This is a genomic window from Castellaniella sp. WN (genome assembly GCF_054457555.1).
In genome coordinates, this window is sequence record NZ_JBTKZC010000001.1 from 112,901 (window position 1) to 570,302 (window position 457,402).

The window sequence follows — 457,402 nt, forward strand, 5'->3', positions numbered from 1 at the left end:
ACGGTGTAGCCCTGGTCGCGCAGGAAGCGGACCAGGGAATTGTGCGGCGACAGGTCCAGGATGTAGTACTTCATGATCCAGGCCGGCACCAGCAGGATCGGTTCCGGCCGCACGGTCGCGGTCGTGGGGGCATACTGGATCAGCTCGATCAGCCGGTTGCGCAGGACCACTTTGCCCGGGGTGACGGCCACGTCGCGCCCGACGCGGAATTTGTCCGCCCCGGCGACCGGCATCTCGGCCTGGTGGCGGACGATGTCCTCCAGCAGGTAGCCGCCGCCGCGCAGCAGGTTCATCCCGCTTTCCTCGATCGTGCGGTTGATGGCGACCGGGTTTGTCCAGAGCTGGTTGCCGGGCGACATCATGTCCAGCCACTGCCGCGCCCAGAACGAGACTTGCCGCATGTGGTGCGGATCGGTGCCGTGCAGGCCGGACGTGGCTTCCTCCCACCAGTCCTGTGTCAGCAGGAATCCCTGGTGCAGCAGGTTGTAGGGCCAGCGGCACCAGGCCGGGTCGCTGAAGCGGCGGTCGGTTTCGGGCGGTGTGACGCAGACCCTGGACGGGTCCCCGGACGCTCGCAGGCAGTCGTACAGATAGTGCGCCAGTTCGCTCTGGTGGCTGGCGGCCAGGCGCAGCAGCTCGGTCCGCTTGCCGGGCGAGGCCGCCAGGTGCATGGCCCAGTCCAGCCACGCCAGGCTGAGCGAGGCGGGAGAGAGCGATGCGAACGCGCGCGCCTGGCTGGCGTGGAAATACTGGTCGGTGATCCGGGCGGCGACCCGGGAGTCCATGGTGCGGCTGTTCGAAGATGATGGCATGGCGATCCCCCTTAACGACTTTTTAGTCGATAATTTACCCGTCAGTCCTGATGCACATCAATGGCCCAGCCGGACTTTTCTTCCAGAATCAATCGTCATGCCGAAAACGCCGTCCCCGATCCAGCCCGCCGCCGGCCGCAAGCCCAGGAACCGTCGCCTGCCCGCCCACGAGCGCCGGGACCAGATACTGGACGCGGCCCTGCATGAATTCTCGGAACGCGGATTCGGCGCGGCGCGGATGGATGACATCGCCGCCCGGGCCGGCCTGTCCAAGGGAGGGCTGTACGCGCATTTCGAGAGCAAGGACGCCGTGTTCCAGGCGCTGATGCAGCGCATGCTGCTGCCGGATCTGCTGTTCGGCGGACGGCCGCCTCCGGCGGATGCCCGGCCTCCGGGGGCCGCGCTGGCGGCTCTGGTGGACGACTTCCTGGATCGTGCCTATGCGCGGCTGGAGGATGGCCGCTTCATCCGCACGCTGCGCCTGCTGATCGCCGAGGGGCCGAGGGCGCCGGAGGTCATCGAGGGCTGGCGCGAGGACCATCTCCGCTTGCTGCAGGGCCAGCAGGCCATGATGCGCCGCGCGGTCGAGGGGGGCGCGCTGCGAGACAGCGCGCTGACCGACATGGTGCATCTGATCCATGCCCCCATTCTGCTGGCGGCCGTCCTGAGGATGCTGCAGGACGATGAGCATGCGCGCGTCGTCCTGCCCCGGTTGCGGGCGGCCCATCGCCGCCTGTTGCTGGAGCAGTTGCTGCCGCCCGATCCCGCCTGAGGCCGTTCCGGGCCGGCTTGCCGTCCACCTCGCGGCCTGCATGCCGCCCGGATTCGTCAGGCACAGGACAGTCCGCAGGGGACTGTCCTATGTGTCCTATGTCCCGACTCATTCCTTGCGCAGCCGCGCGAAGGCCTCGGCCATGGCGCCCTGGGGCGCGGCGGCGGGCCGGTCGGGACGCCCACCGCGCAGGCCGGCACGGCCGCCCGGCCGTCCCGTGCCGCCCGCGCCGGCCGAGGGGCGGGGTTCCGGATCATCCTTGCGCATGCTCAGGGCGATGCGCTTGCGCGCCACGTCCACTTCCAGCACGCGCACCTGCACCGTCTGGCCCACGCGCACCACGTCGCGCGGATCCTTGACGAACTTGTCGGCCAGGGCGGACACGTGCACCAGGCCGTCCTGATGCACGCCTATGTCCACGAAGGCGCCGAAGTTGGCAACGTTGCTGACCACTCCCTCCAGGATCATGCCGGGCGCCAGGTCCTTGATGTCCTGGACGCCTTCCTTGAATTTCGCCGTCTTGAATTCGGGGCGGGGGTCGCGGCCCGGTTTTTCCAGTTCCGCGAAAATGTCGCGCACCGTGGGCAGGCCGAAACGCTCGTCGGTGAAGTCCGCCGGGGACAGGCCTTCGAGTGACCGGGCGTTGCCCATCACCGCCGCGGCGGGCTGGCCGGCCTTCAGCAGGATTCGTTCGACCACGGGATAGGCCTCGGGGTGCACGGCCGAGGCGTCCAGGGGGTTGTCGGACCCCGGGATGCGCAGGAAACCGGCCGCCTGCTCGAAGGCCTTGTCGCCGAAGCGGGGCACATCGCGCAGCGCCTTGCGGTTGCGGAAGGCGCCGTGCGCCTCGCGCCATTGCACGATATTGCGCGCCAGGGACTGGTTCAGTCCGGACACGCGCGTCAGCAGCGGCGCCGAGGCCGTGTTCACGTCCACGCCGACGGCGTTCACGCAGTCCTCGACCACAGCGTCCAGGGAGCGGGCCAGCTCGCGCTGGTTGACGTCGTGCTGGTACTGGCCCACGCCGATGGCCTTGGGCTCGATCTTCACCAGTTCGGCCAGCGGGTCCTGCAGGCGGCGGGCGATGGAGACCGCGCCGCGCAGGCTGACGTCCAGTTCGGGGAATTCCAGGGCCGCCAGCTCGGAGGCCGAATAGACCGAGGCGCCGGCCTCGGACACGACGACTCGCTCGAAGACCAGCTCGGGGTGGCGCTCGCGCAGCGCGGCGGCCAGGCGCTCGGTCTCGCGCGAGGCGGTGCCGTTGCCGATGGCCACCAGGTCGATCCGGTGGCGCGCGACCAGGGCGGCCAGGGTCCGCAGGCTGCCCTCCACGTCGCGGCGCGGCTCGAAGGGGTAGATGGTGGCGGTCTCCAGCAGCTTGCCGGTGGCGTCGATGGCGGCGACCTTGACGCCGGTGCGAATGCCGGGATCCAGGCCCAGCACGGCTTTCGGGCCGGCGGGCGCGGCCAGCAGCAGGTCCTTCAGGTTGGCGGCGAACACGCGGATGGCCTCGTCCTCGGCCGTTTCGCGCAGCCGTCCGATCAGCTCGGTCTCGAAGCCGGTCAGCAGCTTGACCCGCCAGGTCCAGCGGCAGACTTCGGCCAGCCAGTGCTGGCGGGGGGTGGCGCGGGCGTCGAAGCGCGCGTCCAGGTCCAGGATGCCGGCCACGCGCGCCACGAAGGGGTGCGGAGTCTCGGCCTCGCGCTCGGGATCCAGCCCCAGGCGCAGGTCCAGAATGCCTTGCTGGCGGCCGCGCAGCAGCGCCAGGATGCGGTGCGAGGGCAGGGTACGCAGGGCTTCGCTGAAGTCGAACCAGTCGCGGAAGTTCGCGCCCTCGGTTTCTTTGCCCGCCACGACCTGGGCGTATATCCGGCCGGTGTTCCAGAGTTCCGTGCGCAGCGTGTCCAGCAGCGTGGCGTTCTCCGCGAAGCGTTCGGCCAGGATGTCGCGCGCGCCATTCAGGGCGGCGCGCGCGTCCTCGAAGCCGGCTTCGGCGTTCAGGTAGGCGGCCGCCAGGACCTCGGGGTCGGCGGCGGAGTCGGCCAGCAGGGCGTCGGCCAGGGGCTCCAGGCCGGCTTCGCGGGCGATTTGGGCGCGCGTGCGCCGCTTCGGCTTGTAGGGGGCGTACAGGTCCTCCAGCCGCTGCTTGCTGTCGGCTTCCAGAATCCGCGTCCGCAAGGCGTCGTCGAGCTTGCCCTGTCCGGCGATCGAGTCCAGGATCGCCACGCGGCGGCCTTCCAGCTCGCGGATGTAGAGCAGGCGCACTTCCAGCTGGCGCAGCACCGTGTCGTCCAGTCCTCCGGTGGCTTCTTTGCGGTAGCGGGCGATGAAAGGCACGGTGGCGCCGGAATCCAGCAGGTCCACCGCCGCCGCGACCTGGGCGGGCCGGGCGTCGAGTTCCGCCGTCAGCAGCCGCAGGATGCGGGCGGAGTCGACGGCATGAGTCTGGGAGTCTGGGTTGATCATGGTCATGAGTGTCGCGTAGTACCGGTACAAGCGGCGCATTTTGCCATACCCGCCCCGCAACACCGGAATGCCTGGCGTATCATCCGGGGATCGACCCGTACCCACGCCGCGCTCCGCATCATGTTTTCCGACGATCTCGCCCAACTCTTCGGCCCCGACGGCCCGCTGGCTCGCCAGCTCCCGGGCTATGTGCCGCGCGCGGCCCAGCTGGAGCTGTCCGAGGCCATCCGCGACACTCTGGAAGGCGGCGGCGTGCTGATCGCCGAGGCCGGCACCGGCACGGGCAAGACCTGGGCCTACCTGGCGCCCGCCTTCCTGTCGGGCGGCAAGGTGCTGGTGTCCACCGGCACCCGGACCCTGCAGGATCAACTGTTCCGCCGCGACATCCCGCGCTTGCGCGACGCCCTGGCCTTGCCGGTGGACGTGGCGTTGCTCAAGGGGCGCGGCAACTACGTGTGCCACTATCACCTGGAACGTCTGGAGCAGGACGAGCGCGCCCTGAAGTCGCGCGATGAAATGTCCCAGTTGCGCGCCATCCGTCGCTTTGTGCGCGAAGGTGGCAGCGGCGACCGCGCTGATCTGCCTGAAGTGCCGGAAACCGCCGACATCTGGAACCGCGTGACCTCGACCCGGGAAAATTGCCTGGGCCAGGACTGTCCCCACGTGCGCGACTGCTTCCTGCTGAAGGCGCGCCGCCACGCCCAGGAGGCCGATGTGGTGGTGGTCAACCACGCTCTGTTCATGGCGGACCTGGCGCTGCGGGAAGAAGGCATCACCGACCTGCTGCCGGAAACCCGGCTGGTGGTCTTCGACGAGGCGCACCAACTGCCCGACACCGCCACCCGCTTCCTGGGGCAGAGCCTGTCGCTGCACCAGGTGCTGGACTGCGCCCGCCAGGCCGAGGCGGCCGGGCTGGCCCACGCGCGCGAGACCGTTCGCTGGAGCGAACTGTGCCAGACCCTGGACGCGGCGGCGCGCGACCTGCGCCTTGTCAGCGCCCCCGTGGGGAAGCTGCCGGGCGGCCGGGCGACTTTCGAGCAGATTCCCGAGGCCGAGGCCTTCGACCAGTCCCTGGAGCGCCTGGCGCAGGCGCTGGACGGACTGACCGAATCCCTGGGCACCCAGGAAGAACGCCACCCGGACCTGGCGGCCGCCGCCCGCACGGCGCGCACCTTGCGCGCCCGGCTGTGGCAGTGGGCGCATCCCGCCCGGGATGAGGCCGTCCGCAGAGCAGTCCCTGCGGACGGCCCTGTGCCGGACGAATCCGAACCGCGTGCAGGCGGTGAGGTGGGTGATGAAGCCGCCGTGCGCTGGATCGAGCACAGCGCGCACTCCGTGCGGCTGCAGCGGGCGCCCTTGTCGGTGGCGCGGATCTTTTCGGGATTCCGCCGGCCGGGCCAGTCCTGGGTGTTGGCGTCGGCCACTCTGTCGGTGCGCGGGGACTTTCAGCATTTCCAGCGCCAGCTGGGGTTGGGGGATGCCGGGACGCGCAGCTGGGCTTCGCCTTTCGATTATCCGGCGCAGGGGCTGCTGTACGTGCCCAAGGCGCTGCCGTGGCCGAGCGACCCCGGCTTCACGGACGCGTTCGCGCGCGCCCTTTTGCCGCTGGTGGACGCCTGCCCGGGTGGGGTGCTGGTGCTGTGCACCACCCTGCGCGCGGTCGATCGCGTGGCCGACGTCCTGCTGCGCGACATGCTGGCCTCGGACCGGCCGGTGATGCGCCAGGGCGAAGCCACGCGCGGCGTGCTGCTCGAGCGCTTCCGCTCGGCAGGCAATGCGGTGCTGGTGGGCAGCACCAGTTTCTGGGAAGGCATCGACGTGCCGGGCGATGCGCTGACCCTGGTGGCGATCGACAAGCTGCCTTTCGCCCCTCCCGACGATCCCGTGCTGGAAGCGCGCCTGAACGCCTGCCGGACCGAGGGCGGCAATCCCTTCATGGAATACCAGTTGCCGCAGGCAGCGCTGCTGCTCAAGCAGGGCGCGGGGCGCCTGATCCGGTCCGAGACCGACTGGGGGGTGCTGGTGGTGGGCGACGGACGCCTGGTGGACAAGCCCTACGGACGGCTGCTGTGGCAGGGGCTGCCGCCCTTCGCCCGTACCCGGGACGCCGGGGTGGCCCTGGACTTTCTGGGGCATCCGCCCGGCCGGCTGGAGCCGGCCATGGATGCTAGAGTCCTGTCTGGCTAATTCCGATCCTTACCTTCGGCGCCTGGGCTGGCCATGCTGCGTTGCTTGTCCACCTCACCGCTTGCAAGCGGTTCGGATTCGTCAGGCACGGAGCAGTCCGCAGGGACTGCTCCGTGTCCAGACTCATCCTCGGCGATAGCACCGGCTATCGCTGCGGTTTGCGCCTTGCCTGACAAGCCCATGCATCCGAATTCAAGTGACCAAACTCACCAGACAGGACACTAGAACCAGTTGATGGGGTTCCAGTGATTGACGGGCTCGTCCAGGCCCTGCTTGTAGTACTTGCTGTCAGGGAAGTTCTTGTCGAGTACGCGTTTGGCGTCGTCGCGCAGTTCCGGCATGCTCAGTTTGTCGTAGCTGAGCATCATCAGGTAGAGGGCCTTTTCCGCGATAGGCACGCCTTCGAAGTCGGTGACCACGGTCTGGGCGCGGTTGGCCGCCGCCACGTAGGCGCCGCGTTCGTAGTAGTACTGGGCGATGTGGACTTCGTTCTCGGCGATGGTGTTGACCAGCCAGGCGGCGCGCTTGCGGGCGTCGGGCGTGTAGCGGCTGTCGGGATAGCGCTTGATCAGCTCGTTGAAGGCCTCATAGGATTCGCGCAGGCCCTTGGGGTCTCGTTCGCTGGGATCCTGGCGCGTGAAGTTCGACAGGATGGCGCTGGGCGGCGTGAAGGTGATCATGCCCTTCAGGTACAGCATGTAGTCCGTGCCGGGATGATTCGGATATTGCTGCATGAAGCGGTCGATCGCGGCCTTGGCCTGTTCGGGCTCCTCATCCTTCCAGTTGACGTAGGCCTGGTCGATCAGGGACTGTTGCGCATAGATGCCGAAGGGGTAGCGGGCTTCCAGGGCTTCCAGGTTCTTGCGGGCGTCGGACCAGTTGCCCGAGCTGATGTCGGAGCGGGCCTGGCTGTAGAGGCGTTCCGCGCTCCAGCCGGCGGTCGGATCGACATTGCCCTTGGTCGAACTGCAGCCCGCCGCCAGGGCCATGCACAGGCAAGCCAGGATCAGCCGGATGTGGGTTGACAGGGCTTTCGGGAAAACAGGGGCATGCGCGGCCACGGGGCATCCTTGGTCAAGGTGTTAGCATTGTCGGCAGATTATATGATTTGTCGCCATGCCGTACACGGATATCGCCACCGAAGACACCGGTCCCGACGCGCCCGAGGTTTTCCATCTGCCTCTGGACGTCCTGCCGGATCGGCTGGACAAAACCCTCGCCCGCCTGATGCCGCGGCATTCGCGCAGCCGCCTGCAGTCCTGGATCGAGGACGGCCACGTCGAGGTCGACGGCGCCGTGGGCAAGGTGCGTACCCGGGTGGGGCCCGGCGCCCTCATCCGGGTCTGGCCCCAGCAGGCGCCCGAGGATCTGGCCTTCGTGCCCGAGGACGTGGCTTTCCGCGTGGTGGACGATTCCCCGGACTGGATCGTGGTGGACAAACCCGCCGGCCTGGTGACCCATCCGGGCGCGGGCAACTGGCACGGCACGCTGCTCAATGGCCTGTTGTTCCGCTATCCGGAATTGGCGCGCGTGGCCCGGGCCGGCATCGTTCACCGGCTGGACAAGGACACGTCGGGGCTGCTGGTCGTGGCCCGTACTGGAATCGCCCAGACGCAGCTCGTGCGCCAGCTCCAGGCGCGCACGGTCAAGCGTGAATACTGCGCGCTGGTGCATGGCGCGCTGTCGGGGCGGGGCACGGTGGACGCGCCGATCGGCCGCGACACCCGGGTGCCGGTCCGCATGAGCGCCGACCGTCCGGTGGCGCCCAAGCCCGCCGTCACGCACTACGAGTCCCTGGGCATCGGCCGTCACGGCGGGCTCGTCGTGTCCCGCGTGCTGTGCCGCCTGGAAACCGGCCGCACGCACCAGATCCGTGTCCACATGGCCCGCCTGCGGCACCCCCTGCTGGGCGACACTCTGTACGGCGGGCGGCTGGAGGCCGGCGCCGGCCGCCAGATGCTGCATGCGCGCGCCCTGGGCTTCGACGATCCCGTCACCGGGCGGCCTTGCGCTTTCACAGCCGTGCCGCCGGACGACTTCCGCCGCGTGCTCGACGGCATTCTCTGGGAAGGCGATGGCGACGACCGTACTTGAACCAGCCCCCGGCCTGCGGGGCGTGACGGGCGAACTCTGGGCCGGCGTGCGCTATTTTTCGACCTGGCGCGCCGGTGGTGTCAGCCAGGCGCCCCGGGACAGCCTGAACCTGGGCGCTCATGTCGGGGACGATCCGGCGGCCGTGGAGGAAAATCGGCGTCGGCTGCGACGAGCCTTGCCGGACGAACCCCTCTGGCTCGAACAGGTGCACGGCACGGCCGTGTTCGATGCCGATGCCGTGCCCGGCGGGCCCGGGCTGCCCGTGGGCGAGGCGCGGGCGTTTCCCGCGTCCGCCCCCTGCGCCGACGCCGCCACGACGACCCGGCGCGGCCGTCCCTTGGCGATCATGACCGCCGATTGTCTGCCGGTCGTTCTGGCCGACGAGGCCGGCACCGTGCTGGGCGTGGCCCATGCGGGCTGGCGCGGACTGGCGGCCGGGGTGCTGGAAAACACGCTGGACGCCATGCGCGGACGGGCGCCGGCCGCGCGCGCATGGCGCGCCTGGATCGGCCCGGGCATCGGGCCGCGGGCTTTCCAGGTCGGGCCGGAAGTGAGGGCCGCCTTCCTGGATCAGGATGCCGGTCTGGCGGAGTTCTTCGTTCTGGAGCGTCCTGGCGGCGACCGTTGGCTGGCCGACCTCGCGGGGCTGGCGCGCGCGCGGCTGCTGCGGGCCGGCGTCGATCGGGTGGAGGCCAGCGGGGAATGTACCTGGACGCGGGCGGACCGGTACTTTTCCTATCGGCGCGACCCCGGATCGGGGCGGCAGGCGACGCTGGCGTGGATGAGTCTGGACGCGGGGCAGTCCCTGCGGACTGGCCCGCGCCTGACGAATCCGAGCGCCTTGCAAGGCGCGAGGTGGGGAGATGCCGCAATCCAAGACGGTATCTGCGGACCTGGCCCGCGCTTGACGAATCCGAGCAGCATGCAGGCCGCGAGGTGGACATAGCGTGGGGCACTATTTTGGCGCATGTCGGCTTCGACATGGGCCCTATTCGGGCTAGCGACTTACCCGAATTGACGCGATTTGCCACAATGACAGAATAGGCGAACGAAAGGTTCCGGGTTGTTTCGGGATCTTGGTGGTACAAGGGATGGTGGAATGGCTGATCGGAATTCTTTGCAAAGGCAGACGCCGCCCGGGGTCGCTCCGGCCCAGTTGGCGTCCATTCAGTCCGATTTCACCCAGGCCTGGCAGTCGCTGCTGGATCGATTCCGTCAGGGCGCCCTGACGCCGCCCGCCGACCGCCGTTTCTCGTCGGACGCCTGGGCCGGCAATCCTCAGGCGCTGTTCTCGGCTCATGCCTATCTCATCATGGCCGACGCGCTGCAGCGCCTGGCACTCGCCGCCGATCTCGAGGACCCCGCGCGCGAGCGCCTGCGCTTCTCGGTCATGCAGTGGGTCGAGGCCGCCGCGCCGTCCAACTTCCTCGCATCCAACCCCGACGCCCTGAAGGCCCTGGTCGACAGCGGGGGCGAAACCCTGCAGCGGGGACTGGCGAACCTGATGCGCGACCTGACGCGGGGTCGCATCACCCAGACCGACGAGTCCGCCTTCGTGCCGGGCGAAAACCTGGCCATGACCCCGGGGACGGTGATCTACGAAAACGCCCTGATGCAGCTCATCCAGTACCGGCCGCAGACGGCGAAGGTCCGTCGGTTGCCCCTGCTGATGGTGCCACCCTGCATCAACAAGTACTACATCCTGGACCTGCAGCCGGCCAATTCCCTGGTGCTGCACACCGTGCAGGCCGGCTTCGAGGTCTTCATGGTGTCCTGGCGCAACCCGCTCCCGGGGGACGAGGACGGCATCGAGCGCAAGACCTGGGACGACTACGTCGAGGACGGCGTGCTGCGGGCCGTCCAGGTCGTGCGTGACGTGACCCGCCAGCCGCAGGTCAATGCCCTGGGCTTCTGCGTGGGAGGCACGCTGCTCTCCAGCGCCCTGGCCGTGGCGCGCGCCCGGGGAGAGGACCCGGTGGCCGCGCTGACCCTGCTGACCACTTTCCTGGATTTCCGCGAGACCGGCGTCCTGGACGTCTTCGTCGACGAGCAGCATGCCCGCGCGCGCGAACAGCAGCTGGGCGCGGGCGGCCTGATGACGGCGGGCGAGCTGTCCACCACCTTCTCGTTCCTGCGCCCCTCGGAACTGGTGTGGAACTACGTAGGCTCCAACTACCTGATGGGTGAATCGCCGCGGGCCTTCGACCTGCTGGCCTGGAACGCCGACGGCACCAACCTGCCGGGGCCGTTCTTCACCTGGTATTTCCGCAATACCTACCTGGAAAACCGCCTCCAGACCGGCCGGCTGCGCATCTGCGGCACGGCCGCCGACCTGCGCGCCCTGGACATGCCGGCCTACCTGTACGCTTCGCGCGAAGACCACATCGTACCCTGGACTTCGGCCTATGCCTCGACGCGGCTGCTGCGCGGGCCGCTGCGCTTCGTGCTGGGCGAATCCGGCCATATCGCGGGGGTCGTCAATCCCCCGGAACGCGGTCGCCGGGGCTATTGGTCCGGGAACCGGGACGCCGAACTGCCGGGAGATCCGGATGCCTGGCTGGGCCAGGCGGAACATGCCCGGGGCAGCTGGTGGCCCGACTGGCTGGATTGGCTGGCCGGGCATTCGGGCGACTGGCGGTCCGTCCGCCGCGGCCCCGGCAATCGAAAATATCCCGCCATAGAACCCGCACCCGGGCGCTATGTCAAAGTCAAAGCAGTCTGAAAAGGAGAACACCATGAGTGGCAAACTGGCTTACGTGACGGGGGGCATGGGCGGCATCGGAACGTCGATCTGCCAGCGTCTCGCAAAGGAAGGCTTCACGGTGGTGGCCGGTTGCGGTCCCAGCCGGGATCATGTCAAGTGGCTGGACGAGCAGGCCGCGCTGGGCTACAAGTTCAGCGCCTCGGTCGGCAATGTGTCCGACTGGGATTCCACGGTCGAGGCCTTCGTCAAGATCAAGGAGCAGTTCGGTCCGGTCGACGTGCTGGTGAACAATGCGGGCATCACCCGCGACGGCATCTTCCGCAAGATGAGCCGTGAAGACTGGCGCGCCGTCATCGACACCAACCTCAACAGCCTGTTCAACGTGACCAAGCAGGTCATCGACGACATGGTGGAGCGCCAGTGGGGGCGGATCATCAACATCAGTTCGGTCAACGGCCAGAAGGGCCAGTTCGGCCAGACCAACTACTCCACCGCCAAGGCCGGCATCCATGGCTTCACCATGGCCCTGGCCCAGGAAGTCGCCAGCAAGGGTGTGACCGTCAACACCATCTCGCCGGGCTATATCGGCACCGACATGGTGCGCGCCATCCGCCCCGACGTGCTCGAAAAGATCGTCGCCACCATCCCGGTCAAGCGTCTGGGCACGCCGGAGGAAATCGGCTCCATCGTCGCCTGGCTGGCGTCCGACGATTCAGGCTTTGCCACCGGGGCGGATTTCTCGCTGAACGGCGGCTTGCACATGGGTTGATCATGGCTCGGCATACCTCTTCACCTCAGGCTGAACGGCTGATCAAGAAGTACCCCAACCGCCGCCTCTACGACACCCAGTCCAGCGCCTACATCACGCTGGCCGACATCAAGCAGCTCGTCCTCGACAACGCGGTGTTCAAGGTCGTCGACGCCAAGACCGGCGACGACCTGACCCGCAGCATTCTGCTCCAGATCATCCTCGAAGAGGAATCCGGCGGTGTGCCCATGTTCTCGGCCGAGGCGCTGGCGCAGATCATCCGCTTCTACGGCCATGCCATGCAGGGCGTGATGGGCACGTTCCTGGAAAAGAACATCCAGGTGCTGATGGACATCCAGGACCGCATGGCCGAGCAGTCCCAGGGGCTGTACCAGCAGCATTTCGGTCCGGAGGCCTGGGCCCAGCTGATGAACATGCAGACTCCGGCCCTGCAGAACATGATGAACAACTATATCGAGCAAAGCCGCGGCCTGTTCGTCCAGATGCAGGACCAGATGCAGGATCAGACGCGCAACATGTTCTCGGCCTTTCCTTTCCCCGGGCAGCCGCCCGAAGGCGGAAAAAAGAAGAAATGACCGCGGGCCGGGCGAAACGTCCGGCCCCGCGTCGCATTTTCTTGATCTATTTCCGTGTCGTGAGCACTTCTCTGATGTTATAGTAACGAGAATCATTCTTTTTACTAACATGGAGATCGTTCATGGTGAAAAAACTGCTCGTCGCGCTGGCAGGCGTCGGCCTGGCCTCTTCCGCCCTGGCGGCCGAATATCCCATCGGCGAGCCCAGCGAAATCAATGGGCTGGAAGTGGCCGCAGTCTATCTGCAGCCGGTCGAGATGGAGCCGGAAGGCATGATGCGCGCCGCCAAGGACTCCGACATCCACCTCGAGGCGGACATCCACGCCACGGCGGACAACAAGAATGGTCTGCCCGAAGGCGCCTGGGCGCCGTACCTGAACATCCAGTACGTGTTGCAGAAGCAGGGCAGCGACAAGGTCCTGAAGGGCGACCTGATGCCCATGGTGGCGAACGACGGCCCGCATTACGGCGACAACGTCAAGCTCGAAGGCCCGGGCAAATACAATCTGACCTTCGTCATCGGCTCGCCCGAAACCGCGCACAACAACCACTTCGGCCGCCATGTCGACAAGGAAACCGGCGTCGCGCCGTGGTTCAAGTCCTTCGAAGTCAAGTACGAGTTCGTCTATGCCGGCACCGGCAAGAAGGGCGGCTACTGACATGCGTGTCTGGATTGCCCTGGCGGCCCTGATGTGGGCGGGCCTGCTGGCGCCCCTGTCGGCGGCGCGGGCCGCCGACATGCCGGTCTATACGCTGACTTTCAAGGCCGACGGCACTTTCGAACCGGCCCGCCTCGAAGTGACGGCGGGCCGCTTCAAGATCGTCCTGGTCAACGAAAGCAGCGAGGCGGTCGAATTCGAAAGCCTGCCGCTGCGCAAGGAAAAGGTGCTGGGGCCGGGGGTCACCTCGTTCGTGGTGCTGTCCCTGTCGCGGCCGGGCGAATATCCCTTCTTCGACGACTTCCATCCCCAGGTGAAGGGCACGCTGGTCGTGCTGCCCAGGCCCTGATGCTCGCATCCCATCATGGAACAAGTCTCCTTCATCGTCTGGCGTGAAAGTGTCGAGGCCCTGCTGGTCGTAGGCATCCTGTATTCCTGGCTGCGCGCCTCGCCGGAAGGCCGGCGCGGCCTGCCTTGGCTGTGGGGCGGTGTTTGCGCCGGGCTGCTGCTGGCGGGCGCGCTGGCGCTGGTGCTGCTGGGGATTTCCTCCTGGCTGTCCGACGAGGGCCAGGAATGGTTCCAGGCCCTGATGGCGCTGGCCGCCTGCGGGCTGGTGGTCCAGATGGTCGTCTGGATGCGCGCCCACGGGCGCGGCCTGAAGCGCGAGCTCGAATCGGACGCTTCGCAGCAGGTCGGCGGCGATCACTGGTGGGGCCTGCTCGCGCTGGTCATGATCGCCGTCGCGCGCGAAGGCAGCGAGACCGTGGTCTTCCTGTACGGCACCGTCCTGTCCTCGCGGGAATCGGGCGGCACCGGGGCCATGGCGCTGGCCGGGCTGGCCGGGTTCGCGGCGGCGCTGCTGACCTTCTGGCTGCTGCAGCTGGGCGGGCGGATCATCACCTGGCGGCGTTTCTTCAAGCTGACGGAAATCCTGTTGCTGCTGCTGGCCGGCGCGCTGCTGGTGTCGGCCACGGACCGGCTGATTTCCCTGGGCGCGCTGCCGGCTCTGATGGACCCGGTATGGGATACCTCCTGGCTGCTGGGTACCGAAGGCGGACTGGGCAAGATCCTGGCTGATTTCGCCGGCTACCGCGCCTATCCGGCGTTGTCTCAGCTGCTGATCTGGCTGGCGTACTGGGGCGTCGTGGGATGGCTGCTGCGCCGCGCCTCGCGCGCCGCCGCGCCGGCGCCATCCGGCCGGGCCAAGGCGAACGCGGCGGCCTAGCGGCGGGATGGGGCGGTACGTGGAGAGAGGTCCCCGCGGTATCCGATGGCTTTCATGAGGCGACTCCTGTTTGCCTGGAAGAGGGGATGCGTGGAGAATACCGCCTTGGTCTCAAGACGTGAAATAGCAATAGCCGCATGATTTTGTCGCATTCGTTCCGTTCCGGTGTCGCGCGCGCAGGGGATTTCCTGCGCGATCATCAGCGCGCGATCCGGCGGGTGCAATGGACCATCGTCTTCGTCTACATCGCCCTGCTGGCGATTCCGGCGGCCATGCCGCTGCCGGATCGCACGGCTTCCGTCTTCAACAATCTCACCATCCTCGCCCAGTTCGCCTTCTGGGGCATCTGGTGGCCGTTCGTGCTGGTGTCCATTCCTCTGTTCGGGCGCGCCTGGTGCGGCCTGTTCTGTCCAGAGGGTGCCCTGACCGAGTGGGCCAGCCGGCATGGGCGCGGCCGGGCCATTCCGCGCTGGATGCGCTGGGGCGGCTGGCCTTTCGTGGCTTTCAGCCTGACCACGATCTATGGCCAGCTGGTCAGTGTCTATCAGTACCCCTGGGCGGTCGCCGCCGTGCTGGGCGGCTCCACCGCGGCCGCCATGATCGTCGGCTGGCTCTACGGGCGTGACAAGCGCGTCTGGTGCAAGTACCTGTGCCCGGTCAACGGGGTGTTCAACCTGCTGGCCAAGCTCGCTCCCTGGCACTACCGGGTGGACGCCGCCGCCTGGCGCGCGCCCGTGCGGCGGACGGAATCCATCAACTGCGCGCCCTTGCTGCCCCTGCGCAACATGCAGGGTGCGGCCGAATGCCATATGTGCGGACGCTGCAGCGATTACCGGGGCGCCATCACCCTGACGCCCCGCTCGCCGGAGGCCGAGATCGTCCACGTGGCCGAAGGCGGCGGGTGGCAGACTGCGCTGATCGTCTTCGGGCTGATGGGGCTGGCGGTGGGCGCCTTTCTGTGGAGCGCCAGCCCCTGGTTCGTGTCGATCAAGCAGTCCGCCGCGACCTGGCTGGTGGCGCGGGATATCTACTGGCCGCTGGCCGACGACGCGCCCTGGTTCATCCTGACCCACTATCCGGACGTCAACGACAGCTTCAGCTGGCTAGATGGCGCCGTCATCCTGCTATTCATCGGCGGCGCGGCCGTCGTCGTGGGCGGGACCGCATTCTGCGGCCTGTGGCTGGCGGATCGCCTGCTGCCGGCCTCGAAGGCGCCGGGGGTGCGGGACACGGATGGCCGGCTGCTGCGCAGCCGCCTGGCGGGCGTGCACAAGCTTGCCCAGGGCCTGATCCCGGCGGCGGGTGTCGGAGTGTTCCTGGGGCTGTCGGCCACGACGCTGACTTTGCTGCAGCACGAGGGCGTCTCCACCGGCTGGGCCAATCCCGTGCGCTTCACGCTGCTGGCTCTGGCGCTGGCCTGGAGCCTGCGCTTCGAATGGCGGCTGGCGGGGCTGCGCACGCCGCAGCCGCTGCGCAGGCTGGGTGCCGTGATTCTGGTGGCGGCCGGGCTGCTGCCATTCTGCTGGGCCTGGGTGCTGTTCTTCGTGCGCTGGTGAGTCCGGGCCCGGCAGGCGCGTGTTTCCGGGCCGTGGGCGCCGCTATTTGAAACATTTCACAACAACCGGGGAAAAACCGCTATTCTTGCTTCGGGAGTATCGCCGCCCGGCGGGGCGCGATGAATTCCCCCTGCGTCTTTGCCTGCCCTTTAGATCGAGGAGTCTCATGGCGGCATTTTCCGCAAGACGAACGTTTGGCCTTTGGTTTCCCGGCCTCGGGGCGGCCGTGTTCGGACTTGGTCTCACCTACGCACTGGTGCTGCAGCAACGGGATACCGGGCGGTCGATCGCCCAGCTCCGGTTTTCCGAGGAAGTCCGCTCCTCCAGCGATGCGATCGCCCAGCGCGTCGTGGCCTACGCCGAGGTCGTGTCCGGCCTGAGGGACCTCTTCATGGTGAACCCCGACCTGGACGACAAGCTGTTCGAGCGCGTGGTGGCGCAGCATGACGTGCGCAGGAGCTATCCCGAACTGGTGAATCTGTCCTTCGTGCGCTGTGTGCCCGATGCCGAACTGCCCGCCTACGAATCGCGGCTGCGCTCCCGCTTTCCGGGCGCGGATCCGGCGGTGTCGGTCATCCACCCGCGCATTGACGGGCCGGACCATTATGTCGTCGAGTATCTCTGGCCCCGGGATGGCAATCCGGGCATCTGGGGGCTGGACATCGCCTCTCAGCCCGCGAATCTGGCCGCCCTGTTGAAAGGGCGGGCGACTGGCCGCCCGGTGGCGTCGGCGCCTTTCTCCCTGCTCCAGGACGAGGAGGCCGGTACGGCCTTCGTCCTGCGCTTTCCGGTCTTCCATCACGGCGAGGGCGATCGCTTCATCGGCGCGGTCGCCGCCGTGGTGCGGGTCAGCGACATGCTGAGCGCCATCCGCTCCTCCGGATTCCTGCGCGGCCTGTCGCTGCGGCTGCGGGACGTCGGCTCCAGCGGTGTTCCCGGGGTGCCGGCTACGCTGGGCTCCCTGGCGCCGCCGCCGGACTCCGCCGTGCCCGCGCCTCCGGCCCTGGAGGCCACCCGGCTGCTGGACGTGATGGGCCGGACCTGGCGCCTGGATTTCACGTCCGGCCGCGCGCTGCTGTCCCCCACCGAACGGATGATGCCTTGGTGGATCGGCGGGGCGGGCGTGGCCCTGACCTTGCTGCTGGTGACGCTCGCCAGCTTGCTGGCCCGCCAGCGCACGCGGGCCTTCTCCGAAGCGGTCACCACCCACGAGGCCCTGCGGCGCAGCGAGGAGCGCTTCCGCGCCGTCTTCAACCAGGCGGCGGTCGGCGTTTCCCTGACCGACGTGAAGACCGGCCTCCCGGTGCGCGTCAATCAGAAATATTGCGACATTCTGGGCTATGCCCGGGACGAGTTGCTGCAGCTCGATTTCCGGCAGTTGACCCATCCGGACGACCTGGCGCTGGACCTGGAGCAGATGCGGCGCGTCCAGGCGGGGGAGATCCGCGAATTCCGGCTCGAAAAGCGTGTCCTGCGCAAGAGCGGCGAGCCGATCTGGGTGGACCTGACCGTGTCGCCCATCTGGCAGCCGGGCGAGGCGCCCGACTATCACGTCGCCGTCATTCAGGACATCGACGAACGGCGCAGGATGCAGGACGCGCTGCGGGATCGGGAACGGCACCTGCGCAGCATCCTCGATCATCTGCCGGTGGGTGTGTGCCTGGTGCGGCGCGATGAGCGCATCACGTTCCGCAACCGGCAGTTCGTGCAGATCTTCGGCTATACCGAACAGGATGTCCCGGATGTGCGCTCCTGGTGGATGCGCATCTGTCCCGATCCCGAAATTCGCGAACGGGCGCGCCAGCGCTGGTCGCGCCTGTGCGACGCGGCCCGGCGGTCGGGCGAAGGGGTCATCGCGGCGGGCGAATACCGGATCCTGTGCAGTGATGGCAGTCATCGGACGGTCGAGGTCGCCGGAATCCTGCTGGGCGATGATTATCTGCTGACCCTGGAGGACCTCACCCAGCGCCGGGCCGCCGAGGAGGAAATCAACTATCTGGCCTTCTATGATTCCCTGACCGGCCTGCCCAACCGCCGTCTGCTGCTGGACCGGCTGCAGCAGACCCTGGCGTCGGCCGCGCGCCATCAGCGCTGGGGCGCGCTGCTGATGCTGGACCTGGATCATTTCAAGACCCTGAATGAAACCCGGGGCCACGACAGCGGGGATCTGATGCTGCGCCAGGTGGCGGAACGCCTGCGGACCAGCCTGCCCGACTCGCAGACCGTGGCCCGGCACGGCGATGACGAATTCGTGGTCGTCCTCGAGGATCTGGGCGCGTCTCCCGAGGAAGCCGCCGCGCGGGCGGAGGAAATCGGCCAGCGCATCCTGGCCCTGCTGAGCGCGCCCTATCTGCTGGGCGCGGAGCACTACCATGCAACGGTCAGCATGGGGGCTGCGGTGTTCCACGGGCTGGAGCAGGGGGTGGATGAACACCTGAAGCGGGCCGATCTGGCCATGTACCAGGCCAAGGCGGCGGGCCGCAACACCCTGCGCTTCTACGATCCATTCATGCAGGCCGCGGTGCACCGGCGGGCAGCGCTGGAACTGGACATGCGCATCGGCCTGGAACGGGGCCAGTTCGAACTGTTCTACCAGCCGCAGATGGACCGGGACCGCGTCATCGGCTGCGAGGCGCTGTTGCGCTGGCATCATCCCCAGGACGGCTTCGTCTCGCCGGCCGCCTTCATTCCCCTGGCCGAGGAAACCGGCCAGATCCTGCCGCTGGGCGACTGGGTGCTGCGGACCGCCTGCGCACAGCTGGCCCGCTGGGCGCAGGATCCCGCGTTCGCGCACCTGAGCCTGGCCGTCAACGTCAGTCCGCGCCAGTTCCACCAGCCCGGTTTCGTCGAGCAGACCCTGGCGGCCCTGGCGGGTGCCGGTGCGGACGCCGGCCGGCTCGAGCTCGAGCTGACCGAGGGGCTGCTGCTGCGGGACATCGAAGACACGATCCGCAAGATGGTGCAGCTCAAGGGCTATGGCGTGGGGTTTTCGCTGGACGATTTCGGCACCGGCTATTCATCGCTGGCCTACCTGAAACGGCTGCCGCTCGACCAGTTGAAGATCGACCAGAGCTTCGTGCGCGACGTGCTGACCGACCCCAACGACGCGGCGATCGCGCGCACCATCGTCGCCCTGGGGATCAGCCTGGGCCTGCGCGTCATCGCCGAAGGCGTGGAAACCGAGGCCCAGCGCGCCTTTCTGGAGCGGCATCACTGCCATGCCTGGCAGGGCTACCTGTTGAGCCGGCCGTTGCCGGTGGCGGAGTTCGAGGCGCTGGTGCGGGCGCGGGCGGCGCGAATGCATGCCCGGGATACCGAGACCTAGTGTCCTGTTCGAGTCCTGTTCGACCGATTCGCACACCCACCTGCGGCGGCTGGGTTCGCCATGCCGCGTTGCAGGCCACCTCGCTGACGAGAACCGCGATGCCGGAGCCGAAATGACGGGATCAAATGAAAACAGGCCGGATTCCATTGGAATCCGGCCTGTCTCTGAAACTGGTTGCGGGGACAGGATTTGAACCTGTGACCTTCGGGTTATGAGCCCGACGAGCTGCCAGACTGCTCCACCCCGCGTCTGGAAAGCAAGACTATAGCAAGTCTGCGAAAATAATGCAAGCAACCGATCGGAGTTCAAGCTAAAATGACGGAAACGGAAATCCTGCGCGTATTGGAAACGGCCTTGTTGTGCGCTGATGCGCCTCTCGCGGTCACCGATCTGCGCAGCCTCTTCGAAGACACGATTTCCGGGGACGACATCCGCCGCCATCTGGCTGCCCTGCAGCTCGACTGGCAGGAACGGGGGCTCGAACTGGTGCAGCTCGCCAGTGGCTGGCGCTTCCAGAGCCGTCCCGACATGCAGCGTTACCTGGGGCGCCTGAACCCCGAAAAACCGCCTCGCTACTCTCGCGCCGTGCTCGAAACGCTCGCCATCATCGCGTGGCGGCAGCCCGTGACGCGCGGGGACATCGAGGACATCCGTGGCGTCACGGTCTCGGCCCAGATCATCCGCGCCCTCGAAGACCGGGGCTGGATCGAAACCCTGGGTTATCGCGACGCGCCGGGGCGTCCGGCTTTGCTGGGGACGACGCGCCGCTTCCTCGAGGACCTCGGTCTGCGGGCGCTGGACGAACTGCCCGCGCTCGATGCGGAGGACTCCGCGGAAGCTCTGGGCGTCCTGGCGTTCGATGCCGCGGACGGACCGGATGCCGTGCGGGACGTGGACGATGCGGCGGCGGACGACGGAGAGGGCGCTGGCGAGCCGGTCCGGGCGGCCGTGCCGGGGCCGATGTCCCTGGATTCAGCCGCCCCGGACGCTGGCGCGGACGATCCCCCGGTCCCGGGGCCGCGTGGCCCGGAAGAATGAAGAACGGAATTTTGTGCAGGAGTCACCGAACCTCATGACAGCAGAAATCGATACGATGCAGAGCGCCGGAACGGGCACGCCCGAAACGCCGTCCGTGGCCGGGAACCAGCCGGAAAACGGCAAGCCTCGGGGGCGCAAGCTGCGCACACCTTTTCGCCGCCGCCGGGGGGATGCCCAGCAGGCCGGCACCCAGGGCGCCGAGGGGCGGGAAACCGAGGCGGCCGAGGCGATCGGGGCCATCGACGCGGGTTCGGCGGAAGAGGCCGACCGCGCCCTGAATTATCTGAAGGACGCCCATCCGACCGCCCGGCGCCTGGATCGCTACTTGAACAGCGATGTCCTGATGCCGAAGCTGCACAAGGTCCTGGCCGACGCGGGCGTGGGTTCGCGGCGCGACATGGAGGATCTGATCATCGCCGGGCGCGTCTCGGTCAACGGCGAGCCCGCTCATGTGGGCCAGCGTATCGGTCCCGACGACAAGGTTCGCGTCAACGGCCGCCTGGTGACGCGCCCCAAGGCGGGCAAGCTGCCCCGCGTGATTCTCTACCACAAGCCGGCCGGCGAGATCGTCAGCCACGACGACCCGGAGGGCCGGGCTTCCGTCTTCGCCCGCCTGCCGCGCATCCGCACGGGCAAATGGCTGTCGGTGGGACGCCTGGATCTGAACACCGAGGGCCTGCTGATCCTGACGACTTCGGGCGATCTTGCCAACCGGCTGTCGCATCCGCGCTACGGGGCGGAGCGCGAATACGCGGTCCGCATCCTGGGCGAACTGGGTGAACAGGAACAGGCCCGCCTGACCGGCGGTATCCAGCTGGAAGACGGGGAAGCCCGGTTCAATTCTCTGGATTACATCGGCGGCGAAGGCAGCAACCGCTGGTATCGCGTCACGCTCAGCGAAGGCCGGAACCGCGAGGTGCGGCGCATGTTCGAGGCGGCGGGGGTGACCGTCAGCCGCCTGATCCGCACCCGTTTCGGCGATGTGATGCTGCCTTCCAACCTGCGCCGGGGGCGCTGGGACGAACTGGATTCCGGCCTGGTCGGGGCATTGATGGTCCAGCTGGGCCTGCTGCGCGGCGCCGACGAGGAAGACAGCCAGTCCGAACGCCAGCCGCTGTCGCACGCTAGCGCCCTGCCGCCGGGATTCGGTACGCCGGGCCAGAACGGCCAGAACGGCGCGCGCCTGAACCGCCGGGGAAGGGTCTCGGGCGGCCGCAAGGGCGGCATCGATCCGTTCACGACCGGCCTGCTCATCAGCGGCGGGCTGGCCAACGGGCATCCGGACGGCGACAAGTCGCGCCAGGCCGCGAAGTCCGGCCGCAAACCGGCCAACAAGTCCCGCGCCCATGGCGCCGAGGCCCAGGGGCCTCGATCCGAAAACCGGCCGGCGCGGCCGGGGAAGCCGGGCAAGCCCGCAGGAAAACCGGCCGGCAAGCCAGTCCGGTCCGGCAAGCCCGGCGCCGGAAAACCCGCCCAGGGGGCGGGGCCGTCCCAGGTCGACAAGGCGCCCGCTTCTGCGCGTCCGCCCAAGGCCGCGCAGAAGTCCGGCCGCAAACCGGGCAACAAGGCTCCCCGCAAGCAGGCAGGCGGCGGGGGCGAACACCAGCCCCGGGGCGCCCATGCGCACGAGTCGCGCCTGGGATTCCTGGGCCGCGGCCGCTGATCTTTGTGAGGATTCCGGCCATGCGACGGGATTCCACAAGGATGGTCTTCGAGCAAAGAAATGCTGTTATAATGTAAGGCTTTACAGCACCTTTGTGCTGTGTCCACCGGGGGCTTGCCGTCCATGGTCCCGGCTTTGCGGGCGCTTCGATGCGCCGCGGGCCGGCGCGGACGGGTCTTCGGCGGTTCCTGAACGGGCTTCGGGTTCTACCCGGGGCGAACAAAGGGCTGCGGGACAGCCCCTTTTTTTTGGAATTTATGGCGGATATCTTGACGGTCGCCCAGCAGGCCCTGCTGGGTTTCGATGTGGAACTGGTCGATGTGGAACGCGCGCCCCTGGGGCTTTTGCGTGTGGTGATCGATCGTCCCGAAGGGGTACGCATCGAGGACTGCGAACAGGTCTCCCGCCAGTTGTCGCATGTGTTCGAAGTCGAAAACATCGACTACAAGCGCCTGGAGGTCAGTTCCCCCGGCGTGGACCGGCCTTTGCGCCGCCTGGCGGATTACGTCCGCTTCGCCGGCCAGCGCATCGAATTGCGTTTGCACGAGCCGGTCGAATCCCACAAGACCTTCACCGGCATCCTGCGGGTCAGCGGGGATGAACCGCCCGTGCTCTGCCTGGATTGGGAAGACCCGTCCGGCCAGCCGCGGACGCTGCCGTTTTCTTTTGACGATGTGGACCGGGCCCGGCTGGACCCCGTTCTCGATTTCAAGGGTAAGAAGCGATGAGTCGCGAAATTCTGCTGTTGGTCGACGCCCTGGCGCGTGAAAAAAACGTCGAACGCGATGTGGTGTTCGGCGCTCTCGAAAGCGCGCTGGCCTCGGCCATGAAAAAGCGGTTCAAGGAAGACGTGGACATCCGGGTGGCCATCGACCGCCAGTCCGGCGAGCACGAGGGCTTCCGCCGCTGGCTGGTCGTGCCCGACGAGGCCGGTCTGCAGGAACCCGACGCCCAGGAACTCTATACGGACGCCCAGGACATCGTGCCGGGCATCGAGGTCGGCGAGTACATCGAGGAACCCCTCGAACCCATCGAGTTCGGTCGCATCGGCGCGCAGGCCGCCAAGCAGGCCATCCTGCAGAAAATCCGTGACGCCGAGCGCGAGCAGGTGCTGAACGACTTCCTGGACCGGGGCGAGACCATCGTGTCCGGCACGGTCAAGCGCCTGGACAAGGGCGACGCCATCATCGAGATCGGCAAGGTCGAGGCCCGCCTGCCGCGCACCGAGATGATCCCCAAGGAAAACATCCGCGCCGGCGACCGCGTGCGCGCCTATGTCCTGAAGGTCGATCACGCCGCGCGCGGCCAGCAGGTCATCCTGTCGCGCACCTCGCCCGACTTCATCCGTGAACTGTTCGAGAACGAAGTCCCCGAGATCGAGCAGGGCCTGCTCGAAATCAAGGCGGCGGCCCGCGACCCGGGCGTGCGTGCCAAGATCGCCGTGGTGGCGTACGATAAGCGGATCGATCCGATCGGCACCTGCGTCGGGATGCGCGGTTCGCGCGTCACGGCCGTGCGCAACGAGCTCGGTGGCGAACAGGTGGACATCGTCCTGTGGGCCGACGATCCGGCGGAATTCGTGATCGGCGCGCTGGCGCCGGCGCATGTCGAGTCCATCCTGGTGGACGAGGACAAGCATGCGATGGACGTGGTGGTCGACGAGGAAAACCTCCCCAAGGCCATCGGCGCGCGCGGGCAGAACGTCCGCCTGGCGTCCGAGCTGACCGGCTGGCAGATCAACATCATGACGCCCGAGGAAAGCCAGAGCCGCCAGGATGCCGAGCGCACCGCGCTGCGTCACACCTTCATCACGAAGCTCGATGTGGACGAGGAAGTCGCCGACATCCTCATCGACGAGGGTTTCACCGGCCTCGAGGAAATCGCCTATGTGCCCCTGCAGGAACTGCTGGACATCGAGGCCTTCGACGAGGAAACCGTCAATGAATTGCGCACGCGTGCGCGCAATGCTTTGCTGACCGAGGCCATCGCCCAGGAAGAGCGCGTGCAGACCGCCCGCGACCTGCTGGAAATCAAGGGCATGGACCCGGCCCTGGTGGCGAAGCTGGCCGAAAACGGCATCACCACCCTGGACGACCTGGCCGAACTGGCCGCGGACGAGCTGGCCGAACTGACCGGGCTGCCCGAGGACACCGCCAGCGACATGATCATGCAGGCGCGGGCCCACTGGTTCGAGGACGACGAAGCCTGACCGCTTCGTCGCATTGAACCGCGCAGCCCTTCAACGTAGTCAAAGAGAGAGTCGAATGCCGAGTAACACCGTCGCCCAATTCGCCGAAGAACTGAATATGCCCGCCAACGTCCTGCTGGATCATTTCCGCTCGGCCGGCGTCGAGCTGGATTCGGTGAACGCCGACGTGACCGAAGCAGACAAGAGCGCTTTGCTCGAGTCCCTGCGGCGTTCGCACGGCTCCGACACGGGCAAGAAGGTCGTGCTGACGCGCCGCAAGACGTCGGAAATCCATCAGGCCGACAGCTCCGGCCGTTCGCGCACGATCCAGGTCGAGGTGCGCAAGAAGCGCGTGCTGGTCAAGCGCGACCGCCCCGAGCTGGTCGAGGCCGCCCGCGCCGAAGCCGCCGCCCAGGCCGCTCCGGCGGTCGCCGAACCGCCCGCGCCCCAGCCCGAGCCCGTCCAGGCGCCGTCGGCCCCGGTCGCGGCCGAGCCGGCCGCCGAGACCCGTCCCGCCGCGGCCACGCGCGCTGACGCCGCTGCGCCCGAGACGGCGCCGGCCGCGTCCCAGTCCCCGGCAGCCGAGGCGGCGGCCGCGGCGGGCGAGGCCCCCGCGCAGAAAGAACCCGCCGAGGCCGCCGCCTCGGCCGAAACCAAGCAGGACACCGTGAGCGAAACTCCTGTCGCCGAGCCCGTGACCGAGGCGCCCGCCGCTTCGGAACCGGCCCAGGCCGCCGAACCGGCGCCGCGCGCCGAACCCGCGTCCGCGTCCTCCGCGCCGGTGTCCGCGCCCCAGGCCACGCCGGGCAAGGCCCGCCGCGCCCCGGCCGATGCCGACCGCGAACGCGCCCGCCGCGCCGCCGAGGCCGAAGCCGCCGCTCTGCGCGAAATGATGCGCCAGCCGCGCAAGGTCCTGCGCGCGCCCGAACCCGAGGAAACCCCCACCACCGGCACGCTGCACAAGCCCGCCGGCACCAAGACGACCGTCAAGAAGGAATCCGAGGGCAAGAAGGTCATCAAGACGGCCGACGTGTCCTCGAGCTGGTCCAACGATGGTCGCAAGAAGCCTTCCAAGGCCGAGACCCTGTCGCCCGGCGCCGGGCGCGACGCCTGGCGCGCGGGCGGCAAGGCCGGCGGCCGGGGCGGCAAGGGCGGGCGCGGCAAGGGCCGCCGCCAGGCCGAGCACCAGGAACCGATGCAGGCTGAATTCATCGCGCGTGAAATCCACGTGCCGGAAACGATTTCCGTCGCCGATCTGGCCCACAAGATGTCCGTGAAGGCGGCCGAGGTCATCAAACACTTGATGAAGCTCGGCCAGATGGTCACCATCAACCAGATCCTGGACCAGGAAACCGCCATGATCGTGGTCGAGGAGCTGGGCCACACCGCCATCGCCGCGAAGCTGGACGATCCGGAAGCCTTCCTGGCCGACACCGAGACCTCCGACGAAGCCGAGGCCTTGCCGCGCGCGCCGGTCGTCACCGTCATGGGCCACGTCGACCACGGCAAGACCTCGCTGCTGGACTACATCCGCCGCACCAAGGTCGCCACGGGCGAGGCCGGCGGGATCACCCAGCACATCGGCGCCTACAGCGTCAAGACCGATCGCGGCGTGGTGGCCTTCCTGGACACCCCGGGCCACGAGGCCTTCACGGCCATGCGCGCCCGCGGCGCCCAGGCCACCGACATCGTCATCCTGGTGGTGGCGGCCGACGACGGCGTCATGCCTCAGACCAAGGAAGCCATCCACCACGCCCGCGCGGCCAACGTGCCCCTGGTGGTGGCGATCAACAAGATCGACAAGCCGGAAGCCAATCCCGATCGCGTCAAGCAGGAACTGGTGGCCGAGGAAGTCGTGCCGGAAGAGTACGGCGGCGACGTGCCCTTCATCGCCGTGTCCGCCAAGACCGGCCAGGGCATCGACGAACTGCTGGAAAACGTTCTGCTGCAGGCCGAGATCCTGGAGCTCAAGGCGCCCGTCGACGCGCCGGCCAAGGGTATCGTCATCGAGGCCCGGCTGGACAAGGGTCGCGGCCCCGTGGCGACGATCCTGGTCCAGAGCGGCACCCTGCATCGCGGCGACGCCGTGCTGGCGGGCGTGGCGTTCGGCAAGGTGCGCGCCATGCTGAACGACACCGGCAAGCCCACCGCCGAAGCCGGCCCCTCGACCCCGGTCGAGATCCAGGGCCTGGCCGAAGTCCCGGCCGCCGGCGACGAGGTCCTGGTCCTGAACGACGAGCGCAAGGCCCGCGAGATCGCCCTGTTCCGCCAGGGCAAGTTCCGCGACGTCAAGCTCGCCCGCCAGCAGGCGGCCAAGCTGGAATCCATGTTCGACAACCTGGGCGAGGGCGTGCGCACGCTGCCGCTGATCGTCAAGACCGACGTCCAGGGGTCCCAGGAAGCCCTGGTGCAGTCGCTGCTCAAGCTGTCCACCGACGAAGTCCGGGTGCAGGTCGTGCACGCGGCCGTGGGCGGCATCTCCGAGAGCGACGTCAACCTGGCGATCGCCTCGGGCGCCGTGGTGATCGGCTTCAACGTGCGGGCCGACGCTCCGGCCAAGAAGCTGGCCGAGACCAACGACATCGATCTGCGCTACTACAACATCATCTACGACGCGATCGACGACGTGCGCAACGCCATGTCGGGCATGCTGGCGCCGGAGAAGCGCGAGGAAGTCATCGGCCTGGTCGAGATCCGCGAGATCTTCACCGTGTCCAAGGTCGGCAACATCGCCGGCTGCATGGTGCTCGAAGGCGTGGTGCGCCGCGATTCCCAGATCCGTCTGCTGCGCAACCATGTGGTGCACTGGACCGGCTCTCTGGATTCCCTGCGCCGCTTCAAGGACGACGTCAAGGAAGTCAAGTCCGGCTTCGATTGCGGGATCACGCTCAAGGGCAACAACGACATCCAGGTCGGCGATCAGCTCGAAGTCTTCGAAATCAAGGAAGTCGCCCGCACGCTCTGATCGTGCGGCATGAATCATGGGTCGTCATAAATCCAAGCCGAATCCCGGACGCAACATGCGCCTGGCCGACCAGATCCAGAAGGATCTGGCGGCCCTGGTGCAGCGTGAGCTCGATGTCGCGCGCGCCGGTCTGATTACGCTCACGGGCGTCGATCTGTCGGCCGACTACGCCCATGCCAAGGTCTATTTCACGGTGCTGGGCGCCGAGCCCGAAGCCGCCGCCCAGGCCCTGAACGACAAGGCGGGCTGGCTGCATTCGCAGTTGTTCCGCATGCTGCACATCCATACGGTGCCCTCCCTGCGCTTCGTGCACGACGTGCAGCTGGCGCGCGGCATCGAACTCACGCAACTGATCGATCGGGCCAACCGTCCCCAGGCGGGCGCTTCGGACATTCCCGAACTCGAAGACCCGGACGGCCAGCCCTGACAGGGCGGTCGTCACTCATCTGGACGGATTGAACGATGGCTTCCCGACGCGGGCAGATGCTCGACGGAGTCCTGTTGCTGGACAAACCGGAGGGCCTGTCGAGCAACCATGCGCTGCAGCGCGCCAAACGCACGGTGGACGCCCGCAAGGCGGGCCACACCGGCACGCTGGACCCGTTCGCCACGGGCCTGCTGATCGGCTGCTTCGGTCGGGCGACGAAGATTTCCGCCGCCATGCTGGAGGCCGACAAAGTCTACGAGGCGACCCTGGCTTTCGGCGAGGAGACAGACAGCGGCGACCTGACGGGCCATGTCACGGCGTGCGCACCGGATGATTTCGCCGGTGTCGGGGCCCCGGAACTGGAGGCCGCGCTGGCCGCGTTCCGGGGCGAGATCGAGCAGATCCCGCCCATGGTGTCGGCGCTCAAGCGCGACGGCAAGCCGCTGTACGAATACGCCCGCCAGGGCATCGAGCTGGAGCGTCCGCCGCGCCGGATCGTGATCCACGCGCTGGACCTGCTGGCCTGCGACGGCCGCAGCGCCCGGATCCGGGTGCATTGCAGCAAGGGCACCTACGTGCGCACCCTGGCTCAGGACATCGGCCGCCGCCTGGGCTGCCTGGCGCATCTGTCGGCCCTGCGGCGTACCGCCGCCGGGCCGTTCTCGATCGAGCGGGCCGTGGGGCTGGAAGCCCTGCAGGCCATGGAAGCGCCGGCGACGGCGCTGATCCCTTTACACGCCTTGCCGGACGGCCTGCGCCCGGCAAGTGCTTCCACCGAGGAAAACATTCTATGAAACGAGCTTTGCGCAACGTGGCCATCATCGCCCACGTGGACCATGGCAAGACCACTCTCGTCGATCAGCTGCTGCGGCAGTCCGGCACCTTCCGCGACAACCAGCAGGTGTCCGAGCGGGTCATGGATTCGGGCGACATCGAGCGCGAGCGTGGCATCACGATCCTGGCCAAGAACTGCGCCGTCGAATACGAAGGCACGCACATCAACATCATCGACACCCCGGGCCACGCCGACTTTGGCGGCGAGGTCGAGCGCGTGCTGTCCATGGTGGACGGCGTGCTGCTGCTGGTCGATGCCGTCGAAGGCCCGATGCCGCAGACCCGCTTCGTTACGCGCAAGGCGCTGGCGCTGGGTCTGAAGCCCATCGTGGTGGTCAACAAGGTCGACCGCCCGGGCGCGCGCCCGGACTTCGTGGTCAACGCCACCTTCGACCTGTTCGACAAGCTGGGCGCGACCGAGGAACAACTGGATTTCCCGGTGATCTACGCCTCGGGCCTGTCGGGCTACGCCGGACTGACCGACGATGTGCGTTCCGGCACCATGCGGCCCCTGTTCGACGCCATCCTGCAATACGTGCCGCAGCGCGACGACGATGCCGAAGGCCCTTTGCAACTGCAGATCATTTCCCTGGATTACAGCAGCTACGTCGGCAAGATCGGCGTGGGCCGCATCAACCGGGGCCGCATCCGCGCCGGACAGGACGTGGCGGTGAAGTTCGGTCCCGACGGCGAATCCTTCAAGGGGCGCGTCAACCAGGTGCTCAAGTTCAAGGGCCTGGAGCGCGAACTGGTGAGCGAGGCCGAAGCCGGCGACATCGTGCTGATCAACGGCATCGAGGACATCGGCATCGGCTGCACGCTGATGGATCCGGCCGTGCCCGAGGCGCTGCCGATGCTGCGCATCGACGAGCCCACGCTGACCATGAACTTCATGGTGAACACCTCGCCCCTGGCCGGGCGAGAAGGCAAGTTCGTCACCAGCCGCCAGTTGCGCGACCGCCTGGACCGCGAACTGAAGTCCAATGTCGCCCTGCGCGTGAACGATACCGACGACGATACCGTGTTCGAGGTCTGCGGCCGGGGCGAACTGCACCTGACCATCCTGCTGGAGAACATGCGCCGCGAAGGCTACGAGCTGGCGGTGTCGCGTCCGCGCGTGATGTTCAAGGACATCGACGGCGTGAAGTGCGAACCCTACGAGCTGCTGACCGTGGACGTGGAAGACTCGCACCAGGGCGGCGTGATGGAGGAACTGGGCCGGCGCAAGGGCGACCTGCAGGACATGCAGCCCGACGGGCGAGGCCGCACCCGCCTGGAATACCGTATCCCGGCGCGCGGCCTGATCGGCTTCCAGAGCGAATTCCTGACCCTGACGCGCGGCACCGGCCTGATGAGCCACATTTTCGACGATTACGCGCCGGTGCGCGAGGGCGGGGTGGGTGAGCGCCGTAATGGCGTGCTGATCAGCCAGGACGACGGCACCGCCGTCGCCTACGCCCTGTGGAAGCTGCAGGAACGCGGCCGCATGTTCGTGTCGCCCCAGGACCCGGTTTATGAGGGGATGGTCATCGGCATCCATTCACGCGACAACGATCTGGTGGTCAATCCGATCAAGGAAAAGAAGCTGACCAACGTGCGCGCCTCCGGCAAGGACGAGCACATCGATCTGGTGCCGCCCATCGCCTTGAACCTGGAATACGCCGTCGAATTCATCGCCGACGACGAACTGGTCGAGGTCACGCCCAAGTCGATCCGTCTGCGCAAGCGCTATCTGCAGGAGCACGAGCGTCGCCGCAGCCTGCGCGAATCGGCCTGATTCCAGGGCGATCAAGCCAGCGAAGACCCCGCCACGTGGCGGGGATGAGACTGGATGCGGAAAAGTCCCTTGTATCTGCGGACTATTCCGTGCCTGTCGAATCCAAGCCGCTTGCAAGCGGCGAGGTGGGAGGTTCGGTTTACCGGGTCTCGGCCCGGATCACGATGGCCAGCCCGGCCAGCAGCGCGGCCAGGCCAATGTAGGCCAGCACGCCTGGCCGCTCGCCCACCACCAGCAGAGCCAGCAGGAAGGCGGTGACGGGTTCCATCAGCGCCAGTGACACGCCGGTGGCGGCGCTGATGCCGCGCAGGCCCGTGCTGAACAGCAAGTAGGCGATCCCCGTCGAGGCGATTCCCAGAAAGCTCACCACCAGCCAGCCTGTGGTCGTGATCTGCAAGGGGCCGGCCCAGAATGCGGCGGCCGGCAGGGCCAGCAGCGCGCCCACCGTGAACACGGCCAGTGTGCCGACGGCCGGCGCCGAGTGCTGCACCAGTTGCTTGTTCAGCAGGGTATAGACCGCATAGGTCAGGCCCGAGGTGAGGCACAGGGCGATACCCAGGAGATCGGCCTGCAGCGCGTCGCCGCGCCCAAACACCAGCAGGACGCCACCGCCTACGGCCAGCAGCGTGCCGGCCCACCAGCCCACGCCGGGCCGCGCGCCGCCGATCAGTTGCAGCAGCCCGGCCCAGATCGGGCCGCTGCCGATGGTCAGCGCCGTGCCCACCGCTACCCCCGTGGCCTTCACGCCCGCGAAGAACGTCAGGTTGTAGGTCGCCACGCAGGCCCCGGCCCAGACCGCATGGCGCCAGTTCAGGGCGGCGAGCTGGCGGCCCAGATGGGGCAGCCCGTTGGTCGAGCCGGCGTAGACCAGGAAGAAGAGGGCCGCCACCCCCAGGCGCAGGGCACCCACCCAGTAGGGCGACAGGGCGCCGTCGGAAAAGCTCTGGGCTGTGCCCGTGGTGCCCCACAGCATGCCGGCGCACAGCACCAGCAGGATGCCGCGCAGGGGCTGGATGGCGGTCGTCGCGGAAGGATTCGGTATCGTGCTCATGGCTGCCATGATGGCAGCGCGGGCGGCGGGCGTCTGTCGAGAAACGCTCGTGGTGCGAGGCGGGAGGGTCCTGTCCGGATGGGACGGCGCCCCGGATGCCTGCCGATTGGCGGCCGCGTCGGGGCGGTGACCGGGGTTGTTCAGGTGCCGGGCCGGCGCAGCGCGCGGGCGCCGACGCCCCGGTCGCGCCGCAACGCATAGGCCAGGGCGCTGCCGGACCGGTAGCCGACCCGGGCGGCGGCGACCTCCAGTGTCACGCCCCGCGCCAGCATCCGGCCGGCGGATTCCAGCCGCAGAGCGCGCAGATGGTCGCCCGGCGTGTGGCCGGTCAGTTCCAGCAGGCGGGCGTGAAAGCGCTGCGGGCTGAGGTTGAACAGCCGCGCCATGCGGGCCGTCGGCCAGGATTCGTGCAGCGCGCCGGCGAGGGCGGCGTCCAGGCGCGCCAGGTCCAGGCTCCGGCGCGAGGACAGGATCGTGGGCAGGCCCAGCAGCAGGGACAGCTGCCGCCCGGCGTCGCCCAAAGTGTCCAGCGCATGGCAGGCGGGGGTCAGGGCGAAGCGCCGCAGCCGTTCCAGGCCGGCCGCTTCGGGCGCGTCGATCACCAGGATGCGGGTGCCGGGCCGCGCGCAATAGGCATGCCGCGCGCCCGCCGGGATCAGCATGCCGCAGGACGGGTCCGTGAACGCGGCATGTCCGTCGACGTCCAGTTCCATGCGCCCGGCCAGCGGCGCCATGATCTGGGCATGATCATGGACGTGAACGTGGGCCTGGCCGTCGTAGTGGCGCAGCGTGCTGACCGGTTCGAGGAGCGGCATGGGGAAGGGTGGCAATGCGGGGGAACTGGATTGAAGAATCTTACTGCTTAAAATGAAGGACCGGCTCCGACGCGCGCCGCCGGGCGCCCGGAACGCCGCGTCCGGTCTGCCCGCCATGATCCTCTACCTGCACGGATTCCGATCTTCCCCCGATTCTCTCAAGGCCCGCCTGATGGCCCGGGCCATGGCCGAGCGTGGCCTGGCGGCCGACTGGCATTGTCCGCAACTGCCCGCCAGCCCCGCCGCGGCGCTGAGCCTGTCGCTGGAATGGGTGCGGGACCGTCTGGGGATCGAGGCCGCCGGCATGCGTCAGGGCGGCCTGGTGCCGGGAATCGCCGATGCGGCGGCCCGCCTGACCGTCATCGGCTCGTCCCTGGGCGGCTTCTACGCCACCTGGCTGGCCGAACGCCTGGGCTGCCGCGCCGTGCTGCTCAATCCCGTCGTCCATGCGGCGCGCGCCCTGGCGACCCAGGTCGGCTCGCACCGCACCTTCCACGGTGACGAACCCTTCGAATTCCTGCCTGGATATGTGGACGAACTGGCGCGGGCCGAGGCCGACATTCCGGTCCTGACGCGTCCGGAGCGGTATTTCCTGCTGGCCGCCACCGGCGACGAAGTCCTGGACTGGCGCGAGATGCGGGCCCGCTTCGCGGGCAGCCGCCAGCGCATCATCGAAGGCAGCGATCACGGCATCTCGGATTTCGCCGACTGGCTGCCCGAGGTGCTGGAATTCGCTTTGGAGGGCGACCGCCGTGTCGTCACCGGCGGTTGGGCCGATCTGGGCGCCGAAGCCAGCCGCATCCGCCTGGAAGTCTTCGTTGAGGAACAGCGGGTGCCGCTGGAAGAGGAGCTGGATGCCCGCGACGCGCAGTGCCTGCACGCCATCGCCTATGACGCCGACGGGCGGGCCATGGGCACCGGCCGCCTGCTGCCAGACGGCCACATCGGCCGCATGGCCGTGCGCAAGCCCTGGCGCGGCCAGGGCGTCGGTTCGTTCCTGCTGACCGCGCTGATGGACGCTGCCCGCCGCCGGGGCGACGCGGAGGTCGTGCTGGACGCCCAACTGCACGCCCGGCCCTTTTACGCCCGCCACGGCTTCGTGGAGGAGGGCGAGACTTTCATGGACGCGGGGATCCCGCATCGGGTGATGCGCTTGCGGTTCTGAGAGGGAAGCAAGCGGATTGACCGGCCTCGGTGGTCCGTCCGTTCGAGCTCCCTCACAACTCTTTCAGGATCTCCATCTGCCGCGCCTGGTAGGCGCTGTCGTCGATCACCCCGGACTCGTGCAGTCTTTTCAATTCCTGCAGGCGGGATTCCAGGCTGTCCGTCCGGCGGGATGGAGTCCCGGCGGCGTGAGCAGAAAGCGGAGTGCCCGTGGACGGCTGCGCAGCGGCGGCGCCGGACGGCATGCCTTTCGGGCTGAGATTCTTTGGCTTCAAGACCAGAATCCGCAGGCCGAAACGGCCGGCCCACATCGTCACGGTCATCAGCAGGGCGCTGTAGATCAGGCCCGCGTACAGCAGGGTCAGAAAGGTCACGATCTCCTTGCGACCGTCGGGCCGCAGACAGGAGTATTCGCGGACGACGCCGTACTGCCCGGGTTTGTAGGAATAGCCCTGGGAAAACAAGTCGAACCGGCCTGGAGCGGGGCAGGACAGAGGAGCGCCGATCATCGTCAGCGTGGGAAACATGGATCCAATGCCGATGCTCAGGAACACGATGCCGATGAAGCACCAGCCGAGCGCCACCGTGATCAGTCCGAGCAGGATGCGGCGCAGCGCCGGGGCGCGTTCTCCGGCGGGTTGTTCGCTGATGTGCAGCATGATCCTCAGGGCGAAGAACGCCCAGGAACCCAGCAGGAACCAGGCGATCCAGCGCAACAGAATGTCCAGCGTCATGGCGTTTCCGGCAGCGTCAATAGCTGGAACGAGGCAATGCTCTGCGTGCCCGGACCCTGGCCGATCTGCCCCGAGCCATTGCTGCCCGTGACCCAGACGGAACCGTCGGTGCGCAGCGCCAGGGTGTGATAGCCGCCGGCGGCGATGGCCGTCACGTCCTCCAGCACTCGCGTCGGTAGGCGCAGGGTGTCGTTGCCGCCGCTGCCCAGTTGGCCGCTGTCGTTGTAGCCGAACGCCCACAGCGCCCCGGCCGTGTCCAGGGCCAGGGAATGGGCGCTACCGGCGGCGATGGCGCGAACGCCGTTGCGCAGCATGAAGGGGGTCTTGCGATTGGTGTTGCCGCCGTCGCCCAGTTGGCCGCCGCCGTCGAAGCCGACCATCCACAGGCTGCCGTCGGTCTTGAGCATCATGCTGTAGCCGTTGCCGGCGGCCATGGCCTGCACTGATTCCAGGACGCGGATCGGCTGCGTGTGATTGGCGGTGCCGCCGTCGCCGAGCTGGCTGTTGCTGTTGTGGCCGACGCCCCACAGGGTGCCGTCGTCCGCGAGGATCAGACTGTGGTCCTTGCCGGCGGCGATGGTGCGCACGCCGTCCATGATCTTGACCGGCGCGCGGCGCGGGTCGGTGTCGCCCGTGCCCAGTTGGCCGTAGGTGTTCAGGCCGAAACTCCAGAGGCTGCCGTCGGTTTTCAGCGCCAGGCTGTGGGCGCCGCCTGCCGCTATGGCGCCAACGCTGTCCATGACGTGCACGGGGGTGTGCGCGTCGTTGGCGCTGCCGTCGCCCAGTTGTCCGGATTCGTTGTCGCCGCAGGCCCACAGGCTGCCGTCGGTTTTCAGGATCAGGCTGTGCTGGCCGCCCAGCGCGACGCTGCGCACATCGGTCAGGGTCTTGATGGGGGTGCGCCGGGCCGTCGCGTCGCCGTCGCATAACTGGCCGTCGCTGCCGTTGCCCATGGCCCAGAGCTGATGATCTCCGGTGAGCAGCATGCTGTGCATGCCGCCGGCGGCAATGTGGGTGATGGCCATGGCCGGTGTTCCTGTGCTTGAAGCTGCGTTTGCCGCAGCGCTTGCGCCGGCCCCCCAGAGCAGCAGCGGGATGAGCAGGGCCGTGGCGCAGGCGGTTCCGGGCCTCCGGGGGGCGCGCCCGTCGTGCAGCGGATGGTCGTTCGCGTCGTTCATGGGTTCTGCGTCCTTCAGTGGTCGGGCCAGCCATCGGAGCCCATGAAAAACAGGGCGTCGAGGGTGCGGCCGGGCGTGACGTCGCGGGCCTGCCACTCGAAGGTGTGCGGCGAGGTTTTTTTAGAATTGACCGGACAGAATGCAACCAGATTGGCGGGCGCGTACTTGTCGACCTTCAGACGGACCTGCGCGGCGGCGGGCGGGAGCGGGGCGCCCTTGGGGGCCAGGACGTGCATGACGGCGTAAAGCTCGTATCCGGCGCCGGAGTGGGCGAGGCGAAAGAAAGCGCGGCGCCACGCCTCGTCGAGGCAATAGGTCCGGTTCGCCCAGCCGCCAACGGCGATGGGCGGGAAATCGTCGAGATTGATGTCGCTCCAGTAGAACGCGTTCGGGTTGTAGCGGATCTCGACGCGGGTTTCGCCCGGCTCGAACACCTGATCCCAGGTGTAGCGGGCCTGATAGTTCCAGTTGGCGGCATCCAAGATGAGCAGGTCGCGCGCCTTGAGCATGGTCTGGGTGTGCGCCGGCAGGCGTGACCAGGGTGCTTCGCCTTCCAGGTCGTAGAGCAACGGCACGCCCGCGTCCAGCAAGATCCGCGTGACATCCTTGCCGTCCTGGATCGCCCGGCCCTGGCCGCTCAACGCCAGCGGCGCGCCGTTCACCCGCACGGACAGATACATGTAATTGACCGGATTCCGGTCGGCGGCCAGCCCCTCGGCCATGCCGCCGCCGGCAGGCAGGCTGACGGCGTCGGGGGCGGCATCCACAGGCATTGCGGGCAAGTTGAAACGGAACGGCACGGTGTGACGCTGCACGGTCTGGAATACGTAGGTGAGCGTGACGTGGCGCGGGTTCATCTCGATATCTTGCCGGGTGATGCGCACGCCGGCGGGCAGCTTGAAGAGCGGGCCTTCGGCGGCGTTCGAGCGGATCGCGGCATGGACGGGGTCAGCCGTGTCCGCCTCCGAGGGCACGGCCTGGAGGCAGGCCGACAGCAGTGCGATGCCGCAGCCGGCGGCCAGTCGCCGCGGAGTCATGGGCGCGCCTTGGGGGCCGTCAGGTGCGCCAGGCAGATGTGTTCGGGCGCGTCCTCGTCCTGCTGCGTCTGCAATTCGTCGCCGCAGGCGTTGCGTGTGGACCAGACGAGCAGGCGCTGGTCGGCGGAGAGGGCGTAAAGGTGGTCGCCGCGAGAGGTGCCCGCGATGCGCCGTTCGCCGTGCGTCGCCATGTCGAAGGCCACGATCCCCGTGTCGGCGCTATAGATGAGCTGCGCGCGCCGGGCATCGAACAGATAGGCGCCGAGATCCCAGGAGCCCCAGGCCACGCGGTAGACCGGCGATTCCGGACTGCGCTTGCGCATTCTGAGTTCGATCGTCCCGTGACCCAGGTCTTCGGCCCAGGCGAGGAAATCGCGGTTGCCCTGCGGTGTGCCGAGGATATCCTGGCTGCTTTCCGGTATTTCGTCCGGGCTGACGGTATCGGGCGGGGGCGCGTCGAGCAAGGCCTGGATGTCGCGAGGCACTGTGCCGAGCGGATGGCTGCCGTCCAGGGTGGCGGCCAGGACGACGGTCGGACTTTTTTCGGGATCGCCGTCGCCGCTGGCGCCCCAGAGCGCGATGCGGACGTACAGGGTGCTTTTTTGCCAGGCCAGCGCCTGGATCGCCATCGGTGCGCCGTCAGGGTGAGGCTGCCGCGTGTCGGGCCGGGGGGTGGCTTCGATCAGTTTGCCATCGGCGACCCGGTAGAGCCAGACCTGGTCGGGGAAGTCGATTTCCTGGCTGGGCAGCAGGATCGCCAGCAAGGCGCCGTCGGGCGATACCAGAATGTCGGGAATGCGCAGTCCGGTATCGGTACGGTTTCCCGGACGCGCCGCTTCGATCGGCGTGAGATCGAGGGCGACGATGCGCGTAGGGGTCAGCGGTGCCGCGCCCCGGTCCAGCAAGGTGCCGCGGCGGTCCAGATAGACCGTGTCCAGGCAGTCATAGGCCTGTGTTCCCAGCGGGTTGGACGAGCCGGAGAGTTCCTTGAACGAGCGGTCGGCGATGCAGCGGCGGTCGCGTTCGCGCACCCAGTCGCGCTGGCTGCGCACGAGTTCGTCGCGGGCGGGGCCGGAGACCGCCGCCTTCCTGGCCGCCGCGTAGGCGCGCGACAGGGCCAGATCCTGCCAGCGCAGCACGGCGTGCGCGCAGATGAAGCGGTCGACCGGCCGTTCGGCCTTGGCGCAGTCGAAGCTGGCCGGGATGCTTTGCGCCGCCGCGGGGAGTGTCCCGAGCACGCCAAAGGCAAGCAGGCCGCCGCAGGCCGCCTGGATGAGTCTGGAGAGGACATGTCCGTGCATGGTCGTTGTCTCCGTCGCGGCGCTACTGAGCGGTCCCGGACTGGCCGGATGGCTTGGCCGCGTCGCAGGCGGCCAGCAGCGTGGCCGCCGGTGTGGCCACCCCGGCCAGCGGATAGCGTTCGGTGTGACCCTTGATGATGACGGCCAGATCGCCGGCGGCGCTCAGCATCTGGCGCAGGGTGTCGTTTAGCGGCAGGTCGGCTTTGAAATCCGCACCGCCCGAGTCCTCGTTGGGCAGGCCGGTGGCGGAAAACTCGACGTGTCGGCCGCCGGCCTGCAGGCGGACCGGCAGCGTCTCGCCCGGACGGGCACCGCTGTTTTCATCCTGGAGATACAGCGTCACGATGTTCGTGCCCGGCGCGCACGCGAACATCATGGCCACGTAGTCGCTGTGCGGGATGCCGTAGACGAGGAGTGTCTTCTGATCGTAGTCGTCGCTGTACCAGCGGGGCCGTTCGTCGTCCTGTGCGGCGGCGGGCCATGCCGCCCATGCCAGCGCAATCAGCGGGACGGTCAGAAACACCTGGCGCAGGCAGGCCCGGAAGCGGGCGGCGGATCGTAAGCGGGTCATGGGCGGGCTCGTGAAGGTCGGGGTGGTCAGGGCCGGCACAGGGCCGGGAGGAGCGGGCCGGAGGCACCGGGGTGTGGGATGGGTCGCCGCGCCTATCCGGTCAGCCACTTGACAGGCAGCGTCACACACCTGAACGTCCAGCCGTTCCCGGTGATCAGTTTCAGCAGGGGATCGCGCATTTCCCGGATGTCGAACCCGTAGGTGTAGCTGAGCTTGGCCACGGGCCGGCCGTTCTCGATCTGGATGCCGTAGACGGTTTCCTTGAGGGTCTCGTAGAACGTGATGGCGCCCCATTGCATCTTGAATGACAGGCCGGCGCCGCCCGCGCCGCCCGATGCGCTGAACTGGTAGCTCATCTCGCGCACCCGCGCCGTGTGGTCGGACTCGTCGAGGCGGATCGTCAGCCGGGTGAGTTCCGAGATCTTGTGCGCCCGCAGCAGGTCCAGCCAGGCGGCGTCGGCGTATTTCCAGTCCACGATGATTTCATCCGCGCGCTTTCCAGGGGTGACGGTGAAGGGGAATTCGGCGCCGTCGTTGAGGATCAGCAGGCGCTGCCGCAGATCCTGCGCGCTGATCGCGGTGGAGCCCGGCGCGGGATCGAAGGTCATGGACCAGCTCGCCAGGCGGATGAAGACCAGGGCCATCACCGTGATATAGGGCAGCAGGAACAGCAGGGGCGAGGGCATGCCCGGCGCGTCGAGGTCGTAGGCGTTGAGACTGAAGCTGGTATACGCCCGCGCGTGTAGAAAGACGTTGCCCGGCAGGGTCAGCAGGACGAAGAACGTCAGGAAAAAGACGACGGGCCGCCGGTTTTCGGGCAGCGCGAAGAACAGGAACACCATGGCCAGCACGGCGGCCAGCAGGATGATGCCCAGCACCGCCCCCAGCATGTGATCGTGGATGTCGGTGCGTTTCCAGGCGATGTGGATCAGCGACAGCGCCACGACGGCCGTGATGCCCATGACGATCAGCGCCAGGTCGGTGCCTTTGCCTTCCATGTCGCTCCCTTTTTATTCTTGAGGGTAGTCTATCAAGCGGTACGCGAAAGCGATTCATTCAAATGAATGAATCGCGCGCGGTTTTTGGCTGGGAGGCGGGGAGGGCGGCCAAGGATGCCAGGATGAGGGGCCGGTGGCCTTACTTCAGGTTGCCCGACAGGAACTGCCGCAGCCGGGGGCTTTGCGGGTTGTCGAAGATATCGGCCGGAGGGCCGACTTCTTCCGCCACGCCCTGGTGCAGGAACATGACCTGGGACGCCAGGTTGCGGGCGAAGCCCATTTCGTGGGTGACGACCAGCATGGTGCGGCCTTCCTCGGCCAGTTTCTGCATGACCTTCAGCACTTCGCCCACCAGTTCGGGATCCAGCGCGGAAGTGGGCTCGTCGAACAGCATGACCTCGGGTTCCATGGCCAGGGCGCGGGCGATCGCCACACGCTGCTGCTGGCCGCCCGACAGGGACGATGGGTACTGGGTTTCGAGTCTTGGATCCAGGCCGACCTTGGCCAGGTAATGACGGGCGCGCTCGACGGCTTCGGTCCGGCCCAGCTTCAGCACCTGGATCGGCGCCTCGATCACGTTGCCCAGCACGTTCATGTGCGCCCACAGATTGAAGTGCTGGAATACCATCGCCAGCTTCGAGCGCAGGCGGCGCAACTGGTCCAGGTCGGCGGCGTGGGGCTCGCCGTGCTTGTCGTGGACGATCTTCAGCAGTTCGCCGTTCAGCGCCACCGAGCCCTGGTTGGGTTTTTCCAGGAAATTGATGCAGCGCAGAAAGGTCGATTTGCCCGAGCCGCTGGAACCCAGGATGCAGATCACATCGCCGGCGTTGGCCGTCAGGGAGACGCCCTTGAGGACCTCGTTGTCGCCGTAGCGCTTGTGGATGTTGAGTACTTCGAGTTTGGACATGGGAGGTCAGCGGTGGGAGCCCAGGAAGGCCAGTGTGCGGCGCTCGAACCTGCGGAACAGCCAGATCAGTGTAAACGACAGGCACAGGTAGAGCAGGGCGGCGAGTCCGTAGGAGGCGAAGGTCTGGTAGGTGGCCGAATTGGCGTCGCGGGCGATCTTGAGGATATCGGGCACGGTGGCGGTGAAGGCCAGGGACGTGGCGTGCAGCATCAGGATGACCTCGTTGCTGTAGGCCGGCAGCGCGCGGCGCAGGGCCGAGGGCAGGATCACCCGGCGGTACATCGCGAAGCGCGTCATGCCGTAGGCGCGCGCGGCCTCGATCTCGCCCGCGCTGGTGGCGCGGATGGCGCCGGCGAAGATTTCGGTCGTGTAGGCGACCGTGTTCAGCGTCAGGGCCAGCACCAGGCAGTTGAAGCCGCTCTGGAAGAACGCCGCCAGGGGCGGGGTGCCCTTGACGAAGTCCAGGCTATAGATGCCGGCGTAGATGAACAGGATCTGCACGTACAGCGGCGTGCCCCGGAACACGTACCCGAAGATCCACAGTGGGATCGACAGCCAGCGGCGCGAGGACACCCGGGCCACGGCCAGGAAGATCGAGATGAAGAAGCCCATCGACACCGACAGCACCAGCAGCCACAGGGTGATGGCCATGCCCGACAGGCTGCCGTTGCTGGCGTACAGGTAGGCGCGCCAGAATTGCTCGAGCACGTCGGTCATAGTTGCGCCTCGCGCACGCCCACGCTGTAGCGCCGGTCCAGCCAGTACAGGATGCCATTGGACAGGGTGGTCAGGGCCAGGTAGATCAGGCCGGTCAGGCTGATGAACAGGAACACCCGGAAGGTGACATTGCCGGCGTCCTGAGCGACCTTGACCAGGTCGGTCAGGCCGATCAGGGACACCAGGGCGGTGGATTTCAGCAGGACCTGCCAGTTGTTGCCGATGCCGGGCAGGGCGTGGCGCATCATCTGCGGGAACAGGACGCGGCGGAAGACCTGGAACTCGCGCATGCCGTAGGCCGTGGCGGCTTCCATCTGGCCGTGAGGCACAGCCATGAAGGCGCCTCGGAAGGTCTCGGCGAAGTAGGCGCCGTAGATGAAGCCCAGCGTCAGCACGCCGGCGCCGAAGGGGTCGATGTCGATCGGATCCAGCCCGAGCAGGTCGGTCAGATCGTTCAGGTAGATCTGCATGCTGAAGAAAATCAGCAGCATCAGCACCAGATCCGGGACGCCGCGGATGAGGGTGGTGTAGGCCGTGGCGGTCAGGCGGGCGGCCCACGAGGCCGACAGCTTGGCCCAGGCGCCCAGCAGCCCCAGTCCCACGGCCACGGCCAGGGACAGCAATGCCAGCTTGATGGTGACCCAGGTCCCCGTGAGCAGCAGGGGGCCGTAGCCGTCTAGAAACATGGAAATCGGGAATGGACGATGGACTGGACGGTTCCGTCGCGCGCGCCGGAGCCGCCGCGCCCGGATTGGAGGCCGCCGACCGCGCCGCGCCGGAGCGGATCCGCCGGGCAGCCCCCGCCGGAGCGGGGGCCGGGCCCGGACGCGCGATCAGGCGGCATGGCGCGGCCGGTGCGGGATCACTGGGGGAACTGGATCAGGCCTTCGGCGAAATATTTCTTCGCGTAGCCCTGGAGGGTGCCGTCGGCCAGCATGGCCTTGAGAACCTTGTCCACGTCGGCCTTGAGCGCGTTGCCCTTGCGGATGCCCATGGCGATGGGTTCGTTCAGGATTGGATCGTCGAGCGTCATGGAGGCGAGCTCGTAGCCGGCGCCTTCGGGCTTGTTCAGGAAGCCGTCGACCGCGCTCTGGGCTTCCTGGAAGGTGGCGTCCAGACGGCCGGCCGTGACGTCCACGTAGGCGTTCGTGTAGCTGGGGTAGGCGACGACCTCGACGCCCTTGGGCGCCCAGTGCTTGCGGGCGTAGGTTTCCATCGTGGTGCCCTGCTGGACGCCGACGCGCTTGCCCTTCAGGGATTCGGCGGTGGGCTCCAGGCCGCTGCCCTTCTTGACCATCAGCTTGACCGGCACGATGTACATGGGCGTGGAGAAGTCGATGACTTTCTTGCGCGCCTCGGTGGCGGTCATGGTGGAGTTGGCCAGGTCGAACTTGCGCGCCTGCAGGCCGGGGATCAGGCTGTCGAAGGACTGGTCGATCCACACGCAGGTGCGGTTCAGGCGCTTGCAGACTTCGTTGCCGATATCGATGTCGAAGCCTTCGAGCTGGCCGTTGGGATTGCGGTATTCGAACGGCGGGTAGCCGGCCTCGGTGGCGATCTTCAGTTCCTTGGCGTCGGCGGCGGAGCCGACGGCGGGGATCAGGCCGGCCGCGATCAGCAGCGCGGCGCCAAGCAGGGTGGTTTTCATCGAATGTTCTCCTGGGGAGCCGGGCGGCGGGTGGCGCCGGCCGATGGTGACAAGGCGTGATGTTAACCCAGGTTTTTGCCGGGGCGCATCGAGCATTACCCCTAGGGAATCCCTGAACAAGTCCTCGCGCCGCGCGGGCTCAGGTCGGCAGCGCGGGTTCGCGGCGCTGCTCGATCTGGGCGGCTTCCTGGATGAGGCGGACGATTTCCTCGATGTCGTCGGTGACCAGCAGCAGGTCGAGGTCGAAGGGGCCGATCATGCCGTGGGTCAGCAACTGGTCGCGGACCCACTCCACCAGGCCGGACCAGAAGGCCGTGCCCACCAGGATGATGGGGGCGGGCGGCTGCTTCATCGTCTGCACCAGCGTGATGGCCTCGAACAGTTCATCCAGTGTGCCGAAGCCGCCTGGCAGCACCACATAGGCCAGACTGTGCATGAAGAACGACGCCTTGCGCGAGTTGAAGTATTCGAAGTGCAGGCTGTCGGTCTGGTAGGAATTGTCGGTCTTTTCGCGCGGCAGGCGGATGTTCAGGCCGACGCTGCGCCCGCCCGTTTCGAAGGCGCCGCGGTTGGCGGCTTCCATCAGGCCGGGGCCGCCGCCTGCGATCACCGGCAGGCCCAACTGGGCGAGGCGCGCGCCCAGTTCCATGCCCAGGGCGTAGAAGGGGTGGTCCCGGGGGACCCGGGCGCTGCCGAAGATGCTCACGCCCAGGCCTATTTTCTGGAAGGCCGCGGCTGCCGCGCGCATCTCTGCAATAATCGTGGGAATCTGTTGTTCGGCTGAAACGCGTTTCGTCTTATTGTCCGTCATGAAAAAAACCTTGTTGCTCGTGGATGGGTCCAGCTATCTGTACCGCGCCTATCATGCGATGCCCGATCTGCGCAATGCGCGCGGCGAACCCACCGGAGCCCTGTATGGCGTCGTCTCCATGTTACGGAGGCTGTTGCTGGATTACAAGGACGCCGCGACCCATGGGGCCTGTGTGTTCGACGCCCCCGGAGGTTCCTTCCGGGAAACGATCTACCCCGATTACAAGGCCAACCGTCCGTCCATGCCGGACGACCTGCGCGCCCAGATCGGACCGATCCATGAGGCGGCCGCCGCGCTGGGCTGGACCGTGATATCGGCGCCGGGCGTGGAGGCCGACGACATCATCGGCACCCTGGCGCGCCAGGCGGGCGAAAACGGCTTTTATACCATCATTTCGACGGGCGACAAGGATCTGGCCCAGTTGGTCAACGACCGGGTCGAACTGATCAACACCATGTCGGGCGAGCGCCAGGACCGCGAGGGCGTGATCCGCAAATTCGGCGTCCCGCCCGAGCGGATCGTCGATTACCTGATGTTGACCGGCGACGCCGTGGACAATGTGCCCGGGGTGGAGAAGGTCGGCCCCAAGACCGCCGCCAAATGGCTGAACGAATACGGTGACATCGACACGCTGGTCGCCCATGCCGGCGACCTGCGTGGCGTGGCCGGCGAAAACCTGCGCACGGCGGCGCCGGATTTCCCCATGACGCGGGATCTGCTGACCGTCCGCCTGGATTGCGAACTGCAGGCCGGGTGGGAGCCGCTCGCGCTGGGCCTGCGGGCTCCCGACCACGAGGCGCTGGTCCGGCTGTATGAGGCCTATGGCTTCCGGACCTGGCTGCGCGAGGAAACCGGCGAGCCGGGCCGCATTCCGGCCCAGGACGCCCGCGCGGCGCGCGAGGCGCCGCCGGTTCCCGACGCCGTGCATTACGAAACCATCCTCGACGAGGCGGCGCTGGATCGCTGGCTGGCGCGCCTGCGGGCCGCGCCCCTGGTCGCGCTGGATACCGAGACCACCAGCCTGGACCCCATGGCGGCCCGCCTGATAGGGCTGTCGTTTGCCATCGAGCCTGGCCGCGCGGCCTATGTGCCGGTGGGTCATCGCGCGCCCGGCACGCCAGACCAGCTGGACCTCGCCCTGGTGCTGGAACGCCTGCGCCCCTGGCTGGAGGATCCCGCCGCGTCCAAGCTGCTGCACCATGCCAAGTACGACTCCCACGTGTTCGCCAACGAGGGGGTCGCCCTGCGCGGGGTGCGGCACGACACCATGCTGCAGGCCTATGTGCTGCAGTCGCACCGGCGCGTGAACCTGCAGGAACTGTGCATCCAGTGGCTGGGGCTGACGGGCACGACCTACGAGGACTTGTGCGGCAAGGGTGCGCGCCAGATCGGCTTCGACGAAGTCGCACTGGACCAGGCCGCGCACTACGCCGCCGAGGATGCCGATTTCACCCTGCGACTGCATCAGGTCCTCCTGCCGAAGGTCGAGGCCGAGGCCGGTCTGAAGCGTATCTACGAGCTGGAGATCCGCACTTCCGACGTCCTCGCGCGCATCGAGCGCAACGGCGTGGCCATCGATGCCGGGGTGCTGGCGGCGCAGAGCCATGAACTGGGCCGGCAGATGATCGATCTCGAGGCCCAGGCCCATGTCCTGGCGGGCCAGCCCTTCAACCTGAATTCGCCCAAGCAGCTGGGCGAGATCCTGTTCCAGCGCATGCAGCTGCCGGTGTTGCGCAAGACGGCGAGCGGCGCGCCTTCCACCGACGAGGAGGTCCTGACCCGCCTGGCGGCAGACTATCCCCTTCCGCGCCTGCTGCTCGACTACCGCGGCATCGCCAAGCTGAAGTCCACCTATACCGACAAGCTGCCGCGCATGATCGACCCGCGCACAGGCCGGGTGCACACGCGCTACGCTCAGGCCGCCGTGGTGACGGGGCGGCTGGCCTCGTCCGACCCGAATCTGCAGAACATCCCCGTGCGCACGGCCGAGGGCCGCCGCGTGCGCTCGGCCTTCGTGTCCAGCCTGGGTAAGATCGTGTCGGCCGACTACTCGCAGATCGAACTGCGCGTGATGGCCCACGTATCGGGCGATGCGAACCTGCGCCAGGCCTTCGCTCAGGGGCTGGACATTCACCGCGCCACGGCGGCCGAGGTCTTCGGCCTGCCTCTGGACCAGGTCGACGCCGAGCACCGCCGGGCGGCCAAGGCCATCAACTTCGGCCTGATCTACGGCATGGGCGAATTCGGCCTGGCGAGCAACCTGGGCATCACCCGGGCGGCGGCCAAGTCCTACATCGACCGCTATTTCATGCGCTATCCCGGCGTGGCCGACTACATGGACCGCATCCGCCGCCAGGCCCGGGAACAGGGTTACGTGGAAACCGTATTCGGGCGCCGCCTGTATTTCCCGGAACTGTCCGGCGCCAAGGGGCCGCGCGCGGCCGCCGCCGAGCGGGCCGCCATCAACGCGCCCATGCAGGGCACGGCGGCCGACCTCATCAAGATGGCCATGGTGGCGGTCCAGGACTGGCTGGATGCCGAGGGCCTGCGCAGTCTGATGGTGATGCAGGTCCACGACGAACTGGTGTTCGACGCGGTCGACGATGAGGTCGATGTCTTGCGCGAGCGGGTACCGGTGCTGATGTCGGGGGTGGCGGAACTGGCGGTGCCGCTGGTGGCCGAGGTCGGCGTCGGCCTCGACTGGGGCGCCGCTCACTGACCGGCGGCGGCTGGCGGGCCTGCGGGGCCGTGCCATGCACGGCGTGGCGGGCTCATTCCGTTTCGCGCAACCGGTTGGGGCGCAGTTCGCCGTGGCGGTCCAGGATCGGATAGGCCGCCGCGTTGACCAGGCAGGCGTTCACCCCGCCCGCGTCGCGCAGGATTTCCAGATAGAAGGCGCCGACGTCGGCCGCGTCGATGCGGCCGGTCTTGATGCGGTCCAGGTGGCGTTCGGCGGCCCGGGCCTCCAGGGCGCGGAAGTGTTCCTTTTCGAAGGCCAGGGCGCGAGCCGCCGCGCGGTCGCCCGAGACGAACACGGCGGCGGCCTGGCGCAAGTTGCGCTGCAGCCGCTCCAGGATCTCGCCCAGTTCCGCGCGCTGCCCGGGGTCCAGCGTCCAGTGCTTTTTGTGCAGCCGGCTCGCGTGGCCCAGCAGGCCCATGCCGGCCACGTCGGCGGCATGGGCGATGTTCATGGAAAAAGCCAGGATGGACTTCAGGTATTGCGCGTCGTCGGCGCTGAGGCCTTCCTGGTCCTGGGTCGCCAGATACGTGGTCACCGACCGGTCCAGCTGGCCGATGGCGCTGTTCAGATAGCGCGCCTGTCCGGTGGCCCGGGGGTCTTCGTGCAGCAGGGCGCGCTCGGTCAGCCGCAGCGACTCGCGCAGCATGTCCGTCAGCCGCAGGGCCTCGCGGGCGGCCTGTCCCAGGGCCACGGCGGGAACTTCGCGGGCGGACTCGTCCAGGTACTGTGGGCGGGCCGGGTCGTGAGGGTCGGCGCGCGGCGGCAGCAGCCGCTGCAGCAGCCGGGCGTAGGGCCGCAGCGCGGGCATGAAGCAGGCGGCCACCACCAGGTTGAACAGCAGATGGAAATTCGCCACGGCGTGCGCGGCGTCGCCCAGTGCCGCCATGATCGAGCCGGCCCAGGGCAGCAGGGCCATGCCCAGCAGGCAGCCGGCGACGCGCGTGCCCAGGTTGCCCATGGGCACGCGGCGGGAGGCGGGGTTGCCGTCGCCGCCGCCTTCCAGGACCGGGTTGACGGCGGTGCCCAGGTTGGCGCCCAGCACCAGCATGTAGGCCAGTTCCGGGGGGATCAGGTCGTGATGGGCCAGCGACATGATCAGCACGACCACGGCGACGCTGGAATGCGAGGCCCAGGTCAGCGCCGCGCTGGCCGCCAGGGCGATCACCGGTGCGCCGGCCAGGGCCAGCAGGGCGCCGCCCAGCAGCGGCGCGTTCTGCAGCGGCTCGAACAGGGTCACCAGCTCGTGCAGGGCCAGCAGCAGCAGGCCCAGGCCGATCAGCGCCCGCCCCAGGTCGCGCGCGCGGCCCGGCTCGTAGTGGCGGAACATCCAGACGCCGGCGAGCACCAGGCCGGGCGCGAGGGCGGTCGGGTCGAAGGACAGCGCCTGGACGATCAGGGTGGTGCCGACGTTGGCGCCCAGCATGGCCGCCAGGCCCGGCACCAGAGGCACCAGGCCGTCCAGGGCGAAGCCGGTGATCATCAGGCCGGTGGCCGTGCTGCTCTGGATGGCGGCTGTGATCATCAGGCCCGTGCCGAAGGCGCGCGGGGCCGAACCCATGGCGCGGCTCATCCACAGGCCCAGCGCCTTGCCGAAGGCCCGCTGCACGCCGGTCTGCACCATGTGCACGCCCCAGAGCAGCAGGGCGACGAAACCGCCGAAGGCGATCAGGACCTGGAGTTCGCGCACATCCGGCCTTTCCTAGGTTGCCTGTCGGCGCAGGGCCTCGATGCGCCGTTCGATGGGCGGATGCGAGGCGAACAGGGCGCCGATGGCTCCGCCCGCGATACCCGAGGCGGCGAAGGACTTGGGCAGTTCGCCGGCCTCGACCCCGCCCAGCCGGGCCAGCGCGCGGATCATGGGTTCGCGCGCGCCCAGCAGCCGGGCCGAGCCCGCGTCGGCGCGGAATTCGCGCTGGCGGGAGAACCAGGCGACGATGATCGAGGCGAGCACGCCGAAAAGGATTTCACAGACGAAAACGCTGGCGTAATAGCCGATGCCGACGTCGCGTTCGTTCTTCAGCACGGCGCGGTCGATGAAGTAGCCGACCAGACGCGACAGGAAGATGACGAAGGTGTTGACCACGCCCTGGATCAGGGTGAGGGTCACCATGTCGCCGTTGGCGATGTGGGCGACTTCGTGGCCCAGGACGGCGGTGACTTCCTCTTCGGTCATGGACGACAGCAGGCCGGTGGATACCGCCACCAGGGAGTCGTTGCGGAAGGCGCCGGTGGCGAAGGCATTGGGCGCGCCTTCGTAGATGGCGACTTCCGGGCGGCCGATGCCGGCCCGGTCGGCCAGTTGGTGCACGGTCGCCACCAGCCAGGCCTCGCGCCGGTCGCGCGGCGCCTGGGGATCGATGACCCGGGCGCCGGTGCTGGACTTGGCCATCCATTTGCTCATCAGCAGCGAGATGAACGAGCCGGTGAACCCCAGTACCGCCGCGAACACCAGCAGCGCGGCCGGGTCGATGCCGTTGGCCGTCAGATAGCGGCCGACGCCCAGGAGATTCATGGTGATGCTGAGCACCAGCATCACGGCCATGTTGGTGACGAGGAACAGAATGATGCGTTTCATGTGGGGCAGGGCTCCGCAAGAAGGGGACGACGATGTGCGAAGTGTATAGTATCGGCTTCCGGTTCGTATCCCTGTCTTTGGTGACGCATGCAGTCTCTGTGGATGTTGCTGGCTTGCGCCATGTTCGCCGCGATGGGGGCCTTCGTGAAGGTCGCCGCCGATCTCGGCGCCACGCTGCCGGAAATCGTCCTGTTCCGCGGCATTCCCTCCGTCCTGCTGCTGTATTTCTGGGCGCGCTCCACGCGGCGCACGGTCCGCCCGTCCAGCTGGCGCCTGCACGTCTGGCGCAATCTCAGCGGCATCACGTCCATGTGGCTGGGGTTCTTCGCGCTGTCCCACCTCTCCCTGCCCACGGCCATCAGCCTGAACTACACGGCGCCGCTGTTCATCGCCGGCTGGATGCTGTTCTTCGGCGGCGCCCAGCGCGATCCGGTGCGCGTGCTGGCCGTGCTGGCGGGCTTCCTGGGCGTGCTGGGCGTGCTGCGCCCCAGCATCCAGCATGATCAGTGGATCGCGGCCCTGATGGGGCTGGGGGCGGGCGGGCTGGCGGCGATCGCCATGATGCAGATCCGCCAGTTGGGCCAGATCGGCGAGCCCGAATGGCGCACGGTGCTGCTGTTCTCGCTGGGGGTCTGCCTGAGCGGCCTGGCCGGCATCGCCCTGCAGGGCTGGCGCACCAGTGATCCCCTGACCTTGCTGGCGCTGGTCGGGCTGGGCCTGGCGGGGCTGGTGGGCCAGCTGGCCATGACCCGCGCCTTCGGTTTGGGGTCTACCCTGTTGACGGCGGCACTGCAGTACATGACCATCATCTTTGCCGCCCTGATCGGCGTCCTGTTCTGGGGCGACCGGCCGGCGCCGCTGGCCTGGGCGGGCATGGCGCTGATCATTGGTTCCGGCCTGCTGTCGGTCTGGCGCACGTACACCGAGGCCCGCGCCCTGCGGGGCGGCCCGAGGGCGCAGGCATTCCCACGAAGGAGGTAAACCCGTCATGACCGCATTGCTGATTCAGTCCGAGACCCTGCGCGATCGCCTGACCCGGCCGGGCTGTCTGGTTTTCGACGTGCGCCACGATCTGGCGGACCACGGCGCGGGCCGGCGGGCCTACGAAGCGGGCCACGTGCCCGGGGCCCTGTACCTGGACCACGAGACCCAGCTGTGCGCCCTCAAGACCGGGCGCAACGGCCGCCACCCCCTGCCGGACCGCGCCGATTTCGCCGCCCTGATGCGGGCCCAGGGCCTGACGGCCCGTACCGACGTGGTGGTCTACGATGCCGGCAACGCCATGTTCGCGGCGCACCTGTGGTGGATGCTGCGCTGGCTGGGGCACGGATCCGTCGCGGTCCTTAACGGGGGGTGGGCCGGCTGGCAGGCGGTCGGCGGTGCCGTCGAGACCGGCCCGCGCGCACCGTCCCTCAGCGAAGCCCAGGCGGTCCAGGGCCTCGTGCTCTCGGGCAAGCCGTCGATGCCCGTGGTCGACGCCCGCGCCATCCTGTCCAACCTGGACGAGCCGCGCTTTACGGTGCTGGATGCGCGCGCGCCCGAGCGGTTCAGCGGCGCGGTCGAACCGATCGATCCGGTCGGGGGGCATATTCCGGGAGCGCTGAACCGGCCGTTCGCCTGCAACCTGGACGTGGACGGACAGTTCAAGCCGGCCGCCGAACTGCGCGCGGAATTCGAAGCCCTGCTGGGGGATCGGCTGAACCACGGCATCGTCCACCAGTGCGGTTCGGGCATCACCGCCTGCCACAACCTGCTCGCCATGGAACTGGCCGGCCTGCGCGGCTCGGCCCTGTATCCAGGTTCCTGGAGCGAATGGTGCGCCGATGCCGCCCGGCCGGTGGCGCGCGGAAGCTGACCACGGGTGCCCGGACGTCCGGCAGGGGTCAGTCCGCGGGGACCGGCCTCTGTCCGGGCTCGTCCATCATGCGGCGATACCAGGCGTGGAAGTGCGCCATGCCGTCCTCCAGGGGACTCTGGTAGGGGCCGCATTCACTCTCGCCGCGCTCCATCAGGGCGCGGCGGCCGGCGTCCATGCGCTCGCCGATCTCGTCGTCCTCGATCGCCGTCTCCAGGTAGGCCGCGCGCTGAGCCTCGATGAATTCGCGTTCGAAGGCGACGATTTCCTCGGGGTAGTAGAACTCGATCACGTTGACGGTTTCCCGGGGACTGACGGGATGCAGCGTGGATAGCACCAGCACGTGGGGATAGAGCTCGATCATGTGGGTGGGGAAATACGTCACCCAGACCGCGCCGAAATCGGGTGTGGTGCCCGATCGGTACCGCAGCAGGCGGTCGTGCCACTGGCGGTAGACCTCGGTGCCCGGCTGGCCCAGGGCCTGGTGGATGCCGACCCGCTGCATGCTGTGGAATTCGCCGAATTCCCATTCCAGGTCGTCGCAGGTGACGAAGCGCCCCAGGCCCGGGTGGAAGGGGCCGACATGATAGTCCTCCAGGTAGACCTCGATGAAGGTCTTCCAGTTGTAATGGCAGGGGTGGACCTCCACGTGGTCGAGCACGTAGTCGGAGAAATCGAATTCCGGCCGATCGAACAGGGCGCCGATGTCGCCCAGCGGGTCGCGTTCCCCCTCGAACAGCAGGCCGCGGCAATTGCGCAGCGGGAATTCCCGCAGCCGCAGATCCGGCTTTTCGGGGAACAGGGGGGCGTTCAGCAGCCGGCCATGGGTGTCGTAGCTCCATTGGTGGATGGGGCACAGGATGCGCCCGCCCGTGCTGCACAGGTTTCCGGCGGCGCAGCCGCTGTCGCGCCCGGTCTGGCCGCCCAGCATCAGGGCCTGGCGGTGGCGGCAGACATTCGACAGCAAGCGCACGTCGACCTGGTCGCGCAGCAGGACCCGCCCTCCGCCCTCGTGGGCCAGGGTGCGCCAGTCGCCGGGGTTCGGGACCATCTTTTCGTGGCCCACATAGCGCGCACTGCGTGCGAAGATCCGGCTGCGTTCCCGCGCCAGGACGGCCGGGTCGAAATAGTGGTGGACCGGAAGCTGGCTGGCCAGATCCGCGCCGGAAGGGATGTAAGGGTCGGTCATTGGTTCCCCCCGCAAGAATGGAACCGCCCGGAGCGCCGCCGGGACGCCCCGGCGCCGGCGATCCAGGCAGGCGGGACGAGGAAAGGACGGCGGCCGGGTCGGCGCGAAGAAAAACCCCCGAGCCGTTCGGCCACGTGCGCGGCCGGACCGCATGGCCCCGGCACGATGCGATGTCCGGTCCGGGGCAGGGGACGAAATTGTACCCCACCCCGTAACCGGTCGGGGACGGGACGGTTTCATGGTCCGGCGGGGTTCCCGTACAATCCAGTCTGGAATGCTCAGATGAAACCCATGGTCAACGATCAAACCCCGCAGCCGGTCCGCACGTCCCGGCCCGCCGATCCATTGCCCCAGGACTTCGAGACGGCGCTGGCCGAGCTCGAGGATCTGGCCGGCCGCATGAACGACGGCAACCTGGGCCTGGACGAATCCATCGCTCTGTACCAGCGCGGCGTGGCGTTGGCCCGGGTGTGCCAGCGGCGGCTGGAAGCCGTCGAGCAGCAGGTCCAGGTGCTTCAGGGCCAACTGCTCCAGCCTTTCGACGACGCCGCGGCGCGGGACGCGACATGACTGCGGCGACGGGGAATTTCGACATGTGGCTGCGCGACCGGGTGGACCACGTCGCCACGGTGCTCGACGATTTGCTGCCGCCCGCCCAGGACGAAGCCGCGCGCCTGCACGAAGCCATGCGCTATGCCGTCCTTGGGCCGGGCAAGCGGGTGCGGGCCGCCCTGGTGTACGCGGCCGGCGAGGCCAGCCGTTCGCCGGGCGGGGCGGCGGCCGTCCAGGACCTGGCGCTGGACGCCGCCGCGGCCGCCGTGGAACTGATCCACGCCTATTCGCTGATCCACGACGACCTGCCCTGCATGGACGACGACGACCTGCGGCGCGGCCGGCCGACCGTGCATCGCCAGTTCGATGACGAGGCCCTGGCCATGCTGGCCGGAGACGCATTGCAGCCGCTGGCCTTCGACTGTCTGGCGCAGATGCCCATCGCGCCCGCCCTGGTCGTCCAGGCGGTCCAGCTGCTGGCCCGAGCGGCGGGCAGCGAAGGCATGGTCGGCGGTCAGGCCATCGATTGCGCCAGTGTCGGCCGGGAGTTGCCGATCGAGGCGCTGCAGCACATGCACCGCATGAAGACCGGGGCCCTGCTGGAAGCCAGCGTGTTGCTGGGCGGAGTGGTGGCCGGGGCCAGCAGCACGGCGCGCGCCGGCCTGGAGTCCTACGCCTCGGCCATGGGCCTGGCCTTCCAGGTGGTGGACGACATCCTGGATGTGACCGCCGATTCGGCCACCCTGGGCAAGACCGCCGGCAAGGACGCCGCCCAGGGCAAGCCGACCTACGTCTCCATCATGGGGCTGGACGGATCGCGCGAATTGCTGGCAGGCCTGCGCGAACAGGCCTGCGCCGCGTTGCTGCCGCTGGGGCCGTCGGCCTGCCGCCTGCGTGAACTGGCCGATTACATCATCGGCCGTTCCCATTAGATTCAGGGCATCATGACTAGACTACTGGAAGGCATCCAATCGCCGGCGGATCTGCGCCGGCTGGACCGCCGGGATCTCAAGGATCTGGCCGTCGAGTTGCGGGCGTTCGTGCTGGATTCCGTATCGCGCACCGGGGGCCACCTGTCCTCGAACCTGGGCACCGTCGAGCTCACCCTTGCGCTGCATTACGCATTCGACACCCCCGACGACCGGCTGGTCTGGGACGTGGGCCATCAATCCTATCCGCACAAGATCCTGACCGGGCGCCGCGAGGCCATGGCCGGTCTGCGCCAGCGGGGCGGGATCTCGGGCTTTCCGAAGCGCGCCGAATCGCCCTACGACGCTTTCGGCACGGCGCATTCCTCGACCTCGATCTCCGCCGCGCTGGGTATGGCGGTCGCCTCGCGCAATGCCGGTACCAACCGCCAGCACATCGCCGTGATCGGCGACGGAGCCATGACGGCCGGCATGGCCTTCGAGGCCCTGAACAACGCCGGCGTCACGCCCGACGTGAACCTGCTGGTCGTGTTGAACGACAACGACATGTCGATCTCGCCGCCGGTGGGGGCGCTGAATTACTACTTCGCCCGCCTGCTGTCGGGTCAGTTCTACGCCCATGCCAAGAACATGGGGCGGGCCGTGCTGCAGCACGTGCCGCCCGTGCTGGCGCTGGCGCGCAAGCTCGAAGGCCACGCCAAGGGCATACTGTCGCCAGCCACCCTGTTCGAGGAATTGGGCTTCAACTACATGGGCCCGATCGACGGTCACGACCTGGACGTGCTGATTCCCACCCTGGAAAATCTGCGCCGGCTTGGCGGCCTGCAGTTCCTGCACGTCGTGACGCGCAAGGGCCGGGGCTACAAGCTGGCCGAGGCCGATCCGGTCCTCTACCACGGCCCGGGGAAATTCGATCCCTCGGTCGGCATCCAGAAACCCGCCAAGCCCGCGCGCCAGTCCTTTACCCAGGTCTTCGGCGCCTGGTTGTGCGACATGGCCGCCGCCGACACGCGCCTGATGGGCATCACGCCCGCCATGCGCGAGGGCAGCGGCCTGGTCGAGTTCGAGCGCCGTTTCCCGCGGCGCTATTTCGACGTCGGCATCGCCGAGCAGCACGCCGTGACCTTTGCCGCCGGCCTGGCCTGCGAGGGCTGCAAGCCCGTGGTGGCCATCTATTCCACCTTCCTGCAGCGTGGCTACGACCAGCTGATCCACGACGTGGCCCTGCAGAATCTGGACGTGACCTTCGCCCTGGACCGGGCCGGCATCGTCGGCGCTGACGGGGCGACCCACGCCGGGAACTACGACATCGCCTACCTGCGCTGCATCCCGAACCTGGTGATCGCCACGCCTTCGGACGAGCGCGAGGCGCGGTTGCTGCTCAACACCTGTTTTCTCCATTCCGGGCCGGCCTCGGTCCGCTACCCGCGCGGCGCCGGCTGCGGCGCCGATCCCGGCGACAGCCTGGATCCGGTCGAGATCGGCCGCGCCGTGGTGCGCCGCGAAGGCCGGGACGTGGCTCTGCTGGTGTTCGGCACGCTGCTGCCCGAGGCGGCGCGGGCGGCCGAATCACTGGACGCCACGCTGGTGGACATGCGCTTCGTCAAGCCGCTGGACGAGGCGCTGCTGCGGCGCCTGGCGGACACCCACGGCCTCCTCGTCACGGTCGAGGAGGGCGCCGTCATGGGCGGCGCCGGCAGCGCCGTGGCCGAATGGCTGAATCGGGAAGCGATCGCCCGCCCGATCCTGCAGCTGGGGCTGCCGGATGAATTCATCGATCACGGGGACCAGAAGGCCATCCTCGCCGGTCTCGGCCTGGACGCCGACGGAATCGAGGCGTCGATACGCCAGCGCTTGGAAAGGAATGCCTCATGAACACCCTGCTGGATCCGGTGGCGATCGCGATGCCGGACGTGCAAAGTGGACCGGACACCCGGCGGATCGCCATCCAGCGGGTGGGCGTGCGCGGGGTGCGCCATCCGCTGCTGGTGGCGGCCGGCGCCGGCCAGCCCCAGGCGACTGTCGCCGACTGGGAAATGACCGTGGCCCTGCCGGCCGATGAAAAAGGCACGCATATGTCGCGCTTCATCGCCCTGCTGGAATCGCGGCGCGGCGAGCCCATGACGCCCGCGGCTCTGTGCGCCCTGGCGCAGTCCATGCTGGACCTGCTGCACGCGGACGCCGGCGACGTGTCGGCGGGCTTTCCCTATTTCATCGAGAAGCCCGCGCCGGTGTCGGGCGTGCGCAGCCTGATGGACTACCAGGTGCGCTGGTCCGTGCGCGCCCGCCGGGGCGAGGCGCCGCGGTTTTCCCTGTCCGTCCAGGTGCCGGTGACCAGCCTGTGCCCCTGCTCGAAGGCGATCTCGGAATACGGCGCCCACAACCAGCGCTCGCACGTTTCCGTGGACCTGGAATACGACGCGGCCGGGGCCGTGGATCTGGACGCGTTGATCCGCGGCGTGGAATCACAGGCCTCGTGCGAGCTGTGGGGGTTGCTCAAGCGCGCCGACGAGAAGTTCGTCACCGAGCGCGCCTACGTGAACCCGAAATTCGTCGAGGATCTGGTGCGCGATGTGGCGGTGATGCTCCAGCGCCTGCCCGGCGTGGCGTCCTATCGGGTCACGGCGGAGAACTTCGAGTCCATCCACAACCATTCCGCCTACGCGGTGGTGCACAGCGGCTAGAACGCGGGCGTATCCCCTTCGTCAGGCCGATGCGCCCCTGTTCCGGGGCCGGCTTCGAACAGCCCCGGAACAGGGGCGCATCGGCCAAGGTCCTACCAGGGCCCTGGTCATTTATGCTAGAATGCCGGGTTACTTGCTCGACCGTGCTTGCGACATGCCGTTTTTTGGGCGTGTCCGTGGTTCCCGGGGTGGGATCCGCATCGTGCCGGCGGGCTGTCTGTCAACACCGCAGATATCCACAAGGAGTCTTACATGCGCCACTACGAAGTAGTGTTCATCGTGCATCCCGATCAGAGCGAGCAGGTGCCCGCCATGATCGAGCGCTATCAGGCCATGGTCACCAGCAATGGCGGCCAGATCCACCGCGTCGAGGACTGGGGCCGCCGCCAGTTGGCCTACCCGATCCAGAAGCTCGTCAAGGCCCACTACGTGTGCTTCAACATCGAGTGCGGTCAGACCGCCCTGGACGAGCTGGAACACTCGTTCCGCTACAATGACGCGATCCTGCGCCACCTGTTCGTCAAGACCCGGCACGCCCACACCGAACCGTCGATCATGATGAAGTCGGTCGAGCGCGAGGAAGCCCGCAAGGCGACCGCCGCCGAGTCCACGAATTCCTGATCCGGAGCCCGCGCATTCCGTGAACCGGGTCGAAATCGCAGCGCGCGTGGCCGAGGCCGAGCCGCTGCGCCACACGCCGGCGGGCACGCCGGTGTTGCGGCTCCGGATGGAACACGAATCCGAGGTCCTCGAGGCCGGATCCCCCCGCATCGTCCGCATGGAATTGCAGGCGGTGGCCCTGGGGGACGTGGCCCGGGAACTGGCCGGGGCGCCGGTCGGCGCGCTGGTCCAGGCCGTTGGATTCCTGGCGCCCCTCCGGCAGGGTTCGGACCGGCTGGTGTTCCACATCCAGCGGATCGTGCAGGCACACTGAATGAACATGCCGGGCATGGCCCGGCCACAGAAAAAGGCAATCATCATGGCTTACTTCAAGAAAACCAAGGAAAAGCGCAAGTTCGGGCAACAGAATCCGCTGTTCAAGCGCCGCAAGTTCTGCCGCTTCACCGTCGCCAAGGTCGAAGAGATCGACTACAAGGATCTGGACACCCTGCGCGATTTCATCCAGGAAAACGGCAAGATCATCCCGGCTCGTCTGACGGGCACCAAGGCGCACTACCAGCGCCAGTTGGACACCGCCATCAAGCGCGCGCGCTTCCTGGCCCTGTTGCCGTACACCGACAACCACAACTGATCCGAGGTCTCCCGTCATGCAAGTCATTCTGCTTGAAAAAGTCGTCAATCTCGGCAACCTGGGCGATGTGGTCCGCGTGCGCGACGGCTATGCCCGCAACTACCTGATCCCCCAGAAAATCGCCCGCCGCGCGACCGACGCCGCCCTGAAGGAATTCGAGGCACGTCGCGTCGAACTCGAGAAGCACCAGGCCGAAAAGCTGGCCGCGGCCCAGGCCGTGGGCGAAAAGCTGTCCGGCTATGTGCTGACCATCAGCCAGAAGGCCGGCGTCGACGGCCGTCTGTTCGGCTCGGTCACCAACATGGATGTGGCCGCCGCGCTGCAGGCCGCCGGCTTCACCGACGTGCACAAGGCTCAGGTCCGCATGCCGGACGGCGCCATCAAGGCCGTGGGCGAATTCCCGCTGCAGGTCGCGCTGCTCGCCGACGTGGTGGTCGACATCTCGGTCACCGTGCAGGGCGAAATGGCCTGACGCACCGCCACGCCGCGTCGTGCGCTTTTCCTCGTGGTAATGTAGGAATGGCGCGGCGCCGCTGAAAGGGCCGGCGAATCGCCGGCTTTTTTCATTTTAGGGAAGGAACGGGTTTGGAAATCGAAGCCGACGCGCAACTGGATTATCTGCGTGTGCCGCCGCATTCCATCGAGGCCGAACAGTCGGTGCTGGGCGGCCTGCTGCTGGACAACGCCGCCTTCGACCGGGTCGCGGACGTTCTGACCGAGGACGACTTCTACCGCTTCGACCACCGTCTGATCTGGCAGCATATCGCCCGGCTGGTGGCGCTGGCGCGGCCGGCCGACGTCGTTACGGTCCACGAATCCCTGACCACGGCCGGCAAGGCCGACGAATGCGGCGGTCTGCCGTACCTGAATGCGTTGGCGCACAACACGCCCTCGGCCGCGAACATCCGCCGCTACGCGGAGATCGTGCGCGAGCGGTCCATGTTGCGCAAGCTGGTCTCGATCGCCGACGAGATTTCCGCGGCCGCATTCAACCCCCAGGGCAAGGAAGCCCGGCAGATCCTCGACGAGGCCGAATCCCGCGTCTTCCAGATCGCCCAGGAAGGTTCACGCGGCATGGCCGGGTTCCAGGAGATCCGCCCGCTGCTGGCCCAGGTGGTCGAGCGCATCGACGAGCTCTACCATCGCGAGGGCGATTCCGACGTGACCGGCGTGCCGACCGGCTTCAACGACCTGGACCGCATGACCTCCGGCCTGCAGGCGGGCGATCTGGTCATCGTGGCCGGGCGGCCGTCCATGGGCAAGACCTCGTTTTCCATGAATATCGGCGAACACGTCGCCATCGAGCAGGGATTGCCGGTGGCCGTGTTCTCCATGGAAATGGGCGCGGTGCAACTGGCCATGCGCATGATCGGCTCGGTCGGCATGCTGGACCAGCATCGCATGCGCACTGGCAAACTGAATCAGGACGACTGGCCTCGCCTGACCCATGCCGTGCAGAAGGTCGAGGAAGCCCAGATCTATATCGACGAGACCCCCGCGCTGACGGCCATGGAACTGCGCGCTCGCGCCCGGCGGCTGTCTCGTCAGTGCGGCCAGCTGGGGCTGGTCATCATCGACTATATCCAGTTGATGTCCGGCTCCGGCGGGGAAAACCGCGCCACGGAAATCTCCGAGATCAGCCGGTCCCTGAAGGGGCTGGCCAAGGAACTGAACTGCCCGGTCATCGCCCTGTCGCAGCTCAATCGCAGCCTGGAGCAGCGTCCCAACAAACGGCCCGTCATGAGCGACCTGCGCGAGTCCGGGGCCATTGAGCAGGACGCCGACGTGATCATTTTCATCTACCGCGACGAGGTCTACAATCCCGACTCGCCGGACAAGGGCACGGCCGAGATCATCATCGGCAAGCAGCGGAATGGCCCGATCGGCACGGTGCGCCTGACCTTCCAGGGCTCCAGCACCCGCTTCCTGAATTTTTCGGCCGCGCCGGGATTTTAAGAGCCCCCACGCCGCGCGGGCTGCGCCTGCTTGCTGCCCCCGCAGATTGCGCCCGCGGCGCGGCATACATGCCGCTCCGATTCGTCAGGCATAGGACAGTCCGCAGGGGACTGTCCTATGTCCCGCCTCATCCCGGCGGTAAAAAAGGCCTCCGCACAGAGGTCTTCTTCCGTCGGGGAGGGGACACGTCAGGACGCGGTCATTTTCAATGCCATGCGCATGGCCGCGCGCAGCGAGGCCGGGTCGGCGAGGCCGCGCCCGGCGATGTCGAAGGCTGTGCCGTGGTCCACGCTGGTGCGCACGAAGGGCAGGCCCACGGTCACGTTCACCCCTTCGTCCAGACCCAGGTACTTCACCGGGATCAGGCCCTGGTCGTGGTACTGGGCGACCACGATGTCGAATTCCCCCTTGCGGGCGCGCATGAAGACGGTGTCGCCCGGCCAGGGGCCGCTGGCGTCCAGGCCCTCGGCCCGGGCGGTGGCGATGGCCGGCGCGATGTGGCGAGCTTCCTCGTCGCCGAAGGCGCCGCCTTCGCCCGCGTGCGGGTTCAGCCCCGCCACGGCGATGCGCGGCCGGCCGATGCCCGCCTGGCGGCAGGCCCGCTGCGCCAGGCGGATGGCGCGCAGTTCGGCCTCCGGGCTGAGCGCCGCGGGGACATCGGCCAGGGCGATATGGATGGTCACCAGCAGCACGCGCAGTTCGTCGTTGGCCAGCATCATGGCGTAGTCCGCCGTGCCGGTGCGCCGTGCCAGGATTTCCGTGTGGCCAGGGAAGTCGATGCCGGCCGCGTGCAGCGCGCCCTTGTGCAGGGGCGCCGTCACCAGCGCCCGGACGCGGCCGGCCAGGGCGTCGTCGATGGCGTGGCACAGATATTCGTAGGCGCCGCGTCCGGCGCGGGCATCCTCGTGGCCCCAGGGCAGGTCGGCCGGCAGTTCGCCCCAGCGGTTCAGCACGCCGATCACGCCCCGCGTCGTGCCCGCGCCGGGGGCGTCCAGCGGGCGGATTTCCAGGCGGCCGTCCAGCCCCGCAGCCCGGCAGGCGCGTCGCAGGGCGCCGGCGTCGCCATAGACGACGGCAGGGTGGGGCAGGCCTTCGGCGAACAGGCGCGCGATCAGTTCCGGACCGATTCCGGCGGCGTCCCCCAGTGTGATGGCCAGGGGCATTCCGGTGGGCGCCGGCGGGATGCCGGGATCAGAGGGCGTCGCTGGCATAGTCGGCCAGGCGGGACCGCTCGCCGCGCTGCAGGGTGATGTGGCCGGCGTGCGGCCAGCCCTTGAAGCGGTCCACCACGTAGGTCAGCCCCGAACTGCCTTCGGTCAGGTAGGGCGTGTCGATCTGGGCGATGTTGCCCAGGCAGACGATCTTGGTGCCCGGACCCGCGCGGGTGACCAGGGTCTTCATCTGCTTGGGTGTCAGGTTCTGGGCCTCGTCGATGATCAGGAACTTGTTGAGGAAGGTGCGTCCGCGCATGAAATTCATGGACTTGACCTTGATTCTGGAGCGGATCAGGTCCATGGCGGGCGTCTTGTTCCAGTCCTGGCCGTTGCCGCCGCCTGGGGCGCCGAGCGCGCCCGCAGCCCCTTGGTGCAGGACTTCCAGGTTGTCTTCCAGCGCGCCCATCCAGGGCAGCATTTTTTCTTCTTCCGTGCCGGGCAGGAAGCCGATGTCGTCGCCCACCGGAACGGTGGCGCGGGTGATGATGATTTCCGTGTAGCGCTTGGTCTCGAAGGTCTGGGCCAGGCCGCTGGCCAGCGCGAGCAGGGTCTTGCCGGTGCCCGCCTGGCCCAGCAGCGACACGAAATCGATGTCCGGGTTCATCAGCAGGTTCAGGGCGAAGTTCTGTTCGCGGTTGCGCGTGGTGACGCCCCAGACGCTGTTCTTGGCGTGGCTGAAGTCACGCAGAGTGGACAGCACGGCACTTTTCCCCGTGGCCTCGCGTACTTGGGCGTACAGCGGCATTTCGCCTTCGTAGTAGACGAATTCGTTGACGATGAACTGGCCGCACAGCGGCCCGCGCACGCGGTACCAGGTCAGGCCGTTCTGCTGCCAGGATTCGATGTCCTTGCCGTGCTTGTTCCAGAAGTTTTCCGGCAGCGGCATGACGCCGTCGTAAAGCAGGTCGGAGTCGTCCAGGACGTGGTCGTTCAGGTAGTCCTCGGCCGGCAGGTCCAGCGCCCGGGCCTTCAGGCGCATGTTGATGTCCTTGGACACCAGCACGATCTCGCGCTTCGGGTTTTCCTGGCACAGCCCGTGGACGATGCCCAGGATCACATTGTCCGCCTTGCCCATGGGCAGTTCCAGGGGCAGGCGCGTGTCGGTGGGACGGGTCTGGAAATACAGCGAGCCCAGGGCGTCGCTGTTGCCCAGCGTATCCAGCGGAACTCCCTTGGACAGGTCGGCGGTGCCGATCAGCTGGTCCAGGTATCGGCTGACCTGGCGGGCGTTGCGCGCGACCTCGGACATGCCTTTCTTCTGGTGGTCGAGCTCTTCGAGCACGATCATGGGAAGGAAGACGTCGTGCTCGGCGAAGCGGAACAGGGACGAGGGATCGTGCAGCAGCACGTTGGTGTCCAGAACGAACAGCTTGCGCTGCGCCGTTGGCAGGCGCTTCGGCCGTGTGCGGGCGGCGATGGGCCGGGACGGCGCGGGCGTGGTTTTGGCGGGTGCCGGAGCGGACTTGCCCATGGCCGGTGCCCGGGCTGTCAGGGCGGGCGCTGCCGGAACCGCTGCCGGAACGGGGGCGGCGACGGGCTTGGGCGCGGGCGCAGGCGCAGGCGGCGCCGTGCGGTCGGCGGGCCTGGACAGGATGGCGGCGACCGGGCGGGCCTTCGCTCCAGGCCCGCGGGACGCGGAACGGGGCGTGTCGAGGGCGGGGCCGGGTACGGCGGAGACCGGGGCCGCCTCGCGCGAGGCGGCGCGGACGGCGGTTTCGACGATGTCGCCCGGGCGGGCCGGCGGTTTCGGAAGGGGCATGAAGGCTCCTGTGACAGGCCCTAGGCGGCCAGGTTTTGCGCGGCCTGCAGGACTTCGTCCGCATGGCCGGGGATGCGCACGCCACGCCATTCCTGGACCAGGACGCCCTGGCGGTCGATCAGGAAAGTGCTGCGCTCGATGCCGCGCACCTGCTTGCCGTACATGTTCTTCTGCTTCATCACGCCGAACAGGGCGCACAGGGCCTCGTCGGGATCGGCGATCAGGGGGAAGGACAGGCACTGCTTGTCGGCGAAGCCCTGGTGGGACTTCAGGGTGTCGCGGGAAATGCCGAAAATCTCGCAGCCCAGGGCCTGGAACTGCGCGTGGCGGTCGCGGAAATCCTGGGCTTCGGTGGTGCAGCCCGGGGTGTTGTCCTTGGGGTAGAAGTACAGGACGAAGAGCTTGCCCCGCAGCGCGGCGGAATCGAAGGGGCCGTGGGTGGTCTCGGCGGTGAGCGGCGGCAGCGGGCGGCCGATGGCGACGGTGGTCATGAGAGGTCTCCGGGTAGCAGCAGGGCCAGTACGCGCCGTTCCTCGGACATGAGGATGTTGTAGGTCCGGGCGGCGGCCTGGGTGGTCATGGTTTCGATGCCGATCCCCAGCGCCAGCAACGGCCGCAGCACGTCGGGGCGCAGGAAGACCTGGCGCGGGCCGGTGCCGATCAGCAGGACTTCCGGCGCGTCGGCGGGCAACCCGACGGCGGGCGCCTCGTCGTCGAGGAATGCGAGCGGATCGCGCGCGGCCGGCTTCAGGCCGACCAGTTCCTGGAGAAAGGCGGAGTCGATGTCAGCGGCGGCGCGCACGGCGACGTCGCGGACCGGCCCTTCGGGGGCGAAGCAGATGGCGCCGTCGTATCGGACCCGATTGATTTCCAGGAAGCCGTCGCCGTAAGCGGTGACGGTATTGAGCGCGGGATTCAGGTCTTTTTGCAATAGCACGGGCAAGCTCCGTTGTTCCCGTGATGATAGCGCAATCGATCGCGCGATCGCGCCGGGGCTCCCGCCGCCCGGAGCCGGGGCATGGGGCCCGGTCATTTGCGAGTCGCGGACGCATGCGATAGATTATCGAGTTTGCTGCACCGCATCTACCCGCACGACTCCAGCCCACCCGCCGAGGATCATCATGACGAGCTTTCCGCGCATCGAGCGCCTGCCACCCTACGTGTTCAACATCACCGGGGAACTCAAGATGGCCGCGCGCCGGCGAGGCGAGGACATCATCGACATGTCCATGGGCAATCCGGACGGCCCCACGCCGCGGCACATCGTCGACAAGCTGGTGGAAGTCGCCCGCCGCCCGGACACCCATGGCTATTCGGTGTCCAAGGGCATCCCGCGCCTGCGCCGGGCGATCTCGGCCTGGTACGAACGCCGCTACGGGGTGGACATCGATCCGGATTCGGAAGCGATCGTCTCCATCGGCTCCAAGGAAGGCCTGGCCCACCTGATGCTGGCCACGCTGGACCGGGGCGACACGGTGCTGGTGCCCAACCCCAGCTATCCGATCCACATCTACGGCGCGGTGATCGCCGGCGCGAACATCCGTTCGGTACCGATGACGCCCGGCCTGGACTTCTTCGAGGAGATCGAGCGCGCGGTGCGCGAGACCATTCCCAAGCCCAAGATGATGATTCTGGGCTTTCCCAGCAATCCCACGGCCCAGTGCGTGGAATTGTCCTTCTTCGAGCGCATCGTGGACCTGGCGCGTGAACACGGCATTCTGGTGGTGCACGACCTGGCCTACGCCGACATCACCTTCGACGGCTACGTGGCGCCGTCCATCATGGAGGTGCCTGGCGCGCGCGACGTGGCGGTGGAATTCTTCACCATGAGCAAGAGCTACAACATGGCCGGCTGGCGCATCGGCTTCATGGTGGGCAACCGCGAACTGGTCAACGCGCTGGCGCGCATCAAGAGCTATCACGATTACGGTACCTTCACCCCGATTCAGGTGGCCGCCATCGCCGCCCTGGAAGGCCCCCAGGACTGCGTGTCCGAAGTCGTCGAGCAATACCGCAGCCGCCGCGACGTGCTGGCGCGCGGGCTGCACGAGGCCGGCTGGATGGTGGACGTGCCCAAGGCGTCCATGTACATCTGGGCGCGCATCCCCGAACCCTACCGCGCCCAGGGCTCGCTGGAGTTCTCCAAGCGCCTGCTGGCCGAGGCCAAGGTCGCCGTGTCTCCCGGCATCGGCTTCGGCGAATACGGCGACGAATACGTGCGCTTCGCCCTGATCGAGAACGAGCAGCGCACCCGCCAGGCGGTGCGCGGCATCAAGGACATGTTCCGCAAGGACGGGCTGCTCAAATGAAACCGATCCGTGTAGGTTTGCTCGGCCTGGGTGTCGTCGGCGGCGGGGTCTGGACAGTTCTGGCTCAGAATGGTGGTGAGATCGCCCGGCGCGCCGGGCGGCGTATCGAAGTCGCCGCCGTGGCCGTGCGCGACGTGGCCAAGGCGCGCGCGCTGGTGGGGCCGGACGTGGCTGTCACCACCGACGGCCTGGCCCTGGCGCGTGACCCGGACATCGACATCATCGTCGAGTTGATGGGCGGCGACACGGTGGCCCGCGACTGCATCCTGGAAGCCATCGCCCAGGGCAAGCACGTGGTCACGGCCAACAAGGCCCTGCTGGCCGTGCACGGCAACGAGATTTTCGCCGCCGCCCAGGCGCGCGGCGTGATGGTCGCCTTCGAGGCGGCCGTGGCCGGCGGCATCCCCATCATCAAGGCGATCCGCGAGGGCCTGACGGCCAATCGCATCCAGTGGCTGGCCGGCATCATCAACGGTACGACCAATTTCATCCTGTCCGAAATGCGCCAACGTGGCTTGCCGTTCGACGCCGTGCTCGCCGAGGCACAGCGCCTGGGCTACGCCGAGGCCGACCCCACCTTCGACATCGAAGGCGTGGACGCGGCCCACAAGCTCACGCTGCTGGCCTCGCTGGCCTTCGGCATCCCGGTGCAGTTCGACAAGGCCTACATCGAAGGCATTTCCCGCCTGGCTTCCGAGGATATCGTCCACGCGGAGCGCTTGGGCTACCGCATCAAGCTGCTGGGCATTACCCGCCGCCGTCCGGAAGGCATCGAACTGCGGGTCCATCCCGCCCTGGTGCCCGACCACTGCCTGCTGGCCAATGTGGAAGGCGCGATGAACGCCGTGCTGGTGCGCGGCGACGCGGTCGGCCCTTCGCTCTACTATGGCCAGGGCGCCGGAGCCCTGCCCACGGCCTCGGCCGTGGTGGCCGACCTGGTCGACGTGACCCGCCTGCAGATGGCCGATCCCGAGCACAGGGTGCCGCACCTGGCCTTCCAGCCCGACGCCATGGCCGACATTCCCGTGCTGCCCATGGCCGAAGTGCGCACCAGCTTCTACCTGCGCCTGCGGGTGGACGACCGGCCCGGCGTGCTGGCCGATCTGGCGCGTGTGCTGTCGGGCGCCGGCATCTCCGTGGGTTCGATGTTCCAGCAGCCTCACGGCGAGCACCAGGCCGACATCATCTTCCTCACCCACGAAGCGCGCGAGGGCGACGTGGACCAGGCCCTGAACGCGATCCAGAGCCTGCCTTTCGTGCGTTCGGACGTGACCCGCCTGCGCGTGGAGAACATCAATTGAAGTATCTGTCCACCCGGGGCGGCATGGCCCCGCAGCCCTTTTGCGACATCCTGCTCGAAGGCCTGGCGCCCGACGGCGGCCTGACGCTGCCCGAAACCCTGCCGCGGCTGGATGCCGCCACCCTGGAATCCTGGCGCGGGCTGGACTACGCCGGCCTGGCGGCCCGCGTGCTGGGCCTGTTCATCGACGACATCGCGCCCGACGAGTTGTCGCGCATGACACGCGCTGCCTACGCGCCCGCCGTGTTTCCGCGCATCGCGCCGGTCAAGCCGCTGCGTCCGGGGCTGTCGCTGCTGGGCCTGTCCGAGGGGCCGACGCTGGCCTTCAAGGACATGGCCATGCAGTTCCTCGGCCAGGTTTTCGAGTATGTGCTGGCGCAACGCGGCCAGACGCTCAACATCCTGGGCGCCACCTCTGGCGACACCGGTTCGGCGGCGGAATATGCGCTGCGCGGCAAGCGCGGCGTGGCCGTGTTCATGCTGTCGCCCCACGGGCGCATGAGCGCTTTCCAGCGCGCCCAGATGTATTCGCTGCGGGACGCCAACATCCACAATATCGCCGTGCGCGGCGTGTTCGACGAATGCCAGGACATCGTCAAGGCCCTGGCCGGCGACCTGGACTTCAAGAGCGCCCACCGCCTGGGCGCCGTCAATTCCATCAACTGGGCGCGCATCGCCGCCCAGGTGGTGTACTACGTCTGGGGCTGGCTGCGGGCCACGCAGGGGCCGGGCCAGCCGGTGTCCTTCACTGTGCCTTCGGGCAATTTCGGCAACATCCTGGCCGGCCATATCGCGCGCGAAATGGGCGTGCCGATCCGCCGCCTGGTTCTGGCCACCAACGAAAACAACGTGCTGGAAGAATTCTTCCGCACCGGCGTCTACCGGCCCCGCGCGGCCAGCCAGACGCACGCCACTTCCAGCCCGTCCATGGACATTTCGCGGGCCTCGAACTTCGAGCGCTTCGTCTTCGACCTGGTGGGCCGCGATCCGGCCCGGGTCCGGGCGCTGATGGAGGAACTGCGCGCCACAGGGCAGTTCGATCTGTCCGCCCTGCGGTCCTCGTTCACGGAACGCTATGGTTTCGTGGCGGGCGCCAGCACCCACGCCGACCGCCTGCGTACCATTCGCGACATCCGCCGCGAGACCGGCGTACTGATCGATCCTCATACGGCAGACGGGGTGAAAGTCGCCCTGGAGCACCTGGAGGGCGGAGTGCCGATGCTGGTGTTGGAAACGGCCTTGCCCGCGAAGTTCGCCGAGACCATCGTCGAGGCCACGGGCGAGGCGCCGGAAGTCCCGGCCGCGCTGCGCGACCTGGACCGGCTGCCCCAGCGCGTCGAGGTCATGGACTGCGACGCCCGCCTGGTGGCCGACTACGTGCATCGCCACGCGCTGTAGCGCAGCCGTTCACGTCGCGCCGACGGGCGCGGGCGGCCCGGAATGGGCAGAAGAATGGACGGAATCGGGCTGGACTGATCACTCTGTTCAATTTCTTATGTGATTACGTCAGTTTAATGGCGGAATAGCGGCAAAATTGGCGATATACATTGTCGGACCCTTGGGCCACACTGGATGCATAACATCACTTCCCGAGGAGACGTCATGCAAGCCCATGTTCCGGTGCGGCCCCGCACCCTGTTCCTGGATACCCACGATGTGGCCCGGCTGATCGGCGTCCTGGGCCTGCCCGCCTGCCTGCGGGGCCTGGCCGGCACGCTGCGGGCCGATTACCTGCGCTGGCCCGAGTTCGACAAGGAAGCACGCATCGCGGCCTATTCCGAGCAGGGCACTATCGAGCTGATGCCCATCACCGATGGCACGCATTACAGTTTCAAGTGTGTCAACGGCCATCCCGGCAACGGGCGTCACGGTCTGCCCACCGTCATGGCGATGGGAGCGCTGCTGGACTGCGACACGGGCATGATCCGTCTGCTGGGCGAGCTGACCCTGACCACGGCGCTGCGCACGGCGGCGATGTCGGCCCTGGCCGCCCAGGACTTGGCACGGCGCGACAGCCATTCGATGGCGCTGATCGGCAATGGGGCGCAGAGCGATTTCCAGGCGCTGGCCTTTGCCACCCTGCTGGGCGTGCGCGACTTGCGTCTCTACGACGTGGATCGCCGCGCCTCGGAACGCCTGGCGCGCAACCTGGAGGCGACCGATCTGCCAGGGCGTCCGCTGTCGGTGCGGATCTGCGATTCGGCGGCCCAGGCCGTGCGGGGTGCGGACATCGTCACCACCGTGACAGCCTTCCAGGGCCGCGCGCAGGTGCTGGACGGCGACCTGATCGAACCGGGCATGCACCTGAATGCCGTGGGCGGCGACTGCCCCGGCAAGACCGAACTGGATCCTGCGATCCTGCGCCGGGCCGATGTCTTCGTCGAGTTCCCGCCCCAGACCCGCAAGGAAGGCGAGATCCAGCAGATGCCGGCCGATTTCCCCGTGACCGAATTGTGGCGTGTCCTGGCGGGCGACGTCCCGGGGCGGACACGGGCGGATCAGGTGACACTGTTCGATTCGGTCGGATTCGCGCTGGAAGACTATTCCGCGCTGCGCTTCCTCCAGGCCCAGGCGGAGGCCCATCAGGTGGGTACCTGGGTGGATGTCACGTCCAGGCAGACGGATCCGCGCGACCTGTATGGCTGGCTGCAGGACGAACTCCAGGACATGCCGGCGCTGGCTTCGTGAGCGCGGGCCGGGAATCGTCTTTCATTCCACCGATGCCGGCGGCCAGGGCCTCTTCGGCGGCCTTCAGCCCGCTGCGCACCGCACCCTCCAGCACGGCCGGGTAACCGGTGTCGGTCCAGTCGCCGGCCAGCAGCAGGCCGGTCCAGGGGGTGGCCGCGCCGGGGCGCCGCAGGCCCGGAACGGCGTCGAAGGTCGCCCGCCGTTCTGTCACCAGGGCGTGGGTCCCGATCTCCGGCAGCGGCGGCAGCGATCCCGTGGCCGCCTGGATGCGGATCTGGTCGATGACGCCGGCCGCGATGCGCGCGGGATCCCGGCCGGCGTAGCGGTCGGCCGCGCCGATCACCACGTGGACCAGCAGGCGGTCGGCGTTCGCGCCGGCGCTGGCGCTGCGGTCGAACAGCCATTGACCCCAGGCGTCGCGCGCCGGATCGTCACGCAGCAGCATCATGGAAAGGCCCGAATTCCAGGGTCGGCCCAGCCGCAGTGTCAAGGTGCCGATGGCGGAATGCGCCGGTTCCGTCCAGCCGTCCAGGAAATCCGCCGAACCCGGCAGGGGGGCCAGCAGACGCCGGGCTTCGGAGGCGGGTACGGCCAGGATGACGCTTTCGTGCAGATCGCCATCCACCCGCCAGCCGCCCGCGGGGGCGGGAGCGATCGAGCGCACCCTGTGGCGCCGCAGGTCGTCGCCCAGCAGGACGCAGACCCGGGCGGGCCAGAGTTCGTGCAGGCCGTCCCGGGGAATCAGGATGCGGCTGGCGGCCGGCCCCGCTCCCAGACTGTCCGCCAGCACGCGGGCGAACAGGCGCGCCTGCGCCGCGTGCGCCGGCGTGTTCATGGCGGCCAGGCACAAGGGTTCCCACAGGCGCGTCGCCAGATCCGGCGGGCAGTCCAGGCCGGCCAGCCAGTCCGAGACGGTCGCGGATGGATCGACGCGGTCCGGGTCCAGTGCGCCGAACGTTCGGACCAGGTGGCGGCGGCCCCGCCAGCCGTCCAGCCCGCGGCTGCCCAGCAGGACGCCCAGGCGGTGCAGGGGCGGAGGCAGGGGCCAGAACCGCAGCCGCAGGCCACCGTCGGCCGATCGCAGGTCCATGTCCCCGGCTAGCAGGACGTGCTCGGGGTCCACGTCCAGGGACCGCATCAGCGCCAGGGTGCCGGTGTAGGCGCCCAGCAGGATGTGCTGACCGTTGTCGATCCGCAGGCCCAACCCGGGATGGTCGATCCGGCGCGCCCGTCCTCCGGGCGCCGCGGCGGCTTCGTAGACCCGGACCGTCCGGCCCGCCCGGCGCAGGCGCGCCGCGGCGGCCAGGCCCGCCCAGCCGGCGCCGATGACGGCGGTGGTGCTCATCGCGCCAATCGGCGCACCAGCCCCCGGCCGCCGCCGACCCAGGTCTTCCAGGCGAGCCAGAACTTGCGGATCGGCGTCAGCGCGATGCGCTGGTCCAGCACGTGCCAGCCGTCGCGCTCGATCTCGTCCAGCAGGGCGGCATAGATGGCGGCCATCATCAGGCCGGGCCGTTGCGCGCGGCGGTCGGCCTCCGGCAGGGCGCGGATGGCGTCGCGGTACAACTGGCGCGCGCGTTCTGTCTGCTGGCGCATCAGGGCCTGGAAATTTGCGGTGTAATGGCCGTCGAGGATGTCGTCCACCGTCACGCCGTGGCGCGCCATGTCGTCGGCCGGCAGGTAGATGCGTCCGCGCCGGGCGTCGTCGCCCACGTCGCGGATGATGTTGGTCATCTGGAAGGCCAGGCCCAGTGTTTCGGCGTATTCCAGCGTGCGTGGGTCGGTGTGGCCGAAGATGGCGGCCGACAGGTCGCCGACCACGCCGGCGGCCCGCCAGCAGTACTCCTGCAGGGCGGTCCAGTCGGCGTAGCGGAACTGGTCCAGGTCCATTTCCATGCCTTCGATCACGGCGTAGAAGGGTTCTGGACGGAGTCCGAAGGCGCGGACATGCCGGGCCAGGGCGATGGCCACCGGGTGATCGGGCACGCCGTCGAACATCAGGCCGACCTGGTCGCGCCACCAGGCGAGTTTCATCCGTGCGACGGAGGCCTCGCCGACCTCGTCCACGATGTCGTCCACCTCGCGGCAGAAGGCATACAGCGCCGTGATGGCGCGGCGCCGTTCCGGCGGCAGGAACAGGAATGCGTAGTAGAAGCTCGAGCCGCTCCGGGCGGCTTTCTGCTGGCAGTATTCGTCAGGCGTCATGGTGGCTGGGCGATTCCGGGCGCGGCTTACAGAATGCGCGCCAGCATAGCAGGAAGGCATCGGCGCGGCCCAGGATGGGCCGGTTGTTCCAAGGGTCGTAGTCGCCCGCCGCCAGCTTTTCCAGGATTCTCAGGCCGCCATGCACCACCAGGCGCAGTTCCAGGCCGATGCGGCCGGGCAGGCGCCAGGCGAGCGGGCTGCCGGCCAGCAGGGCGCGGCGGGCCAGGCCGGCCTGTTCACGCACCACGGCCCGCCAGGCGTCGGAGGGCGGCGCGGGCGGATCGGCGCACAGCGCGTTCAGGCCGTTCGGATCGAGGCCGTGGCGTTCCAGGCAATCCAGGGGGATATAGCAGCGGCCCTTGGTGTGGTCCAGGGCCACGTCCTGGCAAAAGTTCGCCCGCTGCAATCCAGTGCAGATGGCGTCGGACTGGGCCAGGTCCATGGGTTCGGTCCGGCCGAACAGATGCAGCATCAGCCGCCCGACCGGGTTGGCCGAGCGGCGGCAGTAGTCCAGCAGGGCCGGCTCGTCGGCGTAGCGGGTGACGCTCAGGTCCTGAATGAAGGCCGACAGCAGGTCCAGCAGGGGCTGGATGGGTAGCCGGTGGCGCACGAGGGTGTCGCCCAGCCGGGCGAAGAGCGCCCGGTCGCCGTCGGACAGCGGAGCCTGGATCGGCCGTGCGGCTCCCAGGTCGCGGACGGCTACGCGCCAGGCTTCCAGCCGTTCCAGCCTCGCCCGCGGGGAGGCGTCGCCCTCGTCGGCGATGTCGTCCGCGCCTCGTGCGAAGGCGTACAGGTCGCGCACCGCCGGACGCAGCCGGGCGGGCAGCAGCAGGGACGCGACAGGGAAGTTTTCGTAGTGATCGACAGCCATGATGAGGCAGTATACTTAGGGCCTTCCTGAACGAGTCCCCGTGTCGCACGCATCTGTGGCTTCGGGCCGTCTGCCGCGTTGCTCATCCTCGTCATGGCAATGGCTATCGCTGCGGTTCGCGCCTTGCATCCAACCCGAATCCGCAGCGCCCGCTTTCCGCTCGACTCATTCAGAAAGTCCCTGCCCGGCAGCCTGATTCCGAACGATTTGTGCACAGACCCGGTTCCGGGGCCGCCGCTTCCTTTGTCCGTCTTTCCGGGGGATTTCATGCCGCGTCCGATTCTGGCGACGATCGACACCGAAGCCTTGTCCCATAATCTGCACACGGTGGCTGATCGCCTGCGGCGGGACGCTCCCGGCGCCACGCCCTTCATCTGGGCCGTGATCAAGGCGCGCGGCTACGGACATGGCATCGAGGCTGCCCTGGCGGGTTTCGGCGAGGCCGACGGCCTGGCGATGCTGGACCTGGAAGAAGCCGTGCGCTGCCGCGAACTGGGCTGGACCGGCCCGCTGCTGCTCCTCGAAGGCTTCTTCGAGCCCGCCGATCTCGACGCGCTGGTCCATTATCGCATCGGCGCCGCGCTGCATTGCGTCGAGCAGCTCGACATGCTGGAATCCAGCTCCGCCGCCCGGCAGATCGACGCCTTCGTCAAGCTGAACACAGGCATGCACCGGCTGGGCTTCCAGCCGCGCGAATTCCGCGCGGCCCACGAGCGCGCCCTGTCCCTGCAGGCCGACGGCGTGCTGGGACAGGTCGGCGCGATGACCCACTTCGCCCGCGCGGACGATGATCCGGCCGTCACGAGGGACCAGATCGACTGTTTTCTGCGGATGACCGACGGCCTGTCCGGCCCGGTCAGCCTGTGCAATTCAGCGGCCACCCTGACGCCCGGACTGGCGGCGGGGATCGCCGGCGACCCCCAGTGGGTGCGCCCCGGCATCTGCCTGTACGGATCTTCGCCCTTTGCCGACCGGCCGGCCGATGCCTTCGGCCTGCGTCCGGCCATGACCCTGTCAGCCCGATTGATCAGCGCGCATCGGGTCCCGGCGGGAGAATCGGTGGGCTACGGCCATACCTTTCGCGCCCCTCGGGACATGCGGGTCGGCATCGTCGCCTGCGGCTATGCCGACGGCTATCCGCGCCACGCGCCCACCGGGACGCCGGTCGTGGTGGGCGGAGTACGCACCCGCCTGATCGGCCGGGTGTCCATGGACATGCTGGCTGTGGATCTGGACCCCGTGCCCGATGTGGCGGTGGGCGCCCAGGTCGTGCTGTGGGGGCAGGGAGGACCGTCGGTGGACGAGGTCGCCGCCGCCTGCGGCACCATCGGCTATGAACTGCTCACCGCCGTGACGCCCCGGGTGCCGCGTCGCGTCCTGTGAACCCCGGCCTGCGGAGGAATTCTCCATGAAGAACAGTTGTGTGCTCGTCACCGGTGCGACCAAGGGCATCGGCTGGGCCGTCAGCCAGCGCCTGGCCGACCAGGGCTGCCACGTCGTCGGCCTGGCCCGGCACGTGGCCGACATCGATTTCCCGGGCTACCTGTACGCCTGCGACCTGGCCAATGCCGGCGAGACCGAGGAACTGCTGCGCGTCATTCGCGAAAAATACCCGGTCGACGCCGTCGTGAACTGCGTCGGGCCCGCGATGCCAGAACCCCTGGGCGAAGTCGATCTGGCTTCGCTCTATCAGGCCTTCGACTTGAACGTGCGCGTGGCCGTCCAGGCGGTGCAGGCCTTCGTGCCGGGCATGAAAGCCCGAAAATCCGGGCGCATCGTCAATCTGTGCGGCCGAGTGGTGCATGGCCAGACCGGGCACACCAGCTATGCGGCGGCCAAGAGCGCGCTGCTGGGCTGTACCCGCACCTGGGCCCTGGAACTGGCCCCCTACGGCGTCACGGTCAACGCGGTCTCGCCCGGTCCGGTGGAAACCGGCCTGTTCCGCGCCGAATGCCCGGTCGGCAGCGATGCCGAAAAAGCCGTGCTGGCGACGATTCCCATGGGGCGCCTGGCCCAGGCCGACGAGGTCGCGGCCGCCGTGGTGTTCCTGCTGGGCGACGGGGCGGCTTTCATCACCGGCCAGGAAATCGGCGTCGACGGCGGCGGCAGCCTGGCGGGTCGCTGATGGCCAAGGCCCGGACGCTGTTCCTCTGCTCGGACTGCGGCGGCACCTCCGCCAAATGGGAGGGCCGCTGCCCGCATTGCGGCGCCTGGAACACGCTCCAGGAAACCCGGGAATCCCCGGCGGCTTCCGGGCACCGCTACGCGCCGCTGGCGGCCTCCACCCCGGTGCGCCGCCTGTCGGACATCGAGGCGCGCGAGCAGGCCCGCAACCCGACCGGTATCGAGGAATTCGACCGCGTCCTGGGCGGCGGCCTGGTGGCCGGCGCGGTGGTGCTGATCGGCGGCGATCCGGGAATCGGCAAATCGACCCTGCTGTTGCAGGCGCTGGCCAGCCTGTCCGAACGCGGTCCGGTGCTCTACGTCACGGGCGAGGAGTCCGCCGAGCAGGTCGCCCTGCGCGCCCAGCGCCTGGGCGTGTCGGGCGACGGCGTGGACCTGCTGGCCGAGATCCGCCTGGAACAGATCACCCAGGCCCTGGTCGAGCGCCAGCCCGGCGTGGCCGTCGTCGACTCGATCCAGACCCTGTATTCCGGCGAGCTGACCGCCGCGCCCGGCTCGGTGTCCCAGGTGCGCGAATGCGCTGCCCAGTTGACCCGCATCGCCAAACAGACCGGCGTCACGCTGATCCTGATCGGCCACGTCACCAAGGACGGCGCGCTGGCCGGCCCGCGCGTGCTGGAGCACATCGTCGACACCGTCCTGTATTTCGAGGGCGACACCCATTCCTCGTTCCGCCTGGTGCGGGCCATCAAGAATCGCTTCGGCGCCGTCAACGAACTGGGCGTGTTCGCCATGACCGACCGGGGCCTGCGCGGGGTGAGCAATCCGTCCGCTCTGTTCCTGGCGGGGCATTCCCGGGATGTCGCCGGCTCCTGCGTCATGGCCACCCAGGAGGGCACCCGGCCGCTGCTGGTCGAGGTCCAGGCCCTGGTGGATACGGCCCACGTGCCCAATCCGCGCCGCCTGTCCGTAGGCCTGGAAAGCAGCCGCCTGGCCATGCTGCTGGCCGTGCTGCACCGCCACGCGGGGGTCGCCACCTACGACCAGGACGTCTTCGTCAACGCCGTCGGCGGCGTGCGCATCATGGAGCCGGCCGCCGACCTGGCCGTGGCCCTGGCGATCCTGTCGTCCATGCGCGATCGTCCCCTGCCGGCCGGCCTGCTGGCCTTCGGCGAGATCGGCCTGGCCGGCGAGATCCGCCCGGCCCCGCGCGGCCAGGAACGCTTGCGCGAAGCCGCCAAGCTGGGCTTCGAGCAGGCCGTCGTGCCGCGCGCCAATCTGCCGCGCCAGCCCATCGAGGGCCTGCGCATCCAGGCCGTCGACCGCGTCGAGGATGTGCTCGGCGTGCTGTCCTGAGAGGCCCGCGATGGACGGGCTCTGGCTGATCCCCGCCTGCCTCGCGGCGGGCGGCCTGATCGGATTCTCCGGCGGCGTGCTGGGTATCGGCGGCGGCCTGTTCGCGATTCCCTTGCTGGGGCTGGTCCTGGGCTACGAGCAGCAGGCCGCCCAGGGAACGGCGCTGATCATGGTGCTGCCGGCCATCCTGCTCACGCTGCGCAAATACCACCAGCACGCGCCCATCGACTGGCGCTCGGCGGCGGCCGGCGCCGTCAGTTCCATCGTCTGCACCTGGATCGGCGCCCGGATCGCGCTGGGGCTGGACCCCTGGCTGCTGCGCCGCATCTACGCCGGCTTCGTGTTCCTGATCGCGGTGTTCTATTTCCGCGAGAGCCTGGGGCGCCGGGCCCGGCCCAGGCCGGCCGCGTTCTACCGCGAGGTCGGCCAGGTGCGCAAGCTCTGGTATTTCTGCGTCGGCGTCTGCGCCGGACTGGCCGGCGGCATCTTCGGCGTGGGCGGCGCGGTGCTGGCGGTGCCGTTCCTGACCTCGTTCTTCCACCTGCGCCAGACTTCGGCCCAGGCGGTGGCGCTGGCGATGATCGTGCCGGGTACCTGCGTGGCCCTGGCGACCTACGCCTGGCACGGCCAGGCGCACGGCCTGGTGGGCATTCCCCTGGCCGCCGGCAGTCTGCTGTGCGTGCCCTACGGAGTGCGCCTGGCCTATGCGCTGCCCGAGGCGCGCCTGAAACTGATCTTCGCCTGCATGCTGCTGGTCATCATGGGATTGCTGCTGATGCGGGGGGCGACATGAACGCGATGCCGCCGGGCTGGGTCGCGCACCGTTTTCCGGGCGGAGCCTTCTGCGTGCCCGCGCGTCTTGACGGCCGGGCGGATGCGGGCTGGTTCGACGCGCGACGGTCCGACGCCACGCCGGTGAGCGAGGGCGGCCGTCAGGCCGCCTGGTTCGTCGGCGGTGGCCACGGACCCGCCGTCCTGCGTCATTACCGGCGCGGCGGCCTGCGCGCCCGGCTGGGCCGCGAATCCTATCTGTGGCTGGGGGAGTCCCGGGTGCGGGCCTATGCCGAGGCCCGGGTGCTGGATCACTTGCGCCGGGCCGGGCTGCGCGTGCCCGAGCCGTTGGGCGCGGCTTACTGGCGGGCCGGGGCATGGTATCGCAACGCCATCCTGATCGCACGGATCGAGGGCGCGCAGGCCCTGGCGGGCCGCCTGGACCGGGCCGATCCCGCCGCCGTCGCGCGGGCCATCGCCGCGATGCACGCGGCCGGCGTCTGGCACGCGGACCTGAACGCCTACAACATCCTGTTCGACGCCGAGGACCGGGTCTGGCTGATCGATTTCGACCGCGCGCGTCTGGGTGTGGTGTCCCCGGGACAGGCGGAAAAAAACCGGTTGCGCCTGCGCCGGTCTTTGGTTAAGGTAGCCGGCGCGCGCGGAGCGCAGTGGTGGGATGCGTTATCCCGTTGTTTTCCTCCATGCTAGGGGCCCATGCCATGAAAATCGGCACCGTACACACCCTGTTGGCCGCCGCCGCGCTGATCGCCGCGGTTCCGGCGTCCGCCCAGGATCGCGTCGTCAACGTCTACAACTGGGCCGAATACACCGCGCCCGACACCCTGTCCGGTTTCGAGAAGACCACCGGCATCAAGATCCGCTACGATGTCTATGACACCAACGACACGCTCCAGGCCAAGCTGCTGACGGGCAAGTCGGGCTACGACGTGGTCGTGCCCTCCACGCACTACGCCGCCCGCCAGATCCAGGGCGGCCTGTTCCAGAAGCTGGACCGCTCCAGGATCCCCAACTGGCAGTACCTGGACCCGGACCTGATGGCCCTGGTCGCCACCGTCGATCCCGGCAACCAGTACCTGGTCCCCTGGGGTTACGGCACCAACGGCCTGGGCTATAACGTGACCAAGGTGCGCGAGCTCATGGGCCAGGACGCGCCCCTGAATTCCTGGGACATGCTGTTCAAGCCGGAAAACGCCGCCAAGCTGCAGTCCTGCGGCATCTCCATCCTGGACGAGGCCGCGCAGGTCTTCCCGGCCGTGCTGCACTACCTGGGCAAGGATCCCAACAGCAGCGATCCCAAGGACTACGAGGCCGCGCTGGCCCTTCTGAAGACCATCCGGCCCTACGTGCGCCAGTTCAGCTCCTCGGGCTACATCGACGAACTGGCCTCGGGCGGCCTGTGCATGGTCTACGGTTTCTCGGGCGATGTGATGATCGCCTCGTCGCGCGCGAAGGAAGCCAAGAAATCCTACGCCATCGACTACTACATTCCCGATGGCGGAGCGCCGGTCTGGTTCGACACCATGGCCATTCCCAAGAGCGCGGAGCACGTGGACGAGGCGCACGCCTTCATCAACTACATCGAGACGCCCCAGGTGCACGCGGCGATCACCAACACCATGTACTACCCCAATGCCAACAAAGAGGCGCGCAAGTACGTGGTCGAGGAGGTCGCGAGCAACCCCATGATCTACCCCTCGCCCGAGGTCTCCCGCACGCTGTTCGTCATCAAGCCGCAGCCCCTGAACATCCTGCGCCTGCAGACGCAGATGTGGGCGCAGCTCAAGACCGGGCGCTGACGGCGATGCAGGATCCGCGCGGCATGCCTCGTCAGGGCGAGGCCGACGACTTCGTCCGCATGGAGGACGTCGTCAAGATCTTCGGCGACACGGTGGCCGTGAAATCCGTCTCTCTGTCGGTGCGGCGGCACGAGATTTTCGCCCTGCTGGGCAGTTCGGGCTGCGGCAAGTCCACCCTGCTGCGCATGCTGGCGGGTTTCGAGGAGCCCACCTCCGGGCGCATCATCCTGGACGACGAGGACATCACCGCCCTGCCGCCGCACCGGCGGCCGGTCAACATGATGTTCCAGTCCTATGCGCTGTTTCCGCATATGTCGGTCGAGGCCAACGTGGCCTTCGGCCTGAAGCAGGAAGGCGTGCCGCGCCACGAGATCCACGAACGCGTGTTCGAGGCCCTGGACCTGGTGCAGATGGCCGGTTACGCGCGCCGCCGCCCGCACCAGCTCTCCGGCGGCCAGCAGCAGCGCGTGGCCCTGGCGCGCAGCCTGGTCAAGCGGCCCAAGCTGCTGCTGCTCGACGAGCCCATGTCGGCGCTGGACAAGCAGATCCGCCAGGCCACTCAGATCGAACTGGTGAAGATCCTGGGCCAGGTCGGCGTCACCTGCATCATGGTCACGCACGACCAGGAGGAGGCCATGACCATGGCCAGCCGCCTGGCCGTCATGACCGAGGGCCAGATCGTCCAGTGCGGCACGCCGCACGACGTCTATACTTTTCCCAGTTCCCGCTTCGTCGCCGGCTTCATCGGGTCCACCAACCTGTTCACCGGCACCATCGTGGTGGACGAGCCCGACCATGTGCTGATCGAGACCGACGCGCTGTCGCGCCCGCTGTACGTCAGCCACGGCATCAGCGAGCCCCTGGGCATGGAGGTCCACGTCTCCATCCGGCCCGAGCAGATCCGCGTCGGACGCCAGGTTCCCGAGACCGAGTCCAACTGGGGCCACGGCATGGTGTCGCACGTCGCCTGGATGGGCAGCTATGCCCGCTACCAGATCCGCCTGGATGCCGGCCAGACCATCGAGGCCAGCGTGCCCAGCCTGGACTGGAGCCAGTCCGACGCGCCCGGCGTGGACGAGGAAATCTACGTCACCTGGTCCCACGATGCCGGGACCGTGCTGGCGTCCTGACGGCCGCGGATCCTCCGCCCCCACCGATCCCAGCATCCGGAGCCGCCGATGCATCTGAAACTTCCCGGCCATCGCCCCAGCGCCCGACAGTTCGCCATCGGCGTGCCCTACGCCTGGCTGGCGCTGTTCCTGCTGGTGCCGTTCCTGCTGGTGCTGAAGATCAGCTTTTCGGACCTGCAGTTCGGCATTCCGCCCTACATGCCGATCGCCACCCTGCAGGACGAGACCCTGTCGCTGGCCCTGCATCTGCGCGGCTACGTGCTGCTGTTCACTGACAGCCTGTATGCGGCGGTCTACCTGAATTCGGTCAAGATGGCCCTGGTCACCACCGTCTGCTGCGCGCTGATCGGCTACCCCATGGCCTATCACATCGCCCGCGCGCGTCCGGAGATCCGTAACTTGCTGCTGCTGGGCGTGATCCTGCCGTTCTGGACCTCGCTGCTGTTGCGCGTGTACGCCTGGGTCGGCATCCTGCGCAACGACGGACTGCTGAATCACCTGTTGACGGGCCTGGGGCTGATCGACGCGCCGCTGGAGATCTACCGCACCGACCTGGCCGTCTACATCGGCCTGGTCTACGCCTACCTGCCGTTCTTCATTCTGCCGCTGTACGCCAATCTGGTGAAGCTGGACCAGCGCTTGCTGGAGGCCGCCTACGATCTGGGCGCGCGGCCCTGGAACGCCTTCCTGAGGATCACGCTGCCCCTGTCCATGCCGGGCGTGGTGGCCGGCGCCATGCTGGTGTTCATCCCCTCGGTGGGGGAATACGTCATCCCTGAAATGCTGGGCGGGGCCAACACCCTGATGATGGGTCGCGTGATGTGGAACGAATTCTTCAACAACGCCGACTGGCCGATGGCGGCGGCCGTGACCTGCGTGATGGTCCTGCTGCTGCTCGTGCCCCTGTCCATCTTCCAGTACAACCAGGCGCGCCAGTTGGGGGGGCGGACATGATGCGCGGCGGCTGGTTCCGCTTCCTGACGCTGGTGGTGGGCTACGGTTTCCTGTACGTGCCCATCGCCTGCCTGATGGTGGTCTCTTTTAACGATTCCACCCTGATGACCTCCTGGTCGGGCTTCTCGCTGCGCTGGTACGCGGAACTGTTCCAGGATCAGGCGCTGCTGTCCGCGGCGAAGCTGTCGTTCGTCATTGCCACCCTGACCGCCACCGCGGCGGTGGCCATCGGCACCTGGGCCGGCTACGTGCTGGCGCGCATGGGGCGGTTCTGGGGCTTCGGCCTGTACATCGGCATGCTGAGCGCTCCGCTGGTCATGCCCGAGGTCGTGCTGGGCATTTCGCTGCTGCTGATGTTCGTGGAAATGTCCAAGGTGTTCGGCTGGCCCGACGGCAATGGCATGTTCACCATCTGGGTGGGCCACGTGACCTTGTGCACGGCCTACGTCGCCGTCATCATCCAGTCGCGCGTGCGCGACCTGGACCGCTCGCTGGAAGAGGCCGCCCTGGACCTGGGCGCTTCGCCGCTGCGGGTGTTCTTCCTGATCACGCTGCCCCTGATCGCCCCGGCCCTGCTGGCCGCGTGGCTGCTGTCCTTCACCCTGTCGCTGGACGACGTGGTGGTGGCGTCCTTCCTGTCCGGCCCGGGCTACACCACGCTGCCGCTGGAGGTCTTTTCCCGCGTGCGCCTGGGCCTTAAGCCCGAGATCAACGCCCTGGCGACCCTGTTCATGGTGGCGGTGGGCGTGGTCGTGGTGGCGGTCAACCGCATGCAGATCCGGGCGGCGAAGCGGGCGGGGTAGTCAAATCCCCAGCCCCCACACCGCCAGGCTGAACAACCCCGCCGACAGCAGCATGCTGGCAGGGAAGGTCAGCACCCAGGCCAGCAGGATGATGCGCACGGTGCCGTTGTGCAGGCCGCTGCAGTTGGCGACCATGGTGCCGGCCACGCCGGAGGACAGCACCTGGGTGGTCGAGACCGGCAGGCTGAACAGGTTGGCCACACCGATGGCGCCGACAGCGGTGATCTGGGCCGCCATGCCCTGGGCGTAGGTCATGCCCTGCTTGCCGATCTTTTCGCCCACGGTCAGCACCACGCGGCGCCAGCCCAGCATGGTGCCGGCGCCCAGGGCCAGCGCGACGGCGACGATCACCCAGAGCGGCGCGTATTCCGTCGGGGCGGTCAGGTCGGCGCGCAGGCGCTGCAGGTCGGTTTTCTCGCTGATGGACAGCGTGTCCAGGCTGGTCACTTTGCGGGCGGTGTCGTCCAGGCAGAGCAGATAGCGGCGCACGCGCACGCGCGTGTCGGGCGGCAGGTCGCCGTAGGTGCGCACGCCGTCCAGGGTGCGGCGCACCGCCTGGATGGTGCTCAGCGTGTCCTGTGGATCGCAGCGGGACGTCTGGGGCAGGCCAGCGCGCAGCGGGCGTTTGAGCGCCAGGTAATCGCTCAGCGTATCCGCATTGCGCTGGTAGAAGTCGCCCAGGTGGGCGGCGGCATCGACGGTGCGCTGGACCTGATAGGGCGTGCTGGCCGGGTCCAGCACGAACTTGGCCGGGACGATGCCGATGAGCACCAGCATGATCAGGCCGATGCCTTTCTGGCCGTCGTTGGAACCGTGCACGAAGCTTACGCACATCGCCGACAGCACCAGCACCAGCCGGTTCCAGAAGGGCGGGTGCTTCTTGTTGTCGATGGCGCGGCGCTGCTCGGGCGTCTTGTGCATTTTCGAACCGGCGAACAGCCTCTTCAGGCTCAGCAGCAGCAGAGCCGCGACGATGAAGCCGGCCACGGGCGAGATGATCAGCGACAGGCCGATGTCGATGGCTTTGCCCCAGTTGACGCCGGCACCCGCGGGCAGGCCGGTCAGCAGGGCATTGGCCAGGCCCACCCCCAGGATCGCGCCGATCAGCGTATGCGAACTGGAGGCGGGGATGCCGAAATACCAGGTGCCGAGGTTCCAGACGATCGCGGCGGCCAGCATGGAGAACGCCATGGCCAGGCTGCGTCCGCTGTCCAGGTCGAGCAGCAGCTCCACGGGCAGCAGATGGACGATGGCATAGGCCACCCCCACGCCGCCGAGCAGCACGCCCAGGAAGTTGCAGATGCCTGAAAAGAGTACCGCCAGGTGCGGCGGCATGGCCTTGGTGTAGATGACCGTGGCGACGGCATTGGCGGTGTCGTGGAAGCCGTTGATGAATTCGAAGACCAGGACGAGGGCCAGCGCCAGGACCAGGCTGAGCCCGACCGAAAGGGGCAAGCCGGAGAATAGGTCGAGCATGATGAGGGTGCGTTCGGGAGACCCGGCATTATTGCAAATTTGCGAAGGACCGTTTGAATACCCCTACTGCGGGGGCATTCCAGCCGCGCCTGACTCTGTCGGACGGGCGGTTTCCTGTGCGGAAATCAGCCTTCGCGCCGCTTGTCCAGTGCTTCGTACATCGTCCGTACCCCATCTTCTCCATAACGCCGATCCAGGCGGCGGATGATGAAATGCCCCCGGGCCATGTCCTGGAAATGGTTGATGAACAGCGTATTGATGAGCGCGCCGCCGGCCGCGCCGATGGCGGGGACCGCCTGGGCGGCGGCCTTTTCGGTGATCTGGATGCCGAAGCGTTCCGCCACCATCGTGATCAGGCGCATCAGGGCGGGCGGAGCGGCCTTTTCGACGGCGATGCTGCCGGCGGCGTATTCGGCGGCCTGGCTGATGGCGCGCGCCAATGCCGCGCGGACGATGTAATAGCCGCTTTCCGCGCCGTCGTCGGATGCGCTCCTGCCGCTCAGAGCGAAGACTTCCAGGCAGGCGAGCCGGGTGCCGGGGTCGGCCAGCGATTCGCCCTCGCTGCGGGCGATGTCGGCGATCGAACGCATCATGATCGTGGTGGAGACCGGCAGTTCCACCGCTAGGCCGGCCAGGCCGAAGAATCCGCCCACGCCGCCTGTAGCGGCCGCGCCGATCTTGTGCCACCAGTCCGAGCTGCGGCCTCCGGGCTTGTCGTCCATCGTGAACAGGGCGGCGTCGGCGGCCTTGCTCAGGGCCAATCGGGTGGCCTGGCCGATCTGGGCGCTCCAGCCTTCGGGCAGCCGGTCCAGGAATTTCTCGATGGGTGTGCCGATCAGGTTGGTCATGCGCGCGGCCAGGCCTGGATTTTCCAGCAGGGCACGGGCCTGGCGCAGGGCGTCGAGGTCGGCGGGGGCGAAGTGCGTATCGTCCATGGAAGAAACGGCGGAGTTGGCGTGAATGGCACCATTATGGCGCCTGCGCGCGGCGGCGTGTGTCCCATGCGCCCCGTGCGGCCGCGCGGGGCGCTCCGGCATTCCGGGCCGTGGCGACATTACAATACAGGCCTCCCAGACCCCGACCGGACATTCCCATGCTCATCCAGGACGAGCTCAAGCAACGGGCGGCCTTGGCCGCCCTCGATCACGTGCTGCCCCAGCTGCAGCCCGACAGTGTCCTGGGGGTAGGGACGGGATCGACCGTGGATCGTTTCATCGACCTGCTGGCGCCTCATCGCGGGGCCTTCCGCGCGGCGGTATCCAGTTCCGAGCGCAGCACGCGCCGCCTGGAGGCGGCCGGCATACAGGTACTGGATTTGAACGAGGTGGCCTCGCTGGCGCTGTATGTGGACGGCGCCGACGAGATCGACCGCCAGTTGAACATGATCAAGGGCGGAGGCGGAGCGCTGACGCGCGAGAAGATCGTGGCCTCCGTGGCGGACCGCTTCGTCTGCATCGTCGACGAATCCAAGCTGGTCGAGCGCCTGGGCGCTTTCCCGCTGCCGATCGAGGTCATTCCCCTGGCGCGCGAGGCCGTCGCCCGCCAGGTCCGCCAGTTGGGCGGACAGCCGCGCCTGCGCGAAGGCTTCATCACGGACAACGGCAACCAGATCCTGGACGTCTCCGGCCTGCGCTACGGCGATCCCGCCGAATTCGAGGCGTTGCTGAACAACATCCCGGGCGTGGTTTGCTGCGGCCTGTTCGCGATCTCCGGCGCCCAGGTGGCGCTGGTGGCGGGGCAGGCGGGCGTGTCGCGGCTCGAACTGCGCGACTGAGGTCGCGCGGTGCGGCGTCGCATCCCGGGGCATCGGCCGTCGGGCCGTCCCGCCGTCATGCTTCTGTCACATGGCACTGCTATGCTGGGGCATTCTTTCCAAGCGGCAGGCGTGATGGTACGCTTTGCGATCGTTGAACGCGCCTGGCGGCAGGCAGACAGAGGTCCCGGATGCTGGAACACACCAACAAGCAATTTCACAGCGAACTCGAAACGACGAGGTCCATGTTCCTGCAGATGGGCGGGCTGGTCGAGTCCATGGTGCTGGACGGCATCCAGGCCCTGTCCCGGGGCGAACTGCAGCTGGTGGACCGGGTCCGCGAGCACGAGCGGCAGGTCAATCAGTTCGAGATCGACATCGACGAGCGCATCAGCCAGCTGATCGCCCGCAACCAGCCCACGGCGGGCGACCTGCGCCTGCTGCTGTCGGTGTCCAAGATGCTGACCGACATGGAACGCTGCGGCGACGAGGCCGAGAAGATCGCCAAGGTCGCCCGCCGCCTGCACGAATCCAATACATCCTACGAGCCGGTGGTGGAACTGCGTCACATGGCCGACGCGGTGGCCAGCATGATCCGGGCGGCGCTGGACGCCTTCGCCCGGGAAGACCCCATCGCGGCCGCCCAGGTCGTGCGCAACGACAAGGACGTGGACAAGGAATGGAAGGCCTCTCTGCGCCACATCATCACCTACATGATCGAGGATCCACGCACGATCTCGCACTCCATCGATCTGATCTTCATCGCCCGCGCGCTGGAGCGCATCGGCGATCATGCGAAGAACATGGCCGAGCGCGTGATCTACATGGTGCGCGGCGACGACGTGCGCCACACGGGCGTCACCAATACCGAACGCCTGGCGCGCGGCGAGCCGCTGGAGCCGCGCGGAAACGCGCCCCAGGACGCGCCGCGCGACTGACGGGATGGATGCTCAGGCCGAGGGCGGCACATAGCCCTGGGCCTCGACGTCCTGGTCGTCGAACAGGAATGCCTGCATCCGTTCGGCCAGGAATTTGCGCGCCTCGGGGTCGGCCAGGCTCAGGTGGTTCTCGTTGACCAGCCGCGTCTGGATGTCCAGCCACTTGGCCCAGGCGTCCCTGGAAATCTCGCGCCAGATGCGCGCGCCCAGTTCGCCCGGGTACGGAGGGTAGTCCAGGCCCTGGGCCTCGCGTTTGAGTTTTCGGCATTGGATCATGCGTGCCATGTCGGGGCCTCTTCGATATTCGATCAGGGAAGCCGGCATTGTAGTTGAGTCCAGGCACGGAACAGTCCCGGTGGGCTGTTCCGTGCCTGGCGAATCCAAGCGGGCCGCAAGCCGCGCCGGTGTCCGTACGCAAGCCGCGGGTGCAGCGTGGGGGCTTTCTCCGCGGTCAGATCCCCTGACCGCGCCAGGCATCCAGGACCCGGTCCAGGCCGATGCGCCAGTCGCGCTCCAGCGGTCCGAGCAGGGTCTCCAGCCGGGCGCAGTCCAGACGGGTGTTGGCCGGCCGGGGCTCGGGCGAGGGCCAGTCGGCCGACGCGATCGCGTCCACGCTGGGCGGGCGGGCGATCAGGCCCCGGGCGTGGGCGCGGCCGAGGATCTCCAGCGCGAAGCCGTGCCAGCTGATCCAGGGCCGACCGCCGAAGTGGTACACGCCGCCCGGCGTGCCGTCGGCGGGCCGCAAGGCCAGGGTGTGCAGGACGCCGGCCAGATGACCGGCCCAGGTGGGGCCGCCGATCTGGTCGTCGATCACGCGCAGGGCGTTGCGTTGCGCGCCCAGGCGCACCATGGTGCGCACGAAATTACCGCCCCAGGCGCTGAAGACCCAGCCGGTGCGCACGACGAGGGCGCGCGGATCGGCGTCCAGCACAGCCTGTTCGCCCGCCAGCTTGCCGCGTCCGTAGGTGTTCAGGGGGGCGGCCGGGTCGCTTTCCCGGTAGGGGCGGTCCAGCCGTCCGTCGAAGACGTAGTCGGTGGACACGTGCAGCAGCCGGATGCCGCGCGCCGCGCAGGCGCGCGCCAGCAGGCCGGGCGCGTCCGCGTTGATCGCGCGGGACAGTGCCGGCTCGGCGGCCGCGCGGTCCACGGCCGTGTAGGCGGCGGCGTTGATCAGGCAGTCGGCGGGGTGTGCGTCCAGCCGGGCGTCGATCGCCTCGGCCCGCGTGATATCCAGTTGCGGCCGGCTCAGGAATGCATACCGGGCTTCGCCGGGGCGCTGTTCCGCCAGCGCGCGCAGCGAGCGCCCCAGCTGGCCGTCGGCGCCGGTGACGAGGATGCGCATCGGCGCATCGGCGCGGCGGCCCGGTGCGTTCACGCGGCTGGTCCCTGGGCGGGTCCGGACACCGCGCCGCCCAGACCCAGCCGCTGACGCTGGTAGCTGCCGTCCTGCACGCGGCGGCACCAGTCGCGGTGCTCCAGATACCACCGCACGGTCTTGCGCAGGCCGGTGGCGAAGGTTTCCCGCGGTGTCCAGCCCAGTTCGCGGGCGATCTTGCCGGCGTCGATGGCATAGCGCAGGTCGTGCCCAGGGCGGTCGGCCACGTGGGTGATCAGGTCCGCGTAGCGCGCCACGCCGGGCGGGTGCTCGGGAGCCAGTTCTTCCAGCAGATCGCAGATGTTGCGCACCACGTCGATGTTGCGCTGCTCGTTGTGGCCGCCGATGTTGTAGGTCTCTCCGGGCATGCCGGATTCGACCACGCGCAGCAGGGCGCGCGCGTGGTCCTCGACGTAGAGCCAGTCGCGGACCTGCAGGCCCTGGCCGTAGACGGGCAGGGGCTTGCCTTCCAGGGCGTTCAGGATGATCAGCGGGATCAGCTTTTCCGGAAAGTGGCAGGGACCGTAGTTGTTGGAGCAGTTCGTCACCAGCACCGGCAGACCGTAGGTGCGGTGCCAGGCTCGCGCCAGGTGGTCCGATCCCGCCTTGCTGGCGGAATAAGGGGAACTGGGCGCGTAGGGTGTGGTTTCCGTGAACAGGCTCCCGGTGCCGGCCAGGTCGCCGTAGACTTCGTCGGTGGAAATGTGGTGGAAGCGGAAGGCGGCGCGCGCGGCGGCGTCCAGCCCGTTCCAGTGGGTGCGGGCGGCTTCCAGCAGCGCGTAGGTGCCAACCAGGTTGGTCCGCACGAAGGCGGCGGGGCCGTCGATGGAGCGGTCCACGTGGGATTCCGCCGCCAGGTGCATTACGGCGTCCGGCCGGTGGCGCGCGAACGTGTCCGCCAGACCCGGCGCGTCGCAGATGTCGAGGCGCTCGAAGACGTAGCGCGGGTCGTTCGCGACGGACTCCAGGGATTCCAGGTTGCCGGCGTAGGTCAGCTTGTCGATGTTGACGACCGAATGGCCGGTATGGCCGATGAGATGCCGGATCAGGGCCGAGCCGATGAAGCCGGCGCCGCCGGTGACGAGGATCTTCATAGCCGTTTGATGAAGACCAGGCTGTTGCGCGAATGGTTGTAGTGGGCGCGCTTTTCGTGGGGCAGGTCGGAGACGCCGCCCTGGACGAAGCCGCGCTTCAGGAACCAGTGCGAGGTGCGTGTGGTCAGCACGAACAGGCGCCGTGCGCCCTGGGCGCGGGCGCTGGTTTCGGCGTGGCGCAGCAGTTTTTCGCCGTCGCCCGTGCCCTGCCATTCGGGGTGCACGATGAGACAGGCCATTTCGGCCATGCCGTCGTCCAGGTAGGGGATCAGGGCCACGCAGCCGTAGATCACGCCGTCGTGTTCCAGTACCGTGAATTTCTCCACGTCGCGCTCGATCACGGCACGGCCGCGCGGCACCAGGGTGCCGTCGGCCTCCAGAGGTTCGATCAGCTGGACGATGGCGCCCACGTCGTCGGCCATGGCCGGGCGCAGGTCTTCCAGGGTGTCCTCGACCACCATGGTGCCCACCCCGTCGTGGGTGAAGATTTCCAGCAGGATGCTGCCGTCCATGGTGTAGGGCACCAGATGCGCGCGCGCCACCCCGCGCTTGACCGCCAGGGACGCGTGGCGCAGGAAGGCGGACGTATCCTCGTCCAGGATGCCCTGGGCGAGCAGGTCGTCCGCGTCCTTGCGGGCCAGTTCGGTGTCCACCGAGCCGTCGGTCTCGGTGACGGTGCGGTTCTGTGTCAGGAAGATCAGCTTTTCCGCGCGCAGCGCCACGGCGGCGTTGGTGGCCAGGTCTTCCATGGCCAGATTGAAGGCCTCGCCGGTGGGGGAAAAGCCCAGTGGCGAGAGCAGCACGATGGCGCCCTGGCTGATGACGTTGCGCATCGCCTCGATGTCGAGCTTGCGCACCGTGCCGGCGCGCCGGTAGTCCACGCCGTCGATCACGCCCACCGGCCGCGCGGTGACGAAGTTGCCGGAGATCACGCGGATCTTGGCGTGCGACATGGGGGTGTTGGGCAGCCCCTGGCTGAAGGCGGCCTCGATGTCCAGGCGGATTTCTCCGGCGGCCTCCTTGGCGCATTCCAGGGCCTCGGGGCTGGTGGGCTCCGTGCCCCGGCCGAACTGGGTGGTGTGGCCCTTCAGGCGCAGCTGTTCGTTGACCTGAGGGCGCGAGCCATGCACCAGGACCAGCTTGATCCCCAGGGCGGACAGCAGCGACAGGTCGGCCACCAGGTCTTCCAGCCCGCCGTCCTCGATCAGCTCGCCGCCGAAGGCCACCACGAAAGTCTTGCCGCGGAAATCGTGCACGTAGGGCGCGACCTCGCGGAACCATCGCACGAACTGCGCGGGGGCGAATTCGGGGGCGTCCTGGGCGGAATAGGTATCGGTTTCGGCGGAACTCATGGCGGGCGGCGGATTCGGAGGCGGGTATCGAGGAGGTGAGGCGTCGGATTCTGGCGATAGCGAAATTATAATGAGCGATTGCCCTTTTCCCGACTGCATTCTGTGGCATGGGGCTTCATTCCTCCGTGAAATCCGACGTTTTGCCAGAAAATCCATCGCAACCGGCCCACCGGGCTCCCGTCCGTCCCACGCAGCCGCGCCCGCCCGCCGGCGCCGGCGACCGTTCCCTGCCGCTCATCCAGTATCCGGAAGACCTGCCCGTCAGCGCCTGCCGTCGGGACATCGCGCGCGCCATCGCCGACCATCCGGTGGTCATCGTCTGTGGCGAGACCGGTTCGGGCAAGACCACCCAGCTGCCCAAGATCTGCCTGGAGCTGGGGCGCGGCCGCGCCGGCATGATCGGCCACACACAGCCGCGCCGTCTGGCCGCCACGTCGGTGGCCCAGCGCGTGGCCGAGGAATTGCGCACGGAGATCGGCGACTGGGTGGGCTACCAGATCCGCTTTTCCGAGCGCGCCGGCCCGGCGACGGCCATCAAGCTGATGACCGACGGTATCCTGCTGGCCGAGACCCAGCGCGATCCCCTGCTGCGACGCTACGACACCCTGATCATCGACGAAGCGCACGAGCGCAGCCTGAACATCGATTTCCTGCTGGGTTTCCTGAAGCGCCTGCTGGCGCGCCGCCGGGACCTGAAGCTGATCATTACCTCGGCCACTATCGATGCCGACCGTTTCGCCCGGCATTTCGGCACGGAAGACCGGCCGGCGCCGGTGATCCAGGTCTCGGGCCGCCTGTTTCCGGTGGAATTGCGCTATCGCCCCGTGCGGCGGGAAGGGGACGAGGATCCGGCCGGCCGCAGGCCGGGGCAGGGCGACGAAGAACGCGACCTGGTCGACGCGGTGGTGGACGGTGTGGACGAATGCGCCCGCCATGGAACCGGCGATGTGCTGGTCTTCCTGCCCGGAGAGCGCGAAATCCGCGAATGCGCCGAGGCCCTGCGCAAGTGCCATCCCGTCGGCGCCCTGGTGCTGCCGCTGTACGCCCGGCTGTCGCGCGCGGAGCAGGAGCAGATCTTCCATCCGCGCGGCAACGCCCGGCGCATTGTGCTGGCCACCAACGTGGCCGAGACTTCGCTCACGGTGCCGGGCATCCGCTATGTCGTGGACAGCGGCCTGGCGCGCATCAAGCGCTATTCCTGGCGCAGCAAGGTCGAGCAGCTGCGCATCGAGCCCGTCAGCCAGGCCTCGGCCAACCAGCGCGCCGGCCGCTGCGGCCGCCTGGGGCCGGGCGTGTGCGTGCGCCTGTACGCCGAGGAGGACTTCAAGCAGCGCCCGGCCTTCACGGATCCGGAAATCCTGCGCTCGTCCCTGGCGTCCGTCATCCTGCGGATGAAGTCGCTGCGGCTGGACGACATCGAGGCCTTCCCCTTCGTCGAGCCGCCCACGGGCCGGGCCATCGCCGACGGCTATCAGCTCCTGCAGGAACTGGGTGCGCTGGACGAGCGCAACCGCCTGACCCCGGTGGGACGCGCCCTGGCGAAATTGCCCGTCGATCCGCGCATCGCGCGCATGGTCTTCGCCGCGCACGAGCAGCAGTGCCTGGCGGAAATCCTCGTCATCGCGGCGGCGCTGTCCGTCCAGGACCCGCGCGACCGTCCCATGCAGGCGCGCGAGGCCGCCGACAACGCCCATGCCCAGTTCAACGACAAGCAGTCGGAATTCCTCGCCTGGCTGAAGCTCTGGCAGTGGTATGGCGAGCAGGTCGCGCACAAGGCCTCGCAGCGCAAGCTGGTGGACCAGATCCGCGCCAAATTCCTGTCGCCCATCCGCTTGCGCGAATGGCACGACACGCACACGCAATTGCTGACCCTGGCGCGGGAACAGGGCTGGCGGCTGAACCAGACCCCGGCCACGCGCGAGCAGATCCACATGGCGCTGCTGGCCGGCCTGCTGGGCAATATCGGCATGAAGTCGGAGGACGGCGGGCTGTATCAGGGCGCGCACGACATCCGCTTCGCCATCCACCCGGGCTCGCCCCTGCAGAAAAAAGCCGGCCGCTGGGTGCTGGCGGCCGAACTGGTCGAGACCACCCGCCTGTACGCCCGCTGTGTGGCGCAGATCGAGCCGACCTGGGTCGAGCGGGCCGGGGCGCACCTGCTCAAGCGCGCCTGGTCCGATCCGCGCTGGGAAAATAAAGCCGGCCAGGTCGTGGCCAACGAGCGCGGCACCGTGCACGGCCTGCCGGTGTATTCCGGGCGCCGCGTGCACTACGGCCGCATCGACCCCAAGGCCGCGCGGGAAATCTTCATCCGCGACGCCCTGGTGCCCGGCGACATCGACGGCAAGCTGCCCTTCATCGCCCACAACCGGCGGCTGATCGCGTCCATCGAGCGGCTGGAACACCAGAGCCGCCGCCCGGACATCCTGGTGGACGATGCGCTGATCCACGCCTTCTATGACGGCCAGATCCCCCCCGACGTGTGCCAGACGGCTACGCTGGAGGCCTGGTACAAGAGCCTGGATCCGGAGGCGGCCGCGCGGCTGAATTTGAGCCGCGACGAACTCATGCGCCACGACGCCGCCGGCGTCACCACCGAGGTCTTTCCGCGCCGCCTGGCCTGGGCCGGGACCGAGCTGGCGGTGGACTACCATTTCGAGCCCGGTTCGCCGCGCGACGGCATGACACTGACCGTGCCGCTGTTCGCGCTCAACCAGATCGACGCCGCGCGCTGCGAATGGCTGGTGCCGGGCATGCTCAAGGAAAAGGCCCACCTGCTGCTGAAATCCCTGCCGCAGAAACTGCGCCGCCATTGCGTGCCGCTGCCCGATTACGCGGCCGGTTTCCACGAACGCTGGTTCGAGCGCGCCGCCGATCCCGGCATGGGCCTGCTGGACGCCCTGGCGCAGGACATCTGGGAACAATGCCGGGTGCGCGTCCAGGCCACCGACTTCAAGCTGGAGACCCTGCCGCCGCATCTGTTCATGAACTTCAAGGTGGTGGACGAACACGGCCGCATGCTGTCCGGCGGCCGCAGCCTGGACCAGTTGCGCGCCGAGCACGGCCGCCAGGCCCAGGCCTCCTTTCAGCAGCTGGCTTCCCGCGATCAGCAGGCCGCCAAGGTCCTGGACCACGAGGGCCTGACGGCCTGGACCTTCGGCGAGCTGCCGGAACTGCTGGAGATCCAGCGCGGCGGCCGGTCCCTGATCGGCTACCCGGCGTTGCGCGACCGGGGTGAATCCTGCGACCTGGACGTTTTCGACGATCCGCAGGAGGCCCGGCGCGTGCATGCGGTCGGCTTGCGCCGGCTGTTCCGCCTGGCCTTGCGGGAACAGGTCCGCTATCTGGAAAAGAACCTGCCGGACCTGACCCGCATGGGCATGCTGTACATGGACCTGGGCACCCAGCAGGAACTGCGCGACCAGTTGATCGACGCGGCGCTGGACCAGGCCTGCCTGATGGAACCCTGGCCCGCCGGTGCGGCGGCCTTCGAACAGCGCTGCGGCGAAGGCCGCGCGCGCCTGGGCCTGCTGGCCCAGGAACGGGCCCGTCTGGCTGGCGTCATTCTGGCCGAGCGCGCCGCCCTGGTCAAAAAACTGCCCCAGGCCCGCCCCTGGCCCCAGGCGCAGCAGGACATCCGCCAGCAGCTCGACGCCCTGGTGGGTCCGGCCTTCGTGCGCGACACGCCGCCGGAGCAGCTCGGGCATCTGCCGCGCTACCTGAAGGCCGCGCAGATGCGCATCGACAAGCTGCGCGCCGACCCCGCGCGCGACGCCGCCGCGATGGCCGACATCGCCCGGCTGGCCGCGCCCTGGCAGCGGGCGCGGGCGGCACTCAAGGGCGCGCCCGACGCCGGCCTGGACGCCTTCCGCTGGCAGCTGGAGGAACTGCGCGTGGCGCTCTACGCCCAGACCCTGCGCACGCCCTTCCCGGTTTCGGTCAAGCGCCTGGAGAAGGCCTGGGCCGCCATGCCGCGATAGCGGCCCGGACACTCGATACAATCCCCCCTATGACCACGTCCTCCGACACCCCTCTGTTCGTCCATCTGCGCAGCCACTCCGAGTTTTCCGTGGTGGACGGGATCGCGCGCATCCCCGACCTGATCGACCGGGCGCGGGAATTCGGCCAGCCGGCCATGGCGATCAGCGACCTGGCCAACCTGTTCGGCTGGATCAAGTTCTACAAGGCGGCCCGCAAGGCCGGCATCAAGCCCATCGCCGGCTGCGACGTCTGGCTCCACAATCCGGACGACGAGGACAAGCCCTACCGCGTCCTGCTTCTGGCCTCTTGCCATGCCGCCTACCTGGACCTGTGCGAACTGCTGGCCCGCGCCTGGACGGAAAACAGCCAGCGGGGCCGGGCGGAAATGCGCCGCGAATGGCTGTCGGGCAGGAACGGTCTGATCGTCCTGTCGGGCGCGCGCGCGGGCGACGTGGGCCAGACCCTGGAAGCCGGCCGCGAGGACGAGGCCCGCCGCCTTGCGCGCCAATGGGCCGCCGATTTCCCGGATGCGTATTTCGTCGAATTGCAGCGCGCCGGTTTCGACGGCGATGAAGCCTACGTCCAGTCGGCGCTGCGTCTGGCGGTGGACTGCGGCCTGCCGGTGGTGGCCACGCACCCGATCCAGTTCATCGCGCCGTCCGACTTCCGTGCCCACGAGGCCCGCGTCTGCATCGCCGAAGGCGAATTGCTGGGCAATCCGCGCCGTGTCCGGCGCTTCACCGCCGAACAGTACATGCCCGACAGCGCCGACATGGCGCGCCGCTTCGCGGATGTGCCCTCGGCCCTGGCGAACGCGGTGCAGATCGCCCGTCGCTGCAACCTGACCCTGACCCTGGGCGAGCCGCAGCTGCCGCTGTTCCCGACGCCTGACGGCGTGTCGCTGGACGACTACCTGGCGCAGCTGGCCAACGAGGGTCTGGTCCGCCGCATGGTCCAGTTGTACCCGGACGCCGACGAGCGCGCCCGGCGCATGCCCGCCTATCAGGAACGCCTGGACCTGGAATGCCGGACCATCGTCGGCATGGGCTTTCCCGGCTACTTCCTGATCGTGCAGGACTTCATCAACTGGGGCAAGAGCCACGGCGTGCCGGTGGGGCCGGGCCGGGGCTCGGGCGCGGGCTCGCTGGTGGCCTTCAGCCTGGGGATTACCGATCTGGACCCTCTGCGCTACGACTTGCTGTTCGAGCGCTTCCTGAACCCCGAGCGCGTGTCCATGCCCGACTTCGACGTGGACTTCTGCCAGGACAACCGCGAGCGGGTGATCGAGTACGTCAAGGAAAAGTACGGCCGCGACGCCGTCAGCCAGATCGCCACCTTCGGTACCCTGGGCGCCAAGGCCGTGGTGCGCGACGTGGGCCGCGTGCTGGAGATGCCCTACAGCGTCTGCGACCGGCTCTCGAAGATGATCCCCTTCAATCCGGCCGATCCCTGGTCGCTGGACCGCACGCTGGAACACGAGCCCGCCTTCCGCGAGCTGTACGACACCGACGAGGAAATCCGCGCCCTCATCGACCTGGCCCGGCCCCTGGAGGGCCTGACGCGCAACATCGGCATGCATGCCGGCGGGGTGCTGATCGCGCCGGGCAAGCTGACCGACTTCTGCCCCCTGTACTGCCAGCCGGGCAGCGAGTCCAGCGTCGTTTCCCAGTTCGACAAGGACGACGTCGAGGCCGCCGGCCTGGTCAAGTTCGACTTCCTGGGCCTGCGCAACCTGACCATTCTGGACTGGGCCGTGCGCTACGTGCGCGAGTTCAATCCGGACAAGCGCGACTTCGACCTGATGGCCCTGCCGCTGGACGACCAGGCCACCTACGACCTGCTGTCGGCGGCCAACACCACGGCGGTGTTCCAGCTCGAATCGCGCGGCATGAAGGAACTGCTGAAAAGCATGCGGCCCAACACCTTCGAAGACGTGGTCGCCCTGCTGGCGCTGTTCCGTCCGGGGCCGCTGGAGTCCGGCATGGTGGTCGACTTCGTCAATCGCAAGCACGGCCGCGCCGAGGTCGATTATTTCCACCCCGACCTGGAGCCGGTGCTGAAGAGCACCTACGGCGTCATCGTCTACCAGGAACAGGTGATGCTGATCTCGCAGATCATCGGTGGCTATTCCCTGGGCGGCGCCGACCTGCTGCGCCGCGCCATGGGCAAGAAAAAAGCCGAGGAAATGGCCAAGCACCGCGCGATCTTCCAGGAAGGCGCGCTCAAGAAGGGCTACGACCCGGACCTCGCCACCCATCTGTTCGACCTGATGGAGAAGTTCGCGGGCTATGGCTTCAACAAGAGCCACTCGGCCGCTTACGCCCTGATCTCCTACCAGACCGCCTGGCTCAAGGTCTACCATCCGGCGGAATTCCTGGCCGCGACCATGCTGTCCGACATGGACGACACGGACAAGATCCAGATCTTCTGGCGCGACGCCCTGGAAAACAAGGTGGCTGTCCTGCCGCCCGACGTCAACGCATCCGGCTACCGTTTCGCGCCGGTGGCCGACGAGCACACCGCGCAGGGCCGGCCGCCGCGCACCATCCGCTATGGCCTGGGCGGGGTCAAGGGCACCGGCCAGGCCGCCGTCGAGGCCATCATCGCCGCCCGCGAGGCCGGCGGCCCGTTCACGGGGCTGTTCGACTTCTGCGCCCGGGTGGACCGCCACGCCGTCAACCGGCGCACCATCGAGGCCCTGATCCGCGCCGGGGCCTTCGACGCCCTGGAATCCAACCGCGCGGCCCTGCTGGAGGCCCTGGGCAGCGCCATCGAGGCCGCCGAGCAGGCCGAGCGCAACGTCAACCAGGTCTCGCTGTTCGACGACGACACGGACGAACTGGTGGCCGACGAAGTCGCGCGCGTCGCGCCCTGGGACCTGGAAACCCACCTGACGGAAGAAAAGACTGCCCTGGGCTTCTATTTCAGCGGTCACCTGTTCGACGCCTGGCGCGACGAGATCCGCCGCGTCGCGCCCACGCTGCTGGCGCGGCTGGCGCCCTCGCGCGGCCAGCAATGGCTGGCCGGCGTGCTGGCGGAAGTGCGCGTGCGCATGACCCGGCGCGGCAAGATGCTGTATGCCCTGCTGGACGACGGCAGCGCCCAGATCGAGGTCGCGATCTTCAACGAACTGTATGAGCAGCACCGCCAGAGCCTGAAGGAAGACCGCCCCCTGGTGATCCAGGGGCGCGTCAGCCACGACGACTATTCCGGCGGCCTGCGCGTGTCGGCCGACGAACTGTACGACCTGCAGCGCGTGCGCGAAAGCCGCGCCCGCAGCCTGCGCCTGTCCGTGTCCGATGACCTGGATCCCGGCCGCCTGGAAGGCCTGCTGGCACCCTGGCGTTCGGCCGAGCCGGGCGTGCCGGTGGAACTGCGCCTGCGCGGCGCGCGCTTCTCCTGCCTGCTGCGCCTGGGCGAGGACTGGCGCGTGCGCATGGACGAGACCCTGATCGCGGATGCGCGGCAGTGGCTGTCCCGCGACAATGTGGAGATCAACTACGGATGAGGCCGCTGCGTATCCTGCATTCCGAGGCGGCGACCGGCTTTGGCGGCCAGGAAAACCGCATCTTCAAGGAAATGCGCGCCATGCGCGACCATGGGCACCACATGGAGGCGGTCTGCCAGCCGCACGCCCAGCTGGCGCGGCGCCTGGCCGACGACGGCTTCGCGGTGCATACGATGCTGATGGACGGTCCACGCAACTACGCCTGCGGCGTGGTCCGGCTGCGCCGCATCCTGAAAGCGGGCCGCTTCGACGTGCTGAACACGCACAGCCGCCGCGACACGATGCTGGCGGGGGTGGCGGCGCGCCTGGCGGGCACGCCGCTGATCGTGCGCACGCGGCATCTGGCGGTCCGGCCCGGCTCGCTGCTGTCCTATACGGGCGTGCCGCATCGCGTGACGACGGTCAGCGAGCATGTGCGGCGCCTGCTGCTGGAGCGCGGCGCTGCGCCGGAGCGCGTGGCCACGGTCTACTCCCCCATTCCACTGCCGGATCCGGTCGAGCATTCCACCCTGCGCGCCGAGCTGGGCCTGACCGATGACGCCGTCGTGGTCGGCTGCGTGTCCGTGATGCGCGAAAAAAAAGGCCATCGCGCCCTGATCGATGCCATGGCCGGCCTGCTGAGGCGCCCGGACGTCTTCCTGGTGCTGGTGGGCGACGGTTCTCCCACACTGGAAAACCTGCGGGCCTACGTGCGCACGCTCGGATTGGACGACAAGATCCTGTTCACCGGGCGCCGGTCCGACATTCCCAATGTGCTGGCCGGTTTCGACCTGTTCGCCCTGGCGACCGAACAGGAAGCCTCCGGCACGGTCTTCGTCGAAGCCGCCGCCGCCGGCCTGCCGGTGATCGGCACGGATGTGGGCGGGGTGTCGGAGATGTTGCGGGATGGCGAGACAGGCCTGCTCGTGCCACTGCATGACGGAGCGGCGCTGTCCGCGGCGCTGACGGCGCTGATCGACGACCCCGATCGCCGCCGCGCCATGGGTCTGGCCGGGAAGCGGGCGGTGCGTGAAGGCGAGCGCTTCACCCTGGAAGGCCTGGTGCGCCGCACTGAGCAATGCTACGGACAATGGCTGGAGGAACGCACCCCATGAGCCGGAATCATACTGTCCCCGTGCTGATGTATCACCACGTCACGCCTGCCGGGGGAGCCATCAACGTCACGCCCGAGCATTTCCGCGATCAGTTGGCCTGGCTGCGGGATCATGGCTATCGCGGGCTGACGTGTGACGAATTCGCCGCGCACCTGGCGGGCGAACCCGCGCCCGGGCGTTCCGTTCTGATCACATTCGACGACGGCTACCTGGACAACTACGTCCATGCCTGGCCGTTGTTGCGCGAATACGGCTTCCATGCCGCGATCTTCCTGGTCACGTCCTGGATCGGCGACGGACCCGCGCGGGCCAGCGCGGACGAGGGCGGGGCGGCACTGCCCGAAACGCCCGATCATGCCGAATGCATGCGCCGCGTCGCGGCGGGGGATGCGGCCGGCATCGCCCTGCGCTGGTCCGAGATCGAGCGGATGCGTGCCGACGGCGTGATCGAATTCCACAGCCATACCCATACGCATACCCGCTGGGACAAGCAGGTGGGCGACAAGGACGCCCGCATGGCCGACGAGCTGGCGCAATCGCGCGCCTGCCTGGCGCGGCATCTGGGCGAGGTTTCCGACCACCTGTGCTGGCCGCAGGGATATTTCGATCCGGACTATGTCCGCATCGCTCAGACGGCCGGCTTCCGGCACCTGTACACGACGCGGGCTTTCGGCCGCAACCGGCCGGGCTCGGATCCGGCCTCGATCTTCCGCTTCGCCGTGCGCGACACCTCCGGCGCCTCGGTCGGCCGGCGCATCCGCGTGGCGGCCCATCCGCTGCTCGGACCGGCCTTCAACGCCTGGAAACGGTGGAAGCGCGGTCAGCGCTACGCGGGGTGACGGGATGAATCTGTCGGTCATCGTCATCACCAAGAACGAGGCCGCGCACATCGGCGACTGCCTCGATTCCGTCTCTTTCGCCGACGAGGTCATCGTGCTGGATTCCGGCAGCATGGATGGTACTCGCGAGATCGCCCGGGCGCGCGGCGCGCGGGTCGAGGTCTCGCCGGATTGGCCCGGGTTCGGTCCGCAGAAAAACCGCGCCCTGGACCTGGCCGGCGGCGACTGGGTGTTGTCCATCGATGCCGATGAGCGAGTGACGCCCGAACTGGCCCGGGCCATCCGGCAGGCCATCGAGGCGCCCGCCGCCGAGGCCTACCGCATCGCCCGGCTGTCGAATTTCTGCGGCCGCTGGATCCGCCACAGCGGCTGGTGGCCGGATTACGTGGTGCGTCTGTTCCGCCGCGAGGCGGGGCGCTTCACCGACGCGGCCGTGCACGAGCATGTCGAGGTCCGGGGACGCGTCGCCACGCTGCCCGGGCACTTCCTGCACTATCCCTACGCCAGTCTGGAAGTCTTCATCGACAAGATCAACCGTTATTCCACCGAGGCCGCGCGCGGCGCCTTCGAGCGAGGGCGGCGGACTTCGGCGCTGGGGCCGTTCGGCCATGGCGCCTGGACCTTCATCCGCCACTACGTCCTGCGGTGCGGCTTCCTGGACGGCTGGCAGGGACTGGTGCTGGCCGGCATGGCGGCCACAGGCAGCTTTTATCGTTACGTGAAACTGTATTGGCTGGGGCGCGAGTCCCGGCGTTCATGAAGGCATGAGGATCCTCTACACCAACTTCCATCCGCGAAACGGAGGCGGCCACGCGACCTACGTCTTCAATCTGGCGCGGTCCTTCCAGGGGGCGCATCAAGTGACCGTGGCCACGCCCCGCGCCAGCCGCCTGTTCGCCCAGTCCTGCCGGATTCCGGGGGTGCGCTGCGTGGAAACCTCTTTCAGCACGCGCCCGGGGCCGATGCTGGCCGAAGTCGCCCGCTTGCGCCGCCTGCTGCGCGAGGGCGGTTTCGACCTGGTCCACGTGAACGGCTCGGCCGACCATCGCCAAGCCATGTTGGCCCGCTTCGGGTTGCGCCGTCCGCCGCGCATCGTCTGGACCAAGCACAACACCGTGCCGGTGCGGGGTTTCGGCCATTGGCTGCGGGCCCGGTTCGGTACCGATGGCGCCATCGGGGTGTGCGATCATGTGAGCGGCCTGCTGCATGACTCCCCGTACCGGGGGCACCCGGTACGCACGGTCCGCCTCGGTGTGGACACGGACGAGTTCCGGCCGGCGACGGCCGACGAGTCGCGCCGGGCCCGGGCGGAGCTGCTGGGCGAAATACCGGCGGGAACGCTGGTGCTGGGCAGCGTGGGCGGAACGGATCGGGCCAAAGGATGGCTGACCCTCGTGCAGGCTCTGGCCCGCCTGCCGCGGATTGATCGGGACAGGTTTCGTCTGATGGTGGCCGGCGATCCGCCCAGGGGCACGCTGAGGCAGGAAGTCGAGGCGCTGGGCATGGCGCCCTGGGTCGTGTTTCCCGGCCTGGTGGCCGATCCTCGCCGGATCCTGGCCGCCAGCGATATCGGTTTCGTGGTGTCGTTCCAGGAGGCCGGCTCCTACGCCGCCTGCGAATCCCTGGCGATGGGTCTGCCGACGCTGGTGTCGGACGCGGGCGGCCTCCCCGAACTGGTGCGCGACGGCGTCGACGGCTGGATCGTCCCGGCCGGTGACGTGGACGCGGCGGAATCCTGGCTGCGGGAGCGGTTGTCGAATCCGCTTCCGGCCGGTATGCCGGCCGCCGCCCGCGCCCGCGCGCTGGACTGTTTTTCCATGCCGGTCTTCGCGCGGTGCACCCTGGAGTTCTACCTGCAGGTCTGCGCGCGGGGCTAGTGTCCTGTCTGGCTAATTCCGATCCTTGCCTTCGGCGCCTGGGCTGGCCATGCTGCGTTGCTTGTCCACCTCACCGCTTGCAAGCGGTTCGGATTCGTCAGGCACGGAGCAGTCCGCAGGGACTGCTCCGTGTCCAGACTCATCCTCGCGATAGCACCGGCTATCGCTGCGGTTTGCGCCTTGCCTGACAAGCCCATGCATCCGAATTCAAGTGACCAAACTCACCGGACAGGACACTAGCGGCCCGGCGCGATCTCCTCGATGAGCGTGAACAGGCCCTGGCGGCCCGATATAATCCGCTGATGATCCCTATCCTCATGTACCACCAGATCGGGGAGCCCGGACCGCGTGGCACGCCCTACCGGGGCCTGACCGTGCATCCCCGGGATTTCCGGCGCCAGATGCTGTGGCTGCGGCGCCTGGGCTACCGGGGGCTGTCGATGGCCCGGCTGGGACCCTATCTGCGCGGGGAAAAACACGGCAAGGTCGTCGGTGTCACCTTCGACGACGGCTATGCCAACGTGCTGGAACACGCGGTGCCGGTGCTCGAGGAATGCGGCTTTCAGGCCACCAACTACTTCGTCGTCCGTCAACTGGGCGGCAGCAACGTCTGGGACGCCGATGAGGGCGTGCCGTCTTCGCCGCTCATGGACGCCGCCGGGGTGCGTGCCTGGGTGGCGGCCGGCCACGAAGTCGGCTCGCATACCCTGAACCATCCCGTCCTGCCACGAATCTCGCCGGAACTGGCTGTCAACGAAATCCGCGATTCGCGCGATGCGCTGGAGCAGATCGTGGGCGTTCCGGTGCGGGCCTTCTGCTATCCCTACGGCAAGTTCACGCCCACACTGGCGGACGTCGTGCGCGAGGCCGGCTATGACAGTGCCACCACCACCGCGCGCGGCCTGGCGCGGCCTGACGACGATCCCTACGCGCTGCCGCGCGTGGCCGTCATGCGCTCGACCCATCTGTTGCGTTTCCTGCAGAAATGTCTGACGCGGCTGGAGGACGGCAAGCGTCGGCGCGACGAGCGCCGCCAGGCCGGCCTGCCGCCGGGGGCCGCATGAGCACCGGCCCGGCGCCCGGCGGCGCGGCGGCGGATGGGGCCCCGGTGCCGGGTTCCCTGTCCATCGCCTTCGTCGTCGATCGATTCGGCAACCGCTACGGCGGGGCCGAGGCTTACGGCGTGGCGCTGATGCGGGAACTGGCCGCCGCCGGCCACCGGATCACGGTCTTCGCCCGCGAGTACGATCCCGCCTGCGGTCTGCGGTTGCCGTTCCGGCCGATCGCGGTCGGCCGGCGCTGGCCCAGCTGGATCCGGGTCTGGCTGTTTGCGCGGCGCGCGGCGCGCGCCACGCGCGATGGCTACGACATCGTCCATTCCCATATGAACGGCTGGTGCGGCGACGTGGAAGTCGTGCACGTCACGCCGGTGCGCTACCGCTGGCGGGTACAGCCCATGCCGGGATTCCGGCGCTGGCTGTCGCGCCTCAGTCCCCGGGTCCGGACCTACCTGGGCCTGGAGGCCCGACGCGTGGCGCCGCGTCCCGGCCACAGGGTCGTGGCGGTCTCGCAACTGATCGCCCACCAGTTGGCGCAGGCCTACGGTCCGGCCCTGGTCGCGCCCGTGATCGCCCCGGGCGTAGCGCAGGCCGAGCCGGTCGCGGCCGAACGGCGCCGCCTGATACGGGCGGAACTGGGCCTGCCGGGCGATGGCACACTGTGTCTGCTGGTGGCCCGCAATCCGATGCGCAAGGGCCTGCCCACCGTGCTCCGGGCGCTGGCAGTTCTGCCCGAGGACGTGCTGCTGCTGGTGGTCGGCGCCAATGCGGCCTCGCGCGATTGCGTGGCCCGCGCCTCGGAATCCGTGCGCCGTCGCACGCACCTGATGGCGGAGACCTCGCGGGTCGCTCCGTATTACCAGGCTGCAGATCTGTACGTGCATCCTACCCTGAACGACAGCTTCGGCATGGCGCCCCTGGAAGCCATGTCCTTCGGGCTGCCGGTGATCCTCAGTCCCGCGCCCTGGTGCGGTTTTGCCCAGTACGTCCAGCCGGATGCCGAGGCACTGGTCCTCAGCCATCCCGAGCGGGCGGACGAGCTGGCGCGGGCCATCGAGCGGGTGCGCTCGGACGCGGATCTGTGCGAGCGGCTGCGGGCCGGCGCGATGGACGTATCGGCTCGTCACGCCTGGCCGGAGGTCGCCCGCCGGTACCTGGGCCTGTACGCGGAAATCCTGGGGGAACGCGGCGCCTCGTCCTGAGCCCCGTTTTTCGTCCGGGGACGGACCGGAGGAATCCATCCGAACGGCGGCCTCAGGCCCAGCCGCGCGCCCAATAGACCAGCAATCCCAGGTATTCCTTGACGATCGACCGGCTGGCGTTGAGCGCGCGCAGGTCGGGCAGCCAGAAAGCGAAGTCGGGGTCGTCCGGGACCACGATCTGGGGGGGCGAAGGCGCCGCGATCGGATTCAGGCCCTGCTTCTGGAAGCTGGCCATGGATCGGGGCATGTGCAGGGCTGACGTCACCAGCAGGAAACGCTCGATGTTCCGGTCGCGCAGCAGCCGGGCCGTGTAGACCGCGTTCTCGCGCGTGGTGTCGCTCTGGCTTTCCTTCACGATGGCCTGGGCTGGCACTCCTTCGCGTTCCAGGGCAGCGGCCATCATGGCCGCTTCGCTCTGCCCGCCGTCCAGGGCCGCGCCGGAGACGACCACCAAGGGCGCGCGGCCGGCCGCGTACAGCCGGGCCGCCGTATCGGTGCGAAGGATCGCCGTATCGCGGTCGTAGGGCTCGAACCAGTTGCGCCGGCCGTTGGCGGTGTTGCCGCCCAGGACCACGATGGCCTGGGCGGTCGGCATTGTGGCCGCCGGCGCGTAGGGATAGCGCTGCTCCAGCAGGCCGCCGGCCCACAGCGAGGACGTCGGCAGGGACCAGAACAGCACCCAGGCCAGGGCGCTGGCCGCCAGGGTGCCTGCCGTCTTGCGCCAGCGCAGGATGAACAGGAGCAGGGCCAGCACCAGCAGGGTGACCGACAGATTCAGGGGGATCAGCAGGTTGCCGAGAAAAGCGGTGATCGTCATGCGGCGGGCGGCGTGTCGAGAAGGTTCAACGCGGTGGACAGGACTTCGGGAGCGGGGGGCCACGCGTCCATGCGGCCCATGCGCACGGCCCGGTTGGACCAGGGGCCGGTACGGGCGGGGTCGGTGACGCCGAACAGGGTGACCTGCCGGGCCCGGGCGGCGGCGCCCAGGTGCGAGACCCCGGAATCGTTGCAGATCACCAGGGCCGCGCGGCGGGTCAGGGCCGCGAAGGCGCCCAGCCCCAGGGGCGGCAGCAGCAGGGCGGTGGGCGCGGCTTCGCGGGCGGACTGGCGTTCGGCCTCGGGGGGCGACATGGCGACCGTCAGGCCGTGCGCCTGCAAGGAGCGGGTCAGGCTGTCGAACCCCGGCCAGACCTTGACGCGGCCCTTGTGCAGGCCCGTGGCCGTGGGGGCGATCAGCACGAAATCACCACTGGCCAGCCCCGCCTGGGCCAGGGCCCGGGCCGCCTCGTCCTCGTGGGCGACGGCGGTCCGCCAGCGCAGTTCTTCTGCAGGCTGGGCGGGAGGCTGCGGCAGGCGCCATTGCGCCAGCGCGTAGCGGGTCAGGTGGTACCAGGACTGCACCGCGTGCAGGGGCCCGGCCGGCTTGGGGCAGGGCCAGCGCAGGATCAGGCTGCGGCCGTCGTCGCGGTAGCCGGCGCAAGGGATGCCCGCGAAGCGGAACACCAGGGCGCTGGACAGGGAATCGGGCAGCAGCAGGCCCAGGGGGCGTCCGAGCTGCGCCTGCCGACGCGCATTGCGCACGGCCGCGCGGTCGGCGCGCCAGGCGCCCCGCATCGGGACGAAGCCCGCCAGCGGATAGGCCGCCAGCAGGTCCCGCGCCCAGGGCCGGCCGCAGGCCACGACGGGCAGGCCGGTGTCCAGCAGGGCTTCCAGGCTGGGCAGGCTCATGCAGACATCGCCGACCCAGTTGGGCAGGCGGACGTACAGGGCGGTGCTGGGGGAAGGTGTCAACGCGGCGGCTCCTGCTTCCGTCGCGGTCCGAAGACGCGAACGGGCTAAAATGCGTGATTCCCAAGTATATAAGAGAGCGTGCCGGGTGAAGACCTCCACCGATCATCCCTCGGACAGCCGCCCCGTGCGACTGGAACTGTGGCGGCAGATCTACGTCCGCCTGGGCAGGGACTGGAAGATCGGCCTGCTGGCCCTGGCGCTGCTCAGCATCGCCTCGGCGACCCAGCCGCTGCTGGCGGTCATCATGAAGCCCCTGCTCGACGAAGGCTTCACTGGCGCGCAGCCCGACTACATCTGGTCCATTCCCCTGGCCGTCGTCGGCCTGATGCTGCTGCGCGGCCTGTGCACCTTCGGTGGCACCTACCTGATGTCCTGGGTCGCGAACAACATGCTGCTGGCCCTGCGCCGCGACATGTTCGAGCGCCTGCTGGGCATGTCCGACGAAACTTTCCGCGCGCGGGACCATGGCCGCCTGCTCAACCGCTTCACCATCGACGCCGGCAACGTCAGCGGCTTGTCCACCGAGGTCATCCGCGTGATCGTGCGCGAGTCCCTGACGGTCGTGGCCCTGCTGGCGGTGCTGCTGTACATGTCCTGGCAGCTGACGCTGATCGTGCTGGTGATGCTGCCGCTGTCCGTCGTGACGGGGCGTTATTTCATCCGCCGCCTGCGGCGCATCAACCGCGACACGATCAACATGAACGCGGAACTGACCCACGTGGTGTCCGAGGGCATCGCCGGCCAGCGGGTCATCAAGCTGTTCGACGGCTACGCGCGCGAGCGCGACCGCTTCGCCTACATCAACGCCCGCCTGCGCCGTTTCGCCATGCGCGCCGCCAGCGCGGATTCCGCCATGTCGCCGATCTCCCAGTTCTTCGTCGCCCTGTCCGTGGCCATCGTCGTCGCCGTGGCCCTGTACCAGGCCAACCACCAGGGCCTGACGGTGGGCAGCTTCGCGGCCTTCATGGCGGCGCTGGGCCAGATCTTCGACCCCCTGAAGCGGCTTACCAACATCGCCGGGGCGGCTCAGCGCATGCTGATCTCCGCCGAGAGCGTCTTCGCCCTGATCGACGAGCCGGTCGAGTCCGATACCGGCACCCGGGAAATCCAGGGCCGCCTGCGCGGCGAGGTCGCCTTCGATGCGGTCACGCACCGTTTTCCCGGCGCCGCCCGGGATACCCTGGATCAGGTGACGCTCATTGTTCGGGCCGGCCAGACCGTGGCGCTGGTCGGCCGCTCGGGCAGTGGCAAGACCACGCTGGTGAACATGCTGCCACGCTTCGTCGAGCCCACCGGCGGCCGGGTGCTGATCGACGGCATCGACGTGCGCGAACTGCGACTCGGCGCCCTGCGCTCGCAACTGTCGCTGGTCAGCCAGGACGTCGTCCTGTTCGACGGCACGATCGCCGAGAACGTCGCCTACGGCATTCTGGGCGAGGTGCCGGAAGACCGTGTCCGCGCGGCCCTGGAGGCCGCCAGCCTGCTGGAATTCGTCGATGGCCTGCCCGAAGGCATCCACACCCGGGTCGGCAGCAACGCCAGTGCGCTGTCCGGCGGCCAGCGCCAGCGCCTGGCCATCGCCCGCGCCCTGATCAAGAACGCGCCGATCCTGATTCTGGACGAGGCGACCTCGGCCCTGGACAATGAGTCCGAACGCCAGGTCCAGGCCTCGCTGGAACGTCTGATGGCGGGTCGCACGACGCTGGTGATCGCCCATCGGCTCAGCACCGTGCAGAAGGCTGATTGCATCATCGTCCTGGACCGGGGCCGTATCGTCGAACAAGGCAGCCATGTCGAATTGCTGGCGGCCGACGGTCTGTATGCCAGCCTGTATCGCCTGCAGTTCCGGGGCGATGCCGGATCCCCGCCGGATGCTTCCGCCGCGCGGGCGGACCCCGAATCACCGCAATTCCCGGCGCCCCAGGCGCCCAGTCCCGCCCGCTCCGCCGATGACGGCGAGGCCTCCCGGAGATCATCATGAAAATCGTATTCGCCCTGGTATCACTGGCTGTCCTCGCTGCTTGCGCCGCGCCCGCCGGCCTGACCATCAATCAATTGGAAACCGACCGCTACCTGGTGACCGAGCGCCGTCGCCTGCCCATCGATTTTCCCCAGGTGCAGCAGAATCTGTTCCGGCATGCGGCGGTCTGCCACCAGACCTATATTTTCGAGATGGTGCCCGGCGAATCGGCCTTCGGGCGCGTCGTCTACCGTCCGGCGCCCGACGCGGGCTGGGACAGCAGCGTCGTGCTCGACCTGACGCGGCTCCATAACCGGACCATCAATGTCAAAGCCTACAGCTACCGTGCCGGGCGGATGGACCGGGTCCACCTGATGCTGACCGCCATGATGAAGCCGGACTCCTGCACCGCGAATACCAGTTGGGAGAACAAGATGGACGTCGGCGACTGACGGGCGGCGCCCGGCTTGGCCGGCCGGGCGGACTGTCAGCGCTCGCCCCGCGCCCGGAACAGGGCGCGGATGTCCTCCGGCACCAGCGCACCGCCGGTGCTCCAGATCACATGGGTGGCGTTGGCGATCACCGGGGTCAGGTCGTGGCGCTGCAGGTAGCGGCGCCCGTGCGGCGAATCGAGCAGCCAGCGGGGACCCCGCAGGCCGGCGGCGGCCGAGGGCTCGATGAAGATGCCTTCGGCTCGTTCCAGGGCCAGCGCGTCGTGGAACAGGGTGTCGTCGTCCACGGTGAAGACGCCCGCCAGCAGCCGCGACATGATGGGGGCTGCCAGGGGCGACGCCAGGCCGACGGCCAGGCCGTCGGCCTCGGTCCGGTTGTCCAGGCCGATGTCGTGCACCGACACTGGGGCCTGAGTGCCTGCCGCCACCTGCACCAGCATGCAGGGCGAGGCGGCGGGTTCGGCGAAGAAGCAATGTACGTGCGGGCCGAGCAGGCGCTTCAGGCCGTAGGCGATGCCGCCGGGGGCTCCGCCCACGCCGCAGGGCAGGTAGACGAACAGGGGATGGGCGGCGTCCACGGGGCGGCGGGCGATCCGGAGCTGGTCCAGCAGTTCCCGCGCCGCCGCGGCATAGCCCAGGAACAGCGCCTCGGAGCGCTCGTCGTCGACAAAATGGATCGAGGGATCATCCAGGGCCGCCGCGCGGCCGGCGGCGACGGCGGCGGCATAGTCGCCGGCGTGTTCGACGACGGCGATGCCGCGGCTGCGCAGGCGGTCCTTTTTCCAGGCCTTGGCGTCCGAGGACATGTGGACGACCGCGTGGAATCCCAGGCCGGCCCCGATCAGGCCGATGGCCAGGCCCAGGTTGCCGGTGCTGCCGACCGACAGGGTATGCCGGCCCAGGTACTGGCGGACCGAGGGCTCGGCCAGTCGCGCGCGGTCGTCGCCCGTTTCCAGCAGTCCGGCCTGCAACGCGAGACGCTCGGCCAGGACCAGGGCTTCATGGAACCCCCCGCGCGCCTTGATCGAGCCGGCCACGGGCAGGATGTCGTCCCGCTTGAGGAACCAGGCGCCTTCTGAACCGGCGCCCGGCCCGCCCACCGGCGAGAGTCCCTGCTGCAGGCGCGGAATGGGCGACAGCGGCGAGGACAGCCGCCCGCCGGCCGCCTCCAGTTCGGGGAACAGACGGGCCAGCAGTCCGGCGCAGCGCTCGAAGCGGGCATGCGCCGCCAAAGGGTCGTAGGGCAGGTCCCGACCATTGTCCGTCGGGTCGTGCGCCGGGGACAGCCAGAGCAGCGCCCGCTTCTCGCGCAGGGCCTGCAGCGTTTCGGGGCCCAGGGCCTCTTGCGGATCCATCATCGTTCCTTCGTCTCTATCATCGTTCCTTCGTCCTGTCGCGCGCTCAGGCGTTCATGTACCAGATGACCTTGGTCTGGGTGTACTGGTCGAACGCCTCCATGCCTTTGTCGCGGCCGCCGAAGCCCGACAGCTTGTAGCCGCCGAAGGGCGCCGTGATGTCGCCTTCGGAGAAGCCGTTGATCGACACCGTGCCGGCCTTGATACGCCGGGACACGCGCTGCGCGCGGCCCACGTCCCGAGTATAGAGCGAAGCGGCGAGCCCGTACTGCGTGTCGTTGGCCAGCGCCACGGCTTCGTCCTCGGTCTCGAAGGCGGTGACCGCGAGGACCGGACCGAAGACTTCTTCCTGGAACAGGCGCATCGCGGGCGTCACGCCGTCGAAGATCGTCGGCTCGACATACCAGCCACTGCCCAGTTCGGCATGGATCCGTCCGCCGTGCGCGAGACGCGCGCCCGCGGCCGGCGCTTCCTCGAGGAAGGCCCGCACCTTGTGGAAATGGGGTTCTTCGACCATCGGACCGATGCGCGTGGCCGGATCGGTGGGCAGGCCGACCTTCCAGTCGGCCAGGCCGCGCTTGAGGCGCTCGATGACGGCGTCCTTGATGCTCGCCTGCACGATCAGGCGCGACCCGCAGCTGCAGTTCTCGCTCATGTTCCAGTAGGCGGCCGAGAGCATCTGGCCGACCGCCGCGTCCAGGTCGGCGTCCTCGAACACGACTTGCGGACTCTTGCCGCCGCATTCCAGTACGACCTCCTTGAGGTTGCTTTCGGCGGAATATTTCAGGAACAGGCGGCCGACCTCGGTGGAACCGGTGAAGGACACCATGTCCACGTCGGGATGGCGCCCCAGGGGCTCGCCGGTGTCCTCACCCGTGCCGGTGACCAGGATCAGGGCGCCTGCGGGCACGCCGGCCTGGTGGGCGAGCCGGGTCAGGCGGTAGGCGCTGAGCGAGGTCAGTTCGGCCGGCTTTACGATCACCGAGTTGCCGGCCGCCAGGGCGGGCGCTACTTTCCAGGCGAACATCAGGGCCGGGAAGTTCCAGGGCAGCACCGCGCCGACCACGCCGATGGGTTCCTTGACGATCAGGCCCAGGGCATCGCCGCCGGTGGGCGAGATGCGGCCGAAGCACTTGTCGACGGCCTCGGCGTACCAGGCGAAGGTGTCCAGCGTCGCCGGCATGTCGGTGTGCAGGCATTCCGTGATGGGTTTGCCCGCGTCGACGCAGTCCAGCGCGGCGATTTCCTCCGCGTGCTCGCGGATCAGCGCCACCCAGTCGAGCAGCACCCGCTTGCGCTCGGCGGGAGCCATGCTCGACCATTCGCCCGACTCGAAACTCGCGCGGGCGGCGGCGACGGCCGCATCCACGTCGGCCGCGGTGCCCGCGACGAGGGTGCCGATCGTGGTGTTGTCGATGGGGCTGACGACGGGCATGCGGGCGGCCGAGGCCTGGAATCCCGGGATCACCGGGCCGGCGTACAGGGTGCCGGCCCGGGCCTGGTCGTAGACTCGTTCAATGGCGGACATGGGGTCTCCTGGTTCGATGCGCGCCGGGTCAGCGCAGGGGTTGCAGGGCGGCGTCCAGTTCGCGCAGGTCCGCGTCGGACAGGGGCTGGACGGGTTGCCGGCAGGCGCCCACCTTGTTCACCAGGAGGTTCGTGGCGGCCTTCACCGCCGGGTTGTACGGGTGATTCCAGAAGAACAGGTTGGCGGGCAGCATGCGCTTCCAGAGCTCGGCGGCCTTGCTGACCTGGCCGGCCTGGACCAGGTCGTAGAGTTCGACGGCCTGGCGCGGCATGGCGTTGACGGCGCCCCAGAAGCAGCCCCGGGCGCCGGCCACCAGGGCGTGGAAGGCGAAGGGGTCGGCGCCGTTGAAGACCGGCAGGCCGGCGGCGATCAGTTCCTGCAGGCGCACGAAGTTGCCGCTGGTGTCCTTGATGTACTTGATGTTGTCGATCTTTTGCAGCCGCTTGAAGAAGTCCGGCGTGATGTCGAAGCCCGAGTGCACGGGGATGTTGTAGGCCATGATCGGCGTCTTGACCGCCCGGGCGATTTTCTCGTAGTGGCTGTAGACGCCGTCGGGGGTGGGACCTTCGAAATAGGGCGGCAGCACCAGCAGGGCGTCGGCACCCAGGTCCTCGGCATGGCGCGAGGCCTCGATGGCGTCCTCGGTGCGGATGGCCGAGGACTGGACGATGAGCTTGGTGCGTCCGCCGATGTGGCGCGCGGCGACTTCGGCGATCCGGCGTTTTTCCTCGGTGGACAGGAACGGAAATTCACCCGTGCCGCCGCACACGGCGATGATGTGGACACCGGCCTCGACCAGGGTGTCCAGATGAGTCTTGAGGCGGTCGTAATCCACCTTCGAGCCATCGTCGCTCATGGGGGTGCAGGCGGCGGCGCAGATGCCTTTCAATTCTTGGGGCATGACGATCTCCTGGCCCGGGGAGCGCCCGGGCCGTCTGTTGGGGTTGGGAAGTGGTGTGGAAAAGGGCTTATTCGATGGCGGCGCGGGCGGCCTTCACGTTGGCCTCGCCGTCGGGAATGTCCGCCAGCAGGGACGGATACAGGGTGGCGGTCTTTTCGCGGAATTCGGCGATGTCCGGCGAAACGATCTGGACGCCCATCGCCTTGATCTGCTCCAGGCTCTTGGCGTAGCCGTCGGTGTAGTACTGGATGCCGTACTTGACCGCCTCGTCGGCGGCCTCGCGCAGGATCTTCTGGTGTTCCGGCGAGAGCTTGTCCATGCGCGTCTTGCTCATCAGCAGGATGGCGGGCATGTAGTGGATCTTGACCAGGTTGTAGTACTTGCTGACCTCGGCGAACTTGTCCTGGATCATGGTGTCCGGCGAGGCCTCGCCGGCGTCGATCACCCCGGTCTGCAGGGCCAGGTAGACCTCGGAATACGCCATGGGCGTGGGCTGCGCGCCCAGCGCCTCATAGGCTTTCACGTAGCCCGGCGACTGGATCACCCGGATCTTCATGGCCTTCATGTCGTCGGGGTGTTCGACCTTGCGCACGCCGTAGATATTGCGCTCCAGCGACGAGATCCAGCCCAGGCCGACCAGGCCGTGCTTGTCGAGGTAGCCCAGCATGCGCTTGCCGAACTGGCTCTGCATGGCGTGGTTGGCCTTCTGCAGGTCGGGGAACAGGTACGGCAGCGAGAAGACCCCGAATTCCTTGACGGTGTTCTCGACGGGCGGCTCGCCGGTCACGACCAGCGGCACAGCACCGGTGCGCGCCGACTGGATCAGCTTGACCTCGCCGCCCAGCTGGCCGCTGGGAAAGACGTTGATCTTCAGCGTGCCCTTGGATTTCGCCGCGGCGACCTCCGCGAGCTTCTCGGCCACGATGTGGTAGTGGCTGTCGGTCGCCAGCACGTGGCCCAGGTTTAGCTCCACGACGTCGGCGGCCTGGGCGGCGCCCAGGGGCAGGACGGCGGCGAGGCATGCCGAAAGCAGGATTTTCTTCATGGTGTGTCTCCGTGGTGATGGTGTGGGGGTGGGTCGGGAGGCTAGAGGAATGCCATGGACAGCCAGGGGATGTAGCTGATCAGCAAGACGTCGAGGATCAGCACGGCCAGGAAGATGCCCAGGGGACGAAGCAGTTTTTCGATCGGCAGGTTGGCGATCTGGCAGGCGATGAAGAGGTTCACGCCGACCGGCGGGGTCACCATCCCGATGCAGATGTTGACGATCATGACCATGCCGAAGTGGATCGGGTCGATGCCGAACTGGACGGCGATCGGCGCGAGGATGGGCACCAGGATGATGATGAGGGCGAAGGCTTCCATGAACATGCCGGCCACGAACAGCAGCAGGTTGGCCAGCAGCAGGAAGCCGATGGGGCCGCCCGCGATCTCGACGATGAAGCGCCCGAAGGTCTGCGGCACCTGGTTCAGGGTCAGCATGTAGGCGAACAGGGCGGCGCAGCCCACGATCAGCATGATCACGCCCGTCATGACGGCCGAGTCGATGAGGGTCCGGACCAGGTCGCGCAGGGTCAGCTCGCGGTAAATCAGGCCGCCTACCAGCAGGCCGTAGAGGACGGCGACGACCGAGGCCTCGGTGGCGGTGAAGATGCCCGAATAGATGCCGCCCAGGATGATGACCGGCATCATCAGCGCGAGGATCGATCCCTTGAGCGCGGCGTAGAAGTTACCCAGCCAGGCGCGGGGGCTGACCCGGGCGACATTGTCGAAACCGCGCGCCGTGGCTACCAGCACGATGGTCAGCATCAGCGAGACGCCCACCAGCAGGCCGGGCAGGATGCCGGCGATGAACATGCTGCCGATCGACACGTTGGCCACCAGGCCGTAGACGATCATGGTCAGCGAGGGCGGGATGATGGCGCCCAGTTCGCCGCCCACGGCCACGCAGGCCGCGGCGAAATTCTTGGGGTAGCCCTTCTTTTCCATGGCGGGGATCATGCTCGACCCGATCGCGGCCGTGGTGGCCGAGGACGAGCCCGACATGGTGGCGAAGAACATGCAGGTCAGGATCGAGGAGGCGCCCAGGCCGCCGCGCAGCCAGCCCACGATCGAATTGGCCAGGTGGATCAGGCGCTTTGAGATGCCTCCGGTCTGCATCAGGTTGCCCGCCAGAATGTAGAACGGAATGGCCATCAGGGTGAAGGAGTCGAGCGATTCGAAGATGGTCTGGGGGGCGCTGAGCAGGTCCAGGCCGAATTGCAGCATGGCCAGGCCGGCGGCGATGCCCAGGCAGGCGAATACGGGAACGCCGATCGCCAGGCAGAACAGCAGGGTGCCGAACATGAGGAGCATATGGTTTGTCTCTGTATTGTTGTGCTTGTGCGGGCCGGGGCGCGTCTCAGGCGGCCAGCGCTTCCTGTGTCTCACCGTTCTGGAACATCAGCACCAGGGTGTTCACCGCGGCCAGCGCGCAGCCCACGGGCATGGCCAGATAGAGCCAGAACTTGGACAGCGTGAGGGCGGGGGAGATCTCATCGGCTCCGAATAGGGTCCATTGCCAGCCGTACCAGGCCATGGCGACGAAGATTCCCGCCAGCAGGGTCAGGGCCGCGCGCCGTAGCAGGCGCGAAGGCACCGCCGGCAGGGCTTCGATGAGGGCGGTGACGGCGATCAGCAGTCCATGGCGTGCGGCGATGGCGCCGCCCAGGAAGATCACCCAGACCATCAGGTAGCGCGCGGCTTCTTCCGTCCAGGGCAGGCCCGCGGGCATGCCCAGCTTGGGCAGGATGAAGCGCACCGCCACCTGCAGCGAGATCAGCGCGACCATGCACAGCAGGCCGAGGCCGATCAGGATGCGGACGATGAAGTTGAGCCGGTCGATCAGCGACGTCAAGAATGTATTCATAGGATCCTGCCGAAAGTATCCTGTATCCAAAATGAAAGGCCATGGTAAAGGCCAGGCATTGGGGTGTCAACGCGATTCGGATCAGGAGAAACCCTGGTGCGGGCCGGGCGTATCCCGGGACCCGCGCCCGTCGGGGCGTCGTGCGCGGAGAGGGCCGCGAGGGCCCCGCATACGGAGAAGGATGAGGGGAGAGGGGGTGCGCGTGCGCCGGGCGGTTTCACCCCGGTCGCGCGCGGCGGTCGAGGGGGGAAGACTAGCCGCCGTGGCGGGCGGAGAGGATGCCGATCAACTGGGCTTTGGTGCGCTGGATGTGGGTGGCGAGCAGTTCCAGCGCCTCGGCGGTCTTGCCCTGGCCGCACAGATCCAGCATGGCCTTGTGCTCGACGGCGCCGTCGGTCATGGCCTCGGTCATCGAGATCTGCAGGCGCAGGTAGCGATCGACCTGCAGGCTGATGCGGCTGACCAGCGACAGCGAGATCGACCGCCCGGCGGGCTCGTACAGACTCATGTGGAATTTCCCGTTGAGCGCCCCCCATCGGGCGATGTCGCGGGTGGCGTAGGCTTCGTCCAGTTCCTCGAGTATCCGCCGGGATTTGTCGATCGATGCCTGGGTCATGTTCGGAATGGCGCGTTCGAGCAGGTCCAGTTCCAGGACCGCGCGCAGGTCGAAGATCTCGTCGATCTCGGCCAGTGAGAGTTCCGATACCGTGGCGCCGCGATTGGCCTGCATGATCACCAGGCCTTCCGAATCCAGCTGGCGCAGGGCCTCGCGCACGGGCATCCGGGACACCCCGTATTCCTGGGCGAGCTGTTCCTGGCGCAGCAGGGTGCCGCCGCTAAACTCGCCGCAGAGCAGGCGCTTGCGCAGGTCGTCGACCAGCATGGCGGCCAGGTTTTGGCGCTTGAGGGGTTTGCGTTGACTCGATGCCTGTTCCACGCCAGGATCCTTTCCGATGCGATCAAGAGGGAAATATTGTAAACCAGTCAACTGGATACAAAAACCAGGAATTTTGCCGCGCGGTCCGACGGCGCCTCGCTCCCTAGCGGTCACAGCAGCACGATGTCGTATCGTTCCTGGCTGTAGCCGGCCTCGACCTCCAGCGAAATCGGCTTGCCGATGAAGTCGCCCAGCATCGCCATGTGCTGGCTTTCCTCTTCCAGGAACAGGTCGATCACGGGCTGCGCGGCGACGATGCGGAATTCCTTGGGATCGAACTGGCGCGCCTCGCGCAGGATTTCCCGCAGGATTTCGTAGCACAGCGTGCGCGGCGTGCGCACCGTGCCGCGCGATTCGCAGGTGGGGCAGGGCTCGCATAGCTGATGCGCCAGCGAATCGCGGGTACGCTTGCGGGTCATTTCCACCAGCCCCAGTTGGCTGAAGCCGCTGACCGTCGTGCGGGTGCGGTCGCGGGCCAGCGCCTTGTTCAGCTCGGCCAGCACGGACGCCTGGTGCCCGGCGTCGTCCATGTCGATGAAGTCCAGCACGATGATTCCGCCCAGGTTGCGCAGCCGCAGCTGCCGGGCGATGGCGATCGCCGCCTCCAGGTTGGTCTTGAAGATCGTGTCGTCGAAATTGCGTCCCCCCACGAAGCCGCCCGTGTTCACGTCCACCGTCGTCAGCGCCTCGGTCTGGTCGATGATCAGGTAGCCGCCCGATTTCAGGTCCACGCGGCGGGATAGCGCCCGGGCGATTTCCTCGTCCACGTTCGCCGTGTCGAACAGCGGGCGGTTGCCGCTGTAGTGGTGGATGCGGTCCACGACCGACGGGGTGTAGCGCTGCGCCCATTCGATCAGTTCCTGGGCCACTGTGCGCGAGTCGATCGTGATGGAGGCCGTGTCGGGCGTCGCCATGTCCCGCAGCACGCGTTGCGCCAGGGTCGGCTCGACGTAGACGGGCGAGGGCGCCGGCACCTGGCGGACGCGGGTCTGGATATTGGCCCACAAAGTGCGCAGATAGGCGATGTCGGCCGCCAGCTCTTCGTCGCTGGCGTCCTCGGCCTGGGTGCGCACGATGAAGCCGCCGGGCTCGTCGGCGGGCTTCAGCGCCAGCAGCCGTTCGCGCAGGGCGTTGCGTTCCGCCTCGTCGCCGATGCGCTGGGAAATACCGATGTGCGGCTCGTGCGGCAGGTAGACCAGCATCCGTCCGGCGATGCTGATGTGGGTGGACAGTCGCGCGCCCTTGGTCCCCAAAGGATCCTTGATCACCTGGACCAGCAGAGGCTGGCCTTCGAACAGGAGCTTCTCGATGGGGGTCTGCTGCGTGTGGTCTCCGCCGGCGCGGGCATGGCGGTTTTGTCGCAGGTCCGCGACGTGGATGAAGGCCGCGCGTTCCTGGCCGATGTCCACGAAGGCGCTCTGCATGCCGGGCAACACCCGGGCGACGCGGCCCAGATACAGATTGCTGACGTGGCCGCGCTGGATGCTGCGCTCGATGTGCAGCTCCTGCACGACGCCCTGGGTGGTCAGGGCCACGCGGGTCTCGAACGGGGTGACGTTGATGAGGATGTCTTCTGTCATGAGGCGCGGCGGCTCTGCTCTGTGGGTTCCGATGGATTCAATTTATCACCATCCGGAGGGTGGGCGCCGGATGCCGCCCGGAATTCGAAGCGCGGGCCGCCTCCGTGGCCGGCATCGCCTGTCGCGCATTTTGCCAGCGGATTGGAAGCGGACTATTTCGTCGTCTTGCGGCGGCCCGCCCTCCGGTCAAGGGGGGGGCTTGGAAAAAGGAGGACATGGAGGCCTTAAATACGCTGTTATCTGTTCAACGTGCGATATATGGTCCTCGTGTCCATCTATGGTCCTCGTGTCCGTCGTGCGGCAAGGGAGGTCCATCGTGCCGCAAAGGAGCCTGCTGCGCAGGCAGGCCCGACGTGTATGGACAGACATGTACGGACGATAGACGGTATCGTTGTCAACGCTAAATAGAAATGTCCAAGACCGGACATTCTCACGTTGCGCCAACAGATGGACGGTATCGTAGTCTTTTCCAAACCGTAGATGAGTCTGAACTTGCAGAGAACAGGCTGTTCAGGCGGCCTTGGCGGCGGATCGTCGATGGATGGTTGCAAACAGCGCCGAGCGTGCCTTTTGCAGCTGTTCGGCGGCTTCATTATCACTCATGGCCCGCGCCTGGATGAGCAGGCTCTGTAGGGTGATACCGGGCTTGAGCCCACGGGCAGGCGCCGGCAGACTGTGCAGCTTCTCCAGCGGGGTTCGCACGAGCGCTTGAGGGTAGGTGGTGCGGATCTTGCCTTTGGCATCGATCGTCTGTTCGGGGAACAGGCAAGGGCGGTGCATGTTCAGGTAGGGCACGAGGTGCTGCTCACAGAACGCGTTGATGGGCCGGGCGTGCTTTTGCGGGATGTGGGCGTAGCCGAAGGTGCGCCGGATGACCACGCCGTTCTTGGCCTCGACCAGGGCATTGTCGTTGGTGTGGCGGGGCCTGGACTTGGTGAACTCGGCGTTCAGCTTGTCGAGCAGGGCGGCCACGCGGTGGTTGATGTATTCGCCGCCGTTATCGGCATGAACCCCGCGGATGCGAAACGGGAAGCAGGCGAGCATCTGTTCGAGCACGGGCAGCAGGAACGCCTCGGAGATGCGTTCGCAACAGGCGACGACCTGCCACTGGGTGATGCAATCCACGGCGTCGATGTAGTACACGCCCTTGATGCCGTCGTAGTCGCCCTGGTGCACGCTGTCGATGCGAATGAAGCCTGCGCGGCCTGCGGGCTCGGGGGCCTTCCTGATCGCGATGGAGACGGCTCGGCTGGGTCGGGTCGGCTCCCAGTGGCCGCGCGTCTGCCGGTAGCGCGCCTGGTGGCGTAGGTTGTACAGGTGGGAGACGGAGATCGTGGCCAGGCGCTCATAGCGCGCGTCGCCGTAGACCAGCCAGGCGCGTTGGCACAGGTGGCGAGTGGCCGCCCCGCTCAGGTTCTCGTGCAGGGCATCGAGCCTGGCCAGCGCGGTGATGTCCCCCTCGGTGTAGCGGCGCGTAAAGCCGTGCGCGGGCGCGTGGCGCTGCCCAAGCGGGGTGTGATCGCGGAATCGGGCGATCAATCGGCTCAGGTGCTGGCGTGAGTAGCCACTGGTCGCGAGCAGGTAGCGGATGACCAGTCCCTTCTGGACGCGAGTGAGCGAGGGGTATCGAAAGCGCTGCAGCACCGACAGGACGTGCACCTGGCGCTGCGCTTGGGTGCCAGCGGCGACCTGTGGCTCCAGGCCAGCGGTGCCGGCCAGGAATTGTTCCAGGCTCTCCAGGCTGGTGAGCCGTTCGTCGTGTAAGGTCAAGATCATCTCCCGATGATCGACGACCCGCGGCCAAAGCTCCAGACTCATCTGATGTTGGAATCACCAGGCCCCCTTCAGACTCATCTGATATTGGACAGGGCTATCGTTTGCACGTGGTTGGGGAACCGTGCTATATTCTCGTTTCTTCGCCGCCAGGCACCCGGGTTAACCCCTAGATCATCTGGTTTTACCGGATGGTATTCAGGTACCGGAGGCGGGCCGAAGTTCCCGGGTTTGCAGGCGTTTGGCCCGATCCGGGGGCGGGAGCCGGCAGCGGGGAGCGGCAGGGGATTCGATCTGTTGCCGGGGCTTGAGGGGCTTGACATTGAGACGTTGATATGTTTTAATTTCGGGCTCGACAGCGAGGAAGTGAAGTCCTCGTCGGTCAGGTGGATGTTGTGGATTCGGGTACGATCTGGACGAAGTCCGGGTTGATTCGAAGAAAGCAGCGAAAGGCAGTCACTTGACACGACGTAAAAAGTTCTTCATAATCTCGTTTCTCTGCTTTACGCGGAATCGTTCTTTAAAAACTTAACAGCCGATAAGTGTGGGCGCTTGATGACAAGCGGCGCTGACCGGATCGACGGGTTCTCACGAACTGGTCGGTTTCCGGAGAAGCAAAGCATTGAACCAAGTGCTCATACTACAGAAATGAAGAAGTAGGGTTTTTTAACCAGACTTCGTCTTTCTTTGAGCATAGCGACGTATGAACCGACCTATATGGTTGAGGAAATACGATTACAGGAATTGAACTGAAGAGTTTGATCCTGGCTCAGATTGAACGCTAGCGGGATGCTTTACACATGCAAGTCGGACGGCAGCACGAAGAGCTTGCTCTTTGGTGGCGAGTGGCGAACGGGTGAGTAATGTATCGGAACGTGCCCAGTAGCGGGGGATAACTACGCGAAAGCGTGGCTAATACCGCATACGCCCTACGGGGGAAAGGGGGGGATCGCAAGACCTCTCACTATTGGAGCGGCCGATATCGGATTAGCTGGTTGGTGGGGTAAAGGCCTACCAAGGCGACGATCCGTAGCTGGTTTGAGAGGACGACCAGCCACACTGGGACTGAGACACGGCCCAGACTCCTACGGGAGGCAGCAGTGGGGAATTTTGGACAATGGGGGCAACCCTGATCCAGCCATCCCGCGTGTGCGATGAAGGCCTTCGGGTTGTAAAGCACTTTTGGCAGGGAAGAAACGGTCCGGGATAATACCCCGGGCTAATGACGGTACCTGCAGAATAAGCACCGGCTAACTACGTGCCAGCAGCCGCGGTAATACGTAGGGTGCAAGCGTTAATCGGAATTACTGGGCGTAAAGCGTGCGCAGGCGGTTCGGAAAGAAAGGTGTGAAATCCCAGGGCTTAACCTTGGAACTGCACTTTTAACTACCGGGCTAGAGTACGTCAGAGGGGGGTAGAATTCCACGTGTAGCAGTGAAATGCGTAGAGATGTGGAGGAATACCGATGGCGAAGGCAGCCCCCTGGGATGATACTGACGCTCATGCACGAAAGCGTGGGGAGCAAACAGGATTAGATACCCTGGTAGTCCACGCCCTAAACGATGTCAACTAGCTGTTGGGGTTTATTAACCTTAGTAGCGCAGCCAACGCGTGAAGTTGACCGCCTGGGGAGTACGGTCGCAAGATTAAAACTCAAAGGAATTGACGGGGACCCGCACAAGCGGTGGATGATGTGGATTAATTCGATGCAACGCGAAAAACCTTACCTACCCTTGACATGTCTGGAATCCCGAAGAGATTTGGGAGTGCTCGCAAGAGAACCGGAACACAGGTGCTGCATGGCTGTCGTCAGCTCGTGTCGTGAGATGTTGGGTTAAGTCCCGCAACGAGCGCAACCCTTGCCATTAGTTGCTACATTCAGTTGGGCACTCTAATGGGACTGCCGGTGACAAACCGGAGGAAGGTGGGGATGACGTCAAGTCCTCATGGCCCTTATGGGTAGGGCTTCACACGTCATACAATGGTCGGGACAGAGGGTTGCCAAGCCGCGAGGTGGAGCCAATCTCAGAAACCCGATCGTAGTCCGGATCGCAGTCTGCAACTCGACTGCGTGAAGTCGGAATCGCTAGTAATCGCGGATCAGCATGTCGCGGTGAATACGTTCCCGGGTCTTGTACACACCGCCCGTCACACCATGGGAGTGGGTTTCACCAGAAGTAGGTAGCCTAACCGCAAGGAGGGCGCTTACCACGGTGAGATTCATGACTGGGGTGAAGTCGTAACAAGGTAGCCGTATCGGAAGGTGCGGCTGGATCACCTCCTTTAAGAGCTCACAGCAAGGCTTGTTGTTGAAGCGCTCACGCTTATCGGCTGTTTGGTACATGGTCTGAAGTCCAGGCCTGCATGAAAAGCAGACTCAAGGGGTCAGTAGCTCAGTCGGTTAGAGCACCGTCTTGATAAGGCGGGGGTCGATGGTTCGAATCCATCTTGACCCACCACGGTTCGTTGTCGGGGCAGGCCCTGGCGATGGGTTCTGGGGGATTAGCTCAGCTGGGAGAGCACCTGCTTTGCAAGCAGGGGGTCGTCGGTTCGATCCCGTCATCCTCCACCAGTGATTTTGCTGGGATGGGGCTGGCGCGGAGCTGGGAATCGCGGGGGCGGAGGATCTTCAGTCAAGAGTGTCTTGGGAGACCAGGATGCTGCTGACTGAACCGGGTTTCGAAAGGAGCCCTTCGGTGTAGTACCATGTTCTTTAACAATTTGGAAGAAGCACAACAATGTAAATATCATGATCGACTTTAATGTCGTGATGGGTAATTTACGGGTTGTGATTGCAAAATCAATTGTTCAAAAGTTCTTAAGATTCAGTCAGGAGAGTCCCGCGAGGGAGGATGCCTGATGAGCCTTGATGGAATTGAACGGCACAAACACGCAAACTCAAGTGTTCCTGTAATCTGCAAAGTTATAGGATCAAGCGAATAAGTGCATATGGTGGATGCCTTGGCGATCACAGGCGAAGAAGGACGTTGTAGCCTGCGAAAAGCTGCGGGGAGCTGGCAAACAAGCTTTGATCCGCAGATGTCCGAATGGGGAAACCCACTCCAGCGATGGAGTATCGTTATCTGAATACATAGGGTAGCGAGGCGAACCGGGTGAACTGAAACATCTCAGTAGCTCGAGGAAAAGAAATCAACCGAGATTCCGGCAGTAGCGGCGAGCGAAACCGGAGCAGCCTTGACGAGTTAGCACAGTCGATAGTCGAACGGTCTGGAAAGGCCGGCCGCAGCATGGTGATAGCCCTGTAGACAAAATCGAATGTGTGGGACTAGGCGTCAGATAAGTAGGGCGGGACACGTGAAATCCTGTCTGAAGATGGGGGGACCATCCTCCAAGGCTAAATACTCGTGATCGACCGATAGTGAACCAGTACCGTGAGGGAAAGGCGAAAAGAACCCCGGAAGGGGAGTGAAATAGATCCTGAAACCGTATGCATACAAACAGTAGGAGCCTCCTTGTGGGGTGACTGCGTACCTTTTGTATAATGGGTCAGCGACTTACATTCAGTGGCAAGCTTAACCGGATAGGGAAGGCGTAGCGAAAGCGAGTCCGAACAGGGCGATTCAGTCGCTGGGTGTAGACCCGAAACCAGGCGATCTATCCATGGTCAGGTTGAAGGCACGGTAACACGTGCTGGAGGACCGAACCCACTAACGTTGAAAAGTTAGGGGATGAACTGTGGATAGGGGTGAAAGGCTAAACAAGCCTGGAGATAGCTGGTTCTCTCCGAAAACTATTTAGGTAGTGCCTCACATGATTACTGCCGGGGGTAGAGCACTGTTATAGCTAGGGGGTCATGGCGACTTACCAACCTATGGCAAACTCCGAATACCGGCAAGTACAGTGTGGGAGACAGAGCACCGGGTGCTAACGTCCGGACTCAAGAGGGAAACAACCCAGACCGCCAGCTAAGGTCCCTAAAACGGGCTAAGTGGGAAACGAAGTGGGAAGGCATAGACAGTCAGGAGGTTGGCTTAGAAGCAGCCATCCTTTAAAGAAAGCGTAATAGCTCACTGATCGAGTCGTCCTGCGCGGAAGATGTAACGGGGCTAAGCCAGTTACCGAAGCTGCGGGTGTGCGCGTAAGCGCACGCGGTAGGAGAGCGTTCTGTAAGCCTGCGAAGGTGGCTTGTAAAGGCTGCTGGAGGTATCAGAAGTGCGAATGCTGACATGAGTAGCGATAAAGGGGGTGAAAAGCCCCCTCGCCGTAAGTCCAAGGTTTCCTGCGCAACGTTCATCGGCGCAGGGTGAGTCGGCCCCTAAGGCGAGGCAGAGATGCGTAGCTGATGGGAAGCTGGTTAATATTCCAGCACCGTCGTGAGATGCGATGGGGGGACGGATGGCAGAAGATCATCGGGGTGTTGGATGTCCCCGTTGCTGCATCGTAGAAGGCGCTCAGGTAAATCCGGGCGCGTAATTCAAGGGTGTGGCTGGACAGGAACTTAGGTTCCTGGACTGATTGGAAGTTGTCCCAGGAAAAGCCTCTAAGCTTCAGTCTCACGAGACCGTACCGCAAACCGACACAGGTGGACGGGATGAATATTCCAAGGCGCTTGAGAGAACTCAGGAGAAGGAACTCGGCAAATTGATACCGTAACTTCGGGAGAAGGTATGCCCTTGTAGGGTGATGCGCCTGCGCGCAGAGCTTGAAGGGGCCGCAGAGAATCGGTGGCTGCGACTGTTTATTAAAAACACAGCACTCTGCCAAGACGAAAGTCGACGTATAGGGTGTGACGCCTGCCCGGTGCCGGAAGGTTAAGTGATGGGGTGCAAGCTCTTGATCGAAGCCCCGGTAAACGGCGGCCGTAACTATAACGGTCCTAAGGTAGCGAAATTCCTTGTCGGGTAAGTTCCGACCTGCACGAATGGCGTAACGATGGCCACACTGTCTCCTCCTGAGACTCAGCGAAGTTGAAATGTTTGTGATGATGCAATCTACCCGCGGCTAGACGGAAAGACCCCATGAACCTTTACTGTAGCTTTGCATTGGATTGTGAACCGGCCTGTGTAGGATAGGTGGGAGGCGTTGAAACCGAGTCGCTAGATTCGGTGGAGCCAACCTTGAAATACCACCCTGGTCTGTTTGCGGTTCTAACCTTGGCCCGTTATCCGGGTTGGGGACAGTGCATGGTGGGCAGTTTGACTGGGGCGGTCTCCTCCTAAAGTGTAACGGAGGAGTACGAAGGTACGCTAGGTACGGTCGGAAATCGTGCTGATAGTGCAATGGCATAAGCGTGCTTGACTGTGAGACTGACAAGTCGAACAGGTGCGAAAGCAGGTCATAGTGATCCGGTGGTTCTGTATGGAAGGGCCATCGCTCAACGGATAAAAGGTACTCTGGGGATAACAGGCTGATACCGCCCAAGAGTTCATATCGACGGCGGTGTTTGGCACCTCGATGTCGGCTCATCTCATCCTGGGGCTGTAGCCGGTCCCAAGGGTATGGCTGTTCGCCATTTAAAGAGGTACGTGAGCTGGGTTTAAAACGTCGTGAGACAGTTTGGTCCCTATCTGCCGTGGGCGTTGGATACTTGACGGAGCCTGCTCCTAGTACGAGAGGACCGGAGTGGACGTACCACTGGTGTATCGGTTGTCATGCCAATGGCATTGCCGAGTAGCTATGTACGGAAGAGATAACCGCTGAAGGCATCTAAGCGGGAAACTCGTCTGAAGATTAGGTATCCCGGGGGCTTGACCCCCCTGAAGGGTCGTCCGAGACCAGGACGTTGATAGGCTGGGTGTGGAAGCGCGGTAACGCGTGCAGCTAACCAGTACTAATTGCCCGTGCGGCTTGATCCTATAACCTTGCGGAGTACCGCAACGGACACTGTAGTGATCGTGTATGTGGCCGACACAATTGAACGAAACAACGCAACCCAGGGCGCGCGCGCCACGGATCTGCTACAATGCAGCCCGTCGCGGCACGCACCCGGTGCTTCTTCCAGATTGGCGATCCAGTCCCAGGCCACCAGGCCGAAGACTCGAACGCAACCCGTTATGCTTGACGACCATAGCAAGGTGGCCCCACTCCTTCCCATCCCGAACAGGACAGTGAAACGCCTTCGCGCCGATGATAGTGGGTGGACACCTGTGAAAGTAGGTCATCGTCAGGCTTTTATACCGCAAAGCCCCCGCAGAATCCTCTGCGGGGGCTTTGTCTTTGTGGTGTCCCGAAAAAACCGCTCCGGCCACCACGCAAGCGGGCAGCCGGGGCTCCCGAGTTCGACAGTTAGAACCGCAACTCATTGATTTATAAAGAAGCGCCTTAAAAACGCTCCATTACAGATTAACGAAGGCCTCAGTTGCTGTGAGCTTTCCAACCTGCAGGCTCTTCAGGATGGCCGCCTGTTCGGCATCGATCGTCGAGATGCCCGTGATGGATTTGCCGCCCGGCAGCACGACCCGGTGGGTCTGGATGCGACGCAGAATCGACAAGGCGCGCTCGGGCGAGACCACGTCGGCCACGGGCTGTTCGCGCAGCCGCATGCGTATGACCCGTTGCAACACCAAGGCAATAAAGCAGATCATGGCGTGTGCCCGGATGCGATCGGGGCGTCGGTGGTAGACGGGTCCGATCTCAATTTCGGACTTGAGCACCTTGAAGCCCCGCTCGATGTCGGCCAGGGATTTGTAGCGGCTAATCACATCGGCTGGCGCCAGATCGCAGACGTTGGTGATCAGTAGCAGCTTGCCATCCATGGCGCGTGCCAGGGCCAGCGCCTTTTCATTGACCTGGTAGGTGAAGAGCTCACTTTTAAGGTCTACCCGGATGATGCGTGCGAGATGCGCTTCGCAGACCGCGTGATAGAACCGGGCGCGCGCGCCACCATCGGAGAGCTTGCGGCCTTTGCCGCGTACCCCAGCATCCTGGGCGTCCAGTTTGCCGACCCACTGGGCGGCCTGGGCTTCGAGCGCTGCAATTTTCTGATCGCGCTGGGCCGTTTGTTCGGCAGCCCGGTACCGATCATGGGCAACAACCAACCGCAGCCCTTGCCACGCCTGTTCGCCCACGATCTCGGGGCTGTCGCTCTCGATAGCCGCTTGGTTGATCGGTTCGAGCAGCTCGGCAAACTCGTTGTACCGTCGGCCGGGGACCGCCAGAATGAATTCCAACGGCTGGCCATTGGGCAGGCGCATGGCTTGCAAGTCTGCGAGGTTGTCAATCGACAGCAGCCCTCGATCGGCGACGGCGATTACCCGGCGCACCGGGAAGCGATCCATGACCTTTTGCAGCGAGGCCTTCAGCGTCCCCACTTCGGCCGTATTGCCTTCAAAGATCTCGTGATAGAGCGGGATGCCTTCAGCGGTTTGCACCAGCCCCAGCATGAACTGACGGGCAATGATGCCTTCCTTGGACTTGCCAAACTGGCGAATGTCATCCGTTTGCTCAGAGAGCCCTTCGGCACGAATCGTGGTCATGTCGTAGAAGACCACCGACAATTCTTCACTTACCAAGGGTTTGACGGCTGCGACCAGCGCCTGATCGATGACGGCCTGGTGCTCCACCATCGCGTCCATGGTGCGCAGCAATTGCTGGTGCTCAACCGATGCCAGATCGGTATCGGGAAAGCTGACGGTCTGTAGCCAGCGCAGGGTCCCAAGCTTTGAATCGGCATCGCTCAGGCGATTAAAGACCATGACGCGCAGTAGCGCCTCCAGGTCGATTTTGTGGCGGGTGCGCTGGCGCAGCACCTGACGCAGGCGATCCAGGCCCAGCTGCTTCCAGATCTGAGTCAGTGCCCAAAGGTCCCCGATGGCTCGTGAAGAATCGAAGCGGGCGGTGCCATCATCAAGCGCTGGTGAAGGCTCTATGCCCAGGATGCGCGCCAGGCCTTCGTGCAGGGACTTGATGGAATCACCCATCTGGTCCAAACGGCCAAGTGTCGCCACAGTGCGCTGCTTGGGGCACCCAGCGTCGTCGCGGTAGGCCTCCACGAGCTGCACATAGCGGCGGGGGCCTGACTTGGTGACTTTGATAAACATGCCATTACTATAATCACATATACACAGTATAGTCAATGCGCAATTATGATAACGTGCCATTACAAAATTATCGTTGTAATTCTGTGAAAGCCGCGTCGTTACTGCGTTTCGATCAAAAAGCAGGGGTCAAACTGTCGAACTCAGGGGGGCTCAGAGTCCGCGCACTTTCGCGACGTAGTCCGCGTCCTTGTCGCCGCGGCCCGAAAGGTTCACGAGGATGTGCTTGTCCCGCTGCAGTGTGGGCGCCACGCGTATCGCCCAGGCGACCGCATGGGCGCTTTCGAGGGCGGGGATGATGCCTTCCACACGTGACAGGGTCATGAAGGCATCCAGGCATTCCTGGTCGGTCACGGTGTCGTAGCGTACCCGCCCGATGTCCTTCAGATAGCTGTGCTGCGGTCCCACGCCCGGGTAATCCAGGCCGGAGGCGATGCTGTGCACGACGTCGGGCTCGCCTTGGGCATTTTCCAGCACGTAGCACTTCATGCCGTGGATCTGGCCGGGTTTGCCCATGCTCAGTGTGGCGGCATGGCGTCCGGGCCGGTCGGTGCCTTCGCCGGCGGGCTCGACGCCCACCAGCCGGACCTCGGTGTCGCCCAGGAAGGCGGTGAACAGGCCCATGGCGTTCGAACCGCCGCCGACGCAGGCGCAGGCGTAGTCGGGCAGGCGTCCGTGGCGTTCCAGGAACTGCTGGCGCGCTTCGCGCCCGATGATGCTCTGGAAATCCCGCACCATCATCGGAAAGGGATGCGGGCCGACCACCGATCCGATGGCATAGAAGTAATCCTGCGGGTCATTGAGGTATTCCTCGAAGGCGCTGTCCACCGCTTCTTTCAGGGTGGCCGCGCCCCGCGTCACGGCGACCAGCTTGCAACCCAGGATGCGCATCTTGGTGACGTTGGGGTGCTCTTTCTCGATGTCGACCTGGCCCATGTGGATTTCGCAGGGGATGCCCACCAGGGCGCAGGCGGTGGCCAGCGCCACGCCGTGCTGGCCCGCGCCGGTCTCGGCGATGACCTTTTTCTTGCCCATGAATTTCGCCAGCAAGGCTTCGCCCAGGCAATGGTTGATCTTGTGCGCCCCGGTATGGTTCAGGTCTTCGCGTTTGAGATGGATCTGGGCGCCGCCGAGTTGTTCGGACAGCCGCCGGGCATGGAAGATCGGGCTGGGGCGGCCGACGTAGTCGGCCAGCAGGCCGGCCAGCTCCTGCTGGAAATCCTCGCGTCGGGTGATCTCGGCGTAGGCACGGCCGATGTCGTCCATGACTTGCTTGAGGGCGGGCGGGACGATCTGGCCGCCGTAGGGACCGAAGAACCCTTCGGCGTCGGGCATGGGGGCAAAGGATGGAGTCATGATCTGCGGTTCGGATTGAAGGATCTGGTTGGAGGAAATGGTTTCAGGCCAGTTTAATCGCATCGGGTCTGCCGCATCCGGCCGGGGCGTTTTTCGGCGAGGAATCCGGTAACGATGGCAATGTCTGCCAGAGCAGGTATCGTCGGATGTCGGGCGAGCTTGTTCAAGGCGCGTCGGCCGGACGCTTGCGCTGCATGCGCTATTTGAGCAGGCGTGCCAGTTCGACGGCGGTGCGCACGCCCATCTTCGCAAAGAGATGCGCTCGGTGGACCTCCACCGTGCGCATGGTGATGCCCATGATGTCGGCGATCACCTTGTTCATCTTGCCTTCCAGGATGAGATCCATGACTTCGCGTTCGCGTGGAGATAGCGAGGCAAGCCGCGCCTGCGTCTGCGCCTGGTCGCCCGCTGCCAGAGATGCCTGCAGCGCTTCCTGCACGCGGTCCATCAATGTGTTGTCGTTGAACGGCTTCTCGAAGAAGTCGAAAGCCCCTCGTTTCAGGCAGTCGACCGCCATCGGCACGTCGCCATGGCCGGTCAGGAAGATGACCGGCATGCGCCGGGTGAGCCCTCGCGATGCAAGGGTATCGAACAGCAGTGCGCCGCTCATGTCGGGCATGCGCATGTCGAGCAGCAGGCAGTCTCCTTCGGAGCTGAACACATAGCCCGCCCCCAGCATGTCCAGGAAGGGCTGAACGCCGTCGTAGCCCGAAGCCTCGATCCGGCGGGACTGCGCCAGCCAGATCAGCGAGTCCCGTATCGCCTCTTCATCGTCAACGATATGTAGCACCTTGTCGTTCCCCTCCCTGGGGTATGTGGCCTGCACATATGCGGCCCTTCTATTTTTTCATGTTTTGGTGGGCGTGGCCGCGTGCAGCGAGAAGTGGAAGACGGTGCCTCCGCCGGGGTTGTCCGCGTAAACCAGGGTGCCGCCGTGCGATTCCACGACGGTGCGGCAGATCTTGAGGCCCATGCCCATGCCGTCGGCCTTCGTGGAAAAGAACGGCGAGAACAGCCGTTCCCGGGCGTGCCGCGGAATACCGCACCCGTGATCGGCCACGCTGATGCTCACGCTGCTCGGCGCGAGCGGATCGGTGCCGGCACCGATGTGCAGGATCCGGCGTTCGGGCTCCATGTCCCGCATCGCCTCGATAGCGTTGCGGGTCAGGTTGAGCAGCACCTGTCCCAGCATCATCGGGTCGGCCAGCACCGCCGGCGTGCCCGGCGCGATCTCGGCCTTGATCGTGATGAAGTGCTGGCTGGCCTGCAGTTCGGCCAGCTGGACGACGTCGGCGATCAGCGCGGACAGGTTCACTGTTTCCCGATGCGGTTCGCGCCGTTTGGTGAACGTATGGACGCTGCGGATGACGTGTCCGGCGCGCCGGGCTTGGGCATTGGCTTTTTCCAACGCGTTCCGGATGCGAGTCATGCCGGCTTCGCCCTGATGCTCGGCGGGATCGGCCAGCAGGTTCAGCGCGCCGGTCGTATAGCTGGTGATCGCGGCCAGTGGCTGGTTCAGTTCATGGGCCAGAGTCGAGGCGAGTTCGCCCATGGTCACCATCCGGGCGCTGGCCTGGAGTTTTTCCTGCTGGCGCCGGTTCAGTTCCTCGAACCGCTTGCGGTCGGAAATATCCAGGATCGAACTCATCCAGCCGGTCTGACGGCCGCTCTCGTCGACCAGCGCGGATTCATAGATCAGCACGGGAAAACGTTCCTGGCCCTTGCGCAGGAACACGGTCTCGAAGCCTTGGGAATTGATCTTGCCTGCGATGCGCTGGGCGAAGCGTTCCCGGTATTCTTCCATGGTTTCCGGCGCCCAGTAGGGCATGGGAGGCGACCGCCCGATCAGGTTCTCGGCCGGCATGCCGATCATCCGGCAGAACGCTGGATTGACGTAGGTGATCCTGCCGTTCAGATCGTACACCCGCAGGCCGGTCACGAGGGAGTCCTCCATGGCCGTGCGAAAGGCGATCTGTTCGCGCAAGGCGCGCTCGACGGCCATCCGGCGGTTGATATCGCGCCACAGGGCGGCGAGGCTCCAGAACAGGCCCAGGGTCAGTGCGACGATGACGGCGACCAGCAGATTGGGCAGCAGCTTGGGAGCGCCCTTGACGCTGTCGGTGCGCAGCGTGATGTCCGCATAGGGCAGGTGCAGGTCGTGCGCGTAGGTATACACGCCGCGTCCCATGCCGCCCGCGGTGCGTTGCCCCAGCGTCCGCTCGTGGCGGTCGGTCAGGCGGATTTCGTTTTTCTGGGCAAACCACCAGGGCACCATCTGCTCCAGGATGCCGGCCAGGGAGTAGGTGGCGATCATACAGCCAATGTAGCGCCCGCCCTGGTGGATCGGAAAGAGATAGTCCATCAGGGCGGGATGCCGCGCGTCCTTCGGTGGGTCCGGCTGGCTGTATTCCGGCGCGAGGGTGCCGCGGATGCGTTCCAGTTTCAGGCGCAGCGGCCCGGGCAGTTCTTCCAGGGAAAAATGGTCTTTCCGATCGGATGCCGTCCCCCGGCCTTCCGCGTCGATCCAGGTGATGCGCGTCAGTGCCGGGTGAGTGCGCAGCAGGAAGCGCATCCTGTTCTGCAGCTTCTCGCCCGCCAGGTGGCCGGCGGCGATTTCATTGGCCAGCGAGTGGATGTCGTCTTCATTGCGTCCGAGTTGGAAGCGGATGGTCTGCTCGACCCATAGCGTGTCGGCGATCAGTTGTTCCTGGCGCTCCGTGGACTCCATTTGCTGCGCCTGGTGCGGCAGCCAGATCACGGTGACCAGGAACAGCAGCGCGCACAGGATCGGCACCAGCCATTGCCAGGTGCGCCGATGGATGAGGGGAGTGTGGGCGGGGGAGAGACGCATACCGAACGATTTTTCCTCAGTGTATCCGAGCATTGCGCCGTGAAACCGGATCGCCACGGGTGTCCGGTTGTGGATTTCCACAGTTGATGCGGACGCCCAGCTTGCACAGAATGGCAGCGCATTTCCCGATCCTGCGAATATCGAGTTCCCCGAATATTGCTTCAGCGATGAAATTGTTCGCCGTTCTGCTCACCTGCGCGCTCGCATGCCCCTCACTGGCGCATGCGCAGCAGGAGCCCATCGTCATCCGGTTCAGCCATGTGGTGGCCTCGGACACGCCCAAAGGCAAAGCGGCGGTGCGGTTTCAGCAATTGGCCGAGCGAGCCACGAATGGCCGCGTGCGCGTGCATATTTATCCCAACAGTGAGCTTTACCGCGATCGCGAGGAACTGGAAGCCCTTCAACTGGGCGCCGTCGAAATGATCGCGCCGTCCTTGTCCAAGTTCGGACCGCTGGGCGTGCGCGAGTTCGAGGTTTTCGATCTCCCGTTCATGTTCCCCGACGCGGAGGCATTGCACCGGATCACGAACGGGCCGATCGGCATGGGGATGCTGCAGCGGCTGCGGCTCAAGGGCGTCGTCGGGCTGGCCTTCTGGGATAACGGGTTCAAGTCCTTTTCGGCCAGCCGTCCGCTGCGCATACCCTCGGACCTGTCCGGCCTGCGCATGCGCATCCAGCCGTCCCGGGTGCTGGACGCCCAGATGAGGGCCTTGGGCGCCCAGCCGATGACCATGCGGTTCGGCGAAGTGTATGCCGCGCTGGAGGCGGGCGTGGTGGACGGTACCGAGAATCCGCCCTCGAATTTCTATACGCAGAACATGCAGGACGTGCAGTCGTATTTCACCGTGTCCAATCATGGCTACCTGGGCTATGCCGTGATCGTCAACCGGAAGTTTTGGGAAGGCCTGCCATCCGATATTCGCGAAGCGCTGGAAGAAGCCATGCGGGAGGCGACGCGCTATGCCACCTCGATCGCTCAAGAGGAGAACGACCGGGCTCTGGAGGCGATCCGCGCGTCCGGCAAGACACAGGTTCGTGTCCTGACGGAAGCGGAGCGCGGTGCGTGGAAAAACGCCCTGGCCGCCGTGAGTGTCGAGATGGAGGATCTGATCGGCGCGCGGCTGGTCGCCGATATCCGGCACGCGATCGACGCCCCGTAATTCCGGACCGGCTGTTCGTTTTGCATTTGATTTCCATATTCACCACAAACAGGGAGACCTTGTCATGAAAATCCGTATCCCCGCCGTCAAGACGCTGGGCGTCTGCATCGCGCTGGCCTTTTCCTCCGCGGCACTGGCCGAGCAGCCCGTCATCGTGAAGTTCAGCCACGTCGTCGCTGAAAATACTCCCAAGGGCCAGGGCGCGCTGAAGTTCAAGGAACTGGCGGAAGCCGCCCTGCCGGGCAAGGTCGAGGTCCAGGTGTTCTCCAACTCCCAGCTCTTCGGCGACGGCAAGGAAATGGAAGCCCTGCTGCTGGGCGACGTGCAGATCATCGCCCCGTCCCTGGCGAAATTCGACCGCTACACGAAGAAGATCCAGATCTTCGACCTGCCCTTCATGTTCGACGACATGGACGCATTGGACCGCTTCCAGAGCGGCCCCAAGGGCCAGGAACTGCTGGATTCGATGAAGTCCAAGGGCATCAAGGGGCTGGCCTACTGGCACAACGGCCTCAAACAGCTGTCCACCAACAAGGACAAGCTCACCCGCCCGGAAGACGTCAAAGGGCTGAAGTTCCGCATCCAGGCTTCCGACGTGCTCGAGGCCCAGTTCCGCCAGCTGGGCGCCAACCCCCAGAAGCTGGCCTTCTCCGAGGTCTACCAGGCCCTGCAGACCGGCGTGGTCGACGGCGCCGAGAATCCCTGGTCCAACATCTACTCGCAGAAATTCCACGAAGTCCAGAAGACCATCGCGGTCACCAATCATGGCGCCCTGGACTACATGGTGATCACCAACTCCGGCTGGTGGGACGGTCTGCCCGAAGACGTCCGCGCCGGCCTGCAGAAGGCCATGGCAGGCGCCACGGAACACGCCAACAAGCTGGCCGCCGAGATCAACGACCGCGACCAGAAGCGCATCGCCGAGGCCGGCAAGGCGAAGATCCAGACCCTGTCCAAGCGGGACATCGCCGCCTGGCGTGAGGCCGTCCGGCCCGTCTGGGCGAAATTCTCCGGCCAGATCGGCGAAGACCTGATCGCAAAGGCCAGGGCCTCGAACGCGGACTGAGTCGCCGGATCGATCGTGCGGCCGCCGCGGGGCGGCCGTTTCGTGTCCTGAAAAGGAGAACCTGCCATGCTGAAAAACTGGCTGGAACACATCGAGGAAGGCCTGATCGCCTTTCTGCTGGCCGCAATGACCGTGGTGACCTTCGCCCAGGTCGTGGCCCGCTACGTCTTCAACTACAGCTTCGTCTGGGCGCTGGAGTTGACCATGTACTTCTTCGGCGCCCTGATCTTCCTGGGCATCTCCTACGGCGTGCGCGTGGGCGCGCATATCGGGGTGGACGCCTTCGTGCGCATCCTGCCGGCGCGCGCCGCCCACAAGCTGGCCATCGCCAGCACCCTGCTGTGCATCCTGTACGCCGTCATCGTTGTCTACGGCGCCTGGATCTACGTCGACAAGATCCACACCATCGGCATCATGGCCCAGGACCTGCCCATTCCGCAGTGGGTGCCGCGCATCGTGCTGCCCCTGGGCTACGCGCTGCTGATCTGGCGCCTGGGCGAGGTCCTGTGGAACCTGCTGCGCGGCGGCCACGCCTCGCTGCTGGGCGACGAGGTCGCCGACGCCATGAAACTGCTCGACGAGGACGAGTCCAAGGGAGACGCCGCATGACCACCACCGCCCTGTTCATCCTGCTGTTCGTCTTCATGTTCATGGGCATGCCCGTGGCCGTGGCCCTGGGCCTGTCCTCGCTGTTGACCATCATGGCCTTCGGCCACGACTCGCTGGCCTCGCTCTCGCTCAAGCTCTACGAGACCTCCGAGCACTTCACCCTGATGGCCATCCCCTTTTTCGTACTGGCCGGCGCCTTCATGACCACCGGCGGGGTGGCCCGGCGCATGATCCGCTTCGCCATCGCCACGGTCGGCCACCTGCACGGCGGCCTGGCCATCGCCTCGGTGATGGCCTGCGTGCTGTTTGCCGCGGTCTCGGGCTCCTCGCCGGCCACCGTGGTGGCCGTGGGCTCGATCGTGATCGCCGGCATGGTGCGCGCCGGCTACTCGCAGTCCTTCGCCGCGGGGGTGATCTGCAACGCCGGCACCCTGGGCATCCTGATCCCGCCGTCGATCGTCATGGTGGTCTACGGCGCGGTCACGGAGACCTCGGTGGGCGCGCTGTTCATGGCCGGCGTGGTCCCCGGACTGCTGCTGGGCCTGGTGTTGATGGTGGCCATCTACATCGTGGCGCGCGTGCGCGACATGCCGCGCCAGCCGCGCGCCAGCGCCGGCGAGGTCCTGGCGGCCGGACGCGACTCGATCTGGGGACTGCTGCTGATCGTCATCATCCTGGGCGGCATCTACGGCGGGGTCTTCACCCCGACCGAGGCGGCCGCCGTGGCCGCGGTCTACGCGTTTGCCATCGCGGTCTTCGTGTACCGCGACATCGGCATGCGCCAGGTGCCCGAGGTCCTGATCGACGCGGCCAAGGTGACCATCATGCTGATGTTCATCATCGCCAACGCGTTGCTGTTCGCCCACGTCCTGACCACCGAGCGCATCCCGCAGGCCATCGCCGAGCAGATCATCGCCTGGGACATGAGCGGATGGCAGTTCCTGATCGTGGTCAACATCCTGCTGCTGGTGGCCGGCGCCTTCATGGAGCCTACCGGCATCATCCTGATCCTGGCCCCGATCCTGTTTCCCATCGCCACCCAGATGGGCATCGATCCGGTGCACCTGGGCATCATCATGGTGGTCAACCTGGAGATCGGCATGGTGACCCCGCCCGTGGGCCTGAACCTGTTCGTGACCGCGGGCATCACCAAAATGAGCATCGGACAAGTCGTGCGCGCCGCCTTCCCCTGGCTGCTCCTGCTGCTCACCTACCTGGTCTTCATCACCTACGTGCCCGCCGTCAGCCTCTGGCTGCCCGGCCTGCTCGGCTGAGTCCCAGGCCGCCTCGGCGGCAGCGCGAAAAGGGAGACGGCCGCCGATGGGCGGCCGTCTCCTTTGCATGCCGGACGCGCGAGGCGTCCGCGGATCAGAACAGCTTGCCGAACTGGTTGATCAGCAGGTAGATCGAGAAGCCGCCATAGAACAGCACGGCCCACAGGATCGCGACGTAGCGGGCGCCGCCCAGGCCGATGGCGCGCGGCAGCATGCAGCGGTTCAACTGGATCAGCAGCACGGAATACACGAACATCACCAGGCCGTTGAGCGCCGAGGCGATCACCAGCAGGAGCAGCGGCTGGCTGACGCCCGAGAGCAGGATGGTGGAACCGAAGGCCACCATCAGCCAGACCACCAGGAAATACAGGCGGCTTTCCGTCCAGGTCTGGCTGTCGCGCAGCCAGTTGGTCTTGGCGATGTCCGCCACGATCCGGCCGATCATGTCCAGCACGGTCAGGTTGGTCGATAGCAGCACCACCACGCCGGTGAACCAGAAGGCCGGTCCGGCCCAGGGCGCAATTCGTTCGTTCAGGGTTTCGCCCAGCAGCCGCACGAAATCGAAATTCTGCGCGGTGCTGCCGACGCCGACGTACAGATAGGCCAGCATCATGAACAGGAGGATGGCGAACAGGCCCAGCACGTAGAAGGTGATGAACTGCTCGCGGTCGGCCACTTTCCACCAGCCGCGCCAGCGCCGCATGTTGGCCTCGTCCTGGCGGAAGAAATAGCCGATCGCGGCCTGGGTGGTTTCCTGGCCGGTGATGGGCGAGACGATTTTCGGCAGGTGCGCGCCCATGCCCAGGCCCTTGTCGCGCACCCAGTTGGACTGGGCCAGGTTCATGACTCCGCCGGCGCCCGCGAAGGCGATGGCACCCAGCAGCAGGGCGATGGGCAGCTTGCCGATGGACTCGGGGATCTTCGGGATCTCGGTCGTGAACCCCTCGATCAGCGCGACCCAGGTCTGGCCGTTGAGCAGGCCCGCGACGATGTAGACCATGAACAGCACGATCAGGGCGACGAGGAAGAACTGGATCTTTTCGACCGTCTGGTAGACCACCGGCGAGATGGTCAGGATGATACCGATCAGCACCAGCGAGGCGATGGTGATCGGGATCACGGCGTCCGCCGACAGGCCGAAGGCGTAGGTCAGCGCCGTGGAACTGCCGGTGGCCCAGCCGGGCCACATCCAGGGGACGACGGCCATGATGATGAACAGCCAGCTCCAGGGCTTCCACAGCCGCGTGAACCCGGTGACCGCCGTTTCCCCGGTGGCCAGCGTGTAGCGTGTGATCTCCATGTTCAGGAAATACTGCGTCAGGATGCCGATGGTGGCCAGCCAGACCAGGGCCAGGCCCGTCTGGGTGGAAATGTAGGGCCACAGCACGAACTCGCCCGAGCCGATCGAGCCGGCCAGCAGCAGCACGCTGGGGCCGATGACCTTCTTCATGGGCAGGGGTTCGGGCAGGTCGCGGTACGTCGCCGGGGGGAGATTCCGGCTGCGGATTTCTTCGGCGACTTGAGGGGAGGATGAGGCTGGACCGACGGCTGGATCGACCATATGCAGGACCTCTCTGGGGGTGAGGGTGTGTGCCCTGATGGTCATGCGATGCAGCCATGGCCATCACCGCGCGCCCGCCGCGTTCAGCAGGGCGTCAGTTCATGCTAGGGGTCCGAAGGCCGATGGTCAAGATCGTTGAGGCTTAAACAAGGGTTAACCAGTACTCTGGGCGCGCGGGCGCCTCAGCCCGGGCGGCGCGCCAGCAGGCGGACGGTCTCGTGCGCCGGCAGGCCCATGACGCCGCTGTGGCTGCCCGACAGATGGGCGACGAAGGCGGCCGCCCGGCCCTGGATGGCGTAGCCGCCCGCCTTGCCGTAGGGCTCGCCGCTGGCGACGTAGGCCGCGATGTCGGTGTCCGTCAGCGGCTGGAAGCGCACCGTGCTGATGCTGACCGCCTCGCGAAGACGTCCGCCGCCCGCCACGACCACGGCGGTATGGACCGCGTGTTCCCGGCCCGACAGGCGGCGCAGCATGCCGGAGGCGTCGGCCGCGTCACGCGGCTTGCCCAGCACCTCGCCGTCCAGAATGACTGTGGTGTCGGCGCACAGGATGGGCGCGTCGCGCCAGCCGGCGGGCCAGTCTCCGGGCAGGGGGTCGGGCCGGCCGCCCGAGGCCAGCCAGGCGACCGCGCGCTCGGCCTTGTCCCGCGCGGTGCGGCGGACGTAGTCGGCGGCCGGCTCGCCCGGCAGCAGGGGCTCGTCCTCGCCGTCCGGCGCGGGCACGCGCAGGATGCCGTGGGAAATGGCCAGTTGGTCGAGGATTTCGTGGCGGCGGGGACTGGCGGATGCAAGCAGAACGAAGGGCGGCATGGGGTGGCGGAATGAGTTGCGGAGCGGGTTCTGGTCGGGGATCTTCAGCCCACCCTCAGGATCTTCATGCCGTTGGTGCCGCCGCTGTCGCTGTAGAGATCGCCCTTGGTCAGGATGATCCAGTCGCCCGAGCGCAGCAGCCCCCGGTGGCGCAGGATGTCGATGGCAGTGTCGCTGACTTCCGCGGGCGGCAGCGACGCCGCATCGAAGGGCACGGTGTAGACGCCGCGGAACAGGGCGGCGCGTCGCTGGGTGGCGGGGTGCCGGGTGTAGCAGTAGATGGGCACGCCGGAGCGGATGCGCGACATGATGAGCGGGGTGTGGCCGCTTTCGGTCAGGCTGATGATGGCCTTGATCCCGGGGAAGTGGTTGGCTGCGTACATGCTGGCCAGGGCGATGGTCTCGTCGCAGCGCGAGAAGGTCTCGCCCAGGCGGTGGTGCGATCGTACGCTGGTGGGCTCCTGCTCGGCGCCCAGGCAGATTCGCGCCATGGCCTGGAGGGCTTCGACGGGATAGCGCCCGGAGGCCGATTCAGCCGACAGCATGACCGCGTCGGTATAGTCGAGCACGGCGTTGGCGACGTCCGAGACCTCGGCCCGGGTCGGGATCGGACTGGCGATCATGGACTCCATCATCTGGGTCGCGGTGATCACCAGCTTGTTCAGGGTGCGGGCGTGCTGGATGATGCGCTTCTGGATGCCGGCGAGACGGGCGTCGCCGATTTCCACGCCCAGGTCGCCCCGGGCCACCATCACGCCGTCGCTGGCGCGGATCAGGTCGTCCAGCGCGGCGTCGTCGGCCACGGCCTCGGCGCGCTCGATCTTGGCGATGATCCAGGCGGAGCTGCCAGCTTCGCGCACCAGCCGTCGCGCCTGTTCGATGTCGGCCCCCGCGCGGGGAAAGGACACCGCCACGTAGTCCAGTTCGAGTTCGGCGGCCAGCAGGATGTCCTGGCGGTCCTTGTCGGTCAGGCTGGGCGCCGAGATGCCGCCGCCGCGCCGGTTGATGCCCTTGTTGTCGGACAGCGGCCCGCCGACTTCGACGCGAGTGTGGACGGCTTCCGCATCCACGGATTCGACCCGCAGAATCACCCGGCCGTCGTCCAGCAGCAGTTCGTCGCCCGGCGCACAGTCCTGGACCAGCGGCGGGTATTCGATCCCCACGATCGCGGCGGTGCCCGCGTCCAGCGGGTGCCGGATGGACAGGGTGAAGGAAGCGCCCAGGTTCAGTTCGACGGGGCCGGCGGCGAAACGGCCGATGCGGATCTTCGGCCCCTGGAGATCGCCCATGAGGGCGATGTGGCGATCGTGCCGGGCGGAGATCTCCCGGACCAGGCGGACCCGTTCGCGGTGGTCGTCGGGCTTGCCGTGGGAGAAATTCAGCCGGGCTACGTCCAGGCCGGCCAGGATCAAGGCTTCGATCCGCTCGGGACTGGAGGACGCGGGCCCCAGCGTGGCGACGATCTTGGTGCGGCGGCGGGCGGTCATGGCGGATGCTCCTCAGGCGCGGTGGTAGGGGTGGCCCGCCAGGATGGTCCAGGCGCGGTAGAGCTGTTCGGCCAGCAGGATGCGGACCATGGGGTGGGGCAGCGTCAGCGAGGACAGGCGCAGGGTCTGGCGGGCGGTCCGCTTCAGGGCCGGGTCCAGCCCGTCGGGGCCGCCGATGACGAAGGCGATATCGCCGCCGCTGGCCCGCCAGGTTTCGAGATGGCCCGCCAGGTCCTGCGTCGTCAGGTCGCGGCCGTGTTCGTCCAGGATGACGCGCCAGGCTTGCGCGGGCAGGGCGGCCTCGATGCGCTGGGCCTCGGCGTGCATCAGCTGCTGGGCGGTCTTGCCGCTGGTGCGGGGCTCGGGGCGGATTTCATGCAGTTCCAGGGCGCAGTCGCGTGGCATGCGCTTGGCGAAGTCCTGCCAGGCCGTCTGGACCCAGGACGGCATGCGGGTGCCGACGGCGTAGACCAGGAGTTTCATTCGTCCTCGTCGAAGCCGGCCGGTTCGCTGGCCCGGGCGGGACCGGTGGGCAGCAGCCGGACGCGCACCGGCCTGGCACCCCAGAGTTCTTCCAGGTTGTAGTAGGCGCGGATGTCGGGCTGCATGCAATGCACCACGATGTCGCCCAGGTCGACCAGCAGCCATTCGCCAGTGTCCTCGCCTTCGAAGGCGACGATCTCCAGGCCGTGTTTCCTGGCCTGTTCGGCCACGTGGCTGGCGATGGAGCGGGTCTGGCGGTTGGAGGTGCCGCTGGCGATGATGACGCGGTCGAACAGGCCGGTCAGGCCCGTGGTGTTGAAGACTTTGATGTCCTTGGCCTTGGCGTCTTCCAGGGCGTCGATGACGAGTCGTTGCTGTTTTTGCAGATTCATGGGGTTTCGGGGTCCAGGTAGAGCCGATGGGCGCGGATGTAGTCCAGCACGCGCGGGTCCAGCATCGCGTCGACGGGCCGTCCGGCCGCCAGGTTCTGTCGGATCGCGGTGGCGGAAACCGGCTGCGGGGTGAAGGGGATCCGGACCAGCCCGCCGGGCTCCAGGGCATCCGCCAGTTCGGGCGGCGGCGCGATGGAGGAGCCGGGGCGTTCGGCCACCGCCAGCCGGACGTGCGACAGCAGGTCGCGCCAGCGGTGCCAGGTGCAGAAATTGGCCAGCTGGTCGGAGCCCAGGATCCAGGTATAGCGGGCCGTGGCCGGCAGGGCGGCGAGGGTGTCGATGGTGTAGGTGTCGCCTGCGCGCCGCAGTTCGATCGGGTTGACGCGCAGGCTGGAGTCGTCGGCGCAGGCCAGTTCCAGCATGCGCAGCCGGTGCTCCGGCGCGGCGCCCAGGCGGCCACGCTGCCAAGGACGCGCGGCGGGCAGCAGTTCGACGTGTTCCAGGCCCAGGGCGTCCCGGGCGGCCTGCGCCAGCGCGATGTGGACCCGGTGGACCGGGTCGAAGCTGCCGCCCAGCAGTCCGACCCGGGGCATCACAGCCATGCGCGGGGCCGCAGGTAGTCGGCCAGGACCGATTCGGGCGATCCGGGCTCGGGCGTCCAGTCGTAGCGCCATTGGGCGACGGGCGGCATGGACAGCAGGATGGATTCGGTGCGCCCGCCCGATTGCAGGCCGAACAGCGTGCCCCGGTCGTAGACCAGGTTGAATTCCACGTAGCGTCCGCGCCGGTAGGCCTGGAAGGCGCGTTCGCGTTCGCCGTAGGGCGTGTCGCACCGGGCCTGGACGATGGGCGCGTAGGCCGGGATGAAGCAGTCGCCCACGGCCCGGGTCAGGGCGAAGCAGGTGTCGAAGTCCGGTGTGTTCAGGTCGTCGAAGAACAGGCCGCCGACGCCGCGGGTCTCGCCCCGGTGGCGCAGCAGGAAATAGTCGTCGCACCAGGCCTTGTAGCGGGGATACTTGTCGTCCCCGAAGGGAGCGACCGCGTCGTGGCACACCTGGTGGAAGTGGCGCGCGTCGGTATCCACCGGGTAGTAGGGCGTCAGGTCCAGACCGCCGCCGAACCAGAAGACGTCGGCGTCGCCGTCCTTGCCGTGGGCGACGAACAGGCGCACGTTCATATGCGTGGTCGGCACGTGGGGATTGCGCGGGTGCAGCACCATGGATACGCCCATGGCTTCCCAGCCGCGTCCGGCCAGTTCAGGCCGGTGAGCGCTGGCCGAGGAGGGCAGGGTGTCGCCATGCACGTGGCTGAACAGCACGCCGGCCCGCTCGAAGACCGCGCCGTCCTCGCGATACCGGGCCAGGCCGCCGCCGCCCTCCGGGCGCGTCCAGGGATCGCGGCCGAAGGCGGCGCCTTCGAGGTCCTCCAGGGACCGGACGATGCGCTCCTGGAGATCGGAGAAGGTGTCGTGGACAAGAGGGACGGGAACGTGCATGTCGGGCCTGCGCGCGTGGGGGATCAATCGTGCCGCTTGCCGGCGGCCAGGGCGCGCCAGCCGATGTCGCGGCGGAACTGGCGGCCTTCGAACTGGGTCTGGTTGACGGCGTCGTAGGCGGCCTGCTGGGCGCGGCGGATGGAGTCGGCCAGCGCCGTGATGCACAGGACCCGCCCGCCGCTGGTGCGCAGCGTGCCGTCGTCCGCCGTGGTGCCGGCGTGGAAGGTGACGCAGTCGGCGGTGTCCGGCGCCAGCGCCGTGATCGGATCGCCCTTGCGGGGGGCATCCGGGTAGCCGGCCGCGGCCAGCACCACGCCCACGGCGGTGCGGCGGTCCCAGTCGATCTCGGCCCGGTCCAATGTGCCGTCCAGGGCGTGTTCCAGGGTTTCGGAAAAATCGCTCTTCACGCGCAGCATGATGGGCTGGGTTTCCGGGTCGCCCAGGCGGCAGTTGAATTCCAGGACTTTCAGGCTGCGGGCGGCATCGGAGCCGGGGCCGATCATCAGACCGGCATAGAGGAACCCGGTGTAGGGGATGCCGTCGTGCGCCATGCCCTGGATCGCTGGCTGGATGATTTCGCGCATGATGCGGTTGTGCAGCGCCGGGGTGACGATGGGCGCGGGCGAATAGGCGCCCATGCCGCCGGTGTTGGGGCCGGCGTCGCCGTCCAGCAGGCGCTTGTGGTCCTGGCTGGTGGCCAGCGGCAGGACGTGCTGGCCGTCGCACATGACGATGAAGCTGGCTTCCTCGCCGTCGAGGTATTCCTCGATCACCACGCGGGCGCCCGCCGCGCCGAAGGCGCCGTGTTCGCCCAGCATGTGGTCGATGGCAGCCAGGGCCTCGTCCAGGTTCTGGGCGACGACCACGCCCTTGCCGGCGGCCAGGCCGTCGGCCTTGACGACGATGGGGGCGCCCTGGGCGCGGATGTAGGCCCGGGCCTCGTCGGCGTCGGTGAAGGTGCCGTATGCCGCGGTGGGGATGCCGTGGCGCGTCATGAAGGCCTTGGCGTAGTCCTTCGAGCTTTCGAGCTGGGCGGCGGCCCGCGTCGGCCCGAAGATGCGCAACCCGGCGGCACGGAAGGCGTCCACGATCCCGGCGGCCAGCGGAGCCTCGGGACCGACGACGGTGAAGGCGATCTTTTCCCGGCGGGCGAATTCGATCAGGGCGCCGGTATCCCGAAGCGGCAGGTTCTCCAGGGTCGGCGCCCGGTCGGTGCCGCCGTTGCCCGGCGCTACGTAGACCTTGTGCACCCGGGGTGATTGCGCCAGGCGCCAGGCCAGGGCATGTTCGCGACCGCCGGAGCCGATGACGAGCAGTTTCATTCGGCCTCGTCCAGGACGGCGGTGGTGTAGACCTCCTGGACGTCGTCCAGGTCTTCCAGGAGATCGATGATTTTCTGCATCCGCTCGGCGTCCTCGCCGGCGAGCTGGACCTTGGACAGGGCCTTCATGACCACGCCGTGGATCTCGGCCTGCAGGCCGGCGGCGTCGAAGGCCTGTTTCAGGACGGCGTAGCCGCCGGGCTCGCAGGTGACCTCGATCACGCCTTCCTCGTCCGCCTGGACGTCGTCGGCGCCGTTTTCCAGGGCGATTTCCATGACGCGCTCTTCCGAGGTGCCCGGGGCGAAGATGAACTGGCCGCAGTGCTTGAACATGAATACCACGCTGCCGTCCTGGCCCAGGTTGCCGCCGTGCTTGGCCAGCGTGTGGCGCACTTCGGACACGGTGCGCTGGCGGTTGTCGGTCATGCAGTCGATGATCAGGGCCGCGCCGCCGATGCCGTAGCCCTCGTAGCGGATTTCCTCGTAGCTGGCGCCGTCCTCGGTGCCGGCCCCGCGCTGGATGGCGCGCAGGATGTTGTCCTTGGGCATGTTGGCGGAGGTGGCTTTGTCCCAGGCCAGGCGCAGGGCGGGGTTGGCATCGGGATCGGGTCCCCCGGCACGGGCGGCCACGGTGATTTCACGGATGATCTTCGTCCAGAGCTTGCCGCGCTTGGCGTCCTGACGCCCTTTGCGGTGCTGGATGTTTGCCCATTTGCTGTGTCCGGCCATGATTGTGTCGAGTTCAAGAGGGGTGCGTTCAACGAACCCTGGATTTTAACGCCTTGGGCCGAATCAGTCTGCGGCGGCGCGCCGCAGACCCGACCAGACGATCGCTCCGATGATGAGGGTGCCGCCCGCCAGTGCGCGCGCCGAGGGGTATTGCGCGAACAGGATGGCCGCGAACAGGATGGCGTAGACCGGTTCCAGGGCGATCACGATGCCCGCGGTGCGAGCCTTCAGATGCGTCAGGCTGGCAACCAGCAGCGCGTGGGGCAGGGCGGTGCAGAACACGCCCAGCATGAACAGCCAGACCCAGTCCAGGGTCCGCAGCCCGGAGAATTCCGCGAGGCACCAGGGCAGGGTCAGCAGGACGACGACGCCATTTTCCCAGCAGGCCAGCTCGCGGGCGGGCACCAGGCCGACGGCTTTGCGGTTGGCCAGGGTGAACAGAGCGAAGGACAGGCCCGAGGCCACCGCCCAGCCCAGGCCGGCGGTGGCCTGGTCGCCGAAATCGAGGGACGGTGTGACCAGCGCCAGGCCGGCGGTCACCAGGGCGACCACGGCCCATTCCGAGGCCCGGGTGCGTTCCTTGAACAGGAAGCCTTCGAACAGGGTGATGAAGGCGGGGAAGCTGGCGAAGCCCAGGGTGGCGATGGCGATGCCGCCGATCTTCACGGCGGCGAAGAAGGTCGTCCAGTGGACCGCCAGCAGGATGCCGGCCGCCAGCAGCACGGGCGGGGCGCGGCGGCCGTGCCGCACGGGCCGGTGGCCGGTTCGGACCATGAACAGCAGCAGGGTCGCCGTGGCGAAGGCGGCGCGGCCCGCCGTGATCAGGGTGGCGCCGGCCTGGATCAGTTCGCCGAAGATGCCGGTCAGCCCGAACAGGACGGCGGTGACGTGGATGGCCATCGTAGCCTGGCGGGAATTCATGCTAGTCTGGTCCGGTTCCGAACTTATGAGGCCCGGCGGGGCCGGAGGTGTCCATCATGGAAAAAGTGGAAAAGGCCCGGGTGATCCGTGTCCATGAGCATGGCGGGCCTGAACGGATGCGGCTGGAAGAGGCGGATGTCCCGCCTCCCGCGCCGCACGAGGTCCGAATCCGCCAGAAGGCGGTCGGCCTGAATTTCATCGACATCTATTGTCGCACGGGGCTGTATTCGAACCCGCTGCCACACGGCCTGGGATTCGAGGCCGCCGGCGTGGTCGAATCGGCGGGGGCCGAGGTGCGCCATTTGCGCGCGGGCGATCGGGTGGCCTATGGGCAAAGCCCCATCGGCGCCTATGCGGACCTGCGCAACGTGCCGGCCGACCGGGTCGTGCGGATTCCCGACGGCGTCGGCTTCGAGCAGGCCGCCGCGCTGATGCTCAAGGGCCTGACGGTGCAGTACCTGTTCCGCCAGACTTACCGGCTGCAGGGCAACGAGACGATCCTGTTCCATGCCGCGGCGGGTGGCGTCGGCCTGATCGCCTGCCAGTGGGCCAGGGCGCTGGGCGTGCGCCTGATCGGCACCGCGTCCACTCCGGAAAAGGCTGCGCTGGCGCGCCGCCACGGCGCCTGGGAGGTGATCGACTCCAGCCGCGAGGACATCGTCGCCCGGGTCAAGGAACTGACCGAAGGGCATAAGGTTCCGGTGGTTTACGACGGTGTGGGCAAGAGTACATGGGAAATCTCGCTGGACTGCTTGCAGCCGCGCGGCTTGATGGTCAGCTTCGGCAACGCGTCGGGCCCGGTCGAGGGCGTGAACCTGGGCGTGCTGGCGGCCAAGGGTTCGCTGTACGTCACCCGGCCGACGCTCGCCACCCATGTGCCCACCGCTCAGGCCATGCAGGCCGCCGCCGACGAGCTCTTCGACCTGGTGACGGCCGGCAAGCTGGACATCGTCATCGGCCAGCGCTTCGCCCTGGCGGACGCCGCGCGGGCGCACGAGGCGCTGAATGCGCGCGGCACGGTCGGCGCGACGGTGCTGACTCTGGATTGAGGCGGGGTCTTCGGGCCGCCGCTCCAGGCTGAACACGGCGCGGGCCCGCCGGGCCCGCTCACGGGATCGCCGGGTCAGGCTTCCTGGTGGTAGTGCTGCAGGCGCTCGACTTCCTCGCGCGAGCCCAGGATCACGCCGACGCGCTGGTGCAGGGCGTCGGGCTGGATGTCCAGGATGCGGCCGGCACCGTCGATGGCGCGCCCCCCCGCCTGCTCGACGAGGAAACTCATGGGGTTGGCTTCGTACATCAGGCGCAGCTTGCCCTTGCTTCCGGACGCGCGGGCGTCGCGCGGGTACATGAAGATCCCGCCGCGCGTCAGGATGCGGTGCACGTCGGCCACCATGGACGCGATCCAGCGCATGTTGTAGTTCTTGCCCAGGGGGCCGGCCTCGCCCCGCAGGCATTCGTCGATGTAGCGGCGCACGGGTGCTTCCCAGTGCCGCATGTTGGACATGTTGATGGCGAATTCCGCCGTCTGCTCGGGCAGGCAGATATTTTCGTGCGTCAGCAGCCAGGACCCCATTTCGCGGTCCAGCGTGAAGCCCATGACGCCGGCGCCCACGGTCAGCACCAGCATGGTCTGCGGGCCGTAGATGGCGTAGCCGGCGGCGACCTGGCGGGTGCCGGGCTGCAGGAAGTCCTCTTCGGCGATTTCCCGTCCGGCGGCTTCGGCAGGCGCCTGCAGCACGGAGAAGATCGTGCCGATCGACACGTTCACGTCGATGTTCGATGAGCCGTCCAGGGGATCGAACAGCAGCAGGTTCTGGCCCTTGGGATAGTGGTTGGGAATGCGGTGGATGGTCTGCATTTCCTCGGAGGCCATGGCGGCCAGGTTGCCGCCCCATTCATTGGCTTCCAGCAGGATTTCGTTGGACAGCACGTCGAGCTTCTTCTGCACCTCGCCCTGGACGTTTTCCGTGCCCAGGCTGCCGAGCACGCCGCCCAGCGCCCCCTTGCTGACGGCGTGGCTGATCGCCTTGCAGGCGCGCGACACGGTTTCGATCAGCAGGCGGACTTCGGCCGAGACGGCCTTGTGTTCGCGCTGCTGTTCGACCAGGTACTGGGTCAAGGTCTTGTATTTCAAGGTGGTTCCCCAAAGGAAATAGAATCAGTAAATGTCGCCCCGCGCAGCATGGACTGTGCCCGCTTGCGTCCACCTCGCGGCTTGCTCTCACGTCGCGGCCTGCACGCCGCTCCGATTCGCCAGGCATAGGACAGTCCATCAGGACTGCCCTATGCCTGGGCTCATCCAAGCGCTTTTGAGACGACCTCGCGGACGTTGCGCGACAGGTCCGGCGCCTCCAGCACGCGCCGCAGGGCGGCCTGCATGCCGGCCCGGGCGACGGGTTCGTGGCGCGCCCAGTTGTCGAAGGCGCGCGACAGCCGCGCGGCGATTTCCGGGTTCAGGGCGTCGAGCGCCAGCACCTGTTCGGCCCAGAAATCGTAGCCTTCCGGAGTGTGCAGATTGCCGGGGTTGTCCAGGCAGAAGCGGAAGACGACGGCCCGCGCGCGGTTGGGATTGCGCAGCGAGAAATCCGGCAGGGCCATCAGGGCGCGCACGCCGGCCACCGTGCAGCCCGGCGCGCTGGCCTGGGCGCCGAACCAGCGGTCCAGCACCAGCGGGTCGTCGCGCCAGCGCGTGTGGAAGTCGGCCAGCGGCTCGGCGGCGGCTTGCGGGGCGTGCTGCAGCAGGGCGGTCAGCGCGCCCAGGCTTTCGGTCATGTTGCGGGCCTGGCGGTATTGCGCCAGGGCCAGATCGACGGCGTCCGGCGCCTGCCCGGCCAGCAGATTGTCCAGGGCCAGATTGCGCAGGGCGCGGCGGCCGGACGAGACCGGGTCCGGCGAATAGGGGCCACCATCGTCGGCCAGGGCATCGTAGGTGGTGCGCCAGGCATCGGCCAGTTGCGCGCCCAGGGCCTGCCGGGTGCGGGTCCAGGCCGCCACCGCCGCCCGGGGATCCATGGGCTCGCCGCGGTCGATGACTTCGCGCACGGCGGGCAGGGCCAGCAGCCGCGCCCGGTAGGCGGGCGACAGGAGGGGATCCTCTGACCGAGCCATCGCGTCGCATGCATCTGTGGCTCCGGGCCGTCTGCTGCGTTGCTTGTCCACCTCACCGCTTGCAAGCGGTCCGGATTCGTCAGGCACGGAGCAGTCCGCAGGGACAGCTCCGTGTCCAGACTCATCCTCGCGATAGCACCGGCCATCGCTGCGGTTCGCGCCTTGCATCCGGCCCAAATCCGCAGCGCCTGCTTTCCGCCCGACCGGGTCAGAGGATCCCTGGTCGTTCAGCGCGGCGCGCCAGATGTCCAGCAGTGTGTCCAGCGCCGGCCGTGGGCCGCCGTCGCGGTCGGCCCGCATGCAGTCCCGCAGGTGGCGGTGGGCGGTTTCCTGGACGGCGTCCCAGCGGGCGAAGGGGTCCGGGTCGCGGCACGCCAGCAGGGCCAGGTCGTCCGCCGTGCGGTCCGTTTCCAGGATGACGGGCGCGGAGAAGCCGCGCAGCAGGGACAGGACGGGCGCGCGCGGGATGTCCGCCAGGGTCCAGGTCCGGCTGGCTTCGCGCAGTTCCAGGACGACGGTGTCGCGGGGCTCGCCTTCCCACTGGATGGGCAGGGGCTGGCCGTCCGCGTCGATCAGGCCGATGGCGAAGGGGATGTGCAGGGGGAGTTTTTCGGGCGGCGGGGATTGCCGGGCCTCCAGGCCCGCCGGGGCGCAGTGCTGTTCCAGCGTGATGCGGCAGGCGCGGGCGGCGGGATCGTAGTCCGAACGCACCCGCACGCGCGGGGTGCCGGCCTGCTCGTACCAGCGCCGGAAGACGGAAAAATCCTGGCCCGGGTGCCGTTGCGCGTAAATGGATTCCATGGCGTCGACGAAGGCGTCGCAGGTCACCGCCTGGCCGTCGTGGCGGCGGAAGTATTCGTCCATGCCGGCGCGGAACCCGTCTTCGCCCAGCAGGGTGTGCTGCATGCGGATGACTTCCGCGCCTTTCTCGTAGACTGTGGCGGTGTAGAAATTGCCGATTTCCTGGTAGCTGTCGGGCCGGATTGGATGGGCCATGGGACCGGCGTCCTCGGGGAACTGCGCCAGCCGCAGGGTGTGCACGTCGTCGATGCGTTTGACGGCCCGGGCGCTGGCGGCCTCGGCGGGCGGCAGACCCTCGGCCAGCATGTCGGCGGAGAATTCCTGGTCGCGGAAGACCGTCAGGCCTTCTTTCAGAGACAGCTGGAACCAGTCGCGGCAGGTGACGCGGTTGCCGGTCCAATTGTGGAAATATTCGTGGCCGATCACGGCCTCGATGCCGCGGTAGGCGGCGTCCGTGGCGGTGGCGGGGTCGGCCAGGACATAGGCTGCGTTGAAAATGTTCAGACCCTTGTTTTCCATCGCACCCATATTGAAGTCGCGCGCCGCCACCACCATGAAGCGGTCCAGGTCCAGTTCCAGGCCGAAGCGTCGTTCGTCCCAGCGCAGGGCGTTCGCCAGGCAGTCCAGCGCCCAGCGGGTCTGTTCCCGGTAGCCCTTGTCGCTGTAAACCTGCAGCAGCACTTCGCGGCCACTGCGGGTGGTCTCGGTGCGCTCGATGCAGTCGAAATCGCCGGCCACCAGGGCGAACAGGTAGCAGGGCTTGGGATGGGGGTCGCGCCACAGTGCCTGGTGGCGGCCGTCCGGCAGGCCGGCCTGTTCGATCAGGTTGCCGTTGGACAGCAGCAGCGGATAGGCGGCCGGGTCGGCCCGCAGCAGGACCTCGAAGCGCGCCATCACGTCGGGCCTGTCCGGGAACCAGGTGATGCGGCGGAAACCCTGCGCTTCGCATTGAGTGAAGAGCTTGTCGCCCGAGACATACAGGCCCATCAAGGTGGTGTTGTCCGCCGGGCGGCACAGGTTGACGATGCCGATCGTGAAGGGCTTGCCGTGTCCCGGCGGGACCAGGCTGAGGGTATCGTCGGCCAACTGGTATTCATCGGCGGCCAGCGGTCGGCCGTCGAGGCGGACCTCGACCAGTTCCAGGTCTTCGCCTTGCAGCACCAGCGGGGTGCCCGGCGCGGTGTCGGGGGCAGGTTCGAAGCGCAGTTCGGAGCGTACCCGGGTAGACGCCGCCGCCAGATCGAATTCCAGCCGGACCCGGGGCAGCCGGTAGGGGTAGGGGGCGTAGTCTTGGCGGAAAATGGTGGGGGCGGTGTCCGTGCGCATGAGTCTGTTTCCGAAAAGCGTTCCGTGCGTCCCCATTGTAGTCGGCCCGCCGCCTTGTGGCCGGGCTGTATCGGAGTGCAACGGCCGGCTGTTCGCGGAATGCGGCAGCGCCTATGATGACGGATGAGATCGGATATGGAACAGTCCGCGGGGATGGTTTCGCACCTAATGGATTTCTGGAATCGGAATGGGATGTGTGATGAAGGGCATTGGCCAGGGAAGGATGCAAATGGAGCGGGTGTGGATCCGGTGGTTTTCCGGATTATTCCTGGCGCTGATGCTGGGGGGATGCGCATCGGTGTTTTCCGCCCAGGTCACGCGTTATCAGCAATGGCCGGAAAATGTCCAGGGGGCGACCTACTGGATCGAGGCCGACGATTCGCAGCGCAATAATCTGCAATTCCAGACGTATGCCGATACGGTGCGCGCAGCATTGGGGCCGACCGGGCTGGTGGAAGCAAAATCGGCCGGAGAAGCGCGCTTCATGGTGCATATGGAATATGCCAGCCCGCGCGAACGCGAATGGCGCCAGGAATTCGTCGATCCCTACATGTATCCCGGTTTCTACGGGCCGTATGTCGGTTTTCACCATCCCCGCTGGGCCTGGGGAATGGGGCCGGCGATCCAGACCGTCGCGGTGGACGTCTATCGCCTGACTCTATCCGTGAGGATCGACGACCGGACACAGCAGGGACGCGAGGTCTATCGCGCCACGGCGGTGGCGTCCAGCCGCGAGGATCAACTGGGCGCGGCCATGCCGTATCTGGCGCGCGCCCTGTTCGATCGATTCCCCGGCCGCAATGGCCAGGTCGTCGAGGTGCGGTATCCTGTGGAATGAATCCGCTCAGGCGGATTCGGCGGCGATCAGGAAGGTGTCGCGCGGAGTGCCGGCGGCTTCCGCGTCGGTGATCCAGCGCGGGGCCTTGCCGCGGCCCGTCCAGGTGGCCTGGGTTTCGGGGTGGCGGTATTTCGGGGCGATCACGCGCTTGGTCTTGGTCGCGGTGGCTGCCTTGCGCGGCGCGGCGGGTGCACGGCCGGCCGGCTTGCGGTTGAATGCGGCGGCGATTTCCTCGGGGCTGATGTCATATTCGCGCATCGAGCGCACGATCGTGGCGATCTTGGGCTTGCGCTCTTTGGCCTGTAGCGTCTGGATCTTTTTCTGGAGCTTGGCCATTTCTTTTTCGAGGCGGGATTTTTCGGTGTTATAGCTGGTACGGGTCATTCATGGCTCCGTTTGAGGTCAATCGATTGGCTGGATTCAAATGCGATGGTATTGACGGTGGTTTGAATCCCGGGGCCGATTTTAAACTTGTTTTGAGAAACGTGCGCAATATCCGTCATTTCCACATGTGACGATGGCGCGACATTCATTCGATAATCGGGAGCATTCATGAGCGGTCAGGACCATTCGATGCGAGTCGCCGCGGTGCAGATGGTGTCCGGAATGGTGGTGGAAGATAATCTGGAACAGGCGGAGCGGGGAATCGAAAACGCGGTTTCCGGAGGCGCGGCGTTGGTGGCGTTGCCTGAATATTTTTGTTTCATGGGCAGGCGCGACACGGATAAGCTGCCCCTCGCCGAGGTGCCGGATGACGGGCCGATCCAGGCATTTCTCGCGGATCAGGCGCGGCGCCATGGTATCTGGCTGGTGGGTGGCACGCTGCCTTTGCGCAGTCCGGACGCGGATCGCGTCTACAACGCGTGCCTGGTTTACGATCCCCAGGGCCGGGTATGCGCCCGCTATGACAAGATCCACCTGTTCAGTTTTCAGCGCGGCCAGGAATCCTATGACGAATCCCGGGCCATCCGTCCGGGCGATGAATCGCCTCAGGTATTCGATATGCCGTTCGGACGCACGGCGCTGGGCATTTGCTACGACCTGCGTTTTCCCGAGTTCTTCCGCGCCCAGGGCGACGTGCGGCTGATGGTGCTGCCGGCCGCTTTTACGTGGACCACGGGTTCGGTACACTGGGAAGTCCTGTTGCGCGCGCGGGCCATCGAGAACCAGTGCTACGTGCTGGCCAGCGCCCAGGGCGGCACGCATGGCAACGGCCGGCGCACCTGGGGCCATTCGATGCTGATCGATCCCTGGGGCGAGATCCTGGATTGCCTGCCCGAAGGTCCCGGCATCGCCGCCGGAACGCTGGACGCGGACCGCCTGGCGGAGGTGCGGGAATCCTTGCCCGCGCTGCGCCATCGGGTCCTGTGATGAAGCGCGCTGCTTCGCGGGCGCGGTGTGAAGATTGATTGATGAATGGTGTCAGATGAAACTTGTTGAACCGGGCCTGGATGCCCTGAATGTCGCCCGGACGCTGCTGCTGGAACCGTGGGGCCTGGATGAATCCCATTTGGCGCGCGCGCTGTCCGATATTCACGGGCACCGCGTCGATTATGCCGACCTGTATTTCCAATACAGCTGTTCCGAAGGCTGGAGCCTGGAAGAAGGCATCGTCAAGACCGGCAGTTTCTCCATCGACCAAGGGGTGGGGGTGCGGGCCGTCAGCGGCGAGAAAACCGCCTTTGCCTATTCCGACAGCTTGTCGCCCGAAGCCCTGATGTCCTCCGCCCGCGCGGTGCGCACCATCGCGCGCCAGGGCGCGGGCCGGCGCCGCGTCGATGGCGGGATCGAATCGCCGCATCACCTGTACGCGGCGGTAAATCCCGTGGATTCGCTGTCCGCTCCGGACAAGGTGGCCCTGCTGGGGCGGGTCGAACGCATGGCCCGCGCCGCCGATCCGGAAATCATCCAGGTCATGGCCGGTCTGGCGGCCGAGTACGACGTCATCCTGGTGGCCGGCAGCGACGGCCGGCTGGTGGCCGACGTGCGCCCCCTGGTGCGCCTGTCCTTGACCGTCATCGCGGAGCGCAAGGGGCGGCGGGAAATGGGCCATGGCGGCGGAGGCGGGCGCACGGGCCTTGCTTATTTCACCGACGAGGTTCTGCGCGGCTATGTGGAGCGCGCGGTGCACGAGGCGCGCGTCAATCTCGAGGCCCGGCCTGCGCCCGCGGGCCAGATGACGGTGGTGCTGGGCTCCGGCTGGCCCGGCATCCTGCTGCACGAGGCGGTCGGCCATGGTCTGGAGGGCGACTTCAACCGCAAGGGTTCCAGTGTATTCTCCGGTCGCATCGGCGAACGCGTGGCCTCGCGCGGCGTCACGGTTGTGGACGACGGTACGCTGGCCGGCCGGCGCGGCTCGCTGAACGTGGATGACGAAGGCCAGCCCACCCAGCGCAACGTCCTGATCGAGGACGGCATCCTGCGCGGCTACATGCAGGATTCCATGAATGCACGCTTGATGAAGCAGGCCCCCACCGGCAACGGGCGGCGCGAATCCTACGCACACCTGCCCATGCCGCGCATGACCAACACCTACATGCTGGCCGGGCGCGACGATCCCGGGGACATCATCGCCTCGGTGGACCGCGGCCTGTACGCCGTCAATTTCGGCGGCGGCCAGGTGGACATCACCAGCGGCAAGTTCGTATTCTCGGCCTCCGAGGCCTACCTGATCGAGAACGGACGTGTCACCCATCCCGTCAAGGGCGCCACGCTGATCGGCAGCGGCCCCGAGGCCATGGGCCGTATCGGCATGATCGGCGATGACCTGGCATTGGATTCAGGGGTGGGCACTTGCGGCAAGGAAGGCCAGAGCGTGCCCGTCGGGGTCGGCATGCCGACCCTGCGCATCGACGGCCTGACCGTCGGCGGCACGGCTTAGAGACTTTTTCGCCGCCGGGATGAGCCCGGACGCGGGCCAGTCCCTGAGGACTGGCGTGCGCCTGGCGAATCCGAGCCGCTTGCAAGCGGCGAGGTGGGCGCGAGTCGCGGCGTGGGGGCCTTCAGTCAGCGCGGCCGAATACCTGGCGCAGGTAGGCCAGGAACGTCTCGTCGGTGCAATGGACCTTGCCGGGACTGTCGGGCAGCTTGGCGGTCGGCATGCCGTTGCACTGGAACAGCTTCATGACGATGTTCAGCGGCTTGGGGCCCAGGTCGTTGGTCAGGTTGGTGCCGATGCCGAAGGCCGGCTGCACCCGGTCGGCGAAGTGGCGGTACAGGGCCAGTGCTCGCGGCAGATCCAGGCCGTCTGAAAATACGAAACGCTTGCCGGCCGGATCGATGCGCAGCGATCGGTAATGGGCGATCGCTCGTTCGCCCCAGGCGACCGGATCGCCGGAGTCGTGGCGCAGCCCGTCGAAGAGCTTGGCGAAATACAGGTCGAAATCCGCCAGGAAGGCGTTCATGCCCACCACGTCGGTCAGGGCGATGCCCAGGTCGCCTCGGTATTCCTGGACCCAGTCTTCCAGCGCGGCGCGCTGGAAGTCGCGTAGCCGCACCTTGCCGAAGGCCTGGTAGGATTGCAAGTATTCGTGCGCCATGGTGCCCACCGGCGTCAGGTCGTATTTCCGGGCCAGGCATACGTTCGAGGTTCCGGTCACGTACTGTGGCACGTCCTGGCGCAGCCGTTGCAGGACTTCTTCCTGCCAGGCGCGGGAAAACCGCCGGCGTAGACCGAAATCCGAGATCTGCAGGGGAAAGCGCCGCGCCGGCTCGTTGTCGAATTCCCGCAGCAGGGCGATCTTGTTCCGCAGCCGGCGGCGGCCTTCAGCCAGCACTTCCGTGGTCTGGTGGCGGCGGAAATACAGTTCGTTGACGATGGCCAGGACGAAGACCTCGAAGGCCATGACGTGGACCTGCGGTCCGCGCGCCACGATCTCCAGCGTCTCGCCCCGGACCAAGACCTGGATGAAGTGGCGCTGGAAATGGAACAGCGACAGGAAATCGACGAAATCGGACTTGATGTAGCGCAGCCCGCGCAGGTAGTCGAGTTCTTCCGGGCGAAAGCGCAGCGCGCACAACTGGTCGAGCTGCCGCTCGATGGCCGGAGCCAGTTCCGACAGGGGATGTTCGGGGCGTTCGCGGCAGATGAATCGGTATTCGGCCTGCGCGGCCGGGTGGCGGTGCAGCATGGCCTGCCACATCGTGAACTTGTACAGATCGGTGTCCAGCAGGGATTCGATCACGGGGACGAAGGATTCGGTCGGCATGTGGCTATCGTTGCGGTTCGCGCCTTGTTCGGCAAGTCCATGCGTCCGGATCCGAGCATATGAGAACCAGCCTGGCGGGATACCGGAGGTCCGGGGGTGGGTGATGCGGCCCATGTTAGCGGATTTCAAACGCCGGGCTGGAGTATAAGGAAGAAAGCTCATCATCCAACAGGAGGCAATGTCATGGCAGTCGAACCTCTCGCGTCCGCTTCGGCCTACGGCTATCCTTTGCTGATCAAGCAGATTTTTCTGTCGTCCCGGGCGACGGCCAGCGATCGCGAGATTGTCTACCAGGGCCGCCGTTTCGGGTATCCGGACTTTTTTGATCGCGTGGCGCGGCTGGCGCAGGCGCTGGCCGAGCTGGGAGTCCGGCCCGGCGACACCGTGGCCGTCATGGACTGGGACAGCCATCGCTACCTGGAGGCCTTCTTCGCCGTGCCCATGATGGGCGCCGTGCTGCAGACGGTGAATGTGCGCCTGTCGCCGGACCAGATCGCCTATACCCTGAACGACGCCGAGGCCGGCGTCCTTCTGATCCATGATGATTTCGTGCCTGTCCTGACCACGATCCGCGATCGTCTGCTGACCGTGCGGCGGATCGTATCGCTGACCGACGCGGCCGGCGGCGGGCGAGCCGGGGCTCATGGCGAATACGAGGCCCTGCTGTCCCGCGCGCGGCCGGCGTTCGATTTTCCCGACCTGGACGAGGATGCCAGGGCGACCACTTTCTATACGACCGGCACGACCGGCGAGCCCAAGGGCGTGTACTTCAGCCATCGCCAACTGGTCCTGCACACCCTGGCGGCTTCCGCCGCGCTGGGCAGCCCGGTGGCGCAGGGCCGCCTGCATCGCGGCGACGTCTACATGCCGATGACCCCCATGTTCCATGTGCATGCCTGGGGGCTGCCCTATTTGGCGACCTTGCTGGGCCTGCGGCAGATCTATCCGGGACGCTATGCGCCGGATGTCCTGCTGCGGTTGATCCGCGAGGAGGGCGTGACTTTCTCGCATTGCGTGCCCACCATCCTGCATATGCTGTTGAATCACCCCGACGCCGCCGGGACGGATCTGTCGGCCTGCAAGGTCATCATCGGCGGGTCGGCTCTGCCGCAGGGCCTGGCCCGGGCCGCGCTGGATCGGGGGATCGATGTATTCACCGGCTATGGCATGTCCGAGACCTGCCCGATCCTGACGCTGGCGCAGCTCCGGGACGAGGATGCGGATCCCGACGTGCGCTTGCGCGACCGCACGCGTACCGGCTACGCGCTGCCGCTGGTGCAGTTGCGCGTGGTGGATGACGACCTGCGGGACGTGCCGAGCGATGGCGCCAGCGCGGGCGAGATCGTGGTGCGCGCGCCCTGGCTGACCCAGGGGTACCTGGGCAAGCCGGAAGCGTCCGACGTTTTGTGGCGAGGCGGCTGGCTGCATACGGGCGACATCGGGATGCTGGACGCGCGCGGCATGCTGACCGTCACGGATCGTCTCAAGGACGTCATCAAGACGGGAGGGGAATGGGTTTCGTCGCTGGCGCTGGAGGACGTGATTTCCCGCCATCCGGCCGTGACGGAGGTCGCCGTGGTGGCGATGCCGGACGCCCGGTGGGGTGAACGTCCGCTGCCTCTGGTCGTGCTCAAGCCGGGCCAGTCCGCCGACGAGTCGGCCATCCGTGCCCATGTCCAGGCGGCGGTCGATGCCGGAGTCCTGTCGCGCTTTGCCGTGCCGGATCGGGTCCGGTTCGTGGACAGCCTGCCGCGCACCAGTGTGGGCAAGCTGAACAAGCGCGCCATGCGCGAGGCGATGTAACCCTGGCCGGGACAGGTCGGAAAAAACGAAACGCCAGCCCACCGGGCTGGCGTTTCCATCGATTCGGCTGGTGCCGGCTAGAGGAGTCGAACCCCCGACCTTCTCATTACGAATGAGCTGCTCTACCAACTGAGCTAAGCCGGCGCTGGCGGATGCGCAAATGTACGCTCTTCACCAAAGCCAGCCATTGTACATGAATTTCCTGGGGTCTGGAGCGCCGGTGTGGGACGCGGCAGCCAGACTAGGCGCGGGCATCACGATCGCGCCATGCTGGAGCCAGGTGCCGTCATAATGCGAATGTCGAGTGTCTATCCGGTCGAGGTCGGGATGAGCTGGATTCAAGGATTGATGGTGGCGGCGGCCGTGCTGCCGTACGGGGCGGCGCTGGCGGCCAAGGCCGGAGGCCGCGGGTTCGACAATGACGATCCGCGCCCCTGGCTGGCCGCCCAGCAGGGCTGGCGGGCGCGCGCCAATGCGGCGCAGGCCAATCTGTTCGAGAGCTTGCCGTTCTTCTATGCCGCTGTGTTGTATGCCTTGCACGCCGGGGCGCAACCGGACCGGCTGGCGGGCCTGATGGGTGTCTGGGTGGCCCTGCGGGTGCTGTACGTACTGGCCTACATCCTGGGCCGCGGTACGGCGCGCTCGATCATCTGGGGCGCCGCCCTGGTGGCGAACCTGGCGATCCTGTGGGCTTGACGGTCCGCGCCGGGGCTCGCCGGGCGGTGCGGGGACGACATGCCGCCGACCGGACGTGCGGATCTTTGATCAGGCGTCCTGCCCCGGGTCGTCTTCGGACCGCCGGATCTCCCGTCGAAGCCCTTGCTGGTGCTGGGCGACCGCGTCGGGGAACAGGTCCCAGCAGGCCATGCACAGCGCGGCGAACAGCGGGCCGATGACGAAGCCGTTCAGGCCGAACACCGACAGGCCCCCCAGGGTGGAGATCAGCACGACGTAGTCGGGCAGCTTGGTGTCCTTGCCCACCAGGATGGGGCGCAGCAGGTTGTCCAGCAGTCCGATGACCAGCACGCCGAACAGAATCAAAACGATGCCTTGCCAAAGGGCGCCGGTGACCAGGAAGTAGATGGCGACCGGCACCCAGATCAGCGAGGCGCCCACGGCCGGCAGCAGGGACAGGAAGGCCATCATCACGCCCCAGAACAGGGATCCCTGGATGCCCAGGAAGGCGAACATCAGGCCGCCCAGCAGGCCCTGCGTGGCGGCGATGACGATGTTGCCCTTGACCGTGGCGCGCACCACCGTGGCGAATTTCTGGAACAGGCCGTGGCGGTGCGAGTCCTCGAGCGGGATCAGGCGCTTCAGTTTGGGCACCATGTCGGCCCCGTCGCGCAGCAGGAAGAACAGCAGGTACAGCATGATGCCCAGGCCGACCACGAACTGGAAGGTGTTCTGGCCGACATTGACGGCCTGCTTGGCCAGGAACTGGCTGGCCTGCAGGGCACCGGCGGAGAGTTTTTCGCGGATGCTGAGCAGATCGCCCAGGCCGAAGGAATCCAGCCAGCCGTGCATGGAGGACGGCAGGGCGCCGACGATCTGCTCGTAGTAGCCGCCCAGGTTCAACTGGCCGGAATTGATGCGGGTGTACAGCCCCGCGACCTCGTTGGCGAGGGAGGCGGTGATGAACAGCATCGGCAGGATCACGATCAGGGTGATGCACAGCAACGTCAGGAAAGCCGCCAGGCTGGGGCTTCGCCCGCCCAGGATGCGCAGCAGGCGCCGGTGCAGGGGGCTGAAGATCACCGCCAGCACGCCGCCCCAGAAGATTGCCGCGTAGAAGGGCAGCAGGATGCTGATGAAGGCGATCGAGACGGCGGTCAGCAGCAGCAGGAAGCTGCGGAAGTGCAGGGTGGGCATGGTCGAGTGGTGTTGTCGTAAGCGTCAGTGGCGCCGGGCGTTGCGGATACGGTAGGCGATCGTGCCGATGATCAGCGCCGCCAACGGCGTGCCTGCCAGCAGGGCCGTGCGGGGCGGCAGGTCGAATCCCAGCGTGAGCACGCCCTGGTACAGCAGCTTGAACAGGCTGAACAGATAATAGCTGATGGCGATGATGGACAGGCCTTCCACCGCCTTCTGGATCTTGATCTGGGTTTCGGCGCGGGTGCTCAGGTTTTTCAGGATCTGGCCGTTCTGCTCTTCCATCTCGACCTGGACGCGGGCCTGCAGCAGGCTGCTCAGGTGGGATACGGCGCTGCCGATGCGGCTCAGGCGCTGGTCGGTGGATGCGCAGTAGCGCACCGTGGGCCGGAAGCGCTGGGCGATGAAGGTGCCCAGTTGCTGGCAGTCGCCGGTGCGGCTTTCGTGCAGTTCCGCAATGCGTTCGAAGACCAGTTGGGCGTAGGCCTCGGTGGCGCTGAAGCGCAGCCGCGTGCGGGCGCTGGTCTGGGAGATCCGCGCCGACAGGCGGGTGATGCGTTCCAGCAGGGCCTTGATGTCCTGGGACTCGGCGCGGGCGTTGGCGTCGGACAGGGTGGCCAGCTCCTGTTCGTATTGGCGCAGTTCGGCGCCCAGGGCGCGGGCGACGGGCAGGGTCAGGGACGCCATCAGACGGTAGGTCTCGACTTCCAGCAGACGGCGTATCATGCGGCCCAGCCGCCGGCCATCGAACCGCCGGTTGAGCACCAGCATGCGGTTCAGCCCATTGCCGTTCAGGCGCAGATCGCTCCAGATGGTCGCCTTGCCGTCGTCCAGGCTGGAGCCGACCGGATCTTTGAAGCCGTATTCGTCGACCGTTCCGCGCCAGGTGGACTCGGATTCCACGCAGACTTGGTCGGCGTTGATCAGCAGGGCGCTGTGGGCCTCGGCGACTTCGGCCAGCACGGGCGGCAAGGCCGCCCAGGGCGTGGACTGGGCGCCGGGCATCACCAGAGTCAGGGTCAGGAATTCGGTGTGCCGTTCCCATTTCAGCCGCGCGCCGCCTACCGGGAATTCACCCTGGGGCAGGTTGGGGTCGGTCAGCGCGACGTGGCGGTCGCACAGCGAGCGGACGATGGTCTCCGCCGCTTCATGTTCGTCCAGGAATGCCAAGTGAAAGACCTGGGCTGGCGCGTCGAAATACATCGAGGGGCGGGCGTGCAGCTCATTGTGCAGGGCGTGGCGGTGCGGATGCATGCGGCGGCTCGGGATGGGGAACGGAAAAGGGACCCAGTGTATCGGAAGTCCCGGCGGGGACGTGTGAAAAAGAAAGACGCCGGCAGGCGTGAGCCTGCGGCGTCGGGGAGGGGCCGGGCGCGATGGGTGGCGCGCCCGGTCGTGTGCTGCTGGTCAGGCCGGGGTTTTCGGGGCCTTGGCGTGGTGCGCCTTCGTGCTCTGGTGGCCTTTCGTCGCCTTGGCATGGTGAGAGGCCATTTTCTTGCCGGCATGCTGCGGGGCGGATTGCGCGGCGGGCTGGCCGGCGGGCGCATCGGCGGCATAGGCGGATGCCGTGGTGAGGCCCAGGGCGGCGGCCGAGCAGGCGACCAGGAAAGCAATGCGGGAACGTGTCGTCATGACATCAACTCCTGAGAACGCCCGGACACCCCTGTGTCCGAGCCGGTGGCGGACCACCTGATGCTCAGAGCGGCGGGCGGGGATGGAAGTTCGTCCGGTCCGCTCCGCCGTTTGTAATCCCGTATTTCATCGGCTGTGGGACGGGCGGGACGCAGGATCAGGCGCGATGCGGGTTCCGGCCATGCGGTCCGGCCGGGCCGGATGCAGATGATTACGAGGCTGACGGCGAGTTGAACGACAGTCGGGTCTGGGCCGTTGCGCCACGGCTTTGCGTCAGGACGCGGGCGGCGCGGTCTCCGGCACCCGCGGCCCGGGGTACACGACCGCGCCGTCGTTTCGGACTTCGGCGCCTGGCGTCAGGCTGGCCGGTTCGAGGCGGCCAGCGCCCATGATGTGAAGCACGGGAATGCCCCGGGCGATCAGGTGATCGGCCACGATGCGCCGGTGGCAGCGCCACCAGACCGATTCCGAGCACATCATGGCGGTGGACTGCGACCGGCCCCGCGCGATCAGCGCCTCCAGCCCTTGGCGAAACTCGTCGCCCAGGGCATAGTCCGCGTAGTGATGAAAGCTGTCGTTTTCCCAGTAGCCGTTGGTGCCGGGCGGCACGGTCTTCGATCTGCCGCGCAGGCCGCCCAGGTCGGCCATGTGCTCGTAGGCGATGCCGTGGGCCGCCAGCACCCCGGGCAAGGTGTCCCGGTTGAATTGCGGGTTGGACCGGGAGCGCGGCACGGTACGGATGTCGGCCAGGCTCTCGATGCCAGCCTGGATCAGCAGGGCGATGAAACCGTCCAGGCTGTGGTTCGAGTGGCCGATGGTGTAGAGAGGACTCGTCATGGATCGACGATAATCCTTGCCATGGGTGGGGGACAAGCCGGGCGGCATGCCCGGCGGTCCTCCCGAACCGGCGGCGCCCGGAGAGCCGCGAACAGGCAGAATGGATGCGTGATGGACAGGATGCGACTGGACAAATGGCTGTGGGCCGCCCGCTTCTTCAAGACCCGCGGCCTGGCGACTCACGAAATCGACGCCGGGCGGGTGCTGGTCGGCGGCCAGTCGGTCAAGCCGGCGCGCGAGATCGCCGTGAACGACTTGGTTGAAGTGCGCCGCCCCGGCAACCCGCCGGTACGGGTCCGGGTGCGCGCGCTCAGTCTGGTGCGCGGCCCGGCGTCCCGGGCCGCATTGCTTTACGAGGAAACCCCCGACAGCGTGGCGGCGCGGGAACATGCCGCCGAGATGCGCCGCCTGGCGCCCGAACCGGCCAGGGATTTCGATGAGGGCCGTCCCACCAAGCGCGACCGGCGGCAGATGGACTGGTGGCGGGGGCGCAGCTAGACATAATGGTCGCTCGTTAAGCGGAAGCGGCCCGTCTCCTGTATCGTGGATTGCGCGCTCTCACGAGGGTGCCGAGCCACATGCGGCGTGGCGGACCAGCCGCAAACCGTATGGAGACGAGCCATGGACAACGATATCAGATTCTATGTCGGCCTGGACGTGCATAAGGACAGTACGGCGGTTGCTGTGTGCGAGCCAGGGCGTGAGGCGAGCCGCTTCGTGGGTTCCGTCGGGCCTGATCTGCAGCAGGTGCTCAAGGTGCTGCATCGGTATGGCAACGCGGCGCAGGTAAGCGTGGTCTACGAAGCGGGCCCGACGGGCTACGGACTGCAGCGGGCGCTCGCAGCGCGTGGCTACCGATGCGAGATCATCGCGCCATCGCTCATTCCCCGGCGGGCGGGTGAACGCGTCAAGACCGACCGGCGCGATTGTGCCCGTTTGGCCGAACTGTCTCGCGCCGGTGAACTCAAAGCCATCTGGGTACCCGATGCGGCTCATGAAGCAATCCGCAACCTGTGGCGGGCTCGAGAAGATGCGGTCGATGCCCGTGTGAAGGCGCGCCAGCAACTGAAGGCGTTCCTGCTGCGTGCCGGGCGTCTGTACGAGGGCAAGACGGCCTGGACAAAGATGCACGAACGCTGGATTGCGGACCAACGATTTGATGAACCCGCCGACCAGATTGCGCTGACTGCGGTGATTGTCAACCTATCTGTCGCATTTTCTGAGTGACTCAAGCCGCCCGCTTGAGGTCTGAATTTCGCTTGGCACAGGACGCGTGACCCTTCTGCGGGTTGAGGAAGACCTCGTCGACTCTTGTCCAGTTGCGGGTCCTGCCGCTCCAGCGCTCCGGGTGCTTTTCGCGGGCCGCCCGATAGAGGGCATGGCGCCGTTCGAGCAGGCCGCGATCGCGCCCACAGTGACGCTGCTCAGGCGTCACGAAGCCGATAGCGCTGTGCCGGTGCTCGGTGTTGTACCAGCGCACGAACTCACCGACCCAGGCCCGGGCAGCCAGCAGACCGGTGAAGGGCTTGCGAGGGTAGCGGGGGCGGTACTTCAGAGTCCTGAACAAGGACTCTGAGTACGGGTTGTCATTGCTCACCGCTGGCCTGCTGAACGATGGCGCCACACCCAGCTCCCGTAGTGTCGCCAGCATGGTGGCGCCCTTCATCGGGGAGCCATTGTCGCTGTGTAACACCACCTGCCCTGGGAGGATGCCCTCGCGGCGGCAGATATCGCGCATCAGCTCACTGGCACGGGCGCTGTCCTCGGTGTCATAGACCTGCCAGCCCACGATGTGACGGCTGAACAGGTCAAGAAACAGGTACAGGTAGTAGTACTGGCCCCGCACGGTGGCGGGCAGATAGGTGATGTCCCAGCTGAAGAGCTGCCCTGGCGCAGTAGCCGTCAGCGCCCGAGGCCGATGCACCGGGCCAGGCGTGCGATCAGGCGTGCGATGCACCAGTTGCCCGGCGGTACGCATCAGCCTGTAGATCGTCGATTCACTGGCCAGATAGACCCCCGTATCCGCCAGGCGTGGCACGATCTGAGAAGCGGGCAGGTGGCCGTACTCGCTGCTGTTGACCACCCGCAGGATGCGATCACGCTCGGCATCGCTCAGGCGGTTGCAGGGCCGCTGTACCCGCGTGGGGCGCCCATCGCCTTGCTCCGGGGCCCGCCGCCAACGTTGCAGTGTGCGTGCGCTCAGATTGATTGCTTCACAGGCGCGTGCCTGTCGAGCACCAGCCGTGACCGCCTCAGTAATCAATGCCATGATCTGTCGGCGCTGTGTCAGTGAGGTCATTTGTCCTCGTCCTCCCACAGCGCCTGGTATTTTTTTTGCAGTACCAGCAGGGCTGCCGCCTCCGATAACGCCTTGTCCTTGCGGGCCAAATCACGGCGCACGCCAACCAGTTCCTCTTTGAGCCGACGCAGCTCCTGGATATCGGCTGCGGGCTTGTTCCCCGACTGTTCGAGCTCATGCTTCCAGGCCGTGAGCTGATGGGCGAAGATGCCCCGTTCCCGGCACCAGGCGTTGCGCGCCTCTTCGGCCAGAGAATGGGTCTCAAGCAGGGCCTGCAGCCGCTGTGCGGATGTCCACCGACTGGCGGGGGCCTCTTCTGAGGATTGCCTGCGCAAATGAGCCATCTTCGGATTGCGAATCCAGTTCTTCAGCGTATGGACCGACATGTTCAACTCCTGGGCCATGTCAGCCACCGTGCGCGTGCCGCGCTGCAGGGTCTTGCGGATCGCCTCCTCTTTGAAGGCCGTGCTGTAGGTCGTCAAATTCATCTAATCGTTCCAAATCCGATGCGACAACTAGTCTGACACAGGGGGACTGAGTATCAGCTGGCTGTGCAGGCGGCCGATGAGCGGGTGCGGCGGCTGACCAACGCGCTGGAGCAAAGTGCCGCCGACTGGCAGTTTGCGCCTACCGTGGCAGCCTTGCGGGCGCTACGCGGCATCGATACGGTCAGCGCCATCGGGCTGGTGTGCGAGATCGGTGACATCAACCGCTTTGCCACGGCGCGTCAACTTATGGGCTACCTGGGGCTGGTGCCCTCGGAGCATTCCAGCGGCGGCACGGTCAGGCGTGGCTCGATTACCAAGACGGGCAACGCCCACGCCCGGCGGCTGCTCACCGAGGCGGCGTGGAATTACCGTTTCCCGGCGCGCATGAGCAATGTCTTGCGCATGCGCAGTCGGGATCTTGCCCCCGAGATTCGCAACCATGCCTGGAAGGCGCAGCTGCGCCTGTGTGCGCGCTTCTCCCAGCTCGCGCACCGAGGCATGCAGCCGAACAAGGTTTGCGTGGCCGTGGCCCGTGAATTGGCTGGTTTTATTTGGGCGATCGCCCGCCAGGGCGCAATCCGTCAGCAGTAACCGGAGAGCAGTGGTACGAGGCGATGCGGTACGAATCACGATAGGAAGAATCCTCGAGAACACAATCAACAGAACCCCACGGGGCAACCTGCGTCACTATAGATCAGGCCCATAAATAGATTGAAATTCTGTCGATCTGATGCGATGCTTTGCGGATGGAAAAAGATGATGCAAGAAAGCTCAGTCCGGCCGAGCAGCATGAGAGGCGTCGGCAGGTGATTCGTGCGTACAAACGCGGACGAAGCAAACCTCAGATCGCCGTTGACGTTGGGCTGAGTCACACGGCGGTGAGCAAGGTGATCGCACGCTATGAGGCGGGGGGGATGCTGTCGCTGGCACCCCGTCGGCGTGGCCGTCGCCGTGGCGAGGATCGCGCACTGACCGCCGAGCAGGAACAGACGGTGTGCCGCATCATCTGCGACAAGCGCCCCGAGCAGCTGAAGATGGACTTTGCGCTGTGGAGCCGTGCGGCGGTTATGCAGCTGATCGAGCGCGAGTGTGGTGTGACGCTGCATGTGCGCTCGGTGGGCAAGTATCTGGCCCGCTGGGGCTTCACCCCGCAGAAGCCGATCAAGCGTGCTTACGAGCAATCGCCCGCCGCGGTGCAAACCTGGTTGGAGGACACGTATCCGGCCATCGCCGAACGTGCCAAGGCCGAGGGCGGCGAGGTCCACTGGGGTGACGAGACGGCGCTGGTGAACACCGACGTGCGCGGTCGCAGCTATGCGCCCAAGGGCAAGACTCCGGTGGCGATGGCCATTGGCGGGACGCGGCAGAAGCTGTCGATGATCGCCAGCGTCACCAACCAGGGCAAGGCACGCTGGATGATCATTGATGGCGCGTTCAATCACGAAAAGTTGATCGAGTTCTTCGAGTCGCTGGTCCAGGATGCCGGGCGCAAGGTGTTTCTGATCCTGGACAACCTGGGCGTGCATCACTGCAAGCCGGTGAAGGCGTGGTTGGCCGCACACTCCGATCAGATGGAAGTGTTCTATCTGCCCAGTTACAGCCCCGAACTCAATCCCGAAGAACGCTTGAATGCCGATCTCAAACACGTCATCGGGCGCAAGGTTCCGATACGCACGAAGGCCAAACTACGCGCCGCTGCAGAAGAGCACATGCAAGTCGTCGCCAGCGAGCCGGCACGTGTCAAAGCCTACTTCCAAGACTTCCACGTCAAATACGCTGCGTAAAACTGTTTGAGGGCCGGATCAATAGAGCGAGGCAGCTTCCACGACGGATCGATGCACGGTGGTAACCAACCCACGGATATCAGTCTGATCCATCGTCGCAGCAGCAGACTGGTGCCGCATCGCCCCGTACCACTGAGCATCAACAGATAAAATCATTTTTATTTCTATTGACAGAAAGCGACCATATCAGTGTTCTGTCTGGCTAATTCCGATTCTTACCTTCGGCGCCCGGGCTGGCCATGCTGCGTTGCTTGTTCACCTCACCGCTTGCAAGCGGTTCGGATTCGTCAGGCACGGAGCAGTCCGCAGATACAAGGGACTGCTCCGTGTCCAGACTCATCCTCGCGATAGCACCGGCTATCGCTGCGGGTTGCGCCTTGCCTGACAAGCCCATGCATCCGAATTCAAGTGACCAAACTCACCAGACAGGACACTAGTACAACATCCCTTAAATACTTTGAATAATTAATCGCCTCGGCTATCATGTCGTGATGAACCGAGGCCGCCCTGCAACGCCAGTGAAGCTGGCAAAGAAGGACAGACAGGAACTGCTGTCGCTGATCGCGCGCAAGACCGCTACGCAGCGCGATGTCATGCGTGCACGAATCGCCTTCGGTGATTGTCAACCTATCTGTCGCATTTTCTGAGTGACTCAAGCCGCCCGCTTGAGGTCTGAATTTCGCTTGGCACAGGACGCGTGACCCTTCTGCGGGTTGAGGAAGACCTCGTCGACTCTTGTCCAGTTGCGGGTCCTGCCGCTCCAGCGCTCCGGGTGCTTTTCGCGGGCCGCCCGATAGAGGGCATGGCGCCGTTCGAGCAGGCCGCGATCGCGCCCACAGTGACGCTGCTCAGGCGTCACGAAGCCGATAGCGCTGTGCCGGTGCTCGGTGTTGTACCAGCGCACGAACTCACCGACCCAGGCCCGGGCAGCCAGCAGACCGGTGAAGGGCTTGCGAGGGTAGCGGGGGCGGTACTTCAGAGTCCTGAACAAGGACTCTGAGTACGGGTTGTCATTGCTCACCGCTGGCCTGCTGAACGATGGCGCCACACCCAGCTCCCGTAGTGTCGCCAGCATGGTGGCGCCCTTCATCGGGGAGCCATTGTCGCTGTGTAACACCACCTGCCCTGGGAGGATGCCCTCGCGGCGGCAGATATCGCGCATCAGCTCACTGGCACGGGCGCTGTCCTCGGTGTCATAGACCTGCCAGCCCACGATGTGACGGCTGAACAGGTCAAGAAACAGGTACAGGTAGTAGTACTGGCCCCGCACGGTGGCGGGCAGATAGGTGATGTCCCAGCTGAAGAGCTGCCCTGGCGCAGTAGCCGTCAGCGCCCGAGGCCGATGCACCGGGCCAGGCGTGCGATCAGGCGTGCGATGCACCAGTTGCCCGGCGGTACGCATCAGCCTGTAGATCGTCGATTCACTGGCCAGATAGACCCCCGTATCCGCCAGGCGTGGCACGATCTGAGAAGCGGGCAGGTGGCCGTACTCGCTGCTGTTGACCACCCGCAGGATGCGATCACGCTCGGCATCGCTCAGGCGGTTGCAGGGCCGCTGTACCCGCGTGGGGCGCCCATCGCCTTGCTCCGGGGCCCGCCGCCAACGTTGCAGTGTGCGTGCGCTCAGATTGATTGCTTCACAGGCGCGTGCCTGTCGAGCACCAGCCGTGACCGCCTCAGTAATCAATGCCATGATCTGTCGGCGCTGTGTCAGTGAGGTCATTTGTCCTCGTCCTCCCACAGCGCCTGGTATTTTTTTTGCAGTACCAGCAGGGCTGCCGCCTCCGATAACGCCTTGTCCTTGCGGGCCAAATCACGGCGCACGCCAACCAGTTCCTCTTTGAGCCGACGCAGCTCCTGGATATCGGCTGCGGGCTTGTTCCCCGACTGTTCGAGCTCATGCTTCCAGGCCGTGAGCTGATGGGCGAAGATGCCCCGTTCCCGGCACCGGTGATTGTCAACCTATCTGTCGCATTTTCTGAGTGACTCAAGCCGCCCGCTTGAGGTCTGAATTTCGCTTGGCACAGGACGCGTGACCCTTCTGCGGGTTGAGGAAGACCTCGTCGACTCTTGTCCAGTTGCGGGTCCTGCCGCTCCAGCGCTCCGGGTGCTTTTCGCGGGCCGCCCGATAGAGGGCATGGCGCCGTTCGAGCAGGCCGCGATCGCGCCCACAGTGACGCTGCTCAGGCGTCACGAAGCCGATAGCGCTGTGCCGGTGCTCGGTGTTGTACCAGCGCACGAACTCACCGACCCAGGCCCGGGCAGCCAGCAGACCGGTGAAGGGCTTGCGAGGGTAGCGGGGGCGGTACTTCAGAGTCCTGAACAAGGACTCTGAGTACGGGTTGTCATTGCTCACCGCTGGCCTGCTGAACGATGGCGCCACACCCAGCTCCCGTAGTGTCGCCAGCATGGTGGCGCCCTTCATCGGGGAGCCATTGTCGCTGTGTAACACCACCTGCCCTGGGAGGATGCCCTCGCGGCGGCAGATATCGCGCATCAGCTCACTGGCACGGGCGCTGTCCTCGGTGTCATAGACCTGCCAGCCCACGATGTGACGGCTGAACAGGTCAAGAAACAGGTACAGGTAGTAGTACTGGCCCCGCACGGTGGCGGGCAGATAGGTGATGTCCCAGCTGAAGAGCTGCCCTGGCGCAGTAGCCGTCAGCGCCCGAGGCCGATGCACCGGGCCAGGCGTGCGATCAGGCGTGCGATGCACCAGTTGCCCGGCGGTACGCATCAGCCTGTAGATCGTCGATTCACTGGCCAGATAGACCCCCGTATCCGCCAGGCGTGGCACGATCTGAGAAGCGGGCAGGTGGCCGTACTCGCTGCTGTTGACCACCCGCAGGATGCGATCACGCTCGGCATCGCTCAGGCGGTTGCAGGGCCGCTGTACCCGCGTGGGGCGCCCATCGCCTTGCTCCGGGGCCCGCCGCCAACGTTGCAGTGTGCGTGCGCTCAGATTGATTGCTTCACAGGCGCGTGCCTGTCGAGCACCAGCCGTGACCGCCTCAGTAATCAATGCCATGATCTGTCGGCGCTGTGTCAGTGAGGTCATTTGTCCTCGTCCTCCCACAGCGCCTGGTATTTTTTTTGCAGTACCAGCAGGGCTGCCGCCTCCGATAACGCCTTGTCCTTGCGGGCCAAATCACGGCGCACGCCAACCAGTTCCTCTTTGAGCCGACGCAGCTCCTGGATATCGGCTGCGGGCTTGTTCCCCGACTGTTCGAGCTCATGCTTCCAGGCCGTGAGCTGATGGGCGAAGATGCCCCGTTCCCGGCACCAGGCGTTGCGCGCCTCTTCGGCCAGAGAATGGGTCTCAAGCAGGGCCTGCAGCCGCTGTGCGGATGTCCACCGACTGGCGGGGGCCTCTTCTGAGGATTGCCTGCGCAAATGAGCCATCTTCGGATTGCGAATCCAGTTCTTCAGCGTATGGACCGACATGTTCAACTCCTGGGCCATGTCAGCCACCGTGCGCGTGCCGCGCTGCAGGGTCTTGCGGATCGCCTCCTCTTTGAAGGCCGTGCTGTAGGTCGTCAAATTCATCTAATCGTTCCAAATCCGATGCGACAACTAGTCTGACACAGGGGGGCACCAGGCGTTGCGCGCCTCTTCGGCCAGAGAATGGGTCTCAAGCAGGGCCTGCAGCCGCTGTGCGGATGTCCACCGACTGGCGGGGGCCTCTTCTGAGGATTGCCTGCGCAAATGAGCCATCTTCGGATTGCGAATCCAGTTCTTCAGCGTATGGACCGACATGTTCAACTCCTGGGCCATGTCAGCCACCGTGCGCGTGCCGCGCTGCAGGGTCTTGCGGATCGCCTCCTCTTTGAAGGCCGTGCTGTAGGTCGTCAAATTCATCTAATCGTTCCAAATCCGATGCGACAACTAGTCTGACACAGGGGGCCTTGGAGGCGCATGAGGGCCATAGCAGCACGGTCATTGCGCGCAAACTGGGAGTATCGGTGCAAACAGTCTGCCTGTGGCGCAAGCGCATTGCTCAGCAAGGCGCCCAGGGTATTCGTGAAGGCGAACGCAGCGGTCGCCCGGCGCGCATCACGCACGAAGAGCGGCTGCAACTGATCGCACTGGCGTGCGAAGCGCAGGAGCCTGAGGGGCGGGTCACTCCCACGCTCGACGAGATCGTGGCGCGCGCGTTGGAACGCGGTGTCGTTGAGCAGATCAGCCGCAGCCACGTGCAGCGCATCTTGCAGGCCGGCGATGTGCGTCCGCACCGGGTCCAGCAATGGCTGCATAGTCCGGATCCGGCCTTTCGCGAGAGGGTCAACGAGATTTGCAAGTTGTACCGCAGAGCGCCTCGAGATGCGGTGGTGCTTAGCATCGACGAGAAGACCGGCATCCAGGCGATTGAGCGCAAGCACCGGGGCCGCGATCCCGCGCCGGGGCGGCTGCGTCGGCGCGAGTTTGAGTATGTCCGCCATGGCACCCAGTCGTTGATCGCCGCGCTGGATGTGCATACCGGGCAGGTGACGGCGGACTGTGGCGATCGGCGCACCCAGGCCGATTTGCTGGCCTTCATGGAACGCCTGGCCGCTGCGTACCCTGACCAGCAGGTGCATGTCGTCTGGGATAATTTGAACACGCATCGCGCCCAGGCCGTCTGGCAGGCGTTCAATGCGCGGCATGCCGGACGGTTTCACTTTCACTTCACGCCATTGCACGCGAGCTGGGTCAATCAGATCGAACTCTGGTTTGCCCGGTATACACGCCGAGTGCTGCGCCATGCCAGTCACACCAGCACTGCGCACCTGCGCGAGCGCACGGCACAATTTGTCCGCACGCATAATCAGGCGGCACGCCCGTTCAAATGGAGTTTCCGGGGCTATCCGCTACAAACCGGCGAATCATAACGAGGAGCGACATGCCAGCCTTATCCGCCAAAGAACACGCCACCCACTTGCAACGACAACTGCGCCATCTGCTCGGCCATGAGCAGATCGCTACGCAAACCTACGGGCATCATCTGCTGATCAAACGTGTGGACGATGAACAGTTGACCGTGGTGGCGCGGCTGACCGAGTTGGACCGTAATCATTATGGCGCGGCTTTTCGAAGCCATAGTGGGCGTTGGGAACCGTTGCCAGGCACAGGCTCGCTCGACGAGATGGCACAGGTGGTCGCCACACTCTTGCAGCCGTATTTGCAGCCCGATAATTATTAAACCTATTTACAGGATGCTGTACTAGCCCGGCGCGAGGCGCCTGGAAATCCCGGCCTTCGCCTTTCTATAGTAGATCGCGCAGGCGACCGGAATCAGCGTGGGCAGGATGATATAGAGCGGAGAGAGCACCGGGCTGTGGAAGTGGTCCAGCGGCGCGGCGTCCCGGATGTCGTAGAGTCCCAGCGCGTGGAAGGCCAAGTCGAGGAACAGGTAGCCGATCAGGTGATAGCTCATGATGGCCTTCGATTCCTTGCCGGTCGCCTCGAACAGGTCCATCTTCTCGCTGGACAGCACCCAGGACAGGTAGAACGTCGAATAGATGCCGCAGCAGATCCTGACGAACGCCATGAGGAATCCGTCCGGGTATTTGCTCCAGGCCATCACGACCGCGTGGTCGAAGCCCGTTCGTGAGGAAACGTACATGATGAAGAACGCGGCGATGAATCCGTACAGGCTCAGGCGCTTCCACAGGAACGGCCTGGCCACGTAGCCGGCCAGGTAGAAGGCGGATGCGACGCAGCATTGGCTCAGGTAGTTGTAGCCGATGTCCCGGCCGGTCTGGAAGCGGCCGGCGAAGGTCTCCATGCCGAGGTATCCCAGTGCCGGGATCGCCAGGATGTAGACTCCGGATGCGAATTTCCATTCGTGCGTCGCCTTGATGAGCGGGAACAGCGCGGACGATGTGACCGCATAGCAGACGATGAACCAGAGGACGAGAAAATAGGTGTTCTGCTCGAAGTTCGACCGGTAGTTGGCGCGCAGGATCTCGAGGATGGAACCGTTGAACGGATCGCCCTGGATGTCGGCGCCCAGGCCGTCCCTGAACAGGACCGCCACCGACCCGATCACCAGATAGGTTGAATCACCCCGGGAATCGCGGAGGCTGTTTGGTTAAAGTAAAACCGCCTCAGCAGCGGGTGTTGCAAGCACTTGATAGTACCGTTGTTCGGCCTCGGCGGGGGGGATGTCGCCAATCGATTCCAGCAGCCGCTGATGATTGAACCAGGCCACCCATTCCAAGGTGGCTAATTCCACGGCAGCCTTGGTCTTCCAGGGGCCACGCTGATGAATCAGTTCTGCCTTGTACAGGCCGTTGATGGTCTCGGCCAGGGCGTTGTCATAGGCGTCGCCCGTGGCCCCCACCGAAGGGCTGATACCCGCCTCGCCCAGCCGTTCGGAATAACGGATCGACACGTACTGCGAACCGCGATCCGAATGATGGACAAGGCCTGCGGCCGGATCGGGGTGCCGGTCGTAGAGCGCCTGCTCCAGGGCATCGAGCACGAAGTCTGTGGTCATCCGCGAGCTCGTGCGCCAGCCCACGATGCGCTTGGCATACGCATCGATGACGAAGGCCACGTACATCCATCCCTGCCAAGTGGATACGTAGGTGAAGTCAGCCACCCACAGGCGATTGGGTCGATCAGCATGGAAGGCCCGACGCACCAGATCGCGCGGGCAGGGTTTGGAGGCATCGGGAACCGTCGTGCGTATCCGCTTGCCCCGGCGCACTCCCTCGATCCCCAGGCGGCCCATGAGTCGCTCGACCGTACAGCGGGCAATGGGCATGTTCTCCCGATGCATCTGGCGCCCCCGAGTTCGACAGTTAGAACCGCAACTCATTGATTTATAAAGAAGCGCCTTAAAAACGCTCCATTACAGATTAACGAAGGCCTCAGTTGCTGTGAGCTTTCCAACCTGCAGGCTCTTCAGGATGGCCGCCTGTTCGGCATCGATCGTCGAGATGCCCGTGATGGATTTGCCGCCCGGCAGCACGACCCGGTGGGTCTGGATGCGACGCAGAATCGACAAGGCGCGCTCGGGCGAGACCACGTCGGCCACGGGCTGTTCGCGCAGCCGCATGCGTATGACCCGTTGCAACACCAAGGCAATAAAGCAGATCATGGCGTGTGCCCGGATGCGATCGGGGCGTCGGTGGTAGACGGGTCCGATCTCAATTTCGGACTTGAGCACCTTGAAGCCCCGCTCGATGTCGGCCAGGGATTTGTAGCGGCTAATCACATCGGCTGGCGCCAGATCGCAGACGTTGGTGATCAGTAGCAGCTTGCCATCCATGGCGCGTGCCAGGGCCAGCGCCTTTTCATTGACCTGGTAGGTGAAGAGCTCACTTTTAAGGTCTACCCGGATGATGCGTGCGAGATGCGCTTCGCAGACCGCGTGATAGAACCGGGCGCGCGCGCCACCATCGGAGAGCTTGCGGCCTTTGCCGCGTACCCCAGCATCCTGGGCGTCCAGTTTGCCGACCCACTGGGCGGCCTGGGCTTCGAGCGCTGCAATTTTCTGATCGCGCTGGGCCGTTTGTTCGGCAGCCCGGTACCGATCATGGGCAACAACCAACCGCAGCCCTTGCCACGCCTGTTCGCCCACGATCTCGGGGCTGTCGCTCTCGATAGCCGCTTGGTTGATCGGTTCGAGCAGCTCGGCAAACTCGTTGTACCGTCGGCCGGGGACCGCCAGAATGAATTCCAACGGCTGGCCATTGGGCAGGCGCATGGCTTGCAAGTCTGCGAGGTTGTCAATCGACAGCAGCCCTCGATCGGCGACGGCGATTACCCGGCGCACCGGGAAGCGATCCATGACCTTTTGCAGCGAGGCCTTCAGCGTCCCCACTTCGGCCGTATTGCCTTCAAAGATCTCGTGATAGAGCGGGATGCCTTCAGCGGTTTGCACCAGCCCCAGCATGAACTGACGGGCAATGATGCCTTCCTTGGACTTGCCAAACTGGCGAATGTCATCCGTTTGCTCAGAGAGCCCTTCGGCACGAATCGTGGTCATGTCGTAGAAGACCACCGACAATTCTTCACTTACCAAGGGTTTGACGGCTGCGACCAGCGCCTGATCGATGACGGCCTGGTGCTCCACCATCGCGTCCATGGTGCGCAGCAATTGCTGGTGCTCAACCGATGCCAGATCGGTATCGGGAAAGCTGACGGTCTGTAGCCAGCGCAGGGTCCCAAGCTTTGAATCGGCATCGCTCAGGCGATTAAAGACCATGACGCGCAGTAGCGCCTCCAGGTCGATTTTGTGGCGGGTGCGCTGGCGCAGCACCTGACGCAGGCGATCCAGGCCCAGCTGCTTCCAGATCTGAGTCAGTGCCCAAAGGTCCCCGATGGCTCGTGAAGAATCGAAGCGGGCGGTGCCATCATCAAGCGCTGGTGAAGGCTCTATGCCCAGGATGCGCGCCAGGCCTTCGTGCAGGGACTTGATGGAATCACCCATCTGGTCCAAACGGCCAAGTGTCGCCACAGTGCGCTGCTTGGGGCACCCAGCGTCGTCGCGGTAGGCCTCCACGAGCTGCACATAGCGGCGGGGGCCTGACTTGGTGACTTTGATAAACATGCCATTACTATAATCACATATACACAGTATAGTCAATGCGCAATTATGATAACGTGCCATTACAAAATTATCGTTGTAATTCTGTGAAAGCCGCGTCGTTACTGCGTTTCGATCAAAAAGCAGGGGTCAAACTGTCGAACTCAGGGGGGATCGCCAGGAAACACGTGCTGTACGGGATCTCGACCTGAATCACCCCGGGTTTTGAGGAGGCTCCAAGCTTTGAGAGAATGGAGCCATGGTCAACAATCAAACCAAATTTTCACCTGAGATCCGTGAACGGGCCGTGCGCCTGCTCCTGGAACACCGCGACGAGTACGCGTCGCAGTGGGCTGCCGTCACATCGATTGCACCCAAGATTGGCTGCTCGCCGCATTCGCTGCTCAAATGGGTTCGGGCCCAGGAGGTGGAGACGGGTGTACGTGCCGGTATCCCGCAGGCCGAGCAGGAACGCATCAAGGCGCTGGAGCGCGAGGTCAAGGAGCTGCGCCGAGCCAACGAGATTCTAAAGACGGCCAGCGCTTTTTTCGCCCAGGCGGAGCTCGACCGCGTCCTGAAGAAATAAACGCCTACATCGATCAGCACCGAGACTTGTACGGGGTCGAGCCGATCTGCAAGGTATTGCAGGTCGCCCCGTCAGCCTACAGGCGCCATGCCGCCCGGTGTCGCAATCCAGATCTACGCAGCCACCGGGCCAAACGGGACGAGCAGCGCATGGTCGACATCTACCGCGTCTGGGATCAGAACTTCCAAGTCTACGGCGCGCGCAAGATCTGGCGCCAGATGCATCGGGAGAACATGCCCATTGCCCGCTGTACGGTCGAGCGACTCATGGGCCGCCTGGGGATCGAGGGAGTGCGCCGGGGCAAGCGGATACGCACGACGGTTCCCGATGCCTCCAAACCCTGCCCGCGCGATCTGGTGCGTCGGGCCTTCCATGCTGATCGACCCAATCGCCTGTGGGTGGCTGACTTCACCTACGTATCCACTTGGCAGGGATGGATGTACGTGGCCTTCGTCATCGATGCGTATGCCAAGCGCATCGTGGGCTGGCGCACGAGCTCGCGGATGACCACAGACTTCGTGCTCGATGCCCTGGAGCAGGCGCTCTACGACCGGCACCCCGATCCGGCCGCAGGCCTTGTCCATCATTCGGATCGCGGTTCGCAGTACGTGTCGATCCGTTATTCCGAACGGCTGGGCGAGGCGGGTATCAGCCCTTCGGTGGGGGCCACGGGCGACGCCTATGACAACGCCCTGGCCGAGACCATCAACGGCCTGTACAAGGCAGAACTGATTCATCAGCGTGGCCCCTGGAAGACCAAGGCTGCCGTGGAATTAGCCACCTTGGAATGGGTGGCCTGGTTCAATCATCAGCGGCTGCTGGAATCGATTGGCGACATCCCCCCCGCCGAGGCCGAACAACGGTACTATCAAGTGCTTGCAACACCCGCTGCTGAGGCGGTTTTACTTTAACCAAACAGCCTCCGCGATTCCCGGGGTGATTCACTCCTCCGTTCGAACGACTCTGGACAGCGAGTTTCAAGAGCGCCGGACGGTTGCCAGCGGCAAGAACAGGGTAAGCGGCGAATCTGGCAGCGCCATGAAGCCGTGGTGCCGGTAGAAGGCCGCTGCCGCTTCGTCCTTGGCGTCCACCATCAAGGCGAAGGCGGCAATCTCCGAGCGAGCGGCCCGGTCGAGCGCATCGGCCAGCAGAGCGCCACCAAGCCCCTGGCCTTTGAATGCCTGATCGACAGCCAAGCGTCCCATGCGAACAGCGGGCACGGTTGGATAGCGCGGCAGCTTCTTGCCTATGCTGGCCGGAAGGTCAGCCAGCAGCAGGCTTGCCGACGCCAAGGTGTAGTAGCCCGCAATGCGCTGCCGGTCTGCCAAAGCCACGAAACAGGCCGCTACGCGGCGACGAATGTCCTGGGTGACTTGTTCTCTCAGGTAGCGATCCAGCGGCTCCGAATCGCTGTGGAAGGCTGTGCGCTCATGGGTTGCACCAAGCGGCGCGAGTAGGAACGGTGCATCACTCATTCGGTGCGCAGGAGCTTACTACGACGAGCAAAGGCACGTTCCAAGGCAGGGGTCGGTTTCGGTGGCGACAACAGAGCTTGCGCAAAGCATTCCTGATCGGCCAGCGACAGGCGGACGACCTCGGCTTGCTCGATGGCGCGTTGCGCTGCATCCTGCACTGCAGACACCACGAAATCTGTCATGGTGCGGCCTTGAAGCTCGGCGGCACGCTTGAGCATCGAATGCAGATCGGTGCTGATTCGGGCTTCGAGACGGGCGGTAGAGATGGCGACAGTCATGGCTTTGTCCTCTGACGCAAATCATACGGCAAATTGCCGTACAAATCAAGATGAATTTTTCAACGGTTCGGCTTACCGCGCTCTAGAAAGGTTTCTTCATGTCGAACGGTGTAGACCACGAACAGAACGGCCGAATAGGCAAAGCCGATATCTGGTAGCTGATCAACATGGCTTGTCTCGCGCCCGGTCGATGTGTTCCCAGCACCGCAAGATCCACAAGCGTGTAAACGTGCTTTTTGACTACTGCACTGGTGCGTTCAAGGAAGCAATCGAACGGGCTGGGATTGACTTGCCGCAAGGCCAGCTAACCCATGTGCTGCGCCACACCTTCGCCAGCCACTTCATGATCAACGGCGGCAACATCCTGACTCTGCAACGGATACTCGGGCATAGAGACCTGAAGACAACGATGCGATACGCACACCTCGCACCGAGCCACCTAGAAGCAGCCAGGACACTGAACCCAATTTCTGCGTTGACACTTGGTTGACAGAATGCCCAAAAACAAAAACGCCAACCTTGTGAAAGATTGGCGTAAGTGCTTGATACTGCTCGGTATCCTGTGGCTCCCCGACCAGGGCTCGAACCTGGGACCTGCGGATTAACAGTCCGTCGCTCTACCGACTGAGCTATCGGGGAACTGCGAAGAAGCGAAACTATAGCATAAATTTCTGCGGGCGCGCAAAGCGCATTGCCCCATGCGCAAAGCTCAATGCGCGCCCGCCGAGGCCCCTGATCCGCCGTGCGTCGCCGACTTCGGCCGGGCCAGCCAGATCAGGCCGATCAGGACCAGGAAGATCAGCGCCGAGGCGTAGAAGATGTCGGTGGCCGACATCGTGTAGGCCTGCTGGTTGATGACCTGGTCCAGCATGCCCGCGCCATGCTGCGGGTCCACGCCCAGGCCCTGCAGGCCGCCCATGATGTGGTCGAAGGCCGGCTCGCCGGGGCGGGCGACCTCGGTCAGTCGGCTGTGGTGCAGCGAGGCGCGGTTGTCCCAGATCGTGGTGGTGATCGAGGTCCCGAAGGCGCCGCAGACCAGGCGGAAGAAGTTCGACAGGCCGGCGGCGGCGGGGATCCGGTCGGGGCTCAGGCCCGACAGGGAGATCGTCGTCAGCGGGATGAAGAACGTCGCCATGGCCGCCCCCTGGATGAAAGTGGGCAGCATCACTGTGTACAGGTCCACGCTGGTGTTGAACTGGGCGCGCATGTAGCTGATCAGGGCGAAGATCAGGAAGGCGATGGTGGCGATCGGACGCGGGTCGTGGCGGGCCAGCAGCTTGCCCACCACCGGCGACAGGATGATCGCCAGGATGCCCACCGGGGCCGAGGCCACACCCGCCCAGGTGGCCGTGTAGCCCATGGTGTTCTGCAGCCACAGGGGCAGCAGCACGACGGTGCCGAAGAACACGCCGTAGGCGACCGACAGGGCGATGGTGCCGGAGGTGAAATTGCGCTGCGCGAACAGGGTCAGGTCCACCACCGGGTGCGCGGCGGTCAGCTCCCAGATCACGAAATAGACGAAGGCCACGGCCGTGACCACGGCCAGCACGCAGATCAGCGGGCTGGCGAACCATTCCAGTTCCTTGCCCTTGTCCAGCATCAGCTGCAGGGCCCCCACCCAGGCGACCAGCAGGAACAGGCCCATGCGGTCGATGGGCAGGTGGACGCGGCGCGTGTCCCGCGTCTTGTAGACCTGCCATGAGGCCCAGCCGGCGATCAGTCCGACCGGTACGTTGATGTAGAAGATCCAGGACCAGGCGTAGTTGTCCGAGATCCAGCCGCCCAGCAGCGGTCCGGCGATGGGGCCGACCAGGATCGTCATGGACCAGAGCGCCAGGGCCATGCCGGCCTTGGCCCGGGGGTAGCTGGCCAGCATCAGGGATTGCGACAGGGGGATCATCGGCCCGGCCACGGCGCCCTGCAGCACGCGGAAGAACACCAGAGATTCCAGCGACCAGGCGAAGCCGCACAGCCAGGAACTGACGACGAACAGCAGGACCGACAGCACGAACAGGCGCACCTGGCCGAAGCGCTGCGTCAGCCAGCCGGTCAGCGGCACGGTGATGGCGTTGGCCACGGCGAACGAGGTGATCACCCAGGTGCCCTGGGTGGCGCTGACCCCCAGGTCGCCGGCGATGGTGGGGATGGAGACGTTGGCGATCGACGAATCCAACACGTTCATGAACACGGCGGCCGACAGGGCGATGGTTCCGAAGGCGCGGGCGCTGCCTTCCAGAGGCGGGTAGCCTCCGACGGACGGCCGGGCCGGGGCGGCGGGCGCCTCCGGCGTCCGTCCGGCCTCGTCTTCCGGAGTAGCGGTCGTAATGCTCATGAGCCGATGTTGTCCTGGATGATCTGGCGGATGCGGGCGTCGACCTCGGCCGGGTCATGATCGTAGACCGGGGTGCTCAAGGCGGGTTCGGCCGCGGGGCCGTCCCGGTCTTGCCTGTCTTCTTCCCCCCGTTCGGGGGCGGGGGACAGGTCGACCTCGACCGTCATCGACAGGCCCACGCGCAAGGGATGCTCCTGAAGCTCCTTCGGGTCCAGCCGGATGCGCACGGGTACCCGCTGGATGACCTTGATCCAGTTGCCGCTGGCGTTCTGCGCCGGCAGCAGGGCGAAGGCGCTGCCGCTGCCGGCGGCCACGCCGATGACCGTGCCGTGATAGACGACTTTCCTGCCGTACAGGTCGGAGGTCAGCGTGGCCTTCTGGCCGGGCCGCATGGCATCGAGCTGGTTTTCCTTGAAGTTGGCTTCCACCCACAGACTGCCCAGCGGCACGATGGTCATCAGCGGCGTGCCTGGCTGGATGCGCTGCCCCAGCTGGACGGAGCGCTGGGCGACCATGCCGCCCACCGGTGCCAGGACCCGGGTGCGCACGCTGGCGAGCCAGGCTTGGCGCACCTGGTCGGCGGCCTGCAGCACGTCGGGATGGGTGGCCACGGTGCTGCCCCGGGTCAGGGCCTGGTTGGTGGCCAGCTTGGCGCGCGAGGCGGCCAGTCCGGCGCGGGCCTGGGCCAGTCCGGCTTCGGCGGACTTCACGGCGACCTGGGCGTGCAGCAGTTCCTCGCCGCTGACGCCGCCGGTGCCGCGCAGCGCGTTGCGCCGCTGCAGGTCGTTGCGCGTCTTGCTGAGCAGGGTTTCGGCCTGCGCGACGTTGGCCTCGCCCACGGCGACGTCGGCCGCCAGGGCGTCATTCTGCACGAACAGGGTCTGGGTATGGCGCACGGTTTGGGCGAGGGCGGCTTCGGCCTGGGCCAGGGCGATGTCGGTGTCGCTGCCGTCCAGGGTCACGAGGCGTGCGCCCTGGGCGACGGCCTGGGTTTCTTCGGCCCCGATGGCGACCACCGTGCCGGGGATCTGGGCACTGACTTGCACCAGATTGCCGTGGACGTAGGCGTCGTCCGTGGATTCGTAATGGGCGGCGAAGAGCAGCCACCACGCGCCGTAGAGCAGGGCGGCCAGGACGAATGCGCCGGTGGCCCAGAGCATCAGGCGGGTGCGGGCGGGGGAGTTGCTGGGGCTGGATGCGGTCATGATGCGATCGAAGGGATGGTCATTGTCGGGTCGGGTTCGGGGCGGCGCGCGGCGCGGTGTCGTCCTGGACGTAGCCGCCGCCCAGGGCGGTGGCCAACTGCACGTCCAGGATGTAGGCGCGGGCGTGCAGGTCGGTGGTCTGCACGGTCTGCTTCAGGGCTTCGCTCTGCGCCAGCAGCACCTGGACGAAATCGCCCAGGCCGGCCTTGTAGCGGCTCAGGGCCACGTCGTAGGCCGAGGCGATGGCCTTCATGCTGGCCTCCTGGTGGCGGATCTGCTCGTGCAGGGACCGGATCGAGTCGCGGGCGTCGGCCGCCTCGCGCAGGGCGCCCAGGACGGTTTCGTTGTAGCGGGCGATGGCCTCGTCGCGCTCGGCGCGGCGGCCCTCCAGCCGGGCGTTCAGGCCGCCGGCGTTGAAGATGGGCAGGGTGATGACCGGACCGGCGCCGTAGTTCTCGCTGCTGCCGCGCACCAGTTTGTCCAGACCCAGCGACAGGTAGCCGAAGGTGGCCGACAGGTCGATGTTGGGCAGGAAGTCGGCCTTGGCGGCGGAGACCTCGGCCCCGGCCGCTTCAGCCTGCAGGCGGGCGGCGGTGATGTCGGCGCGGCGGCCCAGCAGGGCCATGGGCAGGCGGCCGGGCACTTCGGGCGGCAGCGCGGCGCCCGGACGCGCGGCCAGGGCCGGCAACTGTTCGGGCGACTGGCCCAGCAGGGCGGCGAGTTGGTGATGCAGCAACTGGACGTTGTTGCGCGCCTGGCTGAGCTGCACCCGGGCGGAGGAGACTGCCGAGTCGGCCTGGTCCACGTCCACCTGGGTGCCCAGGCCATTCTTGTAGCGGTCGCGGGTGATGTCCAGGGCTTCCTGCAGCTTGCCGGCGATGTGGCCGATGGCGTCGGCCTGGGCCTGGGCGTTCTGCAGCTGGAAGTAGGCCTGGGAGATCGCCGAGACCAGCAGCACGCGGGCCTGCTGGCGGCTGGCTTCGGCGGCGGCGGCGCGCTGGACCGCGGCACCGGCCAGCGCGCGCTGGCGCCCCCACAGGTCCAGATTGAAATCCAGCTGCAGTCCCAGGCCGGTGTCGGTCTGGTACGAGCCGCCCAGCGGCGGCGGATAGATGTAGTTTTCGGTGTAGCGCTGCCGCGTCAGGTGATAGTTGGCGTTGACTTGCGGCCACTGCACGGCGCGCGCGCCGCGCGCGGCGGCCCGGGCGATGCGCACGCGGGCGGCGGCGGCGTCCAGGGACGGGTTCGATCTCAGGGCCTGGTCGATCAGGTCGTCGAGTTGAGCGTCTTGGTAGTGGGTCCACCACCGGTCGCCCGGCCAGGCGATGGCATCGCCGGACAGCCCCAGGGTCTGGGCATCGAGCGCCCGGGTGGCGGGGGCGCCCGGATCCATGGGGGCGCAGGCGGAAAGCGACAGGGCGAGCAGCAGGGGAATGAGCGGTTTCATGCTGACAGGAAGCTGAATATTGTTGATAGAGTCTGTATCTGACTAGTCAATGATGAGGCGCAAGCAGGCGGACGAGCGGGTGATTGGCCGGGGTCAGGGGTTGTCGGGACGATCCGCCGCTTGCTGGAGGTGCTGTTCGCCATTGGCGATCATGCGCTTGAGCAAGGCGATCAGCATACGGATTTCGTCTTCGGAGAAGCCGCTCAGGTGAATGTTCAGCGCCTGGGCGATGGCGGGCAGGATCCGGGCGCCCACCGAGCGGCCCGTGTCGGTCGGCACGATCTTCACGACGCGCCGGTCTTCCGGCACGCGTTCGCGCCGCACGAAGCCCTTGGATTCCAGGCGGTCGAGCATGCGCGTGGTGGCGCCCGTGTCCACGTCCAGGGTGCGCGCCAGTTCGGCCGGGGTGTCGATGCCGCGGTGCAGGATCAGCAGCAGGGGGCGCCACTGGCTGGCCGTCAGGCCCATGGGGCAGGCCCGCAGGTCGATGACCCGGTGCAGCAGGGTATGCACATGCTTGACGAGCAGCCCGACGTTGCGTTCGGGGCCGAGATCGCCAACGGCGCTGCCGTAATATTGGCAGACGCCATCCTGCGGAGAACTGGAGTGACCGTCGGGCCTGGTATCGTGCATGTTAAAATTCTATCAGATCAATATCTGACTAGACAAATAAAAATGACGGCCCCCTCCCGCGGCATGTTCTGGACCGGCTTCTTGCTGGCGGGCCTGGGGGCCGTGCTGTTCTCGGCCAAGGCGATCGTGGCCAAGCTGCTGTACCTGCGCGGAGTGGACGCGCTGGACGTGATCGGCTTTCGCATGCTGCTGGCGCTGCCGTTCTTCGCCGGCATCGCCCTGGCGCAGATGTCCCGCGCGCGCCGCGGGCTGCTGGCGCGGCTGGACCGGCGCGACAGCTTGCGCATCGCGGTGCTGGGCTTCATCGGCTATTACTTGTCCAGTTTTCTGGATTTCCTCGGGTTGCAATACATTTCCGCTGGCCTGGAGCGCCTGATCCTGTTTCTTGCGCCGACCTTCGTGCTGCTGTTTTCCGCCTGGTTCCTGCACAAGCCCATCGCTCCGCGCCAGTGGCTGGCCATGGCCTTGGCCTATGGGGGGGTGGCTCTGGTGTTCTGGGCCGACCTGTCGATCACGGGCGACGATGTCGTCCTGGGCTCGGTCTGCGTGCTGGGCGCGGCGGTTTCCTATTCCATGTACCTGATCGGCTCGGGCGAACTGGTCGAGCGGATCACGGCCACCCGATTGACGGCTTATGCGATGACGGTGTCGGCCGGGGTGACGATGGTGCATTTCTTCGCGGTCAAGGGTCTCGCCGGGTTGGACCGGAGCCTGCCGGTATACGGTCTGTCGCTGATCCACGCGACGGTGAACACAGTGCTGCCGACGTTCATGATCATGGGGTCGGTGGCGCGCATCGGGGCGCCGCTGACGGCCCAGCTGGGTCTGCTGGGGCCGGTGTCGATCCTGTTCCTCGCGTGGCTTTTCCTGGGCGAACCGATCACGGCGCTTCAGGTGGCGGGCACGATTCTGGTGGCGATTTCCGCCATTGTGCTGGGACACCGGCCGAAAGCGCGGAACTGAGCCCGCCTGTTCGGGCGAGGTCGTCCCGCGGACCCGCCGGCCGGCCCGGCGGGACGATTATTTCATTCCTTCCTCGATCTCGTCGCGGTGCACGTCGTGGGTGATGAACCCGGCCGCGTTTTCGGGCATCGCCAGGTACCGGGAATGGGCCAGCGTCTTGCGGATGTCCTGCAGCCCCGTGGCCCAGTGCTCCCGCATCGTCGCCAGGCCGAACTGGTAGTCGCGGAAGTGCTGCTCGTAGGGCTTGTCGCGGTAGATCAGGTGGATGATGTTGCTGCGTTTGTCGCTGGCCAGATCGGCGGCCAGCCTGCAGGCCGGGTCGCCGTCGCGCTGCCCGGCCGGCACGCGGTCCAGGACCTGGCGTAGCAGGCGCTGCATCCGGCGGTAGGCCTGCATCTGGTCGGTCACAAGCCGGGTGCGGCTGGAGTAGCGGATGTCCTGGACTCGGTCGCCGACTTCGCTCAGGCTGCGCGGCACCGGGCCGCGCGCCGACCACAGGTCCACCTGGAACACCAGCGTGTCGCGGGCCAGGTTCTGTTCCAGGATCCAGGACAGGGGAGTGTTGGACACCAGACCGCCGTCCCAGTAATACTCGCCGTCGATCTCGATGGCCGGGAAGGCCGGGGGCAGGGCGCCCGAGGCCATGAAGTGCTCCGGTCGCAGGCGGACGTGGCGATTGTCGAAGTAGGCGAAGTTGCCGGTGCGCACGTTGACGGCGCCGATCGACACGCGCAGCCCGCCGTCATTGATGCGGTCGAAGTCGCACAGGGACTCCAGCGTTTCCTTCAGCGGGCGGGTGTCGTAGTGGCCGACGCAGGCCGGGTCCAGGGCGGCGGACAGGGCCGCGGGCGGGAAGCGCGGGCGGAAGAAGCCTTTCTGTCCGACCATCAGGGCGCTGCCGGCGTGCAGGGCGCCCAGGAACTGGCGCGCCAGGTCGTTGATCTGGAACAGGCTGTGTTCCAGCAGCGGATTGGCCACCGGGCCGACGTAGGGCTGGCAGATGGTGTTCCAGAAGGAATGAAGCCGTTCGATGCGCCGTTCGGCCGGGTTGCCGGCAATGATGGCGGCGTTTAGCGCGCCGATGGAGATGCCCGCCAGATCGGTCAGTTCGATGCCCGCCTCGTGCAGGCCTTCGTAGACGCCGGCCTGGTAGGCGCCCAGGGCGCCGCCGCCTTGCAGCACCAGGGCGCGGGTTTCGTAGGCGTGGGCCGTGACGGCGGGGCGGGATTCAGTCTTGGGCATGAGGTATGGTCTTCAGTGATTGCAGGAAAGCTTCGATCAGGGCGCCGCGATAGCGGCTGCGGTGCAGCACGATGGACAGGCGCCGGTCCAGTCGCAGGAACGGTGTGCGCAGCACGCGCAGCCGGCCCGTCGCCACGGCGTCCAGGGTGGCGGCGTAGGGCAGGCAGGCGATGCCCAGGCCGGCGATCACGGCCTGCTTGATGGCCTCGATCTGGCCCAGTTCGAGCAGGATGCGCCCCGGGGGCAGCGCGGTCATGGCCTGTTCGGTCAGGCTGCGGGTGGCCGAGCCGCGTTCGCGCAGGACCCAGCGCGCGTCCGCGAAATCCCGGGGCTGCAGCCGCGCGCGTTGCGCCAGGGGATGCGCCGGAGCGGCGCAGACGACCAGCGCGTCGTCGCGCCAGGGCAGGGTTTCGAGCTGGGCATGATGCACGGGACCTTCGACGCAGGCGATGTCGACGGCATGGTCGAGCAGCATGCGCGTGATGTCACGGGTGTTGTCCACGGTCAGGTGCAGGGCGACCATGGGATGTTGGGCAGCGATGGGGCCCAGAAGTTCCCCCACCAGATAGTTGCCGACCGTATTGCTGGCGCCGATGCGCAGTTCACCTTCCAGGGCGCCGCGGGCGTCCCGATGGCGGCGCTGCATGTCGTTCAGGCGCTCCAGGATCTCGCGGGCGAGGGGCAGCTGTTCCGCGCCCTGGGCGTTCAGGCGCAGGCGGCCTCGCTCGCGGTCGAACAGGGCGACGCCCAACTGGCGTTCTAGTTCGCCCAGCGCCATGCTGACGGCGGGCTGGGTCAGGTGCAACTGGTCGGCGGCCTGGTGCACGCCCCCGGCCGTGGCGACCGCGACGAAGACTTCGATCTGGCGGATGCTGAGGCCGAGCATGGAGGTCGGATCCCCTTGGCGAATATCAGTTTTATTTATATCACGGCCGGTGAAAATCCGGGATGACTGATGGACGGCGCGTGCCGCCCTGCGTATCCGCGCCTTGCGTCTCGCGCGGTTCCGCCTCAGGCGAACCAGGACGCGGGGCTCTTGCTCAGGGCCACGCCGACGATATAGGCGAAGATCGCCACGGCGAATACGGCGGCGACCAGCCGTGCCCGGGGCGTGCGGCCGCGCTTGATGGCGTACGAGCCCACGCCGATGTAGGCGATCAGCAGCACGATCTTGGTCAGGATCCAGGGCTGTTCGGGGCCGATCATGGCCGCCAGGATCACGCCGCAGGTCAGCAGCACGGTGTCGATCACGTGCGGCAGGATGCGTACCAGGCGGTTCTGCAGCAGGGGCGATCCGGTCACGGACCAGTAGGCCCGGATGAGGAACAGGACGATGCTCAGGCTGACGGCCGTGACGTGCAGATGCTTGATGGGGAAGTAGTAATTCATGGCATGGGAAGCGGGTGCGGCGGACCGATGCGGCCAAGGCGAGTGTACCGTACCGGGGAACGCCGGGCCGCCATGACCCGGTCGTCGGCGCGGGTTCACTCGATCGGATTCAGAGTCCAGCCACCGCTTTCGCCCTGCAGAGACAGTTCGAAGCCATGATGCCGGCGCAGGGTGCTGCGGTGGCCCACGCTGATGATGCGGGCCTCCGGCAGCTGTTCTCGCAGCAGGCGGTACATGGCGTCCTCCAGGCCCTCGTCCATGGCGGACGTGGCCTCGTCCAGGAACGCGGCCTGCGGCCGGGCGATCAGCAGGCGGCCGAAGGCCAGGCGCTGCTGTTCCCCCAGCGACAGGATGCGGCTCCAGTCGTCTTCGACGTCGAGCCGGTCGCGCAGGTGACCCAGCTGCACGCGGTCCAGGATGGCATCATCCTGTCCGGGCGGGACCGCGTCGGCTGGCTGCGGGTAGTGCAGGGCCTGGCGCAGGGTGCCCAGGGGCAGATAGGGCTTCTGGGCCAGGAACAGGGCGGAGATGTCCGGGCGGATGATTTCGCCCGATCCGTGCGGCCAGATGCCGGCGATCATGCGCAGCAGCGTGGTCTTGCCCGAACCGGACGGACCACGCACCAGCAGCGGCTGGCCGGGGGCGACTTCCAGGCTCAGGTCGCGGATCAGTGAGTGGCCGTCGGGGCGGTTCACGGTCACGCCCAGCAGCGCCAGGCGGCTGCCGTCCTGGTGGGTGCGCGGCAGTTCCATGGCGCGGGCCGCGTCGATGGTGTCGTCGAATCCGGCCAGACGCTCCAGCGTGGCGCGGTAGGTGGCGAAGCTGTCGTAGATGTTGCGGAAGAAGGACAGATTGTCCTGCAGGCGGCCGAAGGCCTGGGCGGTCTGGATCAGGTCGCCCAGACTGATCTGCTTGGAGAAGAATCGCGCTGCCTGGAGGATGAAGGGAAAGACCACGGCGGTCTGGGTCACGACGAAGTTGAAGCCGAGGAATTTCAGGGACCGGTGGATGATGTCCCAGGCGTTGCCGATCACCTGGGCGAAGCCGTGGCGCAGCGTCCGGCCCTCGACGCGCTCGCCCCGGTAGAAGGCGATGCTTTCAGCGTATTCGCGCACGCGTACCAGAGCGTAGCGGTAGTCGGCGTTCAGCTTTTCGTTCAGGAAGTTCAGCCGGATGAGCGGCTTGCCGATCCAGATGGCGAACAGGGTGGCCAGGAATACGTAGATGAAGACCAGGAACACCATGGCACGGGGGATTTCGTGACCCAGTACGGTCATGGGGCCGGACAGGTTCCACAGGATCACGGTGAAGGCGATGGTGGATACGAGCGCGTTGATCAGCCCCACGGCCAGGGTCATGGAGCTCTGGGCGAAGTTGGTGATGTCCTGCTGGATCCGCTGGTCCGGGTTGTCGGCCAGGTGGCTGAGCGATTGCGAGCGGTAGTAGGCCTGGCCCTGCATCCAGCGGCTCAGCAGCTGTTCATTGAGCCATTCGCGCCAGTGCACGACGAAAGCCTGCTGCACGTAGAAATCGAACAGGGAGCGGATCACGTGGACGGCCGCCAGCAGCGAGAACAGCAGCATGGCCGCCCAGAAGCCTGGTTCGTCCAGTGCCTGCAGCGCGCTGTACATGGTGTTGTACCAATTGGAAAACAGCACGTCCAGGCGCACGGCCGCGAGCGTCAGCAGCAGGATCAGCGCGACGCCGGCCAGTGGTTTCCAGCTGCGGCGCGGGGAGAAGTAGCCGGCGCTCAGGCGACGGAACTGCCGTCCCCAGCGCGTGAGGCGTGTCAGGCCCCAGACGACGGCGACGCCGATCAGCAGAGTGAGCGCGTAAGCTTTGGCCAGCCACAGGCCGCTTTCGATCAGGACGTCTTGCCATTGCATGGGAGTGCGGTTCCTTGATGGGTGATCGGAGGCGCCCGCCGAACCGGCGAACCGGCCGAGCTTGAGGATTGTAGTTGGAGGCGCCCGGATGCGGAATAGTTCCGGCCGGCGCCGGTTCAGGACAGGGCGCCGGGCTCGTGCTTCATGCCCAGGCGGCGTGCGAGCTTGTGCAGGTTGCTGGGGTCCAGTCCCAGCACGCGCGCGGCCTGGGCCCAGTTGCCGTGGGTGGCGGCCAGGGCCTCGCCGATGGCGCGGCGCTGGCAGGCCTCGACGCTGTCGCGCAGCGGCGGGACGGCCTCGGGAGGCGGAGGTTCGGTCGCCGGTGCGGGCTCGCCGTCCGAGCGGGCCTGCGCCGGGGCGCCGGCGGGAGGCTCGGGCGGGGCGATGTCCAGGTCCAGTAGCTCCGGGCCGATGGTCAGCACCTGGTCGCGCGAGGCGCCGCGGCTGAGCATCTTCAGCGCCGCGCGGCTGATCACGTGTTCCAGTTCGCGGACGTTGCCGGGCCAGGGGTACTGGCGCAGGGCGCGTTCGGCCTCGTAAGACAGGCGCACGCCGCGCAGCCCCAGGCGCGCGCGGCTGAATTCCAGGAAATGGCCGGCCAGGATCAGGACGTCGCGGTCGCGCTCGCGCAGCGGCGGGATCGGAATAGGGTAGACCGAAAGCCGGTGGTACAGGTCGGTGCGGAACAGCCCCGCCTGGGTGTTGGCCTTCAAGTCGCGATTGGTGGCGGCGATGATGCGCACGTCGGTCTTGATGACCTGGTCCGTGCCCAGCCGCTGGATCTCGCCGTTCTGCAGCACCCGCAGCAGTTTGGCCTGCAGGCTGAGCGGGAGTTCGCCGACCTCGTCCAGGAACAGGGTGCCGCCCTGGGCGGCCTCGAAGCGCCCGGGGCGGTCGGATGTCGCCCCGGAAAAGGCGCCCTTCACGTGGCCGAAGAGCTCGCTTTCCGCCAGGGATTCCGGCAGCGCCGCGCAGTTCACCTGGATCATGGGCTGCTGGCTGCGGCGCGAGCGCCGGTGCAGGCGGCGGGCGAACAGGTCCTTGCCCACGCCGGTCTCGCCCAGCAGCAGAATGGGCAGGTCCGAGTCGGCCACCAGGTCCAGCTCATGCAGCAGCGATTGGATGGCTTCGCTGTGCCCCAGGATCTCGGTGGCCTCGCCGATGCGTTCCAGCCCCTGCTGTGTGCTGCCCAGTTGGCGCAGTTGGCGGTTCTCTCGTTCCAGGTCGGTGACCCGCACGGCGGCCTGCAGGATCAGGCCGAGCCGCAGCAGCCGCGCGCGCGCGGCCTCGTCGAAGGCACCGGTCGTGAGCGCGTCCAGGGTCATGATGCCCCAGGGGCGATCCTGGCGGTACAGCGTCATGCCCATGCAGTCGTGCACCGGCAGCGGCGAGCCTTTGCGGTCGTCCAGCAGGCCGTCGTAGGGGTCTGGCAGCACGCTTTCGGGGTCGAACCAGGTGGGCTCTCGGCGCGACAGGATGGTGGCGAAGCGCGGATGCTGGGCGACGACGAAACGTCGCCCCAGGGCTTCATGGGCCAGGCCGGCGGCGGCGACCAGGTGCAGGGTGTCGGCGGCGTCCAGCATCAACAGGCCGACGGCGTCGCAGGCGAAGGCCTCGCGGATGGCCGTGGCGGCGCGCTGCAGGCGCACGCCGTCGGGCAGGTCGGCGGACAGGTCATCGAGCAGCGTGGTTTCCATATGGGTATTTTATACCATTCAAAGGTATTTTTTACCCTGTTGAAAAGGGTAAAAAATACCGCATTTGATCTGCGTCAGTAGTTTCCCTAGGTGCTGTAGTTGGCACGCTTATTGCTTTATGAAAAGTGAAGCAAACCACGTGGCGTCTTCCAGGCGCCGTATCAGGAACCTCTCGCGGCTGCAGAAGGAGCGCAGAATGGGTGAGTACAAGAAGTTATGGTGGACGCTGATCGGCGTCCTTTTGGTGTCCTTTGCCATCCTGGGGTGGATGGGCAAGGAAGTCTATCACCACGCACCTCCCATTCCGGCGCAGGTGGTCACGGCCGGCGGCAAGGTCCTGACGACCGAGACTCAGATCCTGGATGGCCAGAGCGCCTGGCAGTCGGCGGGCGGGATGACGGTCGGTTCGATCCTGGGGCACGGCGCCTACCAGGCGCCGGACTGGACCGCCGATTGGCTGCACCGTGAACTGACGGCCTGGCTCGACCTGGCCGCGCAGGAACAGTATGGGATGAAGTTCGCCCAACTGGACGCGGACGCTCAGGCCTCGCTGCAGCGCCGCCTGAAGGAAGAATATCGCAAGAACACCTACGACGCCGCCACGGGCGTCGTCACGATATCCGACCGGCGCGCCCAGGCGATCGTCCAGACGGCCGCGTACTACGACAAGCTGTTCGGCGACGACGCCTCCCTGCACGAATCGCGCAAGCACTTCGCCATGAAGGAAGATACGCTGCCGTCGCCGGAAGCCCGCGCCCGACTGGCGGACTTTTTCTTCTGGACCGCCTGGGCCGCCTCGACCGACCGGCCCGACAGCGTCGCCACCTATACCAACAACTGGCCGCATGAGCCGCTGATCGACAACGTGCCGACGGCGGAAAACGTGATCTGGTCCATCATGAGCGTGATCATTCTGATCGCGGGCGTGGGCCTGCTGGTCTGGGCCTGGGCGTTCACGCACAAGGAACATGACGACGGCCCCGCGCCGGCGCGCGATCCGATCCTGCAGATTCCGCTGACCGCCTCGCAGCGCGGCCTGGGCAAGTATCTGTTCCTGGTCGTGGCCCTGTTCGTCGCGCAGATTTTCATCGGCGGCTTCACCGCGCACTACACGGTCGAGGGCCAGACCTTCTACGGCATCAACGTGTCCAAATGGCTGCCGTATTCCCTGGTGCGCACCTGGCATATCCAGGCCGCCCTGTTCTGGATCGCCACCGGCTTCCTGGCCGCGGGCCTGTTCCTGGTGCCGATCCTCAACGGCGGCAAGGACCCCAAGCACCAGAAGCTCGGCGTGGACATCCTGTTCTGGGCGCTGATCCTGGTGGTCGTGGGTTCGTTCACCGGCAACTTCGCCGCCATCGCCCACCTGATCCCGGCCGAATGGAGTTTCTGGCTCGGCCACCAGGGCTATGAATACGTCGAGCTCGGCCGCCTGTGGCAGATCGGCAAGTTCCTGGGCATCGTGTTCTGGCTGGTCCTGATGCTGCGCGGTATCGTGCCGGCGCTCAAGCTGAAGGGCGACAAGAACCTGCTGGCCCTGTTCAGCGCCTCGGTGATCTGCATCGGCCTGTTCTACGGCGCCGGCCTGGCCTATGGTGAAAAGACCAACATCACCATCATGGAATACTGGCGCTGGTGGGTGGTGCACCTGTGGGTCGAAGGCTTCTTCGAAGTGTTCGCCACCACGGCGCTGGCCTTCATTTTCTCGACCATGGGCCTGGTGTCCAAGCGCGGCGCCACGATCGCCAGCCTGAGCTCGGCCGTGCTGTTCATGCTGGGCGGCACCCCGGGCACCATGCACCACCTGTACTTCTCCGGCACCACCACCCCGATCATGGCCATCGGCGCCTCGTTCAGCGCCCTGGAAGTCGTGCCGCTGGTCGTGCTGGGCTACGAGGCCTGGGAGAACTGGCGCCTGAAGGCCCGCGCGCCCTGGATGGAGAACCTGCGCTGGCCGCTGAAGTTCTTCGTCGCCGTGGCTTTCTGGAACATGCTCGGCGCCGGGGTGTTCGGCTTCATGGTCAACCCGCCGATCTCGCTCTACTACGTGCAGGGCCTGAACACCACGGCGGTGCACGCGCACGCGGCCCTGTTCGGCGTGTACGGCTTCCTGGCCCTGGGTTTCACCCTGTTCGTGCTGCGCTACGTGCGTCCGAACATGCGGTTCAACGACAGCCTCATGAACACCGCGTTCTGGTGCATGAACATCGGCCTGGTGATGATGATCACCTTGAGCCTGCTGCCGATCGGCCTGATGCAGTTCCACGCCAGCGTCAGCGTGGGCACTTGGTGGGCTCGCAGCGAAGCCTTCATGCAGCAGGATATCCTGCAGACCCTGCGCTGGACCCGCACCTTCGGCGACGTGGTGTTCATCGTCGGCGGCCTGGGCGTGATGTGGCAGGTCGTGACCGCCCTGTTCGACGGCAAGGCGGCCGCGCCGGTCGCCGACGCCGGCCTGGCCGCGCAGCGGACGTAAGAAGCTTCATCTTGCAAAAGGGGCGCCTGAAACAGGCCCCCGGTCCGGCCCGCCTCGGAAGAGGCGGGTTTTTTCATTCGTGCGCCCGGCAGGGCGCACCCACTGGAGGGTGCAAGTCCCTTACTCGCCCGACAAGGGGAAGAGTTGGCCTACGGCAAGGGTTTCGCGGGCGGCCGCGAGTCTGAAGGAAGCCGGATGGCAAAGCGCTGGCTTGACGATCAGAAGTCAGCAGAGGGCATAGTAGCTGGAGACTGGGCCGGGGAGGCCGAAACCGACAGCGAAGGCCCGAACGGAGGATACCGAGAGTAGGACGACGCGCTCATGGAGCGTGTCGTGGAACGCGATATGCAACAGGCGTTCCCAGAATGCCTGGTTCCAGCGGTTTGGACTGGTCTCGATCCATGAGACCGTGGTTCGCCTCCAGCGTATCCACTGAACCGCCGTATGCGCCGTTCAGACCCCGATGTCCTCGTTCCAGAGGCGCGGGTTTTCGGCGATGAAGCGGCGCATCAGTTCCAGGCATTCCGGGTCCTGCAGGACCTCGATCTCGACGCCTCGTGAGCGCAGCAGTTTCTCCTCGCCCATGAACGTCCGGTTCTCGCCGATGACCACCCGGGGGATGCCATACAGCAGGATCGTGCCGCTGCACATGGCGCAGGGTGACAAGGTGGTGTAGAGCACCGATTCTCGATAGACGTCGGCCGTCCGGCGACCGGCGTTTTCGAGTGCGTCCATTTCGCCGTGCAGGATTGCGCTGCCCTTCTGCACACGCTGGTTGTGGCCCCGGCCGATGATCTCGCCGCGATATTCGATCGCCGATCCGATGGGGATGCCGCCCTCGGCCAGTCCACGGCGTGCTTCCTCGATGGCTGCCTGCATGAAGGGGTTGCTGCTCATGGCCTCGTTTCCCGGAAAGTCGTCGTAGCCTGCATGATAGGGGCGCGAGGCCGCCGGAGGAAGCCGGGATGACCCGAAAGGCGTCGCCGGACGTCACGGAGGATCAGGCGGTTTGCGCGGATCGCGCGCCGGCGCGCGCGCCGAGCGCGCCCAGGGCGAAGGTCAGCAGCAGCGTCGGCAGGGCGCTGCCGTAGTCCGGCGCCCATTGCGCCAGGGCGTGGTAGACGGCGACTCCCAGCACCCAGGTCAGGGCCGGGGCGGCGTGCAGAGCGCGCGGCGCGTCGGCCAGGCGGGCGGGCTGCGTGCCCAGGCGTCCGAGGATGGTGCCGAACAGCGGTACGAAGACCGAGCTGAGCGTCAGCAGGAACGGCTCCAGCGTGTGCATGGGCAGCACCATCGCCAGTCCGATCGAGGCCGCGGCGAGAAGCGTACCCCAGGTCTTCAGGCTCGCGCCCCGCCACAGGCTGTGGGCGGACACGGAACCCGAATACAGGTCTCCGTAGGTGTTGTCCAGTTCGTCGATCAGGATCAGGCCCAGGGCCACCAGGCCGCCCTGCGCCAAGAGCAGGGCGGCGACCATGTCAAGATCCGGTCCGGTGACGGCGATCACCAGCACGCCCAGCGCATAGCACCAGATGTTGGCGATCGCGTAGCCCAGCCAGGTGCCGCCCAGGGCTCCCCGGCCGCTGCGGCCGTGCCGGGCGTAGTCCGCGACCAGCGGCAGCCAGGACACCGGCATGGCGATCACCAGGTCCAGCGCCTGGAAGGCGTTCATGCTGCCGTCGCCAGTGCGCAGCCACAGGGCGCGCAGTCCGTCGGCGTCCAGCTTGAGGGCGAACTGGACGGTCAGCCAGATCAGCGACAGGATCACCAGGGGCAGGCCGACACGGCTGACGATGCGTCGCACCAGGGTGATCATGGAGCCGCGCAGCAGGCCCAGGACGACCAGTCCCCAGAACAGGGTGGGCAGCACCGGGCCCGTGTCCAGGCTCAGGGCCTGGCGGGCGATGGCGGCGGTGCCGTCGCGCATCACCACCAGTTCGAAGGTCGCCCAGCCGAGCAGCTGCACGACGTTCAGCAGCACGGGCAGCCGGGCGAAGCCTTGGCCGTAGGCGGCATGGATCAGGCCGGCGCTGGACAGGCCGCTGTCGCAGCCCAGGCGGGCCACCCAGGCCAGCAGGCCGGCGCCCAGGATCGAGCCGGCGGCCACGGAGACGAGAGCGTCGCGTGTGCCCAGCGCCGGCACCAGGTAGGCGCCGACCTGGATCACCAACAGGCCCACGCCCAGGCTGAACCACAGGGCTGCGTGGTTGTGCCAGCCGAACACCCGTTCGGGGGAAGATGAGGTCGGGGAAGCGGATGTCTGCATGGCATGCCTGTCGGAAAAGGCAGTAGGCAGACGCGGGCGACGGGAAAACCGCCGTCGTTGCGAGCTGCTTTCCTGCGCGAGGATGATCTCAATCAGGTTCGAAGGGACTGTCTCAGCCGCTGCGGCGGCACCCCTAGCGAGGCTCGGTAAAAGGCGAATCGGGTTCGATTGTAGGATCGGTCCGGCGGCCGGGCAAGCGGACGAGGACATTGGTGCCGGTGCGGTGCGCGGGCGTCCGGCCCGGGGTGCGCGGGCATCCTGGCGTTGCGCCAGTGCATTCATTGACGGTGGCTTCGCTGACCGGGGCTTCTCTGGGGCTTCTCTTGTCCGGAAGGCCCTCGGCAGGCATAATGCCTCGTGTTGTCTATACAAAAATATCTGGAGAGTCCAGAATGCCGCTCGTCCAGGAAACCGTCGTCCCTCCGTCCGATCGCATCTTGTGGAAGAACCTGCGCATCGTACCGCCCGGCTGGCGGTCCGGTCCGGTGCCGCCCTGCGACCTGGCGGTCGATGGAGCACGCATCTCCTGGCTGGGCGCGGCGGGCCAGGCGCCAGCCGGTTTCCAGGACGCGCCGCGACACGACCTGGGCGGCGCCCTGGTCACCCCGGGCCTGGTCGACTGCCACACCCACCTGGTCCACGGCGGTCAGCGGGCCGATGAATTCGCGCTGCGCCTGGCGGGCGCCGGGTACGAGGAAATCGCCCGTCAGGGCGGAGGCATCGTGTCCAGCGTGCGGGCCACGCGGGCGGCCGGCGAAGACGTCCTGTTCCAGCAGGCGCTGGGGCGGCTGGACGCACTGCGGGCCGAAGGTGTGACTGCCATCGAGATCAAATCCGGCTATGGCCTCGATCTGGACACCGAACGCAAGATGTTGCGAGTCGCCCGGCGCCTGGGCCGGGCACGGCCCGTCACCGTGCGCACCACCTTTCTGGGAGCTCATGCCCTGCCGCCGGAATACGCGGGCCGGGCCGATGACTATATCGATCTGGTGTGCGGCACCATGCTGCCGGCCCTGGACGACGAGGGCCTGGTCGATGCCGTGGATGTCTTTTGCGAAGGCATCGGCTTCAGCCTGGCGCAGTCCGAACGTGTGCTGCAGGCCGCCACGCGACGCGGCCTGCCTGTGAAGATGCATGCCGAACAGCTGTCCCCGATGGGAGGCGCGGCCCTGGCCGCCCGGTATGGGGCGCTATCGGCCGACCATCTGGAATGGCTGGACGAAGCCGGCGCGCAAGCCATGCGGCGGGCCGGCATGGTGGCCGTGCTGCTCCCGGGCGCCTACTATTTCCTGCGGGATACGCACCAGCCGCCCATCGAACTGCTGCGCCGCCAAGGGGTGCCCATGGCGCTGGCGACCGACTGCAATCCCGGCACTTCGCCGGCCACATCCCTGTTGCTGATGATGAATATGGCTTGTACCCTGTTCCGGATGACGGTGGCCGAAGCCCTGGACGGCGTCACTCGCCATGCCGCCGACGCCCTGGGGTGCGCGGGCGTCAGCGGGCGCCTGGCCGTCGGCCATCCCGCCGATTTCGCGGTCTGGGACGTCGACAGCCCGGCGGAACTGGCCTACTGGATGGGCCTGCCGCGCTGCCGTCAAGTCGTGCGTCAGGGCAGGATCGTCTTCCAGTCCACCCGGTAGTCGCCTTCCAGTACCCGGCGCCCGACGATGTCCAGGTCGGGGGCCAGCAGGCGGTCGCGGTCGTAGAACGGCACGTCCCGGCGGATCTGCCGGTGCAGCGCCCGCAGCGGGGCGGATGTCGTCAGAGGAGCGTGGAAATCGATGCCCTGGGCCGCGCACAGCAGTTCGATGCCGACGATGTGCGCCGTGTTGCGGGCCATGTCGGCCAGCCGCCGGGCGGAGAATGTCGCCATGCTGACGTGGTCCTCCTGGTTCGCTGATGTAGGCAGGCTGTCCACGCTGCCCGGGTGCGCCAGCGACTTGTTTTCCGATGCCAGCGCGGCGGCGGTCACGTGCGCGATCATGAAACCGGAATTCAGGCCCGGTTCCGGCACCAGGAACGGTGGCAGGCCGGAAATGCTGGCGTCGATCAGCAGCGCCACGCGGCGTTCGGCCAGGCCGCCGATTTCCGCAATCGCCAGCGCCAGGATGTCGGCGGCGAACGCCACGGGCTCGGCGTGGAAATTGCCGCCCGAGATCACCTGATCCGGCTGCCCGTCGCGTCCCGGGAAAACCAGCGGATTGTCGGTCACGGCGTTGGCTTCGGTCAGCAGCGTGCGCGAGGCCTGGTCCATCAGGTCGTGGATGGCGCCCATCACCTGGGGCTGGCAGCGCAGGCTGTAGGGATCCTGCACCTTGTTGTCCGACACCAGGTGGGATGCCCGGATCGCGCTGCCCTCCAGCAGGGCTCGGTAGCGGCGGGCGACCTCGATCTGCCCCGGCTGGCCGCGGATTTCATGCACGCGCGGATCGAACGGCGCATCGCTGCCTTTGGCGGCGTCGACGCTCAGCGCCCCGGCCAGCACGGCGCTGTCGAACAGGTGCTCCGCCAGGAACAATCCATGCAGCGCCAGGGCGGTGGACACCTGCGTGCCATTGATCAAGGCCAGCCCTTCCTTGGCGGCCAGGTGGATGGGGGCGATGCCCGCCTGGGCCAGGGCCTGCCCGGCCGGCAGCCACTGGCCTTCGTGCAGGATGTTGCCCTCGCCGAACAGCGCCAGGGTCATGTGCGACAGGGGCGCCAGGTCGCCGGAGGCGCCCACCGAGCCTTTTTCCGGGATGTGCGGGACCAGGCCGGCATTGAAGACCTGCAGCAGGGTGCGCACCACGTCGGACCGGATGCCGGAATAGCCGCGCGCCAGGCTGGCGACCTTCATCGCCATCAGCAGGCGCACGATGCGGGCGTCCAGCGGATCGCCCACGCCCACGGAGTGTGACAGGATCAGATTGCGTTGCAGGGTCTGCAGCTGGTCGTCTGGGATGCGCGTCTGCGCCAGCTTGCCGAAACCGGTGTTGATGCCATAGGCCGGGGCGCCCCGGTCGATGATGGCCTGCACGACCGCTGCCGAGGCATCCATGTCGGCGTAGGCCTGGGTGGGCAGGGCCAGCGTCACCGAACCCTGCCAGATGCGCCGCAACTGGTCCAGATCCAATGCGCCAGGGGTCAATGTCAAAGTGTCGCTCATTTCAGTTTCCTTCGGTGGCGCGGATCATCGGCAGGTTCAGGCCGAAGTTCCGGGCAGTCTCGATGGCCAGCTCGTAGCCGGCGTCGGCATGGCGCATCACACCGCTGCCGCAGTCATTGATCAGCACACGCTCCAGACGGCGGGCGGCGGCGTCCGTGCCGTCGGCCACGATCACCATGCCGGCGTGCTGGCTGTAGCCCATGCCGACTCCGCCGCCGTGGTGCAGCGACACCCAGCCGGCCCCGCCCGCCGTGTTCAGCAGGGCGTTGAGCAGCGGCCAGTCGGATACGGCGTCCGTGCCGTCGCGCATGGCTTCGGTCTCGCGGTTGGGGCTGGCCACCGATCCTGTGTCCAGGTGGTCGCGGCCGATCACGATGGGGGCTTTCAGCTCGCCCGTGCGCACCATCTCGTTGAAGGCCAGCCCCGCACGGTGGCGTTCGCCCAGACCCAGCCAGCAGATGCGCGCCGGCAGCCCCTGGAAGGCGATGCGGTCGCGGGCCATGTCCAGCCACCGGATCATGTGGTGGTTGTCGGGGAACAGTTCCTTCAGCTTGCGGTCGGTCGCGTAGATGTCTTCCGGGTCTCCCGACAGGGCCACCCAGCGGAAAGGCCCCTTGCCCTCGCAGAACAGCGGCCGGATATAGGCCGGCACGAAACCGGGGAAGTCGAAGGCGTCGGTGACGCCTTCGTCATGGGCCACCTGGCGGATATTGTTGCCATAGTCCACAGTGGGGATCCCCATGGCGTGCAGGTCCAGCATGGCCCGCACGTGGCGGGCGCAGGACCGTGCCGCCTCGGTTCGCAGGCGTGTATGCCGGGCCGGGTCGCGCTGGGCGGCCTGCCATTGCTCCACTGTCCAGCCGGACGGCAGGTAGCCGTGGATCAGGTCGTGGGCCGATGTCTGGTCGGTGATCAGGTCGGGGCGAGGGCCGCCCGCCTGGACGCGGCGGACCAGTTCCGGCAGGATGTCGGCCGCATTGCCCAGCAGGCCGATGGATACGGCTTCCTCGCGGCTCGTGTGTTCTGCGATCATGACCAGGGCTTCGTCCAGGTCGCGGGCCTGCTTGTCCAGGTACCGTGTGCGCAGCCGGAAGTCGATGTGCGACTGCTGGCATTCGATGATCAGCGAGCAGGCCCCGGCAAAGGTCGCCGCCAGCGGCTGCGCCCCTCCCATGCCGCCCAGGCCCGCCGTCACGATCCAGCGCCCCGCGAACGAGCCGCCAAAATGCTGGCGGCCCGCTTCGGCAAAGGTTTCATACGTGCCCTGGACGATGCCCTGGCTGCCGATGTAGATCCAGCTGCCGGCCGTCATCTGTCCGTACATGAACAAGCCTGCCCGGTCCAGTTCGTTGAATTTTTCCCAGGTGGCCCATTTGGGCACCAGATTGGAATTGGCCAGCAGTACGCGCGGCGCGTCCGCATGGGTCTTGAAGACTCCCACCGGCTTGCCCGATTGCACCAGCAGGGTTTCATCTTCGTCCAGGGCGCGCAGGCTGTCCAGGATGGCGTCGTAGCAGGCCCAGTTGCGCGCCGCGCGGCCGATGCCGCCGTATACCACCAGGTGCTTGGGGTTTTCCGCTACGGCCGGGTCCAGGTTGTTCTGGATCATGCGATAGGCCGCCTCGATCGTCCAGTTGCGGCAATGCAATTGCGATCCCGTGGGGGCGTGGATTTCGCGGCTGGCGTCGTAACGCGGATCGTCTGTTTGGGGATGGGACACGGTCTGCTCCTGTGCGGAAAGTATCAAGCTGGAATGTATATCTGTTTTATATAAATGTCTATACAAATTGACCGGGCATGCCGGCTGGAAGCCAGCGGGGCCGCGCACGGCGGGTCCCGTCATCACCATGGCGGCGGATCGGGCCGGGTGAGCCGGCCCCGATCCGCCGGGAGCGGACGTCAGGCGTCCACGATGCGCCCGGGGTTCAGCCGCGCCCGGGGATCCAGCAGCCGCCGGATTTCGGCCATCAGGTCGCGTTCGGGCGCGCTGCGGCTATGTGATAGAAAGGGTTTCTTGATGCGCCCGATGCCGTGTTCGGCCGAGATGCTGCCGCCTGCCCGTTCGACTTCCTGATACACCAGGGATTCGACCGCCATCAGGTCATCGGGCGTGTAAGGTCCGGTGGACAGGTGCAGATTGCCGTCGCCCAGATGGCCGAACAGCAGCTGCCGCGCCGCCGGCCAGCGGGCCGCCAGGGCCTGCTGCGCACGAGCGATGAAATCCGGCAGCAGGGCCAGCGGGATGCCGATGTCGAAAGCCACGTAGGGAGCCATCGTCGGCAGGATCTCGCCGATCGCATCGCGCAGCCGCCACAGCTGCGCGGCCTGTTCCTGGCTGTGCGGCAGGATCGCGTCCCGCACCAGGCCGTTGTCCAGGCAGGTTTCCAGAAAGCGGTGCAGATCGGCTTGAACGCGGTCCCCGCCGGATCCACTGGCGGCATCGGGCCGGGGCGCTTCCTGGAGCGCGGAGTCGTCTTCGAAGGATTCCACTTCCAGCAGCACGCAGATCGGGCAGGCCCCGTCGAAGGGTTCCGCCCGATGTGTCGTCGAGGCCGCCGCCCGCAGGTATTCGCGCCACATCACCTCGAACGAGGACAGGGTCGCCAGTTGCCCGCGCGCGGCTTTCAACAGCGTCGTCAGCTGGTCGAAGCCGGCCAGCCCCACCAGCGCGCTGTGGCGTCGGGCGGGCTTGGGAAACAGCCGCAGCACCGCTCTCGTGATGATTCCCAGCGTGCCTTCCGTGCCGATGAACAGGTGTTTCAGGTCCAGTCCGGTGTTGTTTTTCAGGCCCTGGTTCATCATGGTCAGCACCGTGCCGTCGGCCAGCACGACTTCCAGCCCCAGCACCAGTTCGCGCATCGTGCCGTAGCGCAGCACCCGGTTGCCGCCCACATTGGTGGCGATGTTGCCGCCGATCTGGCAGGATGCCCGCGCTCCGCAATCCATGGGGAAATACCAGCCCCGGGCTTCCACGGCGGCGCACAGGTTTTCCAGCACCATGCCGGCCTGCACCGTCACCGTGCCGCTGACGGCATCCAGATGCTCGATCCGGTCCAGCAGTTCCAGCGACAGCACGACGTCGCCCGCATCCGGCACGGCGCCGCCCGCCAGGCCGGTGCGTCCGCCCTGGATCGTCAAGGCGCGGTCCTCGCGCCGGCAGGCGCGCACGATGGCGGCGACCTCGTCCGTGCTGCGCGGGCGCAGGACGCAATAGGGCGGAGCGCTTGCCTTCAGGCCGCTGTCGTCCCGCAGGTAGCGGGCGATGTCGTCGGCGCCCGGCCGCAGGCACGACACGGTCCGCATGAGCGCATCCAGGGTGTCCTGCGCGGCGGGGCGGGGGGACGTGGCGCGGCTCATAGCGCCCCCTCGGCATCGCGTGCCGTCCCCTCGGGGGGGGTATTCGCGCCCGGGACGGCCCGGCGCGCTGGTGAGCGGGCTACCGGCCCGGTACGCGCCAGCACGTCGGCCAGGGCGTCGGTGAACAGTCCCACGTTTCGGGTGTTCAATCCCGGCAGGCAGATACGTCCTGAATCCAGCAGGTAAACGGCATGGCGCGCGCGCAGCATCAGGATCTGCTCGGGCCGCAGGCCCGTCAGGCTGAACATGCCCTGGTGCTCCAGCAGGTAGCGGGCGGGGTAGTCCGGTGCCTTGCGGGCCAGTTGTTCCACCACCAGGGCGCGCATGGACCGGATGCGGGCGCGCATGGCGGCGACCTCGTCCCGCCACAGGCGCTCCAGCGCCGGGTCGCCCAACACCTGGGCGATCACTTGCGCGCCATGCGCGGGCGGGTTGGAGTAGATGCGCCGCACGATGGCGATCAACTGGCCCAGCACGGCCGGTACGTGGGCCGCCTGTTCGCATACCACCGCCAGCCCGCCGCAGCGTTCGCCGTAAAAGGAGAAGTTCTTGGAAAAGGAGTTCGCCACCAGGTACGTCATGCCCGATTCGGCCAGCAGGCGCACCGCCAGCGCGTCTTCGTCCAAACCATTGCCGAAGCCCTGGTACGCCAGGTCCAGGAAGGGGATCAGGTTCAGGCGCTGCATCAGGGCGATCAGCGCGCGCCACTGGTCCGCCGTCAGGTCGGCCCCGCTGGGGTTGTGACAGCAGGGATGCAGCAGCACGATGCCGCGGGGCGGCAGCGCCGCCAGCGTGTCCATCATCGCGTCGAAGCGCACCCCCCGGGTCGCGGGGTCGTAATAGGGATAACGGTGCGTGGCGAGGCCCGCGCCGGAAAAAATGGCGAAATGATTATCCCAGGCCGGGTCGCTGATCCAGACGGCGCTGTCGGGGCAGGCGGCGTGCAGGAAGTCCGCGCCGACCTTCAGCGCCCCCGTGCCGCCGACGCTCTGGATCATGGCGACCCGCTGGTCGCGCAGGGCGGGGCTGTCGGCGCCCAGCACCAGCCGCTGCACGGCCAGGCGGTAGGACTCCAGGCCCTCGATGGGCAGATAGACGCGCGGCCGAACCTGCTGCGCCAGCAGGGATTCGGCCTGCCGCACGCACTGCGGCACCGGGATGCGGCCGTCTTTGTCGTAATAGAGGCCGACCGTCAGGTTGATCTTGTCGGCTCTGGGGTCGCGGCGGCAGGCATTGCCCAACTCGAAGATCGGGTCGCCGGCGAATGGGGGAATATGGGCGAACATGGGGATCGATGTCCTGTGCGGTCGATCGGCAGCGCTGGCGGCCGGGGCGGGCTATTGTTCCCAGAACGCATTGCGGTCCAGGTAATTCTGCAGGAATTGTTTCAGCCGCTCGTGCTGCACGTGGCGGAACAGGTCCGCCGGCGGCCCGCTGGCGGCGATCTTGCCCTGGTCGATGAACAGCACCCGGTCGGCCACCTGCGCGGCGAACCCCATTTCATGGGTCACGACCACCATGGTCATGCCGTCGCGCGCAAGGTCTTTCATCACCTGCAGCACTTCGCCCACCAGTTCCGGATCCAGGGCCGATGTCGGTTCGTCGAACAGCATGATGTGCGGTTCCATCGCCAGGGCGCGGGCGATGGCGACGCGCTGCTGCTGTCCCCCGGACAGGCGGATCGGGTAACTGTCGGCCTTGTCCGCCAGGCCGACCTTGGCCAGCATGGCGCGGGCCTTGTCGTGCGCCTGGTCGCGCGGCAGTTTCTTCACACGGATCAGGGCTTCGGCCACGTTGCCCAGGGCCGTCATGTGGGGCCACAGATTGAAATGCTGGAACACCATGCCCACGTGGCGGCGCACGTCCTTGATCTCGGCGGACGTGGCCTTGCGCCGTCCTGGGCCCTGGTCCACGTAGCCCAGCAGCCTGCCCTCGATCAGGACATCGCCGGAATCGTACTGCTCCAGGAAAGCCAGCGAGCGCAGCAGCGTGCTCTTGCCGGAACCCGACGGACCGATGATGCAGATGACTTCGGATTTTTTCACTCCCAGGGAAATGCCGTCGAGCACCCGGTTGTCACCATAGCGCTTGGTGATGTCGCGGGCCTCGATCAGCAGTTCGTCGGCGGCCGGTGGATTTGTGTGGGGTGTCGTCATGCGGGGTTCCGTCAATCAGCGCTGCAGGTAACGGCTGGCCTTCAGTTCGGCCCAGCCCCCCAGTTTCTGCGTGATGGCGACCAGAATCAGGTAGCACGCGCACAGCACCAGGGTGGTTTCGACGTAGATGAATTGTTCCGATCCGATCTGCGTCAGCACGGCTGTCAGTTCAGGCACCGTGATGATCGACAGCACGGATGTTTCCTTGCTGAGGATGATGATCATGTTGATCAGGGCCGGGGTGATGATCACCAGCATCTGCGGCAGTTGCACGCGCCAGATGGTGCTGATGCGCGACAGGCCCAGGCAGTCGGCGGCCTCGATCTGGCCGTGGGGCACCGACAGGAAGCCCGATCGGAAGATCTCGGCGAAATAGGCGCTGCCGTACAGCGCCAGCGACACGATGCCCGCATCGAGCGCCGATAGCGACACGCCGAAATTCGGCCCGCCGTAATACAGAATGAACAGCTGCACCAGGAAAGGCGTGGTGCGCAGGATCTCGATGTAGACTCGTAGCGCCGCCCGGATCCAGCGGCCCGTGAACAGTTGCAGCACGGCGATCACGAAGCCCACCGCCATGCCCAGGGCCACGGCGCCGATCCAGCTGATGATCGTGATGCCGAAGCCGTCCAGGATCTGGCCGCCGTATTGTGAAATCAGGGAAAAGTCCACCGGCATCAGGCTCTCCCGAAGCGTTGTTCGGCGTAGTGGCCCAGCACCGACAGCATGCCGTTGATCAGCATGTAGGCCAGCCCGGCGATGAGATAGGCTTCCAGCGGCCGGAAGGTGCTGGCCGCAATGTTCTGCGCAGTGCGGGTGATTTCCGCCACTCCCACTACTGAAATCAGGGCCGAGGCCTTGATCAGCAGGATCATTTCATTGATCAGCGATGGCGTGGTCAATTGCAGCGCCTGGGGGATTTCGATGCGGATCAGCGTGTGCATGGCCGACAGGCCCACCATCTGCGCAGCCTCGATCTGGCCGCGCGGAATGCCCAGGAATCCGCCGCGCAGGATTTCGCCCAGGTAGGCGCCTTCGCACAGTGAAATGGCGGCGATGGCCGCCGTCAGCGGCGATACGTTGATTCCCAGGGTGGGCAGGAAATAATAGGCCAGCATCAGCTGCACCAGCAGCGGCACCCCGCGGAACAGGAAAGTGTAGAAGTTGCCGCAGCGCCTGACCCATGCCGACGGCGACAGGCAGGCGGTGACGACCAGGACGGCGATGACGAACCCCAGCATCAGCCCGATTACAGAGACGAAGATCGTCATCTGCGAGGCCTTCAGGATCAGGGGCAGGGCTTGCGTGAAGGTACTGGCATCGAACATGGTCGCGCTTCAGGGAAAGGCGGGGCGCGGGCCCCGCCATCGTGGGCGGGCGGCAGGCGGATCCGGGTGCGAACCCGCCGGGCGAAGCGATCAGACGTTCGGAACGAAGTCTTCGGTGGGCACCGGCATTTCCATGCCGAACCACTTCATCTGCAGCGCTTTCAGGCGGCCGTCCTTGTGCATGTCCAGGATGACCTTGTCGATGGCGGCGATCAGCGAATCGCTGTCGGCGCCCTTGTGGCCCATGAAGGCGAAATAGACCTTTTTCCCGATGCTGGGCTGGACCACGGCGAATGTGTCGGGGCGTTCCTTCGCCGCCACCGCGATGTTGGTGATCGAATGGCCCACCGCCATGATGCGGCCGTTGGCCAGGTCCGCATAAGCCTGATTGAAGTCCACATATTCGCGGATCTCCGGCACCGGCTTCAGGGTTTCGGCGTAGGCCTTGGTTTGCGCCAGTTGCGATGAACCGCGCTGGCTGCCGATGATCTTGCCCGCCACCTGTTCAGGCTTGGTGAAATCCTTGTTCTTGGCGCTCTTCAGGAAAGCCACTGTGCCATCGGCGATGGGCAGGGTGAAGTGATAGCGCTCCTTGCGCGCCTTGGTGACGTTCAGCGGGCCGCCCACCATGTCGAATTTCTTCGCGTCCAGACCCGGCAGCACGCTGGCCCAGGGCAGGTCGATGAAACGGATCTTCACGCCCAGGGATTTGCCGACCTCGGCGAAGAAATCCTTGTTGAAGCCTTCCTGCTTGCCGTCCTTCAGGAAATCGAACGGCGCGAACTGCATTTCGGTGCCGATGACCAGTTGGCCGGCCTTTTGAACGTCGGCCAACTGGTCCGCCCGGGCGGGCATGGCAAACGATGCGGCGGCCAGGAAGCCGCCGGCCAGCAGCCATTTGAATGTCGGGGTGATGCGCATGGTGTTGCTCCTCGATTGGCGGGGCCGCGCGGGCGTGCCCTGATGTCGAAAATGATGGTGGATCAGCTGTGCGTCCAGGCTTCTTGGGGCCTGCTGAAAAGTATATACATTAGACATCGAGTGTCAATCGTGAGGAGCCCGGCGTGCCCGCGGATGACCTCGAATTAAGGGTAAATCCCAGGCGGCGGCCAGGCTACGCCGCCAGCAGCCGCCGGGCGATGATGGTGCGCTGGATTTCGGATGAGCCTTCGTAGATGCGCAGGATCCTGGCGTCGCGCGCGTAGCGTTCCAGCGGCAGGTCGCGGGTGTAGCCGTAGCCTCCGTGGATCTGCAGGGCGTGGTCGGTGATGAAGCCGGCAGCTTCGGATGCATACAGCTTCGCCATGGCGGATTCCATCGAGAACCCTTCCCCCTGTCCGCGCTTGTGGGTGGCCTGCAGTGTCAGCGCCCATGCGGCCTCCAGGCGGAGTTTCATATCGGCCAACATCCATTGGATGCCCTGTTTTCCGGCCAGCGGCTGGCCGTCGATCAGGCGCTCCCGCGACCAGGACGTGGCGGCGGCCAGGGCGGCCTCGGACACGCCCAGGCTGGTGGCGGCCACGTCCAGGCGGCTGTTGTCCAGTACTTTCATGGCGGTGCGAAAGCCGCTGCCTTCCTCGCCCAGCCGATGGGTCGCCGGCACCCGGCAATCCAGCGCCACTTCGAAGGCATGGCCGCCGCGGATGCCCATCAGCTTTTCGGGTCGGGACACCTGCAGGCCGGAAGCGCCCCTGTCGACGATGAAAGCGCTGATGCCCCGGCTGCCGGCCAGAGGGTCCGTTTTGGCGTAGACCACGATGAAATCGGCCTCGCCCGCATTCGAGATGAAGTGCTTGACCCCGCTCAGGTGGTACTGGTCGCCCTCGCGGTGCGCCTGTGTGCCCATGTCCGCCGGGTTGGATCCGGCCCGGGGCTCGGTCAGCGCGAAGGCGCCCAGGATGTCGCCCCGGGCGGCCCGCGGCAGATACTGTGCGCGCAGGGCATCGTCGCCCCCGATCAGGATCGAATCGGTGGCCAGGTAATGGGCGCCGATCATGGATGACGTGGCCGCGCAGTGGCGGGCGATTTCGGCAATGGCCAGCACCAGCGCCGCGGGACTGACTCCGACGCCGCCCCAGCGTTCCGGCAGGTTCATGCCCATGACGCCCAGGGCCGCCAGCCCAGGCACGTGGCAGGTCGCCGACCGGGCTTGCTCGTCCAGTTCGGCCGCCAGGGGAGCGATTTCGGCCGCTGCGTAGCGGCCGATGGCGGCGGCGATTTCCAGATCGTCTTCACTGACGCCCAGACGTGGATTCATGATGGATCTCCTGTGTGGGGGATGGATGGATTCAGCGTCCGAAGACGCCCAGGTCGCGCAGGGTGGAGATTTTGTCCAGGCTCAGCCCCAGCAGGCCGTGCAGGATCGCGTCGGTGTCGGCGCCCAGGTCCGGCGCCGGGCGCATCGGACGGGTTTCCCACGCGGAGAACCGGATCGGCTGGCGTGGCAGCCGCAGGCCCGGCAGGCGCGGGTCGTCCGTGTCGCGTAGCAACTTGCGGTATCGTGCCTGGTCGCTGTCCAGCGCCTGGCGCACCGTCCAGATCGGGGCGGCGGGGATGGCGCCCGCCTCGAGCCGTTCGACCGCTTCCGCCACGGTCAGCCCCGCTGCCCAGGATTCGATGGCTTCACGCAATAGCGGTTCATGCTGAGAACGCTGTTCATCGCTGGTGAAACGAGGGTCCTGCGCCAGTTCGCCGCGACCGATCGTTTGGGCGAATTGCGCGAACAGTTTGTTGTTCAGGACCGCCAGGACGAAATGACCATCCTTCGCTCGATAGGCGCCGAACGGGGCGGATAGCGGGTGCCGGTTGCCCACCCGTCGGGTGTCCAGGCCGGTGAACAGATAGCGGGCGACGGCGGTGACGGTGAACGACAGGGTGGCGTCGAACATGGCCGCGTCCACGTGGGTGCCCAGGCCGCTGCGATCACGGCCGATCAGCGCCGCCAGCGTTCCCCAGGAGGCGAACAGACCGCTCAATACGTCGGCGATGGCTTCCCCGACCAGGGTGGGTGGACCGTCCGGGAAGCCCGTGGACTCCATGATGCCGCTCATGGCCTGGATCACGATGTCGTAGGCGGGCCGGTGAGCGGCAGGACCGTCCTGGCCGAAGCCGGAAATGCTGGTGTAGATCAGGCGCGGGTTCAGGGCGCTGAGCGCACCGTAGCCGATCCCCAGCTTGTCCGCCACGCCCGGCCGGAAATTCTCGACCACGACATCGACTTCCTCCGCCATCCGGTGCGCCAGCGCCACCGCGTCGGGCTGTTTCAGGTCAAGCACCAGGCTTTGTTTGTTCCGGTTGACGACGCTGAACAGCGCGCTGTGGCCGTCGCGCATCGGGCCGATCGCACGGTAGTCGTCGCCCTGGGGAGGTTCCACCTTGATGATGCTCGCGCCCAGGTCTCCCAGCAACGCGGTGCAAAAGGGGCCGGACAGTACCCGGGTGAAATCCAGTACCTTCAGGCCGTCGAGGGGGCCCGCGCCGGGGCCTGCGTTCCGCATCATGTTTCGTCTCCGTCGCGATGGGGCTGCGTGTCCGGGCCGCATCGCGGCGCAGGTCATCGGGCGATGGGTTCTCGCGTCCCATTCCGGAGAAATGATAAGAGGGTATCCGTATAATTTAAAACATTAAAAAGTAATTGATGGAATAGCATTTCATGATTCAGTTCTCGATCCGGCAATTGGAGTATTTCGTGGCGGTTGCCCGGCATGGGGGCACGTTGCAGGCTGCGCGGGCCCTGAATGTGTCACAGCCATCGGTCTCCAACGCCATTCGCGAACTCGAAGGCGGCTGGGGGGGGGTGTCGCTGTTCGTACGCCGGCATGCACGCGGTCTGCGGTTGACCGCGGATGGCGAGCAGCGTGTCCGTCAAGCGCTGCGTCTGCTGCGTGAGGCGCATTCCCTGGCACAACAGGGGGAAAAGGGCATTCATGGAATCCTGACGGTGGGCTGCTTCGATACGCTGGGGCCGCTGGTATTCCCGGCCCTGATGAACGCATTCCGGCGGCATCATCCGGACGTGCAGCTACGGCCCTGCGAAGGACATATCGCCGACCTGCTGGACCGGGTGTCCAGTGGCGAGATGGAACTGGCCCTGGTCTATGATATCGGCCTGGCTGGCGAACGGATCCGTTTGCATGATGTCGGCGCCAGCCTGCCTTATGCCGTGCTGCCGGCGGGGCATCCGCTGACCGAGCGGCCCGACGTATCGGTGGAAGATCTGGCGCGGTACCCCTTCGTCCTGATCAATCCGCCCCATAGCCGCGAATATTTTTTGTCCCTGTTCAGCCATGCCGGAGTGCGGCCGCACGTCGTCGCCGAAGTCGGTTCCTTCGAGATGGTCCGCGCCCTGGTGGCGAACGGTCATGGAGTATCCATCCTGGTGACCCGCCCGGCGGGCGACCTGGCCTACGATGGCCGTCCGCTGGTGTGCCGCCCCTTGCGGAATACGCCGGCACCCCAGAAAATCGTGCTGGCCAGCGCGGCCGATCTGCCGCTGGGCGCCATCGCGCAGGTGTTCCTGGATCTGGCGCGTGATTACCTGTCGGGCGAAGGCATGAAAAAGGGCTAGCGTCCTGTCTGGTGAGTTTGGTCACTTGAATTCGGATGCATGGGTTTGTCAGGCAAGGCGCAAACTGCAGCGATAGCCGGTGCTATCGCGAGGATGAGTCTGGACACGGAGCAGTCCCTGCGGACTGCTCCGTGTCTGACGAATCCGAACCGCTTGCAAGCGGTGAGGTGGACAAGCAACGCAGCATGGCCAGCCCGGGCGCCGAAGGTAAGAATCGGAATTAGCCAGACAGGACACTAGGCTTGTCCGGCCAGCTTGTAGCGGTTGCCGGGATACCACATCACCGCCTGCGAGGCGAACGCCCCGCCCGAGAATGTCGTCCGGTCCAGCACCAGGCAGGGCTGTTCGGGCGGGATATCCAGAGGTTCCGCCACGTTCTGCGGAGGCAGCTTGACTTCGATCGTGTAGCGGCCCGTCGGCGCCGGGGCGGCGCGCATCAGGTATTCGCTGGGGGTCGTCTGCGACCAGTCCTGTTGCAGATAATCCGGCAGGCGCCGGGCGTCGACCACGCGGTCTTCCAGCTGGATCGGTTCCGCGTTTTCATAATGCACGATGATCGAATGAAACAGCGGCGCCCCCACCGGCAGGTGGAAGCGCTGTGCCTGCGTCGTGGACACCTTGCTTTTTTCCAGCAGCAGGACGTGGCAGGAATGCTGATGCCCCCGATCGCGGATATCCTGGGCGATGCTGCGGATCTCGATCAGGGTGGACGGGATCTTGGCCGGCGCCACATAGGTGCCCGATCCCTGATAGCGCAGCAGCACCTGGTCCGCCGTCAGTTCGCGCAGCGCCCGGTGCACCGTCATGCGCGATACGCCGAATTGCTTGCACAGCGCCAGTTCGGTGGGGATCAGTTCGCCTTCCGTCCAGGTGCCGCCGCGAATCTGGCTCAGGACATAGTCCTTGATGCGCTGATAGGCGGGTGCTGCCCGCGCGGGGGTCTCGGTGGCCTGGGCCTGACGGCGCATGTCGTATTCCCTGTTCGTCGAATAGGGCCATTTTATGCGAGACCCTGCCGGGCGGCGTTCGTCGGCGCCCGCGGAACCTGGACTGGTGCGCGGACCGGCTCCGGATCAGCCGAAGCGCACGATCTCGAAGCTCAGCCGGCCCTGCTCGTCGCGGCCGACCGAATAGCCCAGATGCTCGCGCACGCTGTTGTCGGAGTGGAAAGTCAGCACCACCGGCTTGATGTGTTCCAGCTCGGATTCCTGGATGTATTCCGAGTTGGCGATGATGACTTCGTCGCCGCGCTGGCAGGTGCGCGCGGCCGCGCCGTTCAGGATGCAGCAGCGCGAGCCGCGTTCGCCATAGATCACGTAGGTGCTGATGCGGGCGCCGGAATTCTTGTTCCAGATATCCACGAATTCCATGGGCAGGATGCCTGCGGCCTCGCAGTGGTCGGGATCCAGGGTGATGGAGCCGTGGTAATCCAGGTCGGCCCCGGTGACGCGAATGCCATGCAGTTTGGCGCGAACGATTTTTCTCACTTGGAAATCCGGAGAAGGGAATTGAGCAGGCGACATTCTAGCGCGTTGCGCCGCAGCATCAGTTCCCGGCGGGAAAGCCTCTCCGGACATGTGCGTCTCATTATAATGTTATGTTCATCGAATGAGGCGGCGTGTCGCATGGGTGGCACGGGCGCCGGGTTCGAGCATGCGGATCATCGGACGGAACACTATGTTTGCTGCGCGGGAGGCCTGGAAGGCCGGGCTGTGGGCACCCAGGCATTGGGCGGGCAACATCGCGGCGGGCGTGATCGTCGGCGTCGTGGCCCTGCCGCTCGCCATGGCTTTCGCGATCGCCTCCGGGGTCAAGCCCGAACAGGGCCTGTACACCGCCATCGTGGCGGGGGTTGTGGTGTCCCTGTTCGGCGGCAGCCGGGTGCAGATCGCGGGCCCCACGGGCGCCTTCATCGTCATCCTGTCGGGCATCGTCGCGGAGCACGGGGTCGCGGGCCTGCAGCTGGCCACCCTGATGGCCGGCCTGATCCTGTGCGCCTTCGGCCTGGCCCGCCTGGGCGGCGTGATCCGCTATATCCCCCTGCCGGTGATCCTGGGCTTCACGGCCGGCATCGGCATCATCATCTGGGTCGGACAGTGGCAGGCCTTTTTCGGACTGCCGGCGGTGCAGGGCCATTTCTTCCACGAGAAGCTCTGGTTCCTGATGCGGAACCTGCCGCGGCTGGACCTGGTGACCACCGTGTTCGGGTTCGGGTCGCTGGCGCTGGTGCTGCTGCCCCGGCGGGTACAGGTCCTGCGGCGGGTCCCCGGCCCCCTGCTGGCCTTGGTCGCGGCGACGGTCCTGCAGGGGATCTTCCAGTTCCCGCAGCTGGCCACCATCGGCAGCACCTTCGGCGAACTGCCGCGCGGGCTGCCGCTGCCGCATTGGCCCGGGGGCGGGCTGGACCGGATCGTGCCGCTGATCGGTCCGGCATTCACCATCGCCTTGCTGGGTGCCATCGAGTCCCTGCTGTCGGCCGTCGTCGCCGACAGCATGGCTGGGACGCGGCACGACTCGAACGCCGAACTGTTCGGCCAGGGCCTGGCCAACGTGCTCAGTCCGCTGTTCGGCGGGATCGCGGCCACGGGCGCCATCGCCCGCACAGCCACCAGCATCCGCAGCGGCGGGACCGCGCCGCTGGCCGGGGTGGTCCATGCCGCGGTGCTGGCCCTGGTCCTGCTGGCGTTCGCGCCGCTGGCGCGCAACATTCCTCTGGCCACCCTGGCCGCGATCCTGTTCGTGGTCGCCTGGAACATGAGCGAGGCGCACCGTGTGGTGCGCCTGGTCCGGCACGCGCCGCGCGCGGATGCCGTCATCCTGTGCCTGACCCTGCTTCTGACTGTCTTCGCCGATCTCGTCGTGGCGGTCAACATCGGCATCGTGTTGTCCGTCCTGCGTTTCCTGCATCGCATGGCCTCCAGCGTCGACGTGGCGCCGGTGGCGATACCGGACGGAACGGCAGGCAGCGGGGGACCGCGCGTGCGCGCGCTGCGGGTCCGGGGGCCGCTGTTCTTCGCGGCCGTCGAATCCTTGCGGGCGGCGTTCCGGGACGAGCACTCGTCCGTGCTGATTCTGTGCCTGGACCAGGCGCCGTTCGCCGATGCCACGGCGCTGCAGGCGTTGGACGACGAGATCGTCGCCGCGAGGGGGCGCGGCGTGCGCGTGATCCTGTGTGGCGCCGATGCGCCGATCCGGGCCAAGCTGAGTCGCATGGGCACGTTGTCCCGGCTGGGGGCGGGCGATTTCCAGCCGGATCTGGCGGCGGCGCTGGAAATGGCGGGCCGGGCGAATCCGGAATCCGCCTAGCACGCCTGCCGGATCAGCCCGGCGGACACGCCGCCCCGTCAGGCCGGTTCGCATGCCGGGGCGCGGGGAAGCCGCTACGGCCGGGCGCGCGGCGGCTTGCCGGGCGCCCATTCCACGCCGTGTCGGGCCAGGTATTCGCGGATCAGTTGCCGCACCACTTGCGAGGGCGTCAGATCCTGGCGAGCGCAGAGTTGCTCGAAGGCCTTCTTCTTGTTCGGATCGATCAGGACCGTCAGACGGGCGGTCTTGTTTTCCAGCGGGGCAGGGCTCATGGTTCGGGGCAGGGGCCTGTTCACACTCATCAAAGAGATCGCGTCGGGTGTCGGACCGGTGCGGTGGCCGGCAACGGCGGTCGGGTCCGCAGGGTTTCTTTCAGTCGTGCTTCCAGGGCCTTCGGGAAGCCCGGGCGTTCAGTGGGCGGCAACAGGCGGTCCAGCGTCGCGATCCGGTCGGCGTCATAGCGGCGGGCCGAGCCCAGCGCCGTTTCCAGCGTGTTGGCGAGCGCCGTCATTTCGGCGGCGTCGCATTGCGCCAGGATCAGGGCGTGGACGAGCCCCACGTGGCGGTCGGGCGCGTGGCCCGGGATGCGCCGCCAGACCTGCGCGGTGCCGGCGATCTTGCGGGTGGGCGCCGGCACGGCCAGATTGTACCGGCCGTCGCAGAACGAGCCCTCGACCGCCTGCGTCCGGGTCTCGATACCGAAGGCGGCCAGCGCATCGCTGATCAGCGCGCACAGGTGCCGGTAGAGGGCTTCGGAATGGTCGAGTGGCCGGCCGGCGAAGGCCTGCGCCAGGCTCAGATTCAGGATGCCGGGCCCCTGAGGCACCACGCCGCCGCCCGATTGCCGCACATGGACGGGATAGCCTCTGGCGGCGAAATCGGCCTGGACCGCCGCGAATCCCGGCCGGGCCGCATAGGTGCGCGGTACCACCAGCCCCGGGGCGGCTCGCCAGAGGCAGGCGACCGGTTCCCGGGCGGCGGGAGCCAGTAGGCTCTCGTCGGTCAGAGGGCCGGCGTCGGGCGGTGTGTCCAGCAGGCGGTAGGCGGCGGGGCGGGAATCCGGCATGGCCTCAGGACAGCTGGGTCGCTGCGAAGGTGTCGTCGTCCATGAACAGGTAGCGGATCGCGTCGATCAGGCCCACCACGACGGCCAGGGGCATGAAGATCCAGCAGAGGACCAGCACGCCCAGGCCCCAGCCGATCTGGCCCAGGTAGAAGCGGTGCGCTCCCAGCCAGCCCAGGAAGATCGCCAGCACGATGGCGATCCTGCGCTGGCCGGCCGGACGGCCCAGGGCCTCGCCGCGCGAATGCAGGATCCACAGGCTGGCGGGGATGGTCAGGGCGATGGCCAGCAGGACCTTGCCGGTATGGGCGCGCAGATAGTCCGCCGCGGCGAGATACAGGTCGCCGAAATTGCGGATCAGCAGGCCCGTCAGGGACGAAATCCAGGCGAAGACTTCGCGGAAGACGGTTTCCCCGAAGCTCAGGGCGAGCAGGATGACGAGGAAGATCGCCACGACCAGGATCAGTTTCTTCAGCATGGGGTCCTGTGCTTGAGTGGTCCGGACGGCCGCCGGGCGCCTGCCCGTCGAGGCAGGCACAAAGCCCCATTCTATCGGGAATTCAGCGCGCGCAGGCCTGCCGGATCGCGTGGTCCCATTCGGCCAGCCGCCGGGCCGCCTCGCCGCGCGGCATGGACGGCTCGAAGCGGCGCTCGACGCGCCACAGCGATTCCAGCTCCCCCAGGTCGGCATAGACGCCCGCTTGCAGGCCGGCGAGGAAGGCCGCACCCTGCGCCGTGGTCTCCACCATGGTGGGGCGCAGCACGGGGATACCCAGCAGATCCGCCTGGAACTGCATCAGCAGGTCGTTGACGCAGGCGCCGCCGTCCACGCGCAGTTCCCGCAGCGGCGCCGCGCCGGCCTCTTGGGCGTCGCGGCTCATGGCCTGGAGCAGGGCGGCGCTTTGGTAGGCGATGCTTTCCAGAGCGGCCCGGGCGATGTGGGCCATGGTGGTGCCGCGCGTCAGGCCGGTGATGGTGCCGCGTGCATCGGGATCCCACCAGGGCGCGCCCAGGCCGGTGAAGGCGGGCACGAACATCACTCCGCCCGAGTCCGGCACGCTGCGGGCCAGCTCCTCGATGTCGCTGCTGCGCACGAAGGCACGCAGGCCGTCGCGCAGCCACTGGACCACGGCGCCACCCACGAACACGCTGCCTTCCAGGGCGTAGACGGGTCGGGCGTCGGGCTGCGCCGCGCTGGTCGTCACCAGGCCGTTGCCGGAAACCTGGAAGCGCTCGCCCGTGTGCATCAGCATGAAGCAGCCCGTGCCATAGGTGTTCTTGGCCATGCCCGGGCGGAAGCACGCCTGGCCGAACAGGGCGCTCTGCTGGTCGCCGGCCACGCCGCAGATCGGCACGGCATGGCCCAGGAGGTCCGGGTCGGCGGCGCCGTAGTCGGCCGAGGAAGGCAGGATGTCCGGCATCATGCGGGCCGGCACATCCAGCCGGCCCAGCAGGTCTGGATCCCAGGCGTTGCGGTGCACGTCCATCAACATGGTGCGTGCCGCGTTGCTGACGTCGGTCAGGTGGCGCCGGCCGCCGGTCAGATTCCAGATCAGCCAGCTGTCGATGGTGCCGAACAGCAGGTCTCCCGACCGGGCGCGGGGACGCGCGTCGGGCACGTGGTCCAGGATCCATTTCAGTTTGGTGGCCGAAAAATAGGCGTCGATGCGCAGCCCGGTGCGGTTCAGGATCTCGGGTTCCAGGCCCTGCGCGCGCAGTTCGGCGCAGGTCGGCTCGGCCCGGCGATCCTGCCAGACGATCGCCGGGTGGATGGGCTTTCCCGTATGGCGGTCCCAGACCACCGTGGTCTCGCGCTGATTGGTGATGCCGATGGCGCGGATGTCGCGCGCGGCGATGCCCGCCCGGTGGATGGCCTCGCACATGGTGTCGCGCTGTGTCTGCCAGATTTCCAGCGGGTCGTGCTCGACCCAGCCGGGCCGGGGATAGTGCTGGGTGAATTCCCGCTGCGCCAGGCCCACGATGCGGCCCTGGCGGTCGAAGACGATGCTGCGGGTGCTGGAAGTGCCCTGGTCCAGGGCGAGCAGGTAGGTCATGCCTTCGCGATTCCTTGATTAGTGTGAACAGGCCCTAAAACCTCAGGGGGCGATGACGCAGTCCACGCCGGCGGCCTTGAGCAGGCCGGGGAAGGGGTCCGGGGGGCGGGCATTGGTGAACAGGCGGCCGATCTGGGACAGTTCCCCCAGCCGGACCATGGCCGGCCGATGGAACTTGCTGGTATCGGTGGCCATCCAGACTTCCCGGGCCGACTGCATGATGGCCTGGGACACCTTCACCTCGCGGAAGTCGTAGTCGCGCAGCGTGCCGTCGGCCTCGATGCCGGAGATGCCCATCAGGGCGATGTCGGCGCGGAACTGGCGGATGAATTCCACCGTGGCCTCGCCCACGATGCCCAGGTCTCGGGACCGCACGCTGCCGCCGGCCAGGATGACTTCGCAGCCAGGCTGCTGGCCGAGCGTGCAGGCCACGTTGACATTGTTGGTGATGACGCGCAACCCCGTGTGGCCGGACAGGGCTCGGGCGATTGCTTCCGTGGTGGTGCCGATATTGATCAGCAGCGAACAGTCGTTGGGGATTTCGCGGGCGACGGCGCGGGCGATGCGTTCCTTTTCGGCGGCATGCAACTGGGCGCGCTGGCGGTAGGCGATGTTCTCGATGGTCGAATTGGGCAGCCGGACCCCGCCATGGAAACGGACCAGCAGATTGGCCTCGGCGAGGCGCTGGACGTCGCGGCGGACCGTCTGGACCGTGACGTCCAGGTCGCCGGCCAGGGCTTCCAGGCTGCAGGAACCCGAGCCCTGCAGGCGGTTGAGCAGCTTGATCTGGCGGGGATTGGGATGCATGGAATCGGCCTTCGTCATGACCGGCTCACTGTACAGCGAAAGGAAAAGAAAGAATCTTAGGGTTTATATGGACAGCAAAAAGAGTGAAAACGAACAATAATTCACAAAAAGGAACTTCCGGAGTAAGTGCTCATGCAACTCGAGCTGGTTCGCGTCGGCAAGAAGGTCGGTGCCGAAACCTGGCTTCATCCCCTGGATCTGGCGCCGCGGGAATCCGCCGTCACGGTCCTGCTGGGTGTGACCCGCGCCGGCAAGACCAGCTTGATGCGGTTGATGGCCGGCCTGGACGCGCCCACCACCGGCCGGGTTCTGGTCGACGATGTGGACGTCACCGGGTTGCCGGTGCGCCGCCGCAACGTCGCCATGGTGTATCAGCAGTTCATCAACTATCCGTCCATGACGGTCGCCGCCAATATCGCCTCGCCCCTGCGGTTACGCGGCGAGGCCGGCTTCATGTCCCGGGTGCGCGAGATCGCGCGTACTCTGCATATCGACGAATTCCTGGATCGCCTGCCGTCCGAGCTGTCCGGCGGTCAGCAGCAGCGCGTCGCCCTGGCGCGCGCCCTGGCCAAGGACGCTCCCCTGATGTTGCTGGACGAGCCGCTCGTCAACCTGGACTACAAGCTGCGCGAGGAACTGCGCGAGGAGCTCGGCGCCCTGTTCGACCAGGGCCGATCCACCGTCGTCTACGCCACGACGGAACCCGGCGAAGCGTTGCTGCTCGGAGGTTATACGGCCGTTCTGGACCAGGGCGAGTTGCTGCAGTATGGCCCGACGCTGGACGTGTTCCGGCGACCCGCCTCGATGCGGGTGGCGCGCGCCTTCAGCGACCCGCCCATGAATTTCCTGGCGGCCCGCGCCGGCCGCGCGGCAGTCAGCCTGCGGGCGCTGGCCGGCGTGAGTCTGCCGGCCGGGCAGGACGTGCCGGACGGCGACGTGACCGTCGGGCTGCGCGCGGCCGACCTGTCGCTCACCGATCAGGGCGGCGACTGCCGGATCCCGGGGCGGGTCCAGCTCGCCGAAATTTCGGGTTCCGCCACCTACGTCCACGCCGATACGCCCGTCGGCAATCTGGTGGCCCAGGTGCCGGGCGTCCGGCATCATGACTTGGGCGACGCCGTCACTCTGCATTTCTCCAGCCGCCGGGCCTATGTGTTCGGCCCGGACGAATCCCTGTTGCGGGCGCCCCTGGCGCGGGAGGCCTGAGATGGCGCGCATCGAACTCCAGCTGGCGCACAGCTACGCGCGAACCGTCCGTTCAGACGCCGACTATGCGCTGCTGCCGCTGGATATCACTTTCGAGGACGGCGGGGCCTACGCCTTGCTGGGGCCGTCGGGCTGCGGCAAGACCACCATGCTCAACATTATCTCGGGCCTGGTCACGCCGTCGCACGGCGCCATTCGTTTCGACGGCGTGGACCGCACCCACGCCACGCCGCAGGAGCGCAACATCGCCCAGGTGTTCCAGTTCCCCGTCATCTACGACACCATGACGGTAGGCGAAAACCTGGCGTTTCCCCTGCGCAATCGCAAGGTGCCGGAAGACCGGATCCGCGAGCGTGTCGGGCGCATCGCGGAAATGCTCGATCTGTCCGCCCAGCTCGACCAGCGGGCGGCCAATCTGGCAGCCGACGCCAAGCAGAAGATTTCCCTGGGACGCGGGCTGGTGCGCCCGGACGTGTCGGCGGTGCTGTTCGACGAGCCGCTGACGGTGATCGACCCCCACCTGAAATGGGAACTGCGCCGCAAGCTCAAACAGATCCACCACGAGCTGGGCCTGACGCTGATCTACGTCACCCACGACCAGGTCGAGGCCATGACCTTCGCCGACCAAGTCCTGGTGATGGCGCGGGGCCGGGTGGTCCAGCAGGGCACGCCCGCGGACCTGTTCGAACGCCCGCGCCATACTTTCGTGGGGCATTTCATCGGCTCGCCCGGCATGAACTTACTGCCGGTCGAGGCGCGAGCGGACGGCGGGCTTTGGCTGGACGGCCTGCGCCTCGGGCGTCCGGAATCACCGGAATTGCCCGCCGGGCCGTTGACCCTGGGAATCCGCCCCGAATACCTGCGCCTGGCCTCCGAAGGCGACCCGGACGCCGTGCCGGCCACGGTGTCCCAGGTGCGCCACGTCGGCACCAGCCAGTTGCTCAGCGTCCGGATCGGCAGCCATGAGGCGAAGGCCCATCTGCCGGCCGAGGCCGCCCCGCCCGCCGAGGGCGCGGCCGTGCGCCTGGTCCTGATCGGCCCCCATACCCGCTACTACCGCGATGAGGAACTCGTGGATGAGTCCGGATACGGATCAGTCCCTTCGGACTGATCCGTGTCTGACGAATCCAAGCGGCATGCAGGCCGCGAGGTGGAGAGCTCGTAGCCCAAGGAAATAATATGAGTACCATCAAACCCGTCAATCAGAAGGCCTGGTGGCTGATCCTGCCAGTGATCCTGTGCGTGGCGTTCTCGGCGATCATCCCGCTGATGACCGTGGTCAACTATTCCGTCCAGGACATCATCTCGCCGGACAATGCGGTATTCGTCGGCACGGAATGGTTCGCCAGCATCATGCGCGACGAGGACCTGCATGCCGCCTTGTGGCGGCAGTTGCTGTTCTCCGGCGCCGTGCTGGCCATCGAGATCCCCCTCGGAGTGGCGCTGGCACTGTCCATGCCGGCGCGCAGCTGGCGGGCCTCGGCCGTGCTGGTGATCGTCTCCCTGTCGCTGCTGATTCCCTGGAACGTGGTGGGCACGATCTGGCAGATATTCGGCCGCACGGACATCGGCCTGTTCGGCTGGACGCTGGCACGTCTGGGGCTGGACTACAGCTACGTCGGCAACCCGATCCACGCCTGGCTGACCGTGCTGCTGATGGATGTCTGGCACTGGACGCCGCTGGTGGCGCTGCTCGCCTACGCCGGCCTGCAGTCCATTCCCGAAGCCTATTATCAGGCCGCCAGCATCGACGGCGCCAGCAAATGGGCCGTGTTCCGCTACATCCAGCTGCCCAAGATGCGCGGTGTGCTGATGATCGCCGTGCTGCTGCGCTTCATGGACAGCTTCATGATCTATACAGAGCCCTTCGTGCTGACCGGCGGCGGTCCGGGCAATTCCACCACTTTCCTCAGCCAGTACCTGACGCAGAAGGCCATCGGCCAGTTCGACATGGGGCCCGCGGCCGCCTTTTCCCTGATCTACTTCCTCATCATCCTGATGTTCTGTTTCGTGCTGTACAACTGGATGCTGCGCGTCGGCACCCGGGACTCGGGAGCCGCCCATGACTGACCGTTCGTTCCTGCCGCGCAAGCGCACCGTCTTCTTGATCCTGTACCTGCTGTTCGCCCTGGTCCCCATCTACTGGATGGTGGTCATGAGCTTCAAGACCAACCAGGGCATCCTGGCCGAGTTCTCCCTGTTTCCCCGCGAGTTCACGCTGGACAACTACCGGCTGATCCTGTCTGATCCTTCCTGGTACATGGGTTACGTGAACAGCCTGATCTATGTCTGCATGAACATGGTCATGGCGATCGCCGTGGCCCTGCCGGCGGCCTACGCCTTCTCGCGCTATTCCTTCTTGGGCGACAAGCACGTGTTCTTCTGGCTGCTGACCAACCGCATGACGCCGCCCGCCGTGTTCCTGCTGCCATTCTTCCAGCTCTATACCACCCTGGGATTGATGGATACGCACTGGGCCGTGGCGCTGGCGCATCTGCTGTTCAATGTGCCGTTGGCGGTCTGGATCCTGGAAGGCTTCATGAGCGGCATTCCCCGGGAAATCGACGAGACCGCCTATATAGACGGCTACAGTTTTCCGCGCTTCTTCCTGACGGTCTTCCTGCCGCTGATCAAGTCGGGGGTGGGGGTGGCGGCTTTCTTCTGCTTCATGTTCAGCTGGGTGGAACTGCTGCTGGCGCGTACGCTGACCAGCGTCGACGCCAAGCCCATCGTGGCCATCATGACCCGCACGGTCTCGGCCTCTGGCATGGACTGGGCCACCCTCGCGGCGGCCGGCACGCTCACCATCGTCCCGGGCGCCATTGTCATCTGGTTCGTGCGCCACTACATCGCGAAGGGCTTCGCGATGGGCCGAGTCTAGGACCCGTCCACACTAAAGGAATATGCCATGTTCGACTGGATGGTCTGGACCACCCCCACTGCCGTGTTCTTCATCTGCATCGCGCTGATGCTGGCTGGCATGACGGTCTGGGAGATCCGCTCGCCCACCGTGCTGCGCAAGGGCTTCCTGCCCATGGCGACCACGCGCGGCGATCGCCTGTTCATCGGCCTGCTGGTGGCCGCCTACATCAACCTGGCCTTCCTCGGCCTGGGCGAGACCTTCATGGACTGGTTCGCCCTGGACGAGGAGCCCTCCGTCTGGATCAGCTTCGTCCTGTCCATGGGCGTCCTGACGTTGGTAATGAAAAAGGGATGAGCCTGGACTGATGACAGTCCCCTGCGGACTGTCATCAGCCTGGCGAATCGGAGCCGCTTGCAAGCGGCGACGTGGAGAGATGCCACGGCTGGAGAAGTCCCCTGCGGACTGTCATCAGCCTGGCGAATCGGAGCCGCTTGCAAGCGGCGACGTGGAGAGATGCCACGGCTGGAGAGTCCCCTGCGGACTGTCATCAGCCTGGCGAATCGGAGCCGCTTGCAAGCGGCGACGTGGAGAGATTTCCGGCGCCGGACTATTTCCCCGGGCGGCGCCGGCCTGCAGGGCAGGGGAGCACACAGAGGAGAACATGATGAGATTCAGCCATACCGCCTTGGCGCTGGCCGTCGCCTGCGCCCTGGGAGGCCAGGCCGCCTGGGCCGGCACCGTCGAGGCCCAGAAATGGGTCGACAGCGAATTCCAGCCGTCCACGCTGAGCAAGGACCAGCAGATGGCCGAAATGCAGTGGTTCATCGACGCCGCCGCAAAGCTCAAGGCCAAGGGAGTCAAGGAAATCAACGTGGTGTCCGAGACCATCACCACCCACGAATACGAATCCAAGGTCCTGGCCAAGGCTTTCGAGGAAATCACCGGGATCAAGGTCAATCATGACCTGATCCAGGAAGGCGACGTGGTCGAGAAGCTGCAGACCTCCATGCTCTCGGGCAAGTCCATCTACGACGGCTGGATCTCCGATTCCGACCTGATCGGCATGCACTACCGCTACGGCGAGGTCCTGTCGCTCACCGACTATATGGAAGGCGCCGGCAAGGAGTACACCAATCCGGGCCTGGACCTGAAGGACTTCATCGGCACGTCCTTCACCACCGCGCCGGACGGCAAGATGTACCAGCTGCCCGACCAGCAATTCGCCAACCTGTACTGGTTCCGCTACGATCTGCTCAACCGTCCCGACTTGAAGGAAAAGTTCAAGGCCAAGTACGGTTACGAACTGGGTGTGCCGGTCACCTGGACCGCCTACGAGGACATCGCCAAGTTCTTCTCCGAGGATATCAAGACCCTGGATGGCAAGCCCATCTACGGTCACATGGACTATGGCAAGAAGGATCCGTCCCTGGGCTGGCGCTTCACCGATGCCTGGCTGTCGATGGCGGGTTCGGCCGACAAGGGCACCCCCAACGGCCTGCCGGTGGATGAATGGGGCATCCGCGTGGCCGATGACAAGTGCACGCCGGTGGGCGCGTCCGTGGCCCGCGGCGGGGCGACCAATTCGCCGGCCGCCGTCTACGCCCTGACCAAGTACATCGACTGGATGAAGCAGTACGCGCCCAAGGTCGCGCTGGGCATGACCTTCTCCGAAGCCGGCCCCGTGCCGGCCCAGGGCGAGATCGCCCAGCAGATCTTCTGGTACACCGCCTTCACGGCCGACATGACCAAGAAGGGCCTGCCGGTGGTCAACGAGGACGGCACGCCCAAGTGGCGCATGGCGCCGGCCCCGCACGGCCCCTATTGGAAGGAAGGCATGCAGAACGGCTACCAGGACGTGGGCTCGTGGACTTTCTTCAAGAACCACGATCCGAACAAGGTCGCCGCCGCCTGGCTGTACGCCCAGTTCGTAACCGCCAAGACGACCTCGCTGAAGAAATCCATCGAGGGGCTGACCTTCATCCGCGACAGCGACATCCATAGCGACTACTTCACGAAGAACGCCAACAAGTACGGCGGCCTGATCGAGTTCTATCGCAGTCCGGCGCGCGTGGCCTGGACCCCGACCGGCACCAACGTGCCCGATTATCCGAAACTGGCGCAACTGTGGTGGCGCAACGTGTCCCAGGCGATCGCCGGGGAAAAGACGCCGCAGCAGGCCATGGACAATCTGGCCAATGAAATGGACAAGGTCATGTCGCGCCTGGAGCGCGCCGGCATGAAACGCTGCGCGCCCAAGCTCAACGAAAAGAGCGATCCGGCCAAGTGGCTCAGCGATGAGCACGCCCCGTGGAAGAAGCTCGCCAACGAGAATCCGAAACCGGAAACCGTATCCTACGATTCGCTGCTGCAGGCCTGGAAGGAAGGCCGCGTCCGTTGAAGGGAGTGTGAAACGATGTCCCAGACTGCTGTCCTGCCGCCCGCCACGACGGATCGGGATCGATTGCTGCATGATCTCGAGGCTTTGTCCGAGGTCGACCTGATCATCGTCGGCGGCGGCGCCAGCGGTCTGGGCGTCGCCCTGGACGCCAGGCTGCGGGGCCTGTCGGTCCTGCTGCTGGAGTCCCACGATTTCGCCGGCGGCACTTCTTCGCGAGCGACCAAGCTCGTGCATGGCGGTGTCCGCTATCTGGCTCAGGGCAATATCGGCCTGGTGCGCGAAGCTCTGCACGAGCGCCGGGCGCTGCTGAACAACGCGCCGCATCTGGCACAGCCCCTGGCCTTCATCATGCCTGCCTACCGGCCCTGGGAAGTGCCGTTCTATGGCACCGGCCTGAAGATCTACGACGCCCTGGCCGGTTCCGCCAGTCTGGGCCGCACCGAATGGCTGGGGCGCGCCTGCACGGCGGCCCGGCTGCCGGGCGTCAGCACGGCCGGACTGTTCGGCGGCGTCCAATACTGGGACGGCCAGTTCGACGACGCCCGGCTGGCCCTGGTCCTGGCCCGCACCGCAGCCGCCCAGGGCGCCCTGGTGCTGAATTACTGCCCGGTCGTCGACGTGCTGCACGAGAACGGCCGGGTCAGTGGCGTGCGCTGGCGCGATGCCCTGGATGCGGGTGGACGTCGCGCGGGCACGGTCCGCGCCCGCTGCGTCATCAACGCCACCGGTGTCTGGGTTGACGACCTGCGCCGTCTGGACGATGCCGCCCGGGGGCAGGATACCGCCCCCATGGTGGCGCCCAGCCAGGGAGTGCACCTGGTGGTCGATCGGTCCTTCATGCCGTCCGCCGAGGCCTTGCTGGTTCCGCGCACCCGCGACGGCCGGGTGCTGTTCGCCGTGCCCTGGCTGGGGCACCTGATCCTGGGAACCACCGATACGCCGCGCGACGCCGTGGTCCGCGAACCCCGGGCGCTGCCCGAGGAGATCGCCTTCATCTTGAATGAATCCGCCCACGTACTGGCGCGCCCCCCCCGGGCCGGGGATGTGCTCAGCGTCTGGGTCGGACTGCGTCCCCTGGCGCGGCCAGCGCGCGAGGAGGGGGGCGGCACCAAGATCATCAGCCGCGAGCATACCGTCCGGGTCAGCCCTTCCGGGCTGGTGACCGTGACCGGGGGCAAGTGGACCACTTACCGTTCCATGGCCGAGGATGTCCTGCGTCATTGCCAGGACGCGGGGCTGCTGCGGGATCTGCCTCCCTGCCGCACGGCCCGTTTTCCGCTGCTGGGGGCGCCGGCGCCCGGCGCGCCCGCCGTCCGGCTGACGGAGCCGCCAGGGCTGCACGCCTATGGTACCGAAGCCGCCGACGTGCAGGCGCTGCCGGGCGCCGGCAACGAGTTGGGCCTGGGTCTGACCGAGGCCATGGTCCGCCATGCCGCGCGGCGCGAATATGCCCGCACGATCGAGGATGTGCTGGCTCGGCGCCACCGGATGCTGTTTCTGCATGCTGACCGGGCGATCCAGGCAGTTCCCGCAGTTTCACGCATTCTGGCGGAGGAAATCGGCTCGAACGGCGATCCGGACGCCTTCCTGGCTTTGGCCGAGCAGTATCGCCACGTTCCGTCCTGACCGCGTCCCGCGCGGCTCGCATACGCGTCGCGTCCGCCGGGGGGCGCCGATCGCTTTCCAGCCTGCCGGCGGGGCGGAAGCCCGGCGGCTGGCGTTTCTTCCCGTCTCCTTGCGACTCCTCGCCACGGATACACCATGTTGCTCCCTGGCAACATTCATTAGGGTAAGCCATTATTCGGTCATGGTTTTCCCTAGAATAAATTACATCCAAAAACAAAAATTTCTTTTGTTAAATGTTAAGTAGCGTCAAAATTCTGGACAGTTAAGGCTATACTCCTACCGTCCATGTCAAATGTGCATGTAAATGTATTTTTGATGTCTGAATTTAATTATTGTGACTGGCAATTTGTGACAATTGATTCAGGGGCAGGCATCGCCACCGGCTTGCCTGCGACGAGGCCGGTTTCCGCTCGCGGGATCCGGTAATAGCCAAAAGGGGATCCCATGTCCACTCTCGATTCCACGCTGTTGAATGACATCCGCGAGGTCAATCTGTCCTACCTGATGCTGGCCCAGCGCCTGCTGCGTGAAAATCTGGCCGCCGGCATGTTCCGACTGGGCTTCGACGCCGATGTCGCGGAAATCATCCTCAATCTGTCGCCGGCCCAGATCGTCCGGCTGGCCAGCTCCAATTCCGTGCTGTGCGCCTTCCGCCTGAACGACGCCCAGCTGCTCAATTCCCTGACCCACGAAGTTCTTGGCGGCGTGCTGCAGCAGGCACATTCCACCATCCTGATGGCCCGGCAGGAAACCGTATCCGCCTGAGCCATGTCCAGCAAGAGTGTTTCCCGCGAAGCCGATGACATCCTGCTCGCCACGGACATGATCCGCCTGGGTGCCCGCCTGCAGGTGCTGCAGGCGGAAACATCCCTCAGCTACGACCGGCTGGCGCGTCTGTACCGCGAGGTCAAGGGCGCTTCGCCCCCCAAGGGCATGCTGCCGTTTTCGGTGGACTGGTTCATGACCTGGCTGCCGAACATTCACTCCAGCCTGTTCTACAACATCTACCGATATATGGATACCTTCACCCCGGCGAAGAAATCGCAGGCGCTGGTGGAGGCCTATCGGTTGTACCTGGAGCAGTCCTCGGTGGGCTTGCAGCCCGGCGAGGACTGCGATGAGCCGGTGCTCAGCTTCACGCGGGCCTGGATGCTGGTGCGCTTCTTCGAAAGCGGGCTGGTGCAGTTGTCCGGCTGCCAGCAGTGCCGGGGCCTGTTCGTCGCCCATGCGCATGATCCGGAATCGGGATTCGTCTGCGCCATCTGCAAGCCTCCGCCCCGGGCGGGCAAGACCCGTGCGCGTCGCCGGTCGGCGGCGCGTTTGTCGGCCTGATTCGGGATTTGTGGACAAAAAGACCTGTTTAACCATGCTTTTGAATGCGGGAAAACAGGGATGATGGCAGTATTCTGACTCTCGAGGCATGCGCACGTGTTTATCATCCTGGGATACCTGATCGTAGGGGCGGGGGTCTTTGCCAGTTTCATCGCCATGGGCGGCCATATGGGCGCCCTGTATCAGCCCTTCGAATTCACGCTGATCGGCGGCGCGGCGCTGGGTGCGTACATCGCCTCCAGCAACGGCGCCTCGATCAAGCTGCTGATCGAGGCCGTTCCCAAGGCCCTCAAGCGCAATCCCTATGGCAAGCCGCTCTACATGGAGTTGCTGGCCCTGCTGTACACCTTGCTGAACAAGGCCCGGCGCGACGGGCTGATGTCGATCGAGTCCGACATCGAGGATCCCAAGGCCAGCGCCATCTTCACCCAGTACCCCCAGGTTCAGAAGGACGCCAAGCTGATGGAGTTCCTGACGGACTACCTGCGCATCATGATCAGCGGCAACATGAATTCCTTCGAGATCGAAACGCTGATGGACCAGGAAATCGAGGCGCTGCACAACGAGCACCACACCCCGGTCAACGCCGTGCGCGCCGTGGCCGATGGGCTGCCCGCCTTCGGCATCGTGGCCGCGGTGCTGGGGGTGGTCAAGGCCCTGTCGGCCGTCGATCAGCCGCCGGCCGTCCTGGCCGACCTGATTTCCAAGGCCATGGTGGGGACCTTTCTGGGCATCCTGCTGTCCTATGGCTTCTGCGCGCCGTTCGCCTCGGCGGTCGAGCGCCAGTCGGTCGCCTCGATCAAGGTGCTCGAATGCATCAAGGTCACCCTGCTCGCCAGCATGAACGGCTACCCGCCGCCGCTGGCCGTCGAATTCGGCCGCAAGGTCCTGTTCTCGTCCGTCCGTCCCTCGTTCTCCGAGCTCGAGGCCCACGTGCGGCAGACGAAGAATCAGGCGGCGGGCCGCTGACGCAAGGGGGCAGGGGGCATGGCCAAGCACGATACCGGCCGCGTCGTCGTTCGCCGCAAGCGGGCGTACGGCGAATCCCATCACGGGGGCAGCTGGAAGATCGCCTACGCGGACTTCATGACCGCGATGATGGCCTTCTTCCTGGTGATGTGGCTGCTGCTGCTGGTGCCGAAAAAAGACCTTCAGTCCATCGCGGAATACTTCCGCATGCCGCTGATGACGGCGATCACGGGCGGCGAAAAAATGGACAACAGCGAGTCCAAGATCCCCGGCGGCGATCCCAGCGTGATCCCCAACATGAGTCCTTTGCCCTCGGCCAACCCCGAAAGCGACTCAGAGTCCCTGGAGGACCAAGCCGATCAGGAGAGTCTGGAAAATTTGAAGCAGAAGCTCGATAACCTGATCGAGCACAATCCGGTGCTGCGTCAGTTCAGGCCTCAGCTGCTGCTGGACATGACGCCCGACGGCCTGCGGATACAGATCCTGGACCAGCAGAACCGGCCGATGTTCGCCACCGGCAGCGCGGTGGTGCAGGCCTACATGCGCGACATTCTGCGGGAACTCGCCCCGCTGATCAGTCAGCTGCCGAATTCGATCGCGATTTCCGGCCATACCGACGCGCTGCGCTACGCGTCCGGGGACCGCAACTACAGCAACTGGGAACTGTCGGCGGACCGCGCCAACGCGGCGCGCCGCGAGCTGGTCGCGGGCGGGCTGGTCGAGAACAAGATCAAGCGCATCCTGGGGTTGGGCGATACCGTCGACCTGATCAAGGACGATCCCATGGCGGCCGTCAACCGCCGGATCAGCATCCTGGTGCTGAATCGCCGGGCCGAACGGCGCATCGACGAACAGAACGCCGCCGGCCAGGACGGCATGAAAATCCGCGAGCGGCTGGAACTGCTCCGGCATCCCCCCGTTTCCGAGGGGGGAGCCGGGGCAGGGGACGGCTCCGCGCCGGCTCCGGGGGCCGCACCGGTTCCCGGAGCCGGTCCCGCCGCCGCGCCGGCCGTCCAGCCGGAGCCTGCAGTTTCCGCGCCGGCCGCGGGCTCCGCTCCGGAGCCGGGCGCCGCGACCGTATCCCCCCCAGCGGGGCAATCCACAGGCGCGCCGGCGGCTTCTCCGGCCGGCGCACCGGGCAATCAAGGGTGAGGATGGATCATGAGTGCAGGTGTGGACCTGAGTGAGTTTTTCGATACGTTCTTCGACGAAGCCGACGAACTGCTGACCAATATGGAGCAGCAGCTGCTGAACCTCGACCTGGAGCGGCCCGATCCGGACGTGCTCAATGGCATCTTCCGGGCCGCGCATTCCATCAAGGGCGGGGCGGGCACCTTCGGCTGCTTCGAGGAGCTGGCCAAGACCACCCATTTGCTGGAAAACCTTCTGGACCTGATCCGTCATGGGGAAATGCCTCTGCGGCAGGATATGATCGACCTCTTTCTGGAAACCAAGGACGTGTTGACCGATCAAGTCGCCGCCTACCGCGGCTCGGGAAAGCCCGATCAGCAGGTTTATGAGCGCATTTGCGCTCAGTTGCGCCAGCTCGCTCTGGAACAGCAGCAAGGCGGCGCGTCGGCGTCGGCCGCTCCGGCGTCCGCGCCGGTTCCGGCGGCGTCCGCCGCCGCGCCCCAGGCCGCCGCCGCGCCCCAGGCCGCCGCCGATGACCTGCCGATCCGCGTCCGGATCAGCAGCATCCAGGACAAGGATGTCGAATCGCTGGCCAACGAGATGGCGCTCATGGGCCAGATCCTGCATAGGGAACACAGCGGCGGAGACCTGTCGCTGTGGCTGCAGACCACCACCCCGGCCGCCGATCTCGAGGCCGTCTGCTGCTTCATCGTGAACGCCGACCAGGTCTCCGTCATCCGCGAGGCCGTGCCGGGCGCCGTTCCCGCCGCCGCGCCCGTTCCTGTGGCGGCGGCCCCCGCGGCCGAGCCCGCTCCCGCCCTGGCACCGGCCGCGGATGCGGCTCCCGCCGCCGCGCCCGCGCAAGAGACCCCGGAGCCGGCCGGCTCCCGGGATGCCGCCGAATCCGCCGACAAGACCGGCGGCGCGGGCGGAACCAAGACCTCCAAGCCCAAGGAAAGCGGCACTATCCGCGTGGGCGTGGAAAAGGTCGACCAGATCATCAACCTGGTGGGCGAACTCGTCATCACTCAGGCCATGCTGCTGCAGACGTCCCAGACGCTGGACCCGGTGCTGCACGACCGTCTGCTCAACGGCATCGAACAACTGGACCGCAACGCGCGCGATCTCCAGGAAGCCGTGATGTCCATCCGCATGATGCCCATGGATTACGTCTTCAGCCGCTTCCCGCGCGTGGTGCGGGAAAACGCGACCAAACTGGGCAAGCGCATCCGGCTGGTCACCAAGGGACAGGCGACCGAACTCGACAAGAGCCTGATCGAACGCATCATCGATCCGCTGACCCACCTGGTGCGCAACAGCCTGGACCATGGCCTGGAAACGCCCGAAGTCCGAGCCGCCCAGGGCAAGGATCCGGAAGGCACGCTGATTCTGTCGGCCCAGCACAACGGTGGCCAGATCATCATCGATGTGATCGACGACGGCGCCGGCCTGAACCGCGAGCGGATCCTGAAAAAAGCGATTGCCTCCGGCTTCCCGGTGTCCGAGGCGACCCCCGACGACGAACTCTGGCAGCTGATCTTCGCGCCGGGCTTCTCCACGGCCGAGAAGATCACCGACATTTCGGGACGCGGGGTCGGCATGGACGTGGTGCGACGCAATATCCAGAGCATGGGCGGCCACGTGCAGCTCGCCTCGCGCAAGGGCGAGGGCACCACCACCCGCATCGTCCTGCCCCTGACGCTGGCCATCCTGGACGGCATGTCGGTCAAGGTCGGCGAGGAAACCTTCATCCTGCCGCTGTCCCACGTTACCGAATCCATGCAGGCCACGCAGGAACAGATCCACCGCATTTCCGAGACCGAACAGGTCCTGCACGTGCGCGGGGAATACCTGCCCATCGTCGCATTGCACGAGGTCTTCAACGTGGGCCAGGCAGAAACCGACCTGACCCGGGCCATCGCCGTGATCCTCCAGGCCGAGGACCAGCGCTTCGCCCTGATGGTGGATCATCTGATCGGCCAGCACCAGGTCGTGGTCAAGAATCTCGAAACCAATTATCGCAAGGTGCCGGGCATATCGGCCGCCACGATCCTGGGCGACGGCAGCGTGGCCCTGATCGTCGACGTGTTCGCCCTGCGGCGTACCACCTCGTTGCGGGCCGGCGCGGCCGCCTGACCCACATCCTATCCGGAGCCATCATGAATCAAGCCACCCCCAAGCAGACGCAGGGAGAAACCCAGGGCAAGGAATTCCTGATCTTCACCCTGGCCAATCAGGAATACGGGATCGACATCCTCAAAGTGCAGGAGATCCGGGGCTACGACAGCCAGACTGTCACGCGCATCGCCAACGTGCCGTCCTTCGTCAAGGGCGTCACCAATCTGCGTGGCGTGATCGTCCCCATCATCGACCTGCGCCTGAAGTTCAACATGGACAATGTGGAATACACCTCGCAGACCGTGGTGGTGATCCTCAACGTCCGCTCCCGGATCGTGGGCGTGGTGGTCGACGGCGTGTCCGACGTGCTGATCCTGCAGCCGTCGCAGATCAGCGCGGCGCCGCAGTTCGGCTCGGCGTTCTCCACCGAGCACCTGACGGGCATCGGTACCGTGGGCGAGCGCATGCTGATCCTGGTCGATATCGAAAAGCTCATGACCAGCGAGGAAATGGCGCTGGTCGAGGACGCGGTCGCCTGATCGGGCGATTCCTTTGTCTCACGCCCCCGGCGGGTTTCATTCACTGGGTTTGATCTCATGCAATCAGATGGAAAATCGTTCATCGGCGCGCTCAAGGTCCGCACCAGCCTGGTCCTGGTGCTTGTTTTTTTCTTTTTCATGCTCATTTCGGGGGCGCTGCTGGGCGTGCTGTCCCTGAAGATGAACAATGAGGCATTGCAGGAAATCGCCGCCGACGACGAAACCGTCCGGCTGCTGGACGAGTCCGTCGGCCGCTACCGGGAAGCCCAGGTGCTGCTGGGCCGCACCCTGGGCAGCATCGTCATCAACAGCGATCTGGCCAACAGCGCCATCCTGTCCGAGTGGGGTTCGGGCGGCGATTCGTCGACCGGTGCCGGCGTGCTCAGCGAGAGTTCGCGGACACTGATCGACCAGGCGGAGGCCCGCCTGGGGCAGGCGCGCGAGACGTTCGACCGGTTCCGCTCGTCCGCCCAGGAACACATGGCCGGCGGCGAGCAGGTCGGCCAGGTCGAGCAGATCGTCCAGTCCTATGCCCGCCTGCTCGACCGGGAACTGCCTCCCGTTCTGACGCAGCTCAAGGCCGGGAAGATCGAGCAGTACGAGAAACTGCAGTCCGAAAGCGTCGATCCGGCCGAACGCCGTTTCGAGCAGGCCGTCCAGGCGCTCAAGCAGAGTCAGCAGGCGCAGACCGCCCGGGCCGTGGAGGACGAGGCCGCGCACCTGCGCCTGGTGATCCTCATCGTCGGTGTGTCCATGGGGGTGGCGCTGCTGTTCGCCGTAGCCGCCTACCTGTTCCTGCAGCGTGTGGTACTGCGGCCATTGCGCGTGGCCGGACAGCATTTCGACCGGATCGCGGCGGGCGACCTCACCGAGGCCATCCACGTGCCCTCGCGCAACGAGATCGGCGTGCTCTACCTGGCGATGCAGCGCATGCAGGACAGCCTGGTGCGCATGGTGTCCTCGGTGCGCAACGGCGTGGGCGAGATCCGCCTGGGCGCCCAGGAGATATTTACCGGCAATACCGACCTCAGCAGCCGTACCGAGCAGCAGGCGGCTTCCCTGCAGCAGACCGCCGCCAGCATGGAACAGCTCGCCGGCACCGTGCGGCAGAATTCCGACAATGCCGCCCAGGCCGACCAGCTCGCCAAGACGGCGGCGGACGTGGCCGAGCGCGGCGGGGCCGCCGTCACCAGCGTAGCCGAGACCATGATCGGCATTACCCAGAGTTCGGGCAAGATCGCCGAGATCGTCAGTGTGATCGACGGCATCGCCTTCCAGACCAATATCCTCGCCTTGAACGCCGCGGTGGAAGCCGCCCGCGCCGGCGAACAGGGCAAGGGCTTCGCCGTGGTGGCTGGCGAGGTCCGGTCGCTTGCCCAGCGCAGTTCCCAGGCCGCCAAGGAAATCAAGGGGCTGATCGACGATTCCGTGGTGCGGGTGCGCGAAGGTTCGGAACGTGTCCAGGACGCCGGTCGGATCATGAGCGAGATTGTCCGTTCCGTGCGGGGCGTCACGGCCATCATGAACGAGATTTCCTCGGCTTCCCGCGAGCAGGCCGACGGCATCAGCCAGATCAACGCGGCCGTCAACGACATGGACCACGTCGTGCAGCAGAACGCCGCCCTGGTCCAGGAGGCGGCCAGCGCCGCCGGTTCGCTGCTGGACCAGGCTGAACATCTCGGCACGGCCGTCGCCGCCTTCCGGCTGCAGGAGGGCGGACGGGTGATCGACGTCCAGGGCGGGCAGCTGGGCTATACGCCGCGCGCCGGCCAGCAGGCCCTGGCGCTGGGACAGGCCTGATCCAGCACTCCCCGCCACGACACCGCCATGATCCACGACGCGCCTTCCGCCTCCTATTTTTCGCAGCCGGCCCTGCCCAAGGCCGACGCGGCGGATCTGGCGCGCGCGGTGCAGGTGCTGCACCGGCGGGCGGGGATCATCCTGGGTGATCATAAGAAGGACATGGCCGCCCGCACCCTGGGCCTGCGGGCCCACCATGCGGGATCGTCCACGGTCCGGGGCTACCTGGATTACCTGGAACAGAATCCCCAGGCCGATGAGTGGGACCGCTTCATCAGTGCCTTCACGATCAATCACACGGCCTTCTTCCGCGAGCAGCATCATTTCCGCATCCTGGCGGACTTCGCGCGCGCCCGTCGCAAGCCCATCTCGGTCTGGTGCTGCGCCTCGTCCACCGGCGAAGAACCTTACACCCTGGCCATGACGCTGCATGACGCCTGCGGCCAATCCGAAGCCGGCCTGTCGGTGCTGGCGACGGACATCGACACCCAGGCCCTGGCCCAGGCGCGCAAGGGCGTCTACACCCTGGATCGTGTCAAGCCCGTGCCCCCGGAGTTCCTGCGGCGCTATTTCCTGCGCGGGGCGGGACGCCAGGCCGGCATGGCCATGATCAAGCCCGTGATCCGCAACATGGTGACCTTCGAGGAACTGAACCTGGTGGCCTCCAGCTGGCCGGTCAACCAGAAGTTCGATGCGATCTTCTGTCGCAATACCATGATCTATTTCGACAAGCCGACCCAGACCCGGATCCTGGAGCGTTTCGTGCCTCTGCTCAAACCGGGCGGCCTGATGTTCGCGGGCCATTCGGAAAACTTCACTTATCTGACCAAATCCCTGCGCCTTCAGGGGCAGACGGTCTATTCCGTCGCCTGATCCGGGGAATCCTGCTGAAAATGGCCATCAACAAGAAAATTCGCGTACTGTGCGTCGACGACTCCGCCCTGGTGCGCAGTCTGATGACGGAAATCATCAACAGCCAACCCGACCTCGAGGTCGTGGCCACCGCGCCTGATCCGCTCATCGCGCGCGAGCTCATCAAGCAGCACAATCCCGACGTCCTGACCCTGGATGTCGAAATGCCGCGCATGGACGGCCTGGATTTCCTGGAGCGGCTGATGCGCCTGCGGCCCATGCCGGTGGTGATGGTGTCCTCGCTGACCGAACGCAATTCGGAAGTCACCATCCGGGCGCTGGAACTGGGCGCGGTCGATTTCGTCACCAAACCCAAGCTCGGTCTGCGCGACGGCCTGATGGACTACGGCGACATGATCGCCGACAAGATCCGTGCCGCCGCTCACGCCCGTCTGCGCCCGCGCCCGGCCCAGCCTGGGGGCGAGCCCGCGAGACCGCGCCTGTCGGGCAATTTCTCCACGACCGAAAAGCTCGTCATGATCGGTTCGTCCACGGGCGGGACCGAGGCCATCCGCCATGTGCTCGAGCCCCTGCCGGTCAACAGCCCGGCGATCATGATCACCCAGCACATGCCGGCCGGCTTCACCAAGTCCTTCGTACAGCGCCTGGACGGTCTGTGCGCCGTGCAGGTCCATGAGGCCGAGGACGGCCAGCGGGTGCTGCCCGGCCACGTCTATCTGGCGCCGGGCGGCGTGGCCCACATGAAGCTCGCCCGCTCCGGGGCCAATTACGTGGTCAAGCTGGAATACAGCGACCCCGTGAACCGCCATCGGCCTTCCGTGGACGTACTGTTCCACTCGGCCGCCCTGGTGGCCGGCAAGAACGCCATCGGCGTCATCCTGACCGGCATGGGCAAGGACGGCGCCCAAGGATTGCTGGCGATGCGCCAGGCGGGCGCGCGCACCTTCGCCCAGGACGAGGCCAGCTGCGTCGTCTTCGGCATGCCACGCGAAGCGCTGCTGATCGGAGCCGCCGAGGAGGCTGTCCCGCTGGATGAACTCAGCGAACGTATCCTGAAAAGCGCCGGCTCCTTCGGAAACCGTGTTTGACGGATTTGAACAGAGGCATCGGGTACCCGAATACCCTGCTTTTTTTATTGATTGGAGAGTGATCCGTGGTACAGAAAACGATGAAAATCCTGGTCGTCGACGACTTTCCCACCATGCGCCGGATCGTCAAGAACCTGCTCAAGGACCTGGGGTTTGAAAACGTCGATGAGGCCGAGGACGGCGCCATGGCGCTGGAGAGATTGCGCAACGGCGGCTTCGAATTCGTGGTGTCGGACTGGAACATGCCCAATATGGACGGGCTGACCATGCTGCAGAACATCCGCGCCGATCCCAACCTGGCCAGCCTGCCCGTGCTGATGGTCACGGCCGAGGCCAAGAAGGAAAATATCATCGCGGCGGCCCAGGCCGGCGCCAACGGCTACGTGGTCAAGCCCTTCACGGCCGCCACCCTGGAAGAAAAACTGAACAAGATCTTCGAAAAACTCTGATCGGAGGCGCATCATGACGACGGATCAATCTTCCGGTCAACGGGATTTCGTGGAACCTTCCATGGACCTGATCCAGCGCATCGCGCAGCTCACCCGCACCCTGCGCATGAGCATGCGCGAACTGGGCCTGGACCAGGCAATCAAGGACGCCGCTCACGCCATTCCCGACGCGCGCGACCGGCTGCACTACGTGGCTCAGATGACCGAACAGGCGGCCAACCGGGTGCTCAACGCGGCCGAGCAGATCCAGCCCTGGCAGGAATCGATGCAGCGCGATGCCAAGGCCCTGGACGCCCGCTGGCAGGACTGGTTCGACCATCCGGTCGAACTGGACCAGGCGCGCGCGCTGGTGGATGATACCCGGGCCTTCCTCAAGGATGTCCCCGAAAAGACGCAGTCCTCCCAGAACAACGTGATGGAAATCATCATGGCCCAGGATTTCCAGGACCTGACCGGCCAGGTGATCATGAAGATGCTGGGCGTGATCGGCGTCATCGAGACCGAGCTGGTTCAGGTGCTGATCGACAACGTGCCCCAGGAAAAACGTGAGGAGACCAAGGCGCTGCTCAACGGCCCGGTGGTCAACGCCGCGGGCAAGAGCGACGTGGTCACCAATCAGGACCAGGTCGACGACCTGCTGGCGAGTCTGGGATTCTGATGGATGAGGCAGGACTTGCATCAGTCCCCTGCGGACTGATGCAAGCCTGCCGAATCCGAGCCGCTTGCAAGCGGCGAGGTGGAGGGCTGCGGCGGTTTGATTCAGTCCCCTGCGGACTCTCCTCCACCCCTGGGGTTTTCCCGGGACAATGCAACATTGGAATGACATGTAAGTCCCGCGTAAGGTCTGCAACCCAATATGAACGAACCGGTCGGGGAGGCGGTGATCCGGGGATTCGTGGCCGATGTCGGCCCCTTCTTCACAAAGGAGGCAGCATGTCCAATATGCGCGGAAGATACTTGGGTCTGGGACGCCTGATGCGGCAGTTGCGCCGCGGCCGGGCCACTCTGAATGACCGGGCCTGGACCCTCAGTCCCCTGGCATTGCCGGTCGGGCGCTTCCTGGGGGCTCTGCGCGAACGCTTCGTCGTCATGCGCCAGTCCAGCATCCGCATCGCCATCAATGCCGCCCGCCTGCAGGCGCACACCCAGGCCTGCGAGGCCATGGCCGACGATCAGGCCCGCGAGGCCGAGAGCCTGTCGGCCCAGGGCACCCAGATCGCCAGTCTTTCGCAGCGGACCAACGACATCGTGGCGGACGCCGCCGGCGTGTTCCGCCAGCAGCTCGGGGGCCTGCGCTCCACCCAGGAGCAGTTGGCCGACCTGCACCGGCGGGTGACCCGGGTTACGACACAAATGCAGTCCTTCGCCGAGGTCATCGCCCAGCTCAGCCGTCGGGCGCGATCGGTCGAGGACACCAGCCGTCTGATCAAGGATATCGCCCTCCAGACCCATTTGCTGGCCCTGAACGCGGGGGTCGAGGCCGCCCGCGCCGGAGAGGCCGGCCGGGGTTTCGCCGTGGTCGCCAGCGAGGTCGGCAAGCTGGCCGAGCGTGTCAACGCGGCCACTGGCGATATCGTCCAGCACACGGGGGAAATCCTCGGCCTGGTGTCCGACACCGAGCGGCAGAGTCAGTCCATCCATGCCGACATGCGCGCGTCCGACCGGCTCGTGGACGACTTTGCCCGGCAGTTCGATGGCCTGGTGCGCGAACTGGGCGGCGTCGGCGTCCAGCTGGACGGCATGGCCGATCATGTCGCCCAAGTCAACCAGACCAACCAGGACATGAGCCGGTCCATCGGCCGCATCGCCGATCACAGCGCCATCCTGCGCCAGCGCATGCAATCCATGCGCGAGCAGGTGCATGGCGTGCGCACCCAGACCGAAAGCCTGCAGGAAATGCTGGCGGCGTGGCGCACTGGCGCCACGCCCTTCGACGATCTGGCGGCTTGTCTCGGCCAGTTGCGCGACCGCTGCGCCGGGGTGCTGCGTCGGGCCCGCGCCGACGGTCTGGACGTTTTCGACAAGGCCTACCGCCAGATTCCCGGCAGCCAGCCGCCGCGCTATCACGTGGCCTACGACCAGGTCATCGACCAGGCCCTGCAGGGCATCCTCGACGCGGTGCTGGAGCAGGTGCCGCATGGTTACTACGCGATCCTGGTGGACATGAACGGCTATGCGCCGACGCACAATCGCCGCTATTCCCGTCCGCCCACCGGGGATGTGGCGCACGATACGCTGCACGTGCGTGACAAGCGCCTGTTCGATGACCAGATCAGCCGGGGCGCGATCGGCAATCGGGGCGGGGTGCTGTGCCAGACCTATATGCGCGATACCGGGGAGATCATCACCGACGTTTCCGTGCCCGTGGACCTGGACGGCACCCGCTGGGGGGCCGTGCGCATCGGCCTGGACTATCTGCAGTTCGAGCAGGCCGTTTCCCCCGCCGTCGCGCCAGCCATCACGGCCCGGCTTGCAAGCCCTTGAATTGCCGCGCCTAATGCGCTTTTATCCGGGCTTCGCCCGGACAGCCCGGACACTACAATCCAGGCTGTTTGCATTGTCGTCGGCTGAGCATGGCCCAGGATAGCGATCTCGAAAAAACAGAAGCAGCGACTCCACGGCGGCTGGAAAAGGCGCGCGAGGAGGGCCAAGTCGCGCGTTCCCGCGAGCTGGGCACCTTCATGGCCCTGATCGGCGGCATCGGCGCCCTGTGGTTCGGGGGTGAGACGATCTTCCGCACGCTGCGCGGCATCGTGCTCAACGGTCTGTGGTTCGACACCCGGATCGCGCGCGACCCCCTGGTCATGCTCGACGTGGCGGGCGATTCCGCCTGGCATGGGCTGCTGATCGTGCTGCCGTTCATGGGTCTGCTGCTGGTGATCGGCATCTTTTCCTCGGTGGCGCTGGGAGGGTTCCTGCTTTCGCCCAAAGCACTGGAGCCCAAGTTCGAGCGGCTCGATCCGCTGTCGGGGATCAAGCGTCTGTTTGCCGCGCAGACCCTGATCGAGCTGGTCAAGACCCTCGCCAAGGCGGGACTGGTCGGCTTCGTCGGCGTCAAGGTCATCTGGGCCTACCGGGACGACATGCTGGCCCTGTCCCGCATGGCGCCCACCGAGGCCCTGGCGCGCGGGCTGGACCTGACCGCGTTGTGCTGCCTGCTGATCGCTTCGTCGCTGGTCATCATCGTGCTGATCGACGTGCCCTGGCAGCTCTGGAACCATGCCAAGCAGCTGCGCATGTCCAAGGAAGACGTCAAGCAGGAACACAAGGACAGCGATGGCGATCCTTACGTCAAGGGCCGCATCCGCCAGCAGCAGCGCACCATGGCGCGGCGGCGCATGATGAGCGCCGTGCCCGAGGCCGATGTGGTCGTCACCAACCCGACCCATTACGCCGTGGCCCTGCGCTACCGCGAAGGGCAGGGCGGGGCGCCCGTGGTTGTGGCCAAGGGCACCCGCCTGATCGCCGCGCAGATCCGCGAGCTGGCCGGCCGGCACGGCGTCGCCCTGCTGGAGGCTCCGCCGCTGGCGCGCGCGCTCTATCATCATGTCGAGATCGACCGGGAAATCCCCGTGGCCCTGTACGCCGCCGTGGCCGAGGTCCTGGCCTGGGTCTACCAGCTGCGCAACTGGCGGCAGGGCTCGGGTACACTGCCGCAGGCACCGCAGGACCTGCGCGTGCCGCCCGAATTCGACCCGCAACGCGGCCTGCAACAAGGCTCTGAACAGGCCCTGGTCCCCGCCTCATGAACAGTTTCCTGGATTTTCTCAAGGCCCACGGCTCGGGGCATGCCCGCCTGATGGCCGGGCCCGTGCTGATCCTCATGGTCCTGGCCATGATGATCCTGCCGCTGCCGCCCTTCATCCTGGATCTGCTGTTCTCTTTCAACATCTCCCTGTCGGTGATGATCCTGCTGGTGGCCATGTTCACGCGCAAGCCGCTGGATTTCGCCGCCTTTCCCTCGGTGCTCCTGTTCGCCACGCTGCTGCGCCTTTCCCTGAACGTCGCCTCCACCCGGGTGGTGCTGCTCAACGGTCACAAGGGCCCGGACGCCGCCGGCCAGGTCATCGAGGCCTTCGGATATTTTTTGGTGGGCGGCAACTTCGCCGTCGGCATCGTGGTGTTCATCATCCTGGTGATCATCAATTTCACTGTCATCACCAAGGGCGCGGGCCGCATCGCCGAAGTCGGCGCGCGTTTCACCCTGGATGCCATGCCTGGCAAGCAGATGGCCATCGACGCCGACCTGAACGCCGGCCTGATCGGCGAGGACGAAGCCCGCCGCCGCCGCGCCGAGGTCTCCCAGGAAGCCGAGTTCTACGGCGCCATGGACGGCGCCAGCAAGTTCGTGCGCGGGGACGCCGTGGCCGGCCTGCTGATCATGGTGATCAACATCATCGGCGGCCTGATCGTCGGCATGGCCCAGCACGGCCTGTCGGCCTCGGACGCGGGCACCGTCTACACATTGCTCACCATCGGCGACGGCCTGGTGGCGCAGATCCCGGCACTGGTGATTTCCACCGCGGCCGGCGTGGTGGTCTCGCGCGTGGCCGACGACCGGGATGTCGGCCAGCAGATGATCGGGCAACTGTTCTCCAATCCCAACGTGATGTTCATCACCGCCGGGATCCTGACGCTGATGGGCCTGATCCCCAACATGCCGCATGTGGCCTTCCTGCTTCTGGCGGCCATCATCGGCGGGGGCGGCTGGCTGCTGCTCCAGCGCCAGCAGCGCGATCTCCAGGCGGCCGCCGCCGACCCGGGCCAGGAGCAGGCGGCCGCCGTGGCCGCCGCCGCCGAGGCCAGTTGGGACGACGTGGCTCCCGTCGATCCGCTCGGTCTGGAAGTCGGCTACCGCCTGATTTCCCTGGTGGATCATCAGCAGAACGGCGAACTGCTGCATCGCATCCGCAGCCTGCGCAAGAAATTCGCCCAGGAAATGGGCTTCCTGCCGCCGGTCGTGCATATCCGCGACAATCTGGAAATCAAGCCCACGGACTACCGCATCCTGCTGTTCGGCGTGGAGATCGGCCGCGGCGTCGCCCAGACCGGGCAATGGCTGGCCATCGATCCGGGCGGGGTGACGGGCACGATCCAGGGCACGCCGACCAAGGATCCGGCTTTCGGCCTGCCCGCGTTCTGGATCGATCCGGCTCTGCGCGAACAGGCCCAGATCGCCGGCTATACCGTGGTCGATACCGCCACGGTGGTGGCCACCCACCTGAACCACCTGATGCACCGCTACGGATCGCGCCTGCTGGGCCGCCAGGAAACCCAGCAACTGCTGGATCATGTCGCCCGCGACGTGCCCAAGCTGGTCGAGGATCTGGTGCCCAAGACCATCTCCCTGCCGCAGCTGCAGAACCTGCTGCGCAGCCTGCTCGACGAGGACGTTCCCATCCGCGATATGCTCAGCATCCTCGAGACCATCACGGAGCACGCGCCTCGCCTGGCCGCCCTCAATCCGGCCAATACCGGGCCGAACGCGGACGAACTGCTGGCTCAGGTCCGGGTGGTGCTGGGGCGGGCGATCGTCCAGCACTGGTTCGCGGGCGAGACGGAACTGCGCGTCATCGGTCTGGACGCCCGCCTGGAGCGGGTGCTGATGCAGGCTCTGGGCAGCAGCGGCGCCCTGGAGCCCGGCCTGGCGGAAAACCTGCTGGGCGACGTCGAGCGCATCGTCCAGGAGCAGGAAGACCGGGGCGACGCGCCCGTGCTGGTCGTGCCTTCGGTGCTGCGGGCCTCGCTGTCGCGCTTCCTGCGCCATCACCTGCCGCACATGGCGGTGCTCTCCAGCGCCGAAATCCCTGAAGAGCGTATCATTCGGGTCACTGCGGTCGTCGGTGGGAGTCCTGCGTGAACATCAGTCGTTTTTTCGGTGCCACCAACCGCGAGGCCATGCGACAGGTGCGCCTCGCACTAGGGCCCGACGCCCTGATCATTTCCAACAAGCGGGTCAACGGCGGGGTGGAAATCCTCGCCACCGACCAGACGTCTTTGCCGGACGGCGGCGCGGCCGCCGCGACCTCCCGGCCGTCGCCGTCCCGCATGCCGGCCCGTCCCGCCGCCGGGTCCTCTGCGCCCGCGCCGCATGCCGCCGCGGGGCACCATCCGCCCGGCGCGCCGGGCGGGGATCTGATGGGCGCCATCGGCGAGCTCAAGGGCTCCCTGGAAACCCGCATCGATGAGCTGCTGTGGGGCAATCAACTGCGCCGTTCACCGCAGGCGGTCACCCTGTTCCAGAACCTGCTGCGCTTTGGTTTCAGCACGGCGCTGCTGCGGGCCATGCTCAAGCACATGCCCGAGCAGGCCGCCGCCCGGGCCACCCTTCAGTGGGCGCGCAACGAACTGGTCCGCCATCTGCCGGTGCTGGAGTCCGAGGACGCACTCTGGCAGCCCGGCCTGGCGCTGGCCCTGGTCGGTCCGACCGGCGTGGGCAAGACCACCACGGTGGCCAAACTCGCCACTCGTTGCGTGCGCCGCGGCGGCCCGGGCAGCCTGGTGCTGGTGACGACCGACACCTACCGGATCGGCGCGCACGAGCAGCTCAAGATCTACGGCCAGATGCTGCGCGTGCCTGTGCATGTCGTGCAGGACGTCCATGAGATGCGTCGCGTCATGCTGACCGTGCATCCGGACCAGACTCTGCTGATCGACAATGTCGGCATCAGCCAGCGCGACCGCTACATCCACGAGCAGGCCGCCCTGCTGGCGGGCGCCGGACGCAAGATCGAGCGCCTGCTGGTGCTCAACGCCGTCAGCCACGGCGACACGCTGGACGAGGTCGCCCGATCCTATGCCGGCGACGGCGGCACGCCGCTGCGCGGCTGCATCGTGTCCAAGATCGACGAGGCCTCGCGCCTGGGCGCCGCGCTGGACACGGCGATCCGCTACAAGCTCCCAATCCATTACGTGTCCAACGGCCAGAAGGTTCCGGAAAATCTGCTGTTCCTGTCGGCCGCGGAACTCGTGGACCGGGCGCTGGCGCCGGCCCAGGCCAACCGTACCCTGTACGCGCCTTCCGAGGCCGACCTGGCGGCGCTGCTGTCCATGACGCAGCCGGCCGACAGTCCGGACGCCGCCGCCGAGCGGCGTCGCCAGCAGATCCTGCTGCCGCAGCTGCTGACCGGTTCGGCGCATGGGGACGCGCTGGGCATGGATCAGTTGCGTTCCGCCGTGGCCCTGCAGGACGAGGATCCGGTGCTGTCCGAAGCCTACGACCTGTGGCGCAGCCGGGCGGCGGGCGATCTGCCGCCGGCCGCCGAGGCCATCGAGCATCTGCGCCGGGTCGCCCGCGGCGGCCTGGACGAAACCCGGTCGGCCCTGGTCGTGCACGCGTGCCAGTCCCTGGATTGGCAGGGCCGGCGCGGCGCCTGGTCGGGGGCCGCCTGGTTCGACGATCAGGGCCGGCCGCTGGCCGCGGCCACCCAGCAGATCGGTCTGGCGGATGGCTGGCATACGCCGCAGGGGGCCCGATTTCTGCCGCCGGGCCGCTCCCTGGCAAAAAGCACTCCCTCGGGAGGCGGCCAGCCGGAGGTGCCGCGTGGAAGCCGGAACCACGCGCCCTCGGCGGCCGACACGTTATTGATGCAGATCGAGGCCGAGACAGAGACCGAGGACACTCCCGTCGCGGTCCTGCATGTGTTCGACGGCGGCGGCCAGACCCTGCTGCGCGCCTTGAGCGCGGGCGACCACCGCTGGCTGGCCGCCAGCAGCCCCCGTGCCCGGGTCTTCCTGGACGACGAACCCGGCGTCCTGTCGGCCGCCGTCCAGTCGCTGATGTATCAGCCGCTGGACGCGCGGGTGTTCTGGCCGCTGTTGTCGGCCGCGGGGCTGGAAGATGCCGGGCCGGCCTGGTGGGCGGCGGCGGGCCTGGCCGAATTGCGTACCCGGGGTGAATCCGCGCTGCCGGTGCGGATCTTCAGCCTGCGGGCGGTGGATCCCCGAGACGGGCGTCTGTTGAAGGTCTGGCATGCCATGGCCGGAATGGCGGTGGAGCCCGATCCCGTCCGGATCGCTCGCGCCTTGATCCTGCGCCAGGAGTGCCATGCGGCCTGGCGCCAGGCCGCGCCGCTGCTGGCCGATGCCGGGCGCGAACCCCTGGTCGATCGGGCTGTGTTCGTAGCCCAGATGGGGCTGGCGGCCTGGCGCCTGGCTCAGGATCCGGCTCTGGCGCCGGCGGCCCGGGTCGCGGCCCGCATGCTGGGCGCCGACCGGCTCGCGCCGCGCCAGGCTCACGCGGGGCTGCTCAAGCTGTATGCATTAAAAGAGTTGTTGGCGAACTGACGTTCATTGCATGGCGGTTTTCTGGCCGCCGGACCGCTTCATGGCCAAAAGTGGGGGGCTTTAACGGCGGGGCAGTCGCCCGCGCGCGTCGTACAGATCCTGATTGATCAGGGAATGCAGGGTGTCCAGTGCCCGCTGGTTGTGTTCCATGAAGGTGCGCAGGATCTGACCGTTGTCCTGGTTCAGCCGGCCGGCGCGGTCGGCGCGCTCGAACAGCGCATCGAAGATCGCGCGCAATTCGGGATAGACGGCGCAGACCGCGTCGATGCCGGCGGCATCGTCGCTCTGGTCCAGTTCGTTCAGAATGCGCACGCGATCCCGATCCAGCTGCGCCAGGCGTTGCGCGTAGTCGTTCTTGCGCTGGGTCAGCTCGGCCAGGGCGAGATTCGTGGGGTCGTCCAGCAAGGCGGCGGATTCGGCTTCCAGCGCCTGGATGAATTCATCCAGCAGGTCCGACTGGGCCTGAACGCACCGCAGCAGTTTGTCGCCCAGGTTCATTTCAGCAGGTCACGCACGCTGGCCAGCAGGCCGTCGGCGATTTTGCTGGGGTCGATCTTCAGTTCGCCGGAGGCCAGCGCGTCGCGGATCTGCTGGACGCGTTCCGCCTGGACGTCGGCGCCGCCGTCGTTCAGGGCAGCCAGATGGCGGGCGGCGGGACTGAGGTCGACCGCCGTGCGGTTGCTGGCGGCCGAGCCGGACGCGGCATGGGAGGCCGTGTCGCCGCGCGTTCCCCCGGCCACCCCGTTCAGCGGGGGGTTGGACGAAGTGGAATTGATTTTCAAGACTCGTCTCCGGGTTGGATGGGAAGGATCATTGGTGCATTCCCAGTAACGGCGGCCCGGGCGGATTCTTTAGGTGCGCCCGGAACATCTACATCATAACCTGGACCGTGTGGGCGTCGATCACTGTGCCAGTGATGATTTGTCCCTTGGGGGTGCGGACCTGGATTTGCGCGCCGGGGCTGCCGGATTCCAGGGCCTGGCCCTCGCTGGTGGCGACGAAGCCGACGCCGCGCGCGATGGTACGGACCTGCTGACCGCGCTGGATGGCGTTCGGGTCCCGCAGGGCGCCGGACTCGATAGCACCCCCGGCGCGGATGCGGCGCGTGGCGATCCAGCCGACGATGTGAGCGGGATCGCCGATCAGCCGGCGATTGCGCAGCAGGTCGCCTTCCCGGGTGTCCAGGTCGTCCAGGCCCAGGATCTCGTCGCGCCGGATCAGGCGGTTGGCGACGAAATAGGTGCCCAGGATCTGGACGCTGGCCTGGACGTAGATCGTCCAGGGCTGCGGCGCCAGGCAGCGCACCCCGACGGGCGTGCGCGGCTGCAGGCCGGATCCGGACAGGAAGGCCTCCATCCGCTCGCAGGACTGCTGGTTCGCGATGCGGGGGGGATCCACGCTGATGACGGCCCGGCCCGGCCAGGAGGCCGCCCGGTCCTTCAGCAGGACCTCGACCTGGGCGATGACGGCGGCCGGATCCTGCAGGGTGGGGCGGGCCGCCTGCGCGCGCGCAGGCCCCGGCGGGGCCGCGGCGAACAGCAGGAACGGCAGGAGCCGCAGGAGTCGGAATGCGCGCATGGCCTCATTGTAGTGTCTCGCCCGGATGTCCGGATCCGCCGGGCGGGTGCCGGATGCCGGAGACTCACCGTGGCCGCCAGGCCGCCTGGCCGCATCGGCCGAATAGGGCTTCAATCCCCGCTTTGTTTTGGCGTTTATCCCCCCGGTGGGGACCGTACTATGGTGGCGTGCGAAAAGCCGCGAATGGTCGGGGGATCATTTGGTGCACGGTGGCGCGCACTCCGCTCATCCGTTTCAGTGTAAAGCCATGATCGATCGTATCGGCAAGGACCTCGAGTTCTACCAGAAAGCCCTGGCTCTGCGCCAGCAGCGGCAGGAAGTCCTGGCGTCCAACATCGCCAATGCCGACACGCCCAATTACAAGGCGCGCGACATCGATTTCAACGCCACACTGCGCGAGGCCATGGGCGAGGGCGGCCTGCCGCGCCTGCCGGACACGTCCCTGGCGCTGACCTCGGCGCGTCACATCCCGGCCAGCGCCCACACCAGAGGCCCCGCCCAGGAACTGTACCGCGTGCCGTCCCAGCCCAGCCTGGATGGCAACACGGTCGAAATGGACGCCGAGCGCACCCAGTTCGCGGACAACACCATGCGCTACCAGACCGACCTGCAGGTCCTGAACGGGCGCATCAAATCCCTGCTGGCCGCGATCCAGCAATAACCGGCCGCGCCACGGAGACCGCCATGTCCACCTTCAGCATCTTTCAGATCGCCGGTTCCGCGCTGTCGGCCCAGTCCCAGCGCATGAACGTGTCGGCCAGCAACATCGCCAACGCCGAGAGCGCCGTCGGTCCCGACGGCCAGCCCTACAAGGCCCGGCAGGTCGTGTTCCAGATGACGCCCTCGGCCCGCTCCGAGGCCGTCGGCGGCGTGAAGGTCGCCTCTGTCCTCGAAAGCAACGCGCCCCCGCGCATCCAGTACGATCCCGGCAATCCACTGGCGGATGCCCGGGGGTACGTCACCCTGCCCAACGTCGACGTCGTCGCCGAGACCGTCAACATGATTTCCGCCTCGCGGTCCTACCAGGCCAACGTGGAAGTCATCAACACAGCCAAGTCGCTGATGGCCAAGACCCTCACCCTGGGTCAATAAGGAGTCCCGCCATGTCCACCGTGAACGATGTCTACGGCTCGAACACCGTCTCCCCGCTGGCCAATGCCCAGACCAACAACCTGATGGGCGACACCCAGGACCGCTTCCTGACCTTGCTGGTCACGCAGCTGCAGAACCAGGACCCCCTGAACCCCATGGACAACGCCGAGGTCACCTCGCAGATCGCGCAGCTGTCCATGGTCAACGGCATCCAGGGCCTGAACAATACCCTGCTGGCCCTGTCGGGTCAGATGGACATGTCCCAGTCCCTGCAGGCCGCCGGCCTGATCGGCAAGGACATCCTGTATCCCGGCGAGAAAATCTCTCTGGGTACCGATCCGGATACGGGCGCCAAGGCCGCCACGCCCTTCGGTATCGACCTGATGTCCGGCGCGGCCAAGACCAAGGTTTCGATCCTGGATTCCGCCGGCAAGGTCGTGCGCGAATTCGAGCTCGATGCCAAGGACGCCGGCATCTACCCGATGACGTGGGATGGTCTGGATGGCGCCGGCGCGCCCGTGCCGGACGGGGCCTACACCGTCCAGGTATCCGCGTCCGACGACAAGGGACAGGCGGTCTCCGCCGAGGCGCTTACCTCGGGCCACATCAACAGCATTGCCTACACCTCGGAAGGCCTCAGGCTCAACCTGGCCCTGGGACAGAAGATTTCCCTGCTGGACGTTCGGCAGGTCATGTAATCAAGACGGCGGGCGCGGAACGCGCCGCCGTTTCCACGAATCAACGCACCACGCACTGAAAGGGGTCAATCATGGGTTTCGGACAAGGTCTCAGCGGATTGAACGCCGCCTCGCAAAACCTGGACGTCATCGGCAACAACATCGCCAACTCCGGCACCGTGGGGTTCAAGTCCGGATCGGCCACCTTCGCCGACGTCTACGCCAGTTCGCGCGTGGGCCTGGGCGTGCAGGTCGCCTCGATCAACCAGCGCTTCACCACCGGGATCGTGTCCACGTCGGGCAACCAGTTCGACATGGCCATCGACGGGGCCAAGGGCCTGTTCGTGGTGACCCAGCCCAACGGCGCCCAGCTCTACACCCGCAACGGCCAGTTCATTGCCGACAAGGACCACAAGATCGTCAACGCCCAAGGTCAGCAACTGATGGGCTACGCCCCGGGCGGCACCAACCTGATCGGCATGACCGTGCCGATCGGCAACATCGCGCCGCAGGCGACCAGCACGATCACCAACAAGGTCAACCTGGATGCGAATGCGATCGTGGTGCCGGGGACGAGCGTTCCTGAAACGCTTGCTACGGTTGTATTGACCCAGGGTGCTACGTCTACGACTTACTATTACCGGCCGGGTACCAATGACTGGTATAGCGATCTCGCTGGCACCACAGTATCGACACCTCCGGATGGTGCATATACAACAGGAACTCCGGCAGTGAATGTCAATATCGCTTCGGGCGTGCCGGATGCCACGATTCCTTCGACAGGCAGCAATGTCGCTTATGTTCCTGCAGTGACCGCAGTCGCTTTCAATCCCACCAATCCCGATTCCTTCTCGAAAATGGTTCCGCTGACGGTCTATGACTCGTTGGGGAACGAACATCGCGTTGAGCAGTACTACACCAAGCGCGAACCGAATGGCGGCAACAGCGTCTGGGAAGTCAATTATGTTGTGGATGGCAATGTCATCCCAACCAATACGGCAACGCTCGAGTTTGACAGCGCCGGCCGTCTCGTATCCGGTTCGCCCGCCACGATTACCTATACGCCGGGCGGGGGGACGTCTCCTGCCGATCCCTTGAACATCAAGGTGGCCTACGACGGCTCCACCCAGTTCGGCGGCAGCTATTCCCAGGACTTCGTCCAGAACGGTTACGCCACCGGCGAATACGCCAGCATGTCCATCGGCACCAACGGCGAGCTGATCGCCAACTACACCAATGGCGCGAAGAAGACCATGGGCACGATCGCCCTGGCCGACTTCGCCAACCTGCAGGGCCTGCAGCCCGTGGGCGGCAACGCCTGGGCCGAGACCGCCAATTCGGGCCAGCCCATCGTGGGCACGCCGGGCAGCAACGGTCTGGCCACTCTCAAGGGCCAGGCGATCGAGGAGTCCAACGTGGACATGTCCCAGGAACTGGTGAACATGATCATCGCCCAGCGCACCTACCAGGCCAACGCCCAGACGATCAAGACGCAGGACCAGATCCTGCAGACCCTGATCACCATGCGTTAAGCGGACCGCCCGGCATGGATCGCATCCTCTATACCGCCTCCAACGGCGCGGCCCGCATCCTGGAGCAGCAGACGGTCATCGCCAACAACATGGCCAACGTCTCCACGACCGGGTTCCGCGAGCAGATGGCGATCTACCGGTCCGTGCCGGTGGTGCCCCAGGCGGGTGAACTGCCCACCCGGGTCAGCACCGTGGCGTCCACCCCGGGCAGCCACTTCCGCCAGGGCATCGTGGCCGAGACCGGCCACGCCCTGGACGCGGCCATCGCCGGCGACGGTTGGTTCGCCGTGCGGACTCCGCAGGGCGAGGCCTACACCCGCGCGGGCGAATTCGCCGTCAACGAGCAGAACCAGCTGGTCACGCACACCGGCTTGCCGGTGCTGTCGGCCGACGGCGGCCCCATCGAGATCCCCGAGCGCGGCAGCGTGACCTTCGCCACGGACGGTCAGATCAGCGCCCTGGGCGCGGGCGACAATCCGCGCGACATCCAGCTGCTGGCGCAATTGAAACTGGTCAATCCGCCCAAGGACCAACTGGTGCGCGGCGACGACGGCCTGTTCCGCATGGCGGGGGGCCAGCCCGTCCAGCCGGACGAGACCGTCAAGATTGCGCCGGGCTTCGTCGAGAAAAGCAACGTCAATCCGGCCGCCGCGATGGTGGCCATGATCTCCAACGCCCGCCAGTTCGAGCTGCAGATGCAGGTCATCAAGAACGCCAGCACCAACGAAGAGCGCGGCAATTCGATTCTTTCGGCGGCGGGTTGAGCCCGGCGCCCCTTTGAACAGGTACGAAGACATGATACGTTCCCTGTGGATCGCCAAGACCGGTCTGGAAACCCAGCAGACCAGCATGGACGTGATTTCCAACAACCTGGCCAACGTCAACACCACGGGCTTCAAGCGCAGCCGCGCCGTGTTCGAGGATCTGATGTACCAGACCCTGCGCCAGCCCGGCGCCAGCGTCGGCGCGGCCAACCAGCTGCCCTCGGGCCTGCAGGTCGGCACCGGCGCGCGCACCGTGGCCACCGAACGCATCCACACTCAGGGCAACCTGAAGGAAACCGGCAACACGCTGGACGTGGCCATCCAGGGCAACGGCTTCCTGCAGGTGGAGATGCCCGACGGCTCTTTCGCTTACACTCGCGACGGCAGCATCCAGCGCGATCAGAACGGCATGCTGGTGACGGCGGGCGGCTACCCCATCCAGCCGGGCATCAACATTCCCGACAACGCGCTCACCATCACCATCGCGCGCGATGGCACGGTGTCCGTGACCCAGCCGGGCGCGACCGGCACCAACGTCGAGGTCGGGCAGCTGCAGCTGGCGACCTTCATCAACCCGACCGGACTGCAGAGCATGGGCGAGAACCTGTACGCGGAGACCGACGCCTCGGGACCGGCCAATCTGCTGCAGCCCGGTCTGGACGGCGCGGGCGTCCTGCTGCAGAACTACGTGGAAACGTCCAACGTCAACGTGGCCGAAGAATTGGTGAACATGATCACCACCCAGCGCGCCTTCGAGATGAACAGCAAGGCTGTGCAGACGTCCGACCAGATGCTCGCCCGCCTGACCCAGTTGTAATACAGGATGTCCATGAAGGGATTGCGTTGTGTGGCGGGAGCGTGGGCGGCGACGCTGACGCTGGTCTTGTCCGGGTGTGCGCTGGTGCCGCCCGAACCCGTCGTCACGGGGCCGCTGACCGCGCCGCCCCCGCCGCCGGCGCCTCCGTCCGTGGAAGCCAACGGGTCCATCTACCAGCCCACCGCCTACGGCAACTATCCTCTGTTCGAGGACCGCCGGCCGCGCAATGTGGGCGACATCGTCACGATCGTGATCCAGGAAAAGACCAACGCCGCCAAGAGCGTCGGCACCAGCACCGACCGCAATGGCAGCGCCAGCATGGACATCGGCCTGGCGCCGGCGATCCTGCCCACCGACCTGGGCGCCAAGCAGAACTTCAAGGTCGGCAGCGGCAATAAATCCGACGGCAAGGGGTCCAGCAGCGCGACCAACGTCTTCACGGGCACGCTGACGACCACCGTGATCGGCGTGCTGCCCAACGGCAATCTGCAGATCGCCGGCGAAAAGCAGATCGCCATCAACCGCGGCAGCGAGTATGTGCGTTTTTCCGGGGTGGTGGATCCGCGCTCGATCACGGGCAGCAACACGGTGTCCTCCACCCAGGTGGCCGACGCCCGCATCGAATACCGCAGCAAGGGCGTGATGGACGAGGTCCAGACCATGGGCTGGCTGCAGCGCTTCTTCCTCAACATCGCCCCGTTCTGACGCCATGGCCGCATCGCTGATTCCGACTTCTTTCCTCGCGCGCCGCCTGGCCGCCGGCGCCCTGGCCCTGTGTCTGGGGGCCCTGTCGCCGCTCGGCGCCGCGCGGGCCGAGCGCATCAAGGACCTGGCATCCTTTACCGGCGTGCGGGAAAACCAGTTGATCGGCTACGGCCTGGTGGTCGGCCTGGACGGCAGTGGCGACCAGGTGCGCCAGACGCCCTTCACCCAGCAGAGCCTGACCAACATGTTGTCCCAACTGGGCGTGACCGTGCCCCAGGGCACCAACATGCAGGTCAAGAACGTCGCCGCCGTCATGGTGACGGCGCGCCTGCCCGCCTTTGCCCAGCCGGGCCAGAGTCTGGACGTGGTGGTGTCGTCCATGGGCAACGCCAAGAGCCTGCGCGGCGGCACGCTGCTGATGACGCCGCTCAAGGGCGCCAACGGCCAGGTCTACGCCCTGGCCCAGGGCAATCTGCTGGTCGGCGGCGCCGGCGCGTCCCAGGGCGGGGCCAGCGTTCAGGTCAACCAGTTGAACGGCGGCATCATCCCGGACGGCGCCATCGTCGAACGCGGCGTGCCCACGACCTACGCCCAGAACGGTGTCGTGCGCCTGGAACTGAACACCAGCGACTTCGGCATCGCCCAGAACGTCGTGGCGGCGTTGAACCGTAAATTCGGCGCGCAGACGGCGACCGCGCTGAACGGTCGCACCATCGAGCTGCGCGCGCCCGCCGATCCCAAGGCGCAGCTCGCCTTCCTGTCCCAGGTGGAAAACCTGCAGGTCGGCCTGCCGCCCGCCCGCGCCCGGGTGGTCATCAATGCGCGCACGGGCTCGGTGGTGATGAACCGCACCGTCACCATCGACGAGGCCGCCATCGCCTACGGCAACCTGTCGGTCACCATCAGCCCGCAGCAGCAGGTCAGCCAGCCGACCACGCCCTTCGGCGGCGGCGAAACCGTGGTGACGAACAACACCCAGATCGAGATGCGCAGCGAGGGCGGCGCCATCCAGCGCGTCACCACCAGCGCCAACCTGGCCGACGTGGTGCGGGCGCTGAACGCCCTGGGCGCGACGCCGCAGGATCTATTGTCCATCCTGCAGAACCTCAAGAGCGCCGGCGCCCTGCGCGCCGACCTGGAAGTGATCTGAGGCCGCCATGGGATTCGTGTCGCATTCGCCCCTGCCGAGCCCCGACGCGACGCCTTCGGCGCTGGACTTCAGCAGCCTGAATGCCTTGAAGCAGGGGGTGCGGGCGGGGGGGAATGCCGCGCAGGACCAACAGCGCGAAGTCGCGCGCCAGTTCGAGGCGATCTTCATCCAGATGATGCTCAAGCAGGCGCGTCAGCAGTCGGCGCAGATGCCTTCCCTGTTCGATTCCCAGGCGACGCGCATGGCCCAGAGCATGAGCGACGAACAGGCCGCACTGGCCATGGCCGATCCCGGCCTGGGGCTGGCCGACGCGCTGATGGCGCAGATGAAGGGCGGGGTGCTGAAGCAGTCGGACGATCCCCTGGCCAATCCTCCCGAGGCGGCCCGCTCGCGACTGCCGGGCCTGCAGTCGCGCATCGGCGAAGGCCGCCGCGAAATGGCCGATTCCATCGGATCCCTGATCGACCTGCTGGCGCGGCGTGGAGTGGGCGCCCGGATCGGCGGCGCCATCCAGGGCGCGCCGGAACATATCCGGGCCTTCGTGGACCGCATGGGCGCCGCCGCCGAGCTGGCGTCCCGGCGCAGCGGCGTGCCGGCCAAGCTGATCCTCAGCCAGGCGGCGCTGGAGTCCGGCTGGGGCGAGCGCGAGATTCGGCGCCCCGACGGCCGCGGCAGCCACAACCTGTTCGGCATCAAGGCCGGGGGCGGCTGGCGTGGCGAGGTGGTCAACGTCATGACCACCGAGTACGACGAGGACGGCGTGGCGCACCGGATGTCGCAGCCGTTCCGCGCCTACGGGTCCTATGCCGAATCCTTCCAGGACTACGCCGAACTGATCGGTGGCAGCGACCGCTACGGCAAGGTCGTGACCGCGCCTTCCGCGGAGGCCGCCGCCCGCCGCATCCAGGAAGCCGGTTATGCCACCGACCCGGGTTATGCGGACAAGCTGATTTCCATCATGGGGTATTTCAACGCCCGCTGACGGCACGCTCCTCCGCCCGTCGGACCTAAATTTCCGGGCGCGCCTGCCGTTATGGTCGGGGAAGAATTCTGGAACGCGTCCATCCGGCGCGTCCGCAACCGATAGGATTGCAGCATATGAATCTGGCGAATCTCGGCAAGGCGGGCCTTCTGGTCGCGCAAAACCGTCTGCAGACGGCGGGGCACAACATCAACAACGCCGCCACCGCCGGCTACAACCGCCAGACCGTCCTGTCGCAGACGGCGGGGGCCACGCCGACTTCGGGCGGCTGGATCGGCCGGGGCGTGCAGGCCGTCAGCGTGCAGCGTTCCTATGACAACTTCCTGCAGAACCAGCTGACCAGTTCCCTGACGCGCGGCGCCGCCCTCAAGACCTACGGCGATCAGATCAGCCAGATCAACAATCTGGTGGCCGACCGCACCGTAGGCATTTCCCCGGGCATCCAGAAGTTCTTCGACAGCCTGGACGCGGTGGCTTCGGCGCCCGCCGACGTGGCCGCCCGCCAGGAACTCATCGGCCAGGCCAACAGTCTGGCGGCCCAGATCCGCGACGCCAACGCCTTCCTGGACAGCCAGCGTGTCAATGTCAACACCCAGATCGACACCACGGTCACCCAGATCAACAGCTACCTGGACCGCATTCAGGACCTGAATCGCCAGATCACCACGGCCAAGGCCACCAATCCGGGCCAGCCGCCCAACGATCTGCTGGACCAGCGCGACCAGTTGGTCAGCGAACTGGGTCAGTTGGTGGACGTCAAGGCCTACGAGCAGGACGACCGCGTCAGCCTCACCATCGGTAATGGTCAGACCGTGCTGGGCGGGGATTCCGTCTACTATCTGGAAGCCCATCCGTCCAAAGCCGATCCGTCCCGTCTGGCGGTCAACTACACCACGAAGGACGCGGCGGGCAACACCATTCCCATCGAGATGGACGACAAGCGAATCACCGGCGGCAAGCTGGGCGGCTTGCTCACCTTCCGCTCCGAGGCACTGGACGCCACGCAGAACGATCTGGGGCGCATCGCCCTGGGGATCTCCATCGCCCTCAACGAGCAGCACGCCAAGGGCTTCGACCTGTCCGGCACACCGGGGGGAAAGTTTTTCAACGTGGGTACGCCCAAGGTCATCGGCAACGAAAAGAACAGCGCCGGGGCCGGAACCCCGACCGCCGATTACGTACCCGGCGAACTGTCCAAGATCACCAACCAGGACTACCGGGTCGAATTCGACGGCACGAACTACACGGTCACGCGAGTGCCCGAAGGCACGGCCCTGACGCCCGCGGTGTCGGGCACGACTCTGAGCTTCGACGGCGTGGCGATCGATACGGCGGGCATGACCCCGGCGGCGGGCGACAGCTGGCTGATCCAGCCCACGCGCGACGCGGCGGCCGCCATGACGGTGACGATCACCGACCCGGCCAAGGTCGCCGCGGCCGGCGAGGCGTCTCCAGGCGTGGGCGCGGGCACCGCCAACGGCGACAACGCCCTGGAACTGGCCGCCCTGCGTTCCAAGAAGATCCTGGCCAACGGGTCCATGGGCATGAACGAGGCCTATTCCCAGCTGGTCAACACCGTGGCGGTCAAGACGCAGCAGAACACCACCGCGCAGAAGGCTCAGGAAACCCTGATCTCCCAGAACTATTCGGCGCAGCAGGCCGTGTCCGGCGTCAATCTGGACGAGGAATACATCAACCTGCAGCAATACCAGGAACAGTACCGCGCCGCCGCGCGCCTGATCGACACGGCTTCGACGCTGTTCGACACCCTGCTCGCCCTGCGCGGCTAAGCCGCGCCCGTACCAGGAATTCATCATGCGCATCAGCTCCAGCCTTGTTTTCCAGACCGGCCTGAACACCATCAACACGCAGCAGTCCGATCTGATGCACCTGTATCAGCAGATCGGCACGGGCCAGAAGATGGTCACCCCGGCCGACGATCCCCTGGGCGCCTCGCAGGCGATCAACCTGTCGCAGTCCCAGGCCCAGAACGCCCGCTACGCGGACAACCGCGCGGTCGTCAACCAGAACCTGGGTACCGAGGAAGACGCACTCAACAGCCTGACGCTGCTGCTGCAGGACGTGCGCACCCGGCTGGTCGAGGTCTCGAACGGCACACTGTCGGACGCCGACCGCGCAACCCTGTCCAACGTCCTGAAGAACGCGCGCGATTCCCTGGCGGGCATCGCCAACACCACGGACGGCAACGGGCAATACCTGTTTTCCGGCTCCAAGGGGGACACGCCTCCCTACGATGCCAGCGGGAACTACGATGGCGACACGCTGCAGCGTCTGATCCAGGCCGACCAGACGCGTCGGATCGCGGGCGGCGACGTGGGCTCGGACGTCTTCCAGCGCGCCCAGCCGGGCACGCGGGCCTATGCGTCCTATGCGGCGGCGGGCAATACCGGCACGGCCGTGCTGGGGCGGCCTGGGGTGACGGACAACGCGGGCGGCAACGCCTCGGCGAATTACAGCTTCAGCATCAACTTCACCAGCGCCACGACCTATACCGTCAATGTGACCGACGTGACGGGCGCGACCACGCCGACCTCGCCCCTCAACTTCCCCTTCGTGGCGGGGCAGACCACACTCGACCTGGGCTATGGCACCTCCGTGCAGATTTCCGGTACGCCGGCCAACGGCGACCAGTTCGACGTCAAGCCGCTGCAGCACGAGGACGTCAACCTGTTCAAGACTTTCGATGACGTGATCGCGGCCCTGAACACGCCTTCCGGGGGGGACGACCAGGCGACCGCGTCGTTGCGCAACGTCCTGAATACGGCCATGCAGCGCACGGCCACCAGCTACGACAACGTGCTGACCGTGCGCGCCTCCGTGGGCGCCCGCATGAATGAGCTGACCGCCCTGGACAACACCGGCACCCAGCGCAACCTGGGCTACACCAAGGCGCTGTCCGGTATCGAGGATCTGGACTACTACGAAGCCACCACCCAGCTCAGTCTGCGCAAGATGGCTCTGGAAGGCGCGGGCCTCGCGTTCCAGACCATCCAGGGTCTGAGCCTGTTCAACCGGAACAAGTGATCCGGTTGCCGGATACCCGGCCAGGCATGCGGTATTCCGGGCTTGCCTCGGCAATCCCGGACCGCTCCATCTTCCGAACGGGGGCGTGGAGCAATCCCGACGAATAGGGCCTACAAGGCCCTATTTTCTTTGGAAGCATCCCGGCGCCGGCATGGCATGCTGGGAGACCGATAAGGTAGAGGCGACATGAAGAAGATTTCCGTGACATTGTCCTTGCGCGCCCGGTTGACGCTGGTCGTGGCGCTGCTGTCCCTGCTGACGTTCGCGGCGGTGGGCAGTGCCTGGTTCGTCCAGCGGGAAAGCCAGCGCACGGCGGGGCAGCTGTCGGCCATCGGGGTCCAGGCGAACTCCGAGGTCAAGAACGCATATATCTATGCCCAGCAGGCGGCCACCCAGGTCGACGGGGCGCTGGGCATCGCCAATGAAAAGCAGCGTCTCTGGGAACTGGGCCAGGCCGATCAGCTACTGAAGCGTTCTCGCGACAGCATGGCGTCCCTGAAGGCCTCGGGCGCCCTGGCCGGCTCGAATGGCGAGTCCCTGCAGCACATGCTGGACGCGTCTTTCAACGATTACTGGACTCAGGTCGAGCAGTTGCGCGATTTCGCGGCCAGGCAGGACGCCAAGGGTTTCGAGGCCCTGAAGCGCGGCCGCCTGCGCGGCGCGGCACGGGGCATGGACCGGGTATTCGGCCAGTTCGACAAATTCATCCAGGACCGAAGCTCGGCCTCGCGCGACGAACTGGCGCAGCTTTTCCATCGGGCCAATATCGGCCTGCTGGCGCTGCTGGCCGTGACCGTGGTGCTGGCACTGCTGGCCTACCGGACCCTGATCCGCACGGTGCTGCGGCCCTTGCAGGCCGTCGGGCGCCACCTGCAGCGCATCGCGGGCGGCGATCTGCGCGTGTCCATCGTGCCGCGGTCCAATGACGAGATCGGCGCCTTGCTGCGTGGCCTGAAGGCGATGCGCGACAGCCTGGAGACCATGATCTCCGGGGTGCGCGGCCGGATGGGGCGGATGGCCGGCGGCGCCCAGCGCATCGCAACGGGCAACCTGGACCTGAGCAGCCGCACGGACGAGCAGGCCGCGGCTCTGCAGCAGACGGCGGCCAGCATGGAGCAGCTCGCCAGTACGGTCAAGCAGAACGCCGACAATGCCCAGCAGGCCAACCAGCTGGCGCGTACCGCGTCCCAGGTGGCTTCGCGCGGCGGCGAGGTGGTGGGCGAGGTCGTCGCCACCATGGAAGGGATTTCCGGCAGTTCGCAGAAGATCGCCGACATCGTGGGCGTGATCGACAGCATCGCCTTCCAGACCAACATCCTGGCCCTGAACGCCGCGGTGGAAGCGGCCCGCGCTGGCGAGCAGGGGCGCGGCTTCGCCGTGGTCGCCGGAGAGGTCCGGGCATTGGCCCAGCGCTCGGCGAGCGCCGCCAAGGAAATCAAGACGCTGATCGAGGATTCCGTCAGCCGGGTCGGCGCGGGTTCGTCGCAGGTCCGGCGGGCGGGCGAGACGATGCGGGAAATCGTCGAGGCCGTCACCCGCGTGTCGGACATCATGAGCGAGATCACCGCCGCCACCATCGAGCAGTCTTCGGGTATCGACCAGATCAACCTGGCGGTCGCGCAGATGGACTCCGTCACCCAGCAGAACGCCCTGCTGGTGCAGCAGGCGGCGGAATCGGCCGGGTCGCTGGAGTCCCTGGCCGCCGAGGTCAACCAGGCGCTGGCGGTATTCCAGGTGGACGATCCCGCCGATGGCGATCACGGAACGCCGGTTCCATCGCCGATCGCGACTGCGCCGGCGATGGAACCCGCCGTGGCGGCCGAGTCCGATCCGGCTCCCGCCCCGGTTTCGGTGCCTGCCCGGACCGCCCGCCGGGATCGCCCGGATAGCACCACGGCGCCGCGGTTGCCCGTCGCGAGGACGGCCGCGTCGGCCGGTCAGGCGGCGCGCGAGGAAGAATGGGAGGAGTTCTGAACATGGGATCTTTCTTCGCGCGCTGGACGCCCGGGCGAGTTTCAGGCGGGGCGCCTCCGGGAGCCTGGCGGATGCGCCGGGTCGCGCTGGTAGTGTCGGTCTCGGTTTCGGCCGCGTTACTGTCCGCGTGCGCGTCCACCGGCGAATCCTTTCAGTCGGCGGGCCTGGATCGCATCGTGGTGGGCCGCACGACGATGGAGCAGGCGTCCAGCTACCTGGGTACCCACCCTGTGGACGTCTGGCGGCAGGGCGACACCACACTGGCCCGCTGGGCCTACAAGGCCACCGTCGCCACGGATGCCGTGTATTTCCGCCAGGAGGCCTGGCTGCGTTTCGGACCCGACGGCACGTTCCAGCGCATGGAAAATTCCGTCAACCTGCCGCTGAACCGCCATCCCAGGACGGCGGAGGAGGCCGATCGGGAAGCCAGGGCCGAGCAGGAGCGGATCGCGCGCCGGGCGGCCGCCACCCGGCCTGCGGTCCAGGCCGGAGCCGTGGAGGCGGTCGTGGAGGATGCCGGCGCCACGCCCGTCGCCGTGCCGGCCGCCGAGGCCATCCAGCCCGCGTCCCTGACCATCCCGCCACCCGCCGCGCCGGCCGCCAGGCCAGCTGTGAAACCGGCCGTGCAGGCCAAGCCGGCCCGGCCCGGCCAGTCCTCCAGGGCCGGCCGATCCGTCCGGGCGAAGACGCCCGTCGCTTCGGGCCAGGGCGCCGCATCCGTCGCCAACCCGCTGCTGCCGGCCGGCACGAGAGTCGTCCCCGGGGTCACCTATCCGGTGCGAAAGAGTGATCATTGAGGCATGCCGGGGTCGGTGACCCGTGCCCGGGCTTCCTTCCGCGCACGGCGGCCGTGGCCTACAGTCCCGCCAGGCTGCGCGCGATGCGGGCCATGGCTTGGTAGCCGCCCTCGAACAGGCCGGTCAGGAAGTCGCCGCTCTGGGGCAGTACGATGGCCAGCGTGACCAGGCCCGTGGTCAGAGAAATCGGGAAACCCACGGCGAACACCGACAGCTGTTGTGCCGTGCGGTTCAGGATTCCCAGCGACAGGTTGATCGTCAGCAGTACGATGACCAGCGGCAGTGCCAGCAGAATGCCGGAAATCCAGAGTTGGCTGCTCCAGTCGAGCAGCGCCCCCCAGCCGTCGGTCATCAGGGGCGCTCCCACGGGCAGCAGGTCGAAGGTGCGCACCAGCCCGTCGAGCATCAGCAGGTGACCGTTCACCGCCAGGAAGATCAGCATCGCCACCAGGTTGATCAGGCGCGACAGCACCGCCGTGTTGGCGCCGGTGGCCGGATCGAAGAACGAGGCGAAGGCCAGGCCCATCTGCAGGCCCACGAATTCGCCCGCCATCATCGTGGCGGTGAAGACCAGCCGCATGCACAGGCCCAGCGCCATTCCGATCAGCACCTGCTGCGCGGCGATCAGCAGCCCGCTCCAGGAGGCCGGCGTGACGTCCGGCATCGTGCCGATCAATGGCGCGGCGACCAGGGTGATGACGATGGACAGGCCGATCTTCACCCGCATGGGAACGGAGGACTCGCCCAGCACGGGCGCGATCGCCACCAGACCGGCGACGCGGAACAGGGGCCACAGCAGGCCGTTGATCCAGTCATAGAGCTGGCCGATCTGGAAGGAAATCATGGCCGCGGCGGCGCTACGCGGCCAGGCCCGGGATGGAGTCGAGCAGGGAGCGGATGTAGTCCACCATGGTGCTGAGCAGCCAGGGGCCAAGCAGCACCAGGGTGGCGCCCACGGTCAGCAGCTTGGGGATGAACGACAGCGTCATTTCGTTGATCTGCGTGGCCGCCTGGAAGATGCTGATGATCAGGCCCACGGCCAGGGTCATCAGCAGCAGCGGTCCGGCCATGATCAGGGCCACGCGCAGCGCCTGGTAGGTCATGGACATGACGGCTTCGGGGGTCATGCGGGCCTCCTATTGGTAGAAGCTGCGGGCCAGCGAGCCCAGCAGCAGGTGCCAGCCGTCGGCCAGCACGAACAGCATCAGCTTGAAGGGCAGCGAGATCGTCACCGGCGGTACCATCATCATTCCCAGCGCCATCAGCAGGCTGGCGACCACCAGGTCGATGATCAGGAAGGGAATGAAGATCGTGAAGCCGATCTGGAAGGCCGTCTTGAGCTCGCTCGTCACGAAGGCGGGTACCAGGATGCGCAGGGGGACGGCGCTCTGATCTTCCAGCGGACCGACGCCGGCCATTTCGGCGAACATCGCCAGGTCCGATTCCCGGGTCTGGCGCAGCATGAAGGCCTTGAGCGGCTGGCTGCCCCGGTCCAGCGCCTGCTCGAAGGAGATCTCGTCGCGCGACAGCGGCTGGTAGGCCTGGGCGTAGATCTGGTCGAAGACCGGCGACATCGTGAAGAAGGTCAGGAACAGGGCCAGGCCCACCAGAACCGAGTTGGGCGGCGAGACCCCGGTTCCCAGGGCGTTGCGCATCAGGCCCAGCACGATGATGATGCGGGTGAAACCCGTCATCATCAGCAGCGCCGCCGGCAGGAACGACAGCATGGTCAGCATGACCAGCGTCTGGACGCTGAGCGACCAGGTCTCCGAGCCGTTGGGGCCCGGCGTGGCGGTCAGGGCGGGCAGGGTGGCCTGCGCCAGGGCGCCGGCGGGCCAGGACAGGATCAGCGCCAAGCCGGCCAGCAGCCAGGGCGCCGATCGCGCGGCGTGCGGGGGGGAGGGGCTGCGCATCAGGATCCCGAGAGAGTCTTGCCGAGGGTCTCGGCGAAGCCCCCGGATGCGGCATCGCCAGCCCGGGGAGCGTCCGGCAGAGTATGCAGCAGGGTGATCTGCTGGGCGGTCACGCCCAGCACCAGGCGGGCGTCCTCGACCTGGACCAGAGCGATCGAACTGCGTGCCCCGAGGCTGAGCGTGCCGAGCACGCGCAGGCGGGCCGTTTGCGCGCGGCCCGGCAGCCAGCCGCCCCGGCGGGCCACCCAGGCCAGCATCAGCAGCAGGCCCAGGATGAACAGCAGGGCGAGGACGACGCGCAGGATCTGGTCCTGGTCCATGGCGGATCAGCGGCGGTTGTTCAGCCGCGCGATGCGGTCCGAAGGCGTGATGATGTCGGTGACGCGGATGCCGTATTTCTCGTCCACGACCACGACCTCGCCCTGGGCGATCAGGTAGCCGTTCACGTAGATGTCCATGGGTTCGCCGGCCAGGCCGTCGAGTTCCACCACCGAGCCCTGGCCCAGTTGCAGAATGTTCTTGATCGTCAGGCGCGTGCGGCCCAGTTCCACCGACAGCTGGACCGGGATGTCCATGATCATGTCGATGTCGCTGTCGCCTTCGGCGGATTGGCCGGACAGAGGCTGGAACACCTGGGCGGCGGCGGGTTGGGCCTCCACGGATGTCGCGGCGGTCTGTTCCGCCAGGGCAGCGGCCCAGTCGTCCTCCGCGCCCAGGCCGCTGGCCTGAGTGGGCTGGTCATGCGCGGACTGCTGTTCGGCCATGGCGGCGGCCCAGTCGTCCTCCACGGAACCACCGGATGCCTGACCCGGCAGGTTCGGGTCCTGGGTGTCGTCTTTGATGTCGCTCATTTTTTGGTGCGGGCTAGCAGTTTGTCGGAGTCGTCGGGCGAGGCGAGGACCTTGTGCACGCGCAGGGCATAACGGCCGTTGAAGGTGCCGTAGCCGCATTCCAGCACGGGGACGCCACCCACGCGGGCCGTGACGGCGGGGCGGATGTCCACCGGCAGTACGTCGCCCACGGCGAGATGCAGCAGTTCGGCGATGGACGTGTCGATCCGGGCGAATTCCACGGCCAGTTCGACCTCGGCGCTGCGGACCTCGCGCGAGAGCTGCTGGGTCCAGCGCTGGTCGATCGCGTCGGAGGCGGCCTGCTGAAGCGGACGCGAGAGCAGGTCGCGGATGGGTTCGAGCATGGAATAGGGCAGGCAGATGTTGAGCTTGCCCCCGGAGGCGCCGAGTTCGATGTTGAAGGAGGCCACCACCACGATATCGTTGCCCGAGCTGATGCTGGCGAACTTGGTATGCATTTCCGAGCGGAGGTATTCCAGCTCCAGCGGATAGACGGATTCCCAGGACTCGCGGTAGCAGTCCAGGGTCAGGCCCATGAGCCGGCGGATGATGCGCTGCTCGGTGTTGGTGAAGTCGCGGCCTTCGATGCGGGTGTTGTAGCGCCCGTGGCCGCCGAACAGGCTGTCGATGACCAGAAAGACCAGGTTCGGATCGTAGGTGAACAGGCCCGTGCCGCGCAGCGGCTTCAGGGCCACCATGTTCAGGTTGCTGGGGACGGGCAGGTTGCGTTCGAAATCCGAGTATTTCTGGATCTTGATCGCATTGACGGTGATGTCGGCGTTGCGGCGCATGAAGCCGAAGAACATCGAGCGCAGGCGGCGGGCGAAGCGTTCGTTGATCAGCTCCAGGGTTTGCATCCGGTGCCGCACGACGCGGTCGGGCGATCCCAGGTCGTAGGGGCGGACCCCGTCCTGGGCTTCGGCCGCAGCCTGCTGGCCCGAGGATTCCTCGCCGGTGACGCCTGCGAGCAGGGCATCGACTTCGTCCTGGGAGAGCATGCTCTGGTAGGCCATTACTGCACCACGAAGGCGGTGAAGAGCACGTCGGCGATCTGCGGGCCGGGAAGCTGCGCGGCGAACGGGCGCGTGAGCGCGGCCTTCAGGGCGTCGACCAGCGCCTGACGGCCCTCGGGCGTCTGGATGAGCGGCAACTGCTGCGCCGAAAGGACCTTGAGGATACGGTCGCGGACCTCGGGCATATAGTCCGTGATCTGCTTGCGCGAGGCGTCGTCGCCCAGGCGCAGGGTGATCGCGGTGTAGAGGATCCGGTTGCGGGTTTCACCGTACAGCGTGACCGTGAAGGGATCGAGTTCCGCGAAGATCGGCGCCGGGACCACCGGCGGCGCCGCGGGCGCCTGTGCCGGCTGTTCGGCTGTCGCGGCGGTTGCCGGGGCGCCGGGCGTGCTGTCCCTGCTCGTGAACCACATCGTTGCACCGACCGAGGCGCCTATGACGATGATGAGCAGAAGGATGAATTTGAGTAGCCTGAGCATGGTTCCGGATTAATGCGTCACGATGACTGAAGGGCAAAATGAAGCATTGTAATGCGGGTCCTGCCCAGGAAAGCGAAAGTGTTCACGCGAAGGTATCCACCAGCGCGTCCGGACGGGATGCGGCCCTGGGAGCCGCGGGCGTGGCCGGCAGGGAGGCGGCCTCCGCGGTCTGGCCGTCCAGGCTGAAGACGGCTCCGCCGTCCCGGGCCGATGGCGCCTGGCCCTGGGCATAAGCCTGCTGGCCAGGCTGCTGATCGCCGACGTCCGCCTGGCCCAGCGACAGGCCGGCCTGGGCCAGTTGCTGTTCCAGGTGGGGCAGTGCGTTTTCCAGGACGTGGCGCACATTGGCGTGCGGCGAGACGAAGGAAGCCTGGGCGATGGAATCGCCCACGTGCAGGGTGATGTGGATCGGTCCGAGTTCGGGCGGGTTGATGTGCATCTGCACGGTATGGCCCGTGCCGGTGAGGTTCTGGGTCAGCTGCAGGATCTGCCGGCTGAAATCCTGGGGCCACTGCGGGTTGGACAGCGGGGTGGACACGGCGACGGACGCCACCGCCGGGGCCGCGGCCGGCAGCAGGGAGGCGCCGGCAGGCGCGGCAGCCGAGGCCAGGGTGGCGTCGGATGTCGCGGCCTGGAGCGTTTCCAGGCCGGGGGCGGATCGGGCGCGGGCGGCAGACCCGGCGGCCGCCTGGGTTCCCGCGGCGGCCTGTGCCGCCAAGAAAGAATGGTCGGTGGCCTGCGGCTGGGCCTGGAGTGCGGCGAACCGTGCGCGGCCGGATTCCCGCGCGCCGGCCGGAACCGCCGTGTCCGCTTGCGGGGGGCCGCGGTCGGTGGCGGGCGCGGTGGCGGCGACCGCGTCGGTGCGCGGCGTGAGGATGCGGTCGTTCGTGCCGGCCTCGCCGGCCGTCTTCGTGTCCGGAGTGCCGTCGCGAGCATCGGCAGGCGCCCGCCCCGCGGCGTCGATCAGGGGATGCGCCGCGCGCGGATCGGCGGCGCCGGTCCGGCCGGCCGAGCCGGCATGGACCGGGCGGGTTTCGGCGGTGGGGATGGCGGCCTGCATCAGAGGCAGGGCGGCGCTGTTCAGGATCAGCGACAGGGTTTCGTCCGGTCCGATGGGTTCGTGCCGCTCGGGGGAGTCCGGGTCCGCACGGCCGCTGGCGTTTTCGGACCGGCGGGAGTCGGCCGGACGGGTGGCGCCGTCCCGCTGCTGCGACAGCACGTTCGAGAAAGCCGGGGTGTCCGTCGTGGCGGCATCCGTGCCGCGCACCGGGACGTCCGCGGGCGGCGGACTGGGACTGGTGACAGGAAGGACGGGCATGTTCATGGCGTGTGCGGATTCAATGCGGCTGTCGTGTGCGTCGGTACAGGCCGGCCGAGATCTCGTCGCTGGCGCGCTGTTCGCGGTGTTGCTCGCGGTATTGCGACTGGCGGACCTGGCGTGCCTTGAGGGTTTCGTAGGAGTTCAGACGGCGCTTTTCATCGTGCCATTGCTTGCGTCCCGCCTCGATGCGCACGTCGATCTGGGCGATGATCGTATTTTGCTGGGAAATGGCCTCGTCCAATGTGGCGATAAACTGCCTAAAGTTGTGGTAATTCGAGGCCGATACGCCCTGCTCGGTGGTGTTCTGCAGGCGTTTCGTGTAGTCGGTCCGGTAGCTGTCCAGGGTGTTCAGCTGGCCTTGGGCCTCGCGGCGTCGGGTGCCCAACTCGGACAGGTTCCGGCCAGCCTCGTCGAGCTTGTCCTGGGTCAGGCTGATCAGTACGTCCAGCGGTGTTTCATGGTTCATGGGCGGTCTCCCCCAGCACGCCGGCCAGCGCGGCCACGGCGGCGGCATAGTCCACCCGCACGTCGATGCCCTGCTGCAGATAGCCCTCCAGCCAGGGATGGCGTTCGATGGCCTGATCGATTTCCGGATCGTTGCCCGCGGTATAGGCGCCGACGGCGATCAGGTCGCGGTTGCGCTGATATCGGGACACCATGCGCTTGAACAGATGCACGTGGCGGAACTGGCTGTCGGGCACGATGGCGGACATGACCCGCGAGATCGAGGCCTCGATGTCGATGGCCGGGTAATGGCCGGATTCGGCCAGGCTGCGCGACAGCACGATGTGGCCGTCCAGGATGGCGCGGGCCGAGTCGGCGATCGGATCCTGCTGGTCGTCGCCCTCCGTCAGCACGGTGTAGAAGGCGGTGATGGATCCGGCCGACCGGTCGCCCTGGGGCGCGCCGTTGCCCGCGCGCTCCACCAGCGTCGGCAGCTTGGCGAACACGGAGGGCGGATAGCCCTTAGTGGCCGGTGGCTCGCCGATGGCCAGGGCGATCTCGCGCTGGGCCATGGCATAGCGCGTCAGGGAGTCCATGATCAGCAGCACGTGCTTGCCCTGGTCGCGGAAGAACTCCGCCAGCCGGGTGGCGTAGACCGCGCCTTGCAGGCGCAGCAGAGGCGAGACATCGGCCGGGGCGGCGACCACCACGGACCGGGCCAGGCCGTCGGCACCCAGGTTCAGTTCGATGAACTCCTTGACTTCGCGGCCCCGTTCGCCGATCAGTCCGACCACGATCACGTCGGCCTTGGTGTAGCGGGCCATCATGCCCAGCAGCACGCTCTTGCCCACCCCGGAGCCGGCGAACAGGCCCATGCGCTGGCCGCGGCCGACGGTCAGCAGGCCGTTGATGGCGCGCACGCCCACGTCCAGCACGGTGTCCACGGGAGCGCGGGTGAGCGGATTGATCTGCAGGGCCGTCAGGGGCGCCATGTCCAGGTCGGAAGGCAGGGGCTTGCCGTCCAGCGGCCGGCCCGCGCCGTCCAGGACACGGCCCAGCAGGGCGTTGCCGACCGGCAGGTGGCGTACCTGGTCCGTGATGATCGCGGCGGTTTCAGTCTGGGCGGCGGGGTCGTCGGGCAACGGGACCGGGTCCAGCCACAGGGTCTCGGCGGGCACGATGCGGGCGCCCGGGGGCAGGCCGGTGATGTCGCTTTGCGGCATCAGGAAGAGGGTATCGGCGTGAAAACCGACGACTTCGGCGTCGGCCCATCGGTCCTGGTCGGGAGAAACCTGGACCTTGCAGGCGGCGCCGACCGGCAGTTGCAGGCCGGTAGCCTCGAGCACCAGGCCGGTGGCGCGGGTCACGCGCCCCTGCCGGCTGGTCGGCTGGCGGGCGGAAACCCGCTGCTCGCAGATGGCGAGCTGCGCGCGCCAGCGCGCGCCGGGAGAGCACGCCGCGGTCTCGTCCGGGCTCATGGCTGTCCGTCCGGCTGGCCCAGCGCGGCGATGATGCGCCGCCAGCGAGTTTCCAGCGTGGCGTCCACGGACCCCAAGGCGGTTTCGGCGACGCAACCGCCGCGCGTGATGCTTTCGTCGGCGCTCAGGCGATAATGGGCCGGATCCGGAGTCTGCTGCAGGAAGGTCCGTACCAGATCGAGATCGTCGGGGTGCAGCCGCAGCCGCAGCGCGGCGCCTTGTTCGGGCCGGGCCTGCATGACTTCGCGGACCAGATCCAGGATGTGATTGGGATAGTCGCGGATATGAGTGCGCAGCACCTGTTCGGCGATGCGCACGGCCAGCTGGATGACGGACTGGCCGACCTCCTGCTCGATCCCTTCCAGCGCGGCCCCGCAGGCCTGGGCCAGGCTGTTCAGACGGGTGGCCTGCTCGCGGGCCAGGTCGGCGCCTTCGGCCAGCCCTTTCGCGCGACCCTGGGCATGACCTTCGGCCAGTCCTTGCGCCAGGCCCTGGGCATGGCCTTCGACCAGTCCTTGTTCCAGGCCCTGGGCGTGGCCTCCGCGGCGGCCCTGTTCGAAGCCTTCGGCGCGGCCTTGCGCCAGTCCTTCCTCGCGCGCCTCGGCGAGCGCCTGGGCGCGACGCTGCGCGAGTTCCGCCAGGTGACGTGGATCGCGGTCGCTGGCGCGACGGCCGAAGGGTTGCCTGAGCGCGTCCAGGGATTCCATTTCCCAGCGCTGCCAGCGGGCTCGCGTCGCCAGATCGATGGAAGGCCCGGACTTGTCAGACATACTCGTCGTTGCCCATCGACAGGTTGATCTGGCCGGCGTCGGCGAGCTTGCGCGCCACCATCAGGATGGCCTTCTGCTCGGTCTCGACGCGCGACATGCGCACCGGGCCCTGGGCGTCCAGGTCGTCGCGCAGGATCTCGGCCGCGCGATTGGACATGTTCTTGAAGAACTTGGCGCAGAGTTCCTCGCTGGCGCCTTTCAAGGCGATGGTCAGCGAAGCGGTGTCGATTTCCTTCAGGATGAGCTGGATGGCGGCATCCTCGACGTCAACCAGATTGTCGAACACGAACATCTCGTCGATGATGCGCTGCGCCAGGTCGGCGTCGATCTCGCGCAGGCTGCTGACCACGGCTTCTTCTTCGGCCGTGTTCATGAAGTTCAGGATCTCGGCGGCGGTGCGCACCCCGCCCATCTTCGAGCGCTTGGCGCCCTGGCCGGACAGGACCTCGTTGAGCACTTCGGTCAGTTCGTGCAGCGCGGACGGTTGCACCCCGCCGAAGGTGGCGATGCGCATCATCACGTCGTTGCGCACGCGCTCGTTGAGCAGCCCCAGGATGGCGGAGGAGCGGTCGCGCTCCAGGTGGACCAGGATGGTGGCGATGATCTGCGGATGCTCGTCGGCGATCAGTTCGGCGACGTTGACCGGTTCCAGCCAGTTCAGCGCGTCGATGCCCGAGCCCGTGCCTTCGCCGGCTTCCAGGATATCCTCGATCAGGCCGGCGGCGCGGTCGGTGCCCAGCGCTTTGGTCAGGACGGAGCGGATGTAGTCGTCCGATCCCAGGGTGACGGCCATGAACTGGTCGGCTTCGCGGCGGAAATCCTCCAGGACCTGGTCGACGTCGGAGCGCGTGACCTGCTTGAGGTTGGCCATGGCCGAGCCGATTTGCTGGACTTCGCGCGAGGACAGGTACTTGAAGACCTCGGCCGCCGAGTCCTCTCCGAGGGACATCATCAGGATGGCGCAGCGGGTCAGGTCATTGTCAGGGTTTGGCATTCTTGGGATCCATCCATGAACGCAGCACCATGGCGACGGCGCGCGGATCGCGCTGGGCCAGATGGCGGGCGGTGTCCAGGTTTTCCTCGTAGCGGTTCATCTCCGAGACGCGCAGTTCATCCTGGCGGCGCTGTTCGCGCATGGTTTCCAGGTGGGCCTCGTTCTTGGCGCGTTCGACCTGGGCGTTGGCGAAGCCCTGGATGATGGGCCGCACGACCGAGCGCCAGAGGAAGAACAGGACGGCCAGGATCAGGAGAACCTTGAGGGCCTGCAGGGCAAGGCCACGGTATTCCGGATTTTCCCAGGGCTTGAACCTGGGTTCGGAATCGGTGAAGGCGCTGTTGACCACGCTGAGGGTGTCGCCGCGGTCGGCCGAATAACCCATGGCCTGTTTGACCAGGGCGTTGATGTCGTCCATTTCGGTCGATTCCAGCGGAGCTGGCTCGCCGTCCTTGTCGCGATAGTTGACCACCACGGCCACGGACAGGCGCTGCAGCGTGCCCAGTTCGTGCTTGACGTGGCTGATCGTGCGGTCGACTTCGTAGTTGATGGTGGCGTCGTTGCGCATGGCGCCCTGGCCCTGGCGGGCCGCGCCGGTGGCGGGCGCGCCATTGATCGTGGCGGGGCCGCCGGCCTGGGTCGCGGCGCTCTGGGCGCCGGCCGCCTGAGCCTGCGCGCCCTGTGCGGGCGGGGTGGCGGGCGCCGTCTGGAGCGGGGCGGTGGCGTTGGCTGGAGGTTCGTTGGACAGGGCGCCAGGGACGCCTGCGGGTGGCAGCATGCCGTTCTGCGCCGAGTCGCTGGTCTGCTTGCTGCGGATGGCGGCCGTGCCGGGCGTTTCGTTGGGGCGATAGACCTCGGAGGTTTGCTCGCGTTGGGAGAAATCCACGGCGGCGCTGACCTGGGCGCGCACATTGCCGGGGCCGACGATCGGGTTGAGCAGGGTCAGGATGCGCTGGGCCGTGCGCTGCTCGATATCGTTGATGAAGTTGCGCCGGGTGTTGTCCATGCCCGCCTCGCCGCCCGGCGAGGACATCAGGTGGCCATCCTGGTCGACGATGGAGACGGATTCGGCATTGAGTTTGGGCACACTGGAGGACACCAGCCAGGCGATCGCCGAGACCTGGGACTCGCTCAGAGTGCGGGAAGGATAGAGCGTCAGCAGCACCGAGGCGGTGGGAGACTCGCGTTCGCGCACGAACAAGGACTGGCGCGGGATGGCGAGGTGCACGCGGGCGGACTTGACCGGTTGCAGGGCCTCGATGGAGCGGGCGAGTTCGCCTTCTAGGGCACGCTGGTAGGTGATCTGCTCGGAGAACTGGCTGGCGCCGAATTTTGGCTCGTCCAGCAGTTCGAAGCCTACGCTGCCCCCGCGCGGCAGGCCCTGCTCGGCCAGTTGCAGGCGCAGCGCGTAGACCTGGTCGGCGGGCACCAGAATGGTGGCGCCGTTGTCGGCGAACTTGTAGGGGACATTGCGCTGGTTGAGGACCGAGACGATGGCGCCGCCATCGCGCGCTTCCACGTTCGAGAACAGGGCGCGGTATTCCGGCTCGCGGATCCACAGGGTGGCGACGACGAGCAGGGCCATGATCGCGGCGCCCAGGCCAAGCAGCACCGGCCGGGGCAGGGCCGTCAGCCGCGCCAGGGCGGGGTTGCGGTTCATCCAGTCGGTAATGGGGTTCATCGGATGGAAATTGCAGAGGAGGCCGCCAGGGCGCGCCCGGGCCAGAAACCGACGGTCTGGATGATGTGCATGCTGTTACGGCAGAATAATGGGATGTTGGCGGCCATTATGGCGGTGATTCGCATTCCGGCAAGCCCTGAAAAACCACGTTTTTGGGGCTTAGTTAGGATGATCCGCCTTGCCCGCGCATGAGTTCGGCAAACCGGGGAAGTGTCCGTTCTTATCCCCGCTATTGCGGGGCTTGCCGGTTCGGGGCAGGCCGTATAGTACGTTGTCGGTCCGCCGTGTCATCGGCGGCCGGTGTTCCCGCCTTTTTTCCGAGCCGTCCTCCATGATGACATCCCAGGCCCTCGCCAGCGTCGAAAACCTGCTTGCCCAGATGCGTGCCGTGGCACGCGAATCCCAGGGGCTGTCGACGCGGCCGGTCGTGTCAGCCGAGGGCGGCGACGGTTTCGCCGCCGAGCTGGCCCGTTCCCTGGACCGCGTGTCCCATGCGCAGAATGCCGCCAATACCCAGGCGCAGGCCTTTGAAATGGGCGACCCCGACATTTCCCTGAGCAATGTGATGATCGACCTGCAGAAGGCCGGCCTGGCGTTCCAGGCGTCGGTGCAGGTCCGCAACCACCTGGTGGACGCCTACAAGGAAATCGCCAATATGGCGGTCTGACGATTCCGGATCGGCCCTTCCCCGCAGGGGGCCGGACGACGCGAATCGCGGATACCCGTCGGAAGTTTGCCAGGCGGGTTTTTCATATGCGTGGTATCAGGGTCAGGGCGCCGGAGGCGGGACGGCCGGCGGGGACGCCTCCTCGTCGGAGGCGCGCCGCACGACGCCGCCCTCGGTGTCCAGGGCGTACAGCCAGGCCAGCAGTTCGGCGATCGCGACGTAGAGCCTGGGAGGGATGTGCGAGTCCAGGTCCACCTGCATCAGCAGGCCGACCAGTTCCGGCGATTCATGCACGTACAGGCCGTGCTCGCGCGCGGTGCGCACGATGGTATCGGCCAGCGTGCCGTAGCCCTTGGCCACGACCCGGGGCGCGGAGTCCGTCGGGTCGTAGGAGACGGCGACGGCGCTGGGGCGGTGGGGGTCAGGATGCGGCGATTTCATTTTCCCGGGAGTCCGGCGGAGGGGTGTCGGGGTTGTCGTCCCGGGTCTGGACGGACAGTTGGCTGGCCTGCAGCCCTTGCGCCAGCAGGCGGGCGCGCAGCGGTTCGATGGCCTGTCCCAGCCGTTCGGCGGACTGGGGCGCCGTCAGCCGCATGACCAGCTGGTCGCCGGACAGGCTGAGGCGCGCCTGGACGTTTCCCAGGGTCGGCAGGTGCAGATTCAGACGGGTGGACCAATGTTCTTCCTGGAAGTCACGGTCCCCCTCGTCGTCCTGCGGCCGGCGGCGGACTTCCCATTGCATGTCGGCGCCCGGCCAGGCTTCACCCTGCCAGATGAAGGCCTGATTGGCCAGGACTTCGAGCTGCTGGCGGACCAGCAACTGGGCCTGCGGATCGATGCCCGGGACGGATGCGGCATGGGTCTGGCCGGCCGCCGCATGGGTCTGCGCGGTTTCGGGGCCGGCACCGCCCGTCGTGGCCGGCGCGCCGGGCGCGGGGGCGGGGGCGGCTTGCTGGGGGTTCTGGGTCGCGCCCCCGGAGGCGGCGGGCCGGGGTGGGATGCGGCCCTGGGGTTCCTGCCGCAGATCCTGGGGCGTGGTCTTACCCGTGGCCAGTTGCGCGAGATGGGATTCGTAGAACAGGCCGCTCGTCTGCACGGATTGCGACAGAGCCTGGGCGAATCGGGCTGCCAGAGCACCGGGTTGTCTCAGGGATGTGGCGAGCTGGGCCCAGGTCTGGGCGACCCCGCCCGCCTGGGCGGACGGGGTGCCGGGTGATGGAGCGCCCGCGCTGCCGGGCAGGCCGGCGGCATTGCCGCCCGCGGCCGGGCCGCCGCCGTTGCCGGGCAGCAGCGGCGATTGCCCTCGCATGGCCTGGCCGTCGTGGGGGAACTGGTTCAGCAGGGCGAGGATGATACGGGCGGCGTAGCCCAGAGTGGTCGGGGCTGACTGGGTGGAGTTGTGAAAGGTCGTGCCACGGCCCAGCAGGTTGTCCAGCCGCATGTCCCGCACGGCCTTGCCGACGGCGGCCTGCTGGCGGCCCTGCTGGCTGGCCTGATCGACCGCTTCCCGGGGGTGGCGTTGAGCCGGATTCTGCAGCGCGCTGGGGTTTTCGGGGTTGGCCGGTTGAGGAACGGCCTGAGGTCCCGCCCCGGAGGCGATGTTGGCCTGCTGGCCCAGCGTGGTGCCCAGCACGGCGTCCAGGCGCTGGATCAGCAGCGTGCCTAGGTTGGAGGGGGCCCCGATGCTCATGGCGGCGTGATTCCTGGGTGGGGGCGGAGAGCCCTAGTGCGGGCGGACCGTGCTGTAGTAGGCTTGCAGAACGGTGCGCTGGCGCTTGAACGTGCCCAGCAGGTGGCTCAGACGCTCGAGCTCGGGCGAAATCAGCTGGCGGATCCGGGCATCGTCATCCAGGATGCGGGTGAGCAGTTCGCGCCGGGCGTTCTTCTGGTCGTCGTCCAGCGGGTCCAGCGTTTTCAACCGCTCGACCGCTTCCTGGTAGCGGGCGCCGAGTGCCACCAGTTCGTCCCATTCCTGAGTCTGGGCCTTGGTCAGCATCTGGCCGGACAAGTCGGCGATTTCCTGGTAGCGCTCGAGGATGGAGGCGTGCGGCGTGCTCAATGGCGGGATTCCGGTCAGTGGCTGGGGGGAGGATCGCCGAACTGGGGGTCGACGGCCGTGTGCCAGGCGCCGGCCAGGTCGATCAGCATTTTTTCGGCCGTATCGAGCTTGGCTTCGTCGCTGTGCAGGTTGGCCTGCATCAGGTCGCGGATGATGATCTCGTAGGATGCGATCAGCAGGCGGGCGACTTCGCCGCCGCGTTCGGTGTCCACGCCCGCCTTCAGGCCCGAGTCCACGATGTCGATGGCCTTGGACAGGGCCTTGCCGCGTTCCTGGATGTTGCCATTGCGCAGATGGTGGCGGGCCTGGGCGATGGCTGTCAGCGCGCCCCGGAACAGCAGCGAGATCAGGCGCTCGGGCGAGGCGCCGAGTACTTCGGTCTCGAGCCCGATGTTGGTGTAGGAGCCGGTGGCGCGGGCGGAGCGGGAACGGGGGGCGTAGGTCATGGCGGTTTAGCTGCTCTTGCTGCCGCTCAGCGCGCTGAGCTGCTGCGACAGGTAGCTGCTGAGCGAGTTCATCTGGCTGACCATGGCGTCCAACTGGGTGAACTGGGCGCGGTAAGTCTCCATGCGCTGGTCGATGCGGTCGGACGTTGCGTCGTACTGTTTCTTGATGTCGGAGATGGTCTTGTTCAGGCCGTCGGTGGTGGTGCTGAAGATCCCGCCGGTCTTGGTGAAGGCATCGGCGGCGGCATCCACCCGGCCACCGATGCCGGTGCCGCTGGTGAATAGGGACTTCACGCCGTCGGGGTTCTCGGACAGCGCCTTGGCGAGCTTGTCGTTGTCGATCTTCAGTTCGCCGGTCTTGGGGTCCGTCGTGATGCCGATCTTCGACAGATTGGTATTGCTGGCGGGATCGAATGCCCCGGAAATCGCGTCGCGCATGCGGGTCTGCACCGAACGGGCGAGCGAGTCGCCGGTCAGGGCGGACGAGGTCTTGGCATCGGTGTTGTAGGCGGTCAGCGTCTTGATCGTGCCCAGCAGGCTGTTGTAGGACGAGACGAAATCCTGGACCGCTTTCTGGGCGACGCTGTCGTCGCGGGTCAGGGTCAGGTTGGCGGCGCTGGCCGTGGTCTGGTTCAGTGTCAGCTTGACGCCGTCGATCACGTTTTCGATGGTGTTGCTCTGGCTGGTGACGGCGATGCCGTTGATGGTCAGTTCGGCGTTGGAAGCATCCTGGACCGTGACGCCCGCCGTGGAGCCGCCGCCCGCATAGCCCAGGAAGGCGTCCAGGTCGGCGTTGCCGTCGACCGTGATGTTGGTGACGGCGTTCTGCTCGCCGGTCTGGCGACTGGTCAGCAGCAGGCGGTACTGGCTGCCGGGCGTGCCGTCATTGACGATGGTGGCGTTCACTCCGATGTCGGAGTCGGCGTTGATGGCGGCCACCAGGTCGTTCAGGGACGTACCCTTGCCGCTCAGGTCGATGGATTTTTCCGTGCCGTCGATGGTGATCTTCAGGGTGCCATCGGTGCCGATGCCGGTGGTGCGGTCGGCCCGGCCGGCGTAGACCAGTGTCTGGGCCGAGGCGAGTTTGTCGACCTGGATGGAGTACTGGCCCGGGATGGCCGAGCTGCCGGCCGTCGCGGAAAAAGCGTCCGAGCCGGATTTCACGGCGAGCGCCCCGAAGGCGTCCGCCTTGCCGACGGCCTGCGCGGCCTTCTGGAGGGACGCGACGGCGTCTTTCAGCTTGCTGTAGGCGGAGAGTTTGGCCTCCGCCGCCGTCTGCCGGCTCTTGATGGTGTTCAGAACCTGGCTTTCATTGGTTTTCAGCTTGTCGAGCAGGTCCGTGAGCGGCAGGCCGGACAGACCGAGGGAAGAGACTGATGCCATGATGTGATTCTCCGTTTAGCCATTATGCCCCGGTTCGGCGGCGGCAAAGACGATGTGTGGGGTGAGATTTCGTTTTAGATTCGTGGATCAGGCCTGGGTGTCCACGCCGGAGCCCTGGAGCTGGACAATCATTTTCGCGACTCGCAGGACGGCTTCGGAAGGGATCGTGCGCAGAACCTCGCCGGTCGTGCTGTCCACGATCGAGACGACCAGTCGCTGGGCTTCCTCGTCCATCTCGAAGCGCATGCCGGTGGACCAGGCCTTGAGGCTGTCGTTGACGGATTCGAGGGCTTTTTCCAGAGAGGATTTCGGCGGCTCGATCGGCTGTCGCAGGCCGAGTTCACGCGAATCGGCATGCTTTCCGAAGCGGCTGGACTGGGCGTCGTCGACGGGCGTGACCTGGGCGGCGGGATCGGACTGGGCCGGCAAGCGCTCGGACACGGGAGCCGCCAGACCCAGGCTGGAGGATGCCAATTGGTTTCCAATGGGGTGAATCATGCGTGCTCCTGTCCGGGTGTGCTTGTTCTGTTCAGGAAGCGCCCGGGACATATCCTCCGGATCGGGCGGATCCTGGATTTTCACTCTGGCATAACGGCGGGATCCGGGAAAACTTTAGGAACGATGTTCCGGGAACTCCGGAAACAATGCCCCGGGGCCAGGCCGGCAAAGGCCAGGCAGGGGACTTTGCGGAGGAAATTCACGGGGGAAAGCCATGTTGCTTGGGAAAACATCCGGGGCGTTCATGATGCATACTTGCATCTCATAATGTGTTTCACGGATTGTGCGATGCCTCTTTCCGAGGACCAGTTGATCGCCCGCCATGCGCCGCTCGTGCGTCGGCAGGCCCTGGCGCTGATCGGCAAATTGCCGGCCAGCGTCGAACTCGACGACCTGATGCAGGCCGGCATGATGGGGCTGCTGGATGCGGTGCGGCGCTACCAGCAGCAGGCCGACGCGCAATTCGAGACCTACGCGGTCACCCGCATCCGTGGCGCCATGCTGGATGAATTGCGCAGTCAAGACTGGCTGCCGCGCAGCGTGCGCGCCAAGGCGCGCGGCATCGAGGACGCCATCCGGACGCTGCGCCATCGCCTGCTGCGCCCGGCGACCGAGACCGAGATCGCCGAGGAAATGGGCATGAGCCTGGCCAGCTATCAGACGCTGCTCGAAGAGGCGCATGGTGTCCAGGTGCTGATGTACGAAGACCTGGCTCTGCACCGGGAAGATCGCGACGGCGAGGGTGTGCTGGACGCGGTTGCGGGTGGCCAGGGCGGCAATCCCCTGGACTGGCTGATGCGCGAGGGCCTGCGGTCGGTGCTGATCGAGGCGATCCGCAATCTGCCGGAACGCGAGCAACTGCTGCTGTCGCTGCAGTTCGAGCAGGATCTGAACCAGAAGGAAATCGCCGCCGTCCTGGAAATCACCGAAGGGCGCGTGTCCCAGTTGCGATCCCAGGCCGTGGCGCGCATCCGCGCTTGGCTGGCCAGCCACTCCTGGGAACCTGACGCCGATACCGACGATTACGAACATCTTTTGTGAGAGGGCTGTCCGGGCTGCTCGGCGTCTTGCGCGCGTAAAAAGATTCATTTAACATATATCTTATACGGCACAGGCTGCCGGATCACAATGGCGAGGGAACCTCATCATGAATATCGATCGTTTCAAGCACCAGCACGTCGAAATCCTCGGCGGCATCAGTTTGCTGCGCCGACTATCCCACCAGGGGATCGCCGATCACGCCGTGGACATCGCCCATGAACTGAAGACCCTGGCCCAGGTCGTCACCCAGCACCTGGCCATCGAGGACCGGATTCTGTATCCATCACTGGAACAAAGCGGCGACGACCGCATGGCGCGCATGAGCGTGGCCTACCAGAACGATATGAAAGGCATTGCCAGCGCCTTCATCAATTTCGCCCGCCGTTGGGGCAATGCCACGCTGTTGACGCGCAGTCCGGAAGACTTCCGCGCCGAGGCCAACATGGTGCTGAAAAACGTGCACGATCGGATGCTGCGCGAGAACCGCGAGTTCTACCCGGCTATCGAGGCGCTGTAGACCCGTATCCGGAGGCGGGTCGATCCGGTCTGGGACTTTGGGGGCGTGGCCTGCCGGCCTTCCCCCCCGGAGGGACCGGGCAAGTGCCTGATCGGTCAGGGACCGCGCACAAGGACGCGTAGTTGACGGTATCAAAACGCATATAATGGCCGGCTAGTTTCCCCCCAGCGGCCAAACGAATGAAAACCTCCGAGATCCGTCAGAAATTCCTGTCCTTTTTCGAGTCCAAGGGACACCAGGTCGTTCCTTCCTCGCCGCTGGTGCCGGGCAACGACCCGACGCTGCTGTTCACCAACGCCGGCATGGTCCAGTTCAAGGACGTCTTCACCGGCAAGGACACCCGGCCTTATCACCGGGCGACCACCGCGCAGCGCTGCGTGCGCGCGGGGGGCAAGCACAATGATCTGGAAAATGTCGGCTACACCGCCCGGCACCATACTTTCTTCGAGATGCTGGGCAACTTCAGCTTCGGGGACTATTTCAAGCGCGACGCCATCACGTACGCCTGGACCCTTCTGACCGAGGTCTACGGCCTGCCCAAGGAAAAGTTGTGGGTCACCGTCTACCAGGAAGACGACGAGGCTTACGACATCTGGGCGCAGGAAATCGGGGTGCCCCGCGAACGCATCATCCGCATCGGCGACAACAAGGGCGCGCGCTACGCCTCGGACAACTTCTGGCAGATGGCCGACACAGGTCCTTGCGGTCCCTGTTCCGAGATCTTCTACGACCACGGCCCGGAGATCTGGGGCGGCCCCCCGGGATCGCCCGAAGAGGACGGCGATCGCTACATCGAGATCTGGAATCTGGTGTTCATGCAGTTCGAGCGCGACGCCCAGGGCACGATGCGCCCGCTGCCCAAGCCCTGCGTGGACACCGGCATGGGTCTGGAGCGCATCTCCGCCGTGCTGCAGCACGTCCACTCCAATTATGAGATCGACCTGTTCCAGAACCTGATCCGCACCGCGGCGCGCGAGACCGGCTGCACGGATCTGGCCGACAATTCCCTGAAAGTCATCGCCGATCACATCCGTGCCTGCGGTTTCCTGGTGGTCGATGGCGTGATTCCCGGCAACGAGGGGCGCGGCTACGTGCTGCGCCGCATCATCCGGCGTGCCCTGCGGCACGGGCACAAGCTGGGCCAGAAGGGCCTGTTCTTCCACCGGCTGGTGGCCGACCTGGTCGGGCAGATGGGCGATGCCTATCCCGAACTGGCCGCCCAGCAGGCCCGGGTCGAGCAGGTGCTGCGCCAGGAAGAGGAACGCTTCGGCGAGACCCTGGAAAACGGCATGCGCATCCTGGAATCCGCCCTGGCGGCCCTGCCGGCCGGTCAGGCGCTGGACGGCCAGACGCTGTTCACCCTCTACGACACCTACGGCTTTCCGGTCGATCTGACGGCCGATATCTGCCGCGAGCGCTCCATTCCCGCCGATCTGGACGGTTTCGAACAGGCGATGGCGCATCAGCGCGAGCAGGCGCGCGCCGCCGGCAAATTCAAGGCGTCGGCCGATCTCAGCTACGATGGCGTGGCAACGCGCTTCGACGGCTACGACCATCTGGAAGGCCAGGCCGCCGTCACGGCGTTGTACGTGGACGGCGTTTCGGTGCGGTCGATCGCGCAGGGCCAGCAGGCCGTGGTGGTGCTGGACTCGACGCCGTTCTATGCCGAATCCGGCGGCCAGGTGGGCGACACCGGCCTGCTGGTCGGCGCGGCGGCCCGATTCCAGGTGGCGGACACTCAGAAGATCCAGGCCGATGTTTTTGGCCACCACGGTGTTCTGGAGCAGGGCGCCCTGGCCGTGGGCGACACGGTGCGTGCGCAAGTCGACGCCCGGCGCCGCGCCGACACGATGCGCAATCATTCGGCCACCCACCTGATGCACAAGGCCCTGCGCCAGGTGCTGGGCGGCCATGTGCAGCAGCGCGGTTCCCTGGTCGATCCGGACAAGACCCGCTTCGACTTCGCGCATGATGCGCCCATGACGGCCGAACAGATCGCGCAGGTGGAAGTCATCGTCAACGACGAAGTCCTGGCCAACCAGGCGGTGCGGACGCAGCACATGGCCTACGACGAGGCCGTGGCCGGCGGGGCGATGGCCTTGTTCGGCGAGAAATACGGCGATGTGGTGCGGGTGCTGGACATCGGCTTCTCGCGCGAACTGTGCGGCGGCACCCACGTGGCACGTACAGGCGACATCGGCCTGTTCAAGATCGTGTCCGAGGGCGGCGTGGCCGCCGGCATCCGCCGGGTCGAGGCCATCACCGGCCGCAACGCCCTGGCCTGGGTGCAGCGGACCCGCGAGACGCTGGACCAGGCGGCCGGGCTGCTCAAGACCCAGCCCGTCGAAGTGCCGGACCGCATCCAGGCTCTGCAGCAGCAGACGCGCCAGATCGAGCGCGAGCTCGAACGTCTGCAGGACAAACTGGCCGCTGCCGCGGGTTCCGACCTGGCCGGTCAGGCCGTGGACGTCGCCGGGGCGAAGCTGCTGGCGGTGCGGCTGGCGGGCGTGGACCCCAAGGCGCTGCGCGGCATGGTCGATCAGCTCAAGTCGAAACTGCCCGGCGCGGTGATCCTGCTGGCCGCCGTGGCGGACGACAAGATCAGCCTGGTGGCCGGCGTCAGTCCCGAGTTGACGGCGCGGGTCAAGGCTGGCGATCTGGTGGGTTCCATTGCCGCCCAGGTGGGTGGCAAGGGTGGCGGCCGTCCGGACATGGCCATGGGCGGCGGCTCCGACGTGGCATCGCTGGACGGCGCACTGGCCGGGGTGCGGGCCTGGGTGGCCGACCGGTTGGGATGAGTCCGGACACAGGGCAGTCCCCGCGGGCTTGTCCTGTGCCTGACGAGTCGGAGCGCCTTGCACGGAGCGCCGTGGAGGGTGTGGTGCCAAGGAATCGATATGAGTGTAGACATCCCGTGCGCGGACCAGGAAATCGACGCCCGGGGGCTGAACTGCCCCTTGCCGATCCTGCGCACCAAGAAGGCCCTGGCCCGCATGGAAAGCGGCCAGGTGCTGGCTGTGCTGACCACCGACCCCCACGCGGGCCGGGATTTCCAGGCGTTCTGTCAGCAGACCGGCAACGCGTTGCTGGCGCAGCAGGCGCGTGACGATGCCGTCCAGGTGCACTACGTCCGACGTCGTTGAGTCTGGTGCTTTTCCGGATTGTTGCGCCGCCGCCGTCTTCGCCAGGCAGTGATAATTCACGTTTTATCGTATCGGATTCGAACAGTTCGATCATGCCGACTTTCGTTGTGGTATCGGAAGCGGATAGATGGTATCTCGTAGTATCGATTCGTTGATTATCAATTCGATTGATGCTAGAATTTTGCGTTTTTCATAGCATTTTCAAAGGATTGTCCATGGTTGTGATTCGTCTGGCCCGCGGCGGCTCGAAGAAGCGTCCCTTCTACAATGTCGTTGCTGCCGATTCGCGTAATCGCCGCGATGGCCGTTTCATCGAACGCGTGGGTTTCTACAACCCCGTCGCCGCTGAAGGTCAGGAAAACCTGCGCCTGGCCCTGGATCGCGTTCAGCATTGGGTGGGCAAGGGCGCCCAGCTGTCCGACACGGTCGCCCGCCTGGTGAAGGAATATTCCGCCAAGGTCGCGTCCGCCGCTTGATCGCGGTCCGTCGTGCCGGCGATGGCCGATTCCGTGTTCCTGGATGCAGCGCCGCCGGACGATCTGGTCGAGGTCGGCCGGGTGGTCAATGCTCACGGTGTGCGCGGCTGGCTGAAAATTCAGCCTCATTCGCCTCAGGCGGATGCACTGTCGGGTGCGCCGGTCTGGTGGCTCAAAGCGCCCGATCCCGCTCTGGGAACGGGCGCTTCAATGCGTCCGCGCGGTCTGAATATCCGCGCCTGCCGCCGTCAGGGCGGGCAGTTCCTGGCGGCCCAGGCCGACGGGATCGCCGACCGCGACGCGGCCGAAGCGCTGCGGGGCTGCACCGTATGGGTGTCCCGGGCATCGTTTCCGAAAGCGGACGACGATGAATATTATTGGATCGACCTGATCGGTTGCGATTTCCACGGCATGGGGGACGACGGTCCCCGGCTGCTGGGGCGCGTCGACCAGGTGCTGGACAATGGCGCCCATGCCGTGCTGCAAGTGGCGCTGGGCGCGCCCGACGCCGGCGGTGTCTTCCACCCGTTCGCCGATGCGCGGGGTCGGCCGCGTCACGTCCTGGTGCCCTTCGTGGCGGCGCACGTGCAGCATGTCGATCTCCAGGCCCGCCGCATCGACAGCGACTGGCCGGCCGACTTCTGAAGCCGGATCGTGTCATGCGGTTTGACCTGATCACGCTGTTTCCCGAGATGTTCGCCGCCGTGCGCGACCAAGGCGTCAGCGGCCGCGCGCATGCCCGGGGGATCTGGTCCCTGGTGGCGTGGAATCCCCGCGACTTCACGACCGATGTCCACCGCACGGTGGACGACCGCCCTTACGGCGGCGGCCCGGGCATGGTGATGCTGGCCGAACCCCTGGCCCTGGCGGTCGAGGCGGCCCGCGCCGCCCGCTTGCGGGAGGGAGTCGACGCCCCGGGCGCGCCGGTTCCCGTCGTACTGCTGTCGCCGGCCGGCCGGACGCACGACCAGGCCCGCGCCCGGCGCTGGGCGGAGGGCGCGGGCGCCATCCTGATCTGCGGCCGCTATGAGGGCATCGACCAGCGCTTCATCGACCACTATGTAGACGAGGAAGTTTCTCTGGGAGATTTCGTGCTGTCGGGAGGCGAACTGGGGGCCATGGTCCTGATGGACAGCGTAGTCCGCCTGCTGCCGGGAGTCTTGCACGATGCCGAGTCCGCCGTGCAGGATTCCTTCAATTCCGCCCTGAGCGGCCTGCTGGACAGCCCGCACTACACCCGGCCCGAGGACTGGCGCGGCGACGCCGTGCCCGAACCCCTGCTGTCCGGTCACCATGCGCGCATCGCCGCCTGGCGGCGGGACCAGTCCCTGGCGCTGACGGCGGCGCGCCGGCCCGACCTGATCGACCGTGCGCGGGCCGCGGGCGAGCTGGACGCGCGCGACGAGCGCACGCTGGAACAGGCGGCGCGGCCGGCGAAGCACGCCGGCGCCTAACGAACAATCATCATTCCCGGGGTTTTGCCTGCGGCGCCCGAGCCTGCAGCGGCCGGGCGGCGGGCCGGACATAATATTGCCGCGCGACCCAGGCGGCTTCGGGGCCCGTGGGCGCGGAGCAACTGCTGCCGGGCGGGCAGGACAGCGGGTCGTCTTCCGCATAGCGCAGGTAGATCGCCGTCTTGCGGGCCGTCCGGGCCGCGTCCAGGTTGGCCTGCAGTTCCTGGCTGGGGTAGTTCAGGTAGGCCGTGCGGGAATACGGGCCCGGGGCGAGCGCCATGGCGGCCTCGACCAGCCGGGCGCCGGCGATGTGGTCGGGGTGGTCATGCCCGGCGCAGCGCCAGCACAGCGACCGGTAGGGGATGGTGATCGAGGGGTCCATCAGGCGGACGGTCTGGGGGCGTTCCTGCCGGATCAGGTCGGCCAGCAGGCGGACCAGTTCGCCGCGCGTGTAGATGTCGGGATAGGGGGCGTAGGATCGCACGCGGGCGTGGGGCACGGATTCCAGACGGCTCAGGGGGGTGAGGCTGCCCCAGCCGGCGCCCAGCCAGGGGTCGGGCAGGCGCAGCATGATGAGCTGGATGCGCGGATTGGCGCGCAGGGTATGGCGCACCAGGGTGTGCTGGCCGACCGCCAGGCCGTCGGTATTCCAGGCATCCGCCGCGCCCGCCATGTCGGCATAGGCGGCCATGATGCCGCGCTCGCGCGCCAGGGTGTAGTCCAGGCCTTCGCCCCGGTCGCCGGCCGTCAGGTAGACCGTGTGCACGCAGCGGCCCTGGCGGATCGCGTCGTCCTGATCGGGATTCATGAACAGCAGATCGTCGTCGGGGTGGGCGACGACGCTCAGCACTTTGCCGCCCGCGCAGTCCGTGGCGGCTTGCGGGACGGTGTGCACGGTGGCTTTGGGAGCGGCTTGCGCGGTTGCCGGCAGGGAGGCCCGGGCGGCCGGAGGAAGGGCGAGGGCCAGCAGGACCAGGATCCGCGCGGGCAGGCGGGACCGGCGGATCGGATTGCGGATCGGGGAGCCGGATGCCGATGGCAGGGAAGGCATGGTGTATGGGTGCCGTTGTGGAGGGAGGCCGCGCCGCCGCGCCGGAGGCGTCAGCGCCGCCGCGAATAGGCCAGGATGACGATGCAGGACAGCACGATCAGGCCACCCAGCAGTTGGCGGCCATTGAAGGCCTGGTCCAGGATGAGCCAGCCCAGGGCCAGGCTGGCGACGGGCTCGGCGTTCATCACCGGGGCGTTGCGCGCCATGTCCAGCCGGGGCATGAGGATGAACAGGGTGCAGAAGCCGGTGGTGTAGCACAGGGACAGGGCCGCCAGGGCGGCCCAGCCGGATGGACCGTCGGGCAGCCGCATGCCGCCCGGCATGAAGTCGGCGGCTCCCGCCGCCAGCATGGCGCAGAAGACGATGAGGATGGTGTACAGGCTGCGCACCGGTCCCGGCAGAACGGCGAGCCGGTGCTCGGTGATCCACAGCGCGCAGGCGAAGAAGGCGGCGCTGCTGAAGGCCAGCAGGATCCCCGCCGCCCAGCGGGCACCGAGAGGGGCGCCGTCTCCCAGCAGCAGGCCGGGCAGGTCCAGGACTAGCGCCAGTCCCAGCAGGATCAGTCCCATCAGCAGGCTGGCGCGGCGGGTCGGGCGCGGGCCGCCGAACGCCCAGGTCAGCAGGGCGAACAGCAGGGGGAACAGGCTGTTGATGAGCAGCGCCAGGGCGACCGGAATGCGGGCGACGGCGGAGTACAGACAGAAGCTCTGCAGGGCGATCAGCAGGCCCAGCAGGACTTGCCAGGCACCCAGACGGGCGGGCAGGATCAGGCCCTGGCGGCGCCACAGCACGATGCCCAGCAGCGCCAGCAGGCTGGCCCCGGCCCGGCACGCGACCCCCAGCAGCACGCCCGCGCCGTCGTCGAAGGCGACGCGGGCCGCGACGTGGTTGGTGGCGAAGATGGCGCTGATCAGGATCAGCGTCCCGACCGCCAGGTGGCGGGGCAGGGCGGCCGGCTGCGGGGCCGGCATCATGGGATCGGCGAATGGAGCATGGAATACGGTGAGAGGAGCGAACGGAGTCGCGCAGCAGCCCCGGAAACATTGGGTCGGTGGGCCGCCGTGGACTTTGGATTCCGGACAAGAAATTTTACAAGGGCATTGCGAGAAAGTTAAGGCATCAACCGGATGGAGGGCATGGCCGCCGCCCATGTGTCGCGGGTTCGATACATGGGCGGCGGCCATGCCTGGCGAGCGCGGAATCAGGAGCGGGCGGCCAGCAGCCGGGGCGGCTGGGTGTGGTGGGGCAGGGCGCGCGGGCCGTCCGGATGCCTGTGCGCATCCTGGTGATCGGACGAATCGAGGCGGAAGAATGCCACCAGGTCGACCAGGGTGTCGGCCTGTTCCTGCAGGCTGGCTGCCGCGGCAGCCGATTCCTCGACCAGGCTGGCGTTCTGTCGGGTGACGTCGTCCATTTGCGTGACCGCCGCGTTGATCTCCTCGATGCCGGTGGTCTGTTCGCGGCTGGCCGCGCTGATCTCGCCCATGATGTCGGTGACGCGGTTGATGCCGTCGACGATGTCCTGCATCGTGGCGCCCGCGCGCGAGGCCTGCTCGTTGCCCCTGGCGGTCGATTCCACGGACGTGTCGATGAGGGTCTTGATTTCTTTGGCGGCGCTGGCCGAGCGCTGGGCCAGCGCTCGGACTTCCGCCGCGACCACGGCGAAGCCGCGCCCCTGCTCGCCGGCGCGGGCGGCCTCGACCGCGGCGTTCAGGGCCAGGATGTTGGTCTGGAAGGCGATGGAATCGATGACGCCGATGATGTCGGCGACCTGCTGTCCCCTGGCGTCGATCTCGCTCATGGTGGAGACGAGCTCGGCGACGATGGCGCCGCCGTCGGTGGCCGTCCGGCCCGCGGAGGCGGCCAGGGTGTTGGCCTGCTGGGCGTTGTCGGCGTTCTGGCGCACGGTGGCGGTAAGCTGCTCCGTCGTGGCGGCGGTCTCGGCCAGGGAACTGGCCTGCTGCTCGGTGCGCGAGGCCAGGTCCAGGTTGCCGGCGGTGATCTGGCTGGAGGCCGAGGCGATGGAATTCGCGCCGCCTCGGACCTTGCTGACGATTTCGGCCAAGTGGTCGCGCATGTCCCGCAGGGCGAACAGCAGGCTGGTACGGTCCTGGGGCTTCAGTTCGATGGGAACCGCCAGGTCGCCGGTGGCGATCCTGTTCAGGATGGCGGTGGCGTAGGCGGGCTCGCCGCCCAACTGGCGCAGCAGCGCCCGGGTGATGAGGAAATTGGCCAAGGCTGCCAGCAGGCTGAGCAGCACGATGCCGCCGCCGAGCAGGAAGCGGGTGCGGGACAGGCTTTCGGCGCGGTCGTCCAGCACGGACTCCAGTTGCGCCAGGGCTGCCTGGTTGAACTGGTACTGAGCGTCGATGGCTTGCGTATAGCGGGTGAAGAAATCGGCGGCCTGGAACCGCAGGGATTGCGCCTGGATGATTTCTTTCTGGGCCAGTTCGATGGCCGCGCGGGCTTCCTGGAGCGCCGCCCGGCCGGGTTCGGCCAGGCTGGCGCCGAGTTCGGGGTATTGCTGGGCTGCGCTTTCGAGCGCGTCATTCAGGCTGATGTAATGTTCCTCGGCGCGGTTGATCAGCACCATGACCCGCAGCCGCTCGGCGTCCGTGGCGTCGTGTCGCGTCAGCAGGCCCGAGCCCATGGCGCGGGTCTGACCGAACAGCTCGGTCAGCATGGGCACCTGGTTCAGCGCCGTGTCGATCAGGTAGTAGCCCCGGGCCTGGGGGTCGAAGCTCAGTCCGTAGCGTTGCAGCAGCAGGGATTTCACCCGGAGCAGCCGGGCGATCAGCTCGACATGGGCCTGGAAGCTCTCCGCGGGCGCAAGGCTTTTCCGGGCGACCTGTCCTTCCAGAGAGGTCCAGCCCTGCAGGACCTCCTGCCAGGCGGCCAGCAGCGCCGGGGTCTGGGCATCCTGGCGCAGCGCGTCGTCCAGCGCTTCGAAGGCGCGGTCGGCATCGCCCTGCAGGGTAGTGCGCCGGGGTTCGGCGGACGCGTCGCCGTTGAGTGTGATCATCGACAGGCCGCGGTGCTGCTGCGCCAGCTGCAAGGTTTTCATCAGCAGGCGCATGGGCTGCAGACCGCTTGCTTCCAGCCGGGTGGCCTGGATGGTCTTGCCGGATTCGTACACGTACAGGAAGAAAGGCGCGGCGACCAGTACCACGCCGAAGAGCGCCAGTACGGCGAATTTTTGCCAGAGGCGGAGCCGGTTGAGAGCTGTGTCGAGGGCGCTTGGTTTCATGTGGGCGTTCCAGTCGGTGTGGCGCTTCGGGGAGGGCGCCGGCGGTGGCTCAATTGTTTAGCAATTGTAAAGTTTGGTTTGCGGGGAAATGCTGTTCCCGTCCGCATGATCGGAGAGATTGAGTGGCTGTTAATCTGGATCAATGCTTTTAATACAAGAAGCGTGTGATTCGAGTCTTTGGCGCCACAAATCAGCGGATCTGCCGATGGACTTTGTCTGTTACATGCAGAAAAATGAGGCTGGCCGGCTCCGATCGCGGATCGGCGGTCCGGGATCAGGCCGGGATTTGGGTGTGCAAGCCATGTCGATCGAGCGTATTCCCCCGTCCGAGCTGCGGCTCGGGATGTACATCCACAAGCTGGAGGGCGACTGGTTCCGGCATCCTTTCTGGCGCGGCAGCTTCCTGCTGATCCGGCCGCAGGAACTCGAGGCGATTCAGGCCGCCGGCATCCGGAAGGTCTGGATCGATACGGCCAGGGGCCGGGGACCGGAAGATCCGGCCGCCCGGGAATCCGGCTCCCGGTCCGCCGCGGCGCGGCATGAGGCCATGTCCGATCCCGTCTCCGCGGAGGCGTCGGGGCCACGGGTTTCGCTGGAAGAGGAAATCGAGCAGGCCCGCCGTCTGTGCCTTGCCGCGCATGATCAGGTTCTGGGGATGTTCGATGAGGCCCGGATGGGCCGTGCGATCGATCCCGAGGCTACTCTGCCGCTGGTGCGCCAGATCGCCGATTCAGTCGCCCGCCATCCCCAGGCCCTGTTCAGCGTGGCCAGGCTCAAGACGAGCGACAACTATACCTATCTGCATTCGGTGGCGGTCTGCGCGTTGATGCTGGCGCTGTCGCGCCAATTGAGGCTGGATGCCGAACTGACCTGGCAGGCGGGTCTGGGCGGACTCATGCATGATCTGGGCAAGGCGGCCGTCCCGCTGGAGATCCTGAACAAGCCGGGACGGCTGTCGGATGCGGAATTCGATGTCATGAAACGTCACCCGGTCCTGGGGGCGGCGATGCTGCGGGAGGGCGGAGCGGACGAGTCGGTCCAGTCCGTCGCTTTGCATCATCATGAGAAGTTCGACGGTTCCGGCTACCCGGACGGGCTGAGTGGAAGCGGCATCCCGCTGCTGGCCCGCATGGGCGCCGTCTGCGACGTCTACGACGCCGTGACCTCAGAGCGGGTCTACAAGGCGCCCTGGAACCCGGCCGAGACCATGCGCAGGATGGCCGCCTGGGCAGGGCATTTCGATCGTCCCGTATTCGAAGCCTTCGTCAAGACGGTGGGCATCTATCCGATCGGCTCACTGGTGCGCCTGAAGTCCCGGCGCCTGGCCGTCGTGGTGGCGTCGAACCCCGATTCGCTGCTGCTGCCACGGGTCAAGGCCTTTTTCTGCCTGGAGACCCGCAGGGTGTGTCCGGAGGAATGCCTGGACCTGAGCGATCCGGGGTGCGGCGACCGGATCCTGCGGCCGGAAGATCCGTCCGCCTGGAACTTCACGGGACTGGAGACGTACTGGATGCCGGGCGAGTCCTTGCCGTAGCGGTTGGAGCGTCGACGCTCGCCTGCCTGCGTCCCTGGGCGAAAGAAGACCGCCTCTGGCCGGCGGCCCTTATGCCGTGCGGACCATGGGTGTTTCGGGTGCTTCCGCCTCGCCGTCCGCCGTGCGGACCGCGGAGATCGTGTGCGATTCGTCGATATGGCCCAGGTGTCGCCGGCTCGAGGCCAGCACCACGACCCCCAGCATGACGGCGGCGGCCCCGACCCAGTAGGGCACGTGATCGTCGATGGTCTCGCCGAGGTAGCCCGCCAGCCAGGGCGCGATTGCGCCGCCGCTGAACCGCACGAAACTGTAGGCTGCCGAGGCCACGCCCCGTTCCACCGGGGCGGCCTTCATCACGGTTTCGGTCACCAACGTGTTGTTGATCCCGAGGAACAGGCCGGCCGCGACCACGCCCGCCACGAGGACCGCCTTGTGATCCGTCCAGATCGCCATCGTGGCCAGTACCAGGGCGAAGCCCGTGAGCGCGATGAGGATCGAGCGGATCGTGCCGAAGCTGCCCTGCAGCCGGGGGGCGAGGATCACCGAGGCGAAGGCCAGCATCGCGCCCCAGCCGAAGAAGATCAGCCCGACCTGTCGGGCGGTCATGTTCAGCGGAAAGGGGGTATAGGCGAGCAGGGTGAAGAAGCCGAAGTTGTAGAAGAGAGCGGTGAGGGCCACCCCCAGCAGGCCAGGGTGCCTGAGCGCCCGGAACGGGGCGCGCAGCGAACTGGGCCTGGGACGGGTGGCCGCGTCCGGCAGCAGCAGGAGGGTGACCAGGAAGGCGAGCGCCATCAGCACGGAAACCCCGAAGAATGGCCCGCGCCATGAAATCGAGCCCAGCACCCCGCCGATCAGCGGGCCGGCGGCGATGCCGACGCCCAGCGCCGCTTCGTAGAAGATGATGGCGTCGCGCACCGAACCCGAGGAGGCGCTGACGATGGCTGTCAGCGCGGTGGCGACAAACAGGGCATTGCCCAGGCCCCAGATGGCGCGGTAGCCGACAATGGCGCGGATCGAGTCGGACAGGCCGGCCAGTCCGGCGCCCACGATGATGACCGCCAGTCCGAGCAGCAGGGTCGGCTTGACGCCCAGGCGGCTGGACACGGCGCTGGTGATCAGCATCGCAAGGCCCATGACGGCCATGTAGCTGGTGAACAGCAGCGAGGTCTGCGAAGGCGTGGCCCCCAGGGAGTCGGCGATGGGTTTCAGGATCGGATCGACCAGTCCGATGCCCATGAAGGCGATGACGCAGGCAAACGCCACCGCCAGGACGGCTTTCGGTTGTCGCAACAGGTTCATGATGAATGCGGTTCCTCGATGATGATGGGGTGTTCGGTCGCTTTCGGTCGCTACGCGATCGATCGGTGTCCGGCCGGTCAGCGGTCGGGCGCCTGGCGATAGGCGGCGTCCAGCAGCGCCGACAGCGCCCGCAGGGCGTCCTGCAGCCGCGCGCGGTCCGCGGCGTCCAGCCGGTCGACCAGGGATTCGACGATGCCGGCGCGGGCCCGGCGGATCTCGGCCAGCGCCTGCCGGCCCGGCGCCGTCAGGGATATCAGGGCCGCCCGGGCGTCTTCCGGATCGGGGGCGCGGCTGACCAGTCCCTGCGTCTCCAGGCGATGCACCTGGGTGGTCATGGTCGGCTGGGTGCACCGTTCGGCCCGCGCCAGGTCGCCGATGCGGGCGGTTTCCAGTTCGTCGATCTGCGACAGCACGCGCGCCTGTGCCAGCGGCAGCGTCCAGGCCGTGTGGCGCGTCACCCAGCGGTTGAGCCGGACGATACGATCCAGCAACTCGGCTCCCGGAGAAGTCGCGGACGGGCATTCCCGCATGTCATTCATTCCCTGGTTAATTACATAGTCTATCTATGTAAATTATAGAATGAAAATCCAGGAGTGGAAGAGCCAGGGTTCCATACGAAAATGGAGATGCTCTCGCGCAGGGCCTATGGCTTCAGGAACTTTGAGAATTACCGCATCAAATTACCGCAGCGGAGTCTTGGCCCGGTGCGGCTGGAACGGCGTCATCAACCGTGTCCGATGAATGCCCATCCCCTGTTCATGGGGTAGAGCCGAAGATGGCAAAAAGGGCCACCTGTTTAGGTGGCCCAATTGCGCGGAAACCCGCAGAATATTTGGTGGAGACGAGGAGGATCGAACTCCCGACCTTCGCATTGCGAACGCGACGCTCTCCCAGCTGAGCTACGTCCCCGAAAGACGTGCATTCTAGCACAGAAAAAGACTAATGAGAGCCTCTGGGCAGTCGCCCCATCAGGTGGAATTCGTCGTTGGGGCGCATGGACATGAAGTTCGCCATCCGGTTGCTCAGGCCGAAGAAGGCGGCGATGGCGGCGATGTCCCAGATGTCCTCGTCGTCGAAGCCATGGGGATACAGGGCCTGGCAGTCGGATTCGCCGATGTCCCGGGCATCCAGCGAGACCTTCAGGGCGAAGTCCAGCATCGCCATTTCGCGAGGGTTCAGGTCGGCTTTGCGGTGGTTGATGGCGACCTGATCGGAGAGCAGGGGGTTGCGGGCGCGAATGCGCAGGATCGCGCCATGGGCGACCACGCAGTACAGGCAGTTGTTGGCCCCGGAGGTTGCCACCACGATCATTTCCCGTTCGGCCGCACTCAGGCCGCCGTCCTTTTCCATCAGGGCGTCGTGGTAGGCGAAGAAGGCACGAAACTCGGCTGGGCGGTGGGCCAGGGCCAGGAACACGTTGGGGACGAAGCCGGCCTTTTCCTGGACGGCGAGAATGCGGGCGCGGATATCCTCGGGCAGGACGCCCAGGTCGGGGACGGGGTAGCGGCTGATGGGGAGCGTGCTCATGCGCGGGATCCTTGTGGGAATTGGCCAGGGCGGCGTCGAATTAAAGTAGCATACCGTCACAGGCGGACGGTACGGGAATGGGCCGCAATAAGGCGTGAGAACCAATGATCGGCAGGCCGGCATGGCCTTGGGAGGAGACATGGTTGAAGCACTGGAGCGCGGGCATACGAGAGTGCAGGGCTTCCGGGACTCTGAAATGGATCACCAGCTCATGCGCCAGCTGGGTTCGGTCCGATACGGCGGCGCCTCGATCGGCGAGTGCCTGGCGGCGGCATCGCGGATCCGCGACGCCGATCCGGCCTCGTGGATCGAGGCCTTTTCCGAAGCGGGACGGCGCCAGTCCGATGATGCGGCGGCGAGGGCGCGCAACGGGCATGCGATCAGCGCCCGGGACCAGTACCTGGTGGCCTGCAACAGCTATCGCGCGGCGGAATATTACTGCCCGGTGGACGATCCCCTCCACCGAGTATATGGTCTGGCCAGCCGCCGGGCTTTTCTGCAGGCGATGCAATGGGACGAGGCCTCCTGCGTGGAACTCTGGTTCTCGCATGGGGGCCTGCGCTTGCCCGCGTACCACATCCGCGGCGCCGGTGGCCGCATGCTGATGATCACGAGCGGATTCGACGGTACGCTCGAGGAAACCTGCCTTTCCTATGGCCGGCCGGCGCTTGAGCGCGGCTACGATCTGCTGCTGTTCACAGGGCCGGGCCAGATGGACACCTGGCGCTTCAACGAGACCAGCCATTTCGCGCCGGATTTCGAGGAGGTGGGGCGTCAGGCGGTGGACTACGCCCTGGCGCAGCCGGGCATGGATTCGCGCCGCCTGGCCCTGATGGGCATCAGCTTCGGCGGGTATTTCGCCTCCCGCATCGCCGCGCACGAGCCGCGGATCCGGGCGTTGATCCCCAATTCGCCGATCACCGACCTGTATGCCTACATGACATCTTTCGCCGGAATCGATCCGGCGACGCTGCCAGAGTCGGACGATTTCGGGGTAGCCGATCTCGACCACATTCCCGATGCCGTGATGAATGCCCAGAAGCGCGCGATGGCGCGCAATCTGATGCTGCGCTTCGGCCGGCCGACCTTTAGCCAGACTTATCGCCGCATCCTGGATTTCAGGCTGGGCGCGGACGAACTGGCTGCGATCCGCTGTCCGTCGCTGGCGCTGGTGGGCGACGGAGAGGGAGCCGAGCCTCTGCGGCAATGGCGGGTATTCCAGGACGCGGTCGGCGGGCCCTGTACGCCCCGGCTGTTCACCGCGCTGGAAGGGGCCGATGCGCATTGCCAGGTGAGCAACCTGTCCTTGTCGGCGGCGGTGGCCATGGATTGGCTCGACGAGACCCTGGGCTGAGGGTGCGGGCGGCGCATGCCGGGGCTGGGGCGGGGGGCGCCGCCGCGGACGATATAATGCCGGATCGATTTCAATCTCAGGTTTATCCGGACCCCCATGAGCACAACCATTCTTGAGAACCTGCCGGTCGGGCAGAAGGTCGGCATCGCCTTTTCGGGCGGGCTGGACACCAGCGCCGCGTTGTTGTGGATGAAGAACAAGGGTGCGCTGCCCTTCGCTTATACGGCGAACCTGGGGCAGCCCGACGAGCCGGATTACGACGAGATCCCCCGCAAGGCCCTGCGCTACGGCGCCCAGGGCGCGCGCCTGGTGGACTGCCGCGCGCAACTGGTGGCTGAGGGCATCGCGGCCCTGCAATGCAGCGCCTTCCATATCTCCACCGGCGGGGTGACGTACTTCAACACCACGCCCATCGGTCGCGCGGTGACGGGCACGATGCTGGTCTCGGCCATGCGCGAGGACGACGTCCATATCTGGGGCGACGGCAGTACGTTCAAGGGCAATGACATCGAGCGCTTCTACCGCTACGGCCTGCTGACCAATCCGGACCTGAAGATCTACAAGCCCTGGCTGGACCAGCGGTTCATCGACGAGCTGGGCGGCCGCGCCGAGATGTCCCGGTACATGCAGGAAAACGGCTTTGACTACAAGATGTCGGCGGAAAAGGCCTATTCCACGGACTCCAACATGCTGGGCGCCACGCACGAGGCCAAGGACCTGGAGCATCTGGATTCCGGCATCCGCATCGTCCAGCCCATCATGGGCGTGGCGTTCTGGAAGCCCGAGGTCGAGGTCGAGGCCGAAGAAGTCACGGTGCGCTTCGAGCAGGGCCAGCCGGTGGCCCTGAACGGGGTGGAGTACGCCGATCCGGTCGAACTGATGCTGGAGGCCAACCGCATCGGCGGGCGCCACGGCCTGGGCATGAGCGACCAGATCGAGAACCGCATCATCGAGGCCAAGAGCCGCGGCATCTACGAGGCCCCGGGCATGGCGCTGCTGCATGTCGCCTACGAACGCCTGGTGACCGGGATACATAACGAGGACACGATCGAACAGTACCGCATCAACGGCCTGCGCCTGGGCCGCCTGCTGTACCAGGGCCGCTGGTTCGATCCCCAGGCCATCATGCTGCGCGAGACCGCCCAGCGCTGGGTGGCGCGCGCCATCACCGGCGAGGTCGCACTGGAACTGCGCAGGGGCAACGACTATTCCATCCTGGACACGCGTTCGCCCAACCTGACCTACCATCCCGATCGCCTGACGATGGAAAAGGGCGAATCCATGTTCTCGCCGCTGGACCGCATCGGCCAGCTGACGATGCGCAACCTGGACATCGTGGACACGCGCGCCAAGCTGTTCACCTATACCCAGACGGGGCTGCTGACCAAGACCGGCCAGTCGGACATCCCCCAGCTGAAGCAGGACACGCCGGCGAAGTGATCGGGCCGGGGGCGTCCTCCCCCCCGCCGACCGCGCGACACGGGGCTCCCTGCGGGGAGCCCCGTTCATATTCAGGGATTATTCGAGGCTGCTTCGCGCCGCAGCAGTTCGCGCTTGCGCGCCACGCCCCAGCGGTAGCCCGACACGTCGCCGTCGCGCCGCACGACGCGGTGGCAGGGGATGGCGACGGCCAGGGGGTTCGCGCCGCAGGCCCGCGCCACGGCCCGCGCGGCTTTGGGCGCGCCGATGCGCGCGGCGACCTCGGCGTAGCTGGCGGTGGCGCCCGGCGGGATGTCGCGCAGCGCCCGCCAGACCCGCTGCTGGAAGGCGGTGCCGCGCACGTCCAGGGGCAGGTCCAGCCCGATGGCGGGTGCTTCGACGAACCCCACTACCTGGGCGACCAGCCGTTCGAAGCCGGCGTCGCCGCCGATCAGCTCGGCCCGGGGGAACTGATCCTGCAGATCCCGCACCAGCCGGTCCGGATCGTCGCCCAGCAGAATGGCGCACAGGCCGAGCCGGCTCTGCGCGACCAGGATGGCGCCCAGCGCGCATTGGCCGACCGCGAAGCGGATCACGGCGCCGGCGCCTCCGGCGCGGTAGTCCCGGGCACGCATGCCCAGCACCTGTCCGGCGGTCTCGTAGTAGCGGCTGCTGGCGTTGAAGCCGGCGTCGTAGATCGCGTCCGTGACCGAGTTGCCTGCGGTGTCCAGCGCCTCGCGCAGGCGGCGCGCGCGAAACGCGTCGGCGTAGGCTTTCGGAGTCAGGCCCGTCGCGGCCTTGAAGACGCGGTGGAAGTGCCAGGGGCTCAGGCCCGCCAGCGTGGCCAGATCGTCCAGCGATAGCGGTGTCACGGACGATTCGATGGCGCGGCAGGCCCGCGCCACGAGATCGGCGTGTCGGGCTTGCGCATCGGCGCGGAGCGTTCGGGCCGGAGCCCGGGTGCCGTCGGCGCCGGACTCGGTGTCGGATGCGTCCGGAGCGAGAGAAAGGACGTTCATGGCATGGTCCTGGTGTTTCATGATGCCTGTCAGCTTAGACGGGATCGGCGCCGCGGACACTCCGTTTCTTGCTGTGGCGGCGGGATCGGTGCCGCCGATGCGGCCCTCAGCCCGCCTTGCGGAAGGTGAGGTTGATGCGCCGGCCGCCCAGCAACGGATGTGGCTGTCCGTCGAGCGGCAGGATTCCGTGGTAGCGCAGCCGGTCCTCGCCGCCCCAGACGGCGACGTCGCCATGATGGAGCGGGACCCGGGCCGCCTTGTCGGCGCGCGCGTGGCCGCCGAACAGGAAGGTGGCGCTCATGCCCAGCGAGACGGAGACGATGGGCGCCTCGAAGTCGCGCTCGTTCCGGTCCTGGTGCAGGGACATCCGGGCGCCGGGCGGGTAGCGGTTGATCAGGCAGGCGTCGGGCGCGAAGTCCCCGAATCCGGCCGTCGCGGCGGCCTCTCGCGCCAGGAGGAGGAACACCTCGGGCATCGGCGGCCAGGCCCGGCCGGTTTCGGGGTCGAGGGGACTGTAACGGTAGCCCCGCCGGTCGCTGGTCCAGCCGAGCGCGCCGCAGTTGCTCTGGGCGGCCGACATGGCGAAACCGCCTGGCGTTCGCATATGGCGAAAGGGCGATGCGGCCTCGACGCTGGCCAGGGCTGGCAGCAGCGCGTCGGCATAGGGCAGGGCGAGGCCGCGCAGCACCCATGCGGCCGGTCCCAGACGCGTGCGCCGTCCGGGGGCGAGGTCGCCGAACAGGTCGGGGGTCTTCATGGGGAGATTTTGGCACAGGCCGTGCGGAAGCGGGGCTCGTGCCGCGGCGCCGGCGTGAGGCGTCTTGTGGTGCGGAAGGGCGGGGGAAGGGCCGGCGTTTCAGGCCGCCGATGATGCCGGGGGCGCGATGTCCTCGCCGTCGATGCGCTCGGCAGTGTCCGTAGTCTGCAGCCGGTTGCTGTCGGCGAAGTCGCAGGCGAACTTCCAGGCCAGCGGCTCCAGTTGGCGCAGGCGGTGGTCGATCATCACGCAGGGCAGGCCGTTCAGGGTGCGCGGCATGGCGTAGGGGGAATAGGACAAGGGGTTGGCGATGGAACCGGCCGGCCGGAACTGGGACAGGACTCCCGCCAGGCGTTCGGCCCAGTCGCTGGGTCGAAACCGCTGGCCCTCCAGGGTCTTGCCGTGGATGATCAAATGCTGGACAGGGGCGCTCATGTGGTGATTCCAAAGAGGGGACACGGCCCTCGATAAAGGCTGTGCGACATCCCCTTCGCCGCGCATTGTATCCGATCGGGGATGCCAGGGTAGTCTTTTCCAAACCGTAGATGAGTCTGAACTTGCAGAGAACAGGCTGTTCAGGCGGCCTTGGCGGCGGATCGTCGATGGATGGTTGCAAACAGCGCCGAGCGTGCCTTTTGCAGCTGTTCGGCGGCTTCATTATCACTCATGGCCCGCGCCTGGATGAGCAGGCTCTGTAGGGTGATACCGGGCTTGAGCCCACGGGCAGGCGCCGGCAGACTGTGCAGCTTCTCCAGCGGGGTTCGCACGAGCGCTTGAGGGTAGGTGGTGCGGATCTTGCCTTTGGCATCGATCGTCTGTTCGGGGAACAGGCAAGGGCGGTGCATGTTCAGGTAGGGCACGAGGTGCTGCTCACAGAACGCGTTGATGGGCCGGGCGTGCTTTTGCGGGATGTGGGCGTAGCCGAAGGTGCGCCGGATGACCACGCCGTTCTTGGCCTCGACCAGGGCATTGTCGTTGGTGTGGCGGGGCCTGGACTTGGTGAACTCGGCGTTCAGCTTGTCGAGCAGGGCGGCCACGCGGTGGTTGATGTATTCGCCGCCGTTATCGGCATGAACCCCGCGGATGCGAAACGGGAAGCAGGCGAGCATCTGTTCGAGCACGGGCAGCAGGAACGCCTCGGAGATGCGTTCGCAACAGGCGACGACCTGCCACTGGGTGATGCAATCCACGGCGTCGATGTAGTACACGCCCTTGATGCCGTCGTAGTCGCCCTGGTGCACGCTGTCGATGCGAATGAAGCCTGCGCGGCCTGCGGGCTCGGGGGCCTTCCTGATCGCGATGGAGACGGCTCGGCTGGGTCGGGTCGGCTCCCAGTGGCCGCGCGTCTGCCGGTAGCGCGCCTGGTGGCGTAGGTTGTACAGGTGGGAGACGGAGATCGTGGCCAGGCGCTCATAGCGCGCGTCGCCGTAGACCAGCCAGGCGCGTTGGCACAGGTGGCGAGTGGCCGCCCCGCTCAGGTTCTCGTGCAGGGCATCGAGCCTGGCCAGCGCGGTGATGTCCCCCTCGGTGTAGCGGCGCGTAAAGCCGTGCGCGGGCGCGTGGCGCTGCCCAAGCGGGGTGTGATCGCGGAATCGGGCGATCAATCGGCTCAGGTGCTGGCGTGAGTAGCCACTGGTCGCGAGCAGGTAGCGGATGACCAGTCCCTTCTGGACGCGAGTGAGCGAGGGGTATCGAAAGCGCTGCAGCACCGACAGGACGTGCACCTGGCGCTGCGCTTGGGTGCCAGCGGCGACCTGTGGCTCCAGGCCAGCGGTGCCGGCCAGGAATTGTTCCAGGCTCTCCAGGCTGGTGAGCCGTTCGTCGTGTAAGGTCAAGATCATCTCCCGATGATCGACGACCCGCGGCCAAAGCTCCAGACTCATCTGATGTTGGAATCACCAGGCCCCCTTCAGACTCATCTGATATTGGACAGGGCTAGGGTTTTGCGCGCGCTCCGGGCGCACGGTAATATGATCGTTTTACTCAGGGTTTGACATGTCTGCCGCCAATCCGACCGGGCCTTTGCGTCATTTTCTGCAATTGCGTGATTTTTCCGAGGACGAGATCCTCTACGTCATCGACCGGGCGCGCCTCATCAAGGACAAATTCAAACGCTACCTGCCGCATCACACGCTGCACGACCGCAATCTGGCCATGGTGTTCGAAAAGGCCAGTACCCGCACCAGGGTATCGTTCGAGGCCGGCATGTACCAGCTGGGCGGTTCGGTGATCTACCTGACCACCGAAGGCTCCCAGCTCGGCCGCGCCGAACCCATCGAGGACACCGCCCGCGTGGTGTCGCGCATGGTTGACCTGGTGATGATCCGGACCTTCGAGCAGACCCGCATCGAGCGCTTCGCAGCCCATTCGCGGGTTCCAGTCATCAACGGCCTGACCAACGAATACCACCCCTGCCAGATCCTGGCCGATATCCTGACCTTCATCGAGCATCGCGGCCCGATCCGGGGCAAGACGGTCGCCTGGATCGGCGACGCCAACAACATGTCCTACACCTGGCTGCAGGCGGCCGAACTGCTGGGCTTCACGCTGCATGTATCGGCGCCGGCCGGTTACCGCCTGGATTCGCTGCGCGTGGGCAGCCAGCCGCCATCCATCCTGCGCGAATTCGATGATCCTCTGGAAGCCTGCCAGGGCGCGGACCTGGTCACGACGGATGTCTGGACCAGCATGGGCTACGAAGCCGAGAACGAGGCCCGGCGCCTGGCCTTCGCCGACTGGTGCGTGGACGCCCGCATGATGGCGGCCGCCAACCCCGACGCGCTGTTCATGCATTGCCTGCCGGCGCACCGGGGCGAGGAAGTTACCGGCGAGGTCATCGACGGCCCGCAGAGCGTGGTATGGGACGAAGCGGAAAACCGTCTGCACGTGCAGAAGGCGCTGATGGAGTTCCTGCTGCTGGGGCGATTGGGATGAGCCAGGCACGGGCCAGCCCCTGCGGACTGGCCCGTGCCTGGCGAATCCGAGCGCCTTGCAAGGCGCGAGGTGGAGAGATGCCACGGTTGATGAAGAGAGCTCTCTCCGTGTCGAGCGGATCCGCGTAGAAAAAACGAAAAGGACGCCGAAGCGTCCTTTTCCTGGCGCAAGCCCCTCGGGGCCTGGATCAGGCCAGGGCCTTGATCGCAGCCGACAGGCGGCTCTTGTGGCGAGCGGCCTTATTCTTGTGGATGATCTGCTTGTCGGCCACGCGGTCGATGACGCTGCTGGCTTTGCGGAAGACTTCGTTGGCGGCGGTCTGATCGCCGGCTTCGATGGCTTGGCGCACGCGCTTGATGGCGGTGCGCAGCATCGAACGCATGCTGGCGTTGTGTTTGTTGTGAGCGACGGCCTGGCGGGCGCGCTTGCGGGCTTGGGCGGAATTGGCCATAAAGATTATCTGTATTCGGGGTTGCGTCAAAGACAGCGATTCTAGCCTATGCGCGCCGGCGTGTAAAGTCTTTCGGGCGAAAACCGAATAAAAACAAGGCGCTGAAATAGGCCAGGACAGCCAGGGCCAGGACCGCCGCCAGCCAGGCGGCGCGAGTGCCCGGGTGGGCGCCCAGGGCGATCCAATTCAGGCGGTGGTCGGCGGCCACCAGCACCCCGCCCAGGGCGGCCAGGGCCGGCAGCAGGCGCAGGCAGAAACGGGGCCAGCCGGCCAGGGGCGTGTACAGGCCCCGGCGGCGCAGCAGGACCACCAGGGTCAGTGCGTTGGCGCTGGCGCCCAGCCCGATGGACAGGGCGAGTCCGGCGTGGGCCAGCCAGGGCACCAGGACCAGATTCATCAACTGGGTGAACACCAGCACGGCGATGGCGATGCGCACCGGGGTGCGGATGTCCTGCTTGGCGTAGAAGCCGGGAGCCAGAATCTTGATCGCCAGCAGGCCGAGCAGGCCGACCGAGTAAGCCACGACGGCCAGCCGGGTCTGGGCCACGTCGGCGGGGGAAAAGGCGCCGTAGTTGAACAGGACCGCGACCAGCCCATCGGACAGCAGGGCCATGCCCAGCGCGGCCGGCAGGCCCAGCAGCAGCACGAGGCGCAGGCCCCAGTCCAGCAGGGCATTGTAGGCGGCGTGGTCCTGGCGGGCGTGGGCGACCGACAGGCTGGGCAGCAGCACCGTGCCCAGGGCCACGCCCAGCAGAGCGGTGGGGAACTCCATCAGCCTGTCGGCGAAGGACAGCCAAGTGACGCTGCCGGGGGCGAGCCATGTGGCGATATTGGTGTTGATCAGGAGGGACAGCTGGGCGACCGAGACCCCCAGGGTGGCGGGCAGCATCTGCCGCAGGATGCGGCGTACCGTCGGGTCCCGCCATGCCGCCCGCAGGCCCTGGCCCCAGCGCGGCAGCAGGTTCAGGCGACCCAGGGCGGCCCATTGCACGGCCAGCTGCAGCAGCCCGCCGATCATGACCCCCGCCGCCAGGGCGTGGATGGGCTCGGCCATGCGGCCGGACAGCAGCAGGCTGGTGCCGATCATCGACAGGTTCAGCAGGACCGGGGTGAAGGCCGGGACGGCGAAGCGGCCGAAAGTGTTGAGCACGCCCGAGGCGAAGGCCACCAGCGACATGCAGACGATGTAGGGGAACATCATCCGGGTCATCCACACGGCCTCGCCGAATTCGTGGGCGCGGGCGGCGTTGCGCATGCCGCTGGCCATGGCGGTGACGACCCAGGCGGCCCCGAGCATGCCGGCCAGCGTCACGCCGCACAGGGCGATGAACAGCAGCAGGGCCACCCGGTCCAGCAGGCGCCGCAGCGACTCATGGTCGCCGCGCTGGCGGGCTTCGCCCAGGATGGGGACGAAGGCCTGGGAAAAAGCGCCTTCGGCGAACAGGCGGCGCAGCAGGTTGGGGATGCGGAAGGCGACCCAGAACGCGTCCGTGAGCGGCCCGGCGCCGTACATCGACGCGATGAGCACGTCGCGCAGCATGCCGGTGACACGGGAAAACAGGGTCAGGCCGCTGATGGTCGCGGCCGAACGAAGAAGGCTCATGTCACAGGCAGGCTGCGCGTCGTGTAGGCCTTTTTGCCGCCGGGCCGCCCCAAGGCAAAAAGCGCCCCCTCGGGGGGCAGCAAGCGGCCGTAGGCTGCGCAGCGTGGGGGCATTACTTAGGCGCCATGCGGATGGCGCCGTCCAGGCGGATGGTCTCGCCATTGAGCATGTCGTTCTCGAAGATCGAGAGCACCAGCTTGGCGTAGTCTTCGGGACGGCCCAGGCGGGGGGGGAAGGGTACGCTGGCCGCCAGGGAATCCTGGACTTCCTGGGGCATGCCGAACATCATGGGAGTGCCGAAGATGCCCGGAGCGATGGTCATGCAGCGGATGCCCAGGCGTGACAGGTCGCGCGCGATGGCCAGGGTCATGCCGACGATGCCGGCCTTGGAGGCGGCGTAGGCGGCTTGGCCGATCTGGCCGTCGTAGGCTGCGACCGAGGCCGTGTTGACGAGCACGCCGCGCTCGCCGGTGGCCTGCGGTTCGTTGGACGACATGGCCTGGGCGGCCAGCCGGGCCATGTTGAAGGAGCCGACCAGGTTGATATCGATCACGCGGCGGAACAGGGACAGCTCGTGCGGACCGTTCTTGCCGACGATGCGCGAGGCGGGTGCGATGCCGGCGCAATTGACCAGGCCGCGCAGCGTGCCCTGCGCCGTGGCGGCGTCCACGGCCGCCTGGGCGTCGGCTTCGGCGGTGACGTCGCAGTGGACATAGGTCTGGCCGAGCTCGGCGGCCAGGGTCCGGCCGGCTTCGTCCTGGACATCGGCCAGGACCACGCGGGCGCCCTGGGCGGTCAGGGCGCGGGCCGTGCCCGCCCCCAGGCCCGAGGCTCCGCCGGTGATGAGGATGACTTGATTGCGGATGTCCATGGCGATGTCCGGTGGTGGCGGTCAGGCGGCGTGATGCGCGCGCAGGATGTCGAGAATGCGGTCGCGGATCTCGTCGACCGAGCCCACGCCCGAGATCTGGGCGTAGCGGGGCGCCTCGGCCGCGCCGGCGGCCGCCCAGCTGGAGTAGTAGTCCACCAGCGGACGGGTCTGGTCGCGGTAGACCGACAGGCGGTGGCGGACGGTTTCCTCGCGGTCGTCATCGCGCTGGATCAGCGGCTCGCCGGTCTCGTCGTCCAGGCCTTCGCGCTTGGGCGGGTTGAACTTGATATGGTAGGTGCGGCCGCTGGCCACGTGCACGCGCCTGCCGCTCATGCGTTCGATGATGTTTTCCTCGGGGACGGTGATCTCGATCACATAATCCAGCGGCACGCGGGCGTTTTTCAGGGCGTCGGCCTGGGGAATGGTGCGCGGGAAGCCGTCGAACAGATAGCCAGCCTGGCAGTCGGGCTGCCGCAGGCGGTCCTGCACCAGGCCGATGATGATGTCATCGGAGACCAGGCCGCCGCTGTCCATGATCTTCTTGGCTTCCAGTCCGAGCGGAGTCTGTGCCTTGACCGCCGCGCGCAGCATGTCGCCGGTCGAAATCTGCGGGATGCCGAACGCTTCAGTGATGTAGGCCGCCTGGGTGCCCTTGCCCGCTCCCGGGGGGCCTAGCAGAATCAAACGCATGATTTCCTCCGATCAATCACTATTTTTGAAATTTTTCCGATTATGCCGCAATGCAGCAGATCCTGCAGGGATTCAGGCCGATGCGAGCGGCGGTTCTCCGTTTTCGAACAGGGCGCGCACCCGGGCCAGGTCCTCGGGTGTGTCCACCCCGCGCGCCGGAACGGCGTCGGCGGCGTGGACCAGGATGGGAAAGCCCTGTTCCAGGGCGCGCAGCTGTTCCAGGGATTCGACGCGTTCGAGCCGCCCCGGGGGGAGTTCCGGAAATTGCCTCAGGAAACCGGCGCGGTAGGCGTACAGGCCGATGTGCAGCCAGGCCGGCAGGCCGGGGGCCAGGCGCCGCCGGCCATCGGTCAGCGCGTCGCGTGCCCAGGGAATGGGTGCGCGGGAAAAATACAGGGCGCGATCGTCGGCGCCGCGCACGACCTTCACCGCGTTCGGGTCGAAGAGGGTTTCGGCGTCGAGGATCGGTGCCGCGCAGGTGGCGATGGCGGCGTCGGGGTGCCGTGCCAGCAGGGCCGCCACGGCGTCGATCAGGGCGGGGTCGATCAGCGGCTCGTCGCCCTGGACGTTGACCACGACGGCGTCGTCGTCCAGTCCCAGCCTCGTGGCGACTTCGGACAGGCGGTCGGTGCCGGTGGGATGATCCGGGCGCGTCATCAGGACTTCGATACCGTGTTCGGCCGCGGCGCGGACGATGTCGGCGTGGTCGGTGGCGATCAGGACCCGGTTCGCCGCCGAGCGGGCGGCCTGCCGCGCGGTGCGCACCACCATCGGCAGGCCGCCCAGGTCGAGCAGCGGCTTGCCGGGCAGGCGGGTGGACGCTGCGCGTGCCGGGACGACGACGGTGAAGCTCATGCGGCCGGCGCCGACGCCGCATCCAGCGAGCGGGCTTCGGAGGGCAGCATGATGGGCACGCCGTCGCGGATGGGATAGGCCAGGCGGTCGGCGGCGCAGACCAGTTCCTGGCGTTCGCGGTCGTGGCGCAGCGCGCTCTTGCATACGGGGCAGACTAGGATCTGCAGCAGGCGGGTTTCCATGGGCGGGCGTGATCCGGGAGAGATGGCGAAGCTTAGAGTGTAATGCCTGCCGCCGTGCTTGTGCGGCCGGTTTCCATGCGGCGGAAAGGGGCTGTCCGCGCTGGCCGTTTGCCGGCGCCGGCTCATGCGCCGACGGTTCGTTCGCGCGCGGCGGTCCGCAGCGCATGGTCGAGGTCGTCCAGCCAGCCCGGGTCGGAAAAGACCGGGACCGCCCGCACGGCCCACAGGCGAGGATCATGTGGGGCGGCGCATTTCACGGCGTCCTTGGGGGTGATCAGGATCGGGCCGGGAGGCAGGCTCCTTAGCGTGACCGCCGGGATCGCCTGATGGTCGGGGACGCGCAGAGTGTGGGACAGTGCGACGCCGGCGGCGCGCAGCATGGCGAAGAAGCGCTCGGGCCGGCCGATGCCGGCCGCCGCGGAGCAGAGGGCCGGGCCCTGTTCGGTCCGCCAGGCGTCCCAGGACAGGTCGCGTCCGCTGGCCAGGTGCGTGACGCCTTCCGGTCGCAGACGCATGACGATGGCGCGAGGGGGATGTTCCGTGTTCACTGGGGAAATGGCGGAGGCGGGCGGCGTGGGCTCGTCGGCCGCCAGATGGGTGACGAGCCAGTCGGCCCGCGTCAGGCGGCCGGAAGGCTCGCGCAGGGGACCGGCCGGCAGCAGGCGGCCGTTGCCGATGCCGCGCCCGTCCTGGACGATGATTTCCAGGTCCCGGGCCAGGGCCGTGTGCTGCAGGCCGTCGTCGGCGATCAGCACATCCGTGTCCGGATGGGCCGCCAGCAGGGCCGCCGCCGCCAGCGCGCGCCTGGGGTGGACCGCGACCGGCGCCCCGGTCGCGGCGTGAATCAGCGCGGGCTCGTCGCCCAGGCGGGCGGCGGCGGCGCCGCCGCCGCTCAGGCGAGGCCGCGGTCCGACGGCGGCGCCGTAGCCCCGGCTGACGATGCCGGGATGCCAGCCTCGGACCCGCAGGGCCTGGCAGACGGCGATCGTGACGGGGGTCTTGCCGGTGCCGCCGACCAGGATGTTGCCGATCACCACGACAGGCACCGGGGCTTTCCAGGCGGTTCGGGCCTGGGCGCGCAGGCGCCGGGCCGACAGCAGGCCGTAGAGCCAGGACAGGGGCAGCAGCAGGGTGCTGAGGCCCCCGCGGCGGCTCCAGATCGCCAGCATGATGTCTTCGAGCCTTCGGCTCATGGGACTTCCCTGCGTCGCGTATTCCGGCGTTCGCGCTTGGGGCGGCCCGGCACGCTCACGGCCGGGCCTGAGTCAGGAAGTGGACCTTGCCGATGTGAGCCAGGCGGGCGGCTTCCAGGGCGCGGACCACGGCGGCGTGGGTGGCCTGGCCGTCGGCGTCGATGCGCAGGGCGGCGTCCGGCCGACTGGAAGCCGCTTGGCGCAGGCTGTCGGCCAGGGCGTCGTCGTCGGCCGCGTCGATGTAGTGGCCATCCAGCGCATACAGGCCGTCGCGGCTGATCGCCAGTTCCAGAAAGGGCGAGGTGTCCGGCGCTTCGGCCCGGGCTTGGGGCAGGGCGACCTGCAGCTGGCGGTGGCGGGTGAATGAGGTCGAGGCCGCCAGGAAGATCAGGATCACCAGCAGCACATCGATCAGCGGGATCAGGTTGATCTCGGGCTCGTCGTGGGCGCGATGATGGTGGAAGTTCATGTTGCGACGCGCCGGCTGATCAGGCGGTTCAGGGTTCCGGCCTCGCGTTCCATGGTGTGCAGGAAGTATTCGACGCGGGAGCGGAAGTACCGGTGGAAGGCCAGCGCGGGGATGGCGATCAGGATGCCGAAGCCGGTGTTGTACAGGGCGATCGAGATGCCGCGGGCCAGCTGGGCCGGGTCCCCGCCAGTGGGGTCGTAGGCGCCGAAGATTTCGATCATGCCGACCACTGTGCCGAACAGGCCCAGCAGCGGGGCGATTACGGAAATCGTCGCCAGCGCGGGCAGGTAGCGGTTCAGGCGCCAGGAGACATCGCGGCCGACGGCTTCGACGGCGGCCAGCCGCCAGGCGTCGTCCTGATGCCGGTGAGCGGCGATCTCGGCGAGGATGCGGCCCATGGGGCTGCCGCGCGCCAGGCGCAGGATGGCATCGGGCTCGTCCTGCTGGCGGCGCACGAGTTCGAGCACCTGTTCGGGCAGGCCGGCGGGCATGACCTGGCGGGCGCGCAGGGCCAGGAATCGTTCTATGATGATCGCCAGCGTGATGACCGAGGTGGCGACGAGCAGCCAGATCGGCCAGCCGGCCGCGTGAATGATGTCCAGCACAGTCCTGATCCTTGAAGGTGCGGGGCCGGGAATCGGCGCAAATGCGTATTTTACCGTCGGGCCGCCCCAAGGTAAAAAGCGCCCCCTTGGGGGGCAGCAAGCCCGAAGGGCGCGGCGTGGGGGCTTTTCAAGCCTGAGCGTGAATCAGGGCGCGGCTTTCCCGCCGGTATCCACAGTTTCTGTGGATAATTCTGTGCACAAGAGTCCGGACGCGCATGTTTCATGACCCTTCGTACTGGATTGGTTATTTTTTGCACACCGGGCGATAGAATTCAAATTTATTTGAAATCAATAGCTTACGTGTATTTTTTGAAGTAGGTCTTGATGAGACCCTCTGATGCGCCCGAAAACAGGCGGGTTTGACAAATCAGGGCTTTCTGTGGATAGGTTTCGATGAATTTTTCTGCTCCAAGGCTCGCCGAGGGCGACTTTTCGGGAGGCGATGCGGTCCTGACCGTGTCACAACTCAATCGCCGGGTGGCGCAACTGCTGGAGAACGGCGTGCCGCGTTTGTGGGTGGCGGGCGAGGTTTCCAATTTCACCCGGGCCGCGTCCGGACACTGGTATTTTTCCATCAAGGACGAGGCCGCCGCCGTGCGCGCGGTCATGTTCCGGGGGCGCGCCCAGGCAGTGGGATTCATCCCCGAAGTCGGCGGCCGCTACGAATTTTGCGTTCAGGTTTCTCTGTACGAGCCCCGGGGCGACTACCAGGTGCAGGTCGAGTCCCTGCGCCGAGCGGGCCGGGGTGATCTGCACGAGGCCTTCCTGCGTCTGCGCGACCGGCTCACGGAAGAGGGACTGATCGATCCGGCCCGGCGGCGCCCGTTGCCGGCCCTGCCTCGGGCGGTGGGGGTCGTGACCTCGCTGTCGGCGGCCGCCCTGCGCGATGTGCTGTCGGTCATGGCTCGGCGGGCGCCGCACGTGCGGGTCGTCGTCTATCCGGCCCAGGTCCAGGGACGTGACGCCGCGCCGCAGCTGTGCGCCGCGCTGGATCTGGCCGCCGGACGGGCCGAGGTCGACATACTGCTGCTGGTGCGCGGCGGCGGCAGTCTGGAGGACCTGTGGTGCTTCAATGACGAAACCCTGGCGCGCCGCATCGTCGCCAGTCCGGTGCCGGTCGTCAGCGGAGTGGGGCACGAGACGGATTTCACCATCGCCGATTTCGTGGCCGACTTGCGTGCGCCCACGCCGACGGCGGCGGCCGAGTTGTGCTGCGAGGATCGTAGCCGGATCCTGGGCCGCCTGCAGGCCGCGCGCGACCTGCTCGTCCGGGGCCAGCGACGGCGCCTGGAGCACGCAGCCATCCGGCTGGACCGGGCCCGCGCCCAGCTCGTGTCCCCGGCCCAGCGCCTGCAGCTGCGGCGCCAGCGCCTGGAGTTCGCCGCCAGGCGGTTGGAGGCGGGCCTGGACCGGCTGCTGCGGGAACGCCGCCATCGCCCGACGGCGGCACTGGATCGGCTGTCCGCCGGCCTGGACGGCCTGCTGCAGCGCCGCCATCGGCGGCTGGATGCGGTTCTGGCCGCCCTGGGGGCGCTGGATCCGCACCGGGTGCTGGGGCGCGGCTATGCACTGGTCCGCCGGGCCGACGGGGCAATCGTCAAAAATGCGTTAGACTTGAAGATTCATGAGCCCATCGAGATCGAGTTCGGCCAGGGCCGCGCCCAGGCCGAGGTCACCCGGGCCGATTTTCTTTGAAGGAACTGTCATGGCTTTTACTCTGCCGCCGCTGCCCTACGCGATGGACGCACTGGCTCCCCATATTTCCCAGGAAACGCTGGAATACCATTATGGCAAGCATCACCAGGCCTACGTGACGAATCTGAACAAGGCGATCGAGGGCACCGAGCTGGCCTCCCTGAGCCTGGAAGACGTGATCCGCAAGTCCAGCGGTGGCGTGTTCAACAACGCCGCCCAGGTCTGGAACCACACCTTCTACTGGAACAGCCTGTCGCCCAAGGGCGGCGGCGAACCATCCGGCGCTCTGCGCCAGGCCATCGAGGCCAAGTGGGGCAGCGTCGATGCGTTCAAGACCGCCTTCACCCAGTCCGCCGCCGGCAACTTCGGTTCTGGCTGGACCTGGCTGGTGAAGAAGGTCGACGGCGGCCTGGACATCGTCAACACCAGCAACGCCGGCACCATCGTCAACACGGCCGACAAGGCCCTGCTGACCTGTGACGTGTGGGAACACGCTTACTATATCGACTACCGCAATGCCCGTCCCAAGTATCTGGAAAACTTCTGGAACCTGGTGAACTGGGACTTCGCGGCGGCCAACCTGGCCTGATCCGGCGCGGAGCGCGGCTGCCGGTCGCGTTCCGGTCCGATCCGGGCGAGGAGCCCCCCGCAGAAACGGCGGACGCAGCGATGCGCCCGCCGTTTTTCGATCGCAGGAAGAGACATGACCCACGACAACGCCGCTCCGGCGGACGATTCCCCCGATCTGCTGCCTGAAAAGGTCCAGAGCGAAAACATCTGGCGGCTGGCGATCGCGCAGGCGCTGGCCGGCGCGAACGCGGTCGTGGTCTATGCCACGGGCGCCATCGTCGGCGACCAGTTGGCGCCTTCGCCGATGCTGGCGACCTTGCCCGTCTCGGTCTTCGTCGTGGGCATGGCGGCCTGCATCCTGCCCGCGGGTGCGATCGCACGGCGACATGGCCGGCGTGCAGCCTTCCTGGCCGGAACCGGGGCCGGCGCGCTGGCCGGCCTGCTGGCCATGCTCGCGGTGCTGGCGGGTGGATTCTGGCTGTTCTGTCTGGCGACCTTCTTCGGCGGCGGCTATGCGGCCGTGGTACTGTCGTTCCGCTTCGCGGCCGCCGACGGTGTCGCACCCGGACGACGCGCCCGCGCGCTCTCGCTCGTCATGGCCGGAGGCGTGGCCGCGGGTGTCGTGGGGCCACAGCTGGTGACCTTCACGATGGACCTGTGGCCGCCGCACCGGTTCGCGGCGACCTATCTCATGCAGGCCGTCGTGGCGGTGCTGGCCGCCTTCCTCCTGCTGGGCGTGAAGCTGCCTCCGCCCACGGCGCGGGAAATCGCGGGCGGTCGGCCACTGGGGCAAATCGCGCGCCAGCCGCGTTTCGTCGCCGCGGCGATCTGCGGGGCGGTGTCCTACCTGCTGATGAATTTTCTGATGACCGCCGCGCCGCTGGCGATGCACCTGTGCGGGCATTCCCAGGCGTCGGCCAATTGGGGCCTGCAATGGCATGTGATCGCCATGTACGGGCCCAGCTTCTTCACCGGCGGCCTGATCGCGCGCTGGGGTGCGGGCCGTGTGGTGGCGGCCGGCCTCGTGCTGACCGGTCTGTCCGCGGCGATCGGGCTGGGCGGCGTGGACGTGCCGCATTTCTGGGCGACGCTGATTCTTCTGGGCCTGGGCTGGAATTTCGGTTTCCTGGGCGCGTCGGCCATGGTGCTCGAATGTCACAGGCCCGAAGAAAAGACGCGCGTCCAGTCGCTCAACGATTTCATTGTGTTCGGTCTGATGGCGATCGGCTCATTCTCGTCGGGCGGACTGCTCTCGGCCTATGGTTGGGATGCGGTGCTGTGGGTGTCCTTCACGCCGCTCGTCCTGGCCTTCGCCGCGTTGGCCGCGATGGCGGGGCGCGCGGGCCGGGATTCCTCGGAACGGGAAAACGCGGCGTCCTGACTGGCGGGGGGCGGGAGAGTGGGACGCCCGCTCAGCGTGTGATCCGGTCGCCCGTCCGCACGCCGGAGCGGGCGAACCAGCCCAGGTTCATTTCCAGGGCCTGGGTGATGGGCGCCGGCGGGCAATGCGGGGCCAGGCTTTCCGGCCGCATGTCCTGGATATCGACGATGCGCCCGTTCCGGTCGATGAAGGCGATGGACAGGGGGATGAGGGTGTCCTTCATCCAGAAGCAATGGATGTCAGGTTCTCCCAGCTCGAACAGCATGCCGGCGTCGGCCGCCAGCGCGGTCCGGCGCATCAGCCCTTCGCGCAGGGTTTCCGGCGTGGCAGCGTATTCGGCCTGGATGGCATGGCCGCCGACGCGCAGCGTCACGGCCGGCGGCGGCGACTGCGCCGCCGCGGGGCCGCCGCACAGCGGGGCCGCCAGCAGCAGGGCGGCGGCCAGCGTCCTTCTCGAGGCAAAAAGACGGGGCCCGCCAGGGGCCCCGCATCGCGTTAAAATGGAAATGAACATCCAGGCCCCGTTCAGGCGGCGGTGATGTTGAGGGCTTGTTTGCCTTTCGGACCCTGCGCGATATCGAAAACGACCTTCTGCCCTTCTTTCAGGGTCTTGAAGCCGTTCATCTGGATGGATGAAAAATGTGCGAAAAGGTCTTCGCCCCCATTGTCGGGGGTAATGAAGCCAAAGCCCTTGGCATCATTGAACCATTTGACCGTGCCTGTCAGCTTTTGTGACTCTCCGGCGTTTTCGATGGATTCCGACATGCAAACTGCCTCTCGACTATAGTGTGGGGTTTGAACGGACCCCGGTCACCCCTGAGGGCGGCCTGCGGGACACGACGATCATGCTGAATTCCGCGTCATTCAGTCAACTATGGAAACCACTAGGTTCTGATTCGCATGCCGACCGATATTCAAAATCAGCAGCAACTGGTGCGTGAAGCCGCGCCGGTGCGCCTCGCGCCGCCGCCGATGTATCAGGTCGTGCTGCTGAATGATGATTACACGCCGATGGATTTCGTGGTGCATGTGCTGCGGCGGGTTTTCCACAAGGGCGGCGAGGAAGCCGAGCGCATCATGCTGCAGGTCCACCACGAGGGCCGGGGCGTCTGCGGCATCTACACGCGTGACGTGGCGGCCACCCGGGTCGACGCCGTGCTGCACCTGGCGCACGCCGATCAGCATCCGCTGCAGTGCCTGATGGAGCCCGTGCCGTTTTTCTGAGGTGCCGGTTTTTCCCTCCGCCCGACCTTGTGTCTGCGCGGCCTTCAGGGACCGCCGAGTAAGTCGGGCGGTAAGCAGGCGCTGCGGATTTGGGCTGGAGGCAAGGCGCGAACCGCGGCGATGGCCGCAGCTATCGCGAGGATGAGCAACGCCGCGGACCGCCCGAAGTCGCAGATGCATGCGGCGCGATGGCTTGTTCAGAGGTCCCTCGGGGACGATCCCGAGCCCCCATGCATCAAACGGCGGGCTGTTTTAGTCATAGAATAGGCATAACGGATTGCTTGATCCGCTCCGATATGCAATGGAGGAAGCGTGATTTCCGAAGAGCTCGAAGTCAGCCTGCACATGGCGTTCGTCGAGGCCCGCGCCGCCCGACACGAATTCATCACCGTGGAGCACCTGCTGCTGTCCCTGCTGGACAATGCCTCGGCCGTCGAAGTCCTCCGCGCCTGCGCGGCGGATATCGAGCTGCTGCGTCAGGACTTGCGCAAATTCATCGTCGAGAACACGCCGGTCTTCCCGGGCGAGGGCGAGGTCGACACCCAGCCTACGCTGGGATTCCAGCGCGTGATCCAGCGCGCCATCATGCACGTGTCCTCCAACGGGTCCAGCAAGAACGCCGTGACCGGTGCCAACGTGCTGGTGGCCATGTATGGCGAAAAGGACTCGCACGCGGTGTACTTCCTCGTGCAGCAGGGTGTGTCCCGGCTGGACGTGGTCAACTATCTGTCCCATGGCATCACCAAGGTCTCCGACGACCCGCCGGCCGCGGACAATCCGCGCCTGGAGCCGCCCGCCGCCGACCCGAAGGCCGAACAGCAGAAGTCCCCCCTGGAAACCTACGCCACCGATCTCAATGCCGAGGCCCTCAAGGGCCGCATCGACCCGCTGATCGGTCGTGAGGACGAGGTCGAGCGCGTCATCCAGGTACTGTGCCGCCGGCGCAAGAACAATCCCCTGCTGGTGGGCGAAGCCGGAGTCGGCAAGACGGCCATCGCCGAGGGACTGGCCTGGCGAATCACCCAGGGCGACGTGCCGGAAGTCTTGCACGAGACCCAGGTCTATGCGCTGGACATGGGCGCGCTGCTGGCGGGCACCAAGTATCGGGGCGACTTCGAGCAGCGCCTGAAGCTGGTGCTCAAGGCCCTGAAGGACAACCGCCACGCGGTGCTGTTCATCGACGAGATCCATACGCTGATCGGCGCGGGCTCCGCTTCGGGCGGTACGCTGGACGCATCCAATCTGCTCAAGCCGGCGCTGTCCTCCGGACACCTGAAGTGCATCGGGGCGACCACCTATACCGAATACCGCGGCGTTTTCGAAAAGGATCATGCGCTCGCGCGGCGCTTCCAGAAGATCGACATTCCCGAGCCCACGGTGGCCCAGACCATCCAGATCCTGCGCGGCCTGAAGGCGCGTTTCGAGGCCCACCACCAGGTGCGCTATTCGGGCGCGGCGATCACGGCGGCGGCGGAACTGGCCGCGCGCCACATCAGCGACCGCTTCCTGCCCGACAAGGCCATCGACGTGATCGACGAGGCTGGCGCCGCTCAGCGCCTGCTGCCCAAGTCGCGCCAGAAGAAGCTCATCGGCCGTGCCGAGATCCAGTCCACCGTGGCGCGTATCGCCCGTATTCCGCCGCAGAACGTGTCCACGGACGACCGCAACAAGCTCGCCACGCTGGAACGGGACCTGAAGGCCGTGGTGTTCGGCCAGGACCAGGCCATTTCCGCGCTGGCCGCCTCGATCAAGATGGCGCGCTCGGGGCTGGGACGGCCCGACAAGCCCATCGGCTGCTTCCTGTTTTCCGGCCCGACGGGCGTGGGCAAGACGGAGGTCGCGCGCCAGCTGGCCTTCGTCCTGGGGATCGAGTTGCTGCGCTTCGACATGTCCGAATACATGGAGCGGCATACCGTGTCGCGCCTGATCGGCGCGCCGCCGGGCTATGTCGGCTTCGACCAGGGCGGCCTGCTGACCGAAGCCGTGAGCAAGCAGCCGCATTGCGTGCTGCTGCTCGATGAAATCGAAAAGGCGCATCCGGACGTCTACAACATCCTGCTGCAGGTCATGGACCACGGCGCGCTGACCGACAACAATGGGCGCAAGGCCGATTTCCGCAATGTGATCCTGGTGATGACCACCAACGCGGGCGCCGACGCACTGAACCGCAACGCGATCGGCTTCGCCGCGCCGCAGCGCACAGGCGACGAGATGGCGGAGATCAAGCGCCTGTTCACGCCCGAGTTCCGCAACCGGCTGGACGCGATCATCGGCTTCGCGCCTTTGCCGCGCGAGGTCATCCTCCAGGTTGTGGACAAATTCCTCATGCAGCTCGAAGATCAGCTCCACGACAAGCATGTCGAAGTCCTGTTCACGCAGGCGCTGCGCGACCATCTCGCGCGGGCCGGCTTCGACCCGGCCATGGGCGCGCGGCCCATGCAGCGTCTGATCCAGGACACCATCCGCCGGGCGCTGGCCGATGAACTTCTGTTCGGCCGCTTGGTGCATGGCGGGCGGGTCGAGGTCGACCTGGACGCCCGGGAGCAGGTCGTGCTCAACTTCCCCGAAGGCGGCGAGGGCGCGGGGGTTGTGCCGGAGCCCTCCCGGCCCGAGCCCGAGCTCGTGGATTGAGGCCCCTGATCGCCTGCCCGCATTGCGACACGCTGCACGTCCGGCTCGATCCGGGCGCGCGCGGCAGAGCTGAATGCCGCTGTTGCGGCACGGTGCTGTACCGGCGCGGCTGGCTGTCCCTGGACCAATGGGTGGCGCTGACCTGGGCCAGCCTGGCTGTGTTCGCCATCGCCCAGTGGTTCCCCATCGCCCGCCTGTCGCTCCAGGGTCTGGACGTCAGCCTGACCTACTGGCAGGCTCTGCGCTTGTGCTGGGATCGTGGCTATTACGGGGTTTCGGTGCTGACCGGGCTGGCCGGGTTCTGGTTTCCGCTGCTCCAGATCGCGCTGACGCTGTGGGTGATGCAGGCGATCGCTGCGCGGCGCCTGCCGCCCGACCTGGGGCGTACGCTGCGCCTGCTGGGTCGTTTGGCGCCGTGGTCCATGGCGACGGTGCTGATCCTGTCCATTCTGGTGTCCGTCGTCAAGGTCGCCGGCCTGGCGCGCCTGCAGGTGGAACCCGGCATGCTGGGCTTTCTCGCGCTCTGCTTCCTGCTGAGCGGGCTGGGGCGCTGGGATGCACATGCCCTGTGGCGCCAGGCGGAGGATGCCGGTCTGGTGCCGGTGTCGGGCGCACAGGGGCGAGGCCGGGTGTGCGATGCGTGCGGCTGCGTCCAGGCTCCGCAGGCCTCCGGGCGCTGCCTGCGTTGCGGCGCGGCGCTGGGCCATGCCCGTCACGGCGACGCGGCGCAGGTCTGGGCTCTGCTGCTGGCGGCGGCCGTGTTCTACGTTCCGGCCAACGTTCTTCCGATCATGGAAGTTCGCACCGTGCTGGGCCGCAGCGACCACACCATCCTGGGCGGCGTGATCGAACTCTGGCGCTACGGCTCCTGGGATCTGGCCGTCATCGTCTTCGTCGCCAGCGTGCTGGTGCCGGTGACCAAGCTGCTCGCCCTGGCGTTCCTGCTGCTGCGTGATCGTCCCATGGGCGCGGAGGTCCAGCGGCAGCGCACGCGGCTGTACGCCCTGGTCGAATTCGTCGGGCAGTGGTCCATGCTGGACGTCTTCGTCGTCGTCCTGATGGCGGCCATGGCCAATTTCCCGGGCCTGTCGCAGATCAGCGCCGGACCCGCCGCCCTGAACTTCGGCGCCGTGGTCGTGCTCACCATGTGGGCGGCCATGCGCTATGATCCGCGTCGAGGCTGGGACGTCCTGCGGGATGCCCGGCCGGCAAAGGAAAACCATGGACATTGAGGACCCACCTGCCCGGAAACCGCGCGATCCCGCCGGCACGGAATTCCCCGCTGAAGGCGCGTATCCCGCCGGGGACGCCGCGGCGCCCGTCATCCGGCCCGGCCGTTCCTTGCACTGGTCCTGGGTCTGGCTGGTGCCTCTGCTGGCGCTGGCGGTGGGGCTGTCTCTGCTGGCCTCGGCCTGGGTGCGTAACGGCCCGGTGATCACCATCAGCTTCCTGTCGGCGGCCGGCGTCGAGGCCGGCCAGACCAAGCTGCGCTACCGCGACGTGGTGGTGGGCGACGTGTCGGACGTGCGCGTGGCCGGGGATCGCCAGCACGTGCTGGTGGACGTGCAGCTCAGGCGCGAGGGCTCGGAATACATCACCCAGAAGGACTCCAAGTTCTGGATCGTCCGTCCCCAGGTCAGCCTCGCGGGAGTGTCGGGGCTGGACACGCTGCTGTCGGGCGTCTATATCGATGTGGATGCGCCCACCACGCGGTCCAAGGGCGATCCGGTCCGCACCTTCAAGGGCCTGGGCAATCCGCCGGAGGTGCTCAGCGGCCAGGTCGGCACCCGTTTCGTGCTGCAGGCGGATTCGCTGGGTTCACTGCGCGTGGGGTCCCGCATCCACTACCGCCGCATCGAGGTCGGCCGTGTCGTCAGCTACGACATGGCCCCGGACGGCCGATCGGTCAATCTGCACGTTTTCGTCGAAGCGCCCTATGACCGCTACGTGACGCCGGACACGCGTTTCTGGAACGACAGTGGCGTGGATATGTCGGTGTCGCCGGATGGCGTCCAGGTGCGTACCAGCGGCCTGTCGGCGATCCTGAACGGCGGCATCGCCTTTGCCCAGGCGGACGAGTCCAGCTCCTACGATGGCACCGTGGACAGTGCGCCGGCCGCCGCCGGCAGCACCTACCGGCTGTTCGGCACGCGCGACGAGGCCCTGGCCGATCCGGACGGCGATCCTGTGCCCATCGAACTGCGTTTCGACCAGTCGGTCCGGGGCCTGCGTGTCGGTGCCGACGTCGATTTCCGCGGCATGTCGATCGGCAAGGTGATCGACATCGATCTGGAGTTCGATCGCGAGCGCCGGCGTTTCTATTCCCGGGTGCGGGCGCAGCTCTATCCGATGCGGTTCAGCGATGCCTACCGGCAGCTGACCGACGCGGCGGGCGGCCTCCGGGACGAGGCTCTGCTGCGGCCCCTGATCGAACGTGGTCTGCGAGCCCAGCTGCGCACCGCCAGCCTGCTGACCGGCCAGCAGTATGTGGCCCTGGATTTCTTCCCCGGCGAGGCGCATGCGGCTCCGGAAATTCCCGGCGGCCTCTCCGGCCACAAGGGGCTCCTGGTGCCCACAGTACGGGGGAATTTCGACCGGCTGCAGGGACAGCTCAGCAATATCGTCACCAAGCTGGACAAGGTGCCGATCGAGGAAATCGGCCGCGACCTGCGCGGCAGCCTGGAGGCCCTGAATCGCCTGCTGAGGCGCCTGGACACCCAGGTGGCGCCCCAGGCGACCCGGGCCCTGTCCTCGGCCAGCGCCTCGTTGGACCGGATCGGCGCGGTGCTGGCGCCCGATGCGCCTCTTCTGGGCAGTCTGCGGGACACTCTGGGCGAGCTGGATCGCGCCGCGCGCGCCCTGCGTCTGCTGTCCGAGACCTTGCAGGTTCGCCCCGACGCCCTGATCCGGGGGCGCGCGCCCGATGAGTTGCATTGATGAGGAAAAGCGCACCATGAAACGGACGAACCTGGCCCGAGCTGGCCTGCTGATCGGTCTGGCGGGCCTGCTGGCAGGTTGCGCGTCCGCTCCCGAGCGGTACTACAGCCTGACGGCTCCCGCGGCCAAGCAGCCGGAGACGGCTGCGGTGCCGGCCGCGGCGGGCTACGGCTTGAACTTGACGGTGTCGCGGATCCCGGCCGAGTCCGAGCGGCCCCAATTGGTGGTGCGCGATCCGGCGACGGATCCAGCGGTGCGGGTGCTCAACGATTCGCTCTGGGCGGCGTCGCTGGGAGACCAGATTCGCGATGTGCTGGCCGGGGAGGTCGGTCGCCGGCTGGGCGCTGCGGATCTGCGGCGCCTGCCGGACGCGGCGTCCCGGCCCGTTCGGCGCATCGAGGTGCGGATCGACCGGTTCGACATGGTCCGGGGACGTTTCGCGGCACTGGATGCGGACTGGACGGACCGCCCGCCGGGCGCCGATCGCGCCCGCCTGTGCCGGGCCTCGGTGCGCCAGCCCGCCGGCGAGGGCGTGGCGTCGCTGGTAGAGGCCCAGCGCCGGGCGCTGGAGCGTCTGGGGGCCTTGATCGCCGGAGCGCCTGCCGACGCATCGGTCGATTTACAGAGAGGATCAACCGTGTCAAAATTTGGTTGTACCTGATCTTGTTTGGGGTTAACCATAATGGCGAATTCAGGTGCAACCTTTTAGCATGGCGCCTGATGCGAGCCGGGTTCTCCGGCTGACGATACCAAAGTGGAATACCTCGAACATGGCTACTGTAACCCTGGGTGTGAAGGTCGATGAGGCGCTGCGCGAGCGCCTTCGGGTCTTGGCGGATTCACTGGGCTGCACGCCGCACTGGCTGCACAAGCAGGCTCTGCTGAGCTACATCGAGGCCATCGAGCGCGGTCAGGTGCCCGCCGAGATCGACCGGCGCGCGGATGTCGAATCCGGGGAAGTCCCGGCGGTGGAGCCCGAACCGTTGGCGCCGTTCCACGAATTCGCCCAGGAGGTCCTGCCGCAGTCCGTGTTGCGAGCCGCCATCACCGCCGCCTACCGACGTCCGGAACCGGAATGCGTGGCCATGCTGGTGGACCAGGCCGAATCGCCGCAGCCCGGGCAGGTCGAGACCCTGGCCCGCCGGCTGGTCCAGACCCTGCGCGACAAGCGCAAGGGCGGCGGGGTGGAAGGCCTGATCCAGGAATTCTCGCTGTCCAGCCAGGAAGGCGTCGCCCTGATGTGCCTGGCCGAGGCGTTGCTGCGCATTCCCGACCAGGCCACGCGCGATGCCTTGATCCGCGACAAGATCAGCCATGGCGACTGGCGCTCGCATGTGGGCGAATCCCGCTCGTTGTTCGTCAACGCGGCCACCTGGGGCTTGCTGGTCACCGGCAAGCTGGTCAGCGTCAACAGTGAACAGAACCTGTCCCAGGCCCTGACGCGCCTGATCGCCAAGGGCGGCGAGCCGCTGATCCGGCGTGGCGTGAACATGGCCATGCGCCTGATGGGCGAGCAGTTCGTCACCGGCCAGACGATCTCCTCGGCCCTGGCCAACAGCCGCAAGTTCGAGGACGCCGGCTTCCGCTATTCCTACGACATGCTGGGCGAGGCCGCGACCACGGCGGAAGACGCCGAGCGCTACTACCAGTCCTATGAGCAGGCCATCCACGCCATCGGCAAGGCTTCCCAGGGGCGCGGGATCTACGAAGGCCCCGGCATTTCCATCAAGCTGTCGGCGCTGCATCCGCGCTATTCGCGCGCCCAGCGCGACCGGGTCATGGACGAATTGCTGCCGCGCATGGTCGAGCTGGCCGCGCTGGCTCGACGCTACGACATCGGCCTGAACATCGACGCCGAGGAAGCCGACCGCCTGGAATTGTCCCTGGACCTGCTGGAGGCCCTGTGTTTCGATGAGCGCCTGCGGGGCTGGAACGGCATCGGCTTCGTCATTCAGGCCTACCAGAAGCGCGCGCCCTTCGTGATCGATTTCGTGATCGACCTGGCGCGCCGCAGCAAGCATCGCCTGATGGTCCGCCTGGTCAAGGGCGCTTACTGGGATTCCGAGATCAAGCGCGCCCAGGTCGACGGCCTGGAAGGCTATCCGGTCTACACGCGCAAGATCCACACCGACGTGTCCTACCTGGCGTGCGCGCGCAAGCTGCTGTCCGCCCCGGAAGCCATCTTTCCCCAGTTCGCCACGCACAACGCCCAGACACTGGCTTCCATCTACTACATGGCGGGCGAGAACTACTACCCCGGACAGTACGAGTTCCAGTGTCTGCACGGCATGGGCGAGCCTCTGTACGAAGAGGTCGTCGGTCCGGTCTCCAAGGGCCGCCTGAACCGACCCTGCCGCGTCTACGCTCCCGTGGGCACGCACGAGACCCTGCTGGCCTATCTGGTGCGCCGCCTGCTGGAAAACGGCGCCAACACTTCCTTCGTCAACCAGATCGGCGACCGCGACCTGCCCATCGACGCCCTGGTGGCCGATCCGGTCCGCAAGGCCCGCGCCGTCCAGCCCCTGGGGGCGCCGCACGACCGCATCCCCCTGCCGCGCGATCTGTATCGGGCGCACGAGGACCGCGCCAACTCGGCCGGCCTGGATCTCAGCAACGAGCATCGCCTGGGCTCCCTGGCGGCCGCGCTGCTGGGCAGCGCGACCCAGGGATGGCGCGCCGCGCCGCCCGGAGAATGGCGGGACGAGCGCGCCCGTCCCGTCCTCAATCCGGCGGACCGCCGGGACGTGGTCGGCCAGGTGATCGAGGCCGACGAGGCCGATGTTCAGACCGCCCTGGGACGCGCCGAGTACGCGGCGCCGATCTGGCAGGCCACGCCGCCCGCCGAGCGGGCGCAGTGCCTGCGGCATGCGGCCCAATTGATGGAAGACGAGATGCAGTCGGCCATCGGCCTGATCGTGCGCGAGGCGGGGAAGTCCTTTCCCAACGCCATCGCCGAAGTGCGCGAGGCGGTTGATTTCCTGCGCTACTACGCCGTCCGGATCGAGGAATCCTTCTCCAACGACAGCCACCGGCCGCTGGGCCCGGTGCTGTGCATCAGCCCCTGGAACTTCCCCCTGGCGATCTTCACCGGTCAGGTGGCCGCCGCGCTGGCCGCCGGCAACGTCGTGCTGGCCAAGCCGGCCGAGCAGACCGCGCTGATCGCCGCCTACGGCGTGTCGGTGCTGCATCGCGCCGGCGTGCCGGCCGATGCGGTCCAGTTGCTGCCGGGCCGGGGCGAGACGGTGGGCTCGACCCTGGTCGCCAGCCCGGCGGTGCGCGGCGTCATGTTCACCGGCTCGACCGAAGTCGCCCGCTTGATTGCCGCCACCCTGGCGGACCGCCTGGACGGCAACGGCCACCCCGTGCCGCTGATCGCCGAGACGGGCGGGCAGAACGCCCTGATCGTGGATTCCTCCGCGCTGACCGAACAGGTCGTCTTCGACGTGCTGAATTCGGCCTTCGACTCGGCGGGCCAGCGTTGTTCTGCGCTGCGCGTGCTGTGCGTCCAGGAGGACTGCGCCGACCGCACCCTGACGATGCTGCGCGGCGCCATGAATGAATTGCGCGTCGGACGTCCCGAGCTGCTGTCCACCGACATCGGTCCGGTGATCGACGCCGAAGCCCGGACCGTGATCGAGCGCCACGTCCAGACCATGCGGGCCGCCGGCCACACCGTCGATCGGTACCCGATGGACGAGGAGCGGATGCGCCAGGGCACCTTCGTGGCGCCGACCTTGATCGAAATCTCCGACATCGCCGAACTGGAGCGCGAGGTCTTCGGCCCCGTCCTGCACGTGCTGCGCTACCGCCGCCAGGATCTCGATGCGGTGATCGACGCCATCAACGGCCGGGGCTACGGCCTGACCTTCGGCGTCCATACCCGCCTGGACGAGACCGTGCGTCATGTCACCGAACGCATCCATGCGGGCAACATCTACGTGAACCGCAACATCGTCGGCGCGACCGTGGGCGTGCAGCCATTCGGCGGCGAGGGGCTGTCGGGCACCGGCCCGAAGGCTGGCGGCCCCCTGTACCTGCACCGCCTGCTGGCCGACGCGCCCGGTTCCCTGCCGGTCGAAGGCGTGGTGGGCAAGGGAGCCGCCCGGCCGCTGACGCTGCCCGGACCCACCGGCGAGACCAACCAGTACCACTTGAAGCCGCGCGGCACGGTGCTGTGCCACGCGGCCAGCGCGGCCGGGGCGCAAGCACAGCTGGAAGCCTGCCACCGTACGGGCAACGATACGTTGTGGGTGGACCATCCGGAAGTGCGCGCCTTCCACGCGGCGCGTCCGGCGGGCGGCGGCGTCCGCTGGGTGGCGGCGGATGCCGCCGCCACGGCCGACTTCCAGGCGGTCCTCTACGAGGGCGACAGCGACGGCCTGCAGACGTTGTCCCGCGCGGTCGCGGGTCGTCCCGGCCCGATCGTCCCGATCCTGGCCCGTCGCGCCGACGAGTTGTCCGCTGGCAAGACCTATCCCCTGGAAATGTTGGTCCGCGAGGTCTCGGTCTGCGTCAACACCGCCGCCGCCGGAGGGAATGCCAGCTTGATGATGGTTGGTTGATTCAACAGAGGCCAGTGGTCAAAAGACAGGGGCCCCGATCGGGGCCCCTTGCTCGTGCGGATCGATCGGCGCCGGTCAATCCTGGCGGTCGGTCACTTCCACCAGGTGGTAGCCGAACTGCGTGCGGACCGGCCCCTGGACCACGCCCACCGGCGCGCTGAAGACGACCTCGTCGAATTCGCGCACCATCTGGCCGCGGCCGAAAGTGCCCAGATCGCCGCCGTCGCGGCTGGACGGGCAGCTGGAATGCTCGCGGGCGACGGCCGCGAAATCGGCGCCGCCTTCGATGTCGGTCTTCAGCTTCAGGCACTGTTCTTCGGTATCGACCAGGATATGGCGGGCGGAGGCTTGGGTCATGGAATGTTCCTGTGTGGTTGAAACGATGGGCTCGAGGAGCGGGTCCCATAGATTAACCCGAACGGCACGTGACGAAAAAAGGACGGCCCCGCGGGCCGTCCGGCGATGCTTCATCGGAAAAGGCGGCGGCGCCTCAATGTCCCAGGTACGCCGCCTGGATCTCCGGCGAGGACAGCAGTTCGCGCGAGGAGCCCTCGTGCGACAACTTGCCGACTTCCAGCACGTAGCCGCGGTCGGCCAGCTTGAGCGCCATGCGGGCGTTCTGTTCCACGATCAGGATCGTGACGCCGGTGTCGCGCACCTCGCGCAGCACCTGGAAAATATTGCGCACGATGATCGGAGCCAGGCCCAAGCTGGGTTCGTCCAGCAGCAGCAGGCGCGGCTTGGTCACCAGGGCGCGGCCGATGGCGAGCATCTGCTGTTCGCCGCCCGACAGCGTGCCGGCGAGCTGGTCGCGGCGTTCATGCAGGCGCGGGAAGATCTTGTAGACGTGCTCGCAGCTTTCCTCGGTCTCGGCCGCCGGGCGCGTGAAGCCGCCCATGCGCAGGTTTTCCGCCACCGACAGGGTGCCGAACACGCGGCGGCCCTCGGGGGACTGGCCGATGCCCAGGCGCACGATGCGGTCTGCGCCCATGCGGGTGGTATCGTGCCCGGCGAAGGTGATCTTGCCCGACTGCGGGGTGATCAGGCCGCTGAGGGTACGCATCAGCGTCGTTTTGCCGGCGCCGTTGGCTCCCAGGATGGCCACGACTTCCTTTTCCTGGACATGCAGGGAAATGCCCTTGAGGGCCTGGATGTGACCATAGCTGACGCGCAGGTCTTCGATCTGGAGCAGAGGAGCGGTCATGCGTTCACCTGGTCTTGTACGGCGTTCATCAGCGGATCGTCCTCATCGTCGTCCTGGCCCAGGTAGGCCTCGATGACGAGCGGATTGCTGCGGATTTCGGCGGGCTTGCCCTCGGCGATCTTCTTGCCGAAGTTGATCACGACGATGTTGTCGGTGACGTTCATCACCACGCTCATGTCGTGTTCCACCAGGATCACGGTGATGCCGGAGTCGCGGATGGCGCGGATGGTCTCGTTCAGGCCGGCCGATTCCTGTTCGTTCAGGCCGGCGGCCGGTTCATCCAGGATGATGAGTTCGGGTTCGGCCACCAGCGTGCGGGCCATTTCGACGCGGCGCTGGGCGCCGTAGGGCAGGGAAGTGGCGATCTCGTGGGCCATGTCGGCCAGGCCGAGTTGGCGCAGCACCGCCATGGCGCGTTCGACCAGTTCGTGCTCCTCGCGTCGCTGGGCGGGCGTGTTCAGCAGGCCCTGCCACCAGGACTGGCGCATCCGCAGGTGCTGGCCGGCGATCACGTTTTCCAGCACCGTCATGTCCTGGAACAGGCGGATGGTCTGGAAGGTGCGGCGGATGCCGGCCTCGGCGATGCGATGCGGCGCGAGCCCCGTGATGTCGCGGCCGTGCCAGCGGATGTGGCCGTCGGTGGGCCGGTAGACCCCGGTGATCATATTGAACACCGTGGTCTTGCCGGCGCCGTTGGGGCCGATCAGGCCGACGATTTCGCCGCGCCGGATCTTGAAGCTGAGGTCGTCGACCGCGCGCAGGCCGCCGAAGCTGATGCCGATGCCGTCGAGTTCGAGCAGGATGTCGGACCCGGCGTCGGACGGGCTGGAAACGGCTGTGTTCATATGACCCCCTTGCGAGCCGGCCAGATGCCTTGCGGACGCAGGATCATGACGAGGATCATCGCCACGCCGAAGGCCAGATAGCGGTATTGGGCGAATTCGGTGAAGATCTGCGGCACCACGAACATCATGGCGGTGCCCAGCAGCACCCCGGGCACGGAGGCCTGGCCGCCGACCAGCACGATGGCGAAGAGCACCACCGAATCGGTGAAGCGGAACGAGCCGGGACTGACGGCCGACAGCTGCATGGCGAACAGCGTACCGGCGAGTCCGGCGAGCCCGGCCGACAGCGCGAAGGCGGCGACCTTGTAGTTGCGGGCGTTGACCCCCAGGGTGGCGGCGGCGAGCTCGTCGTGCTTGATGTAGCGGAAGGTGCGTCCCAGCGAGGAGCGGTCCAGGTTGCCCATCAGCCACAGGACCGCGGCCAGCACGATCCAGTTCAGGTAGAACAGGTCGCTTTGCGTGCCGAACATGCGGCCGAAGAGCGTCGGGCCGCTGACGCCGAACAGTCCGTCGGCGCCGCCGGTCAGGCCGAACAGGTTGTTTTGCATGGCCAGCACGAAAATGGCATTGAAGCCGATCGTGACCACCAGCAGGTAGTCGCCGCGCAGCTTGACGATAGGTGCCGACAGGATGGCGCCCAGGGCCGCGGCCAGCACGATCGCCACCGGGATGGTCCAGAGGACGGGCCAGTTGAAGGACAGCGACAGGATCGCGCAGGTGTAGGCGCCGATACCGAAGAAGACCGCGTGGCCCATGTCGTACATTCCGGCTCGCCCCAGCACGATGTCCTGGGACAGGGCGACGATGGAATAGATGGCGAAGATGCCGCCGATGGTGATCCAGGCGGGCGACAGCAGCTGCGGGATCAGCAGGCCCAGGATCCACAGCGCGGGGCCGGCCAGGCGGCGCAGCGCGCGGGCCGTGCCCGAGGGGGCGGCCGGAGAGGCTTGGTTCATGTGTTTGTCCATGGATTACACCTTTTCCGCGACGCGTTCGCCCAGCAGGCCGGTGGGGCGCACCAGCAGGATGGCGATGAGCAGGGCGAAGGTAATCGCGTCCTGCCAGGAACTGGAGACGTAGCCGGCGGCGAAGGCGTTGAACAGGCCCAGCACCAGCCCGCCCAGCATGGCCCCGGGGATGTTGCCGATGCCGCCGATGATGGCCGCGATGAAGGCGCTCAGGCCGTAGGACCAGCCCATGGTGAAGTAGGTCTGGCGGTAGTACAGGCCGATGAACAGGCCGCCCACCGCGCCCAGGACCGGACCGATGATGAAGACCATGGCGATCACGCGGTTGACATTGACCCCCATCAGGCGCGCGGCGTCCTGGTCGATGGCGGTGGCGCGAATGGCGGTGCCCACGCGGGTATGGTGCACGAAGAAGTACAGCGCGGCCATCAGCACGAAGGCGCCGACGATGATCAGCAACTGGACGAAGCTGATGTGGGCCCCGCCGATCTCCCAGTTGATGTTGGGCAGGAGATTGCTGGGGAAGACCTGGACGTTCGGGCTCCAGATCAGCATGATGCCGTTCTGGATCAGCATCGAGGCGCCCAGGGCGGACACCACGGCCGACAGGCGCGGCGCCTTGCGCAGGGGTTTGTAGGCGAACTGGTCGAGCAGGGTGCCGGCTACGGCCACCACGATCATGGCGACCAGGAACGCCAGGATCAGCAGGACCGGCGTGGACAGGCCGCCGAAGACGCCGGAGGTCAGGGTGGTCAGGCCGATGAAGGCGCCCAGGATGCACAGGTCGCCGTGGGCGAAGTTGATCAGCTTGAGCACCCCGTAGACCATGGTGTAGCCCAGCGCGATCAGCGCGTAGATGCCGCCGACCGTCACCCCATTGATGAATTGCTGGAGGATAAAGTCCATCGATCGGTTTCCAGAGAGAGCCGCGTCGCGGCAGGCGCGTCGCCCGGAGCCGGGCGCGGCGGAAAGGACGGCGCCCGGCCCGCGGGGGGCGTGGGCGCCGTCGGTCGGCGAACTCAGTTCGTCGGGTAGACGGTCTTGTAGCTGCCGTCGGCCTGGACTTCGAAGGCGGACATCGGGCTGCCGATGCGCTCGCCCTTGTCATCCCAGGTGAAGGGGCCGGTCAGGCCCGGGAAGGGTTGCTTCATGTCGTGCAGCCAGGGGATGAGCTTGGCGGTGTCCGTGCTCTTGGTGGCCTCGATGGCGGCGAAGACCGCGCGCAGGCCGTCTGCGTTGGTGAAGGTGTAGATGCTGGGAGGCGCCGAGCCGAAGGCTTTGGTGTAGTCGGCCAGGAACTTTTTGGCTTCGGGGTAGGGCAGGTTTTCCGGGGCGGGCACGTTGACGATGATGGCACCCTGGGCCGCGTTGCCGGCGATCTTGGCGAAGGCCGCGTTCTGGTTGGCGTCGCCGCCGATGAAGACCGCGTCCATGCCGAGCTGCTTCATCTGGGCGCGGATCAGGCCGCCATCGGTGTAGTAGCCGGAGAAGAACAGGGCGTCCGGGTTCTTGGACTTCAGCTTGGTCAGCACGGCGCTGTAGTCCTGGGTGCCGGCATTGATGAAGTCATCGGCCACGAGGGTGCCCTTCTGGTCCTGGATCGCCTTCTTGACGCTCTGGGCCAGGCCGGTGGCGTAGCTGGAGTGGTCGCTCAGCACCGCGATGCGCTGGTACTTCTTGACGTTGACCATGTAGTCGGCGGCGAAGACGGCTTCGTCGCTGTTGGGCGGTGCGTTGCGGAAGAATGTCTTCCAGCCGCGCTGGGTCAGTTCGTCGCTGGTGCCGTCGGAGGTCTGGATGACGTTGGCGGCGGAATAGATCGGGGCCGCGGCCAGGGCTGCACCACTGGTGTAGGTGCCGATTACAGCGATGACACCGTCGTTCACCAGTTTGCGACCGCAGATGGCGGCCTGCGAGGCCTTGCCTTCGTCGTCGCACACGATCACCTGGATCTGGCGGCCCAGGAGGCCGCCCCCCGCGTTCTGCTGCTTGACCAGCAGCTGGACGCCATTCTCGATGCCCTGGCCTTCGGCGGCGTATTCGCCGGTGATGGGAGCCTGCACGCCGATCTTGATGGGGCCGTCGGCGGCGAACGCCGTTCCGGCGCCGGTCGCCAGCAGGATCGCTGCGGTGAGAGTGGAAAGTTTGGTCAGCCTGCTCATGTCTGGATTCTCCTTTGTGACGGATCCAATCGCGGTGATGGGTCGGGTAGAGCGCGTGCGATGCGATCGGCCTCTTTCCGGGGGATACCCTTGTCTCTATGGAAAGAGGACCTGGGCCTCTCGGGCCCTGCCGTCGATGGCGCCGGCGGGGCCGTGCGAGGGTTTTGGTTAACCCTGCCGATCAGGTGCAACCCTTGTTGGAGGGAAAAGGCGCAACCTGAAAGACGGGCGAAGTATAACCATCTGAAATCTGCAAGTGCAACCAGGGATATCGCCTAGATGAATGCCTGCGCGATGCCAGAGTGTTCCGGTCATTTTGGACTGGCTACATAATATATTGATAATATTTTTTATAAGAACTGGGATAAACCCTGATCGAGCAGGACTTGAGAATCCGGGGAATCAGACTTCAAGTCGTTGAAATATATCAAGTATTTTCCTCCTGGCCGGTAGAGCTGGAGAGAGTGGGGATACTTGCGCGGGGGGCGCGGGAAACCGAGGATCGATGCCTACATCGATTTGGAGGATGGAATCGACCGGGGTTCTTTCGACAATATATCGGTATAAACCCTGATTCACACATTCCGTGCGCGAGGCCCGCCAGCTATCCGAACCATTGCGGCGCACGACCGGCGCATGGCGACGGCGTCCGGTTCAGTGGCGGCCGGTACTGCCGAAGCCGCCTTCGCCGCGTTCGGTGACCGTGTCGAAGGCCTCGACCACGTGCAGGCCCACCTGCACGACAGGCTGAAACAGCAGCTGCGCGATGCGCTCGCCGGGCTGGATGTCGTAGGACGTGTCGCTGTCGTTGGCCAGCAGGACCTTGATTTCCCCATGGTAATCGGCGTCGATGACGCCGATGCCCTGGGCGACGCGGATGCCGTGCTTCAGCGACAGGCCCGAGCGCGAGGCCACGATCGCCACAAGGCCAGGGTCCATCATGTTCAGGGCCAGTCCGGTGGGCACCGGCAGGCGCTCGCCGGGGGCCAGTGTCCGAGGCGCCTCCAGGCAGGCGCGCAGGTCCAGGGCGGCGGAGCCGCCGGTGGCGTAATCGGGCAGGGGAATCGCGTTCGTGCCCAGCAGGGGGTTGACGATGCGGGCCTGGATGAGTCGTCGTTGCATGGTGGTGTGGTCCGTGGAGAAGGGGCGGGACGCGGCTTCGGTGGATCGCACGCCCCGCGGAGTGTGTGGCTCGCGGTGGCTCAGCGGGGAGGCAGACGCCCCGCGATCCAGGCGATCAGCTGGCGGGCGGCCCGCAGCTTGGGCTGCCGGGCCAGGGGATGGGCGCCCTCGTCGTCGAAGATCACCAGTTCGGTGTCCTCCGCGTCCATGGCTTCCTGGGCCAGGTTGCCGACGATGGCGGGGATCCCCTTGCGCGCGCGCTTGGCCTGGGCGTGCTCGGCCAGGCGGTCGGTCTCGGCGGCGAATCCCACGCACCAGGGACCGCCGGGCAGGGCGGCGACCTCGGCCAGGATGTCGGGGTTCTGGATGAAGTCCAGTCGCGGTGGCTGGCCGCCGGGCTGTTTCTTGAGCTTGACCGCCGACGGGTTGGCGATGCCCCAATCGGCGACGGCCGCCACGGCGATGAACAGATCGGCCTCGCCGGCGCGCGCCATCACGGCGGCATGCATGTCGGTGGCGCCGCGCACGGCGATGCGCTCAACGCCGTCCGGGCAGGGCAGCGCGACGGGGCCGGACACCAGGGTCACGTCCGCCCCGGCTTCCGCCGCCGCCCGGGCCAGGGCGTAGCCCATGCGGCCGGACGAGCGGTTCGTCAGCACGCGCACCGGGTCGATGGTTTCGCTGGTGGGGCCGGCCGTGAGCAGCACGCGGCGGCCCGCCAGAGACTTGGGCTGGAAGAAGGCGATCAGGGCGCGCAGGATCCCGTCGGGTTCCATCATGCGGCCCGAGCCGGTCTCGCCGCAAGCCTGCGGGCCGGCGTCGGGGCCGATCAGCGTCACGCCGTCGTCGCGCAGCTGCGCCGCGTTGCGTTGTGTGGCCGGATGGGTCCACATTTCATGGTTCATGGCCGGCGCGGCCAGCAGCGGCACGGCGCCGCGCGCCACGCACAGGGTGGTCAGCAGGTCGTCGGCCAGGCCGTGGGCGGCGCGGGCCAGGAAATCGGTGCTGGCCGGCGCCACCAGGACCGCGTCGGCGCCGCGCGTCAGGTTGATGTGCGCCATGCGGTTGTCCATGCGGGCATCCCAGGCGTCCACCCAGACGGGGCGCCCCGACAGGGCCTGCATCGTGGCCGGCGTGATGAAGCGGGTGGCGGCCTCGGTCATCACCACGTCCACCGTGGCGCCCTCGTCCTGCATCCGGCGCAGCAGTTCGGCCGATTTGTAGCAGGCGATGCCGCCCGTCAGCCCCAGGATGATGCGTTTGCCCGACAGGTCCATGGGAGCCTCCTTCAGGAAGGGCGCGCGCGGCGGGCGCGCAGGATTTCGTCCAGGATCAGGAGCGCGGCCCCGCAGGTGATGGCCACGTCGGCCAGGTTGAAGGCCGGGAAGTACCAGTCGCGCCAGTGGAACAGCAGGAAGTCCACGACGTGGCCGTGCTGCAGGCGGTCGATGGCGTTGCCCAGGGCGCCGCCCAGGATGCTCGCCAGTGCCGCGCACAGCAGGCGCTCCGTCGCGTGGGTATAGAGCCAGCGCAGGATCAGGACGGCGGCGGCCGCGGCGATGCCGGTGAACAGCCAGCGCTGGGCGCCGCCGCCGTCGGCGAGGAAGCTGAAGGCCGCGCCGGTGTTGTGCAGCAGGGTCAGGTCGAAGATGGGCGGCAGCACGGGGATGCGCTGCGCATAGCCCAGCGAACCCGAAATCCAGGCCTTGCTCGCCTGGTCCAGCAGCACCAGGACCAGCGCCCAGGCCAGCCAGCCGACGAGCGGCCGCAGGCGCGCCGCGCGCGGCGCGGCCGGCGGCCCGCCCGGTCCGGCATCCGGGCCGAGGTCCGGATCAGGCATGGGTGCGGACTTCGCCATCGCCGTGCAGATTGTCCACGCAGCGGCCGCAGAGTTCCGGATGCGCCGGGTCCCGGCCGACGTCGGCGCGGTGGTGCCAGCAGCGGCTGCACTTCTCATGCGTCGTGGCCCGCACTTCGATCCGCAGGGGGCCGTCGCTTGCCACGGCCTGGGCCGCCGAGGTGATGAAGACGAATTTCAGGTCGTCTTCCAGTGATTGCAGCAGGGTCAGGTCCTCGGCCTGGACTGCGACGGTCACTTCGGCTTGCAGCGAGGCGCCGACCTTGCCTTCGGCGCGCACGGCTTCGATGTCCTTGTTGACCTGATCGCGGATTTCGCGGATGCGCGTCCATTTGGCCCGCAGCGCCTCGTCGCCCTCGGGCAGGGTGGTGAACGTTTCCAGGAAGATGCTGTCGCCGGCGCCGAAGACCTTCCAGGCTTCCTCGGCCGTGAACGACAGGAACGGGGCCATCCAGCGCAGCAGCGCGTGGGTGATCTGGTACAGCGCGGTCTGGGCGCTGCGGCGCGCCAGGCTCTTGGGAGCCGCGGTGTAGAGGCGGTCTTTCAGCACGTCGAGGTAGAAGCCGCCCAGATCCTCGGAGCAGAACAGCTGCAGCTTGGCGACCACGGGGTGGAATTCATAGACCTGATAGTGGCCGAGGATTTCCTGTTGCAGTTGGGCCGCGCGCGCCAGGGCGTAGCGGTCGATTTCCAGCAGATCCCCGTAGGCCACGGCGTCCCGGGCCGCGTCGAAGTCGCTGGTGTTGGCCAGCAGGAAACGCAGCGTGTTGCGGATGCGGCGGTAGCTGTCCACCACACGCGCCAGGATCTTGTCGTCGATGCCCAGGTCGCCCGAATAGTCGGTCGAGGCCACCCACAGGCGGATGATCTCGGCGCCCATCTTGCCGCTCACGTCCTGCGGCGCCACGGTGTTGCCCAGCGACTTGCTCATCTTCTTGCCCTGGCCGTCCACGGTGAAGCCGTGGGTCAGCAGCCCGCGGTAGGGCGCGCGGCCGAAGATGGCCGAGGCCAGCAGCAGCGAACTGTGGAACCAGCCCCGGTGCTGGTCGTGGCCTTCTAGGTACAGATCGGCTTCGGGGCCGCTGTCGTGGTGCATGGCCGGATGCGAACCGCGCATCACGTGCCAGAAGGTGGAGCCCGAGTCGAACCAGACTTCCAGGATGTCGGTGCTCTTGGTGTAGCGCCCGGCGTCCTCGGCGCCCAGAATGTCCTCGGCCGTCACGCGGCTCCAGGCCTCCACGCCGCCCTGTTCGATCATGTCGGCCGCCTGATCGATGATTTCCATCGTGCGCGGGTGCAGTTCGCCCGTGTCCACGTGCAGGAAGAACGGGATGGGCACGCCCCAGCTGCGCTGGCGCGAGATGCACCAGTCGGGCCGGCCCGCGATCATGTCGCGCAGGCGGATCTTGCCGTTTTCGGGGTAGAAGCGGGTCTGCTCGATGGCTTCGAGCGCGATCTGGCGCAGCGTCTTCGCGGGCTTCTGGGCCGGGTCGGTGAACACCCCCTCGCCCTCGTCCATGCGGATGAACCACTGCGCGGCGGCGCGGTAGATCACCGGCGTCTTGTGGCGCCAGCAGTGCGGGTAGCTGTGGGTGATGGTGGTGGTGTCCATCAGGCGGTCCGCGGATTTCAGCGCGTCGAGGATGGCGGGCACGGCCTTCCAGATGTGCTGGCCGCCGAACAGCGGCAGATCGTCCGCGTACACGCCGTGGCCCTGCACGGGGTTGAGGATGTCCTCGTAGGCCAGGCCGTTGGACATGCAGGAGTTGAAGTCGTCCATGCCATAGGCGGGCGACGAGTGCACGATCCCCGTGCCGTCCTCGGCCGTGGCGTAGTCGGCCAGATAGACGGGCGAGAGGCGGTCATAGCCCTTGTCCACGTGCGCCAGCGGATGCCTGAAGGGCATGTGGTCGAGCTTTTCGCCCTGGGCCGTGGCGATGACCCGGCCCTGCAGTTTCCAGCGTTCGAGGCACTTTTCGACCAGGGCCGAGGCGACGACGAGCAGGCCGCGTTCGGTGTCGACCAGGCTGTATTCGAGCGCCGGGTTGACGTTGAGCGCCTGGTTGGCGGGGATGGTCCAGGCCGTGGTCGTCCAGATGACGATGAAGGCTTCCTTGTCGAGCCGGTCCAGGCCGAAGGCGGCGGCCAGCTTTCCGGGATCGGCCGCCGGGAACATCACGTCCAGCGTCTGGCTTTTCTTGTCGGCGTATTCGATTTCGAACTCGGCCAGCGACGAGGCGCAGTCGAAGCACCAGTACACGGGCTTGAGGCCGCGATAGACGAAGCCGCGTTCCATGACCTTCTTCAGGGCGCGCAGTTCCAGCGCCTCGTTGGCGTGGTTCATGGTCTTGTAGGGGTGGTCCCAGTCGCCCAGCACCCCCAGGCGCTTGAAATCCACCATCTGCTGCGCGATCTGCTCGGTGGCGAAGGCGCGGCTTTTGGCCTGCATCTCGTCGCGCGGCAGGTTGCGGCCGTGCAGCTTTTCGATGGCGTTCTCGATCGGCAGGCCGTGGCAGTCCCAGCCCGGCACGTACACCGCGTCGAACCCTTCGAGCTGGCGGCTCTTGACGATCATGTCCTTGAGGATCTTGTTGACCGCGTGGCCGATGTGGATCTTGCCGTTGGCGTAGGGCGGGCCGTCGTGCAGGATGAACAGGGGCTCGCCCCGGCGGGCGTCGCGCAGCCGCTTGTAGATGCCTTTTTCCTCCCATTCCTTGATCCAGCCCGGCTCGCGCTTGGGCAGGTCGCCGCGCATGGGAAAAGGGGATTCGGGCAGGTTCAGGGTGTCTCTATAGTCCATGGGAGGCAAAATAGTCACGAGCGCCTTGCGCATCCTGGCGGATGGCGGCGGTCAGGGTGGTCAGGTCGGGAAAGGATTCCTCGTCGCGCAGGAACTCGAGGAATTCGACGCACACCAGTTTACCGTAGGCGTCCACCCGCCGATCCAGGATGTGCGTCTCCAGCAACAGCGTGCCGTCGCGGGAGACCGTGGGGCGCACGCCCAGGCTGGCCACGCCCGGCAGGGGACGCGCGTCCAGCCCGTGTACGCGCACTATATAGATGCCGGAGCGGGCCGCGCAAGGTTCGGGCACGCGCAGGTTGAGAGTCGGAAAGCCCAGATCGCGGCCCAGCTTGCGGCCGTGGATGACGTGTCCGCCGATGCGGTAGGGGGCGCCCAGCAGTTCGCCGCTGCGTTCCAGGTTGCCCACCGCCAGCGCGGTGCGCAGCGCGGAACTGGAAATGCGCTGGCCCTGGTCGTCGGCGACGTCGGCCAGAGTCCGGACTTCGAAACCGTGCTCGCGCCCCATGCGGCGCAGCAGGTCGATGTCGCCGCTGCGCTTGTGACCGTAGCGGAAGTCCTCGCCGACCAGCAGCCAGCGGGTGTTCAGGCCCCGCACCAGGAGGCGGCGGATGAAGTCCTCGGCCTCCATGTCGGCCAGGCGCTGATCGAAGCGCTGAATCGCGATCTGCCGCATGCCGTGTTCGGCCAGCAGGACGACTTTGTCGCGCAGGCTGCTGATCTGCGTGGGAATCAGTTCCGGGCGCTGTCCCTTGCGGGCGAAGAAGGCGCGCGGATGGGGCGCGAAGGTCATCACGGTGGGCACAAGCCCGAGCGCGCCGGCCTGTTCCCGGACCTGGGCGAGAATGGCCTGATGGCCCCGGTGCACGCCATCGAAGTTGCCGATGGTCACGGCGCTGGGAGCCGTCGAATCGTGCCGGGGCAGGTGGCGGTAGAGGCGGAGTTCGGTATTCACAGGCGAGAGTTTACAATTTTACGTTTGTGCCCAGGACGCCTGCCGGGCCGCAACCATCGTTTTTTGCTGGAGACTTCGCGCATGCCGCATTCCCCCGACCGGCCGATCCGGGTGGCCATCCTGATTTCGGGCCGGGGCTCGAACATGCAGGCGCTGGCCGAGACCGTCGCGGCCGAAGGCCTGCCCGTCGACATCTGCACCGTGCTGTCCAACCGCGCCGACGCGGCGGGGCTGGACTGGGCGCGCGCGCGCGGCCTGTCCGCCGAAGTCCTCGCGCATCGCGGCTTCGACAGCCGCGATGCCTTCGACGCCGCCCTGCGGTCGCGGCTGGACGCCCTGGCACCCGACTACATCCTGCTGGCCGGCTTCATGCGGGTGCTGGGCGCCGATTTCGTGCGCCACTTCGACGGCCGCATCGTCAACATCCATCCCTCGCTGCTGCCGGCCTTTCCCGGCCTGCATACCCATGCCCAGGCCCTGGCTCAGGGCGTGCAATGGCACGGTTGCACCGTGCATTTCGTCACGCCGGTGCTGGACCACGGGCCGATCATCGCCCAGGGCGCGATCCCGGTGCTGGCCGGCGACACGCCCGACACGCTGGCGGCCCGGCTGCTGCCGGTCGAACACCAGATATACGTTCAGGTGCTGCGCTGGCTGGCGCAGGGCCGCGTCCGGCTGCAGGCGGACGGCCAGGTCCTGGTCGAGGGCGCGCCGCACCGCGCCTGGGCCGGTCCGGCGCTTTTCCAGGAGGATCATCATGAGCAGGAATGACACGCGGGACAAGACCCGTTCCCGGCCGCCCCGGCACAAGGACGCCGGACGCGGCAAGCCGGCCGCCGGCCAGCCCGCGCGGCCCTACGTCATGGCGGCGGCGCGCATCGAGCAGGTGCGCCAGGTGCTGGGCGAAGTCCTGCAATGGAAGTATCCGGCTGACGCCGTGCTGTCGCACTGGTTCCGCGCCCACGCCAACGCCGGGCTGCGCGACCGGGGTGAAATCGCCGAGGCGGTGTTCGACGTGCTGCGCCATCTGCGGCGCTACCGGCAGTTCGCCGAAATCGGCGCGGGTTCGGGCACGCGGCGCCTGGCGGTGCTGGGCCTGGCGGCCGTCTGGCCGCGCGAAACCCTGGACACCGGCCTGGACGAGCAGGAACGCGCCTGGCTGGACCACGTCCTGTCCCTGCCCGCCGCGGGCCTGCCCCGGACGGTGCGCCACAGCGTGCCGGACTGGCTGGACGAGCGCCTGGCGGCCTTGCCGGAGGCCGAATCCCTGCTCCAGGCCCTGAACGCGCCCGCGCCCCTGGACTTGCGGGTCAATCCGCTCAAGGCCGAGCGCGAGGCCCTGCTGGCCGCCTGGGCCGACGGCCCCGAGGCGCGCTGGGCGGCGCGGCCGACGCCGTATTCCCCCTGGGGCATCCGCATCCAGGGGCGCCCGCCCGTCAACCGCTGGGGCGCCTTCGAGCGCGGCGAGATCGAAGTCCAGGACGAGGGCAGCCAGCTGCTGGCCGCGCTGGTGGCGCCCCGGCGCGGCGAGATGGTCATCGACTACTGCGCGGGGGCGGGGGGCAAGACCCTGCTGCTGGGCGCGCTGATGCGCTCCACCGGCCGCCTGTACGCCTTCGACGTGTCCGCCGCCCGCCTGGCCCGGGCCAAGCCGCGCTTCGCGCGCAGCGGCCTGTCCAACATCGTGCCGGTGGCCATCGCGGAACGCAACGACCAGCGCGTCAAGCGGCTGCGCGGCAAGGCGCACCGCGTGCTGGTGGACGCGCCGTGCAGCGGCCTGGGCACGCTGCGCCGCAATCCCGACCTGAAATGGCGCCAGCACCCCGAATCCCTGGCCCAGCTGCGCGAGACCCAGGCGGCGATCCTGCGCGACGCCGCCGCCTGCGTGATGCCGGGCGGACGGCTGGTGTACGCCAGTTGCAGCATCCTGCCGGAGGAAAATGAACTGCAGGTCGAGGCCTTCCTGGCCGAACACCCGGAATTTTCCCTGCTGGACGCCGGCGCCATCCTGGCCGACCGCGACATTGATGTCGCCCTGGACAGTCCGTATCTGCGGCTGCGCCCCGACGTCCACGGCACCGATGGCTTCTTCGCCGCCGTGATGCAGCGCGCCAAGCCGGCCGCGGAGCAAGCGGCCGCCGGCAAGTCCGGTGCGGACGAGGTTCCCGCGCCGGACGCCCCGGGCGAGGCCGCCGGCGAGGCGTGAGGGATCGCCGCGCGGTTTAGGGCCTGGCCGCGTAGCGGTCGCGCAATTCGCGCTTGAGCAGCTTGCCCGATGCGTTGCGCGGCATGTCCTCGACGAAGAAGACCTGTTTCGGGACCTTGAAGGGCGCCAGGCGCGCGTGGACGTGGGCGATGAGTTCGTCCGCGTCGGCCCGGTGGTCCCGCTTCAGGGCCACGACCGCGGCGACAGCCTCGATCCAGCGTTCGTCGGGCAGGCCGATGACCGCGACTTCCGCCACCGCCGGGTGGGTGTAGAGGCATTCCTCGACTTCGCGGCTGGCCACCACGACGCCGCCGGTGTTGATGATGTCCTTGATGCGGTCGGTCACGTACAGGTAGCCGGCCTCGTCCAGGTGACCGACGTCTCCGGAATGGAACCAGCCGCCGGCGAACGCGGCGGCGGTCTCCTCGGGCTTGTTCCAGTAGCCGCTCATCAGTTGGGGCGAGCGGTGGACGATTTCCCCCATTTCGCCGGCCGGCATGTCGCGCATGTCGGCGTCCACGATGCGGGTCTCGACGTTGAAGATGGACCGTCCCGCCGAGGCGGGGCGCTCGGCGTGGTCCTCGGGGCTCAGGACCGTGGCCAGGGGCGCGATTTCGCTCTGGCCGTAGCAGTTGTACAGCCGCAGGTCCGGCAGCCGCCGGGACAGCTCCTGGAGCACCGGCACCGGCATGATCGAGGCGCCGTAGTAGCCCTTGCGCAGCGACGCGAGCCGCGCCGGGTCGAAGTCGGGGTGGCGCAGCAGGGCGATCCAGACCGTGGGCGGCGCGAAGAACGACGTCACCCGTTCGCGCGCGATCAGCTCGAAGCAGCGGTCGGGCTGCGGCGCCTGGATCAGCAGCGTCGTCGCGCCGATCAGCAGCTGAGGCATCAGGAAGACGTGCATCTGGGCCGAATGGTACAGCGGCAGGGCGGCCAGCGAACGGTCCTCTCCCCGGATGTCGGTCGCCAGGAGCGTGCTGACGTATTCGGCCAGGAGCGCCCGGTGGCTCATCATGGCGCCCTTGGGGGCGGCCGTCGTGCCCGAGGTGTACAGCAGCTGGGCGATGGCTTCCTCGTCCGGCGCGATGTCCGGGGCGGCTTCGGGGCCGTCGCCTTGGGCCCAGGCCAGGACGTCCAGATCCCGCCCGCCCGTCAGCGAGCCCAGCCAGGCGCAGCCCGGCGTGTCGTCCAGCGTCTGGATCGACTGGCCCAGATCGGCGTCGTGGAACAGCGCCCGGGCGCCGGACTGTTCGATGATGTAGCGCAGTTCGGCGTCCCGCAGCGCATAGTTGACCGGCACGTGGATCAGTCCCGCCTTGACGCAGGCCAGCCACAGCAGGACGTAGGCGTCCGAATTGCGCCCGTAGGCGGCCACCCGGTCGCCGGCCCGCAGGCCCAGGGCCAGCAGCCGATGGGCGACGCGGTTGGCGCCCCGGTCCAGCGCCGCGTAGGTCCAGCTGCGCGGCTCGAACGTCAGGGCCGTGCGGTCCGGGTTGCGGCGCACGGATCTCGCGAAGGCGTCGCCGATCAGATTGCGGCCGCTGCGCCGGACGTCCGCCGGCCGGTCGAGGCTGTCATGTGGGTGCATACGGGTCTCCTGGGTGGTTCTGGCGGGGCCTGGCGCCCCTCGTTTATTGGAATTGCGTCGATTGTGCCGGAGGCGGGTCAGAGCCGCTCGATCACGGTGGCGGTGGCCATGCCATGACCGATGCACATGACCTGCAGGCCGAACCGGCCGTCGCGCTGGCGCAGGCCGGCGAGCATCTTGGCCATGAGGCCGGCACCCGTGGCCCCCAGCGGATGGCCGTGGGCGATGGCGCCGCCCCAGGGGTTGCAGCGCTCCGGATCGGGCTCGAATTCGCGCATGAAGCACAGGGCGACGCTGGCGAAGGCCTCGTTGACTTCGATCCAGTCGATGTCGCGGATCGACAGGCCCGCCCGTTCCAGCGCCAGGCGGGTGGCGGGCACGATGCCGGTCAGCTGCATCACCGGGTCGGAGCCGACCGCGACGCGGGCCAGGAACCGCGCCTGCGGCGTCAGGCCCAGCGCCCGCGCGGCGGCGCGGCGGCCCACCAGGATGGCGGCGGCGCCGTCGGACATCTGGCTGGCGTTGGCCGCCGTCACCCGGCCGTCGTCCGGGGCGCGGAAGACGGGGGCCATGCCGCGCACCCGGTCCTCGTCCACCGGCGCACGAATGCCCTCATCCGCGGCCAGGGTGCGGGGCTCGCCCGCGCCGTCGCGGCCGGGCATGGCCAGGATTTCCGTGTGCCGCCCGGCCGTGCGTGCCGCATGGGCGCGGCGGTGGCTTTCGATGGCGTAGTCGTCCAGCTCGCGCCGCGAGAGTTGCCAGGATTGCGCGATGCGTTCCGCGCTTTCGACCTGATGCGGAATGGGAAAGCGCGCCAGCAGATCGGGGTGCAGGCCGTCGAAGCCCTGGAAGGGCCGCTGGCCCAGGGTCAGGTCCAGGAACATCGGCACCCGGCTCATGCTCTCGACTCCGCAGCCGATGGCGAAGTCCGTGTCGCCGCAGGCCACGGCCTGCGCCGCGGCGTGGACGGCATACTGGCTGGAGCCGCACATCCGGTTGATCGTGGCCGCCGGGACGTCGGCCGGCAGGCCGGCCAGCAGCACGGCCTGCCGGGCGATGTTGCCGCCCTGTTCGCCGGCCTGGCTGACGCAGCCGACCAGCACGTCGCCCACCCGGTCCGCGGACAGTCCGGACCGGGCCAGGGCTTCCCGCAGGACCGCGGCCAGCAAGTCGTCCGGGCGCGTGTCGCGCAGGGCGCCGTTGCGCCGGCCGAATGGCGTGCGCACGGCCGACAGGATGACGGCTTCGTCGGGGGAGGCGGGGCGTGGGGTAGTCATGGGCGTCCTTGGGTGTGCGCGCGGTGCAGTTCGCGGGCGATGATGTTGCGCTGGATTTCGCTGGTGCCTTCGTAGATCTGCAGCACCTTGGCGTCGCGGAAGAGCTTTTCCACCGGATACTCGGTCGAATAGCCCATCCCGCCGAAGATCTGGATGGCCTCCGTGGCGGCCCACATGGCCGCGTCGGCGGCGTGGGCCTTGGCGACCGAGGCTTCCAGGGTGCCGGACAGGCCCTGATCCAGGCGCCAGGCCGCCCGATAGGTCAGCAGCCGGGCGGCCTCGAGCTTCATGCGCATTTCCGCCAGCTTGTGGGCGATGGCCTGGTGCTCGATCAGGCGCTTGCCCATGCTGGCGCGCTCGCAGGCGTAGGCCAGCGATTCGTCCAGGCAGCGTTCGATCAGCCCCACGCCGAAGGCGGCCACCATGGGGCGGGAATGGTCGAAGACCCGCATGGCCAGCGTGAAGCCTTCGCCTTCTTCGCCCAGGCGCTGGTCCCGCGTCACGCGGACCTGGTCCAGGAAGACTTCGCAGGTGGGCGCGCAGCGCTGTCCCAGCTTGTCCAGGGGAGGCCCCACGGTCAGGCCGGGGCTGTCGCGGGGCACGATGAACGCGCTCAGGCCCCGGTGGCCGGCGTCGGGGCCGGTCCGGGCGAAGACGACGAAGAATTCCGCCAGGCTGGCGTTGGAGATCCAGATCTTGGTGCCCGAAAGCCGGTAGCCGTCCTCTGTCCGCTCCGCCCGGGTCCGGATGCCGGCCACGTCCGATCCGGCGCCCGGCTCGGTCAGGGCGAAACTGGCGCGCGCGCCCCGGGCCGCGGCGCCCAGGTAACGGTCCCGCTGGACCTGGGTGCCGGCCAGCAGGATGGGGGCCGTGGCCAGCGCATTGACGCACAGCGTGGTGCCGATGCCCAGGCATCCGTGGCAGAGCGCCTCGGTGACCAGCACGAGTTCCAGGCACCCCAGGCCGCTGCCGCCCACTGATTCCGGCAGGCTGACGTTCGTCAGTCCCAGGGCCTGGGCCCGCTGGTGGACGATTTCGGGAAACGTCCGGCTGCGGTCGGCCTCGGCGGCGCGCGGCGCGATTTCCCGGGCCGCGAACGTGCGGGCCAGGGTCCGGATCTCCTGCTGCTCGGGATTGAGCTGAAAGTCCATCGGGTCTGTCTCCTTGCGCCCTGTCGCTGTCCGTCCCTTCGGCGGGCGCTGCCGGGCGGGGATGCGCGCAGGGAGGCCGGCGGACCGGTGGCATATTCGAGATATGCTCGAATTGCCAGGGGGCGTGGTCCGTTTCCCGGACTCCGGTGGCCGGGGGCTTGCCGCCGGGGCCCAGGCTGGTCCGTCTGATGCGCGGGAACATGAGGAATCATGCTAATGGACGAAACCCGTCCTGTAGATGGCAAAATGAGTCGGTTTATTGATGATTTATGCCAATCCAGCGGCTCGTCGGGATGTTCCCGGAAAACCCGGCCGTACTCGACAGGATGATGGACCATGGCCGCTCCGACGATGACGGTGCCGATCGGCATGATCACCCAGATGCTCGACCGGCTGGGGCATCCGCCCAGCGCCGCTTCCGATGCCGTCGTGCGCGCGGGGATCGCTCCCGCCTTGCTTGCGCGCCCCTTCGCTCGCGTGACGGTGGAGCAGTTCGCCTTGTTCTACCGGGCACTCGTCGTCCAGATGGATGACGAGACGCCGGGCCTGTTCTCGCGACCGCTGCGTGGCGGGACCTTGAAATTCCTGTGCCTCGGCCTGTTGGGAGCTCCCAGTCTGCGGGTGGCGCTGCACCGCTTCTGTTGCTTTTTCCGCCTGGTGCTCGACGACCTGGCGTTCCGGATGACGACGGGCGGGAGAGGCGAAGGCATTCTGATCGAAGAGCGGCGGGACCTGGGTGCGCAGCGTGTGCTCATCCTGGAATTGATGCTGCTGCTGGTCCAGGGCATCGCGTCGTGGATAGCCGAGCGCCGGTTGCGGTTCGTCCGGGTGGACCTGGCCTATCCGCCGCCGCCCCATGCGAGCGAATACTTGAACATGTATGCCGGTCCGGCCGCTTTCGGGCGGCCGGCGACGATGCTGGTTTTCGATCCCGGGACGCTGGACCTGCCGGCCCGGCAGGACCGGGCCGCCGTTTCCGCTTTCCTGCGGCGTGCGCCGATGGACTGGATCCGGCCGCCCGCGGGCGAGCGCCTGGTGACCCATCGGGTCAGGGATTTGCTCGAGACCCGGCTGGACCAGCCGCCCTCGATCCCGGAAGTCGCGCGTGCGCTGCACCTGTCGCCGCGCACGCTGGCCCGCCGGCTGGAGGCGGAAGGAACGCATTTCCAGGCGATCAAGAGCGCGGTGCGCCGGGACGCGGCCATTGTCCGGCTGCTGTGCACGGACCTGTCCATCGCGGCGATCGGGGCGCAACTGGGATTCGAGGACCCGGCCGCTTTCAACCGGGCCTTCCGCCAGTGGGCGGGGATGCCGCCCGGAGGATACCGCAAGGGGCGGCCCTGAACCATCCCGCAAGACCGCTCTTCATGCGCTTCCGGGGGTGGACTACACTATGTGGGGCGATACCGGGCCGTCATGGAGCATTCCCGGGCGTCCCGTCTTTTCTTTTCAATCCTGCGGGTTTGCGCCCGAATGCGATGAATACCTGGCTTTCCTTTCTTCAGGGCGGCATGCTGGACCCGGGTCCCTGGGCCCTGGTCGGCGTGACGCTGGCGCTGACCCACGTCACCATCGTGGCGGTAACCCTGTACCTGCATCGCAGTCAGGCGCACCGGGGGCTGGACCTGCATCCCGCCGTGGCGCATTTCTTCCGCTTCTGGCTGTGGCTGACCACCGGCATGGTGACCCGCGAATGGGTCGCCATCCACCGCAAGCACCACGCCAAATGCGAACGGGAAGGCGACCCGCACTCTCCCGCCGTGTTCGGCCTGGCCCAGGTTTTCTTCCGCGGCGCGGAACTGTATCGCGACGAAGCCGGCAACGCCGAAACCCTGGCACGCTACGGCCACGGCGCGCCTGACGACTGGATCGAACGCAAGCTGTACAGCCGCCACAACCTGCTGGGCGTGGGCCTGATGCTGATCCTGGATCTGACCCTGTTCGGCGTCGTGGGCCTCACGGTCTGGGCGGTGCAAATGGCCTGGATCCCGTTCTGGGCGGCCGGCGTGGTCAACGGCCTGGGCCATGCCTGGGGCTACCGCAATTTCGCCTGCCCGGACGACAGCACCAACGTCGTGCCCTGGGGGCTGCTGATCGGCGGGGAAGAACTGCACAACAATCACCACGCCTACGGGACTTCGGCGAAATTCTCCTCGCGCTGGTACGAATTCGACCTGGGCTGGGCCTACATCCGCGTCCTGCAGACCCTGGGTCTGGCCAAGGTGCGCCGGGTCGCCCCCCGGCTGCGGCTGCGGGCGCCGGAAGCCGCCGACACGCTGGGTCAGGATCAGCTTCAGGGCATCATCGCCCACCGCTACGAAGTCCTGGCCCGCTATTCGGGCGTGGTCAAGGCCGCCGTGGCGCACGAACTCAAGGCTCTGAAACTGCGCCAGCGGCGCGGCGAACGCCTGCTGCTGCGGCGCTGCCGCAAATGGCTGGTGCGCGACGCCGCCGCGCTGGCGCCGCGCGAACAGGCCCAGGTGGACCGCGCCCTGTCGCTGGCGCCCGCGCTGTCGACTCTGGTGCAGATGCGCCGCGAACTGACGGCCCTGTGGGAATCCTCCAGCGCCAGCAGCGAACAGCTGCTGACCGACCTGCGCGCCTGGTGCCAGCGCGCCCGGGCCAGCGGCATCGATGGCCTGGAACAGTTCGCCCTCCAACTTGGCCGCTACGCAGCATGACAGATCTGATGCTCGAAGGACTGAACCCGCAGCAGCGGGCCGCCGTCACCTTGCCGGCCGAACACGCCCTGGTGCTGGCCGGCGCGGGCAGCGGCAAGACCCGCGTCCTGACCACCCGCATGGCCTGGCTGATCCAGACCGGGCAGGTCGGCCCCCACGGCCTGCTGGCCGTCACTTTCACCAACAAGACCGCGCGGGAAATGCTGACGCGGCTGTCGGCGCTGCTGCCCATCAATACCCGGGGCATGTGGGTCGGGACCTTTCACGGCCTGTGCAACCGGCTGTTGCGCGCGCATCACCGCGAAGCCGGGCTGCCGCAGACGTTCCAGATCCTGGACAGCGCCGACCAGCTCTCGGCCATCAAGCGCATGCTGAAGGCCGCCGGCATCGACGACGAGCGCTTCCCGCCGCGTGACGTGCAGCGCATGATCAACGGCGCCAAGGAAGACGGCCTGCGGCCCCATGACCTGGACGCGCGCGACGCCCACGCCCGGCGGCTGGCCGATCTGTACCAGCGCTACCAGGACCAGTGCGAACGCGAGGGCGTGGTCGACTTCGGCGAACTGCTGCTGCGCGCCTACGAACTGCTGCAGCGCGAGGCGCCGATCCGAGAACACTACCAGCGCCGCTTCCAGCAGATCCTGGTCGACGAATTCCAGGACACCAATGTCCTGCAGTACCGCTGGCTGATGCTGCTGGCGGGCGCGCACACGCCGGTGTTCGCGGTGGGAGACGACGACCAGTCCATCTACGCCTTTCGCGGGGCGAACGTCGGCAACATGGCCGACTTCGAGCAGCGCCACGCCCAGGGCCGCGTCATCCGGCTGGAACAGAACTACCGTTCGCACGGCCACATCCTGGACTCGGCCAACGCCCTGATCACCCACAACAACAATCGCCTGGGCAAGAACCTGTGGACCGACGCGGGCGAGGGCGAGCCCCTGCGCGTGGTCGAGCAGGCGTCCGACGCGCTGGAGGCCCAGTGGCTGGTGGACGAGATCCGCGCCCTGATCCGCGAAGGCCGTCCGGCCCATGAAATCGCCATCCTGTACCGCAGCAATGCCCAGTCGCGCCCGATCGAACACGCCTTGTTCTCCGCCCGGGTGCCGTACCGGGTCTATGGCGGCCAGCGGTTCTTCGAGCGCAAGGAAGTCAAGGACGTCCTGGCCTATCTGCGCCTGATCGACAATCCGGACGACGACACGTCCTGGATGCGGGTGGTGAACTTCCCCACGCGCGGCATCGGCGCGCGCACCCTGGAACAACAGGCCGACATGGCCGCGCAGCGGGGCTCCAGTCTGGCGGGCGCGGTCGCCTTCGTGCCGGGCAAGGCGGGCGCCAGCCTGGCCCGCTTCACCACCCTGATCCGCGAACTGGCCGAGGAGGCCCGCACGCTGGACCTGCCCGAACTGATCGGCCACGTGGTGCACCATAGCGGCCTGGAGACCCATTACCGGGCCGACCGCGAAGGCCAGGACCGCCTGGAAAACCTGCAGGAACTGGTCAACGCGGCCGCCGCCTTCGTGGCCGAGGAAGGCTTCCAGGGCCTGCCCGCCGGCCGGATTCCCGAGGGCGCGGCCATCGCCGCTTCGGCGGCTTCCGATCCCGATCTGGCGTTTGGCGATGGCGTGGAGCCTGCGCCCATCGTGATGTCGCCCCTGGGAGCCTTCCTCAGCCATGCCTCGCTGGAGGCCGGCGACAACCAGGCGCAGGCCGGCGAGGACGCCGTGCAGCTCATGACCGTGCATGCGGCCAAGGGCCTGGAATTCGACGCGGTGTTCATCACCGGGCTGGAAGAAGGCCTGTTTCCCCACGAGAACAGCCTGTTGGATCCGGGCGGCCTGGAAGAGGAACGCCGCCTGATGTACGTGGCCATCACGCGGGCGCGCGAGCGCTTGACGCTGACCCTGGCGCAAAGCCGCATGCTGCACGGCCAGACGCGCTACGGCCTGCGTTCGCGTTTCCTGGACGAGATCCCGGAAGAACACCTGAAATGGATTACCCCGCGCCAGCGGCTGGCCGCCGACCAGCCGCCCTGGAGCGGCGCCTTCCGGCGCGGCCTGGGAGGCTGGCAGGGCGAGGCGGGCAGCGCATTCGCGCCGCGCACGCCCCGCGCGCAGTCATCCGGCGTCTCGGTGGGCGAACAGTGCTTCCGGATCGGCACGGGCGTGCGCCATGGCCGCTTCGGCGAAGGCACCGTGGTGGCGCTGAGCGGCAGCGGCGCCGATGCCCAGGCGCGGATAGAATTCCGCGATGCCGGCACCAAGACCCTGGCCCTGGGCGTGGCGAAGCTGGAAGTGCTCGACTGAGTCAGGGGCCGGCCGGCGCCGGGCTGACAGTTTTCCTTGCGGGTGGAGATCAAATACTAGGGGAAATCCCCGAGGTGGGGGCTATACTGGTTCCAAGGATTGACTGTGGATTCGCCATGGGGTCTTTCAAGTTCGAACAGCATCCAGCCATGTATTTTGCGGATTTCGTACTGTATCCGCTGGTGATCGTGGGCGGGACGGCCGTGCTGATCGGACATGCGCGCGGTTCGGCAGGGGTGTTGCTGGCGGCCGCGGCCCTGGGTTTCCTGGCCTGGAGCCTTGTCGAGTACGTCCTGCACCGGTTCGTCCTTCACGGGTTGAGGCCCTTCAAAAGCTGGCACGAGACGCATCATGAGCGTCCTTTTGCGCTGATCGGCTCTTCCACGCCGGTCAGCATGGCGGCGTTCGTCGTGCTGGTGTTCTGGCCCCTGTCCGCCGTCGCGGGGCCATGGATCGCTTCGGCGGCGACCCTGGGCATGACCGCCGGCTATCTGCTGTATGTGGTCGTCCATCACGCCACGCATCACTGGAAAGCGCGGCCGGACACCTGGATGCAGGCCCGCAAGCGCGACCATGCCCGGCATCATCGACCGGGCGCCGCAGGCTGGTACGGCGTCACCACGCCGTTCTGGGATCATGTCTTCGGGACCGACGAGTCCGCCGGCAAGCCATGATCAGCGCCCGCGTCCCCAGCGCCGGTGCAGCCGCTGCGCGGTGGCGTCCAGCAGGAAACCCAGCGCGCCGATCAGCACGATCACGGCCATCAGCTCGGAATAGGCCAGGCGATCGCGGGTGTCCAGGATGAAATAGCCCAGGCCGGAACTGACGCCCAGCATCTCGCAGGGCACCAGGATGATCCAGACGATGCCGATGGCCAGGCGCAGCCCGGTCAGCATGTGGCCCAGGGAGCCGGGGATCACGATCTTCCAGAGGATCTCCGAGCGCGTGGCGCTCAGGCTGCGCGCCAGCATCAGCCAGCGCGGATCCAGCTGCCGCACGCCCGCGCTGGTGTTCAGGATGATGGGCCAGACGGCGGCGAAGCTGAGCAGGAAATAGATGGGCGCGTCGCCGATGCCGAACAGCATCACGGCGACCGGCATCCAGGACAGGGGCGAGATCATGCGCAGGAACTGGAAGGCGCCGCTGGTGGCCAGTTCCAGCTTCTGCGAGGCGCCGATGGCGAGTCCCAGGGGGATGCCGAACACCAGCGCCCAGAACAGACCCACAGCCACGCGCCGCAGGCTGACCAGGGTGTGCACCGTCAACTGGTTGTCCAGGACCAGGTGGACCAAGCTGGGCAGGGCCTTCAGCGGCGAGAACAGGCCGGCCATGGCCGCTTCCCCGCCGATCATGCCGATGCCCGCGGCCCAGAGCAGCAGCAGGACCAGCAGTCCGCCCAGGCTCAGGGCCAGGCGTCTGGGAGCGGGCAATGGGGAGGTGCGCGTTTTCATGGATGGACGGGACACTAGGTGACCGAGAAGGTTTCCGTGCGCGTGTAGCCCTCGATCCCGAAAGCGGCCGGCCCGCCCTGGGCCTCGATGGCCTTGCGCACGTAGCGATCGTCCACCAGGTCGCGGGCGACGTGGGCGGGATCCAGCTCTTTCAGGAAAGCATTTTCGCCCAGCACGTAGGTGGTCTTCAGCAGTTCCACCAGCTTTTCCGTATAGCTTGGGAAGGGATAGGGTTGGAAGTCGATGCGCTGTTCCTTCCAATCAGTATGGCGGATCGCGCCGCTGCGGGCGTATTCCGCGTCGCGCTCGGGCGAGGCCAGCAGCACCCGCGCCAGGGTCGAATGCTCGTGCGGGGTGTAGTCGGCGGGGTTGCCGCGCTCCAGGATTTTCACGGTTTCCTCGCGGTGGCCGCGGGTCCAGGCCTGCGCTTCGACGATGGCGTCGACGACCTTCTGGGACCATGCGGGGCGCTCCTGCAGATCGCGCTCGTGCATCGTGACCACGCAGCAGGCATGGTTGCGCCAGACGTCGCCGGTGAAGCGCCAGACCTTGCCCACGCCAAGCTCCTCGGCCTTGGCGTTGAACGGCTCGGCCACGATGTAGCCGGAAATCCGTTTCGTGCCCAGGGCGGGGAGCATGTCGCCGGGCGACATGACTACCAGCTTGACCTGCTGTTTCGTCGGCTCGCCGTCGCTGATGAATTCCAGCCCGGCCTCGCGGAGCATTGCCTGCAGGACGATGTTGTGCACTGAATACCAGAACGGGATGGCGACCGTGGTGCCGCCCAGGTCGGCGAGGCTGGCGATGTCGGGCCGCACGGTCAGGCAGGAGCCTTCCATGTGGTTCCAGGCGACGACCTTGGCGGGGGACTTGCTGCCATAGCGTGACCAGATGGTCATGGGCATGAGCAGGTGGACCGCGTTCACCTGACCGCTCAGAAAGGCTTCGACGATCTGCGACCAGCTGCGGAAGCGGCGCGGTTTCTCGACCTGCAGCCCGCGCTTTTCGAACAGGCCGTTGTAGTGGGCCACCAGCAGCGGCGTGGCGTCGGTGATCGGCAGGTAGCCGATGCGCACCGGCGCGTCCGGTTCGGCGGCGCGCGCGGCCCGGCCGGCCTGCAGCAGCGGCAGGGCGCCGGCCATCGTGAACAGCGAGGACAGTTTCAGGAATTGCCGGCGGCCGGCCTGGGCGCTGGCGGCGGTGCCGCAGCAGGAATCGATGAGCTTCAGGGGCATGATGCGAGGTTTTTAGAAGGACGGGCGGCGCGCAGGGACTGCAGGATTTCGACACGCAGCGCGGTCAGCCGGGGGTCGGTTTCGTCGCGGGGGTGGGGCCAGCCGGGCCGCCATTGGCCGATCAGGCGGCCCGGTTGGCCGCCCAGCAGCAGGATGCGGTCGGCCAGCAGCAGGGCTTCGTCGATGTCGTGAGTCACCAGGATCGCGGCGGCGCGGTGGCGCGCGCTGACTTCCAGCAGCAGGGTCTGCATTTCGCCGCGGGTGACTTCGTCCAGGGCGCTGAAGGGCTCGTCCAGCAGCAGGATTTCGGGCGCGCGCGCCAGGCTGCGGGCCAGGGCGGCCCGCTGGGCCATGCCACCCGACAGTTCGTCCGGGTAGCGCCCCCGGGCGTGTGTCAGGCCGACTTCGGCGATGGATTGCTGCACGCGCTGGCGGCGCAGCGCTTCATCCAGCCGGGGCTGGTGGCGGAAATCCAGGCCGAAGGCGACATTCTCCTCCAGCGTCAGCCAAGGCAGCAGGCAGGGGTCCTGGAAGACGAAACCGACGTCGGGCGCGGGACCGGCCAGAGGCCGGCCGTGCAGACGGACCTGACCGGCCAGAGGCCGCTGCAGGCCCGCCAGCACCCGCAGCAGCGAGGACTTGCCGACGCCGCTGGGACCCAGCAGGGCGACGATCTCGCCCGCCTGGAGTTCCAGGGAAAAATCCTGCAGGATGCGTTGGGGGCCAGCGCCTGGCCGCGCATAGCCCAGGGCCACGTTTTTGGCACCGAGCACGCCGGCCTGAGGGGCGGTGGACTCGGTGGCCGGCCCCGACAACGCCGTGGCTAGACTCATCGTTCAGGCCGCCCGCTGTTCGAGCGCGTGGATTTCCTTGCGCAGGTGCTTCAGGGCCGGCGTCACGATGGCGACGAACAGGGCTTCGCGCAGGCGGCGCTGGGCGGGATGGCTCATCAGATAGCCGGCGGCTCCCGCGTGCAGGGCGGCCGATTGCGTGGCCCGCAGGCCGAGCTCGGACGCGCGGGCGCGGGCGCGCAGGATGTCCAGGGGCAGCGCGTCCGGGTCCAGGCGGGCGAGACGCACGGTTTCCGCCAGCAGAATCTCGAGATCCCGACCGAGCGTGTCCTCCTGGTCGTCCAGGAAGGTGTTGACGTGGCTCAGGCGCTGATTGGTCGCATGAATGGTTTCCAGGCTGGCCCGGACCAGTCCCAGGCCCATGCCGATCTGCATCAGCAGGAAGCCGGGCTTGATGCGGCCGATATAATCCTCGAAGACTGCGGGTTCGGCCAGCACGTCTTGCGCGGGAATCCAGACGTTCTTCAGGTGCACGCCGTAGGTGCCGGTGCCTTCCATGCCGGCGAAGGCCGGGCAGGGGCGCAGTATCGGCGCAGCCGGCCCCGGCGGCGCGGCGAACATGATGTAGCCGCCTTCTTCCACGGCCGCGGCGGCAATGACCAGGTGGCCGGATCCCAGATTCGAGACCCAGGGCAGCGCGCCGTTCACGCGGTAGCCTTCGCCGTCGCGCCGCGCGCGCAGATTGATGCGTTCGATGCCGGCGAGATGCTTGACGCAATTGGACATGCCGGTGCCGGCCAGGATCTCGCCTCGGACGATGGGAGCCAGGTAGCGTTCGCGTGCGGCGGCGTTGTCGGTCTGCCGCAGGTACCAGGCGCAGGCCGACTGGCACCAGGCCAGGAAGGCCGTGGAGCCGCAGACGCGCCCGACCCGGGCGATGATGTCGATCTGGGCCGCGAGGTCCAGGCCCAGGCCGCCCGATTCGACGGGCAGCGCGGCGCCGAAGCCGCCCAGGCGGCCCAGCGCGCGCATGAAGTCGCCCGGATACCGGCCCTGGTCGATGGCGTCCGCCTGGGGCGCCAGGGCATCCCGGATCAGGGCGTCGATGCCGTCGCCATGGACGGCGGGCAGCAGGTCGATGGACATGCGGGCCTCCAGGATCAGGCGTAGGCCTGCAGTTCCGGGTTGATGGGGGTGCGGGCCAGATTGTTGGCGTAGTTGCACAGCGTGGCCAGACTCACGCCCAGCACCACATCCAGCGCCTGGGCGTCGCCGTAGCCTGCCGCGCGCAGGTCGGCCAGAGCCTCGTCGGGTACTTGGCCACGGTGCTCCAGGACCTGAAGGGTGAATTGCGCCAGGGTATTGAGCTTGGGATCGGACAGGGCCTGGGTGCCGCGCAGGGCCTCGACCAGTTCCTGGGGCAACTGCAGCTTCTTGTAGGCGAGCTTGGTGTGGCCGGCGACGCAGAATCCGCAACCGTTATAGGTGGCTGCCGTGATCTGCACGACTTCGCGCTCGGTGGGGGTGAGGCTGTTGCGGCCGTTGATCGCGCCGACGACCTGATAGGTTTCCAGGGCGGTGGGCGCATTGGCCAGGACGCCCAGCAGGTTGGGCAGGAAGCCATTGGCCTGGGCGGCGGTGCGCAGGCGGCCCTGAGCTTCGGTGGGGGCGGATTCGACGGATTGGATGGGGAGGCGGCTCATGGCGCGGATCTTGTGAACGGGAAGGTATAAGACCCACCCATTCTAAGGATCGCTATCCTCATGCCGAACGAATATAAGAGTATTAAATTATTCAGCCTTGGAATATGTAGGAAAATCAGCGGCCGGAGGCGCGCCTTCTCGCCGGGCGGACGAGGACCGCTCGCGGCTTTCCGGGAACCGATCAGGACGTCTCGGTCTCGCCCAGCGCCTCGATCTCCGTCTGCAGGTCCAGCCAATCCTCCTCGTGACCCTGCAGCGCCTTGTTCAGCTCGCCGTGTTCGGCCATGAGGCCGGGGCGGGCATCCTTGTGGGCGTCGGTGTAGAAGTCCGGATCGGCCATCAGCGCGTCCAGTTCCGCCAGCCGGGCCTGAGCCTTGGCCATCGCGTCCTCGACCCGCTTCAGGCGGGCTTCCAGCGGCTTGCGGCGGGCGGCCAGTTCCTGCCGCGCCTGGGCCTGCTCGCGGCGCTGCGCCTTGCGGTCCTGGTTCGGGGCCGCCGCGCGCGCGACCTGGCTGCGCTGTGCCTGGCGCTGCTGCAGCCAGTCGCGGTAGTCCTCCAGGTCGCCGTCGAAGGGCTGGACCCGGCCGTCGGCGACGATCCAGAAGCTGTCCACGGTGGTGCGCAGCAGGTGCCGGTCGTGGGATACCAGCAGCACGCTGCCCGGGAATTCGGCCAGCGCGCGCGCCAGTGCCTCGCGGGTGTCCACGTCCAGGTGGTTGCTGGGCTCGTCGAGCAGCAGCAGGTTGGGTTTGCGCCAGACGATCAGGGCCAGGGCCAGGCGTGCCTTTTCCCCGCCGGAAAAGGGCGCCACCGGCTGGCTGACCATGTCGCCGCCGAAGCCGAAACCGCCCAGCATGTTGCGCAGTTCCTGCTCGCGCGTGTCGGGAGCGATGCGGACGAAGTGCTGCAGCGGGCTCAGTTCCGGATCCAGCACGTCCAGCTGCTGCTGGGCGAAATAGCCGATCTCCAGGCCCTTGGCCGGACGGTAGCCGCCCGCCAGAGGCTGCAGTTCGCGGGCCAGGGTCTTGACCAGGGTGCTCTTGCCGGCGCCGTTGACGCCCAGGATGCCGATGCGGCTGCCGCCGCGCACCATCAGACCCACGTCCCGCAGGATGGCGCGCGGCGCGCCGTCGCCGCCCGCCGCCGGGTAGCCCAGGGCCGCGTCCTCCAGCGTCAGCAGCACGTCGGGCGTCTGCGCGGGCTCGGGCAGGCGGATGTCGATGCCCGATTCCACGGCCAGCGGCGCCAGGGTCTGCATGCGCGCCAGGGCCTTGACCCGGCTCTGCGCCTGTTTGGCCTTGGTGGCCTTGGCCTTGAAGCGGTCGATGAAGGACTGCAGGTGGGCCGCCTCGCGCGTCTGGCGCTGGATCGCCAGGCGGTTCTGGCGCAGCCGCTCGGCGCGTTGCTCCAGGAACGACTCGTAGTCGCCCTTGTAGCGCACCAGCTTGTCCTGCTCGAAGTGCAGGATCACGCGCGCCACCGCATCCAGGAATTCGGTGTCGTGGGAAATCAGCAGCACCGTGCCCGGATAGCTGGCCAGCCAGCGTTCCAGCCACAGCATGGCGTCCAGGTCCAGGTGGTTGGTGGGCTCGTCGAGCAGCAGGAGGTCGGAGGGCGCCATCAGCGCGCGCGCCAGGGCGATGCGCATCTGCCAGCCACCGGAAAAACTGGCGACCGGGCGGGTCCATTCGTCGGGGGCGAAGCCCAGGCCGGCCAGCAGCTGCTCGGCGCGTGAAGGCGCGCTCCAGGCCTCGGCCTCGATCAGGGCGGCCTCCAGTTCGGCGATCGCCTGGCCCTGGTCGGGGTCCAGGGCGGCGCGGCGCGCCTGCAGGTCGCGCAGAGGGCGGTCGCCATCGATGACGAACTCGCGCGCCGGACGGTCGGTGTCGTGCAGGATCTGCTCGACGCTGGCCAGCCGCCAGGACGCGGGGATGTCCAGCGTGCCGGCGTCCGGGTCGATATGGCCTTGCAGCAGAGAAAACAGCGAGGACTTGCCCGCGCCGTTCTTGCCGACGATGCCGACGCGCTCGCCGGGGTGGACGACGAATTCGGCGTTTTCCAGCAGAACCTTGACGCCGCGCCGCAGGGTCAGGCCGGCGGCGCGGATCACGGGGCCAGCTGCGCGCGGCGCAGCAGCAGGATCTGGCCGGTGGTGGCGGCGGTGTCCAGCCAGACGGGTTCCAGCCCGGGGAAGGCGGCCTCGAAGTGCATCCGCTCGTGGCCGATTTCCAGCACCAGCAGGCCTTCGGGCACCATGTGGCGGGGCGCGTCGGCCAGGATGCGGCGCACCAGGTCCATGCCGTCGGCACCGCCCGCCAGCGCCAGCCGGGGCTCGTGCCGGTATTCGGGTGGCAGCGCCTTCATCGATTGTTCGTTGACGTAGGGCGGGTTGCAGACGATCAAGTCGTAACGGCGGTCCGCCGGCACCTGGGCCAGCAGGTCGCTGCGCAGTGTCTGGACGCGGTCGCGCAGGCCATGCAGTTCGATGTTCGATTGCGCCACCGCCAGAGCATCGGCGGACACGTCCACCGCGTCCACGGCGGCGTCGCGGAAGGCGTGGGCCGCCAGGATCGCCAGGCACCCCGATCCGGTGCACAGATCCAGTACCCGGCCGATCGTGTCCGGATCGTCGATCCAGGGCGCCAGGCCTTCGGTCAGCAATTCCGAGATGGGCGAGCGTGGCACGATCACGCGCTCGTCCACCAGGAAGCGTTCGCCCTGCAGCCAGGCCTCGCCCGTCAGGTAGGCCGCGGGCTTGCGCGTGTTGATGCGTTCGTGGATCAGATCGACGCAGCGCAGCCGCTCGCGTTCCAGCAGGCGCGCGTCCAGGAAAGGGTCGAGCGTGTCGGGCGGGAGGTGCAGGCCGTGCAGCAGCAGGTAGGCGGCCTCGTCCCAGGCGTTGTCGCTGCCGTGGCCGAAGACCAGGCCGGCGGCGTGGAAGCGGCTGATGGACCAGCGCAGCAGGTCGCGCAGGGTCAGGAGTTCGGTGTGGGGGGAGGGCATGGTGTGCGTGAGAAATATGATCGGTCGCGCCTGTCCGGCGCGGGCCGGGACGAGGGTCAGGCCAGCAGCTTCTCCAGCATGCGACGGTAGATGTTCTTCAGCGGCGCAAGGCTGTCCAGGGGGATGTGTTCACCCGTCTGATGGATGGTCCGGTTCAGCGGGCCGAATTCGACGACCTGTGGACAGATCCGGGCGATGAAGCGTCCGTCCGAGGTTCCACCTGTCGTGGACAGTTCCGCCTGGGTGCCGGTTTCCTCGGCGATGGCAGCCTGCAGGGCCCCGCACAGTGTACCCCGGGGGGTCAGGAAGGGCAGGCCGCCGATCGTCCAGGCGATGTCGTAGTCCAGACCGTGGCGATCCAGCAGGGCCGCCACGCGGGTTTGCAGACCGTCCGGCGTGCTCGCGGTCGAGAAGCGGAAATTGCAGTCGATCGTCGCGGTGCCGGGGATGACGTTGCCCGCGCCGGTGCCGGCGTGCAGGTTCGAGACCTGGAAGGTGGTGGGCGGAAAGTATTCATTGCCCTCGTCCCAGCGGGTCGCCGCCAGTTCGGCCAGGGCGGGCGCCAGTTCGTGGATCGGGTTGCGGGCCAGGTGCGGATAGGCCACGTGGCCCTGGATGCCGCGCACCGTGATCCGGGCCGACATCGAGCCCCGGCGGCCGTTCTTGATCGTGTCGCCCAGCGCCTGCGCCGAGGTCGGTTCGCCGACGACGCAGTAATCGGGCCGTTCGCCGCGCGCTTCCAGGGCGCGGCAGACGTGGATCGTGCCGTCGGTCGCCGGACCTTCCTCGTCGGAGGTGAGGAGCAGAGCGATCGAGCCCGGGTGGTCCGGGTGGGCGGCGATGAATTCCTCGGCGGCGACCACGAAGGCGGCGATCGAGGTCTTCATGTCGGCGGCGCCCCGGCCCGTCAGCATGCCGCCGGTTTCCGCGGGGACGAAGGGCGGGCTGGGCCATTCGGCCTCGGGCCCCGGAGGCACGACGTCCGTGTGGCCCGCGAATACCAGCAGCGGGGCCGTCGCGCCGCGCCGTGCCCAGAGATTGCTCACCGGCCCGCTGGGCAGCGATTCGCAGACGAAGCCCAGCGGCCGCAGGCGATCCGCGATCAGATCCTGGCAGCCGGCGTCGTCCGGTGTGACGGAGGGACGGGCGATCAGGGCACGGGCCAGGGCGAGGACGTCGGCGTTTGCCATGCTTCTTGGCTCCTTGAATCGTGTGGACCGGCCGCGGGGCCTAGTGTCCTGTCTGGTTGGTTTGGTCACTTAAATTCGGATGCATGGCCAGCCCGGGCGCCGAAGGTAAGGATCGGAATTAGCCAGACAGGACACTAGGCCCGCAGCAGGTCGTTGATGCTGGTCTTGGCGCGGGTCTTCGCGTCCACCCGCTTGACGATCACCGCGCACGCCAGGCTGTGGCTGCCGTCGGCTGCAGGCAGCGAACCCGGTACCACCACGGAGCCGGCCGGCACGCGGCCGTAGTGGATTTCGCCAGTGGCGCGGTCATAGATGCGCGTGCTCCGGGAAATGAAGACTCCCATGGCCAGCACGGAATTTTCCTCGATGATCACACCCTCGACGATTTCGGAGCGCGCACCGATGAAGCAGTTGTCTTCGATGATGGTGGGGCCGGCCTGCAGGGGCTCCAGCACCCCGCCGATGCCCACGCCGCCCGACAGGTGGACGTGGTTGCCGATCTGTGCGCATGAGCCCACCGTCGCCCAGGTGTCCACCATCGTGCCTTTGCCCACGCGCGCGCCGATGTTGACGTAGGAGGGCATCAGCACCGCGTCGGGCGCGATGTACGCGCCATGCCGCACCGTGGCGGCCGGCACGACGCGGAAGCCACCGCGCTGGAAATCGTCGGGGCCGTAGTCCTGGAATTTCAGCGGGACCTTGTCGTAGTACAACTGAGGCGCCTGGCCCATGACGCGGTTGTCGGCCAGCCGGAAGGATAGCAGCACGGCTTTCTTGATCCACTGGTGGACCTGCCACTGGCCGTCGATCTTTTCCGCCACGCGCAGCGTGCCGTCGTCCAGGCCGGCGATGACCTGGTCCACGGCATGGCGCAGGGCTCCGGGAGCCTGGACGGGAGTCAGGGACGCGCGGGCTTCCCAGGCGGTTTCGATGGTGTCTTGAAGCGATGGATTCATGGTCGTCCGGTGCGGCGTTGATCACGGAAGCCGGGCGACGCGCGCGGGATGCGCCGTGGTGCGAACGGAGAGACTTGAACTCTCATGCCTTGCGGCGCCAGAACCTAAATCTGGTGCGTCTACCAATTCCGCCACGTTCGCCAGGCAAGCTGACCATTATAACGTGATTTGACGAGGTTTCCCGGACTACGGATCCTCTGAACAAGCCGTCGCGCCGCATGTATCTGTGGCTTCGGGCCGTCTGCCGTGTCGCAGACCCACCCCGTCGCTTGCAAGCGGCCGGGGCACTGTGCCCGGACTCATCCTCGAGATCGCACCGGCTGTCGCTGCGGTCCGCGTCTTGCATCCGGCCCAAATCCACGGCGCCCGCTTTCCGCCCGGCTTATTCAAGGGGGCTACGGGTCGCTCCACTTTCCGCTAAAATACCCCGTTTATTGTTCATCATTCAATAGGTCCCGAATGCAGCCCGTGGTTGAAAAATTGTCCGGCCTGGAACGCCGTGTTGATCTGACCGTCTCGGTCGCCGACATCGAAAAGGAAGTCCAGGCACAGCTCAAGCGCGTCGCCAGGACGGCGAAGGTGCAGGGCTTTCGCCCCGGCAAGGCGCCCCTGTCGGTGATCGAACGCAGTCATGGCCCGTCGGTCCGCTACGACGTGATCAACACCCAGATCGGCAAGTCCCTGGACAAGGCCATCCAGGACGCGAACCTGCGCGTGGCAGGCTCCCCCAGCCTGGAACCCAAGGTCGAAGGCGCCGAAGACGGCGTGATGGCGTTTTCCGCCACCTTCGAGGTCTATCCCGAGATCCAGCTGCCGGATCTGTCGTCCCTGAAGATCACCCGCAATACCATCCAGGTGGGTGATGCCGAGGTACAGCAGACCATCGACATCCTGCGCCGCCAGCGCACGGTCTTCAAGCCGGCCGCCGACCGCGCCGCGCAGAGCGGCGACCGCGTCACCCTGGACTTCGCCGGCACCATCGACGGCGTGGCCTTCGAGGGCGGTTCCGCCCAGGATTTTCCTTTCGTGCTGGGCCAGGGCCGCATGCTGCCCGAATTCGAAGCCGCCGCCACCGGCCTGAAGGCCGGCGAGACCAAGACCTTTCCTCTGGCTTTCCCGGAAGATTACGGCAGTCCCGCCGTGGCCGGCAAGCAGGCTGAATTCACCATCACCGTGAAGGAAGTCGCCGAGCCCGATCTGCCCGAGATCGACGCCGATTTCGCCCGCGCTCTGGGCCAGGCCGAAGGCGACGTGGACGCGCTGCTGGCCGACGTGCGCACCAACGTCGAGCGCGAGGCCCAGGCCCGCGTCAAGAACCGCACCAAGGCCAGTGTCATGGACGCCCTGGCGGCCGCCTGCGACTTCGATCTGCCCAAGGCTCTGGTGGACAACGAGGTTGCCAATCGCACGGCCGCCGCGCGCGAGGAACTGAAGCAGCGTGGCCTGCCCAACGCCGACAGCATTCCCATCCCGGAAGACACCTTCCGTCCGGAGGCCGAGCGCCGTGTGCGCCTGGGTCTGCTGGTAGCCGAGCTCATCAAGTCCGCCGATCTCAAGGCCAGGCCGGAACAGGTCCGTGCGCGCATCGAGGAATTCGCCAAGAGCTACGAGCAGCCCGCCCAGGTGGTGGCGTACTACCTGTCCGACCGCCAGCGCCGCGCCGAGATCGAGTCGCTGGTCCTGGAGGACAACCTCGTCGAGCACGTCCTGGCATCCGCCCAGGTCACTGACGAGGCCGTCGACTTCGACTCTTTGATGGGTGCCCGCTGACATGAACCGGTTCACCGATTTCTACGCGTCGATGTACGGCGGGGACTCGGTCGTCCCCACCGGCCTGGGCTATGTGCCCATCGTGATCGAGCAGTCCGGCCGCGGAGAGCGGTCCTACGACATCTACTCGCGCCTGCTGCGCGAGCGGGTGATCTTCTTCGTGGGGCAGGTCAACGACCAGTCGGCCAATCTGGTCGTGGCGCAACTGCTGTTCCTGGAATCGGAGAACCCCGACAAGGACATCTCGCTGTACATCAATTCCCCGGGCGGCTCGGTCTATGCCGGCATGGCGATCTTCGATACCATGCAGTTCGTCAAGCCCGAGGTCTCCACCCTGTGCACCGGACTGGCCGCCAGCATGGGCGCATTCCTGTTGGCCGCCGGCGCCAAGGGCAAGCGCTACGCGCTGCCCAATTCCCGCATCATGATCCACCAGCCCTCGGGCGGTGCCCAGGGACAGGCCTCGGACATCCAGATCCAGGCGAAGGAAATCCTCAGCCTGCGCGAGCGTCTGAACGGCATCCTGGCCGAGCGCACCGGCCAGGACATCGAGCGCATCGCCGTGGACACTGAACGTGACAATTTCATGTCCGCCGACGAAGCGCGGGAATACGGACTGATCGACAAGGTACTGGTTTCGCGCACCGACGAAGCCAAGTGATTGGATAGCCATGACCGAAAAAAAGGGTTCCAGCGAGGACAAGGCATTGCATTGCTCCTTCTGCAATAAAAGCCAGCACGAAGTCCACAAGCTGATCGCCGGGCCTTCCGTCTTCATCTGTGATGAATGCATCAGCCTGTGCAACGACATCATCCGCGAGGAGTCCCAGGACGCGGCGCGGGCCGCCGTGCGCAAGGAACTGCCCACGCCGCAGGAAATCAAGTCCTTCCTGGATGGCTATGTCATCGGCCAGGAAACGCCCAAGCGCAATCTGGCGGTGGCGGTCTACAACCACTACAAGCGCATCCGCTACCAGGACGCCAAGGACGGCGACGTCGAGTTGTCCAAGAGCAACATTCTGCTGATCGGGCCGACCGGCTCGGGCAAGACCCTGCTGGCGCAGACCCTGGCGCGCATGCTGGACGTGCCCTTCGTGATGGCCGACGCCACCACGTTGACGGAAGCCGGCTACGTCGGCGAGGACGTCGAGAACATCATCCAGAAGCTGCTGCAGAACTGCAACTACGAGGTCGAGAAGGCCCAGCGCGCCATTGTCTACATCGATGAGATCGACAAGATCGCGCGCAAGTCCGACAATCCGTCCATCACCCGCGACGTCTCGGGCGAGGGTGTGCAGCAGGCCCTGCTGAAGCTCATCGAAGGCACGGTCGCCTCGGTGCCGCCGCAGGGCGGGCGCAAGCATCCGAACCAGGATTTTGTCCAGGTCGATACCACCAACATCCTGTTCATCGTGGGTGGCGCCTTCGACGGCCTGGAAAAAATCATCCGCGATCGCAGCGAACGCTCCGGCATCGGCTTTGCCGCCACGGTGCGCGCGCGCTCCGAGCGCGGCGTGGGCGAATTGTTCGCCGAGGTCGAGCCGGAAGACCTGATCAAGTTCGGCCTGATCCCGGAGCTGGTCGGTCGCTTGCCGGTGGTCGCCACCCTGGAGGAGCTGACCGAGGACACGCTGGTGCGCATCCTCACCGAACCGCGCAACGCCGTGGTCAAGCAATTCCAGAAGCTGTTCGAGATGGAGGACGTCGAGCTGGATGTGACGCCCGAAGCCCTGACGGCGATCGCCCGCCGGGCCATCAAGCGCCGCACCGGCGCACGGGGCCTGCGCTCCATCATGGAGCAGTCGCTGCTGGGCACGATGTACGAGCTGCCCTCGCGCCAGGACATCAATCGCGTGATCCTGGAAAAAGACGCGGTCGAAGGCCAGGCCGCGCCGACGCTGGTCAAGGGCCCCCGGCCCGACCGCCAGACGGAAGACAAGCCTCTGCGCTCCGCCGCCGCCTGAGCGCATGCCGAAGCTCGATCCCGGCCCTCCGGGCCGGGGCTGGGCGCGGCCGGTACCATGCCCGCCTCCCGGGGCGGGCGTGCTTCGGGCTCCGTCCCGAGGCCGGTTCCCGTATACTGACGATGTGCCTCCGGCTCTTGAAAAGCGCCTGTGCGGCACCATATCACCAGCAGGCACTATGCGAAAAAGGAAGCCCGTGCTTCCTTTTTCTTTCAGATTCAATCGCTTGAGGAATCAATCATGTCTGCTAGCCAGATTCTGACCCAGGAACCTGTGGAACTGCCGCTGTTGCCGCTGCGCGACGTCGTGGTCTTTCCCCACATGGTCATCCCCCTGTTCGTGGGGAGGCCGCGTTCCATCAAGGCGCTCGAGCTGGCGATGGAAGCCGGCAGCAGCGTGATGCTGGTGGCTCAGAAGGCCGCCAGCAAGGACGAACCCACGCCCGACGACTTGTATGAAATCGGTTGCGCGGCCAACATCCTGCAAATGCTGAAGCTGCCCGACGGCACCGTCAAGGTGCTGGTCGAAGGCCTGCAGCGCGCCCGCGTCCATGAAGTCACCGACGCGGAATCGCATTTCTCGGCGCGCGTTTCCGGCATCGACGAGGACCAGTCCGACCAAGCCGAGGCCGAGGCCCTGCGCCGCGCCGTCGTGGCCCAGTTCGAGCAATACGTCAAGCTGAACAAAAAGATCCCCCAGGAAATCCTGACTTCCCTGGCCGGGATCGAGGACGCCGGCCGCCTGGCCGACACCATCGCCGCCCATCTGCCCCTGAAGATCGAGCAGAAGCAGTCCCTCCTGGACATGTCCGGCGCCGCGCGCCGCCTGGAAGCCCTGCTGGCCCAGCTGGAATCGGAAATCGAGATCCTGCAGGTCGAGAAGCGCATCCGCGGCCGCGTGAAGAAGCAGATGGAAAAGAGCCAGCGCGACTACTACCTGAACGAGCAGGTCAAGGCCATCCAGAAGGAACTGGGCGAGGGCGAGGAAGGCGCCGACATCGAAGAGCTCGAACGCCGGATCGCGTCGGCGCACCTGCCCAAGGAAGCCCGCAAGAAGGCCGACGCCGAACTGAAGAAGCTCAAGCTGATGTCGCCCATGTCGGCCGAGGCCACCGTGGTGCGCAATTACATCGATACGCTGCTGGGCTTGCCGTGGCGCAAGAAGAGCCGCGTCAACAACTCCCTGAAGAACGCCGAGGAAGTCCTCGACGCGGACCATTACGGCCTGGAAAAGGTCAAGGAGCGCATCGTCGAGTATCTGGCGGTGCAGCAGCGCGTGGACAAGCTCAAGGCGCCGATCCTGTGCCTGGTCGGGCCCCCGGGCGTGGGCAAGACCTCGCTGGGCCAGTCCGTGGCCCGCGCGACCAACCGCAAGTTCGTGCGCATGGCGCTGGGCGGCGTGCGCGACGAGGCCGAGATCCGCGGCCACCGACGCACCTACATCGGCTCCATGCCGGGCAAGATCCTGCAGAACATGGCCAAGGTCGGCGTGCGCAATCCGCTGTTCCTGCTCGACGAGATCGACAAGCTGGGTGCGGATTTCCGCGGCGACCCGTCCTCGGCCCTGCTGGAAGTGCTCGATCCGGAACAGAATCACACCTTCCAGGATCACTACATCGAAGTCGATTTCGACCTGTCGGACGTGATGTTCGTGGCCACCAGCAACACGCTGAACATTCCGCCGGCCCTGCTCGACCGGATGGAAGTCATCCGCCTGTCGGGCTATACGGAAGACGAGAAGGTCCACATCGCCTTCGATCATCTGCTGCCCAAGCTGATGAAGAACAACGGCGTCAAGGAAGGCGAGCTGAGCATTGCCGAGGACGCGGTCCGCGATATCGTGCGCTACTACACGCGCGAGGCCGGGGTGCGCGCGCTGGAACGCGAAATCTCCAAGATCTGCCGCAAGGCCGTCAAGCGCCTGCTGAGCGTCGGCGATCCGGACCGGAAGAAGGCTGGCGGCCAGGCCGCGATCTTGGTGGACGCTTCCAATCTGAACGATTTCCTGGGCGTGCGCCGCTTCAGTTTCGGCATGGCCGAAAAGGAAGACAAGGTTGGACAGGTCACCGGCCTTGCCTGGACCGAAGTCGGCGGCGATCTGCTGACCATCGAGGCGGCGGACATGCCGGGCAAGGGCGTGGTCCTGCGCACGGGCTCGCTGGGCGATGTGATGAAGGAATCGGTCGAGGCCGCCCGCACGGTGGTGCGCGCCCGCGCCCGCAAGTGGGGCATCGTCGACCAGGCCTTCGAGAAGCGCGATTTGCACATTCATTTCCCGGAGGGTGCCACACCCAAGGACGGTCCTTCGGCCGGAGCCGCCATCACTACGGCCATGGTGTCGGCGCTGACCGGCATCCCGGTGCGTGCCGATGTCGCCATGACGGGCGAGATCACCCTGCGCGGCGAGATCCTGGAAATCGGCGGCCTGAAGGAAAAGCTGCTGGCGGCGCATCGCGGCGGCATCAAGACCGTGATGATCCCGGAGGAAAACGTCAAGGATCTGGCGGAAATCCCGGACAACGTGAAAAACCACCTGGAGATCATTCCGGTGCGCTGGATCGATCGGGTGCTGGAAGTCGCCCTGCAGCGCATGCCCGTACCCCTGTCCGACGAAGAAGTCGCCCGCCTGGCGGCCGAGGCGGTCGCCGCCGCCAAGCCGGCGGAAGCCGGCAGCGGCGGGGTGATGAAGCACTGACGCCGCAAGAGGGCATCGCTTCTGGTGCGTCAGGCAAAACGGCCAAGGGCTCCCTGTTCGGGGAGCCCTTGGCGTTCCGGCGTTCGGCGTGTTTGCTGATGGATGGCGCAAGCGGGTGCGTGGTGCTCGCCGGTCAGTGCAGTGCGGTGGTGCGGATCAGGCCGACGGCGATGCCCTCGATGGCGAATTCGTCGCCCGGGCCCACGTCGATGGGCTGGAAGTCCGGGTTTTCGGGCAGCAGGCGGATGCGGCGGCCCTGGTGGTCCAGGCGTTTGACGGTGACGTCATCGCCCAGGCGGGCGACCACGATCTGTCCGTGGCGCGCCTGGGGCGTGCTGCGCACGGCTAACAGGTCGCCGTCCAGGATGCCGGCGTCGCGCATGCTGCTGCCGCGCACGCGCAGCAGGTAATCGGGCGCGGACTCGAACAGGTGTGGAGCCAGGGGGATCTCGCGTTCGACGTGTTCGGCCGCCAGGATGGGGCTGCCGGCGGCGACGCGGCCTACCAGCGGCACCAGGTGGTTGCCGGACGGCGCAATCCAGGCCGGGGCGCCGGGCAGGGGGCCGGGCACGCGAGCCGGGGCGGAGCCGGCCGGAATGTCGTCCGGAGATGGGTCGGTGATCGCGAGGGTGCCCGCTGGGGCGTGGGCGAGGGCCGGCGCCCCGGCCTGCTCGATGAGCTGGATACCGCGCGAAGTGGCCGCCGACAGGCGGATGTAGCCCTTGCGTTCCAGGGCACGCAGATGGTCTTCGGCCGCATTGGCCGAGCGGAATCCCAACTGGCGGGCGATTTCGGCGCGGGTAGGGGGGCGGCCGGCCTGCCGGATGGACTGCCGGATGATGTCCAGGATCTGGGACTGTCGGGCGGTGAGTTTCAGGGCCATGTCGCGCTACTGGATGAAAACACAGCCCGTATTGTGTCCGAAGCGGTCCCGAAACGCAAGCGCGGCGCGGGAGGCGAGCCCCCCCCCCCCCCCCCCCCCCCCCCCCCCCCCCCCCCCCCCCCCCCCCCCCCCCCCCCCCCCCCCCCGCGACAGCCGGTTCCGGCTACTTGATCACGCGAGCGATCGCCTCGGCGACGTAGTCGATGTTGCCGCTGTTCAGGGCGGCTACGCAGATGCGGCCGCTGCCGACGGCGTAGATGCCGAAGTCCTCGCGCAGGCGGTCCACCTGGGCCTTGGTCAGGCCGGAGTACGAGAACATGCCGCGCTGGGCCTTGACGAAGCTGAAGTCCTGGTCCACGCCCTGGGCCTGGATCTTCTCGACCAGTTGGTGGCGCATGGAGCGGATGCGGTCGCGCATGCCGGCCAGTTCCTCGGCCCACTGCGCGTACAGTTCGGGCGTGTTCAGCACGGTCGAGACCAGGGCGCCGCCATGGGTGGGCGGGTTGGAGTAGTTGGTGCGGATGACGCGCTTCAACTGACTGAGTACGCGGGTGCTTTCCTCGTCGCCGCCGGTGACCAGGGTCAGGGCGCCGACGCGCTCGCCGTACAGCGAGAAGGACTTCGAGAACGAGGAACTGATGAACATGGTCATGCCCAGGTCCGCGAACAGGCGCACCACGGCGGCGTCTTCTTCGATGCCCGCGCCGAAGCCCTGGTAGGCGATGTCCAGGAAGGGCACCAACTGGCCGGCCTGCAGCGCGCGGGCGATTTCCCGCCATTGTTCCAGGGTGGGATCGACGCCCGTGGGGTTGTGGCAGCAGGCATGCAGTACCACGATGGTGCCGGCGGGCAGGGCGCGCAGCGAGGCCAGCATGCCGTCGAAGTCCAGGCCGTGCGTGGCGGCGTCATAGTAGTCGTAGCTGACGACAGGGAAGCCGGCGGCGGAGAACAGGGCCTGGTGGTTGGCCCAACTGGGGTTGCTGATGGCGACCTTGGCGCCGGGCAGGATTTGTTTGAGGAAGTCGGCGCCGACCTTCAGCGCGCCAGTGCCGCCCAGGGTCTGGACCGTCAACGAGCGATGCTCGGCGATCAGTGGCGAGCCGGCGCCCAGCAGCAGGGTGCGAGCGCCGTTGTTGTAGCCGGGAATGCCGTCGATCGGCAGGTAGTTGCGCGGCTCGGCCTGCTCGAACAGGCGGGCCTCGGCCTGGCGGACGGCCTTCAGCAGGGGGATGCGGCCCGCGTCATCGTAGTAGACGCCGACGCCGAGATTGACCTTGGTGGACCGGGTGTCGGCCTTGAATTGTTCGTTCAGGCCCAGGATGGGGTCGCGCGGAGCGAGTTCGACGGATGCGAAGATGGAGGACATGGAATACCGTAGGGACAAGGAAAAGGGGCTGGAGATCCCGTGAACCGGTCCGCCCGTCCCGCCGGCCATTCCGGCAAGAGGCGCGTCGGACGAGGGGGCTGATTCGAAGGATTCCTTGGTCTCGAAGGCCAACGATGAGATAATAAGGGGTTTACCCGAATAGTGTCTAGGCGAACCATGGAGAGCGGCGCAAATACCCCGGACCTGGTGGAGGACTCACCGGGTTTCGTGCATTTTCCGGACAGTCCGTTCCAGCTCTTTCAGCCCTATCCGCCCGCCGGCGACCAACCGGCCGCGATCGATGCGCTGGAAGAGGGCGTGCGCGACGGGCTCATGTGCCAGACCCTGCTGGGTGTGACGGGTTCGGGCAAGACCTACACCATGGCCAACCTGATCGCCCGCACCGGCCGGCCGGCCATCGTGCTGGCGCCCAACAAAACCCTGGCCGCCCAGCTCTACGCGGAGATGCGCGAATTCTTCCCCCGCAACGCGGTGGAGTATTTCGTCTCTTACTACGATTACTACCAGCCCGAGGCCTACGTGCCCTCGCGCGACCTGTTCATCGAGAAGGACTCGTCCATCAACGAGCACATCGAGCAGATGCGCCTGTCGGCCACCAAGAGCCTGCTGGAGCGCCCCGACACCATCATCGTGGGCACGGTGTCCTGCATCTACGGCATCGGCAATCCGGGTGATTATCATGCGATGGTGCTGACGCTGCGCACGGGCGACAGGATCGGCCGCCAGGAGATCCTGGCGCGGCTGGTGTCCATGCAGTACGAGCGCAACGACATGGAGTTTTCCCGCGGGACCTTCCGGGCGCGCGGCGAGGTCATCGACGTCTTCCCGGCCGAACATGCCGAGCACGCCCTGCGCATCACCCTGTTCGACGACGAGATCGAGTCCCTGGGCCTGTTCGACCCCCTGACGGGCAAGCCGGTCCAGGATCTGGTGCGCTTCACCATCTTCCCCGGTTCGCATTACGTGACGCCGCGCGAGACCGTGCTGCGCGCCATCGAGACCATCAAGGAAGAACTGCGCGACCGACTGGCCGAGCTGATCGCGGCGGGCAAGCTGGTCGAAGCCCAGCGACTGGAGCAGCGCACCCGCTTCGACCTGGAAATGCTGCAGGAACTGGGTTTCTGCAAGGGGATCGAGAACTATTCCCGGCACCTGTCCGGCGCCCTGCCGGGCGAACCGCCGCCGACCCTGATCGACTATCTGCCAGCCAACGCCCTGATGTTCATCGACGAGAGCCACGTCACGATCGGTCAACTGGGCGGCATGTACCGGGGCGACCGGTCCCGCAAGGAAACCCTGGTCCAGTTCGGCTTCCGTCTGCCTTCGGCGCTGGACAACCGGCCTTTGCGGCTGGAAGAGTTCGAGGCGCGCATGCCGCAATGCGTGTTCGTGTCCGCTACGCCGGGCCCCTACGAGGCCGCCCACGCGGACCAGGTGGTCGAGCAGGTCGTGCGCCCGACCGGCCTGGTGGACCCGGAAGTCGAACTGCGACCGGCCGCCACCCAGGTCGACGATCTGCTGGGTGAGGCCAAGCTGCGCATCGCGCGCCACGAGCGGGTGCTGGTCACCACGCTGACCAAGCGCATGGCCGAGGATCTGACCGAATACCTGGGGGAAAGCGGCCTCAAGGTCCGCTACCTGCATTCCGACATCGACACGGTCGAGCGGGTCGAGATCATCCGCGACCTGCGCCTGGGCGCCTTCGACGTGCTGGTCGGGATCAACCTGCTGCGCGAGGGTCTGGACATCCCGGAGGTCTCTCTCGTGGCGATCCTGGATGCCGACAAAGAAGGCTTCCTGCGTTCCGAGCGCAGCCTGATCCAGACCATCGGCCGGGCGGCGCGCAATCTGAATGGGCGTGCCATTCTCTACGCCGATCAGGTGACCGACTCCATGCGCCGGGCCATGGGCGAGACGGCCCGCCGCCGGGAAAAGCAGCAGGCCTTCAATATCGAGCACGGCATCACGGCCCGGGGCGTCAGCAAGGCGGTGCGCGACCTCATCGACGGAGTGGCCGTGTCGGCGGTGGCGTCCGCCGCGGCCGGGTATGACGAGTCGGCCCTGCACGACGAGAAGTCCCTGGCGCGCGAGATCCGCCGTCTGGAGCAGCGCATGAACGAGCATGCCCGCAATCTGGAATTCGAGCAGGCGGCTTCGGTGCGCGATGCCCTGCGCGCCCTGAAGGCCCGGGCCCTGATGGAATGAGGGTGCTGGGCCTGTCGCGGGACCGCTTCGGAAGTGCTTCAGATGTCAGGTTTTTTTGCGGTTTTCCACAGAAAATGCTTGCCAATTTCCGGGTTTTCCCGCACACTTTCACCATCATGCATAAGGTACTTTTTGTCTGCACGGGCAATATCTGCCGCTCCCCCACCGCCCAGGGCGTGTTCCAGCATCTCGTCGACGAGGTCGGGCTGTCCGACGCCATTGCCGTTGATTCCGCAGCAACCCACCATTTCCATGTGGGCGAGGCTCCGGATGCGCGCGCCCAGGCCGCCGCGCGCAAGCGCGGCTACGACCTGTCGGCGCTGGTGGCCCGGCAGATCCGCACCGACGATTTCCGTGACGCCGACCTGATTTTGGCCATGGACTGGGAAAACCTGTCCGCGTTGCAGCAGCAGTGCCCCAAGATCTATCAGCACAAGCTCATGCTGCTGATGCGTTTCTCGAACGAATTCGAGGAAGCCACGGTGCCCGATCCCTACTACGGCGGCCCCGAAGGCTTCAACAAGATCCTGGACTACATCGAAGACTCCTGTCAAGGCGTTCTCGAACTGGTGCGCAAGCGCGCGCTGCAATACCAGGCCGCCTGATCCTCTTCCTTCTCCGGGCCTGGAGGGGCGCCTGCTGGGGCGCCCCTTGCATTTTGGGCGCGGGATGCGCTCCAGACTCCAGGCGCGAGATGGTCGCGATGCCCCTGGTGCGTGCCGGGAATTGACAAGCGTCAAGTTTTCCCAATCTTTCCTGATTAAAACCGAGTGTTTTAGTCGGGTAATAGGGTACACTTGACTTAAATAGTCGGGTATTAGAGATGCCCATGAATTCTCCGCACCCACAGAGGACCTCACCATGCGTTTGACGACCAAGGGACGTTTCGCCGTCACGGCAATGATCGATCTGGCCCTGCGCCACCATAGCGGCCCGGTCACGCTGGCCGCCATCAGCGCGCGTCAGAACATTTCCCTGTCTTACCTGGAACAGCTGTTCGGCAAGCTGCGCCGGCACGAACTGGTCGATAGCGTGCGCGGTCCGGGGGGTGGCTACACGCTGGCCCGGCATGCGCGCGACGTCTCCGTAGCCGACATCATCTTCGCCGTGGACGAGCCGCTGGACGCCACCAGTTGCGGGGGCAAGGAGAATTGCGACATCGGCCGCAATGGCCATAGCGGCAAATGCATGACCCACGACCTGTGGGCGACTTTGAGTCGTAAAATGCTGGAATACCTGGACTCGGTCTCGCTGCAGGATCTGGTCGACCAGCAGCGCCTGCGTGAATGGCAGGAATCCGGCCATATGCGCAACAACGGCCGCCCGACGATCCCGATCACGCCGGTGGCGGCCGATTCCCGTGCCCAGGAGCCCGTATCGGCCTGATTGACCGGAGTTTCGATGCCACAGGATCCGTCCCCGATCTACCTGGACTATTCCGCCACTACGCCCGTCGACGAACGGGTTCTCCAGGCCATGCTGCCCTGGCTGGCCGAGCGTTTCGGCAATCCCGCCTCGCGCAGCCATGCCTGGGGCTGGGATGCGGAAGAGGCCGTGGAACAGGCCCGGGTTCAGGTCGCGGGACTGATTCACGCCGATCCGCGTGAAATCGTCTGGACTTCCGGCGCCACCGAGTCCGACAACCTGGCGATCAAGGGCGCGGCCCATTTCCATGCCGGACGGGGCAGGCACATCGTCACGGTCCGCACCGAGCACAAGGCGGTGCTGGATCCCTGCCTGGAACTCGAGCGCCAGGGCTTCGAGGTCACCTGGCTGGACGTGGACGCCAACGGCCTGGTGGGGCCCGACGCCCTGGCTGCCGTCCTGCGTCCCGACACGATCCTGGTGTCGGTGATGCTGGTCAACAACGAAATCGGAGTCATCCAGGATGTCGCCGCTCTGGCGGCGCTGTGCCGCGAACGCGGCATCCTGTTCCATACCGACGCCGCCCAGGCCACCGGCAAGCTGCCGATCGACGTGCAGGCGCTGGGCGTGGACCTGATGTCCCTGTCGGCGCACAAGATCTACGGCCCCAAGGGTGTCGGGGCGCTGTATGTGCGCCGCAAGCCGCGCGTACGCCTGGAGGCCCAGATCCACGGCGGAGGGCACGAGCGCGGCCTGCGCTCGGGTACGCTGCCCACCCATCAGATCGTCGGCATGGGTGCGGCCTTCGCCCTGGCGGCCGAGCTGATGGACGACGAGGTCCCCCGCATTCGTGCGCTGCGCGACCGCCTGTGGGACGGCCTGCGCGATCTGCCGGACGTCTATCTCAACGGCGATGCGGACCGGCGCGTGGCGCATACACTGAACATCAGCGTGGCCCACGTCGAGGGCGAGGCGCTGCTGATGTCCGTGCCGGAGCTGGCCGTGTCCTCGGGCTCGGCCTGCACCTCGGCCAGCCTGGAGCCGTCCCACGTGCTGCGCGCCTTGGGGCGCAGCGACACCCTGGCGCACAGTTCGCTGCGCCTGACTCTGGGGCGCACCACCACGCGGGACGAAGTGGATCGCGCCGTGCGGCTGCTGCGCGCCCAGATCGGGCGCCTGCGGGATCTGTCCCCTTTGTGGGAAATGCGCCGGCAGGGCACCCTGGGCGCCTGGGCGGAGCACTGCTGATGTCGGGTCCGCCGTATGGGCCGCAGGTCCTGGAGCACTACCTGCATCCGCGCAACGTCGGCTCCTTCGATGCGGAAGACCCCCGGGTTGGCACCGCGCTGGTGGGCTCGCCGCAACTCGGTCAGATCCTGAAACTGCAGATCCGGCTGGATGGCGCTACCATAGAATCCGCCTGCTTCCGGGCTTTCGGCTGCGGCGAGGCCATCGCGGCCGGGTCGCTGGCGACCGAGTGGCTGCGGGGGCGCGACCTGGACCAGGCATTGGCCATCGGCAGCCAGGATTTCGTCCAGGCCCTGGGCCTGGCCACCGACAAATTGCACTGCGCGTTGCTGGCCCAGGACGCCATCCGCGCGGCCGTGGCCGACTATACTGACAAACACACCATTCCTGAGGCACATCATGGGAATCACGCTGACTCAACGAGCCGCTGAACACATCCAGCGGCATCTGGACAAACGCGGCAAGGGCCTGGGCCTGCGCCTGGGGGTCAAGCCCTCGGGCTGCTCGGGCATGTCCTACCATCTGGAATACGTGGATGATCCCGTCGCCGAGGACCAGGTCTTCGAGCAGTTCGGCGCGCGCGTGTACGTGGCGCCCGACAGCCTGCCGTACCTGCAGGGCACGGAACTGGACTACGCTCGCGAAGGCCTGAACGAGGGGTTCCGCTTCAGCAACCCCAACGAAAAGGCCGCCTGCGGCTGCGGGGAATCGTTCACGGTCTGAACGGCGGATTCCCCCGCGCGGCAGACGAAGAAAAGGCCGGGGAAACCGGCCTTTCCGATTGAGGCTGGGGCGGGTGCGGACGAACCTCAGTCTTCGCGCCGCAGGTGCGGGAACAGGATCACGTCGCGGATGTTGGGGCTGTCGGTCAGCATCATCACCAGCCGGTCGATGCCGATGCCGCAGCCGCCGGTGGGGGGCATGCCGTATTCCAGGGCACGCACGTAGTCCGCGTCGTAGTACATGGCTTCCTCGTCGCCGGCGTCCTTGGCGGCCACCTGGGCGTGGAAGCGCGCGGCCTGGTCTTCCGGGTCGTTCAGTTCGGAAAAGCCGTTGGCGATCTCGCGCCCACAGGCGAACAGTTCGAAGCGTTCCGTGATGCCGGGCTGAGCGTCGGAGGCCCGCGCCAGCGGCGAAACCTCTACCGGATAGTCGATGATGAAGGTCGGGTGCCAGAGCCTGGCCTCGGCGGTTTCCTCGAACAGCGCCAGTTGCAGCGCGCCCAGGCCCGCATGGGCCAGGGCCGGGCCATTCATGTCCGCGCCCAGGCGGCGCAGTTCGCTGCGCAGCCAGGCTTCGTCCTGGAGTTGAGCGGGGACGTAGCCCGGGGCGTGCTTCAGGATGGCCTCGACGATGGTGAGGCGGTCGAAGGCGCGTTCCAGGTCCAGGGGCTGGCCCTGATAGTTCAGGGTGGCGGTGCCGCACACGCGCCGCGCAGTCTCGCGGATCAGGGACTCGGTGTAGTCCATCAGCCAGCGGTAGTCCGTGTACGCCGCATAGAATTCCATCATCGTGAATTCCGGATTGTGGCGCGGGCTGACGCCCTCGTTGCGGAAATTGCGGTTGATCTCGAAGACCCGCTCGAAGCCGCCCACGATCAGGCGCTTCAGGTACAGTTCCGGTGCGATGCGCAGGTACATCTGCATGTCCAGCGCGTTGTGGTGGGTGATGAAGGGCTTGGCCGCCGCCCCGCCGGGGATGGGGTGCAGCATCGGGGTCTCGACTTCCAGGAAATCGGCCTCCGACATGATCTGGCGGATCGCGGTGATGATGCGGCTGCGCGACAGAAAGGTGTCGCGCGTACCCTCGGTCATGATCAGGTCCACGTAGCGCTGGCGGTAGCGCAGTTCCTGGTCGGCCACGCCGTGGAACTTGTCGGGCAGGGGGCGCAGGGATTTCGACAGCAGGCGCAGGGACTGCACGCGCAGCGAGAGTTCACCCTTGCGCGTCTTGAAGACTTCGCCTTCGGCGCCGACGATGTCGCCGATGTCCCAGGACTTGAAGGCGGCGTAGGCTTCATCGCCCAGCACGCCCCGGTCCAGATACAGCTGCAGGCGGCCGGTGGCGTCCTGCAGCGTGGCGAAGCTGGCCTTGCCCATGATCCGCTTGAGCATCATGCGCCCCGCGACGCGGGCGCGCTGGCCCAGGGCCTGCAGGGCATCCTCATCCAGTGCGCCGCAGTCCCGGTGCAGGTCGGCGGCGCGGGCGTCGGGGTGGAAGTCGTTGGGGTAGGCGGGGCCGGCCTGGCGCAGCGCATCCAGCTTGGCGCGGCGCTCGGCGATCAGGCGGTTCTCGTCGGGGGCTTGGGTTTCGGTCGAAGTCATGTCTTGATAATTGGAGTCAGACGCCTTGCTTGAGGCTGGCCGTGATGAAGGGGTCCAGGTCGCCGTCCAGGACCTTCTGGGTGTTGGAGATTTCGACGCCCGTGCGCAGGTCCTTGATGCGGCTCTGGTCCAGGACGTAGGAGCGGATCTGGTGGCCCCAGCCCACGTCGCTCTTGGCGTCTTCCAGCTTCTGCTGCTCGGCCATGCGTTTGCGCATTTCCAGTTCATAGAGGCGCGATTTCAGCATCTGCATGGCCTCGGCGCGGTTGCGGTGCTGGGAGCGGTCGTTCTGGCATTGCACGACGATGCCGGTGGGCTGGTGCGTGATGCGCACGGCCGAGTCGGTCTTGTTGATGTGCTGGCCGCCGGCGCCGCTGGCGCGGTAAGTATCGATGCGCAGGTCCGCCGGATTGACGTCGATCTCGAAGGAGTCGTCGATCTCCGGATAGACGAAGACGCTGGCGAAGGACGTGTGCCGGCCGTTGGACGAATCGAAGGGACTCTTGCGCACCAGGCGGTGCACGCCGGTCTCGGTGCGCAGCAGGCCGTAGGCGTATTCGCCCTCGAACTTGATGGTGGCCGACTTGATGCCGGCGACTTCGCCTTCGGACTCTTCCAGGACCTCGGCCTTGAAGTCCTTGCGTTCGCCGTAGTGCAGGTACTGGCGCAGCAGCATGGAAGCCCAGTCCTGGGCCTCTGTGCCGCCGGCGCCGGCCTGGATGTCGACAAAGCAGTTCAGGGGATCGGCCGGGTTGGAGAACATGCGGCGGAATTCGAGCGCTTCCAGGCGTTCGCCCAGGGCGGCGCAGTCCTGCTCGATGGCGAGCAGGGTGGCGTCGTCGTCATCGGCGCTGGCCAGTTCGAACAGGTCGCGCGCGTCGTTCAGGCCGCGTTCCAGGTCGGCCAGCGTGTGGACGACGGTTTCCAGGGATTTTTTTTCGCGGCCCAGTTCCTGGGCGTGCTGCGGATCGTCCCAGACGTCCGGGCTTTCCAGTTCGGCGTTGACGACGAGCAGGCGTTCGGCCTTGGCATCGTAGTCAAAGATACCTCCGCAGCAGTCCCTGGCGCTCGGCGTAGTCGTCGATGCGGGCGATGATCTGGTTCTGGCGTTCGGCTTCCATGGAGATTTCCTGTGTCGGTGTCTGTCCGGCGCGTCGAGGTGCGCGCGCCGCCGCATCCGGCGGGGCTCGCCCCAATGTTCATTCGCGTCGAATTATGGGGATAATCGAGCATTTTAGCGCGGCCGCATAAACGGACATGGGTCCGGGGGGCCGCATGGGGGAGGGCAGGTATGGACAGGACTTCTTCGGACGACCGGCGCCGGGTGCCGGCGTCGGCCGCGGCCACCGCGTTGCGGGCCGGCGGCGGGGCGCCGCCGGCGGGCTGGCGTATGGCTCTGGCTGGCCTGTCGCCGGCCTATTTCGGCCTGGTGATGGCGACCGGGATCGTCTCTCTGGGCGCGGGCATGATGGGCCTGCCGCAGGTGTCGCGGCTGCTGTTCCTGCTGAATGTGGTGCAATATGCCGTGTTGTGCGTGTTGTATGCGTTGCGGGCGTTCCATCACCCCCGCCGCTTTTTCGGCGACATGGTGGATCATCTCAAGGGGCCGGGCTATTTCACCACGGTGGCCGGCACCGGCATCCTGGCGAGCCAGTTCATCGTGCAGACCGACAGCGTCCGGGTCGGTTTCGTCCTGTGGGCCGTGGCGGTGGTGCTGTGGCTGGGACTGACCTACACCATTTTCACCGCCTTTACCGTGAAACCGGACAAGCCCACGCTGGACCGCGGGATCAGCGGCGCCTGGCTGCTGGCGGTGGTGGCGACCCAGTCGCTGGCGGTTTCCAGCGCGCTGCTGGCCGCGCGCATCGGCCAGCCTTTCCGCCTGGAATTGAATCTGATGGCGCTGTCGATGTGGCTGTGGGGCGGGATGCTGTACATCTGGATGATGTCGCTGATCTTCTACCGCTACGTGTTCTTCCGCTTCTCGCCCGACGATCTGGCGCCGCCGTACTGGATCAACATGGGCGCCATGGCGATCTCCACCCTGGCCGGCTCGCTGCTGATCCTGAACGCGCCCCACGCCCCATATCTGGTGTCGCTGCTGCCCTTCCTGAAGGGCTTCACGGTGTTCTACTGGGCCACCGGCACCTGGTGGATCCCGATGCTGCTGCTGCTGGGGATCTGGCGCTACGTCTTCCAGCGCTTCCCGTTCCAGTACGATCCCCTGTATTGGGGCGCGGTGTTCCCGCTGGGCATGTACGCGGCCTGCACCTGGCAGATGGACCGCGCCATGGAGTTCGGCTTTCTCGCCGCGCTGCCCCGGGGGTTCCTGTATGTCGCGCTGTTCGCCTGGGCGCTGACGTTCGCCGGGATGGTCCGCCAGGTGGCGCGGGTCGTGCGCTCGCCGGGTCGGGCCGGTCTGGCCTGAGGCCGCCTTCGTGCGGCGGCCTCGGGCGCCCGGGCCTCCAGGCCCGGGCTGGAGGGGGATTGTGGCGGCCTCGTATGGCAGCCGTGTGTCGGCCGCCGAGGCGGCCTGAGACTCAGCCGAGCAGGCCGGGCAGCCAGAGGCTGACGGCGGGCACGTAGGTGATGAAGACCAGGTAGGTGAGCAGCAGGAGCAGCCAGGGGAAGGCGGCGCGCACGACTTGTCCGATGCTCATTTTGGTGATGCCCGCGGTCACGAACAGGTTCAGGCCCACGGGCGGGGTCACCATGCCGATCTCCAGGTTGACCACCATGATGATGCCCAGGTGCACCGGATCGATGCCCATCTGGGTGGCGATGGGAAACAGGATCGGGGCCAGGATCAGGATGATGCCGGTAGGCTCCATGAAGGCGCCGGCCACCAGCAGCAGGATGTTGACCACGATCAGGAACTGCCATCCGCTCATGTCCCAGGCGATGATCTGCTCGGCGATGGCCTGCGGGATGCGCTCGGTGGTCAGGACGTGGGCGAACAGCAACGCGTTGGCGATGATGAACATCAGCATGATGGTCACCTTGGCCGCGTCGATCAGGACCTCGGGCACCTGGCGCATGCCGATGTCGCGGTACACGAAGACCGCGATGGCAAACGCGTAGACCGCGGCCACGGCGGCCGCCTCGGTCGGGGTGAAGACCCCGCCGTAGATGCCGCCCAGGATGATGACGATCAGCAGCAGTCCCCAGATCGAGTCGCGTCCGGCCGCCAGGACCTCGCCGGCGCTGGCGCGCGGCTGGCGCGGCATGTCGCGCACGCGCGCCACGATGTAGATGGCCACCATCAACACCAGGCCCAGCAGCAGTCCGGGGACCACGCCGGCCATGAACAGCGCGCCCACCGAGGTCTCCGTGACCGCGCCGTAGACCACCATGACGATCGACGGCGGGATCAGGATGCCCAGGGTGCCGGCGTTGCAGATCACCCCCGCGGCGAAGGACTGCGAGTAGCCGGCGCGCACCATGCCGGCGATCACGATCGAGCCCACGGCCACCACGGTGGCCGGCGAGGAGCCCGAGACCGCGGCAAACAGCACGCAGGCCATCACCGAGGCGATGGCCAGGCCGCCGTGCAGGTGGCCGACCGTGGCGATGGCGAAGCGGATCATGCGCCGGGCCACCCCGCCGGTGGTCATGAAGGCGCCGGCCAGTACGAAAAAGGGGATGGCCATCAGGGTGAAGTGCTCGGAGGTCTCGTAGAGCTTGAGCGAGAGCGAAGCCAGCGAGTCGTGGCCGAAGGCCATGATGGTCAACAGCGAGGACAGGCCCAGGGCCACGGCCACGGGCATGCCCATGAACATGAAGACGAACAGCAGGATGAACAGGGCGGTGGTGGTCATGCGGCGTCTCCCTTGGACTCGTCCTCGTCGAGCAGTTTCATGGCGTCGGCGACCTCGTCGCCCAGCAGCGAGGCGTGGCCGCCGCGCAGCAGATTCCACAGGACCTCGCCCAGGCGCCAGATCAGCAGCGCGTAGCCCAGGGGCAGCACGATGCGCGGCACCCACTGCGGAATGGGCAGGTCCTGGGCCATGATGCCGATGGTGTGGATCTTGTCGACGTAGATCCAGGCGCCGTAGACAACGATGACGGCGTACAGGATGCACAGCAGGGTGCTGGCGATGGCCAGCTTGTGGGCGGCGCGCGCCGGCAGGATGCGCACGAAGGCGTCCACCCCGATATGCGCGCCCACGCGCACGCCGTAGGAGATGCCCAGGAAGATCAGGGCGCCGAAGAAGTACATGGTCAACTCCAGCGCCCAGACGAAGCTGTAGTTGAAGACGTAGCGGGCCACGACCTGGGCGAAGGTCACCACGGTCATCGCGGCCAGCAGAAAGGCGATCAGGCCTTCCTCGATGTGTTCCAGCCAGTTTTTCAGCATGGCAGGTTCTCCTTTTCAGGATATGAAACGGCCGCTGGGAAGCGGCCGTGGTCGGGCAATGGGAAAATCCCGCGCCTTATTTCTGGTTGGAGGCGACGGCGGCGTCAATGATGTCCTTGCCGATCTGATCCTGGAACTTGTCCCAGACAGGGCGCATGGTGGTGCGCCATGCGGCGACGTCTTCCTTGGACAGGGTCTGGATCTTCGCCTTGCCGGCCTCGGCGATGCGCTTCTGGTCGCGGTCGTTGATCTCGGCGGCCAGCTTGTTGGCGTGTTCCGTGGCGCCTGCCATGGCCTTCTGCAGGCCGGCGCGGACGTCTTCGGGCAGACCGTCCCACCAGCCGGAGTTGGTGATCACCATGTAGTCCAGGGCGCCATGATTGGTGACCGCGATGGTCTTCTGGACTTCGTGGAATTTCTGCGAGTAGATGTTGGACCAGGGATTCTCGGCGCCGTCGACCACGCCGGTCTGCAGGGCCTGGTAGACCTCGGAGAAGGCCAGCTTCTGGGGGTTGGCGCCCAGCTGGCGGAACTGGGCCTCGAGCACGTCGGAAGCCTGGATGCGGAACTTCAGCCCTTTGACGTCTTCCGGGCGGGTGAGCTTGTCCTTGTTGGTGGACAGCTGTTTGAGGCCGTTGTGCCAGTAGGCCAGCCCCTTGATGCCCTTGGACTTCATCGAATCCAGCAGTTCCTGGCCCTTGGGGCCGCTCTGGAAGCGGTCCAATGCGTCCATGTCGTCGAACATGAAGGGCAGGTCGAAGATCTGGATCTTCTTCGTGTAGCGGTCGAATTTCGCCAGGGACGGGGCGATGATCTGCACGTCGCCCAGCAGCAGGGCTTCCATTTCCTTGCCGTCGCCGAAGAGCTGGGAGTTGGAGAACACCTGGACCTCGACCTTGCCCGGCAGGGCGGCTTCCGCCAGTTCCTTGAACTTCAGCGCGCCCTGGCCCTTGGGAGTGGATTCAGCGACGACGTGACTGAACTTGACGACGATGGGGGCGGCGTGGGCGGTGGCGGCGGCGAGCCCCAGGGTCAGGGACAGGCCGACGGCGGCGGCGATGCGGGTGGTCGCGAATTTCATTGGGGAGGTCTCCGGGGTTGAGGCGCGCCATGCGGGGAAAGCCATGACGTCCGGCTGACAGTCTGCTGACTGAACGGCAGTTGAACGTGCGGAGTATAGGCAGGAATCGACGCGCGCGTCGACAAGGGCAAACCACTAGAAATGGCCTTGGGATCCTCTGAACGAGTCCTTGCGGCGAGTCGGGCCGAGGCGGCCTTCAGGCGCCGCCGTCGAGCCGGGCGCAGTCGGCAGCCAGCTCGTCCAGGGCGGCGGCGTCCAGCAGGCGGGTCGCCATGGGCAGCAGTTCCTCGTCGACGCGCGCCAGCCAGGCCAGATAGTCGCCGGTCCAGGCGGCACGGGTGTCGTGGGCAGCCGGATCGGCGAAACCGTCCAGCGCGGGGCGGACGGCCCGGCGCCAGCGCCGGTCCAGATCGGCGCGGCCTCGGGCCAGGCCGCCGGTCATGCCTTTCAGACACACGGCGTCGGATCCCGCCATGGATTCGATCAGCGCGGGAAACAGGTGTTGTTCCAGGATGTCGTAGGCGATGCGCGCCGGACCGTCGATCCAGGCGGCGAAGGAGGCCGGGGCGGGGACGCGGCCGGCGGCCAGTGCCTGGAGATGTCGGCGGGTCTCGGCATGGACGGCCTGCAAACGGGCGAGCGGATCCGGAGGGGATGAACTGGGCATGGGGATTCCGGAGTGGGGACATCCTATCGTAGCGCTTCGGTCCGGCTTCGATCCAATCCCGATCTTTATATTTCCATTAGAAATAAAGAAATGGTGAACAAATCGTTGTTGCTCATTAAGAGGGATCGTTAAAGTATCGAACATCATTGAACCGATTTCTTTCCGGCCATTTTTCGCATATGAATCTTTCCTTCAGGCAGATTGAAAAGCGTTTCGGCGACCTGCGGGTGGTCGAATGCTTCGAACGCGACATCGCGCCGGGCGAACTGGTGGCGCTGGTCGGGCCGTCGGGCTGCGGGAAGTCCACCCTGCTGCATATGGCCGCGGGCCTGGAAAAGCCTTCGTCCGGCCAAGTGCTGGTCGACGGCCGGCCGGTGCGCAAGCCCGATCCCAGCCGCATGCTGATGTTTCAGGAAAACGCCCTGTATCCCTGGCTGACCCTGGTCCAGAACGTGGCCATGGCCCTGGAGCTGCAGAAAGTCGGCCGGGCCGAGGCCCGGCGCCAGGCGCTGTTGTGGCTGGACAAGGTCCGGCTCAAGGGCTTCGAGGACTATTTTCCGCATCAGGTCTCGGGCGGCATGCGCCAGCGCTGCGCCCTGGCGCGTGCCTTCATCACGCACCCCGAGGTGCTGCTGCTCGACGAGCCCTTCGGCGCGTTGGACGCGTTGACCCGCATGACCCTGCAGGACGCCCTGCGCACCCTGATCCGCGAAACCCGGCCCACAGTGCTGCTGGTCACCCACGATGTGGACGAGGCGCTGTTCCTGGCCGACCGCATCCTGGTCTTCAGTGCCCGGCCATCGCGCGTGCTGAAGGAATTCCACCTGTCGGACACCGACAAAACGCACGACCTGTCGGACTTCTCCGCCATGCGCCGGGAAATCCTGAGCTTGCTGGGCATCGTCGACGACACTGAACATTCCCCTTCCATTCCCGAGGAACTCGCAGCATGAAGCTCAGCCACTTTTTGACGCCGGGTCGCCCCAAGGCAAAAAACACCCCTCTGGGAGATGAGCCCGGACATGCGGCAATCCCTGTGGACTGTCGCATGCCTGGCGAATCCGAGCGGCATGCAAACTGTGAAGTGGACAGCAAGCCGCAGGCGCGGCGTCGGCGTGGGGGCGGTCGCTTCCTGATCCCCCTTCTCGCCGCGTTGACATTGGCGTCCCAGGCGCAGGCCGCCGAGCCTTTCAAGGTCGGCTACATCCGCGTCATGGACGATGCCCAGGCCATTGCCGCTTACGAGGGCAAGTTCTACGAGAAACAGGGCCTGGACGTGCAACTGGTCGAGTTCAAGTCGGGCACCGACTTGATCAAGGCCATCGTCGGCGGCCAGCTCGACACCGGTGTACTGGGCTTCACCAACGCCGCCTCCTGGTCCTCGCGTGGCGCGGATCTGAAGGTGGTGGCCGGCGCGCAACGCGGCTTTCATGCGCTGGTGGTGCGCGAGGACACTGGCATCGAGGACGTGGCCGGCCTGAAAGGCCACACCCTGGCTTCGCAGAAGGAGGGCAGCACGGCCGATACGGTGCTGCGCGGCGTGGTGCTGAAGAGCGCCGGCCTGGTCCCCGAGGACGTGACGGTCCTGGGCGTGAGCCCGCAGGTGGCCGTGCAATCCCTGGTCGGCAAGCGCGTGGACGCGGCCTTTCTGTTCGAGCCCCAGGCCAGCATCGCCCAGTTGATCGCGCCGGTGAAGCAAATCTACGAGATCGGCGAAGTCTGGCCCTTTCCCTGCATGGTGACGATCACCTCGGGCGAGACCCTGAAGAACAGGAAGGACCTGGTCTGGAAGTCTCTGGACGCCCAGCGCGAGGCCATCGACCTGCTGCAGAAGAAGCCCGACGAGGCCGCCAGGCTGATCGCCGGCTACTTCATCGCCGAGCCGGCCTTGAAGACCCTGAAGCACGGCGATGTGCCGCGCGAGCAAATCATCAGCAAGGCGATCCAGACCCAGACCTTCAGCGCCGCGCTGACGCCGCAGGACCTGGCGCGCATGCAGGAAGTGGCCGACATCATGCAGGCCCAGGGCGCGCTGAAGACCCAGGACGGCAAGCCCTACGAAGTGAAATCCATCGTCGATCTGGACTGGCAGCGGGCCCGCAAGCTTTGATGCGCGAGGTGGCCGGGTGCGATAATGGCGCCTCGTCTGAAACATCCTGATGGCCGGGTAGGGAACTTCTGAAGTTTCCTGGCGCCCGGCCATGTCGTGTCTGGAATCCATGAGTAAAAAACGACGCCTGTCCCCGGCCGCGCGCAAGCTGGCCATGCTGATCGCCATCGCCGCCATTCTGCTGTTCTGGCAAATGGCCGCCTGGACTCTGCCGGACTTTCTGATGCCCGGCGTGCCCAAGGTGCTGGAGCGCGTATGGCACGACATCCAGACCGCCGAATTCCGCGCCATCCTGGCCGGCAGCATGGGGCGGTTGGGGGTCGGCTATGGTTTCGCGCTGCTGTTCGGCATTGGCTTCGGCCTGGCTGGCGGGCTGATGGTCTTTTTCCGCGAAGTCTTGAAGTCCGCCATCATCATCCTGCAGTCGATCCCCTCGATCGCCTGGGTGCCGCTGTTCCTGATCCTGATGGGTTTCGGCAACGTGCCCATCATCGTGGTGATCGCTCTGGCCGCATTCTTCCCGGCGGCCCTGTCGGTCATGAACGCGACCGAGAGTGTGCTGCAGACCCATGTGTCGGCCGCCCGGGTCATGGGGGCCAATCCCTGGGACATGCTGCGGCGCGTCTATCTGCCCGCCGTCATGCCGGAGCTGATCACAGGCGCCCAGCTGGCCTTCGGCAATGCCTGGCGGGCGCTGATCTCGGCCGAGATGCTGATCGGCTTCGGCCAGGGTCTGGGCCGTTCTTTGGCCTATGCGGGCGAGACCGCGGACATGGTGGGCGTGATGGCCAACATCCTGACCATCGCCATCCTGGCCACGCTGATCGATCAGGTATTCCTGGAAAACATCAAGCGCAAGGTGCTGCGCTATCAATACGTGTGAGGTCCGGTCCATGGCCGGGGCGTGCAAAGCCATGAAGGAATCTTCATATTCGTCCCTCCGGGTCGGCCTGCTGGCCGGACTGGTGGCCGGGGCGCTGGCCGTTCCGCGGGCCGACGCGTCAGCGGCGCTTGCCGGGACCGCGCCGATGCCCGCCTCGGGCGATGGCTGGGTCCTGGGCGTGGCGGAGGTGCAGACGCCACGGGCGCCGGGCGCCAAGGCCCGCACCACGGCCCGCATCGAGATCCTGGCGGGGCGGACGGGACAGGGAGGCGCTCCCCTGCGGGCCGTGGCTGCCGAACAGGCCGCGCGGCAGGTCGGCGAGGGTGAACTGGATGCCTGGGTCGGTGTGTGGCCCGGCGAAGGCGCCGCGCCGCCGGAGGGCGTGCGCGTCGCGCGGCTGGCCTGGTCGGCCGCTCCCATGGCGATCATGCGCACCGACACCGATATCCATGCATGGTCCGATCTGAGCGGGCGTACCGTCTGCCTGAGCGCCGATGGCCGCGTGTCCGGCGAACTGTCGGCTCGTTTCGGGGCGATCGAGCAGATCTACGCCTCGGCGGCCGACGCCTTGCTGGCGCTGCGGATCGGCCAGTGCGATGCGGCCGTGCAGGACGAGGATCTTCTCAAGCAGCTGCTGGCATTTCCCGAGTGGAAGAAGTTCTCGGCGCAGTTGGCGCCCTATCGGACGCAGGGGCTGACGCGCCTGATGCGGGACGACCTGTCGGCGCCCCGCGAGGCCGCCGTGCGCCAGGCCATGTCGCCGGAGCGGTTGCGCGAGCTCGCGCGGATGCAGGCCCGGGACATCGCCTTCGAGGTCTATCTGGACCAGACAGTGCCGGACTGTCACTGAGGTTTTTCGGGAAGAGGAGGCGGGCGCCGAAGCGCCGCCGGAGGCGGGAGTGCATGGCCTGAATCGGCCGCGCCTGACGGAAAGGGGCGGGATCGGCGCCGGCGATCAGTGCCGGCGACGGGGCGCCGGGGCGCTGCCGGCGCCGGGGCCGCGGTTCAGGTGGCGGAAGGTGATGCGGCCCTTGGTGAGGTCGTAGGGCGACATTTCCAGAGTGACCTGGTCGCCCGCCAGGATGCGGATGTGATGCTTGCGCATCTTGCCGCCGGTGTAGGCGATGACAGGATGCCCATTGTCCAGGGTCACGCGGAAACGGGAATCCGGCAGGACTTCCGTCACGGATCCATGCATTTCGAGCAGTTCTTCTTTGGCCATTGTGGTGCGCTCCGGTGAGTGGGACAAAGGATCAGCGGGCATGCGCCGCTTCCGGGGCGCTGCGTGCGGGTGGGGTCGCAGGGACGATCGAAATCCGGGCAGGGGCGCGAAGCCCCCGAGGGGACGGCGGGACGGATACCGCGTAGACTGGCAAAAAATGCAGCCAGAATTGAAAACCGCTGATTATCAAGCACTTATATGATAGTGCTTGAAGCATCTTATGTCAAGAACCGGAGGCCACAATTTCACCGGCCGTCGGGGCGTCCGCCCGGTGCGGTTAGAATTCCCGCTGATCTCCCGTTTTCCGATCTCTGATGAACGAACGACTGAGCCCCGGCACGGTGGCCCTGCTGCTGGTTCCGCCCCTGATGTGGGCGGGCAACGCTGTCGTCGGCCGGGCGGTGGCCCAGATGGTGCCGCCCCTGACCTTGAATTTCCTGCGCTGGGCGCTGGCCCTGATGCTGCTTCTGCCTCTTGGCTACGGGGTGCTGCGCGCCGGCAGCGCCGTCTGGCGGGAATGGCGGCGCTATGCCGTGCTGGGCCTGCTGGGGGTGGGGCTCTACAACTCGCTGCAATACTTGGCGCTGCATACTTCGACGCCGGTGAATGTGACGCTGGTGGCGGCCAGCATGCCCGTCTGGATGCTGATCGTGGGGCGGGTGTTTCATGGCGCGCCGATCCGGCCGGCTCAGGTGGCCGGATCGGCGCTGTCGCTGGCGGGGGTGGCCGTGGTGCTGTCCCAGGGCGATTGGAGCAAGCTCCTGGCGCTCCACTTCGTGGCCGGAGACCTGCTGATGGTGCTGGCCACCATCCTCTGGGCCTTCTACAGTTGGCAACTGACCCGGGTGCCGGCCGACGCGCCAGTGCGGGCCCACTGGGCCGGCTTCCTGCTTGGACAGGTGGTCTATGGCGTGGCCTGGTCGGGCCTGTTCGCCGCGCTCGAATGGAGCCTGACGGACTGGCGGATCGACTGGGGCTGGCCCCTGGCGCTGACCGTCGCCTTCGTCGCGGTGGGGCCGGCGGTCGTCGCCTTTCGTTGTTGGGGCGCCGGGGTGCAGCGCGTCGGACCGACGCTCGCGGGCTTTTTCAACAACCTGACGCCGCTGATCGCGGCGTTGCTATCGCTGGGTCTGCTGGGGGAAAGCCCCCGGTTCTTCCACGCGCTGGCCTTCGCCCTGATCATCGGCGGCATCGTGCTGTCGTCGCGGCAGTCGCGGGCATGAACGCGCAGGGGGAAGGGACGCCCCTGCTGTCCTACGGCAGCCTGGCGGCCAGCATGTTCATCGTTGGCGCCTGCGTGGCATTGAGCAAGTCGCTGGCCGCGGTGTTTCCCGTGTTCCTGCTGGGTTGGCTGCGCTTCGGTATCGGCGGCGCGGGCATGCTGCACTGGCTGCGCCGGCCGGCCGCGGAGCCCGCGCCCACCCCGCGCGTGCGCCTGCTGGTGTTCCTGGAAGCCTTCATCGGCAGTTTCCTGTTCACGGTCTTCATGGTGTTGGGCGTCAGCTACAGCGGCGCCGTGGCAGCCGGGATCGTGATGTCGGCCATTCCGGCCGCGATCGCGGTGCTCAGCCGTGTCGCGCTGCGCGAGGCGATCCGCCCCCGGGTGCTGGCGGCCATCGTCTGCGCGGTGTCCGGCATCGCCCTCCTGGCGCTGGCGCGGCCCGGGCCCGGGGAAGTTCCGGTGGACGGTGGCGGCGACCGCTGGCTGGGCTACGCGCTGCTGGGCGGCGCGGTCTTGTGCGAAGCTTGCTATGCCGTGATCGGCAAGCGCCTGACGGCCGTCCTGTCGTCGCGGCGCATCAGCGCCCTGATGAACCTGTGGGGCTTCGCGCTGATGCTGCCGGCGGGCGCCTGGACCGCCCGGGGTTTCGACTTCGCCGCGGTGTCCTGGCCGGTGTGGGGGCTGCTGGTGTTCTACGGGCTGGCGTCGAGCTGGACCATCTGGCTGTGGATGACGGGCCTGCGCCGGGTGCCGGCCTCGCGCGCGGGGGTGTTCACCGTGATGCTGCCGGTCGGGTCGGCCTGCGTCGGGGTCTGGATGCTGGACGAGCCTTTTGGAATTCCACAGGCTCTGGCCTTCGGCCTCGCCCTGGCGGGCCTGCTGCTGGCCGCGTGGCCGGCACGGTCCGGAGCCGCCACTCCAGGCTGAACGCCGCCGGCGGTCGGGTGGTGCGACCGCGCGCGGAAGGCTTGCCGGGCCATCCTCAGGTCGCGTTCCGGGCGTCCTCGATCAGCAGCTGCACGGTGCTGCGCCCCCCCCAGGTGTTGCAGTCCAGCCGGTAGACGGCCTCGATGGCGTCCGGCAGGGGCTCCGCGTGATTGAACCAGATGGCGTCCAGGCGCAGACCGTCGCGTTCCAGGAACAGCTTCAGGTGCTTGTCCTTCAGCAGGCGCTGGTGCAGGACGCGGAAACGGTCCTGGAACAGCGGCGGCGGAAATCCCGAGCCCCAGATCTGGTCGGCCAGCAGGCCGGCGGTCTCCACGGTGAGGTAGTCCGGCTCCAGCGAGCCATCGGTGTCCAGGCGCGGTTCGAAGGATTCGCGCGCACTCAGGGTGCGCACGGCGTCATCGAATTGCCGCGAAAAATCATCGAAGGCAGCGGTCCTGAGGGTCAGGCCGGCCGCCATGGCGTGGCCTCCGAACTGCAGGATGGCGCCTGGCAGGCGCTTGCTGACCAGGTCCAGCGCGTCGCGCAGATGGACCTCGGGGATCGAGCGGCCCGATCCGCGCAGGGTGTCGCCGTCGTCCGGCGCGAAAGCCAGGGCGGGACGCCAGTAGGTTTCCTTCAGGCGCGAGGCCACCAGGCCGATCACCCCAGGGTGCCAGCCGGGTTGCCAGACGCAGACGCTGGCGGCGCGGGCCTCGTGAGCGTGAGCGTCCAGGTGCGCCAGGGCCTCGTCGCGCATGACGGTCTCCCGCGCGCGGCGTTCGCGGTTGATCTCGTCCAGCGATTGCGCCAGTGCCAGGGCGCGGCCGGGATCGTCTTCCAGCAGGCAGTGGATGCCCAGGCTCATGTCGGCCATGCGGCCGGCGGCGTTGATGCGCGGCCCCAGGGCGAAGCCCAGGTCGTCCGTGCCGGCCCGCGCCGGATCGCGGCCGGCGACTTCGAACAGAGCCGCCAGCCCGGCCTGCATGCGGCCCTGGCGGATGCGCCGCAGCCCCTGGCCGACCAGCAGCCGGTTGTTGGCGTCCAGGCGCACCACGTCGGCCACCGTTCCCAGGGCCACCAGGTCGGCGTAGACCTCGAGTTTGGGTTCGCCTCTGGCCGGCAGGGCGCCGCGCGCGCGCAGCGCGGCGCGCAGGGCCAGCATGACGTAGAAGATCACCCCCACGCCGGCCAGGTGCTTGGAAGGGAAGCCGCAGCCGGCCTGATTGGGATTGACGATGGCCAGGGCGTCGGGCAGATCGGGGCCGGGCAGGTGATGGTCGGTGACGATGACCTCGATCCCGGCGGCGCGCGCCGCCGCGACGCCTTCGAGGCTGGCGATGCCGTTGTCCACCGTCACCAGCAGATCGGGTTTGCCGGCCGGATGGCGCCGGGCCAGTTCGACCACGGCCGGCGACAGGCCGTAGCCGGTCTCGAAGCGGTTGGGGACCAGGAAATCGACCTGGGCGCCCATCTCGCGCAGGGCGCGCACGGCCACGGCGCAGGCCGTGGCGCCGTCGCAGTCGTAGTCGGCCACGATCAGCAGCCGCTGTCCCGCCTGGATCGCGTCGGCCAGCAGTTCGCCGGCCCGGTCCACATGCGCGAGCCGGGTCGGCGGGATCAGGGCGGCCCATTCGGTGGGGCCGGCCTGATCCAGGCCGCGGGCGGCCCACAGGCGGGCCAGCAGCGGGTGGACGCCGGCCGCCGCCAGCGCCTGCGCGCGGGCCGGGTCGGCACCGCGCGCGAGGATCAGCGGGCGCACCACCAGCGCCTCCAGTCAAGCGGACGCAGACGCCGCAGCCAGCCGGCGCGCGCATCCAGTTCCACGGTGCGCTCGCGCCCGGTCAGCACCAGCGTGGGCGCGGCGCCGGCCAGGGGGGCGAAGCAGCGTCGCTCCAGGCCTGCCAGCGCCTCGATCCAGCCGCCCCAGTCCTGGGCGACGGCATGGGCCTGCAGCGCGGGTTCGATGCGCAGATCGTCCGGGAGCGGTCGGCTCAATTGGCTGCGGCGCGCGCCGCCGTACAGCCACAGGCTGTTGATCGGGGCGAGGCCGTCCTGTTGGCGCCGCTGATTGACCGGATGCTCGTGCCAGGCCATTTGCAGACTGTTGGCCAGGCGCCGCCAGGGGCGCGCCACCGGATCCTGAGGCCACCAGTCGTTGACGGCGCTGACGGCGACCAGCGCCGGGCTGGCGCAGGCCAGACGGATGGGTTCCGGCCAACGCACCCGCCAGGTGTCGGGGGTGTCCTGCGTCAGAGCGATGCCGCTGTCTTCGATCGGTTCGCGGGCGGCTTCCATCAGGGCGGCGGACTGTTCGGCTGTGATCGCCAGCGTGTCGGCCGGCAGCAGGGCCGCGCCGTCGCGCGAGGGCGCCATGTGGATCAGTTCCGCCAGCCAGACGGGCTCGTCGTCCGCGCCGGGCAGGCGCAGCGGCCCCAGACCTGCGCTAATATGCTCGTCTTGCGCCGGCGTGAATCCGCGCGCCTGGAGCAGCCAGTGTTCCAGCGGCGTGCACCAGGTGTCCGCGGCCGGACAGGCCGCCGTCCGGGGCGTGCCGAAGCCCAGCCAGCGGGTCAGGGTGGGGGCGCGTTGCGCCAGATGAGGCGCCAGTTCGGCGGCCACCTCGGGTTCGGGCAATGCCCCGGGAATCACGATGTGCATGGCGGAATTGTAGGGTATCAATCGGACGAGGATGGCGAGTCGCATGGCGTATGAATGGTGGATAGGGGCGCGCTACGCGGGCCTGGCCCGCGCGGGGCGGGGCGGACGCCGGGGCGACCGCTTCGTGTCCTTCGTGGCGGCCAGCTCCATGGCGGGCATCGGCCTGGGGGTGGCGGCGCTGATCATTGTCCTGTCGGTGATGAACGGCTTCCAGACCCAGGTACGCGACCGTATGTTGTCGGTGCTGCCGCATATCGAGCTGTACGTGCCGGGCTCGGACCACGAGCAGGTGCTGGAGCATTGGCGGGACCTGGCCGACGCCGCCCGCCGGGACCCGGCGGTCCGGGGCGCGGCTCCGTTCGTCGCGGCCCAGGGCATGCTGGCGCGTGGCCAGGGCCTGAGCGGCGTGCAGGTGCGCGGTATCGATCCTGCCATCGAGACGGAAGTGTCCGACCTGGCGGGCCAGATGGCCTCGGGGACGCTCGATAGCCTGAAACCGGGTTCGTTCCGCATGGTGGTGGGCAGTCAGATCGCCCAGTCCCTGGGGCTGATGGTGGGCGACACGGTCCTGCTGCTGGCGCCGCAGGGATCGATTTCGCCGGCGGGCTTCACGCCGCGCATGCGCCAGTTCACGGTGTCGGGGATCTTCTCCTCGGGCTATTACGAGTACGATGCCTCGCTGGTGTTCGTTGACGTCCAGGACGCCGCCCGGGTGTTCCGCGACAGCGGCGTGAGCGGCGTGCGCCTGCGCATCGCCGACATGCAGCGTGCCCCCCGTGTGGCTCATGCGCTGCTGGAGCGGATGCCGGCGGGCGTGCGGGCCATGGACTGGACCCAGAACAACCGTACCTGGTTCGCCGCCGTGCAGACCGAGAAGCGCATGATGTTCCTGATCCTGACCCTGATCGTGGCGGTGGCAGCCTTCAACCTGCTGTCCTCGCTGGTGATGGCGGTCAAGGACAAGCGCTCGGACATCGCCATCCTGCGCACCCTGGGGGCTACGCCGGCCGAGATCGCGCGCATCTTCCTGATCCAGGGCGCCCTGATCGGCGTGGTGGGCACGCTGGGGGGCGTCGCGCTGGGCACGCTGGTGGCCTACAACATCGATGTCATCGTCCCTTGGATCGAGCACATGCTGGGCATCCAGTTCCTGCCCCAGCAGATCTATTTCATCAGCGAACTGCCGTCCAACCCCCAGCTGGGCGACATCGCCGTGATCGGCGGCACGTCCCTGGTCCTGTCCCTGCTGGCCACGCTGTATCCCAGCTGGCGGGCGTCCCGCCTGCAACCCGCCCAGGTGCTGCGCCATGACTGATCCCGTCGCCATCGATGCCGTGCTGCGCGCCGAACACCTGGCCAAGACCTACGACGAGGGGGCCGGGCGGGTCGAGGTCCTGCGGGACGTCAGCCTGTCGGTCCATGCCCATGAAATGGTCGCGGTCGTCGGCGCCTCGGGTTCGGGCAAGAGCACGCTGCTGCACGTGCTGGGCCTGCTGGACGAACCGGACGAAGGGCGGCTGTGGATCGCCGGCCAGGCCGCCACGGGGCTGGACGAACGGCGCCGCAGCCGGCTGCGCAACCAGGCCCTGGGCTTCGTCTACCAGTTCCACCATCTGCTGCCGGAATTCACCGCGCTGGACAATGTGGCCATGCCCCTGATCGTGCGTCGCTGCACGCGCGCCCAGGCCCGGGAGCAGGCGGCCGCGATGCTCGATCAGGTCGGCCTGTCCGCCCGGGCCGCGCATTTTCCGGGCCAGTTGTCGGGCGGCGAGCGCCAGCGCGTGGCCCTGGCGCGGGCGCTGGTGACCCGGCCGGCCTGTGTGCTGGCCGACGAGCCGACCGGCAACCTGGACCGCCATACGGCCGCTGCCATGTTTGACCTGCTGGCCCGCATCAACCGGGAACTGGGCACGGCCTTCGTCATCGTCACCCACGATCCGGCGCTGGCGGCCCTGGCGCACCGGCGCTTCCACATGCAGGCGGGGCTGCTGGCCGAGGACGAGGCCGGACATGGCGCAGTCCCTTCGGACTGCGCCATGTCCGACGAATCCGAGCCGCCTGCAAGTGGCGAGGTGGATGGGGCCGGGTAGGGCGCGAGTCGTGGCCGGCTCTCTGGGCCGTGCCTGACCGCCTGGCGGCTGTTCGAACGGAGAATCCATGCTGATCGACACCCACTGCCATCTGGACGCCCTCGAGTTCGACGCGGACCGGCCGGTCGTGATCGAGCGGGCGCGGCGGGCGGGTGTCCGAGGCATCGTGGTCCCGGCCGTGATGCGCGCCAATTTCACGGTCGTCCAGGACCTGGCGCGTGCCACCCCGGGCGCCTGCTACGCCCTGGGCATCCATCCGCTGTACGTCGATCGATCCGGCGAGGAAGACCTGGACGCGCTGGATGCCGCGTTGGCGGCGGCGCGGGACGATCCCAAGCTGGTGGCGATCGGCGAGATCGGGCTGGATTTCTTCGTGCCCGCCGTGAGCACACCGGAAGGCCGCGTCCGCCAGGAAAAATTCTACGTCCGCCAGCTGGATCTGGCGCGGCGCCACGGCCTGCCGGTGCTGCTGCACGTGCGCCGGTCCCAGGACACGCTGCTCAAGCACCTGCGCCGCCGCCCGCCCATCGGCGGCATCGCCCATGCCTTCAACGGCAGCTTCCAGCAGGCGGAACAGTTCATCGCGCAGGGCTTCGCGCTGGGCATGGGCGGAGCCATGACCTTCGAGCGCGCCCTGCGGATCCGCCGCCTGGCGACCGAATTGCCGGCCGAGGCCCTGGTGCTGGAAACCGACGCGCCCGACATCCCGCCCGCCTGGCTGGGGCGCGGTCCCGATGGCCGGCTCGGGCCGGCGCGTAATGAACCGGCGGAAACGGCCGGGATCGCTCGTACTCTGGCCGAATTGCGTGGTGTCGAGACCGAGACCTTGGTCGGGCAGTGCTTCGCCAATGGCTGCCGGGTGCTGCCCCGGTTGGCGCGCGCCTTGGACAGAACGGTCGCTGCGTAGTTTCCCGGCTGGACCGGAATGCGTGTGAGGCGTTCCGGCGGCCCGTTCACCCCCTAAGCTGAAGGATGATTCGTTTTCGGGGGAAGGTATGCTCGGGCGCGCGATGGTGGTGGCGGGACTGGGCGGCGTGCTCGACGCCCATCGGCTGGCCGATCTGCCGGGAAGCGGTACGCTGGCGCTGGTGTCCGGTTTGCTGGGGTTGATGGGCTGGGTGGTGTGGCGCGTGGCCCGGGGCCGGGCGGGGACCGAGGATGGGATATCGCATCGTTTCGGCCGATCGGTGCTCTCCGGTTGGTGTGGGCTCGGCTCCGTCGCGACGTTGCGCAGCCTGGCGTTCTGCCTGCTGAGCGCCTGGGCCGGTTTCATGTTCACCGTATTGTGCGCCCAGGCACGCCTGGATCAGGCGCTGGCCGATGGCAATGTGGACCGGGTGTCGCGCGTCACGCTGCGCGTCGATAGTCTGCCCCGGCTGCGGCCGGACCGGCTGGATTTCGAGGCCGTGATGCTGGATGCGCATCCAGACGGCGTGCCGGAGCGCATCCGGGTGCGCTGGCCGGCCGGTGGCTGGCGCGGTCCCTATGCGCCCGCACTGCCGCCCGATCCGCCGTTTCCCGAGGTGCGCCCCGGGCAGGTCTGGCGCATGGCTCTGGTGCTGCGGCCGGTGCGCGCCGCGCAGAACCTCCATGCCTTCGATTACGAGGCCCATGCCTTTGCCGCCGGCATCCGCGCGCAGGGCACGGTGCGCGGATCGCCGGAATGGCTGCGCGACGAGGGCTGGGCCGGCCTGTCCGTCATTGCCGGTCGGGCGCGCCATGCGGTGCGGGAGGCCATGGCGCCGTATCTGGAGGGCCTGCGCTATGGACCGGTGCTGCGGGCACTGGCCATCGGCGACCAGGACGGGGTGGACGACGCCGACTGGACCGTCTTCAACCGCACCGGCATCACCCACCTGGTCTCCATCAGCGGCTCGCATATCACGATGCTGGCCGGCGCCGGCGCGATGGCGGTCTCGGCCTTGTGGCGCCGCCTGCGCTGGCGCGGCCGTTGTCTGGCCGAACGCTGGCCCGCGCGCCGGGCGGGCGCCGTCGCGGCGCTGCTGGTCGCCTGGCTGTATTGTCTGCTGGCTGGATGGGGCGTGCCCGCGCGGCGCACCTTCATGATGCTGGCGGTGGTGGCGGGCGCCCAGGCCTTGCAACTGCGTATCAGTGGTTCGCGGGTGCTGGCCCTGGCGGCCGTGGCCGTCGTCGCTACGGATCCCTGGTCGGTGCTGGCGGGCGGGTTCTGGCTTTCGTTCCTGGCGGTGGCCGTGCTGCTGGCCGTCGGGTCGAAGGCGGAGACGGTGGCCGGGGGCGGCGCGGCGGCCCCCGCCGGCTCATCGCGGAAATCCCCGGGGGGCATGACCTCGCCCCGCGCATTGCCGCATGCGACCACCTGGCCCGATCGGCGGCGCGACCGCTGGCTGCGCGGCTTGAAGCTCGCGGCGCGCCTGCAATGGGCGGTCACCTGGGCCCTGGCGCCGCCGCTGGCCTGGACCTTTCACGAAGTCTCGCTGATCTCTCCGCTGGCCAACGCCTACGCCATCCCGGTCATCGAACTGCTGGTCACCCCCCTGTCTCTGTTGCTGGCCGCCGTGGCGCTCGTGCCGGGCCTGGAGCCCGTCTCCACCGGCCTGGCCTGGCTGGCGCATGGGGCGTTGAGCCTGATGATGTGGCCGACCGAATGGCTGGCCGCCTTGCCCGCCTGGCCCGTGCCCGCCGGGCCGGCCTGGGTGTATGCCTTGGCGATGGCCGGCGTGGTGGTGGCTCTCTGGCCGGGGGGCGCCGGATCCGGATCGTCGGGCCTCGCCGACCGGACGCGGGACGGGGATGGGGCGGCGAGGTGTTGGGCTGACTCGCTCGTCCGCCCCCGCGCCTGGGCTTGGCTGGCCTTGTTGCCGATGCTGTTGTGGCCGCCGGACCGGCCCGGCGAGGGCGAGTGGGACCTGCACGCGCTGGACGTCGGGCAGGGCAGCGCCTTGCTGGTCCGCACGGCGCGGCACGCACTGCTGTTCGACGCGGGCGCGCGCCATGCGCGGGATGCGGACGAGGGTACCCGCACCGTCGTTCCGGCTCTGAAGGCGTTGGGCGTGCACCGCCTGGACGCGCTGGTCGTATCCCACGCCGATCTGGATCACGCCGGCGGGGTTCGCAGCGTGCTGGCGGCGGTGCCGGTGGCGCAGGCTTTCGCGTCCTTCGATCTGGAAGCCTGGCTGCGCGCCGAAACTCGAAAACTGGGCGCCGATGCCACGCCCTTGCCTCAGGCTGACGTCCCGTGCCGTTTCGGCGACCGCTGGCGCATGGACGGGGTTGAATTCGAGTTTCTCTGGCCGCTGGACGTGCGCGCGCGCCGCAAGGGCGTGGAGGCCAACGCCGGCAGTTGCGTGCTGCGGGTGCGAGGGGCGCACCACAGTCTGCTGCTGACGGGCGACATCGAGATCCGCGCCGAGGCGGCCCTGGTCGGACGCGGATTGACGCCTGCGGACGTGGTCGTGGCCGCGCATCACGGCTCGCGGACTTCGTCGTCGGCCGCCTTCGTCGAGGCCGTGGCGGCGCGCCACGTGATCATTCAGGCGGGCACCTGGAACCGCCATGGCCACCCGGACCCTGCTGTGCTGGAACGCTGGCGTCAATCCGGCTCGACCCTCTGGCGCACGGATTTGCAAGGCGGGGTAAATGCCCGGTCGCGCGGGGAAGGGCTCTCGTTGTACAGTGTCCCGGAGTCGTCCCGTCGTTATTGGCACGGGCGGCGCCCGTAGGGATCTTCCGTGGTTCCCTAGTGGTTTTCGCGGTCTTGCGCGAGATCGCGGGATCGGCGATGATCCGGCAGCCGTCCACAAGACGACTGTGGTCCTTTCGACAACACCCGGCATCCGGGGGTTCCAAAGGGCTTGTGAAAAATCCAAAAGATTTTTGCGACCATGACACAGACACCTCTGAAGTTCTACGTGCCCGAGCCCTCGGGGCGTCCCGGTCAGGCGACCGACTTTTCCTACCTGCGCCTGCAGCCCGCCGGGGCGGCGCGCAAACCCCCCATCGACATCGCGCCCTACGACACCCGCGACCTGGCCATCGGGCTGATCCGCGTGCTGGACGACCAGGGCGAAGCCCAGGGGCCCTGGGCCGAGGACCTTCCGGACGACGATCTGCTGCGCCGCGGCCTGTGCGCCATGGTCAAGACGCGCATCTTCGATGCGCGCATGGTCATTGCCCAGCGGCAGAAGAAGACCTCGTTCTACATGCAATGCCTGGGCGAGGAGGCCATCGCCATCGGCCAGTCGCTGGCGCTGCGCGACGGCGACATGCATTTCCCGTCCTACCGCCAGCAGGGCCTGCTCATCGCGCAGGACTACCCCCTGTTCGACATGATGTGCCAGATCTTCTCCAATGACCAGGATCCGCTGAAAGGCCGCCAGCTGCCGGTGCTGTATTCGGTGCCGGAAAAGGGCTTCTTCACCCTGTCGGGCAACCTGGGCACGCAGATGCCCCAGGCGGTGGGCTGGGCCATGGCCTCGGCCATCAAGGGCGACACCCGCATCGCCTGCGGCTGGATCGGCGACGGTGCGACGGCCGAATCGGACTACCAGACGGCGCTGCTGTTCGCCCACGTGTACCGGGCGCCGGTGATCCTCAACGTGATCAACAATCAGTGGGCGATCTCCACCTTCCAGTCCGTCGCGGGCGGCGAGGGCACCACGCTGGCGGCGCGCGGCATCGGCTCGAACGTGGCCTCGCTGCGGGTGGACGGCAACGATTTCCTGGCCGTCCACGCCGTGTCCCGCTGGGCTGCCGAACGGGCGCGCAACAACCATGGCGCCACGTTGATCGAATGGGTCAGCTACCGGGCCGGGCCGCATTCCACTTCCGACGATCCGTCCAAGTACCGGCCGGCCGACGACTGGTCGCGATTCCCGCTGGGCGATCCGATCGCGCGGCTGAAGGACTACATGCTCAAGCGCGGCATCTGGTCCGAACAGGAGCATCAGGAACTGCAGAAGGCCTGCGAGGCCGAGGTCGTCTCCGCCCAGAAAAAGGCCGAGGCCCACGGCACGCTGGCCACGGGACGCACCAGCAGCGTGGCGACCATGTTCGAGGACGTGTACAAGGACATGCCGGAACACCTGCGCCGGCAGCGCCAGGAACTGGGGGTATGAGCATGGCACAGGAAAAAACCAAGACCCGTCCCATGACGATGATCCAGGCCCTGCGCTCGGCCATGGACGTCATGTTGGAACGGGACGAGAACATCGTCGTCTTCGGCGAGGACGTCGGCTATTTCGGCGGAGTGTTCCGCTGCACGGAAGGCCTGCAGGCCAAGTACGGCCAGTCGCGCGTGTTCGACGCGCCGATTTCCGAAAGCGGCATCGTGGCGGCGGCCATCGGCATGGGCGCCTACGGCCTGCGTCCGGTGGTCGAGATCCAGTTCGCCGACTATTTTTATCCGGCGGCCGACCAGATCTTCTCCGAGGCCGCGCGCCTGCGCTACCGTTCGGCGGGCGGCTACACCGCGCCGCTGACGATCCGCATGCCCTGCGGCGGCGGGATCTTCGGCGGCCAGACCCACAGCCAGAGCCCGGAGGCCCTGTTCACGCACGTGGCCGGCCTGCGCACCGTCATGCCGTCCAATCCCTACGACGCCAAGGGTCTGTTGATCAGTTCCATCGAGAACGACGACCCGGTCATCTTCCTCGAGCCCAAACGCCTGTACAACGGCCCCTTCGACGGTCACCACGACCAGCCGGTCGTGCCCTGGTCCAAGCACCCGCTGGGCAACGTGCCCGAAGGCTACTACACCGTGCCGCTGGATTCGGCCTCGCTCTATCGCGAAGGCCGGGATCTGACCGTGCTGACCTACGGCACCATGGTGTACGTGGCCGAGGTCGCCGCTCGCGAGGCCGGCATCGAGGCCGATATCCTCGATCTGCGCAGCCTCTGGCCGCTGGACATGGACGCGATCCTGGCTTCGGTGCGCAAGACCGGCCGCTGCGTGGTACTGCACGAGGCCACCCGCACCAGCGGCTTCGGCGCCGAACTGTGCGCCCTGGTCCAGGAGCATTGTTTCTATCATCTCGAGGCCCCCGTGGAACGTATCACGGGGTGGGACACGCCGTACCCCCATTCGCATGAATGGGCTTATTTCCCCGGCCCCAAGCGGGTCGCGGAGGCGTTCAAGCGCGCGTTCCGGGAGGCATAATGGGTATTCACATCATCAAGATGCCGGACATCGGCGAAGGCATCGCGGAAGTCGAACTGGTGGAATGGCACGTCCGGGCGGGCGATGCCGTGGTCGAGGACCAGATCCTGGCCGACGTCATGACCGACAAGGCCACCGTCCAGGTGCCCTCCCCGGTGCATGGGCGCGTCGTGTCGCTGGGCGGCAAGGTCGGCGACGTCATGGCGGTGGGTTCGGAACTCATCCGCCTGGAAGTCGAAGGCGAAGGCAACGAAGGTACGGTCGGGGCGACGTCCCGGACGGCCGCCGCTGCCGCATCGGCGCCCGCCGCGCCGCAACTCGAGCCCGAATCCCGGGCTGAATCAGCCGAGTCCCGTCCCGCTGTCCGCGCGGCGGTCCCGGCGGCCCCCGAACGCGAATCCGCACCGGCGTCCGCCGCGCGCGACCCGCAGGCGCCGCACGCGGCCTCGCACGCACCGTCCCGTCCCGAGGGCCAGCGCCCGCTGGCCTCGCCGGCTGTGCGCCGCCGGGCCTGGGACCTGGGCATCACCCTGCAGTACGTGCCGGGCACCGGCCCCGCCGGCCGGATCACGCACGGCGACCTGGACGCCTGGCTGGCGCGCGATCGCAACGCGACTTCGAACCGCACCACCGGGGCGCTCTACGCCGCCCAGGATCAGGAAACCGAGGTCCCCGTCATCGGCCTGCGGCGCAAGATCGCCCAGAAGATGCAGGAAGCCAAGCGTCGCATCCCGCACTTCACCTACGTCGAGGAAATCGACGTGACGGAACTGGAATCGCTGCGCGCGCGCCTGAACACCCTGCACAGCGCCGAGCGTGGCAAGCTGACTCTGCTGCCGTTCCTGGCGCGCGCCATGGTGCTGGCCTTGCGCGAATTCCCGCAGATCAACGCCCGCTACGACGATGACGCCGGAGTGGTGACCCAGTATGGGGCCGTGCACCTGGGCGTGGCGGCGCAGACGCCGTCGGGCCTGATGGTGCCGGTGCTGCATCACGCGGAAACCCTGGACCTCTGGTCCTGCGCGGCGGAAGTCGCGCGCCTGGCCGAGGCCGCCCGCCAGGGCAAGGCGGCGCGCGACGAGCTGACCGGCTCGACCATCACCCTGACCAGCCTGGGAGCGCTCGGGGGCATCGTGTCCACGCCGGTCATCAACCATCCGGAAGTCGCCATCGTCGGCGTCAACCGCGTGGTCGAACGCCCCGTGTTCCAGGAAGGCCGGGTCGTGGCGCGCAAGCTCATGAACCTGTCCTCGTCCTTCGATCATCGCGTGGTCGACGGCATGCACGCCGCCGAGTTCATCCAGTGCATCCGGCGTTACCTGGAGTGCCCGGCGCTCTTGTTCGTGGAGTAAGCAGCATGTCCAATCCCATCAACACCACTCTGCTCATCATCGGCGGCGGTCCCGGCGGCTACGTGGCGGCCATCCGCGCCGGCCAGTTGGGCATCCCCACCGTGCTGGTCGAAGGCGCCGCCCTGGGCGGCACCTGCCTGAACATCGGCTGCATTCCCTCCAAGGCGCTGATCCACGTGGCCGAACAGTTCCACGCGCTGCAGGGCTATGCCGGCGATTCGCCGCTGGGCATACGCGCCCAGTCGCCCGAGCTCGACCTGGCGCGCAGCGTCGCCTGGAAGGACGGCATCGTCAAGAAGCTGACCACCGGCGTCGGCGCGCTGCTGAAGAAGCATAAGATCACGGTCGTCCAGGGTTGGGCGCGCATCGTCGACGGCAAGACCGTGGACGTCGATCCCGTCGCCAAGGGCAAGGCGGGCGCGCCCCAGCGCATCCGCTGCGAGCACCTGCTGCTCGCCACGGGTTCGGAGCCCGCCGCGCTGCCTTTCATGCCCTTCGGCGGCCCGGTGATCTCCTCGACCGAGGCCCTGTCGCCCAGGAAACTGCCGAAATCCCTGGCTATCGTCGGCGCGGGCTATATCGGCCTGGAACTGGGCATCGTCTACCGCAAGCTCGGCGTGAAGGTCGATGTGATCGAGGCCCAGGACCACATCCTGCCCGTCTACGATGCCGACCTGGTCAAGCCGGTGCACGCCGCGCTGAAATCCCTGGGCGTCGGCCTGCACCTGCAGACCCAGGTCCTGGGCCTGACCGAGGACGGCAAAGGCCTGCGGATCCAGTCGGGCAAGGCCGAGGACGTACTGTCCGCCCAGCAGGTGCTGGTGGCCGTCGGCCGCAGGCCCCGCAGCCGGGGCTTCGGACTCAGTTCCCTGATGCTCGACATGGACGGCATGGCGGTGCGCGTGGACGACCGTTGCCGCACATCCATGACCGGAGTCTGGGCTATTGGCGACCTGACGGGCGAGCCCATGCTGGCGCATCGCGCCATGGCGCAGGGCGAGTGTGTGGCCGAACAGATCGCCGGCCACACGCGGCGCTTCATGCCGGCGGCGATCCCGGCCGTGTGTTTCACCGATCCGGAAGTGGTCACGGCGGGCCTGTCGCCGCAGCAGGCGGCCCAGGCGGGCATCGACGCCATCGACGCCTCCTTCCCGCTGGCGGCCAACGGCCGGGCGATGACGCTGGAATCGACCGACGGTTTCGTGCGGGTCGTGGCGCGGCGCGACAACCACCTGATCCTGGGCTGGCAGGCCGTGGGGCGGGGCGTGTCGGAATTCGCCGCGGCCTTCGGCCAGTCCATCGAGATGGGTGCGCGGCTGGAAGACGTCGGCCACACGATCCACGCCCACCCGACCCAGGGCGAGGCGATCCAGGAAGCGGCCCTGCGGGCGCTGGGGCAGGCGCTGCACGTCTGACGCGTCGTTGCGGACCGGCCTCGTTCTCCCCGGGCACGGCCAATGCCCGTGCCCGGGAAGGCCGGCCAGTCCGTTAGCCGGAGAGCATTGGGCGGGGCTTCTCCTCACCGTGTTTAAATAGGGGCGTTCGTCCGACACGAGGTGCTCCCCATGTCTTTCGCTTCCCCCGCCGTTCAATCCCGCCCGGCCGACGAGCCCCGTCTGGATTTCGTCGCCTGCGCCAGCCCGGCGGGCCTGCACCGCATGGCGTACTGGGAATGGGGCGACCCGGACAACGACCGGGTCCTGGTCTGCGTGCATGGGCTGACCCGTACCGGCCGGGACTTCGATCCGCTGGCGCGCGCGCTCGGCCGTGAATATCGCGTGGTCTGCCCGGACGTCGTCGGGCGGGGGCGTTCGGACTGGCTCATCGATCCCAATGGCTACGTGATTCCCCAGTACGTCGCCGACATGGTGACGCTGCTGGCCCGGCTTCGGCCGGCGCGGCTGGATTGGGTCGGCACGTCCATGGGCGGGCTGATCGGACTGGGGCTGGCGGGGATGGCGGCGCTGTCGCCCGTCCTGCGCCCTCCCAGGGGGCCGTTGGGTCTGGGCGCGGCGTCCGACGTACCGCTGGGCCGCATGGTCTTCAACGACATCGGCCCTGTGCTGGACGTAGACGGCCTGGCGCGGATCGGCGCATACGTCGGCCAGGAATTGCGCTTCGATCGCTACGAGCAGGCGGTGGACTATGTCCGGACGGTGTCGGCCGGCTTCGGGCCGCATGACGACGCCGGCTGGGATGCGCTCACCCGGCACGTGTTCCTCGAACGGGATGGGCAGTGGGTCAAGCATTACGACCTGCGCCTGGCTCAGCCCTTCGCCCTGCAGACCGCCGAAGCCGCGGCCGCCGCCGAGGTCCTGCTGTGGCGGGCCTGGGATCATCTGCCCGCGCCGTCCCTGATCCTGCGCGGCGCGCAGTCCGACATCCTGACGCCGGAAACCGCGCGACGCATGGTGGAACGCAATCCCCGCGCCCGTCTGGTGGAGTTCGACGGGGTAGGACATGCGCCCACCCTGCGTTCCGATGAGCAGATCGCGGCGGTGCGCGATTTCCTGCTCGTGTCCCCTTCCTGAATCCGGCGCGGTCCGCCGCCGCTCCACGTATCGGAACCATGCCGTTGAACGTCGATCTGCACAGCCATTCATCCCGTTCCGACGGTATCCTGCCGCCCGCGCAGGTGGCCGCTCGCGCCCATGCGCAGGGCGTGGACTGGTGGTCGTTGAGTGACCACGACGAGACCTCCGGCCTGGCCGAGGCCGCCGCCGCGGCGCGCGCGCTGGGCCTGGGCTTCATCCCCGGGGTCGAGATTTCCGTGACGTTCTGCGAACGCACGGTCCACGTGCTGGGCCTGGACATCGACCCGGACCAGCCCGACCTGCGGGCGGGCCTGGCCGGCATCCGCCGCAGCCGCTTCGAGCGCGCCGGGGACATCGCCGCGCGCCTGGACGATTGCGGCATCGCCGGCGCCTACGAGGGCGCCTTGCGGCACGTGGATAACCCGGAACTGATTGGCCGCGTGCATTTTGCCCGCCACCTGCTGGAGCAAGGGCATTGCAAGTCCCTGCAGCAGGCCTTCGACCGCTACCTGGGCGAGGGCAAGCGGGCCTTCGTGCCGATGCGCTGGCCGAGCCTGGAGTCGGCGGTGGCCTGGATCCGCGGGGCCGGCGGCAAGGCGGTGATCGCCCATCCCGGGCGCTACCGCTATACGCCGCAGCAGTTCGATGCGTTGTTCGACGCATTCAAGGCGCAGGGCGGCGTCGGCCTGGAAGTCGTCTCCAGCGGGCACACGCCCGCCCAGTGCGACCGCTACGCCCGCGTGGCGCAGGCCTACGGTTTCGAGGCCTCGCGCGGTTCGGATTTCCACGCGCCGGGCATTCCCCGCACGGAGCTGGGCCGGGTGCCGCCATTGCCGGAATACCTGACGCCGGTCTGGCGGGACTGGATTTAGGGCCTGTCTCAGAAATATGTAGACAGAATCTACGGATGGAATCGAGGATTTGGTCAGCGGTCTTGGTCCAGATGAAAGGTCTGGGATGTTGATTGTAATGATCGAGGTATTGCCGAATGGCCGGCTCAAGGGCTCGCGTACTGCGATGGGTACCGCGTCGGATCTGTTTGCGCGTGATCTCGGCGAACCATCGCTCGACTTGGCTCAACCACGAGGCCGAAGTGGGTGTGAAGTGCACCTGGAATCGTGGATGGCGTGCAAACCAAGACTTGATCGCGGGCGTCTTGTGCGTGCCGTAGTTGTCCATCACCAGATGCACATCCAACTCGGCCGGCACGTTGGCCTCGATAGTGCGCGGAAACCGCAAGAACTCTCTACTGCGATGGCGCCGATGCAGTTCACCGATCACTTCTCCGGTAGCAATATCGAGCGCGGCAAACAGGGGGGTCGTGCCATGGCGCATGTAGTCGTGCGTGCGCCGTTCGGCGATGTCCGGGGCCAGCTCGCGTACTTTCTCCACGAACAGCGGATCGTTCGAGAGCTTGAAGGTCTCCTGGCGATGCGGCTGCAAACCGAAGGCTTGCCAAATGCGCGTCACCGTCGCGTGCGACAGACCCAGAGTGCGAGCCATGCTGCGCGTGCTCCACTGCGTGGCATCAGCCGGTTTTTCTTCCAACGTCTTGGCCACTACCGCTTCGATCAGATCGTCGCCGATTTGCCGCGGCGTGCCCGGCCGAGGCTCATCGAGCATTTAGTGCAATGAATTTCTGAGACAGAACACTGGAGCACGCCATGAACAAGGCTTTCGTCAAAGAGTCGGACAACGACGAGGACGACGACCTGCCCGAATCCCGGGCCCTGCCCGCCGGGACGAAGAACTACATGACGGTCACCGGCTACCGGGCGCTGAACGACGAACTGATGCACCTGATGAATGTCGAGCGTCCCGAGGTCGTGTCCGTCGTGTCGTGGGCGGCGTCCAACGGCGACCGTTCGGAGAACGGCGACTACCTGTACGGCAAGAAGCGGCTGCGGGAAATCGACCGGCGCATCCGCTACCTGACGCGCCGCCTGGAGTCGGCCGAGGTCGTGGATCCGGCCCGACAGCCCAACCGCGATCAGGTGTTCTTCGGCGCGACCGTCCATTATTGCGACAGCCGGGGCGAAGCCTTCACCATCACCATCGTTGGCGTGGACGAGGCCGAGCCCCTGGCGGGGAAGATCAGTTGGGTGTCGCCCGTGGCCCGCGCCCTGATCAAGGCGCGCGAGGGCGACACCGTGACCCTGCGCACGCCCTCGGGGATCGAAGAACTGGACATCCTGGGGGTCCGCTATCCGGACGCCTGATCGCGGCTAAAATGGATGGTTTCCCATGCCCTCGAGCCGTTCCGCCGTGACTACCGTACTGATCCTCCCCGGTTCCTCCGTTCTGTCCGACTTCCGCCGGGAACGCCTGCTGCGTGTCCTGGCCGCCCGGGATCTGCCGGTGGCCGACGTCCGTGCGCAAGCCTGCCATTTCGTCGGGATCGACGGTACGCTGGACGACGCGGGCCAGGCGCGCCTGCGGGCGCTGCTGGATGACGGCCGCGCAACCGAGGTCCCGGCCGCCGAACGGCACGCGGCGCGTTTCCTGGTGATTCCGCGCCTGGGCACGATTTCCCCCTGGGCCAGCAAGGCGACCGACATCGCCCGCCACTGCGGCCTGCCGCAGGTGCGCCGCATCGAACGCGGGGTGCGCTACACCATCGTGCCGGAACGCCGCCTGCTGGGCATGCGCGCGCTGGATGCGGACCAACTGGCCGCCGTGGCCGCCTGCGTGCACGACCGCATGACCGAAACCGTGGTGGACGACGATTTCGACGGTCAGGCGCTGTTCGCCCAGCTGGACGGCCAGCCCGTCCAGGCCGTGCCCGTGCTGGCCGAAGGCCGCGCCGCCCTGGAAGCCTGCAATGCGCGCCTGGGCCTGGCCCTGTCGGACGACGAGATCGACTACCTGCTGCGCGCCTATCGCGACCTGGGGCGCGACCCCACCGACGTCGAATTGATGATGTTCGCCCAGGCCAACAGCGAACACTGCCGCCACAAGATCTTCAACGCCCACTGGACGGTGGACGGCCAGGCCCAGCCGCACACGCTGTTCGACATGATCCGCGCCACCCACGCCGCCCAGCCCGAAGGCACGATCGTGGCCTATTCGGACAACGCCGCCATCATGGCCGGCGGGCCGGCGCGGGTCTTCCATGCGGGCGACGCCACCGACACCGTCTACCGGCGCCACGACATCGTCGCGCACACGCTGATGAAGGTCGAAACGCACAATCACCCGACGGCGATCGCGCCCTTCCCGGGCGCGGCGACTGGCGCGGGCGGCGAGATCCGCGACGAGGGCGCGACCGGGCGCGGTTCTAAACCCAAGGCCGGCCTGACCGGTTTCACCGTGTCGAACCTGCGCGTGGACGACGCCGTCGAACCCTGGGAAGACGAGGGCGGCGCGCCCGATCGCATCGCCACGCCGCTGGACATCATGATCGAAGGCCCCATCGGCGGGGCCGCGTTCAACAACGAATTCGGCCGCCCGAACCTGCTCGGCTATTTCCGCAGCTTCGAACAGACGGCAGGCGGCATGCGCTGGGGCTACCACAAGCCCATCATGCTGGCCGGCGGCCTGGGCCAGATCGACGCACGGCTGACGCACAAGGATCCGCTGCCGCCGGGCGCGCTGCTGGTGCAGCTGGGCGGGCCCGGCATGCGCATCGGCATGGGCGGCGGCGCGGCCTCCAGCATGGGGGCGGGCAGCAACGAGGCTGCTCTCGACTTCGATTCCGTGCAGCGCGGCAATCCCGAAATGCAGCGCCGCGCCCAGGAAGTCATCGACCGCTGCTGGCAGCAGGGCGCATCCAATCCCGTCCTGGCGATCCATGACGTCGGCGCGGGTGGCCTGTCCAACGCCTTCCCGGAACTGGTCAACGACGCCGGGCGCGGCGCGGAATTCGAACTGCGGCGCGTGCCGCTGGAAGAATCCGGCCTGTCGCCCGCCGAAATCTGGAGCAACGAATCCCAGGAACGCTACGTGCTGGCCATCCAGCCGGAAGACCTGGACCGCTTCGCGCGCATCGCCGACCGCGAACGCTGCCCCTACGCGGTGGTCGGCATCGCCACCGAGGAACGCCGCCTGCGCGTCACCCTGGACGAAGGCCTGCCCGGCCTGGACCGCCCTGCGGGCGAGGTGGATCCGGCCGGACTGCGGCCCGTGGACGTGCCGGTCGACGTGATCCTGGGCAAGCCGCCGCGCATGCAGCGCGACGCGGATCGCCTGGCGGTCGAGGGCGAGGCACTGGACCTCAGCGGCATCGAATTGCCCGACGCGATCGATCGCGTACTGCGCCATCCCACCGTGGCCAACAAATCCTTCCTCATCACCATCGGCGACCGCACCGTGGGCGGCCTGACGGCCCGCGACCAGATGGTCGGCCCCTGGCAGGTTCCAGTAGCCGACTGCGCCGTCACCCTGCGCGATTACGAGGGCGTGGCGGGCGAGGCCATGGCCCTGGGCGAACGCAGCCCGATCGCGGTGTTGAATCCAGCCGCCTCGGGCCGCATGGCCGTGGCCGAGGCCCTGACGAACCTCGCCGCCGCCGGCGTCGTCCGCCTGGAAGACGTCAAACTGTCCGCCAACTGGATGGCCGCCTGCGGCGCGCCCGGCCAGGACGCGGCCTTGTACGACACCGTGTCCGCCGTCAGCGACTGGTGCCAGAGCCTGGGGCTGTCGATCCCGGTGGGCAAGGATTCCCTGTCCATGCGCACCGCCTGGCGCGACGAGGCGGGCGATCACCAGGTCGTGTCGCCGGTGTCGCTGGTGGTCACGGCCTTCGCACCGGTGGCCGACGTGCGCGCCACCCTGACGCCGCAGCTGCGCGACGCGGCGGACGGTTCCGTGCTGCTGCTGATCGACCTGGGCGAAGGGCGCCAGCGCCTGGGCGGCTCGGTGCTGGCCCACGCCTATGGTGGCATCGGCGCGGAAACCCCGGACCTGCACGACGCGGCCCTGCTGCGCACGGCCTTCCTGGCGCTGCGCGAGCTGGCGGCCCAGGGCTGGATCCTGGCGTGCCACGACCGTTCCGACGGCGGTCTGCTGGCGGCGGCGGCCGAAATGGCCTTCGCAGGGCGCCTGGGCGTGTCTCTGAACCTGGACATGCTGACGATCGACCCGCACACGGCCGACGCCGGCGACTACAAGATCCGCGCCGACCAGGTGGCCGTCCAGCATCATGAACGCAACCTGGCGGCCCTGTTCAACGAGGAGACCGGCTGGCTGTTGCAGGTGCCCCGCGCGCATCGCGACGACGTGCTGCGCCACTTGCGTCAGGCGGGCCTGTCCAATTGCACCCATGTGGTGGGCATGCCCAACGCGCGCCGGGAACTGCAGGTCTTCCGCGACGGAATCATCATCTACCAGCGTCCTTTGGCCGAACTCGGCCGGGTTTGGAGCGAGACCACGCGGCGCATCATGGCGCGGCGCGACCATCCCGCCTGCGCCCAGGCCGAATACGACACCTGGCTCGATATCGAGGATCCGGGCCTGTCGCCGCGGGTGAATTTCGATCCCCAGGACGACGTGGCCGCCCCCTTCATCGCCACTGGCGCGAGGCCGCGCATGGCCATCCTGCGCGAGCAGGGCTGCAACAGCCAGGTCGAGATGGCCTGGGCCTTCGACACGGCCGGTTTCGAGGCCGTGGACGTGCACATGACCGACCTGCTGGCCGGCCGCATCCGCCTGGACGGCATGAATGGCCTGGTGGCGGTGGGCGGTTTCAGCTATGGCGACGTGCTGGGCGCGGGCGAGGGCTGGGCCCGCACCATCCGCTTCAATGCGGCGCTCGCCGACCAGTTCGGCGCCTTCTTCGCCCGCCCGGACAGCTTCGCGTTGGGCGTGTGCAACGGCTGCCAGATGATGGCGGCGCTGGCCGACTTCATCCCGGGCGCGGACGCCTGGCCGCGTTTCACGCGCAACGTATCCGAGAAATACGAGGCGCGCCTGTCGCTGGTCGAAGTCCTGGATTCGCCGTCCATCTTCTTCGCCGGCATGGCCGGCGCGCGCGCGCCCATCGCCGTGGCGCACGGCGAGGGGTTCGCCGATTTCAGTCGCCAGGGCGATGCCGCCCGGGTGGCCGGAGCCATGGCCTTCGTCGACAACCGGGGGGGGCGCACGGAAGCCTACCCGGCCAACCCCAACGGCAGCCCGGCCGGCCTGACAGCGGTGACCACGGCCGACGGCCGCTACACCGTCATGATGCCGCATCCGGAACGCGTCACCCGCAACGTCATGATGTCCTGGCGTCCCGAACGCTGGGGCGCGGCCGACCGGGGCGGGGACGCCGCCGCGCACGGCGGCTACACGCCGTGGATGCGCATGTTCCGCAATGCGCGGGCGTGGATGGGATGAGGTAGGGTAGACAGTCCTGGTGGACTGTTCCGTACCTGTCGGATCCGGGCGCCTCGCAGGGCATGGGATGAAGGGCTGACGGTCCGTCCGATTCGGCCGGCGTGCCGCCGCGTCCGTCGAGCCGCAGTCGTGCCGCCGCGTCCGGGGAGGGGCGGGAATACCCGTCCCGGGGACGCTATAATCGATCTTTGTGCGGAGTTCATCCATGCGTCTGATCAAGAAAGCCCTGACCTTCGACGACGTCCTCCTGGTCCCGGCCTTTTCCCAGGTCCTGCCGCGCGATACGCGCCTCACCACGCAGCTGACCCGGGGCATCCAGCTCAATATCCCGCTCGTGTCCGCCGCCATGGATACCGTGACCGAGTCGCGTCTGGCCATCGCCATGGCTCAGGAAGGCGGCATCGGCATCGTACACAAGAACCTCAGCGCCGACGAGCAGGCGCGCGAAGTCGCGCGCGTCAAGCGCCACGAATTCGGCATCGTGATCGATCCGGTCACCGTCACTCCCACGATGAAGGTGCGCGACGCCATCGCGCTGCAGCGCCAGCACGGCATCTCCGGCCTGCCGGTCGTCGAGGGCGGCAAGCTGGTGGGCATCGTCACCAATCGCGATCTGCGCTTCGAGGACCGCCTGGAGGTGTCACTGCGCGAAGTCATGACGCCGCAGGAGCGCCTGGTCACCCTGACCGAGGGCGCCACCCTGGAAGAAGCCCAGGCCCTGATGCACCGCCACCGCCTGGAGCGCGTGCTGATCGTCAATGACAAGTTCCAGCTGCGCGGCCTGGCCACGGTCAAGGACATCGTCAAGAATACCGAGCATCCCCTGGCCAGCAAGGACGCCCAGGGCCAGTTGCGCGTCGGCGCCGCCGTCGGCGTGGGCGAGGGCACGGACGAACGCGTGGAAAAACTCGCCGCCGCCGGCGTGGACGTGATCGTGGTCGATACCGCCCACGGCCACTCGGCCGGCGTGATCGACCGCGTACGCTGGGTCAAGAAGCACTATCCCAACATCCAGGTCGTCGGCGGCAACATAGCCACCGCCGCAGCCGCGCGCGCGCTGGTCGAGGCCGGCGCCGACGCGGTCAAGGTCGGTATCGGCCCGGGCTCCATCTGCACCACCCGCGTCGTGGCCGGCGTGGGCGTACCGCAGATCACCGCGATCGCCGACGTGGCACAGGCCCTGGAAGGCACCGGCGTGCCCCTGATCGCCGACGGTGGCATCCGCTATTCCGGCGACGTTTCCAAGGCCCTGGCCGCGGGCGCGTCCACCTGCATGATGGGTGGCATGTTCGCGGGTACCGAAGAAGCGCCCGGCGAAGTCGTGCTGTTCCAGGGGCGCTCGTACAAGTCCTATCGCGGCATGGGCAGCCTGGGCGCCATGGCGGACGGCTCCGCCGACCGCTACTTCCAGGATCCCAACAACAACGTCGACAAGCTGGTGCCCGAGGGCATCGAGGCTCGCGTGCCCTACAAGGGCAGTGTCATCGCCATCATCTACCAGCTGGTGGGCGGTATCCGGGCCTCCATGGGCTACTGCGGCTGCGCCACGATCGCGAACTTGCATGCCCAGGCCGAATTCGTGGAAATTACGGCCGCCGGGGTCCGCGAATCGCACGTCCACGACGTGCAGATCACCAAGGAAGCCCCCAACTACAGGGCGGACTGAGCGGGTGGCGACCAGCGATCCGATCCTCGGTGCGGCGGACCCGGCTGCCGCACGCATCGGCGACGAGTTGGCGCAGGCCATGCGGACCTGGCGCCGGGACTTCCACCGACATCCTGAACTGGGCCACCAGGAACACCGCACGGCGGCCCGTATCGCCGAACTGCTGCGTGCCCGGGGTATCGCCGTGCACGAAGGCTACGGCGGCACCACTGGCGTCATCGGGGTTCTGGACGGTCGCCAGGGGACGGGGCCGACCCTGGGCCTGCGCGCCGACATGGATGCGCTGCCCATGCCGGACGCGGGTGCGCACGATCATCGTTCGATCCACGACGGGGTCGCGCATGCCTGCGGCCACGACGGCCACACCGCCATCCTGCTGGGCGCCGCCAGCCATCTGGCGGCGAACCCCGATTTCGCCGGCCGCGTCGTCTTCATCTTCCAGCCTGCCGAGGAACCCCTGACGGGTGCCCGGGCCCTGGTCGAAGCAGGTCTGTTCAGCGACTTTCCTTGTGACGAGGTCTACGGCCTGCATAACAACAACTGCATCGGTTCGGGACAGGTCGGCGTGCGCACCGGCGCCATCCTGTCGGCCTGCGACCTGTTCGAGATCCACATCCGCGGGGTGGGCGGCCACGCCGCCATGCCGCACCAGGCCAACGATCCCATCGTGGCCGGCGCGGCGCTGGTGCAGTCCCTGCAGTCCGTCGTCAGTCGCAACGTCAGCCCCTTCGACACGGCCGTACTCAGCATCTGCCAGTTCCAGGCCGGCAGCGCCATCAACGTCATCGCCGACCACGCCGTGCTGCGCGGCACCGTGCGCACCCTGTCGCGCGAGGCGCAATCCCGCGTGCTGGGCCGCTTGCGCGATCTCTGCGAAGGCGCGGCGCGCGGCTACGGCTGCGAAGTTGAATTCCGCCACCTGCTCAGCTCCCCGCCCACAGTCAACCAGGCCGGGCCGGTGGAATACGTCAAGCGCGCGGCGACCGCCGTGCTGGGAGCCGACCGGGTCGTGGACCCCGTCACGCCGCTCATGGCGTCCGAGGACTTCGCCTACCTGCTGGATCGTTGCCCGGGCGCGTACTTTTTCCTGGGCCACGACGGCCTGACCTGCCATCATCCCGAATTCGACTTCGACGATGCTCTGCTGGAGCGGGGCGCGGCGATCTTCGCCACCCTGGTCTACCAGCGACTGGCGGGCTGAGGGCGCGCGGAAAGCCGCTCATCGCCGTTCTTCCGGCCGGACGGCCGGGGCACGCAACCGCAGGATGGGAACGACGCCCGCCAGCAGGCCCAGCGCACCCAGCACCAGGGCGAATTCCAGCGAAGCGTCGAACCAGGCGTGCGTCAGGCTGAAGAAGATCGGACCGATCAGCTGTCCCAGGGCAAACGAGGCCGTCATCGCCGCCATCTGGCGCTTGGCGCCGTCCTGGCCGACGGCGGCCTGTGCTTCCTGCAGGCCGACCATCGTGATCACCATGAAAGTGCTGCCCACGCAGCAGGCGGCCAGCAGGATCGCCGGCAGCGCATGCCATACGGCGGGCGCCAGCACGCCCGCCGCCATCACCACCTGGGCGCCGGCCCAGATCTGCGGCCGGGTGTAGCGGCGCGCCAGGCGGCTGGCCATTACCGTGGACACTGCACCCGCCAGGCCGAAGGCCGGCCAGGCCAGGCTGAACAGCCAGGGATTCGGCACCAGCAGCCGTGCCTGGGCAGGGAGGAATGTGGCCGGCAGGATGTAGCCGAAGCCGTAGACCCCGTAGCACAGGATCAGGCCCCAGTGCAGGGACGGGACGGCTTCGGCCGTCGCGGCCCGGACCTGCTGCCCGGCGGGATCCGCCGGAGCGGCCGGGGCCAATTCCGTATCCGCCGCGTTTTGTTCAGCGGTCCGCGCGGCGGCGCCCGCGTCCGTCGTCCGCCACAGCATCGACGCGCTCGCCAGACCGGCCAGCGCCGCCGCCGCCAGCCAGAGCCAGGCTTGCGAGGCTGTCGCTCCCGCCAGGGTCAGGCCCATGCAGGCCAGTCCCGCGAATGCGATGCCGCAGCCCACGCCCGCGAACACGACTCCGCTGCGTTCCGTCTGTCCCGATGCATTCAGGCGCGCGATGCATAGGGCGGATGTGCCGATCAGCACCCAGGCGCTGGCCACCCCGGCCAGCAGCCGCCACGCCAGCCAGCCCAGCCAGTAGCCGTCCAGCCCCATCGCCGCCGTCATCAGCACCACCAGCCACAGGCCGCGCCGCAGCAGGGCCGCGGGCGGCCAGTTCATGTGCGTGACCAGCAGCGCGCCCAGCAGATAACCCAGGTAGTTCGCGCTGGCCAGCCAACTGCCCTGGGCCAGGCTCATCCCCAGGTCGGCCTGCATCATCGGCAGGACGGGCGTGAACGCGAAGCGGCCGATGCCCATGGCCACGGCCAAGGCCAACAGTCCCGCCAGGGGCAGGGGAATACGAGAAGGACGGGATGCCATGTCGGGTCGTCTCCTTGAAGCCTCTACTGTAACCGGCGCTGCCGCGCCGGGACACCCGGGGCGTTTTGGTGGCGTGTATCGGGGGTTCGTTTCATAACGACGACGCCGACAATCGCCGCCATGCATCGTTGCAAATCCTCGCGATAGCAATGGCTATCGCTGCGGTTTGCACTTGGTCTGGCAACGATTTCGACATCTTTTTATACTCATCGAGCCTCCGATACACGTCACTGGGTTACATTAACGCCTTGAATAGCCCTCCCTCCGCCCATCCATCATGCACCACCAGCGCATCCTCATCCTGGACTACGGCTCCCAGGTCACCCAACTCATCGCCCGCCGCGTGCGCGACACTGGCGTCTATTGCGAGATCCATCCGGGCGACGTGGACGACGACTTCATCCGTGGCCAGCAGGCGCAGGGCCTGAAGGGCATCATCCTGTCGGGCAGCCATGCTTCCGCCTACGCTGAGGAATCTCTGAAAGTCCCCGCCGCCGTCTTCCAGACCGGCGTGCCAGTGCTTGGCATCTGCTACGGCATGCAGTCCATGGCGCTGCAGCTGGGCGGCCAGGTCGAATTCTCCGATCATCGAGAATTCGGCTATGCCGAAGTCCGTGCTCATGGCCACACCCGTCTGCTGACCGGTCTGCAGGATTTCGAGACCCCCGAAGGCCACGGCATGCTCAAGGTCTGGATGAGCCACGGCGACCGCGTCACGGCCTTGCCGCCGGGCTTCAAGCGCATGGCCTCCACGCCCTCGTGCGAAATCGCGGGCATGGCCGACGAGGAACGCGGCTTCTACGCCGTCCAGTTCCACCCCGAAGTCACCCATACCGTCCAGGGCCAGGCCATCCTGGAACGCTTCGTCACTGAAATCTGCGGCTGCTCGCGTGACTGGAACATGCCCGACTACGTGGCCGAGGCCGTCGCCCGCATCCGCGAGCAGGTCGGCTCCGACGAAGTCATCCTGGGCCTGTCCGGCGGCGTGGATTCTTCCGTCGCCGCCGCCCTGATCCACAAGGCCATCGGCGACCAGCTCACCTGCGTCTTCGTCGACCATGGCCTGCTGCGCCTGGACGAGGCCGGGCAGGTCATGGACACCATGGCCCGGAACCTGGGCATCCGCGTCATCCACGTCGACGCCAGCGAACAGTTCCTGAGCAAGCTGGCCGGCGTCGCCGACCCCGAGGCCAAGCGCAAGATCATCGGCCGCGAATTCGTCGAAGTCTTCCAGGCCGAGGCCGGCAAGCTCAAGTCCGCCCGTTGGCTGGCCCAGGGCACCATCTATCCCGATGTCATCGAATCAGCGGCCTCCAAGACCGGCAAGGCCGTCGCCATCAAGTCCCACCACAACGTCGGCGGCCTGCCCGAGACCCTGAACCTGAAGCTGCTGGAGCCCCTGCGCGAACTATTCAAGGACGAAGTCCGCCACCTGGGCCTGGCCCTGGGCTTGCCGCCCGAAATGGTATTCCGCCACCCGTTCCCGGGCCCCGGCCTGGGCGTGCGCATCCTGGGCGAGGTCAAGCGCGAATACGCCGACCTGCTGCGTCGCGCCGACGACATCTTCATCACCGAACTGCGCAACACCATCGAACCCGAGTCCGGCAAGTCCTGGTACGACCTGACGTCCCAGGCCTTCACCGTGTTCCTGCCGGTCAAGTCGGTGGGTGTGATGGGCGACGGCCGTACCTACGACTATGTCGTGGCCCTGCGTGCTGTGCAGACCACCGACTTCATGACGGCGGACTGGGCGGAACTGCCTTATTCGCTGCTGAAGCGCGTGTCGTCGCGGATCATCAATGAGGTGCGCGGGATCAACCGGGTCACGTACGACGTGTCGAGCAAGCCGCCGGCGACGATCGAGTGGGAGTGATTGGGCATCTGGCACCGGCTGGCACCTGGTAGCACGAGAACACACCTAAGCCCGCGTCATTGCGGGCTTTTTTGTGATTTCATTCGGCACTGGCTGGCAATCTTTGGTATCGCCAAGCACCGTTTTTTCATGGCATGATGAATGGCATTGAATGCTTCGATGCCATGAGGTGCCATCGATACCATGTAGCTACCCTTCTAGCGATCATGGTATTGATCTGACGTAGTGCAATGATTTCATTGTGTTTTTACGCCAGGATTGGGCTGATTTTAGATCATGGTATTCGAGCCGAACCAGGGCGGGAACCATGCTGACCGATACCAAGCTGCGCAACCTCAAGCCGAGGGACAAGCTCTACAAGGAAAACGACCGCGACGGCCTCTATGTGGCCGTCACACCCGCCGGAGCGATCTCATTCCGCTACAACTACTCAATCCACGGCCGGCAGGAGACCATCACTTTCGGCCGTTACGGCGTTGGAGGCATCAGCCTGGCGGAAGCCCGCGAGCGGCTGGGCGAGGCCAAGAAGATGATCGCGGCCGGGAAGTCGCCAGCCAAGGAGAAGGCGCGGGACAAGGCCCGTGTCAAGGACGCGGAGACGTTCGGGGCTTGGGCGGAAAAGTGGCTGCGCGGCTACCAGATGGCCGATTCCACCCGCGACATGCGCCGCTCAGTCTACGAGCGCGAGCTGAAGCCGAAATTCGGCAATCAGAAGCTGGTGGAGATTACCCACGAGGACTTGCGGGCGCTGACCGATGCCATCGTGGAGCGAGGCGCACCGGCAACCGCGGTGCATGCCCGCGAAGTGGTTTTGCAGGTCTATCGTTGGGCCATCGAGCGCGGCCAGAAGGTTGAGAACCCGGCAGAGCTGGTGCGCCCGACGAGCATTGCCAAGTTCGAGCCGCGCGACCGTGCGCTGACTCCGGATGAAATCGGCTTGATGTACCAGTACATGGAGCGCATCGGTACGACGCCATCCATCCGGGCGGCGGCCAAGCTGTTGTTGCTGACGATGGTGCGTAAGAGCGAGCTGACCAATGCGACCTGGAGCGAGATCAATTTCAGTGATGCGCTTTGGACGATCCCGAAGGAGCGGATGAAGCGGCGCAATCCGCACCTGGTGTTCCTGTCCCGGCAGGCGCTGGACATCTTCATTGCCCTGAAAACGTTCGCGGGTGGATCGGACTACGTGCTTCCATCGCGGTATGACTCGGACTTGCCCATGAGCAGCGCCACGCTCAACCAGGTGCTGACGCTGACGTATCGGCTGGCGCAGAAGGAAGGGAAGTCACTCGCCAAGTTCGGCCCACATGACTTGCGGCGAACGGCCAGCACGTTCCTGTTCTTCGGCTTCTTCCTTTGGCTGCTGCGCCACGGCCCGGCTTATGCCGGCTCGATCATTCAATCACTGCGCCAGCTCGGGGAACAGGCTTCCGGCGTGTCCTCGGTGACACCCTCGGGCATCGTGGATGTGGGGTTCCTGATCTTGAAACAGGCGTTTGCCAACCTGTCGGCCTTCTCGCCTGTCGATAGCGTCATTGGCGTGGCCTTGAGCCTCGGCATCCTGATCCTGCTGACCGTTGTTGCCGTGAATATGTTGCTGCTGCTCGTGTCGAGCTGGATTTTGATGTACGCGGGCATCTTCTTCCTCGGCTTCGGCGGCTCGCGTTGGACGTCCGACATGGCGATCAACTACTACAAGACCGTGTTGGGCGTGGCCGTGCAGATCATGACGATGGTGCTCCTGGTGGGCATCGGGAACGACCTGCTTACCGGCTTCTACGCCAGGATGAACACCGGCACGCTGAACTTTGAAGAGCTGGGCGTGATGCTGGTTTTCTGCGTGGCATTGCTCATGCTGGTCAATCGCGTGCCCCCTCTTCTCGCCGGCATCATCACCGGCTCGGGTATCGGCGGCGCGGGTGGCATCGGCAACTTCAGCGCGGGTGCTGCCATCGGTGCGGCTATGGGCGCGGCGAGCATGGCCGCCGGTGCGGCAAGCGTGGCCGGTGCGGCCGTGATGGGTGGTGCAGCCTCGGCCGCCGGCGGCATGTCAGCAATCAAAGCAGCGTTCGAGAAAGCAGGGTCTAGCGCCGGCGGTGAATCGGGCGGAATGCCCATGCTCGGCGGCGGTGATTGTCAACCTATCTGTCGCATTTTCTGAGTGACTCAAGCCGCCCGCTTGAGGTCTGAATTTCGCTTGGCACAGGACGCGTGACCCTTCTGCGGGTTGAGGAAGACCTCGTCGACTCTTGTCCAGTTGCGGGTCCTGCCGCTCCAGCGCTCCGGGTGCTTTTCGCGGGCCGCCCGATAGAGGGCATGGCGCCGTTCGAGCAGGCCGCGATCGCGCCCACAGTGACGCTGCTCAGGCGTCACGAAGCCGATAGCGCTGTGCCGGTGCTCGGTGTTGTACCAGCGCACGAACTCACCGACCCAGGCCCGGGCAGCCAGCAGACCGGTGAAGGGCTTGCGAGGGTAGCGGGGGCGGTACTTCAGAGTCCTGAACAAGGACTCTGAGTACGGGTTGTCATTGCTCACCGCTGGCCTGCTGAACGATGGCGCCACACCCAGCTCCCGTAGTGTCGCCAGCATGGTGGCGCCCTTCATCGGGGAGCCATTGTCGCTGTGTAACACCACCTGCCCTGGGAGGATGCCCTCGCGGCGGCAGATATCGCGCATCAGCTCACTGGCACGGGCGCTGTCCTCGGTGTCATAGACCTGCCAGCCCACGATGTGACGGCTGAACAGGTCAAGAAACAGGTACAGGTAGTAGTACTGGCCCCGCACGGTGGCGGGCAGATAGGTGATGTCCCAGCTGAAGAGCTGCCCTGGCGCAGTAGCCGTCAGCGCCCGAGGCCGATGCACCGGGCCAGGCGTGCGATCAGGCGTGCGATGCACCAGTTGCCCGGCGGTACGCATCAGCCTGTAGATCGTCGATTCACTGGCCAGATAGACCCCCGTATCCGCCAGGCGTGGCACGATCTGAGAAGCGGGCAGGTGGCCGTACTCGCTGCTGTTGACCACCCGCAGGATGCGATCACGCTCGGCATCGCTCAGGCGGTTGCAGGGCCGCTGTACCCGCGTGGGGCGCCCATCGCCTTGCTCCGGGGCCCGCCGCCAACGTTGCAGTGTGCGTGCGCTCAGATTGATTGCTTCACAGGCGCGTGCCTGTCGAGCACCAGCCGTGACCGCCTCAGTAATCAATGCCATGATCTGTCGGCGCTGTGTCAGTGAGGTCATTTGTCCTCGTCCTCCCACAGCGCCTGGTATTTTTTTTGCAGTACCAGCAGGGCTGCCGCCTCCGATAACGCCTTGTCCTTGCGGGCCAAATCACGGCGCACGCCAACCAGTTCCTCTTTGAGCCGACGCAGCTCCTGGATATCGGCTGCGGGCTTGTTCCCCGACTGTTCGAGCTCATGCTTCCAGGCCGTGAGCTGATGGGCGAAGATGCCCCGTTCCCGGCACCAGGCGTTGCGCGCCTCTTCGGCCAGAGAATGGGTCTCAAGCAGGGCCTGCAGCCGCTGTGCGGATGTCCACCGACTGGCGGGGGCCTCTTCTGAGGATTGCCTGCGCAAATGAGCCATCTTCGGATTGCGAATCCAGTTCTTCAGCGTATGGACCGACATGTTCAACTCCTGGGCCATGTCAGCCACCGTGCGCGTGCCGCGCTGCAGGGTCTTGCGGATCGCCTCCTCTTTGAAGGCCGTGCTGTAGGTCGTCAAATTCATCTAATCGTTCCAAATCCGATGCGACAACTAGTCTGACACAGGGGGGCGGTGGCTCCGACTCGGGCAGTGATGCAGGCTCGTTTGCACAAGCTGCTGGCTTTGGTGGCGGGTCAAGCTCAGGTGCGGGCACCACTACACCACTTGCACAGGCCGCCGGTTTCGGCAGCAGCTCGGGCAGCGGTGCCAGCGGCTCGGGTGGTGGCAATGGGCAGCAGTCCGGTAAATCGGGTGGAGATTCCAGCTCGAAGGGTGGCGATGAAGCCGGCAGCAAGAAAGCCCAGCAAGGCGGCCAGCAGGCCGCACCAGGCAGCACCGGCCCCGGCTTGTTGGCCTCGGCCGCATCGGCGCTTGGCACGGCGGGCCGCGTGACGGCCGACGCCGGCGCGAACCTGATGCAAGGCGTCGGCGAGGTTGCGAAGGCCAAGGCTGCCAGCATCCGCGATGCCGCTGTCGAACGTATCGCCGACACCACCGGCGGGAGGATCGCGGCGGCTATCAGAGCGAGTGCGGAGAAAGACCAGGCCACCGCCGAGTCGGTGCCGACATTCGGCGACAACAACCTGGCAGGGGCCGATTCGCATGATGAAGTGGCCGCGTTCGCCAACCGCGAGCACGGTAAATCGGAGGCGTGACTATGAAGCGTAGTGGCTTTTTCGACTGCCTGGCGTTCGACCAGGTGCAGCGTCAGGCGGTGGAGTGTGAGCGGCCTGGCGATCAATCAACCGAGCTTGATGCAGCGGCGGAAGTTTCGGCCTTTGTTGATCGCTCTGCTCCGTCTGCCATCGAGGCCACCAGGCCGGCGGCCAGGTCATCGAGCAACAGCTACAGCGGCAGCAACAGGAACACGCCGCTGGCAGAAGCTGCCGGCTTCTACAGCAGCGGCCAGCGGTAAAGCGCGCCGGCCGGCGTGGGGCCGGCCGACACTTCCACAACCCACCTACTACAGAGGTGAATCATGGCAACCTTGAATCCTACCAATGCAATCGCAACCCAGGCAGTTCATCATGCGGCCGCGCAGCTCGCGGCCCTGGACTGGATCGACCAAGAGGCGGCGCGGCAACTCTCGCCAATGGCCGAGGCCGTCGCCAATATGTTCATGGTGCTGTACTACCAAGCTGAGACAGGACAGGCCACGCGGGACGATTTTCGCCAGGCTCTGGATGCGGTGCGGCAGTCACTCATCGCGTAGGCTCTCGCACCAGGAACAGCAAGGGCGGCCGATGGCCGCCCTTGTCGTTTTCGGGCCTGCATCGCCGGAAGCGACGATGCGCGCCAGCGTGCTCGAGCATCGCCAGATCGAGCGATGACGGCCGCCCTGCACCTTTCCCTTGGCGTGGATCTCGCATCGTCATTTCCGGCGATGAGATCCACCTGCAGCACCGCCAGAAATAGCGATGCTGGCCAGCTTCGCTATTTGATGCCGTGCATGGCCCGCGCACGTGCCGCAACTTCGCGGGCGTGCTCGATATAGGCCGGGTCGGCAGTAGCTTCGGCGTCGACCAGGAGCGCGGCCACGGCTTCGGCCGTGGTCAGCGTCTCGGCTGGGTCGTAGGGCGCCAGCAGCTCGCGGCCCACGGCCGGCGCATCCAGCCATTCCCGTTCCTGCGGTGTCAGCTCGGCCGAAGGGTCGCATTGGGCCACCAGCTCATCGAGCGTGTAGCGCACCCGGTCAGGCGAGACGGCGCGGGCCGGGTCGGCCTTCAATGCGTCATGGGCCGGGCCGGCTTTCTCATGCAGCCAGTTTTCCAGGTTATCCGGCGTGTCGTCCCCCTGTGTCAGACTAGTTGTCGCATCGGATTTGGAACGATTAGATGAATTTGACGACCTACAGCACGGCCTTCAAAGAGGAGGCGATCCGCAAGACCCTGCAGCGCGGCACGCGCACGGTGGCTGACATGGCCCAGGAGTTGAACATGTCGGTCCATACGCTGAAGAACTGGATTCGCAATCCGAAGATGGCTCATTTGCGCAGGCAATCCTCAGAAGAGGCCCCCGCCAGTCGGTGGACATCCGCACAGCGGCTGCAGGCCCTGCTTGAGACCCATTCTCTGGCCGAAGAGGCGCGCAACGCCTGGTGCCGGGAACGGGGCATCTTCGCCCATCAGCTCACGGCCTGGAAGCATGAGCTCGAACAGTCGGGGAACAAGCCCGCAGCCGATATCCAGGAGCTGCGTCGGCTCAAAGAGGAACTGGTTGGCGTGCGCCGTGATTTGGCCCGCAAGGACAAGGCGTTATCGGAGGCGGCAGCCCTGCTGGTACTGCAAAAAAAATACCAGGCGCTGTGGGAGGACGAGGACAAATGACCTCACTGACACAGCGCCGACAGATCATGGCATTGATTACTGAGGCGGTCACGGCTGGTGCTCGACAGGCACGCGCCTGTGAAGCAATCAATCTGAGCGCACGCACACTGCAACGTTGGCGGCGGGCCCCGGAGCAAGGCGATGGGCGCCCCACGCGGGTACAGCGGCCCTGCAACCGCCTGAGCGATGCCGAGCGTGATCGCATCCTGCGGGTGGTCAACAGCAGCGAGTACGGCCACCTGCCCGCTTCTCAGATCGTGCCACGCCTGGCGGATACGGGGGTCTATCTGGCCAGTGAATCGACGATCTACAGGCTGATGCGTACCGCCGGGCAACTGGTGCATCGCACGCCTGATCGCACGCCTGGCCCGGTGCATCGGCCTCGGGCGCTGACGGCTACTGCGCCAGGGCAGCTCTTCAGCTGGGACATCACCTATCTGCCCGCCACCGTGCGGGGCCAGTACTACTACCTGTACCTGTTTCTTGACCTGTTCAGCCGTCACATCGTGGGCTGGCAGGTCTATGACACCGAGGACAGCGCCCGTGCCAGTGAGCTGATGCGCGATATCTGCCGCCGCGAGGGCATCCTCCCAGGGCAGGTGGTGTTACACAGCGACAATGGCTCCCCGATGAAGGGCGCCACCATGCTGGCGACACTACGGGAGCTGGGTGTGGCGCCATCGTTCAGCAGGCCAGCGGTGAGCAATGACAACCCGTACTCAGAGTCCTTGTTCAGGACTCTGAAGTACCGCCCCCGCTACCCTCGCAAGCCCTTCACCGGTCTGCTGGCTGCCCGGGCCTGGGTCGGTGAGTTCGTGCGCTGGTACAACACCGAGCACCGGCACAGCGCTATCGGCTTCGTGACGCCTGAGCAGCGTCACTGTGGGCGCGATCGCGGCCTGCTCGAACGGCGCCATGCCCTCTATCGGGCGGCCCGCGAAAAGCACCCGGAGCGCTGGAGCGGCAGGACCCGCAACTGGACAAGAGTCGACGAGGTCTTCCTCAACCCGCAGAAGGGTCACGCGTCCTGTGCCAAGCGAAATTCAGACCTCAAGCGGGCGGCTTGAGTCACTCAGAAAATGCGACAGATAGGTTGACAATCACCGTCGTCGGCTTTCAGATCGGCCAGCAGCTCATCGACCGAGCCGAGCCGCCCGGCAACGCGGCCGGCGCGGCTGTCTGCAATCGCCTCCTCGGTTTCTTTCTTGCCCATGTTCAACCTCGTTCGTACCAGCCCTTCGAGCGATTCACCACACGCACGACCAGGAGCATCACCGGCACTTCGACCAGGACGCCGACCACGGTTGCCAGGGTCGCGCCGGAGTGCAGGCCGAACAAGCTGATGGCGGCCGCTACGGCCAGCTCGAAGAAGTTGCTAGCGCCGATCAAGGCCGAGGGACACGCGATGTTGTGCTTTTCCCCAACTCGCTTGTTCAGCCAGTAAGCCAGCCCGGAATTGAAGAATACTTGAATCAGGATCGGCACGGCCAACATGGCGATCACCAGCGGCTGCCGGATGATGGCTTCGCCCTGGAAGGCGAACAGCAGAACCAGCGTCAGCAGCAGCGCGATCATCGACCACGGCCCGATTTTTTGCATGGCCCGGTCAAAGGCGGCCTGCCCTTGCTTGAGCAGGTGCCGCCGCCAGAGCTGCGCCAGAATCACCGGCACGACAATGTAGAGCACGACCGAAATCAACAGCGTGTCCCAGGGCACCGAGATCGAGGACATGCCCAAGAGCAGCCCGACAACAGGCGCGAAGGCCACGATCATGATGGCGTCGTTCAAGGCGACTTGCGAGAGCGTGAAAAGCGGGTCGCCATTGGTAAGACGGCTCCACACGAACACCATTGCCGTGCAGGGTGCGGCGGCCAGCAAGATCAGGCCCGCGATGTAGCTGTCCAGTTGATCGGGCGGCAGGAAGGGGGCGAACACATGCCGGATGAACAGCCACCCCAGCAGGGCCATCGAGAAGGGTTTGACGGCCCAATTCACGAACAGCGTGACGCCGATACCGCGCCAATGCTCTTTGACCTGGTGCAGCGCCCCGAAGTCGATCTTGACCAGCATCGGGACGATCATCACCCAAATCAGCAGGCCCACCGGCAAATTGACCTGGGCCACTTCCATGCGGCCGATGGCCTGGAACACGTCAGGAAGGCCCTGGCCGAGCGCAACGCCGGCGACGATGCACAGGGCCACCCACAGCGTCAGGTAACGCTCGAAGCCGCTCATCGGGGCTTGGCGCGGCTTCGCGGCGACGGCCTGCGCACCGGCGCTCATGCTTCTTGCTCGGTCTTGCCGATGTTCCACAGCTCGCGCTTGATGGCTGTCTGGTCGAGCATCGTCAGCGGCAGATTCACGAACAGGCGGACGCGGTTCATCATGTGCCGGAAGGTCTGATCGAACACCCGGCGCTTCTGGTCGTCGGTGCCTTCCACTGCGGCCGGGTCTTCAAATCCCCAATGCGCCGAGATCGGTTGACCAGGCCACACCGGGCACATTTCACCGGCGGCGTTGTCGCAGACGGTGATGATGAAGTCCATCTTCGGCGCGTCGGGCGTGGCGAACTCGTCCCAGCTTTTGCTACGCAGGTTTTCGGTCGGGTACTTGACCGACTGCGCCTTTTCGATGGCAAAGGGATTGACCTTGCCGGTCGGGTGGCTGCCGGCGCTGTAGGCGCGGAAGCGGCCCTGCCCCATCGTGTTGATGAGGGCTTCGGCCATGATGCTGCGCGCTGAATTGCCGGTGCAGAGGATGAGGACGTTGTAGGTTCTTTCGGTCATGGGTGGCTCCAATCAGCAGCACGTCGAGGCTTTCGGGGCCACGGTGGAAGTGAGTTGTTGAACAGGGCTACAGCAGCTCGTGGCCGTCGCTTCGGTAGCGGCGCGGCCGTGCTCGCCGTAGGTCGGGATGGTGTCGAGGGTGTGGAACGCTTCCCAGGCGATGCCGCTGGGATCGAGGCTCCAATGCTTGTCCGACTTGGCATAGCAGCAGTTGCTATCCGGCTGCGCCAGGTGCGGCAGGTCGGCCGCTTTCAGGCGTTGGCCCAGCTCGGCCAGCTCGTCGGCGTTCTCGGCCTGGATGCCAAGATGGTCGAGGCCCTTGGCCTGGCCGCGTTCAGAAATGGCGAAGTTCACGCGGGGATCGTCCAGCATCCACTTGGCGTAATCGGTCTTGGTGACGGCCGGCTCGGCCGCGAACAGGGCCGAGTAGAAGCGGATGCTGTCCGCCAGGTTTTCGACTGACACATGCACGTGCAGGCGTTTCATGATGACCTCTCTTCGGTGGTGGCACAGGCCGGGTTGCAGATAGGCATGCAGGGGCTACCCCCGCAGCAGTTCTCAGTGAGGAACGCCACCAGGTCGGCGGCGGTCGAGAAATTCGCCTCGTAGATCACGAAGCGGCCTTCCTGCCGCGACGTGACCATGCCGGCGTGGGCCAGCTCTTTCAGGTGAAAGGACAGCGAGGACGGCGGGATGCCGGCCGCTTCGCTGATCTTTCCGGCGGCCATGCCGGCAGGGCCGGCCTGGATGAGCAGCCGGAACACCGCGAGGCGCGATTCTTGGGCGAGGGCCGCCAGGGCGGCTACAGCGTTTGACGTTTCCATGTTTCAATAATAGTCGAAATAAAGAATGGTGTCTCTATCAGCTCACTAGACCTGGATGGTTGAGCTAGGCGCTTATAGATCGCAGTTTCACAAATGAGCCAGCCGGCTTAAGATAGGGTCATTTGAGTATGCCCAAAGGAGCCAGCCAGTATGAGCAGGACGAAGCCAGTAGCCGCGCCGATGGTGGCGCGGGTCTATCTGCGCGTCAGCACCGACGCGCAGGACTTGGAACGCCAAGAGGCGATCATTACGGCCGCGAAGGCCGCCGGCTACTACGTCGCCGGCATCTACCGTGAGAAGGCATCCGGCGCACGCGCCGACCGGCCCGAGCTGCTGCGCATGATCGGCGACCTACAGCCCGGCGAGGTGGTTATTGCCGAGAAGATCGACCGCATCAGCCGCCTACCTTTGCCCGAGGCCGAGCGCCTGGTGGCCTCGATACAGGCCAAAGGCGCACGCCTGGCCGTCCCTGGCGTGGTCGATCTATCCGACCTGGCGGCCGAGGCTCAGGGCGTCGCCAAGATCGTGCTGGAAGCCGTGCAGACCATGCTTTTGCGCCTGGCCTTGCAGATGGCCCGCGACGACTACGAGGACAGGCGCGAACGCCAGCGCCAAGGCATTGAGTTGGCCCGCCAGGCCGGGCGCTACAAGGGCCGCCGTGCTGATCCGAAGCGCCGCGCCCAGGTTGTCGCGCTGCGCAAGTCCGGCCACAGCATCAACAAGACCGCCGAGCTGGCCGGGTGCAGTGCGGCCCAGGTGAAACGGATATGGGCCGAGGTCAGCCAGGCCGAAGCGAAGCAGCACGGCGCGTTCGTGGAGGACGCATTGACGGAAGCCGATGCCCTGGCCGCTGTCGGCCAGGATGAACGCCAGGAGGAAAGGGCATGACGAAGCCGCACCAAGACGACGAGCCGTTTTTCATCACCGAGGAAATTGCGGCCGAAATGATCGCCGGCGGCTACGAGTTCGAGCTGCCGCCCATTCCTTGCACCCTCCGCCTACGCGACGTGCTGGAGCGCATGACCGATGCCGAGCTAGCATTGGAGCCGGGCGAGATCGCCGACCAAGAGCGTGAACGCCGCCGGCGCAAGCCGTCTTCAACCTCATGAACCGGTCATGGTATTTTTCGTGGCACTGAGCCTGACAGTTACTGCAAGTTGTTGTCAATAAAGGATTTTATGCGCCTGTTTACAATCGAGTGGGAGTGAAATCGGGTCCTTCGGGGACTATCGCCAGCTATCGAAAAATAGTCGTAACGTGTTGATTTATAAATAATTACGTTACGACGTCTATCGGTAGCTATCGCCAGCAAGCGGAACAAGTTGGCGGTAAAGGTGACGGTAGATCCCAAGGGCCGGATTAAGACCCTGCCGTTTACTATTCGGACCAAACCGGTCTTTGACGGTAAAACACTCATAAGGAAAGCTTGTTTCATGCAGCTTTCCGGGCATCAGCAGGTCTCCTGACCCCTGACGGTAAAAGCCGTCACGAACAGGAGGAAAAACCTCGATGCTTACCGACACTGCACTACGCAATCTCAAGCCTAAGTCCAAGCCCTACAAGGCTTCCGACCGCGATGGCATGTACGTAACGGTATCGACCACCGGTACCGTCATCTTTGTCGCGCTGCACACTTGTGCGGCAGGGTCGAAGTTCGTCCTGCCGTCACGTTACGACGCTGACCGCTGCATGTCCAAGGCGACGCTCAACCGCGTGACCCAGATCGTGGCGGAGCGCGCCAAGGCCGCCGGTTTGCCGTTGGAGCCTTTCACTGTGCATGACCTGCGTCGCACAGGCTCGACGCTGCTCAACGAGGTCGGTTTCAATGGCGACTGGATCGGGAAGTGCCTCGCCCACGAGGACGGCCGTTCCTCGCGTTCGATCTACAACAAAGCCGAGTACGCCGAGCAACGGCGCCACATGCTGCAAGAGTGGGCGGATATGGTGGATGCCTGGATCGACGGGCGCACCCATGTGCCGAAGCTGCTTTCGGAGAACGTGGTGGTTCCCGTCCTCAGCGCGGCCTTGTGAAGGGAGAACGGCATGATCGTTCTCTCTGAGCGAGCCGCCGGTGCACGGCGTGCGGTTTATTGTTGTCGTAAAAAGATCACTATTAGTGATCATTTATTCCATCCACCAAACCTTCAGGTCTTGGCAGGAGTTTATAAAAGCTGTATTTTGAGCACTATGGGTGATCAAAACACAGGAAAACTGAACCTGCTGCTAGCCGAACTTGGCGACACACGTCTGATATCGAGTCGCTGGCTGCGGGCACACGGCTACTCCAACAGCCTCGTCGCACGCTACGTGAGCAGTGGTTGGCTGGTGTCGCCTGTACGCGGCGTCTACATGCGCAAGGGCGGCCACCTGCAGTGGGAAGGCGTGGTTCGCAGCTTGCAGGTTGGGGAGGGGATGCCGCTGCATGTCGGCGGCCGCTTCGCACTCAGCCTGCAGGGGCACGAGCACTATTTGCGTCTGGGCGACGCCGGAACAATCACCCTGTATGGGCCGGGGCGGTCACCGGGTTGGCTCGGCAAGCTGCCGTTGGAGCAGCGTTTCGAGTTCCTGGGCAAAGGCGCATTCGATCTGCCCCCCTTGTCGTTCGCATCGGAGGTGCCCGAGAAGACGCTGTCCGAGCAAGGGCTGACCTGGCATCAGGCTGCGCCGGGCACCGATGCCTTGGTCTGCTCCACGCCCGAGCGGGCAATGCTGGAACTGTGCGATGGTGTCGCGGGCGCAACGTTGGTCTACGAGGTCGATGCGCTAATGCAGGCCATGACGACGCTGCGGCCCCAGCGGGTCAGCCTGCTGTTGCGCCACTGTCACAGCATCAAGGCCAAACGGGTGTTCTTGGCGCTGGCCGAGCGCCATCGGCATGCGTGGCTGTCGCACGTGTCACTGGAGGGTGTCGATCTGGGCAGGGGAAAACGCGCACTGGTGCCTGGTGGCCGCCTGCATCCGACGTACCAGATCACTTTGCCGGGAGACCTTGATGAGCACTTGGCTTGACCATTGGGATCGGCGCTACACCGACCGGGTACGGCTGCTGGTCGAGATTCTGCCGATGCTGGCACAGGAGCCGCGCTTCGCGCTCAAGGGCGGCACGGCAATCAACCTGTTCGAGCACGACCTGCCACGCTTGTCGGTGGACATTGATCTGGCTTGGTTGCCGGTGAATGACTATGTATCCATGCAGGTTGCATCAGCGCACCTCGAAGCGCACTGCGCAAACCTTTATTAGCTGAATTTCAGATATTTGACGTATAACTGTTTTCCAGATATATTTCATTTATCTGAATTTCAGGTAAATGTTATGCCGTCGACGTCACATCCTCTGGTCACTGCCGGCCAGCTCGGGGCGATGCTGCAAGCCTCGCGCAAGGCACTGGGGCTGACCCAGTCGGTGCTGGCCAGCCGTATCGGCCTAAGCCAGTCGCGGGTCTCCCATTTGGAACTCAATGCCCACGAACTGAGCGTGGAGCAGCTTCTGGCATGGTGCGCAGCGTTGGACCTGGAATTGGCCGTTGGGACCCGGGGCAGCGCCGCGGTGTCGTCAACACCGATCACGGATTGGTGACATGGGACGTCGATCGCACAGCCGCAGCCTGTCCGTCTGGACCAACGGTGTCCGCGTGGGGCGGTGGACGATTCCCGCCCGCGGCGAGATGGAACTGCAGTACGACGCGGATTGGCTTGCTGCCGATATGGGCCGACCGCTGTCCTTGTCGCTGCCGTTCAATCTGCAGAACCTGCCGGTCAAGGGCGAGAAGGTTGCCAACTATTTCGACAACCTGCTGCCGGACAGCGACGCGATCCGCCGCCGCGTGGCCGAGCGCTTCAGGACGGGTTCGACCGAGCCGTTCGACTTGCTGAAGGCTATCGGGCGCGATTGCGTGGGCGCCGTCCAGATCCTGGATGAGGAGGAGGTGCCCACCGACTTCGATCGAATCGAAGGCGTGCCCCTGGCCGAGGAGGATATCGAGCGGCACCTGATCGAAACCGTGTCGCCGCAGGCCTTCGCTGCGGGCCGAGACCCGGATGCGGACTTCCGCATCTCGCTGGCCGGTGCGCAGGAGAAGACCGCCTTCCTGTGGTGGAGCGGGCAATGGCTGGCGCCGCGTGGCGCCACGCCGACGAGCCACATCTTCAAGCTTCCGCTCGGCCTGATGGGCGGGCGGCGGGCGGACTTCAGCACGTCCGTCGACAACGAATGGCTGTGCTTGCGGCTGCTGAAAGCCTATGGATTGCCCGTGGCTGACGCCCGCATCGCGACCTTCGGCCGGCAGCGTGTGCTGGTGGTGGAGCGTTTCGACCGGCGCGTCGCACCCAATGGGCAGTGGCTCATGCGTCTGCCACAGGAAGACTTTTGCCAGGTTGAGGGCTGCTCGCCATTGCGCAAGTACGAGAACGAGGACGGTCCAGGGCTCAAGGCCTTGTTCGGTACGCTGCGGCAATCGGTGAACGCCGAGGCCGACATGAAGACGTTGATGGCGGCGCAGGTGCTGTTCTGGTTGCTGCGAGCGCCCGACGGCCATGCCAAGAACTTCAGCATCCAGCTTCTGGCACGCGGTCGTTTCCAGTTGACCCCGCTGTATGACGTGATGTCGGTCTACCCGGTGCTGGGCGAAGGTCCCAGCCAGTGGTCGCCGTATGAAATTAAGCTGGCGATGGCCTTGCTCGGCAAGAACCGGCACTACGAGATGCAAGGTGTCCAGCGCAGGCACTTCAACAGCACGGCGCAGAAAGTTGGCTACGCATCGACCGCCGAGCCGATCATCGAAGAACTTCTTGCCCGTACACCAGCGGCCATTGCCGAAGTGCAAGCCGAATTGCCACAGGACTTCTCACCGCGTGTCCGCGATGCCATCCTGGGCGGGCTTGAGCAGGCGGCCAGAACACTCGGTGGGATGCCGCCGTAAGCAGGCGAAGAGCAGGGCGTTCCAGGGCAAGTTCGAGCGCGCTAGGATGCATCCTGATCGACGATAAGGCCGAAAGTGTCGACGCCGCGCAAATCGCTCCATCTCCCGCGCCAGCAAAAGATGAGCTTTTTTGACGGTAAATGCCGACGGTAAAACTTACGACGATTACCGCAAATCCCTTTAATCACGCGGGCTTACGAGTCCCGTTGATGATGGAGTGGGGCTGACGCGGTCAGCAGAACGCGATAAAATGCATGAAATTTTAGTGAGAAATTAGACGTGCTTGCAGCTGCTCTATCTGCCGTTGAACCCCTCCGAGGGGCCGCGGCTCATCTTGCGGATGAATTGCAAGCCGGTCGTGTCTATCGGCGCGAGGACCTGGCACGTCTGTCCACCGCAGTGGATAGGCATCTCCGTGAGCTGGTAGCCACAGGAAAGCTGAAAAAACTTGCTCAGGGCCTCTACCACGCGCCGAAGCAGTCCAGCTTTGGCCCGCTGCCACCAACTGATGACCAAGTGGTGGGGGGCTTTCTTCGTGACAAGGACTTTTTGGTGTTTTCACCCTCGGCCTACAACGCCGTGGGTCTTGGTGCCACTCAGCTCTATAACCGCACGCTGGTATACAACCACAAGCGCCATGGTGTTTTCCAACTTGGCAACCGGCAGTTCGATTTTCGAATGAAGCCGCGCTTCCCGAAGAAGCTGACCCCCGAGTTTCTGTATGTCGATCTGCTAAACAACCTTGAAGAGTTGGCCGAGGATCGTGATGCCGTTTTGCGCCAAGCACGCAGCAAGCTGTCCTCGTTCGACTCAGTCCGGCTGCAGCGGGCCGCAGACAGTTTTGGCAATGTGGCGACGCGCAAGCGCCTGCGGGAGTGGAAAGACGGGACGCAGTCAAGACTTCGCGTTGGAGTACCGCAAGACGCAAGCGCTGTATTACCAGGGGCAGCCAGATTTTGATGCGCTGGTGGCTCGGATTCATCAATACATCAACGTAATGTGAGACGCGCCGTGCATGAATAAATTCAGTGAAGTCTCGCCAGTTCATCTCGTTTCGGCTATCCCGACCACGGACGTAGCGTATTTCATTGAAGATCTTGCGCGACGCTGCAATGTGATTTATGTCCCCACCGCGATGGATAGTTGGGCATATGTCTTCGGTCGGAAAAAATAACTAAGCAAGGGGGTTCCATGCGTTTCAGGATCATCGCAGCCTTTTGCGTTTTTGTCGGCGTCGTCTGCCTTGGGCTGTTCGCCCTCCTTGGCAGTTCCGTCGCGCCCGATGGCCACCTACAGGAGCCTTTCGCACTGTTGCCGCTGGGCTGGACGTTCATCCTGTTCGGCGGGCTGGGGCTGGTCATCAGCCTGGTCCGTTGCGCGCTCCATAAACCTAAGACAAGGCCTACCCCATGAACAGATCATGCCTTTCGTTTTCCCTGGCCCTGCTGCTGGCGACGTCTGTGATGCCCGCGCATGCGAAGCAACGCACCTCCCTCCGCTCGCCAGCGCCGGGCGTGTTGTGCGACCGTTATACATGTGCCAACGGCACGGACGGCGTTTCGCATGAACTGACCGAAAAGTATCTCGGCAAGAAAGCCGCGACCAGGCTGTATTCGCAAGGCGACTTCGATCCGACCGAGTTCACCTTTGCCAATGGCATTTTCTGCGACGTCAAAGAGCGGTTGTGCCGTGAGAATCGGTATTACGGCGAAGGTGGCAAACGCAGCGGAGTTATTTCAAAAAAATACACGAAGCTACTCTTTGGCATATAGCGGCGATGAAAAATCGACCGCGCGACGCGGCATGACCGCCTCTGCGGCGGATGCCGATCCAGACTGCTTGGCGCTGGAGTTCACTCACAAAGCGACGACTTTGCAGGTGCGCCGGTACACCGTGCCCCAGGCCAATCCAGCCAAGGCCGCTATCAGCGATCCCGCCAGCACTCCCAATTTGGCCGCGCCCAGCAGGGCTTCACTGTCGAATGCGAGCATGGCGATGAAAATGGACATGGTGAAGCCCACACCCGCCAGCAGGCCGACGAGGACAATGCCGCCCCAGGTCACGCCGGGCGGCAACCGGCAGGCACCCAGCCGCACCATGAGCCAGCTTATGCCGACCACACCCAGCGGCTTGCCGAGTATCAGCGCCAGGGCGACGCCGCTCATCACCCCTTGCGGGTCGGAGGCGGACAGGTCGATGCCGCCCATGCTCACGCCCGCGTTGGCCAGAGCGAACAGGGGCATGATCCCGAACGCCACCCAAGGGTGCAGCGCCGTCTGCACGCGCACCACGGGCGGCAGCAGTTCGCGCTGGGCCAGCCGCAATTGCCTAAGCGGCACGGCCAGGTGGTGCGTGTCCTTGGCATCGCCATGGTCGCGCAGCTTTTGCGTCGCGTGTGCCACCATGTCCAGCGGGCGCTCGCGCATGGGCAGCGGCAGCACGGGCGTCAACATGCCGAGCGCCACGCCGGCCAGCGTCGGGTGCGCGCCAGTCATCAACAGGCCGATCCAGACGATGGCACCGGGCAGCACGTAGGCGAAGGCGGAGCCGATTCCCATGCGCTGCAAGCCCAGTACAGCGAGGATGCCTGTCGCGGCGACGAGAAAGCCCGACAGGTCCAGACCGCCCGAGTAGAACAATGCGATGATGAGCACCGCGATGATGTCGTCGATGATGGCCAGCGCCAGCAGAAAGACGCGCACGTTGCCCGGAATGCTCCGGCCCAGGAGTGCGAGCACGCCCACGGCGAAAGCAATATCGGTCGCTGTGGGTACGGCCCAGCCCTGAAGGCGTGACGGATCGGTGTTCAAGGCTGCGTAGATCAGTGCGGGCACGGCCACGCCGCCCAGTGCCGCCATGATCGGCAGGCTGGCCTGGCGCAGATTGCTCAAGGCGCCTTCGTGGATTTCGCGGCGGATTTCCATGCCCACGACCAGGAAGAACACGGTCATCAAGCCATCGTTGATGATGAAGTGCAGCGACTGCGAGAACGTGAAACTGCCGATACCGATCGTCACCGGTAGATGCCAGAGCGTGTGATAGCTGTGGGCGAACGGCGAATTGGCCCAGATCAGCGCCACGGCAGCGGCTATCAGCAGCACGATGCCGCTGGCGGCTTCGATGTGCAGGAAACGTTCGAGGGTGGCGAAGGCGCGTTCGGCCAGGAACCGGGCGCGTGGCAGATCCTGCTGCAGGGTGTGGCGAGGCATGGTCGTCGGAACTCCGCGTGGCGGCCCGACCGACGCATGAACCTGTCCCGCTGCAACATGCAACTGACACCCGACCGATATTTTACAGGACGGCATCGAGCAGTTCGACGATGCTGAACTGATGCCCGCTTGGCGCGGGGCGGCCCCGGCCGCCTGGGGATGGCCCGACCGCACGGCTCCACCCCAGCGCCATGCCCATCTGGGGGCTGCTGGCCGGCCCCGGCAGAAACTGGCACAAGGCGACCAGATCGGAATGACTGCGGTCATTCAGCCGCGCATTGCCTCCCCGGATGGCATCGAGAGGTCAGTGCGGCTTCTTTTCGTCGGGGCGCAAGGTCAGCACCCGCACGCCATGGTCGGTGACGGCCACGGTGTGCTCGAACTGAGCGGACAGCCGGCCATCGCGTGTGACGACCGTCCAGCCGTCGGCTTCCGTTCGGACGGCTCGTCTGCCTTGGTTCACCATGGGCTCGATGGTGAACACCATGCCTTCGCGCAATACCACGCCGGTTCGCGGCTTGCCCCAATGCAGCACCTGGGGCTCCTCGTGCATTTCGCGCCCGATGCCGTGCCCGCAGTATTCCCTGACGATCGAATAGCCGTTCCTGCGTGCGTGCCGCTCGATGGCATGCCCCACGTCGCCGAGCGTGGCGCCGGGGCGGACAGCCTGGATGCCTTTCCACATCGCTTTGTAGGCGGTTTGCACAAGCTGCCTGGCCGATGGCGGCACCGCGCCCACCAGATAGGTCTTGCTGGAGTCGGCGATGTAGCCGTTCTTCTCCAGTGTGATGTCGAAGTTGACGATGTCCCCGTCCTGCAGGATGTCCACCGTGGACGGGACACCGTGGCAGACCACGGCGTTGCGGGAGGAGTTGAGCGCGTAGGCATACCCGTATTGCCCTTTGCTTGCCGGGCGCGCGTCGAACTCGTTGACGATCAGGTCATCGACCAGATCGTTGACCTGCATGGTGGACATGCCGATCAGGTTCAAGCGATCCAGGTGGCCGAACACCTGTGCCAGCAGCCTGCCTGACTCTGCCAGCAATGCGATTTCTTCTGGCCGTTTGGTCATGCCGGGGCCACCTTGACGGCCTGGACCGCAACGCCCGCGGCCCGCAGTTCGCCGGTGGTGATCTCGTTGAAGCTCGAGGTCGGGTTCATTTCACACAGCATGCCGATCCTGATCCAGAAGGCCGCCTGCGCGTTGATCGACCGGCACGACACGACGCTTGCCTTGCGCAGTTGATCGTGCAGGTCGTCATCGATGTTCACAATGCCCATGAGTTTTGATTTATATGAAACATATATGAATCATACGTTCTTCCGGATGAGGGTGCAAGCAAACTTCCAATGAGGCCAGAGGCGGGGAGTCGGGAGGCTCCGCTCGCATGTTGCCGATGCCATACCGGGAGGCTTGAGCAGACCGCGAAAGCGCTGGGCGGGATGATGCCGTAAAGAGAGACTGAGGCGGTGCCTATAAGAGCCAATCAATCGGCAGCAGGGCGGTCAGCGCGACGCCAGCCCGGCGCCAGAGGCTTGCGGCGGGTTCGTGGCGGTGCACGATCGTTGCCGAATCGGCCTGCTCGATCCACTCGAGTTTCCCATTCCCGCCGATTTGCACCTTATAGGCATGGGACGCAAGAAGCCCGTCGAAACGGTCGGCAATCTCGACCGCCAGGTTCGGGCTTTCAATGATGAATCCCATTTCGGTATTAAGCTTTTGTGAGCGCGGATCGAAGTTGAAGGAGCCGATGAATACGCGCTGGCGGTCGATAGTGAATACCTTGGCATGCAGGCTGGAGCCCGATCTCCCCGCCAGCCCTTTGTCGCGAACCTTGGGGATGGAGGCCATGCGTTTCAGTTCAAAAAGGGTGGCGCCCGCCGCGAGCAACGGCCTGCGCCGCTTGGCGTAGCCGGCATGGACGACGACCACGTCGGTGGCCTCGAGCGAGTTGGTCAGCAGCGTGACCTTCACGCCCTTTTGTACGAGCGCCGCAAAAGCTTCGACCCCCGCCCTCGTCGGCACGAGATAAGGTGAGACCAGCTCCATCTCTCTGGCGGGGTCGCCGAGGATCGCCTGCAGCCGGGGCCAGAGCAAGGTGTGGCGCGGCGCCTTGCCCAGGCCCTTGTCCGGATTGTCGCTCATGAGCGTGATGGCGGCCCATTCGAACCGCAATCGGCCGGCCAGCAGATCGCGCACAAACGATTGCCGGGCGATGGCCTCTGTGTAGGCTCGCGCCTGCGGTCTGCTGGCCGCCTGGCGGCTGATCGACGAGAGCGCGGCGATTGCCGCCGCGGCGCGCGGCTTGCGTATGAACTGCTCTGCCGGCCTGGAGGAGCCGCTTGTCCAATAACGTTCGAAGTCATCCGTGACGGCTCCCACCACCGGACCGATTGCCATGATGTCGAGATCAATGAAAAGGGCGTTGTTCCCGGCCTCGAAGTATTCATCGCCAATGTTCCGCCCTCCCACGATGGTGACTTGGCGGTCCGCCGTGAACGATTTGTTGTGCATGCGCCGGTTCAGGCGCGAGAAATCGGTCAGGTAACCCAATGCCCGCCAGCGTCGTGCAGTGAAGGCATTGAACAGCCTCACCTCGATATTCGGATGGGCATTCAGCCCGGCAATGATTGTGTCCAGCCCCGCCGTATTGTTGTCATCGAGCAGCAGCCGCACGCGCACGCCGCGCTTGGCCGCGCGCCACAGGGCATCAAAGAGCAACAGGCCGGTCATGTCGTCATGCCAGATGTAGTACTGCACATCCAGGGAGCATTCGGCCGCATCGGCGAGCGCGACACGCGCTGCGAAGGCCGCGCGGCCTTCGGACAGCGTAACGAATCCTGATTTCGCGGCATGCGCCCGGAACAGCGGCATGACGGACTGCGCGAGTCTGGTTTCATCCGTTGCGACCGGAATGGATGCGTGGACAGGCGCCTCGGCGGTTCGGGATCTTGTGTGGTGGCAGCCATGCAAGAGTGCCCGACCCACCGCCCGCATCATGGCCTGGAAGCGAGTCCTGGAAAGACGCATGGACGGGATCTCCTCGTTCGGCGATGGTTTTTCATGGCGCGCGGGGATGCGCCGCCGCATCGTGCAAAGCGCCTTGCAGCCGCGGCCGCAAGGCGGCGGGCGCTGTACGCCTCACCCACACCTCGGGCGTGCCATGCCAGTTCGCGCACCGCTGGATTGCCTTGGCCACCGCCCGCAGCGCGGCATCGTTCAGCATACCGTCCTTCTCCACGAACAGGGCCTTGACCTCGAACACGCCTCGCGTCCGGTGCGCCTTGGCATCCAGCCGTCCCACCAGTGCGCCCCGGTGCAGGATAGGCAGAACGAAGTAGCCGTAGGCTCGCTTCTCTTCGGGTGTGTAGCACTCGATGCGGTAATCGAATCCCCACAGCGCCGAGGCGCGTTCACGGTCCCACACCAGCGGGTCGAAAGGAGACAGCAGCGTAGTGTGAGTGGCGCGCAGCCGGCCGTTCATGGCTTTTTGCAGCAAGCCGGCGTGCAACCGGTGCACATAACCCGGGTTCGACCAGCCGCGCACGTCCACGCGCCGCAGTACGTCCCGGGCCACCAGCGTGTCCAGGTCGGTGTCTTTCAGACGGGGCTTCTGACGGAAGTAGTCGTTGATCCAGCGGGCCTGGGTGATACCCAGGGCGAGGACGGCTTTTTCGACGAATTGCATGTGTACCCCGGCGGCATCGGGCAAGGGCGCATCGGCCAGCGCGGGGCAGACCCGATGCGCCAAGTCGTAGACACGCTGAAATTTGTCGCGCCGTGCCACCATGAGGGCCCCCGTGGCGAATAGGGTTTCGAGCCAGCGTTTTTCGTCTTTCCAGCTCCACCAGCCGCCGCCGTGTCCGTCTTTGCGCTTGAAGTCGGATGACTTGACCGGACCTTCGGCGTCGATGCGAGCCAGCAGGGCGTCCAATTGGGGGCGGTGGCTGGCGGTATTTTCCCGCGCATGTTTCAAGCCCCAATGAACGCGTGCCTGCTGGTTGTAACTGCGATGCAGAAAAACATCGGCCATGGGAGCGAAACAGGCCTCGTGCGCCCAGGTTTCAAAGATCAGGCCCTCCGCCAAGGCTGTGTCCAGCCATGCTCGCGGATAGGCGCCCAGCCGGGAAAACAGCACCAGGTACGGGCTGCGCGCCACGACGTGGATGGTATCGATCTGCAGCAGATGCATGCGCTCGATGCACTGGCGCAGATCTTGCACAGTGGCCTTGCGGCGCGGCGCCGTCAGCAAACCCTGGGTGGCGAGTTGCAGATTGCGGGCCTGGGCGAGGGACAATGGTTGGCTCGGCATGCATTCAATATGTGCGGCTGTTTCTGTCTCATATCTTCGCACGCATCGATGGCGCGATCCCGATCCGGCGCCGGCCGGTTCAGAACTCTTCCAGAAACCGCATGCGGAACCGGCGTCCCTTGATGTTGCTACCGGAAAGCCGCGAGAATGCCTGCTTGGCTATCCGGCGATCCAGCGCCACGTAAGCGCTGAATTCGGCGATGTCGATCTTGCCGACCTGCTCGAAAGCCAGACCGCCGTCGCCGGTCAGGGCGCCCAGCAGGTCGCCGGGGCGCAGCTTGTCCTTCTTGCCGCCCTGGATGCACAAGGTGATCATGGGCGCGCGCAAGGGGCGGCCGGATCCGGGGCGCAGCGACTTGAGATCGGCCCATTTCAGCGGGGCGCCCTGGTATTGCTCGACCAGATCGGCCCAGCGCATTTCCTCCGGCGAACACAGGCTCAGCGCCAGGCCTTTGCGGTCGCCCCGGCCGCTGCGGCCAATCCGGTGCACGTGAACCTCGGTGTCCCTGGTCACGTCCACGTTGATCACGGCATCCAGATTCCGGATATCCAGGCCGCGGGCGGCCACGTCGGTCGCGACCAGGACCGTGCAGCTCCGGTTGGCGAACTGGATCAGGATTTCATCGCGTTCCCGCTGCTCCAGATCGCCGTTGAGCGCCTGAGCCCCGATGCCTTCGGCCCGCAGGCGTTCGATCAGATCGTAGCCGCGGATCTTGGTGTTGCAGAATGCCAGCGTGGAGACCGGCCGGAAGTGGGTCAGCAGCGTGACCACGGCATCCAGCCTTTCGTCTTCGCCGACTTCGTAGAATATCTGTTCGATGCGGCTGGCTTCATGAGGGGCTTCGGCTTTGACTTCGACCGGGCTGCGCAGGAAACGGGCGCTGAGCTTGCGGATGTTGTCGGGGTAGGTCGCCGAGAATAGCAGGGTCTGCCGCCTGGCCGGGCAGTGCGAGGCGATCGTGACGATGTCGTCGTGAAAGCCCATGTCCACCATGCGATCGGCCTCGTCCAGCACCAGCGTGTTCAGACCGGACAGGACCAGGCTGCCGCGTGCCAGGTGATCCTGGATGCGGCCGGGCGTGCCCACCACGAGATGGGCGCCGCGGAATAGCGATTCGGCCTGGGGACGCGTGGCGGCGCCTCCGCACAGCGTCAACACCTTGACGTTGGGGATCAGACGGGCCAGCCGGCGCAGTTCCTGGGCAACCTGGTCCGCCAATTCGCGGGTGGGGCAGACTACCAGCGCCTGCGGAGTCAGATGGTTGACGTCAAGTTTCTGCAGCACGCCCAGGCCGAATGCCGCCGTCTTGCCGCTGCCCGTCCTGGCTTGCGCGATCAGGTCGCGGCCTTCGAGGATGAGCGGCAGGCTTTCCGCCTGGATAGGCGTCATTTGTTCGAAGCCCAGACTTCGCAGGTTGTCCAGCAGAACGGGCAGGAGGGGCAGGGAGGCAAAGGCCGTTTCGGTCACGATAGGGTTCGCAAGTAGGCGAAAGATTGGATCGACCGCCAGTGTATGCTTTTGCCACGCCTGGCGTTCTCGGTCAGGGCCTTCAAAGAACCCACTTGTTACCGGTCTATACTCTTGCCCATGTCTACCACCCAGAACCTGCACCTCGGCCATGCCGGCGAGTCCTATCCGGACGCCTTCTACGTCCGCCGCGGGGAAACCGAATTCTTGTCCACCTTGCACGCCCAGGGCGCCTGGCAGCCTGGCGAGCAGCACCTGGCAGCGGCTTCCGGCCTGGTCCTGGCGGAAGCGGAGCGCCGTCTGCCCAGCGACAAACTGGTGTCCCGGGTGTCGTTCGATGTGCTGGGGGTCATCCATTCCGGTCCATTTACCATCGACGTCCGGATGGTGCGCCCGGGCCGCTCGATCGAACTGATCGAGGCCAGCATGCGCCATGGGGACCAGGTCAGCGTCCAGGCCCGGATCTGGCGCCTCGCCACGACCGATACGGCGCAGGTGCAGGGTTCGGAATGGTCGCCTCCGCCGCCACCCGACGAGATGCCGCCTCTGGCGTTTTCTTCGATCTGGGAGGGAGGGTTCATCGCATCGCTGGAAGCGCGCCGGGAAGCCGATGGCCGCCCAGGCAGGGGACGGAGCTGGATTCGCTCGTCTTATCCGCTGGTCGACGGGGAGCTCGATCCTCCCGTCGCCGGTTTCGTGAAGTTGGTCGACACCGCCAACGGACTGGCGGTGCGCGAGGACCCGAACGCGGTGTTCTTCGCAAACGTGGACTTGACCATCCATTTCACGCGCCAGCCCGAGGCCGGTTGGGCCGGTTTCGATACACGCGTCAGTTTTGGCCCGACCGGTCTGGGCGAGACTTTTTCGGTTTTGAGCGATATCCGAGGGCCCGTCGGCACGGCGGCGCAGAGCCTGACTGTGCGGATCCGGGATCGGTAAGCGCCCGTTCGCGGCCTGACGGTCGCATGGCCCGTCGGTCGCCGCGAGACGGCGTTTCTTGCGGGATCGCGCGAGATCGTGGATGCCTCGGGGTCATTCCGCCACATTCTTCCCCATTGCGCCCGCATAGAAGCGTTCCAGGGCGGCGATGATCTCCTCGGCGTCGTCGGCGTGCTCGAACAGGGCGGTGTCCTCCGGCGCGATATAGCCCTCGTCGATCAGGTAGTCGAAATTGATGGCGCGGCGCCAGAACGCGCGTCCGACGAGAACCACGGGAATCGGGGTCATCTTGCCGGTCTGGATCAGGGTCAGCACCTCGAACAGTTCGTCCAGGGTGCCATAGCCCCCCGGAAAAGCGACCAGGCCGCGCGCGCGTATCAGGAAATTCATCTTGCGCAGGGCGAAGTAGTGGAAGCGGAATGCCAGTTCCGGCGTGATATAGGCATTGGGCGCCTGTTCGTGGGGCAGGGTGATGTTCAGCCCGATCGAGCGCGCCCCGGCGTCGTATGCTCCGCGGTTGGCCGCTTCCATGATGCCCGGCCCGCCTCCGGTGACGACCACGAAATCGCACCGTTTTTCCTGCTGGAAGCGTGTCGAGATCAGCCGCGCAAAGCGCCGTGCTTCTTCATAATACTGCGCCTGTTCCACGCGGCGGCGGGCCCGGGCCAGTTTCCGTTCCTGCGTTGGATCCGCCGCTGCGGGATCCTTTTGCCGCTCCAGTTCCGCGAGCCGACTGCGCGCGGTGGCGGTGTCGCGAAGGCGCGCGCTGCCGAAGACCACCACGGTCGAGCGCACGCCCTGTTCATTCAATACGCGTTCGGGTTTGAGCAGTTCGAGCTGCAGGCGCAAGGGGCGCAGGTCTTTTTGGGCGAGCAGATCCATGTCCTCGTACGCGAGGCGGTATGTGGGCGACTTGATGATGGCGCGCAGACGTCCGGCGTCGTCCAGCGGTGGGTTCATGGCGGGTCCGCCAGGGCAACCGGCTTGCGGTTCGTGAGTGTTTTCCTGAGACGGCGGGTGCTTTCTGGAGGATGAGTCGCTCATTTTTTTCCCGGGATGCGGTTTCGGAGGTCCTGGCGGCGCATGGCCGCCGCGGGCCGTGCAGGTGCCGATGCGATGGTCTTCTGGATCAGCAGCAAGAATAGCCCGATCACACCGACGCCGATTGCCGAGGCGATGGTGAAAAGGCCGGGAACCTCGAATCCGAACAACTGGCGCAGCGGCGCAATGCCGATCACCGCCACGAGCAGGGCCGTCGTGATCAGGATCATTCCCCACAAGGCTTTATTGCGTGCGCGAAAGATCGCCTCCAGGCTGGCGCCCAGCGAACGGTTGACCAGGGCCAGCGCCATGTTCGAGCTCACGAGCGCGATGAAGGCGGCGGCGCGTGCCGCGGGTTCGGATTCTCCGTACCGGAGCAGGGCCCAGTAGAACAGACTCACCATCAGCAGCACGACGGCCCCCTGCATCAGGCTTTGCGCGATCATGCCCGGCGAGAACAAGGGGGCCGCCGGATCGCGTGGCGGACGGTCCATGACGTCGCGTTCCTCTTCCTCCGCTTCGAAGACGATCGAGCAGACCGGGTCGATGATGATTTCGAGGAATGCAATGTGCATCGGTGCAAGCAGCAGCGGCCAGCCGAGCAGCAGAGGAATCAGCGCCAGTCCGGCGATGGGGACGTGGACCGCGAAGACGAAACGCATCGCTTTGCGCAGGTTGTCGTAGATGCGCCGGCCCAGCCGGATCGCCTGCACCAGCGCGCCGAAATCATCGTCCAGCAACACTAGCGAAGCCGCCTCGCGCGCCACGTCGGTGCCGCGCCCTCCCATGGCGATGCCGATGTGGGCCGCCCTGAGGGAGGGCGCATCGTTGACGCCGTCCCCGGTCATGGCGACTATCTCTCCATTGGCCTTCAATGCCTGGACGATGCGCAGTTTCTGTTGTGGCGCCACACGCGCGAACAGGGTCGTCGCGGCGACGCTGCGGCGCAGGGCCTCGTCGCTCGAGGCCGCGACCTCCTGGCCGCGCAGCAGACCGGCCTCGGCATCGAGGCCCGCCTGGCGTGCGATGGCCCGCGCCGTGCCGGGGTGGTCTCCGGTGACCATCACCACGCGGATGCCCGCGCGCCGGCATTCCTCGATTGCCTGGGGAATGCCGTCCCGGATCGGATCGGCCAGCGCCACGAGGCCGAGCAGCCGGAAATCGAAGCCGTGCTGGTCGGCTGGCCAGTCGGTCCCGCGGAAGGCCGCCGTGGCGACGGCCAGCACGCGCATGCCTCGATCGGCATGGGAGCCGGCCTCGGCCAGCACCTGCTCCCGCAGGTCGTCGGGCAACCTGCACAGGCCGGCCACGCTTTCCGGGGCGCCCTTGGTCGCCACCATGTGGTCGGAGCGATCGTCGGCCCGCCAGACGTGGGACATTGTGGGCAGGCCCGGGCTCAGGCTGTATTCGTGCACCAGGTCCCAGCCGGCGGGGACGGGTTCGATGCAGGTCCTGGCCAAGGCATGGAACGCGCGCTCCATCGGATCGAAGGGGTCCCGCTCGCTGGCCAGCGTGCCGCATCGCAGCAGCGCCTGGAATGCCTCGTCCAGACTGTCGCCGCGGGCCCACCTCACCGGTCCGTCGGGGGTGAAACGCACGAGGGCCTCGATCGCCATCTGGTTCCGGGTCAGCGTGCCGGTCTTGTCGGTGCACAGTACCGTGGCCGAGCCCAGCGCCTCGATGGCGGACGCGCGCCGCGTCAGGACGCGATGCTGCGACAAGCGCCAGGCGCCCATGGCCGTGAACACGGTCAGGATCAGCAGGAACTCCTGAGGCAGCATCGACATGGCCATCGTGATGCCGGCCAGCGTTCCTCCCAGCCAGTCGCCGCGAGTCCAGACGAAGAGCAGGCCGATGACCAGGCTCACCGCCAGGCCGATCCAGGAGAACCAGCGCACGAGCTGGCGTGTCTGCCGGTGCAGTGGCGTCGATTCCTCCTCCATGGCGCCCAGCACCGCGCCGATACGCCCGATTTCGCTCTGCGCGCCCGTGGCCGTGATTTGCGCGACGGCCTGGCCCCCGACCACCATCGTGCCGGCATGGACCAGGACCGGCCGGGCCGCGGCGACTTGGGCCTCGTCGTTGGCCACGGCCTTGATGACCGGCAGGGATTCTCCACTCAGCAGGGACTCGTCCACGGCCAGGTCGTTGGCCTCCAGCAACTGGGCGTCCGCGGGCACGCGGTCGCCTTCCGACAGTTCGATCAGGTCGCCCCGCACGAGATCCCTGCCCGCGACCCGCCGCCGTTCCCCGTCCCGCCATACCAGGGCGCGGGGGCTGGTCATGTCGCGCAGCGCCTCGAGCACTTTTTCCGTCCGTCGTTCCTGCACCAGGGTGATCGCGACGATGACCGCGAGAAAGGCCAGCAGCACGCCAGCCTCCGAAATGTCTCCCAGGAGCAGATAGATGGACACGGCCACGGCAAGCAACTGGAACATGGGTTCGCGGGCGACTTCCAGCAGGATGCGCCAAGCGGTGCGGCGTGGCGGCCGTGGCAGCTCGTTCGGTCCGTCGAGCGCAAGGCGGCGAGCCGCCTCGGCGCTGTCGAGTCCCCTCCTGGGGGCGCAGTCGTTCATCGCATGCCCTCCGTCCCGCCGATGTCGAGCGTTTGAGGCATGGCGACCGCGGGCGGGGCGGTCATGTCCGGTCCCGTGGAAGGTCCGGCCAATGCGCCACCTGGCCGTACTCGGGGATCGTCACCCGCCAGCCGAGTCTTTGATGCAGCCTGTCGGCCAGCACCTGCGCCGCCTCCGGCTCGCCGTGCACCACGAAGGTCCGGGCCGGCGGCCGGCGGAAATGGCCCGCCCAGTCCAGCAGGGCGGCCTGATCGGCGTGCGCCGAGAGGCCGCCGATGCTGTGGATCTCGGCGTGCACGGGAATATCCTCGCCGAACAGGCGCACCCGCCTGGCGCCGTCGACCAGGCGCCGGCCGAGCGTTCCCTGCGCCTGGAAGCCGGAAATCAGCACGCTGCATTCGTGTCGGGGCAGGTTGTGGCGCAAGTGGTGGCGGATGCGTCCGGCATCGCACATGCCGCTGGCGGAAATGATGATGGCTCCGGAGCGGATCTGGTTGAGGGCCATCGATTCCTCCACGCTGGCGGTGAAGTGCAGGTAGGGGATGTCGGCGCCGCGCTCGTGCCAGCCCGACAGGCGCCGGGCTTCTTCGTCGAAAAGCTCCAGGTGGCGGCGGGTGATGCGGGTGACTTCGGTGGCCATCGGCGAATCGACGAATACCTGGGGCCGCCGCAGCCGCCCTTCGCACACGAAGCGGTGCAGGTGGTAGAGCACTTCCTGGGTACGGCCGACCGCGAACGCCGGCATGATGACGTTGCCGCCGCGCTTGAACAGGGTCTGCTCGACAATGGCGATCATTTCGTCCTCGGTGGACGCCAGGTCCTGGTGCAGGCGGTCGCCGTAGGTGGATTCCATCACCAGGATGTCGGCCTCCTGGATCGGTGTGGGATCGCGCAGGATCGGCCGTCCCGGTTGCCCCAGGTCGCCGCTGAACACCATCCTGGTGACGTGGCCGCGCTCCGTGACCGAAATCTCGATGATGGCCGAGCCGAGGATGTGACCTGCGTCGCGGAGCCGGCAGCGCACCTCGGCGTGGGGCGCGAATTCCTGGTCGTAGCCGATGCTCCGCACCCGCTTCAGGCATTCCTGCGCATCCCGTAGGGTGTACAGCGGCGGCATGGGGCGTTTTCCCCTGGAATGCCTCGCCTCGCGCCTGGCGTCGGTTTCCTGGATGTGGGCGCTGTCGGGCAGCATCACCTCGAGCAGTTCGGAAGTGGCCCCCGTGGTGTGGATCGGCCCCCTGAATCCAGAGCGGACGAGCCTGGGCAGCAGGCCGCTATGGTCGATGTGGGCATGAGTGAGCAAGACGAAATCGATGGAGGCCGGATCGAACGCGAAAGGCTTCCGGTTGCGGGCCTCGGCCTCGCGTCCGCCCTGGATCATGCCGCAATCCACCAGAAAGCGGGTATTTTCGGTCTCCACCAGGAAGCACGATCCGGTGACCTCGCGGGCCGCGCCGAGAAAACTGAGCTTCATAGGCATTCACTCCGGCTTGCGCAATGAACAGATGTCCAGGCCCGACCAAAGATGCGGCGATAGAGGAAGGATACACCTATCGTCGCGTTGATGACCCAAGTTGTGCCAGTGGTTCGACCTCCCCCTACCCCCTACTCAAACGCCACTCCCAAAAACGTCTTGATCTTCAAAATCATGAAATCGAGCATTTCCTGGGTCAACGCGGGCTGTACTCCCACCCAGAACGTTTGGTTCATGATCGTGTCCGTGTTCTCCAGTGTCCCGCTGATACGATAATTTCGACCTTGCATATAGGGTTGGCGCGTCAGATTTCCAGCAAACAGTAGTCGCGTTCCGATGCGGTACTGATCCAGGTAGGTCAGCAGGTCCAGGCGCGTGACGGGTGCGTCGTCGCGAAGCGTCAGGGGAAATCCGAACCAGGATGGATCTGAATGAGGCGTTGCTTCGGGCAGGATCAGGAAATCCTCGCAGTCGGACAATTGTTCCTTGATATAGGAAAAATGTGCTTTTCTCTGGGCGATGAAAGAGGGCGCCTTTTCAATCTGTGCCAGGGCGCAGGCGGCCTGGGTGTCAGTGATCTTCAGGTTATAGCCAAGATGGCTGTAGGTGTATTTGTGATCATAGCCGGCGGGCAGGGTGCCAAATTGCCAATTGAATCGCTTGCCACAGGTGTTGTCGCAGCCGGGGGCGCAGTAGCAGTCTCGTCCCCAGTCGCGGAAGCTTTCTGCGATTGTTTTCAGTTCTGGGTCATTGGTAAAGACGGCGCCGCCTTCTCCCATGGTGATGTGATGGGCGGGATAGAAGCTCAGTGTGCCGATATCCCCAAAGGAGCCCACCATCTTGCCTCGGTAGGTGGAGCCCAGCGCGTCGCAGCAGTCTTCAATCAGCCAGAGCCCGTATTTTTTGCACAAGGCCGTAATTTGATCCAAGTTATAGGGATTGCCCAAGGTGTGGGCCAACATGATGGCCTTGGTCTTCGGCGTGATGGCGGCCTCGATCAGGTCGGCGTTGATGTTGTATGTGCCCAGATGAATGTCAACGAATACCGGGACGGCACCAAACTGAATAATGGGATTGACTGTCGTCGGGAAGCCGGCAGCGACGCCGATCACTTCATCCCCGGGCAGAATAGCTCGTTTTCCCAGCTTGGGGCTGGTCAAGGCATTGAAGGCAACCAGATTGGCCGAAGATCCGGAATTGACCGTAATGGCGTAGTTGACCCCCAGAAATTTCGCCAGATTTTGTTCGAACTGCGTGTTGAATCGGCCTGTCGTCAGCCAGCCATCCAGCACCGCTTCAACCATCAGTTGCAGCTCTTTGCCATCGATCAGCTTGCCCGAGGGCGGAATGGCTGAACTTGCAGGGGAAAAAGGCTGGGGGGTCAGGGCGATTGCGGCGTATTTTTCCACCAAGTTTGCGATGTCCTGCCGCAAGGCTCGGGTTTCGGGCGTGTCAATCATGCTGCTGATCTCATAACAAACTGAGTTGGGAGGATAAGACTACGGGGCGCAGAGTGATTCGTAGCTTTCGATCTGGCTCAACACCAGATCCTCGGGATTTGCGCCGTTCCAGAAACGCTCGAACCAGTCTCTTGTCAGATCCAGTGCGGCCTCTACGGTCAATTGGGGTTGCCAGCCCAGCACGTGACGTGCTTTTGATGCGTCGAGCTGCAGCAGGCCGGCTTCGTGGGGGCCCGTGTGATCTTCGCTGTAATGCACGGGTACGTGCCATTGTCGGGATAGGCGTTCGATGACCCAGGCGACGGTTCGGGCGTCATGAGTGGAGGGGCCGAAGTTGAATGCCTGGGCGCACTGGGTGTTTGGATCCAGCAGGCGTTCCGCCAGCATCAGATAGCCGCGCAAAGGCTCCAGGACATGCTGCCATGGGCGGACGGCCTGGGGACGGCGGATCTGCAGGGGTTGGCGGCTATCGCGTGCGCGCACCAGATCGGGGATCAGGCGGTCGGGAGCCCAGTCGCCACCGCCAATGACATTGCCGGCGCGGGCGCTGGCCAGCGCGACTTTTTGATGACCTGGTTCTGGCTGTTCTAAAAAAGCGCGTCTATAGCTGGCCGTGACCAGTTCGGAACAGGCTTTACTGGCGCTATAGGGATCATGCCCACCCAAAGTATCGTTTTCGCGGTAGGGCCAAGGCCACTCGTGATTTTCATAGCATTTGTCCGTCGTGACGTTGACCGCTGCTTTGACGGATGGGCAATGTCGGATGGCGTCCAGGACGTGCACTGTCCCCAGGACGTTCACGGCGTAAGTCTCTGCGGGGTCCTGATACGAGCGGCGGACCAGGGGCTGGGCGGCCATATGGATCACCACTTCGGACTGGGCGCGGGACATTGCGGACCGAACTGTCTCCGGATCCCGGATGTCTCCCAGGATGGAGTCCATGCCTTGCGCGACCTGTGCCAGATCGAACAGACTGGGGGATGTAGGGGGAGGGAGGGCAAGCCCGGTGACTTCTGCACCGAGCTTTCGCAGCCATAGGCTGAGCCAGCTGCCTTTAAAACCTGTGTGGCCGGTGATAAAGACACGGCGGCCGTGCCAGAAACCGTCCTTCATTACCATGTTTTCCAGGGGGCGTGTCCCGATTGCCACAGATTCTCCAGCTGGGTTTTATCGCGGAGCGTATCCATGGGTTGCCAGAACCCTTCGTGGATATAAGCACCCAGTTGGCCTTCCTGGGCTAGGGTTTCGAGGGGGGATTGCTCCCAGAGGCAGTTGTCGCCGTCGATGTATTTGATGACCTCGGGGGACAAAATGAAGAATCCCCCGTTGATCAGACCCCCGTCGCCCTTGGGTTTTTCCTGGAAACGTTGAACCTTGCTGTCTTGAATGTCCAATGCGCCGAAACGTCCGGGTGGGGCGGTAGCCGTGATGGTGGCAAGTAGTCCATTCGACCGATGAAATGCCAACACAGCGCTAATGTCCACGTCGCTCAAGCCATCCCCATAGGTAAAGCAGAAGGATGCTTCGCCCTGAAGGTAGGGCGCAACCCGGCGGAGCCGTCCGCCTGTTTGCGTATCCAGGCCGGTGTCGACGAGGGTGACTTTCCAGGGTTCTGCGTGGCGCTCGTGGACCTGCATGGTGTTTTCCGACATGTCAAAAGTGACATCGGACATGTGCAGGAAGTAGTTGGCAAAGTACTCCTTAATCACGTACCCCTTGTAGCCGCAGCAGATGATGAAGTCGTTGATCCCGTGGTGGGAGTAGATCTTCATGATGTGCCACAACAGAGGCTTGCCGCCGATCTCCACCATGGGTTTGGGTCGGGCCGCGGTTTCTTCGCTGATGCGAGTGCCAAGTCCGCCAGCGAGGATGACTGCTTTCATGGGAGGTATCCTTTGATGCGCCTCAATGGGGGGAACAACGGTCGCGACCAAGGGCAAACAGCGCTCGTCATGGGGGCCGGTCGAAGGGCTAGAGTTTACAGTTAAAGCCTTGGCAGTATGCTGTCCGCTAGGGGTGAGCAAACCCTTGAAAAGAACGGGGAATGACGGCTATTTATCGCCCTATTGCCCCAATTGCCTAGGAGAGGAGGCTCCTATACTTGGTTTCTTTGTGGTATCGAAAAGGTCAGGCATGCAAGCCTATATCCTCTGTGGTGGATCAGGAACCCGCCTGCAGAGCGTCCTGAAAGGGGGGCAGAAAGCCTTGGTGGACGTACAAGGCAGACCTTTCCTGGCATTGGTTCTAGAACAATTGCATCAGGCGGGCGTTGATCATGCGATCTTGTGCGCCCACTACCGGGCAGATCAGATCGCGGATGCTTTGCCGTCGTTGGCAAAGAGCTCAGAGGTTTCGCTGGAACTGGTTGTTGAGCCCCAGCCTATGGGGACGGGCGGGGCGTTGCTGTACGCGCTCAGCAAGACCTCTCCTGATCGGCGTTATCTGGTGCTCAATGCGGATACTTTTCTGCCGGCTCGTGCCTATGGTGCCCTGGTTGCGCACGGTCAGGAAGGCGTGGTTCTGGTCACCCGGGTTGCTGATTGCGGGCGCTACGGAGGGCTCGAATTGGATGGAGACGGGCTCGTGCTGGCATTGCACGAAAAGGGTCGCGTGGGTCCGGGTCTGGTCAGCGCAGGGGCTTACAGTTTTTCCCACGCGGTTTGGTCAGATCATGCGGTACAGGCTTGTTCCATGGAGCATGATCTGCTACCGGGATTGATCAGGCGCAAGCAGTTGTTTGCGCACACTCATGAGGGCACGTTCATCGACATCGGTATCCCCGAGGCATTGGATCAGTTCAAACATGTGATTGTCTCAGGTGAGGCCTTATGAACCCTTTATTGAGCATTCTGACGCTGCCCGCCGATAGTACGGTGCGGGATGCCGTGAAATGCGTAGAGTCCGGCGGGCGAAAGGTCGCCTTTGTCGTGGATGGGGCAGGCTGCTTGACCGGCGTGGTGACCGATGGGGACATCCGCCGCTATTTGCTGAAAGAAGACGGAATGGATACATCGGTTTCCCGTTGTATGAATCAGCATTTTTCTTCTGTACGCATCGATACGTCTCGAGAAGAGCTGCTCAAGATCTTCGATCTGGGGTATCACGTGATCCCGGGCGTGGATGCCCAAGGGGTGCTGCGCGAGATCTACACTCGAGAGTTGCGCGCCATTCCAGAGGTGCCGATTCTGGCCAGGGCTCGAGCGCCTGTCCGGATGGGTTTTTGCGGCGGCGGATCGGATTTGACCTATTTTTTTGTTGATCATCCTGCCGCTGTGCTCAATTGCACTGTAGGACTGTATTCTCATGCCACTCTGATGCCTCGAAAGGATGGTGAAATTCATATTTATGCTGAGGACCTGGTCAAGGAAGAGCATTTCGATCATTTGCAAGCCTTGCTGGATCACGATACAAAAAGCTTGTTGTCCAGTGTCATATCGGTAGTTCGTCCAAACTATGGCTTTAATCTCTATCTACGTTCGGATTTTCCCGTTGGGTCAGGCCTTGGAGGGTCGTCTGCAGCGACGACGGCAGTGATTGCTGCATTCAATGAATTGCGCCAGGACCGATGGAACGCGTATGAGATTGCAGAGCTGGCCTTCCAGGTAGAGCGGCTTTGTTTTGGGATATCTGGAGGCTGGCAGGACCAGTATGCTTCCGCGTTCGGTGGTTTCAATCTGATCGAATTCAAGAATCAGCGTAATCTAGTCCACCCGATCCGCCTGGAAGAGGGCACGCGTAACGAATTGGAAGCTTGTCTGTTGTTATGCGACACGGGCGTTTCTCATGATTCCGGTCGCTTGCACGATGTACAGCGCTCGCAGATGCAAACAGCGTCAGCCACTCAGTCATCACTGCTGAAGGCCAGTGTCGACTTATGCCGACGCATGCATCAGCATTTGATTCGTGCCGAGCTGAACGAATTTGGCCGCTGCCTGCATGAAACCTGGTTGTTGAAGAAGCAATTTTCCAATGAAGTCAGCAATCAGAAGTTCGATGATATTTACGAGGCGGCAAGATCGGCTGGGGCCTTGGGTGGGAAATTGCTGGGTGCGGGGGGCGGTGGTTTCTTTCTGTTCTATGTTCGACCTGAAAATCGCAATGCTGTGATTCAGGCCGTCTCCGATCTGGGCTGTAGCTCTTCTCATTTTCGTTTTGAATTTAATGGCGTGACCTCATGGCGGACCAAGGCCTAATGACATCCTCTTGTGCTTCTTTTGTAATCGAAGGCATGCCTGTTGGCGGCAGCCGAGTATTCGTGATTGCTGAAATCGGCAACAATCATAATGGATCTTTGGCCTTGGCTAAGGATCTGGTGGATCAGGCGCAGGCTGCAGGGGCCGATTGCGTCAAGTTTCAGATTCGCAATCGTGAGGCGTTGTATCGAATTAAAGCGGATGGTTCCAGGGCAGAGGACTTGGGGGTCGAATACATTCAAGATCTGCTTGACAAGGTAGAGCTTCCCCTGGATGAGCATCGAGCATTGCGCGAATACTGCACCCAAAAAGGGGTGATATATTTATGCACACCGTGGGACGAGCCCAGTGTGGATGTATTGGCCGGATTCAATGTAGCGGCACTGAAGATTGCCTCGGCGGATCTTTGCAATCCCTATTTGATGAGCAAAGCAGCCTCTTTGGGTAAACCGCTGGTTGTCTCCACGGGGATGTCACACGAGCCCGAGATCATCCGGGCGATTGAACACCTGAATACGCTGGGTGTGCCTTTTGTTCTGCTGCATTGCAATAGCGCCTATCCTGCGCCAGAGCATGATATTCAGCTGGGCTATCTGAAACGCTTACGCGAACTGCACCCCTTGATCGGCTATTCGGGGCACGAACGAGGGATTGCCATTACTCTAGCGGCGGTCGCCTTAGGCGCTCAGGTGGTTGAACGGCACATCACCCTGGATCGCGGCATGGAAGGTCCCGATCACCTGGCCAGCCTCGAGCCTGCCGAGTTTCGTCAGTTGGTCGAAGGGATCCGTCAAATCGAAAAAGCCCTGTCTTGGCAGGGCCCTGGTCGTCATGCGAGCCAGGGAGAGCTGCTCAATCGTGAAAACCTGGGGAAAAGCGTCATTGCAGCCCGGGCTATCCAGACGGGCCAAGTCTTTACCGCCGACATGCTCCGCATTGCCAGCCCTGGGCAGGGGCTGGCGCCTTATCGCTTGCCAGAGCTTTTGGGGCGCACTGCGCAGCGCAGCCTGGAACAAGGTGATTTTCTGAACCCCAGTGATCTGCAGGAGCAGAAACCATTGGCGCGCGAGTATCGCTTTCCCGTGCGCTGGGGAGTGCCTGTCCGCTACCATGATTTCCGTCAGTATCGGCAATGGGTTAGCCCGGATCTGTTCGAATTTCACTTGTCCTACCGAGATCTTTCTGTAGCGCCCCAGCCTTACCTTGAAACGGTCGGGTGTTCACGGCTGGTGGTGCATGCGCCTGAATTGTTCGAGAACAGCGAATTGCTGGATCTGGTCTCTGATGATATGGATTACCGCCAAAGGTCCATCGACAATCTGCAGCGCGTGGTGGATGCAACCATGCAGATCAGTGAGTTCTTCCCGAACGCGGATGCACGATTGATTGTGGCCAACATCGGTGGGTTTTCTGCAGATGAGCCTCTGCCGTTTGAGCAGCGCGCAGTGCTCTACCAGCGATTCAAGGAATCTTGCAAGCAGATTGATTTCCGTGATACGGAGTTGATCCCGCAAAACATGGCGCCGTTCCCCTGGCACTTCGGTGGTCAGCGGCATCAGAATATTTTCATGATGCCGGATGAGTTGACTGAACAGGCCAAGGGATCGGGGCTGCGCCTGTGTCTGGATCTCTCACATCTGCAGATGACCTGCTTCCATTTCGGTCTGGACTTTCAGGCGGCACTGGTACAACTGTTGCCGTACTCGGCGCACTTGCATGTGGCTGATGCCAAGGGAAATAACGGGGAAGGGGTGCTGATGGGGACGGGCGATGTCGATTGGCCGGCGACCTGGACGCAGATCGCGCGCTATCCAGGGGTGAGTTTCATCCCCGAAGTGTGGCAAGGACACAAGGATCATGGGGCTGGGTTTTGGTCAGCGCTGAATTTTTTAGAGAAATTAAATGCGGGAGTATGAGATGCAGAGTCTGAGTCTAGAGATGGAGCTTGAGGGATTGCTAAGTGAGTCGGTGGACTCTGCACAAAAGAGACGTCAGAGTGCGCTGACGGATATCCTGGGCGAGGACGTCGGACCTGTTGTCCTTTTTGGCGCGGGTCTTTTGGGTCGGCAAGTGCTGCCTTTCGTCAAGAGGGTCGGCCTGGAACCGATTGCGTTTATTGATAATAATCCGCAGCTTTGGGGGACTTTGATTGATGGTGTGGAAGTGATGGCGCCTGCTCAATTGGCTCAAAAATATCAGGGCAATTTGCCGAGTGTGATTGCCACGATTTGGAGCGGCAGGGCCCCTGATCGCATGCGTGATCGTTTGGGATTTTTGCGGGATCTTGGGTTTAAAAAAATTGCTCTGTTCGGTCATTTGGCATGGCGCTTTCCTGAAGTATTTTTGCCGCATTATTCTTTGGATGTTCCAGAAAAAGCATTGCTGCAAGCGGATGATATCCGCCGTGCCTTCAAACTGATCTCTGATGAAGAGTCAAGGAAACTGTTTGTAGGCCACGTCCGCTGGCGATTGCTGCTGGACTATGATGCGCTCCCCTCGGCTTCGGATCTGGAGATTTATTTCGACCCGAAATTCATGAATGAAAATAAAAATGAAGTTCTGTATGACATCGGGGCATTTGATGGAGATACTGTAGTTGATTTTCTAAGATCCGGTAGGGGGTTTCAGGAAATTCATGCGTTTGAACCCTCGCCAAGGAACTTTGACAAGCTGCAGCGGCGTGTTGCAGAAATTGCGGGTAGGGGATTGAAGAAAATCTATCCGCATCAGATGGCAGTGGGGGATACAGAGGGCACGATACAGGTAGAGAATGATGCGGGGCCGGCTTCGCGAGTAGGTCAAGGTCAGGAAACTGCGGCTGTCAGTACGTTGGATCGCTTGGTTGAGAAATCGGCGACGCCTACTTTCATCAAGATGGATATAGAAGGGTTTGAGCCGCAGTGCCTAGAGGGCGGACGGCGGGTGATTACAGAGCATGCGCCTGTGTTGGCAGTTTGTGTTTATCATCTACAAGATCATCTGTGGAGTTTGATGCTCAAGATCAGTGAATGGCATAAAGGTTATGAATTCAGTTTTTGTCCGCATCTAAATGATGGTTGGGATCTTGTTCTTTATGCCGTTCCGAAGCACCGGCTTCCTGTCGATCCGAAGGTTTGATTTTTATGCGTGTTGCTGATTATATATTTGATTTCATTGTCCGCCAACAAGCTAGGCATGTATTTTTTTTGCCTGGCGGCGGTGCGATGCATTTGAACAATGCACTATATCGCCAGAAGGCCCTTCAGCCGATCAGCATGCTGCATGAGCAAGGGGCTGCTATTGCTGCTGAAGGATATGCTCGCACATCGGGGCAATTTGGGATCTGTCTGGTCACTTCTGGTCCCGGAGCCACGAATGCCTTGACAGGGTTGGCCGGTGCATGGTTTGAGTCAACGCCGGTGGTTTTTATTTCTGGTCAAGTGAAAAGGGCAGACTTGAAGGGCGATACAGGACTTAGGCAGTCTGGCACGCAGGAGCTTGATATCGTCAGTGTGACGCAGTCTATCTGTAAGTATTCGGTCTGTCTGCTTGATCCGGATAAGGTTCGGTACGAATTAGAGAAGGCGTTTTCGCTCATGCTGGGCGGACGCAAGGGGCCCGTATGGATTGATGTGCCCCTCGATGTGCAGGCCACAGAAATCGATCCTGAAAGTCTTGTAGGCTATGATGCTCCGCAAGAAAGCTATCCGTGCGATATTTCCCAAACCGTCGATCTTATCGGTCGAATTTCGAATGCTGAAAGGCCAGTATTGTTACTGGGCAATGGTGTGCATGGTGCTGGTGCGGGCCATTTGGTGCGGGGTTTGGTTGAAAAATTGCAGATTCCAACCCTGACCACCTGGATTGCAGCGGATTTGCTCGAATATGAGCATCCTTTGTATTTTGGCCGCTGCGGAACGGTTGCTTCGCGTGGCGCCAATTTTACGGTTCAAAATGCTGATCTGGTGCTGGCGATTGGGTGTCGGATGGATTTTTCCATTACGGGGTTCAATCGACAGCATTTTGCACGTGGCGCACAAATTGTTGTTGTGGACGTGGATCAGGCTGAACTGAATAAGTTGGGTGACATGCCAGATCAGACTTTTCTGTGCGATGCTGGAGATTTCATGCGCACCCTATTGGAAGCATCCCGCGAGAAGGCCTTTTCCTTCTCAGGTTGGGCCGTTCGGTGCCAGGAATGGAAGGACAAGTACCCTGTCGTTTTGTCTGACTATAAAAACGAACGGGAGTTTATCAATACCTATGTTTTCACCGAGGTCTTATGTGATGCTTTGGCTGAGAATGATGTGATCGTTCCCGGCAGCTCTGGGGCCGCCATTGACACTTTTTGGGTGTCGGCAAAACTGAAGCGTGGCCAACGTTCTGTCGCTACAGGTGGTCTAGGTGCTATGGGCTATGGTTTGCCGGCGACCATTGGCGGTTGTCTGGGCAGCGGCAGCAGGCGGACGATCTCTGTGGATGGTGATGGCGGGTTTGTGATGAACATCCAGGAACTTGAGGTTGTTCGTCGTTTGAATTTGCCCATTAAATACTTTGTTCTTAACAATAATGGGTATGCGTCGATTCGAGCGTCCCAATCCGGTTATTTCAAAGAGACGCTGGGATGTGATTCAAGTTCCGGTCTGACTTTGCCAGATATTGGTCTGCTCGCTGCTGCGTTTGGTGTGCAGGTGCGACGTGTCAGTAATCCGGATGAACTGGAGGCAGTGATCAAAGAAACCTTGGCATTGCCTGGGCCGGCTGTTTGCGAGGTCATGGTCAAGCCTGATCAAGCCATTGGCCCGCGTGTGAAGTCGCGGATAGGGGAGAATGGAAGTATGGTTTCGGATCCTCTTGAAAACTTGTTCCCTTATCTTGATCAAGATGAGCTGAAGTCCAATATGTTGATTCCCTTGATAAGTGACTGAGTATGGCTGATAACTACCTGGTTGACTATGCTGAGTCGGGGTTTTACATGATGCAGGGGCGGTTGACTGCCCCTGAAAGCGGCCGATTCCAGTGCTTTCCGCGTGAGCAGTGGCGCAAAGAAATCCTGTCTACAGCTTCTGTTGGATTACGCGGCATTGAGTGGATTTATGATGCCTATGGCGAAGGGGCAAATCCTCTGGAAACACTTTCAGGGCGCGAAGAGCTCAAGACATTGTTAGCCGACAACCATGTCAGTGTCGTTTCCATTTGTGCCGATTATTTTATGGATTATCCATTTCTGCGTTGTACAGACGCAGAGCGGGCGGCTCGGCTAGAGCGCCTTTCTTGGCTGATAGGCATATGCTCGGAGCTCGGGATACGGCGTATCGTCTTGCCTTTTGTAGATGCCTCTGCTATCCGATCCAGTGAGGAGCGAGATCAGGTGGTGACGTGTCTGAAGCAGGTTTTGCCGGTGGCGGAGCAAAAAAACATCGAACTGCACCTGGAAACCGATCTTGCACCCGCTGCATTTCGCGATTTGCTACAAGCAATTAATCATCCTTTGGTGAAGGTTAATTATGACTCTGGCAATAGCTCATCCTTGGGCTATGCGCCCGAGGCTGAGTTCGATGCCTATGGACACTGGGTAGGTAGTGTTCATATCAAAGATAGGGTCTTAGGAGGCAAGACCGTGCCCTTAGGACAGGGTGATGCTGACTTTACTGCATTGCGAAAGGCATTGATCAAAGCTTCTTACAGAGGGGATTTCGTGCTGCAGGTTGCACGAGGCGTTTCAGGCGATGAATTGAACTGGATGCGAGATGTTGTAATGATCGCCTCAGACTGGTTGCGTGGCAGCACGCTTTAAAATATAACGAATCAGGTTGCTCGTGTGAAAATTCTTTTTTGCGGTCTTGGTGGTATTGGTCAGCGGCACCTGCGCAACTTGAAGGCGTTACTGGGTAATGACTTGGAGGTTCATGCGTATCGGGTAAGGGGACACCACACCAAGCTGGACTCAACAATGAAGATTGAGGCCGGGGCGAATCTTGAGCATGACTACAACATCACCGTTCATCAGGATCTTGCAAGCGGGCTTGCGGCGGCACCTGATGCTGTATTCATTTGTAATCCCAATTCTTTACACATGGCGATTGCCTTGGAGTGTGCGCGTGCCGGCGTGGCGGTATTCATGGAAAAACCGGTTGCCAGCAATCTGGATGGTGCCGAAGAGTTGCTACAGCTGACTCGGGATAAAAATCTTCTGTTCTATGTGGGCTATAATTTTCGTTTCCATCCCGGTCTAATCCGTATAAAAACATTGCTGGATCACAAGTGGTTTGGAAATGTCATCAGCGCACAGGCCGAGATAGGCGAGTATCTACCCAATTGGCATCCCTACGAGGACTATCGCCAGATGTATGCTGCCCGGTCTGATCAAGGTGGTGGGGTAATTCTTTCTCAAATCCATGAGATGGACCTGATCTATTGGTTTTTCGGGTTGCCAGAAACGATTCTGTGTCGCGGGGGGAGGCTGAGCAAGCTGGAAATAGACGTGGAGGATACCGCTATTTCGCTAATGCAATATAAAAGCACGGCTGGTGATTTTCCCATTATTTTACATCAGGATTTTATTCAAAGACCGCCTACGCGCAGGTTCAAAATTTCCGGAGATGCCGGAGGGGTTGAAATCGACCTGATACGTACGCAATTGCGCGTTTACGATGGCGAAGGGGCTGTAGTAGAAAGTTCGGATTTTCAAGACTTTTCTCGTAATGATATGTTCATGTCGCAGACGAAACATTTTCTTGATTGTTTAGTCGGACGTGCCATCCCCGAGGTTGATTTATATGGCGGCCTGCAGAGTCTGCGCCTTGCGTTAGCTGCTAAAGAGTCATTGGAATCGGGGCAGGAAATCATCTTGAAGGACTTCGGCGCACATGTCGGCTAAAAATACACTTTCTGACTTATTTGATCTGAGCGGCAGAGTGGCCGTCATTACGGGCGGGGGTGGGCTGCTGGGGTATCAACATGCCGTAACTGTTACAGAGTTGGGGGGGGTCTCCATTTTATTGGATATCAGCTTAGATGCCTTGAGAAAAAATCATGATCGCCTGCTAAAAGAGCATAAGGTTGATGTTTCTTTCTTTCAGTCTGACATCACAGATATTGATTCATTGATGGATGTTCTTGAGGCAATTAATCAGAAGTATCAACGCGTTGATATCTTGATAAATAATGCCGCGAGGAATCCAAAGATGGAAAACTCAGATCGTAAAAATTTCTCACGCCTAGAAAACTTTTCGTGGACGCAGTGGCAGCTGGATCTGGATGTCGGCTTGGGCGGGGCTTTTAATTGCGCAAAAGTGTTTGGCAGCCAGATGGCCCGGCAGGGTGGAGGGGTAATTATTAATATCGCTTCTGATCTCGGTGTGATTGCACCAGACCAACGCATCTATCGTGTGGATGGGGTAGCGCCTGATCAGCAGCCTGTCAAACCAGTGACTTACTCAGTGGTAAAGCATGGTTTGATTGGCTTGACAAAATATCTGGCAACCTATTGGTGTGAACAGGGTGTGCGATGCAATGCGTTGTCTCCTGGCGGTATTTACGCTGGACAGGATGATGTTTTTGTCAAGAAGCTGACTCAACTGATTCCCATGGGCAGAATGGCCGCAGAAAATGAATACCGAGGAGCGGTTGCTTTTTTGTGTTCCGATGCCTCCGCGTATCTTAATGGAACCAATCTCGTTGTGGATGGCGGACGAAGTGTGTGGTGATGTGCTACATGAAGTCGTTGCTTAAGTCGCACTGTTGATCAATTTATTTTTAGATATCTAAAAAGTATGCAGCATGACTTTTTTGCGAAGCAATGCATCTGTTGTGGGTGTGATGTGCTCGAATCTTCTCCTGCGGTATTGATGCCGTTTGTGGCAAAGCGTGTGTTTAATCACGAGCCGGTAGAGATTTCAGAACAGTGGGGGCTGCGCGATTTACGCTCGGGCATGGCTTATACCCTATGCAATTCATTACAATGCCAGCAATGTGGCGCCCTTTTTCTAGATTATCGATTTACTGATGATCAGATGGCCGCGCTGTATCATAATTACAGAGATGAAAAATATAATCGGGAGCGTATCTCTTATGAGCCTGACTATGCCGAGGTCGTGAATTACTACCACCACAGAGAGGCCTACCTGACAAAGGTCGAGCAATGGCTTAAGCCCTACTTGCCAGAACATCCCATGATTCTTGACTGGGGTGGCGGGACAGGCATCAATACGCCGTTTCTTGGGGGGGGAGGGCATGTCGAAATATATGATATTTCAACAGTCGATGTGGTGAAAGGTGCATGTCGCGCTGATCCTGCGTCCATTGGTATTCAGCATTATGATCTTGTCTCATGCAGTCAAGTTCTAGAGCATGTTTCATATCCCTTGGATGTGATCAATCTGATGATTTCTGCTTTAGATGATCAATCTTTGCTGTATATAGAAGTACCTCATGAGGCACTGATGCGTGAACATCCTGGTGCCATGGATCTTGCATCGCACAAGCATCATTGGCATGAGCATGTCAATTTTTTTACCAAAATGTCACTTCACGCATTAATGATCCGTACCGGCTTGGAAGTAGTAGACACACATTTCTTGCCTGTGGATCTTGGGTGGAGGCAAGGGGAAATCATTGGGGTATTAGCAAAGCTTGCGCGGTAAATTGAAAACATTATGGTTTTTTAGATGCCTGCCATGAATGGTCATATAGGAAAGAAGAGCCTGGTCATAGAGCAGGATATGGAAGATATTTTCAGCCTGCGTGATGATTGGCAGCGGTTTTCCGGTAAAAGCATTCTGATCACAGGGGCGGCTGGGCTGCTGGCTGCTTATCTGGTTGAGTTCTTTGCTTGGCTGAACAAGACGTGGTCTTGTGATCCGATTTGTATTTTTTTGTTGGTTCGGGATAAAAAGAAACTGGAAGATCGCTTCCCGCATTTGATTTCTTATGTCTGGTTTATCCCCGTGGTTCAGGATGTGTGTGATCCGCTTTTAATAGAGGCACCGATTGACTACATCATTCATGCTGCCAGCCCTTCCAGCCCGAAATATTATCTCCAGCATCCAGCTTCTACTATTCGAACCAATACGCTTGGTACCTTGAATATGCTAGAGCTTGCTAGAAAAAAAGACGCTCGTCTTTTGTTTATGAGCAGTGGAGCCGTCTATGGGCACGGAGATAGTCAAAGCGCTATTGACGAGACTGATTTCGGGACTCAGGACCCACTGGAAATTTATGCTTGCTACAGTGAAAGCAAGCGATTGTGTGAAACACTATGCGCTGCCTATTTCAGACAGTATGGCGTGCAAGCGGTGATTGCACGTATTTCACATACTTATGGCCCAGGCATCGATCTTAATGATGGTCGTGTGTTTTCTGATCTCTTGTCTGATTCCTTGGCCGGGAGAGATATAAGATTGCATAGCCAAGGCACGAGTAGCCGTCCATTTTGTTATATCGCTGATGCGACCTTTGCTTTTCTGATACTGCTTTTAGAAGGAGATTCGGGTAATGCATATAATGTTGGTATGGATAGTGAAATAACAATACTTGATTTGGCAAGATTGATTGCTGGCATGTCTTCGCGAGAAGGGACTGTGGTCTTGCTTCCTGAGGATAATGACAAAAAAAAGGAGATACGTGCCAGTGGCCATTTTGATATTGCCAAGATTAAAAAGCTTGGATGGCACCCAAAAACGACACCTGAGATCGGGTTTCGAAGGGTATTGAGTCATTTCAGAAATATTTAAATTTGGAGTTGGGCCTTGGGTAATGTTTCCTCGAATGAAAATCATCTGATGGAAGTCAAGAAGGATTATCTGTCGGACAAAATTTCCAAATATGAATATGCAGAAAAAACTTTTGATCTGCACCTCTCTCTATTCGAATATCCGGCCTTCATCAATGGCACGGATGTAGAGGAAGTTCGGCTTTTAGCGAGTGGGGTTGTTATTAAATCCAAGATGCATCAGATTTCCATGTATATAGATCCTGTCGATCTTCATGCGACGGGGTATGCCTTGATGAATTTTGGAATTTATGAGGAAAAGGAAACGGATTTCATGAAATCCGTTTTTGACGATTGCGGTGTCTTTTTGGATGTTGGTGCTAATCGTGGTTGGTATTCCCTTGTTTTGTCCCGGGCTTTCCCAAATTCTACTATTCGCGCATTTGAACCGATTCCCAGCACGTTCGATGCGTTGAAAAAAAACATTGCTTTAAATAATTCTAAAAATATTAAACCTGTTTGTGCCGGGATGTCTGATCGGCCGGGAGAGGTTGAGTTTCTCTTTGCCAAAGACGTTGCCGGCGCAACATCCATGAAGCTGACTGGTCAATCCAGAGGACACGCTGAGCTTGAGAAGATTGTCTGCTCTACAATGACACTCGATTCTTTTTGTGCAGCTTATCAGCTGATTCCAAGCCTAATCAAGATTGACGTCGAGGGGGCTGAGCTCTTAGTCGTGCAGGGTGGACAGGACATCCTGTCTCATACTCCGGTGCTTCTGATCGAACTCTTGCGGAAATGGTCCAAGGAATTTGGCTATCATCCAAATGATGTGTTTGAAATTTTGACACAGTATGGTTATGAGGCTTGGATTTTTTCTGAGAAGAATGAAAAGCTCGAGCGTTGTGTCATGGTAACAGAAGAAACAGTGCAGACCAATTTTGTCTTTCTTCATCCAGTTCGGCATGAATCCATAATCAGAAAATGGGCATGTGATTGAGGGCGTCTTGCATTCTTATGTGCTTTAATGATTATAGGTGTTTTTTATAAATGATAGAAATTTCGTGTGATAACACGCAAAATGTGGGTTTTATTAATAACGTAGAGCTTCTGTGTTATGGAACTTGATGATATCTACCTAAGTGGCAGAAGGCCCTATTATGTGTATGCCCCTCCTTATCGTAGAATTTCTTCTGGGGTTCAGGTATTGCATTTACTTTGCCATTACCTGAACAGGATGGGTGAAGAGGCATACGTTTGCACTGACGGAGTATTTCCAAAATTGCGCACACCGGTTCTGACCGAAGATATCGTAAAAAAGCATCAAGAGATCGGCATTGAACCTATCGCTGTATACCCAGAAGTGACTCATGGGAACCCTTTGCACGCTAAATGTGTGGTTCGTTATATATTGAACCATTTAGGGTTATTGGGTGGTCCTTCTGATTTTGCCGAGTCTGATTTTCTCGTTTTTTATGATAAGGAATACTTGTCTCGCGGGTTTTCAGAAGCAGGAAGTCTTGTATTAACCACCCCAGTTCTTGATTTCAATTTATTCAATAATAAAGAAAACCCATTGGATGCTTGCAGAAAAGGGGCTTTGGTATATCCGGGACGCTATTTTACGGCCAGAGAAAAGCATGAGAAATTATTTGAAACGAGTACCGTCATTACTTCCGAGTGGCCTTCTTCTCGTGAAGAATTGGCTGCCTTGTTGCGAGGCGCTGAAGTTCTTTATTGTTTCGCCAATTCTGCAATCATAGGAGAAGCTGCTTTATGCGGATGCCCCGTTGTGATGATGGACTCTCCGTTTACAAAGCGGCCAGAAACGTTTCATGATAAGGAAAATATAGATGGACGCTTGGATTTTCCAGGGCGAGCTCTGGATGATTCTGAAGAGTCACTGCAGAATGCTCGTAAGGAAACCAAAGGGTTTCAAGATCTTTACTTGGGTATACATAAAGAATTCATTGTTAATCTTAAGAAATTCATTATCGCTACTCAAGAAATCACTCCTGTGGAGTCACAGGATGCGGGTCCTTATTCGATTAGTTTTCAGATTACTTCTGCGAAGGATCCAGAGGCTGACTCATGGGGTTTTCCTCAGTGGATGTCTGAGCGTACTCCATCCTCTGCCCGAACACTTGCTCTCAAAACATTGTTAGAAACCTCTTCCGGGGTTGGATCCCTAGGTGCTGTAGTGATCATGCCGGATGATGCGGATGTTCAAGCACTGATTGATACGTTGGAGAGCCTGGGTATTCAGCACAGACCTGTTGATGGTGTTTGGTTGATCGGCCGTAACGTGCCGGTTCAGGCTGCAGGGGGCGAGATTGAGTTATTGTCAGGAGATGCGCATTGGGCCAAGTTGCTCTCTGATAGGATTAACCAGGGCGGGATACCGGATTTTCTGTGGATTTTGCATGCAGGTGATCGTTTGGTACCTCACGCAACGTTGACAATGGGGGAATACCGCTTGCGCAAGCCGGATCCGCTGATCTGGTACGTGGATGAGGCGGTCCTGAAGGATGGGCAGCCGGTAAACCCGATGTTCAAGCCTGATTTGAATGTTGATCTGCTACGCAGCTACCCCTATATCGGCCGTAACTTGGTGATCAGCACCGCAGCCGTCCAGGCGGCGGGGGGGCTGGATGAACGAGTCGCAGACCTGGCGCCTGTCGACTTGCTCTGGCGCTTGGTGGAGCAGGTCGGTCCGCCGGTCGTGGGACATATTCCAGAGGTACTGCAGTTCGGTGGGCGTAGTTTGATGGATTGGGTCTGCGATTCAGACACAATGCTCTGGTTTCCTGCCGTGACGCAGGCGCATTTCGTGCGTATGGGACTGGAGGCGAAGGTCGAGTCGGGACCATTACTCGGCCTGCAGCATATCGAATATCCCCTGACGATGCAGCCACTGATTTCCATTATCATCCCTACGCGAGATCAGTTGCCGATATTGCGAGCATGCATCGAAGGGCTGATGGAGCGTACGGCATACCTTCATTATGAGTTACTAGTCGTGGATAATGGTAGTGCCGATCCTGATGCCGTGGCATTTCTAGCTGGACTCGAAGCCATGGAGACGGATCAGATTCACGTCGTGCGTTGGCCACAATCCTTTGACTTTGCGGCCATGAATAATTTTGCTGTCACCCGGGCACGCGGGGACGTATTTTTGTTTCTGAATAATGACATTCAGTTTGGAGAGCGTACACGATCCGATTGGTTGGAGCGATTGCTGCGGCATGCATTGCGGCCAGAGGTCGGAATGGTCGGTTCGCGTCTGGATATTCCCGATGGTGGAGTGGAACAATGCGGCCAGGTGTTGGGGATGGACAATAGCGTCGGCGCGGCATTCAGAGGGGTGCCGGAGGATCGCCGGGGCTATATGAATCGTCTGATCGTCCAGCAGAATGTCAGCGCGCTCAGTGCATCGTGCATGATGATGAGGCGCCAGGTTTTTGATGAGTTGGGAGGTTTCGATGCCGAATCCTTTCCTATCTATTATGCGGACGCAGACCTGTGCATGAAGGCGATACAGGTAGGGTATCTGCTGGTCCTGGAGCCGGATACTGGTCTGTTGCACATGGGCGGTGCGAGCCGGGCGTTAACCGAGAAGTTTGGCCTACAGGCCAATCCGGATGACGAGCAGCGCGACCGTTTGTATCAGCGGTGGTTGCAGCAGTTGGCGCGGGATCCGAACTATCATCCAGCTTTTGGTAAGTATTCTCCTGGCTTTACTCTTAGTCGGGACGCGTCTCGAATCCAAGAACCCTTACCGGGTCGTCCTTTGCCGGTGGTGCTGGCGGTGCATGGAGATTGGTATGGTTGCGGGCATTATCGAATTCTGCATCCCTTCAGAGCCATGGCCGGCGAGTTGCGTCTGGACGGCGGGCTGAAGTATGGCGATTTCCATTTCACCGATGTGGCCCGCATCCAGCCAGATGTGATTGTGCTGCAGGGGGCCTGGCGAAACGAAGGTATTTTGACCCAGATTCGTCGTTACCGCGAGATTACGGGTGCCAAGGTTGTCCTGGAGTTCGACGACTATCTTCCTAATCTTCCAACACGCAATATTCATCGCTCGGACCTACCGCAAGGTTTGATCAAGAAAATGCGCCGTACGATCGAGCAGGTTGATTGGTTGGTGGTTTCTACACCGACACTGGCGCGGGAATATGCAGATTTCCACGATGATATTCGAGTGGCCCTCAATGGGTTACCCTTGAAGCCGTGGGGGGGGCTGCAGGGTCAGCGACGCACAAAGAAGAAAATGCGGATAGGGTGGGCGGGCGGAATCAGTCATACGGGAGATCTGGCAGAAATTCGTTCTGTGGTTAAGGACTTGCAGGATGAGGTTGAATGGGTTTTCATGGGTATGAAGCCAGACGATGTTGTTTGTGAGTTCCATCCGGGATTTCCCATTGATCAGTATCCGGCGCAACTGGCTGCCTTGAATCTGGATTTGGCCGTGGTGCCGTTAGAAATGAACCAGTTTAATCGCTGCAAGAGCAATCTGCGCCTGCTAGAGCTGGGCGCATGCGGGGTGCCGATTATCTGTACGGATATCGATCCCTACCAGTGCGGTTTGCCGGTGACGCGGGTGCGCAACCGCACTCAGGATTGGGTGCGAGCCATTCGCGAGCATCTGGCCGATTCTGAGGCCTTAGGCCAGAAGGGCGACGCCTTGCGTGACGCAGTTCGACAGAACTGGATGCTGGAGGGGGATTTTCTGGATCAGTGGGCCCGTGCCTGGGGGGTGGCATCGGGCGCCGCTTGAGCGGCAAGGGCTGACAGTCTATTTGACCAGTATCTGCCTGACCCGCGCCATCACTGCTTCTGCCGGCACATCCATGCAGGCGTAATTTCGGCCAGCAGGGCAGCCGCGTTGACAGCAGTATTGGCAATCCACGGTCTGGTCCATGGTGTATTCCGCCCCCAAAATGGCCGGGTGCATGGCGCCTGGCAGCATCAGGGATGGACAGCCTGCCAGCTTGGCTAGCCACTGCGTGGAGGTTGCTACGGTAATCAGTAAATCGGTGGCGGCCAGTCGCGCCAGGCTTGTGTGCATGGGCAGGCTGCCATCGAAGCCTGCCCAGACGTGGTAGCCCGTCTGCTCCAGCAGGTGGGTCAGAGCATCCGCCTGCTTGTAGTGCTTGATGGCCGTGGTGCCGCGAAATGACACTGCTATGATCGGGCGCCCGGCCGCCGTGTTGCGGAATGCGGCGTCAGCTTCGATGGACAGGCGTGATTCGATCGTATCGCCTAGACTGCAGCAGTGAATCAGGTAGTATTCCGGATAGTTGGCATGGGGCTGCGGTTCCAGCCACCAGGGGCGCAACCAGTCCTTCATGTTTGGGTATGTGCTGGCCATGAAAGCGGTATCGAAATAATCCGCCGGCAGCTTTCTGGCATGCAGCATGGTGAAAAAGTCGTTCACCGGGCGATTCAGGTGATTGCCTTCCACATTCAGCCCGACGTCGATCAGGACCTGTGCCAGGAAGCAGGGCATGAACCAGGTGTCCAGACAGATGACCTGATCGTAGTTGCGCGCAGCGATGACCTGGGCAATTCCCAGAAAGCTCTGAGTTGCGGGGATTAGGTCGCGCGGCCATTGTTCGGCTGTGATGCCCAGCACGTCGCTGATATCCGGACATAGGGACATCAACTCAATACCAGCTCCGTAAGTCAGCACGTCAATCGTAGCGTCTGGCGCTCGTTGACGAACCAGTCGGACGGCAGGGATCAGGATGGATGCGACATCTCCCAGGCCCACCAGGCGGGTAATCAGGATTTTGGGGGCCATGAGGAGCTAGGGGGTGATGAGATGAATGTCCGAGAACAGATATTCAAAAAACCGCCGGAGGTAATCCGGCGGTTTTAGTGCTAGAGGCAGTATAACCCTGCCTCGGTGTGGTGCTGAGAATTAACGCAGCAGGGACAGCATGGTCTGCGGGACCTGGTTGGCCTGAGCCAGTACAGCGGTGCCGGCTTGTTGCAGGATCTGGGCACGCGTCATGTTGGACACTTCCACCGCGTAGTCGGCATCTTCGATACGTGAACGCGAAGCGGACAGGTTGGTGATGGTGTTGTTCAGGTTGGCGATGGTGGATTCGAAGCGGTTCTGGATCGCGCCCAGGTCGCTACGCATACTGTCAACCTTCTTGATGGCATCGTCAATGCTCTTCAGCGCGCCGGAGGTAACGGTGTTCCCGCTGACGGCGAGGCCGCTGCCAGCCGAGATGCCGGAAGCACCCGAAAGCAGGACAGACGTCTTGGCGTTGGTGCCTTCGATCTTGATTGTTTCGTTGTCGTTGGCACCAACCTGGATATTGATGCCACCGGAAGCGGAACCGTCCAGCACTTTGGTGCCGTTGAACTGGGTCTGGTCGGCGACGCGGTCGATTTCTGCCAGGCGGGCCTTGACTTCTGCGTTGATGGACGCCAGGTCTTCCGTGGAGTTCGTGCCGTTGTAGGCCTGGACCGTCAGTTCGCGAATGCGCTGCAGGTTGTTATTGATTTCGTTCAGGGAGCCTTCCGTCGTTTGCGCCATCGAGATACCGTCGTTGGCGTTACGGGCGGCCTGGGTCAGCCCCTTGATGTTGGCGGTGAAACGATTGGCGATGGCCTGTCCGGCGGCGTCGTCTTTGGCGCTGTTGATGCGCAGGCCCGAGGACAGGCGCTGGATCGCGGAACCCAACGCACCCTGGGACTTGTTCAGGTTGTTCTGGGAGACCAGAGCGAGGTAGTTAGTGTTGATAACGGCCATGAGAAACTCCTAAGAGATTTGGCGAAGGATTCGCCCTTTTTGCCCAGGATGACAAACCGAGTGACCTCCTGTTCTGCCACGTTAACGGAGGGGGGGCAGGGAACTTTAGGGAGGCTAGAAAATTTTTTTGAGTGCGGGTCACTTCTGAGGCCAACATGCTCTGGTGGCGGTTGAGCGGCGATTGGTGCATGATCACGGTTGCCCGTGTCTGTGAGTCTGCGAGATCCGATGAACCCTCCCACCATCGCCCTGGTCATGATCGTCAAGAACGGTGCGGCCACATTGGCCCGCTGCCTGTCCAGCGTGCGGGATCATGTCGATGAAACGATCCTGCTGGACACCGGATCGACGGACGACACTGTTGCCATCGCCCGGCGCTTCGACGCCCAGGTGCACCATTTCAAATGGATCGATGACTTCTCCGCCGCGCGGAACGCGGCGTTGGATCATTCCTCGGCGGATTGGAACCTGATCCTGGATGCCGACAACTGGCTGGAATCGGGGCATGAGCAACTGCGCCGCTTGGGCGCGGAGCCGTTCCTGGGGCAGATCGCCATCCTCAACCGCTTCATGCAGGGTGACGAGGTCCGCCAGGCGACCGAATGGGGCACGCGTGTGTTGCCCAGGGGCGTGCGCTATGCGGGCCGCATCCATGAACAGGCGGCCAATCCCGGCAATCTGCCTCGGAAACGGCTGGATATCCGCGTGGGCCACGACGGCTATATGCCCGAGGGCCTGGAGGCCAAGCGAGGGCGCAACGAAGCGCTGCTGCGCGTGGCGCTGGCCGAGACGCCGGAGGACCCCTATCTGCTCTATCAGTTGGGCAAGGAACTCGCTCTCTACGACCGCTACGCGGAAGCTGCGGATTGTTTCCTGCCGGCGGTGTCGCTGTGCGCCCGCGACCAGTCGTTCCGGTACGACCTGATCATGCGCTCGTTGTACTGCCTGAAGCGGGC

393 protein-coding genes, 7 tRNA genes, 3 rRNA genes, 16 pseudogenes, 1 riboswitch and 1 other annotated feature (2 of these 421 cut by a window edge) are annotated in these 457,402 nt (G+C 66.1%); of the genes and pseudogenes, 211 read left to right on the forward strand and 208 right to left on the reverse strand.

Going from position 1 to position 457,402, the window contains the following annotated elements; translation table 11 throughout:
* Positions 1-812, reverse strand: the 5' portion of a protein-coding gene (locus tag ACTPOE_RS00495) for a PHA/PHB synthase family protein (RefSeq protein ID WP_458870181.1). It extends 943 nt beyond the left edge of the window; 812 of the gene's 1,755 nt are visible here — the first part of the coding sequence; the start codon lies at positions 810-812; its stop codon lies beyond the left edge, outside the window.
* A gap of 97 nt (positions 813-909) precedes the next feature.
* On the opposite strand from ACTPOE_RS00495, the gene ACTPOE_RS00500 reads away from it, so the two are divergent.
* The gene (locus tag ACTPOE_RS00500; protein ID WP_458870183.1) at positions 910-1,584 is read left to right on the forward strand and encodes a TetR/AcrR family transcriptional regulator; all 675 of its coding nucleotides are present in this window, start codon (positions 910-912) and stop codon (positions 1,582-1,584) included.
* Positions 1,585-1,692: 108 nt separating this feature from the next.
* On the opposite strand, the gene ACTPOE_RS00505 is transcribed toward ACTPOE_RS00500, so the two are convergent.
* A complete protein-coding gene (locus tag ACTPOE_RS00505) occupies positions 1,693-4,050 on the reverse strand; it encodes a Tex family protein (RefSeq protein WP_458872710.1) in 2,358 nt (785 codons plus the stop codon).
* Positions 4,051-4,170: 120 nt separating this feature from the next.
* On the opposite strand from ACTPOE_RS00505, the gene ACTPOE_RS00510 reads away from it, so the two are divergent.
* A complete protein-coding gene (locus ACTPOE_RS00510) occupies positions 4,171-6,237 on the forward strand; it encodes an ATP-dependent DNA helicase (RefSeq protein WP_458870185.1) in 2,067 nt (688 codons plus the stop codon).
* A 221-nt stretch (positions 6,238-6,458) separates the two neighbouring features.
* On the opposite strand, the gene ACTPOE_RS00515 is transcribed toward ACTPOE_RS00510, so the two are convergent.
* Positions 6,459-7,226: an outer membrane protein assembly factor BamD gene (locus ACTPOE_RS00515; protein ID WP_458872711.1), complete on the reverse strand. Its 768-nt coding sequence runs from the start codon at positions 7,224-7,226 to the stop codon at positions 6,459-6,461.
* Between the two features lie 127 nt (positions 7,227-7,353).
* Between ACTPOE_RS00515 and ACTPOE_RS00520 the strand changes: the two genes are divergently transcribed.
* The 10 genes from ACTPOE_RS00520 to ACTPOE_RS00565 all read left to right on the forward strand — a co-directional run bounded on the left by ACTPOE_RS00520 (position 7,354) and on the right by ACTPOE_RS00565 (position 19,144).
* Positions 7,354-8,331 (forward strand): RluA family pseudouridine synthase, encoded by a 978-nt coding sequence (locus tag ACTPOE_RS00520; protein WP_458870187.1) that lies wholly within the window; start codon positions 7,354-7,356, stop codon positions 8,329-8,331.
* Positions 8,312-9,277 (forward strand): peptidoglycan editing factor PgeF, encoded by a 966-nt coding sequence (gene pgeF, locus ACTPOE_RS00525; RefSeq protein WP_458870189.1) that lies wholly within the window; start codon positions 8,312-8,314, stop codon positions 9,275-9,277. The genes ACTPOE_RS00520 and pgeF overlap by 20 nt, the downstream gene beginning before the upstream one ends.
* Positions 9,278-9,430: 153 nt before the next feature.
* Positions 9,431-11,053 (forward strand): class I poly(R)-hydroxyalkanoic acid synthase, encoded by a 1,623-nt coding sequence (gene phaC / locus ACTPOE_RS00530; RefSeq protein WP_458870191.1) that lies wholly within the window; start codon positions 9,431-9,433, stop codon positions 11,051-11,053.
* Positions 11,054-11,066: 13 nt separating this feature from the next.
* Positions 11,067-11,804, forward strand: coding sequence for a 3-ketoacyl-ACP reductase (locus tag ACTPOE_RS00535; protein WP_458870193.1), 738 nt, complete (start codon positions 11,067-11,069; stop codon positions 11,802-11,804).
* A 2-nt stretch (positions 11,805-11,806) separates the two neighbouring features.
* A complete protein-coding gene (gene phaR / locus ACTPOE_RS00540) occupies positions 11,807-12,379 on the forward strand; it encodes a polyhydroxyalkanoate synthesis repressor PhaR (RefSeq protein WP_458870195.1) in 573 nt (190 codons plus the stop codon).
* A 122-nt stretch (positions 12,380-12,501) separates the two neighbouring features.
* Entirely contained in the window at positions 12,502-13,038 is a 537-nt protein-coding gene (locus ACTPOE_RS00545; protein ID WP_458870197.1) for an iron transporter, read from the forward strand.
* 1 nt (position 13,039) lies between these two features.
* Positions 13,040-13,387 (forward strand): cupredoxin domain-containing protein, encoded by a 348-nt coding sequence (locus tag ACTPOE_RS00550; RefSeq protein WP_458870199.1) that lies wholly within the window; start codon positions 13,040-13,042, stop codon positions 13,385-13,387.
* Positions 13,388-13,402: 15 nt separating this feature from the next.
* On the forward strand, positions 13,403-14,263 hold the full coding sequence (locus ACTPOE_RS00555) for an FTR1 family iron permease (RefSeq protein ID WP_458870201.1): 861 nt from the start codon (positions 13,403-13,405) through the stop codon (positions 14,261-14,263).
* Positions 14,264-14,400: 137 nt separating this feature from the next.
* The gene (locus ACTPOE_RS00560; protein WP_458870203.1) at positions 14,401-15,819 is read left to right on the forward strand and encodes a 4Fe-4S binding protein; all 1,419 of its coding nucleotides are present in this window, start codon (positions 14,401-14,403) and stop codon (positions 15,817-15,819) included.
* A 166-nt stretch (positions 15,820-15,985) separates the two neighbouring features.
* A complete protein-coding gene (locus ACTPOE_RS00565; protein ID WP_458870205.1) occupies positions 15,986-19,144 on the forward strand; it encodes a bifunctional diguanylate cyclase/phosphodiesterase in 3,159 nt (1,052 codons plus the stop codon).
* A gap of 171 nt (positions 19,145-19,315) precedes the next feature.
* Here the strand turns inward: ACTPOE_RS00565 and ACTPOE_RS00570 are convergent.
* A tRNA-Met gene (locus ACTPOE_RS00570) sits at positions 19,316-19,392 on the reverse strand.
* A gap of 67 nt (positions 19,393-19,459) precedes the next feature.
* Here ACTPOE_RS00570 and scpB point away from each other — a divergent pair.
* From scpB to typA, 8 genes and pseudogenes are all read left to right on the forward strand, one after another.
* Positions 19,460-20,128 (forward strand): annotated as a pseudogene (scpB, locus tag ACTPOE_RS00575) (SMC-Scp complex subunit ScpB); the annotation flags it as partial.
* 88 nt (positions 20,129-20,216) lie between these two features.
* The gene (locus ACTPOE_RS00580) at positions 20,217-21,845 is read left to right on the forward strand and encodes a pseudouridine synthase (protein WP_458870207.1); all 1,629 of its coding nucleotides are present in this window, start codon (positions 20,217-20,219) and stop codon (positions 21,843-21,845) included.
* A 257-nt stretch (positions 21,846-22,102) separates the two neighbouring features.
* Positions 22,103-22,573: a ribosome maturation factor RimP gene (gene rimP, locus ACTPOE_RS00585; protein WP_458870209.1), complete on the forward strand. Its 471-nt coding sequence runs from the start codon at positions 22,103-22,105 to the stop codon at positions 22,571-22,573.
* Positions 22,570-24,054 carry a transcription termination factor NusA gene (gene nusA / locus ACTPOE_RS00590; protein ID WP_458870211.1) on the forward strand — a complete coding sequence of 495 codons (1,485 nt, stop codon included), beginning with the start codon at positions 22,570-22,572 and terminating at the stop codon, positions 24,052-24,054. The genes rimP and nusA overlap by 4 nt, the downstream gene beginning before the upstream one ends.
* 55 nt (positions 24,055-24,109) lie before the next feature.
* The gene (gene infB, locus ACTPOE_RS00595; protein ID WP_458870213.1) at positions 24,110-26,998 is read left to right on the forward strand and encodes a translation initiation factor IF-2; all 2,889 of its coding nucleotides are present in this window, start codon (positions 24,110-24,112) and stop codon (positions 26,996-26,998) included.
* A 16-nt stretch (positions 26,999-27,014) separates the two neighbouring features.
* Positions 27,015-27,425: a 30S ribosome-binding factor RbfA gene (rbfA, locus tag ACTPOE_RS00600; RefSeq protein ID WP_458870215.1), complete on the forward strand. Its 411-nt coding sequence runs from the start codon at positions 27,015-27,017 to the stop codon at positions 27,423-27,425.
* Positions 27,426-27,460: 35 nt separating this feature from the next.
* Positions 27,461-28,219, forward strand: coding sequence for a tRNA pseudouridine(55) synthase TruB (gene truB / locus ACTPOE_RS00605; RefSeq protein WP_458870217.1), 759 nt, complete (start codon positions 27,461-27,463; stop codon positions 28,217-28,219).
* Positions 28,216-30,036 carry a translational GTPase TypA gene (gene typA, locus ACTPOE_RS00610; protein ID WP_458870219.1) on the forward strand — a complete coding sequence of 607 codons (1,821 nt, stop codon included), beginning with the start codon at positions 28,216-28,218 and terminating at the stop codon, positions 30,034-30,036. Before truB ends, typA begins: the two co-directional genes overlap by 4 nt.
* A gap of 139 nt (positions 30,037-30,175) precedes the next feature.
* On the opposite strand, the gene ACTPOE_RS00615 is transcribed toward typA, so the two are convergent.
* A complete protein-coding gene (locus ACTPOE_RS00615; protein ID WP_458870221.1) occupies positions 30,176-31,087 on the reverse strand; it encodes a DMT family transporter in 912 nt (303 codons plus the stop codon).
* Positions 31,088-31,227: 140 nt separating this feature from the next.
* Positions 31,228-31,902: a helix-turn-helix domain-containing protein gene (locus ACTPOE_RS00620; RefSeq protein ID WP_458870223.1), complete on the reverse strand. Its 675-nt coding sequence runs from the start codon at positions 31,900-31,902 to the stop codon at positions 31,228-31,230.
* Positions 31,903-32,017: 115 nt separating this feature from the next.
* Here ACTPOE_RS00620 and ACTPOE_RS00625 point away from each other — a divergent pair.
* A pseudogene (locus ACTPOE_RS00625) lies at positions 32,018-32,641 on the forward strand (YqiA/YcfP family alpha/beta fold hydrolase); the annotation flags it as partial.
* A gap of 93 nt (positions 32,642-32,734) precedes the next feature.
* Entirely contained in the window at positions 32,735-33,067 is a 333-nt protein-coding gene (locus tag ACTPOE_RS00630; RefSeq protein ID WP_458872712.1) for a GNAT family N-acetyltransferase, read from the forward strand.
* A gap of 52 nt (positions 33,068-33,119) precedes the next feature.
* Here ACTPOE_RS00630 and ACTPOE_RS00635 read toward each other — a convergent pair whose 3' ends face one another.
* From ACTPOE_RS00635 to ACTPOE_RS00685, 11 genes are all read right to left on the reverse strand, one after another.
* Positions 33,120-33,800: an SHOCT domain-containing protein gene (locus ACTPOE_RS00635; RefSeq protein WP_458870225.1), complete on the reverse strand. Its 681-nt coding sequence runs from the start codon at positions 33,798-33,800 to the stop codon at positions 33,120-33,122.
* Positions 33,797-34,825, reverse strand: a complete 1,029-nt coding sequence (locus tag ACTPOE_RS00640) for an RCC1 domain-containing protein (RefSeq protein ID WP_458870227.1) — start codon at positions 34,823-34,825, stop codon at positions 33,797-33,799. Before ACTPOE_RS00640 ends, ACTPOE_RS00635 begins: the two co-directional genes overlap by 4 nt.
* 167 nt (positions 34,826-34,992) lie before the next feature.
* Positions 34,993-36,015 (reverse strand): DUF4424 family protein, encoded by a 1,023-nt coding sequence (locus ACTPOE_RS00645; protein ID WP_458870229.1) that lies wholly within the window; start codon positions 36,013-36,015, stop codon positions 34,993-34,995.
* Positions 36,012-37,316, reverse strand: coding sequence for a lysozyme inhibitor LprI family protein (locus ACTPOE_RS00650; protein WP_458870231.1), 1,305 nt, complete (start codon positions 37,314-37,316; stop codon positions 36,012-36,014). Before ACTPOE_RS00650 ends, ACTPOE_RS00645 begins: the two co-directional genes overlap by 4 nt.
* Before the next feature lie 22 nt (positions 37,317-37,338).
* Positions 37,339-37,887, reverse strand: a complete 549-nt coding sequence (locus ACTPOE_RS00655) for a hypothetical protein (RefSeq protein WP_458870233.1) — start codon at positions 37,885-37,887, stop codon at positions 37,339-37,341.
* Between the two features lie 92 nt (positions 37,888-37,979).
* On the reverse strand, positions 37,980-38,885 hold the full coding sequence (locus ACTPOE_RS00660; protein ID WP_458870235.1) for a hypothetical protein: 906 nt from the start codon (positions 38,883-38,885) through the stop codon (positions 37,980-37,982).
* 139 nt (positions 38,886-39,024) lie between these two features.
* Positions 39,025-39,792, reverse strand: coding sequence for an ABC transporter ATP-binding protein (locus ACTPOE_RS00665; RefSeq protein ID WP_458870237.1), 768 nt, complete (start codon positions 39,790-39,792; stop codon positions 39,025-39,027).
* 6 nt (positions 39,793-39,798) lie between these two features.
* Entirely contained in the window at positions 39,799-40,509 is a 711-nt protein-coding gene (gene hisM, locus ACTPOE_RS00670) for a histidine ABC transporter permease HisM (protein WP_458870239.1), read from the reverse strand.
* The gene (locus tag ACTPOE_RS00675) at positions 40,506-41,195 is read right to left on the reverse strand and encodes an ABC transporter permease (protein WP_458870241.1); all 690 of its coding nucleotides are present in this window, start codon (positions 41,193-41,195) and stop codon (positions 40,506-40,508) included. Before ACTPOE_RS00675 ends, hisM begins: the two co-directional genes overlap by 4 nt.
* A 176-nt stretch (positions 41,196-41,371) precedes the next feature.
* Complete coding sequence (locus ACTPOE_RS00680) at positions 41,372-42,157, reverse strand: transporter substrate-binding domain-containing protein (protein WP_458870243.1); 786 nt, start codon at positions 42,155-42,157, stop codon at positions 41,372-41,374.
* Positions 42,158-42,296: 139 nt separating this feature from the next.
* Positions 42,297-42,968 (reverse strand): LOG family protein, encoded by a 672-nt coding sequence (locus tag ACTPOE_RS00685; protein WP_458870245.1) that lies wholly within the window; start codon positions 42,966-42,968, stop codon positions 42,297-42,299.
* Between ACTPOE_RS00685 and polA the strand changes: the two genes are divergently transcribed.
* A complete protein-coding gene (polA, locus tag ACTPOE_RS00690; RefSeq protein ID WP_458870247.1) occupies positions 42,967-45,687 on the forward strand; it encodes a DNA polymerase I in 2,721 nt (906 codons plus the stop codon). The two genes, ACTPOE_RS00685 and polA, sit on opposite strands and share 2 nt — an antisense overlap.
* Before the next feature lie 52 nt (positions 45,688-45,739).
* Here polA and ACTPOE_RS00695 read toward each other — a convergent pair whose 3' ends face one another.
* Together ACTPOE_RS00695 and htpX are read right to left on the reverse strand one after the other, a co-directional pair.
* On the reverse strand, positions 45,740-47,395 hold the full coding sequence (locus ACTPOE_RS00695) for a Na/Pi cotransporter family protein (protein ID WP_458870249.1): 1,656 nt from the start codon (positions 47,393-47,395) through the stop codon (positions 45,740-45,742).
* A gap of 12 nt (positions 47,396-47,407) precedes the next feature.
* Positions 47,408-48,283, reverse strand: coding sequence for a protease HtpX (gene htpX / locus ACTPOE_RS00700; RefSeq protein ID WP_458870251.1), 876 nt, complete (start codon positions 48,281-48,283; stop codon positions 47,408-47,410).
* Between the two features lie 87 nt (positions 48,284-48,370).
* Here htpX and ACTPOE_RS00705 point away from each other — a divergent pair, with 87 nt between their 5' ends.
* Together ACTPOE_RS00705 and ACTPOE_RS00710 are read left to right on the forward strand one after the other, a co-directional pair.
* A complete protein-coding gene (locus ACTPOE_RS00705; protein WP_458870253.1) occupies positions 48,371-49,264 on the forward strand; it encodes a DMT family transporter in 894 nt (297 codons plus the stop codon).
* 7 nt (positions 49,265-49,271) lie between these two features.
* Positions 49,272-50,138, forward strand: a complete 867-nt coding sequence (locus tag ACTPOE_RS00710) for a sulfurtransferase (RefSeq protein WP_458870255.1) — start codon at positions 49,272-49,274, stop codon at positions 50,136-50,138.
* A gap of 28 nt (positions 50,139-50,166) precedes the next feature.
* On the opposite strand, the gene ACTPOE_RS00715 is transcribed toward ACTPOE_RS00710, so the two are convergent.
* On the reverse strand, positions 50,167-51,327 hold the full coding sequence (locus ACTPOE_RS00715) for an aromatic ring-hydroxylating oxygenase subunit alpha (RefSeq protein WP_458870257.1): 1,161 nt from the start codon (positions 51,325-51,327) through the stop codon (positions 50,167-50,169).
* Positions 51,328-51,618: 291 nt separating this feature from the next.
* Here ACTPOE_RS00715 and ACTPOE_RS00720 point away from each other — a divergent pair, with 291 nt between their 5' ends.
* The 9 genes from ACTPOE_RS00720 to ACTPOE_RS00760 all read left to right on the forward strand — a co-directional run bounded on the left by ACTPOE_RS00720 (position 51,619) and on the right by ACTPOE_RS00760 (position 58,700).
* Positions 51,619-51,897 (forward strand): exodeoxyribonuclease VII small subunit, encoded by a 279-nt coding sequence (locus ACTPOE_RS00720; protein ID WP_458872713.1) that lies wholly within the window; start codon positions 51,619-51,621, stop codon positions 51,895-51,897.
* Positions 51,894-52,811 (forward strand): polyprenyl synthetase family protein, encoded by a 918-nt coding sequence (locus ACTPOE_RS00725; protein ID WP_458870259.1) that lies wholly within the window; start codon positions 51,894-51,896, stop codon positions 52,809-52,811. Before ACTPOE_RS00720 ends, ACTPOE_RS00725 begins: the two co-directional genes overlap by 4 nt.
* 9 nt (positions 52,812-52,820) lie before the next feature.
* Positions 52,821-54,683: a 1-deoxy-D-xylulose-5-phosphate synthase gene (gene dxs, locus ACTPOE_RS00730; protein ID WP_458872714.1), complete on the forward strand. Its 1,863-nt coding sequence runs from the start codon at positions 52,821-52,823 to the stop codon at positions 54,681-54,683.
* Positions 54,680-55,492 (forward strand): GTP cyclohydrolase FolE2, encoded by an 813-nt coding sequence (gene folE2, locus ACTPOE_RS00735; protein ID WP_458870261.1) that lies wholly within the window; start codon positions 54,680-54,682, stop codon positions 55,490-55,492. The genes dxs and folE2 overlap by 4 nt, the downstream gene beginning before the upstream one ends.
* 252 nt (positions 55,493-55,744) lie before the next feature.
* Positions 55,745-56,113 carry a 30S ribosomal protein S6 gene (rpsF, locus tag ACTPOE_RS00740; protein WP_458870263.1) on the forward strand — a complete coding sequence of 123 codons (369 nt, stop codon included), beginning with the start codon at positions 55,745-55,747 and terminating at the stop codon, positions 56,111-56,113.
* Between the two features lie 19 nt (positions 56,114-56,132).
* On the forward strand, positions 56,133-56,426 hold the full coding sequence (gene priB / locus ACTPOE_RS00745) for a primosomal replication protein N (protein WP_458870265.1): 294 nt from the start codon (positions 56,133-56,135) through the stop codon (positions 56,424-56,426).
* 45 nt (positions 56,427-56,471) lie between these two features.
* The gene (gene rpsR / locus ACTPOE_RS00750) at positions 56,472-56,744 is read left to right on the forward strand and encodes a 30S ribosomal protein S18 (RefSeq protein WP_043683419.1); all 273 of its coding nucleotides are present in this window, start codon (positions 56,472-56,474) and stop codon (positions 56,742-56,744) included.
* A 16-nt stretch (positions 56,745-56,760) separates the two neighbouring features.
* Positions 56,761-57,216 carry a 50S ribosomal protein L9 gene (rplI, locus tag ACTPOE_RS00755; protein ID WP_458870267.1) on the forward strand — a complete coding sequence of 152 codons (456 nt, stop codon included), beginning with the start codon at positions 56,761-56,763 and terminating at the stop codon, positions 57,214-57,216.
* 113 nt (positions 57,217-57,329) lie between these two features.
* On the forward strand, positions 57,330-58,700 hold the full coding sequence (locus ACTPOE_RS00760) for a replicative DNA helicase (RefSeq protein ID WP_458870269.1): 1,371 nt from the start codon (positions 57,330-57,332) through the stop codon (positions 58,698-58,700).
* 188 nt (positions 58,701-58,888) lie between these two features.
* Here ACTPOE_RS00760 and pdxA read toward each other — a convergent pair whose 3' ends face one another.
* From pdxA to ACTPOE_RS00780, 4 genes are read right to left on the reverse strand one after another with little or no spacing between them, the layout of a single operon-like run.
* Positions 58,889-59,863, reverse strand: a complete 975-nt coding sequence (pdxA, locus tag ACTPOE_RS00765; RefSeq protein WP_458870271.1) for a 4-hydroxythreonine-4-phosphate dehydrogenase PdxA — start codon at positions 59,861-59,863, stop codon at positions 58,889-58,891.
* A 28-nt stretch (positions 59,864-59,891) separates the two neighbouring features.
* Positions 59,892-61,673: a PhoH family protein gene (locus ACTPOE_RS00770; protein ID WP_458870273.1), complete on the reverse strand. Its 1,782-nt coding sequence runs from the start codon at positions 61,671-61,673 to the stop codon at positions 59,892-59,894.
* 20 nt (positions 61,674-61,693) lie between these two features.
* Positions 61,694-62,164 carry a peroxiredoxin gene (locus tag ACTPOE_RS00775; RefSeq protein ID WP_458870275.1) on the reverse strand — a complete coding sequence of 157 codons (471 nt, stop codon included), beginning with the start codon at positions 62,162-62,164 and terminating at the stop codon, positions 61,694-61,696.
* Positions 62,161-62,610 (reverse strand): Mth938-like domain-containing protein, encoded by a 450-nt coding sequence (locus tag ACTPOE_RS00780; RefSeq protein WP_458870277.1) that lies wholly within the window; start codon positions 62,608-62,610, stop codon positions 62,161-62,163. Before ACTPOE_RS00780 ends, ACTPOE_RS00775 begins: the two co-directional genes overlap by 4 nt.
* 184 nt (positions 62,611-62,794) lie before the next feature.
* Here ACTPOE_RS00780 and alaC point away from each other — a divergent pair, with 184 nt between their 5' ends.
* From alaC to ACTPOE_RS00800, 4 genes are all read left to right on the forward strand, one after another.
* Positions 62,795-63,982 carry an alanine transaminase gene (gene alaC, locus ACTPOE_RS00785; RefSeq protein ID WP_458870279.1) on the forward strand — a complete coding sequence of 396 codons (1,188 nt, stop codon included), beginning with the start codon at positions 62,795-62,797 and terminating at the stop codon, positions 63,980-63,982.
* Positions 63,979-65,283 (forward strand): homoserine dehydrogenase, encoded by a 1,305-nt coding sequence (locus ACTPOE_RS00790; RefSeq protein ID WP_458870281.1) that lies wholly within the window; start codon positions 63,979-63,981, stop codon positions 65,281-65,283. Before alaC ends, ACTPOE_RS00790 begins: the two co-directional genes overlap by 4 nt.
* On the forward strand, positions 65,280-66,680 hold the full coding sequence (gene thrC / locus ACTPOE_RS00795) for a threonine synthase (RefSeq protein WP_458870283.1): 1,401 nt from the start codon (positions 65,280-65,282) through the stop codon (positions 66,678-66,680). The genes ACTPOE_RS00790 and thrC overlap by 4 nt, the downstream gene beginning before the upstream one ends.
* A gap of 204 nt (positions 66,681-66,884) precedes the next feature.
* Positions 66,885-67,970: an ornithine cyclodeaminase gene (locus ACTPOE_RS00800; protein WP_458870285.1), complete on the forward strand. Its 1,086-nt coding sequence runs from the start codon at positions 66,885-66,887 to the stop codon at positions 67,968-67,970.
* Here the strand turns inward: ACTPOE_RS00800 and hpnE are convergent.
* From hpnE to hpnC, 3 genes are read right to left on the reverse strand one after another with little or no spacing between them, the layout of a single operon-like run.
* Positions 67,888-69,315 carry a hydroxysqualene dehydroxylase HpnE gene (gene hpnE, locus ACTPOE_RS00805; protein ID WP_458870287.1) on the reverse strand — a complete coding sequence of 476 codons (1,428 nt, stop codon included), beginning with the start codon at positions 69,313-69,315 and terminating at the stop codon, positions 67,888-67,890. The genes ACTPOE_RS00800 and hpnE overlap by 83 nt on opposite strands.
* Positions 69,312-70,175 (reverse strand): presqualene diphosphate synthase HpnD, encoded by an 864-nt coding sequence (gene hpnD, locus ACTPOE_RS00810; RefSeq protein ID WP_458870289.1) that lies wholly within the window; start codon positions 70,173-70,175, stop codon positions 69,312-69,314. Before hpnD ends, hpnE begins: the two co-directional genes overlap by 4 nt.
* Positions 70,165-71,046 (reverse strand): squalene synthase HpnC, encoded by an 882-nt coding sequence (gene hpnC, locus ACTPOE_RS00815; RefSeq protein ID WP_458870291.1) that lies wholly within the window; start codon positions 71,044-71,046, stop codon positions 70,165-70,167. Before hpnC ends, hpnD begins: the two co-directional genes overlap by 11 nt.
* A 267-nt stretch (positions 71,047-71,313) precedes the next feature.
* Here hpnC and alr point away from each other — a divergent pair, with 267 nt between their 5' ends.
* Genes alr through ACTPOE_RS00860 form a run of 9 tightly spaced genes read left to right on the forward strand, consistent with a single transcriptional unit; the run spans position 71,314 to position 80,004 of the window.
* Positions 71,314-72,429: an alanine racemase gene (gene alr / locus ACTPOE_RS00820; RefSeq protein WP_458870293.1), complete on the forward strand. Its 1,116-nt coding sequence runs from the start codon at positions 71,314-71,316 to the stop codon at positions 72,427-72,429.
* A 25-nt stretch (positions 72,430-72,454) separates the two neighbouring features.
* A complete protein-coding gene (locus ACTPOE_RS00825) occupies positions 72,455-73,171 on the forward strand; it encodes an SDR family oxidoreductase (protein WP_376816919.1) in 717 nt (238 codons plus the stop codon).
* Positions 73,171-74,526 (forward strand): DNA repair protein RadA, encoded by a 1,356-nt coding sequence (gene radA, locus ACTPOE_RS00830; RefSeq protein WP_458870295.1) that lies wholly within the window; start codon positions 73,171-73,173, stop codon positions 74,524-74,526. The genes ACTPOE_RS00825 and radA overlap by 1 nt, the downstream gene beginning before the upstream one ends.
* Before the next feature lie 10 nt (positions 74,527-74,536).
* Positions 74,537-75,319 carry a sulfite exporter TauE/SafE family protein gene (locus ACTPOE_RS00835; RefSeq protein ID WP_458870297.1) on the forward strand — a complete coding sequence of 261 codons (783 nt, stop codon included), beginning with the start codon at positions 74,537-74,539 and terminating at the stop codon, positions 75,317-75,319.
* The gene (locus ACTPOE_RS00840) at positions 75,316-76,008 is read left to right on the forward strand and encodes a 3-deoxy-D-manno-octulosonic acid kinase (protein WP_458870299.1); all 693 of its coding nucleotides are present in this window, start codon (positions 75,316-75,318) and stop codon (positions 76,006-76,008) included. Before ACTPOE_RS00835 ends, ACTPOE_RS00840 begins: the two co-directional genes overlap by 4 nt.
* Positions 76,009-76,019: 11 nt before the next feature.
* Positions 76,020-77,117 (forward strand): polyamine ABC transporter substrate-binding protein, encoded by a 1,098-nt coding sequence (locus ACTPOE_RS00845; RefSeq protein ID WP_458870301.1) that lies wholly within the window; start codon positions 76,020-76,022, stop codon positions 77,115-77,117.
* Between the two features lie 5 nt (positions 77,118-77,122).
* Positions 77,123-78,247: an ABC transporter ATP-binding protein gene (locus tag ACTPOE_RS00850; protein WP_458872715.1), complete on the forward strand. Its 1,125-nt coding sequence runs from the start codon at positions 77,123-77,125 to the stop codon at positions 78,245-78,247.
* Positions 78,248-78,295: 48 nt separating this feature from the next.
* The gene (locus tag ACTPOE_RS00855; RefSeq protein WP_458870303.1) at positions 78,296-79,201 is read left to right on the forward strand and encodes an ABC transporter permease subunit; all 906 of its coding nucleotides are present in this window, start codon (positions 78,296-78,298) and stop codon (positions 79,199-79,201) included.
* A complete protein-coding gene (locus ACTPOE_RS00860; protein WP_458870305.1) occupies positions 79,198-80,004 on the forward strand; it encodes an ABC transporter permease subunit in 807 nt (268 codons plus the stop codon). The genes ACTPOE_RS00855 and ACTPOE_RS00860 overlap by 4 nt, the downstream gene beginning before the upstream one ends.
* On the opposite strand, the gene ACTPOE_RS00865 is transcribed toward ACTPOE_RS00860, so the two are convergent.
* Both ACTPOE_RS00865 and ACTPOE_RS00870 read right to left on the reverse strand, forming a co-directional pair.
* Positions 80,005-81,480, reverse strand: a complete 1,476-nt coding sequence (locus ACTPOE_RS00865) for an inorganic phosphate transporter (RefSeq protein WP_458870307.1) — start codon at positions 81,478-81,480, stop codon at positions 80,005-80,007.
* A 125-nt stretch (positions 81,481-81,605) separates the two neighbouring features.
* Positions 81,606-82,415 carry an EcsC family protein gene (locus ACTPOE_RS00870; protein WP_458870309.1) on the reverse strand — a complete coding sequence of 270 codons (810 nt, stop codon included), beginning with the start codon at positions 82,413-82,415 and terminating at the stop codon, positions 81,606-81,608.
* Between the two features lie 158 nt (positions 82,416-82,573).
* Between ACTPOE_RS00870 and rpiA the strand changes: the two genes are divergently transcribed.
* Positions 82,574-83,254, forward strand: coding sequence for a ribose-5-phosphate isomerase RpiA (rpiA, locus tag ACTPOE_RS00875; RefSeq protein WP_458870311.1), 681 nt, complete (start codon positions 82,574-82,576; stop codon positions 83,252-83,254).
* A 170-nt stretch (positions 83,255-83,424) separates the two neighbouring features.
* Entirely contained in the window at positions 83,425-84,171 is a 747-nt protein-coding gene (gene phoU, locus ACTPOE_RS00880; protein ID WP_458870313.1) for a phosphate signaling complex protein PhoU, read from the forward strand.
* 12 nt (positions 84,172-84,183) lie between these two features.
* Here phoU and ACTPOE_RS00885 read toward each other — a convergent pair whose 3' ends face one another.
* The 4 genes from ACTPOE_RS00885 to argA form a co-directional block, all read right to left on the reverse strand.
* Positions 84,184-84,456, reverse strand: coding sequence for an oxidative damage protection protein (locus ACTPOE_RS00885; protein ID WP_458870315.1), 273 nt, complete (start codon positions 84,454-84,456; stop codon positions 84,184-84,186).
* A gap of 166 nt (positions 84,457-84,622) precedes the next feature.
* A complete protein-coding gene (rfbD, locus tag ACTPOE_RS00890; protein WP_458870317.1) occupies positions 84,623-85,546 on the reverse strand; it encodes a dTDP-4-dehydrorhamnose reductase in 924 nt (307 codons plus the stop codon).
* Entirely contained in the window at positions 85,543-86,640 is a 1,098-nt protein-coding gene (rfbB, locus tag ACTPOE_RS00895) for a dTDP-glucose 4,6-dehydratase (RefSeq protein WP_458870319.1), read from the reverse strand. The genes rfbD and rfbB overlap by 4 nt, the downstream gene beginning before the upstream one ends.
* Positions 86,637-87,992, reverse strand: coding sequence for an amino-acid N-acetyltransferase (gene argA, locus ACTPOE_RS00900; protein WP_458870321.1), 1,356 nt, complete (start codon positions 87,990-87,992; stop codon positions 86,637-86,639). The genes rfbB and argA overlap by 4 nt, the downstream gene beginning before the upstream one ends.
* A 140-nt stretch (positions 87,993-88,132) precedes the next feature.
* Between argA and hrpA the strand changes: the two genes are divergently transcribed.
* The 8 genes from hrpA (at position 88,133) to ACTPOE_RS00940 (ending at position 101,551) form a co-directional block, all read left to right on the forward strand.
* Positions 88,133-91,972 (forward strand): ATP-dependent RNA helicase HrpA, encoded by a 3,840-nt coding sequence (hrpA, locus tag ACTPOE_RS00905; protein ID WP_458872716.1) that lies wholly within the window; start codon positions 88,133-88,135, stop codon positions 91,970-91,972.
* A gap of 29 nt (positions 91,973-92,001) precedes the next feature.
* On the forward strand, positions 92,002-95,481 hold the full coding sequence (dnaE, locus tag ACTPOE_RS00910) for a DNA polymerase III subunit alpha (protein ID WP_458870323.1): 3,480 nt from the start codon (positions 92,002-92,004) through the stop codon (positions 95,479-95,481).
* Positions 95,478-96,575 (forward strand): glycosyltransferase family 4 protein, encoded by a 1,098-nt coding sequence (locus tag ACTPOE_RS00915; protein WP_458870325.1) that lies wholly within the window; start codon positions 95,478-95,480, stop codon positions 96,573-96,575. The genes dnaE and ACTPOE_RS00915 overlap by 4 nt, the downstream gene beginning before the upstream one ends.
* Entirely contained in the window at positions 96,572-97,414 is an 843-nt protein-coding gene (locus tag ACTPOE_RS00920) for a polysaccharide deacetylase family protein (RefSeq protein WP_458870327.1), read from the forward strand. Before ACTPOE_RS00915 ends, ACTPOE_RS00920 begins: the two co-directional genes overlap by 4 nt.
* Before the next feature lie 4 nt (positions 97,415-97,418).
* Complete coding sequence (locus ACTPOE_RS00925; protein WP_458870329.1) at positions 97,419-98,174, forward strand: glycosyltransferase family 2 protein; 756 nt, start codon at positions 97,419-97,421, stop codon at positions 98,172-98,174.
* A 4-nt stretch (positions 98,175-98,178) separates the two neighbouring features.
* The gene (locus tag ACTPOE_RS00930; RefSeq protein WP_458870330.1) at positions 98,179-99,291 is read left to right on the forward strand and encodes a glycosyltransferase; all 1,113 of its coding nucleotides are present in this window, start codon (positions 98,179-98,181) and stop codon (positions 99,289-99,291) included.
* 299 nt (positions 99,292-99,590) lie between these two features.
* Positions 99,591-100,355, forward strand: coding sequence for a polysaccharide deacetylase family protein (locus ACTPOE_RS00935; protein WP_458872717.1), 765 nt, complete (start codon positions 99,591-99,593; stop codon positions 100,353-100,355).
* Entirely contained in the window at positions 100,352-101,551 is a 1,200-nt protein-coding gene (locus ACTPOE_RS00940; RefSeq protein WP_458870331.1) for a glycosyltransferase family 4 protein, read from the forward strand. Before ACTPOE_RS00935 ends, ACTPOE_RS00940 begins: the two co-directional genes overlap by 4 nt.
* A gap of 52 nt (positions 101,552-101,603) precedes the next feature.
* On the opposite strand, the gene ACTPOE_RS00945 is transcribed toward ACTPOE_RS00940, so the two are convergent.
* Positions 101,604-102,368, reverse strand: coding sequence for a YdcF family protein (locus tag ACTPOE_RS00945; RefSeq protein WP_458870332.1), 765 nt, complete (start codon positions 102,366-102,368; stop codon positions 101,604-101,606).
* On the reverse strand, positions 102,365-103,279 hold the full coding sequence (locus tag ACTPOE_RS00950) for a glycosyltransferase family 9 protein (protein ID WP_458872718.1): 915 nt from the start codon (positions 103,277-103,279) through the stop codon (positions 102,365-102,367). The genes ACTPOE_RS00945 and ACTPOE_RS00950 overlap by 4 nt, the downstream gene beginning before the upstream one ends.
* Before the next feature lie 148 nt (positions 103,280-103,427).
* Here ACTPOE_RS00950 and msbA point away from each other — a divergent pair, with 148 nt between their 5' ends.
* Together msbA and ACTPOE_RS00960 are read left to right on the forward strand one after the other, a co-directional pair.
* Entirely contained in the window at positions 103,428-105,323 is a 1,896-nt protein-coding gene (gene msbA, locus ACTPOE_RS00955; protein WP_458870333.1) for a lipid A export permease/ATP-binding protein MsbA, read from the forward strand.
* Positions 105,320-105,754: a hypothetical protein gene (locus tag ACTPOE_RS00960; RefSeq protein WP_458870334.1), complete on the forward strand. Its 435-nt coding sequence runs from the start codon at positions 105,320-105,322 to the stop codon at positions 105,752-105,754. The genes msbA and ACTPOE_RS00960 overlap by 4 nt, the downstream gene beginning before the upstream one ends.
* 35 nt (positions 105,755-105,789) lie before the next feature.
* Here the strand turns inward: ACTPOE_RS00960 and ACTPOE_RS00965 are convergent, their stop codons facing one another.
* From ACTPOE_RS00965 to ACTPOE_RS01005, 9 genes are all read right to left on the reverse strand, one after another.
* Positions 105,790-107,112, reverse strand: coding sequence for a D-serine ammonia-lyase (locus ACTPOE_RS00965; protein ID WP_458870335.1), 1,323 nt, complete (start codon positions 107,110-107,112; stop codon positions 105,790-105,792).
* A gap of 43 nt (positions 107,113-107,155) precedes the next feature.
* The gene (locus tag ACTPOE_RS00970; RefSeq protein ID WP_458870336.1) at positions 107,156-108,637 is read right to left on the reverse strand and encodes an aldehyde dehydrogenase; all 1,482 of its coding nucleotides are present in this window, start codon (positions 108,635-108,637) and stop codon (positions 107,156-107,158) included.
* A gap of 28 nt (positions 108,638-108,665) precedes the next feature.
* Positions 108,666-109,538, reverse strand: a complete 873-nt coding sequence (locus ACTPOE_RS00975) for a dihydrodipicolinate synthase family protein (RefSeq protein ID WP_458870337.1) — start codon at positions 109,536-109,538, stop codon at positions 108,666-108,668.
* Positions 109,539-109,605: 67 nt separating this feature from the next.
* Positions 109,606-110,583, reverse strand: coding sequence for a TRAP transporter substrate-binding protein (locus ACTPOE_RS00980; protein ID WP_458870338.1), 978 nt, complete (start codon positions 110,581-110,583; stop codon positions 109,606-109,608).
* Between the two features lie 41 nt (positions 110,584-110,624).
* Positions 110,625-111,893, reverse strand: coding sequence for a TRAP transporter large permease (locus ACTPOE_RS00985; protein WP_458870339.1), 1,269 nt, complete (start codon positions 111,891-111,893; stop codon positions 110,625-110,627).
* A 46-nt stretch (positions 111,894-111,939) separates the two neighbouring features.
* On the reverse strand, positions 111,940-112,446 hold the full coding sequence (locus tag ACTPOE_RS00990; RefSeq protein WP_458870340.1) for a TRAP transporter small permease: 507 nt from the start codon (positions 112,444-112,446) through the stop codon (positions 111,940-111,942).
* 253 nt (positions 112,447-112,699) lie between these two features.
* Positions 112,700-113,383 carry a GntR family transcriptional regulator gene (locus ACTPOE_RS00995; RefSeq protein WP_458870341.1) on the reverse strand — a complete coding sequence of 228 codons (684 nt, stop codon included), beginning with the start codon at positions 113,381-113,383 and terminating at the stop codon, positions 112,700-112,702.
* A 110-nt stretch (positions 113,384-113,493) separates the two neighbouring features.
* The gene (gene rng, locus ACTPOE_RS01000) at positions 113,494-114,963 is read right to left on the reverse strand and encodes a ribonuclease G (protein WP_458870342.1); all 1,470 of its coding nucleotides are present in this window, start codon (positions 114,961-114,963) and stop codon (positions 113,494-113,496) included.
* Positions 114,964-115,473: 510 nt separating this feature from the next.
* Positions 115,474-116,739: a transposase family protein gene (locus ACTPOE_RS01005; RefSeq protein ID WP_458870343.1), complete on the reverse strand. Its 1,266-nt coding sequence runs from the start codon at positions 116,737-116,739 to the stop codon at positions 115,474-115,476.
* Between the two features lie 743 nt (positions 116,740-117,482).
* On the opposite strand from ACTPOE_RS01005, the gene ACTPOE_RS01010 reads away from it, so the two are divergent.
* The 5 genes from ACTPOE_RS01010 to rrf all read left to right on the forward strand — a co-directional run bounded on the left by ACTPOE_RS01010 (position 117,483) and on the right by rrf (position 122,866).
* Positions 117,483-119,021 (forward strand): 16S ribosomal RNA (locus ACTPOE_RS01010).
* A gap of 97 nt (positions 119,022-119,118) precedes the next feature.
* A tRNA-Ile gene (locus ACTPOE_RS01015) sits at positions 119,119-119,195 on the forward strand.
* Positions 119,196-119,232: 37 nt separating this feature from the next.
* Positions 119,233-119,308, forward strand: a tRNA-Ala gene (locus ACTPOE_RS01020).
* A 357-nt stretch (positions 119,309-119,665) separates the two neighbouring features.
* Positions 119,666-122,552 (forward strand): 23S ribosomal RNA (locus ACTPOE_RS01025).
* 201 nt (positions 122,553-122,753) lie between these two features.
* Positions 122,754-122,866, forward strand: a 5S ribosomal RNA gene (rrf, locus tag ACTPOE_RS01030).
* The 16S, 23S and 5S rRNA genes sit together here with 2 tRNA genes alongside, the layout of an rRNA operon.
* A gap of 166 nt (positions 122,867-123,032) precedes the next feature.
* Here rrf and ACTPOE_RS01035 read toward each other — a convergent pair.
* The 4 genes from ACTPOE_RS01035 to ACTPOE_RS01050 all read right to left on the reverse strand — a co-directional run bounded on the left by ACTPOE_RS01035 (position 123,033) and on the right by ACTPOE_RS01050 (position 128,940).
* Entirely contained in the window at positions 123,033-124,736 is a 1,704-nt protein-coding gene (locus tag ACTPOE_RS01035; protein ID WP_458870344.1) for an IS1634 family transposase, read from the reverse strand.
* Positions 124,737-124,886: 150 nt separating this feature from the next.
* Positions 124,887-126,089 carry a tryptophan synthase subunit beta gene (gene trpB, locus ACTPOE_RS01040; RefSeq protein ID WP_458870345.1) on the reverse strand — a complete coding sequence of 401 codons (1,203 nt, stop codon included), beginning with the start codon at positions 126,087-126,089 and terminating at the stop codon, positions 124,887-124,889.
* A 199-nt stretch (positions 126,090-126,288) separates the two neighbouring features.
* Positions 126,289-126,879, reverse strand: coding sequence for a response regulator transcription factor (locus ACTPOE_RS01045; protein ID WP_458870346.1), 591 nt, complete (start codon positions 126,877-126,879; stop codon positions 126,289-126,291).
* A gap of 57 nt (positions 126,880-126,936) precedes the next feature.
* Positions 126,937-128,940 carry a PAS domain-containing sensor histidine kinase gene (locus ACTPOE_RS01050; protein WP_458870347.1) on the reverse strand — a complete coding sequence of 668 codons (2,004 nt, stop codon included), beginning with the start codon at positions 128,938-128,940 and terminating at the stop codon, positions 126,937-126,939.
* 167 nt (positions 128,941-129,107) lie between these two features.
* Here ACTPOE_RS01050 and ACTPOE_RS01055 point away from each other — a divergent pair, with 167 nt between their 5' ends.
* The 4 genes from ACTPOE_RS01055 (at position 129,108) to ACTPOE_RS01070 (ending at position 133,049) form a co-directional block, all read left to right on the forward strand.
* Positions 129,108-130,100 (forward strand): TRAP transporter substrate-binding protein, encoded by a 993-nt coding sequence (locus ACTPOE_RS01055; protein WP_458870348.1) that lies wholly within the window; start codon positions 129,108-129,110, stop codon positions 130,098-130,100.
* Between the two features lie 64 nt (positions 130,101-130,164).
* Positions 130,165-131,166: a TRAP transporter substrate-binding protein gene (locus ACTPOE_RS01060; RefSeq protein ID WP_458870349.1), complete on the forward strand. Its 1,002-nt coding sequence runs from the start codon at positions 130,165-130,167 to the stop codon at positions 131,164-131,166.
* A 66-nt stretch (positions 131,167-131,232) separates the two neighbouring features.
* Positions 131,233-131,775: a TRAP transporter small permease gene (locus ACTPOE_RS01065; RefSeq protein ID WP_458870350.1), complete on the forward strand. Its 543-nt coding sequence runs from the start codon at positions 131,233-131,235 to the stop codon at positions 131,773-131,775.
* Positions 131,772-133,049 carry a TRAP transporter large permease gene (locus tag ACTPOE_RS01070; protein WP_458870351.1) on the forward strand — a complete coding sequence of 426 codons (1,278 nt, stop codon included), beginning with the start codon at positions 131,772-131,774 and terminating at the stop codon, positions 133,047-133,049. Before ACTPOE_RS01065 ends, ACTPOE_RS01070 begins: the two co-directional genes overlap by 4 nt.
* A 94-nt stretch (positions 133,050-133,143) precedes the next feature.
* Here ACTPOE_RS01070 and ACTPOE_RS01075 read toward each other — a convergent pair whose 3' ends face one another.
* The 10 genes from ACTPOE_RS01075 to ACTPOE_RS01120 all read right to left on the reverse strand — a co-directional run bounded on the left by ACTPOE_RS01075 (position 133,144) and on the right by ACTPOE_RS01120 (position 142,247).
* The gene (locus ACTPOE_RS01075) at positions 133,144-134,499 is read right to left on the reverse strand and encodes an Nramp family divalent metal transporter (RefSeq protein ID WP_458870352.1); all 1,356 of its coding nucleotides are present in this window, start codon (positions 134,497-134,499) and stop codon (positions 133,144-133,146) included.
* Positions 134,500-134,792: 293 nt separating this feature from the next.
* Positions 134,793-135,419: a Maf family protein gene (locus ACTPOE_RS01080; protein ID WP_458870353.1), complete on the reverse strand. Its 627-nt coding sequence runs from the start codon at positions 135,417-135,419 to the stop codon at positions 134,793-134,795.
* Positions 135,420-135,463: 44 nt separating this feature from the next.
* Entirely contained in the window at positions 135,464-136,906 is a 1,443-nt protein-coding gene (gene pyk, locus ACTPOE_RS01085) for a pyruvate kinase (RefSeq protein WP_458870354.1), read from the reverse strand.
* 12 nt (positions 136,907-136,918) lie between these two features.
* Positions 136,919-137,389, reverse strand: coding sequence for a 23S rRNA (pseudouridine(1915)-N(3))-methyltransferase RlmH (gene rlmH / locus ACTPOE_RS01090; protein WP_458870355.1), 471 nt, complete (start codon positions 137,387-137,389; stop codon positions 136,919-136,921).
* On the reverse strand, positions 137,386-137,781 hold the full coding sequence (gene rsfS / locus ACTPOE_RS01095) for a ribosome silencing factor (RefSeq protein WP_458870356.1): 396 nt from the start codon (positions 137,779-137,781) through the stop codon (positions 137,386-137,388). The genes rlmH and rsfS overlap by 4 nt, the downstream gene beginning before the upstream one ends.
* On the reverse strand, positions 137,778-138,374 hold the full coding sequence (nadD, locus tag ACTPOE_RS01100; RefSeq protein WP_458872719.1) for a nicotinate (nicotinamide) nucleotide adenylyltransferase: 597 nt from the start codon (positions 138,372-138,374) through the stop codon (positions 137,778-137,780). Before nadD ends, rsfS begins: the two co-directional genes overlap by 4 nt.
* Entirely contained in the window at positions 138,374-139,276 is a 903-nt protein-coding gene (gene hemF / locus ACTPOE_RS01105; RefSeq protein WP_458870357.1) for an oxygen-dependent coproporphyrinogen oxidase, read from the reverse strand. Before hemF ends, nadD begins: the two co-directional genes overlap by 1 nt.
* A gap of 23 nt (positions 139,277-139,299) precedes the next feature.
* A complete protein-coding gene (gene purD, locus ACTPOE_RS01110) occupies positions 139,300-140,598 on the reverse strand; it encodes a phosphoribosylamine--glycine ligase (RefSeq protein ID WP_458870358.1) in 1,299 nt (432 codons plus the stop codon).
* Positions 140,595-141,326: a YebC/PmpR family DNA-binding transcriptional regulator gene (locus ACTPOE_RS01115; protein ID WP_458870359.1), complete on the reverse strand. Its 732-nt coding sequence runs from the start codon at positions 141,324-141,326 to the stop codon at positions 140,595-140,597. The genes purD and ACTPOE_RS01115 overlap by 4 nt, the downstream gene beginning before the upstream one ends.
* Positions 141,327-141,389: 63 nt before the next feature.
* Positions 141,390-142,247 (reverse strand): DMT family transporter, encoded by an 858-nt coding sequence (locus ACTPOE_RS01120; protein WP_458870360.1) that lies wholly within the window; start codon positions 142,245-142,247, stop codon positions 141,390-141,392.
* Between the two features lie 56 nt (positions 142,248-142,303).
* On the opposite strand from ACTPOE_RS01120, the gene ACTPOE_RS01125 reads away from it, so the two are divergent.
* Positions 142,304-143,296 carry a quinone oxidoreductase family protein gene (locus ACTPOE_RS01125; protein WP_458870361.1) on the forward strand — a complete coding sequence of 331 codons (993 nt, stop codon included), beginning with the start codon at positions 142,304-142,306 and terminating at the stop codon, positions 143,294-143,296.
* Between the two features lie 74 nt (positions 143,297-143,370).
* On the opposite strand, the gene ACTPOE_RS01130 is transcribed toward ACTPOE_RS01125, so the two are convergent.
* On the reverse strand, positions 143,371-144,381 hold the full coding sequence (locus ACTPOE_RS01130) for a class 1 fructose-bisphosphatase (RefSeq protein ID WP_458870362.1): 1,011 nt from the start codon (positions 144,379-144,381) through the stop codon (positions 143,371-143,373).
* A gap of 161 nt (positions 144,382-144,542) precedes the next feature.
* Positions 144,543-147,482: an aminopeptidase N gene (gene pepN, locus ACTPOE_RS01135; RefSeq protein WP_458870363.1), complete on the reverse strand. Its 2,940-nt coding sequence runs from the start codon at positions 147,480-147,482 to the stop codon at positions 144,543-144,545.
* 229 nt (positions 147,483-147,711) lie between these two features.
* On the opposite strand from pepN, the gene ACTPOE_RS01140 reads away from it, so the two are divergent.
* Positions 147,712-148,320: a DUF4136 domain-containing protein gene (locus tag ACTPOE_RS01140; RefSeq protein ID WP_458870364.1), complete on the forward strand. Its 609-nt coding sequence runs from the start codon at positions 147,712-147,714 to the stop codon at positions 148,318-148,320.
* Between the two features lie 6 nt (positions 148,321-148,326).
* Here the strand turns inward: ACTPOE_RS01140 and ACTPOE_RS01145 are convergent, their stop codons facing one another.
* Entirely contained in the window at positions 148,327-148,704 is a 378-nt protein-coding gene (locus ACTPOE_RS01145; RefSeq protein WP_458870365.1) for an H-NS histone family protein, read from the reverse strand.
* Positions 148,701-148,874 carry a hypothetical protein gene (locus ACTPOE_RS01150; RefSeq protein ID WP_458870366.1) on the reverse strand — a complete coding sequence of 58 codons (174 nt, stop codon included), beginning with the start codon at positions 148,872-148,874 and terminating at the stop codon, positions 148,701-148,703. Before ACTPOE_RS01150 ends, ACTPOE_RS01145 begins: the two co-directional genes overlap by 4 nt.
* Between ACTPOE_RS01150 and ACTPOE_RS01155 the strand changes: the two genes are divergently transcribed.
* Positions 148,873-149,691, forward strand: coding sequence for a carbon-nitrogen hydrolase family protein (locus ACTPOE_RS01155; protein ID WP_458870367.1), 819 nt, complete (start codon positions 148,873-148,875; stop codon positions 149,689-149,691). The genes ACTPOE_RS01150 and ACTPOE_RS01155 overlap by 2 nt on opposite strands.
* Positions 149,692-149,746: 55 nt before the next feature.
* Positions 149,747-151,201, forward strand: coding sequence for a metalloprotease TldD (gene tldD, locus ACTPOE_RS01160; protein WP_458870368.1), 1,455 nt, complete (start codon positions 149,747-149,749; stop codon positions 151,199-151,201).
* A 121-nt stretch (positions 151,202-151,322) separates the two neighbouring features.
* Here tldD and pncB read toward each other — a convergent pair whose 3' ends face one another.
* On the reverse strand, positions 151,323-152,528 hold the full coding sequence (gene pncB, locus ACTPOE_RS01165) for a nicotinate phosphoribosyltransferase (protein WP_458870369.1): 1,206 nt from the start codon (positions 152,526-152,528) through the stop codon (positions 151,323-151,325).
* Positions 152,529-152,711: 183 nt separating this feature from the next.
* Between pncB and ACTPOE_RS01170 the strand changes: the two genes are divergently transcribed.
* Positions 152,712-154,331 carry a fatty acid--CoA ligase gene (locus ACTPOE_RS01170; RefSeq protein ID WP_458870370.1) on the forward strand — a complete coding sequence of 540 codons (1,620 nt, stop codon included), beginning with the start codon at positions 152,712-152,714 and terminating at the stop codon, positions 154,329-154,331.
* A 68-nt stretch (positions 154,332-154,399) separates the two neighbouring features.
* Here ACTPOE_RS01170 and ACTPOE_RS01175 read toward each other — a convergent pair.
* A tRNA-Thr gene (locus tag ACTPOE_RS01175) sits at positions 154,400-154,475 on the reverse strand.
* Between the two features lie 183 nt (positions 154,476-154,658).
* Between ACTPOE_RS01175 and ACTPOE_RS01180 the strand changes: the two genes are divergently transcribed.
* The gene (locus ACTPOE_RS01180) at positions 154,659-155,027 is read left to right on the forward strand and encodes an MAPEG family protein (RefSeq protein WP_458872720.1); all 369 of its coding nucleotides are present in this window, start codon (positions 154,659-154,661) and stop codon (positions 155,025-155,027) included.
* A gap of 69 nt (positions 155,028-155,096) precedes the next feature.
* Here the strand turns inward: ACTPOE_RS01180 and ACTPOE_RS01185 are convergent, their stop codons facing one another.
* The 4 genes from ACTPOE_RS01185 to ACTPOE_RS01200 form a co-directional block, all read right to left on the reverse strand.
* Positions 155,097-156,203 (reverse strand): AI-2E family transporter, encoded by a 1,107-nt coding sequence (locus ACTPOE_RS01185; protein WP_458870371.1) that lies wholly within the window; start codon positions 156,201-156,203, stop codon positions 155,097-155,099.
* Between the two features lie 24 nt (positions 156,204-156,227).
* Entirely contained in the window at positions 156,228-157,457 is a 1,230-nt protein-coding gene (locus tag ACTPOE_RS01190; RefSeq protein ID WP_458870372.1) for a DUF3422 domain-containing protein, read from the reverse strand.
* Between the two features lie 153 nt (positions 157,458-157,610).
* Positions 157,611-157,835, reverse strand: coding sequence for a hypothetical protein (locus tag ACTPOE_RS01195; protein WP_458870373.1), 225 nt, complete (start codon positions 157,833-157,835; stop codon positions 157,611-157,613).
* A 273-nt stretch (positions 157,836-158,108) separates the two neighbouring features.
* Positions 158,109-158,672, reverse strand: coding sequence for a DUF488 domain-containing protein (locus ACTPOE_RS01200; RefSeq protein WP_458870374.1), 564 nt, complete (start codon positions 158,670-158,672; stop codon positions 158,109-158,111).
* A gap of 111 nt (positions 158,673-158,783) precedes the next feature.
* Between ACTPOE_RS01200 and ACTPOE_RS01205 the strand changes: the two genes are divergently transcribed.
* On the forward strand, positions 158,784-159,170 hold the full coding sequence (locus ACTPOE_RS01205; protein ID WP_458870375.1) for an RNA-binding S4 domain-containing protein: 387 nt from the start codon (positions 158,784-158,786) through the stop codon (positions 159,168-159,170).
* A 123-nt stretch (positions 159,171-159,293) separates the two neighbouring features.
* A pseudogene (locus ACTPOE_RS01210) lies at positions 159,294-159,860 on the forward strand (IS110 family transposase); the annotation flags it as partial.
* Positions 159,861-159,900: 40 nt separating this feature from the next.
* On the opposite strand, the pseudogene ACTPOE_RS01215 reads toward ACTPOE_RS01210, so the two are convergent.
* Positions 159,901-161,459: pseudogene (locus tag ACTPOE_RS01215) on the reverse strand (IS3 family transposase).
* 45 nt (positions 161,460-161,504) lie between these two features.
* Here ACTPOE_RS01215 and ACTPOE_RS01220 point away from each other — a divergent pair.
* Together ACTPOE_RS01220 and ACTPOE_RS01225 are read left to right on the forward strand one after the other, a co-directional pair.
* Positions 161,505-162,050 (forward strand): annotated as a pseudogene (locus tag ACTPOE_RS01220) (transposase); the annotation flags it as partial.
* Positions 162,051-162,205: 155 nt separating this feature from the next.
* Entirely contained in the window at positions 162,206-163,243 is a 1,038-nt protein-coding gene (locus ACTPOE_RS01225; RefSeq protein ID WP_458870376.1) for an IS630 family transposase, read from the forward strand.
* 652 nt (positions 163,244-163,895) lie between these two features.
* On the opposite strand, the gene ACTPOE_RS01230 is transcribed toward ACTPOE_RS01225, so the two are convergent.
* The 3 genes and pseudogenes from ACTPOE_RS01230 to ACTPOE_RS01240 form a co-directional block, all read right to left on the reverse strand.
* Entirely contained in the window at positions 163,896-164,966 is a 1,071-nt protein-coding gene (locus tag ACTPOE_RS01230) for an IS3 family transposase (RefSeq protein WP_458870377.1), read from the reverse strand.
* Positions 164,967-165,230: 264 nt separating this feature from the next.
* Positions 165,231-166,789 (reverse strand): annotated as a pseudogene (locus ACTPOE_RS01235) (IS3 family transposase).
* Positions 166,790-166,816: 27 nt separating this feature from the next.
* On the reverse strand, positions 166,817-167,101 hold the full coding sequence (locus tag ACTPOE_RS01240) for a transposase (RefSeq protein WP_458870378.1): 285 nt from the start codon (positions 167,099-167,101) through the stop codon (positions 166,817-166,819).
* Positions 167,102-167,145: 44 nt separating this feature from the next.
* Here ACTPOE_RS01240 and ACTPOE_RS01245 point away from each other — a divergent pair.
* Positions 167,146-168,111: pseudogene (locus tag ACTPOE_RS01245) on the forward strand (IS630 family transposase); the annotation flags it as partial.
* An 11-nt stretch (positions 168,112-168,122) separates the two neighbouring features.
* Complete coding sequence (locus tag ACTPOE_RS01250; protein ID WP_458870379.1) at positions 168,123-168,422, forward strand: hypothetical protein; 300 nt, start codon at positions 168,123-168,125, stop codon at positions 168,420-168,422.
* 21 nt (positions 168,423-168,443) lie between these two features.
* Here the strand turns inward: ACTPOE_RS01250 and ACTPOE_RS01255 are convergent, their stop codons facing one another.
* From ACTPOE_RS01255 to ACTPOE_RS01265, 3 genes and pseudogenes are all read right to left on the reverse strand, one after another.
* A complete protein-coding gene (locus tag ACTPOE_RS01255) occupies positions 168,444-169,259 on the reverse strand; it encodes a hypothetical protein (RefSeq protein WP_458870380.1) in 816 nt (271 codons plus the stop codon).
* 54 nt (positions 169,260-169,313) lie between these two features.
* Positions 169,314-170,012, reverse strand: a pseudogene (locus ACTPOE_RS01260) (IS3 family transposase); the annotation flags it as partial.
* Positions 170,013-170,078: 66 nt separating this feature from the next.
* Entirely contained in the window at positions 170,079-171,782 is a 1,704-nt protein-coding gene (locus ACTPOE_RS01265) for an IS1634 family transposase (RefSeq protein ID WP_458870344.1), read from the reverse strand.
* Positions 171,783-172,017: 235 nt separating this feature from the next.
* On the opposite strand from ACTPOE_RS01265, the gene ACTPOE_RS01270 reads away from it, so the two are divergent.
* Positions 172,018-173,255, forward strand: a protein-coding gene (locus tag ACTPOE_RS01270; protein ID WP_458870381.1) for an IS3 family transposase whose coding sequence is annotated in 2 segments (ribosomal slippage) — positions 172,018-172,300 and positions 172,300-173,255 — 1,239 coding nt in all. Because the reading frame shifts where the segments join, the coding sequence is not laid out codon by codon here.
* Positions 172,299-172,415, forward strand: a sequence feature (AL1L pseudoknot). Its footprint overlaps the gene before it by 117 nt.
* A gap of 66 nt (positions 173,256-173,321) precedes the next feature.
* Here the strand turns inward: ACTPOE_RS01270 and ACTPOE_RS01275 are convergent.
* Together ACTPOE_RS01275 and ACTPOE_RS01280 are read right to left on the reverse strand one after the other, a co-directional pair.
* Positions 173,322-173,819, reverse strand: coding sequence for a GNAT family N-acetyltransferase (locus ACTPOE_RS01275; protein ID WP_458870382.1), 498 nt, complete (start codon positions 173,817-173,819; stop codon positions 173,322-173,324).
* Complete coding sequence (locus ACTPOE_RS01280; protein ID WP_458870383.1) at positions 173,816-174,097, reverse strand: type II toxin-antitoxin system TacA family antitoxin; 282 nt, start codon at positions 174,095-174,097, stop codon at positions 173,816-173,818. Before ACTPOE_RS01280 ends, ACTPOE_RS01275 begins: the two co-directional genes overlap by 4 nt.
* Between ACTPOE_RS01280 and ACTPOE_RS01285 the strand changes: the two genes are divergently transcribed.
* Positions 174,096-174,587, forward strand: coding sequence for a tyrosine-type recombinase/integrase (locus tag ACTPOE_RS01285; protein ID WP_458870384.1), 492 nt, complete (start codon positions 174,096-174,098; stop codon positions 174,585-174,587). The genes ACTPOE_RS01280 and ACTPOE_RS01285 overlap by 2 nt on opposite strands.
* Positions 174,588-174,660: 73 nt before the next feature.
* Here the strand turns inward: ACTPOE_RS01285 and ACTPOE_RS01290 are convergent.
* The 5 genes from ACTPOE_RS01290 to ACTPOE_RS01310 all read right to left on the reverse strand — a co-directional run bounded on the left by ACTPOE_RS01290 (position 174,661) and on the right by ACTPOE_RS01310 (position 179,714).
* A tRNA-Asn gene (locus ACTPOE_RS01290) sits at positions 174,661-174,736 on the reverse strand.
* A gap of 70 nt (positions 174,737-174,806) precedes the next feature.
* Positions 174,807-176,429 carry a DHA2 family efflux MFS transporter permease subunit gene (locus ACTPOE_RS01295; RefSeq protein WP_458870385.1) on the reverse strand — a complete coding sequence of 541 codons (1,623 nt, stop codon included), beginning with the start codon at positions 176,427-176,429 and terminating at the stop codon, positions 174,807-174,809.
* Positions 176,426-177,634, reverse strand: a complete 1,209-nt coding sequence (locus ACTPOE_RS01300; RefSeq protein WP_458870386.1) for an HlyD family efflux transporter periplasmic adaptor subunit — start codon at positions 177,632-177,634, stop codon at positions 176,426-176,428. The genes ACTPOE_RS01295 and ACTPOE_RS01300 overlap by 4 nt, the downstream gene beginning before the upstream one ends.
* A 19-nt stretch (positions 177,635-177,653) precedes the next feature.
* Positions 177,654-179,081 (reverse strand): efflux transporter outer membrane subunit, encoded by a 1,428-nt coding sequence (locus tag ACTPOE_RS01305; protein WP_458870387.1) that lies wholly within the window; start codon positions 179,079-179,081, stop codon positions 177,654-177,656.
* Between the two features lie 93 nt (positions 179,082-179,174).
* Positions 179,175-179,714 (reverse strand): MarR family winged helix-turn-helix transcriptional regulator, encoded by a 540-nt coding sequence (locus tag ACTPOE_RS01310; RefSeq protein WP_458870388.1) that lies wholly within the window; start codon positions 179,712-179,714, stop codon positions 179,175-179,177.
* Positions 179,715-179,738: 24 nt separating this feature from the next.
* Here ACTPOE_RS01310 and ACTPOE_RS01315 point away from each other — a divergent pair, with 24 nt between their 5' ends.
* Positions 179,739-180,677, forward strand: coding sequence for a DMT family transporter (locus ACTPOE_RS01315; protein WP_458872721.1), 939 nt, complete (start codon positions 179,739-179,741; stop codon positions 180,675-180,677).
* A gap of 57 nt (positions 180,678-180,734) precedes the next feature.
* Here the strand turns inward: ACTPOE_RS01315 and ACTPOE_RS01320 are convergent, their stop codons facing one another.
* From ACTPOE_RS01320 to norR, 5 genes are all read right to left on the reverse strand, one after another.
* Positions 180,735-181,919 (reverse strand): DUF3734 domain-containing protein, encoded by a 1,185-nt coding sequence (locus ACTPOE_RS01320; protein WP_458870389.1) that lies wholly within the window; start codon positions 181,917-181,919, stop codon positions 180,735-180,737.
* Positions 181,906-182,805, reverse strand: coding sequence for a LysR substrate-binding domain-containing protein (locus tag ACTPOE_RS01325; RefSeq protein ID WP_458870390.1), 900 nt, complete (start codon positions 182,803-182,805; stop codon positions 181,906-181,908). Before ACTPOE_RS01325 ends, ACTPOE_RS01320 begins: the two co-directional genes overlap by 14 nt.
* A gap of 125 nt (positions 182,806-182,930) precedes the next feature.
* Positions 182,931-183,308 carry a SirB2 family protein gene (locus tag ACTPOE_RS01330; RefSeq protein WP_458870391.1) on the reverse strand — a complete coding sequence of 126 codons (378 nt, stop codon included), beginning with the start codon at positions 183,306-183,308 and terminating at the stop codon, positions 182,931-182,933.
* A 95-nt stretch (positions 183,309-183,403) separates the two neighbouring features.
* Complete coding sequence (locus ACTPOE_RS01335; RefSeq protein WP_458870392.1) at positions 183,404-185,194, reverse strand: ABC transporter ATP-binding protein/permease; 1,791 nt, start codon at positions 185,192-185,194, stop codon at positions 183,404-183,406.
* 116 nt (positions 185,195-185,310) lie between these two features.
* The gene (gene norR, locus ACTPOE_RS01340) at positions 185,311-186,891 is read right to left on the reverse strand and encodes a nitric oxide reductase transcriptional regulator NorR (protein ID WP_458870393.1); all 1,581 of its coding nucleotides are present in this window, start codon (positions 186,889-186,891) and stop codon (positions 185,311-185,313) included.
* Between the two features lie 196 nt (positions 186,892-187,087).
* On the opposite strand from norR, the gene ACTPOE_RS01345 reads away from it, so the two are divergent.
* Positions 187,088-189,367, forward strand: a complete 2,280-nt coding sequence (locus ACTPOE_RS01345; protein WP_458870394.1) for a nitric-oxide reductase large subunit — start codon at positions 187,088-187,090, stop codon at positions 189,365-189,367.
* Between the two features lie 453 nt (positions 189,368-189,820).
* Here the strand turns inward: ACTPOE_RS01345 and ACTPOE_RS01350 are convergent, their stop codons facing one another.
* Positions 189,821-190,264: a nucleoside deaminase gene (locus ACTPOE_RS01350; protein ID WP_458870395.1), complete on the reverse strand. Its 444-nt coding sequence runs from the start codon at positions 190,262-190,264 to the stop codon at positions 189,821-189,823.
* Between the two features lie 103 nt (positions 190,265-190,367).
* Positions 190,368-191,633, reverse strand: a complete 1,266-nt coding sequence (locus ACTPOE_RS01355; protein ID WP_458870396.1) for a purine-cytosine permease family protein — start codon at positions 191,631-191,633, stop codon at positions 190,368-190,370.
* Between the two features lie 52 nt (positions 191,634-191,685).
* A riboswitch (TPP riboswitch) is annotated at positions 191,686-191,778 on the reverse strand.
* Positions 191,779-192,025: 247 nt separating this feature from the next.
* Here ACTPOE_RS01355 and hutI point away from each other — a divergent pair.
* Positions 192,026-193,276 (forward strand): imidazolonepropionase, encoded by a 1,251-nt coding sequence (gene hutI, locus ACTPOE_RS01360; RefSeq protein WP_458870397.1) that lies wholly within the window; start codon positions 192,026-192,028, stop codon positions 193,274-193,276.
* Here hutI and hutH read toward each other — a convergent pair.
* The 10 genes from hutH to ACTPOE_RS01410 form a co-directional block, all read right to left on the reverse strand.
* Positions 193,243-194,781, reverse strand: coding sequence for a histidine ammonia-lyase (gene hutH / locus ACTPOE_RS01365; RefSeq protein WP_458870398.1), 1,539 nt, complete (start codon positions 194,779-194,781; stop codon positions 193,243-193,245). The two genes, hutI and hutH, sit on opposite strands and share 34 nt — an antisense overlap.
* Position 194,782: 1 nt before the next feature.
* A complete protein-coding gene (gene hutU / locus ACTPOE_RS01370) occupies positions 194,783-196,501 on the reverse strand; it encodes a urocanate hydratase (protein ID WP_458870399.1) in 1,719 nt (572 codons plus the stop codon).
* Between the two features lie 179 nt (positions 196,502-196,680).
* The gene (locus tag ACTPOE_RS01375) at positions 196,681-198,138 is read right to left on the reverse strand and encodes an FAD-binding oxidoreductase (protein WP_458870400.1); all 1,458 of its coding nucleotides are present in this window, start codon (positions 198,136-198,138) and stop codon (positions 196,681-196,683) included.
* The gene (locus ACTPOE_RS01380; RefSeq protein WP_458870401.1) at positions 198,135-199,424 is read right to left on the reverse strand and encodes an amino acid aminotransferase; all 1,290 of its coding nucleotides are present in this window, start codon (positions 199,422-199,424) and stop codon (positions 198,135-198,137) included. Before ACTPOE_RS01380 ends, ACTPOE_RS01375 begins: the two co-directional genes overlap by 4 nt.
* Before the next feature lie 51 nt (positions 199,425-199,475).
* A complete protein-coding gene (locus tag ACTPOE_RS01385) occupies positions 199,476-200,294 on the reverse strand; it encodes an amino acid ABC transporter ATP-binding protein (protein WP_458870402.1) in 819 nt (272 codons plus the stop codon).
* 15 nt (positions 200,295-200,309) lie between these two features.
* Complete coding sequence (locus tag ACTPOE_RS01390) at positions 200,310-200,975, reverse strand: amino acid ABC transporter permease (protein ID WP_458872722.1); 666 nt, start codon at positions 200,973-200,975, stop codon at positions 200,310-200,312.
* Complete coding sequence (locus ACTPOE_RS01395; RefSeq protein ID WP_458870403.1) at positions 200,972-201,622, reverse strand: amino acid ABC transporter permease; 651 nt, start codon at positions 201,620-201,622, stop codon at positions 200,972-200,974. Before ACTPOE_RS01395 ends, ACTPOE_RS01390 begins: the two co-directional genes overlap by 4 nt.
* A gap of 90 nt (positions 201,623-201,712) precedes the next feature.
* A complete protein-coding gene (locus ACTPOE_RS01400; protein WP_458870404.1) occupies positions 201,713-202,543 on the reverse strand; it encodes a transporter substrate-binding domain-containing protein in 831 nt (276 codons plus the stop codon).
* A gap of 193 nt (positions 202,544-202,736) precedes the next feature.
* A complete protein-coding gene (locus ACTPOE_RS01405) occupies positions 202,737-203,879 on the reverse strand; it encodes an acyl-CoA dehydrogenase family protein (protein WP_458870405.1) in 1,143 nt (380 codons plus the stop codon).
* Between the two features lie 31 nt (positions 203,880-203,910).
* The gene (locus tag ACTPOE_RS01410; RefSeq protein ID WP_458870406.1) at positions 203,911-205,122 is read right to left on the reverse strand and encodes a CaiB/BaiF CoA transferase family protein; all 1,212 of its coding nucleotides are present in this window, start codon (positions 205,120-205,122) and stop codon (positions 203,911-203,913) included.
* A 152-nt stretch (positions 205,123-205,274) separates the two neighbouring features.
* On the opposite strand from ACTPOE_RS01410, the gene ACTPOE_RS01415 reads away from it, so the two are divergent.
* Complete coding sequence (locus tag ACTPOE_RS01415) at positions 205,275-206,189, forward strand: LysR family transcriptional regulator (protein ID WP_458870407.1); 915 nt, start codon at positions 205,275-205,277, stop codon at positions 206,187-206,189.
* A 236-nt stretch (positions 206,190-206,425) separates the two neighbouring features.
* Here ACTPOE_RS01415 and hutC read toward each other — a convergent pair whose 3' ends face one another.
* Both hutC and panD read right to left on the reverse strand, forming a co-directional pair.
* Complete coding sequence (gene hutC / locus ACTPOE_RS01420) at positions 206,426-207,157, reverse strand: histidine utilization repressor (RefSeq protein ID WP_458870408.1); 732 nt, start codon at positions 207,155-207,157, stop codon at positions 206,426-206,428.
* A gap of 105 nt (positions 207,158-207,262) precedes the next feature.
* A complete protein-coding gene (gene panD / locus ACTPOE_RS01425) occupies positions 207,263-207,676 on the reverse strand; it encodes an aspartate 1-decarboxylase (RefSeq protein ID WP_458870409.1) in 414 nt (137 codons plus the stop codon).
* A gap of 190 nt (positions 207,677-207,866) precedes the next feature.
* On the opposite strand from panD, the gene ACTPOE_RS01430 reads away from it, so the two are divergent.
* Complete coding sequence (locus ACTPOE_RS01430; protein ID WP_458870410.1) at positions 207,867-209,495, forward strand: SulP family inorganic anion transporter; 1,629 nt, start codon at positions 207,867-207,869, stop codon at positions 209,493-209,495.
* 74 nt (positions 209,496-209,569) lie between these two features.
* Here ACTPOE_RS01430 and ACTPOE_RS01435 read toward each other — a convergent pair whose 3' ends face one another.
* The 5 genes from ACTPOE_RS01435 to ACTPOE_RS01455 form a co-directional block, all read right to left on the reverse strand.
* On the reverse strand, positions 209,570-209,752 hold the full coding sequence (locus tag ACTPOE_RS01435) for a ribbon-helix-helix protein, CopG family (protein WP_458872723.1): 183 nt from the start codon (positions 209,750-209,752) through the stop codon (positions 209,570-209,572).
* 44 nt (positions 209,753-209,796) lie between these two features.
* A complete protein-coding gene (locus ACTPOE_RS01440; protein WP_458870411.1) occupies positions 209,797-210,561 on the reverse strand; it encodes a lipoyl protein ligase domain-containing protein in 765 nt (254 codons plus the stop codon).
* Between the two features lie 4 nt (positions 210,562-210,565).
* Positions 210,566-211,036 (reverse strand): TM2 domain-containing protein, encoded by a 471-nt coding sequence (locus ACTPOE_RS01445; RefSeq protein ID WP_458870412.1) that lies wholly within the window; start codon positions 211,034-211,036, stop codon positions 210,566-210,568.
* Between the two features lie 82 nt (positions 211,037-211,118).
* Complete coding sequence (glpK, locus tag ACTPOE_RS01450; RefSeq protein WP_458870413.1) at positions 211,119-212,612, reverse strand: glycerol kinase GlpK; 1,494 nt, start codon at positions 212,610-212,612, stop codon at positions 211,119-211,121.
* 42 nt (positions 212,613-212,654) lie between these two features.
* On the reverse strand, positions 212,655-213,419 hold the full coding sequence (locus ACTPOE_RS01455; RefSeq protein ID WP_458872724.1) for a DeoR/GlpR family DNA-binding transcription regulator: 765 nt from the start codon (positions 213,417-213,419) through the stop codon (positions 212,655-212,657).
* Between the two features lie 132 nt (positions 213,420-213,551).
* On the opposite strand from ACTPOE_RS01455, the gene ACTPOE_RS01460 reads away from it, so the two are divergent.
* The 22 genes and pseudogenes from ACTPOE_RS01460 (at position 213,552) to flhF (ending at position 240,097) form a co-directional block, all read left to right on the forward strand.
* Entirely contained in the window at positions 213,552-214,625 is a 1,074-nt protein-coding gene (locus tag ACTPOE_RS01460) for an ABC transporter ATP-binding protein (RefSeq protein ID WP_458870414.1), read from the forward strand.
* A 1-nt stretch (position 214,626) separates the two neighbouring features.
* Positions 214,627-215,736 carry an ABC transporter ATP-binding protein gene (locus ACTPOE_RS01465; RefSeq protein WP_458870415.1) on the forward strand — a complete coding sequence of 370 codons (1,110 nt, stop codon included), beginning with the start codon at positions 214,627-214,629 and terminating at the stop codon, positions 215,734-215,736.
* A gap of 68 nt (positions 215,737-215,804) precedes the next feature.
* Positions 215,805-216,695: a carbohydrate ABC transporter permease gene (locus ACTPOE_RS01470; RefSeq protein ID WP_458870417.1), complete on the forward strand. Its 891-nt coding sequence runs from the start codon at positions 215,805-215,807 to the stop codon at positions 216,693-216,695.
* Entirely contained in the window at positions 216,688-217,506 is an 819-nt protein-coding gene (locus ACTPOE_RS01475; protein ID WP_458870418.1) for a carbohydrate ABC transporter permease, read from the forward strand. The genes ACTPOE_RS01470 and ACTPOE_RS01475 overlap by 8 nt, the downstream gene beginning before the upstream one ends.
* A gap of 27 nt (positions 217,507-217,533) precedes the next feature.
* Positions 217,534-217,842, forward strand: coding sequence for a DUF2160 domain-containing protein (locus ACTPOE_RS01480; RefSeq protein WP_458870420.1), 309 nt, complete (start codon positions 217,534-217,536; stop codon positions 217,840-217,842).
* A gap of 310 nt (positions 217,843-218,152) precedes the next feature.
* A complete protein-coding gene (locus ACTPOE_RS01485; RefSeq protein ID WP_458872725.1) occupies positions 218,153-219,886 on the forward strand; it encodes an ABC transporter substrate-binding protein in 1,734 nt (577 codons plus the stop codon).
* Positions 219,887-219,901: 15 nt separating this feature from the next.
* A complete protein-coding gene (locus ACTPOE_RS01490) occupies positions 219,902-221,512 on the forward strand; it encodes a glycerol-3-phosphate dehydrogenase/oxidase (RefSeq protein ID WP_458870421.1) in 1,611 nt (536 codons plus the stop codon).
* A gap of 444 nt (positions 221,513-221,956) precedes the next feature.
* Positions 221,957-222,277 carry a flagellar transcriptional regulator FlhD gene (gene flhD / locus ACTPOE_RS01495; RefSeq protein ID WP_458870422.1) on the forward strand — a complete coding sequence of 107 codons (321 nt, stop codon included), beginning with the start codon at positions 221,957-221,959 and terminating at the stop codon, positions 222,275-222,277.
* Positions 222,278-222,280: 3 nt separating this feature from the next.
* Positions 222,281-222,844 (forward strand): flagellar transcriptional regulator FlhC, encoded by a 564-nt coding sequence (flhC, locus tag ACTPOE_RS01500; protein ID WP_458870423.1) that lies wholly within the window; start codon positions 222,281-222,283, stop codon positions 222,842-222,844.
* A 96-nt stretch (positions 222,845-222,940) separates the two neighbouring features.
* Positions 222,941-223,813 (forward strand): flagellar motor stator protein MotA, encoded by an 873-nt coding sequence (gene motA, locus ACTPOE_RS01505; protein ID WP_458870424.1) that lies wholly within the window; start codon positions 222,941-222,943, stop codon positions 223,811-223,813.
* A gap of 18 nt (positions 223,814-223,831) precedes the next feature.
* Positions 223,832-224,686: pseudogene (gene motB / locus ACTPOE_RS01510) on the forward strand (flagellar motor protein MotB); the annotation flags it as partial.
* Between the two features lie 288 nt (positions 224,687-224,974).
* Positions 224,975-227,080, forward strand: a complete 2,106-nt coding sequence (cheA, locus tag ACTPOE_RS01515; RefSeq protein WP_458870426.1) for a chemotaxis protein CheA — start codon at positions 224,975-224,977, stop codon at positions 227,078-227,080.
* Between the two features lie 23 nt (positions 227,081-227,103).
* Positions 227,104-227,601, forward strand: a complete 498-nt coding sequence (locus tag ACTPOE_RS01520) for a chemotaxis protein CheW (protein ID WP_458870427.1) — start codon at positions 227,104-227,106, stop codon at positions 227,599-227,601.
* Between the two features lie 57 nt (positions 227,602-227,658).
* Positions 227,659-229,401 carry a methyl-accepting chemotaxis protein gene (locus tag ACTPOE_RS01525; RefSeq protein WP_458870429.1) on the forward strand — a complete coding sequence of 581 codons (1,743 nt, stop codon included), beginning with the start codon at positions 227,659-227,661 and terminating at the stop codon, positions 229,399-229,401.
* 27 nt (positions 229,402-229,428) lie between these two features.
* The gene (locus tag ACTPOE_RS01530) at positions 229,429-230,274 is read left to right on the forward strand and encodes a CheR family methyltransferase (RefSeq protein ID WP_458870430.1); all 846 of its coding nucleotides are present in this window, start codon (positions 229,429-229,431) and stop codon (positions 230,272-230,274) included.
* 20 nt (positions 230,275-230,294) lie between these two features.
* Complete coding sequence (locus ACTPOE_RS01535) at positions 230,295-231,362, forward strand: protein-glutamate methylesterase/protein-glutamine glutaminase (RefSeq protein ID WP_458870431.1); 1,068 nt, start codon at positions 230,295-230,297, stop codon at positions 231,360-231,362.
* Between the two features lie 65 nt (positions 231,363-231,427).
* Positions 231,428-231,811 carry a chemotaxis response regulator CheY gene (gene cheY / locus ACTPOE_RS01540; RefSeq protein WP_458870432.1) on the forward strand — a complete coding sequence of 128 codons (384 nt, stop codon included), beginning with the start codon at positions 231,428-231,430 and terminating at the stop codon, positions 231,809-231,811.
* A 13-nt stretch (positions 231,812-231,824) separates the two neighbouring features.
* Positions 231,825-232,469, forward strand: a complete 645-nt coding sequence (gene cheZ / locus ACTPOE_RS01545) for a protein phosphatase CheZ (RefSeq protein WP_458870433.1) — start codon at positions 231,825-231,827, stop codon at positions 232,467-232,469.
* 275 nt (positions 232,470-232,744) lie between these two features.
* On the forward strand, positions 232,745-234,295 hold the full coding sequence (locus ACTPOE_RS01550; protein WP_458870434.1) for a methyl-accepting chemotaxis protein: 1,551 nt from the start codon (positions 232,745-232,747) through the stop codon (positions 234,293-234,295).
* Between the two features lie 89 nt (positions 234,296-234,384).
* On the forward strand, positions 234,385-235,560 hold the full coding sequence (flhB, locus tag ACTPOE_RS01555) for a flagellar biosynthesis protein FlhB (protein ID WP_458870435.1): 1,176 nt from the start codon (positions 234,385-234,387) through the stop codon (positions 235,558-235,560).
* Entirely contained in the window at positions 235,557-237,671 is a 2,115-nt protein-coding gene (flhA, locus tag ACTPOE_RS01560) for a flagellar biosynthesis protein FlhA (RefSeq protein WP_458870436.1), read from the forward strand. Before flhB ends, flhA begins: the two co-directional genes overlap by 4 nt.
* Complete coding sequence (gene flhF / locus ACTPOE_RS01565; RefSeq protein WP_458870437.1) at positions 237,668-240,097, forward strand: flagellar biosynthesis protein FlhF; 2,430 nt, start codon at positions 237,668-237,670, stop codon at positions 240,095-240,097. Before flhA ends, flhF begins: the two co-directional genes overlap by 4 nt.
* A 60-nt stretch (positions 240,098-240,157) precedes the next feature.
* On the opposite strand, the gene ACTPOE_RS01570 is transcribed toward flhF, so the two are convergent.
* From ACTPOE_RS01570 to flgA, 3 genes are all read right to left on the reverse strand, one after another.
* A complete protein-coding gene (locus tag ACTPOE_RS01570) occupies positions 240,158-240,595 on the reverse strand; it encodes a flagella synthesis protein FlgN (RefSeq protein WP_458870438.1) in 438 nt (145 codons plus the stop codon).
* Positions 240,592-240,879, reverse strand: a complete 288-nt coding sequence (gene flgM / locus ACTPOE_RS01575) for a flagellar biosynthesis anti-sigma factor FlgM (protein ID WP_458870439.1) — start codon at positions 240,877-240,879, stop codon at positions 240,592-240,594. The genes ACTPOE_RS01570 and flgM overlap by 4 nt, the downstream gene beginning before the upstream one ends.
* An 88-nt stretch (positions 240,880-240,967) precedes the next feature.
* Entirely contained in the window at positions 240,968-241,675 is a 708-nt protein-coding gene (gene flgA / locus ACTPOE_RS01580) for a flagellar basal body P-ring formation chaperone FlgA (protein ID WP_458870440.1), read from the reverse strand.
* Between the two features lie 247 nt (positions 241,676-241,922).
* On the opposite strand from flgA, the gene flgB reads away from it, so the two are divergent.
* The 13 genes from flgB to ACTPOE_RS01645 all read left to right on the forward strand — a co-directional run bounded on the left by flgB (position 241,923) and on the right by ACTPOE_RS01645 (position 255,210).
* Positions 241,923-242,336, forward strand: coding sequence for a flagellar basal body rod protein FlgB (gene flgB, locus ACTPOE_RS01585; protein ID WP_458870441.1), 414 nt, complete (start codon positions 241,923-241,925; stop codon positions 242,334-242,336).
* Positions 242,337-242,359: 23 nt separating this feature from the next.
* A complete protein-coding gene (gene flgC, locus ACTPOE_RS01590) occupies positions 242,360-242,767 on the forward strand; it encodes a flagellar basal body rod protein FlgC (protein ID WP_458870443.1) in 408 nt (135 codons plus the stop codon).
* Positions 242,768-242,778: 11 nt separating this feature from the next.
* Positions 242,779-243,465, forward strand: a complete 687-nt coding sequence (locus ACTPOE_RS01595; protein WP_458870444.1) for a flagellar hook capping FlgD N-terminal domain-containing protein — start codon at positions 242,779-242,781, stop codon at positions 243,463-243,465.
* 71 nt (positions 243,466-243,536) lie between these two features.
* Positions 243,537-244,976 carry a flagellar hook-basal body complex protein gene (locus ACTPOE_RS01600; protein WP_458870445.1) on the forward strand — a complete coding sequence of 480 codons (1,440 nt, stop codon included), beginning with the start codon at positions 243,537-243,539 and terminating at the stop codon, positions 244,974-244,976.
* 14 nt (positions 244,977-244,990) lie between these two features.
* Entirely contained in the window at positions 244,991-245,740 is a 750-nt protein-coding gene (gene flgF / locus ACTPOE_RS01605; protein WP_458870446.1) for a flagellar basal-body rod protein FlgF, read from the forward strand.
* 31 nt (positions 245,741-245,771) lie between these two features.
* A complete protein-coding gene (gene flgG / locus ACTPOE_RS01610) occupies positions 245,772-246,557 on the forward strand; it encodes a flagellar basal-body rod protein FlgG (protein WP_458870447.1) in 786 nt (261 codons plus the stop codon).
* A 12-nt stretch (positions 246,558-246,569) separates the two neighbouring features.
* Positions 246,570-247,262, forward strand: coding sequence for a flagellar basal body L-ring protein FlgH (locus tag ACTPOE_RS01615; RefSeq protein WP_458870448.1), 693 nt, complete (start codon positions 246,570-246,572; stop codon positions 247,260-247,262).
* A 4-nt stretch (positions 247,263-247,266) separates the two neighbouring features.
* Positions 247,267-248,412 (forward strand): flagellar basal body P-ring protein FlgI, encoded by a 1,146-nt coding sequence (locus tag ACTPOE_RS01620; protein WP_458870449.1) that lies wholly within the window; start codon positions 247,267-247,269, stop codon positions 248,410-248,412.
* Between the two features lie 7 nt (positions 248,413-248,419).
* Entirely contained in the window at positions 248,420-249,394 is a 975-nt protein-coding gene (gene flgJ, locus ACTPOE_RS01625; protein ID WP_458870450.1) for a flagellar assembly peptidoglycan hydrolase FlgJ, read from the forward strand.
* Positions 249,395-249,510: 116 nt separating this feature from the next.
* Positions 249,511-251,184 (forward strand): flagellar hook-associated protein FlgK, encoded by a 1,674-nt coding sequence (gene flgK, locus ACTPOE_RS01630; protein WP_458870451.1) that lies wholly within the window; start codon positions 249,511-249,513, stop codon positions 251,182-251,184.
* A 25-nt stretch (positions 251,185-251,209) separates the two neighbouring features.
* On the forward strand, positions 251,210-252,439 hold the full coding sequence (gene flgL / locus ACTPOE_RS01635) for a flagellar hook-associated protein FlgL (RefSeq protein ID WP_458870452.1): 1,230 nt from the start codon (positions 251,210-251,212) through the stop codon (positions 252,437-252,439).
* 186 nt (positions 252,440-252,625) lie between these two features.
* Positions 252,626-254,413: a methyl-accepting chemotaxis protein gene (locus ACTPOE_RS01640; protein WP_458870453.1), complete on the forward strand. Its 1,788-nt coding sequence runs from the start codon at positions 252,626-252,628 to the stop codon at positions 254,411-254,413.
* Positions 254,414-254,415: 2 nt separating this feature from the next.
* Positions 254,416-255,210, forward strand: coding sequence for a hypothetical protein (locus ACTPOE_RS01645; protein ID WP_458870455.1), 795 nt, complete (start codon positions 254,416-254,418; stop codon positions 255,208-255,210).
* A gap of 58 nt (positions 255,211-255,268) precedes the next feature.
* Here the strand turns inward: ACTPOE_RS01645 and fliR are convergent, their stop codons facing one another.
* From fliR to fliF, 13 genes are all read right to left on the reverse strand, one after another.
* A complete protein-coding gene (fliR, locus tag ACTPOE_RS01650; protein WP_458870456.1) occupies positions 255,269-256,054 on the reverse strand; it encodes a flagellar biosynthetic protein FliR in 786 nt (261 codons plus the stop codon).
* Between the two features lie 13 nt (positions 256,055-256,067).
* Positions 256,068-256,337 (reverse strand): flagellar biosynthesis protein FliQ, encoded by a 270-nt coding sequence (fliQ, locus tag ACTPOE_RS01655; RefSeq protein ID WP_458870457.1) that lies wholly within the window; start codon positions 256,335-256,337, stop codon positions 256,068-256,070.
* Positions 256,338-256,346: 9 nt separating this feature from the next.
* Positions 256,347-257,123 carry a flagellar type III secretion system pore protein FliP gene (fliP, locus tag ACTPOE_RS01660; RefSeq protein WP_458870458.1) on the reverse strand — a complete coding sequence of 259 codons (777 nt, stop codon included), beginning with the start codon at positions 257,121-257,123 and terminating at the stop codon, positions 256,347-256,349.
* Positions 257,123-257,443, reverse strand: coding sequence for a flagellar biosynthetic protein FliO (gene fliO / locus ACTPOE_RS01665; protein ID WP_458870459.1), 321 nt, complete (start codon positions 257,441-257,443; stop codon positions 257,123-257,125). The genes fliP and fliO overlap by 1 nt, the downstream gene beginning before the upstream one ends.
* A 6-nt stretch (positions 257,444-257,449) precedes the next feature.
* On the reverse strand, positions 257,450-257,974 hold the full coding sequence (gene fliN / locus ACTPOE_RS01670; protein ID WP_458870460.1) for a flagellar motor switch protein FliN: 525 nt from the start codon (positions 257,972-257,974) through the stop codon (positions 257,450-257,452).
* Positions 257,971-258,987 (reverse strand): flagellar motor switch protein FliM, encoded by a 1,017-nt coding sequence (gene fliM / locus ACTPOE_RS01675; protein ID WP_458870461.1) that lies wholly within the window; start codon positions 258,985-258,987, stop codon positions 257,971-257,973. The genes fliN and fliM overlap by 4 nt, the downstream gene beginning before the upstream one ends.
* Entirely contained in the window at positions 258,987-259,466 is a 480-nt protein-coding gene (locus ACTPOE_RS01680; RefSeq protein WP_458870462.1) for a flagellar basal body-associated FliL family protein, read from the reverse strand. The genes fliM and ACTPOE_RS01680 overlap by 1 nt, the downstream gene beginning before the upstream one ends.
* 82 nt (positions 259,467-259,548) lie before the next feature.
* Entirely contained in the window at positions 259,549-260,790 is a 1,242-nt protein-coding gene (locus tag ACTPOE_RS01685; protein ID WP_458870463.1) for a flagellar hook-length control protein FliK, read from the reverse strand.
* 13 nt (positions 260,791-260,803) lie between these two features.
* The gene (fliJ, locus tag ACTPOE_RS01690) at positions 260,804-261,253 is read right to left on the reverse strand and encodes a flagellar export protein FliJ (RefSeq protein ID WP_458870464.1); all 450 of its coding nucleotides are present in this window, start codon (positions 261,251-261,253) and stop codon (positions 260,804-260,806) included.
* Positions 261,243-262,709 carry a flagellar protein export ATPase FliI gene (gene fliI, locus ACTPOE_RS01695; protein WP_458870466.1) on the reverse strand — a complete coding sequence of 489 codons (1,467 nt, stop codon included), beginning with the start codon at positions 262,707-262,709 and terminating at the stop codon, positions 261,243-261,245. The genes fliJ and fliI overlap by 11 nt, the downstream gene beginning before the upstream one ends.
* Positions 262,706-263,479 (reverse strand): flagellar assembly protein FliH, encoded by a 774-nt coding sequence (gene fliH, locus ACTPOE_RS01700; protein ID WP_458870468.1) that lies wholly within the window; start codon positions 263,477-263,479, stop codon positions 262,706-262,708. The genes fliI and fliH overlap by 4 nt, the downstream gene beginning before the upstream one ends.
* Complete coding sequence (gene fliG, locus ACTPOE_RS01705; RefSeq protein ID WP_458870469.1) at positions 263,472-264,473, reverse strand: flagellar motor switch protein FliG; 1,002 nt, start codon at positions 264,471-264,473, stop codon at positions 263,472-263,474. Before fliG ends, fliH begins: the two co-directional genes overlap by 8 nt.
* Entirely contained in the window at positions 264,460-266,154 is a 1,695-nt protein-coding gene (fliF, locus tag ACTPOE_RS01710) for a flagellar basal-body MS-ring/collar protein FliF (RefSeq protein ID WP_458870470.1), read from the reverse strand. The genes fliG and fliF overlap by 14 nt, the downstream gene beginning before the upstream one ends.
* 334 nt (positions 266,155-266,488) lie before the next feature.
* On the opposite strand from fliF, the gene fliE reads away from it, so the two are divergent.
* Positions 266,489-266,821: a flagellar hook-basal body complex protein FliE gene (gene fliE / locus ACTPOE_RS01715; protein WP_458872726.1), complete on the forward strand. Its 333-nt coding sequence runs from the start codon at positions 266,489-266,491 to the stop codon at positions 266,819-266,821.
* A gap of 102 nt (positions 266,822-266,923) precedes the next feature.
* Here the strand turns inward: fliE and ACTPOE_RS01720 are convergent, their stop codons facing one another.
* The 6 genes from ACTPOE_RS01720 to ACTPOE_RS01745 form a co-directional block, all read right to left on the reverse strand.
* Positions 266,924-267,262 carry an EscU/YscU/HrcU family type III secretion system export apparatus switch protein gene (locus ACTPOE_RS01720; protein ID WP_458870471.1) on the reverse strand — a complete coding sequence of 113 codons (339 nt, stop codon included), beginning with the start codon at positions 267,260-267,262 and terminating at the stop codon, positions 266,924-266,926.
* A complete protein-coding gene (gene fliK, locus ACTPOE_RS01725) occupies positions 267,243-268,511 on the reverse strand; it encodes a flagellar hook-length control protein FliK (protein WP_458870472.1) in 1,269 nt (422 codons plus the stop codon). Before fliK ends, ACTPOE_RS01720 begins: the two co-directional genes overlap by 20 nt.
* Positions 268,512-268,544: 33 nt before the next feature.
* The gene (locus tag ACTPOE_RS01730; protein WP_458870473.1) at positions 268,545-268,880 is read right to left on the reverse strand and encodes a flagellar protein FliT; all 336 of its coding nucleotides are present in this window, start codon (positions 268,878-268,880) and stop codon (positions 268,545-268,547) included.
* Positions 268,881-268,894: 14 nt separating this feature from the next.
* Positions 268,895-269,326, reverse strand: coding sequence for a flagellar export chaperone FliS (gene fliS, locus ACTPOE_RS01735; RefSeq protein WP_458870474.1), 432 nt, complete (start codon positions 269,324-269,326; stop codon positions 268,895-268,897).
* A gap of 6 nt (positions 269,327-269,332) precedes the next feature.
* The gene (fliD, locus tag ACTPOE_RS01740; RefSeq protein ID WP_458870475.1) at positions 269,333-270,709 is read right to left on the reverse strand and encodes a flagellar filament capping protein FliD; all 1,377 of its coding nucleotides are present in this window, start codon (positions 270,707-270,709) and stop codon (positions 269,333-269,335) included.
* An 87-nt stretch (positions 270,710-270,796) separates the two neighbouring features.
* Positions 270,797-271,183, reverse strand: a complete 387-nt coding sequence (locus ACTPOE_RS01745) for a flagellar protein FlaG (RefSeq protein ID WP_458870476.1) — start codon at positions 271,181-271,183, stop codon at positions 270,797-270,799.
* 312 nt (positions 271,184-271,495) lie between these two features.
* On the opposite strand from ACTPOE_RS01745, the gene ACTPOE_RS01750 reads away from it, so the two are divergent.
* The 7 genes from ACTPOE_RS01750 to trmD all read left to right on the forward strand — a co-directional run bounded on the left by ACTPOE_RS01750 (position 271,496) and on the right by trmD (position 277,838).
* The gene (locus tag ACTPOE_RS01750; protein WP_458870477.1) at positions 271,496-272,248 is read left to right on the forward strand and encodes an RNA polymerase sigma factor FliA; all 753 of its coding nucleotides are present in this window, start codon (positions 271,496-271,498) and stop codon (positions 272,246-272,248) included.
* A 106-nt stretch (positions 272,249-272,354) separates the two neighbouring features.
* Positions 272,355-272,765 (forward strand): hemerythrin domain-containing protein, encoded by a 411-nt coding sequence (locus tag ACTPOE_RS01755; protein WP_458870478.1) that lies wholly within the window; start codon positions 272,355-272,357, stop codon positions 272,763-272,765.
* A 179-nt stretch (positions 272,766-272,944) separates the two neighbouring features.
* Positions 272,945-275,563, forward strand: a complete 2,619-nt coding sequence (alaS, locus tag ACTPOE_RS01760) for an alanine--tRNA ligase (RefSeq protein WP_458870479.1) — start codon at positions 272,945-272,947, stop codon at positions 275,561-275,563.
* A 99-nt stretch (positions 275,564-275,662) separates the two neighbouring features.
* Positions 275,663-275,908 carry a sulfurtransferase TusA family protein gene (locus ACTPOE_RS01765; RefSeq protein ID WP_458870480.1) on the forward strand — a complete coding sequence of 82 codons (246 nt, stop codon included), beginning with the start codon at positions 275,663-275,665 and terminating at the stop codon, positions 275,906-275,908.
* Between the two features lie 215 nt (positions 275,909-276,123).
* The gene (rpsP, locus tag ACTPOE_RS01770; protein ID WP_458870481.1) at positions 276,124-276,384 is read left to right on the forward strand and encodes a 30S ribosomal protein S16; all 261 of its coding nucleotides are present in this window, start codon (positions 276,124-276,126) and stop codon (positions 276,382-276,384) included.
* 21 nt (positions 276,385-276,405) lie between these two features.
* Positions 276,406-277,029, forward strand: coding sequence for a ribosome maturation factor RimM (gene rimM, locus ACTPOE_RS01775; RefSeq protein ID WP_458870482.1), 624 nt, complete (start codon positions 276,406-276,408; stop codon positions 277,027-277,029).
* A 14-nt stretch (positions 277,030-277,043) separates the two neighbouring features.
* Complete coding sequence (trmD, locus tag ACTPOE_RS01780; protein ID WP_458870483.1) at positions 277,044-277,838, forward strand: tRNA (guanosine(37)-N1)-methyltransferase TrmD; 795 nt, start codon at positions 277,044-277,046, stop codon at positions 277,836-277,838.
* A gap of 10 nt (positions 277,839-277,848) precedes the next feature.
* Here trmD and ACTPOE_RS01785 read toward each other — a convergent pair whose 3' ends face one another.
* The 3 genes from ACTPOE_RS01785 to ACTPOE_RS01795 all read right to left on the reverse strand — a co-directional run bounded on the left by ACTPOE_RS01785 (position 277,849) and on the right by ACTPOE_RS01795 (position 282,136).
* Positions 277,849-278,889, reverse strand: coding sequence for a PIG-L family deacetylase (locus ACTPOE_RS01785; protein ID WP_458870484.1), 1,041 nt, complete (start codon positions 278,887-278,889; stop codon positions 277,849-277,851).
* A gap of 50 nt (positions 278,890-278,939) precedes the next feature.
* Complete coding sequence (locus ACTPOE_RS01790) at positions 278,940-279,863, reverse strand: EamA family transporter (protein WP_458870485.1); 924 nt, start codon at positions 279,861-279,863, stop codon at positions 278,940-278,942.
* A 227-nt stretch (positions 279,864-280,090) separates the two neighbouring features.
* The gene (locus tag ACTPOE_RS01795; protein ID WP_458870486.1) at positions 280,091-282,136 is read right to left on the reverse strand and encodes a methyl-accepting chemotaxis protein; all 2,046 of its coding nucleotides are present in this window, start codon (positions 282,134-282,136) and stop codon (positions 280,091-280,093) included.
* Positions 282,137-282,437: 301 nt separating this feature from the next.
* On the opposite strand from ACTPOE_RS01795, the gene ACTPOE_RS01800 reads away from it, so the two are divergent.
* A complete protein-coding gene (locus ACTPOE_RS01800) occupies positions 282,438-283,670 on the forward strand; it encodes an HD-GYP domain-containing protein (RefSeq protein ID WP_458870487.1) in 1,233 nt (410 codons plus the stop codon).
* A 69-nt stretch (positions 283,671-283,739) separates the two neighbouring features.
* On the opposite strand, the gene ACTPOE_RS01805 is transcribed toward ACTPOE_RS01800, so the two are convergent.
* Both ACTPOE_RS01805 and ACTPOE_RS01810 read right to left on the reverse strand, forming a co-directional pair.
* A complete protein-coding gene (locus tag ACTPOE_RS01805; RefSeq protein WP_458870488.1) occupies positions 283,740-284,969 on the reverse strand; it encodes an MFS transporter in 1,230 nt (409 codons plus the stop codon).
* 77 nt (positions 284,970-285,046) lie between these two features.
* The gene (locus ACTPOE_RS01810; protein WP_458870489.1) at positions 285,047-285,460 is read right to left on the reverse strand and encodes a MarR family winged helix-turn-helix transcriptional regulator; all 414 of its coding nucleotides are present in this window, start codon (positions 285,458-285,460) and stop codon (positions 285,047-285,049) included.
* 90 nt (positions 285,461-285,550) lie between these two features.
* Between ACTPOE_RS01810 and ACTPOE_RS01815 the strand changes: the two are divergent.
* Positions 285,551-285,652 (forward strand): annotated as a pseudogene (locus ACTPOE_RS01815) (transposase); the annotation flags it as partial.
* Positions 285,653-285,802: 150 nt separating this feature from the next.
* Here the strand turns inward: ACTPOE_RS01815 and ACTPOE_RS01820 are convergent.
* Positions 285,803-285,878: transfer RNA gene (locus ACTPOE_RS01820), tRNA-Ala, on the reverse strand.
* Between the two features lie 30 nt (positions 285,879-285,908).
* Positions 285,909-286,496, reverse strand: coding sequence for a peroxidase-related enzyme (locus ACTPOE_RS01825; protein WP_458870490.1), 588 nt, complete (start codon positions 286,494-286,496; stop codon positions 285,909-285,911).
* Between the two features lie 139 nt (positions 286,497-286,635).
* On the opposite strand from ACTPOE_RS01825, the gene ACTPOE_RS01830 reads away from it, so the two are divergent.
* Complete coding sequence (locus ACTPOE_RS01830; RefSeq protein ID WP_458870491.1) at positions 286,636-287,850, forward strand: alpha/beta hydrolase family protein; 1,215 nt, start codon at positions 286,636-286,638, stop codon at positions 287,848-287,850.
* Between the two features lie 96 nt (positions 287,851-287,946).
* The gene (gene argG / locus ACTPOE_RS01835; protein ID WP_458870492.1) at positions 287,947-289,290 is read left to right on the forward strand and encodes an argininosuccinate synthase; all 1,344 of its coding nucleotides are present in this window, start codon (positions 287,947-287,949) and stop codon (positions 289,288-289,290) included.
* A 71-nt stretch (positions 289,291-289,361) separates the two neighbouring features.
* Here argG and ada read toward each other — a convergent pair whose 3' ends face one another.
* The 4 genes from ada to ACTPOE_RS01855 all read right to left on the reverse strand — a co-directional run bounded on the left by ada (position 289,362) and on the right by ACTPOE_RS01855 (position 292,886).
* A complete protein-coding gene (gene ada, locus ACTPOE_RS01840) occupies positions 289,362-290,288 on the reverse strand; it encodes a bifunctional DNA-binding transcriptional regulator/O6-methylguanine-DNA methyltransferase Ada (protein ID WP_458870493.1) in 927 nt (308 codons plus the stop codon).
* Between the two features lie 106 nt (positions 290,289-290,394).
* A complete protein-coding gene (gene alkB, locus ACTPOE_RS01845; protein WP_458870494.1) occupies positions 290,395-291,045 on the reverse strand; it encodes a DNA oxidative demethylase AlkB in 651 nt (216 codons plus the stop codon).
* 99 nt (positions 291,046-291,144) lie between these two features.
* Positions 291,145-291,480 carry a DUF3579 domain-containing protein gene (locus ACTPOE_RS01850; protein WP_458870495.1) on the reverse strand — a complete coding sequence of 112 codons (336 nt, stop codon included), beginning with the start codon at positions 291,478-291,480 and terminating at the stop codon, positions 291,145-291,147.
* Positions 291,481-291,620: 140 nt separating this feature from the next.
* Positions 291,621-292,886, reverse strand: coding sequence for a transposase family protein (locus tag ACTPOE_RS01855; protein WP_458870343.1), 1,266 nt, complete (start codon positions 292,884-292,886; stop codon positions 291,621-291,623).
* Positions 292,887-293,040: 154 nt separating this feature from the next.
* Between ACTPOE_RS01855 and argF the strand changes: the two genes are divergently transcribed.
* Positions 293,041-293,979 carry an ornithine carbamoyltransferase gene (gene argF / locus ACTPOE_RS01860; protein ID WP_458870496.1) on the forward strand — a complete coding sequence of 313 codons (939 nt, stop codon included), beginning with the start codon at positions 293,041-293,043 and terminating at the stop codon, positions 293,977-293,979.
* A 187-nt stretch (positions 293,980-294,166) separates the two neighbouring features.
* Here argF and rpsT read toward each other — a convergent pair whose 3' ends face one another.
* From rpsT to ACTPOE_RS01905, 9 genes are all read right to left on the reverse strand, one after another.
* Positions 294,167-294,430, reverse strand: coding sequence for a 30S ribosomal protein S20 (rpsT, locus tag ACTPOE_RS01865; RefSeq protein WP_323025595.1), 264 nt, complete (start codon positions 294,428-294,430; stop codon positions 294,167-294,169).
* 46 nt (positions 294,431-294,476) lie between these two features.
* Positions 294,477-296,033, reverse strand: a complete 1,557-nt coding sequence (murJ, locus tag ACTPOE_RS01870) for a murein biosynthesis integral membrane protein MurJ (protein ID WP_458870498.1) — start codon at positions 296,031-296,033, stop codon at positions 294,477-294,479.
* Between the two features lie 112 nt (positions 296,034-296,145).
* Positions 296,146-296,904 carry a 3-hydroxyacyl-CoA dehydrogenase gene (locus ACTPOE_RS01875; RefSeq protein WP_458870499.1) on the reverse strand — a complete coding sequence of 253 codons (759 nt, stop codon included), beginning with the start codon at positions 296,902-296,904 and terminating at the stop codon, positions 296,146-296,148.
* Between the two features lie 21 nt (positions 296,905-296,925).
* Entirely contained in the window at positions 296,926-297,594 is a 669-nt protein-coding gene (adk, locus tag ACTPOE_RS01880) for an adenylate kinase (protein WP_458870500.1), read from the reverse strand.
* A 72-nt stretch (positions 297,595-297,666) separates the two neighbouring features.
* Positions 297,667-298,449 carry a 3-deoxy-manno-octulosonate cytidylyltransferase gene (gene kdsB / locus ACTPOE_RS01885; protein ID WP_458870501.1) on the reverse strand — a complete coding sequence of 261 codons (783 nt, stop codon included), beginning with the start codon at positions 298,447-298,449 and terminating at the stop codon, positions 297,667-297,669.
* Entirely contained in the window at positions 298,446-298,631 is a 186-nt protein-coding gene (locus ACTPOE_RS01890; RefSeq protein ID WP_458870503.1) for a Trm112 family protein, read from the reverse strand. The genes kdsB and ACTPOE_RS01890 overlap by 4 nt, the downstream gene beginning before the upstream one ends.
* A 122-nt stretch (positions 298,632-298,753) precedes the next feature.
* On the reverse strand, positions 298,754-299,824 hold the full coding sequence (lpxK, locus tag ACTPOE_RS01895; protein ID WP_458870504.1) for a tetraacyldisaccharide 4'-kinase: 1,071 nt from the start codon (positions 299,822-299,824) through the stop codon (positions 298,754-298,756).
* A gap of 55 nt (positions 299,825-299,879) precedes the next feature.
* A complete protein-coding gene (locus ACTPOE_RS01900) occupies positions 299,880-300,293 on the reverse strand; it encodes an ExbD/TolR family protein (RefSeq protein ID WP_458870505.1) in 414 nt (137 codons plus the stop codon).
* Complete coding sequence (locus ACTPOE_RS01905; protein ID WP_458870506.1) at positions 300,290-300,898, reverse strand: MotA/TolQ/ExbB proton channel family protein; 609 nt, start codon at positions 300,896-300,898, stop codon at positions 300,290-300,292. Before ACTPOE_RS01905 ends, ACTPOE_RS01900 begins: the two co-directional genes overlap by 4 nt.
* 393 nt (positions 300,899-301,291) lie before the next feature.
* On the opposite strand from ACTPOE_RS01905, the gene xseA reads away from it, so the two are divergent.
* The 3 genes from xseA to ACTPOE_RS01920 all read left to right on the forward strand — a co-directional run bounded on the left by xseA (position 301,292) and on the right by ACTPOE_RS01920 (position 304,544).
* Positions 301,292-302,593: an exodeoxyribonuclease VII large subunit gene (xseA, locus tag ACTPOE_RS01910; RefSeq protein ID WP_458870507.1), complete on the forward strand. Its 1,302-nt coding sequence runs from the start codon at positions 301,292-301,294 to the stop codon at positions 302,591-302,593.
* A gap of 10 nt (positions 302,594-302,603) precedes the next feature.
* Positions 302,604-303,182, forward strand: a complete 579-nt coding sequence (sodB, locus tag ACTPOE_RS01915; protein WP_458870508.1) for a superoxide dismutase [Fe] — start codon at positions 302,604-302,606, stop codon at positions 303,180-303,182.
* A gap of 114 nt (positions 303,183-303,296) precedes the next feature.
* Positions 303,297-304,544 (forward strand): MFS transporter, encoded by a 1,248-nt coding sequence (locus ACTPOE_RS01920; protein ID WP_458870509.1) that lies wholly within the window; start codon positions 303,297-303,299, stop codon positions 304,542-304,544.
* A 31-nt stretch (positions 304,545-304,575) separates the two neighbouring features.
* Here the strand turns inward: ACTPOE_RS01920 and ACTPOE_RS01925 are convergent, their stop codons facing one another.
* Together ACTPOE_RS01925 and ACTPOE_RS01930 are read right to left on the reverse strand one after the other, a co-directional pair.
* Positions 304,576-305,058 carry a DUF192 domain-containing protein gene (locus ACTPOE_RS01925; protein ID WP_458870510.1) on the reverse strand — a complete coding sequence of 161 codons (483 nt, stop codon included), beginning with the start codon at positions 305,056-305,058 and terminating at the stop codon, positions 304,576-304,578.
* A gap of 11 nt (positions 305,059-305,069) precedes the next feature.
* Positions 305,070-305,309, reverse strand: coding sequence for a cold-shock protein (locus ACTPOE_RS01930; RefSeq protein ID WP_458870511.1), 240 nt, complete (start codon positions 305,307-305,309; stop codon positions 305,070-305,072).
* Positions 305,310-305,444: 135 nt separating this feature from the next.
* Here ACTPOE_RS01930 and clpS point away from each other — a divergent pair, with 135 nt between their 5' ends.
* The 6 genes from clpS to putA all read left to right on the forward strand — a co-directional run bounded on the left by clpS (position 305,445) and on the right by putA (position 315,898).
* Complete coding sequence (gene clpS, locus ACTPOE_RS01935; RefSeq protein ID WP_458870512.1) at positions 305,445-305,768, forward strand: ATP-dependent Clp protease adapter ClpS; 324 nt, start codon at positions 305,445-305,447, stop codon at positions 305,766-305,768.
* Between the two features lie 312 nt (positions 305,769-306,080).
* A complete protein-coding gene (clpA, locus tag ACTPOE_RS01940) occupies positions 306,081-308,399 on the forward strand; it encodes an ATP-dependent Clp protease ATP-binding subunit ClpA (RefSeq protein WP_458870513.1) in 2,319 nt (772 codons plus the stop codon).
* Positions 308,396-309,631, forward strand: coding sequence for a paraquat-inducible protein A (locus ACTPOE_RS01945; protein ID WP_458870514.1), 1,236 nt, complete (start codon positions 308,396-308,398; stop codon positions 309,629-309,631). The genes clpA and ACTPOE_RS01945 overlap by 4 nt, the downstream gene beginning before the upstream one ends.
* On the forward strand, positions 309,621-311,336 hold the full coding sequence (locus ACTPOE_RS01950; RefSeq protein ID WP_458870515.1) for a PqiB family protein: 1,716 nt from the start codon (positions 309,621-309,623) through the stop codon (positions 311,334-311,336). The genes ACTPOE_RS01945 and ACTPOE_RS01950 overlap by 11 nt, the downstream gene beginning before the upstream one ends.
* Before the next feature lie 16 nt (positions 311,337-311,352).
* Positions 311,353-311,997 (forward strand): PqiC family protein, encoded by a 645-nt coding sequence (locus ACTPOE_RS01955; RefSeq protein WP_458870517.1) that lies wholly within the window; start codon positions 311,353-311,355, stop codon positions 311,995-311,997.
* 109 nt (positions 311,998-312,106) lie between these two features.
* Positions 312,107-315,898: a trifunctional transcriptional regulator/proline dehydrogenase/L-glutamate gamma-semialdehyde dehydrogenase gene (putA, locus tag ACTPOE_RS01960; protein ID WP_458870518.1), complete on the forward strand. Its 3,792-nt coding sequence runs from the start codon at positions 312,107-312,109 to the stop codon at positions 315,896-315,898.
* 75 nt (positions 315,899-315,973) lie between these two features.
* Here putA and ACTPOE_RS01965 read toward each other — a convergent pair whose 3' ends face one another.
* From ACTPOE_RS01965 to ACTPOE_RS02015, 11 genes are all read right to left on the reverse strand, one after another.
* Positions 315,974-316,255: a peptidylprolyl isomerase gene (locus ACTPOE_RS01965; protein WP_458870519.1), complete on the reverse strand. Its 282-nt coding sequence runs from the start codon at positions 316,253-316,255 to the stop codon at positions 315,974-315,976.
* 133 nt (positions 316,256-316,388) lie between these two features.
* The gene (locus ACTPOE_RS01970) at positions 316,389-317,102 is read right to left on the reverse strand and encodes an ABC transporter ATP-binding protein (protein WP_458870520.1); all 714 of its coding nucleotides are present in this window, start codon (positions 317,100-317,102) and stop codon (positions 316,389-316,391) included.
* On the reverse strand, positions 317,099-317,947 hold the full coding sequence (locus tag ACTPOE_RS01975; RefSeq protein ID WP_458870521.1) for an ABC transporter ATP-binding protein: 849 nt from the start codon (positions 317,945-317,947) through the stop codon (positions 317,099-317,101). Before ACTPOE_RS01975 ends, ACTPOE_RS01970 begins: the two co-directional genes overlap by 4 nt.
* A complete protein-coding gene (locus ACTPOE_RS01980) occupies positions 317,944-318,903 on the reverse strand; it encodes a branched-chain amino acid ABC transporter permease (protein WP_458870522.1) in 960 nt (319 codons plus the stop codon). Before ACTPOE_RS01980 ends, ACTPOE_RS01975 begins: the two co-directional genes overlap by 4 nt.
* A 15-nt stretch (positions 318,904-318,918) precedes the next feature.
* On the reverse strand, positions 318,919-319,821 hold the full coding sequence (locus tag ACTPOE_RS01985) for a branched-chain amino acid ABC transporter permease (RefSeq protein ID WP_458870523.1): 903 nt from the start codon (positions 319,819-319,821) through the stop codon (positions 318,919-318,921).
* A 113-nt stretch (positions 319,822-319,934) separates the two neighbouring features.
* Positions 319,935-321,077 (reverse strand): branched-chain amino acid ABC transporter substrate-binding protein, encoded by a 1,143-nt coding sequence (locus ACTPOE_RS01990; RefSeq protein ID WP_458870524.1) that lies wholly within the window; start codon positions 321,075-321,077, stop codon positions 319,935-319,937.
* Positions 321,078-321,731: 654 nt separating this feature from the next.
* Positions 321,732-322,199, reverse strand: a complete 468-nt coding sequence (gene dut, locus ACTPOE_RS01995) for a dUTP diphosphatase (protein ID WP_458870525.1) — start codon at positions 322,197-322,199, stop codon at positions 321,732-321,734.
* A gap of 80 nt (positions 322,200-322,279) precedes the next feature.
* A complete protein-coding gene (coaBC, locus tag ACTPOE_RS02000; protein WP_458870527.1) occupies positions 322,280-323,476 on the reverse strand; it encodes a bifunctional phosphopantothenoylcysteine decarboxylase/phosphopantothenate--cysteine ligase CoaBC in 1,197 nt (398 codons plus the stop codon).
* Between the two features lie 11 nt (positions 323,477-323,487).
* The gene (lspA, locus tag ACTPOE_RS02005; RefSeq protein WP_458870528.1) at positions 323,488-324,039 is read right to left on the reverse strand and encodes a signal peptidase II; all 552 of its coding nucleotides are present in this window, start codon (positions 324,037-324,039) and stop codon (positions 323,488-323,490) included.
* Positions 324,032-326,857 (reverse strand): isoleucine--tRNA ligase, encoded by a 2,826-nt coding sequence (gene ileS / locus ACTPOE_RS02010; protein WP_458872727.1) that lies wholly within the window; start codon positions 326,855-326,857, stop codon positions 324,032-324,034. The genes lspA and ileS overlap by 8 nt, the downstream gene beginning before the upstream one ends.
* Positions 326,847-327,812 carry a bifunctional riboflavin kinase/FAD synthetase gene (locus ACTPOE_RS02015; protein WP_458870529.1) on the reverse strand — a complete coding sequence of 322 codons (966 nt, stop codon included), beginning with the start codon at positions 327,810-327,812 and terminating at the stop codon, positions 326,847-326,849. The genes ileS and ACTPOE_RS02015 overlap by 11 nt, the downstream gene beginning before the upstream one ends.
* 81 nt (positions 327,813-327,893) lie before the next feature.
* Between ACTPOE_RS02015 and purN the strand changes: the two genes are divergently transcribed.
* Together purN and ACTPOE_RS02025 are read left to right on the forward strand one after the other, a co-directional pair.
* Positions 327,894-328,583, forward strand: coding sequence for a phosphoribosylglycinamide formyltransferase (gene purN, locus ACTPOE_RS02020; RefSeq protein ID WP_458870530.1), 690 nt, complete (start codon positions 327,894-327,896; stop codon positions 328,581-328,583).
* A gap of 124 nt (positions 328,584-328,707) precedes the next feature.
* A complete protein-coding gene (locus ACTPOE_RS02025; RefSeq protein ID WP_458872728.1) occupies positions 328,708-330,018 on the forward strand; it encodes an RsmB/NOP family class I SAM-dependent RNA methyltransferase in 1,311 nt (436 codons plus the stop codon).
* Positions 330,019-330,034: 16 nt separating this feature from the next.
* Here ACTPOE_RS02025 and ACTPOE_RS02030 read toward each other — a convergent pair whose 3' ends face one another.
* From ACTPOE_RS02030 to ACTPOE_RS02040, 3 genes are all read right to left on the reverse strand, one after another.
* A complete protein-coding gene (locus ACTPOE_RS02030) occupies positions 330,035-331,606 on the reverse strand; it encodes an acyl-CoA synthetase (protein ID WP_458870531.1) in 1,572 nt (523 codons plus the stop codon).
* A gap of 77 nt (positions 331,607-331,683) precedes the next feature.
* The gene (locus ACTPOE_RS02035) at positions 331,684-332,883 is read right to left on the reverse strand and encodes a thiolase family protein (RefSeq protein ID WP_458870532.1); all 1,200 of its coding nucleotides are present in this window, start codon (positions 332,881-332,883) and stop codon (positions 331,684-331,686) included.
* The gene (locus tag ACTPOE_RS02040) at positions 332,880-334,034 is read right to left on the reverse strand and encodes an acyl-CoA dehydrogenase family protein (RefSeq protein ID WP_458870533.1); all 1,155 of its coding nucleotides are present in this window, start codon (positions 334,032-334,034) and stop codon (positions 332,880-332,882) included. The genes ACTPOE_RS02035 and ACTPOE_RS02040 overlap by 4 nt, the downstream gene beginning before the upstream one ends.
* 336 nt (positions 334,035-334,370) lie before the next feature.
* On the opposite strand from ACTPOE_RS02040, the gene ACTPOE_RS02045 reads away from it, so the two are divergent.
* The 4 genes from ACTPOE_RS02045 to ACTPOE_RS02060 all read left to right on the forward strand — a co-directional run bounded on the left by ACTPOE_RS02045 (position 334,371) and on the right by ACTPOE_RS02060 (position 339,698).
* A complete protein-coding gene (locus ACTPOE_RS02045) occupies positions 334,371-335,378 on the forward strand; it encodes an AraC family transcriptional regulator (protein WP_458870535.1) in 1,008 nt (335 codons plus the stop codon).
* A 134-nt stretch (positions 335,379-335,512) separates the two neighbouring features.
* Positions 335,513-336,715 carry a DesA family fatty acid desaturase gene (locus tag ACTPOE_RS02050; RefSeq protein ID WP_458870536.1) on the forward strand — a complete coding sequence of 401 codons (1,203 nt, stop codon included), beginning with the start codon at positions 335,513-335,515 and terminating at the stop codon, positions 336,713-336,715.
* 5 nt (positions 336,716-336,720) lie between these two features.
* Positions 336,721-339,024, forward strand: coding sequence for a UvrD-helicase domain-containing protein (locus tag ACTPOE_RS02055; RefSeq protein WP_458872729.1), 2,304 nt, complete (start codon positions 336,721-336,723; stop codon positions 339,022-339,024).
* 116 nt (positions 339,025-339,140) lie between these two features.
* Positions 339,141-339,698, forward strand: a complete 558-nt coding sequence (locus tag ACTPOE_RS02060; protein ID WP_458870537.1) for a sterol desaturase family protein — start codon at positions 339,141-339,143, stop codon at positions 339,696-339,698.
* Here the strand turns inward: ACTPOE_RS02060 and ACTPOE_RS02065 are convergent, their stop codons facing one another.
* The 10 genes from ACTPOE_RS02065 to ACTPOE_RS02110 form a co-directional block, all read right to left on the reverse strand.
* The gene (locus ACTPOE_RS02065; RefSeq protein WP_458870538.1) at positions 339,699-340,475 is read right to left on the reverse strand and encodes an ABC transporter permease; all 777 of its coding nucleotides are present in this window, start codon (positions 340,473-340,475) and stop codon (positions 339,699-339,701) included.
* A gap of 14 nt (positions 340,476-340,489) precedes the next feature.
* Positions 340,490-341,710: an ABC transporter substrate-binding protein gene (locus ACTPOE_RS02070; RefSeq protein WP_458870539.1), complete on the reverse strand. Its 1,221-nt coding sequence runs from the start codon at positions 341,708-341,710 to the stop codon at positions 340,490-340,492.
* Positions 341,701-342,543: an ABC transporter ATP-binding protein gene (locus tag ACTPOE_RS02075; RefSeq protein ID WP_458870540.1), complete on the reverse strand. Its 843-nt coding sequence runs from the start codon at positions 342,541-342,543 to the stop codon at positions 341,701-341,703. Before ACTPOE_RS02075 ends, ACTPOE_RS02070 begins: the two co-directional genes overlap by 10 nt.
* 3 nt (positions 342,544-342,546) lie before the next feature.
* The gene (locus ACTPOE_RS02080) at positions 342,547-343,647 is read right to left on the reverse strand and encodes an acyl-CoA dehydrogenase family protein (protein WP_458870541.1); all 1,101 of its coding nucleotides are present in this window, start codon (positions 343,645-343,647) and stop codon (positions 342,547-342,549) included.
* Positions 343,648-343,661: 14 nt separating this feature from the next.
* Positions 343,662-344,204 (reverse strand): carboxymuconolactone decarboxylase family protein, encoded by a 543-nt coding sequence (locus ACTPOE_RS02085; protein ID WP_458870542.1) that lies wholly within the window; start codon positions 344,202-344,204, stop codon positions 343,662-343,664.
* A gap of 181 nt (positions 344,205-344,385) precedes the next feature.
* Entirely contained in the window at positions 344,386-346,314 is a 1,929-nt protein-coding gene (locus ACTPOE_RS02090) for an ABC-F family ATP-binding cassette domain-containing protein (protein ID WP_458870543.1), read from the reverse strand.
* A complete protein-coding gene (gene prmB / locus ACTPOE_RS02095) occupies positions 346,311-347,207 on the reverse strand; it encodes a 50S ribosomal protein L3 N(5)-glutamine methyltransferase (RefSeq protein WP_458870544.1) in 897 nt (298 codons plus the stop codon). The genes ACTPOE_RS02090 and prmB overlap by 4 nt, the downstream gene beginning before the upstream one ends.
* Before the next feature lie 56 nt (positions 347,208-347,263).
* The gene (dapE, locus tag ACTPOE_RS02100) at positions 347,264-348,397 is read right to left on the reverse strand and encodes a succinyl-diaminopimelate desuccinylase (protein ID WP_458870545.1); all 1,134 of its coding nucleotides are present in this window, start codon (positions 348,395-348,397) and stop codon (positions 347,264-347,266) included.
* Between the two features lie 134 nt (positions 348,398-348,531).
* Entirely contained in the window at positions 348,532-349,353 is an 822-nt protein-coding gene (gene dapD / locus ACTPOE_RS02105; RefSeq protein WP_458870546.1) for a 2,3,4,5-tetrahydropyridine-2,6-dicarboxylate N-succinyltransferase, read from the reverse strand.
* Between the two features lie 56 nt (positions 349,354-349,409).
* Positions 349,410-349,494, reverse strand: a tRNA-Leu gene (locus ACTPOE_RS02110).
* Positions 349,495-349,812: 318 nt separating this feature from the next.
* Between ACTPOE_RS02110 and tig the strand changes: the two genes are divergently transcribed.
* The 4 genes from tig to lon all read left to right on the forward strand — a co-directional run bounded on the left by tig (position 349,813) and on the right by lon (position 355,781).
* The gene (gene tig, locus ACTPOE_RS02115) at positions 349,813-351,123 is read left to right on the forward strand and encodes a trigger factor (RefSeq protein WP_458870548.1); all 1,311 of its coding nucleotides are present in this window, start codon (positions 349,813-349,815) and stop codon (positions 351,121-351,123) included.
* Position 351,124: 1 nt separating this feature from the next.
* A complete protein-coding gene (gene clpP / locus ACTPOE_RS02120) occupies positions 351,125-351,784 on the forward strand; it encodes an ATP-dependent Clp endopeptidase proteolytic subunit ClpP (protein ID WP_458870549.1) in 660 nt (219 codons plus the stop codon).
* Positions 351,785-351,794: 10 nt separating this feature from the next.
* Complete coding sequence (gene clpX, locus ACTPOE_RS02125) at positions 351,795-353,087, forward strand: ATP-dependent Clp protease ATP-binding subunit ClpX (RefSeq protein WP_458870550.1); 1,293 nt, start codon at positions 351,795-351,797, stop codon at positions 353,085-353,087.
* A 240-nt stretch (positions 353,088-353,327) separates the two neighbouring features.
* Positions 353,328-355,781 (forward strand): endopeptidase La, encoded by a 2,454-nt coding sequence (gene lon / locus ACTPOE_RS02130; RefSeq protein ID WP_458870551.1) that lies wholly within the window; start codon positions 353,328-353,330, stop codon positions 355,779-355,781.
* A gap of 133 nt (positions 355,782-355,914) precedes the next feature.
* Here lon and lexA read toward each other — a convergent pair whose 3' ends face one another.
* Both lexA and ACTPOE_RS02140 read right to left on the reverse strand, forming a co-directional pair.
* Positions 355,915-356,664, reverse strand: a complete 750-nt coding sequence (lexA, locus tag ACTPOE_RS02135; protein WP_458870552.1) for a transcriptional repressor LexA — start codon at positions 356,662-356,664, stop codon at positions 355,915-355,917.
* A gap of 163 nt (positions 356,665-356,827) precedes the next feature.
* On the reverse strand, positions 356,828-358,030 hold the full coding sequence (locus ACTPOE_RS02140; protein WP_458870553.1) for an amino acid aminotransferase: 1,203 nt from the start codon (positions 358,028-358,030) through the stop codon (positions 356,828-356,830).
* 177 nt (positions 358,031-358,207) lie between these two features.
* On the opposite strand from ACTPOE_RS02140, the gene uvrB reads away from it, so the two are divergent.
* The 6 genes from uvrB (at position 358,208) to iscA (ending at position 363,592) form a co-directional block, all read left to right on the forward strand.
* A complete protein-coding gene (gene uvrB, locus ACTPOE_RS02145; RefSeq protein ID WP_458870554.1) occupies positions 358,208-360,256 on the forward strand; it encodes an excinuclease ABC subunit UvrB in 2,049 nt (682 codons plus the stop codon).
* Between the two features lie 113 nt (positions 360,257-360,369).
* Entirely contained in the window at positions 360,370-360,861 is a 492-nt protein-coding gene (locus ACTPOE_RS02150; protein ID WP_458872730.1) for a low molecular weight protein-tyrosine-phosphatase, read from the forward strand.
* Between the two features lie 256 nt (positions 360,862-361,117).
* A complete protein-coding gene (gene iscR, locus ACTPOE_RS02155; protein ID WP_458870555.1) occupies positions 361,118-361,642 on the forward strand; it encodes a Fe-S cluster assembly transcriptional regulator IscR in 525 nt (174 codons plus the stop codon).
* Between the two features lie 15 nt (positions 361,643-361,657).
* On the forward strand, positions 361,658-362,869 hold the full coding sequence (locus ACTPOE_RS02160) for an IscS subfamily cysteine desulfurase (RefSeq protein WP_458870556.1): 1,212 nt from the start codon (positions 361,658-361,660) through the stop codon (positions 362,867-362,869).
* Positions 362,869-363,300, forward strand: coding sequence for an iron-sulfur cluster assembly scaffold protein (locus tag ACTPOE_RS02165; RefSeq protein ID WP_458870557.1), 432 nt, complete (start codon positions 362,869-362,871; stop codon positions 363,298-363,300). Before ACTPOE_RS02160 ends, ACTPOE_RS02165 begins: the two co-directional genes overlap by 1 nt.
* The gene (gene iscA / locus ACTPOE_RS02170) at positions 363,269-363,592 is read left to right on the forward strand and encodes an iron-sulfur cluster assembly protein IscA (protein WP_458870558.1); all 324 of its coding nucleotides are present in this window, start codon (positions 363,269-363,271) and stop codon (positions 363,590-363,592) included. The genes ACTPOE_RS02165 and iscA overlap by 32 nt, the downstream gene beginning before the upstream one ends.
* Positions 363,593-363,678: 86 nt before the next feature.
* Here the strand turns inward: iscA and lysS are convergent, their stop codons facing one another.
* Complete coding sequence (gene lysS, locus ACTPOE_RS02175; RefSeq protein ID WP_458870560.1) at positions 363,679-365,193, reverse strand: lysine--tRNA ligase; 1,515 nt, start codon at positions 365,191-365,193, stop codon at positions 363,679-363,681.
* Positions 365,194-365,209: 16 nt separating this feature from the next.
* Positions 365,210-366,314, reverse strand: a protein-coding gene (gene prfB / locus ACTPOE_RS02180; RefSeq protein ID WP_458870561.1) for a peptide chain release factor 2 whose coding sequence is annotated in 2 segments (ribosomal slippage) — positions 365,210-366,232 and positions 366,234-366,314 — 1,104 coding nt in all. Because the reading frame shifts where the segments join, the coding sequence is not laid out codon by codon here.
* A gap of 269 nt (positions 366,315-366,583) precedes the next feature.
* On the opposite strand from prfB, the gene ACTPOE_RS02185 reads away from it, so the two are divergent.
* Positions 366,584-367,621, forward strand: a complete 1,038-nt coding sequence (locus ACTPOE_RS02185) for a tellurite resistance/C4-dicarboxylate transporter family protein (RefSeq protein ID WP_458872731.1) — start codon at positions 366,584-366,586, stop codon at positions 367,619-367,621.
* A 112-nt stretch (positions 367,622-367,733) separates the two neighbouring features.
* On the opposite strand, the gene ACTPOE_RS02190 is transcribed toward ACTPOE_RS02185, so the two are convergent.
* The 4 genes from ACTPOE_RS02190 to ACTPOE_RS02205 all read right to left on the reverse strand — a co-directional run bounded on the left by ACTPOE_RS02190 (position 367,734) and on the right by ACTPOE_RS02205 (position 371,298).
* The gene (locus ACTPOE_RS02190; RefSeq protein ID WP_458870351.1) at positions 367,734-369,011 is read right to left on the reverse strand and encodes a TRAP transporter large permease; all 1,278 of its coding nucleotides are present in this window, start codon (positions 369,009-369,011) and stop codon (positions 367,734-367,736) included.
* A complete protein-coding gene (locus tag ACTPOE_RS02195) occupies positions 369,008-369,550 on the reverse strand; it encodes a TRAP transporter small permease (RefSeq protein WP_458870350.1) in 543 nt (180 codons plus the stop codon). Before ACTPOE_RS02195 ends, ACTPOE_RS02190 begins: the two co-directional genes overlap by 4 nt.
* 76 nt (positions 369,551-369,626) lie before the next feature.
* On the reverse strand, positions 369,627-370,631 hold the full coding sequence (locus ACTPOE_RS02200; RefSeq protein WP_458870562.1) for a TRAP transporter substrate-binding protein: 1,005 nt from the start codon (positions 370,629-370,631) through the stop codon (positions 369,627-369,629).
* A 196-nt stretch (positions 370,632-370,827) separates the two neighbouring features.
* Entirely contained in the window at positions 370,828-371,298 is a 471-nt protein-coding gene (locus ACTPOE_RS02205) for a hemerythrin domain-containing protein (RefSeq protein ID WP_458870563.1), read from the reverse strand.
* A gap of 179 nt (positions 371,299-371,477) precedes the next feature.
* Here ACTPOE_RS02205 and ACTPOE_RS02210 point away from each other — a divergent pair, with 179 nt between their 5' ends.
* The 4 genes from ACTPOE_RS02210 (at position 371,478) to ACTPOE_RS02225 (ending at position 375,141) form a co-directional block, all read left to right on the forward strand.
* Positions 371,478-372,251, forward strand: a complete 774-nt coding sequence (locus ACTPOE_RS02210) for an ABC transporter ATP-binding protein (RefSeq protein ID WP_458870564.1) — start codon at positions 371,478-371,480, stop codon at positions 372,249-372,251.
* Between the two features lie 95 nt (positions 372,252-372,346).
* Positions 372,347-373,408 (forward strand): ABC transporter substrate-binding protein, encoded by a 1,062-nt coding sequence (locus ACTPOE_RS02215; RefSeq protein WP_458870565.1) that lies wholly within the window; start codon positions 372,347-372,349, stop codon positions 373,406-373,408.
* Between the two features lie 154 nt (positions 373,409-373,562).
* On the forward strand, positions 373,563-374,291 hold the full coding sequence (locus ACTPOE_RS02220; RefSeq protein ID WP_458872732.1) for an ABC transporter permease: 729 nt from the start codon (positions 373,563-373,565) through the stop codon (positions 374,289-374,291).
* A 31-nt stretch (positions 374,292-374,322) separates the two neighbouring features.
* Entirely contained in the window at positions 374,323-375,141 is an 819-nt protein-coding gene (locus tag ACTPOE_RS02225; RefSeq protein WP_458870566.1) for a type 2 periplasmic-binding domain-containing protein, read from the forward strand.
* Between the two features lie 105 nt (positions 375,142-375,246).
* Here the strand turns inward: ACTPOE_RS02225 and infA are convergent, their stop codons facing one another.
* On the reverse strand, positions 375,247-375,513 hold the full coding sequence (infA, locus tag ACTPOE_RS02230) for a translation initiation factor IF-1 (RefSeq protein WP_454479915.1): 267 nt from the start codon (positions 375,511-375,513) through the stop codon (positions 375,247-375,249).
* Between the two features lie 314 nt (positions 375,514-375,827).
* Between infA and ACTPOE_RS02235 the strand changes: the two genes are divergently transcribed.
* Positions 375,828-376,736 carry a DMT family transporter gene (locus tag ACTPOE_RS02235; RefSeq protein ID WP_458870567.1) on the forward strand — a complete coding sequence of 303 codons (909 nt, stop codon included), beginning with the start codon at positions 375,828-375,830 and terminating at the stop codon, positions 376,734-376,736.
* Entirely contained in the window at positions 376,733-377,662 is a 930-nt protein-coding gene (locus ACTPOE_RS02240) for a DMT family transporter (RefSeq protein ID WP_458870568.1), read from the forward strand. Before ACTPOE_RS02235 ends, ACTPOE_RS02240 begins: the two co-directional genes overlap by 4 nt.
* Before the next feature lie 55 nt (positions 377,663-377,717).
* On the opposite strand, the gene recJ is transcribed toward ACTPOE_RS02240, so the two are convergent.
* Positions 377,718-379,424, reverse strand: a complete 1,707-nt coding sequence (gene recJ, locus ACTPOE_RS02245) for a single-stranded-DNA-specific exonuclease RecJ (protein WP_458870569.1) — start codon at positions 379,422-379,424, stop codon at positions 377,718-377,720.
* The gene (locus tag ACTPOE_RS02250; RefSeq protein WP_458870570.1) at positions 379,409-380,320 is read right to left on the reverse strand and encodes a hypothetical protein; all 912 of its coding nucleotides are present in this window, start codon (positions 380,318-380,320) and stop codon (positions 379,409-379,411) included. The genes recJ and ACTPOE_RS02250 overlap by 16 nt, the downstream gene beginning before the upstream one ends.
* A gap of 43 nt (positions 380,321-380,363) precedes the next feature.
* Here ACTPOE_RS02250 and ACTPOE_RS02255 point away from each other — a divergent pair, with 43 nt between their 5' ends.
* From ACTPOE_RS02255 to ACTPOE_RS02300, 10 genes and pseudogenes are all read left to right on the forward strand, one after another.
* On the forward strand, positions 380,364-381,635 hold the full coding sequence (locus tag ACTPOE_RS02255) for a lipoprotein-releasing ABC transporter permease subunit (protein WP_458870572.1): 1,272 nt from the start codon (positions 380,364-380,366) through the stop codon (positions 381,633-381,635).
* Positions 381,628-382,320, forward strand: a pseudogene (locus ACTPOE_RS02260) (ABC transporter ATP-binding protein); the annotation flags it as partial. The gene ACTPOE_RS02255 and the pseudogene ACTPOE_RS02260, both read left to right, overlap by 8 nt.
* 157 nt (positions 382,321-382,477) lie before the next feature.
* A complete protein-coding gene (locus tag ACTPOE_RS02265; RefSeq protein WP_458870573.1) occupies positions 382,478-383,317 on the forward strand; it encodes a TatD family hydrolase in 840 nt (279 codons plus the stop codon).
* Positions 383,318-383,405: 88 nt separating this feature from the next.
* Positions 383,406-386,111 carry a ComEC/Rec2 family competence protein gene (locus ACTPOE_RS02270; protein ID WP_458870574.1) on the forward strand — a complete coding sequence of 902 codons (2,706 nt, stop codon included), beginning with the start codon at positions 383,406-383,408 and terminating at the stop codon, positions 386,109-386,111.
* Between the two features lie 162 nt (positions 386,112-386,273).
* A complete protein-coding gene (locus tag ACTPOE_RS02275; protein ID WP_458870575.1) occupies positions 386,274-387,506 on the forward strand; it encodes a thiamine pyrophosphate-dependent enzyme in 1,233 nt (410 codons plus the stop codon).
* A complete protein-coding gene (locus ACTPOE_RS02280) occupies positions 387,503-388,546 on the forward strand; it encodes an alpha-ketoacid dehydrogenase subunit beta (RefSeq protein WP_458870576.1) in 1,044 nt (347 codons plus the stop codon). The genes ACTPOE_RS02275 and ACTPOE_RS02280 overlap by 4 nt, the downstream gene beginning before the upstream one ends.
* The gene (locus ACTPOE_RS02285) at positions 388,546-389,898 is read left to right on the forward strand and encodes a dihydrolipoamide acetyltransferase family protein (protein WP_458870577.1); all 1,353 of its coding nucleotides are present in this window, start codon (positions 388,546-388,548) and stop codon (positions 389,896-389,898) included. Before ACTPOE_RS02280 ends, ACTPOE_RS02285 begins: the two co-directional genes overlap by 1 nt.
* Before the next feature lie 5 nt (positions 389,899-389,903).
* Entirely contained in the window at positions 389,904-391,313 is a 1,410-nt protein-coding gene (lpdA, locus tag ACTPOE_RS02290) for a dihydrolipoyl dehydrogenase (RefSeq protein WP_458870579.1), read from the forward strand.
* A 150-nt stretch (positions 391,314-391,463) separates the two neighbouring features.
* Entirely contained in the window at positions 391,464-392,429 is a 966-nt protein-coding gene (locus tag ACTPOE_RS02295) for an alpha/beta fold hydrolase (RefSeq protein WP_458870580.1), read from the forward strand.
* 38 nt (positions 392,430-392,467) lie between these two features.
* Positions 392,468-393,304 carry a PHP domain-containing protein gene (locus tag ACTPOE_RS02300; protein WP_458870581.1) on the forward strand — a complete coding sequence of 279 codons (837 nt, stop codon included), beginning with the start codon at positions 392,468-392,470 and terminating at the stop codon, positions 393,302-393,304.
* A 4-nt stretch (positions 393,305-393,308) separates the two neighbouring features.
* On the opposite strand, the pseudogene ACTPOE_RS02305 reads toward ACTPOE_RS02300, so the two are convergent.
* A pseudogene (locus ACTPOE_RS02305) lies at positions 393,309-394,055 on the reverse strand (IS630 family transposase); the annotation flags it as partial.
* A 41-nt stretch (positions 394,056-394,096) separates the two neighbouring features.
* On the opposite strand from ACTPOE_RS02305, the gene greB reads away from it, so the two are divergent.
* The 4 genes from greB (at position 394,097) to ACTPOE_RS02325 (ending at position 401,614) form a co-directional block, all read left to right on the forward strand.
* Positions 394,097-394,651 (forward strand): transcription elongation factor GreB, encoded by a 555-nt coding sequence (gene greB, locus ACTPOE_RS02310; protein WP_458870582.1) that lies wholly within the window; start codon positions 394,097-394,099, stop codon positions 394,649-394,651.
* Positions 394,652-394,697: 46 nt separating this feature from the next.
* The gene (purL, locus tag ACTPOE_RS02315) at positions 394,698-398,747 is read left to right on the forward strand and encodes a phosphoribosylformylglycinamidine synthase (protein ID WP_458872733.1); all 4,050 of its coding nucleotides are present in this window, start codon (positions 394,698-394,700) and stop codon (positions 398,745-398,747) included.
* 205 nt (positions 398,748-398,952) lie between these two features.
* Positions 398,953-400,413 (forward strand): IMP dehydrogenase, encoded by a 1,461-nt coding sequence (gene guaB / locus ACTPOE_RS02320; protein WP_458870583.1) that lies wholly within the window; start codon positions 398,953-398,955, stop codon positions 400,411-400,413.
* A 4-nt stretch (positions 400,414-400,417) separates the two neighbouring features.
* Positions 400,418-401,614, forward strand: a complete 1,197-nt coding sequence (locus tag ACTPOE_RS02325) for a M20 aminoacylase family protein (RefSeq protein WP_458870584.1) — start codon at positions 400,418-400,420, stop codon at positions 401,612-401,614.
* An 18-nt stretch (positions 401,615-401,632) separates the two neighbouring features.
* On the opposite strand, the gene ACTPOE_RS02330 is transcribed toward ACTPOE_RS02325, so the two are convergent.
* Complete coding sequence (locus ACTPOE_RS02330) at positions 401,633-402,880, reverse strand: YbfB/YjiJ family MFS transporter (protein WP_458870585.1); 1,248 nt, start codon at positions 402,878-402,880, stop codon at positions 401,633-401,635.
* A 277-nt stretch (positions 402,881-403,157) separates the two neighbouring features.
* Between ACTPOE_RS02330 and guaA the strand changes: the two genes are divergently transcribed.
* Positions 403,158-404,753 carry a glutamine-hydrolyzing GMP synthase gene (guaA, locus tag ACTPOE_RS02335; RefSeq protein ID WP_458870586.1) on the forward strand — a complete coding sequence of 532 codons (1,596 nt, stop codon included), beginning with the start codon at positions 403,158-403,160 and terminating at the stop codon, positions 404,751-404,753.
* 307 nt (positions 404,754-405,060) lie between these two features.
* Entirely contained in the window at positions 405,061-406,917 is a 1,857-nt protein-coding gene (gene trbL, locus ACTPOE_RS02340) for a P-type conjugative transfer protein TrbL (RefSeq protein WP_458870587.1), read from the forward strand.
* Positions 406,918-406,922: 5 nt separating this feature from the next.
* Here the strand turns inward: trbL and ACTPOE_RS02345 are convergent.
* Positions 406,923-408,481, reverse strand: a pseudogene (locus tag ACTPOE_RS02345) (IS3 family transposase).
* 365 nt (positions 408,482-408,846) lie between these two features.
* Between ACTPOE_RS02345 and ACTPOE_RS02350 the strand changes: the two are divergent.
* From ACTPOE_RS02350 to ACTPOE_RS02360, 3 genes are all read left to right on the forward strand, one after another.
* The gene (locus ACTPOE_RS02350; protein ID WP_458870588.1) at positions 408,847-409,113 is read left to right on the forward strand and encodes a hypothetical protein; all 267 of its coding nucleotides are present in this window, start codon (positions 408,847-408,849) and stop codon (positions 409,111-409,113) included.
* Positions 409,114-409,115: 2 nt separating this feature from the next.
* Positions 409,116-409,373, forward strand: a complete 258-nt coding sequence (locus ACTPOE_RS02355; protein ID WP_458870589.1) for a hypothetical protein — start codon at positions 409,116-409,118, stop codon at positions 409,371-409,373.
* 63 nt (positions 409,374-409,436) lie between these two features.
* Entirely contained in the window at positions 409,437-409,670 is a 234-nt protein-coding gene (locus tag ACTPOE_RS02360; RefSeq protein WP_458870590.1) for a type I toxin-antitoxin system ptaRNA1 family toxin, read from the forward strand.
* 221 nt (positions 409,671-409,891) lie between these two features.
* Here ACTPOE_RS02360 and ACTPOE_RS02365 read toward each other — a convergent pair whose 3' ends face one another.
* Positions 409,892-410,185 carry a transcriptional regulator gene (locus tag ACTPOE_RS02365; protein ID WP_458870591.1) on the reverse strand — a complete coding sequence of 98 codons (294 nt, stop codon included), beginning with the start codon at positions 410,183-410,185 and terminating at the stop codon, positions 409,892-409,894.
* Between the two features lie 107 nt (positions 410,186-410,292).
* On the opposite strand from ACTPOE_RS02365, the pseudogene ACTPOE_RS02370 reads away from it, so the two are divergent.
* Positions 410,293-411,851, forward strand: a pseudogene (locus tag ACTPOE_RS02370) (IS3 family transposase).
* A gap of 5 nt (positions 411,852-411,856) precedes the next feature.
* Here ACTPOE_RS02370 and ACTPOE_RS02375 read toward each other — a convergent pair.
* From ACTPOE_RS02375 to ACTPOE_RS02395, 5 genes are read right to left on the reverse strand one after another with little or no spacing between them, the layout of a single operon-like run.
* Positions 411,857-411,997: a hypothetical protein gene (locus ACTPOE_RS02375; RefSeq protein WP_458870592.1), complete on the reverse strand. Its 141-nt coding sequence runs from the start codon at positions 411,995-411,997 to the stop codon at positions 411,857-411,859.
* A 2-nt stretch (positions 411,998-411,999) separates the two neighbouring features.
* Positions 412,000-413,067 (reverse strand): ACR3 family arsenite efflux transporter, encoded by a 1,068-nt coding sequence (gene arsB / locus ACTPOE_RS02380; protein WP_458870593.1) that lies wholly within the window; start codon positions 413,065-413,067, stop codon positions 412,000-412,002.
* Positions 413,064-413,570 carry an arsenate reductase ArsC gene (locus ACTPOE_RS02385; protein WP_458870594.1) on the reverse strand — a complete coding sequence of 169 codons (507 nt, stop codon included), beginning with the start codon at positions 413,568-413,570 and terminating at the stop codon, positions 413,064-413,066. Before ACTPOE_RS02385 ends, arsB begins: the two co-directional genes overlap by 4 nt.
* A 12-nt stretch (positions 413,571-413,582) precedes the next feature.
* Positions 413,583-414,056: an ArsI/CadI family heavy metal resistance metalloenzyme gene (locus ACTPOE_RS02390; protein ID WP_458870595.1), complete on the reverse strand. Its 474-nt coding sequence runs from the start codon at positions 414,054-414,056 to the stop codon at positions 413,583-413,585.
* Positions 414,053-414,394, reverse strand: a complete 342-nt coding sequence (locus ACTPOE_RS02395) for an ArsR/SmtB family transcription factor (protein WP_458870596.1) — start codon at positions 414,392-414,394, stop codon at positions 414,053-414,055. The genes ACTPOE_RS02390 and ACTPOE_RS02395 overlap by 4 nt, the downstream gene beginning before the upstream one ends.
* Before the next feature lie 150 nt (positions 414,395-414,544).
* On the opposite strand from ACTPOE_RS02395, the gene ACTPOE_RS02400 reads away from it, so the two are divergent.
* The 10 genes and pseudogenes from ACTPOE_RS02400 to ACTPOE_RS02445 all read left to right on the forward strand — a co-directional run bounded on the left by ACTPOE_RS02400 (position 414,545) and on the right by ACTPOE_RS02445 (position 421,085).
* Entirely contained in the window at positions 414,545-415,282 is a 738-nt protein-coding gene (locus ACTPOE_RS02400; RefSeq protein ID WP_335928524.1) for a recombinase family protein, read from the forward strand.
* Positions 415,279-415,503 carry a hypothetical protein gene (locus ACTPOE_RS02405; protein ID WP_458870597.1) on the forward strand — a complete coding sequence of 75 codons (225 nt, stop codon included), beginning with the start codon at positions 415,279-415,281 and terminating at the stop codon, positions 415,501-415,503. Before ACTPOE_RS02400 ends, ACTPOE_RS02405 begins: the two co-directional genes overlap by 4 nt.
* Positions 415,504-416,005: 502 nt before the next feature.
* Positions 416,006-416,425 (forward strand): annotated as a pseudogene (locus ACTPOE_RS02410) (tyrosine-type recombinase/integrase); the annotation flags it as partial.
* 156 nt (positions 416,426-416,581) lie between these two features.
* Positions 416,582-417,403 carry a type IV toxin-antitoxin system AbiEi family antitoxin domain-containing protein gene (locus ACTPOE_RS02415; protein WP_458872734.1) on the forward strand — a complete coding sequence of 274 codons (822 nt, stop codon included), beginning with the start codon at positions 416,582-416,584 and terminating at the stop codon, positions 417,401-417,403.
* A pseudogene (locus tag ACTPOE_RS02420) lies at positions 417,387-417,578 on the forward strand (nucleotidyl transferase AbiEii/AbiGii toxin family protein); the annotation flags it as partial. The gene ACTPOE_RS02415 and the pseudogene ACTPOE_RS02420, both read left to right, overlap by 17 nt.
* 129 nt (positions 417,579-417,707) lie before the next feature.
* Positions 417,708-417,971 (forward strand): helix-turn-helix domain-containing protein, encoded by a 264-nt coding sequence (locus ACTPOE_RS02425; protein WP_458870598.1) that lies wholly within the window; start codon positions 417,708-417,710, stop codon positions 417,969-417,971.
* Position 417,972: 1 nt separating this feature from the next.
* On the forward strand, positions 417,973-419,313 hold the full coding sequence (locus tag ACTPOE_RS02430) for a type II toxin-antitoxin system HipA family toxin (protein ID WP_458870599.1): 1,341 nt from the start codon (positions 417,973-417,975) through the stop codon (positions 419,311-419,313).
* 345 nt (positions 419,314-419,658) lie between these two features.
* Entirely contained in the window at positions 419,659-420,273 is a 615-nt protein-coding gene (locus ACTPOE_RS02435) for a hypothetical protein (protein WP_458870601.1), read from the forward strand.
* Between the two features lie 231 nt (positions 420,274-420,504).
* Complete coding sequence (locus ACTPOE_RS02440; protein ID WP_458870602.1) at positions 420,505-420,726, forward strand: DUF3955 domain-containing protein; 222 nt, start codon at positions 420,505-420,507, stop codon at positions 420,724-420,726.
* Positions 420,723-421,085, forward strand: a complete 363-nt coding sequence (locus ACTPOE_RS02445) for a YcgJ family protein (protein ID WP_458870604.1) — start codon at positions 420,723-420,725, stop codon at positions 421,083-421,085. The genes ACTPOE_RS02440 and ACTPOE_RS02445 overlap by 4 nt, the downstream gene beginning before the upstream one ends.
* Positions 421,086-421,169: 84 nt before the next feature.
* Here ACTPOE_RS02445 and nhaA read toward each other — a convergent pair whose 3' ends face one another.
* The 6 genes from nhaA to dbpA form a co-directional block, all read right to left on the reverse strand.
* The gene (gene nhaA / locus ACTPOE_RS02450) at positions 421,170-422,522 is read right to left on the reverse strand and encodes a Na+/H+ antiporter NhaA (RefSeq protein WP_458870605.1); all 1,353 of its coding nucleotides are present in this window, start codon (positions 422,520-422,522) and stop codon (positions 421,170-421,172) included.
* Positions 422,523-422,826: 304 nt separating this feature from the next.
* Positions 422,827-423,594: a type I methionyl aminopeptidase gene (map, locus tag ACTPOE_RS02455; protein WP_458870606.1), complete on the reverse strand. Its 768-nt coding sequence runs from the start codon at positions 423,592-423,594 to the stop codon at positions 422,827-422,829.
* Positions 423,591-423,803 (reverse strand): ParD-like family protein, encoded by a 213-nt coding sequence (locus ACTPOE_RS02460; RefSeq protein ID WP_458870607.1) that lies wholly within the window; start codon positions 423,801-423,803, stop codon positions 423,591-423,593. Before ACTPOE_RS02460 ends, map begins: the two co-directional genes overlap by 4 nt.
* Before the next feature lie 193 nt (positions 423,804-423,996).
* Positions 423,997-425,613: a phospholipase D family protein gene (locus tag ACTPOE_RS02465; RefSeq protein ID WP_458870609.1), complete on the reverse strand. Its 1,617-nt coding sequence runs from the start codon at positions 425,611-425,613 to the stop codon at positions 423,997-423,999.
* Positions 425,585-426,835 (reverse strand): winged helix-turn-helix domain-containing protein, encoded by a 1,251-nt coding sequence (locus ACTPOE_RS02470; protein WP_458870610.1) that lies wholly within the window; start codon positions 426,833-426,835, stop codon positions 425,585-425,587. The genes ACTPOE_RS02465 and ACTPOE_RS02470 overlap by 29 nt, the downstream gene beginning before the upstream one ends.
* Before the next feature lie 79 nt (positions 426,836-426,914).
* Complete coding sequence (dbpA, locus tag ACTPOE_RS02475) at positions 426,915-428,303, reverse strand: ATP-dependent RNA helicase DbpA (RefSeq protein WP_458870611.1); 1,389 nt, start codon at positions 428,301-428,303, stop codon at positions 426,915-426,917.
* A gap of 120 nt (positions 428,304-428,423) precedes the next feature.
* Here dbpA and ACTPOE_RS02480 point away from each other — a divergent pair, with 120 nt between their 5' ends.
* Complete coding sequence (locus tag ACTPOE_RS02480) at positions 428,424-429,242, forward strand: thioesterase family protein (protein WP_458870612.1); 819 nt, start codon at positions 428,424-428,426, stop codon at positions 429,240-429,242.
* Between the two features lie 93 nt (positions 429,243-429,335).
* Here ACTPOE_RS02480 and ACTPOE_RS02485 read toward each other — a convergent pair whose 3' ends face one another.
* From ACTPOE_RS02485 to rfbF, 6 genes are all read right to left on the reverse strand, one after another.
* Positions 429,336-430,202, reverse strand: a complete 867-nt coding sequence (locus ACTPOE_RS02485; protein ID WP_458870613.1) for an LOG family protein — start codon at positions 430,200-430,202, stop codon at positions 429,336-429,338.
* 80 nt (positions 430,203-430,282) lie between these two features.
* A complete protein-coding gene (locus tag ACTPOE_RS02490) occupies positions 430,283-432,859 on the reverse strand; it encodes a cation-translocating P-type ATPase (protein ID WP_458870615.1) in 2,577 nt (858 codons plus the stop codon).
* A gap of 61 nt (positions 432,860-432,920) precedes the next feature.
* The gene (locus ACTPOE_RS02495) at positions 432,921-434,333 is read right to left on the reverse strand and encodes an MBL fold metallo-hydrolase RNA specificity domain-containing protein (RefSeq protein ID WP_458870617.1); all 1,413 of its coding nucleotides are present in this window, start codon (positions 434,331-434,333) and stop codon (positions 432,921-432,923) included.
* Positions 434,334-434,464: 131 nt separating this feature from the next.
* The gene (gene rfbH, locus ACTPOE_RS02500; protein ID WP_458870618.1) at positions 434,465-435,793 is read right to left on the reverse strand and encodes a lipopolysaccharide biosynthesis protein RfbH; all 1,329 of its coding nucleotides are present in this window, start codon (positions 435,791-435,793) and stop codon (positions 434,465-434,467) included.
* 39 nt (positions 435,794-435,832) lie between these two features.
* Positions 435,833-436,906: a CDP-glucose 4,6-dehydratase gene (gene rfbG, locus ACTPOE_RS02505; RefSeq protein WP_458870619.1), complete on the reverse strand. Its 1,074-nt coding sequence runs from the start codon at positions 436,904-436,906 to the stop codon at positions 435,833-435,835.
* Positions 436,906-437,676, reverse strand: coding sequence for a glucose-1-phosphate cytidylyltransferase (rfbF, locus tag ACTPOE_RS02510; protein ID WP_458870620.1), 771 nt, complete (start codon positions 437,674-437,676; stop codon positions 436,906-436,908). The genes rfbG and rfbF overlap by 1 nt, the downstream gene beginning before the upstream one ends.
* Before the next feature lie 250 nt (positions 437,677-437,926).
* Here rfbF and ACTPOE_RS02515 point away from each other — a divergent pair, with 250 nt between their 5' ends.
* From ACTPOE_RS02515 to ACTPOE_RS02570, 12 genes are all read left to right on the forward strand, one after another.
* On the forward strand, positions 437,927-438,625 hold the full coding sequence (locus tag ACTPOE_RS02515; protein WP_458870621.1) for a sugar phosphate nucleotidyltransferase: 699 nt from the start codon (positions 437,927-437,929) through the stop codon (positions 438,623-438,625).
* On the forward strand, positions 438,622-439,986 hold the full coding sequence (locus ACTPOE_RS02520; RefSeq protein ID WP_458870622.1) for a GHMP family kinase ATP-binding protein: 1,365 nt from the start codon (positions 438,622-438,624) through the stop codon (positions 439,984-439,986). Before ACTPOE_RS02515 ends, ACTPOE_RS02520 begins: the two co-directional genes overlap by 4 nt.
* The gene (locus tag ACTPOE_RS02525) at positions 439,968-441,902 is read left to right on the forward strand and encodes an N-acetylneuraminate synthase family protein (RefSeq protein ID WP_458870623.1); all 1,935 of its coding nucleotides are present in this window, start codon (positions 439,968-439,970) and stop codon (positions 441,900-441,902) included. Before ACTPOE_RS02520 ends, ACTPOE_RS02525 begins: the two co-directional genes overlap by 19 nt.
* A gap of 1 nt (position 441,903) precedes the next feature.
* Positions 441,904-443,103, forward strand: a complete 1,200-nt coding sequence (locus tag ACTPOE_RS02530) for an FkbM family methyltransferase (RefSeq protein WP_458870624.1) — start codon at positions 441,904-441,906, stop codon at positions 443,101-443,103.
* Between the two features lie 5 nt (positions 443,104-443,108).
* Positions 443,109-444,893: a thiamine pyrophosphate-binding protein gene (locus ACTPOE_RS02535; protein ID WP_458872735.1), complete on the forward strand. Its 1,785-nt coding sequence runs from the start codon at positions 443,109-443,111 to the stop codon at positions 444,891-444,893.
* A 2-nt stretch (positions 444,894-444,895) separates the two neighbouring features.
* Entirely contained in the window at positions 444,896-445,762 is an 867-nt protein-coding gene (locus tag ACTPOE_RS02540; RefSeq protein WP_458870625.1) for a sugar phosphate isomerase/epimerase family protein, read from the forward strand.
* Between the two features lie 24 nt (positions 445,763-445,786).
* On the forward strand, positions 445,787-446,845 hold the full coding sequence (locus ACTPOE_RS02545; protein WP_458870626.1) for a Gfo/Idh/MocA family protein: 1,059 nt from the start codon (positions 445,787-445,789) through the stop codon (positions 446,843-446,845).
* Positions 446,835-447,674, forward strand: coding sequence for an SDR family oxidoreductase (locus ACTPOE_RS02550; RefSeq protein WP_458870627.1), 840 nt, complete (start codon positions 446,835-446,837; stop codon positions 447,672-447,674). Before ACTPOE_RS02545 ends, ACTPOE_RS02550 begins: the two co-directional genes overlap by 11 nt.
* A gap of 66 nt (positions 447,675-447,740) precedes the next feature.
* The gene (locus ACTPOE_RS02555; protein ID WP_458870628.1) at positions 447,741-448,610 is read left to right on the forward strand and encodes a class I SAM-dependent methyltransferase; all 870 of its coding nucleotides are present in this window, start codon (positions 447,741-447,743) and stop codon (positions 448,608-448,610) included.
* Positions 448,611-448,634: 24 nt separating this feature from the next.
* Positions 448,635-449,699: an NAD-dependent epimerase/dehydratase family protein gene (locus tag ACTPOE_RS02560; RefSeq protein WP_458870629.1), complete on the forward strand. Its 1,065-nt coding sequence runs from the start codon at positions 448,635-448,637 to the stop codon at positions 449,697-449,699.
* Between the two features lie 48 nt (positions 449,700-449,747).
* On the forward strand, positions 449,748-450,677 hold the full coding sequence (locus ACTPOE_RS02565) for an FkbM family methyltransferase (RefSeq protein WP_458870631.1): 930 nt from the start codon (positions 449,748-449,750) through the stop codon (positions 450,675-450,677).
* Positions 450,678-450,794: 117 nt separating this feature from the next.
* Positions 450,795-454,457 (forward strand): glycosyltransferase, encoded by a 3,663-nt coding sequence (locus tag ACTPOE_RS02570; RefSeq protein WP_458870632.1) that lies wholly within the window; start codon positions 450,795-450,797, stop codon positions 454,455-454,457.
* Positions 454,458-454,475: 18 nt separating this feature from the next.
* Here the strand turns inward: ACTPOE_RS02570 and ACTPOE_RS02575 are convergent, their stop codons facing one another.
* Together ACTPOE_RS02575 and ACTPOE_RS02580 are read right to left on the reverse strand one after the other, a co-directional pair.
* On the reverse strand, positions 454,476-455,483 hold the full coding sequence (locus tag ACTPOE_RS02575) for a glycosyltransferase family 9 protein (RefSeq protein ID WP_458870633.1): 1,008 nt from the start codon (positions 455,481-455,483) through the stop codon (positions 454,476-454,478).
* 120 nt (positions 455,484-455,603) lie between these two features.
* Positions 455,604-456,446: a flagellin N-terminal helical domain-containing protein gene (locus tag ACTPOE_RS02580; protein WP_458870634.1), complete on the reverse strand. Its 843-nt coding sequence runs from the start codon at positions 456,444-456,446 to the stop codon at positions 455,604-455,606.
* A gap of 228 nt (positions 456,447-456,674) precedes the next feature.
* Between ACTPOE_RS02580 and ACTPOE_RS02585 the strand changes: the two genes are divergently transcribed.
* Positions 456,675-457,402, forward strand: the 5' portion of a protein-coding gene (locus ACTPOE_RS02585) for a glycosyltransferase family 2 protein (protein WP_458870636.1). Its footprint extends 328 nt past the window's final position; the window shows 728 of its 1,056 coding nt (coding positions 1-728); its start codon is at positions 456,675-456,677; the stop codon falls past the right edge of the window.

Coding starts and splice junctions, on each gene's coding strand:
- ACTPOE_RS01925 (WP_458870510.1), bottom strand. CDS start 305,058: ATGTTCATTTCCATTTTAACGCGATGCGGGGCCCCTGGCGGGCCCCGT.
- ACTPOE_RS00930 (WP_458870330.1), top strand. CDS start 98,179: ATGAGGATCCTCTACACCAACTTCCATCCGCGAAACGGAGGCGGCCAC.
- ACTPOE_RS02160 (WP_458870556.1), top strand. CDS start 361,658: ATGCCACAGGATCCGTCCCCGATCTACCTGGACTATTCCGCCACTACG.
- ACTPOE_RS01985 (WP_458870523.1), bottom strand. CDS start 319,821: ATGGACTTTATCCTCCAGCAATTCATCAATGGGGTGACGGTCGGCGGC.
- ACTPOE_RS02415 (WP_458872734.1), top strand. CDS start 416,582: ATGGGTGATCAAAACACAGGAAAACTGAACCTGCTGCTAGCCGAACTT.
- ACTPOE_RS02060 (WP_458870537.1), top strand. CDS start 339,141: ATGGGGTCTTTCAAGTTCGAACAGCATCCAGCCATGTATTTTGCGGAT.
- ACTPOE_RS01195 (WP_458870373.1), bottom strand. CDS start 157,835: ATGACGACACGTTCCCGCATTGCTTTCCTGGTCGCCTGCTCGGCCGCC.
- ACTPOE_RS01475 (WP_458870418.1), top strand. CDS start 216,688: ATGACTGACCGTTCGTTCCTGCCGCGCAAGCGCACCGTCTTCTTGATC.
- ACTPOE_RS00535 (WP_458870193.1), top strand. CDS start 11,067: ATGAGTGGCAAACTGGCTTACGTGACGGGGGGCATGGGCGGCATCGGA.
- ACTPOE_RS02050 (WP_458870536.1), top strand. CDS start 335,513: ATGAATACCTGGCTTTCCTTTCTTCAGGGCGGCATGCTGGACCCGGGT.
- ACTPOE_RS01485 (WP_458872725.1), top strand. CDS start 218,153: ATGAGATTCAGCCATACCGCCTTGGCGCTGGCCGTCGCCTGCGCCCTG.
- purD (WP_458870358.1), bottom strand. CDS start 140,598: ATGAAACTGCTCGTCATCGGCTCCGGCGGTCGCGAACATGCCCTGGCC.
- argF (WP_458870496.1), top strand. CDS start 293,041: ATGTCTGCCGCCAATCCGACCGGGCCTTTGCGTCATTTTCTGCAATTG.
- htpX (WP_458870251.1), bottom strand. CDS start 48,283: ATGAAACGCATCATTCTGTTCCTCGTCACCAACATGGCCGTGATGCTG.
- rpsT (WP_323025595.1), bottom strand. CDS start 294,430: ATGGCCAATTCCGCCCAAGCCCGCAAGCGCGCCCGCCAGGCCGTCGCT.
- rpsP (WP_458870481.1), top strand. CDS start 276,124: ATGGTTGTGATTCGTCTGGCCCGCGGCGGCTCGAAGAAGCGTCCCTTC.
- ACTPOE_RS00915 (WP_458870325.1), top strand. CDS start 95,478: ATGAGGCCGCTGCGTATCCTGCATTCCGAGGCGGCGACCGGCTTTGGC.
- ACTPOE_RS01145 (WP_458870365.1), bottom strand. CDS start 148,704: ATGACCCGTACCAGCTATAACACCGAAAAATCCCGCCTCGAAAAAGAA.
- ACTPOE_RS02430 (WP_458870599.1), top strand. CDS start 417,973: ATGGGACGTCGATCGCACAGCCGCAGCCTGTCCGTCTGGACCAACGGT.
- ACTPOE_RS00565 (WP_458870205.1), top strand. CDS start 15,986: ATGGCGGCATTTTCCGCAAGACGAACGTTTGGCCTTTGGTTTCCCGGC.
- hpnC (WP_458870291.1), bottom strand. CDS start 71,046: ATGGCTGTCGATCACTACGAAAACTTCCCTGTCGCGTCCCTGCTGCTG.
- cheZ (WP_458870433.1), top strand. CDS start 231,825: ATGACGACGGATCAATCTTCCGGTCAACGGGATTTCGTGGAACCTTCC.
- ACTPOE_RS01375 (WP_458870400.1), bottom strand. CDS start 198,138: ATGAGCCGCGCCACGTCCCCCCGCCCCGCCGCGCAGGACACCCTGGAT.
- ACTPOE_RS00635 (WP_458870225.1), bottom strand. CDS start 33,800: ATGACGCTGGACATTCTGTTGCGCTGGATCGCCTGGTTCCTGCTGGGT.
- truB (WP_458870217.1), top strand. CDS start 27,461: ATGGCTTCCCGACGCGGGCAGATGCTCGACGGAGTCCTGTTGCTGGAC.
- ACTPOE_RS00985 (WP_458870339.1), bottom strand. CDS start 111,893: ATGCTCCTCATGTTCGGCACCCTGCTGTTCTGCCTGGCGATCGGCGTT.
- ACTPOE_RS02425 (WP_458870598.1), top strand. CDS start 417,708: ATGCCGTCGACGTCACATCCTCTGGTCACTGCCGGCCAGCTCGGGGCG.
- lpxK (WP_458870504.1), bottom strand. CDS start 299,824: ATGAGCCGAAGGCTCGAAGACATCATGCTGGCGATCTGGAGCCGCCGC.
- ACTPOE_RS02375 (WP_458870592.1), bottom strand. CDS start 411,997: ATGGGCAAGAAAGAAACCGAGGAGGCGATTGCAGACAGCCGCGCCGGC.
- ACTPOE_RS02085 (WP_458870542.1), bottom strand. CDS start 344,204: ATGAGCCGCCTCCCCATCCAATCCGTCGAATCCGCCCCCACCGAAGCT.
- hemF (WP_458870357.1), bottom strand. CDS start 139,276: ATGCACGTTCCCGTCCCTCTTGTCCACGACACCTTCTCCGATCTCCAG.
- ACTPOE_RS02400 (WP_335928524.1), top strand. CDS start 414,545: ATGAGCAGGACGAAGCCAGTAGCCGCGCCGATGGTGGCGCGGGTCTAT.
- ACTPOE_RS01060 (WP_458870349.1), top strand. CDS start 130,165: ATGAAAATCCGTATCCCCGCCGTCAAGACGCTGGGCGTCTGCATCGCG.
- ACTPOE_RS02565 (WP_458870631.1), top strand. CDS start 449,748: ATGGAAGTCAAGAAGGATTATCTGTCGGACAAAATTTCCAAATATGAA.
- rfbF (WP_458870620.1), bottom strand. CDS start 437,676: ATGAAAGCAGTCATCCTCGCTGGCGGACTTGGCACTCGCATCAGCGAA.
- trmD (WP_458870483.1), top strand. CDS start 277,044: ATGCGGTTTGACCTGATCACGCTGTTTCCCGAGATGTTCGCCGCCGTG.
- ACTPOE_RS01455 (WP_458872724.1), bottom strand. CDS start 213,419: ATGCATCCCAATCCCCGCCAGATCAAGCTGCTCAACCGCCTGCAGGGC.
- adk (WP_458870500.1), bottom strand. CDS start 297,594: ATGCGTTTGATTCTGCTAGGCCCCCCGGGAGCGGGCAAGGGCACCCAG.
- rplI (WP_458870267.1), top strand. CDS start 56,761: ATGCAAGTCATTCTGCTTGAAAAAGTCGTCAATCTCGGCAACCTGGGC.
- ACTPOE_RS01035 (WP_458870344.1), bottom strand. CDS start 124,736: ATGTTTATCAAAGTCACCAAGTCAGGCCCCCGCCGCTATGTGCAGCTC.
- ACTPOE_RS02205 (WP_458870563.1), bottom strand. CDS start 371,298: ATGCCCAGTTCATCCCCTCCGGATCCGCTCGCCCGTTTGCAGGCCGTC.
- ACTPOE_RS01285 (WP_458870384.1), top strand. CDS start 174,096: ATGGCTTTGTCCTCTGACGCAAATCATACGGCAAATTGCCGTACAAAT.
- radA (WP_458870295.1), top strand. CDS start 73,171: ATGGCCAAGGCCCGGACGCTGTTCCTCTGCTCGGACTGCGGCGGCACC.
- rimM (WP_458870482.1), top strand. CDS start 276,406: ATGGCCGATTCCGTGTTCCTGGATGCAGCGCCGCCGGACGATCTGGTC.
- ACTPOE_RS01965 (WP_458870519.1), bottom strand. CDS start 316,255: ATGACCCAAGCCTCCGCCCGCCATATCCTGGTCGATACCGAAGAACAG.
- hutH (WP_458870398.1), bottom strand. CDS start 194,781: ATGAGCGACACTTTGACATTGACCCCTGGCGCATTGGATCTGGACCAG.
- pdxA (WP_458870271.1), bottom strand. CDS start 59,863: ATGCCCCTGGCCATCACACTGGGGGACGCCGCCGGAATCGGTCCGGAA.
- ACTPOE_RS01325 (WP_458870390.1), bottom strand. CDS start 182,805: ATGCTCGGCCTCAGCATCCGCCAGATCGAAGTCTTCGTCGCGGTCGCC.
- ACTPOE_RS00665 (WP_458870237.1), bottom strand. CDS start 39,792: ATGTCCAAACTCGAAGTACTCAACATCCACAAGCGCTACGGCGACAAC.
- fliG (WP_458870469.1), bottom strand. CDS start 264,473: ATGCCAAACCCTGACAATGACCTGACCCGCTGCGCCATCCTGATGATG.
- ACTPOE_RS01685 (WP_458870463.1), bottom strand. CDS start 260,790: ATGAACATGCCCGTCCTTCCTGTCACCAGTCCCAGTCCGCCGCCCGCG.
- ACTPOE_RS01180 (WP_458872720.1), top strand. CDS start 154,659: ATGAGCTGGATTCAAGGATTGATGGTGGCGGCGGCCGTGCTGCCGTAC.
- ACTPOE_RS02235 (WP_458870567.1), top strand. CDS start 375,828: ATGAACGAACGACTGAGCCCCGGCACGGTGGCCCTGCTGCTGGTTCCG.
- ACTPOE_RS01125 (WP_458870361.1), top strand. CDS start 142,304: ATGGAAAAAGTGGAAAAGGCCCGGGTGATCCGTGTCCATGAGCATGGC.
- fliM (WP_458870461.1), bottom strand. CDS start 258,987: ATGGCCTACCAGAGCATGCTCTCCCAGGACGAAGTCGATGCCCTGCTC.
- iscR (WP_458870555.1), top strand. CDS start 361,118: ATGCGTTTGACGACCAAGGGACGTTTCGCCGTCACGGCAATGATCGAT.
- ACTPOE_RS02280 (WP_458870576.1), top strand. CDS start 387,503: ATGAGCATGGCACAGGAAAAAACCAAGACCCGTCCCATGACGATGATC.
- ACTPOE_RS01640 (WP_458870453.1), top strand. CDS start 252,626: ATGAAGAAGATTTCCGTGACATTGTCCTTGCGCGCCCGGTTGACGCTG.
- ACTPOE_RS01250 (WP_458870379.1), top strand. CDS start 168,123: ATGCCAGCCTTATCCGCCAAAGAACACGCCACCCACTTGCAACGACAA.
- dapE (WP_458870545.1), bottom strand. CDS start 348,397: ATGGCAAACGCCGACGTCCTCGCCCTGGCCCGTGCCCTGATCGCCCGT.
- ACTPOE_RS02385 (WP_458870594.1), bottom strand. CDS start 413,570: ATGACCGAAAGAACCTACAACGTCCTCATCCTCTGCACCGGCAATTCA.
- glpK (WP_458870413.1), bottom strand. CDS start 212,612: ATGACCTACCTGCTCGCCCTGGACCAGGGCACTTCCAGCACCCGCAGC.
- ACTPOE_RS01950 (WP_458870515.1), top strand. CDS start 309,621: ATGGACATTGAGGACCCACCTGCCCGGAAACCGCGCGATCCCGCCGGC.
- ACTPOE_RS00990 (WP_458870340.1), bottom strand. CDS start 112,446: ATGAATACATTCTTGACGTCGCTGATCGACCGGCTCAACTTCATCGTC.
- ACTPOE_RS02330 (WP_458870585.1), bottom strand. CDS start 402,880: ATGGCATCCCGTCCTTCTCGTATTCCCCTGCCCCTGGCGGGACTGTTG.
- flhA (WP_458870436.1), top strand. CDS start 235,557: ATGAACAGTTTCCTGGATTTTCTCAAGGCCCACGGCTCGGGGCATGCC.
- flgJ (WP_458870450.1), top strand. CDS start 248,420: ATGGGATTCGTGTCGCATTCGCCCCTGCCGAGCCCCGACGCGACGCCT.
- ACTPOE_RS01070 (WP_458870351.1), top strand. CDS start 131,772: ATGACCACCACCGCCCTGTTCATCCTGCTGTTCGTCTTCATGTTCATG.
- ACTPOE_RS00775 (WP_458870275.1), bottom strand. CDS start 62,164: ATGACCACCGTCGCCATCGGCCGCCCGCTGCCGCCGCTCACCGCCGAG.
- rpiA (WP_458870311.1), top strand. CDS start 82,574: ATGCTCATCCAGGACGAGCTCAAGCAACGGGCGGCCTTGGCCGCCCTC.
- tldD (WP_458870368.1), top strand. CDS start 149,747: ATGAAACTTGTTGAACCGGGCCTGGATGCCCTGAATGTCGCCCGGACG.
- ACTPOE_RS00790 (WP_458870281.1), top strand. CDS start 63,979: ATGAAACCGATCCGTGTAGGTTTGCTCGGCCTGGGTGTCGTCGGCGGC.
- flgC (WP_458870443.1), top strand. CDS start 242,360: ATGTCCACCTTCAGCATCTTTCAGATCGCCGGTTCCGCGCTGTCGGCC.
- flgG (WP_458870447.1), top strand. CDS start 245,772: ATGATACGTTCCCTGTGGATCGCCAAGACCGGTCTGGAAACCCAGCAG.
- clpP (WP_458870549.1), top strand. CDS start 351,125: ATGAACCGGTTCACCGATTTCTACGCGTCGATGTACGGCGGGGACTCG.
- ACTPOE_RS00515 (WP_458872711.1), bottom strand. CDS start 7,226: ATGGCCCTGGCGGCGGGCTGCAGTTCGACCAAGGGCAATGTCGATCCG.
- guaB (WP_458870583.1), top strand. CDS start 398,953: ATGCGTCTGATCAAGAAAGCCCTGACCTTCGACGACGTCCTCCTGGTC.
- phoU (WP_458870313.1), top strand. CDS start 83,425: ATGCTGGAACACACCAACAAGCAATTTCACAGCGAACTCGAAACGACG.
- ACTPOE_RS01900 (WP_458870505.1), bottom strand. CDS start 300,293: ATGAACTTCCACCATCATCGCGCCCACGACGAGCCCGAGATCAACCTG.
- ACTPOE_RS01200 (WP_458870374.1), bottom strand. CDS start 158,672: ATGACGAGTCCTCTCTACACCATCGGCCACTCGAACCACAGCCTGGAC.
- hisM (WP_458870239.1), bottom strand. CDS start 40,509: ATGACCGACGTGCTCGAGCAATTCTGGCGCGCCTACCTGTACGCCAGC.
- fliD (WP_458870475.1), bottom strand. CDS start 270,709: ATGGCATCAGTCTCTTCCCTCGGTCTGTCCGGCCTGCCGCTCACGGAC.
- pyk (WP_458870354.1), bottom strand. CDS start 136,906: ATGACCGCCCGCCGCCGCACCAAGATCGTCGCCACGCTGGGGCCCGCG.
- ACTPOE_RS01075 (WP_458870352.1), bottom strand. CDS start 134,499: ATGAAGAAGGTCATCGGCCCCAGCGTGCTGCTGCTGGCCGGCTCGATC.
- ACTPOE_RS01265 (WP_458870344.1), bottom strand. CDS start 171,782: ATGTTTATCAAAGTCACCAAGTCAGGCCCCCGCCGCTATGTGCAGCTC.
- ACTPOE_RS02570 (WP_458870632.1), top strand. CDS start 450,795: ATGGAACTTGATGATATCTACCTAAGTGGCAGAAGGCCCTATTATGTG.
- ACTPOE_RS02250 (WP_458870570.1), bottom strand. CDS start 380,320: ATGCACATCGTGATTCCCGGGGCATTGCCCGAACCCGAGGTGGCCGCC.
- ACTPOE_RS01785 (WP_458870484.1), bottom strand. CDS start 278,889: ATGCCTTCCCTGCCATCGGCATCCGGCTCCCCGATCCGCAATCCGATC.
- ACTPOE_RS01680 (WP_458870462.1), bottom strand. CDS start 259,466: ATGCTCAGGCTACTCAAATTCATCCTTCTGCTCATCATCGTCATAGGC.
- ACTPOE_RS02075 (WP_458870540.1), bottom strand. CDS start 342,543: ATGAGTCTAGCCACGGCGTTGTCGGGGCCGGCCACCGAGTCCACCGCC.
- ACTPOE_RS01765 (WP_458870480.1), top strand. CDS start 275,663: ATGAGTGTAGACATCCCGTGCGCGGACCAGGAAATCGACGCCCGGGGG.
- rsfS (WP_458870356.1), bottom strand. CDS start 137,781: ATGAATCTGCAAAAACAGCAACGACTCGTCATCGACGCCCTGGAAGAC.
- ACTPOE_RS01065 (WP_458870350.1), top strand. CDS start 131,233: ATGCTGAAAAACTGGCTGGAACACATCGAGGAAGGCCTGATCGCCTTT.
- ACTPOE_RS01930 (WP_458870511.1), bottom strand. CDS start 305,309: ATGTCGGAATCCATCGAAAACGCCGGAGAGTCACAAAAGCTGACAGGC.
- fliR (WP_458870456.1), bottom strand. CDS start 256,054: ATGATTTCCTTCCAGATCGGCCAGCTCTATGACTGGATCAACGGCCTG.
- ACTPOE_RS02445 (WP_458870604.1), top strand. CDS start 420,723: ATGAACAGATCATGCCTTTCGTTTTCCCTGGCCCTGCTGCTGGCGACG.
- ACTPOE_RS01920 (WP_458870509.1), top strand. CDS start 303,297: ATGACCCACGACAACGCCGCTCCGGCGGACGATTCCCCCGATCTGCTG.
- xseA (WP_458870507.1), top strand. CDS start 301,292: ATGAATTTTTCTGCTCCAAGGCTCGCCGAGGGCGACTTTTCGGGAGGC.
- ACTPOE_RS00960 (WP_458870334.1), top strand. CDS start 105,320: ATGAAAATCGTATTCGCCCTGGTATCACTGGCTGTCCTCGCTGCTTGC.
- hutI (WP_458870397.1), top strand. CDS start 192,026: ATGCCGCTCGTCCAGGAAACCGTCGTCCCTCCGTCCGATCGCATCTTG.
- clpS (WP_458870512.1), top strand. CDS start 305,445: ATGCCGACCGATATTCAAAATCAGCAGCAACTGGTGCGTGAAGCCGCG.
- trpB (WP_458870345.1), bottom strand. CDS start 126,089: ATGACTCCATCCTTTGCCCCCATGCCCGACGCCGAAGGGTTCTTCGGT.
- ACTPOE_RS00840 (WP_458870299.1), top strand. CDS start 75,316: ATGAACGCGATGCCGCCGGGCTGGGTCGCGCACCGTTTTCCGGGCGGA.
- ACTPOE_RS02460 (WP_458870607.1), bottom strand. CDS start 423,803: ATGGGCATTGTGAACATCGATGACGACCTGCACGATCAACTGCGCAAG.
- ACTPOE_RS00640 (WP_458870227.1), bottom strand. CDS start 34,825: ATGGCCATCACCCACATTGCCGCCGGCGGCATGCACAGCATGCTGCTC.
- ACTPOE_RS02190 (WP_458870351.1), bottom strand. CDS start 369,011: ATGACCACCACCGCCCTGTTCATCCTGCTGTTCGTCTTCATGTTCATG.
- ACTPOE_RS01800 (WP_458870487.1), top strand. CDS start 282,438: ATGTCGATCGAGCGTATTCCCCCGTCCGAGCTGCGGCTCGGGATGTAC.
- lon (WP_458870551.1), top strand. CDS start 353,328: ATGTCTGCTAGCCAGATTCTGACCCAGGAACCTGTGGAACTGCCGCTG.
- ACTPOE_RS01275 (WP_458870382.1), bottom strand. CDS start 173,819: ATGAGTGATGCACCGTTCCTACTCGCGCCGCTTGGTGCAACCCATGAG.
- ACTPOE_RS02440 (WP_458870602.1), top strand. CDS start 420,505: ATGCGTTTCAGGATCATCGCAGCCTTTTGCGTTTTTGTCGGCGTCGTC.
- polA (WP_458870247.1), top strand. CDS start 42,967: ATGAAAAAAACCTTGTTGCTCGTGGATGGGTCCAGCTATCTGTACCGC.
- ACTPOE_RS01570 (WP_458870438.1), bottom strand. CDS start 240,595: ATGAACCTGGGCGACAAACTGCTGCGGTGCGTTCAGGCCCAGTCGGAC.
- ACTPOE_RS01600 (WP_458870445.1), top strand. CDS start 243,537: ATGGGTTTCGGACAAGGTCTCAGCGGATTGAACGCCGCCTCGCAAAAC.
- ACTPOE_RS00770 (WP_458870273.1), bottom strand. CDS start 61,673: ATGCCCCTTCCGAAACCGCCGGCCCGCCCGGGCGACATCGTCGAAACC.
- ACTPOE_RS01350 (WP_458870395.1), bottom strand. CDS start 190,264: ATGAGCAGCAACCCCTTCATGCAGGCAGCCATCGAGGAAGCACGCCGT.
- ACTPOE_RS00845 (WP_458870301.1), top strand. CDS start 76,020: ATGAAAATCGGCACCGTACACACCCTGTTGGCCGCCGCCGCGCTGATC.
- sodB (WP_458870508.1), top strand. CDS start 302,604: ATGGCTTTTACTCTGCCGCCGCTGCCCTACGCGATGGACGCACTGGCT.
- ileS (WP_458872727.1), bottom strand. CDS start 326,857: ATGGACTATAGAGACACCCTGAACCTGCCCGAATCCCCTTTTCCCATG.
- ACTPOE_RS01305 (WP_458870387.1), bottom strand. CDS start 179,081: ATGAAACCGCTCATTCCCCTGCTGCTCGCCCTGTCGCTTTCCGCCTGC.
- alaS (WP_458870479.1), top strand. CDS start 272,945: ATGAAAACCTCCGAGATCCGTCAGAAATTCCTGTCCTTTTTCGAGTCC.
- infB (WP_458870213.1), top strand. CDS start 24,110: ATGCCGAGTAACACCGTCGCCCAATTCGCCGAAGAACTGAATATGCCC.
- pepN (WP_458870363.1), bottom strand. CDS start 147,482: ATGCGCACGGACACCGCCCCCACCATTTTCCGCCAAGACTACGCCCCC.
- fliE (WP_458872726.1), top strand. CDS start 266,489: ATGACATCCCAGGCCCTCGCCAGCGTCGAAAACCTGCTTGCCCAGATG.
- ACTPOE_RS01975 (WP_458870521.1), bottom strand. CDS start 317,947: ATGAACACAGCCGTTTCCAGCCCGTCCGACGCCGGGTCCGACATCCTG.
- rfbB (WP_458870319.1), bottom strand. CDS start 86,640: ATGAAGATCCTCGTCACCGGCGGCGCCGGCTTCATCGGCTCGGCCCTG.
- nadD (WP_458872719.1), bottom strand. CDS start 138,374: ATGCCCCGGGTCGGACTGCTGGGCGGCAGCTTCGACCCGGTCCACCGG.
- ACTPOE_RS01300 (WP_458870386.1), bottom strand. CDS start 177,634: ATGACCGCATCCAGCCCCAGCAACTCCCCCGCCCGCACCCGCCTGATG.
- ACTPOE_RS00850 (WP_458872715.1), top strand. CDS start 77,123: ATGCAGGATCCGCGCGGCATGCCTCGTCAGGGCGAGGCCGACGACTTC.
- phaR (WP_458870195.1), top strand. CDS start 11,807: ATGGCTCGGCATACCTCTTCACCTCAGGCTGAACGGCTGATCAAGAAG.
- ACTPOE_RS02240 (WP_458870568.1), top strand. CDS start 376,733: ATGAACGCGCAGGGGGAAGGGACGCCCCTGCTGTCCTACGGCAGCCTG.
- infA (WP_454479915.1), bottom strand. CDS start 375,513: ATGGCCAAAGAAGAACTGCTCGAAATGCATGGATCCGTGACGGAAGTC.
- ACTPOE_RS01005 (WP_458870343.1), bottom strand. CDS start 116,739: ATGATCTTGACCTTACACGACGAACGGCTCACCAGCCTGGAGAGCCTG.
- ACTPOE_RS01170 (WP_458870370.1), top strand. CDS start 152,712: ATGGCAGTCGAACCTCTCGCGTCCGCTTCGGCCTACGGCTATCCTTTG.
- ACTPOE_RS02560 (WP_458870629.1), top strand. CDS start 448,635: ATGCCTGCCATGAATGGTCATATAGGAAAGAAGAGCCTGGTCATAGAG.
- ACTPOE_RS02225 (WP_458870566.1), top strand. CDS start 374,323: ATGAAGGAATCTTCATATTCGTCCCTCCGGGTCGGCCTGCTGGCCGGA.
- ACTPOE_RS02355 (WP_458870589.1), top strand. CDS start 409,116: ATGAAGCGTAGTGGCTTTTTCGACTGCCTGGCGTTCGACCAGGTGCAG.
- ACTPOE_RS00655 (WP_458870233.1), bottom strand. CDS start 37,887: ATGACCCGCTTACGATCCGCCGCCCGCTTCCGGGCCTGCCTGCGCCAG.
- ACTPOE_RS02065 (WP_458870538.1), bottom strand. CDS start 340,475: ATGAAAACGCGCACCTCCCCATTGCCCGCTCCCAGACGCCTGGCCCTG.
- ACTPOE_RS01310 (WP_458870388.1), bottom strand. CDS start 179,714: ATGCACGATACCAGGCCCGACGGTCACTCCAGTTCTCCGCAGGATGGC.
- ACTPOE_RS02520 (WP_458870622.1), top strand. CDS start 438,622: ATGAACCCTTTATTGAGCATTCTGACGCTGCCCGCCGATAGTACGGTG.
- ACTPOE_RS01050 (WP_458870347.1), bottom strand. CDS start 128,940: ATGCGTCTCTCCCCCGCCCACACTCCCCTCATCCATCGGCGCACCTGG.
- ACTPOE_RS00925 (WP_458870329.1), top strand. CDS start 97,419: ATGAATCTGTCGGTCATCGTCATCACCAAGAACGAGGCCGCGCACATC.
- rlmH (WP_458870355.1), bottom strand. CDS start 137,389: ATGAAACTCCTGGTCTACGCCGTCGGCACCCGCATGCCGTCCTGGGTC.
- hpnD (WP_458870289.1), bottom strand. CDS start 70,175: ATGACGCCTGACGAATACTGCCAGCAGAAAGCCGCCCGGAGCGGCTCG.
- ACTPOE_RS01320 (WP_458870389.1), bottom strand. CDS start 181,919: ATGCCCAAGACTGAATCCCGCCCCGCCGTCACGGCCCACGCCTACGAA.
- fliJ (WP_458870464.1), bottom strand. CDS start 261,253: ATGAACCATGAAACACCGCTGGACGTACTGATCAGCCTGACCCAGGAC.
- ACTPOE_RS02140 (WP_458870553.1), bottom strand. CDS start 358,030: ATGTCCTCCATCTTCGCATCCGTCGAACTCGCTCCGCGCGACCCCATC.
- ACTPOE_RS00885 (WP_458870315.1), bottom strand. CDS start 84,456: ATGGCACGCATGATCCAATGCCGAAAACTCAAACGCGAGGCCCAGGGC.
- trbL (WP_458870587.1), top strand. CDS start 405,061: ATGCTGACCGATACCAAGCTGCGCAACCTCAAGCCGAGGGACAAGCTC.
- ACTPOE_RS02360 (WP_458870590.1), top strand. CDS start 409,437: ATGGCAACCTTGAATCCTACCAATGCAATCGCAACCCAGGCAGTTCAT.
- rng (WP_458870342.1), bottom strand. CDS start 114,963: ATGACAGAAGACATCCTCATCAACGTCACCCCGTTCGAGACCCGCGTG.
- clpX (WP_458870550.1), top strand. CDS start 351,795: ATGACCGAAAAAAAGGGTTCCAGCGAGGACAAGGCATTGCATTGCTCC.
- ACTPOE_RS00520 (WP_458870187.1), top strand. CDS start 7,354: ATGCCGTACACGGATATCGCCACCGAAGACACCGGTCCCGACGCGCCC.
- ACTPOE_RS02265 (WP_458870573.1), top strand. CDS start 382,478: ATGCTGATCGACACCCACTGCCATCTGGACGCCCTCGAGTTCGACGCG.
- ACTPOE_RS01080 (WP_458870353.1), bottom strand. CDS start 135,419: ATGCCGCCCTTCGTTCTGCTTGCATCCGCCAGTCCCCGCCGCCACGAA.
- fliK (WP_458870472.1), bottom strand. CDS start 268,511: ATGAGCATCGGGGCCCCCTCCAACCTAGGCACGCTGCTGATCCAGCGC.
- rimP (WP_458870209.1), top strand. CDS start 22,103: ATGGCGGATATCTTGACGGTCGCCCAGCAGGCCCTGCTGGGTTTCGAT.
- ACTPOE_RS00705 (WP_458870253.1), top strand. CDS start 48,371: ATGCAGTCTCTGTGGATGTTGCTGGCTTGCGCCATGTTCGCCGCGATG.
- ACTPOE_RS00980 (WP_458870338.1), bottom strand. CDS start 110,583: ATGAAGAAAATCCTGCTTTCGGCATGCCTCGCCGCCGTCCTGCCCCTG.
- ACTPOE_RS02185 (WP_458872731.1), top strand. CDS start 366,584: ATGGCTCTGGCTGGCCTGTCGCCGGCCTATTTCGGCCTGGTGATGGCG.
- ACTPOE_RS00950 (WP_458872718.1), bottom strand. CDS start 103,279: ATGAGCCTGCCCAGCCTGGAAGCCCTGCTGGACACCGGCCTGCCCGTC.
- ACTPOE_RS01190 (WP_458870372.1), bottom strand. CDS start 157,457: ATGCATCCGCACCGCCACGCCCTGCACAATGAGCTGCACGCCCGCCCC.
- ACTPOE_RS00650 (WP_458870231.1), bottom strand. CDS start 37,316: ATGCACGGACATGTCCTCTCCAGACTCATCCAGGCGGCCTGCGGCGGC.
- typA (WP_458870219.1), top strand. CDS start 28,216: ATGAAACGAGCTTTGCGCAACGTGGCCATCATCGCCCACGTGGACCAT.
- lexA (WP_458870552.1), bottom strand. CDS start 356,664: ATGGCCCTGAAACTCACCGCCCGACAGTCCCAGATCCTGGACATCATC.
- lpdA (WP_458870579.1), top strand. CDS start 389,904: ATGTCCAATCCCATCAACACCACTCTGCTCATCATCGGCGGCGGTCCC.
- ACTPOE_RS00920 (WP_458870327.1), top strand. CDS start 96,572: ATGAGCCGGAATCATACTGTCCCCGTGCTGATGTATCACCACGTCACG.
- ACTPOE_RS01465 (WP_458870415.1), top strand. CDS start 214,627: ATGGCGCGCATCGAACTCCAGCTGGCGCACAGCTACGCGCGAACCGTC.
- ACTPOE_RS01645 (WP_458870455.1), top strand. CDS start 254,416: ATGGGATCTTTCTTCGCGCGCTGGACGCCCGGGCGAGTTTCAGGCGGG.
- ACTPOE_RS01490 (WP_458870421.1), top strand. CDS start 219,902: ATGTCCCAGACTGCTGTCCTGCCGCCCGCCACGACGGATCGGGATCGA.
- rpsR (WP_043683419.1), top strand. CDS start 56,472: ATGGCTTACTTCAAGAAAACCAAGGAAAAGCGCAAGTTCGGGCAACAG.
- alkB (WP_458870494.1), bottom strand. CDS start 291,045: ATGAAGACCCCCGACCTGTTCGGCGACCTCGCCCCCGGACGGCGCACG.
- ACTPOE_RS00710 (WP_458870255.1), top strand. CDS start 49,272: ATGACCGCATTGCTGATTCAGTCCGAGACCCTGCGCGATCGCCTGACC.
- uvrB (WP_458870554.1), top strand. CDS start 358,208: ATGGAGAGCGGCGCAAATACCCCGGACCTGGTGGAGGACTCACCGGGT.
- ACTPOE_RS00945 (WP_458870332.1), bottom strand. CDS start 102,368: ATGACGATCACCGCTTTTCTCGGCAACCTGCTGATCCCCCTGAATCTG.
- fliF (WP_458870470.1), bottom strand. CDS start 266,154: ATGAACCCCATTACCGACTGGATGAACCGCAACCCCGCCCTGGCGCGG.
- flgK (WP_458870451.1), top strand. CDS start 249,511: ATGAATCTGGCGAATCTCGGCAAGGCGGGCCTTCTGGTCGCGCAAAAC.
- ACTPOE_RS02215 (WP_458870565.1), top strand. CDS start 372,347: ATGCCTGGCGAATCCGAGCGGCATGCAAACTGTGAAGTGGACAGCAAG.
- ACTPOE_RS01615 (WP_458870448.1), top strand. CDS start 246,570: ATGAAGGGATTGCGTTGTGTGGCGGGAGCGTGGGCGGCGACGCTGACG.
- ACTPOE_RS02550 (WP_458870627.1), top strand. CDS start 446,835: ATGTCGGCTAAAAATACACTTTCTGACTTATTTGATCTGAGCGGCAGA.
- ACTPOE_RS00645 (WP_458870229.1), bottom strand. CDS start 36,015: ATGACTCCGCGGCGACTGGCCGCCGGCTGCGGCATCGCACTGCTGTCG.
- ACTPOE_RS01875 (WP_458870499.1), bottom strand. CDS start 296,904: ATGGACATCCGCAATCAAGTCATCCTCATCACCGGCGGAGCCTCGGGC.
- ACTPOE_RS00620 (WP_458870223.1), bottom strand. CDS start 31,902: ATGCCGCTCCTCGAACCGGTCAGCACGCTGCGCCACTACGACGGCCAG.
- ACTPOE_RS02535 (WP_458872735.1), top strand. CDS start 443,109: ATGCGTGTTGCTGATTATATATTTGATTTCATTGTCCGCCAACAAGCT.
- map (WP_458870606.1), bottom strand. CDS start 423,594: ATGACCAAACGGCCAGAAGAAATCGCATTGCTGGCAGAGTCAGGCAGG.
- rbfA (WP_458870215.1), top strand. CDS start 27,015: ATGGGTCGTCATAAATCCAAGCCGAATCCCGGACGCAACATGCGCCTG.
- ACTPOE_RS02525 (WP_458870623.1), top strand. CDS start 439,968: ATGGCGGACCAAGGCCTAATGACATCCTCTTGTGCTTCTTTTGTAATC.
- ACTPOE_RS01230 (WP_458870377.1), bottom strand. CDS start 164,966: ATGACCTCACTGACACAGCGCCGACAGATCATGGCATTGATTACTGAG.
- flgB (WP_458870441.1), top strand. CDS start 241,923: ATGATCGATCGTATCGGCAAGGACCTCGAGTTCTACCAGAAAGCCCTG.
- ACTPOE_RS00715 (WP_458870257.1), bottom strand. CDS start 51,327: ATGACCGACCCTTACATCCCTTCCGGCGCGGATCTGGCCAGCCAGCTT.
- ACTPOE_RS02285 (WP_458870577.1), top strand. CDS start 388,546: ATGGGTATTCACATCATCAAGATGCCGGACATCGGCGAAGGCATCGCG.
- pgeF (WP_458870189.1), top strand. CDS start 8,312: ATGGCGACGACCGTACTTGAACCAGCCCCCGGCCTGCGGGGCGTGACG.
- argG (WP_458870492.1), top strand. CDS start 287,947: ATGAGCACAACCATTCTTGAGAACCTGCCGGTCGGGCAGAAGGTCGGC.
- ACTPOE_RS01790 (WP_458870485.1), bottom strand. CDS start 279,863: ATGATGCCGGCCCCGCAGCCGGCCGCCCTGCCCCGCCACCTGGCGGTC.
- argA (WP_458870321.1), bottom strand. CDS start 87,992: ATGAGTTCCGCCGAAACCGATACCTATTCCGCCCAGGACGCCCCCGAA.
- ACTPOE_RS01405 (WP_458870405.1), bottom strand. CDS start 203,879: ATGAATCCACGTCTGGGCGTCAGTGAAGACGATCTGGAAATCGCCGCC.
- ACTPOE_RS00580 (WP_458870207.1), top strand. CDS start 20,217: ATGACAGCAGAAATCGATACGATGCAGAGCGCCGGAACGGGCACGCCC.
- ACTPOE_RS01795 (WP_458870486.1), bottom strand. CDS start 282,136: ATGAAACCAAGCGCCCTCGACACAGCTCTCAACCGGCTCCGCCTCTGG.
- rfbH (WP_458870618.1), bottom strand. CDS start 435,793: ATGATTGACACGCCCGAAACCCGAGCCTTGCGGCAGGACATCGCAAAC.
- ACTPOE_RS01400 (WP_458870404.1), bottom strand. CDS start 202,543: ATGCGCATCACCCCGACATTCAAATGGCTGCTGGCCGGCGGCTTCCTG.
- ACTPOE_RS01720 (WP_458870471.1), bottom strand. CDS start 267,262: ATGAAATCGCCGCATCCTGACCCCCACCGCCCCAGCGCCGTCGCCGTC.
- ACTPOE_RS01385 (WP_458870402.1), bottom strand. CDS start 200,294: ATGACGACACCCCACACAAATCCACCGGCCGCCGACGAACTGCTGATC.
- ACTPOE_RS00685 (WP_458870245.1), bottom strand. CDS start 42,968: ATGACGGACAATAAGACGAAACGCGTTTCAGCCGAACAACAGATTCCC.
- ACTPOE_RS01430 (WP_458870410.1), top strand. CDS start 207,867: ATGTTTGCTGCGCGGGAGGCCTGGAAGGCCGGGCTGTGGGCACCCAGG.
- flhD (WP_458870422.1), top strand. CDS start 221,957: ATGTCCACTCTCGATTCCACGCTGTTGAATGACATCCGCGAGGTCAAT.
- ACTPOE_RS02530 (WP_458870624.1), top strand. CDS start 441,904: ATGCAGAGTCTGAGTCTAGAGATGGAGCTTGAGGGATTGCTAAGTGAG.
- ACTPOE_RS00835 (WP_458870297.1), top strand. CDS start 74,537: ATGGACGGGCTCTGGCTGATCCCCGCCTGCCTCGCGGCGGGCGGCCTG.
- ACTPOE_RS01825 (WP_458870490.1), bottom strand. CDS start 286,496: ATGAGCACGCTCCCCATCAGCCGCTACCCCGTCCCCGACCTGGGCGTC.
- ACTPOE_RS00940 (WP_458870331.1), top strand. CDS start 100,352: ATGAGCACCGGCCCGGCGCCCGGCGGCGCGGCGGCGGATGGGGCCCCG.
- ACTPOE_RS00560 (WP_458870203.1), top strand. CDS start 14,401: ATGATTTTGTCGCATTCGTTCCGTTCCGGTGTCGCGCGCGCAGGGGAT.
- rpsF (WP_458870263.1), top strand. CDS start 55,745: ATGCGCCACTACGAAGTAGTGTTCATCGTGCATCCCGATCAGAGCGAG.
- ACTPOE_RS02300 (WP_458870581.1), top strand. CDS start 392,468: ATGCCGTTGAACGTCGATCTGCACAGCCATTCATCCCGTTCCGACGGT.
- ACTPOE_RS01755 (WP_458870478.1), top strand. CDS start 272,355: ATGAATATCGATCGTTTCAAGCACCAGCACGTCGAAATCCTCGGCGGC.
- ACTPOE_RS02580 (WP_458870634.1), bottom strand. CDS start 456,446: ATGGCCGTTATCAACACTAACTACCTCGCTCTGGTCTCCCAGAACAAC.
- rfbG (WP_458870619.1), bottom strand. CDS start 436,906: ATGAAGGACGGTTTCTGGCACGGCCGCCGTGTCTTTATCACCGGCCAC.
- ACTPOE_RS01520 (WP_458870427.1), top strand. CDS start 227,104: ATGAATCAAGCCACCCCCAAGCAGACGCAGGGAGAAACCCAGGGCAAG.
- guaA (WP_458870586.1), top strand. CDS start 403,158: ATGCACCACCAGCGCATCCTCATCCTGGACTACGGCTCCCAGGTCACC.
- ACTPOE_RS02255 (WP_458870572.1), top strand. CDS start 380,364: ATGGCGTATGAATGGTGGATAGGGGCGCGCTACGCGGGCCTGGCCCGC.
- ACTPOE_RS01805 (WP_458870488.1), bottom strand. CDS start 284,969: ATGAACCTGTTGCGACAACCGAAAGCCGTCCTGGCGGTGGCGTTTGCC.
- ACTPOE_RS01380 (WP_458870401.1), bottom strand. CDS start 199,424: ATGTTCGCCCATATTCCCCCATTCGCCGGCGACCCGATCTTCGAGTTG.
- ACTPOE_RS00680 (WP_458870243.1), bottom strand. CDS start 42,157: ATGAAAACCACCCTGCTTGGCGCCGCGCTGCTGATCGCGGCCGGCCTG.
- fliI (WP_458870466.1), bottom strand. CDS start 262,709: ATGAGCCCGGACGAGACCGCGGCGTGCTCTCCCGGCGCGCGCTGGCGC.
- ACTPOE_RS01550 (WP_458870434.1), top strand. CDS start 232,745: ATGTCCAATATGCGCGGAAGATACTTGGGTCTGGGACGCCTGATGCGG.
- ACTPOE_RS01395 (WP_458870403.1), bottom strand. CDS start 201,622: ATGTTCGATGCCAGTACCTTCACGCAAGCCCTGCCCCTGATCCTGAAG.
- nusA (WP_458870211.1), top strand. CDS start 22,570: ATGAGTCGCGAAATTCTGCTGTTGGTCGACGCCCTGGCGCGTGAAAAA.
- alaC (WP_458870279.1), top strand. CDS start 62,795: ATGACGAGCTTTCCGCGCATCGAGCGCCTGCCACCCTACGTGTTCAAC.
- ACTPOE_RS02575 (WP_458870633.1), bottom strand. CDS start 455,483: ATGGCCCCCAAAATCCTGATTACCCGCCTGGTGGGCCTGGGAGATGTC.
- ACTPOE_RS01335 (WP_458870392.1), bottom strand. CDS start 185,194: ATGCAATGGCAAGACGTCCTGATCGAAAGCGGCCTGTGGCTGGCCAAA.
- ACTPOE_RS01330 (WP_458870391.1), bottom strand. CDS start 183,308: ATGAATTACTACTTCCCCATCAAGCATCTGCACGTCACGGCCGTCAGC.
- ACTPOE_RS02405 (WP_458870597.1), top strand. CDS start 415,279: ATGACGAAGCCGCACCAAGACGACGAGCCGTTTTTCATCACCGAGGAA.
- ACTPOE_RS01055 (WP_458870348.1), top strand. CDS start 129,108: ATGAAATTGTTCGCCGTTCTGCTCACCTGCGCGCTCGCATGCCCCTCA.
- purN (WP_458870530.1), top strand. CDS start 327,894: ATGCCGCATTCCCCCGACCGGCCGATCCGGGTGGCCATCCTGATTTCG.
- lysS (WP_458870560.1), bottom strand. CDS start 365,193: ATGACTTCGACCGAAACCCAAGCCCCCGACGAGAACCGCCTGATCGCC.
- ACTPOE_RS01240 (WP_458870378.1), bottom strand. CDS start 167,101: ATGAATTTGACGACCTACAGCACGGCCTTCAAAGAGGAGGCGATCCGC.
- alr (WP_458870293.1), top strand. CDS start 71,314: ATGCCGCGTCCGATTCTGGCGACGATCGACACCGAAGCCTTGTCCCAT.
- ACTPOE_RS00505 (WP_458872710.1), bottom strand. CDS start 4,050: ATGATCAACCCAGACTCCCAGACTCATGCCGTCGACTCCGCCCGCATC.
- putA (WP_458870518.1), top strand. CDS start 312,107: ATGGCTACTGTAACCCTGGGTGTGAAGGTCGATGAGGCGCTGCGCGAG.
- ACTPOE_RS01410 (WP_458870406.1), bottom strand. CDS start 205,122: ATGATGCGGAACGCAGGCCCCGGCGCGGGCCCCCTCGACGGCCTGAAG.
- ACTPOE_RS02540 (WP_458870625.1), top strand. CDS start 444,896: ATGGCTGATAACTACCTGGTTGACTATGCTGAGTCGGGGTTTTACATG.
- ACTPOE_RS01535 (WP_458870431.1), top strand. CDS start 230,295: ATGGCCATCAACAAGAAAATTCGCGTACTGTGCGTCGACGACTCCGCC.
- ACTPOE_RS01185 (WP_458870371.1), bottom strand. CDS start 156,203: ATGCCCACCCTGCACTTCCGCAGCTTCCTGCTGCTGCTGACCGCCGTC.
- flgA (WP_458870440.1), bottom strand. CDS start 241,675: ATGCGCGCATTCCGACTCCTGCGGCTCCTGCCGTTCCTGCTGTTCGCC.
- flhC (WP_458870423.1), top strand. CDS start 222,281: ATGTCCAGCAAGAGTGTTTCCCGCGAAGCCGATGACATCCTGCTCGCC.
- phaC (WP_458870191.1), top strand. CDS start 9,431: ATGGCTGATCGGAATTCTTTGCAAAGGCAGACGCCGCCCGGGGTCGCT.
- ACTPOE_RS02220 (WP_458872732.1), top strand. CDS start 373,563: ATGCTGATCGCCATCGCCGCCATTCTGCTGTTCTGGCAAATGGCCGCC.
- ACTPOE_RS02395 (WP_458870596.1), bottom strand. CDS start 414,394: ATGGAAACGTCAAACGCTGTAGCCGCCCTGGCGGCCCTCGCCCAAGAA.
- ACTPOE_RS01525 (WP_458870429.1), top strand. CDS start 227,659: ATGCAATCAGATGGAAAATCGTTCATCGGCGCGCTCAAGGTCCGCACC.
- norR (WP_458870393.1), bottom strand. CDS start 186,891: ATGGAAACCACGCTGCTCGATGACCTGTCCGCCGACCTGCCCGACGGC.
- ACTPOE_RS01955 (WP_458870517.1), top strand. CDS start 311,353: ATGAAACGGACGAACCTGGCCCGAGCTGGCCTGCTGATCGGTCTGGCG.
- ACTPOE_RS01120 (WP_458870360.1), bottom strand. CDS start 142,247: ATGAATTCCCGCCAGGCTACGATGGCCATCCACGTCACCGCCGTCCTG.
- ACTPOE_RS02200 (WP_458870562.1), bottom strand. CDS start 370,631: ATGAAATTCGCGACCACCCGCATCGCCGCCGCCGTCGGCCTGTCCCTG.
- ACTPOE_RS00720 (WP_458872713.1), top strand. CDS start 51,619: ATGGTCAACGATCAAACCCCGCAGCCGGTCCGCACGTCCCGGCCCGCC.
- ACTPOE_RS01355 (WP_458870396.1), bottom strand. CDS start 191,633: ATGCAGACATCCGCTTCCCCGACCTCATCTTCCCCCGAACGGGTGTTC.
- ACTPOE_RS02270 (WP_458870574.1), top strand. CDS start 383,406: ATGCTCGGGCGCGCGATGGTGGTGGCGGGACTGGGCGGCGTGCTCGAC.
- ACTPOE_RS01620 (WP_458870449.1), top strand. CDS start 247,267: ATGGCCGCATCGCTGATTCCGACTTCTTTCCTCGCGCGCCGCCTGGCC.
- flgL (WP_458870452.1), top strand. CDS start 251,210: ATGCGCATCAGCTCCAGCCTTGTTTTCCAGACCGGCCTGAACACCATC.
- fliN (WP_458870460.1), bottom strand. CDS start 257,974: ATGAGCGACATCAAAGACGACACCCAGGACCCGAACCTGCCGGGTCAG.
- ACTPOE_RS00855 (WP_458870303.1), top strand. CDS start 78,296: ATGCATCTGAAACTTCCCGGCCATCGCCCCAGCGCCCGACAGTTCGCC.
- ACTPOE_RS00675 (WP_458870241.1), bottom strand. CDS start 41,195: ATGTTTCTAGACGGCTACGGCCCCCTGCTGCTCACGGGGACCTGGGTC.
- ACTPOE_RS02515 (WP_458870621.1), top strand. CDS start 437,927: ATGCAAGCCTATATCCTCTGTGGTGGATCAGGAACCCGCCTGCAGAGC.
- ACTPOE_RS02480 (WP_458870612.1), top strand. CDS start 428,424: ATGTCTACCACCCAGAACCTGCACCTCGGCCATGCCGGCGAGTCCTAT.
- ACTPOE_RS00865 (WP_458870307.1), bottom strand. CDS start 81,480: ATGCTCGACCTATTCTCCGGCTTGCCCCTTTCGGTCGGGCTCAGCCTG.
- ACTPOE_RS00825 (WP_376816919.1), top strand. CDS start 72,455: ATGAAGAACAGTTGTGTGCTCGTCACCGGTGCGACCAAGGGCATCGGC.
- fliQ (WP_458870457.1), bottom strand. CDS start 256,337: ATGACCCCCGAAGCCGTCATGTCCATGACCTACCAGGCGCTGCGCGTG.
- hutC (WP_458870408.1), bottom strand. CDS start 207,157: ATGCGCCGTCAGGCCCAGGCCACCGAGACCCCCGCGCGGGCAGCACCC.
- flgF (WP_458870446.1), top strand. CDS start 244,991: ATGGATCGCATCCTCTATACCGCCTCCAACGGCGCGGCCCGCATCCTG.
- ACTPOE_RS01295 (WP_458870385.1), bottom strand. CDS start 176,429: ATGAGCATTACGACCGCTACTCCGGAAGACGAGGCCGGACGGACGCCG.
- ACTPOE_RS01415 (WP_458870407.1), top strand. CDS start 205,275: ATGATTCAGTTCTCGATCCGGCAATTGGAGTATTTCGTGGCGGTTGCC.
- hpnE (WP_458870287.1), bottom strand. CDS start 69,315: ATGAGCACCACCGCCGTCATCGGCGCCGGCTGGGCGGGCCTGGCCGCC.
- ACTPOE_RS01855 (WP_458870343.1), bottom strand. CDS start 292,886: ATGATCTTGACCTTACACGACGAACGGCTCACCAGCCTGGAGAGCCTG.
- ACTPOE_RS01460 (WP_458870414.1), top strand. CDS start 213,552: ATGCAACTCGAGCTGGTTCGCGTCGGCAAGAAGGTCGGTGCCGAAACC.
- ACTPOE_RS00555 (WP_458870201.1), top strand. CDS start 13,403: ATGGAACAAGTCTCCTTCATCGTCTGGCGTGAAAGTGTCGAGGCCCTG.
- ACTPOE_RS01140 (WP_458870364.1), top strand. CDS start 147,712: ATGGAGCGGGTGTGGATCCGGTGGTTTTCCGGATTATTCCTGGCGCTG.
- ACTPOE_RS00860 (WP_458870305.1), top strand. CDS start 79,198: ATGATGCGCGGCGGCTGGTTCCGCTTCCTGACGCTGGTGGTGGGCTAC.
- ACTPOE_RS00660 (WP_458870235.1), bottom strand. CDS start 38,885: ATGGAAGGCAAAGGCACCGACCTGGCGCTGATCGTCATGGGCATCACG.
- ACTPOE_RS02195 (WP_458870350.1), bottom strand. CDS start 369,550: ATGCTGAAAAACTGGCTGGAACACATCGAGGAAGGCCTGATCGCCTTT.
- fliO (WP_458870459.1), bottom strand. CDS start 257,443: ATGGACCAGGACCAGATCCTGCGCGTCGTCCTCGCCCTGCTGTTCATC.
- ACTPOE_RS02080 (WP_458870541.1), bottom strand. CDS start 343,647: ATGTCCATCGACCTGCTGCCCGCCGTCCATGGCGACGGCATCGACGCC.
- ACTPOE_RS02165 (WP_458870557.1), top strand. CDS start 362,869: ATGTCGGGTCCGCCGTATGGGCCGCAGGTCCTGGAGCACTACCTGCAT.
- ACTPOE_RS01480 (WP_458870420.1), top strand. CDS start 217,534: ATGTTCGACTGGATGGTCTGGACCACCCCCACTGCCGTGTTCTTCATC.
- prmB (WP_458870544.1), bottom strand. CDS start 347,207: ATGCCCTCCCCCCACACCGAACTCCTGACCCTGCGCGACCTGCTGCGC.
- ACTPOE_RS00725 (WP_458870259.1), top strand. CDS start 51,894: ATGACTGCGGCGACGGGGAATTTCGACATGTGGCTGCGCGACCGGGTG.
- ACTPOE_RS02045 (WP_458870535.1), top strand. CDS start 334,371: ATGGCCGCTCCGACGATGACGGTGCCGATCGGCATGATCACCCAGATG.
- ACTPOE_RS02295 (WP_458870580.1), top strand. CDS start 391,464: ATGTCTTTCGCTTCCCCCGCCGTTCAATCCCGCCCGGCCGACGAGCCC.
- ACTPOE_RS01150 (WP_458870366.1), bottom strand. CDS start 148,874: ATGAATGCTCCCGATTATCGAATGAATGTCGCGCCATCGTCACATGTG.
- ACTPOE_RS01280 (WP_458870383.1), bottom strand. CDS start 174,097: ATGACTGTCGCCATCTCTACCGCCCGTCTCGAAGCCCGAATCAGCACC.
- lspA (WP_458870528.1), bottom strand. CDS start 324,039: ATGCCTGATCCGGACCTCGGCCCGGATGCCGGACCGGGCGGGCCGCCG.
- dut (WP_458870525.1), bottom strand. CDS start 322,199: ATGCAACGACGACTCATCCAGGCCCGCATCGTCAACCCCCTGCTGGGC.
- ACTPOE_RS00870 (WP_458870309.1), bottom strand. CDS start 82,415: ATGGACGATACGCACTTCGCCCCCGCCGACCTCGACGCCCTGCGCCAG.
- murJ (WP_458870498.1), bottom strand. CDS start 296,033: ATGAGCCTTCTTCGTTCGGCCGCGACCATCAGCGGCCTGACCCTGTTT.
- ACTPOE_RS01225 (WP_458870376.1), top strand. CDS start 162,206: ATGGAAAAAGATGATGCAAGAAAGCTCAGTCCGGCCGAGCAGCATGAG.
- ACTPOE_RS00615 (WP_458870221.1), bottom strand. CDS start 31,087: ATGAGCACGATACCGAATCCTTCCGCGACGACCGCCATCCAGCCCCTG.
- ACTPOE_RS01830 (WP_458870491.1), top strand. CDS start 286,636: ATGGTTGAAGCACTGGAGCGCGGGCATACGAGAGTGCAGGGCTTCCGG.
- arsB (WP_458870593.1), bottom strand. CDS start 413,067: ATGAGCGCCGGTGCGCAGGCCGTCGCCGCGAAGCCGCGCCAAGCCCCG.
- ACTPOE_RS02490 (WP_458870615.1), bottom strand. CDS start 432,859: ATGAACGACTGCGCCCCCAGGAGGGGACTCGACAGCGCCGAGGCGGCT.
- ACTPOE_RS02470 (WP_458870610.1), bottom strand. CDS start 426,835: ATGCCGAGCCAACCATTGTCCCTCGCCCAGGCCCGCAATCTGCAACTC.
- ACTPOE_RS00800 (WP_458870285.1), top strand. CDS start 66,885: ATGCAAGCCCATGTTCCGGTGCGGCCCCGCACCCTGTTCCTGGATACC.
- ACTPOE_RS01990 (WP_458870524.1), bottom strand. CDS start 321,077: ATGAGCAGGCTGACCAAACTTTCCACTCTCACCGCAGCGATCCTGCTG.
- nhaA (WP_458870605.1), bottom strand. CDS start 422,522: ATGCCTCGCCACACCCTGCAGCAGGATCTGCCACGCGCCCGGTTCCTG.
- ACTPOE_RS01850 (WP_458870495.1), bottom strand. CDS start 291,480: ATGAGCGCCCCTGTCCAGCATTTGATCATCCACGGCAAGACCCTGGAG.
- greB (WP_458870582.1), top strand. CDS start 394,097: ATGAACAAGGCTTTCGTCAAAGAGTCGGACAACGACGAGGACGACGAC.
- iscA (WP_458870558.1), top strand. CDS start 363,269: ATGGGAATCACGCTGACTCAACGAGCCGCTGAACACATCCAGCGGCAT.
- ACTPOE_RS02030 (WP_458870531.1), bottom strand. CDS start 331,606: ATGCACCCACATGACAGCCTCGACCGGCCGGCGGACGTCCGGCGCAGC.
- cheA (WP_458870426.1), top strand. CDS start 224,975: ATGAGTGCAGGTGTGGACCTGAGTGAGTTTTTCGATACGTTCTTCGAC.
- ACTPOE_RS02035 (WP_458870532.1), bottom strand. CDS start 332,883: ATGACTACCCCACGCCCCGCCTCCCCCGACGAAGCCGTCATCCTGTCG.
- coaBC (WP_458870527.1), bottom strand. CDS start 323,476: ATGGACCTGTCGGGCAAACGCATCATCCTGGGGCTGACGGGCGGCATC.
- ACTPOE_RS00510 (WP_458870185.1), top strand. CDS start 4,171: ATGTTTTCCGACGATCTCGCCCAACTCTTCGGCCCCGACGGCCCGCTG.
- ACTPOE_RS01155 (WP_458870367.1), top strand. CDS start 148,873: ATGAGCGGTCAGGACCATTCGATGCGAGTCGCCGCGGTGCAGATGGTG.
- flhB (WP_458870435.1), top strand. CDS start 234,385: ATGGCCCAGGATAGCGATCTCGAAAAAACAGAAGCAGCGACTCCACGG.
- ACTPOE_RS00970 (WP_458870336.1), bottom strand. CDS start 108,637: ATGTCCGCCATTGAACGAGTCTACGACCAGGCCCGGGCCGGCACCCTG.
- ACTPOE_RS02275 (WP_458870575.1), top strand. CDS start 386,274: ATGACACAGACACCTCTGAAGTTCTACGTGCCCGAGCCCTCGGGGCGT.
- pncB (WP_458870369.1), bottom strand. CDS start 152,528: ATGCCGACCGAATCCTTCGTCCCCGTGATCGAATCCCTGCTGGACACC.
- ACTPOE_RS02210 (WP_458870564.1), top strand. CDS start 371,478: ATGAATCTTTCCTTCAGGCAGATTGAAAAGCGTTTCGGCGACCTGCGG.
- kdsB (WP_458870501.1), bottom strand. CDS start 298,449: ATGAGCTTCACCGTCGTCGTCCCGGCACGCGCAGCGTCCACCCGCCTG.
- ACTPOE_RS02485 (WP_458870613.1), bottom strand. CDS start 430,202: ATGAACCCACCGCTGGACGACGCCGGACGTCTGCGCGCCATCATCAAG.
- ACTPOE_RS00975 (WP_458870337.1), bottom strand. CDS start 109,538: ATGCCCCAAGAATTGAAAGGCATCTGCGCCGCCGCCTGCACCCCCATG.
- ACTPOE_RS02390 (WP_458870595.1), bottom strand. CDS start 414,056: ATGAAACGCCTGCACGTGCATGTGTCAGTCGAAAACCTGGCGGACAGC.
- tig (WP_458870548.1), top strand. CDS start 349,813: ATGCAGCCCGTGGTTGAAAAATTGTCCGGCCTGGAACGCCGTGTTGAT.
- ACTPOE_RS01470 (WP_458870417.1), top strand. CDS start 215,805: ATGAGTACCATCAAACCCGTCAATCAGAAGGCCTGGTGGCTGATCCTG.
- ACTPOE_RS01890 (WP_458870503.1), bottom strand. CDS start 298,631: ATGGAAACCCGCCTGCTGCAGATCCTAGTCTGCCCCGTATGCAAGAGC.
- ACTPOE_RS02555 (WP_458870628.1), top strand. CDS start 447,741: ATGCAGCATGACTTTTTTGCGAAGCAATGCATCTGTTGTGGGTGTGAT.
- fliP (WP_458870458.1), bottom strand. CDS start 257,123: ATGCGCAGCCCCTCCCCCCCGCACGCCGCGCGATCGGCGCCCTGGCTG.
- ACTPOE_RS00965 (WP_458870335.1), bottom strand. CDS start 107,112: ATGATGGATCCGCAAGAGGCCCTGGGCCCCGAAACGCTGCAGGCCCTG.
- ACTPOE_RS01445 (WP_458870412.1), bottom strand. CDS start 211,036: ATGCTGAAGAAACTGATCCTGGTCGTGGCGATCTTCCTCGTCATCCTG.
- dnaE (WP_458870323.1), top strand. CDS start 92,002: ATGACCACGTCCTCCGACACCCCTCTGTTCGTCCATCTGCGCAGCCAC.
- ACTPOE_RS00545 (WP_458870197.1), top strand. CDS start 12,502: ATGGTGAAAAAACTGCTCGTCGCGCTGGCAGGCGTCGGCCTGGCCTCT.
- ACTPOE_RS00550 (WP_458870199.1), top strand. CDS start 13,040: ATGCGTGTCTGGATTGCCCTGGCGGCCCTGATGTGGGCGGGCCTGCTG.
- ACTPOE_RS02495 (WP_458870617.1), bottom strand. CDS start 434,333: ATGAAGCTCAGTTTTCTCGGCGCGGCCCGCGAGGTCACCGGATCGTGC.
- ACTPOE_RS02465 (WP_458870609.1), bottom strand. CDS start 425,613: ATGCGGCGGCGCATCCCCGCGCGCCATGAAAAACCATCGCCGAACGAG.
- ACTPOE_RS00500 (WP_458870183.1), top strand. CDS start 910: ATGCCGAAAACGCCGTCCCCGATCCAGCCCGCCGCCGGCCGCAAGCCC.
- ACTPOE_RS01970 (WP_458870520.1), bottom strand. CDS start 317,102: ATGACCGCTCCTCTGCTCCAGATCGAAGACCTGCGCGTCAGCTATGGT.
- ACTPOE_RS01595 (WP_458870444.1), top strand. CDS start 242,779: ATGTCCACCGTGAACGATGTCTACGGCTCGAACACCGTCTCCCCGCTG.
- ACTPOE_RS02040 (WP_458870533.1), bottom strand. CDS start 334,034: ATGGACTTTCAGCTCAATCCCGAGCAGCAGGAGATCCGGACCCTGGCC.
- ACTPOE_RS01980 (WP_458870522.1), bottom strand. CDS start 318,903: ATGAACCAAGCCTCTCCGGCCGCCCCCTCGGGCACGGCCCGCGCGCTG.
- fliH (WP_458870468.1), bottom strand. CDS start 263,479: ATGTCTGACAAGTCCGGGCCTTCCATCGATCTGGCGACGCGAGCCCGC.
- ACTPOE_RS01750 (WP_458870477.1), top strand. CDS start 271,496: ATGCCTCTTTCCGAGGACCAGTTGATCGCCCGCCATGCGCCGCTCGTG.
- folE2 (WP_458870261.1), top strand. CDS start 54,680: ATGAACACCCTGCTGGATCCGGTGGCGATCGCGATGCCGGACGTGCAA.
- ACTPOE_RS01440 (WP_458870411.1), bottom strand. CDS start 210,561: ATGCCGGATTCCCGCCCCGCCGCCTACCGCCTGCTGGACACACCGCCC.
- dapD (WP_458870546.1), bottom strand. CDS start 349,353: ATGAATCCATCGCTTCAAGACACCATCGAAACCGCCTGGGAAGCCCGC.
- ACTPOE_RS02070 (WP_458870539.1), bottom strand. CDS start 341,710: ATGCCCCTGAAGCTCATCGATTCCTGCTGCGGCACCGCCGCCAGCGCC.
- fliS (WP_458870474.1), bottom strand. CDS start 269,326: ATGACCTACGCCCCCCGTTCCCGCTCCGCCCGCGCCACCGGCTCCTAC.
- ACTPOE_RS01530 (WP_458870430.1), top strand. CDS start 229,429: ATGATCCACGACGCGCCTTCCGCCTCCTATTTTTCGCAGCCGGCCCTG.
- ada (WP_458870493.1), bottom strand. CDS start 290,288: ATGAACGTCCTTTCTCTCGCTCCGGACGCATCCGACACCGAGTCCGGC.
- ACTPOE_RS01205 (WP_458870375.1), top strand. CDS start 158,784: ATGGACAGGATGCGACTGGACAAATGGCTGTGGGCCGCCCGCTTCTTC.
- ACTPOE_RS01115 (WP_458870359.1), bottom strand. CDS start 141,326: ATGGCCGGACACAGCAAATGGGCAAACATCCAGCACCGCAAAGGGCGT.
- ACTPOE_RS01345 (WP_458870394.1), top strand. CDS start 187,088: ATGGGTGAGTACAAGAAGTTATGGTGGACGCTGATCGGCGTCCTTTTG.